This is a genomic window from Blastopirellula marina (genome assembly GCF_002967715.1).
Taxonomy (GTDB): Bacteria; Planctomycetota; Planctomycetia; order Pirellulales; family Pirellulaceae; genus Bremerella; species Bremerella marina_B.
Window position 1 is genome coordinate 113,526 of record NZ_PUIA01000037.1, and the last position, 352,674, is coordinate 466,199.

Annotated in this window: 298 protein-coding genes and 2 tRNA genes (1 of these 300 cut by a window edge); 138 read left to right on the forward strand and 162 right to left on the reverse strand. The window is 56.2% G+C overall.

Going from position 1 to position 352,674, the window contains the following annotated elements; all coding sequences use genetic code 11:
- The 3 genes from C5Y96_RS12315 to C5Y96_RS12325 form a co-directional block, all read left to right on the forward strand.
- On the forward strand, positions 1 to 2,094 hold the 3' portion of the coding sequence (locus C5Y96_RS12315; RefSeq protein WP_146115640.1) for a hypothetical protein. 15 nt of this gene lie to the left of the window's left edge; the window shows 2,094 of its 2,109 coding nt (coding positions 16-2,109); its start codon lies off the left edge, out of view; it ends in the stop codon at positions 2,092 to 2,094.
- Between the two features lie 777 nt (positions 2,095 to 2,871).
- Positions 2,872 to 3,525 carry a response regulator transcription factor gene (locus C5Y96_RS12320; protein ID WP_105353629.1) on the forward strand — a complete coding sequence of 218 codons (654 nt, stop codon included), beginning with the start codon at positions 2,872 to 2,874 and terminating at the stop codon, positions 3,523 to 3,525.
- A 74-nt stretch (positions 3,526 to 3,599) separates the two neighbouring features.
- Positions 3,600 to 4,025 (forward strand): hypothetical protein, encoded by a 426-nt coding sequence (locus tag C5Y96_RS12325; RefSeq protein ID WP_105353631.1) that lies wholly within the window; start codon positions 3,600 to 3,602, stop codon positions 4,023 to 4,025.
- 90 nt (positions 4,026 to 4,115) lie between these two features.
- Here the strand turns inward: C5Y96_RS12325 and C5Y96_RS27365 are convergent, their stop codons facing one another.
- From C5Y96_RS27365 to C5Y96_RS12370, 10 genes are all read right to left on the reverse strand, one after another.
- Positions 4,116 to 4,271 carry a hypothetical protein gene (locus C5Y96_RS27365; protein ID WP_158261206.1) on the reverse strand — a complete coding sequence of 52 codons (156 nt, stop codon included), beginning with the start codon at positions 4,269 to 4,271 and terminating at the stop codon, positions 4,116 to 4,118.
- Positions 4,249 to 5,094, reverse strand: coding sequence for a hypothetical protein (locus tag C5Y96_RS12330; protein ID WP_105353633.1), 846 nt, complete (start codon positions 5,092 to 5,094; stop codon positions 4,249 to 4,251). Before C5Y96_RS12330 ends, C5Y96_RS27365 begins: the two co-directional genes overlap by 23 nt.
- Positions 5,095 to 5,578: 484 nt before the next feature.
- Entirely contained in the window at positions 5,579 to 7,321 is a 1,743-nt protein-coding gene (gene lnt, locus C5Y96_RS12335) for an apolipoprotein N-acyltransferase (protein ID WP_158261207.1), read from the reverse strand.
- A gap of 81 nt (positions 7,322 to 7,402) precedes the next feature.
- Positions 7,403 to 7,846: an ester cyclase gene (locus C5Y96_RS12340; protein WP_158261208.1), complete on the reverse strand. Its 444-nt coding sequence runs from the start codon at positions 7,844 to 7,846 to the stop codon at positions 7,403 to 7,405.
- A 119-nt stretch (positions 7,847 to 7,965) separates the two neighbouring features.
- The gene (gene glp, locus C5Y96_RS12345) at positions 7,966 to 9,177 is read right to left on the reverse strand and encodes a gephyrin-like molybdotransferase Glp (RefSeq protein WP_105353638.1); all 1,212 of its coding nucleotides are present in this window, start codon (positions 9,175 to 9,177) and stop codon (positions 7,966 to 7,968) included.
- A gap of 12 nt (positions 9,178 to 9,189) precedes the next feature.
- Positions 9,190 to 9,789 carry an anthranilate synthase component II gene (locus C5Y96_RS12350; protein ID WP_105353640.1) on the reverse strand — a complete coding sequence of 200 codons (600 nt, stop codon included), beginning with the start codon at positions 9,787 to 9,789 and terminating at the stop codon, positions 9,190 to 9,192.
- A 117-nt stretch (positions 9,790 to 9,906) separates the two neighbouring features.
- The gene (locus tag C5Y96_RS12355) at positions 9,907 to 10,740 is read right to left on the reverse strand and encodes a hypothetical protein (protein WP_105353642.1); all 834 of its coding nucleotides are present in this window, start codon (positions 10,738 to 10,740) and stop codon (positions 9,907 to 9,909) included.
- A gap of 100 nt (positions 10,741 to 10,840) precedes the next feature.
- Entirely contained in the window at positions 10,841 to 13,126 is a 2,286-nt protein-coding gene (locus C5Y96_RS12360) for a tetratricopeptide repeat protein (RefSeq protein ID WP_146115641.1), read from the reverse strand.
- A 131-nt stretch (positions 13,127 to 13,257) separates the two neighbouring features.
- Complete coding sequence (locus tag C5Y96_RS12365; protein ID WP_105353646.1) at positions 13,258 to 14,148, reverse strand: LysR family transcriptional regulator; 891 nt, start codon at positions 14,146 to 14,148, stop codon at positions 13,258 to 13,260.
- Between the two features lie 185 nt (positions 14,149 to 14,333).
- On the reverse strand, positions 14,334 to 16,322 hold the full coding sequence (locus tag C5Y96_RS12370; protein ID WP_105353648.1) for an adenylate/guanylate cyclase domain-containing protein: 1,989 nt from the start codon (positions 16,320 to 16,322) through the stop codon (positions 14,334 to 14,336).
- A gap of 304 nt (positions 16,323 to 16,626) precedes the next feature.
- Between C5Y96_RS12370 and C5Y96_RS12375 the strand changes: the two genes are divergently transcribed.
- The 6 genes from C5Y96_RS12375 (at position 16,627) to C5Y96_RS12400 (ending at position 21,608) form a co-directional block, all read left to right on the forward strand.
- Complete coding sequence (locus C5Y96_RS12375; RefSeq protein ID WP_158261209.1) at positions 16,627 to 17,850, forward strand: DUF1444 family protein; 1,224 nt, start codon at positions 16,627 to 16,629, stop codon at positions 17,848 to 17,850.
- A gap of 156 nt (positions 17,851 to 18,006) precedes the next feature.
- Complete coding sequence (locus C5Y96_RS12380; protein ID WP_105353653.1) at positions 18,007 to 18,918, forward strand: protoglobin domain-containing protein; 912 nt, start codon at positions 18,007 to 18,009, stop codon at positions 18,916 to 18,918.
- The gene (locus tag C5Y96_RS12385; protein WP_105353656.1) at positions 18,915 to 19,322 is read left to right on the forward strand and encodes an STAS domain-containing protein; all 408 of its coding nucleotides are present in this window, start codon (positions 18,915 to 18,917) and stop codon (positions 19,320 to 19,322) included. The genes C5Y96_RS12380 and C5Y96_RS12385 overlap by 4 nt, the downstream gene beginning before the upstream one ends.
- Before the next feature lie 11 nt (positions 19,323 to 19,333).
- Entirely contained in the window at positions 19,334 to 19,720 is a 387-nt protein-coding gene (locus C5Y96_RS12390; protein ID WP_261341391.1) for an ATP-binding protein, read from the forward strand.
- Entirely contained in the window at positions 19,720 to 20,310 is a 591-nt protein-coding gene (locus tag C5Y96_RS12395; protein WP_158261210.1) for a SpoIIE family protein phosphatase, read from the forward strand. The genes C5Y96_RS12390 and C5Y96_RS12395 overlap by 1 nt, the downstream gene beginning before the upstream one ends.
- A complete protein-coding gene (locus C5Y96_RS12400) occupies positions 20,307 to 21,608 on the forward strand; it encodes a PP2C family protein-serine/threonine phosphatase (protein ID WP_105353664.1) in 1,302 nt (433 codons plus the stop codon). Before C5Y96_RS12395 ends, C5Y96_RS12400 begins: the two co-directional genes overlap by 4 nt.
- On the opposite strand, the gene C5Y96_RS12405 is transcribed toward C5Y96_RS12400, so the two are convergent.
- The 8 genes from C5Y96_RS12405 to C5Y96_RS12440 form a co-directional block, all read right to left on the reverse strand.
- Positions 21,601 to 22,110 (reverse strand): class IV adenylate cyclase, encoded by a 510-nt coding sequence (locus C5Y96_RS12405; RefSeq protein ID WP_105353667.1) that lies wholly within the window; start codon positions 22,108 to 22,110, stop codon positions 21,601 to 21,603. The two genes, C5Y96_RS12400 and C5Y96_RS12405, sit on opposite strands and share 8 nt — an antisense overlap.
- A gap of 15 nt (positions 22,111 to 22,125) precedes the next feature.
- Complete coding sequence (gene lysA / locus C5Y96_RS12410) at positions 22,126 to 23,388, reverse strand: diaminopimelate decarboxylase (protein ID WP_105353670.1); 1,263 nt, start codon at positions 23,386 to 23,388, stop codon at positions 22,126 to 22,128.
- Positions 23,389 to 23,527: 139 nt separating this feature from the next.
- A complete protein-coding gene (locus tag C5Y96_RS12415; protein ID WP_105353673.1) occupies positions 23,528 to 25,219 on the reverse strand; it encodes a hypothetical protein in 1,692 nt (563 codons plus the stop codon).
- A 390-nt stretch (positions 25,220 to 25,609) separates the two neighbouring features.
- Positions 25,610 to 25,831, reverse strand: coding sequence for a translation initiation factor IF-1 (gene infA / locus C5Y96_RS12420; protein ID WP_105331308.1), 222 nt, complete (start codon positions 25,829 to 25,831; stop codon positions 25,610 to 25,612).
- Positions 25,832 to 26,087: 256 nt separating this feature from the next.
- Positions 26,088 to 27,239 carry an N-acetyltransferase gene (locus tag C5Y96_RS12425; protein ID WP_105353675.1) on the reverse strand — a complete coding sequence of 384 codons (1,152 nt, stop codon included), beginning with the start codon at positions 27,237 to 27,239 and terminating at the stop codon, positions 26,088 to 26,090.
- 422 nt (positions 27,240 to 27,661) lie between these two features.
- Entirely contained in the window at positions 27,662 to 29,041 is a 1,380-nt protein-coding gene (locus C5Y96_RS12430; protein WP_105353677.1) for an efflux RND transporter periplasmic adaptor subunit, read from the reverse strand.
- A 45-nt stretch (positions 29,042 to 29,086) separates the two neighbouring features.
- A complete protein-coding gene (locus C5Y96_RS12435) occupies positions 29,087 to 31,465 on the reverse strand; it encodes an ABC transporter permease (RefSeq protein WP_105353679.1) in 2,379 nt (792 codons plus the stop codon).
- On the reverse strand, positions 31,462 to 32,121 hold the full coding sequence (locus tag C5Y96_RS12440; RefSeq protein ID WP_105354298.1) for an ABC transporter ATP-binding protein: 660 nt from the start codon (positions 32,119 to 32,121) through the stop codon (positions 31,462 to 31,464). The genes C5Y96_RS12435 and C5Y96_RS12440 overlap by 4 nt, the downstream gene beginning before the upstream one ends.
- A gap of 466 nt (positions 32,122 to 32,587) precedes the next feature.
- On the opposite strand from C5Y96_RS12440, the gene C5Y96_RS12445 reads away from it, so the two are divergent.
- Entirely contained in the window at positions 32,588 to 34,216 is a 1,629-nt protein-coding gene (locus C5Y96_RS12445) for a hypothetical protein (RefSeq protein WP_105353681.1), read from the forward strand.
- A gap of 14 nt (positions 34,217 to 34,230) precedes the next feature.
- Here C5Y96_RS12445 and C5Y96_RS12450 read toward each other — a convergent pair whose 3' ends face one another.
- Complete coding sequence (locus C5Y96_RS12450) at positions 34,231 to 36,801, reverse strand: prolyl oligopeptidase family serine peptidase (protein ID WP_233198936.1); 2,571 nt, start codon at positions 36,799 to 36,801, stop codon at positions 34,231 to 34,233.
- A 193-nt stretch (positions 36,802 to 36,994) separates the two neighbouring features.
- On the opposite strand from C5Y96_RS12450, the gene C5Y96_RS12455 reads away from it, so the two are divergent.
- Positions 36,995 to 37,744, forward strand: a complete 750-nt coding sequence (locus C5Y96_RS12455; protein ID WP_105353683.1) for a hypothetical protein — start codon at positions 36,995 to 36,997, stop codon at positions 37,742 to 37,744.
- A gap of 22 nt (positions 37,745 to 37,766) precedes the next feature.
- Here C5Y96_RS12455 and C5Y96_RS12460 read toward each other — a convergent pair whose 3' ends face one another.
- Entirely contained in the window at positions 37,767 to 39,650 is a 1,884-nt protein-coding gene (locus C5Y96_RS12460; RefSeq protein WP_105353685.1) for a thioredoxin domain-containing protein, read from the reverse strand.
- Between the two features lie 94 nt (positions 39,651 to 39,744).
- Between C5Y96_RS12460 and C5Y96_RS12465 the strand changes: the two genes are divergently transcribed.
- The gene (locus C5Y96_RS12465; RefSeq protein ID WP_105353687.1) at positions 39,745 to 39,975 is read left to right on the forward strand and encodes a PF20097 family protein; all 231 of its coding nucleotides are present in this window, start codon (positions 39,745 to 39,747) and stop codon (positions 39,973 to 39,975) included.
- Positions 39,976 to 39,997: 22 nt separating this feature from the next.
- A complete protein-coding gene (locus C5Y96_RS12470) occupies positions 39,998 to 40,336 on the forward strand; it encodes a DUF3307 domain-containing protein (protein WP_105353689.1) in 339 nt (112 codons plus the stop codon).
- Positions 40,337 to 40,434: 98 nt separating this feature from the next.
- On the opposite strand, the gene C5Y96_RS12475 is transcribed toward C5Y96_RS12470, so the two are convergent.
- Positions 40,435 to 41,385, reverse strand: coding sequence for a DUF1559 domain-containing protein (locus C5Y96_RS12475; RefSeq protein ID WP_105353691.1), 951 nt, complete (start codon positions 41,383 to 41,385; stop codon positions 40,435 to 40,437).
- A 277-nt stretch (positions 41,386 to 41,662) separates the two neighbouring features.
- Here C5Y96_RS12475 and C5Y96_RS12480 point away from each other — a divergent pair, with 277 nt between their 5' ends.
- The 3 genes from C5Y96_RS12480 to C5Y96_RS12490 all read left to right on the forward strand — a co-directional run bounded on the left by C5Y96_RS12480 (position 41,663) and on the right by C5Y96_RS12490 (position 44,320).
- Positions 41,663 to 42,004, forward strand: a complete 342-nt coding sequence (locus C5Y96_RS12480; protein WP_146115642.1) for a hypothetical protein — start codon at positions 41,663 to 41,665, stop codon at positions 42,002 to 42,004.
- Between the two features lie 263 nt (positions 42,005 to 42,267).
- Positions 42,268 to 43,443 (forward strand): serine hydrolase domain-containing protein, encoded by a 1,176-nt coding sequence (locus C5Y96_RS12485; RefSeq protein WP_105353696.1) that lies wholly within the window; start codon positions 42,268 to 42,270, stop codon positions 43,441 to 43,443.
- 7 nt (positions 43,444 to 43,450) lie between these two features.
- Entirely contained in the window at positions 43,451 to 44,320 is an 870-nt protein-coding gene (locus C5Y96_RS12490; RefSeq protein WP_105353698.1) for a thermonuclease family protein, read from the forward strand.
- Positions 44,321 to 44,361: 41 nt separating this feature from the next.
- On the opposite strand, the gene C5Y96_RS12495 is transcribed toward C5Y96_RS12490, so the two are convergent.
- Positions 44,362 to 44,835: a hypothetical protein gene (locus C5Y96_RS12495; protein WP_105353700.1), complete on the reverse strand. Its 474-nt coding sequence runs from the start codon at positions 44,833 to 44,835 to the stop codon at positions 44,362 to 44,364.
- A 431-nt stretch (positions 44,836 to 45,266) separates the two neighbouring features.
- Between C5Y96_RS12495 and C5Y96_RS12500 the strand changes: the two genes are divergently transcribed.
- The 3 genes from C5Y96_RS12500 to C5Y96_RS12510 all read left to right on the forward strand — a co-directional run bounded on the left by C5Y96_RS12500 (position 45,267) and on the right by C5Y96_RS12510 (position 47,680).
- Positions 45,267 to 46,232, forward strand: coding sequence for a DUF1559 domain-containing protein (locus C5Y96_RS12500; protein WP_105353703.1), 966 nt, complete (start codon positions 45,267 to 45,269; stop codon positions 46,230 to 46,232).
- 48 nt (positions 46,233 to 46,280) lie between these two features.
- A complete protein-coding gene (locus tag C5Y96_RS12505; protein WP_233198937.1) occupies positions 46,281 to 46,691 on the forward strand; it encodes a carboxypeptidase-like regulatory domain-containing protein in 411 nt (136 codons plus the stop codon).
- Between the two features lie 116 nt (positions 46,692 to 46,807).
- On the forward strand, positions 46,808 to 47,680 hold the full coding sequence (locus C5Y96_RS12510) for an alpha/beta hydrolase (protein WP_199188693.1): 873 nt from the start codon (positions 46,808 to 46,810) through the stop codon (positions 47,678 to 47,680).
- A 10-nt stretch (positions 47,681 to 47,690) separates the two neighbouring features.
- Here C5Y96_RS12510 and C5Y96_RS12515 read toward each other — a convergent pair whose 3' ends face one another.
- Positions 47,691 to 49,433 (reverse strand): cytochrome c peroxidase, encoded by a 1,743-nt coding sequence (locus tag C5Y96_RS12515; protein WP_158261211.1) that lies wholly within the window; start codon positions 49,431 to 49,433, stop codon positions 47,691 to 47,693.
- 170 nt (positions 49,434 to 49,603) lie between these two features.
- Between C5Y96_RS12515 and C5Y96_RS12520 the strand changes: the two genes are divergently transcribed.
- The 3 genes from C5Y96_RS12520 (at position 49,604) to C5Y96_RS12530 (ending at position 52,967) form a co-directional block, all read left to right on the forward strand.
- Positions 49,604 to 50,803, forward strand: coding sequence for a lactonase family protein (locus C5Y96_RS12520; RefSeq protein ID WP_105353712.1), 1,200 nt, complete (start codon positions 49,604 to 49,606; stop codon positions 50,801 to 50,803).
- A gap of 94 nt (positions 50,804 to 50,897) precedes the next feature.
- The gene (locus tag C5Y96_RS12525; RefSeq protein WP_105353714.1) at positions 50,898 to 51,572 is read left to right on the forward strand and encodes a metallophosphoesterase family protein; all 675 of its coding nucleotides are present in this window, start codon (positions 50,898 to 50,900) and stop codon (positions 51,570 to 51,572) included.
- A 195-nt stretch (positions 51,573 to 51,767) separates the two neighbouring features.
- Positions 51,768 to 52,967 (forward strand): DegT/DnrJ/EryC1/StrS family aminotransferase, encoded by a 1,200-nt coding sequence (locus tag C5Y96_RS12530; RefSeq protein WP_233198938.1) that lies wholly within the window; start codon positions 51,768 to 51,770, stop codon positions 52,965 to 52,967.
- A 513-nt stretch (positions 52,968 to 53,480) separates the two neighbouring features.
- Here the strand turns inward: C5Y96_RS12530 and C5Y96_RS12535 are convergent.
- Positions 53,481 to 54,425, reverse strand: coding sequence for a hypothetical protein (locus tag C5Y96_RS12535; RefSeq protein WP_146115643.1), 945 nt, complete (start codon positions 54,423 to 54,425; stop codon positions 53,481 to 53,483).
- 259 nt (positions 54,426 to 54,684) lie between these two features.
- Here C5Y96_RS12535 and C5Y96_RS12540 point away from each other — a divergent pair, with 259 nt between their 5' ends.
- From C5Y96_RS12540 to C5Y96_RS12550, 3 genes are read left to right on the forward strand one after another with little or no spacing between them, the layout of a single operon-like run.
- Entirely contained in the window at positions 54,685 to 55,311 is a 627-nt protein-coding gene (locus C5Y96_RS12540; RefSeq protein WP_146115644.1) for a hypothetical protein, read from the forward strand.
- Between the two features lie 39 nt (positions 55,312 to 55,350).
- Complete coding sequence (locus C5Y96_RS12545) at positions 55,351 to 56,094, forward strand: hypothetical protein (protein WP_105353724.1); 744 nt, start codon at positions 55,351 to 55,353, stop codon at positions 56,092 to 56,094.
- A 7-nt stretch (positions 56,095 to 56,101) separates the two neighbouring features.
- The gene (locus C5Y96_RS12550; RefSeq protein WP_105353734.1) at positions 56,102 to 57,343 is read left to right on the forward strand and encodes an ankyrin repeat domain-containing protein; all 1,242 of its coding nucleotides are present in this window, start codon (positions 56,102 to 56,104) and stop codon (positions 57,341 to 57,343) included.
- A 75-nt stretch (positions 57,344 to 57,418) separates the two neighbouring features.
- Here the strand turns inward: C5Y96_RS12550 and clpP are convergent, their stop codons facing one another.
- The 8 genes from clpP to C5Y96_RS12590 form a co-directional block, all read right to left on the reverse strand.
- Positions 57,419 to 58,006 (reverse strand): ATP-dependent Clp endopeptidase proteolytic subunit ClpP, encoded by a 588-nt coding sequence (gene clpP, locus C5Y96_RS12555; protein WP_105353737.1) that lies wholly within the window; start codon positions 58,004 to 58,006, stop codon positions 57,419 to 57,421.
- A gap of 135 nt (positions 58,007 to 58,141) precedes the next feature.
- The gene (locus C5Y96_RS12560) at positions 58,142 to 58,771 is read right to left on the reverse strand and encodes a ClpP family protease (RefSeq protein ID WP_233198939.1); all 630 of its coding nucleotides are present in this window, start codon (positions 58,769 to 58,771) and stop codon (positions 58,142 to 58,144) included.
- Between the two features lie 305 nt (positions 58,772 to 59,076).
- A complete protein-coding gene (gene tig / locus C5Y96_RS12565) occupies positions 59,077 to 60,543 on the reverse strand; it encodes a trigger factor (RefSeq protein WP_105353740.1) in 1,467 nt (488 codons plus the stop codon).
- A 244-nt stretch (positions 60,544 to 60,787) separates the two neighbouring features.
- A tRNA-Gly gene (locus C5Y96_RS12570) sits at positions 60,788 to 60,860 on the reverse strand.
- 173 nt (positions 60,861 to 61,033) lie between these two features.
- Entirely contained in the window at positions 61,034 to 62,593 is a 1,560-nt protein-coding gene (locus tag C5Y96_RS12575) for a hypothetical protein (RefSeq protein WP_146115645.1), read from the reverse strand.
- A 236-nt stretch (positions 62,594 to 62,829) separates the two neighbouring features.
- Positions 62,830 to 63,948: a hypothetical protein gene (locus tag C5Y96_RS12580; RefSeq protein WP_105353745.1), complete on the reverse strand. Its 1,119-nt coding sequence runs from the start codon at positions 63,946 to 63,948 to the stop codon at positions 62,830 to 62,832.
- A gap of 36 nt (positions 63,949 to 63,984) precedes the next feature.
- Positions 63,985 to 64,803, reverse strand: coding sequence for a hypothetical protein (locus tag C5Y96_RS12585; RefSeq protein WP_105353747.1), 819 nt, complete (start codon positions 64,801 to 64,803; stop codon positions 63,985 to 63,987).
- Positions 64,804 to 66,501, reverse strand: a complete 1,698-nt coding sequence (locus tag C5Y96_RS12590; protein WP_105353749.1) for a MotA/TolQ/ExbB proton channel family protein — start codon at positions 66,499 to 66,501, stop codon at positions 64,804 to 64,806.
- Between the two features lie 442 nt (positions 66,502 to 66,943).
- Between C5Y96_RS12590 and C5Y96_RS12595 the strand changes: the two genes are divergently transcribed.
- A complete protein-coding gene (locus tag C5Y96_RS12595; RefSeq protein WP_105353752.1) occupies positions 66,944 to 67,804 on the forward strand; it encodes a hypothetical protein in 861 nt (286 codons plus the stop codon).
- Positions 67,791 to 68,564, forward strand: a complete 774-nt coding sequence (locus C5Y96_RS12600) for a hypothetical protein (RefSeq protein WP_105353754.1) — start codon at positions 67,791 to 67,793, stop codon at positions 68,562 to 68,564. The genes C5Y96_RS12595 and C5Y96_RS12600 overlap by 14 nt, the downstream gene beginning before the upstream one ends.
- Before the next feature lie 8 nt (positions 68,565 to 68,572).
- Here C5Y96_RS12600 and C5Y96_RS12605 read toward each other — a convergent pair whose 3' ends face one another.
- Positions 68,573 to 71,071, reverse strand: a complete 2,499-nt coding sequence (locus C5Y96_RS12605; RefSeq protein ID WP_105353756.1) for a sodium-translocating pyrophosphatase — start codon at positions 71,069 to 71,071, stop codon at positions 68,573 to 68,575.
- A 556-nt stretch (positions 71,072 to 71,627) separates the two neighbouring features.
- On the opposite strand from C5Y96_RS12605, the gene C5Y96_RS27600 reads away from it, so the two are divergent.
- Positions 71,628 to 72,476, forward strand: coding sequence for a hypothetical protein (locus C5Y96_RS27600; protein ID WP_199188694.1), 849 nt, complete (start codon positions 71,628 to 71,630; stop codon positions 72,474 to 72,476).
- Positions 72,477 to 72,535: 59 nt separating this feature from the next.
- Here the strand turns inward: C5Y96_RS27600 and C5Y96_RS12620 are convergent, their stop codons facing one another.
- From C5Y96_RS12620 to trxA, 3 genes are all read right to left on the reverse strand, one after another.
- Positions 72,536 to 72,967 carry a hypothetical protein gene (locus tag C5Y96_RS12620; RefSeq protein ID WP_105353760.1) on the reverse strand — a complete coding sequence of 144 codons (432 nt, stop codon included), beginning with the start codon at positions 72,965 to 72,967 and terminating at the stop codon, positions 72,536 to 72,538.
- A gap of 61 nt (positions 72,968 to 73,028) precedes the next feature.
- A complete protein-coding gene (locus C5Y96_RS12625; protein WP_105353762.1) occupies positions 73,029 to 74,204 on the reverse strand; it encodes a hypothetical protein in 1,176 nt (391 codons plus the stop codon).
- Positions 74,205 to 74,425: 221 nt separating this feature from the next.
- Positions 74,426 to 74,746 carry a thioredoxin gene (trxA, locus tag C5Y96_RS12630; RefSeq protein ID WP_105354306.1) on the reverse strand — a complete coding sequence of 107 codons (321 nt, stop codon included), beginning with the start codon at positions 74,744 to 74,746 and terminating at the stop codon, positions 74,426 to 74,428.
- A gap of 315 nt (positions 74,747 to 75,061) precedes the next feature.
- On the opposite strand from trxA, the gene arsC reads away from it, so the two are divergent.
- From arsC to C5Y96_RS12650, 4 genes are all read left to right on the forward strand, one after another.
- Entirely contained in the window at positions 75,062 to 75,403 is a 342-nt protein-coding gene (gene arsC, locus C5Y96_RS12635; protein WP_105353764.1) for an arsenate reductase (glutaredoxin), read from the forward strand.
- Positions 75,404 to 75,599: 196 nt separating this feature from the next.
- The gene (locus C5Y96_RS12640; RefSeq protein ID WP_105353766.1) at positions 75,600 to 76,523 is read left to right on the forward strand and encodes a stage 0 sporulation family protein; all 924 of its coding nucleotides are present in this window, start codon (positions 75,600 to 75,602) and stop codon (positions 76,521 to 76,523) included.
- Positions 76,524 to 76,529: 6 nt separating this feature from the next.
- Positions 76,530 to 77,030, forward strand: a complete 501-nt coding sequence (locus C5Y96_RS12645; protein WP_233198940.1) for a Minf_1886 family protein — start codon at positions 76,530 to 76,532, stop codon at positions 77,028 to 77,030.
- A gap of 22 nt (positions 77,031 to 77,052) precedes the next feature.
- Positions 77,053 to 77,235, forward strand: coding sequence for a hypothetical protein (locus C5Y96_RS12650; RefSeq protein ID WP_105353768.1), 183 nt, complete (start codon positions 77,053 to 77,055; stop codon positions 77,233 to 77,235).
- 14 nt (positions 77,236 to 77,249) lie between these two features.
- Here the strand turns inward: C5Y96_RS12650 and C5Y96_RS12655 are convergent, their stop codons facing one another.
- The 4 genes from C5Y96_RS12655 to C5Y96_RS12670 form a co-directional block, all read right to left on the reverse strand.
- Complete coding sequence (locus C5Y96_RS12655; RefSeq protein ID WP_105353770.1) at positions 77,250 to 77,792, reverse strand: YbaN family protein; 543 nt, start codon at positions 77,790 to 77,792, stop codon at positions 77,250 to 77,252.
- 53 nt (positions 77,793 to 77,845) lie between these two features.
- Positions 77,846 to 78,223, reverse strand: coding sequence for a VOC family protein (locus tag C5Y96_RS12660; protein ID WP_105353772.1), 378 nt, complete (start codon positions 78,221 to 78,223; stop codon positions 77,846 to 77,848).
- Between the two features lie 17 nt (positions 78,224 to 78,240).
- On the reverse strand, positions 78,241 to 78,633 hold the full coding sequence (locus C5Y96_RS12665) for an STAS domain-containing protein (RefSeq protein ID WP_105353774.1): 393 nt from the start codon (positions 78,631 to 78,633) through the stop codon (positions 78,241 to 78,243).
- Positions 78,634 to 78,736: 103 nt separating this feature from the next.
- Positions 78,737 to 79,117, reverse strand: coding sequence for an STAS domain-containing protein (locus C5Y96_RS12670; protein WP_105353776.1), 381 nt, complete (start codon positions 79,115 to 79,117; stop codon positions 78,737 to 78,739).
- 411 nt (positions 79,118 to 79,528) lie between these two features.
- Here C5Y96_RS12670 and C5Y96_RS12675 point away from each other — a divergent pair, with 411 nt between their 5' ends.
- Positions 79,529 to 80,422 (forward strand): DNA-methyltransferase, encoded by an 894-nt coding sequence (locus C5Y96_RS12675; RefSeq protein WP_233198941.1) that lies wholly within the window; start codon positions 79,529 to 79,531, stop codon positions 80,420 to 80,422.
- 38 nt (positions 80,423 to 80,460) lie between these two features.
- Here the strand turns inward: C5Y96_RS12675 and C5Y96_RS12680 are convergent, their stop codons facing one another.
- The 9 genes from C5Y96_RS12680 to C5Y96_RS12720 all read right to left on the reverse strand — a co-directional run bounded on the left by C5Y96_RS12680 (position 80,461) and on the right by C5Y96_RS12720 (position 88,665).
- Positions 80,461 to 80,946 (reverse strand): dihydrofolate reductase, encoded by a 486-nt coding sequence (locus C5Y96_RS12680; RefSeq protein WP_233198942.1) that lies wholly within the window; start codon positions 80,944 to 80,946, stop codon positions 80,461 to 80,463.
- 8 nt (positions 80,947 to 80,954) lie between these two features.
- Positions 80,955 to 81,749 carry a thymidylate synthase gene (locus tag C5Y96_RS12685; RefSeq protein ID WP_105353780.1) on the reverse strand — a complete coding sequence of 265 codons (795 nt, stop codon included), beginning with the start codon at positions 81,747 to 81,749 and terminating at the stop codon, positions 80,955 to 80,957.
- 65 nt (positions 81,750 to 81,814) lie between these two features.
- A complete protein-coding gene (locus C5Y96_RS12690; RefSeq protein ID WP_315850649.1) occupies positions 81,815 to 82,651 on the reverse strand; it encodes a sugar phosphate isomerase/epimerase family protein in 837 nt (278 codons plus the stop codon).
- A 195-nt stretch (positions 82,652 to 82,846) separates the two neighbouring features.
- The gene (locus C5Y96_RS12695; protein ID WP_105353782.1) at positions 82,847 to 84,052 is read right to left on the reverse strand and encodes an iron-containing alcohol dehydrogenase; all 1,206 of its coding nucleotides are present in this window, start codon (positions 84,050 to 84,052) and stop codon (positions 82,847 to 82,849) included.
- A 196-nt stretch (positions 84,053 to 84,248) separates the two neighbouring features.
- Positions 84,249 to 84,515, reverse strand: a complete 267-nt coding sequence (locus C5Y96_RS12700; protein WP_105353785.1) for a hypothetical protein — start codon at positions 84,513 to 84,515, stop codon at positions 84,249 to 84,251.
- Between the two features lie 271 nt (positions 84,516 to 84,786).
- A complete protein-coding gene (locus C5Y96_RS12705; RefSeq protein ID WP_105353788.1) occupies positions 84,787 to 85,587 on the reverse strand; it encodes a DUF4198 domain-containing protein in 801 nt (266 codons plus the stop codon).
- Positions 85,588 to 85,622: 35 nt separating this feature from the next.
- Entirely contained in the window at positions 85,623 to 86,702 is a 1,080-nt protein-coding gene (locus tag C5Y96_RS12710) for a DUF1559 domain-containing protein (protein ID WP_105353790.1), read from the reverse strand.
- 85 nt (positions 86,703 to 86,787) lie between these two features.
- Positions 86,788 to 87,744: a DUF1559 domain-containing protein gene (locus tag C5Y96_RS12715; protein WP_105353793.1), complete on the reverse strand. Its 957-nt coding sequence runs from the start codon at positions 87,742 to 87,744 to the stop codon at positions 86,788 to 86,790.
- A 273-nt stretch (positions 87,745 to 88,017) separates the two neighbouring features.
- Positions 88,018 to 88,665, reverse strand: a complete 648-nt coding sequence (locus C5Y96_RS12720) for a hypothetical protein (protein ID WP_105353796.1) — start codon at positions 88,663 to 88,665, stop codon at positions 88,018 to 88,020.
- A 216-nt stretch (positions 88,666 to 88,881) separates the two neighbouring features.
- Here C5Y96_RS12720 and C5Y96_RS12725 point away from each other — a divergent pair, with 216 nt between their 5' ends.
- Positions 88,882 to 89,229 (forward strand): P-II family nitrogen regulator, encoded by a 348-nt coding sequence (locus C5Y96_RS12725; RefSeq protein ID WP_105354315.1) that lies wholly within the window; start codon positions 88,882 to 88,884, stop codon positions 89,227 to 89,229.
- Positions 89,230 to 89,271: 42 nt separating this feature from the next.
- A complete protein-coding gene (locus C5Y96_RS12730; RefSeq protein WP_105353798.1) occupies positions 89,272 to 89,781 on the forward strand; it encodes a hypothetical protein in 510 nt (169 codons plus the stop codon).
- A 152-nt stretch (positions 89,782 to 89,933) separates the two neighbouring features.
- Here the strand turns inward: C5Y96_RS12730 and glnE are convergent, their stop codons facing one another.
- On the reverse strand, positions 89,934 to 93,056 hold the full coding sequence (gene glnE / locus C5Y96_RS12735; RefSeq protein WP_146115646.1) for a bifunctional [glutamate--ammonia ligase]-adenylyl-L-tyrosine phosphorylase/[glutamate--ammonia-ligase] adenylyltransferase: 3,123 nt from the start codon (positions 93,054 to 93,056) through the stop codon (positions 89,934 to 89,936).
- Positions 93,057 to 93,647: 591 nt separating this feature from the next.
- On the opposite strand from glnE, the gene C5Y96_RS12745 reads away from it, so the two are divergent.
- Positions 93,648 to 94,187: a DUF2617 family protein gene (locus C5Y96_RS12745; RefSeq protein WP_105353805.1), complete on the forward strand. Its 540-nt coding sequence runs from the start codon at positions 93,648 to 93,650 to the stop codon at positions 94,185 to 94,187.
- A 162-nt stretch (positions 94,188 to 94,349) separates the two neighbouring features.
- Here C5Y96_RS12745 and C5Y96_RS12750 read toward each other — a convergent pair whose 3' ends face one another.
- The 4 genes from C5Y96_RS12750 to C5Y96_RS12765 all read right to left on the reverse strand — a co-directional run bounded on the left by C5Y96_RS12750 (position 94,350) and on the right by C5Y96_RS12765 (position 98,257).
- Positions 94,350 to 95,150, reverse strand: a complete 801-nt coding sequence (locus C5Y96_RS12750; RefSeq protein WP_105353807.1) for an alpha/beta fold hydrolase — start codon at positions 95,148 to 95,150, stop codon at positions 94,350 to 94,352.
- A gap of 84 nt (positions 95,151 to 95,234) precedes the next feature.
- Positions 95,235 to 95,687, reverse strand: a complete 453-nt coding sequence (locus C5Y96_RS12755) for a DUF2752 domain-containing protein (protein WP_105353810.1) — start codon at positions 95,685 to 95,687, stop codon at positions 95,235 to 95,237.
- Positions 95,684 to 97,642 carry a hypothetical protein gene (locus tag C5Y96_RS12760; RefSeq protein ID WP_105353813.1) on the reverse strand — a complete coding sequence of 653 codons (1,959 nt, stop codon included), beginning with the start codon at positions 97,640 to 97,642 and terminating at the stop codon, positions 95,684 to 95,686. The genes C5Y96_RS12755 and C5Y96_RS12760 overlap by 4 nt, the downstream gene beginning before the upstream one ends.
- 174 nt (positions 97,643 to 97,816) lie before the next feature.
- A complete protein-coding gene (locus tag C5Y96_RS12765; RefSeq protein ID WP_105353816.1) occupies positions 97,817 to 98,257 on the reverse strand; it encodes a response regulator in 441 nt (146 codons plus the stop codon).
- Between the two features lie 170 nt (positions 98,258 to 98,427).
- Between C5Y96_RS12765 and C5Y96_RS12770 the strand changes: the two genes are divergently transcribed.
- Complete coding sequence (locus C5Y96_RS12770; RefSeq protein WP_105353818.1) at positions 98,428 to 98,865, forward strand: hypothetical protein; 438 nt, start codon at positions 98,428 to 98,430, stop codon at positions 98,863 to 98,865.
- Between the two features lie 131 nt (positions 98,866 to 98,996).
- On the opposite strand, the gene C5Y96_RS12775 is transcribed toward C5Y96_RS12770, so the two are convergent.
- The 4 genes from C5Y96_RS12775 to C5Y96_RS12790 form a co-directional block, all read right to left on the reverse strand.
- Entirely contained in the window at positions 98,997 to 100,199 is a 1,203-nt protein-coding gene (locus C5Y96_RS12775) for an FIST N-terminal domain-containing protein (RefSeq protein WP_105353821.1), read from the reverse strand.
- Between the two features lie 116 nt (positions 100,200 to 100,315).
- The gene (locus tag C5Y96_RS12780) at positions 100,316 to 101,158 is read right to left on the reverse strand and encodes a thiazole synthase (RefSeq protein ID WP_105353823.1); all 843 of its coding nucleotides are present in this window, start codon (positions 101,156 to 101,158) and stop codon (positions 100,316 to 100,318) included.
- Positions 101,158 to 101,358 carry a sulfur carrier protein ThiS gene (gene thiS / locus C5Y96_RS12785; RefSeq protein WP_105354317.1) on the reverse strand — a complete coding sequence of 67 codons (201 nt, stop codon included), beginning with the start codon at positions 101,356 to 101,358 and terminating at the stop codon, positions 101,158 to 101,160. The genes C5Y96_RS12780 and thiS overlap by 1 nt, the downstream gene beginning before the upstream one ends.
- 225 nt (positions 101,359 to 101,583) lie before the next feature.
- Entirely contained in the window at positions 101,584 to 102,135 is a 552-nt protein-coding gene (locus C5Y96_RS12790; RefSeq protein ID WP_105353826.1) for a hypothetical protein, read from the reverse strand.
- 513 nt (positions 102,136 to 102,648) lie between these two features.
- Between C5Y96_RS12790 and C5Y96_RS12795 the strand changes: the two genes are divergently transcribed.
- On the forward strand, positions 102,649 to 104,112 hold the full coding sequence (locus tag C5Y96_RS12795) for a hypothetical protein (RefSeq protein WP_158261212.1): 1,464 nt from the start codon (positions 102,649 to 102,651) through the stop codon (positions 104,110 to 104,112).
- A 74-nt stretch (positions 104,113 to 104,186) separates the two neighbouring features.
- Here the strand turns inward: C5Y96_RS12795 and C5Y96_RS12800 are convergent, their stop codons facing one another.
- Both C5Y96_RS12800 and uvrA read right to left on the reverse strand, forming a co-directional pair.
- A complete protein-coding gene (locus C5Y96_RS12800) occupies positions 104,187 to 104,585 on the reverse strand; it encodes a CoA-binding protein (protein ID WP_315850650.1) in 399 nt (132 codons plus the stop codon).
- A gap of 318 nt (positions 104,586 to 104,903) precedes the next feature.
- Entirely contained in the window at positions 104,904 to 111,926 is a 7,023-nt protein-coding gene (gene uvrA / locus C5Y96_RS12805) for an excinuclease ABC subunit UvrA (RefSeq protein WP_105353830.1), read from the reverse strand.
- A 323-nt stretch (positions 111,927 to 112,249) separates the two neighbouring features.
- On the opposite strand from uvrA, the gene C5Y96_RS12810 reads away from it, so the two are divergent.
- Entirely contained in the window at positions 112,250 to 113,215 is a 966-nt protein-coding gene (locus C5Y96_RS12810) for a C-terminal binding protein (RefSeq protein ID WP_105353832.1), read from the forward strand.
- A gap of 10 nt (positions 113,216 to 113,225) precedes the next feature.
- Here the strand turns inward: C5Y96_RS12810 and C5Y96_RS12815 are convergent, their stop codons facing one another.
- Both C5Y96_RS12815 and C5Y96_RS12820 read right to left on the reverse strand, forming a co-directional pair.
- On the reverse strand, positions 113,226 to 113,987 hold the full coding sequence (locus C5Y96_RS12815; RefSeq protein ID WP_105353834.1) for a hypothetical protein: 762 nt from the start codon (positions 113,985 to 113,987) through the stop codon (positions 113,226 to 113,228).
- Positions 113,988 to 114,333: 346 nt separating this feature from the next.
- Entirely contained in the window at positions 114,334 to 115,827 is a 1,494-nt protein-coding gene (locus tag C5Y96_RS12820) for a sulfatase (protein WP_158261213.1), read from the reverse strand.
- A 117-nt stretch (positions 115,828 to 115,944) separates the two neighbouring features.
- Here C5Y96_RS12820 and C5Y96_RS12825 point away from each other — a divergent pair, with 117 nt between their 5' ends.
- From C5Y96_RS12825 to C5Y96_RS12835, 3 genes are all read left to right on the forward strand, one after another.
- Positions 115,945 to 117,303 carry a Gfo/Idh/MocA family protein gene (locus C5Y96_RS12825; protein WP_105353838.1) on the forward strand — a complete coding sequence of 453 codons (1,359 nt, stop codon included), beginning with the start codon at positions 115,945 to 115,947 and terminating at the stop codon, positions 117,301 to 117,303.
- Between the two features lie 262 nt (positions 117,304 to 117,565).
- A complete protein-coding gene (locus C5Y96_RS12830; protein ID WP_105353840.1) occupies positions 117,566 to 118,627 on the forward strand; it encodes an Lpg1974 family pore-forming outer membrane protein in 1,062 nt (353 codons plus the stop codon).
- A gap of 185 nt (positions 118,628 to 118,812) precedes the next feature.
- Positions 118,813 to 121,047 (forward strand): HTTM domain-containing protein, encoded by a 2,235-nt coding sequence (locus C5Y96_RS12835; RefSeq protein WP_105353842.1) that lies wholly within the window; start codon positions 118,813 to 118,815, stop codon positions 121,045 to 121,047.
- A gap of 591 nt (positions 121,048 to 121,638) precedes the next feature.
- On the opposite strand, the gene C5Y96_RS12845 is transcribed toward C5Y96_RS12835, so the two are convergent.
- The 5 genes from C5Y96_RS12845 to C5Y96_RS12865 form a co-directional block, all read right to left on the reverse strand.
- The gene (locus C5Y96_RS12845; protein ID WP_105353846.1) at positions 121,639 to 122,082 is read right to left on the reverse strand and encodes a hypothetical protein; all 444 of its coding nucleotides are present in this window, start codon (positions 122,080 to 122,082) and stop codon (positions 121,639 to 121,641) included.
- Between the two features lie 19 nt (positions 122,083 to 122,101).
- A complete protein-coding gene (locus C5Y96_RS12850; protein ID WP_105353848.1) occupies positions 122,102 to 123,100 on the reverse strand; it encodes a DUF1559 domain-containing protein in 999 nt (332 codons plus the stop codon).
- Positions 123,101 to 123,501: 401 nt separating this feature from the next.
- Positions 123,502 to 123,918: a hypothetical protein gene (locus C5Y96_RS12855; RefSeq protein WP_146115648.1), complete on the reverse strand. Its 417-nt coding sequence runs from the start codon at positions 123,916 to 123,918 to the stop codon at positions 123,502 to 123,504.
- Between the two features lie 63 nt (positions 123,919 to 123,981).
- Positions 123,982 to 124,908, reverse strand: a complete 927-nt coding sequence (locus tag C5Y96_RS12860; RefSeq protein WP_105353860.1) for a DUF1559 domain-containing protein — start codon at positions 124,906 to 124,908, stop codon at positions 123,982 to 123,984.
- A 284-nt stretch (positions 124,909 to 125,192) separates the two neighbouring features.
- A complete protein-coding gene (locus C5Y96_RS12865) occupies positions 125,193 to 127,325 on the reverse strand; it encodes an ATP-binding protein (protein ID WP_233198944.1) in 2,133 nt (710 codons plus the stop codon).
- A 476-nt stretch (positions 127,326 to 127,801) separates the two neighbouring features.
- Between C5Y96_RS12865 and C5Y96_RS12870 the strand changes: the two genes are divergently transcribed.
- From C5Y96_RS12870 to C5Y96_RS12880, 3 genes are all read left to right on the forward strand, one after another.
- Positions 127,802 to 128,167: a hypothetical protein gene (locus tag C5Y96_RS12870; RefSeq protein WP_105353863.1), complete on the forward strand. Its 366-nt coding sequence runs from the start codon at positions 127,802 to 127,804 to the stop codon at positions 128,165 to 128,167.
- Between the two features lie 55 nt (positions 128,168 to 128,222).
- Positions 128,223 to 128,846, forward strand: coding sequence for a hypothetical protein (locus C5Y96_RS12875; protein WP_105353865.1), 624 nt, complete (start codon positions 128,223 to 128,225; stop codon positions 128,844 to 128,846).
- Positions 128,847 to 128,986: 140 nt separating this feature from the next.
- A complete protein-coding gene (locus C5Y96_RS12880) occupies positions 128,987 to 129,814 on the forward strand; it encodes a DUF1963 domain-containing protein (protein WP_105353867.1) in 828 nt (275 codons plus the stop codon).
- A gap of 896 nt (positions 129,815 to 130,710) precedes the next feature.
- Here the strand turns inward: C5Y96_RS12880 and C5Y96_RS12885 are convergent.
- The 9 genes from C5Y96_RS12885 to C5Y96_RS12925 all read right to left on the reverse strand — a co-directional run bounded on the left by C5Y96_RS12885 (position 130,711) and on the right by C5Y96_RS12925 (position 139,872).
- Positions 130,711 to 131,499 carry a hypothetical protein gene (locus C5Y96_RS12885; protein ID WP_105353870.1) on the reverse strand — a complete coding sequence of 263 codons (789 nt, stop codon included), beginning with the start codon at positions 131,497 to 131,499 and terminating at the stop codon, positions 130,711 to 130,713.
- Positions 131,500 to 132,042: 543 nt separating this feature from the next.
- A complete protein-coding gene (locus C5Y96_RS12890) occupies positions 132,043 to 132,288 on the reverse strand; it encodes a hypothetical protein (RefSeq protein WP_105353872.1) in 246 nt (81 codons plus the stop codon).
- Between the two features lie 118 nt (positions 132,289 to 132,406).
- Entirely contained in the window at positions 132,407 to 133,321 is a 915-nt protein-coding gene (locus C5Y96_RS12895) for a hypothetical protein (protein WP_105353874.1), read from the reverse strand.
- A 136-nt stretch (positions 133,322 to 133,457) separates the two neighbouring features.
- Positions 133,458 to 135,959, reverse strand: a complete 2,502-nt coding sequence (locus C5Y96_RS12900) for a tetratricopeptide repeat protein (protein WP_105353876.1) — start codon at positions 135,957 to 135,959, stop codon at positions 133,458 to 133,460.
- A gap of 134 nt (positions 135,960 to 136,093) precedes the next feature.
- Positions 136,094 to 136,537: an ExbD/TolR family protein gene (locus tag C5Y96_RS12905; protein WP_105353878.1), complete on the reverse strand. Its 444-nt coding sequence runs from the start codon at positions 136,535 to 136,537 to the stop codon at positions 136,094 to 136,096.
- Positions 136,534 to 136,962, reverse strand: a complete 429-nt coding sequence (locus C5Y96_RS12910; RefSeq protein ID WP_105353880.1) for an ExbD/TolR family protein — start codon at positions 136,960 to 136,962, stop codon at positions 136,534 to 136,536. Before C5Y96_RS12910 ends, C5Y96_RS12905 begins: the two co-directional genes overlap by 4 nt.
- Before the next feature lie 5 nt (positions 136,963 to 136,967).
- The gene (locus tag C5Y96_RS12915) at positions 136,968 to 137,798 is read right to left on the reverse strand and encodes a MotA/TolQ/ExbB proton channel family protein (RefSeq protein ID WP_233198945.1); all 831 of its coding nucleotides are present in this window, start codon (positions 137,796 to 137,798) and stop codon (positions 136,968 to 136,970) included.
- A gap of 9 nt (positions 137,799 to 137,807) precedes the next feature.
- Positions 137,808 to 138,887: a tetratricopeptide repeat protein gene (locus tag C5Y96_RS12920; protein WP_158261214.1), complete on the reverse strand. Its 1,080-nt coding sequence runs from the start codon at positions 138,885 to 138,887 to the stop codon at positions 137,808 to 137,810.
- On the reverse strand, positions 138,874 to 139,872 hold the full coding sequence (locus C5Y96_RS12925) for a VWA domain-containing protein (RefSeq protein ID WP_105353883.1): 999 nt from the start codon (positions 139,870 to 139,872) through the stop codon (positions 138,874 to 138,876). The genes C5Y96_RS12920 and C5Y96_RS12925 overlap by 14 nt, the downstream gene beginning before the upstream one ends.
- Before the next feature lie 835 nt (positions 139,873 to 140,707).
- On the opposite strand from C5Y96_RS12925, the gene C5Y96_RS12930 reads away from it, so the two are divergent.
- Positions 140,708 to 141,625 carry a PRC-barrel domain-containing protein gene (locus tag C5Y96_RS12930; protein WP_158261215.1) on the forward strand — a complete coding sequence of 306 codons (918 nt, stop codon included), beginning with the start codon at positions 140,708 to 140,710 and terminating at the stop codon, positions 141,623 to 141,625.
- Between the two features lie 141 nt (positions 141,626 to 141,766).
- On the opposite strand, the gene C5Y96_RS12935 is transcribed toward C5Y96_RS12930, so the two are convergent.
- Together C5Y96_RS12935 and C5Y96_RS12940 are read right to left on the reverse strand one after the other, a co-directional pair.
- Positions 141,767 to 142,189 carry a hypothetical protein gene (locus tag C5Y96_RS12935; RefSeq protein ID WP_105353887.1) on the reverse strand — a complete coding sequence of 141 codons (423 nt, stop codon included), beginning with the start codon at positions 142,187 to 142,189 and terminating at the stop codon, positions 141,767 to 141,769.
- A 33-nt stretch (positions 142,190 to 142,222) separates the two neighbouring features.
- Entirely contained in the window at positions 142,223 to 143,128 is a 906-nt protein-coding gene (locus C5Y96_RS12940) for a DUF1559 domain-containing protein (protein ID WP_105353889.1), read from the reverse strand.
- A gap of 275 nt (positions 143,129 to 143,403) precedes the next feature.
- On the opposite strand from C5Y96_RS12940, the gene C5Y96_RS12945 reads away from it, so the two are divergent.
- Both C5Y96_RS12945 and C5Y96_RS12950 read left to right on the forward strand, forming a co-directional pair.
- Positions 143,404 to 144,402 carry an NAD-dependent epimerase/dehydratase family protein gene (locus tag C5Y96_RS12945; RefSeq protein ID WP_158261216.1) on the forward strand — a complete coding sequence of 333 codons (999 nt, stop codon included), beginning with the start codon at positions 143,404 to 143,406 and terminating at the stop codon, positions 144,400 to 144,402.
- Positions 144,399 to 145,712 carry a serine hydrolase domain-containing protein gene (locus C5Y96_RS12950; RefSeq protein WP_105353893.1) on the forward strand — a complete coding sequence of 438 codons (1,314 nt, stop codon included), beginning with the start codon at positions 144,399 to 144,401 and terminating at the stop codon, positions 145,710 to 145,712. The genes C5Y96_RS12945 and C5Y96_RS12950 overlap by 4 nt, the downstream gene beginning before the upstream one ends.
- Positions 145,713 to 145,723: 11 nt before the next feature.
- Here C5Y96_RS12950 and C5Y96_RS12955 read toward each other — a convergent pair whose 3' ends face one another.
- Entirely contained in the window at positions 145,724 to 146,770 is a 1,047-nt protein-coding gene (locus C5Y96_RS12955; protein WP_105353895.1) for a transaldolase family protein, read from the reverse strand.
- A gap of 412 nt (positions 146,771 to 147,182) precedes the next feature.
- Here C5Y96_RS12955 and C5Y96_RS27800 point away from each other — a divergent pair, with 412 nt between their 5' ends.
- The 10 genes from C5Y96_RS27800 to C5Y96_RS13005 all read left to right on the forward strand — a co-directional run bounded on the left by C5Y96_RS27800 (position 147,183) and on the right by C5Y96_RS13005 (position 156,704).
- Complete coding sequence (locus C5Y96_RS27800; protein WP_233198946.1) at positions 147,183 to 150,509, forward strand: efflux RND transporter permease subunit; 3,327 nt, start codon at positions 147,183 to 147,185, stop codon at positions 150,507 to 150,509.
- Positions 150,510 to 150,627: 118 nt separating this feature from the next.
- Positions 150,628 to 151,206, forward strand: coding sequence for a peptide deformylase (def, locus tag C5Y96_RS12965; protein WP_105353900.1), 579 nt, complete (start codon positions 150,628 to 150,630; stop codon positions 151,204 to 151,206).
- 95 nt (positions 151,207 to 151,301) lie between these two features.
- Positions 151,302 to 152,288 carry a methionyl-tRNA formyltransferase gene (gene fmt, locus C5Y96_RS12970; protein ID WP_105353902.1) on the forward strand — a complete coding sequence of 329 codons (987 nt, stop codon included), beginning with the start codon at positions 151,302 to 151,304 and terminating at the stop codon, positions 152,286 to 152,288.
- 113 nt (positions 152,289 to 152,401) lie between these two features.
- Positions 152,402 to 152,638, forward strand: a complete 237-nt coding sequence (locus C5Y96_RS12975; RefSeq protein ID WP_105353904.1) for a hypothetical protein — start codon at positions 152,402 to 152,404, stop codon at positions 152,636 to 152,638.
- Between the two features lie 166 nt (positions 152,639 to 152,804).
- Entirely contained in the window at positions 152,805 to 154,235 is a 1,431-nt protein-coding gene (gene miaB / locus C5Y96_RS12980) for a tRNA (N6-isopentenyl adenosine(37)-C2)-methylthiotransferase MiaB (RefSeq protein WP_105353906.1), read from the forward strand.
- A 144-nt stretch (positions 154,236 to 154,379) separates the two neighbouring features.
- Positions 154,380 to 154,955, forward strand: a complete 576-nt coding sequence (locus C5Y96_RS12985; RefSeq protein WP_199188695.1) for an NADPH-dependent FMN reductase — start codon at positions 154,380 to 154,382, stop codon at positions 154,953 to 154,955.
- Between the two features lie 98 nt (positions 154,956 to 155,053).
- A complete protein-coding gene (locus C5Y96_RS12990) occupies positions 155,054 to 155,419 on the forward strand; it encodes a hypothetical protein (RefSeq protein WP_146115650.1) in 366 nt (121 codons plus the stop codon).
- 28 nt (positions 155,420 to 155,447) lie between these two features.
- Entirely contained in the window at positions 155,448 to 155,822 is a 375-nt protein-coding gene (locus C5Y96_RS12995) for a hypothetical protein (RefSeq protein ID WP_105353913.1), read from the forward strand.
- Positions 155,823 to 155,894: 72 nt separating this feature from the next.
- Positions 155,895 to 156,260 carry a hypothetical protein gene (locus C5Y96_RS13000; RefSeq protein ID WP_105353916.1) on the forward strand — a complete coding sequence of 122 codons (366 nt, stop codon included), beginning with the start codon at positions 155,895 to 155,897 and terminating at the stop codon, positions 156,258 to 156,260.
- 78 nt (positions 156,261 to 156,338) lie between these two features.
- The gene (locus tag C5Y96_RS13005; RefSeq protein ID WP_105353918.1) at positions 156,339 to 156,704 is read left to right on the forward strand and encodes a hypothetical protein; all 366 of its coding nucleotides are present in this window, start codon (positions 156,339 to 156,341) and stop codon (positions 156,702 to 156,704) included.
- A gap of 4 nt (positions 156,705 to 156,708) precedes the next feature.
- On the opposite strand, the gene C5Y96_RS27375 is transcribed toward C5Y96_RS13005, so the two are convergent.
- The 8 genes from C5Y96_RS27375 to C5Y96_RS13040 all read right to left on the reverse strand — a co-directional run bounded on the left by C5Y96_RS27375 (position 156,709) and on the right by C5Y96_RS13040 (position 161,772).
- A complete protein-coding gene (locus tag C5Y96_RS27375; protein ID WP_158261217.1) occupies positions 156,709 to 156,855 on the reverse strand; it encodes a hypothetical protein in 147 nt (48 codons plus the stop codon).
- Positions 156,856 to 157,059: 204 nt separating this feature from the next.
- On the reverse strand, positions 157,060 to 157,977 hold the full coding sequence (locus tag C5Y96_RS13010) for a hypothetical protein (RefSeq protein WP_105353920.1): 918 nt from the start codon (positions 157,975 to 157,977) through the stop codon (positions 157,060 to 157,062).
- A 532-nt stretch (positions 157,978 to 158,509) separates the two neighbouring features.
- On the reverse strand, positions 158,510 to 158,920 hold the full coding sequence (locus C5Y96_RS13015; RefSeq protein ID WP_105353922.1) for a hypothetical protein: 411 nt from the start codon (positions 158,918 to 158,920) through the stop codon (positions 158,510 to 158,512).
- Between the two features lie 54 nt (positions 158,921 to 158,974).
- On the reverse strand, positions 158,975 to 159,184 hold the full coding sequence (locus C5Y96_RS13020; RefSeq protein ID WP_105353924.1) for a CDGSH iron-sulfur domain-containing protein: 210 nt from the start codon (positions 159,182 to 159,184) through the stop codon (positions 158,975 to 158,977).
- Positions 159,185 to 159,415: 231 nt separating this feature from the next.
- Entirely contained in the window at positions 159,416 to 159,646 is a 231-nt protein-coding gene (locus C5Y96_RS13025; protein WP_105353926.1) for a hypothetical protein, read from the reverse strand.
- A 2-nt stretch (positions 159,647 to 159,648) separates the two neighbouring features.
- Positions 159,649 to 160,518 (reverse strand): radical SAM protein, encoded by an 870-nt coding sequence (locus C5Y96_RS13030; RefSeq protein ID WP_105353928.1) that lies wholly within the window; start codon positions 160,516 to 160,518, stop codon positions 159,649 to 159,651.
- Between the two features lie 113 nt (positions 160,519 to 160,631).
- The gene (locus C5Y96_RS13035; RefSeq protein WP_105353931.1) at positions 160,632 to 161,126 is read right to left on the reverse strand and encodes a MarR family winged helix-turn-helix transcriptional regulator; all 495 of its coding nucleotides are present in this window, start codon (positions 161,124 to 161,126) and stop codon (positions 160,632 to 160,634) included.
- 91 nt (positions 161,127 to 161,217) lie between these two features.
- Positions 161,218 to 161,772, reverse strand: coding sequence for a hypothetical protein (locus tag C5Y96_RS13040; RefSeq protein WP_105353933.1), 555 nt, complete (start codon positions 161,770 to 161,772; stop codon positions 161,218 to 161,220).
- Positions 161,773 to 162,064: 292 nt separating this feature from the next.
- Here C5Y96_RS13040 and C5Y96_RS13045 point away from each other — a divergent pair, with 292 nt between their 5' ends.
- On the forward strand, positions 162,065 to 163,642 hold the full coding sequence (locus C5Y96_RS13045) for a 30S ribosomal protein S1 (protein ID WP_158261218.1): 1,578 nt from the start codon (positions 162,065 to 162,067) through the stop codon (positions 163,640 to 163,642).
- 125 nt (positions 163,643 to 163,767) lie between these two features.
- On the opposite strand, the gene C5Y96_RS13050 is transcribed toward C5Y96_RS13045, so the two are convergent.
- The 7 genes from C5Y96_RS13050 to C5Y96_RS13080 form a co-directional block, all read right to left on the reverse strand.
- On the reverse strand, positions 163,768 to 164,673 hold the full coding sequence (locus C5Y96_RS13050) for an alkaline phosphatase family protein (protein ID WP_105353938.1): 906 nt from the start codon (positions 164,671 to 164,673) through the stop codon (positions 163,768 to 163,770).
- A 90-nt stretch (positions 164,674 to 164,763) separates the two neighbouring features.
- A complete protein-coding gene (locus C5Y96_RS13055; RefSeq protein WP_105353940.1) occupies positions 164,764 to 165,864 on the reverse strand; it encodes a hypothetical protein in 1,101 nt (366 codons plus the stop codon).
- A gap of 49 nt (positions 165,865 to 165,913) precedes the next feature.
- On the reverse strand, positions 165,914 to 166,402 hold the full coding sequence (locus C5Y96_RS13060) for a hypothetical protein (RefSeq protein WP_105353942.1): 489 nt from the start codon (positions 166,400 to 166,402) through the stop codon (positions 165,914 to 165,916).
- 148 nt (positions 166,403 to 166,550) lie between these two features.
- The gene (locus tag C5Y96_RS13065; RefSeq protein ID WP_105353945.1) at positions 166,551 to 167,063 is read right to left on the reverse strand and encodes a hypothetical protein; all 513 of its coding nucleotides are present in this window, start codon (positions 167,061 to 167,063) and stop codon (positions 166,551 to 166,553) included.
- Positions 167,060 to 168,175, reverse strand: a complete 1,116-nt coding sequence (locus tag C5Y96_RS13070) for a hypothetical protein (protein ID WP_146115651.1) — start codon at positions 168,173 to 168,175, stop codon at positions 167,060 to 167,062. Before C5Y96_RS13070 ends, C5Y96_RS13065 begins: the two co-directional genes overlap by 4 nt.
- 41 nt (positions 168,176 to 168,216) lie before the next feature.
- A complete protein-coding gene (locus tag C5Y96_RS13075) occupies positions 168,217 to 168,744 on the reverse strand; it encodes a hypothetical protein (RefSeq protein WP_105353950.1) in 528 nt (175 codons plus the stop codon).
- A 28-nt stretch (positions 168,745 to 168,772) separates the two neighbouring features.
- Positions 168,773 to 170,038 (reverse strand): beta-ketoacyl-[acyl-carrier-protein] synthase family protein, encoded by a 1,266-nt coding sequence (locus tag C5Y96_RS13080; protein ID WP_105353953.1) that lies wholly within the window; start codon positions 170,036 to 170,038, stop codon positions 168,773 to 168,775.
- A gap of 385 nt (positions 170,039 to 170,423) precedes the next feature.
- On the opposite strand from C5Y96_RS13080, the gene C5Y96_RS13085 reads away from it, so the two are divergent.
- From C5Y96_RS13085 to C5Y96_RS13105, 5 genes are all read left to right on the forward strand, one after another.
- Entirely contained in the window at positions 170,424 to 171,578 is a 1,155-nt protein-coding gene (locus tag C5Y96_RS13085; protein ID WP_105353955.1) for a fatty acid desaturase family protein, read from the forward strand.
- 138 nt (positions 171,579 to 171,716) lie between these two features.
- On the forward strand, positions 171,717 to 172,148 hold the full coding sequence (locus C5Y96_RS13090; RefSeq protein WP_105353958.1) for a YidH family protein: 432 nt from the start codon (positions 171,717 to 171,719) through the stop codon (positions 172,146 to 172,148).
- A gap of 190 nt (positions 172,149 to 172,338) precedes the next feature.
- Positions 172,339 to 176,739, forward strand: coding sequence for a discoidin domain-containing protein (locus C5Y96_RS13095; protein ID WP_105353960.1), 4,401 nt, complete (start codon positions 172,339 to 172,341; stop codon positions 176,737 to 176,739).
- A 111-nt stretch (positions 176,740 to 176,850) separates the two neighbouring features.
- Positions 176,851 to 177,597 (forward strand): hypothetical protein, encoded by a 747-nt coding sequence (locus C5Y96_RS13100; protein WP_105353963.1) that lies wholly within the window; start codon positions 176,851 to 176,853, stop codon positions 177,595 to 177,597.
- 124 nt (positions 177,598 to 177,721) lie between these two features.
- Complete coding sequence (locus C5Y96_RS13105; RefSeq protein WP_105353966.1) at positions 177,722 to 178,477, forward strand: hypothetical protein; 756 nt, start codon at positions 177,722 to 177,724, stop codon at positions 178,475 to 178,477.
- 25 nt (positions 178,478 to 178,502) lie between these two features.
- Here the strand turns inward: C5Y96_RS13105 and C5Y96_RS27605 are convergent, their stop codons facing one another.
- From C5Y96_RS27605 to C5Y96_RS13120, 3 genes are all read right to left on the reverse strand, one after another.
- Positions 178,503 to 179,675 carry a hypothetical protein gene (locus tag C5Y96_RS27605; RefSeq protein ID WP_199188696.1) on the reverse strand — a complete coding sequence of 391 codons (1,173 nt, stop codon included), beginning with the start codon at positions 179,673 to 179,675 and terminating at the stop codon, positions 178,503 to 178,505.
- The gene (locus C5Y96_RS13115) at positions 179,665 to 180,177 is read right to left on the reverse strand and encodes an anti-sigma factor family protein (protein WP_105353969.1); all 513 of its coding nucleotides are present in this window, start codon (positions 180,175 to 180,177) and stop codon (positions 179,665 to 179,667) included. Before C5Y96_RS13115 ends, C5Y96_RS27605 begins: the two co-directional genes overlap by 11 nt.
- A gap of 137 nt (positions 180,178 to 180,314) precedes the next feature.
- A complete protein-coding gene (locus C5Y96_RS13120) occupies positions 180,315 to 180,953 on the reverse strand; it encodes an RNA polymerase sigma factor (RefSeq protein ID WP_105354328.1) in 639 nt (212 codons plus the stop codon).
- A 954-nt stretch (positions 180,954 to 181,907) separates the two neighbouring features.
- On the opposite strand from C5Y96_RS13120, the gene C5Y96_RS13125 reads away from it, so the two are divergent.
- Both C5Y96_RS13125 and C5Y96_RS13130 read left to right on the forward strand, forming a co-directional pair.
- Positions 181,908 to 183,578 (forward strand): DUF1549 domain-containing protein, encoded by a 1,671-nt coding sequence (locus tag C5Y96_RS13125; RefSeq protein WP_105353972.1) that lies wholly within the window; start codon positions 181,908 to 181,910, stop codon positions 183,576 to 183,578.
- Positions 183,579 to 183,651: 73 nt separating this feature from the next.
- Positions 183,652 to 184,920, forward strand: a complete 1,269-nt coding sequence (locus C5Y96_RS13130; RefSeq protein ID WP_105353974.1) for a DUF1501 domain-containing protein — start codon at positions 183,652 to 183,654, stop codon at positions 184,918 to 184,920.
- Positions 184,921 to 185,234: 314 nt separating this feature from the next.
- Here the strand turns inward: C5Y96_RS13130 and C5Y96_RS13135 are convergent, their stop codons facing one another.
- Together C5Y96_RS13135 and C5Y96_RS13140 are read right to left on the reverse strand one after the other, a co-directional pair.
- Positions 185,235 to 186,386, reverse strand: coding sequence for a GNAT family N-acetyltransferase (locus C5Y96_RS13135; protein ID WP_105353977.1), 1,152 nt, complete (start codon positions 186,384 to 186,386; stop codon positions 185,235 to 185,237).
- A gap of 241 nt (positions 186,387 to 186,627) precedes the next feature.
- On the reverse strand, positions 186,628 to 188,532 hold the full coding sequence (locus tag C5Y96_RS13140; protein WP_105353979.1) for a serine/threonine protein kinase: 1,905 nt from the start codon (positions 188,530 to 188,532) through the stop codon (positions 186,628 to 186,630).
- 387 nt (positions 188,533 to 188,919) lie between these two features.
- On the opposite strand from C5Y96_RS13140, the gene C5Y96_RS13145 reads away from it, so the two are divergent.
- Genes C5Y96_RS13145 through C5Y96_RS13155 form a run of 3 tightly spaced genes read left to right on the forward strand, consistent with a single transcriptional unit; the run spans position 188,920 to position 193,533 of the window.
- A complete protein-coding gene (locus tag C5Y96_RS13145) occupies positions 188,920 to 189,999 on the forward strand; it encodes an SIS domain-containing protein (protein ID WP_105353982.1) in 1,080 nt (359 codons plus the stop codon).
- Positions 190,000 to 190,515, forward strand: a complete 516-nt coding sequence (locus C5Y96_RS13150) for a KdsC family phosphatase (protein ID WP_105353985.1) — start codon at positions 190,000 to 190,002, stop codon at positions 190,513 to 190,515.
- 15 nt (positions 190,516 to 190,530) lie between these two features.
- Positions 190,531 to 193,533, forward strand: coding sequence for a hypothetical protein (locus tag C5Y96_RS13155; RefSeq protein WP_105353988.1), 3,003 nt, complete (start codon positions 190,531 to 190,533; stop codon positions 193,531 to 193,533).
- Here C5Y96_RS13155 and C5Y96_RS13160 read toward each other — a convergent pair.
- Entirely contained in the window at positions 193,530 to 194,696 is a 1,167-nt protein-coding gene (locus C5Y96_RS13160; RefSeq protein WP_105353991.1) for an FG-GAP repeat domain-containing protein, read from the reverse strand. The two genes, C5Y96_RS13155 and C5Y96_RS13160, sit on opposite strands and share 4 nt — an antisense overlap.
- Positions 194,697 to 194,854: 158 nt before the next feature.
- Positions 194,855 to 195,487, reverse strand: a complete 633-nt coding sequence (locus C5Y96_RS13165; RefSeq protein ID WP_105353993.1) for a response regulator transcription factor — start codon at positions 195,485 to 195,487, stop codon at positions 194,855 to 194,857.
- A 487-nt stretch (positions 195,488 to 195,974) separates the two neighbouring features.
- Between C5Y96_RS13165 and C5Y96_RS13170 the strand changes: the two genes are divergently transcribed.
- From C5Y96_RS13170 to C5Y96_RS13195, 6 genes are all read left to right on the forward strand, one after another.
- Positions 195,975 to 197,363 (forward strand): sigma-54-dependent transcriptional regulator, encoded by a 1,389-nt coding sequence (locus tag C5Y96_RS13170; protein ID WP_105354330.1) that lies wholly within the window; start codon positions 195,975 to 195,977, stop codon positions 197,361 to 197,363.
- Positions 197,364 to 197,646: 283 nt separating this feature from the next.
- Positions 197,647 to 198,831, forward strand: coding sequence for an ADP-forming succinate--CoA ligase subunit beta (sucC, locus tag C5Y96_RS13175; protein WP_105353996.1), 1,185 nt, complete (start codon positions 197,647 to 197,649; stop codon positions 198,829 to 198,831).
- 106 nt (positions 198,832 to 198,937) lie between these two features.
- Positions 198,938 to 199,816 (forward strand): succinate--CoA ligase subunit alpha, encoded by an 879-nt coding sequence (gene sucD / locus C5Y96_RS13180; protein ID WP_105353998.1) that lies wholly within the window; start codon positions 198,938 to 198,940, stop codon positions 199,814 to 199,816.
- A gap of 84 nt (positions 199,817 to 199,900) precedes the next feature.
- Complete coding sequence (locus C5Y96_RS13185; protein ID WP_146115652.1) at positions 199,901 to 200,353, forward strand: hypothetical protein; 453 nt, start codon at positions 199,901 to 199,903, stop codon at positions 200,351 to 200,353.
- Between the two features lie 278 nt (positions 200,354 to 200,631).
- A complete protein-coding gene (gene ptsP / locus C5Y96_RS13190; RefSeq protein WP_233198947.1) occupies positions 200,632 to 202,389 on the forward strand; it encodes a phosphoenolpyruvate--protein phosphotransferase in 1,758 nt (585 codons plus the stop codon).
- Positions 202,390 to 202,535: 146 nt separating this feature from the next.
- Entirely contained in the window at positions 202,536 to 202,748 is a 213-nt protein-coding gene (locus tag C5Y96_RS13195; RefSeq protein WP_105354005.1) for a hypothetical protein, read from the forward strand.
- A gap of 79 nt (positions 202,749 to 202,827) precedes the next feature.
- On the opposite strand, the gene C5Y96_RS13200 is transcribed toward C5Y96_RS13195, so the two are convergent.
- From C5Y96_RS13200 to C5Y96_RS13240, 9 genes are all read right to left on the reverse strand, one after another.
- A complete protein-coding gene (locus tag C5Y96_RS13200) occupies positions 202,828 to 203,436 on the reverse strand; it encodes a hypothetical protein (RefSeq protein WP_105354007.1) in 609 nt (202 codons plus the stop codon).
- Between the two features lie 131 nt (positions 203,437 to 203,567).
- Positions 203,568 to 204,224 (reverse strand): hypothetical protein, encoded by a 657-nt coding sequence (locus C5Y96_RS13205; RefSeq protein ID WP_105354009.1) that lies wholly within the window; start codon positions 204,222 to 204,224, stop codon positions 203,568 to 203,570.
- A gap of 338 nt (positions 204,225 to 204,562) precedes the next feature.
- Positions 204,563 to 205,000, reverse strand: coding sequence for a universal stress protein (locus C5Y96_RS13210; RefSeq protein WP_105354011.1), 438 nt, complete (start codon positions 204,998 to 205,000; stop codon positions 204,563 to 204,565).
- Between the two features lie 89 nt (positions 205,001 to 205,089).
- Complete coding sequence (locus tag C5Y96_RS13215; protein ID WP_105354013.1) at positions 205,090 to 205,536, reverse strand: hemerythrin domain-containing protein; 447 nt, start codon at positions 205,534 to 205,536, stop codon at positions 205,090 to 205,092.
- 53 nt (positions 205,537 to 205,589) lie between these two features.
- On the reverse strand, positions 205,590 to 206,024 hold the full coding sequence (locus C5Y96_RS13220; RefSeq protein WP_105354016.1) for a universal stress protein: 435 nt from the start codon (positions 206,022 to 206,024) through the stop codon (positions 205,590 to 205,592).
- A gap of 505 nt (positions 206,025 to 206,529) precedes the next feature.
- Complete coding sequence (locus C5Y96_RS13225; RefSeq protein ID WP_105354018.1) at positions 206,530 to 206,829, reverse strand: hypothetical protein; 300 nt, start codon at positions 206,827 to 206,829, stop codon at positions 206,530 to 206,532.
- 57 nt (positions 206,830 to 206,886) lie between these two features.
- Positions 206,887 to 208,092 carry a GNAT family N-acetyltransferase gene (locus tag C5Y96_RS13230; RefSeq protein ID WP_105354020.1) on the reverse strand — a complete coding sequence of 402 codons (1,206 nt, stop codon included), beginning with the start codon at positions 208,090 to 208,092 and terminating at the stop codon, positions 206,887 to 206,889.
- A gap of 186 nt (positions 208,093 to 208,278) precedes the next feature.
- Positions 208,279 to 208,962 carry a class I SAM-dependent methyltransferase gene (locus tag C5Y96_RS13235; RefSeq protein WP_105354023.1) on the reverse strand — a complete coding sequence of 228 codons (684 nt, stop codon included), beginning with the start codon at positions 208,960 to 208,962 and terminating at the stop codon, positions 208,279 to 208,281.
- A gap of 4 nt (positions 208,963 to 208,966) precedes the next feature.
- Positions 208,967 to 210,745: a permease gene (locus C5Y96_RS13240; protein ID WP_105354025.1), complete on the reverse strand. Its 1,779-nt coding sequence runs from the start codon at positions 210,743 to 210,745 to the stop codon at positions 208,967 to 208,969.
- 240 nt (positions 210,746 to 210,985) lie between these two features.
- On the opposite strand from C5Y96_RS13240, the gene C5Y96_RS13245 reads away from it, so the two are divergent.
- From C5Y96_RS13245 to C5Y96_RS13255, 3 genes are all read left to right on the forward strand, one after another.
- Complete coding sequence (locus C5Y96_RS13245) at positions 210,986 to 211,645, forward strand: RNA polymerase sigma factor (protein WP_233198948.1); 660 nt, start codon at positions 210,986 to 210,988, stop codon at positions 211,643 to 211,645.
- On the forward strand, positions 211,629 to 212,678 hold the full coding sequence (locus tag C5Y96_RS13250) for a hypothetical protein (protein ID WP_105354028.1): 1,050 nt from the start codon (positions 211,629 to 211,631) through the stop codon (positions 212,676 to 212,678). Before C5Y96_RS13245 ends, C5Y96_RS13250 begins: the two co-directional genes overlap by 17 nt.
- Before the next feature lie 227 nt (positions 212,679 to 212,905).
- Entirely contained in the window at positions 212,906 to 213,124 is a 219-nt protein-coding gene (locus C5Y96_RS13255; RefSeq protein ID WP_146115653.1) for a hypothetical protein, read from the forward strand.
- A 43-nt stretch (positions 213,125 to 213,167) separates the two neighbouring features.
- Here the strand turns inward: C5Y96_RS13255 and C5Y96_RS13260 are convergent, their stop codons facing one another.
- Positions 213,168 to 213,860, reverse strand: a complete 693-nt coding sequence (locus tag C5Y96_RS13260) for a hypothetical protein (RefSeq protein WP_105354032.1) — start codon at positions 213,858 to 213,860, stop codon at positions 213,168 to 213,170.
- Positions 213,857 to 214,471, reverse strand: a complete 615-nt coding sequence (locus C5Y96_RS13265; protein ID WP_105354034.1) for an RNA polymerase sigma factor — start codon at positions 214,469 to 214,471, stop codon at positions 213,857 to 213,859. Before C5Y96_RS13265 ends, C5Y96_RS13260 begins: the two co-directional genes overlap by 4 nt.
- 708 nt (positions 214,472 to 215,179) lie before the next feature.
- Between C5Y96_RS13265 and C5Y96_RS13275 the strand changes: the two genes are divergently transcribed.
- From C5Y96_RS13275 to C5Y96_RS13290, 4 genes are all read left to right on the forward strand, one after another.
- On the forward strand, positions 215,180 to 215,905 hold the full coding sequence (locus tag C5Y96_RS13275; RefSeq protein WP_105354038.1) for a DUF1559 domain-containing protein: 726 nt from the start codon (positions 215,180 to 215,182) through the stop codon (positions 215,903 to 215,905).
- Between the two features lie 2 nt (positions 215,906 to 215,907).
- Positions 215,908 to 216,690 carry a DUF1559 domain-containing protein gene (locus C5Y96_RS13280; protein WP_105354040.1) on the forward strand — a complete coding sequence of 261 codons (783 nt, stop codon included), beginning with the start codon at positions 215,908 to 215,910 and terminating at the stop codon, positions 216,688 to 216,690.
- Positions 216,691 to 216,723: 33 nt separating this feature from the next.
- Positions 216,724 to 217,437: a DUF1559 domain-containing protein gene (locus C5Y96_RS13285; RefSeq protein ID WP_105354042.1), complete on the forward strand. Its 714-nt coding sequence runs from the start codon at positions 216,724 to 216,726 to the stop codon at positions 217,435 to 217,437.
- Between the two features lie 127 nt (positions 217,438 to 217,564).
- Entirely contained in the window at positions 217,565 to 220,576 is a 3,012-nt protein-coding gene (locus tag C5Y96_RS13290; protein WP_105354044.1) for a DEAD/DEAH box helicase, read from the forward strand.
- Positions 220,577 to 220,592: 16 nt separating this feature from the next.
- Here the strand turns inward: C5Y96_RS13290 and C5Y96_RS13295 are convergent, their stop codons facing one another.
- Positions 220,593 to 221,210, reverse strand: coding sequence for a hypothetical protein (locus C5Y96_RS13295; protein WP_105354046.1), 618 nt, complete (start codon positions 221,208 to 221,210; stop codon positions 220,593 to 220,595).
- Positions 221,211 to 221,397: 187 nt separating this feature from the next.
- The gene (locus tag C5Y96_RS13300; protein ID WP_105354048.1) at positions 221,398 to 222,855 is read right to left on the reverse strand and encodes a trypsin-like peptidase domain-containing protein; all 1,458 of its coding nucleotides are present in this window, start codon (positions 222,853 to 222,855) and stop codon (positions 221,398 to 221,400) included.
- A gap of 452 nt (positions 222,856 to 223,307) precedes the next feature.
- On the opposite strand from C5Y96_RS13300, the gene C5Y96_RS13305 reads away from it, so the two are divergent.
- From C5Y96_RS13305 to C5Y96_RS13315, 3 genes are all read left to right on the forward strand, one after another.
- Positions 223,308 to 223,835, forward strand: a complete 528-nt coding sequence (locus C5Y96_RS13305) for an RNA polymerase sigma factor (RefSeq protein ID WP_105354050.1) — start codon at positions 223,308 to 223,310, stop codon at positions 223,833 to 223,835.
- Positions 223,832 to 225,994, forward strand: coding sequence for a DUF1549 domain-containing protein (locus C5Y96_RS13310; protein WP_105354052.1), 2,163 nt, complete (start codon positions 223,832 to 223,834; stop codon positions 225,992 to 225,994). The genes C5Y96_RS13305 and C5Y96_RS13310 overlap by 4 nt, the downstream gene beginning before the upstream one ends.
- Before the next feature lie 155 nt (positions 225,995 to 226,149).
- Positions 226,150 to 226,785, forward strand: coding sequence for a protein-L-isoaspartate(D-aspartate) O-methyltransferase (locus C5Y96_RS13315; protein WP_105354054.1), 636 nt, complete (start codon positions 226,150 to 226,152; stop codon positions 226,783 to 226,785).
- A gap of 78 nt (positions 226,786 to 226,863) precedes the next feature.
- On the opposite strand, the gene C5Y96_RS13320 is transcribed toward C5Y96_RS13315, so the two are convergent.
- The 3 genes from C5Y96_RS13320 to C5Y96_RS28140 all read right to left on the reverse strand — a co-directional run bounded on the left by C5Y96_RS13320 (position 226,864) and on the right by C5Y96_RS28140 (position 229,050).
- Entirely contained in the window at positions 226,864 to 227,178 is a 315-nt protein-coding gene (locus C5Y96_RS13320; protein ID WP_105354056.1) for a hypothetical protein, read from the reverse strand.
- Positions 227,179 to 227,985: 807 nt separating this feature from the next.
- Positions 227,986 to 228,372 (reverse strand): aspartate 1-decarboxylase, encoded by a 387-nt coding sequence (panD, locus tag C5Y96_RS13325; protein ID WP_105354058.1) that lies wholly within the window; start codon positions 228,370 to 228,372, stop codon positions 227,986 to 227,988.
- A 219-nt stretch (positions 228,373 to 228,591) separates the two neighbouring features.
- Positions 228,592 to 229,050 (reverse strand): nuclear transport factor 2 family protein, encoded by a 459-nt coding sequence (locus C5Y96_RS28140; protein ID WP_105354060.1) that lies wholly within the window; start codon positions 229,048 to 229,050, stop codon positions 228,592 to 228,594.
- A 499-nt stretch (positions 229,051 to 229,549) separates the two neighbouring features.
- On the opposite strand from C5Y96_RS28140, the gene C5Y96_RS13335 reads away from it, so the two are divergent.
- Positions 229,550 to 231,616 (forward strand): spermidine synthase, encoded by a 2,067-nt coding sequence (locus tag C5Y96_RS13335; protein ID WP_105354062.1) that lies wholly within the window; start codon positions 229,550 to 229,552, stop codon positions 231,614 to 231,616.
- Here C5Y96_RS13335 and C5Y96_RS13340 read toward each other — a convergent pair whose 3' ends face one another.
- Both C5Y96_RS13340 and C5Y96_RS13345 read right to left on the reverse strand, forming a co-directional pair.
- Positions 231,617 to 232,690 carry a PP2C family protein-serine/threonine phosphatase gene (locus tag C5Y96_RS13340; RefSeq protein WP_105354064.1) on the reverse strand — a complete coding sequence of 358 codons (1,074 nt, stop codon included), beginning with the start codon at positions 232,688 to 232,690 and terminating at the stop codon, positions 231,617 to 231,619.
- A gap of 99 nt (positions 232,691 to 232,789) precedes the next feature.
- Positions 232,790 to 233,536, reverse strand: a complete 747-nt coding sequence (locus tag C5Y96_RS13345) for a sensor histidine kinase (RefSeq protein WP_158261220.1) — start codon at positions 233,534 to 233,536, stop codon at positions 232,790 to 232,792.
- Positions 233,537 to 233,726: 190 nt separating this feature from the next.
- On the opposite strand from C5Y96_RS13345, the gene C5Y96_RS13350 reads away from it, so the two are divergent.
- Positions 233,727 to 234,212 carry a hypothetical protein gene (locus C5Y96_RS13350; protein WP_158261221.1) on the forward strand — a complete coding sequence of 162 codons (486 nt, stop codon included), beginning with the start codon at positions 233,727 to 233,729 and terminating at the stop codon, positions 234,210 to 234,212.
- A gap of 196 nt (positions 234,213 to 234,408) precedes the next feature.
- Positions 234,409 to 235,353 carry an endonuclease/exonuclease/phosphatase family protein gene (locus C5Y96_RS13355; protein WP_158261222.1) on the forward strand — a complete coding sequence of 315 codons (945 nt, stop codon included), beginning with the start codon at positions 234,409 to 234,411 and terminating at the stop codon, positions 235,351 to 235,353.
- Positions 235,354 to 235,372: 19 nt separating this feature from the next.
- On the opposite strand, the gene C5Y96_RS13360 is transcribed toward C5Y96_RS13355, so the two are convergent.
- The 6 genes from C5Y96_RS13360 to C5Y96_RS13385 form a co-directional block, all read right to left on the reverse strand.
- Positions 235,373 to 235,858, reverse strand: a complete 486-nt coding sequence (locus C5Y96_RS13360) for a DUF6960 family protein (protein ID WP_105354074.1) — start codon at positions 235,856 to 235,858, stop codon at positions 235,373 to 235,375.
- A gap of 162 nt (positions 235,859 to 236,020) precedes the next feature.
- Complete coding sequence (locus tag C5Y96_RS13365; RefSeq protein WP_105354076.1) at positions 236,021 to 237,877, reverse strand: vWA domain-containing protein; 1,857 nt, start codon at positions 237,875 to 237,877, stop codon at positions 236,021 to 236,023.
- Positions 237,878 to 237,969: 92 nt separating this feature from the next.
- Positions 237,970 to 238,452, reverse strand: a complete 483-nt coding sequence (locus C5Y96_RS13370; RefSeq protein WP_105354077.1) for a TadE family protein — start codon at positions 238,450 to 238,452, stop codon at positions 237,970 to 237,972.
- Positions 238,453 to 238,569: 117 nt separating this feature from the next.
- The gene (locus C5Y96_RS13375) at positions 238,570 to 238,995 is read right to left on the reverse strand and encodes a TadE/TadG family type IV pilus assembly protein (RefSeq protein WP_158261223.1); all 426 of its coding nucleotides are present in this window, start codon (positions 238,993 to 238,995) and stop codon (positions 238,570 to 238,572) included.
- Between the two features lie 318 nt (positions 238,996 to 239,313).
- On the reverse strand, positions 239,314 to 239,895 hold the full coding sequence (locus C5Y96_RS13380) for a hypothetical protein (protein WP_105354082.1): 582 nt from the start codon (positions 239,893 to 239,895) through the stop codon (positions 239,314 to 239,316).
- 78 nt (positions 239,896 to 239,973) lie between these two features.
- Positions 239,974 to 240,192, reverse strand: coding sequence for a hypothetical protein (locus C5Y96_RS13385; protein ID WP_105354085.1), 219 nt, complete (start codon positions 240,190 to 240,192; stop codon positions 239,974 to 239,976).
- Between the two features lie 96 nt (positions 240,193 to 240,288).
- Between C5Y96_RS13385 and C5Y96_RS13390 the strand changes: the two genes are divergently transcribed.
- Positions 240,289 to 240,942: an RsmD family RNA methyltransferase gene (locus C5Y96_RS13390; protein ID WP_105354088.1), complete on the forward strand. Its 654-nt coding sequence runs from the start codon at positions 240,289 to 240,291 to the stop codon at positions 240,940 to 240,942.
- A 178-nt stretch (positions 240,943 to 241,120) separates the two neighbouring features.
- A complete protein-coding gene (locus C5Y96_RS13395; RefSeq protein ID WP_105354090.1) occupies positions 241,121 to 243,805 on the forward strand; it encodes a hypothetical protein in 2,685 nt (894 codons plus the stop codon).
- Here the strand turns inward: C5Y96_RS13395 and asnB are convergent.
- The 4 genes from asnB to C5Y96_RS13415 form a co-directional block, all read right to left on the reverse strand.
- On the reverse strand, positions 243,802 to 245,718 hold the full coding sequence (asnB, locus tag C5Y96_RS13400) for an asparagine synthase (glutamine-hydrolyzing) (protein WP_105354092.1): 1,917 nt from the start codon (positions 245,716 to 245,718) through the stop codon (positions 243,802 to 243,804). The genes C5Y96_RS13395 and asnB overlap by 4 nt on opposite strands.
- Before the next feature lie 68 nt (positions 245,719 to 245,786).
- Positions 245,787 to 246,287 carry a MarR family winged helix-turn-helix transcriptional regulator gene (locus C5Y96_RS13405; protein WP_105354093.1) on the reverse strand — a complete coding sequence of 167 codons (501 nt, stop codon included), beginning with the start codon at positions 246,285 to 246,287 and terminating at the stop codon, positions 245,787 to 245,789.
- A 182-nt stretch (positions 246,288 to 246,469) separates the two neighbouring features.
- On the reverse strand, positions 246,470 to 247,027 hold the full coding sequence (locus C5Y96_RS13410; protein ID WP_105354097.1) for a glutathione peroxidase: 558 nt from the start codon (positions 247,025 to 247,027) through the stop codon (positions 246,470 to 246,472).
- A gap of 251 nt (positions 247,028 to 247,278) precedes the next feature.
- Entirely contained in the window at positions 247,279 to 247,593 is a 315-nt protein-coding gene (locus tag C5Y96_RS13415; RefSeq protein WP_105354100.1) for a transcriptional regulator, read from the reverse strand.
- Between the two features lie 254 nt (positions 247,594 to 247,847).
- Between C5Y96_RS13415 and C5Y96_RS13420 the strand changes: the two genes are divergently transcribed.
- From C5Y96_RS13420 to C5Y96_RS13435, 4 genes are read left to right on the forward strand one after another with little or no spacing between them, the layout of a single operon-like run.
- Positions 247,848 to 250,586 (forward strand): hypothetical protein, encoded by a 2,739-nt coding sequence (locus tag C5Y96_RS13420; RefSeq protein ID WP_105354102.1) that lies wholly within the window; start codon positions 247,848 to 247,850, stop codon positions 250,584 to 250,586.
- A gap of 31 nt (positions 250,587 to 250,617) precedes the next feature.
- A complete protein-coding gene (locus tag C5Y96_RS13425) occupies positions 250,618 to 251,280 on the forward strand; it encodes a hypothetical protein (RefSeq protein WP_105354104.1) in 663 nt (220 codons plus the stop codon).
- A gap of 50 nt (positions 251,281 to 251,330) precedes the next feature.
- Positions 251,331 to 251,723 carry a hypothetical protein gene (locus C5Y96_RS13430; protein ID WP_105354106.1) on the forward strand — a complete coding sequence of 131 codons (393 nt, stop codon included), beginning with the start codon at positions 251,331 to 251,333 and terminating at the stop codon, positions 251,721 to 251,723.
- Positions 251,724 to 251,759: 36 nt separating this feature from the next.
- Entirely contained in the window at positions 251,760 to 253,151 is a 1,392-nt protein-coding gene (locus C5Y96_RS13435) for a glycerate kinase (RefSeq protein WP_105354108.1), read from the forward strand.
- A 68-nt stretch (positions 253,152 to 253,219) separates the two neighbouring features.
- On the opposite strand, the gene C5Y96_RS13440 is transcribed toward C5Y96_RS13435, so the two are convergent.
- From C5Y96_RS13440 to C5Y96_RS13455, 4 genes are all read right to left on the reverse strand, one after another.
- Positions 253,220 to 253,651 carry a peptidylprolyl isomerase gene (locus C5Y96_RS13440; protein ID WP_105354110.1) on the reverse strand — a complete coding sequence of 144 codons (432 nt, stop codon included), beginning with the start codon at positions 253,649 to 253,651 and terminating at the stop codon, positions 253,220 to 253,222.
- A 204-nt stretch (positions 253,652 to 253,855) separates the two neighbouring features.
- Complete coding sequence (locus tag C5Y96_RS13445; RefSeq protein ID WP_105354113.1) at positions 253,856 to 255,241, reverse strand: DUF1598 domain-containing protein; 1,386 nt, start codon at positions 255,239 to 255,241, stop codon at positions 253,856 to 253,858.
- Positions 255,242 to 255,515: 274 nt separating this feature from the next.
- Entirely contained in the window at positions 255,516 to 259,055 is a 3,540-nt protein-coding gene (dnaE, locus tag C5Y96_RS13450) for a DNA polymerase III subunit alpha (RefSeq protein ID WP_199188697.1), read from the reverse strand.
- A 192-nt stretch (positions 259,056 to 259,247) separates the two neighbouring features.
- Positions 259,248 to 260,006 (reverse strand): FHA domain-containing protein, encoded by a 759-nt coding sequence (locus tag C5Y96_RS13455; RefSeq protein WP_233198950.1) that lies wholly within the window; start codon positions 260,004 to 260,006, stop codon positions 259,248 to 259,250.
- A gap of 139 nt (positions 260,007 to 260,145) precedes the next feature.
- Between C5Y96_RS13455 and C5Y96_RS13460 the strand changes: the two genes are divergently transcribed.
- Positions 260,146 to 260,218 (forward strand) — tRNA-Arg (locus tag C5Y96_RS13460).
- A gap of 61 nt (positions 260,219 to 260,279) precedes the next feature.
- On the opposite strand, the gene C5Y96_RS13465 is transcribed toward C5Y96_RS13460, so the two are convergent.
- From C5Y96_RS13465 to C5Y96_RS13480, 4 genes are all read right to left on the reverse strand, one after another.
- Positions 260,280 to 261,254, reverse strand: coding sequence for an ABC transporter permease subunit (locus C5Y96_RS13465; RefSeq protein WP_105354120.1), 975 nt, complete (start codon positions 261,252 to 261,254; stop codon positions 260,280 to 260,282).
- The gene (locus tag C5Y96_RS13470) at positions 261,251 to 262,138 is read right to left on the reverse strand and encodes an ABC transporter ATP-binding protein (RefSeq protein WP_105354122.1); all 888 of its coding nucleotides are present in this window, start codon (positions 262,136 to 262,138) and stop codon (positions 261,251 to 261,253) included. The genes C5Y96_RS13465 and C5Y96_RS13470 overlap by 4 nt, the downstream gene beginning before the upstream one ends.
- Before the next feature lie 152 nt (positions 262,139 to 262,290).
- Positions 262,291 to 265,590, reverse strand: coding sequence for a DUF1549 domain-containing protein (locus tag C5Y96_RS13475; protein WP_105354125.1), 3,300 nt, complete (start codon positions 265,588 to 265,590; stop codon positions 262,291 to 262,293).
- Positions 265,591 to 265,626: 36 nt separating this feature from the next.
- The gene (locus C5Y96_RS13480) at positions 265,627 to 267,036 is read right to left on the reverse strand and encodes a WD40 repeat domain-containing protein (RefSeq protein WP_105354127.1); all 1,410 of its coding nucleotides are present in this window, start codon (positions 267,034 to 267,036) and stop codon (positions 265,627 to 265,629) included.
- A gap of 252 nt (positions 267,037 to 267,288) precedes the next feature.
- Here C5Y96_RS13480 and queC point away from each other — a divergent pair, with 252 nt between their 5' ends.
- From queC to C5Y96_RS13505, 5 genes are all read left to right on the forward strand, one after another.
- Positions 267,289 to 267,954 (forward strand): 7-cyano-7-deazaguanine synthase QueC, encoded by a 666-nt coding sequence (gene queC, locus C5Y96_RS13485; RefSeq protein ID WP_105354129.1) that lies wholly within the window; start codon positions 267,289 to 267,291, stop codon positions 267,952 to 267,954.
- 391 nt (positions 267,955 to 268,345) lie between these two features.
- Positions 268,346 to 269,110 (forward strand): 4'-phosphopantetheinyl transferase family protein, encoded by a 765-nt coding sequence (locus C5Y96_RS13490; protein ID WP_105354132.1) that lies wholly within the window; start codon positions 268,346 to 268,348, stop codon positions 269,108 to 269,110.
- A 49-nt stretch (positions 269,111 to 269,159) separates the two neighbouring features.
- Positions 269,160 to 269,435, forward strand: coding sequence for an acyl carrier protein (locus C5Y96_RS13495; protein WP_105354134.1), 276 nt, complete (start codon positions 269,160 to 269,162; stop codon positions 269,433 to 269,435).
- Positions 269,436 to 269,492: 57 nt separating this feature from the next.
- Complete coding sequence (locus C5Y96_RS13500; protein ID WP_105354137.1) at positions 269,493 to 277,196, forward strand: type I polyketide synthase; 7,704 nt, start codon at positions 269,493 to 269,495, stop codon at positions 277,194 to 277,196.
- Positions 277,197 to 277,240: 44 nt separating this feature from the next.
- Positions 277,241 to 278,143 (forward strand): DUF4261 domain-containing protein, encoded by a 903-nt coding sequence (locus C5Y96_RS13505; RefSeq protein ID WP_105354140.1) that lies wholly within the window; start codon positions 277,241 to 277,243, stop codon positions 278,141 to 278,143.
- 1 nt (position 278,144) lies between these two features.
- Here the strand turns inward: C5Y96_RS13505 and C5Y96_RS13510 are convergent, their stop codons facing one another.
- A complete protein-coding gene (locus C5Y96_RS13510; protein ID WP_105354142.1) occupies positions 278,145 to 278,453 on the reverse strand; it encodes a hypothetical protein in 309 nt (102 codons plus the stop codon).
- A 2-nt stretch (positions 278,454 to 278,455) separates the two neighbouring features.
- Positions 278,456 to 279,346, reverse strand: coding sequence for a metallophosphoesterase (locus tag C5Y96_RS13515; RefSeq protein WP_105354145.1), 891 nt, complete (start codon positions 279,344 to 279,346; stop codon positions 278,456 to 278,458).
- A 278-nt stretch (positions 279,347 to 279,624) separates the two neighbouring features.
- On the opposite strand from C5Y96_RS13515, the gene C5Y96_RS13520 reads away from it, so the two are divergent.
- The 5 genes from C5Y96_RS13520 (at position 279,625) to C5Y96_RS13540 (ending at position 285,840) form a co-directional block, all read left to right on the forward strand.
- Entirely contained in the window at positions 279,625 to 280,500 is an 876-nt protein-coding gene (locus C5Y96_RS13520) for a hypothetical protein (RefSeq protein WP_146115655.1), read from the forward strand.
- Positions 280,501 to 280,740: 240 nt separating this feature from the next.
- Positions 280,741 to 280,962 carry a hypothetical protein gene (locus tag C5Y96_RS13525; RefSeq protein ID WP_105354149.1) on the forward strand — a complete coding sequence of 74 codons (222 nt, stop codon included), beginning with the start codon at positions 280,741 to 280,743 and terminating at the stop codon, positions 280,960 to 280,962.
- Positions 280,963 to 281,322: 360 nt separating this feature from the next.
- On the forward strand, positions 281,323 to 284,346 hold the full coding sequence (locus C5Y96_RS13530) for a Tex-like N-terminal domain-containing protein (RefSeq protein WP_105354151.1): 3,024 nt from the start codon (positions 281,323 to 281,325) through the stop codon (positions 284,344 to 284,346).
- Positions 284,347 to 284,516: 170 nt separating this feature from the next.
- The gene (locus C5Y96_RS13535; RefSeq protein WP_105354153.1) at positions 284,517 to 284,999 is read left to right on the forward strand and encodes a hypothetical protein; all 483 of its coding nucleotides are present in this window, start codon (positions 284,517 to 284,519) and stop codon (positions 284,997 to 284,999) included.
- Between the two features lie 91 nt (positions 285,000 to 285,090).
- The gene (locus C5Y96_RS13540) at positions 285,091 to 285,840 is read left to right on the forward strand and encodes a hypothetical protein (protein WP_105354155.1); all 750 of its coding nucleotides are present in this window, start codon (positions 285,091 to 285,093) and stop codon (positions 285,838 to 285,840) included.
- Between the two features lie 10 nt (positions 285,841 to 285,850).
- Here C5Y96_RS13540 and C5Y96_RS13545 read toward each other — a convergent pair whose 3' ends face one another.
- Together C5Y96_RS13545 and C5Y96_RS13550 are read right to left on the reverse strand one after the other, a co-directional pair.
- A complete protein-coding gene (locus C5Y96_RS13545) occupies positions 285,851 to 286,231 on the reverse strand; it encodes a hypothetical protein (RefSeq protein WP_105354157.1) in 381 nt (126 codons plus the stop codon).
- Positions 286,232 to 286,324: 93 nt separating this feature from the next.
- Positions 286,325 to 286,603: a hypothetical protein gene (locus tag C5Y96_RS13550; RefSeq protein ID WP_105354159.1), complete on the reverse strand. Its 279-nt coding sequence runs from the start codon at positions 286,601 to 286,603 to the stop codon at positions 286,325 to 286,327.
- 367 nt (positions 286,604 to 286,970) lie between these two features.
- Between C5Y96_RS13550 and C5Y96_RS13555 the strand changes: the two genes are divergently transcribed.
- The 3 genes from C5Y96_RS13555 (at position 286,971) to C5Y96_RS13565 (ending at position 289,103) form a co-directional block, all read left to right on the forward strand.
- Positions 286,971 to 287,459 (forward strand): chemotaxis protein CheD, encoded by a 489-nt coding sequence (locus tag C5Y96_RS13555; RefSeq protein WP_105354162.1) that lies wholly within the window; start codon positions 286,971 to 286,973, stop codon positions 287,457 to 287,459.
- A gap of 211 nt (positions 287,460 to 287,670) precedes the next feature.
- Positions 287,671 to 288,744 carry a DUF1559 domain-containing protein gene (locus C5Y96_RS13560; RefSeq protein ID WP_105354165.1) on the forward strand — a complete coding sequence of 358 codons (1,074 nt, stop codon included), beginning with the start codon at positions 287,671 to 287,673 and terminating at the stop codon, positions 288,742 to 288,744.
- Between the two features lie 2 nt (positions 288,745 to 288,746).
- Positions 288,747 to 289,103 (forward strand): hypothetical protein, encoded by a 357-nt coding sequence (locus tag C5Y96_RS13565; RefSeq protein WP_105354167.1) that lies wholly within the window; start codon positions 288,747 to 288,749, stop codon positions 289,101 to 289,103.
- Here the strand turns inward: C5Y96_RS13565 and C5Y96_RS13570 are convergent.
- Both C5Y96_RS13570 and carB read right to left on the reverse strand, forming a co-directional pair.
- The gene (locus C5Y96_RS13570) at positions 289,100 to 289,879 is read right to left on the reverse strand and encodes a class I SAM-dependent methyltransferase (RefSeq protein WP_105354169.1); all 780 of its coding nucleotides are present in this window, start codon (positions 289,877 to 289,879) and stop codon (positions 289,100 to 289,102) included. The genes C5Y96_RS13565 and C5Y96_RS13570 overlap by 4 nt on opposite strands.
- A 233-nt stretch (positions 289,880 to 290,112) precedes the next feature.
- A complete protein-coding gene (gene carB / locus C5Y96_RS13575) occupies positions 290,113 to 293,388 on the reverse strand; it encodes a carbamoyl-phosphate synthase large subunit (protein WP_105354171.1) in 3,276 nt (1,091 codons plus the stop codon).
- Positions 293,389 to 293,929: 541 nt separating this feature from the next.
- On the opposite strand from carB, the gene argH reads away from it, so the two are divergent.
- From argH to C5Y96_RS13625, 10 genes are all read left to right on the forward strand, one after another.
- Positions 293,930 to 295,318, forward strand: a complete 1,389-nt coding sequence (gene argH, locus C5Y96_RS13580) for an argininosuccinate lyase (protein ID WP_105354173.1) — start codon at positions 293,930 to 293,932, stop codon at positions 295,316 to 295,318.
- Between the two features lie 77 nt (positions 295,319 to 295,395).
- Positions 295,396 to 297,600 carry a HEAT repeat domain-containing protein gene (locus C5Y96_RS13585; protein ID WP_105354176.1) on the forward strand — a complete coding sequence of 735 codons (2,205 nt, stop codon included), beginning with the start codon at positions 295,396 to 295,398 and terminating at the stop codon, positions 297,598 to 297,600.
- 106 nt (positions 297,601 to 297,706) lie between these two features.
- The gene (locus C5Y96_RS13590) at positions 297,707 to 298,693 is read left to right on the forward strand and encodes a sigma-54-dependent transcriptional regulator (RefSeq protein ID WP_233198959.1); all 987 of its coding nucleotides are present in this window, start codon (positions 297,707 to 297,709) and stop codon (positions 298,691 to 298,693) included.
- Complete coding sequence (locus tag C5Y96_RS13595; protein WP_105354181.1) at positions 298,690 to 299,712, forward strand: endonuclease/exonuclease/phosphatase family protein; 1,023 nt, start codon at positions 298,690 to 298,692, stop codon at positions 299,710 to 299,712. Before C5Y96_RS13590 ends, C5Y96_RS13595 begins: the two co-directional genes overlap by 4 nt.
- Before the next feature lie 146 nt (positions 299,713 to 299,858).
- On the forward strand, positions 299,859 to 300,431 hold the full coding sequence (locus C5Y96_RS13600) for a DUF2179 domain-containing protein (protein ID WP_105354183.1): 573 nt from the start codon (positions 299,859 to 299,861) through the stop codon (positions 300,429 to 300,431).
- A 134-nt stretch (positions 300,432 to 300,565) separates the two neighbouring features.
- Positions 300,566 to 301,699 carry a peptidylprolyl isomerase gene (locus tag C5Y96_RS27810; RefSeq protein WP_233198952.1) on the forward strand — a complete coding sequence of 378 codons (1,134 nt, stop codon included), beginning with the start codon at positions 300,566 to 300,568 and terminating at the stop codon, positions 301,697 to 301,699.
- Positions 301,700 to 302,159: 460 nt separating this feature from the next.
- On the forward strand, positions 302,160 to 303,158 hold the full coding sequence (locus C5Y96_RS13610) for a LysR family transcriptional regulator (protein ID WP_105354185.1): 999 nt from the start codon (positions 302,160 to 302,162) through the stop codon (positions 303,156 to 303,158).
- A 134-nt stretch (positions 303,159 to 303,292) separates the two neighbouring features.
- Entirely contained in the window at positions 303,293 to 307,903 is a 4,611-nt protein-coding gene (gene gltB / locus C5Y96_RS13615) for a glutamate synthase large subunit (RefSeq protein WP_105354188.1), read from the forward strand.
- Entirely contained in the window at positions 307,896 to 309,359 is a 1,464-nt protein-coding gene (locus tag C5Y96_RS13620; protein WP_105354190.1) for a glutamate synthase subunit beta, read from the forward strand. The genes gltB and C5Y96_RS13620 overlap by 8 nt, the downstream gene beginning before the upstream one ends.
- A 198-nt stretch (positions 309,360 to 309,557) precedes the next feature.
- A complete protein-coding gene (locus C5Y96_RS13625) occupies positions 309,558 to 310,616 on the forward strand; it encodes a dihydrodipicolinate synthase family protein (RefSeq protein ID WP_105354192.1) in 1,059 nt (352 codons plus the stop codon).
- Positions 310,617 to 310,678: 62 nt separating this feature from the next.
- On the opposite strand, the gene C5Y96_RS13630 is transcribed toward C5Y96_RS13625, so the two are convergent.
- Positions 310,679 to 311,443, reverse strand: a complete 765-nt coding sequence (locus C5Y96_RS13630; RefSeq protein ID WP_105354194.1) for an MBL fold metallo-hydrolase — start codon at positions 311,441 to 311,443, stop codon at positions 310,679 to 310,681.
- A 254-nt stretch (positions 311,444 to 311,697) separates the two neighbouring features.
- Here C5Y96_RS13630 and C5Y96_RS13635 point away from each other — a divergent pair, with 254 nt between their 5' ends.
- Positions 311,698 to 313,344 carry an FAD-dependent oxidoreductase gene (locus tag C5Y96_RS13635; protein ID WP_105354196.1) on the forward strand — a complete coding sequence of 549 codons (1,647 nt, stop codon included), beginning with the start codon at positions 311,698 to 311,700 and terminating at the stop codon, positions 313,342 to 313,344.
- Here C5Y96_RS13635 and C5Y96_RS13640 read toward each other — a convergent pair.
- The 3 genes from C5Y96_RS13640 to C5Y96_RS13650 all read right to left on the reverse strand — a co-directional run bounded on the left by C5Y96_RS13640 (position 313,341) and on the right by C5Y96_RS13650 (position 315,902).
- Entirely contained in the window at positions 313,341 to 314,789 is a 1,449-nt protein-coding gene (locus C5Y96_RS13640; RefSeq protein ID WP_105354199.1) for an MATE family efflux transporter, read from the reverse strand. The two genes, C5Y96_RS13635 and C5Y96_RS13640, sit on opposite strands and share 4 nt — an antisense overlap.
- 91 nt (positions 314,790 to 314,880) lie before the next feature.
- On the reverse strand, positions 314,881 to 315,438 hold the full coding sequence (locus C5Y96_RS13645) for a peroxiredoxin-like family protein (RefSeq protein ID WP_105354201.1): 558 nt from the start codon (positions 315,436 to 315,438) through the stop codon (positions 314,881 to 314,883).
- Positions 315,435 to 315,902, reverse strand: a complete 468-nt coding sequence (locus C5Y96_RS13650) for a hypothetical protein (RefSeq protein ID WP_105354205.1) — start codon at positions 315,900 to 315,902, stop codon at positions 315,435 to 315,437. Before C5Y96_RS13650 ends, C5Y96_RS13645 begins: the two co-directional genes overlap by 4 nt.
- A 238-nt stretch (positions 315,903 to 316,140) precedes the next feature.
- On the opposite strand from C5Y96_RS13650, the gene C5Y96_RS13655 reads away from it, so the two are divergent.
- The 6 genes from C5Y96_RS13655 (at position 316,141) to rph (ending at position 322,069) form a co-directional block, all read left to right on the forward strand.
- Positions 316,141 to 317,094: a DUF1559 domain-containing protein gene (locus tag C5Y96_RS13655; protein WP_105354206.1), complete on the forward strand. Its 954-nt coding sequence runs from the start codon at positions 316,141 to 316,143 to the stop codon at positions 317,092 to 317,094.
- Complete coding sequence (locus C5Y96_RS13660; protein ID WP_146115656.1) at positions 317,078 to 317,545, forward strand: carboxypeptidase regulatory-like domain-containing protein; 468 nt, start codon at positions 317,078 to 317,080, stop codon at positions 317,543 to 317,545. The genes C5Y96_RS13655 and C5Y96_RS13660 overlap by 17 nt, the downstream gene beginning before the upstream one ends.
- A 299-nt stretch (positions 317,546 to 317,844) precedes the next feature.
- Positions 317,845 to 318,723: an acetylglutamate kinase gene (gene argB, locus C5Y96_RS13665; RefSeq protein ID WP_105354208.1), complete on the forward strand. Its 879-nt coding sequence runs from the start codon at positions 317,845 to 317,847 to the stop codon at positions 318,721 to 318,723.
- A 215-nt stretch (positions 318,724 to 318,938) separates the two neighbouring features.
- Complete coding sequence (locus C5Y96_RS13670) at positions 318,939 to 320,168, forward strand: aspartate aminotransferase family protein (protein WP_105354210.1); 1,230 nt, start codon at positions 318,939 to 318,941, stop codon at positions 320,166 to 320,168.
- 58 nt (positions 320,169 to 320,226) lie between these two features.
- Positions 320,227 to 321,162 carry an ornithine carbamoyltransferase gene (gene argF, locus C5Y96_RS13675; RefSeq protein ID WP_105354212.1) on the forward strand — a complete coding sequence of 312 codons (936 nt, stop codon included), beginning with the start codon at positions 320,227 to 320,229 and terminating at the stop codon, positions 321,160 to 321,162.
- A gap of 187 nt (positions 321,163 to 321,349) precedes the next feature.
- Positions 321,350 to 322,069 (forward strand): ribonuclease PH, encoded by a 720-nt coding sequence (gene rph, locus C5Y96_RS13680; RefSeq protein WP_105354214.1) that lies wholly within the window; start codon positions 321,350 to 321,352, stop codon positions 322,067 to 322,069.
- 117 nt (positions 322,070 to 322,186) lie between these two features.
- On the opposite strand, the gene C5Y96_RS13685 is transcribed toward rph, so the two are convergent.
- The 10 genes from C5Y96_RS13685 to C5Y96_RS13730 form a co-directional block, all read right to left on the reverse strand.
- On the reverse strand, positions 322,187 to 324,034 hold the full coding sequence (locus C5Y96_RS13685) for a PD40 domain-containing protein (protein ID WP_158261224.1): 1,848 nt from the start codon (positions 324,032 to 324,034) through the stop codon (positions 322,187 to 322,189).
- Between the two features lie 55 nt (positions 324,035 to 324,089).
- A complete protein-coding gene (locus C5Y96_RS13690; protein ID WP_146115657.1) occupies positions 324,090 to 324,479 on the reverse strand; it encodes a DUF3823 domain-containing protein in 390 nt (129 codons plus the stop codon).
- Positions 324,480 to 324,582: 103 nt separating this feature from the next.
- Positions 324,583 to 325,587, reverse strand: coding sequence for a DUF1559 domain-containing protein (locus C5Y96_RS13695; RefSeq protein ID WP_409994418.1), 1,005 nt, complete (start codon positions 325,585 to 325,587; stop codon positions 324,583 to 324,585).
- 622 nt (positions 325,588 to 326,209) lie between these two features.
- Positions 326,210 to 326,614 (reverse strand): hypothetical protein, encoded by a 405-nt coding sequence (locus tag C5Y96_RS13700; protein WP_105354222.1) that lies wholly within the window; start codon positions 326,612 to 326,614, stop codon positions 326,210 to 326,212.
- A 101-nt stretch (positions 326,615 to 326,715) separates the two neighbouring features.
- On the reverse strand, positions 326,716 to 327,753 hold the full coding sequence (locus C5Y96_RS13705) for a DUF1559 domain-containing protein (RefSeq protein WP_105354224.1): 1,038 nt from the start codon (positions 327,751 to 327,753) through the stop codon (positions 326,716 to 326,718).
- Positions 327,754 to 328,313: 560 nt separating this feature from the next.
- Positions 328,314 to 328,760, reverse strand: a complete 447-nt coding sequence (locus C5Y96_RS13710) for a hypothetical protein (protein WP_105354226.1) — start codon at positions 328,758 to 328,760, stop codon at positions 328,314 to 328,316.
- A gap of 87 nt (positions 328,761 to 328,847) precedes the next feature.
- The gene (locus C5Y96_RS13715) at positions 328,848 to 329,888 is read right to left on the reverse strand and encodes a DUF1559 domain-containing protein (protein ID WP_199188698.1); all 1,041 of its coding nucleotides are present in this window, start codon (positions 329,886 to 329,888) and stop codon (positions 328,848 to 328,850) included.
- A gap of 614 nt (positions 329,889 to 330,502) precedes the next feature.
- Entirely contained in the window at positions 330,503 to 330,949 is a 447-nt protein-coding gene (locus C5Y96_RS13720) for a carboxypeptidase regulatory-like domain-containing protein (protein ID WP_105354230.1), read from the reverse strand.
- A gap of 90 nt (positions 330,950 to 331,039) precedes the next feature.
- Complete coding sequence (locus tag C5Y96_RS13725; protein WP_233198953.1) at positions 331,040 to 332,083, reverse strand: DUF1559 domain-containing protein; 1,044 nt, start codon at positions 332,081 to 332,083, stop codon at positions 331,040 to 331,042.
- 393 nt (positions 332,084 to 332,476) lie between these two features.
- Entirely contained in the window at positions 332,477 to 335,194 is a 2,718-nt protein-coding gene (locus tag C5Y96_RS13730) for a PQQ-dependent sugar dehydrogenase (protein ID WP_105354232.1), read from the reverse strand.
- Positions 335,195 to 335,461: 267 nt separating this feature from the next.
- Here C5Y96_RS13730 and C5Y96_RS13735 point away from each other — a divergent pair, with 267 nt between their 5' ends.
- Both C5Y96_RS13735 and C5Y96_RS13740 read left to right on the forward strand, forming a co-directional pair.
- Entirely contained in the window at positions 335,462 to 336,853 is a 1,392-nt protein-coding gene (locus C5Y96_RS13735; protein WP_105354234.1) for a sulfatase, read from the forward strand.
- Between the two features lie 181 nt (positions 336,854 to 337,034).
- A complete protein-coding gene (locus tag C5Y96_RS13740; RefSeq protein ID WP_105354236.1) occupies positions 337,035 to 337,439 on the forward strand; it encodes a DUF4259 domain-containing protein in 405 nt (134 codons plus the stop codon).
- Here the strand turns inward: C5Y96_RS13740 and C5Y96_RS13745 are convergent.
- Positions 337,436 to 338,317, reverse strand: coding sequence for a M28 family peptidase (locus tag C5Y96_RS13745; RefSeq protein ID WP_105354238.1), 882 nt, complete (start codon positions 338,315 to 338,317; stop codon positions 337,436 to 337,438). The two genes, C5Y96_RS13740 and C5Y96_RS13745, sit on opposite strands and share 4 nt — an antisense overlap.
- 224 nt (positions 338,318 to 338,541) lie before the next feature.
- Between C5Y96_RS13745 and C5Y96_RS13750 the strand changes: the two genes are divergently transcribed.
- A complete protein-coding gene (locus tag C5Y96_RS13750) occupies positions 338,542 to 339,876 on the forward strand; it encodes a PQQ-binding-like beta-propeller repeat protein (RefSeq protein ID WP_105354240.1) in 1,335 nt (444 codons plus the stop codon).
- A 186-nt stretch (positions 339,877 to 340,062) separates the two neighbouring features.
- The gene (locus C5Y96_RS13755) at positions 340,063 to 340,407 is read left to right on the forward strand and encodes a hypothetical protein (RefSeq protein ID WP_105354242.1); all 345 of its coding nucleotides are present in this window, start codon (positions 340,063 to 340,065) and stop codon (positions 340,405 to 340,407) included.
- Here C5Y96_RS13755 and C5Y96_RS13760 read toward each other — a convergent pair.
- Both C5Y96_RS13760 and C5Y96_RS13765 read right to left on the reverse strand, forming a co-directional pair.
- Entirely contained in the window at positions 340,404 to 340,871 is a 468-nt protein-coding gene (locus C5Y96_RS13760; RefSeq protein WP_114322182.1) for a carboxypeptidase-like regulatory domain-containing protein, read from the reverse strand. The genes C5Y96_RS13755 and C5Y96_RS13760 overlap by 4 nt on opposite strands.
- Before the next feature lie 36 nt (positions 340,872 to 340,907).
- Positions 340,908 to 341,900 carry a DUF1559 domain-containing protein gene (locus tag C5Y96_RS13765; protein WP_105354246.1) on the reverse strand — a complete coding sequence of 331 codons (993 nt, stop codon included), beginning with the start codon at positions 341,898 to 341,900 and terminating at the stop codon, positions 340,908 to 340,910.
- 421 nt (positions 341,901 to 342,321) lie between these two features.
- Between C5Y96_RS13765 and C5Y96_RS13770 the strand changes: the two genes are divergently transcribed.
- The 8 genes from C5Y96_RS13770 (at position 342,322) to C5Y96_RS13805 (ending at position 351,156) form a co-directional block, all read left to right on the forward strand.
- On the forward strand, positions 342,322 to 343,806 hold the full coding sequence (locus tag C5Y96_RS13770) for a SulP family inorganic anion transporter (RefSeq protein WP_105354248.1): 1,485 nt from the start codon (positions 342,322 to 342,324) through the stop codon (positions 343,804 to 343,806).
- 85 nt (positions 343,807 to 343,891) lie between these two features.
- Positions 343,892 to 345,052 (forward strand): serine hydrolase domain-containing protein, encoded by a 1,161-nt coding sequence (locus tag C5Y96_RS13775; RefSeq protein ID WP_105354250.1) that lies wholly within the window; start codon positions 343,892 to 343,894, stop codon positions 345,050 to 345,052.
- Complete coding sequence (locus C5Y96_RS13780; protein WP_105354252.1) at positions 345,012 to 345,887, forward strand: DUF2306 domain-containing protein; 876 nt, start codon at positions 345,012 to 345,014, stop codon at positions 345,885 to 345,887. Before C5Y96_RS13775 ends, C5Y96_RS13780 begins: the two co-directional genes overlap by 41 nt.
- A gap of 2 nt (positions 345,888 to 345,889) precedes the next feature.
- Positions 345,890 to 346,933, forward strand: coding sequence for a DUF1559 domain-containing protein (locus tag C5Y96_RS13785; RefSeq protein ID WP_105354254.1), 1,044 nt, complete (start codon positions 345,890 to 345,892; stop codon positions 346,931 to 346,933).
- The gene (locus C5Y96_RS13790) at positions 346,923 to 348,002 is read left to right on the forward strand and encodes a DUF1559 domain-containing protein (RefSeq protein ID WP_158261225.1); all 1,080 of its coding nucleotides are present in this window, start codon (positions 346,923 to 346,925) and stop codon (positions 348,000 to 348,002) included. The genes C5Y96_RS13785 and C5Y96_RS13790 overlap by 11 nt, the downstream gene beginning before the upstream one ends.
- The gene (locus C5Y96_RS13795) at positions 347,983 to 349,056 is read left to right on the forward strand and encodes a DUF1559 domain-containing protein (protein ID WP_158261226.1); all 1,074 of its coding nucleotides are present in this window, start codon (positions 347,983 to 347,985) and stop codon (positions 349,054 to 349,056) included. Before C5Y96_RS13790 ends, C5Y96_RS13795 begins: the two co-directional genes overlap by 20 nt.
- Positions 349,057 to 349,072: 16 nt before the next feature.
- Positions 349,073 to 350,110 (forward strand): DUF1559 domain-containing protein, encoded by a 1,038-nt coding sequence (locus tag C5Y96_RS13800; protein WP_105354267.1) that lies wholly within the window; start codon positions 349,073 to 349,075, stop codon positions 350,108 to 350,110.
- A gap of 17 nt (positions 350,111 to 350,127) precedes the next feature.
- Entirely contained in the window at positions 350,128 to 351,156 is a 1,029-nt protein-coding gene (locus C5Y96_RS13805) for a DUF1559 domain-containing protein (RefSeq protein WP_105354269.1), read from the forward strand.
- 17 nt (positions 351,157 to 351,173) lie between these two features.
- On the opposite strand, the gene C5Y96_RS13810 is transcribed toward C5Y96_RS13805, so the two are convergent.
- On the reverse strand, positions 351,174 to 351,518 hold the full coding sequence (locus C5Y96_RS13810; protein ID WP_105354271.1) for a hypothetical protein: 345 nt from the start codon (positions 351,516 to 351,518) through the stop codon (positions 351,174 to 351,176).
- Between the two features lie 169 nt (positions 351,519 to 351,687).
- On the opposite strand from C5Y96_RS13810, the gene C5Y96_RS13815 reads away from it, so the two are divergent.
- Positions 351,688 to 351,993, forward strand: coding sequence for a hypothetical protein (locus tag C5Y96_RS13815; protein ID WP_105354274.1), 306 nt, complete (start codon positions 351,688 to 351,690; stop codon positions 351,991 to 351,993).
- Positions 351,994 to 352,009: 16 nt separating this feature from the next.
- Here the strand turns inward: C5Y96_RS13815 and C5Y96_RS27380 are convergent.
- Positions 352,010 to 352,674 (reverse strand): hypothetical protein (locus C5Y96_RS27380; protein WP_158261227.1); only part of this gene is annotated, 665 nt, incomplete at its 5' end.

Here is a 352,674-nt window from a genome sequence, read left to right on the forward strand (position 1 = left end):
GTCTGGCTGGCAGGTCTGTTGATCTGCTTGATCGGACTCCCCAGCTTGGGACAGGCTCAGGATAAGGGTCGAGGCAACTCGCGCGGATCTGACAAGGGTAAAAGCGCCCAGAGCAATCGATCGCGTCCTACCCCTAGTGTGAATCGCAGTCGCACCCCGTCCGCACAGCCTTCCTCACGAAGCCGTGGTCCATCCCCCAGCAGCCCTAGTGTTCAAAAACCAACGCGAACAGCTCCTACGCCGTCCTCGTCGCGTAGTACCCCTTCGATTCTCAATCGATCTCCCCAACCCAGTTCGTCCCCTATCCGCTCGCCAAGTCGAGAATCGAATAATTCGCCATCGACGCGCGATCGCGGGTCATCTTCGCTCGATTCATTGCGCAACCGATTACAATCGTCGCAGCAGCCTGGTGTCGAACGATCGCGTCCGACTCTATCGCCAAGCCCATCGAATAACGCCAATCGACCCGATTTCAACCGAGATCGTGGCAGTAGTACGCGTCCAGATAGCTCGCAGCCTGGCCGTGATATCCGTGATATGTTCAATCGGGCAAATCGTCCAAGCGTAGACCAGGAGCGTAGCCCCTCGACGACGCCTAATGCTCCGCGCCCAGGCTCGAATCGTCCAGACGCTTCGCAGCCAAGTCGTGACCTTCGAGATATGTTCAACCGCACCAATCGGCCCGATCTCGATCGCGAAAATCGATCTACGCCCCCTTCGGGTAATCGTGGCCCCAACACTAGTCCCAATCGTACGCCAGGATCCGATATCCGCGATCGTTTTCGACCCGGTGATTCCAGCGACATTCGCGATCGTTTGCGAGAACTGAACCGCGGCGATGCGAACACGCGACCTACGTTGCCGGATCGTGGTAACCAAGATCGATCCAATTCAGCCGATCGCGACGGGCGACCCAACATCGATCGAGGCTCGCTCCCTTGGAACCGTCCCGATTCCAACCGACCGGATGGAGATCGCCACGATGCCAACCTACCTGGGCCCGGTCCAGGCGACCGTGATCAGGCAGATCGTAATCGTCCTGGTCGTGGTTCCAATACAGGGGACGATCAGGGGCCAAATCGCCCCAGTCGAGATATCGCCAACCGCGACTCGAACCGTCGTGACGTCCGACCTGATTTCGATTGGCAAGATCGAGCCAACCGCGATCCTAACTTCCGAAAGCAATTGGAAGACGTTCGTCGCCGAGGTTCGCTCGATGACGGCGCGATTCGCGATCGACTAGCCAATGTCGAAGACCGTTTCCGTGACGGTAACCGAGGTGATCGGGATGGAAATCGAGATGGTCGCCGTGGTGACTGGGATAGAGATCGCGACTGGGACGGCCGCTGGGATGATCGCCATCGACGTCACGTACCTGACGATTGGTATCGTCACGCGTACAACGCACGTTATCACCATCACGGTCGATTCGACTACGGTTGGAACACCCGCTGGTACCCCAACAACCGGTACCTCAGCGGTTGGTACTTCCACACCTATCGTCCACGACCTGGCTACTGGTGGACGTGGTGTTCGCCATATCGACTGAGCAACTGGTATTTCTGGGGTAGCTATCCTTCGTATCCGGTTTACTATGACTATGGATCGACGATCGTCTACGACACGCAGTACATCTACGTGGAAAATGAGCCGATCGCCACGCGAGAACAATACGCCCTGGAAGCAATTGCTCTGGCGAATGAGGGCCGCAAGATTCTGCAGAGTCGTCCTCCAGTTCAAGGGAATGGGAACCCAGACGATTGGCTGCCGCTGGGAGTCTTCGTCTTGACCGATACCCAATCAGGCGAAGGCGACATCTATCTGCAGATGGCAGTCGATAAGCAGGGCCTTTTGGCAGGTACCTACTACAATGCTTCAACCGGGACCTCACTTCCCGTTTGGGGTAAGGTAGATCCGCAATCGCAACGCGCCGCATGGCTGATCGGAGAGAGCTCCAGCACTGTGATGGAAACTGGGATTTATAACCTGTCCCAGGAAGCCGCTTCGGTTCTCGTTCATTACGGAACCCAGCGCGACGAAACTTGGATGTTGGTACGCCTGCCTGAAGATGAAGTAACCAACCCTGGAAGCTAACACCAAGGTTTCATCGTCACCCGAAAGCTCTTGATGCCGATGCTTCAGGAGCTTTTTTTGTACTTTTGACGGGCATTTCTCGACCGCTGCAGCATTCTGGCGGGGGGAAAGTTTGGAGAAAAAGGGCGGACTCCCGCATTTTTTCCTTAGAAGCGCAAGAAAGATTCTGCGAGAATTAACAAGATAAGACGTGGTTTCATCCGTCATCTTTTATCCTATCTTTGCGTTTGCATTAGCGGTGCGGCTATGTCCACTAAAGCAACCTGACAAGCGTTTCGCGAAAAAATTCGACCCAGAAAGAGTAACTTACCGTACGAAGTGGAAACACGACCTATATTTACGATGGGTCAGAAAACTCCAGTGGGAAGACCTTTGAAAATTGCGGTCGAAGCGCAGCCAATCATGGAAGCTGCCTGTTTTGTGTAGTCTTGCTAGTCAAAACACGAATACGGTGGCTTTTATTTGAGGTGCTTCGATTGGAATCCGATGAAGGTACTGGAAGTAGAATCTGATTCAACATTCGTTAAGGTTTTAGTGACACTGGCAGGTAGTCGCCGCGATTTTAAAATCGCCGTTTCGGCCTTTCCAGTTCACTGCTATTAACGTTCCATAGAAGTTCCCACCAAGATTCTCGCTGGAAATTGTCGCGCTCGCAGCGTGCGACACTTCACGGGGCAGCGAGTACCATCTCTTGGCGGAGAACGGAATCAAGGGCAGCAAAAATGACTAGGGGTAAAACAGGCATGACCGTTTTCCTGGGTAGACAGTTTGCATCCCATGACTTCAGAACCGATTGTTCATTTTGTTGATGATGATCCCGCCGCGCGCGAATCCCTCCTGCAGCTTGCAAGATCGGTAGGGCTGACTGCCTATACCTACGGCTCTGGCGAAGAGTTTCTCGATCAAGTACCCGCGCAGCCAGGGTGTGTCGTGCTCGATATCCGCTTGCCGGGTGTCTCTGGGCTGGAAGTACATCGTCGCGTTAATCAGGCCAATCTGCCGCTGATTGTGATCTACTTGTCTGCGCATGCCGATGTGCCGACTACCGTTCAGGCCATGAAGCTCGGCGCATTCGAGTTGTTTCAGAAACCGTGCAATACCACACGGTTGATCGAAGCCATTCGTCAGGCATTGGATAAGAATCAGCAGACCTTCGAAAAGCACATCAAGCGCCAAGAGGCTGACCAGCTTTTGCAAGGGCTTTCGGCTGAGGAAACGAAGGTTCTGGAACTGATGTTCCTGGGGCGGACGAACCAGGAAATCGCCGACCGTTTGCAATTAAGTCTGCGTACGGTACAGTTCCGCCGGTCGAGCATCTTCCGCAAGACGAACGTTAATTCCAAGGCTCGGCTGTTCGACATGCTATTCGATGCCGGCTGGAGCCCAACACCGGTTCCTCAGATCCAAGAAGCCGGTCGTCGCGACGGATAGACTCAATCCAGGCATAAAGCTCCCCGGCTCTCTATAATGTGAGAGGGCCAAGTATTGTTGACGGGGAGCCTGTCGTGGATGCGCAAAACCCATATTGTTCGCCTCAAGTCGATAGTCCCGGCGAGGTGTACCTCCACCGAGATATCTTTCGGGGAACGACGCTGGCTTGGTTTGTCGATCGGTACGAGTTCTTCGTGCCTGAGATCGAAGCGGTCGTTCCCCAGGCGATTTCCTTTTACGAGACCATCGGTGCCAAGCTGATTGCTCGAGAGCCACTTACTTTCTGGCGTGGCAATTGGTGGTCGACGCTCTTAGGCCCCGAACACAGGGCCCGTCAGCGGATTGTCGTAAGCACGGACGCCAGCGAGCATCGGGTAAGCCTCGAGTACCATATCAACATGATTCTGCCGACGCGACTTTATTACAACAGCCAGCGAGAAGCGCTACGCCTGGCCGCCGACCTCGGCGCGGTTCATCCTGATACGCTACGCCGTGGTTAGGCTTCTATTATTCGTTGAGATGAAGCTACAAAAAAAGCGAAGCCAAACGGCTTCGCTTTTGTGTTTTGAATTCGATTGCCACTGAGTGGACTAAGTGTTCCACTGAGGCCAGGTACCCCAACGCTGGAGTTCCATGAATAGCAGGATGGCACCTGTCGTCAGTGCGACAAATGACAGGATCAGCATCATGGTGTAGACGTTCAGGCTGGACTTGCGTCCCGACTTATCCGAGCTTTGTGGAGACATAGTCACCCTTCTTAATCAGGCCGCGGCGGTATTCACGAAGGATTTCACCAACCGCACGATCCGGAGCGGTTTGTTTGATGATGATCCGGCCGAGGTAAGTATCCCCGTTGAACACGTCGAGCGTGTTGCCTGGACGGATGCCGTCGTCAGCACCGACCGAGATCTCGACCATGTTGTTGTCATTGACAGCTGTGACAACGGCTTCCAGTTTCGGAGGAATGCCATCGACAGGCGTGTATTGATCCATTCCATGGGCGGTGAGAACACGCTGCATACGAGCAGTCGTGCTGACCAGTTGCTGTTCGCGTTCTTTCAGGCGGTCTTGTTCGACCTTGTACTGCTGAAGCTTGTCGGTCAGCAGGACGACCTCCTGGAAGTTGGTGTCACGATCCGATTGGGCGATCTTAATGTCGCCACGCAATTGAGCGACTTCCTGCTTGAGGTTCTTCGAGTTGGTTTCAGCCAACTCCAGGATGACCTTCATGTCGGCTTCCGACTTGACCAGGCGTTCGTTCTCTTGCGACAAACGCTGCAGTTCGGCTTCTTGCAGCTTGGTGCGAGCCTGCAGGGCAGCCAAGGCGTAAACGCGAGCGGCACGCTCTTGTTCGATCTTGGTATTCAGCGTTTCAATTTCGCTCTGTAGAGCAGTCGCATTGGCCTTCTGTTCGTTGATGGTTTTCTCCATCCCCTGGACAGAAGCGCCGTCCCCTTTCACCACGGTTCGCCAATTTTTGTGCGTGGCATACACCATCATCGCCACGGTCATGAAGACCAAGCTCATGATGAGGATCAGGACGGTAAAGATCTTTCCGATCAATGTCATGGATATGACTCCTTCAATGGCTTTCGCCAAGGCCTTGCCTGGGTCGGTTTCTCGTCGCTCGCGGCTGCGTGAAAGAACTTCACGCGAGTCTGGCAAGCCGCGTCCATGCAGATTGACGGATCCAACAACCGAAAAGCAGCCCCTTCAAGACTTTGCTCAAAGAGTGCCGGGTGTTTGGTTAGGGACAAGATGTGTGAGTATTTACGGCCAGTATAATTCTGGGGTTTGAACAGTGTCAACAAAACGGACAAATTAGTTTAGGGGTTCTGGGAAATGTGGCTGCATAACCGGAACTCGTTTCGCAGTGTGCCCAGTCCCTGATCTAATATAAACGACAATAATGCTTTACGACGGATTCAGACCAAGAAAATTGCCGGAGTTCAGGTAGTTGTACGTCGGATGGGGGAGCGCGATATGGTTTCTACGGGCAACCGATCACCATGTTTGATCGTCAAAACCCCTCTCTCGCCTAGATTGTTCTGCCTTACAGAGGGGGCTGGGCTTTCCAGCGGCGGATAAGCCACCCTGCAACGCCCCCTACAATCGTTAGAACCAGACAGCCGGCAGCAAACCAATCTCCATAGCGGGTGTAATAGGTGAGTGGTCGGTTGGTCGGGTAGAGCTCGGCGACAAGGTACGTTGTCTTCCGCACGGGAGAGTATTGGGATAGGTGCCCAGAAGGAGCGATCACGGCCGAGATACCGGTGTTCGCCGCGACCAGCATCGGTCGGCGGTTCTCAATGGCCCGAAACCGAGCACAGGTCAAATGCAGATCGAGGATGCTCGATCCCCAGAACCAGCCGTCGTTGGTCAACGTGACCAACGCATCAACATCGTGCCCCTGCTCGTGAAGCTGGCGAACTTGTCCCGCAACAAGCTGCGGAACGGTATTCTCGAAACAGATGCAGGGAACGAGCGAAACGCCTTCGACATCTACCGCGACTGGCCCTTTCCCGGGTGTGAGCCCTCCACCGATGGGAAGCCAATCGTAGACAAAAGGAGCGTAATCGCCGAAGGGAACGTATTCGCCAAACATCACCGGGTGGACCTTGTCGTACCGATTGATGATGGTTCCCTCGTGCCCTACGTGGATGGCCGTATTGTAGTGATCCAGCCGCTGATTGCCGTATCGCAGTGCAGAGGTTCCCAGCAGCAGCGGTGCCTGCCAGCGATTGACGGCCAGGTCTTTCAGAAAACCGTTGAAGCCGTTGGCTCGATCGGTGATCCGCTTCTTGTGTTCTTGGACATCGATGGGCAGATCCGCCGGCGGGGCATAGTCGGCACCTAGCTCGAAGACCATGTGATCCCCCATCGTCGTCTCCGGCCAGACGATCAAGTCGAGATCGGGATGGGCTTTCGCCAAGTGATCGGTGAGAGCCGTGTACTGCTCGAACGTGCGGGAAGATTGCGTCGGGTCGCCGAAGACGGTATCGATTGATCCTTGAACCAGGCCGATGCGGACGCTTCGGGCGTTTTCGTCGTGGTGATCCCCTCGGTAGCCCCATTCTTGCATACCGTTCATATCCCAGAGGAAGTACCCAAAGCCGTAATACCCAATTGCGATCACGAACGCAACGAAAGCGAGAACAATGCGACGAAGGACTTTGGGATCAGGCGGGTGCGAAGGCTCATTCCAAATTGTTGGTATTGATGAAACGAGGAACGCCGCCACAAGCATCATCACGAAGCTTACACCGTAGGCTCCCACGAATTCAGCAATTTGAACCATGGGCAAGAGGTGAACCTGGGTATGTCCCAGCAGGGCCAACGAGAACCCAGTCACGAAGTAGGCTCGGAAGTACTCAAGAGCCGTCCAAACGATCGGAGCCACGATCGGTAGCGGCACGCGTACGCGGTGAACAATCACGCGGCTAATCGCGACAAACAGCGGGGTATAGCACGCCAAATAACCACAAAGCACCGGCCAGCCGAACAGTCGCGTGGCCCAGTGTGCGTTGCCCACGCCGTAAAGCACCGTCAGCCAGAACAATAGCCCCGACAGATAAAGGATCCAGTACGATCGCTTGGGAAGTACTGGCGTGCGGATCAGTAGTAACCAACCGATCGGTGCGATCCAGGCCAGTGGAAAGAGATTCAGCGGAGGAAACGCGGCTGCTAATAGTAGGCTGCTAGCGATGGAAATCGCCAAAATCTTTTGCCAGCTAAGCGAAGATGGCGCAGCAGTTTTGGTCGTGGAAGTCGTGGAGGAAGATTCAGGAGCGTTCACTAGGATACTCGCAGCAAATCGGGCAACGGAGAGCCTCTAATCTACGAGGTTTCGCCAGCAGGTCCTAGGTCGACTTACAAGCTACGGGCTCCCTTCTTCCAGATCGGGATTCCCTTTCAAAGCACCCACGAAGATCTGCATCATGCGACCCTGATTCCAGCAGTCCCATCCTTCGACAAACTTGTTGTCGTCGTCGGCTCGCAGCCATGTCATGCCGCGAAGGGTGACACGGGAACGGGTCGGAGGAAAACCAAAGCCGTTTCCGGTATGGGTACCTGTCAAAAACCAGCGAACGACGACATCTGGCGATTGTTCGATCACGGCTTCGATGTCGATGCGCAAGTCCGGCATGGCGGCCAGAACGTTATCGCGGAACTCCTTGAACGTCTCCATGCTGAAGTAACGGATGTCAGACTCGGCGTATCCTACAGCGTTCTTCGCAGACAACTCAAAGATGGCGTTATCGTCGCGCTGATTCCATACCAGCTCAAACCAATCCCTGGCCCTTTCGGTCAATTGGCTCACGTGTCGTCTCGGCTTCAGAGTGCTCCGTCAACTATTGAGTACCTGCATGCCAGGTACTCGGATACCACGGAGAAGTGTAACCCACATACGGCCATCAACCAACTGCCCACAAGCAGGGGCTAAACCATGACGGCGGACACAAATTGTCCAGCTTCGTACTGGGTGTTAGCCTCGAAGCAGGCGAGTGCATTGGCTTGGGATAGTGTGGCCAGGTCTGCTGATCCTTTCCAGTTGAGCGGCGCAATCGTCGCTCCGCCGCCATCTTTGCGGCTGGCGTATGCAGGGAAGAAGACCGGACGATTGCCGGGATTCACAAAATCACGCGTCAGCAAGAAGCCAGAAACGAATGGGGAAACATGGCTTCGACCCATTAACTCATTCAGCGCCGTCCGGACAAACAAGTGGAAACAAACCAGGCTACTGGCCGGATTGCCTGGTAGACCGAAGACGAGAGTCGGGTTGTCGGAACCTCCCTGTTTACCAAACCAGAGTGGCTTCCCCGGCTTAAGGTGCACCTTATGGAAGACCTTCTCGACCCCCTGCTCTTCCAGCAGCACGGGACCAAAATCTTTCACACCGACAGACATTCCGCCAGAGATCAGCAGAACATCCGCTTGAAGACCTTCTTTGATCGCTTCAGAAAGTTCGTCCCGATTGTCACGAACGATGCCCAACTGTTTGACCTCTGCCCCGCACTCGATCGCCATAGCTTCGAGCATGGGACCATTGGTATTGCGGATTTGACCGGGACCGGGCTCGATGCTGGGGCCAACCAGTTCATCTCCGGTCGAGATGATGGCGACCGTGGGACGGCGATGAACGAGTGCTTTGGCTCCGGCCAGGTCGGCCAGAATACCGACTTCCACTGGACGAATGACCGAACCTGCGGGAATCACGACCTGCCCCTTGGTTAACAGGCCTCCCTGCTTCAGCACGTGACTCCCGTGCTTTACTCGCTGCAGGATCTGCACACGATCGACATTCTCGGAGTCGATTTGCGTGTCTTCGACCATGATGACCGAATCGGCACCCGGCGGCAGCGGTGCACCGGTCATGATGCGTGCTGCCTGGCCCGATTCCAGGACTTCGTTGGCCGTATTTCCAGCCGTAATCTCTTCCACGATTTCAAGATTGACGTTACCGCAGTCCGTGTCGGCGGCAATTACGGCAAAGCCATCCATCATGGCTTTGTCGAACGCCGGGGACTCGACCGGACTGATCAAGTCTTCGGCGAGAGCCATTCCCATAGCCTCTATCGCAGGGCACTCTTTCGTAGGTAGACGAAACGCGTGGCGAGAAACTTCTTCGAGTGCCTCGGTGACGGATAGCATGGGTGAACTCCTTTAGGGACTCGTGGCGGGTTGAATCTCCAGAAAGCGCTTCAGCATGTCCGTCCCGGTTTCGCTGAGAAAGCTTTCCGGGTGGAATTGCAGACCCAATAAGGGCAGCGACTTGTGGCGAATCGACATGATTTCCTTCTCACCGTTGGGCATCACGCTCCAAGCGGCAACCTCAAAATCATCTGGCAAGGTATCCGGCTTAATCACCAGGCTATGATAGCGCGTGGCAATGAAAGGATTGGGCATCCCTTCAAACAGCCCCTTCCCGTCGTGATAGATCTCGTCGGTCTTGCCGTGCATGAGCCGCTGGGCACGTACGATCGTTCCGCCAAAGGCCTGCCCCATCGATTGATGTCCCAAGCAAACCCCGAGGATCGGCAGCTTTTCGGCGAAGTACTTGATCGCTTCGACAGAAATGCCCGCTTCGTTAGGGGTACACGGACCCGGAGAAACGATCAGGTGCGTCGGAGCGAGTTTTTCAATGGTCGCACAGTCGATCTGATCATTTCGATAGACCTGAAGATCCAGGGTCGGATCAATCTCCCCTAGCCGCTGTACGAGGTTATAAGTGAACGAATCGTAGTTGTCGATCAACAGAATCATGCGTGTTATCAGCGGGGCTGGTCGTGCTTTTCGGGGATAGATGTATTCTTCCTTAATCCGCCGTAGGGGACAATATCGGACACAAAAGAGTTCACACCTTCGACGATCCGCAGGGGATTACGATTCAGAGGAATCGCTCTGAGAATCTGGGTTAGAGCCCGTTGGCTTGCCGCCGTCTTTATTTTTCTGGGCCCGGGCCATGGCCAGAATGTCCGCCGTACTCGGCTTGTTAGGGGGATTTTCCCCGGTGGGTGCTTTAGATTGGGCTGGCTTGGTTTGCTTCTCATCTCGCAGCAGCGCCAGCTTTTCGGCCGTCGAGAGCTCTTGTTCCCCTTGAGGAGAAGGAGCTTCTTTTTTCGTCTCGGCCGACTTGTTACCGCGGGCCATAGCCAGAATATCAGCAGTGCTCGGTTTCTTCTTTTCCGTCGTATCGCTCGTCGAAGCGGCTTTCTTTTCCCCGCGAAGCAGGGCTAGCTTCTCGGCTGTGGAAATCGCCTGATCTGTCTGCTCTTCTTCGGCAGGCTTCTTTTTGCCACGAGCGGCGGCCAGGATATCTGCCGTACTTTGCTTCTTGGGATTCGTCTCGGCGGGCTTCTTTCCGCGAGCCATAGCCAGAATGTCGGCCGTGCTGGCCCCAGAGACGGACTTGTTTGGGGTCTTGGCCGAGGGCTTCTCAGGCGTTGCGTCGTTGGCCGCGACCTTCTTGCCCGGTGCCTTTTCCGAAACGGTTTCCGGTGGGCGATCGACGATCTTGAGGTAGTCGATATCGATGTCGTACCACGAGATGTCAGTCGTACCGAGGAATTCCACCAGCGCTCGACCGCTCATGTTGACGGTCCGGACGATGCCTGTTCGTCCTTCGAATCGCTTCAATTCCGGAACCATGTGAGCGATGGTAACGTACTTGTCCGTGTACTCCTGTTTGAGCTTTTCGATATGCTGAAAGACCATACGCGGCTCAGAATGCAGCTACCTGGAAATAGGAATCCGGCGAACTCGGTCACCCTTTCCATCATAGAGAATGCCCATGGCCGCGGGAAGTGAACCGCGGCTATCGCGAGATCGTATTGTCGCCGAGCGATTCGCGGATTTTCTGAGCGGATGCCGTGTATTGGGCACTCTTCTGAGCATTGCCCAGTTCGCGATACATCTCGGCCAGGTTGTCTAGCGGCACGATCAGTTTCTTCTGCAAGGCCGCGTTCTGGCCGGTAGCCGCTTCGATCAAGGATTTCCCTTGCTCGGTCAAGGCAATTCCTTGCTCGCGATTTCCGACCGACCAGAATGAGACACCCATACTCACAAGCGACTCGCCCCGGCGGTCGAGCATGATACTTTGCAGGGATGGATCGGTAAGGTGATTCATGGCCATTTCGTACCAACCAACTGCCGCGGCATGATCTTGTTTCTGGACCGCACAAATGGCTCCGGCTCGAAAATAAAGATTCCCGAGCAGGAGATGATCAGCAATCCCGACCTCGCGGCCGGCTAAACCACCCTTGAGAAATGCTTTCGCTTGTTCAGCTAGTTTCAAAGCTGAGTCATGCTGGTCGCGCGCGTGCTCAATGAAGACGGCCTGCGACAAGGCCTGACCCGTTTCCCATTCGAGAGCTCGGTGGAAGAAAGGATCGTCCGTCTTGCTGAGTAGCTCACGATATTGCCCGATGATTTGATCGATCGCATCGCCTGGATCGAAGGGAGCATTGTAAAAGCTGCGGGCCATCAACGATTTGGTGAGCCAGGCCATGCGAAGCTCGCCGGTGGCCTGTTCGTTGGTGACCATGTCGTCTATGTAAACCTTGGATCGTAGAAGCCACTGATTGATGGTCTGTTCTTTCTTTTCCCAATCACCGGTGGCGATATCGATTGCCAGGGCCATATGCGCGTCGACGAGCACCTGCTTGGCGGCACGTCGAACGTCTTGATTGGTGTCGTTGACCAGCGGGGAGGCGATCTCGATCGCTTTGACGTGGTGTTGGACCGCTTCACGATTCTTCTGCGGTCCTGCCATCTGCAGTAAATCGCCCCACTGGCAGTGGGCCTTCGCTCGAACGTGATTGGCGACGGTCACATCTTCTGCGATTTGTTGCGTGTTCTGGATACCGCTGGCCAGGTTGCCTTGAACGACGATTAGAAGAGTCCGGTGCAGTCGATGTTCGGCGGAAGAGCCAACGCCTGAAGTCGCTTTTCTGGCGGCTTCAAAAGCTTCCGTATCACGCCCCAGTCGATGCAAGATCAACGAGGTTTGGTACCACGCTTCTGCGGAATAGGGTTCTTGGGCGATCGCCAATTGGTAGTCGTTCAAGCGGTCACGGAAATCGAGAGGTGAACGATTGCTTGCCCGGATCATGAACGATTCCGCGGAGGGAGTTTGAACGATGATTCGATCGACCTCCAGGGGACTACCTTCGGCGGCCTGGGGAATCAGAATGCCACGCTCTGGGTAGATCTTGCCCAGGTGACGTCCCGATGGATCGCGTACGGCGGCAGGTTCGATTTTTGTCAGATCAAACTTCTGTTCGACCAGTTCAAGCGACATTGACTTGGCAGGAATGAGAAACACAGAGACGATCTGATCCTTCTCGACCGCGATTTCAACTTTCGCGAAATCCCCTTGTTGTTCGTATAGCCGAACATGTTTGTCTTGATCGATCCGACGCGTCTGAGCAGGTTTGCCCCACTGACTTTCGATCTCCGTCAGGGAAGTCTGACCTGGGAGAATCTGCCAGACCGAAAACGTCTTGGCTTCGGCTTCCTTCGTTGCTTGAGTCAGCGGAACAACGGGTGGCAGCTTTGTATTCACTGCGGGACTTGGTGTCTCGGCGGGGGGGCCGGCTGACGGTGTCTGAGTGAATCGAGAGAGTGGGGCATCAGCCATCGGCGAGGCCGGGGGCTGGGCTTTCGTGGCCGGATTGAGCGGAACCTCCGGTTCGGAAAAACGTGAAGTCCCTTGAAGGGCCGCGGGATTGTCGATCTTCTCTTGGTGAATTCCATAGACGCGAAGTGGGCCATTCGCTGCCGGCTGGGCAACTTGAGCCCCTTCCGGTGCGCGGACCGATACACTGGTGTCTTGGTTAGGGGTTGGCGGCTCTTCAGCGGAAGCCTGTCGAACGGCAGACGTCTCGAGCGGCTCTCCATCCGCAGTTAACGAAAGGGAGAACGGACGCGAGATGATTGGTTGGACAGGTTCCGTATGTTGTACCGGGGCAATCTTCGCTTCGGAGACTGGCTGGTCAGATTCGTCCAGCGTCAAGCGAATTGGTTCGGCGATAGCCCAACCACAAGCCATGAGGACTATTACGCCCGAACAGAACAGATTTTGAAGGGATGAAATACGCATGGTTTCCTCGTCCAGCCTACCCTGCTCTTTGCTTTCTTACCGTGCAGAGACAGTTCCAGGCGGGCGAGAGTATAGCGATGCGGGGAATCCATCCAAGATCAATTCATGCTAGCACGCATGGTATGTGCTGATTATTTCGTCGCCACCGATTCTTCCCGACGAAGAATATCGAGCAAGAGGTTCTGAGGACGCGTGACCGTTCGATGTCGATTCCAAGCTGCGGCAATGGTACGGAAGGGCTGGATCTTGCGTATAGGAAGGTAAACGCACGAGTCGTCAGCCGGATCGATCGCCATTTCAGGAAGCAGTGAAATCCCTACGCCCAAACGAATTAGTTCCTGGATTGTCGAGATCTGGGCACTCTCGCAAACCACGTGCGGCTGAAACTCTTGCTGACGGCAAAAACCGAGAATCTGTTCCCCCAGGCAGTGCACTTCGTGCAGCAGGACAAAGGGTTCCTGACGCACCTGGCTGAAAGAGAGAGAGGGCTTATCGGCCAGCGGATGCGATGGGGGCAGTGCGACCATCAACGCTTCGCGAAACAAGGGCTCCACCTGAATTCGCGTATCTTCGATCGGCAAAGCCAGTATGGCGACGTCGAGAGTCCCCTTCAGCAGTCGGTCGAGCAGGTGGTCGGTATAGTCTTCGACCAACGTCAACATGACCTGCGGCATCTGCTGGCGAAAATGTTGAATAATCTGCGGTAGCTGAAAGGGAGCAATCGTTGGTAAGGCTCCCACTCTCAAGCTGATCGATTCCGGGCCTTCCGGCTTCTTGAACCATCCTTCGGCCGAGTCGACTTCCTTGAGGATTCGCCGAGCACGAGGTAACAACTCCTTACCCGAGTCGGTCAAAACGACCGTTCTGCCCAGCCGGTCCAACAGCCTCGTTCCGAGTTCGCGTTCCAGTTTGGCAATCTGCTGGCTGAGCGACGGCTGAGTGACATGGCACTGCTCGGCAGCACGCGTGAAGTTCTCGAGTTCCGCGACCGCAACAAAGTAACGCAGTTGATGAATTTCCATAGGTAGCACTTATCGCCAAAATAGGAATAACGAATTTCCGTTATACCTCGATGCCCGCTATTCTGGAAGCTATTACCAAGGACACGTCGGTCGGTTCTGTCGATGTGTGGGAACGGTGACCATGTGCCGATCGACGTGTTCTTTTTCTTTCCCACAGAGATCTCCAAGCGGCGACGCCTGAAGCGTTACTTCTGATCGAGCATCCAGACGGGATGTTCTTTGCCGATCAGTTTGGGGTTTTGCAGCAGTGTCAGAGCCCGATCGCGGAGGCACTTGGTGGGACCGTCGGACTGGCACTCTTCGACTTTGGAGATCACGTCTAACGTGTTCAGAGCTTCCAGGAAGTTTCGTTCTTCAAACTGACGATAGGCTGCTTCGTAGTTTTGCCGCAACTGATTCCAGCTACCCGAAGCCCTGGCAGAAAGTTCGTGGACGCGAATGGGTTCCGGAATATTGACAACTTTGATCGTTCCGAGGAAACGCGTCGGCATGTTGGTGGTGACGCCTAACCGCGTTGATTCGGTGATCAAAATCTCAGGCGGGTAATAGATTGTCCCTGATTCGTCCCGTTCCTGCTTCGGGCAGAACTGCTTGGTAGCCCCTTGAATGCGGCTGGCGATATTCACGGTTGGACCAAGTGGGCCCCACATGTACTTGTAGTCGGTTCCCTTCTTCCCAACCACGCAGTCGCCGGTATTGATCCCAATGGTCAGGCCAAACGGCAGAAGCTCGTCCGGGATGCGATCGGACCATAGCTGGTTCAGTTGATCGAGCTTCCGAATCATGTCGATCGCTGCCTGGCAAGCGAGGTTGGGGTGTTCAGGTTGGTAGTCTGGGGCACCCCACATCGCGACCAACTCGTCGCCGACGTATTCCAGCAGCACGCCATCGTGACGGATAACGCTTTCGGATAGTTCACCCAGGACTTCTCGCAACCACTGCAAAGTTTGAACCGATCCCAATGCGGAGCTGATCGTGCTGAAACCCCGGATATCGCAGAAGAGCACCGTGATGTTTTCTTCGCGTGTCTCGAGCAGCGTTTCGTCGTAGAGAATGCGGTCGGCAATACCAGGCGGGAAGAACTGAGCGAGACATACTTGTTGTTTGGCAGCCTCTTGTTCTTTCTTGAGTCGCTCGAGCCCTACTGTGAGGCAATCGCGAATGACTTCGACAAACTTGACCTCGCAATCGGCCATTGTGTCGTCGCCCAGAAGACCGGGACGCTTTGACGCGTAGAGAGCCCCGACGACGCTATCGTGGGAAAGGACCGGAGTCACTACGACACGCTCCTTCGGGCGCTCTTCCCCGTCGACTACGGGTGTTGACCATGTTTGGCGATTGGACCAGATGTATTCCAGGGCCTGGCTGTCGTAGATAGGACCTTCAATCTCTCCGGAGTCGGTCGATGGCCAGGTTGCTTCGCATTGCCACTGGTTGGCCAATTGATCGAGGCCCAGATACGAGCACGAATCGAAGTTGCCAAGTTTACAGACATTCTCAGCGGCTGATGAAAAGAAGTCAGGAGAGCTGGCTGCTTTCTCGAGAACGTCACTCACGGCACCCAAGATGCGTTCGACATCAGCACTGGATGGACCGCTAGGGGTTGCATAGCCATCTGCCATCCGGCTTTGTCGCATCATCATGGCCACGTCGGCAACACTTTGCGAGATATTCGTGGGGCTGTGCTCGGGAAGATGATGTTCGGCCGGGGCACCGAAACCAGACAATTGAATGGCTAAGTTATCCCCGATCATCAAACGAACGGGGTTTTGAATTAGCTCACTGGTGACAAACGTGCGAACTTGTTGGTGGGCGATACGACCTTCCGAAGCAGGCGACATGGGCACTTCGTGATTGCCAATGTTCCCCACGCGGAGATAGTTGCCGGCAGCGTCCGGCGAAATGTCGAGGGACCGACGGGAAACTTCCCGTTGATGGAACGACGTAATGATCAGTTTTCGGTGGTCGGTAAACGTGATCGTGCGAAACGGGCCTGGGTCCCCTTTGGCAACATCTTGCCGGCCAAGAATGATCCGCTGCTTCAGATTCAGCTCAAGGACTTCCCTCCCCAGTTGATCATCAAAGATCGGTTGCTGATGACCATCAACGAAGATGCTCAGCGAGACTCCGGCAGAGCCTTGCGGTTCGTGTGGTCGGGGGTAAGGGTTGTGCATTGCTGGCAGACGCAACTCTTTAAAGTGTCAATCAATGGATCCGCCATTAATTATTATTCTTCGGCAAGGGTTCCTTCCAAAGCCTTAAACTTTCGAATTATCGACGAATATCTTGCCCAATTTTCTCAAGAATAACTGAAAGATTCCCAGATTTCCAATTGAGAAATAGGGTTATACCAGTTCGTGAACTCCTGGCCGAACAGGCCCCCCGATAGCGATTTTGTTGGAGCCGACCCCTGAAGACGATAGAATGAGGTCCAGCTTTCCATCGCACCGAAGACGCCACCTTAAAGCAGCATGTGCCATGGATTTACTACGGTACCTATTTGGTTCGTCCAAGCGAGATCAGTTCGCCGAACGCTTAATGCATTGCGTTAAGCAAGCCGGTGAGAACCGTGAGATCCGCTACGAAAAGCAGGCTTATCAGTTTAGTTTCTACGACCAAGGGGAGTTGGCTGGCGTTGCCAACCTGGGCAACATCTTTCGTGAATACGATCGACTTCCGGAAGCGGAGCAAGATGCGTATTTGGGCCAAATTACCCGAGCCATACTCTCGCATCATAAGTCGATTCCCGAAGAGTTCGAGGACGCTCGTCCCGACATATTGCCGATCGTTCGTAGTCGAGCGTATTTGGAAATAGGCAATCTGGAACGTCGGCTTCGCAGCGAGCATCCGGTAGAAGTCAACTCGGTGATGGTGGGCGACCATCTACTCGCGATGCCAATTTTCGACCTGCCGGAAGCGATGCGAACGATTGATGCGGCCAGGATGGAGCAGTGGGAACGCTCGATTTATGAGTTGATGGAAGTCGCCTTGGAGAACCTGGATGAAATGGCCGCCACGGTGACCACGATCGACGACCGGATTTTTCTTTTCCGAAATAGAGATCATTACGATGCCTCGCGACTTTTGCTGATCGATCGCATTCGCCAGCTTGAGCTGCGAGGCCGACCCGTCGCGATGGTACCTACCCGCGATTGTTTGATTGTCGCGGGGGATGAAGATGAGGTTGGGCTGAAATTGATGCGTGAGTTGGTTGAGCAGTTCATCCACGACCCACGTCCTGTCAGCCTGACGCCCTGTCGTTTGACAGCCGATAGCTGGGAGACATGGTTGCCCCCAGCGGAGCATCCCCAGCACAACGCATTTTTCGAGTTGCATCTGCAAGGCCAGGCGGCGGAATATCGCGAGCAACACGAAGCGATTGAAGTGGGGTTCGCTCAAACCGGAAGAGAAGGTTTTGTAGCGAATTACTATCTGCACCGTGATTTGAAGACCCGACAGCTCCACTCGTATTGTGTCTGGCCAGAGTGTCCTTATGCACTTCTGCCCAAGAGTGATGTTGTGGTTTTCATGGATAGTAGTCACATGAAACCATTGGCAAGTGGAACATGGGAAGTGGTTCAGGCGGTACTTGGGTCTCAGATGGAAGATCTGAAAACCTATCCGCCTCGTTACCGGGTGCTCGGATTTCCGAGTGAAGAAGCACTGCGGCAAATCGGTTCAATTCCTCGTTTTCGCCTATGAATTAAGGAGTTTACGACAAGTAAGATATCGCGGCCAGAATGCTCGACTATGCGCTAAAGACGAACTACGATGGATCTACCGCTGAACGCTAGGCTTCGTTGATTTTGATGCATCTGGATTCACTACCGAAAAGCCATCTACCCAATAGCCAAACTCATGAATTCACATTGTGATCTCGGAAATTTGTCGGCTGGCGAACTTCGAGAACTCTATCATGTCACACAGGAGGATCTCGAGTTAATAGTCCAATACGGGCAGATCGTCATGCCGCACCTGGACACGTTCATCGGCGAGTTTTACGAGTGGCTTAGGACGCAACCGGAATTCGAACTCTATTTTTCAGACAATGCCACACTGCATCGGGTGCAGTCGCAACAGAAACGCTACTGGGAAGATTTCTTCTCCGCCGACATTAGCGAAGTGTACGTTCATAAGCGGAAGTCGGTTGGGGCCAATCACGCGCGAATTGGCTTGCCACTGCCGACCTATGTTTCTTCGATGTACCGTTCGTTGCGGATTTGGACCGACGTCCTTTACGACCACAGCCTGGAGGCTGAACGCTATGCTCGTTCGCTTAAGGCTATTACCAAGCTGATCATGTTGGATACGGCCATTGTGGTCGATACCTTCATGCGACAAACCAATTGCATTATTGCCGAGCAGCATGATTCGTTGATGCAGATGTCGACCCCGGTGACGGAGGTGTGGAATGACATCCTAATGTTGCCGATCGTCGGAATCATCGATTCCAAGCGCGCGCAAGACATCATGACAGCCGTACTGCACAAGATAGCCGACACCCACTCGCGTTGCCTCATTCTTGATATTAGTGGTGTGGCAGTTGTCGATACGGCCGTGGCAAATCACTTGATCAAAATCACCAAGGCGACTCGCTTGATGGGCTGCACTTGTACCATCTCAGGCGTTTCGCCGGCAATTGCCCAAACCATTGTGGAACTGGGTATCAACGTAGGAGATATACGCACAACCGCAACACTAAAGGACGCCTTGCGAGATGCGTTCAATGATTTGAAATTGGTTTTGCATGAAGATGGGGCTTCTTCATGATTCACGATTCAGGGGAAGTACCGCGTGTTCCCATGCAACTTGCCAGTGGTTGCCTGGTGGCGTCGATTCAAATCGACTTGAACGATGAGGTATTGTTCCGCTTCAAGCGAGATCTGTTAGAAGAGATTCGCCTGACCCAGACACGGGCTGTTTTGCTTGACGTATCAGGCGTCGACATTATGGATCGTGTCGAGTTCGAGGCAATCTGCGAAATCATGCGAATGTCTCGTCTAATGGGAGCACGTGCCATGCTCGTCGGCGTGAAGCCCGAGATTGCCTGCTCGCTGATGGATTTCGATCTTGATTTTCGCCAGATGGAAACGGCTCTGACGCTCGATCAGGCATTTCAGCAATTGAAACTAAATGGGGAAAGTAACGGAGGTCGCCACGAGTCAATGCGATGAACCTGCCGGAGATGCGGATATGGATCAGTACCGAAGCAAACTTAGCTCGTTCAATCATGGCATCTCGAAAGATGGCCGAATCGGCCGGACTTCAGGCAAACCAGGTCGCATTGGTCGCGACGGCCGTCTCGGAGCTTGCTCGCAACATCATCAAGTATGCCCATCATGGCGAAGTGATCCTTCGCTATGTCACCCACGGACCAAAACAGGGAGTCGAGGTAGTCGCCTGGGATCACGGTCCCGGGATTGAATGTGTTGAATCGGCAATGCGCGATCATCACAGCACCGGCGGAACACTGGGACTTGGACTTCCCGGCGTCAAGCGTCTCATGGACGAATTCGAACTACAATCCGAAGTCGGCAAGGGAACCAGGATTACGGTGAGGAAATGGAAGTAATGACGCCTCGCAAATTGGAAGCCGGTAGCTTCGTCCGAACAGCTAACGGCCACTTCGTTGGCGGCGATCTAGCGATCGTACGGTCGCACGAAGAATTTCTCTTTCTCGCCCTCGTGGACGTTCTAGGGCATGGGCCTCAGGCCTATTCCACAGCCCTGGAGTTGGAAGAGGTTATCCTTGGTTGGAATGACAAGTTTGACATTCTGGCCCTCATGAAAGCTCTGCATGAACATCAAAAGCAAGGTCGAGGCGCGGTCATCAGCCTCTGCACGATCGAGTCGATGACAGGGGATGTGCGTTATGTCGGCATTGGCAATGCTACCTGTCGCACGATGGGCGAGCATCCACACCATTTGCTGACGCGAGAAGGGGTAGTCGGTCATACGCTTAGAACGCCTTCGGTGGAACGACTGAATCTCGACCAGCACGACATCCTTCTGCTTTATAGCGATGGGGTATCGAGCCATTTTGAGATCGAGGAGCCATGTCAACTCTTCTTCGACCCGTTAGATAACGTTGCCCGGCGGGTGGTTGAAACGTTTGGCCGCAGCCATGACGATGCTTCGTGTATTGCGGTGAGGTATACATGAGGACGCACCTGGGCGACGTTCGTATTTTCGATCAATCGGCGGTCGTGGAAGTCCGCACGAAAGTGCTCAGCTTGACAGCCGCATTCGGTTTCGGGTCGGCCATGTCGACGCGCATGGCCACGATTCTTTCGGATCTGGTACGAGAACTTCTTAAGAACTCGGAACCTGGTGCGATGTTTGTCGATCTCGAAGATTCGCAAGGACATCTCACTCTCGGATTAAGATTTCTCACATCAGATACGGTGCAAATCTCGCCAGCCTTGCGAGAGGTGTTTGATGATGTCCGACAGTTGTCCAATGGAGAGTCTGTCAGAGAGATTTCGCTTCGGAAAACGATTCGCAACATGCCGGGCTCACTCACTCCGGAGTTCCTGGATTTTCAGCGAGATCGTATCAGTCTCAAATCACGCGCAGCTTTGCTTGAGGAACTGCGCGAGAAGAATCAGCAACTTGAACGGTACAACGCCCACCTCGAGGATCTGGTTCGCGAACGCACGAACGAATTGGAACTTACCAACCAGCGAATGCAACGTGACTTGGATGCCGGTGCAGAGTACGTTGCGCGATTGATACCCGAGCCCGTCACAGGGCAGATTTCAATCGATTGGCGGTATGTTCCCTCCGAAGAATTAGGTGGGGACGCTATGGGTTACCATTGGATCGATCCCGACCATATGGCGATCTATTTGCTCGATGTTACCGGGCATGGTATCGATTCGGCTCTTTTGGCCGTCAGCATAATTAACGTGGTTCGCGGGGCTTCGCTACCTGGAGCGGACTTTCGAAATCCGAGCGAAGTCCTCAAGCGGCTCAACCAGTCGTTCACGATGGATCTGCATGGCAACAAGCTTTACACCATGTGGTACGGTGTTTTTCATCGGCCCAGCCGAACCTTGACTTGGGGTGGCGGCGGACATCCCGATGCCCTGCTGTACGTCAAAGACTCGCGAGAGCCTGTCCGGCTTGCATCCGGAGGCCCCCTCATGGGCATGATCGACTGGCCTTATTTCGAGACCGATTCGATTATCATCGATTCCCCCTCAAGCTTGTTCCTTTACAGTGATGGTGTCTTCGAGATCCATAAAGAAGATGGGAAAGAATGGACGTTCGACGAATTCGTCGACTACATGAATATTCCGGTGCCCAAAGGGGATACAAAGATGGACGATCTTTACCGTTACGTCCGAGAGCTTTGTGGCTGCGAGCAACTGGGAGACGACTTTTCCATTCTCGAAATACGATTCGACCTGCCTGATCACCTGCCGGGAGAAGTGCACGGAGAGGGAGCGGCTATCTAATTAAGTGATCGATGTAAGCACCTTCGACCAGATCAGCCTGATCAATCGAGAGCTTTTGCATCAACTGGAGAGCGATCGCTTCTCCCTCGGTCTCGGTTTGAGAAGGATCGAGTACCACTTCCAATTCCAGGTAGCTTCCCAGGTCTTCTACCTCGTCGAGGTGAATGCGCGTCTGCCCGATCAGATATAGTGTCCTGGTCTTTTTGACAATGCCCACCGGTTCCAGCGCCAAAGTCAGCAGTTGGGAAAGCTGCTCGGGGTGAACAATGGGAACGCGAGAATAGTTCGAAGTCTTGGGCCCGGCGGATTCCGAACGACAATAAAAAATCAACTCGGCGTGCTCGCCGTTGATCTGCCGAAGTTTTAAACGCCCTTCGGGTACGCGATAGAACTGATCAATCTGCTCCAGAACGATCGGACCCGAATCCGCGATCGGAACGATTCGATCTTCGAGTTCCGATCGCTGGGAAAGTCGGGCCTTGATTTCAATATTGCGAGCCACGATCAGTCCTCGCGGTTAGACCATTTCGTCGGCAATAAAGCCTTCGAACGTTTGGCGACGGCGAATGATACGTGCTTTGCCGTCCTCGATCATCACTTCCGCAGCCAGCGGCTTCGAGTTGTAGTTGGAACTCATGCAGTAGCCATACGCCCCTGCACATTCAATAACCAGCAAGTCGCCAACCGCCGCAGGTGGAAGTTTGCGAGCACTGACAAAGCCACCTTCTTCTTGCGTGAAGATGTCCCCCGATTCGCACAGCGGGCCACCCACGATCACGTCGTGTTCTTCCCCGATGTGTTGTCCATCCTTGCGAGCTACCGAAATGGGATGATAGGCACCGTACATGATCGGTCGCGCGAGATTATTGAAGCCTGCGTCCGCAACGTAAAAAAGATTGTCCCCCATCTGCTTCACGGCGCGAATCTCGGTGATCAGATAGCCTGCTTCAGCTGATAGGTATCGGCCTGGCTCGATTTCGAGTGAGATGCTGTGGTCGAACGCCTTTTCCAGCTTCTTTCGGGTGGCGTCCCAAAGTTCGAAGTACTTTTCGAGATCGACATAAGTTTGCTGGCTGTTATAAGGAACCGGTAAGCCCCCTCCGGCGCTGATCGTCTTGATGCTTCGGCCGACTTCCAAGGCTGCTTTTTCCATCGAGTCGCAAACCTGCGAGAGGTGGTGCAAATCGGTGCCGCTACCGATGTGCATATGCAGGCCAGTAATCTGGAGTCCGTTCGCATCGGCCAGAAGCAGACAGTCATTCAGTTGCTCGTGCCAGATACCGTGCTTCGATTGCTGGCCGCCGGTGTTGGTCTTCTGGCTGTGCCCATGCCCAAATCCGGGATTAATCCGCAGCGTGATCTCTCGGCCTGGGGCAAGTTCGCCCAGCTGACGAATCATATCAGGAGAACCGCAATTGACGTGCAGACCATGTTCGACACAGAGCTCTAAAGCTTCGCGATCAAAGATGTCGGCCGTGTAGACGATCGGCGGCGGGTCGCCATGAACTTCGTAGCCTGCCGCAAGAGCTCGACGAATTTCCCAGGCACTGACCGCATCGACAACCACGTTGTTTTCGCGAACGAGCTTCAAAATGGCCAAGTTCGAGCAGGCTTTTTGAGCGTATCGGACGACGTCAAATGCAGCGAGATCTTGGATGCGCTGTACGATCGTCGCAGCGTCATAGACGTAGGTGGGAGTACCGAATTGAGTAGCCAACTGCTGAACGGAAACGCCGGCGATTTCCTGCCGAGAGGTCGAGAACGTGGGGACTTGTGGCATAGCGTGCACCAAAACTAAAAAGGGCGTGAATCTTAAGCTTTATTGTAGTGAGACACGGGGTTTCGCCCACCGGGCGCAAAAAAAGAGACCTTTCCGAAAAAAGGTCTCTCTTCCATGGGTCAAATTGTTCGAGCCTTGCTTAGAAAGCAGGGGCATCTTCAAAGTTTGCATCAGCTTCTGCGTTAGCAGCGTTCTGGGCTGCGACACCGGCACCGATTGCCTTGATCACGCCTTCTTCCAGCATCATACGTAACCGCATGTAACGCTGTTCCATGTCGACCGTTACCAGGAACTTGTCTGCTCCACCGGAAAGGGCTTCGATAGCGGCATCAACGCCTGGGACTGGCTTAGGAGCATTCTTCTGGATCCCCTTGAGGATGGGGAGAATCGCGACGTGCATTTGCACAACGCCCACCTTGGTATCGCTACCGGCGATCGAAGCGTCAATCGCCTTCTTCAAACGTGCCATCGCATCGTTGCCGCCGGACAGGTAGACGCTCTTTTCACCAATGCCAAGGATCACCTCAGGATTTTCGCCCAAGATGTCTTTTGCTTCGGGTGGGGCATCGTCCAGAGGAATTTGCATCACGTGCAAGCGAATTGCCTGATAAGTTTCGGCATCCCACTTGACTGGTGGAACTTCCCCATCGGCAGCGGCGAGCTTCAACAATTCCTTCACGCCATCTTCGACGCGTTGTCCGTCGGCGACATGGGCACCGGCCAGAAACGTTCCCTTGCCTCCGGTCATATCCAACATCAATCCGCTATCGATCGAGCCTGTGCGAGCCGTTTCAATCAGGGTATCGATGGCCAGATCGAGAATTTTTTTGGCCGATGCAAGTTCGTCACCTTCGAGATCGCCTTCTGTTTCCAACTGATGAATGACCTGCTCGCGGACGCTGTTCATCTGTTTATCCATCCGAGCAATATCGGCTTCGGATAGCTTTTGGGTTCCCTGGAAGTTAATAGCGGCTTCGCTGCTGGTGAAGCCGGAGAATTCGGTGCTCAGGTCCGAATTCAAGGCCATCATCTTCGCGAATTCACTTCCTTCGGCACCCGTGTAGGCAATGTCCAGGTAAGTGCCTTGCTTGGTGGCGTCGACATTCCAACCGATGATGATGTCTTCCAACTCGGTGAAAACACGTTCTATCTCGGCGACTTGATCGGCGATCTGCTGCTTACGCACCGCGAACTCTTCGTCCGTCTCATCAGCCTCTTGTTCCAGCGACAGGTCGATGCCCGTCTTCATCTGTTCCACAATGACGTTGCGGTAGATTTCAGGAATGTTTCCTGGAAAGAACTGCAGGGCCAGGTCGTACTGCTCTGGCAGGTCTTTCAGGAAAACGGTTGGGTCACCCACAGGATTGGCGAGCTTTTCCTGATCCATTGCCAAGATCGCCCAGTTGCCGGCATCTTTCACAAAGATCGGCATCTGGTTGGGGGTAAACATTTTGATGCCTTCGCCGACGTCTTGCGGTGGACCGATTTGCTCGGTGGCTGTGGTCAGCAACTTGTCGAAGTCAGACACCGGAAGGTATGCAGTCGGAGCGAATTCTTGACCGTTGGTCATGACCACCACACCCACGGGGCGCGTCTTATCGATCCCTTCGGTGAACGGAGTCGACAGCAGGGCAGCCATTCGACCGGCATCCGTCTGCCCGGCAGCATCGGCCAGATACTGAACGTCGGCCAGGATCTTCTTCACAGGGGCAACCGAGACCACGGCAACGGGCTTGAATTCGGCGTCCTGAGCGTGAAGTGCGACCAGCGGCATAGCGGCAAGCAACAAGCCTGCGATAGCCAGTCGACCACTTTGAATGAAATTGTTCACTGCGTCTGTCTCCTGAGAGGTGATCTTTTTTGGGAACTCTGCTACCGACCGAGCTGGCTGGGTGAGAATTCGTTGATTGGCCCATCCTTGGTGGGACTTTCCAAATGTACCGCAGACCGGGTGCGCGAGAAAGCCAAGGCAACTGCCTGGGGTGATGGGCGCATACCGAGTCCGTAGAGCCTACTCGGCGAATTCAATCACAGTTTCGCAACTGGTCAAAAAGTTTAGATCGCGCGACAGATCCCCAGGCGAAATAAGCGACTACTCGTCGATCAATTTCGACCGATGCAATTCATACCATTCCAGGGTAGAGTCGCTCAACAGAGCGAGCGCAATGAACTAACCTGGGGGATCTAGGCGAGAGTGCAGAGACCTCTCGCGGTACGAGCTTTAACGCTCTCGGAAGACAATTCGACCTTTGGTCATGTCGTAGGGGGAAAGTTCCACGCGGACACGATCACCAGGAACAATACGAATAAAGTGCTTACGCATTTTCCCAGCCACATGGGCCATAACCGTCGGGCCGACGTCCAGTTGGACGCGGAACCGCGTATTGGCAAGTGCTTGCGTCACTGTGCCTTCGACTTCGAGGGCCTCTTCTTTCTTGGACATAATACTCCTTGGGGTAAACTATGTATTCTTAAGTACGGGAGGGACAATGACAATCGTCCCAGCATTAGTATATCGGGATGTACCTCAAAATCAAACGCAGAATGAGCTTCTAGGGAAAAGCCGTAGCAGCGGCAAGAAAGGGGCTCGGGGTAGGCTGATTTCTGGCATGCACGAGCCTCCTTCGTGCAATACCCAAATTACCAAATAGCCCTAGTATGCAAGCTGTTTTTACAAGCGGTAGGCCGTAGTCAACACTTTAGGTGGTGTTGTCCGCAGTGGTTTCTGCAGGAGCATAGTCGAACATTCGGTAGGTCTTCGACTTCTTGGCCCCGCCGCGTTCAAGCGAAGCTCGGGAAAGGTGGTTACTTTCCAGCACCCACGAGAATTCCACCTCTTGGACCCCCCACTTCTTGATGTCTGGAACCAAGCGTTCCAGGATCACCAGCCCAATGCCCCAGCGCTGGTACTCGGGAACCACGTTCGTCGAGATCAGACGCATGTTCTTGATCGCCTTTTTATTCCATAAAAGGCGCATGAAACCGAACGGAAACAGCTTCCCGTCGATTTGCTTGATGCGTGGATTGTAGTCGAGCATGCCAAACATCGAGCCAATGACCTTGCCGTCCACTTCGCAAACGGAAGTCAGCTCTGGTACCAGCAAGTGCTTTAGGTCGTCGGCCATCTTGTCGACTTCGGCCGTGTCGATCGGTACGAAGCCCCATGTCCCAACCAAAGAGCGGTTGTAGTTATCAAGGAACGTATGCACGTCTTCTTTGAAACGCTTTCGATCCATTCGCCGAAGCTTCAAGTTGAAGCGACTCTTGGCCTCGTCCACGATGAATTTCAGCTTGGGATCTAACCCTTCCAGCATGTTGATATGGCCCCAAAACGCATACATGTCTTGGGTTTTCTCGTAGCCATAGTCGGTGATAAGCTTTTCATAATAGGGGGGGTTATACGTCATCATGAACGCAGGCGGCGTATCAAAACCCTCGATCAGGGTGCCTACCTCGTGGTTAAGCGAAGGGTTAGCTGGCCCCCTCATCTTTTGGATGCCTTGCTCGGCGAACCATGCTTTGACCGCGTCGAAAAGCGCGCCGCTCACTTCCGTGTCATCGATCGACTCGAAGAACCCCCAGAATCCGCGCTTCTCGTCGTATCGTTCGTTGTGCCCCACATTCAGGATCGCAGCGATGCGCCCGACAACCTGTCCAGCGCGTCGTGCTAAAAAACATTGAACCTTGTTTCGCGCATAAAAGGGGTGAGGGACAAAATTGACCAGTTCTTTCAGATTTTGCCGAAGCGGTGGTATCCAATTCGGATCGTCCCGATATAAATCCCATGGAAACTCGACGAACTCGTTTTGCTGACGCTTCGTAGTGACTGGCTCAGTGGTGATCGAGGACATTCGTCTCCGCTCTAGTCGAAAGTGATGGACGAAATTGAACTATATCGAGCCTCGAATCGGCTCGAGAATCCATTGCCGCGTTTGGGTGAAGTGCACCAATTAGGCAGCCACAACCATGCTCAACAATACCGAGATGGCAAATCCATCGCAAACCCGGCCCCGATACTTCATGCCCAAAACGCCATGTAACTGCATAATGGGACGAAACCTGTGAATTTTTTGTAAAACGGCTGTTGGTGCATGACAAATTTGCAATAATCTGAAGTTCATATGAGCAAATTGATATGAATTATCCATGTTTTAAACTTAGGCGAGTTTAAGACGGTGAACTAGTTCACCCTAAAGAATCCATTTGAAAGAGGCTGGTCGCGCTTGCGTGGCTGGTTCGGCCCCACAGGCACTGCCCCGTCTGTGGGGTTTTTTTATGCGCCGGCCAAAGCCTCGCCGGCATCAATTGGCGTGACTCTGGCTCCATCCGAGAGGGAAGCCGCAGGCGATACAAGGACCCGATCGCCTGACTTGATACCTTGTGTGACTTCGACATCCAGATCGTTCATCAGCCCTAACTTCAAGTTTCGACGTTCCAGTTTGCCCCCCGCAGCGACATACGCCTGCCAGGTACCCGAAACGTCACGAAAGATGGAGGAGCGGGGAATCACCAATGCCTGGGGCTTCTCTTCGGTGTAGATACGAACCTGGACACGATAGTCGACTCCTAAACCGTGCTGCTCAAGCACCGACGCGACTTGACCTGAATCGAATCGAAGTATGACGAGCACTCGCTGTTGTTCCACCCCAAGTGAACTCACTTTGGTGAAACCGGCCGGATAGACTCGCTCCACTTTCATGGGGATGCCCTGCCCTGCTTCTTTGCCCAGAGAAGGTCCATAGATCTCGGCTCGATCCCCGGGCTTAATCCGAGTGGCATCCTGACTCAGGATTTCAGCTTCGACTTCCAATTGCGAAAGTTGGCCGATCTCGAGCAAGGTCGTGCCTGCGGCAACTTGCTGTTCGCTGGTCAGCTGTTTGGTCAGCACAATACCATCGACCGGGCTGGTCATGGTCGATCGTTGCATGCGTAATTCGGCCGTTCGCAAACGAGCCTCTGCTTCGACCTTCTGCTGCTGGAGCACAGCGACGGACAGATCCTTCCGGTCAATGTACTGGGAAACCATGCTCGGAAGCAGCTTCGTAGCCGCGTCAATCGACAAGATGGCTTGGTAGGTTAACGCGTCGGTTTGAAAGTCGGTGTCGCTCTCGACCTTTTCCAGTTGCGCTCGATCAAGATCATCTTCTGTCTTGGCTCCTTTTCCGATGAGTTGTTGAACACGCTGTAAGTAGGTCGTTGCATATTCGAAGCGAGACCGACTTGCCGTCATTCGCGTTTTCGCGGCCTCTACCGTGTTTACCATGGAATCGACAAAGAATTCGGCCTGCTGCTTGGTCGTCTGTTCGACCGACTTGTCGCCTGTTTCACGAATTGATGCGGCCAACCGCTCGACGGCGGCCTTAGACTCGTCGTACTCCGCTTCGACATCTTCTTGGACGATTCTGGCGACGACCTCTCCCTTGGTGACATGGTCACCTTCTTCTAGCGTGATTTCCCCCAGGCGGGCATCGAAAGGCATCGAGATCACGTACGTTCGAGGCAGACGTGTCTTGCCCTGTTCATCGACGTATTCTTGAATCGGTTCCATGGAAGCCGTGATGACATCCACCTGTGGTCCGCCAGATTGCATGACGTAGAAAATACCTCCTACGACAAGAATGACGCCAACGACGATGGCAATCGATTTGATCATGGTAAATATCTTTCCGCTCGCGCAGGTAGAAGCAAGCTCAGTAGTCTACTCTCGAACTTTTAATGATTCTAACCAGTTCATACCGTGGATTTGCCATTGCACGACCGCGTGTGCCATAAGCGTGAAGAACAATGCGGTAATAAACGCGCTTACATAGATCCATGGTGCCGTCACGATCGGGAACCGCACCAGGTCCTGATCAATCATCTTGGTCATCAACTTGATGAGCACGTATCCGACCGGAAGTCCCAACACAGCGCCCAGCATATTAATCAGCAGACTCTCACGCAGAAACAACAGGCCAATTTCCCAGCGTGTGTATCCCATGGCCCCCATCGTGGCGACCTCACGCTGGCGTTCCGAGAGGTTCACCAGCGAAGCATTCAACACGTTGCCGAAGAAGATGGTGCCTGCGAAAACAACGATCATGCCGATCGCCACGTTCTGGTTCTGAATGATGGTCTCGCGCATGTTCTTGATCAATTCCAAGCGAGAATTGATCGCTTCCATGGCCGGCATCTGTTTGAGCGTGTGATAGAGTTCCCGCTGGGCTTTGTCCGTTTGATTGACTTTCAATTGGGCACCACTCATGGCGAACGACTCGCCGCGAATTCGGCAGAGATACTCGAGATCTGCGTACACGTTTAACCCGAATTGGCTTTCGCTGACAACCGCCAGGGGAACATGGACTGGATCGCGACGACCCGACTTCGGTCGAATCTCGACCAGGTCTCCCACGTTCAAACGAAGGTGATCGGCCAGACGGCGTTCCATAACCAGCCCGACACTGGGAATATTGATTCGACGTTTGTCCTTGTCGGTCGGAACGGTCAATTGAGCGTTGTTGATGATTCCTTGAATGGCTCCTTGCCGCTCATGTGGTCCATTCACAAAGTCGCAGGCCACGCTAAAGAGTGGTTCCACCCGATCGACCCCAGGCAAATGAGACAGGTCATACCAGGCCTCGCGGTCGAGCGCATCTTTGAACGTTAGATCGATGTCACTGCGATTACGCAGTTCGAATTCGTCGCGGATGAAGTATTCAGTGGCTTCCATCATCATCAATCCACTGATCAAAATGCCTGCCCCGACAGTCCCGGCGAACAGGGCAACTGCCGTGCGCGTGCGATGACGCACCATCGATCGTAGTGTCACACGCCAGCCAGGAGAAAGCTCGTTCCATAGCAGCGTGAAGTGTTCCAAGAAGATCCGACCACCCTTCGCCGGTGGTTCGGGACGCATCGCTTCGGCCGGCCGTAATAGCAACATCTGCCGGGCACCATAAAGGCTGCCAAGCATCGCGCAGACGATACTTACACTCCAGCCAATGACATGCGTTCGCAGATAGAAGTCGTTTCGCAGATCGGGAAATTGAAAGAACTGTTGGTACTGCGACAACATGCCCAGTGTGACGAGCGTTCCGAGCCCACTGGCCAGAATTCCAGCGACCATGCCGACCGCGGTCCCGAATTTCAAGAAGTGTAAGAAGATCGTCCCATCGGTGTAGCCCAACGCCTTGAGGGTTCCGACTGTCGTACGCTGCTGTTTGGCCAGGCGGGTCATCAGGACGTTTAGAATCAAAGCCGCAACAACCAGGAACATGCTCGGAAGAAAGCTCGACATGCTACTCAGTTGAGAGATCTCGTTGCTGACGAAGTAGTTCGAGGTAAAGTCCTTGAGCAGCGTGGCCGAGATGAATCCCGACGACTCCAACTTCCGTTCCGCTAAATCGAGAACCGCATTCTCTCCCTTGCCAATATCAGGCGTAAATTGCCCGATCACCTGGTTGGCGGCTCCCTCGAAATCAAAGAGTTCTTCCATCTGTTTGCGCGGCAGATAGAACACGCCAAAGTTTTCGGGATCGGGCGTCAGGCTGCCGGGACCGATCAGATAAGTGAATTCCGAACTGATCGCTGTGCCGACAATCAGAAACTCTTCACGACGATTGTTGAGCAGTAGGTGCAGTTTCTGACCTGGATGAAGGCGATTCGCCTCGGCGAACTTGTCGTTCACGATCACCTCTGGCTCGTCACGATCGGAGAAGTAGTCGCCGCGAATCAGCACGATATCGTTGGTCACCGCTTGCCGGCGATCGGGCATTGAGATCACCGTTCCGTTGAGTGGTCGCATCCTTTGATCGAGATCGACCGTCACCGGAAATTGAATTCGATCCTGCCAACTTCGGATGCCAGGCAAATCGTTCAAAATCTCCAACTCAGCAAGGGGAGCTTTCTTTAGGTCGATCCAGAAACTGGCCATGCGGCACTGGCGATAGTAGCGATCTTTTGCGGCCCGCATGTTGTAAAAAGTCGACTGCATGCCGATCAGCAGAGCCGATCCGAGCATCATGATGCTGATAATGGCGATCAACAATCCGCGGGCCGCAAACAGGTCTCGCAGCAACTTGCGGTTAAGAGTTTTCACCAGACGACCTCCGAGGGAGGCAGTGGTTGCTGATTTTCTTCAACGCTCACGATCTCGCCGCTACGAAGATGAATCACCCGATGGGCGACATCGGCCAGGGCCGTGTTGTGCGTAATGATCAGGATGGTCGTGCCCAGATCTCGGTTAAACTGCAGCAGCAGTTCTAAAGCACGTATGCCTGTTTCAAAGTCGAGCGCACCGGTCGGCTCGTCGCAGAGCAGCAGTTTGGGATTCTTGACCACCGCCCGAGCGATCGCGACACGCTGCTGTTCGCCACCGGAAAGTTGCGACGGAAAGTGGTTGGCCCGCTCGGCAAGGCCGACCTTTTCGAGCATCTCCCTGGCATCAAGCGGGTTCTCGGCCAACTCGGCCGCCGACAAGACATTCTCGAGTGCCGTTAGATTCGGGACCAGGTTGTAAAACTGAAAGACAAAGCCGACATGCTTACGGCGGTAACGCGTGAGCACCCCCGAAGAGACCTTGGCCAAATCGATACCTTCGAACATCACGCTGCCGTGATTGGGTTGATCGAGACCGCCGATCAGATTCAGGATGGTCGATTTGCCAGACCCGCTGGGGCCTACCATCGCGAGGACTTCGCCGTCGTAAATATCGAACGAGAGATCTTTCAGAACTTCGACCTTCACCTCTCCCATAGTGAAGGTGCGCTGGACGTCGCGAACCGATAAAACGGCCGGCTTTGATGGAAATTGCTCGTCCTGGCTTTGATTGCTCACGGTACCGTGGGGATGTGGGGATCTGAAAAGCTGCACTAAAGTTCACGATCGGGGTGTTCAAACAAGAAAGTGAAGCCTTCCGTTCGAGAATTCCATGTTAGTCGAATGGTCGGTCCGAGGCACGATCCATGGCTAAGTGAACGGGAATTCATGCCGATTGGGGAGTGCTATTGAGCTTCTGCCGTAACCACTTACTTCTCGGTAGCCGATGTGCTGCGCTCTTCATGAAACCTAGCGTGAACTTCGGCAGAAATCGGCATCAAATTACCACACCCCCCGGTGGTGAAGGATAGGTTTCCCCTAGCGGCTTCTAGGAGCGAGGCCGTGTGCATGTCCAGTGAAAAACCAGTCGTTTTAAACTCTCTCTTCTTACGGGAATTATTCGATGCCGCACCCCGAATGCGAATCGCACGACGTATCGATCGCTCTAGCTTGGAAGCTGCCACCTACGATCCTTCAACACCTTCAAGATCATATCGATACAAAACAAGTGGGATTTACCGACGGCGGATTGTCTTTGCCGGACGACGCTCGGATATTCCAAGAGGATGGCCACGCATGGGTTCCTGGGGCATTCGACAGCATGATGCAATATGCCCCGGCCGAGATCGTCGGTGAACCCGACGAGGCGATCATTCAATTGATTTTGGATGACGTCATGATGGGCATGCCTGGAAAACGAGACGCTCTTTACGAACGGGTCCGCAGTACGAAGGTAGCCGGGACGCTCCCCGAACTGGTCCAGGCAATCGGCGATGCCACGATGCTTGGTTCCGACGGCGTGTATGAACTGGGCAAGTGGCTGGTATCCCAGTCACGCGATCGCGAGCCGGTAAAGCTTGGCCTGGGGCTTTTGAGCCTAGTCCCCGAGAAGCCGATCGAAGATCTTTTGCTGGTCGTCGGCCGGCACGACGAGTTCACGCGCGGGTGCATCTTCGCAATGCAGCATTGGGAGACGCCACGTCGTGAAGCATTGATCGCCAAACTGCTTCCGCATGTCTCGGGTTGGGGCCTGGTGCCTCTGGTCGAGCAAGTCAAAGAAACCTACGACCGTGGTATTCAAGATTGGATGCTTCGCGAAGGTGGGCGTCGAGCTGGCATCCTGATTCAGTACGTAGCGATGACATTGGCCACGACCGGTAACTTGCGAGACGCCCTCTTGTCGGATGAGGTCGAACCCGATGTCCTGGAATCAGGAGGATGCGTGCTTACGGCGTTGATTGATATCGAACGCTCACTACGCACCAAACCGCAAGCTCATTTGGAGAGCATACATGACTACGCCGACGCTCCTGTGACCGTGCAGCGATACTTATTCCACATGCAGAAGCACTCCAAAACCGTTAGGGACTTGAGTGTGATAGCCTCGATCCGTGCCTTTCTGGACGACGGCGACGCCGATTGGATGCTGCGCGAAGACTTAGGGTGGAGTGAGTCACTCGTTCAGCAGATGCGTGACAACGCCAACGAGATCCTGGCGCGGTCTACCTGGCATGATGTGGTTTACACCGCACTCGCAAGCGAGGACAACGATGCCTATCTGTATGCTGTCAGCGGTGCCAACTTGCTGAAAATGACCGACGCTCACATCGACGTAAAGCGGATTCAGGAAATCAACATCCGTCGAGCTTCGAAAATGATCGGCTCAAATGAACAAGTGGTGGATGAAGTGCAAATGTATTTCGCCCGCGTTCCCGACTTGGTGAGAATTGCCAATACTCCGCGAACCGGACCGCCGCAGCGAAGTCGAGCAGGCTACCAGTATTCCGTTCCTTTCCGTCAGGATGATCTGCTGGCCTATCCCGATCAAACCGAGGCCATGGTCGAGTTTCTGCTGGGTCAATCCAAGCATCGCATGCGAAAGCAGGCACTCGAGATATTCGATATCTGGGGAAAAGAGAATTGGACCGAAGCGGCTTATCAGCGGCTGGAGTTGGCCTTAGACGTTGAGGCGGACGATGAGCTCCGCATGCTTATGCAAAACCTCATCAACGGCCTGACAATTGACGACTAGCCGGGGAAGGAAGGTTAGCGTCGAGGCTCGGCATTGTGCAGTTTGCGAACAAAGAAGTCGCATGTTCGACGCATTCCGTAGCGACCGCTGCCGCTGCCATGACCTCCACCAGGTACGACCAACAGGTCGAAGTCTTTATCAGCTTCGACCAGTGCGTTGACAACCTGCATGGTACTGGCCGGATCGACGTTCGTGTCCATTTCGCCAACGATCAAGAAGAGATCGCCTTGTAGCTTGTGGGCGTGGGTGACGTTCGAGTTCTGCGCATACGACTCATCAACTGGCCAGCCCATCCATTGTTCGTTCCACCAGATCTTGTCCATGCGATTGTCGTGACAACCACAATCGGCAACGGCTGCGTCGTAAAAGTCTGGGTGCCACAACAATGCCGCCAGCGCGCTTTGTCCGCCAGCCGATCCTCCATAGATCCCGACTCGATCGATATCCATGCTGGGGAACTTCTCGGCCGCTGCTTTCATCCAGGCAATCCGATCAGGAAAGCCGGAATCCGAGAGGTTCTTCCAGCAAACATCGTGAAACGCCTTGCCGCGATGGTTGGTGCCCATGCCGTCGATCTGCACGACAATGAAGCCGAGTTCGGCCAGTTCACGTTTCTGATCGAGCGTCGAGTATCGCTTCGGCACGAAAGCGCTGTGAGGCCCGGCATAGATGTTCTCGATTACAGGATACTTTTTGGTCGGGTCGAAGTTCGTGGGAAAGTAGATCACGCCATAGATATCCGTCTTGCCATCGCGTCCCTTGGCGGCAAAGCGTTCGGTCATCTTCCAACCGGTTTCCAGCAGTTGGCTGGCATCGGCTTTCTCTAACTCACAAACGAGGGAACCATCTTTTACCTGGCGAAGTGTATGGACCGGGGGAAGATCGACACGACTATACTCGTCGATCAAGTAACGCCCGTCCGGCGAATAATTGATCTGATGCGAGCCATCTCCTTCGGTCAAAATTGTCAAGTCGCTGCCATCGAAGTTGACCCGGCAATGATGCAAGTAATAAGGATCTTGTCCTGGGACAATTCCCGCAGCCGTAAACCAGATCTGTCGTATGTCGCGGTCAATGCGTTCGATTTCACGAACAACCCATTCTCCCTGCGTAATGGGATTTCGGACTTCCCCTTGGGCGGCATCAACCAGGTACAGATGATTCCAGCCGGAACGCTGCGACATCCATACAAGTTCGTTCTCGTGTGGCTCAGGGTTGTAATGGATCTTATTCGTATAGTCGACGAACGTATCACTTGTTTCCTCAACAACCGTCCGCACCGTTCCGCTACGATGGATGCCCACAACGCGGACTACCTGGTGCCCTCGCTGGTTGTAGAGAAAACGAAACTCGCTGCTGTCGCTCTGCCAAGACTCTTCCGAGATGGCGAAAGGATTGGCGAACAGGCTGCGATCGAGCGGAAGTTCGATGGACTTCTCTACGTCGAACAGCCGCGGCCATTGCTGGCGGATCTTGTCTCCTGGTTTGTCGTACCGAAAGGTATGCAACTTAGGCTGAAGTTGATCTTCAGGAGAAGACTCGACGATCGTAACTTCCCTCCCCTGCCCCGGCTTCACTTCCATCACAATCAATCGCTTCGAGTCAGGCGACCAGTAGAAGCGATCGTCAAGATATTTGTCGGCGGTTCCATCGGTCGTCAGACGAATCGGTTCGCCTGAATTGTCCTGGCGGATCAGCAAATTGTGATTCTCGATCGATGCGGTCCACTGGCCGTCAGGAGACGTACGGCTCGATCTCGGACCACGGTCGCCTCGGCGTCGTCGTGGAAGTTCGCGAGCATTCTTTCCATCGACCTTTAAGACGCTAACCGGATCGGCGGCTTCAAATACTGCCAAAGCCTGGCCTTGGCTATTGAGTACGAGCCACACGTGCCCCACATAGGTGCGCCGCTCGTGCTCCTTCTCAGCGGCGATATCATTGTAGAAGACGGGGCGGCCGTCGCGATCCATCCAGAATAGTTTCACCGTGTCGGTCGTTTCGTTGACGACCTTCAGCGTGATTTCACCTCCCTTGTCGGTCGAAGGATATGGTCGTTGGAAAGCCGGCATGCTGGAGAGCAGAGCCTTCTCCGGCTGATCTAGCCGCGTGAGCAACTGATCGTTGCGATCGACCTGAAAGGTCTCGCCAGCGACTTCAAAAATGATCCGCTGCAAATCTTCCGAGAACTGAATCCGTTCAAAAGGTAGCCGTGTCGGTAACACATCCTTTTTCAGTTGCTCGCCTAACTGCTGAGCAAGTTTTCCATGATCAAAAGCAGGCTCGCGCATGCCTTTCGTGGCGTCCACAAAAACGAACTCGTGTTGCCCCTGCCCCGTTCGCACGCGATACCAGAGCTGATCGCCCTCCGGCAGCCAGTTCGGGGTGACATCGTCGCGAAAGACCTTGCCAGCGGTCATTCGCCCCAACTGTTGCATCCGCTGATAATCGGCCGCCGTTCCCTGAGCAAAGATCGGCTCAATCAGTCCGAATGACAAGATAGCGAATACGAGGGTACGAATCGCAGGCAACATAGCAAACCAGAAGAAAGAGGAAACAGGTGGGGCGATTGGGGGTAACTTCATCATAGATTCAATCCGACTGGCAGCAACCTGAATTGATTGCCTGCTGGTGCCCCAATTCCCCGGCTCAGCACATTTTGTATTCGGCACTAGAATTTGCGCATAAAACCGGGCATGCTTTATCAAGCTTCTAGTGCCCCAGCGGGCCCCAATGAAGTAGTTATCGCACGATTTTGGCAAGTCTCATGGAGAGCAATCGATGTCTATCGATGAAGATCAAGACTTTGCATCGGACGAAGCATCAACGGTTGATAGTCCTCGTTCGCAATTTACTTTGCTCGACATCATGGTCGGTGTGACGATCGCTGCGGTGACCTGTGGAGTTTGGCTTCAGTATGCCCAGCCGCAAATCCAGATGATCCAAATCGTGCTCATGGTTCCGACGTTGATCGTCTTCGTGCTGGGAGGAACCACCCTATTCTCGTTTGGTCGCCGCTACGTATTGAAGCAGCCCATCGATTTCCAGCCGGGACATTGGCTGCTTTGCTTGATGGGGGTGACCTTTGTCGTTCAGTCGACGACGCACGTCCTACGGTTGGCGATTATTCCTTCCCATGAGGTTGTGATATCGGATGATCAGCAAGCCGTCATGCTCTTCTTCCTGGGGCAGCATGTTATCTCTCTAGTTTGTTTTCTTATCGCGGGATTCGTGATTCCTGTGAGGCCTGCGTGGCGATTGATGCTTGCACCTTTGGTACTACAGAATCTTTTGACGATATGGCTCTTCGCGGGAATGCTTCTAGGAAATCAGTGGCGTATGTTCGGCGCGCTCTATCCCTATGTCAACTTGGCGATCCACGTGATGGGAATCTTCACGCTGTTATTGTTAGCCACGTGGGATTACGCGAGCACCCGCGACCGCCGCGATTGGCTGCACTGGCTGGGGATTGTCATCATGCTGATTTGGGATGTGCCGACACTCATTCTGCAGTTGAGAACGTGGCTCTAATGAGACCACCGATTCGAACGAATTAGTCTTCCACAAGCTCAGCCGCCATGCGAGCCGTGCTATTAGGATGATCGTTCAGTAACGTCGAGCTCGACTCGATCGTCTTCTGTGCCAAGGCGTTGTACTGTTCGGCCTGGTCTGGGATTAGCTTGGCCAGCTTTTTCAAATTGCCGACCGAAACGGCATTGCCGCTGGGAAGTGCGCCATCGGTGTACAGCTTGCCGCGGACGATCAGGTTCGAGTTGTCATCCGGCGTGAAGTAATACCCGCCGAACGTTTCGTCTCCATAGTGCTTCTGCTGCGTGGCTTGCAGTTTGACGGCCTCGTCCAGCCAACGCTGCTCACCGGTAGCTATGTGCAAAGCGAGAAGGCCGTCGATCAGCATGGCATAGTCGTCGACGTAGGCGGGAGGATGATTCTCCTTCGTTTCCCACGTGCGACGCAAACGACCATCGTTGGCGGCTGCCAACTTCAGTAAATGATCGGCGGATCGGGATGCCGCTTCGGTGTAGCGAGGCTCCTCCAAGATTCGCCCGGCGTCGGCCAAGCCGCGGATCATTTGCCCGTTCCAACTGGTGATCACCTTCTTGTCGAGAAACGGCTTGGTTCGCTGGTTACGAATTGCCAAGAGGGCCGCTTTCAAATCGACCAACTTCTCCTCTTCCGGGGCACCATGGAACTGCGGCACGTAATACTTCTTTTCGAAGTTGGGCGTGCCGGTCATACCGAAGGCCTGTTCGGCCAGACGCTGTTGATCGGCTGAAAGCTTCTGCTGAAGTTCTTCCGGCGTGAACCGATAGTAGGCCCCTTCTTCTCCGTCCGAGTCCGCATCGATGGCGCTATAGAACTCCCCATCGGGTCCCGTCATCTCGCTAAGGACGAAGTCTGCAATTCCGCGAGCCACGACAGCAAACTCCGGCTTGTCCAACGACTTCGAGGCCTGGGCGTAAATGGAAAGAAGCTGGCCGTTGTCGTACAGCATCTTCTCGAAATGCGGGATCTTCCAATGCCGGTCGGTGCTATAGCGATGGAAGCCACCACCGACCTGGTCGTAGATTCCGCCACTGGCCATCTTCTCAAGGGTCAGCTCCAGCATGTTTCCGGAAGTGGCGTTGCCAGAGTCATTTCGCTTCAGCAGATAGTAGAGATACGATGGCTGTGGAAACTTGGGAATGCGGTCGTTCCCTTCCTCGAACTCGAATCCGCCAAAGCGTGGATCGAATTCCTTTTCCAGCGAACGATCGAACGTCCGAAAGATGCTATCGCGATCGGCCAGTTCTGGCGGCAACAGGGGACGGCCGAGTACCTGCCTTAAGGCCCGCGTGATGTTGTCTCCCACTTCTTCCAGTTGCGGCTTTTGCTCGCTCCAGGCAATCGCCACACGTTTGGCCAGGGTCAAGAAGCCTGGCTGCACGCCGATCGCCTGACCGTCGGCCAACGGTACTTCGCGATCTTCAGCCGGGAGATAGGTCGTGCCGATGAAGGGCTTGGCGTCCGGCGTCAGAAAGACATTCAAAGGCCAGCCGCTATTGTTGGCCATGATCTGCGTGGCGAGCATGTATACGGAGTCGACGTCAGGGCGTTCTTCGCGGTCGACCTTGATGCAGACGAAGTGCTTGTTAAGGAACTCGGCGATCTTGGGATTAGAAAAGCTCTCTTCTTCCATCACATGGCACCAGTGGCAACTGGCGTAGCCAATGGAGAGAAAGATGGGCTTGTTCTCGGCCTTAGCTCTGGCCAGGGCCTCTTCCCCCCAAGGATACCAATCAATGGGGTTATCGGCGTGCATTTGTAAATAGGCCGAAGTCTCCAGTCGCAGGCGATTCTGCTTGGGGGTATCTTCTGCCCAGGCGAATTGCGCCGCGATTATTACTAAGAATGGGGCCAGGGTAGCGAAATATTTCATAAGTAGATGGCCTTCAGGTGGGATGCCGTAGGTGAGCAGTGTCCCTTGAAGATAGGCGATCGGCGTAAAGAAAGCGAGCGAGAAAGGAGAACCGATGAAGGACCCGGCGTGTCCTGACTGTAACGTGGTGATGGAACGGGGATTTATCCCCGACTTACGACGGACCGGCTACGATGAAACCTACTGGATGAACGGGCATTTCACGACCATAACGTCACTTGGTTGGGGACGTGGCACCGGGGGCGTATCGATGAAAGTCGTGACGTACCGCTGCCCAGATTGTGGACTGCTTCGCGAGTACGCCCAACCTGAGAAGCGAGAATAACTTTCAGGAAACGATTAAGACCATGCCGTATATCATGCTGGTCCACTGGATCGCCGACTTTCTCTGTCAAACCCGGTGGATGGCCGAGAATAAGAGCAAGAATCTCTTGGCCTTGTCTGCCCATGTTGGCATCTATACGGCGGTGCTCGGTGTGGCGTGCATTCCGGTGCTGGGCCTGGTACCAGGCATCCAGTTCGCCTTGATCAACGGCGTGCTGCACTTCGTGGTCGACTTCTGCACCAGCCGAGTCACGACCTACTTCTACCAGAAACAGAACATGCACGCGTTCTTCGCGACGGTTGGATTTGACCAGTATTTACACTTCCTGTGTTTGTGGTACGTCAAAGCTTGGGTTTCATAATAGGGAAAGGGCAAGGACATTCGGCCAACAAAAAAGCCCAGGGCATAAAGCCCTGGGCGAGAATCTTGTATCCGATCCGCGATACGCATGACCAACGACTAATACGCATCCGCCGAAACCACTTCACCACCATTGCGGGTTGCCAACGCCTTATAGACGTTCAGGTCGATCGTCTCGGTGATCAAATGGGCCGAGCCGTCGGCGAAGACGAAATTGGTGCCGGCCGGGTGGCGGCTGCCGAAGTCGTCGAGGTGATGTTCACCGTGATCGTCGTCCCCGTCATGATCGTGATCGTGGTCTTCTCCGTATTGGCTATTGGGGGCGTGGTCGGCGATACCCAGGATGCGGGCAATCGCTTCTTCGCCGCCACTGACCGAACCAACCCACGTGCTGTACAGCGGTTCGTCCGTTCCGCCGATGGAAGTGGCTCGTTCGCCGACCATCAGCGTGTGGCTGGTGCCATCGGTCACGTCGCGCATGGCCCGCTTGGCATTGTGACCGAGCATACCGTCGCCGTCACAGCGTTGCCCCGCTGGTAGACCTTCGCAGTCGTGCAGTTCGACCGTTCCGAAGCAGCCGACGTAGTTCGCCGAAGCCAAATGAGTCAGTGGGTTCTCACTTTCGTCGTGCAGCTCGAACACTTCTGGAGCGCTATCGCTGGGGCAGGCATATGCCGTAAGGATCGTTTCACGAGCCTGTTGGTTGCTGCTGTGGGTGATGCTGAGGCGATAATTGATCAAGCTGTCGGCGACGTTACCTTGTTCGATCTGGGGCAGAATCAGCGAAGCCCAGCCCCAGCCTGGTTCTCCTTCAGCCAGGGGCGTTTTTGTATCTGCGGCGGTGGCGATGTAGCCACTGGGGAAGCTGCCGAAGGTGTCGTGATAGTTGTGCATGGCCAGGCCGACCTGCTTCAGGTTATTGAAACAAGAGGTTCGGCGAGCCGCTTCGCGAGCCTGTTGCACCGCTGGCAACAGCAGAGCGATCAGCACTCCGATGATGGCAATAACAACCAACAGTTCAACAAGAGTAAAACCTTTGCGTAGGGTCATTTCTTCAATTCTCTATGGATATGGCAGCCCCAGACATACAAGGTGCGTCTAGGGGACTTCTGTAGATATGTAAGCGTAACGATGCCTGCTTCGTGGAATGCGCGGAGCATGAGCGAATAAAAGTTGATGGGAGGGATAACCGCGGCGATTGTGCCACAGACCCTAGACCAGTCCCCTCGTGACTGATGAGGGAATCGGAATCATCGTCGGCGCAAAAGCGATGCGCCGTGCTGGAGAGTTACGCTACCGGGGGTGCCCTCGGAGAATTTGGACCCAGGTGCTTCGCCGTGATCAGACGAGTCGAGTGGGGAACGATCTCGTTGAGAGCAACGCGATCGACCGTGGCTACCTGGGTTGCTTGAGCCATTTGACCCAGGGCCAAGTGCTGGCAAAGCAGACAGCCATCGATAACGGCACCATGCGAGTGCTGGCCGGCGTGCCACCCTGGTACTTCGTGCGAGACAGGCTCAGCATGGTTATGCTTCGCATGATCGTGACCGTAGTGATGATGTCCGTGGTCGTGCCCATGATCCTCAGCCGTTACGACCGAGAGATGGGAATGGCCAGGCAGATGCGCGTGCTCGCAACCGGACCAGGCATGGATTACCTGACCGAATAGCTGCACCACCAAGTAGGTGGTAATCAGAGCGTAACTACCAACTCGCCGCATAGAATTCCCAGAGGGGCCTCAAAGACCACTGACGTATCCTCTATTCTAGCCAGAACGCCGCAATTTGCTCAACGCATTCATCAACACTTCATGGCGAATTCGCGGAAACTACCGACCCCAACCGAGGGGTGAAAATGCTTGACAGCCGTGCTGTTTGCGGTACTCTGCCAGCTTTTCCTCACAGAGTTCACCCCCTTCGAAAGCCCTAAGCGATGCAAACCGTTCTTTGGACACTTTGTCGCAGTTGGACCGCCGCTCTTCTTTTGGCTGCGGCCATGCCCGCGTTGGCCCAGGAAACCGGGCGCAAAGTCCCCGTTATCGAACAGGTCGACCAGGCGGTGGCGAAGCTGGTGGACCAGAACGTCGTTGCCGGGGCCGTAACGTTGGTGTCGGAAGACGGCAAGCTGGTTCATTTGAGTGCCGTCGGGAAGGCCGATATCGAATCGAACAAGCCCATGACGCGAGACGCCATGTTTGCGATCGCATCGATGACCAAGCCGATCACGGCGACCGCGCTGATGATTCTGGTAGAAGAGGGCAAAGTGAATCTCGACGATCCGGTTTCCAAATACATCCCTGAGTTCGCGGACGTGAAATTCGATGGAAAGAAGTTGGAGAAGCCAATCACGCTACGTCAGGTCCTAACGCATACCTCGGGCTTGGGTGGCGATCAACGCGTGGTGCAGACGCTCGAAAACCAGGGCAAGATCCTGGCCGAACGCCCGCTGCACAGCCTGCCGGGAACCAAGTGGGAGTACAGCCCCGGATTGAACGTCATCGGCCGCGTGATTGAAGTGGCCTCTGGCAAGCCCTACGGCGAGTTCCTGCAAGAGAAGATCTTCACGCCACTGAAAATGAATGACACGACGTTCGCCCCGACGGATGACCAGAAGAAGCGTATCGCGACGCTGTACGCTTTGGACAAAGATAGCGGCGAACTGAAGCCAGGCACCAGTTGGATTGGGAACGTAGAGACCGACCCGTACCCTAACCCGAGCGCTGGACTTTACTCGACCGCCGGCGACCTGTTTCGCTTTTATCAAATGATGCTTAACGGGGGCTTTCTTGGTGACACGAAGCTCCTTTCTCGCGATTCGGTCAAGGAACTGACCAAGGCCCAAACGCCTGACGAGATTGTCACCGGCTTCACGCCAGGCAATCGTTGGGGGCTTGGCTATTGTGTGGTTCGCGAACCGCAAGGAGTTACCGCAGCACTGAGCCCTGGCAGTTTCGGTCACGGCGGAGCGTTCGGCACGCAAAGCTGGGGCGATCCGGAAACTGGCCGCGTCTACTTGCTGTTGGTTCAGCGATCGAATCTCGGCAACAGCGACGGAAGTGACCTACGGAAAAACTTCCAGAACGCCGCCAACGCCGCGCTGAATAAGTGATAGAAGAATGTCGATCGCTACATCACAGGTTTACCGCTTGTTAATCATCTGCGCGTTGCTGGCAATGCTGCCAGCGATGCAAGTGCAGGCGCAAGCTCAGCCTGATCCGCCACTGGTCGACTCGATTCGCCCATGGCACGACGTCGATGGAAAACTTCTGACAAAATCGCGATTGGCGTATCTCGATGGCGATCGCGCAGCGCTGTGGACGGAAAGTGGGCAAATGTTGCACATTCCCCAGGCACAATTTTCCGCTGCAGATCAGAAGTGGATTGCTGAGCATCCCCTGCAAATCCTGCGTGGTAAGGTCATTTTCGTGGCCGACGGGGACACCGTTGGCCTACTGGATGCCAACAAGATACAGGTTCGCATTCGCTTAGACGGAATCGACGCTCCGGAGAGCGGTCAGGCCTTCGGCACCAAGAGCCGACAAGCTCTGAACGATGCGGTTTACGGCAAAGAGGTCCTCGTCGTCTATGAGAAGTCTGACCAGTACGGAAGGATCCTTGGCAACATCTATCTGGCGGATCGCTGGTTGAATTACGATCAACTGATCGGCGGAATGGCTTGGCATTACCGGCATTTCAATGGCGATGCCTACCTGGCTCAAAGTCAGAAGAGGGCCGAAGTGGAGAAGGTTGGACTTTGGCGCGATGTAAATCCCATGCCTCCCTGGCGATATCGTTTGAACGAAAAACGCCAGAATGAAATGGAAGAGGCAAAGCGCACAGCCGATCCGATGCTGCCCACCGGGTATTGGTTGAATACCTCCAGTGGAGTGCGGCATAACAGCAAGTGCGAGCATTACGGCAAAACGACCCGCGGAAAATACTGCGACGCCGATGAAGGGAAGCCATGCGGCCAGTGCGGTGGGTGATCTAAGTCACCACCGCTGTTGGCTTTTCGCTACATGCTCGACTAAGCGGAGGCCTTGGTTTTGACCTGTTGCTTGTTCCAGAAACGCGTCCAGAGTCCAATGCGTCGTACCATTGGTAGGATCGTAGCCGCCAGTTGATCGGCTTTAAGTACTTCTTCGTGATGCAGGAACAATGCACGGGCTAGAGTCGGAATCTGCCCTTCTTTCTTAGCTTTGGTCATCTTGCGATGCCATGCGCTCAGCAGCTCGTGCTTGTATTCCTGGGGGTTCCAGAGATCGATATCGGTCAAACGGCCCACTTCAACAGAGCGTTTGGCGATGGTTGTTCCTAGGAACATAACCCCTTGAAGCCCTTCAGGTTGTGTTCGGTGAACAGCTTCAATAGGAGTGGTTGGAAGAAGCTGTACGTTGGGGAGCGAGTCGGCTTCCAGGGCATCTGAAATGCCCCGTAAAAGATACGTTCCGCCAGCCATCTGGTCGCCTAGCGAGACGACAACAACGGCTTTCTGACCCATGGTTTGGGTTCCTGATGCAGAGAATAAGTTGATCGTGCGTTTATGTATTAACGCTTAATATGGCCCGACTCGGCAATAGTGATTGGGGAAGATTGTTGCGATCTTCACCAAGCTTTGAAGCCAACACTACATATCGGCTTCAATGACTCTCATTGCAGGCCAGGGCACTACTGCTGTTGGAGAGCAAACAGTGTGCCTCTCTCACCACATCACATAGGCTAGCTCTGTCGTGCTCGGTGCTATTAATTGAAATCGATCTGTCAGAAGTGGAACGTGATCTCGAAGGTGCATAAATAAAGAAAATCAGAGAAATTATGTTTCAACAGCAGGAATGGCCATTAGTATAGGGGGATGGACGGCAAGCGTTGTCATGAAATATGAGCTCTGTGCCGCCATGTTAGTTTGGCTTGTCTTATTAATTGGAGTTTACCATGCGACAAATAAAGGGATTTACCCTTGTCGAGCTATTGGTCGTGATTGCCATTATTGGTGTTTTGATTGCCCTGCTCTTGCCTGCGGTACAACAGGCCCGTGAAGCAGCACGACGGATGCAGTGCTCGAACAACTTAAAACAGATCGGCATTGCGGTGCATAACTATCATGACGTGTTTGGCAAGTTTCCCAGCGCCATGATGCTGGATCGTGCTCGCCTGGCTGTCAGCAGTTGCCCCGAGGGCCAATGCGGGACTTGGACGTGGACGGCGTTCATATTGCCGCAGGTCGAGCAAGATAACCTCTACGAACTTCTTCAAGTAGGATCGCTGCCCGGCGAAGTTTCCCTCGGAGATGCCACGCGACTGGCAGCCGCGAAGACCGGTTTCGACGGATATCGTTGTCCATCCTCAAGCGGACCAGATCAGAATACCGAGCGAAAAGTTCCATCCGGCAGTGGCGATAGTAGCGCCGACTGTACAGGAAGTGGCTGCGACGCGATTGCCCTGGCCAACTACGTGGGTGCGAACGATAGTAACACGCTCGACCGGGATACCTGGAACGGTTTCATGGCCAAGGATACCAACGGACGGGTATTTACCTTCTCCGACATGATCGACGGGACCAGCAATACGATTGCCATTGGTGAGCGTACCTGGAAGCTTGCCGACCGAACTTTGCGGGCGGGAACTCAGCTTGTTGCCAATGGAGACACTGCAAACCATAGCCGCCAGGGCCATTCCTATGTCACCGCTGGTGGTCGCTGGCCGATCAATTGCACGAACTCGCAGGACTGCGATCGCGGTTTTAGTAGCAATCATCCCGGCGGGGCCCAGTTCTTGTTCGTGGATGGTTCGGTTCATTTCCTGCCAGAAACGATTGACCACGATACCGATACCGCCGTCGATAGCGTTTACGAGTACCTCATCTGCAAAGACGATGGCAACCCGATTGGTGAATACTAAGTCAGAGCCGATCGGTGTTTTTCATTTGTGATGGAACGTGAGGTAATCATGGTTGTTCGTTTGTCTTTAATGCTGATTTTGTTTTGCTGCTTAATCGGATGCGGTGGCTCCGGTCCTCAGCTGGGGACTGTCGAAGGTTCTGTTACTCTCGATGGCAAGCCGTTGCCGGGGGCCATCGTATCGTTTCGTCCCGTGGAAGGTGGGCGTACCGCCGAAGGTATGACGGACGAAAGTGGGCACTTTATAATCGAGTTTGCGGCTGGATCCAAAGGAGCACTGGTCGGGGATCATGAAATCCGCGTAACAACATTTCGAGAGAAAGTGATCGGCGATAACGGCCGGGTAGAAGATCCTGGAATGCCTGAGAAGGTCCCCAGGAAATACAACGACCAGTCGGAACTCATACGGACCGTCGAGCCTGGTAAGAATCATTTCGATCTGGAACTGGCGAGTTCCTAACCCCAAGATTGCAATCCGCCAGTGGGCAGGCTAACCTCAAAGGTCGATCCTGCCCTTTTTCACTTCTTGCAATCTCATTTAAATCACCCACCATGACTTACTTACGACTATTCTCCGTGCTTGCTCTTCTTACGCTAGTTTCCACTTCGTTTGCTGCCGAACCGGTTGCGGTCGACTTGTGGCCCGAGGGCAAAGTACCGGGCCTGGCGGCTGGCGAGAAGGAAGAGATCGTGGACGAAATGGACGATCGAATCGGAAACCGCGTTACGAAAGTGACCAAACCGAAGATCACCGTGTACAAACCGGATGCAGAAATTGATACGGGTGCGTCTGTAGTTATCTGCCCAGGTGGCGGCTACCACATCCTGGCCTACGACCTGGAAGGGGTCGAGGTTGCCCAGTGGCTCAACAAGATTGGCGTGACCGGCATCGTTCTTCATTACCGCGTTCCGCGTGCTAAAGAAGGAGAGGTCTATGCGAACCCGCTTAGTGATGCCCAGCGAGCGATCCGCGTAACGCGAGCCAATGCCGAGGCATGGAAGATCGATCCCAGCAAGGTTGGCATTCTAGGTTTCTCCGCTGGTGGAAACCTGGCTGCCGTGGCATCCAACGCCGAAGACACCACCTATGATCCAATCGACGACGCCGACAAACTGAGCGCTCGGCCAGACTTTACGCTGCTCATCTATCCGGCGTACTTGAACAAGAAGGACTCGGATACCGAGCTTACTCCGGAAACATCGGTCGATGAAAACACGCCACCGGCGTTTCTGGTACATACCAGCGACGACCGTATTTCTTCCACCGGCAGCGTGGCCTATTACTTGGGTCTGAAGCGATTGAACATCCCCGCCGAGATGCATGTCTTTACCTCGGGCGGACATGGCTATGGCCTGCGACCGACCGAGAAGCCGGTCACTCATTGGCCTGATCTGGCTACGGGATGGCTGAAGACGGAAGTGTTGAAGGCCAAACAGCCCGCTCAATAAGGCGAGCGTCTTACAGGCTTCGCAGAAACTGAATCAGGTCATCCATTTGCTGGTTGGTCAACTCGCCGGCCAGCTGGTGTCCGTGGACCTCGAACACGTCTCGTAGCGAGGTCGCCCTGCCGTCGTGAAAGAACGTATCGCGATGGCCGATTCCACGAAGCGATGGCGGGTTGAACTCGCGATTCAATTCTTTGTCATGCATGCCCACGTCGTAGACTTCCGGCGAAGTGTAAATCGGCGGAGCGTGGCACTTGATACAGTTGTTTTGCAAAAAGATCTGCCGGCCGTGCGCTACGGCGGCCTTATCACGGGTAGCTTGCAGTGTGTCGATTGGTGGTGGTAGCGTCAGGCTCTTCATATAGGCCGCCAATGCCGACGCCTGCTGGTCCGTCAGATCGCGACCATGCATTGTCGATTTGACCGAATTCTTAGCCTGCTGTTCGAGGGAGTCACTCACGGCCAGCCAGCCAAAGGGTGCCGTATCGGCCTTGCCTAGCAGAGACAGAATCCGCTTCGGCGCTCCATACGAGCGATCGCTCAAATTATCGCTACTCAGGCCGTTTGTGTGCCCATCGGTATGACAGCTATGACAAGACATCCAGCCTTCCATAGATAGGCGAGCGTTGTGGAACAGGCGTTCTCCCTGCTCGATCACCTGGGGGTCTCTCGTCGCACCCAGCGAGATACGCCCAAACGTTTCTGCCTTGTCGATATCAACCAGCGAGATCGAATCGCCAAACCCATTGGCTACGTACACAATGTCTTTCTCAGGCGAAACAACGACCGCAGTGGGATGTTCTTCCACGGAGATGCGAAACAGTCCAAACGCTTCGTACTTGCCGATACCGACCTGGCCGGTCCCTCCCATGGAAACGACCGCTTGAAGATCGTCGATCACGGCGATGTCGGTTGGATCTCCACCCCCCTTGCCTGGTTCACCAATCGGATGCATGAAGCCGTTGCCGTAGAAATCTCCCTCGGGGTCCAGCACATGCCCCAGCGGCACCCAGCGCAGCTCGTTGCTCATCACCAGGCCCCAGTGGATGTCGTTCTCGTTGGTGACTGCCAGGCTGTTGAGAAGTTGATGGGCAAATAGCAGCTTCGTCCCATCGGGCGAAAGCGCCATCGCGCGGATGTTGTGGGCCGGAAACTCACGCGTATGCCGCACCGTGAACGTGTTGGCATCGACAATAGCGAGCCGGCCTCCAAAATTGTCGGCAGCCAGGATCGACTGACCATCGGGAACAAACAAGACAACGCGCGGGGCAAACGGCAGGATCAGTTCTCGCTGAAGTTTGAGTTGATCCCCTGTGATACTGAGCGAAACGAGCTTTCTCGCCCACAGGCAACTGACACAGATCTGTTGTCCGTCCGAGCTGACGTCCGACTTCACCGGCGAGTAAGGTAGCTCGACGCGCGAGAGAATGTCCAGCACGTCTCCATTTTGTTGCAGGAGAATGGCCTCGTTTGTCCTGCCATCCAGGGCCAGGATTCGCTGGTAAGGAAGTGGAAGCAGATCGATGATCGACTGGCCGATTTGCCATTCCGCCGAAATCTTTCCCTGGCGGCGATCCACGATCGAGACCGTGCCAGTCCCACGATTGGCCGTCAGAAGAAACTGCCCATCTTCGCTCAGAATAAGGTCTTCCGGACAGCGAAGAGCTGGTTGCGACGGATCCACGCGGTCAGCATTTCCGGCGTGGCTAACGGATGCCAGGAGCAGCGCGGCGGCGATTGCGGCGAAACGGATCATGAGCCAGTGGTTACGGTGGGAAGAAGTCGGGGGAATATCTGATTTTCCCATAGCAAACCAACTGGGACAAGACAAATCATGGAATCTTGTCGAAGCAAGCCCTGCGTGATTTGTGTTTTCAGCCTAAGTACAATGGGAGACACCTTACCCCAACACCGGAGATATCCCCTATGTCGACTCGCCGCATCGTATTTACCGCCCTGACATTCGCCTGTGTGGCAGTGGCTACGCAACTGGTCCATGCTCAACAGAAATCGAAAGTGATCGAGATTGGGAAGGTTGTCGACGAAGGCCCTAAGTTGGCCTTCTACATCGGCACCTATACTCGAGGTGACAGTAAGGGGATCTACCGCAGCGAACTTGACCCACAGACCGGTCAGATGAGTCTGCCCAAACTCGCCTACGAGATCGACAACCCGTCGTTTCTGGCGATCAGCAACGATCAGAAAAACTTGTACGCCGTTGGCGAGGTCGCTGATTTCGGTGATGGCAACTCGGGTGCCGTTTCGGCGTTTTCCTTTAACGAGGACGGCACGCTCAATCTGCTGAACCAGGAAGCCTCCCGTGGGAAGGGACCATGCCATGTCGAGATTGCCCCAAACAAGACTTTTCTGATGGTTTCCAACTACGGTGGTGGGTCGTTCTCGACGCTGCCTCTCGGCGAAGACGGCCAACTGGCACCTGCGGTTTCGTTCTTTCAGCATGAAGGTTCGAGTGTGAACGAAGGTCGCCAGAAAGGACCTCATGGCCACGCGATGTACATGGTTCCTGGTAGTCCGCTCGCACTGGCAGTCGACTTGGGATTGGATAAGGTCATGATCTATCGCACGAGTGGGTCTGCCGCTGGCGAACTGGCCTTGAATGACCCTGCCTATATCGAGGTGCAACCAGGCTCAGGTCCACGTCATCTGGCGACGAGTCGTAACGGGCAACGCGTGTATGTGCTGAACGAACTCGATTCGACCCTGGATGTCTTCGCTTTCAATCCCTCAACCGGCGAAAGCGAACACCTGCAGCGCGTGACCACGTTGCCGGCCGACTTCAAAGGGAATAACACGACGGCCGAGGTCTATATTCATCCCAATGGACAATGGTTGTATGCCTCGAATCGAGGTCACGACAGCATCGCCACATACCGAATCGATCCGGAAACCGGTCTTGTAACGCTGCAGGGGCATGCCAGTACGATGGGCAAGACACCGCGGCACTTTCGCATTGCCCCAGGCGGCCGGCATCTTCTGGCGGCCAATCAAGATACCAGCAATATCGTGATCTTCGATATCGATCAGAAGGTTGGCACGCTCAAGCCTCTGCCATCGCAAATCTCGGTGCCCAATCCTTGCTGTATCGAGTTTGTACAGAAATACTAAAGGTACACGGGTTAAGAGCTGATTAGATGGCACCACCGGTAATCGGTGGTTGCCATCTTTCTTTTTAGGGACGAATCGAGGCAAAGGAATTTCGTTGCGTACTTTGGCCATTGGCGATGTACATGGGTGTTTGACCGCGCTCGATAAGATGCTGGCCGTGATCGAACTTGCGCCGGAGGATCGCCTGGTATTTCTAGGAGACTACGTCGACCGCGGCCCCGATTCTTACGGCGTGATCGAACGTATCCTTGAACTGCGTAAGCAGCACGACGTCGTGTGTTTGACCGGTAATCACGAAATCATGATGGGCTCGGCTCGGGAAGACGAAGGGATCTACCTGTCGTGGTTGGGCTACGGTGGTGAAGAGGCCTTAGAGTCGTACGTGCGTGATCCAGTCGACGAGCCAAGCCTGGCAAGAGTTCCCCAGCGGCACTGGCATTTCTTGGACGAGGAATGTTTACCCTACTTCGAGGATGACACGCATATCTTCGTGCATGCAAACGTTCGTCCTGATCTTCCGTTGGAAGCCCAGGATGAAATGACCCTCTATTGGGACAAATTCGCCAACCACGGTCCACACTGCTCAGGCAAGAAAGTCATCTGCGGCCATACTTCGCAGAAATCTGGCTGGCCGCTCAATGTGGGGCATTCGGTGGTAATCGATACGTGGGTCTATGGCGAAGGATGGCTGACCTGTTTGGATGTCCACAAAGGCTATTTCTGGCAGGCCAATCAGGTCGGTGACACCCGGACCGGAGTGCTAGCATAGGCCGATTGCCGCTCGAAATCCGTGATATCTCGTTGCATGTCAACAAGGACGCTACGATTTCACGAGGGCGGGAATGCTTGCCCTTGACCCCTTTTGGCAATCCTCCTATCGTTTTCCCTTACCGCGTACGGGTCAGCAGGCAGGAAGCCTTCTTAAATGCGTGGGAAAAGCACGAATTCATCAAGGAAGTCAGGGATGACGACAGCAAACAATGGCGTGGAAGCATCAGGTGTTTCGCAAGTTCCACTGCTGGACATTGGCCGTGGTAACGCACCGCTGAAAGAAGAATTCATGGCGGCCTTCGAGGCGGTTCTCGACTCAGGCCGGTTTCTGTTTGGCCCCGACGTTTTCCAACTGGAAGAAACCTGCGCGGCGGCATCCCATGCCAAGTTCGGCATTGGTTGTGCTTCCGGTAGCGATGCTTTGCTGCTCTCGCTGATGGCCCTGGATATCGGCCCAGGCGATGAAGTTCTGGTCCCCAGCTTCACCTTCTTCGCCACCGCCAGCTGCGTTTGGCGTTTAGGCGCGAAGCCAGTCTTCGTCGACATCGAACCCACTTCCTTCAACATCGATCCAACCCGACTGCAAGAACAAATCACCCCGAACACCAAGGCGATCATTCCGGTCCATCTGTTCGGCCAATGTGCCGACATGACCGAGATCAACAAGATCGCCCAGATGCACGGCATTCCCGTCATCGAAGACGCTGCCCAAGCCATTCTCGCCGAGCACAAAGGCCAGCGAGCCGGCAGCATGAGCCTGGCTGGCTGCATCAGCTTCTACCCGACCAAGAACCTCGGCGGCATGGGTGACGGCGGTATGCTGGTCACCAATGACGAAGAGTTCGCTGCCAAGCTGAAACTGCTTCGCGGTCACGGCATGGAGCCTCGCTATTACCACCAGGTTGTTGGTATCAACAGTCGCTTGGACACGCTTCAGGCCGCCGCCCTCAACGTCAAAATGAAGCATATGGCCGAGTGGACCGAACTGCGTCGACAGAATGCCATGCGATACCACGAATTGTTCAACCAATGCGGTCTGGATCTGGTTCTGAAGCTGCCGACCGAAACGGAAGGGAACTATCACGTCTGGAATCAGTACACCGTTCGAGTGCCGCGTGGCGGTCGTGATTCGCTCCGCAAGCATCTGGCCGACCTGAAGGTCGGTAGCGAGATCTATTACCCCGTGCCGCTCCACCAGCAGCAGTGCTTCGCCGCGATGAAAGAAGAGCTGGCACCTCTGCCGGAAACCGAAAAGGCCGCCGAAGAAGTGATGGCCCTGCCGATCTTCCCAGAACTGACCGCTGCCGAGCAGCGTCACGTGGTAAGCTCGATCGCGATGTACTACGGTATCGAAGCCAACTTCGAAGGCAAGGCCCGTCGCAAGTCGGCCTAGTCGATAACGAACCAATTTGAAACTTAGAAGCGACGCTCGAACGGGCGTCGTTTTTTTATGCTGATTGCTTGCCTTCTTGAAGCTCATCCAGGCTGTGATCAGGATTCCGACCACCAGGTAGAGCCACCAAAGACCGTACAAGATTCCAAGAAGGATAAACGTTCCTAGAGGAGAGGTGATGTGTTGGGAGGAGGTCCAAAAGAAGAAAGCGGAAATGGGGAGCAGAACAATCAGGTAAAACATCGACCGGAAAAGAATTCGCACATAGCGACGCCGGTAAGACCTTAACCGCGAGATTTGATCCTCCGAAAGACCCTCTAACGTCACCGGTGAAAGGAGCATCAAACCGAGCCAAACGCCCAGCACAACGAATTGCGTTGCAGCGAGTAGCGGTGCAACATAGGCATAGAACTGGATAACTTATTCGTACGGCAAGATGGCCACTCCCGTTAGTGCATGTAGGTGTGGCCGCGATTGTAAGCGTGTGATGACGAGATTGCCAGAAGCAAGTGACTATCGAAATGGTCGCCAGAGTGGCTTCTTGAGCAGCCCCGGTTGTTCGCCTTCTTGAGCGTCATCGCTCGAAGCGTCCGGACGAGACGCCGTTCGCGAGGCTGGCAGCGGTACCGTCGCTGGGGTCCAGCGGGCCGAGTCGTTGCCGCGGAGATCGACCTGAATGTCTTTCTTCTGCTGCAAGACTTCTCCCTGCTCGGTCGAGTAGCGGACGTGCAGTTGCAGCGATTCGTGTTTCGGCTTGCCTTCGGTCCAGGGAAGCTTCAGGTGGACCCCTTTGCCCAGCAGCGTTCGTTTGAGGTACTTGGCCGAGTCGGTCGTGTCGAAGTCCCAGCGGGCGACGAATGCTTCCTTGCCGGAATAGGCAGGATCGAGCAGAACCACCGACACTGGGCCTGGTGAATCGACGTACTGTCCCGCTTCGTTTTGTGGTTCGATCACCACCATGATGCCGTCGTCCCCTGGCTGGTTATCTTCGTTGTAGCCGCCGGTCAGCTTAGGATTGAGTTGCATTTGCGTGACAACACGATCGACGACTGCTTCAGCGCCCGGATCGAATTGCTGCAATAGCGGCCCATCCAGCAGTTCCGGGCCCGGAGCGACACTTTCCAATTCCGGCAGATTGCTCGACTCACCCAGTTCAATCACCGGGCTGGTCAGTGAATCGCTGTCAGGACGCGAGGTAATACGTGTCGCATTGGCAAATGGTGCCGGAAGCGATTCAGGTTGGGAAGTCGTCTTGGTGCCTTCCGGCAGACCGAGTTGCTTGCGAAGCGATTCGTTTTCGCGGCGGACCGAGGCGATCTGGGAATCTTTCTGATGCACGACGTCCTGCAGCGCGTAGACCTTGTCTTCCAGGTAACGCAGTTCCGACTCCAACAGCTGCACCGATGGATCGGTCGTGCGGCATCCGCTGGTTAAACCAAGCAGTACGAACGCAAGCATCGCGAATCGAATTGTCACAGGTCGTGATAGCACGCTGACGAAACTTTCCCAGGATTTTGGCCAGACTGAGGAAGGAAAAACTAAAGATCCGGCCACGCGTGCGGCATAGTTACGAAAAACCGGGCAGCGGGTCAAACCCAATCCGAATTGTTTTGATTTCGACTTGCTAGCAGAATTCCGTTGACTCGCATGCTTGCCTCGGTACGTTAGAGGGCTCGCCGGGAGTTTTCGCGTTCATTCGATGCCAGGACTGATCAACATGTCGACACGCAGCTTCGTTCTCTCTGTTCCATCGCTTGACCCGATTCGTGACGCGATTGCTTCGCAAGATGAGTCACTCGTGGAAGCGCTGGTGGAGATCAATCGCCTGGAACTGGAAAAAGAGTACGGCAAGAATCCAGACGAGGACGAACAGGAAGAAATCGAAGAACAGATGGAAGAGTGCCGTGAACATGTCGAAGGCATGGTCATGTGTGACTCACCGCCTGACAAAGAGCCAGGGGCCTGGAACTACCTGGTTACGGCGCTGATCGACCACTTCCAGATGAAGAAGTTCTGGAAGTATCCGATCAACCAGGATTGGAAGCATTACTACATCTGGGAACCCTATCGCGGCGAAATCTACGAGCGGATTTCCCCCGAAGCAAACAAGCTGCTGATGCATTTGGAAAAGGGACGTCCTTTCAAAGGTACGGGCATCGACTACGACGGCTGCGTGTTCGCTTGGCTGACATTGGAAGAAGTACAAACGCTGCATGACGCCTTGCAGCCGCTGGATACATCGCAGTTTTCCGAAGACTATTTCCAAGAGTTCCATCAGCAATTGGTCGAGACGCTGGCCGGCGTCGCGCAGCGAGAGCACGAATTGTTCTTGAAGGCACATTAGGAACCCTGTACCAGCGCATTTCCAAAGAACTGATCCATCATGTCTACCCCTGAATTTCAAAGAATCGCTAGCTATGCCAATGCGGCCGATGCCGATCATTTGAAAGCAGTGTTGCAGGGCCATGGCATCAGGGCGTTCGTGGAAGGTGGCGACCTGCAAACATCGCTCAGCTACATTGGCAGTGCGCTGGGGGGCGTGCATGTGACCGTTCACTCGGTCGATGCCGAAAAGGCGATCGAGATCAAGCAGGAGCTAAGCCAGGAAAGTCACGAGCCGACCGGTGGACCGTGGTTCTGTGGTGAGTGCGAAGAAATCGTCGACGCCGGGTTTCAGGTTTGTTGGAAATGCGGGCAAGATCGAAGCGAAGTTGAAGCTGCCATGCCTGCAACCGCGGATCTTGATGACGAAGAAGAAGAGGAATACCTTTCGGACGACAACGACCAGCCACTGCCAGACAGAGCCCACTTCGACGAATCGAACCCTTACGCTTCGCCCCAGGCAAAAGTCAAAAGTGCTGAGAAACCCCGGAAGCCTACGGAGATCAACGAAGAAGCCGAGGCCATGCTCGTACGGGCCTGGCGGGCCGCCATCATAGGGCTGACGTTCATGCCGATACTGGCGAACATTTACTCGATGTACATGCTGTTCGCGGCACTGAAAGAGACGAATGAGTTTACGCCTGAGGGGAATTGGCGATTCAACGGAGCATTCTTTTTGAATATGCTCAGCGGTATTGCCTGGGGAGCTTTCTTTTACTTTCTTTATCGCCCTGTTGTTGTTTGAGGTTCCCATGGGAAGTTTTCTCACAAACGTTCACGTTCAAAGCAGTTCGATCGAGCAGGTCACCGAGGTTCTTCAGCAGTTGGAACTTCGTGGGGCCTGGGTTTCTGGGGCGAGTGGGAAGTGGGTTACCGTTTGGGATTCGATCGGAATGACCCGCGCTTGGGATGTGGCTCAGCACTTGTCGCAGCAGCTGGAAGCCCCGGCGATTGCCTTCATGGTGCACGATAGCGACATCTTCTTCTATTGGCTGTACGACAATGGCCGTCAGTTGAATCAGTACAACTCGGCCCCCGGCTACTTCGGCGAAGATGCTTCGATGGACGAGCAGAACTTTCAACCCGACTGTGATCTGCTGAAGCGATACTGCCGTGATGAAACGACGATTGAGCAGCTCGAATCGATTCTCAAGATGTGGACCGCCGAAGAAGCGATGGCCGGCATCATGCCTGATTATGCGTTTGCCGAAGATCGACTCCGTGAACTGGCCGGGCATCTGGAAATTGCGACAAACGTAGCCGATGTCGACTATGGCGATCTCGAGGACGAGAAGTTTCGAGAGCTCATCGGTGCCCAGTGGATTGGCAAAGGAGATCCAGCCGACTACCCGACCAGCTGCGGAATGGAAACCGATTGGATTCCCGACGATATCGACTACGCAGGAATAATAGGAGCGGAAGACAACGTCGATGCTGATATTCTCAAGTTCCCTTCCTGCCCCTTGCACAATGCTGCGACCGCAGGCGATATCAGGGAGATTGAGAAATTAGTCTCCGAGGGAGCCGATATCGACGAAACCAATCGCATCATGGTCGTCACCCCACTGGCGGTCGCAGCCATGTCGTCCACGCCTGAGGTAATCAGAAAGATGGTTGAATTGGGGGCGGATGTCGGAAAGCGAGGACCGGCCCCGGAAAGTGGTACACCACTGATGATGGCAGTAAGTGCCGGGCAATTGGAGAACGTGCGAACTCTCGTCGAGCTCGGGGCTGATATCAACGAGGTGGATCGAGCAGGCAATACCCTTTTGTTCGTCACGGTGCTGCACGCCAACAAGGCGATGATGGAACTTCTGCTGGAATTGGGTATCAATCGAGAAGCGAAGGACGCCAAAGGAAGAACCGCCCTACAGGTAATTCGAGACCAGATCGAAGGACTGGAACGCGTAATCAAGATGGCCGGCGAAAACAGTGGCGGGTTGGTCCAGATGACCGACAATCTGAAGGAATTGGAAACGCTGCTGGCCGAGTAGGGCATAGCAGGCCTTCACGAAAAAAGCCCACGCGAATCACGTGGGCTTTCTTCTGTTTCCGTTTGCCAAAGCCTTCTAGCTAGGCATGTGCTCGACAACCTTGTCGATCAAGCCATATTCGCAGGCCTCCGCTGCGCTCAGGAAGCGGTCGCGGTCGGTGTCGGCTTCGATCTGTTCGATCGGTTTGCCGGTGTGCTTCAGCAGGATTTCGTTCATGCGGTGTTTGATCCGCTTGAACTCGGTGGCGTGGATCAGGATGTCCGAAGCGGTACCCTGCATGCCGGCCAGTGGTTGGTGGATCATCACGCGGGCATTCGGCAGAGCGTATCGCTTGCCGGCGGCACCTGCGGTCAGCAGAACGGCACCCATCGAAGCGGCCTGACCGATGCAGTAGGTAGCGACGTCGCAGGTCACAAACTGCATGGTATCGTAAATGGCCATCCCAGCGCTGACGCTACCGCCAGGGCTGTTCACGTACAGGTTAATGTCGGCCTTGGGGTCTTCCGATTGCAGGAACAGCATCTGGGCGACGATCAAGTTCGCGACTTCGTCGTTCACGCCGGTTCCCAGGAAGATAATCCGGTCCTTCAGCAGTCTGCTGTAGATGTCGAAGACGCGTTCTTCGCGTCCGCTTTTTTCCACCACGTAAGGAATCAGAGGCATCGTATTGGCTCCAGTGTCTGGATGTGTGTTGGTTCGGAATGTCGATTGAAAATGGAAAGCGTGTGCCAGCTTCGCCCCTCACCCTAACCCTCTCCCCGAAGGAGCGAGGGGACAGGAGACGAGGCTGAGTTGGGCTTAGTCCTCTTCGCCGGCTTCTGCTGGCGGTTTGGTGAGGATCTCGTCGACGATCCGATATTCCTTCGCCTCGGTGGCGTTCATGTAGAAGTCGCGATTGACGTCTTTGGCGATCTTTTCTTCCGGTTGATCACAATGGGCGGCAAGGATCTTGTTCAGCTCTTCGCGCGTTTTGATGATTTCGTTGGCCTGGATTTCGATGTCGCTCACCTGGCCGCCGACACCACCGTGCGGTTGGTGAATCATGACCTTGGCATGCGGCAGGATGAATCGCTTGCCAGCGGCACCACCGGCCAGCAAAATCGCACCGCCACTGGCGGCCAAACCGACGCAGTAGGTCGCGACTGGGCACGACAGCATCTGCATGGTGTCGTAGATGGCCATCGTCGAGGTAACGCTGCCGCCTGGGCTGTTAATGTAGAAGTGAACTTGCTTTCGGCGGTTTTCGCTTTGCAGGTACAACAGCTTCATGACCAATTCGTTGGCATTGCCGTCGTAGATTTCGCCTTGCAGGAAAACGATCCGGTTTTCCAGCAGCAGGTCACCAAGGGTCATCTGGCGTTGCCGTTGGTATTCGGCATATGCCATGGCCATGGGCCCGACAGGGGCATTGGGGAATTGTGAATTCATGGTCGTCGATCCTTCCATTACAACGTGCCGTCAAGGACGCCGCGGCACAGGATTTGAGCACCTGCCTGCCCGGTCGCTTCCGGCGAAGCAAACTACGAGAAGTATCTTGTTATTGTCTCCAGTTACCGGGGGAAGACAACCGTAGAAGACACTTAGACGAGGGGGCGGCGAAGTTTTTGTACTTTCACCAATCGCTACCAGCCGGAAAATTTTAACTTGGCTAAAGAATTTGCCCCATCACAGCATGAAAAAAGCCCCGTTGGACGAACCAGCGGGGCTTTGAATGTCAGGATTCAAGACGCGAGTTATTCGGCGTCTTTGGCTTCTTCTTCGGCTGCCGGGGCTGCTTCTTCCCCTTCGCCGCAGATCAGCAGGTTGACGGCCGAGGTCTTGCTTTGCTGTAGGTCAGCGTCAACTTCGGTGACGGTGGCTTCACCTTGGATGAGCTCAATCACCTTGCGTTCGATGATCTGGTTACGCAGTACGTCCATCATGCCGCCTTTTTCCAGCTGAGCACGGATGCGACGTGGCGATTCGCCTCGCTGCATAGCGATTTGCATCACTTCCAGATCGTAATCTTGCTGGCTGTCTTCGACGTTTTCTTCCTCAGCGATACGCTCAAGGATGAAGTGCTCTTTCAGAGCCTTGCGGGTCGAAGCCATGCTGTTCTGACGCAGCTCGTTGCGGTGAGCCTGGATGTCTTCTTCCGCAAAACCAGCCGAACGAAGTTCCATCACGGCTCGTTCCAGTTCGCGAGCCGACTGACGCTTCAGCAGTGCTGGTGGCAGTTCCCAGTTGGCATCTTTGGTCAGCTCTTCGGTGATTTGCTGACGCAGACGCTGCTGCTGGTAGTAGTTCAACTGACGTTCCATGTCTTGTTTGACATAGTCACGGAGGTCCCCTTCGCTTTCAAAGCCACCGATCTGCTTCAGGAACGCTTCGTCCATTTCAGGCAGTTCGGTTCGCTTGACTTCGAGAACTTCGATTTCCATCTCGACCTGCTTGCCACGCATTGCTTCGTTGGCAGCTTCGTCACTGATGGTCAGGGTGACGGTCTTCTTATCGCCAGCTTTGGCTCCGGTCATTTCCTTGCCGAAGTCTTCCCACTTGGCGTCTTGGAAGCTGAGCGTGTCACGCAGACGGATCGATTCTTCTTCCGCGTACTCGATCTTCTTGCCGTCGTGCTTGAAGGTCAGGTTGCATACCAGGTGATCGTCGATTTCAGCGGCACCTTCGTGCGGAACCAGCGAAGCGTAACGACCCAGAACCTGCTTCAGGTGCTTGTCGATATCTTCCTTTTCGAAGCCGCGGGTCGGCTTTTCGAGCTTCAGGCCTTTCCACTTCGGCAGGTCGAATTCAGGGCGAACTTCGATATCGAATTCGAAGGTCAGTTCCCCATCTTCCGGCAGTTCGATGGCCGAGTAGTTGAAGTCTGGTTCGCTGATCGCCGAGAACGATTGTTCTTCGGTGGCCTGGGTCATGCTGTCCATGAGCAGCGTGCCTTTGACCTGATCCTTCACTTCCGAGCGGAAACGCTTTTCGACCAGCTTCTTGGGGGCGTTGCCCTTACGGAAACCAGGAACAGCGGCGTTAGGAACCATGTCTTCGATGGCAACATCGAAGTAGCGGTCGATGTCTTCACGGGAAACAGTCACCGTGACGTGGCGCTGGCACGAGCTAGGAGCGTCGACCTTAACGTCCAAGTTCAACTTCTTGGGGCCTTCCGCTTCAGCAACTGCACTTTCAGCGTTTTCGGTTTCAGGCGAACTCATTCAACGATTCCGCAAAATCTGGGGTGAAAAACAAGAAACCCGGCTATTAGCTCAGGTCGATCAAGCAAATGACGTCAATGCAGAATGGGTGGGCTTCTCCTCACCCACGCCGCGAGACTCGTCATTGCGTCTCGTGTGAAACGTGGCGATGCGGCAAAGCCTTTGCCAAGAGCCACATCCACCAAATGCTTTCATGCGCTACGCGTGCCATTAGAGGCACGTTCGAGCAGCATGAAAAAGGAAGAGCGGGTGAACGGATTCGAACCGTCGACAACAACGTTGGCAACGTTGTGCTCTACCAACTGAGCTACACCCGCACAGGGAACGTCGTTCCCTCATCTAGGAAAGCACCAGTGTACTGAAAAATCAGAGCTGGTCTACCCGGGGCAAACAAAAAACTGCCTGCCAGAGAGGAAAGTATGCGAGATGGAACGTTGGTTGTCAACTTGGGGGCAACGAAAGATGCTGTAAGCTCTTCAAAAACATATGCTTAGAGCGTTTCCAGGTTGCCTGCTATCTCTTCGCTTTGATGGTCGGGGAAGTGAGAAAGTAGCGTTCTCAGGGCTCTCTCGGCTTCTTGTAGATCTGCCGGGGCGAAGATCCCCTGATGCACCCAGTATTGGCTTCGTTTGCGTCCCCGCTGCCAGTAACCTCCCAGCGAAATATGGCGGTCGCCGACCACCTCGTAGCGGCGTACGGCCTCAGGCGTGTAGGTGACCACGCATTCGCGGACGGTCCGGTCGGGGTGACCTTCACTCCACTGGAGTCCATCCAGCACAATCAGGCGGCGATCCGTCACAGCATAAACCGACTGAGACAAAAGCCGCTGAATGACCCAGGGGGCACGTGCTGACCAGGCTCCGATCAGTCCAAAGACGAGGAACCCACAGGCGACAATAAAAAATGAGACGTCCCCAAATAACACGCCCAAGTAGATCAAGACGGCGACGGTGCCAATACCGAACGTGGCCACGAGAATTCCGAACGCGGTTTCGGCATGGGCTTCGCTCCGAATCTTCTGATAGTCGGCCGTCCCTATCCACAGGATGATCTCTCCTGGTTGTCGATGCGGGGCCACTCGGTTCCACAAAGGGTGTTCTTCATCGAGCGCCCGCAGCGTGAGAGGGATTTCGTGACGGTGCTGCTCGATAAGCCGTTGTTTGATCTCATCCACCAGGGGGGCGACATTCTGTAGCATCCCCAGGTGCAGCTTAATCAGCGATCTGTCCTGAAACCGAACGATGCCGAAAGTGGACTCTCTCCCCCGTCGGGTTGAAGGACGATGCGCGGTGTACGAGACGATGTCAGACCAGAGCCTATGAACTTCTGTTCGCGAGAAGACCGTGCGATAGGCAAACCCTTGCCCAGTGGTGCTATACCAACGCACACAGCCGAGCCACGTGTGCATTACCAGAAAGTAGAACCCTGTCAGCACGAGCCCCATGAGCAAAACCCCCAGCGTTAAAAACACGAAGGGATTTCCGATCTTCGCAGGGTGAAATGCGACCGCCATGATGAACCAGCCTGCCAGGCCGAGCGGAATCAACAGGCAGGCAAGCACCATCTGAGTGACCACTGCCTGCGCGGCCGAGGCTCGATCTAAGCAGCCTTCAAGTCGTTTCGGTGATCGAGCAAGCCGGGCTGCAAGCACGTCGCCAAGCTCATCGACGTTCTCCAGAGAGCGGCTTAAGAAACAGAGCGAATATCCACCCCGCAAATAGACGACAAGGCCTTCCCTTGGCGGTTGAGTTCGATGAATTGAGGTGATGTGATCTAGCGGAACACCGCGTGGGAAGCGACCGAGTTGTGTGAACCAGAGCGAGTCCCCTTCCAGGCGAAACCAGGTGATCGCTATCGAGAGGGAAATCAGCAGGTAAAGGAAACTACCTGTGCTGACGATCAGCGAAAACCCGGCGACGATCCACTGGGATCGGAATTCGAAGAAAAGGGACCAGGCAGCCAGTCCGATCGAAACTCCCAGCCATAGAACGGCCGGTAGATGCACCCGGAAAAAAGAACTCCATGAAATTCGTCCCTCGAGAACAGCCATCGAACTTTCCCCGAACAACCAAGTTTGCGATACGATCCACGAATTATCGAATCGCATGACACCGGATTGCAATAATCCTCTCGGTGTTCTCGCGGAAATCGTCAATCAGGTACCGCATGATCCGGTCACTGGAAAGGGGCACGCGCAAGAGGTGCGGTATCTGCGTCAACAAAAAAAGATGGCTGACACGAGAGCACGTGCAGCCATCTGATCGATTCGATGCCGGGGCCGTAGGACTAGTCCAAGACGTTCGGTTTCGGTCCTGGCGGCTTGGGTGCTGGCTTCGGGGCATTCGGGTCTGGCGGTGGTGGTTCCGGACCGAATTTCACTTTACCGCCCACCCATGTCGTGTACTGCCAGTTGGCGTCGACCGGGGTCCAGCCAGCCAGGTAACCCATTTCATCGGTTACGTGGCGAGTTTCCACATAAGCTTCATAGCTATCCGGCATCACGATGAACTTGAAGTAGAACTTCGAGGGGTCAACCGAGCTGAGCAATCGGCGGAAGCGAGAACGCGGACTCGTGATTTCATCGATTTTGAAGCCAGCGTCTTCCTTCGGCGTAAAGCGAAGCCGCGGGTCACGACCTGCCGCGTACATCTCCATCTTGAACCAGTCGTCCGACATCGGACGTTCGTTGAAGTCTTCGACAAACTTCTCTGCGTCGATTCCTTGCTTGGGGTCTTTCACGTATTTGCGAAGACCACGCTCGGCCTGATATTCGGACCGCTTCTTGGCCGAATCACGTACCGGTTCGTCGACAATCGGGTAAACCTGGTTTCCTGTAAGCAGGAAGCTTGCTTCCTTGATCCCTTCGGGTGCCGGTCGTGGATCCGGCAAGGTCACCACTTTCGCCGCCATCTGGCTGCGCTCGGGGGTATCGTCGAGCGTTGCTTCGAGCTTTGCGATCTCTTCCAGCGCGCTATTGAGGTCGCTGGAGAGCTTCTCGCGCTTCTCTTTGTTTTCGTCGGCCTTCTTGGCCATTTCGAGCGCGTCTTTCTGGGCGATGATCGCCTTTTGCAGTTCGCCTTGTTGCGACTTGAGAATCGCTTCCTTGGCGACCGATTCCGACTGGAGACGCTGGATCAGCATTTCCAGGTTTTGCTCATCAGGATTAAGATCCTTCAGGTCTTTCTCGACTTTGAGCTTATCTTTCTGGGCTTCTTCCAGGTCCTTGATCAGTTGCTCTAAGGCCAATGGGTCGATCTGCACGCTATTGGCAATCTGTTTGACCGACTCCTGCATACCGAGCTGCACGACCACGAGCACGATGATGAGAATACCTACCACGTTGAACATCGTGTCCAACAGCGAGTCGAGCCCTTCCTCTTCTTCGACGCCTCTACGTTTCGCCATGACTGGTTCGTCTTATCGTTAGGTAGCCGCCAGGGACTACGAGTTTTTCGCTTGTTTGGTGAAGTAACTCAGGTCGACTCGGCCGTTGCCAATGACAGGCAACTTACCGTTCTTCACGCCTTTGGCATTCGCGTAATTGCGTGCCGTGTTATAAGTCGAAAGGCCGTCATCACGAATCAAAAAGACGAGGGTGCCATCTTTCTGCCCCTTCACCTTATCCAACATCTTGGCAAAATCGGGATTCGTATTGAGTTCCGCCGTGCGGACGGGAATGGTCTTGCCGTCTTCGTGAATCACGATGCGGCCATCATCGCACTCGATGAACGAAGGCTTGAAGCCCACACCGCTACCGCCTGGCAGAATCGAGTTCTCGGCTTCTTTGGGGGGCAGTTTTCGTTCGGCGATCAGCTTTGTCAGCTGGGCGATCTTTTCGCGCCGCCCTTTTAGCTCTTCCTCCATCGTGCCGACCTCTTCGGTCAGCGCGGCCACGTTAACTTTCGGACCTTCGATCGAGATGTTCTGGAGCTTGGTCTGGGTTTCTTCCAGCTTGGCCAGCAATTCGGCCAGCTTCTTCTTGGCATCTTCGAGCTTCTTTTGTTCGCTCGAGTTCTCGCGTTTGATTTGCTCTTCGCGTTTCTTGAGCTGGTCGCGCAGCTTATCGAGTTCGGCCGTTTCGGCTTGGAGTTCCTTTTCTTTTTTCTGGTACTCCATGGCCGCGTCGACCGCGTCGTTATCGAGCGATTGGACAGCAATCGTCGCGATCACCATCGCCAATGTACCGATCACGCAAGCAAGAACGCTCAAGAAAGGGAAGAGCGAGATGTCTTCCCCTTCGGCTTGTCGACCTTTGGCCATTTAGCGTCTCCCGTTTCGCTTACTCTTGGCTTTGCTGCCGCCACCGAAACCAAACCATCCGCCGCCGGAACCGTTGGACTCGACTTGCTGCACGACAACCGTTTCGTTGCCCAACTTGTTGAGCACTTCCGTCAAGCCGCTGAGGCCTTGTTCGACGCCGCCGAGGTACTTTTCGAGACGTTCCGAGGTGTCGGTCATCGTTTCGTTGACCTTGATATGCGAATCAACCGAGGCACTGGCCAGCTGACCCAGCGTGCTTTGCAGCTGAGCGGCGACTTCCTGCATCTGGTTGAGCTGATCCTGCATAAGGGTCTGCTGCTCTTCCTGACGCTTTTGCATGTCGACCGTCTTGGCGTTGACCACTTCCAACAGCTTGTTGGTTGTCTCTTCCTGGCTGACCAGAATCTTGCCGTTGATCTCGTCCCAGCCCTTCGAGGTTTGTTCGGTGATCGTCTGACCGACCAGTTCCAGCTTCTTGACCCACGCTTCCAGCTCGCCTTGTTGGGCGGCCATCGCTTCCTCGACGGCTCGACGGAAGACCTTGGTATCGTAGGGTGAGGTCGGCTTGTCTTCGGCCTTTTCGCGACCGTCGTTCAAGCGGCGAATCAGGTTTTCGTTGCAGTATTCATCCACCCAGTTGAGCACCCCTTCTTCGCTTTTCTGCAGCGAGGACATGGGGAACTTGATGATCATGCTCATCACCAGAGCGACCAGGGTCGTATTGAACGCCGTACCCAGACCGCTGAACATACCTTGCAGCGATGCAGTCAGCTTGTCGAGGTCGCCACCACCCAAGGCACCGGAAAGTTCGGTCACCGCCAAGCTAATACCAAGCACCGTACCGATAAAACCCATGGTGGGGATGGCCCAGATCAGCACGCGCAGATAAGCGTAGCTGGACGAAACGTTGTTGTAGTCGATCTCCGACTGCGAGGCCATCATCGTGGCCGTTTCCGAAGCGTTCTGTCGCACGCGGAAGTGCTGCAGGCCGCGTAGTACGCGGTTGATCAAGAAGCTTTCGCCATCATGACCCGGCAGCCCCTGGATGTGCTCGACGAACTTGCTGAGCGTATCGACACGAATCTCTTGCGAGATATCGGTCGGCAGAACGTCCATCAGCAAGTAGTCCTTCTGACGCAGGATCTTGCGGTGCTTCATCCACAAGATGGTCACCGCCCAGAAGAACAGGAACGTACTAAGAGACTGAATCGAAACCGCTTGAAAACCGCCAATCCAGAACAGTCCACCGATGTACGTTCCCTTCGAGAAGTACATCAGCCCCATGAAGACGATCATCGATACCAGGCCGATCAGGCCCGATACCCACAAGTTCACGTTGCTGGGATCGGTGAAGTCACCATCCCCCGACGAGGAGCTGCTCGCAGCGGCAGCGGTTTGCTTTTTGGCCGGTGCGGCACCCTTTCGGGCACCACCGGTCTTCACGACGGGGCCAGCCGGAGCAGAGGCCGATTCCGAGGAAAGGTTGCCCAGGTCGAGCCCTCCACCGGAAGAAGTCGAGCCGCCGCCAAAGTCAGGCAGCGAAGGAGAATCGAGCGATGGGAGAGATTCCGGCTCTTCCTGAACGTGAGGTATGTGGACACTTTTTTTGCAGTAAGGGCAATTTCGCTTTTGTCCGGCGAGCTCTTGACGGACTTTGAGCTTCTGACCGCACTCGGGACAATTGAACTGGAAATACATCTGGACCTCGAAAGGAAACGAAGCGCGACAACCGGTCGCAGGCGAGATTAGGAAGCGGAAAAAAGCCAGGGCGAATCTGAGAGAATCTCAGTCGCTACTTGGGTGTGCGGATGGAGGGTGAATCCGGGGTGAGATCTACTCACGCACTACTGGCCTTTAATCGTTTTCTTATTGTGCTTAGGAAATTATTCCCGATCAGGCCGATTTGGGGAAAAATTTGGTCAAAACTTGAGATTCGTATCGGCCGAATTCGATTGTTCCATGTGTAACGGGGCAAAGATTTCCACACGGCCAACGAATCCCCCCACAGACCAGAAAGGTCAATTTCAAGAAAAGTTGGATACTTTCTTATTTAATAGGGGGTTGTGAAGTCTAGCTACATGTGTGACTCGTCTCTCCGGGGAGACAATTTCTTCATGGAAAGCTCATCCAAGGCAACAACATGGAAATCGTTCGACCAATAGCTTTCGGGGCAGTCATCATCGCAGGGCTTATGCTTCTGGGGTGCGATGTCAAGTTTCAGCGGAACTCAGAGCATCTCCATCTTCGCGCCCCGATCTATCCCAACGATCCGGTCAGCCCAGGCGAAGAGAGTCGTCGGTACGATTTCGAGATCGTCCGAGCGAATTTCGGGGGAATCATGTTGCCCAATGCCAATGGCGACGGACATGACGAGCATGTTGACATTGGCCTCAAAAGACTTGGCTACCAGCAGTGGGAATTGAAACTGACCAGAGTGAGAGCCTTCCCGGAGGACGACCTGCGCCACGACGCGAACGCTCAAGTGCTTCGCTTTTCTGATCGAGAAGCCATCCCGTACTACGGCCATCTGTTCCGCTTCACGTTTGACGGCCAAATGGTGCATGTCGAAGAATGTACCGAGCAGTTTCCAGCCGAACTGTTGCCCAGCGCCGAGAGCCGCATCCTTACCATGAATGAATCAGAAGCAACGTTCTATCGCCAACGCTTGCTCCATCCAAATGGTACCGGCGACGCCGAAGACTTCTATGAAACGATCCACCTCGCGAAGATCGATAACGATCCCGCAGGCACCCGGGCCACGATCGTGCGCAAGCGGATGGTCAGCCGCGAAGTAGATGGCAACTATGAAGCCAAGGCGCTGGAAGAACCAAAAGAAGAATCGATCGGGGTCGGAGCGACGTTGATGATCGACAACCAACTCGTTCGCGTGAAACAGATCGTTCCCCCAGGCGAGGTCGAAGGTGCTGGAGTGCTCGTCGGTTGGATCGAGTTGGAATTGGTCGAACTCTCGCAAGTGGAGATGCATCGTGCGCTGCGGTGATATTCTCGCATTCCTAACTGTATTCACGGTGCTGATCGGCTGTGGTCAGCCACCAAACTCGCAGAAGCTTTCCAGTCAGCTTCCGTTAGTTGGCGTCCATTCGGCGAAGGATGACGCCGACGAGGTCATCTATCACTGGGAACACAATGGGGAAGATGCGCCTTGCCTGATACCCCTGCCCAACCGTAGTTCCAGGCCGGTGATGCTGCGTTTTCGACAGATGAAAGTCGAAGGCGATCGGGTGGGGCTCCTCTTTCTCGATTCAGACTTCGAGATTGAAGTTGGCAAGATTGTTTCTGATCAGTTCATGATCTTTGTTCGGCCTGGCGAAGTGATCCCTTATCACGATCAGCTTTACCAGGTTGTGTTTGACGACACCTCTCTGGATATCAAACGCGTGACGGCTTCCATCCCCGAGAGCTACCACCCTCACCCGCAATACCTGGTGGTTCCGCGGGCCGAATCACCCACTGTTCGGCAGCGTCTCTATATTCTCAAACGCGATAGTTGGTCGGATTACGAGCGCGTTCGAGTTACCCACATCGCCGTCGATGGAAGTCATGCCGAGTATGTCGGCAAGCCTTACTATGGATCGTCTCTTGGTGAAGTAGGCGACAAAAGAATCGAGCCATTCGAGGTCGTGCATCAATGGGCCAACAGCACGACCGACGTTGCTGGCATTGTGCCACCAATCGACATCGAAGGAGTGGGGCGGCTGCGTGGCTGGGTTGAGTTCCGTCAGACTATTTCGGATAACTGACTGGGGCTTTAGAAGATCCCCATCGCGATCAAGCTGTAGCGGACCACAAACCCGCCCACGACCAGGCTGACCATGCTCATCAGTTTGATCAGGATGTTCAGACTCGGTCCGCTGGTATCTTTGAACGGATCGCCGACCGTGTCCCCTACGACTGCTGCTTTGTGGGCATCGCTTCCCTTGCCGCCGTGGTGGCCGGCCTCGATATACTTCTTAGCGTTGTCCCAACTGCCGCCACTGTTGGCCATGAAGATTGCTAGGCAAAAGCCGCTGGTCAACGCACCAACCAATAGTCCCAGCACGCCGCCGACCCCCAGGAAGAAACCGACGGCCAAGGGAGTAATCAGCCCGAGAAGTGATGGAATGACCATCTCCATCTGGGCGGCCTTGGTACTTATTTCGACAGGAGTCGCGTAGTCGGGCTCTTCGGTATTATCCATGATGCCGGGCTTCTCGCGGAATTGCCGACGTACTTCTTCGACCATCCCTTTCGCCGCGCGGCCAACCGCTTTCATCGTCAGCGCGCAGAAGACAAACGTCGTCATCGCACCGATGAATATGCCGACCAGAACTTTCGGGTTCATGACATTCGCTTCGTAGTAGGTCGCGAAGTCGCTGAGGCTCGCCTCGTGGACGTTAATCAGGCTTGCCCCGGTCGCGGCGAACGTCAGACGCGGCTCCCCCTGCTCTTGCTTGGCAAGCTGAACCATTTCAGATGAAAGTACCGCAGGCTTCCCATCGCTACCTAATTGGTGCCAGGTCTCGTTGACCTTCCCATCGCGAAGATCTGCCGGCATCGGCAAGTAGCCATAGACGCGATCGGTCCCCTCGTGATTCTCCTTCAAAATGACCAGACCAGGGGCGATTTTCGTGGGCGTATCGTATTCGACCTGAGCCGCGACACTCGTTCCCCAGCGATCGAAGCCTTCGCGAACCACTTCCACATAGGCCGCCATTAAGGCCAGGGCCGTTAATGCCGCTGAACCAATCGCAAAGCCCTTCCCGGTGGCGGCCGTCGTATTGCCGAGGCTATCCAGGGCATCGGTCCGTTCGCGAACAAAGGGTTCCAGACGAGACATTTCTGCATTGCCCCCGGCGTTGTCGGCTATCGGGCCGTAAGCATCCGTGGCCAGCGTAATACCCAGCGTGCTGAGCATCCCCACGGCTGCGATTCCCACGCCATAGAGACCGAGGGCGAACAAGTTGGGGTCATTGAAATTCCAGCCGTTGGCAAAGCCGAATGAGGCCAGCGTAGCGATCGCAATGACAATGACCGGTGGCCATACGCTCAGCATCCCATCGGCGATCCCACCAATGATGATCGTGGCTGGTCCCGTTTCGGATTGTTCCGCCAGGTTTTTGGTCGGCGTGAACTCGTCGCTGGTAGCGTACTCGGTCCACTTGCCGATCACCCAACCGGCACCGAGCCCGACGATAATACTCAGCGACACACCGGGAATGGCAAAACCAATGTGAAACGAGGCCTCCGGAATGGCAGGCATCAACAGGATGCAAATCAGGATAGCAACCACAGTGACGGCCGCCGTGGCCATGTTGATCCCGCGCGAAAGCGCCGCGAGCAAATTCTTCTGGGAAGCACCTTCTTCCGTGCGAACCAGATAGACCCCCACGATCGACAACAGCGTTCCAAAAGCGGCGATCAGCATCGGGACAAACACGGCGCGGATCTGGGCATCGGCGACATCGTCAAAGCCTGCGGCACTGGCCATAGCTGGGGAAGAAAACGCGGCCACGCCCAGCGCGGCGGTTGCCAGAATACTGCCGCAGTAACTTTCGTACAGGTCGGCACCCATTCCGGCGACATCCCCCACGTTGTCGCCCACGTTGTCTGCAATCGATGCCGGGTTACGCGGGTCGTCTTCAGGAATTCCCTTCTCGACCTTCCCTACCAGGTCGGCACCCACGTCGGCGGCTTTCGTGAAGATCCCTCCCCCCACGCGAGCAAACAGCGCCTGGCAACTGGCACCCATGCCGAAGCAAAGCATCGTGGTAGTGATGTTAAATAACGAAAGATTGAAGATCCATTTCAATACGCCAAACCAAATCACGATGTCGAGCAGGCCCAAGCCGACGACTGTCAGCCCCATGACTGCGCCGCTGCGAAAAGCGACTTGCAGCCCTTGATTGAGTGACTTTTGTGCTGCGGCGGCCGTGCGGCTGCTGGCCAGGGTAGCGGTCTTCATGCCGATCCAGCCGGCAAGCCCCGAGAAGAACCCGCCGGTCATGAACGCAAACGGCACCCAGCGGCTTTGCACTTCGACCACAAACGCGAGCAGGGCCAAAACCGCGGCGATGGCAACAAAAAAGATCGTCACCACCACGTACTGCTGCATCAGGTAGGCGTTCGCCCCCTCACGAACATACCCAGCGATACGCTGCATGGTGGAAGTACCGGGATCGGCTCGCACCATGGCCGTAAAAAAGAAATAGGCCTGAACGAGGGCCGCAATCGACGCAAAAAGTACCAACAGCCAGATGCCGAAAAACATGGTGCCATTCCTTTGTAGACCGACGGCAGTGTCCAGGGTGTCGCATTCGATGGGAGCCCACATGCCGGCCACCAGGCCAAGTCTCGTGTGGGGTTGCCGTTATTATCCATATTATCGGAGGGGTTAAAACTGGTTTGTGCCAGCTTCACAGAGTAATAATGATAATAAGTCCGCATAAAGATCGCATTTGTGGTGTCATGAGGCCCTTTAAATGGCTGATTCCCGGCTTTGACCAATCGGCCGCGTCAAATGCCCCTCGAGTTGCGAATTGCCGCCGGAAGTGAACGCCAAAGACTCGGCCCCCTTTAGGTTCAGGCGACACTTGCCCCCCAAGTTAGGCGTATTGATTTCCCTCGTACAAATTTGTTGGCTTCTTCGAGAACAGCGATTAAGCTTTAGATGTTGTGTTTCCTACGTATTGGGTAGGAAAAGTATCCGTTGATCGCTGCAACTTTGGGGGCGACTCAAGCGGATCTTGTCTTGGATCATCTCACAGTTGTTAGTCGATTCGCGGGCATTCGCCGAAATCGAGCGAATCATTAGGAGCAGTTATCTCATGAAATGGCACATGGTTGGGCGATTGTTTGGCTGCATGGCCATGCTGGCTTGTTTGGCTCCAGCAGCGATCGCGGAAAATAAGAAATCCGGATCGGATAGCGAAGTCGAAACCGTTGAGATGTTCCAGGCAATCGATAACGGTGACATCGAGGTGAAGTTCATCCCGATGAGCTCGGAAAAGGGCACCGTTATTATCACGAACAAAACCAAGAAGAAGATGCGTGTCGAATTACCGGCCGCGTTCGCTGGTGTTCCGCTGGCTCAGTTCGGCGGTGGCGGCGGTTTCGGCGGTAACAACGGCGGCGGCGGCTTCGGCGGCGGTGGTGGTGGTTTCGGCGGCCAAAACGGTGGCGGTAACCAAGGCGTCGGCGGCGGTTTCGGCGGTGGCCAAGGCGGTGGCGGCTTCGGCGGCGGCGGCGGCGGCAACGGCGGCGGTGGCGGTGGTTTCTTCAACGTCATGCCTGAAAAGGTTCAACGTCTGAAGGTCCAAGGCGTTTGCCTGGATCACGGCCTGGAAGATCCAGATCCGCAAATCCCTTACGAATTGAAGCCAATCAGTGCTTACACCCAAAAGCCTGGCGTTGCTGACCTGTGTCACATGCTGGGGAGCGGTGAACTGAATCAGCGCAGTGCTCAAGCAGCTGCCTGGCACCTGAACAACGGCATGAGCTGGGAAGAACTCGCCAACAAGCGTATCGAACACTTGGTTGGTGATGACACCCCTTACTTCAGCCGCCAGGAACTGCAGATCGCTTATAAGGCAGCCGAAGCTGCGAAAGAGCGTCACGCAGCTCGCGAAAAGGCAAACAAGAAGCCAACCGAATCGCTCTCGCTCAGCGCTGAGTAATTCGGACGATTCATTGGAATCAGCACGATTCGGGGGACGCTCGTCGAGCGTCCCCTTTTTTATGCGCTCGACTCGTCCTCGGCAGGGGCTTCTACCTCCATACGAGGCGCAAGTGCTGCGGGAAACAGCTCGGCACACAGGTACTCAAAGCCTTCTAAAAAGATCAACGGCCAGACCAACAAACTGTGCATCAGAAGCGTGAAGATCGAATGCGGTGGATCTTCTAGTTCCTCTTCGTCCGATGAATGCTTGCTCCTGGCAACCAGGTCGTACAGCTTATAGAGAAGTGCACTCGCGACAGCGCAGCTAAACCAAACGATCATGGCCGTCATCCAGCCGGCAACGAAAAGACTTACGATTCCCAAAACGAAAATCGAGAGCATCGCCAGGTTTCGCCAGCCGCGAATTCCCGGCTGATTCGACAAAGAAACGAGCGAACCAACTAGCAGCGCCAGGCCCATCAGGCAGTAAACAACAATCGTACCGGTCACAGCGAGGTCCTTCGATGCGCGAAAGAACGGAAGGCAATTCGACCGGACAGTATAGAAGCTGTTATGCCGCTTTGGGAGTAATTTCGCGACTCAGATCTTGGTAACGCTCTTTCAAGATTTCCAGCTTGGTGTCGTTTAGCGATTCGTGCTCGCGGCGAAGCTCGGCCAATTGGGCGCGAACCTGGGCCTCGCGATCTGATAAATCATGCTTGGCGCGACGGATCTCGGTGTGGTGTTGATCGGCGTTGTCTTCCAGTTGAACGTGTTGTTCCTGGATCTCTAGCTTGGCCAGTTCCAACTGATGCAGCATCTGCCGAATCTCAGCTTTGGCGGCCTGGTTTCGGGCATGCAGGGCCTTGTCGAAGTGGTCGACAGCGCTATCCGTTTGTTGATCCAGTCGTCGCCGCAGAGCGGAAGGAATTCGCACGCGAATTTCGGCCCAGGCCATTTCCAGCTGATCGCGAATGAGTTGCAATTCCTCGAATGCGTACTGCATTTCCTGCTGCACGTCAGCTAGTTCGTTCTCGCGACGAGCCAGTTCTTCCTGATCGCGTGAAAGTTGCAGTTGTTCCTGCTCGAGCCACAGGTGCTGCTGGGCTCGGCTTTGCTCCATCTCACGCTCGACCTTTTGCGTGTAGCCGGCAAACTCTTTTTCTCTCAGGGCTTGTAGCGATCGGGCATTCTTGAGCAGGGCCCATTGCTGCGCCAATTGAGATTCCGCTTCGCTCAGCTTTTCCAACCGAACGGTAATCGAATCGTGGATTTCCGGTTCCACCTCGGGAATCTCGGTCGACTGACCACGCCACTTTCGTCGCCAGCCGCGGATCGTTTCTTCGATGTTGCGAAGCGGGCTCGCGGAAGAACTCTTCGGTTGGGATGGCTGTGCGCTAGGCTTTACGGAATGGGGAAGCGGCTCGTCCATCGACAGGGCAGCGCTGCGCTGCTGACTTTCGAAATTCGCCATCCGAGCGTTGAGCTCCGCCTCGCGGCGGTCGAGTTCCATCTGGCGATCGCGCATCAAGCGGGCCAGCTGATTGATCTGTCGCCGCTGCCAGTCAGGCAGCGTATCGAGGTCGGCCGCAGTCAGGTCGACCCCTTGGTCCTCTTCCAGATAATCGGCCGAATTGCTGTCGACAGAAGCGGAGTGCGGTGGATCGATTCGCAGCTCGGGCGTTCCCTGCTCAGAGAGAGGGCGCGGCGATGGCGTGATGTTCGATGGGCGGATAGTCGGCTTCATGGCGAATCAATACGGTTGGCGGCAGTCGAATGGATTACTCGGCCATCCTTTCGCATCGGCATGATGTGCCTAAGAAGTTGAGTTTAACGGCTGCGCAGATTGAAATGCTGCGGGCTAGCAAGGTGGTGGCACTGCTACCACCGATTGCAATTGGTCCAGCGCACGAAAAAACGGAGGACGAACGTCCTCCGTTTTGCTAGCAGTCGATCCTGCGTCAGCACTTAGCCTTTGGCAGCGTCCAGGGCTTGCTGCAGGTTGGCCTTGGGCTGGTTGCCGAGCATCTGGTTCACGACTTCACCATTCTTGAAGATCATGACGGTCGGAATGCTCTGAATACCGTACTTCACGGCCAGGTTCGGGTTTTGGTCGGTGTCCACCTTACCAACTTTGACCGAACCTTCGTATTCGGTGGCCAGTTGATCGATCACTGGTGCCAGCTGACGGCAAGGACCGCACCAAGGAGCCCAGAAGTCGACCAAGACAGGCTCGCTCGATTGCAGGACTTCGGCATCAAAGTTGTCTTCATTAAATGTCTTGGCCATTGGAGGCTTCTCCCGATCAATGGAAAATATGGGGGTTAACTGTCGCTTGCGTCTCAACAGATCAAGTCGAGCCCAGAGGTCCAGCATGCCGTAATTCCGAGCCTAAACCAATAGAATCGCGAATTTTAACCAGGTTCACAACCCAGGGGGCATGCTTTTATTATGGGGGGTAACCGAGTCGAGGCAACCTTCCCGGCACCCTCCTGCTGTGCTCTGATAACTAGGATGCCAATTGGTGAACTGCGTTACAGGCTGATTTCCCTCGGTTTCCCGTACTTCCCATATTCCTCGACTCCCCCTGCTACAAGGTGCTCGATGAGCGTCACGATCTATCACAATCCGCGATGTACCAAGAGCCGGCAAACGCTAGCTCGGCTGGAAGAACATGGGATCGAGCCCAAGGTGGTGCTTTACCTAGATAACCCCCCGGACGAGAAGACCCTCAAGGGGCTGCTCAAAAAGCTGGGGCTCAAGGCCGAGCAGCTGGTGCGAAAGAAGGATCACAAAGCCCTGGGGTTGCCACAACCCGAAGACGAAGCAGGCTGGATCGCCCAGATGGCTGCCAATCCGAAGATCATCGAACGCCCGATTGTCGTCGTTGGCAACGAGGCCCGATTGGGACGACCGCCTGAGAGCGTCGATGAGATCCTTCCTTGATCCATAGCTATCGGCCCGAAGGCTTACTTCGAGAGGGGCAAGTTCCCAATTTCAGGGAAGGCCTTAATCAGGTTATACTGCAGAGATTATCGAAACCTACCTAACGTTTGGTCATCGTGCAGGCCGCCTGCCAGGCCCTACGTTTTAATCGCCGAGCGTCCTTACTCAAGGGCACGGCGAAATAAAGATATTCAGTATGGCGAAATACATCATTCGCTACGGGGCCATGCGTTTTTTAGGCGTGTTCTCGGCCCGAGCAAAAGATGAATACAACCGCGACGATCAAGTCATCATTCGCACCAAGCGCGGCTTGGAGGTGGGGGATGTCCTGTGCGAAGCCACCGACGAAGCGGTCAAGCAACTGACCGATCCGGCATTTGGTAGCATCATGCGGGCCATGTCGGAAGAAGACGTCAAGCAGACCGAGCACATGGTCGGCGATGCCCTGCGCGAGGAAGAAACGGTCCGCCGCGTGATCCGCGAGATGAATCTCCCCATGCAGTTGGTCGATGTCGAGCATCTGTTTGGCGGCGAACGGATCATCGTTTACTACCTGGCCGAGTCGCGGGTCGATTTTCGCGAGCTGGTCAAAGCGTTGGCTTCCGAACTGCAAACCCGCATCGAGATGCGCCAGATTGGCGTTCGTGACGAAGCGAAGCTCTTGGCCGATTACGGCGACTGCGGCAAGCCGGTCTGCTGTAACACGCACCTGAGCGAAATGCCGCCCGTTTCAATGCGGATGGCCAAGCTCCAAAAAGCGACGCTCGACCCAACGAAGATTTCCGGCCGTTGCGGAAGACTTAAGTGCTGTTTGCGTTACGAGTACGACACGTACGAAGAACTGCAGCGCGACCTTCCGCCCATTGGCAGCGATATTGTGACCAACAGTGGTCGCGGTCGCGTTTTGAATCACGAGATCCTCGCTGGTCAGTTGCTCGTTCGCATGGAAGACAACCGCAACATTATGATCGACGCCAGCGACGTGCTGACGGTCCTCAAACGCGGCAACGGCCAAACCGGGGGTGGTTCCAAGCGGGGCAAGCGTCGTGACAAGAAGGATGCTGCCGACGAAGATGGCGGCGAGAACACCCAGTCCAACTCAGACAATCCGAAGGAATAAAACGGCATGTCCGAAGATACTTATTCCGCGTTCATGCAACTGCTCAAAGACGACCCACGCTATCGCATGGAAGCGTATCAATTTGTCCGTGAAGCCCTCTCATTCGGCCAGCGGTATCAAGAGGAGCAGGACGAAGAGCCTTCCGAAGAGGAAGAAGACTTGGACCTGGAATGCTTCGAGGAAGAGATCGACGAACTCGAAGACGACCTGGAAGGCTGGGAAGAAGAGGAAGACGTCGAACGCCATCTGACCGGCCAGGTATTGTGCCAGGCCATCCGGCAGTATGCTCAGCAGCAGTATGGGCTGTTGGCCAAGGTGGTGCTCAACTCGTGGGGCATACACACGACCGGCGACTTTGGCGAGATCGTCTACAACCTGATTGGCATTGGCATGATGCGTAAATCGAAATCGGACCGACGCGAAGACTTCGACGATCAGTACGACTTTGAAGACGCGTTCGTGAAGAACTTCGACTTCCAGCTATCGGAAGAATCAGGGCAAGCCTAATCCAAGGATAGGGGGAAGAACCATGGCGGCCGCCAAAAACAAACAGGCTCCCAAGTCGGAAGAAGTTCGCAAGTCGCCCGTGTATCTTCCCACGTCGAACCCACCCAAACCGCATCTGGCCTTCTTGATTCTCATGGGGGTGATTGCGGTCGTTTGGTTCGGCCTGTTGGCGTATCTCGCGCTACAGCAGGTCGGGACGATTTAAGCCCCATCATCTGGTCAAAGATTCTCGCTCTGGGCTTGGCATGAATTGCGGCCTGCTTCTCTGGGCTTCCGCTCTAATTCGTGCGATGGATGGACGGTATTCTTTTCCTGGTCGTCACCCTGCGGGCCGTTTGGCTCGCTCTTCGTCTTGGTGATTTTCACGTCATGCGGCTCTGGCACGCGGTAGATGACGTAGATCCCGATCACCACCAGGAATGCCATGATCGTCAATGCCCACTTAGGGATCGGAAAGATCATGATCGAGAACCCCCAGCCCAGAACGACCGTGGCGATAGCTTGGATTTTGGTGCTTGTCTTGATACCCTTGCGGACTTCCCAGTCGTACAGAATTTGACCGAAGTAGGGCAAGTCGAGCAACAGGTCATTCAGCTTGGGGAAAGACCTGACCAGGAAGTAGCTGGTTACCAGCAGAAATGGCGTCGCTGGGATGATCGGCAAGATCATGCCCAGGACGGCCAGTGTGAAAAAGATTGCCGCACAGCCCAAATAGAACAGCCGCTTGGACCAAGGGATCTCAGGTACGGGAGGATGTGTCATAGCGAAGGCCGGACCTCTGGGTGCATCAAACGAGCTGTTCCGGCACGCGCCGACTATTCTCCCAGGTCGGAATAAAACGTCAGCAGGTTGCCATCGGGGTCGAAGAAGCCAAACTCCCGCGTGCCGAAGGCCGTATCACGCAGCGTGGTATCGGAAGCGAAGATCCCCAGCGGCTGAAACACGCTGTAAAGGTGTTCGACATCGCACACCGCGATACGGATGTTCGGTCGTTCGACGCGATCCCAGCTCGAAGGATCATGCCAGCGAAGATGAATCTCGACCCGGTCCCGAATGATCGATGCGTAACGAGGGTCTTCCGCATCTTGATACGATAGCTTGAAGTCCAGCTTGTCAACATAAAACTGGATGGCGGCCTTCACATCACGCGACGGCAGGACAGGGTTAACAGCTTCGAGTAGCAAATCGGGCATGGGGAGGGCAAGCCTTGTTAAGGGGACCTCAGGCGAGCGAGGCCGTCGTCGCGGTTATTCGCTACCTCTAACGGTCCCGGTTGATTCATATCGTCTGATATTAGGCTACAGACGAAAAGTACTCCCCGCAACTCTCCATTCAGGCTGCAGACCATGATTCGTCCCTGAACTTCGCACACCTCCCGCAGCAGCGAGACCAGAACGCGGACACCAACACTCGACATAAAGCGTACGTGTCTCAGATCTATTAAGACCTTTTCCGGACACCGCGATCGGCCATACTCGATAAACAACTCGCGAATCGTCAAACAGTTGTTGGCATCGCGCATGTTCGTAACCAGCGGGGTGATGACGTGTACATCACCGACTTCTTCGAACGAAACGAGGCTCGTAGATGTTTTGGCGTTCATGCTTCCTTGCTCCGCCTTGCATGTTGGAATGAAACCGCCCGCATGCCGTCAGCTAGCGGCATCGGTCGATGGAGGTACCGCATCCGTGCAGCCCTCAGAGAGGTTACGCGGTAGACAAAGCGGACTCAAGAGTATCTACGGAACCGAACGGCGTTGGATCGTTAGGGTTTTCTGAGATTAATTTGCAAATTCTAAACATGCCGGTGAGCGAATCGGACAGATTGCAAAAAATGATCCGCTCGTCCGTGTTGGGGACTGCCCGGCGGAGATTTAGAAATGCGAGAATTCCGATGCTGCTGACGAAGTTGACATTCTGCATGTCGATCACCACGCGGCGATGATCGACTTGCTTGACGTAGTCGGTCATGCCATCTCGAATCGAATAGCAGATCTCGGTATCTCGCATCTGTTCGACTTGAGGCGTGAGAACGAGGACTTCATCTGCGATGTGGTGGTGGACTAACTGTGGAGCGTCTTCGTTCATGGCTGGCCCTTTTCCAACAAAGTGGATCACCTCAACAAGCGCTCAATGGGGAGAAACCCGTAATGGGGTTTCCATGATTTAGCATCTCCTACCAATGAGGGAAGGTCAACCGGCGAAATTCGAAAGAAACCGACTTTCCTGCTGCTTGCCCTCGGATCGAATAGCATCCGTAGCCAATGGGTGTTTCTTCCAAACGCGAGAATTTTGCCGCACATTCGTTCGCTGGAAGAGGCTACCCCCTGGCGGGTGAATCGGTCATTAATGCTCGTCTGGAAAGGCACACGACCGACCAAGAATCCGTTAGAATGCGACAACACTTAAGCCTTGCGCCCTGCTGCTGGCCGGGCTACACTGAACCCACCAGGGCCTTGTCCCTTTTTGCACGAAGTATTCACGCCAAGGAGGGCCGCTGTGGCGACGCCACCGAAACTTCCCGCCACCGGTTTGACGACCGGCGATTGTATCGCCCAGATGAAGAAGCTGCCTGAGGGATGCATCGACCTGGCCTTTGCCGATCCCCCCTTCAATATCGGCTACAAGTACGACGTCTACGACGATCGTAAATCGGTCGACGAATATCTTCAGTGGAGCGAACAGTGGATGCGCGAAGTCTCGCGCGTGCTCAAGCCAACGGGTGCATTCTGGCTGGCCATCGGCGACGAGTTCGCAGCGGAACTCAAGGTCCTTGCCACGCGTACATTGGGGCTGCATTGTCGCAACTGGGTCGTTTGGTACTACACGTTTGGCGTGCACTGCAAAAGTAAGTTCACCCGCAGCCACGCGCACATCTTCTACTTCACCAAGGATGCCAAGCAGTTCACCTTCAACGACGAGCAGATCCGCGTGCCGAGTGCCCGGATGCTAGTCTACGGAGACAAGCGAGCCAACCCTAAAGGACGCGTTCCGGACGATACGTGGATCCTGCGTCCCCAGGATGCGCCCGATAGCTTCGGCAGTGAAGAAGATACGTGGTACTTCCCTCGCGTCGCTGGCACGTTCAAGGAGCGAGCCGGATTCCACGGCTGTCAGATGCCAGAGCAGCTGCTGGGGCGGATCATCAAGTGTTGTTCCAATGAAGGAGAGATCGTTATGGATCCCTTCGCCGGCAGTGGTTCGACGCTGGTCACGGCAAAGAAGCTGGGCCGCACACCGCTCGGATTCGAGCTATCGAAAGACTACGCAAAGCAAGTTCGCGAGCGTCTGGCCAGTGTCAAAGTAGGCGACCCGCTGGTCGGTGCCGAAAACCCACTCACCAGCGCCCCAAGTACAGCCAAAGGTCGCCGGCTGAAACAGCCCACCGCGTAAATACGACACACGACATTCGTAGCCAATCCTGCAAAGGGTTAGCCCTCCGGCAACCGGTCCCAGATCTCGAACCGGGTCGGGTACTGGTTCTTCTCGTCGGCCGGAATCTCTTCGGCCGATTCGAGGTGCCACTGGTGGAAGTCGACCAGCGGGAAGTGCGTGTCGCCGTCGGGGATCATCGCATGCACTTTGGTCAGATAGAGCCGCGTCGTCCACGGCAGCATGGCCTTGTAGATCTCGGCACCACCCACCACGAACGCTTCGTCTACATCGTGACACGCGGCGACGGCATCCCCCACGCTATTGGCGATAACGGCCCCTTCGACCTGGTAATTCGGATCGCGGGTGACGATGATCGTCGTGCGGCCTGGCAGTAGGCGGCCAATCGATTCGTACGTCTTACGACCCATGATCATCGGGCTGCCCATGGTCAGGCTTTTGAACCGCTTGAGGTCGTTGGACAGTCGCCACGGCATGTCTCCGTCGCGACCGATAACCCAATCTTGGCTTGCCGCGACAATCATCGAAATTCTCATACGGCAACCGGTGCAGAGATGTGCGGGTGTGGATCGTAGTCATTCAGCTCGAAGTCTTCAAACTGGAAAGCGAACAGGTCCTTCACGTCCGGGTTGATCTTCATCGTCGGCAGCGACCTGGGCTCGCGCGAGAGCTGAAGTTTGGTTTGTTCCAAGTGATTCAAGTACAGATGGGCATCGCCAAACGTATGGACAAAGTCGCCTGGCTGCAAGTCGCAAACCTGGGCCAGCATTATCGTTAACAGCGAGTAGGAAGCGATGTTGAATGGCACGCCCAGGAACACGTCGGCACTTCGCTGGTACAGCTGGCAGCTCAGCTTTCCTTCGGCCACGTAGAACTGGAACAGCAGATGGCAAGGCGGAAGTGCCATATGGGGAACGTCAGCCACGTTCCACGCCGAGACAATCAATCGCCGCGAGTCGGGGTTTGTCTTGATCTGCTCCACCAGCTGCGAAACTTGGTCGATCGTTTCACCACTGGGGGTCTGCCAGCTTCGCCACTGCTTACCATAAACCGGGCCCAGATTGCCGTCGGCGTCGGCCCATTCGTCCCAGATGCGAACCTTGTTCTCGCGGAGGTAGCCGATGTTGGTGTCCCCTTTCAGGAACCACAGCAGTTCGTGAATGATCGACCTCAGGTGCAGCTTCTTCGTCGTAACGACGGGAAACCCCTTTGAAAGATCGAACCGCATCTGATGACCAAACACGCTGAGCGTGCCGGTGCCAGTCCGGTCGTGCTTCTCGACCCCTTCGTCGAGAATGCGCTGCATTAGATCAAGGTACTGTCGCATAGGTTTTTATGGTTCTCCCCATTTCGTTAGCCCTCTCCCCGGAGGAACGAGGGGACCAGAGAGGATTAGCCGATCGCGGCTTCGCACTGGTGCATGTAGGCGATGCTGTCCTTCACCAGCGATTCGATTCCTGGCTCGTAGTCGAAGACTTCTACCGAGACCCAACCATTGTAACCGACTTCCTTGAGCGCTTGGAAAATGGGGACAAAATCGACATCTCCCATGCCAGGACCACGCTTGTTGGGATCGTTAGCGTGGAAGTGGGCAATGTGCGGATGCGTTTCCCGAATGATCTGCGGGATCGGCTTCTCTTCGGCCGACATCGCTTTCACATCCAAATGAATCTTGCAGTTGGGGGAGTCGATCAGATCCATCAATTCCAATCCCTTCTCTGCCGTGTTCAGGAAGTCTCCTTCCGCCGGTCCCAGCGGCTCAAGGGCCAGCGTCACGTCGCACTGCTCGAGCGTGGGCATCGCTTTTCGCAGACAATCGGCGGCCAGCTTCATGGCCTGCGATTCACTCACGCCAGGCAACAGGTTCCGCTGCTGTGGGCTACCGAGCACCATGATTGTTCCACCCAAATCGCGACAAAGCCGTGCCAATTCACAAAAATAGTCGCTCGTCTTCTGGCGCACGGCATCGTCCGGAGTCGTCAGGTAGAACCCTTCGGTTTTGGCCAACAGCCAATGCAGACCCACCACGTCGAGTTCGGCGTCTTCAATCTTGCCACGGATCTCGCCCCGCTCTTTGGCGGTTAAATCGTACGCCGACGGAGCGAGCGTGAACGGAGCGATCTCGATGGCATCGTAGCCCGAGTCCTTCGCATGCGCAAGGGCCGTTTCCAGCTTCCAGTCTTGGTACGTTTCGTTGCAGATAGCGTATTTGAACATCAAGCTTCTCATGTCTCCTCTCCCTCGCTACGAGAGGGCCAGGAAGAGGGTTTCTTGTTCGTGATTGAAAGGAAGACGGATCGTGATTCGGCGTGGCACAATCAAATGGGGCGCGCCCCTCACCCTAGCCCTCTCCCCAAGGGGCGAGGGGACCGGATGTGAAACACTTCGTTCTATGTCAATCCGACTACCTGAACAACCGGTCTGCTACAGCGCGTCGGTCAGAATCTGCAGCAGGTCGTCCCGCGTCGGGGTGCGTGGATTGATATTCATCAGCCGCGTGATGGCAAACGACTTGTCGGCGAAGCCTGGGAGCATCTCTTCGGTTACCCCATAGGCACTCAGTTTCTCGGGAATGCCAATCAGCCCCTTGAGCTGTTCGACCTGGCGGATTGCCAGCAGGGCACCTTCCATGTCGCTCGCATAGTCACAGATCGGATCCAGCAGCTGGGCGATCCGGGCCAGCTTGGCCTCGCGCTGCGGCAAGTTGTACTTCATCACGTAAGGCAGCAATAAGCCGTTACCGCCCCCGTGGCTACAGTGCACGCGGCCGCCGATGGGGTACTCAAGTGCATGAACGACCGCCACGCCGCAGTTGGAAAAGGCCATACCGGCCAGCGATGCAGCCAGCGCCATCTTCTCGCGCGCCTCGCGATTGTGCGGCTCGTGAACGGCCGCCGGAAGATATCGCCCGACCAGTGCGATCGCCTCTTCGGCAAACAGTTCGCCGATCGGCGTGCTGCCGCTGTACGGAATCGCCTCGCCTGGTTCAGCGGCAATCTCCGACGATTCTTTCGACAGATACGCTTCGACGGCATGCGTCAGCGCGTCGATGCCGCTGTCGGCCGTGACTTGTTTGGGGCAGCTGAAGGTCAGCTCAGGATCGACAATCGCCAGATCAGGCCGCATGAATTGGCTGAGGATGCTGACCTTCATGCTTGTCCCACGATCGGTTAACACGGCCGACTGCGAGACCTCGCTGCCGGTGCCGGCGGTCGTCGGCATCGCGATGACGGGGATGATCTGCGAAGGAACGTTGTTCCAGCCGAAGTAATCTTGTGGCTGGCCACCGTGCGTCGCGAGTACGGCGGTAACCTTGGCCAGGTCGATATTGCTTCCGCCACCCAGCCCAAGGATGGCATCGGGCTCGAAGGTACCGGCCATCAGCGCTGCGTTCTTGGCGATCTCTAAATCTGGCTCGGCGACACTGCCGTCGAACACTTCCACCTGAACGCCATGTTCGGTCAGGTCTTCGACCAGCGGCTGCACCATGCCCAGACCGGAAAGGGTGGCATCAGTGATGATCTGAACTTTACGATACCGACGGCGAGCGGCATGCTTGCCCAGTTCGTGTCGAGATCCACATCCAAAGGTAAATTGTCCGGCGGAGAAGAAGCTCCAGGATTGTGCCATTTGTAGAATCCGGTCCCCTCGCCCCTTCGGGGAGAGAGCTAGGGTGAGGGGTGATCAGGTAGGTCGGTTGAAAAGTTCGAGAGGCTTGTGCAACGAGCGAAGATCGCGTCATAGCTTTCTGATGGGTAAGGCCCGTTTATTTCGTCCCTCACCCTAACCCTCTCCCCTCAGGGGAGAGGGAACAAGATGCAAGGGCTTAACCTTGTTTGGCCATCAGGCGTTCCAGGTACTTGGCTACCAGCGTGGCGTCGTCCGATGCGACCAAATGATCGATCTGGGCTTTGGGGACTTCCAGCTTTTCGAGGTGGCCGATGATCCGCTTCCAGACGGTAGCTCGTTTCTTACCTTCGGCGAGATACAACTCCGTGATATTTTCCTGGAGCTTTTGCGTCGCGATGGCGTCTTTGTTGTCGTAGTAACGCTTGATGATATTTTGCTGATGTTTGGTGTAGGACTTAGCCATCCGGGCATCCTTTTCGCATTCAAGAAAGCAAATAAGACCGCAAACAGGTGCGGCCGAAAATTCATCGTGACAGAGTCAACGAAACCTGTAAAGCGATCGGCTTTCCAGCCGGTCGAATTCCAGCAAATTTGCCCATAGTATCAGTGCTGGCATCAGCACCTCGGGGCCCCTCGCCCCCTTGGGGAGAGGGTTAGGGGCGAACTGAGTGCCCGCATTGCAATCCTGACCGAAGCCCTCTCCCTTCATAAAGGGAGAGGGCGACTGGAAAGAACTATTCGCCGCAGCAGGGGCAGCGCTCCGGCACAATCACCAGCAGCGTAGCGCTGTACTTGGTGGCGTCGTAGCCATCGCCGTTGGCCTCGGGCTGTTCGACATGAGCGACCACTAGAAACTGGTCGCCGCTCTTCGGTGTGAAGCTGGCTTCGCCTTGGTCGTTCGTCTTGCGCTCGTACGTTTCATCGAAACCTTCCTTCAAGGTTTCGCGGCGTGGAATGAACGAGACGACCGTGTCCTTCAGCGGCTTGCCATGGAACATCAGCTTCACAGCAATCGGCTTGCCAGGGCCCAGTGGCGCGACAGGATTTTCCGTCGGCACCAATTCCAGGTCATGCCCCAGCGGCTTGTCGAAGCCCGTCAGGTCGCTGGGTACCTGGGCCAGGCTATCGCTGACGATGAAGAACGTCTTGCCGCTCTTCACGCTGCGTACCGGGTGGCCGTGGTTCACGATCGAGTCGCGCGTGTGCGAGACGGTATATAGTCCGGCACCGTCGGCGACATACTTCGCGTTCCAGAAACCTTCTTTGGGTGCGTACCCCAAGTCGACTGCCACGCTAGTCAGGTCGAACTTCGTTCCGTCCGGAGCAATCACGTCCCAAGTCCCATCGGCCGGGTTGGCCTTGCTGGCCATCTTGAAGTCGCGATGCTCGTTGCCGTGGTTACCAAGTTTCAGGTCGACGTAGATGGCATCGCCGGTGCGGACGATGCCGGTGTTGGTTTCGACCCACGTGTCGTGTGCCATGGCCGAGGTTGCCATGACGGCAAGCAATAGCGCTGCGGTAAGAATGCGTTTCATAGGATTTACCTTATATCGTTTGATAGTCATAAGAATTAATAATCGCCGATCACTTCGCCGCCGCTACCGCTGTAGATTGCGCGGTTGGTGGCCAGGTCGATCGTCTCAGGCAGGAACTGCACCGAGCCATCGCCAAACAGCACTTCTGCGCCGCCTGGGTGAAAGCTGCGGGCCGCGAAGTAACCGGTGAAGTGGGTCACCACGTCTGGCGTGCGGCTGTTGGGGCCCAGGTAACCGTTGGTTGCCGAGTTGATCGCTCCGCTAAAAGCCCATGTCGTGCCGCGGCCGCGCAGAGCAGGGCTCTCGCCCCCTCGCCAACTGGTGAACTGATTCCAGAACGATGGAACATCCGCATTGGCAATCATGCCGCTGCCGTCGGTGTAGCTGCTCCAAGGGTTGCCGCTGCCGCTCATGCCGCGGGTGGTGCCCATGCTCGTTCCTACCCCGCTCGACCCGTTGAGGGTCATTTGATACGGAGCCTTCGGCAACTCGCCAGCCGCCAGGGTCGTATCAGGACCAACGCTGCGAACCGTTTCGTTCATCAGCGCCGTGTTACTTAGCCCGTCGGTCAGTGCCGAGAACTTGCAACCGCTCGGCTCGAAGAACGGACCATCGGTTCGCCAGCGGAAGTCGTAATTCGTTCCGGTGCCGCTGCCGATGCTTACCATGTAGTTCAGCCCACCGTACGTGACCGGGCCGCCACTGGTAGTCAGCGTGGTGATCTCCGGTGCTGGGTCGCTAGGACAAAGATAAACCGGAATAGGCGTAGCAAACGCGGAGGCGAAATTCGGGTTGGGGATCTTCTCGCTCCAACTGCCGGTGAAAGCAACTTGAGAGAAGTCGAGCAGATCGTACAGGTTTCCTTGCTCGATGTACGGTAGAACGCGTGCCTGAACCGAGAAGTCGGCGTCGCGCTGACCAAACCGAGGCAGCACCTGGTGCGTTGATTCGTAGTTGTGCAGGGCCAACCCCAACTGCTTGAGGTGGTTGGTACAGGTCATCCGGCGAGCGGCCTCGCGGGCTTGCTGCACGGCTGGAAGTAATAGCGCGATCAAGATTCCGATGATGGCAATCACCACCAGAAGCTCGACCAGCGTAAAAGCATGTCGTTTCATGGATAGGTTCCTAATTGGAAACGGCACCTTGGCACACGGGCCGTATTTCAGCCGTGTGCCAAGGATGCTGCAATCATCGAAATTGTTAGAACTCAGAAACCACTTCGCCGCCGCCACGGGTAGCAATCGCGCGCCAGATATTGAGCGCGACGGTTTCCGCAACGAAACGGGCACTACCATCGGCCATCGCCACTTGCACGCCGCCAGGGTGTTGGCTGCGGGCACTGGTAATCGCGAAGTTGTGATAGCCGTTGTGGCAGTCCGGATTGTTGGAATTCGGGCCGTACCAGTGGTTGTACATCGTGTCGGCGAGGTGGCCGTTGATCCACTTCGCACCGCGTTGACCCGACCAGGCCGGAGCACCACTTGCCGTACAAGCCGACTCGGTCGTTTGCGTGGAAGTGGTCAGTTCCACCACGCGAAAGCGATAGTCGTTATTGGTGGGTGCCGTTGTGCCACCGTCGCCGAGCAGATGCTCGCTGAAGACGACCGTATTGCTCGTTCCGTCGGTGAGATCGCGGAAACTGATCTTCGACAGCGAGAAGATGACCCCATCCGCGTTGGAAATGGAACCATCGTCACTGGCGCTGCCGGTGTTGTTGATGCCGCTGCCAGCGTTGGCTGGGTAGCTGATGCCACCATAGATCGAACCTGGTACCTGATCTTTGTCGCTCGGACAAAGCAGCATCTCGATCGTGGTTTGAGCCGCGTTTTCGTTTTGGGTTGGTCCCCCAAACGAAGCCAGCGGCGGCTGTTTGAAGTCGAGCAACTCTTGCAGGTTGCCTTGCTCGACATAGGGAAGCAACTGAGCCTGGGCAGACCAGACCATCGGATAGCCTAAGCCGCCAGGCGGAAAGCTTCGTAGGGCCGAGTCGTAATTGTGCAGGGCGAGTGTTAGCTGCTTCAGGTTGTTGGTGCATTGCATCCGGCGAGCGGCCTCGCGGGCTTGCTGCACGGCTGGAAGTAATAGCGCGATCAAGATTCCGATGATGGCAATCACCACCAGAAGCTCGACCAGCGTAAAAGCTTGTCGTCTTTTCATGATTATGTGTGTAATTAAGTAACGTGTTGTTAGAAGTTAAAGAGGAGTGATTAGCAATTCCTGTCCCCTCTCTCTCGCAGGGTGAGGGATTTATTGCTGAGCGTTGCCAAGCATCGTGCGCTGGTATTCACGGCAACGACTCAGAACCCAAACCGGCTGCTGACTTTGCTCTTGAGTGAGAGCACCTCACCTTAACCCTCTCCCCTCAGGGGCGAGCGGACTATTTTGAGCGCGCAGCAGCGTACGTTTGCCAATCACATGTTGAAAAACACGTTAGGCCCGCGGCGGTGGCGGGTCGGGGGCGGCGCTGAAAGAGGTGGGCCGCAGGTTAGAATCGCCTGGCATAGCTTCGACGTTCAAAGCCGCCAGTTGTCCGGTTCCCATGTCAAGTTCCAGGACCGGCGAGTAGATCAACGTCACGCTAGCCAGTGCGTGGCACTGCATCGCGTTGGTCAGCGAGAACGGACGGGACGCAGGAGCCTCGTTCGGTTGGCTGCCCGATGACGAGCACGAACCGCCTGAGCATGTGGCGGGGAGAAGTTTCTTCGACTTATTGGTCCCTCGCAGGGTACAAAGCGCGGCGTAAACGTCCGGCTTGAGCGTTGGTTCTCCGCAGAATTCTGACGAAGTGTCGCTTGTTTTCTTTAGCTCAGCCAGGAACTGTTCAGGGGGCTGAACCTTGTTTTTCTGAGCCCAGGCCAGCTTCTCGCTGCGGCTGAAGCAGCAGCAATGATTCCAGCAGTTGCCAGCATTACGGCATGAGCACGCGTGATCCTGGCACATGAACGGGACGCTGGTGTCCTTGAAATTCGGCACCGAAATGGTGATGCCGGCACCCCATAAGACCATAGTGCCCAACAGGATAAACGTGAGGAGACGTTTTCCGAGGTTCTGGTCGGTTAGCTGATGCCAGGCATGCATCGCGGGCGAAAGACTTTCCGGGGGTGAAAATCGTGGGTGGGTCCCGGTATTCGGGAAAGGAACGATTGTAATACCCCGCCAGCGAGGTGACAAGTTTCACAAACTCTCTAGCGAGCAAGCCGACTAAGGGTTTACTATAGATAGAGAGACGTTGGCAAAAACTTGCCGAAAGTCGCCGATTTGGATTTCGTTCAAGAAGCGAAAGAATTCGATAACGTGAAGCAGATTATCGCCATCGTAAAGCCTTATTTGGCCGAGAAAGTGCTCGACACCCTCAGCCGTGCCCCGTTGGAAGCATTGAACGTCCGCGAGGTGAAGGGCTTCGGCAGGCAGAAGAACTATCTCGACGAGTACAGCGAGAGTGAATATTCCAAGACGTTTCTGCCCAAGATCGAAATCAGTATGTGGCTGGATGATTCGCGGGTCGAAGAAACAGTTCGCAAGATCGTCGCGGTCGCACGTAGCGGCCGTATGGGGGACGGAAAGATCTTCGTCCTGCCGATGACCTTCGCCGCGGATATGATCGACTTCGCCGAATATGAAGCCCGGCAGAAAGAAACCTAGTCCCGGTCATCGATCAGGCCGGGGGTATAAGGAGTCCAAGTCATGAGACACCTACTTATCGGTTTGATTGCCCTGGTCATCTTTCTCTTGTTGGTCCTCTACGCGTCGGCCAAGATGTGGGGCGCAGAACCCCAGGCCCGCGCGGCACCCGACCAGCCGTACACCACGCAGTCAACGCTTGCACCGCGCGGCCGTTTGGTCTTTGACACCCTCTACAACGGCCGCACGCGCGTGAATCCCGTGCAGAAGCAGCTGATCCGCGAAGGGTACGATGTTGCCGGCAAGTTGCCAATTCTGCCAGAGAAACGTGACGCGAAAATTCAAGACGCCGCCGGAAACGTGTTGCCGTCGGTCGATCCTCAGCGAAACCTGAGTGGCCCCGTGCTTGGCACTGAACGCACCACGCGCGATCCGCTGGTGAGGAATCGACTCTCGGCCACCGAGAGAACCGAGCAGCAGCTTTACCGGGGACCATCCGCCCCCGGCATGATTGCCCCGCGGGCCCAGCAAGCACGAACGGCACCTTCGGCGCGGGAACTTGGACGACCGTGATTTAACGCCTACCAGGGGCTTCCACCCCTGGCTATTAACGGCCGCCCCTTTGGGGCTTAGGAGGTTGCCGTTGGATCGCGTTGAATGAAGTCGCCTCGGGCGTATCCGCGATCATCGGTGTAATCCGCGGTTCCTCCCCTCTTCTTCCCCGCTTAACCAGCAGCCGCTTTGTCGAAGATCTGATCGAACCGACGGCGTGTTTCGCGGGTCATCTGGCGGCACTCTTTCAGCAGCGTGGCCGGGTCTTCGTAGTCGAGCAGATACGCCAGCTTGGCGACTTCCAAGCGTTCTTCGGGAAGGTCGTGCCGGGCTGTCGTGTTCATCAGTCGCAGGCGGGCTTCGACCATGCGAAGGAACTCGTACGCTTTCAGGAAATGATCGTGGTCTTCCTGGCCGAGGTAACCTTTCTCATGCAGAAGGTTCAGGCCGTCGATCGTATTGGGGACGAGTATCTCGGGGCTTTCGGCCAGGTGTTTCATTTGCAGCATCTGCACGACGAACTCGATATCGACCGTTCCGCCTGGGCCACGTTTGATGTTGTTCTTCGACGCCGTCTCTTCCATGCGGATTCGCATTTTGCGGATCTCTTCGGCATCCGACGCCTTCCATGGATGACACGCGATCGCTTCGCGAATTGTTTTCTCGGCCGCTTCGCAACCGGCCGGCGGACCGAAGATCGGGCGGGCTTTGGTAAGTGCCTGACGCTCCCACAACTCGCCGTTTCCTTTGGCGTGGTGGTTGTAAAGATCTTCGAGCGTCACAGCCATTGGCCCATTCTTGCCGGTCGGACGCAGCCGTGGATCGAGTTCGTACAGTCGTCCATACGGACCCAGCTCGTTGACGCTCTTGATGATGCGTTGGCCGAGCTGGCCGAAGAAGTGCTGGTTGGTCGTGCTGCTCGCGCCGCGGTGGCGGGCATCGACGACCGTATTGCCGTCCCCTTCGTAAACAAAGATGATGTCGAGATCGCTGTGGTAGTTCGGCTCTTTGCCACCGATCTTGCCGAGACCCAGAATGATCAGATCGCACGGCTTGCCACTAGGCAGCCGAGGTTCGCCAAAGCGGGCCACCAGCTGGCGATACTCGCGAAAAACAATCTGATGCAGGCACACTTCCGCTACATCCGAAAGCGTTTGCAGCCGTGTGTGCAGATCCTTCTTCCGCAGAATATCGAGCACGCCCACGCGCAGGTGCATCAGGTTTTTAAAGCTGTGCAGGATCGGCATGATGTCTTCCGCCCCGCGGCACAGCTCTAGCAGCATCTCTTCCAGCACGCGGCGGCTGGGCAGGCGGTCGAGCATCAACGAGTCCATCAACTCGTCGATCATCCCGGGATTGCTGATCAACACGTTCGATAGGTACGGACTGCCAGCACACAGCCGCACGTACAAATGCAGCGTGGCCGGGTTCGCACTGAACAGTTCCCACAGCACTTCCTTCCCGCCGAGCGAATCGCTTACCTGCGATAGATTCACGAGCGTGGAATCGGGGTCAGGCGTCTTCGAGATCGCTTCCAATAGCTGCGGCGCGATCGCGGCCAGGAAGTGGCGACAACGACGCGTCGAAAGAAAACGCACGCGTTCGCGCGTCAGGGCCATCACGTTTTCGTAAGCGTTTTTCGGATCGTGGAAGCCAAAGTCGGACAGCGCTTCGTCAATGGCATCCGCCGTTGGTTCGGGATCGAGAACCAGGTCGACCACCGGAGCAGTCACCTCATCGTCGGGGAAAGCGTCGTGCAGCAGGTGATCGAGGATCTTGCGATTGATCTCGGTCTTTTCCTGGAAGTCGGCCTGGAACTTGTCGAGCGCTTTGCCATCGGCGTCGTCGACGTATCCCATCCGCATGGCCAGCTTGGTGCGTTCCAGCGGCTCGCTAGGCAGCGAGTGGGTTTGCAGGTCGAACATGATCTGCAAACGGTGCTCGACCTTTCGCAGGAAGCTGTAGTTGTCTTTCAGGATCGTGCTTTCCTGCAGCGTCAAACAGCCCACCTCTTCCAGGGTGCGAATCCCTTCGAGCGTGTTGGGCATGCGAATCTGCGGCAGGTCGCCGCCGTTAAGTAGCTGCAGGAACTGGATGACGAACTCGATATCACGAATGCCCCCGTGCCCCGTCTTTACGTTGGCATCGACGGCACCCGCCACGGTAGCTCGTTTTTCGATACGGCGCTTGAGCGCCTTGATGCCGGTGATGTCGGCTCGGCTGAGGTAGTTGCGATAGATCCAAGGTTCCTGCTTTTCGAGGAACTCTTGCCCCAGCGAGCTATCGCCGGCACATGCCCGTGCTTTGACGAACGCCTGGCGTTCCCACGTGCGGCCAAGGATGTCGTAGTAATGCAGCGCCCCATCCAGGCTGTTGATCAGCGGGCCGCGGCTTCCTTCCGGTCGCAGCCGCATATCAATGCGGTACGGCGTGCCGAGTTCCGTCGGTTCGGTCAGCAGCTTCATCAGTCGCTGCCCAACGCGCTCGAAGTACTCTTTGTTGGTAATCGATTTCTCGCCGTCGGTGTTGCCGTCGCCGTCGTAGAGGAACATCAAGTCGATGTCGCTCGAATAGTTCAGCTCGGTCCCGCCCAGCTTGCCCAGCGCAATTACGCTGAACCGCGGAGTACTCGGTTTGCCGTTGCGGCTGCTCTTAGGTGTCGGGCTACCAAATCGCTGAGAGACCAACTTGCACGCGGCCTGGTAGGCGGCCTCGATCAATGCGTCGGCCAAAAACGAAATCTGCCGCGTGACGGTTTCGATGTTCTGATTGCAGATCAAGTCGCCGTAAGCGATCCGTAGCGTCTCGCGCCGCTTGTAGCGCCGCAGCGCCTTCATGATCGCCTTTTCTTCGTTGAGTTGCTGGACTTCGGCAACGATCTCGTCGACCAGGTATTGCCGCGCCGCCGGTTGTCCGTCGGTGATACGAACCAGCTCGAAGCTTTCGGGATCGGTGATGATTTGATCGCTGAGACTTTGACTGGAACTGAAGATGCGAACGAGCGTAGTCATCGAAGTCGCATCGCGTTCGAACAGTGCAGCCAGGCTGAGGGGACTTCGCGCGCGGCAGAACAATCGTTCCAGGTTGTTCAGCGCCATGTCAGGATCGCTACAGCCTGGCAGGGCCTGCGATAGCTGCCCGCACAGGGACGCTTGCAAGTCGCTCGGCAAGTTCAATCGCACGAAGCTGTTGAGATTCTCTCGGCCGCGCGCCGTGTCGACAATCTTCAGTTGCGAAAGCCACTTGCTTGCGTCCTGAGAGTTTTCAGCAAGCTTAGCGAAATCAGATACGGTCATAGTCGCTTCGAAGAGCCGCTCGTTAAGGTGCTTGCCCTGGGGATTGCCGTTGGCTGCCTGGGGCGCGGGAAACAGCGCAAGTGCAATCAGGGTCGCGAAATCGGTGAATTCAGTAAACCTGTATTCTAAGCGGAAAAAGGTCGTTCCGATAGCAAGCAAGCAAAGAAGAACGTGGCAAAAAAGTTGACATTTCACGCCCCGCCAGAATTCGTCAAACTGAGGGCCATAAGTTTTCAGAAACTCACGTCCCCTCGCCCCTGCGGGGAGAGGGTTAGGGTGAGGGGGCGAACTGCGTACACGCTTCACCAACCCTCTCCCTTGAGAAGGGAGAGGGAACAAGAGTTGAGGAACACTTTCAGCATCGACGCTTTACGCGAAGGCAAAAGTCAAGTCCTTGCGAAAAAAATCGTGCGGTAAATAATCAATTTCAGACAGACCAAAAAACAGTATTCCTCGCGAATTTGTGGCCTGTTTATAATCAGGGACGCCGACGCGAACTAAGCTTGCAGTAAGACCTGCGGCAATCGCTCGCTGCGGTACGTCATCGAGATCAGGAGGATCTCGCCGCCTTATACTTTGAAGGAGTGTTCCTTGCTTTCGATCCGTCCAAGAGTTGCTGAGCTGGCCTTTCAGCTTTACACGCGGCCACTTCACCCCGAACTGTTTGAAGCGTTTCAAACGCGAACGGTCGAGCGGGGAGGGTACACTCTCAAGATGGATATCACCAACTGCGGCCACGTTCTCACGTGGCGGCACGAAGGCCTCACGCTGACCGAAGTCTGCACTTCGGCCCATCAGGAACTGCCGACCAAGCGGCGGATCATGGCCTATCAAATCAAAGGGCGACGCACCGATCAGTTCGAGTGCCACGGCATTCGCTATCAAACCACGTTTCAGTTAGAAGCTGTATCAACCAAGCTCTTCCGCTTGTGCCAACGCGAGCTGTGCAACGACGACCGCAAGGTCGGACTGGTACACGAATTCGATTCCAGCGGCCGCATGAACATGGGGGCCGTCAGCTACATGAACGCCGAGACCCGCAACCGCAGTGTCTTCATCCAAGCGTTCCACACTTTCCCCGACGACCAGGCTATCGTCAAAACGGAAACGTATTTCCGTTTGCCTGGGTAGGTAATCTCTAAAGCCGAGATCAACGTAGCGATGGCTACCGGCGTCTTCATCAGGTAGCCATCTTTTTGCGCTGCCAAGATGTCTATCGCCTAGAAAGTCGTAGCCATCCTACGACTGTGGTCCCTCACCCTCTCCCCGCCGGGGCGAGGGGACAAGACGGGATTATTCGAGGTCGCGGCAGAAGGGGAGTACGGCTTCGCACATGGCTGCGGGGGCTTCCAGGGGAACCATGTGTCCGGCTCCGGGAATCTCGACGAACTGGGCACCTGGGATCTGGGCGGCGAACCCTTTCATTTCTGCCGGCGGGCTGATGATGTCGTGCTCGCCGCTGATGACCAGCGTTGGTATCGTAATCTCCGGCAGCCAGCATTCGACGTTCGGTCGCTGCGCCATGCCGCGCTGGGCGGCGGCGACCGCGCGAGGATCTTGCCGCAAGATCATCTCGGTCATCGTGCTCACCACTTCTGGTTGATCGCGGAAGGTTCCCTCGGCGAGAAGTTTTGGCAACATGTTCATCGGCACGTCATCCATGCCGGCCGAGAGCACCGCTTCGGCGGCCACACGCCGGGCTCGGGCTTGCACCTCGTCGTCGGCAATTGCCCGCGTGTCGAGCAGGATCAAGCGGCTTAGTCGATCGCGATGACGCTGCCACATTTGCCAACCGATATAGCCTCCCATGCTCAGGCCGGCGAAATTGACTTGCTCGGCGATTTCCATCGCATCGAGAATTGCGGCGATATCGTCGGCAAACATCTCCATCGGGACGATCTCGCGGTAGCCATCGCTTTGCCCAAAGCCACGCAGGTCGATCGCAATCACCTGGTGCTGCTCGGCCAGCGGCTCGAACACGGCGTCCCACATGTGATGGTCCAAGGGAAACCCATGCACCAGCACCAGTGGACTCCCCTCCCCTGCCGTGCGAACATGAAACGAAGTGTCGCCGATTGGCAGTGTTTGACTCATGGGGTTTCTCCGCTGATTAATGTCACGATTGGGTAGCCGCAGTTCATTGTCGCAGAGAACGCGAAAATTGGAAAACACGCGAGGCTAAACGAACTTCACAATCCACTGCCCCATCAGCACGACACCAATCAGCCCCCAGATCCAGAGCGAGGGAAGGTTTAAGTTCCAAGCTGGCTGGCCGCGGCGCAGTCGCCAGAGTTGGGCGATGCGGTACGGTATCTGAAAAAGAACTACCCCAAAGATGAGAATGCCTGCCGGGTTGAACGCCAGCGAGGCATCCAGCTTGCCGTGTGCCAGCGAGATGAAGCTACGCGTCAGGCCGCAGCCGGGGCAATCGATGCCGACCATATTCTGCATGCTGCACGTCGACGGAAGCGGGACATTTAGCCAAGGGATGACAACCTCGGTCGGTCCGTCGGTGGTCAGCAAGAACGACAGTGTCGTCACCGTTACGGCGATACTTAGCATGATGATGTGGAAGGTCCACTTCGGCCGCGGGACATCCTGTTCCAACGGCATCACGACCGAAGAACTCACAGCTTGCCGTCCTTCTTGTACTCTGGGAAGTGCGTATCGGGGCTGGGGGGCAGCTCGATCGTTTCGAACTCGATGTTGTTCTCTTCGCACTTCTTGGTGAACTCTTGGTACTTCTTGCGAATCATGCCGGAGTGCGGGATCTGCATGGCGGCCATGCGCTGATACTTGGCAGCGGCACCCCAGTCCTTCTTCGCCGCGTGACAGTGGGCCAGCGTGTCTAGGTAGGCACCGTTGCCTGGCACCATTTCCAGCGACAGTTCGCTCGACTCAATCGCGTGATCGAAGTCGCCGTACGTGTTGCACACGAGCCAGGCGTATTGGTTGCAGTAGTTGGCCATCTGCGAGCCTTGAGTGCCCATGAAGTCGTCACCGCGGCTGTTCTGCTTGAAGATCTCGTACTGCTTCTGGAACTTCTCGACGAACGGCTTGTAGAAGTCGATCGTGTGGTCGATGTGTTCCTTGGCCTTGGCTTTCCACATGTCGTCTTGCTGCCCGACACGGTACGAAGCAATCAGCACGTCCGCTTCGTCTTCGTAATACTTGATCGCCTTGTCGAGGTCTTTCTTCGCCGCGGCCAGGTCGCCCCGCTTTTCGGCGGCAGTCGCGCGGAACAGATAGCTACGGGCCAGAAACCGCGAGATGGCTTCTTCGCGATCGGCATTGAGGGGGTTGTTCGGGCCGTACAGCTTCTCGACTGCTTCGACCCACGGCCACATGACTTCGGCTGCTTTGTCGGAGTAGCCGAGGTCGTTTTCCAGTTCCGCCAGCTGCATACGAGCCAGCATCGATTCGCGTTCCATGGGGTCGTCGAAACTATCGATGACGTAGCGATATTCGTTGCGGCTCCAGCGGAACGTCCCCCGATCGGAAAGAGCCTGGGCGGTCAGGTAGTGGCTGTCATACGAATCAGGTTCCAGCTCCAGTGCTGCCTTGGCATACGCTTCAGCCTTTTCGATGTTGTCTTGCACCAGTTCCGACTCGGCCAGTAGATACAACAGCGAGGCGTTCTCGCCAAATGGTCCACCGATCGGCATATCGTTCACCGCCGGGGCTTTCTTCGCGTGGTACTCGGCCAACTGGCCAACCACCGATGGGCCTTTGCGATCCAGGAACCAGGTCGTCAGGTCCAGCAGTTCGCTTTCCGAAAACTTGGCACTGATGCGAATGACATCTTCCATCGCCGCCAAGGCTTCCTCTTGTTTGCCTTGCTGGCGAAGCTGATCAACTTCCCATCGCACCAGGTCGAGCACGACCTGCTGACTGGTCAGCGCCGGCCGCGTGGTGAACAGGTCGATCTCTTCGGTGATTTGATCTTCCCACAGGGCGATCGCTTCGGCAGGCTGGTTCAAGCTGGTGCGGAAGATCTTCAGCCAGCTGGGGCCAACGCGTGGGCTATCGCCAATCCGATCGCTGATGATTTCGGTGATCTGTGTTTTCTCTTCTGCAGAGGCTCCCTGAAATTGAATTGCCGCCGCCAAGGCCGCTTCCTTCGAGAGGACTTCTGAAACGTCGTAGCGGCTGATCCGGCACAGCGCGCTCAGCGCGTCCATGGTGTGCAGTCGCGAAAGCTCGCCGATGCGGCTGCGGCGATTGTCGACGTTCAAGTTGCCGTAGCGATTGAGATAGGCGTTGACCTCGTCCGAGAACTCGGGCCGGGTCCATTCGATTTCAACACTGCGAATCAGGTACTGGGCACGGCGGGCAATCTCCAAGTCGGGATCGCGCATCGCGCCGAACAGTTGATCGAAAGCCGTAATTCCCATGCGAGCCAGGTCAGACTGTGCCCGTTCGCGGACCGTGAAGTTGCGGTCCCCGAGTTGGGTGATCAGGGCCTGAATTTTTTCCGGAGCGGTGGCCGACGCTGACTGCGCGTAAGCAGTCGTGCCTGACCAGGGTCCGAGCATCCAACAACAGACCGCGGCTACCAGGAAGCCGAGCCGTACATTCCAAGGCATAGATCGTTCCTCGCCATGAGATTGGGGACTCCCTAAGGATACCCCTCACAGTGGCCCAGAAACAAGGCAAGAGTGCGAAGTCGACCCTCGGCTAGCCCCTTTCCGAGGGTGCAGGGGCCGGGTGAATTCGCCGAGAAACAGGCCACAGCGGCCCAAAGTAGAACGAGCGGGGGGTTAGCTCCGGCTGTTTTCCATCTGCTCGATGTACTGGCGAAGCCGTTCGTTCTCGTTCTCAACGTTCTTTAGTCGCAGCATGTTCTCGACACGCTTGGTCAGTTCGATGCGATTGACCGGTTTCGAGAGGAAATCGTCGGTACCGGCCGCAACGGCGCGTTCGATGTCGCCCAGTTCGTTCAGCGCCGTAACCATAAGTATCATAATGCCTTTGGTCGACGGGTCGGCCTTCAGCTGCTTGCAAACCTCAAACCCGCTGAGCTTTGGCATCATGACGTCCAACAAGATCAAATCAGGCTGGAAGCTGGCGACTTTATCGAGCGTATCTTGTCCGTTAACGGCGATTTCCGTATCGCAGTCGACGCCGGCCAAATAGGCCTCCAAGAGTTCAACATTGGCTTGATTGTCGTCGGCAATCAGAATCTTGTAGCTGTCCGCCATGGTACTCCTCAACTTATCCCGAAAGGGCGAATCGATCCCGTGATTATAGAAGCCAAGTCGGTTCGCGGAAACGGCTGATATCAGCCCTGCCTGGTAACTTAGTTGAGGTTTCCCAGGCAGTAATTAGGCTGGAATGTATCTCCCCTGCTTCGCACCGAGGATACATCGCCGTGAATTACCGCCTTCTGGTACGCATACCGACCGCTTTGATTGTTTTGACCAAGATGCTGTTTGTGGTCTGCATCGTCGTCCAGGCCGCAGGCCCAGCCAGCGAGTCCCCCGAGATCGAAGCCGCTCGCCTGCGTATCAAGCTGTACCAGGGGCAAGAATACCCGCTTGAGCGGAGGCTGCTCAACTCGAAGATCAACGTTGCCAAAGCCCGGATCGATTCGCTTAAGCGGCAGCAAGCCGAGTACGAGCAGTTCACCAAGTTCAAGTACTCGGCCCCCCTCTTCGGTCAGATCGAACACGTCAAAGTCGGTCTCGTCGAGGCGGAAGAGAACCTGAAGAACCTGATCGAAGAGAAGTCTCTTTTGGAACGCTTCCACCAAGACCGGATGCGTCTGCTGGAACTCGAGCTCAAGATGCTCCAGCGGATCGGACTCTAACGTGGCGTCCTCGTCGTAGGATGGCTACCGACGTCTTCGTCAAATAGCCATCTTTCTTCCGCCACCAAAGATGGCTATCGCCTAAGAAGCCGTAGCCATCCTACAGAGCTTGGATCTCTTGAGGTACCAGATTAATCGGCGGCACCCTCTTCCAACGGTTCGAGCACTGCGACGCTGGCCGTGAAGCCATGCAGGAAATTCTTTCCGGCCACCGGGCCGATCTCGCCGGCGGCGAAGAAGCCTGCGTTAGGGATCTGTCCGAATGCGTTCTTCAAACAGTTTGCATCGTGATGGGGCTCGCTGAACAGTCGCGTCCCGCGCCCATTGCAGGTAAACGTCAGCACCGAGGTAGGCGACGATCCGTTCTTCTTCAGTTCAGCCGTCAACTGCTTCAACTCGGCCGACGCCGAGAACTCGTCGCGCACGTGGAACTGCACCGTCTGGCCAGGCTTCACGTAGTCGCCGATCATCAGCGAGCCGGTCTCTTTCTCGATCCCAACCACGTTACGAACAATGAAGTCCCCCTGGCTGCGATCTGACTGGTACTCGTCGACGACGCGTCCGATGTGCAGCCCGCGACTAACCAGTTGCTGGTCGGTGGTCGGCAATGTCTTGTAGATCGCTTCCAACTGCTTCAGCGCCGGGATTCCGCCCAACTCGTGGATGACGTTGCGTTCGGCCTTGGTGATGATGAACGGGTCGCCGATGGGCCGGCAACCTTGCGAAACGATCGTCCGCACACGCACGTTTCCATGCAGGTAAACCAAGACACCCCCACCGTCGAACGTGCGATCCCCCATGATCAAACGATTTTCGCCAGGCTGATAGCTGGCACTGGCAATCCCACCAATCACCGGGATTCCGGGTTGATCTTCGTTGATGCGTTCCAGTAGCAGGTCAGCCGGAAAGCTGAACGGCTCGGCAACGGCTAGCGTGCACGCATCCTTTGGCCAATCGATTGGCAACTCGTCCGACCAACCGACGATCGATCCCCCATCGGGAGTGCGCTGAAATTCCAGGTGCATTGGCACGACGGTCGTCTGCGGCAAGTGAGCCAGCCACAGGCTGATCGCTGGCGTATCTTCCGCTTCGCGCGACTCGCCAATGATCGATTCGCCCGTGCAGCCTATGAGATTCTGCGTCCCCAGCAGCCGCGTCAATTCTTTCGCGACGACGTCGGCATGTTCCAGGTGATGGGGCGAAAGAAAGACCATCGCCAGATCGACCGGCGCGGCCAGTTGGTCGAGCGCGTGCTTCACGGCTTCGGCCAGCGCGGCGTCGGTGGTGTCTTGAACGGAGAGTGCCGCGGCAAACTTCGGTTGCGGCTTCGTCATGATAGATACTTGGTGTTTAAGTAAATGTTCGATTGAGTGCCATGCCTACGTCTGCATAGGCATGGTCAGTACGGTTGTTGCTTGCCCACGCAGACGTGAGCATGGCACCTGTCCATTCAGTTGCGCGAGCGGCCGATCACGCCATCTTCCGGGCTGCTGGCCGAAGCATACAGACGCCGAGGGATGCGCCCTGACTGAAACGCCAGGCGTCCCGCTTCGGTCGCATGCCGCATTGCGTGAGCCATTCGCACGGGATCTTTCGCATGGGCAATCGCTGTGTTGAGCAGCACGCCATCGACCCCCAGTTCCATGGCAAACGCTACGTCGCTGGCCGTGCCAACACCAGCGTCGACGATCACCGGGTAGTCTGGGTCTTCTCCTTTGAGGTACTCCAGGCAGATCCGAATGTTGTTCGGATTCAAGATCCCCTGCCCCGAGCCAATCGGACTGCCAGCCGGCATCACGGCGGTCGCGCCGACTTCTTTCAAGCGTTTGGCGATCACCGGATCGTCGGTCGTGTAGCACAGTACCTGGAAGCCCAGTTCGACAAGCTGCTCGCAGGCCAGAACCGTTTCGACCGGGTCTGGCAGCAGCGTCTTGGTGTCGGCCAGCACTTCCAGCTTCACCCAGTCGGCACCGGGGTTCTCGAGCCCCAGCAGGATCTCGCGCCCCAGCTTGGCGGTGCGGACCGCATCGCGGGCGTTGTAACAGCCGGCCGTGTTGGGTAGCAGCGTGTAGCGATGGAAGTCGATGTAGTCCAGCAGATTGCGCCCTGTCGGGTCGTACAGTTTCTCGCGACGCACAGCGACGGTCACACACTCGCTGCCAGAAGCTTCAAGTGACTGCTGCATCAGTTCCAGCGTATCGTACTTGCCGGTCCCCACGATCAGACGGCTGCGCAGCGTGTGCGTGCCGAGGACCAGCGGGGCATCGTCGGTCTTGGTTTCGGCAACACTCATTAGCCACCTCCTACCAGGGTCACGACTTCTAACTGATCGCCAGCAGACAACTTATGACTTGCGTGCTCGCCGCGAGGAATGAGTTCCAGGTTGACTTCCACGGCGATGAATTTGGGGTTCAGCGAAAGGGTTTCGACGACATCCGCGACCGAGGCTCCTTCGGGGACGTCGCGTTCCTCTTCGTTAATACGTATTTTCATGAAACTCTCAGACAGAAAATCAGGCAGCATGGCCAGTTAGCAGCCTGATGGGGGCCGGTGGCGATGCCTTACCCAAGTTTACGACGGGAGGGTTTCTTCCGACAACCGGACGATTTGCCCACTGCTGCGTTTTCCGGCGGAAATGCAGGCTCAATCAAAAAGAAAGGGCCTGCTTCGGCAAGGAAGCAGGCCCGATCGTATGTCTTAAGAGCGATCTGCCACCGATTACGGTTCGCGAATCATCACGTTTCGCGCGGTACCGGAATCCAGCAGGATCAAAGCACCTTGCTGCGGTGCCCCACGAGCGGCCAGCGTACGTTGCCATGGCACCCCGTAAACTACGAAGCGTCCACTGGTTGCATCGACGACGTACACCACACAGTCGCCAGGACGCGTGTTGCCCCCTTGGCCGGGGAACGTCGCCGCACCGGTCAGGATCATGTACGTAGGCTTCTTGGCAGCATCGACACCCAGGTCTTGCAGCACATTGGTGCGGAAAAGCCCGGCAAACTTCGTGGTGCGACCATTCAAGACCGAGCATTGCAGGTCGCCGGTCAACGAGTCGAGCGTGAACAGGCCTTCGACTTCATCATCCACGCGGCCCGTCGCGGCGCACATTGTCTCGCTCCAGGTGCTGGCGGTGGCATTAACCGGGATTTCGAGCCCTGGCTGGTTCTGCTGAAGTCCAACCGTCATGCCAGCCAGTGCAAACGCCGTCATGACGCTTCCCACCGCGAAACTAGCTAGCCAGAAACGAGTTGTCGAATCGAGCTTCATGAATTGAGTCCTCAAAGGTTTCCATCAAAGGGGGAAGAAAAGATTGGCCCGAAGTCGGCCGATAGAAGCGATTTGTGACTGCTAAGCCGCAAGCATCGCCAGGCCGAATTTTGCCTAACGTTGGCGTCAATGCCCTAACCATCCGACATCGTACGAGGTTTCTCCCTAATGTACCAGAGATAAGTTAATCGCAACCGGCAATCCCCTGCCGTGCACCGCGCGGCCTATCCAGGCCCGGCGTGCTTGACTTGCGTGGTCCTTGCGTTTTTAACGGAAATGCGTATTCTTCTTGAAGTTACGAACACCAGAGCTCGATGCCAAACTTCTTGATAAACCTGGGTGGCCAGCCGCTGCTTGGGCTTGGAATGGGGCATTCGAATGGTTGATAATGCAACTTGGCGGATGCCAATCCGGCCGGATCCTCGACAATCGGCCGAAAGACGCGACGGATAAACCTCGTCGAACTACCCCTTCAGCCGGCTGATGCGCGAGATACTCTTTCAATACGAAAGCGTGAACCCGACGACTTGGGCCTACCTGTCGTCGCTGCTGGTGATCGGGCTGTACTTCAAGTTCAACCGCGTCTGGAGCGTCCGAAACCTCGATATCCTGCTGATCATTGCCCTGGCACCAGGGCTGTTGATGGTTTATTTCGGTCAGCAAAGCATCAACGTCTCGGCCAGCCTGCCGTCGATGGCCGCGGAAACTGCCCCCCTGATACCCAAGCTCGAGCCCGAGATCCAGCCGCAGGGGCAAGGGGGCGTGAATGTCCCTGAAGAAGCCGTGGCCCCTCCGACCCGGCAAGAGATGCTGCAGATCGGCAAGACACTCGAAAAAGCGGGCTACGTCTGGTTGTTCTGTTTGAGCGCGCTGATCGTCATCCGCTTGTTCGTCGACCCCACGATGGTTCGGCGACCGATGCTTGAACCGAACCTGACCATCGGCGGGATGACCTTCATTACCTGCGCGCTGTTCATCTTCTTAATGACCAACGTGATCGTCGGTCGCCCTTCCGATGCCGATCTCCGCGGCGTTCGCGAAGCCTCCAAGAGCAGCCCCGAAGAGGTGGAAGAGTCGCTCCGGCATTTCGGTCCTGGCTATCGCATGCTGCTGCTGGTGCCGCGAATTCCGACCTATCAGATGGCTCAGCAAGACGAGCCTACTGACTTGGAAACGACCGAAAAGATCACCGTCATCGTGACCAAAACGATGGCCATCCTGGCCAACATGGCCCTGATCGCCGGCATCATCCTGGTTGGCTACCGCCACTTCGATAACATCAAAATGGGAGTGGGAGCAGCCATGTTCTACTTCCTGCTTCCCTATGCGGCCGTCTACACCGGCCGGATCGACCATGTCCTGCCGGCGGCGCTGCTGGTCTGGGCGATCTTCTTTTACCGCACACCGCTGGTCTCGGGCATCTTCATGGGCTTTGCGATCGGCACGCTCTATTACCCCCTATTCCTCTTGCCGCTGTGGTTCAGCTACTACTGGGAGCGGGGACGCGGGCGTTTCCTGATTGGGGTCGTGGCGACCTTGGTGCTGCTGGCGCTGTCGCTGGCGTTCACCTCGTCCGACTTCGAGACCTTCCTCAACCAGTTCCGCGCGATGTTCGGTTTGTGGCTTCCGCGTGACGAAGGTTACACCGGTTTCTGGAATTACTATTTCAACTCGAACGCTTATCGCATTCCGGTGCTGGCGGCGTTCGCGGTGGTCTCGATCGCGTTTGCCATCTGGCCCGCCCAGAAGAACCTTGGCACGCTGATCAGCTGCACGGCCGGCCTGATGCTTGCCGCCCAGTTCTGGCATGCCAACGACGGCACTACGTACATTGCCTGGTACATGCCCCTGATGCTGCTGACTATCTTCCGCCCAAACCTGGAAGACCGCGTCGCGCTGCGTGTGATCAACGAAGGGTGGCTCAAGCGTCCCGGCCAAGGAGCCTCGCCCGGCGACGAAGAGAAGCAAGCCGCGTAACGAAAAAAGGCCGCGTTGGTTAACGCGGCCTTTTCTGTTTTGTTTCGCAACGATGAGGAGAGGGGGCGAATCGCCTAGTCGAATGCGTGAGGCGTTACGCCAACGCTAATCATGCTGCAAGCCTGGATCGGAGCAATGCCACGCTGACGAGCGGCTTCCAGCAGTTCAGCGCTGTCGCTGCCTGGGTTGAAGAAGACTTCGCGAGCTGGCTTGGCAGCGATGTCGCCTACCATCTTCATGCCAATTTGCGGAGGAACGTACACGCTGATGCGATCCAACTGATCGACGGGGATGTCCTTCAAAGAAGTGTAAACCTTCAGACCCTCGATCTGGCCCCCTCTTGGGTTCACCGGGAAAACATCGTACCCGCGTTCTAAATGAGCTCGGACGGATTTGTTCCCATATTTGGAACGCTCCGCACTTGCTCCCAAGATGGCCACAGTTGGCTTCGACACCATTTGCGATCTCCTCATGAAGATTGGGGAAAATAGATAGAATGCGACCAGAAGCGCTGGTCGGCGAACGCCCTAGACTTCCATTAATAACGGGAATCCGCATGGCGTCAAACGTCGAAATTGAGTAGCCAAACACGCCTGTTTCGACGAACATTCCCATGGCGCAAAGAGTTACGCAGATTGATCAATCTGTGGCCACTATAAAAAGAATTTGCAATTTTGATCACATTTTCATCAGGCCAAATCGGTCACCCGACAGATGCGTTTTAACCCGTATTTCCTCGGGTAAAACGCATGCTGACACATAAGGGGGAACTCGCAATCTTAATTTGGTCTTTAGAGGAGCGATCGCTGACCAGAAGAAGATTCGCCGTCGAAATGCTCCTTCAAAAATGCCTTCAGATCCCCCTTTTGCAGGTCGGCCTCGTGGCGGAAGTGCAGCCGGACGATCTCTTCGCCGGCGCGCGACTGGTCGACGTCCGGTTCGTGACCTAATTCGGCAATTCTTCCCTGGGTAGTAGACGCTTTGGAGGTCTTCAGCTCCAGGCGAACATGTTCCGGCTTCTTCGTTGTCACCACGGCCCAGGCGGTTCGCTTGCCCGGGATCATCATGTTGATCAGCATCTGGTTGTTCCACAGGATCTCGCCCTGCGGAGCGACCTCGCGTAGCAGCTCGATCACCTCTTCGAGCACCGACTGCTCCCACGCGACCTTCTTGCCCGGTGGGAAGCCCTTGCGCGAGAGATGCCACTTCTCGCCCAGCTTCTTCCACGGCATGTGGCTTTCGACATCCTGGCTGATCGTCGACTCGTATTTCTGGAAGCCGATGATCGCGTCGTCGACGAACTTCCAGAACTCTGGCTTGTTGATCTCTTGCCAGCTGTGGGCCCGGATCTCGATCTCTTGGAACGGACCACGCAGGTTCTTCACCTTCACGCGTGGATCGTTGCTGTAGATCGGCAGGTCGTCCATCTGGTTCAACGTCGGCAGGTTCAGTTCCTGGGGCAGTTCGTACTTGTTGAACGTTCCCTTCATCACGCGGAACTTCAGCTTCACCAGCCAGCTTTCGCCGGAGATGCCATGGAAGAACCAGCCGTCCGACTTCTTTTTGGCGGCAATCTCAACGATCGTGCGCGAGTTCCAGTTCGCATCGCTGAACGAATCGGAAGCTTGAATCCGATCGACCACTTCGGCCAGGATCTTGCCGTCCCAGTTGCACGGCTGTCCGTCTCGTCCGACGCGGTCTTTAGTGTGCCAGCGGCGTCCGTCGATCTCCCATGGCATTTGAATCTGGGCACCGACGTCGTCGATGTCGAGGTCCCCTTCCCGTTCCTGGTCGGCCTCGTGAGGATCGTATAGCGGTCGCTCTTGTCGCGGGGCCGCTTCCAGCACCGGGCCAAGCGCTTCGCCGGTGTGGCTGCGGAGCCAGGTCATGCCGCGCTCGTCGGTCAGGGTCGACTCTTCGCTCTTCTGCTTCTTGGCCAGCTTCTGAAACGACTTGGCGTACTCGACGATATCTTCCGGTGTGCCCACGGTAACGACCTGTCCGCCAGACTGGCCCGCTTCGGGCCCCATCTCGATGACCCAGTCGGCCTGTTTCAAGATGTCGAGATTGTGTTCGATCACGATCACCGTGTTGCCCAGGTCGACCAATCGGTGGAAGACATCCAGCAGCTTCTTCAGGTCTTCGAAGTGCAGCCCGGTCGAAGGTTCGTCGAGCAGATACAGCGTGCGTCCCGTATCGGGCCGAGCGAGTTCCGAGGCCAGCTTCACGCGCTGGGCTTCACCACCGGAAAGGGTCGGAGCCGACTGGCCGAGCGTCACGTAATCAAGACCCACATCGCACAGCGTTTGCAGCGTGCGGCGAATCTTGGGGATGTTCTCGAACAACTGCACGGCCTGACCGCACGACATTTCAAGCACTTCCGAGATCGACTTGCCGTGGAACTTGACTGCCAGGGTCTCTTCGTTGTATCGCAGGCCGTTGCATGTTTCGCAGGTAACCCACACGTCCGGCAGGAAGTGCATCTCGATGCATTTCTGTCCCATCCCTTGGCAGTCTTCGCAGCGTCCCCCTTCCACGTTGAAGCTGAAGCGACGCGCGGTGTAACCGCGGACCTTGGCATCGGGCAGTTGGGCGAACAGGTCGCGAATCAGATCGAACACACCGGTATAGGTCGCTGGGTTCGAGCTGGGGCTGTTGCCGATCGGCTGCTGGTCGACGCGGATAACCTTGTTGATGTTCTCCATGCCGCGCAGGGCATCGTGGGCACCAGGAATGGTCGACGCGCGATGCAGCCGGCGAGCCAGCGTGTTGTACAGAATCTCTTGGACGAGCGTGCTCTTACCGCTACCGCTCGGGCCGCCGATAGCAACCAAAGCCCCCAGCGGAATCGAGACGTTCACGTTCCGCAGGTTACGGTGGCTGGCCCCGACAATCTCCAGCCATTCGCCGGAAGGGCTGCTGAAATCGGCGATCACGTCTTCGTCGGAGTTGTTCGCGATCGACATCATGCGGCGATTGCTCGGCGCGTAGATCGCCTGTTTGCCGGAGATGTACGGACCCGTCACCGATCCAGGTGCTTTGGCGATTTGCTTGGGCGTCCCTTCGGCCACGATCGTCCCGCCATGGCGGCCGGCCTGAGGACCGAAGTCGATCAGTCGGTCGCTTCCTTCGATCACTTCCTGATCGTGTTCGACGACCAGCAGTGTATTGCCCAGGTCACGCAACCTGTGCAGCGCCTTGAGCAGGCGGCGGTTGTCGCGCGGGTGAAGGCCGATCGTTGGTTCGTCGAGCACGTACAGCACGCCGCACAGGCCACTGCCCAGTTGGCTGGCCAGGCGGATACGCTGCGCTTCACCGGCCGACAGCGTGGGGGCCGTACGGCGAAGGGTCAGGTACTCGAGACCGACGTCCAGCAGGAACTGCACGCGGTTATCGATCTCGCGGAGTAGTTCTCCGGCGATCTTCTGTTCGCGTTTTTTCAGGTTCGCCGCGCGAATGAAGTCCAGCAGTTCGGCCAACGGCATGCTGGTGATATCGCGCATCGACTTCTTGCGGAAGCGGACCGCCGAAGCGTCGTCGCGCAGTCGCGAACCATCGCAGGTTGTGCATTCCACCTCCGCCACCAGCGATTCGAGCTGACCGCGGAACGAAGGACTCAATCGCGAGGCATCTTCCAGTGCTGGGTACAACCCTTTGAACTGGAAACGAAACTCGATCTTGTCTCGCTTCTTGGCGTCGGTGTAGATGTCGTACACGGTGTCGCCGGTGCCGTGCAAAATGATACGCCGCTGCCGAGCGCCCAACTGTTCAAACGGAACATCGATCGGAATCTTGTTCTTCTCGCAGATCGCTTCCAGCATCCGCATCGCGGTGGGGGACTTAAGGTCAGGCCACAATCGCAGGGCCCCTTCGGCCAGGCTGCGTTTGGGATCGCTCAACAGGGCCGTCGGGTCGGCACCTGTCTGCGTGCCGAGCCCTTCGCAGTCGGGGCACCAGCCAAGGTAGCTGTTGAACGAGAAGTTATGCGGCGAGAGAGGATCGAAGCTGCGATCGCACTGCTCGCACGAGAGCTTCTGGCTCAAGCGTTTGGTTCGCCAGTGGGCTTCCGGCACGTCGTCTTCCGCATAGGCGATGACGAGCACGCCGCCGGACTGGCTAAGGGCGATTTCCACGCTGTCGGCAATACGAGGCCGGGCATCCTGACGAACGACGATACGGTCGACCACCACTTCTACGTCATGCTTGCGGCGGCGATCGATCTTTGGCATGCGATCGATCGTGTGGACCACGCCGTCGACGCGAATACGCTGATAGCCGGCGGCCTTCAGCTCTTCCCACAGGTCGGAGTACTGCTGCCCCGTATCGAGGTGACGAGGAGCGAGCAGGAACAGCTTGGTCCCCTCCTCTTCCTGCAGAACCTTGTCGGTGATTTGCGTCGACGTTTGCGTCTTGATCGGCACATCGCAGTCGGGGCAATGCGGTACGCCCAGGCGGCTCATCAGCACGCGCAGATAGTCGTAAATTTCGGTCACGGTACCGACCGTCGAACGAGGCGATTTGCCGAGGTTCTTTTGCTCGATCGCGATCGCCGGGGAAAGCCCTTCGATGTGATCGACCTTCGGCTTCTGCATCTGGCCGACGAATTGCCGGGCATAAGCGCTCAAGCTTTCGACATAGCGGCGCTGCCCTTCGGCGTAGATCGTATCCATCGCCAGCGAGCTCTTGCCGCTACCGCTCGGTCCGCAGAAGACGGTCATCTTGTCGCGATCGATGCCGACGCTGACGTCCTTCAGGTTGTGCATCTTGGCACCACGCACGTCGATGCGCTTGGCCAGAACCTTGGCGGTCTGCTGCGATTCCTTGGCCGCGCGTTTGATCTCGGCCACGGCGCGGCTCGTTTCGCCGCGCAAGAGTGGCTGCAGGGCCTGACCGGTGAACGAAGCTTCGACTGCGGCAACATCTTCCGGTGTGCCTTGGGCGACGATCGTTCCCCCTTTGACGCCCCCTTCGGGCCCGAGATCGACAACCCAGTCGGCCGTTTTGATCACGTCCAGGTTATGCTCGACCACCAGTACCGTGTTGCCCAGTTCCGCAAAGTCATGCAGCACCTTGAGCAGCATCTTCGTATCGGCGAAGTGGAGCCCCGTGGTGGGTTCGTCCAGCAGGTACAGCGTCTTGCCGGTGCTGCGTTTAGAAAGCTCTTTGGCCAGTTTGATACGCTGGGCTTCACCGCCGGAAAGGGTGGGTGAGGGCTGGCCGAGCTTGATGTAATCGAGCCCGACGTCGTGCAGCGTTTGCAGCTTCTGGGCGATCTTGGGGACGTTCTCGAAGGTCTTCAAAGCGTCTTGCACGTCCATCTCTAAGATGTCGGCAATCGACTTGTCTTTGAACAAGATCTCTAGCGTTTCGCGGTTGAAGCGATGCCCTTCGCACACCGGGCAAGTGACCCAGATGTCGGCCAGAAAGTCCATTTCCAGCTTGTTGGCCCCGTTTCCTTCGCAGGCACTGCAGCGACCGCCGTCGACGTTAAAGCTGAAGCGGCCTGGCTTGTAGCCTCGCTTGCGGGACTCTGGCAGTTGGGCGAACAGGTCTCGGATTTCGTCGAACACCTTGATGTAAGTCGCCGGGTTACTGCGCGGCGTGCGGCCGATCGGGCTTTGATCGATCGCGATCATCTTGTCGAGATGCTCGATCCCTTCGATCCGCTCGTGCTCGCCTGGCTCGCCGAGACCGCCGTTCAAATCGCGGCGGAGTGCTTCGACGAGAATGCCGTTGATCAGCGAACTCTTGCCGCTACCGCTGGCCCCGGTGATGCAGACGAAGCCACCCAGCGGGATCTCGGCGGTGATGTTCTTCAGGTTGTTCTGTGCGGCACCGACGATGCGAAGCTTCTTTTCCCCCAGCGGACGACGCTTCTTGGGGATCTCGATCTTGTCCTTGCCGGAAAGGAACCGTCCGGTAACGCTTTCTTCGACCGCTTCTAACTGCTTGGCCGTACCCTGGGCGACGACGTACCCGCCACGCACGCCGGCACCGGGACCGAAGTCGATGATATGGTCGGCGACACGCATGGTGTCTTCGTCGTGCTCGACCACCAGCACCGTGTTGCCCAGGTCGCGCAGGTCGTTGAGGGTGGCCAGTAGGCGATCGTTATCGCGCGGGTGAAGACCGATCGACGGTTCGTCGAGGATATACGTCACGCCGACCAGCCCGCAGCCAATCTGCCCGGCCAGACGAATACGCTGCGATTCACCACCACTGAGGGTTGGTGCCGTGCGGTCGAGCGTCAGGTATTCGAGCCCCACGTTCTGCAGGAAGCCCAGTCGGCCGCGGACTTCCTTGACCGCTTCTTCGGCGATCTTCTGCGAGAGGTTGTCGAGTTCAAGTTCGCTGAAGAAGTCGGCTGCCTGTTGAATCGACAGCTGGCAGACCTCTGGCAGCGTGCGCGAACCATCTTCGCCGAACGCATTGCTGGTGGTGGTGACTTTCACGCTGCGAGCCTGGGGATTCAGGCGATCGCCGTGGCACTGCGGACAGATGACCGTGGCCATGTACTTCTCGAGCTGCCGCTGCTGCGGTTTCGAGTTCGTATTGCGATACTTTTCCAGCAAATCAGGTACAATACCGCCGTAGGTGCCGCCGTACATCTGGGGGCTGTTGCCGCCGCGCCAAGTGAACGTGATGTGCTCGTCGCCGGTGCCCCATAGCAGATAGTCTTGCTGCTGCTGGGTCATGTCGCGCCAGGCCGTTTCCAGGATCGCTCCTTTGCCCAGATCGTACTTCCGCTCCATGGTATCGGCCATACCTTGGTAGATATGACGCTTCCAGCGGCCCAGCTCTTTCCACTTACCCAGCAGTTCGATCGCCCCTTGCTTGAACGAGAGGGTCACGTCGGGGACCAGCAGTTCGGGATCGAACGTATAGACCTTGCCCAGCCCATCGCACGTGGGGCACATCCCTTGCGGCGAGTTGAAGCTGAACAACTGCGGCGTTGGCGGACTGTAAGATATCCCACAGTCGACGCAGGCATAGTCGACCGAGAACATCATGTCCCCCGCGACGGCCATCTTGCTACGCTTGCTTTTGGCGCGCTTCTTTTTCGGGGCTGCTTCTTCCCCTTCCGGCGTTTCCTCTTCCCGCGGGGCGACGATCAGGCTCCCTTCCCCCATCTTCAGGGCCAGCTCCACCGCTTCGGCCAGGCGTCCGCGGACCCCTTCTTTGATGCTCAAGCGATCGACGACCAACTCGATGTTGTGCCGCATCTGTCGATCGAGCTGAAGTTCGTCGTTGAGCTGGATGATCTCGCCGTCGACGCGAGCCCGGACGAAGCCTTGCTTCAAGAGGTCGATGAACAGATCTTTGAACTCTCCCTTCTGGCCGCGAACCAGCGGAGCGAGCACCGCGAACGAGGTTCCTTCTTCCTGGCCGAGAATCCGCTCGAGGATTTGTTCGCGCGTCTGGGCCGTCAGCTTCTTGCCACATTCACTACAAAAACCCTGCCCCACGCGCGAGAAGATCACGCGCAGGTAGTCGTAGATTTCGGTGATCGTGCCGACCGTACTACGGGGGTTGTTGCTGGTCGTTTTCTGCGAAATCGAGATGCTGGGGGTCAGACCGCCGATGTAGTCGACATCGGGCTTGGGCATCTGCCCCATGAACTGCCGCGCATAGCTGGACAGGCTCTCGACGTACCGCCGCTGTCCTTCCGCATAGACCGTATCGAACGCCAGCGAGCTTTTCCCGCTACCGCTCACGCCGGTCAGACAAATCAGTTTATTGCGAGGAAGCGTCAGCGAGACCTCGCGCAGATTGTGTTCGCGGGCCCCTTTGACTTCAATATCGGAAACCGGCATAGATGCTCGTCCGTGGGTTCACTTCGCGGCTAAGTTCGACCGAATCCATCGATTTTAGGGGACCTGCCGAGCAGGGAGAAGGGTATGCGTTAGCCCCCAGCCCAGGAAATGGGTAGTTCTCTGCAGGACATTTTGGAAGGAAGAGCAGGGAGTAACCACGGATTTCACGGAGGAACACGGATATGGTGGGCACTTCCTCTTTCTTTTTTATCCACGTGCGTCCGCGAAATCAGCGGTTGTCCCCTCTCAAAACAGCCGCAGAAAATCTGTTACCATGGGTGGTTTCCATGCCACATCCCCTGCCCGACTGAAAGAGACGCATCATGGCTAAATTCCACGTTCTGCTGACCGACTATGCCTGGGAAGAACTGGAAATCGAGAAGCAAGTGCTCGCCGACAACGACGTGCAGCTGATCGTCGCGACCGCGAAAGATGAAGATTCGCTCGCCGCTTTGGCCAAAGAACACCAGGTCGACGCCATCATGACCAACTGGGCCCAGGTAACCGAAAAGGTTATTTCCGCTTCTCCCAACGTGAAGATCGTGGCTCGGTTGGGGATTGGGCTCGATAACATCGACATGGCCTACTGCACGTCGAAGGGGATTCTGGTTACCAACACGCCGGACTACTGCTTAATTGAAGTCGCCGAGCACACCCTGGCGTTAATTTTCGCGTGTGCCCGGAAGGTGGCCATGTACCACCACGACACGATGAGCGGCAAGTACGACCTCTCGGCCGGGCCGATCATGCGTCGGATGGAAGGTCAAACGCTCGGGATCGTCGGCCTGGGCAATATCGGCATGCTGCTGGCCAAAAAGGCGAAGTGCCTGGGCCTGAACGTCATCGCCACCAGCCGTAGCGGCAAGACGATGGACGGAGTCGAAACGGTTGACATGGACACCCTGCTGGCCAAATCAGACTACGTTTCGCTGCTGATCCCGGCGACCGCGGAAACGAAGAAATCATTCGGTGCCGAGCAGTTCCAGAAGATGAAGCCGACCGCCTATCTGATCAACACGGCTCGCGGGGCCATCGTCGATCACGATGCCTTGGCCGCGGCCCTGGCTGCTGGCGAACTGGCCGGAGCGGCCCTCGATGTGCAAGATCCGGAACCATGCGACCTGACGATCGCCCCGTACAACGACCCCCGCGTAATCGTCACCCCGCATGCCGCGTTTGTGAGCTTCGAGTCACTGGAAAACATGCGCGGCCGCGTCTCGCAGCAAGTGGTTGACTGCTTGCTGGGGAAAACGCCAGAGAACGTCCGCAACGGATTGACCGCCGGCTAAGGGACTTCGCTTAAGTCGATTTCTCTTCCGGCAGCGGGTTGATCGAAAGGCCCCCGCTGCTGCGGATCTCGACTTCGTAGCTCTTACCGGGACGCACACGCATCCCTTCCGACTGCTCGCTGGCGGCACGCACGCCGTACTCGGAGGCTTTCACGGGATCGTTGGCGATATCCCAGAAGTTGCTCCAGATCTTTTCCTCAAACGCGTTCGGCTTGTCTCGCAGGCCATACGCTTCGGGACGCTGGCCTTCCTTGTCGATCGTGAAGCCGTCGATCGGCTTTTGATGTTCGCCGTAGATCTTCTGCAGAATGTAGATCGATGCCGAACGAAGCGGATCGTTCGATTCGACCAGTTCGTCCTCGAACTTCACGATCTTGCCGTTCACGTAGACCATGTCGCCGTCGATCGTGAATCGCTGCGGCTGGGTGATCGGTTCCCCTTGTTCGTTGAACTCGACGAACTCGATCACCGACTGTACGTGCTCGCCCCCTTCCGGCTTCTCTTGACTGATCACCGACAGACGCCCTACCCGGCGGTCGACCTTCAATAGCTTCAGCCGCAGGGCCAGCAAATCGATCTCGTTTTGCAGTTCGCCGATCTTGGCGACATGCTGCTCGATCTCTTTGTTCTTCGCGGCGATGGCGAGTTCTTTTTCGTTGTAGATCGACCACCCGTAGTACGAGACGGTCGAGAACGCGATCAGCAGCAGCAAGATCAATAGCGTTCGGACCGAGTTGTTAAACCGATCGATGGCATCGACCATCTTGGCCATACGAATGCTCCGTAAGGTTGCCCGGCGTGCGGGAAGTTACGTCGAAGTGAGTGAAACCATGCGAGCCGCCTACCCCCTATCGTACCTTGCCAGGGGAAGTCGAACCAATCCCAACCAGTGCAAGCGGTATGCCAGTGGGGAAGAATGTAGGAAATGTTTTGCGGTACAGCGGAGAGTTGCCTGCGCGTCGCCAAGTGTTGTACGCACACCCAAGCGGACTTGGGCGTGGCACCCGGAGCGAGTGTCTCGTGTGATTCAAGCGTGTAGCAGACGCGAGATCTTCGCCCCTGCAGGGAGAGGGTTAGGGTGAGGGGGCTAAGCGTCGTGCGATCTTCCCTTGTTCAAGCTATCGCGCCTTGTCGTATTCAGGGTTCACAGCTTGCTTGCTCCACTGCTGGAGCACCCCTTTGAGCGACTCGACCGACTCGTCATATTGCCCCTGGTCCCCCGTTTGTTCGATCCATGCATTCAGAATACCGCGGCACTTCTCTAACTGCTCGCGGTACGCCGGATCATTGGCCAGGTTGTGGATCTCGTGGGGGTCATTCTCCAGGTCGTAAAGCTCTTCCGGCACGCGCGTTTCCGACATGATGAAGCTTTCGATTTCGTTCATCTTGCCGGCCTTGTAGTAGGCTTTCAGGTCTTTCATGAACGCTTCGCCGTCGCGATATTGGGGCTGCATGAAGGGGCGATCGGTCTTGAAGTTGCGCAGGTACTTGAACCGCTGGCCGGTAACGGCACGAACGCGTTCGATGGTGTAGTCGCAACGGTCCCGGGCACTGATGACGTAGTCGCGCTTGTAGTCATCGGCAAAGAAGTCCTTCGCTTCCATATACTTGGGCTGGTTGATGCCGGCCAGCGCGAGCGTCGCGGCGGTAATATCAATGCCGCTGACCAGGTCGTCCCGTGTGGTACCGACCGGGATGCCAGGGCCGGCGATAACCAGGGGCACACGAATGCTCCCTTCGTAGAGCCACTGTTTGTGACGCGGTAGTTTCATGCCGTGATCGGTGAAGAAGAAGACGATCGTGTTCTTGTCGAAGCCATGCTCTTTCAGCGTCTTCACGATCTGCCCAACCTCTTCGTCGGTCTGGCGAATGCAGTCGTAGTGATGGGCGATCTCGTTGCGAACGCTGGGTAGATCAGCGTAGTAGGGCACTACCTCGACGTCCTCGGCCGAGGTCTTCCCCTGCGGAAAGCCAGAGAACTTGCCGTTGTTCTTCCCGCCGCGCAGTTGCAGTTGAAGGAACACCGGCTTGTCATCGGGGCAAGCTGCAAGCAGTCCTGGCAACAGGTCATTGCTGGGTGCCCAAGGCAGCACATTGACGTCGTACAGCAAGTCACTCTCTGATGCGGCAGGGATAGCGCTGGTGCCATTTCGCTTCTTCAACTCTTTTTCGTTTTGCGAAGCCCACAGGAAGTTGAAATCACTTTTGGGGCCATAGTTGATCACGTGATAGCCGCCGGCGCGTAACGTTTGATAGACCGTCTTCACCTCTTTCGGCAGACGGATCTCTTCGCCTGGGTAGCGCTGTCGCGAACTGCGATGATTGTGAACCCCCAGGCTCGTCTGCATCGCACCCAGGGCAATTGCCGAACGCGTTGCCGAGCAAACGCCCGCTGGCATATACGCCCGATTGAATCGCACGCCGTTATTGGCCAATGCGTCGATGTTGGGGGTGGGGACGGTATCGTCCCCATAGCACCCCATCCAGTCGTTCATGTCTTCGGCAAAGATCCACACAATATTCGGGCGATCGGCCGCCAGGGCAGGAACAGCCAATAGGCCGAAGAGAATGACCAGGGCCAGCGGGGCAAGCGAGAGAATGTTTCGTCGCATAGTTAAGCTCAGATGGGATGCAGGGGGGCGGCTGTATTGTTCGTGTATTCGTCCCATCTTAAAGTACAATAACTCGACCTGCATCCTTGCCCCAGTCTTTTCTTCAGGAGCCTCACCATGGATCGTCGCCGGTTTCTTACGACGGCTGCCGCCGTGACTGCCATTAGTTCGTTGCCGCGTTCGACTTGGGCGCAGGATCTATTGGATATCAAGCCGAAGAGGGTCGGACTGATTGGCTGTGGGTGGTATGGCAAGTGCGACTTGATGCGATTGATTCAGGTCGCCCCGGTCGAGGTGGTTTCGATTTGCGACGTCGATTCGCAGATGCTCAGTGGCGCAGCCGAATTGGTTGCTTCGCGGCAGAAGTCTGGCAAGCAGCCGCAGCAGTATGGTGACTACCGGAAGATGCTCGCCGAGAAGGATCTCGACATCTGCCTGATCGGTACGCCAGACCATTGGCATGCGCTGGCCATGATCGAGGCCTGCAAGGCCGGGGCCGACGTTTACTGCCAGAAACCGATCAGCCGTGATATTGTCGAAGGTCAGGCCATGCTGGCCGCGGCTCGCAAGTACGATCGCGTCGTGCAGGTCGGCACCCAGCGGCGGAGCACGGCCCATTTGATTGAAGCCCGCGACAAGGTGATCCGTGAAGGATTGCTCGGCACGATCGGTCACGCCGAGATTTGCTGTTACTACGGCATGGGACGCAATCGTACGGCTGAGAATTGCCCGCCGCCTGAGTACCTCGACTACGAGATGTGGACCGGCCCCGCTCCGAAGCTGCCGTTCAATCCGGTGATGCATCCGCGCAGTTGGCGAATGTTCCAGGAGTTCGGCAACGGCATCATGGGGGACATGTGCATTCATATGCTCGATACGGTGCGCTGGATGCTTGACCTGGGGTGGCCCACAAGCGTGAACAGCCGCGGCGGAACGTACGTCTACACCGACGCCACCGGCAACGTGCCCGACACGCAGGTCGCGACGTTCGATTTCGGCAACCTGGACGTCGTCTGGACGCATCGCACCTACGGCGATGCCCCCGACCGCGATTACCCCTGGGCCGTGTTCCTGTACGGCGATAAGGGAACTCTGAAAGCGAGCGTGAACAAGTACGAGTTCTTCCCCAAAGGGAAAAAGGAAGCGACCCTCAGCGGAGCGCCCCAGACCGAGTGGGATAAGTACCCGGAAGACCAGCACGAAAAGGACCTCGAGCAGCACGTCGCCGCCGCCAACCGCGCCCACCAGCGCGACTTCCTGAAAGCGATCGAGCAGCGCACTCGCCCCGTGGCCGACATCGAACAAGGGCACATCTCGACCGCCAGTTGCATCCTGGCGAACATGTCCCTGCAACTAGGCCGCAGCCTGACCTGGGACGCCGCAGCCGGCAAGGTGAAGGGAGACGACGAGGCGAACAAGCTGCTCGCCCGCGAATACCGCGGCTTCTGGGTTCATCCGACGGCGGAGAATGTTTAAGCAACGGCATGGTGCTAGCACTGCTGGCACTTGGCTTGCTAGCTCAATCACGCTCTAGCGCCCCCCCATTTGGAAAGGGGGGCAAATGCCATGATGCGGCTAAACTATCTCCTTGCGGGTAGCCGATGGATGTGGGGACGGAGCGCACTTGGTCGCACCGTTGTTAGGGGCAATCAATGGAATGGAATCGACGTTCGGGCCGCTGAGCATTCACGCGGGCTGTGCGGCGATATGTTTATGACCCCACATCGGAGTTGTTGCGATGGATCGCAAGTTTTGGGCAATCATGTTGCCCACGTTTCTGCTGGCAGTAGCGGGAATTGCCCAGGCAGAAGAGGTGTCGCTCACCTCGTACGACGACCTGCTTGTTCGAATGGAAAACCTCGAACAACAGGTCAACGCTCAGTCGACGCAAATGGTTAACGTTCCGTCTTGTGAAGCGTGTGAATGCGACGACGAGTGCGGACATTACTACGCCGCGTACGAACTCGTGCTGGTGACGCCTTACCAGTCGAACAATACCGCTATCCTCGCGTTTAACGACCCCGTGATCGAACACGTCGGTTTCGACTGGGGCATGAAGCCCAGCAGTCGTGTTGAACTGGGCTACCTCGGTGCCAAGGGAGCGATGGGGTGGCGTGCTCGCTACTGGCAGTTCGACCAAAGCACGTCGTTAGACGTCGACAGCAGCGTCGCTCTGACGCAGGACGAAGGCTCGATTATCTGGGCCTCGATCAACGATGCCGATACGATCATTGGTTTGGTCGATGTCGACACGGCCGTCATGACCCATCGCATCGATTTGAACGTGCTCGACTTGGAACTGCAAACGCAAGCGACCAAGAACTTCCTGGTCAGTGGTGGTTTCCGCTACGCTGAGATCGACCAAAGCTACCTGGCGGTTGCCGACGCAGGGATCGCCATGGGGGACATCAAGTTCCGCGGATATGGTCCGACGCTGGCCGGCGAATTCAGTCGCCCGATGATTGGCAGATGGGACGTGTTTGCCAACGGACGCGGGTCGATGCTGTTCGGTCAGCAACAGTTCCGGGCCAGCTCGGATGCCGCATCTGAGATCATGGACATCGAGAACACTGGCACGCTCTCCGGTGCGATGGAGATGCAGATGGGTGTGAAGTGGACTTCGCGTAACGAGCGATTCTTCTTCAAGAGTGCCCTGGAGGCCCAATACTGGGCGAATGTCGGTAGCCCCAACCCGTCGGCCATGTTCTCTACCGACTCGGACGAAGCAACATCGGACGACGTGTTGAACGAGAATCTCGGCTTTCTCGGGTTCACGATCGGCGGCGGTATTCAGTACTAAGTCGCTTGCCCAGAAATCAGCCTACGATATCCAGCCAACGCCTTCGCACGGCCCCGTGCGAAGGCGTTTTGCTTTCTTGATATCCCTTGACGCAACTGGTCGGCATCCCCTACAAGTACCCCCCTCCCTTTTTCTTGGATCTATGGTCCCTCCTGGAAATAGAATCGCCTCGAAAGAATGCAGTCATGACCTCCGCTGATCGTTCGGCCAAACCCTCTGCTAGCTGGCTCGAATTCGCCCGGGTTCAATTGGCCCGTTCGGTAGACGGGGCTTCGCTGGCCGTGTTCCGGATCTGCTTCGGGCTGATCATGGTCTGGCACATGCTGAAGTACTTCCAGGTCAACGGCGGCATCACCGAGATCGAGCGCGTCTTCGCCTCCCCTCCCCTGCACTTCACCTATCCTGGGTTTGACTGGGTGCAGCCGTGGCCTCAGCCGTGGCTGACGGTGCACTTCGCCGTGGTAGGTGTGGCCGCGCTATTGGTCGCGCTGGGGCTATTTTACCGCACCGCCTGTGCGACGCTGTTTCTGGGCTACACGTATATCTTTCTGCTCGAAGCAACGCTCTACAACAATCACTACTATCTGATCAGCCTGTTGAGCTTCGTGTTGATCTTCATGCCGGCGGCTCGCTGCTGGTCTCTGGATAACCTGATCGCACGCAGGTTCCACAAGCAATCGGTGCCCCCAACGGAAAGCAGCGGCACGATCCCCTTCTGGCCGATCTTCCTGCTGCGTTTTCAGCTCTTTCTGGTGTACTTTTACGGTGGGATCGCCAAGCTGAACGGCGACTGGCTCACCGGCGAACCCCTGTATGCACCTGGCAATATGCTGTACGACTTCCTGAACGGCACGATTGGTTTGCCTGAGAGTTTGCAGCCGATTCATCTGTGCCTGTTTTTGGCGTGGGGTGGTTTGTTTTACGACTTGAGCGTCGGCTTTTTGCTGCTGTGGGGAAGAACGCGCTGGATCGCCCTGGCCGCGACGGCCTTGTTCCACATCCACAATCACTTCATCTTCCCGATCGGTATCTTTCCGGCGATGGCCCTTTCGTCGACCCTCATCTTCTTCGCCCCAGACTGGCCGCGGCAAGTTTGGGCGTGGATCTGTCGGCAGCACTGGAACTTCGCCAGGAAAACTTCGTCAGAGACTGCCAGGCCCGCGAAGCGGCAGCCGCAACTGGCGATGGGCATCACGATCGCCCTGGCCGCTTTTGTTTTCTGGCAAGCGACCTGGCCGCTGCGGCATTTCCTGATCGAAGGGGACGCCAACTGGACCGAAGAAGGACAAGACTTTAGCTGGCGGATGATGCTCCGCGCGAAAGCGGCTGGTCACTTGACCTGCCTGATCGTCGATCCCGCGATTCACACCACCAACGCCAAAGGACGGCCGGCCATCAACTGGGAGGCCTGCCCCGAGGGGACGCCGCAAGCGATTCACATCGCGATTGACTCGCACCAGTTCAAGTGGAGCCATCACCCCGGCCTGACGATCACCCACGAACCGATTTTCGGCCATCGTTTGATCTACAACCCCGGCAGTATTCCTACCGATCGCCAGGAAGCCATCGACGTCGGTCGACAGAAGGTCCAGGATCAATGGAACAAAACGCTCGGCCGCACGCCGAGCATCGAGCCAGCCATCTCGCTGTCGGAAGCAGTGATGATGATTCGCGAGCGCTTCCAGCAGCGGGCCGATCAACTCCAGCTCTCGGCCGAAGTCCGCGAGATCTTTCTGCAGCAACTTGCCGAGCTGGAACACGAAAACGAACTCCATTTGCAACAAGCGGCCGGCATTGAACAGCGACGCGTGCAACTGGTCAATTCGCTACAGCGTCTGTACCTCTCGCCGCTGGCCGATATGGTTCGACCAGTGATTCAGCGGATCGAACCATTCGTCCTGCAAGGAGCCCCGGCTTCCGGTCAGACGTTGTTGGTGATCATCGATCCGCCGCTGACTGCGGCTGAGTCCGTTGATGCCCAGGCCCAGCTATTGAAGCTTTCCGGGGGAGAACCCTACGTCGTGTGGACCGACTTTTCGCGGATGCGTCCCGGCGACTATCGCCGCCTACCGCAACAATTCGTCACCTTCGACGACCGACAACTGCACATGGTGTGGAACCACTTTCGCGAGATCGAACCGTACCAATTGGACAAAGCGGCCGTCCGTCCTTGGATGATCCACCAATACGCCCAGAAGGTCGGCCACCGCTGGCAAGCCGCCACCGGCCGCCGCGGCGAGGTCCGCGTCGAAAGCTACGTGATGATGAACTACACGGTACCGCAAATGCTGATCTCCCCCGAGGTCGACCTCACGTCGGTTCCCCTGCACCACTTCAGCCACAACGCCTGGATCTTACCCCGCAACCACCGCCGCCTGGGCATCGCCAATCAGCCGGTGTCGACAAACGTACGCCGGTAGCCGCGACCGGAGATTGGGCGCTGCGAATCGGTGTTTTCGTTACTTGGGACGCCACGTTTGCCGAGCCATCAAAGAAAGAGAGTTCGGCCGTTATGCATCAGCCCAAAGAGGACAAGGTGGAAGCCTCCTTGACGATTGTCGGCTACCTGGGAGAGAAGTTTCCCCAAAGTGAAGGCCGAGAAGAGTGCAGAAGAAGACACAAGCCAATGACGTGAGAGGAAACTCGAAACCACGGGTATCCAAACAAGAAGGCCTCGAAATGTTCGAGGCCTTCTTTTCATTTAGCGTATCGAGTTCCTGTGAAGGAGTGATCAGACGCGGAACGTGCCTGACTACTTGTTCTGCAGTTCGAAATCCAATTGGTTATCGCCAGGTTTGATCTCGAAAGTAAGACCGCTCGTTGCAGGATTGTTGTAGCGAGTAGGAATCACCGACTTGAGTACCGGCATGGAAGAACCGCCTGCCATGCCGGGGTTTGTCGCGGCCGGAGTCGCCGTTGCTTGTGCTGGAGGTTTATTTTTTTCGGGCTCAAACGCAAAGATGGCGATCTGCGATCGACACCAGGCTTGCACGTTGTTTGGGGAACGTACTTTACTCTGACGTCAGAGCGATGTCGTGCGTGTTGCTGCCGGCGTTGATCTTGATGACTTCGATCTCTTCCCAGTACGTCTTAGGCAGACTGCCCAGCGGGTTCTTGGGCGGTGGACCGACGGGGCGACCATCGGGGCCGATCTCCGGCATCGATGTGACCACCGAACCTGGGATCAGCTTAACCGAGTGTTCCCCTTGCTGGATGCCGTTCTTGTTGAACGAGAACTGGGCCTCGTACTTGCCGTTGGCATCGGTCTGGGCATAAGAGGGCGAGCCACCTTCCGCGGTTGGCGAAAACTGGATGGCGACTCCGGCCGGTGCCGGTTTGCCGTCGATCGTGACCGTACCGGTCAGCGACGGCAAACCGCTGCCACCGCAACCGGCCACCGTGGCCAATAAGGCCACGGCAAATAGCACGCAGGTGCGTCGTAGTGTGGAATGCATTGAGTAGGCCTCCTGCGTCTTAATAGGAACCGGTGGGTTGGCCGTCGTCGCGCAGGCCCAGTTTCTGATAGACGCCGACGGTCGACTTGTCGAGCGAGTCGTACGAGCTGGACCATGTCGCAGGATTGCCGTTGGTGAGAAGCCCTTCACGCGAGTCGATCGTTTCGCTTAGGAAGTGGACGCTGCCGTCAGCGAACAGGAAGTTCGCACCGCCTGGGTGCAGACTGGAGAACGCCAGGTAAAAGCGACCGACCAGCGGCTGGTTGATCTTCTGGCCGAAGGTTCGGCCGATCGCCTTGGGGGAAGACCACGAATCTTCCGAGTTCACGTTGCCGGTACCAACCCAATAGGCCGCGTGGTGGAGCGAATCACGTTCCCCCACGGCCAACGTGTTGCTGGTGCCGTCGGTGATGTCGGCCATGCGGATCCCCTTTTGTGGGTCCATCATGCCGTGTTTGTTGGGAATGCTCGCCGTTGCCGAGGCGTTCCAGTTGGTTGTGTAGTGACCCAGCACGCCGGCATAGTTGCTCTTGGCTGGCTTGGTCGTGTCGGGGCCACCGGTGTGGCAGAAGTCGACCGAGGTGTTGATATCGTCGCCAGGATCGCTGGGGCAGATGTAGGCATCCAGCGGAGTACGAATCAAAGCCACGCCAGCGGCGGGCCAACTCGACGAATTGTTGCCTGGCAGAAGCCCGTCGAACTCTTGGGTCGTCACGCCCATCTGATCGTGCAGGGCCGATTGTTCGATGAACGGTAAGATCCGTGCACCCCAGCCCCAGGCCTTGCGCCACGCGGCGGCGTTGGCTTGATCGTTGAAGCCGTAACCGGCCGGAAACTGGCCGAATGTGTCGTGAAAGTTGTGCAGCCCCAAGCCGATTTGCTTGAGATTGTTGTTGCACTGCATCCGCCGGGCAGCTTCGCGTGCCTGCTGGACGGCAGGCAGCAAAAGGGCGATCAGCACGCCAATAATGGCAATGACCACCAACAGCTCGACGAGTGTGAAAGCTCGCTTCTTCATTGAAAGGTCCTCGGAAAAGATACGTAGGGTATGGAATTAAGACAAATAGGGCCAATCGGCCAGTATCCCGTGATATCTTCCGCCAGATTTTGTGTCAATCTAATAAATAGCGAAAAACAAAAGAATCAAATAAAATGGATATTCTCGCGCAGTCTACGGCTAAACCACTAGTTCCAGGAATGCCACTAACGAGGTGACTAGGGTAAAAACCGCTATTCAGGAGCTATCCTCTCCAAGCGAAAGAGGGGCACGATATATCTAGCAGTTTATGAGGTTTTTTGCGATTTGTGGAAAACAGATCGCTTCGCGGTATCAAAAAAATAGGCCGAAAATCCAAGAAGGATTTCCGGCCTTGCCATTGTTTGCCGTCAGAGGCGATTGATTTGCCTGATCTGGTTATCTTAGGAACGTTTCTTCGAGATCTCGAGATCGACCGTGTTGTGCCCTGCACTGATGTTCACTTGGCGGATCTCTTCATAGAACTCGTTCGGAAAAGGTCGTTTCGGCGTTTGCCCAGGAGCAGGCGGTGCTTCGGTGGGCTGTTCCAACTTCACGACACAAGTCCCCAGGCGAACTCCCTTGGTCGATATCGAGTAGTCGGCTTCGTAGTTGCCTGATGCATCCGTGACAGCCGTGCTGCCGCGAACGCCTTTGGTAACCGGGTCGAATTCAATTCGGATCCCTGCCGGTGCCGGCTGGCCGTCGATAAAGACTGTGCCGGTTACCGTGCCGAAGCTCACCTCGCTGCTGCTGCCACAGCCGGTGGTGATCAGCAGCACCAGCATCAGCCCCAGCGGCGTCCATCTTACTGCGTACATAGTTCTTAACCCTTGTCGTTTGCGCCGCCGGAGCGGCGACTTGAAAGTTGGCTTACTTCAGGGTTACGGCAGCGAGACCGTTTGACCGTCGTCGCGAATGCCTAGCAGTTGATAAACACCCATCCCGCTGGCGCTGCTGTAGATTTGGTCGCGGACACCATTGCCGCCGAACCAACCGTTTGGCACGCCGTTCTTGTCGAATTCGATGTGTTCGGAAATGAACTGCACCGAACCGTCGCAGTAGGCGAAGTAAGCCCCTTCGGTATGTTGACTGGTGAAGCCCCAATGTGCGGTGGCATTCATCGGGAACGAAACGCACTTCGAGAGGGCGTTCTGTCGTTCGAGATAGTTATTGCCAGGAACACCAGCCCAGAAAGCCCAACCACGAGGACCAGGCACCCAGCCGCCAGCTCGAGCCGAAGCTTCGCCGATGGCGAATGTGTTGGAAAGACCATCGGTCACAGCCGAGAACTTCAGACCTTCCCGATTGATCGCACCGGTGTTGGCGGCAGCGTCTTGGTCGTAGCCGGCCTGACCGTAGCCACGCGACGCGGCGTAGCTGATCACGCCATACACGACGCCGTCTTGTTCGTAGGTTTCAGGGGCGGTGGTCGAAGGACAACGCAGGCCCGAGATAACCGTGCCCAAGGCGTTAGTAGCAGCCGTACCGGCGGTACCGTCGACTGCTTGAGGGAAGGTGTAGTTTTGAACGCCGACCGCTTCGCTCAGGTTGTCCTCTTCCATGAACGGCAGCAACTGAGCAGCCCAACCCCAGAAGGAGTTGTCGCGACGGTAGGCTGGCATGGCCAGGAAGGTGTCGTGGTAGTTGTGAACCGCCAAGATGCTTTGCTTGAGATTATTGCGGCACTGCACCTTGCGGGCAGCTTCGCGGGCCTGTTGTACGGCCGGCAGTAGCAGGGCGATCAAAACGCCAATGATGGCGATGACCACAAGGAGTTCTACGAGAGTGAATGCTTGCTTCTTCTTCATTAAATGACCCTAAATGATTGCGCGAGATATTGAATGGGACAAAGCATGAATAATGGGTACTTTCCCGTGATATCCCATGACCCCCTTGCCGTCAATTGTCGTCAATCTAATTTGTAGAAAAAAACGCAATTTCCATCTGGAGGGGGCATATAGCACCAATCTTCAGAAGGGGACACAGAAGGTTTGAGACATATGGCTTCCCCCCATATGGCTGCGAGCGCGGGCAATGTGTGACCACGCTCAGCAAGAAGAGCCAAACATTCGTGGAAGGGAAAATGCTTGCCCTAAGCGTCTTCGTCCTCGTCGTCTGCGTCAAAGAGTTCGCCTTGATCGTCTTTCGACTTCAATGCCGTCGCCGGGGTGGGTTCGGCTTCGGTTGGACGATTGAGCATATCGGCCAACATCTCGTCGTCATCTTTGTCGACGATCAGCACGCCGCCGCCGTAATCGGCTTGGGCTGGATCGACGGCCTTGCCGCTTTCGTCGAAGACCATGTCTGCTTCGGCCGTCTTCTTCTTGGCCACTTCCAGCAGCTTTTCGTAGATGTCTTCCTTGTTGGTGCCGTTGATGTCGCTGACGGCCTGGGCGACTTCTCCCAGGTAACGGCGGAAGATACTGCGGCGGTCGGCTTGCTGCTTAACCTTCATGCGGCGACGGAGGAACATCCCCAGTTTTCGCCCGACGGTTTGTAGCGCCAGTCGCATCTCTTTCTGAATTTCGTCGTAACTGGCGACCGCTTCTTTGGCCTGGTTGGTGAACGGCACCCAGACGCTGGCAATGTGCACCATGATGGTGACCGGGCCGCTGGGCAAGTTGCCGCGCGATTGCGAAAGACCATACGAACGCCAGTTGGTCTGGGCGATTGTCTTGGTGATCGCGCAGTCGCCGTGCTGGAACTGCAGCGGCACGCGGTTGGCGTACCGATAGACCTGCATCGACTGCCCTTCGTTGACGTTGACGTTCTGCATCGCATCGAAGAGGTGGTCGACCTCTTTCGGTTTCAGCTTGTTCGGGCTCTTACGGGTACCGACCTTCGACTGCTTGATGATCTTGTCGGCCGCATCGGGGCCGAGGCCATTGAACGTGAGGATCAGGAACTGACGTACCGTGCGCGCGTCGGTTTCCTGCAGCAGTTCTTTCAGCAGGTCCTTGGTGATCTTCTGCGTTTCGACGTTACCGCCATAGGCCAGCGCCACTTCAATCTGAAACGGATTACCGCGGTAAACGGCCGGCGGACGGGTCGCGGCGGCGTAGAACTCGGCCGGCACCACGCTATGCAGCCCTTTCAGCAGCTGATCTTCGCCGATCGGCACGATGCAGTCGGTTGTTGGGTTCGAGATCTTGGTGTCTTGAATGGCCGAGTACAGGTGCTCGGCGTGATCGCGTTCGATACGCTTCACCCGCATGCGCGTGCTGAGCTTGGCCTTGTCGCAGATCTGCTTGGCGATCGTGGGACTGACGCGCGAAAACGACGTGGTAAGGAAGCCGGACAGGCTCGTCTCGGTCGTTTCCTTGCACATCGAAACGAGTCGGCCGAGCTCGACCCCGTAAGGATGCGGTTTGATCTCGGTCGCTTCGGGCGGCAAGATGTCGGTCGAACGGCGGTACGTTTTCTGAATGCCGCTCGGGTCGATGTAATGCAGCGTCACGTGCGGATTCGCGATGGCGGTTTGCTCGAGGTATTCGTCGACGCTCCCTTTGCCGCGCTGGTACTTGGCTTCCAGGTCAAGCGTGACTCGCGTTCCGGAAGAGATCGGTTTGGGCTTGGCATCGGGGGTTTCGGGGTCGTGATGGGTGACCCATTCGATGCCGTGGTCTTCGATGTACTGATCCCCTTTCTCGCCGGGCGGAATGTCTTCGCCCTCTCCCTTGCCGTTAAGGATCTCGGGCTTGTTGACCTTGGTGTCGATCCGCAGTTCGTAGTAGTGGGCAGGCTTCTTGAGGCCTGTCTTGCTGACGATCTTGATCGGCTTGCCGGTCGTCAAAATGGCATACATACCGGCGGCACTGATGCCGATACCCTGCTGGCCGCGGCTCATCCGCAGGCGATGGAACTTCGAGCCGTACAGCAGCTTGCCGAAGATCAGCGGGATTTGCTTCTTGAGAATGCCAGGCCCGTTGTCTTGGATGGCGGCCTTGTAACGGCTTTCGCCCGTTTGTTCGACATGCACCCAGATCTCCGGCAGTATGCCGGCTTCTTCGCACGCGTCGAGCGAGTTGTCGACGGCTTCCTTGATGGTGGTCAGCAGAGCCTTACGTGGGTTATCGAACCCCAGCATGTGCCGATTCTTGGCAAAGAACTCGCTCACCGAGATCTCGCGCTGCTTCTTGGCCATGGTCTCGGCCGTAGCGCGGCGGGGAGCAGACTTCTTACCTTGTGCGGTTCCGTTCGCAGTAGTGGTGGCGCCTTCCGACAACGTGGAAACTCCTGAAGCAACTGATGGGGTTTCGATCAATTCTGGTCCCCTCGCCCCTCAGGGGAGAGGGTTAGGGTGAGGGGCGACCCGGGTACTCGTTTTCCAGCCCCTCACCGTAGTCCCCTTGCTTCAAAAGAGCGAGGGGACCAGACCGGGGACCGATCGACGATTGTAGTAAAGTTTGTCGATTACGGGGATAGCGGCAGGATCTGGAGATTGGGGATGACTGTCATACTCGGAAGAATAGGGGTTTTTGGCATGATAGCTCTATAAAGTCTCAGACTACCCATCCGAATAGCCGATTTAATCTACGACGGAAGGCCTGGACTTATCTGACCCGCGCAGATTGCCGAAGTACCCAGTGGCGGCGGTTTGGACTGGTTTCCCGACATATGTACATGGCGACGCTAAGAAACCCATCCACGGCCATACGCGTGGTTGCCCAATTGCCGCTTATGGCAGGAGCTATCAATCGGATGAAACGCATTGCAACAACTTGTTTGTTCGCCCTGGTCCTGACTGCAGGCTGGATGGCGGTTGGCTCGACGGCTCAGGCTAACGAGTACGCCAGCCCACCGGCCTACCCCGACATCATGAACCAGTACTACGTCGCCGATCCGTACTACGGATATCCGGCTGCGATGTATACCGCTCCGATTACGACGCCTCCGTACGTTCCTCAAACGTACATCTCGTATCCACCACTGGATCCGCACGAGTTTCTATACAAGCACCACCGCAACTACTACCACTACTACAACGGTGGTCAGGGTTTCAACCGTACCAAGGTTCACTGGTACGGCGGTCGCACTTGGCTGAATCCTTACAACCCGTTCTTTTAATCAGACACCGCTCGAGCCGGACCACGTCCCTCGCTTCACGTAGGAATTAATGACGATGACCCAGACACGACTGATTCTCGCTCTCCTGGTCGGCCTGACAATTGGCGGCAGCGTGCAAACGGCTGAAGCTGGTTGGCTGTGGGGACGTAACTATAGCAACAACGCCAATGCCCAGCACGCGTCGCAGATGCCATGGCACGGCGGTTACGCGTACGAAAACTACCAATCGCCAGTGGCGATGGTCGTTCCGCCGAACGCCAACATGCAGACGAACTACTCGTGGGGTGTTCCTTCCAGCCGCATGACGCCGGTCTATCACCAGTTCGGCCAGGCCTATCCTGGCGGTATCACCGGTAGCCCCAGCAGCTTGCGCACCACCCCTTACTGGCCCAACGACACGCAGCAGTTCGGCGTTTACAACGTTCGCGGTCCTTGGACCTGGAACGCTGCCGACCTGAACTACGGCTGGCACCTCGGCTTCCACCACCGCCCACACTGGAACAACAAGACCGGCAGCTGCCCCAATGGTGACTGCGGAAATGGCTACTACGGCGGCGGTGCGTACGACACCCAAGGCGGCAACGTCATCACCGAAGAAGGCTACGTCCCTGGCAGCTACAACGAACAGCCGATCACCCCGGCCGAAGCTCCCACGCCAGCCGCTACGCCAGAAGCTTAGTCCTTGCGGCTAAAACTTGATCAAGCGAAAGCTGAGCTCTCACCACGCGAGGGCTCAGCTTTTTTTACGTTCTTGCTGCTTCGAGTAAACTGGGGACCTACCCAACACGTGAACGCTTCAACGTCAATCAGGCTTAAGCCATGTGGAATCGTAAGAACAGTGAGCACGAACAAGAGATAGACCGTCAGGTTCGTGGCTTGGCCAAACCTGTCACACGCTTTCGTGCCACGAAGCTCAAGCCCGGCGAGTCGCTCCCAATCACGGCAACCAGGTTCGGGGGCACTCCCTATGCGGAAGCTGGGGAACAGTGGCCTATGTTCGGAAACTATCCGTTCGATTTCGTCGCGCAGTTCAACCTGACCGAGATCGAAGACCCGCCAACTGATGCGTACGAACTGTTTACAGTGTACCTCTGCTGGGAAGGCTTAGCTGAAGATCCAGAGAACTGCTGCCTAGTTCGAACCTACAACAAGCCATCAGCGGAAAAAGCGTTCGAAGTGCCGCGACCCGAGCCCCAGGGTCAACACGACTACCAAGTTCAAGCTTGCGGCGTCGAGCGATGGCGAGCCGACAGCTACCCGTCGCCTCTCGGAGGATGGGAGCATCTGCCCGTGTTCGAGAACTGGCCCAAGCCACTCAAAATGCGAGTGCGTAGCTTTCGTGACGAGCTGATTCAGTTGGGCCGCAGCATCAAATATCACTGGACAACAGGCGATGTCGGCCAAGCATACTTGAATAGTCTGCGTCGGATTGGCTGCTATTGGAAGGATGGAGAGGTCACCCAGGTAGGCGGCTATCCGTACTACGTCCATGACGCCACGATGGACGATGACGATTGCTTTCTACTGGCGCAAATATCTTATGAGCCGGCGGCAAACTTCTGCATCGGCGATGCGGCCAACTGCCTGATAGCGGCCTGTAAATCCAATCCAACCCAGTTTTGGTTCGACGCTTTCCAAACCCACTAGCCCCCATGCCGGCGATGCACTGCTATCGGTTTGCTGCTGGGGAAACGAAAGTTTCTGCTAGCCGCTTGCCCGAACATCTCACAACGCGAATGATGTTGTCGACTCGATAACCAACAACCTCACCTCCTCCCGGTGTTTCTTTCCGAGTCTGCCGATTGTGCCGGTTTCTCCGGGCAAAAGCGGCCCCTTTCGAAATTCAAACTGCCGCTTTGCACTTTGGCACGGCAAGTGAATTTAGTTCTCCCAACAACGCCTCCCCCCTCAGGAAAATCTTTCACACAAAGAACCTAGCAATGCTCGAATTCCAAACCATGTTGATCTTCTTCGGTGCTTCGATCGCAATCGTGTTGGGCGTGCACGTTTCTCGCCCACTCAAAGCGACGAACCCGTTTGGTAGCTAATTCGAGCAGCCTGTAAGTGGCTGGTCAGTCGCAGGTTTCTTCGCCGCTAGTCAGCTTGAACATTGCGAAGAAAGATGGCTATCCGCCGCAGACGACGGTACCCATCCTACGACTAGGAACAGCAGAAACTCTTTTCCCCCGACTTCTGAAGGACATAAAGCTTGTTGCCACGCACGCGCTCCTCGGCCCTGGCCCCTCGTTCCGAACGATTCGAGACAAAGTGTCTGACGATAGCAAACCGTTTGCTGTACATGCTGGGACTACCGTTGATATCAGGGAGAGTTCTGACGCGCCAGCAACGGTGCCCGGCGCATGCACCGGTACCAGGCCGCCGGCCTGACAAACGCCGCGGTTAGATCGTAGCGCTGACTACGGCTTCTTAGCCGATAGCCATCTTGAACCCTACGACTCTGCGAACCAATTCGCTCATGCCGAGTTGTCACGTCACACTGCCGAGGGGGGCAGTTCACACGGGCGTTTCTTCGTGCGAATCGCTCAGTTGCTCAGAGACCTGGGCCATCTCTCCACCGGCTCAGGCCAGTGTCTTCGATGTGGGGGCGCGCTTGCCTGGCTGGTATCAGGCAGGACCTGGCTAGAAGCCTTCGGCACACGATCGAAATATTGATTCAGCAACTCGCGGACACGATTGTTACCGCTGCGAGGAGGACCGACCTTACGCGGATCTGATTTGGGCAATTCGCCATCTGGGTGAAGCGGGGGAAGTGGCTGCCGGCTGGTAGCCGCGATTTCCCTTTGAAGCGACCGGTCTGGTAGCGATGGCGCACGATGGTCTGGCGGGGTGAACGAGTTCGCGGAATGGTGCCTGGTTGCTTTGGGCTTGGGTGTAGGGGCCTCGCGCCGCGGGATCGGTCCTTCTGGTATGGCGTGCCCCGTTGGGAAGCCCTTGGGCAGGCACGCCTTAGGCATCGCAGCCGTCTCTTTCGCAGGTTGCCCCGAGGTTGGTCTCTCGTCCGGTTGCGCCGAAGAGAGAGCTTTCTGTATTGTCGAGGGTGAGTCGAACTGCGGTGGCGTCAGTGGTTTCGGCGTGGAAGCCTTCGGCATCGAACGCACCTCGGCCTGGGGCGGACTGGGCCGGTGGGGCTCCACTTTCGCAGGCAGGCCGGCAAGCTGCTCGCGCAGCCGCTCGATCTCTGCCTGTTGCCGGCGGATGAGATCATCTTGCCGGTCGCACACATCGATCAAGCGATCGAAGAGTGCTGCTTCCGGCTGCGCACTGGTCGCCGGCGGAAAGCTGGTACGGGGTTGTGGGTTGGCGTGGGACATGACAATTCTGCCTTCCAAAAAAGGAATACGGTGCTCACGCAACAGACGCGTGATGTGTTTGTGTTGAAGAAGTCGTCAGAGACCTGCCCATGGGCAGGAAATAAAGCCCAGGCACAAGCAGGCACAGGACTTAGCACACCCAAATCAAGAGTGATTGGTGGGCTGATACGTGTAATTTATTGGGGAAGCGCTTCCGTTAAAAAGTACCACCGGGAAATTTTCTGGGAAAAAGTTTGGGGGGAATCGTCGGCACGAAATGCCAACATTCCCCGGGTGAAAGTGAACGCGTGCGTGTATCACTGGCCTCTGGGCCAGTGCGACTCAGGTACCAACTGGCGAAGCAGTAAAGGTACGGAACTCACTGGCCGACGTAGACGATTGCAACCTGGGATGGATTCATCGACCGGAAGGATCGGTTGAAGATGGAAACCGCTTCGCACTGGCCAGAGGCCGGTGGCACACGGAGTCTTTTTTGGGGTGACAGTGGCACCCAGCGCGAGGTTAGGCGGGGCAATCGGCACCGAAACCACTGCCCGCCAGGCATTAGAGGAACACCCGTAGCACCCGCCAGCCGATGCCGACGACCAGGCAGAGCAAGCCGGCGTAGACCATGAACCCCGGGAATCCGATCGACTGTTGGCGGTCCAATCGTTTGGCGATCTCCTCGTCGCTCATGCGCGGGTCGATATGGGTCCGGGAGGAGCCGGCGCTGAAGACTGCGCCGGCGAGCGCACCGATGACAACCAACATGATGCCGATTGAGGATAGATACCAAGGGGCTGCAATCATCGTTCGTACTTTCTGTGTCTAACGATTGAGTTCACCGGGGCGCGGCGAACGACTTTGATTTCAGTTGCCGCGTGAATGAGTGCTCCGGTTCACGGCTTTGTTATACGAATTTGCGAAATCATACGAATACCATTAGAGGCAGAATTTGAACTGCCGGCCCCCGAACCTCAACGTCAGTGAAATCAGCGACCATTTCATCTGCCTTCGACAATTCGGTAAACATGCCACGAAGTATATCGGGTTTCAGCAACGCAAAACCGTAATTCTCAAACGCACTCATTGTCTCGCCGTCTGTAATTGTTCTGGTTACCTTTCCGATTACTCTAACCGTATTCTTGTGTAATTCGCTAAGAGTAAGGTCACGCAGGTTCGCCGTTCGCAAAGTCACGACTGCATTAAGTCCTTCTGGCTGTGAGCATCGGACTACGGCGTTAGATATTGGCGTTCGCTGCCGGTCTTTGTCCATCATCTCACGCATGTGAATCAACTGATGGTCTTGTGATTTTGGTGCGGGTCTGTTTCCACCTTTGTTCCTGCCACTCTGTGGTGGAGGAGTCTGGGAAGGATCAAGCCCGCTCAATATGCTTACGGCGTCAATAAAGTCGATTACCCAGTCGATCGCATTCTTTTCGAGCGTACCCGTAATCTCGACCAATGCACCGGGCTCAATGTCAGCAAAATCCTCAGCTGAAGCTGGCGTAAAAATATAGCCTTCACTTCTCTTGAGATGGTCGTAGAGAAGAATGGCAATTGATGCTTCTGTGTGCGATTTGGACTCACGACGCATCTCTTTCCCGTCTTCAGACCGAGAGGACGCAGCTTCAGCATCTACTGAAGCTTCAAACAAACTCGAGAAGAGATTGCTAATTCCGAATTTGCCCGCAATCTTTACGTCATCGGATTTCGACGTTGCGGTCTCCGAGGTAACTTCAGCGCCGAAAGATAAACCACCTTGAGTCGCGGCCGCAAATGAGACCAGCATCGGCACATCAAGGTATATCGGGTGGATTAAGGGTATTGTCGATCTCGACATTGCGTATCACGTATCCTCTAGTCGTATAACGCGTGCCGTAACGGGGCGGCCGCGCAAGGGGGAAGAATAACGGGAAGGGGGTCATTGTTTCGTTGGATGACTTAGGCGTGGCACCCAGGGCTTGATGGGGAGCATTCTAATTCCGTGGTAGGCGCTGCATCAACTCTACGAAGCGGGCTTTCATTTCGGGGCCGCCCATGTCGGGATACAGGGTTTGTAGATAGCGCACGACTTGCTTCGCTTCTTCCGCGTCGCCAAGTTGGATGTGGCAGCGGGCGATTTCGAGTTTGGCTTCGTACCAGGTTGGGGACTGCGTGCGGCTTTTGCGGCTGATTTGTCGCCAGCGATCAAGGGCTTGCTGTTGCAGCTCTGCGGTGGTGCCGCGAGAGAGCATGCGGGCAAGGCCTGCCTGCACTTCGGCATCGCCGGGAAGCTGCGCGGCGAGGGTGGTGTACAGCTCGATTGCGCGGTCGAGCTTGCCACTGGCGGCCAGGGCTTCCGCTTCGCGCGTGATGATCACCATGCGGGTTGCTTCGTCCAACTGCATCAGGTTCGGTCGCAGCATGGCGATGACCTTCAGTTCGATCTCGGCGATCTGCTGCCGGATGGCGGGCGAGGCGGAACTGCCCATCTGGCCGAGCGCTTGCAGCACTTCGAATAGCTGTTGTGGGCTGTCGTTCTGCACTTGTTGCAGTTTGGCCTGGGCCTGATCGAGTTTGCCCAGGCCGACCAGGGCGATGACCTGTAGCGACTGCAAGCGGCTTCGCCAACCATCGGGGCCGTTGGGGTTCGATCGCAGGGCGACTTCGATCACGGCTCGTGCGTTGTCGTAGCCGTTGTCGGTGTAGTTGAGCCAGAGCTGCGCGGCGGACTCGGAAGCCAGCCGCATGGTGGCGGTCCACTCGCCGCCGGCGGATTGACCATGGAGGACGACTTGCTCGAAGTAGTCGATCACTTTGCGGACGTCTTGCGGAACGAGTTCTTGCTTCGCCTGGGCCGTTTGAAACCACTTGAGCGAGGCCTGACGAACCCCTTCGACCGCCGAGGAGAACTGCGTTGATGTTGGTGGAATGAGCAGGTACGCCTCGGTGGCGGCCCGCCAATGCCCTTGCGAGAATTCGATCTGCGCGAGCCACATGGCGGCCTGGGCGGCCGGCTCCCCTTCGCTCCAACGGCTGAGGTTTTCCTGCAGCAACTGAATGTAGGGTTCCAACTGCGGCGGATCGGTTTGCCGGGCCAGTTGCGATTGGTAGTAGGCTGCCGTCAGGTGGCGTAGTGAAGCGTCTTGTTCGGCGGGAAATTCGAGTGCCGCAGCCCGCAGGCGCTGCACCCCTTCGGCCAGGTTGCCGGCTTCGATGGCGACGGCCGCCGCGGCCAGACGCAGTTGGTACTCTTCCGACGGCTGGTTGGAAGCACGGGCCGCTTGGGCACCCAGATCGTAGTTCTTCAGTGCTTCGTCCCAGTTTTTTTGCCGGACGTAGTTCTCGGCGGTGCGGCGCAGCAGGTCGACGTTCTGCATGCCGCCGCTGCTCGCGCTGCCGGTCAACTGCTGCTCGGCGCGGCGGGCCCAGTACGAACCGTATAGCTGTTCCAGTTCGCGTACGACCGCGGCCGAGCGGCCTTGCCATAGCTGGATGTCTTGCGTGTTCTGTTTCTCTTCGGCCTGTTTCCAGAGGGCCAGGTAGGTTTCGAAGATGGCGTAATCGAGTTCCGGCGACGAAGTGCCGTCTGCCGCGCGAGCCTTGTTGATCCGCTGCGTGGCGAGTGCCAAGTTGTTCTGGGCCAGGGCCACGCGAATGTCTTCAGCCCAGGCATCACTGATCACGCTCGGCGGCGGTGGTGGATCCATTTCCAAGAGCATTGTGGCGGTGCTGCGGGCCTGATCTAACCGGCCCAGGTGGCGCAGTGCGCGGATCGCCAGTAGCTGAGCCGGCCATTTGACCTGGGTGTCGGGCCGGAGCTTGGTCAGCGGTTCGGCGCGCTGGATGGCCTGGATCATCGCGTTGGTGCGATCCGGCGAATCGGCCGGGTAGCTGAGCCCCTGTTCTTCGGCGGCTTCGGCCGACTGCAGCATGACTTTGCGCGAGAGGGCCAGTAGCTGGTCTGACGTGAGGGGGAGCTGATTGCCGGCAGCATGCGACAGGCGCAGCAACTCGTCGACCTTTTCCTGCAATGCCTCGTACTGCTGTAGGACCTGGGCGGAAAGCTGCTGGGCCTGGGCCAGCTTGGTATCGTCGTTGAAGGCCTCCCCTTCTTGCCGCAGAAGCCGCAGCTGGGCCAACTGGCTATGGGCCGTTTGTACCTGGATGAGGATCGACGTGGCCGGATCGGGGAATTGTTTTTGGAACTGAGGCAGGACCGCCGCCGCCGAGTTCCAGTAGCGGTCGCGTTCGCTTGGGCGAGCATTGAGCGCGTGCAGCGAATAGGCGCGCACGAGTTCCGCGGCCATCTCTGCCCGATGTGCAGGCGAAATCTGTTCGGCCATGATCTGCTGCGCGGCGTAGCGCTCGGCCAGGCCAAACAACTGACGATCCAGCAGCCCCTCGATCATCCGCCGATCGTCCTCCAGCGCAGACTGCGCCCACGTCACGCTGGCGAACGTGAGGAGGGTGATCGTGATGAAGGGAATCATTTTCATGGCAAGTAAAATTCTGTCGCCCTTTCAGGGCTAGGAGTTTTTTGGGGATCTCTGTTGGTGGTGATCGATTGGGACGATGGTGATCGCCTGGGAAGGCGTAGCCATCCTACGTTTGATTGGGTGATCTGTGCTTTCTAATCGGGTTCAACGGCGAACTGGATCTCTTGAAAGTTCAGCACGCGGCCGATGTCGTACACATCGATGACCTGGCCGACGGGGACCGCTTCGACCGGGTCGATGATTAAGGGAACGTCGTTCTTGATAGAGGCCAACACGCCAAGGATCTCGCGAACTTCCGGCAACTCTTGCGTGCGGCGTTCGTTGACGGCGTAGGTGAGGTTACCAGGCTCGCCGGTGATGCGGACGACGATTTGTTCGAAGTCTTCGATCTCCAGCTCGCGTTCGGCGGACGAGCCGACGTTGCTGGGGGGCGAGATACTGCTGGGCAGTGCGTACTCGACAATCTGAAAACTGGCCGTCCACAGAAAGAAGATCAGCAGCAGAAACACGACGTCGATCATCGGCGTCATGGCGACTTGCAGTGGTCCGCGATCTCGGTAAGGACTGGGACGTCTCATCGCGCGTCCTCCGGCCTAATGACGGAGAAGGCAATGCTCCAGATGCCTGCCTCGGTGGCGGCCAGCATCACGGGCTTCACGTTGGCGTAGGGAGTCTGGCGATCGCAGCGGATCCGCAGTTCGATCGAGTCACCGCTTCGCGCTCGCTCGGCAGCGAGGCGTTCTTTCAGTTGCTCTGGCGGAACGCGCCTGCCGGCCAGGATGAGCGAGCCATCGGCTTCGATGTTCACCACCACGCGCGGCTGCTGGTCGTCGATGATCTCTTGGCCGCTCTTCGCGGTGGGTAGCGGTAGCGGCATCTGGGCTTCCTGCTTCGCCAGGTGGCTGGAGACGAGGAAGAAGATGATCAACAGGAACACGACGTCGATCATCGGCGTCATGTTGAACTCGGCCTGGCCAGGTTTCAAGTTGCTGGGCACACGCACGGAAGTTAGCTCCTTGCGGCCTGGGATGCCGCTTGACGCTTGCGACGTTTAAGCGGTGTGAAGACCTGCTGAGCGACGTAAGCCGCTTCGGCCACCAGCTCATCCACCCAGTTACGGAAGATGGCGAACGCACCCAGCGAAGGAATCGCCACGAGCAAACCGCCCACCGTGGTGACCAGCGCCTGGTAAATCCCTTCGGCCAGGTCCCCTGCCCCGGCGGCTCCCTGCGTGGCAGCCACTTGTTGGAAAGCGAAGATCATACCGGTGACCGTACCCAGCAGCCCAACCATGGGGGCGATGTTGCCAATGACCGAAAGGTATTCGATCTTGCGAAACAAACGCGCGGACTGTTCGGCAGTGGCGTCTTCGAGCGCCTTCTCGACGGCGGTCCAGCCCCCATCGAGTTCGGCGATGCCGCTTAGCAGGACGAACGACAGGAAGCTGGGACGCTCGCGGCAAGCACGTTCGGCTTCTTGAACTTTGCCGGCCAACAGATGGTCGCGGACCGTATCGCCCAGCTCTGGCGGCATGATCTCGGTTTTGCGAATGGTCATCGCTTGTTCGAAGACCAGGTACGCCGCCGTCATCGACAGGGCCAGCAGGAAGACAAGAATCAGCCCCCCCACGATCCCGCCGCTGAGGACGATGTCGATGAAGCCGGTCTTCTCGGGGGCTGCCGCAGGCGGGTCCGCCGGTGGTGTGACCGGCGCACTATCTTGCGCGCTGACTGATTGAGGTCCGGCGGTGGGCAGTAAGCTGGAGCCTCCGCCGAGCATGGCCAAGGCCAGCACGGCCAGGCAGGCAGTCCAAATTCCAATACGTGTCAAATTGGCCAAGGCTGCCTCCTAGTTGCTACCTGAGCTGGCGATTCGTTTGAGGTTGATTTCCGCTTCCTGCCGCGCTGGCTGGTCGCCATATTTTTCGATGGCTTCGCGCAGCACACGAACGGCTTCGTCGGTCTGCCCGGCGCGTTCCAGCGATCGGCCTGCTTGCAGCAGGCTCTCGGCGGCTACGGGTCGTTGATTGGGATACAAGATCGGCGGCCGCATCAAGGTGAGGGCCGCCTGGTTGTCGTTGTTGAGTTGCCGCCAGGCTTTGCCGACGACCAGCAGTGGACCGGCAAGGGCTTCGTCGCGCAGGATGCCGGCAGCCAGCTGCCGCTGCCATAGCTGCACGTCGGCCTGGGTGGCGGTGACGATCTTGGTTTGCCACAGCTGCGCTTCGGCCAGCAGCGCGATCTGCGGGATTTTGCTGCTGCGAAGATTGTTGAGAACGCCGATGGCCTGCGAACGATCGGAAGTACTTAATAGCCAACTGGCACCCATCAGCTGGGGATACGGCGACGGCATCTCCATCCACTGCCGTGCGGCTCGGTCGCGCTCGAAGTGGGGTGGCAAGCTGAACCAGGCCAGCGGCAGGGCCGCGAAGTGAATCGTCTGCGGATCGTCGGCCACAATCTTCAGGAACGTGTTGCCCGCTTCGATGGGACGTCCGGCGTTCTGCAGGGCGATTGCTTCAAGAGCCAGGATCTCGCGCTTTACCCACGGGCGACGTTCGCCAGCGACCGCGGCGGCCAGCAGCCGGGCCGCTTCGCTCGATTTCCCTTCGATCAGAAACTGCTTGGCCTGCATCACGTCGGAGGCGTAGTCGGTTTCGATCGACGCGACTTTCTCCGCAGGGATCGATGTTTGCCCGGAAGCCGTTTGCAGGGTCAGTACCTGACCGGTGTAGTCGATGACGTTGCCGCGGACCTTGGTGGGCTCGGCGGTGGGATTGGCCGGGCGAAGGGTGACGATGTCGTCGGCTGCGCACTGCCTGGCACAAACGCCTAAGGCGATCGTGGAGAGAACAAGCGTGAACAGGAACGCACGACGACGCAACGGAGGTCTCAATCTTACCAGGTAGTTGATATTAGGGTTGGGCACGGAGCTTCGAGATATCGACGTAAACATGCTTGCCGTCGTTCTCGTCGGCCAATTTTACCAGAAAGTTGCGTCGTCCATCGTAGGGGCCGTAGCCAAATTCGATCGCGTGGATCGAGCATCCTTTGTTCAGTTTGCGAATCCGATCGAGGTCGGCCGGAAACAACTGCGGCTGGTCGGCGTCGGTCAGAAAGAAGATGACGTCCGGATTCATTTTGAGTGCCATCGACAAGGCATCGACATGCTGCGTACTGCCGCTGGCAATAATCCCGCGGACGAAGCGCTCGGCCAGGTTCTTGCCTTGTTCATCGGCGAAGACCAACTGCGGCCCATTGCCGCGCGGACTGAAGACCTGGGGGTTTTCGTTATAGAAGATAATGGCGAACTGATGCAGCTTGTCTAAATCGTGCAGACTCTTAATCAACTGCTGCTTGGCGGCGGCCAGCGGTCGGCCGTCCATACTACCGCTGCGGTCGAAGACGTAGACGAACTTGTTACCGCGCCCTTCCGCGCCGAAGACCGAGGTGGTCCCTTCATTGCCGAGGCCACCTTTGGAGGACGCTCCCCCTTGGGTCATGCCGCCGGCGGAAGGAAGGCCGGATGTCTCTTCGCCGGTCAGGGCCTGGTCTCCTTGGGGAAGGAGCTTACTCAAAACGCTGGGTGGCAGATCGACTGCCGGCATCGCATCGCTGATGGCCTGGGCCGCTTGCTGCGAATCGGTCGTTTGCTGACTGTCGGCATTCTGGCTCGAGTCGCCGTCGAAGTACTCGGTGGCGTTCTCGCTGCGATTGGCCAGGGCAATGCTCCCACGCCGGGCCGGCTCGTCTCCGATCCCTTGCGATACGGTGCTGACGGTCAGAATCAGCAGCGTTCCCAACAGCGCATGAATCAAAAGAGACATCAACCAGGCCGGCATCACCCGGCGCGACTTGACCCATTGGATCTGGTCTGCCGGCTGAATCGATTCGAGTTGTGGGCTGGTCGACATAGGCTCTTTTCGGGCGAAAGGGACGTGTAACTGGTTTGTAGCCAGCCATCCTCGTTGCGACAAGCGTGATTTCAGATCAGTTCGGCCTTCGAGCGACCGGTGTTTTCATCGCCAGAAGTTGCCTCAAGGGGAAGATCTTCTCCATTTTAACCACGATATGGGGGCACGGCTCGATATTTGATCACCAATTCTCGGCGTTCAACCCGTTTTGGCACATCGCATGCATTTAAGCCCACCCACAGCCGTGAAGCGACGTGAATCGAACGATTGGCCTATTTCGGGATACTTCATAGATTCACAACCCCTTTTGCGGCTGTTGCATAGTCTGTGAAGAATTTCCAGGAAGCAGGCAAGTGGCCCGTGGAATGTCGGCTTGATAACCCCCGATTTCAGGTCGACGTCCACGGTGTCCTTTTTTCTTGGTTGCGATCCTGTCTCGAATTACTAAGACGCAGATGCCGCGTCTGCCTCGGCAAGGCAGGCGATCTCCGTCGTGCTCCCTCTTAGGGATCTCTCACTTTGGCAAGCCGCTCTGGTTTGTCGACAGTCGCTCAGCGAATGCCGGAAGAAGAACCACGCGATAGGCGGACGTATACCGGGACTCTCTCGATCAGTCCCTCTCGCATGCGGATCTATTCGCAAGTTCCCGTAGCGTAAGTGGTCGCAAACACCCTGCTGATGGGAATACGTTCAGGGTGTTCGGGAAACGATCAGCAGGCAAACGTATCGAGACGGCGTGATGGTAAGCTGCGCGATCTTGTCTTGTCTAAGTGCTTTAAAACAGGCGGATTTGCCGGCACTTGAGCTTTTCTTAAGCAAGATACTTGAAGTCGGTATGGCAGTTGCGACTGCCTTCTTCTATCTCGAACAACCTCAGTTTCATTTAGGAGATTCTGAAATGTTAGTAACGCGTATTTTAGGACTATTTCTCGCATTGGCCTTGGTGGTTCCAGCTTTTGCCGAGGAAAAGCCTGCGAAGGATTCCGATAGCCAGGCGAAGCCAGCCAAGACCGATTCCGAAAAATCGGATCGCATCGCCGCGACTCGCGTGTTGGGCGCTAGCGTCTACGGATCCAACAAGGAAGACACCGTCGGATCGGTCAACGATATTGTCATGACCAAGGATGGCAAAGTCGCTTACCTGATCATCGGTAGCGGCGGTATCGCTGGCGTTGGTGAGACCGATCATGCTGTGCCTGCCAAAGCGGTGGACATGGCTTGGGTGAACACCGACGACGATGCCACGCTGAAGCTCAGCATTCCGATGACGGCTGAAGACTTGAAGAACGCTCCGGCTTTGTCGCTGGAACATGCTGCCGATCTGACGGTCGATTCGTTCCACGAACGGAACAGCAAGTACTTCAAGTCGACGGATGCTCCGCATCTGACAGCAGAGGAAATGTTTCTCGCTTCGGCCCTGAACGACCTGGAGGTCAAGGGAAGTGGTAATGAAACGCTTGGTCAGTTGGACGACATCGTCTTCAATCACAAGATGGAAGATTGCCAAGCGGAATACTTCATTCTCGGTTCCGGTGGTACGCTGGGAGTAGGTGAGAAATACACGGCTATTCCAGCCGACAAGGTGAAGATCACCAAGACCGAAGATAACCAGTACACGGCGATGATCGATGCCAACAAGAACACCGTTGGTGCCGCTCCGAAGGTCACTTCGGACAAGTACTACGCCGAACTGGATCACGAAGAAACGCGAAGCAACGTCGACAAGGCGTTCGCTGAAGCTGGCGACAAATAACCGCCGCGCTGTGTAACGAACCACGCAAGCCGCGAAAGCGGGAAGACGCACTCGAACTTGTTCGGGTGCGTCTCTTGCGTTCGAAGACGGAAGCGATTCGATTCGATCTACAGCAGCGTTCTAAGCACTTCCCTTAGGGGACTAGCGACGTCTGGGCATCTTCAAATCGATCGGGACGACAATCTCTTGGGTCGATCCCTCTTTGGGCAGGTCGAGGGTCGTTTCGTAGTCAGGAAACAACATTTGCCCATGGGGAAAGAGATCGCCATCTCCTTTACCGTCCAGGCCAACCACGCGGACCATGTGCGGCCCGCCGACATGCCCTCGATCGGCCGTGGCCGAATCGAACTTGCCGTTGACGATATCGATCGATACCGCCGCGCCACTGTTGCCTTGTCGCGAATCAGGAATCAACGTGATCGACCCATCCGGCACCGGCTTGCCCTGATAGGTAACCGTGCCTGAGACGGGGTAGGTTGCCAGACCAGCTTTCGAGTTGCAGCCGAGCGAGACTGCGAGCAGAACAAGCGTGACCAGGCCTGGCCAGTAACGTGCTAAAACCATGGCTTCGAACACCGGGGCAAAGGAAACGCGGACTTAATTGGCGCTGACAGGCTCGTTGCCTGACTTGCTGGCCCCGGCTAAAAACGTGGCGAAGTCGACCGTCTCGGGGACGAACGTCACCGAACCGTCACCCCGCGAGAACATCGCCCCGCCTGGGTGCAGGCTGCCAAACGCAACCGTGTTCCACTTGTCGTCCACGCCGCTGTTAATGGGGGCCTGGATGTTCTTCGAGATCAAAAAGAGCTTGCCGCGCGAATCGTTGTATTCGCCCCGCAGCCAGTAGCGGCGGTAGGGCATGTCCTTCCACGAGTTCTCACCCATCAGGTAGGTATTCGAGAGACCGTCGGTCACGTCGCGAAACTTCGAGCCTTTCTCCCACATGATCCCTTCGGTGCAGCGTCCCCCGAATGCTTCGGAAAGGTTCTGGCAATCGTAGGCCTGGCTCGAGGAAGCGTTGTTGCCTTGAGGGCCGAGGATGCCGAAGTAGTGGATCGCAAAGCACTGCTGGCCGCTGTAGACCTCGTCGGTACGTGGCGAGTACGTTTCCGAACTGGGGGCACTCGGGCACAAATAAGCATCCACGCGGTAAATACCGTACTTCACGCGACCGGTCGCGACGTGACTGCCGGTGGTGTAATCGAGCCCCTCGGCGATGGCATTTTGTTCCAACTGCGGAAGGATCGAAGCGCTCCAGCCGAGGTGGTTACCACCATAGCCGGGAGCTGGCAGAATGCCGTGAATATCGTGGTAAGTGTGCATGGCCAAAGCGGTTTGCTTCATGTTGTTCGAGCACTGCATCCGTCGGGCAGACTCGCGAGCCTGCTGCACGGCCGGCAAAAGCAAGGCAATCAGAACGCCGATAATGGCAATTACCACCAATAGTTCGACAAGCGTAAAAGCGCGCGAGCGCTGCCAACGCGGCGACGTAGGAAGAAGCATTTGAATTTTCCCGTGATGAGACCGGAGCGATCGAGGATCAGCCGTCGAGATAAGAGATAAGAACACCGACTATCCGCAACTGATCTTATCGGTAAGAGTAAACTCTCGCCATATATTTTAAGTTTTTTATTGGCCGGGTTGGGGAGATCACCACCCCCGATAGGCAGGCTAAGGGGGCGATCAGATGCCTGGCGTTGTCCTATATAAAGTCTGGGGACTCTGAGCGACAATTAAACGCAAGCAAGCTGCGAACAACGCGTGATGGGAGAAACATAGTGCTGGCACTTGTCACCGGGTCTACCGGATTAGTGGGCAACAACGTAACGCGAATGCTGTTGGATCAAGGGCATCAGGTTCGCGTGATGGTCCGAGATCCGCGCATCGATCGTTCGCTAGCAGGGCTCGATGTCGAGGCGGTCCCCGGCGACATCCGTGAAGAAGAGGCGGTGAACACGGCCATGATCGGCGTCGATGCGGTCATTCACTCGGCGGCCGTGGTGCATATTGGCTGGACCAAAGAAAAGCTGATGCAGCAGGTGAATGTCGAAGGGACCAGGATCGTCGCCGAAGCAGCCCTGAAGCAAGGGGTCCGCATGGTGCACGTTTCTTCGGTCGATGCGTTGGGTGTGGGCAAGAAGGATGCCTCGGCCAACGAAGACTCGCCCCGCGAGGGGAAGATCCCCTGCCCTTACGTCGTCACCAAACGTGCCGCCGAAGACGCCCTGCGCGAGATGGTTCCCCAAGGCTTGAACGTCGTGATCACGAACCCGGCGTTGATGTTCGGGCCGTGGGACTGGAAGCCTTCGTCCGGCCGGATGCTGATTTCGGTCGTGAAGAAGCAGCCCCCCATGGCACCCAGCGGTGGTGGCAGCGTTTGCGATGTTCGCGACGTGGCTGCGGCGATCATCACGGCCATTCACAAGGGGAAGGTCGGCGAGAACTATATCCTCGGCGGCGAGAACCTGACCTACTTCGACCTCTGGAAACGCATGGCCGCGATCACGGGTCGGCGGCCGCCGTGGGCCCGCTTGGGACCGGTGATCGGGATGATCGCCGGTTTCAGTGGCGATATGTATGGCCACATGGATGGAAAAGAGCCGGAGGTGAACTCGGCAGCGATTAAGATGGGTAGCCAGTACCATTACTATCGCAGCGACAAGGCGATGGAAGAACTCGACTATCAGATTCGTCCCCTCGATAAGACCTTGCGGGATGCGCTGGTTTGGTTTCGCGCCAATGGTTATCTCCCCGCGCTGGATGGTTCCAAAAAATGAAAAACACCCCTGATCGCCGCCAGTTTCTCGCCCGGCTGGGCATGCTTATCTCTACTAGCGGCATCGGAGCCTGGTCTGCCGAAGAGTGCACGGCGGCCGATGGTGTTGCCTCTACGGGGAAGAGTCTGCCGGGGCTCGAAGCGTTCGACCGGACGATCGGGCAGTTCATTGAAAAGAACAAGCCGCTGGGGGTATCGCTGGCGGTGGCCTATCGAGGCCGGCTCGTTTACGCCAAAGGATTTGGCCACGCCGATCTGCCTGGTAAGCGAAAGGTGCAGCCGACCTCGTTGTTTCGTATTGCCAGTCTCACCAAGCCGATCACTGCCGTCGCGGTCATGAAACTGGTGCAAGAGGGCAAGGTTCAGTTGGATCAGCCGATCGTGCCGCTGCTGAACGCCAGCTTCTTACCCGAAGATCCACAACGCTGGGTCGATCCTCGCCTGGCCGATGTCACCGTGCGGCAATGTTTGCAGCATAGCGGTGGTTTTGACAAAGATACGTCGGGCGATCCGTTTGCCATGAGTCGGCAGGTTCGTGCGGCATTGAAGGTCACCTTTCCACTGGCCAAAGAGGACGTGCTCCGTTTCGCGCTGACGCGCAAACTCGACTTCGACCCAGGCACCAGGCATGCCTATGCGAACGTGGGCTACTTGATGTTAGGGCAGATGATCGAACAGGTAACCGGCCAGTCGTACGGCGACTATGTGCAGCAGGAAGTGCTGCAGCCGATGCAGATCCGCCGCATGCGTCTGGCGCGGACGCTCCCCAAGCATCGCGCCGCCGGCGAGGTCGAGTATCGAGATACCAAGCAGCGCACCGGAAGAAATGTCTTGGGAGAGCGAGGCATCGATCCGGTCCCCTATCCTTACGGGATCGAACGCATCGAGAACCTGGCGTCGGTCGGGGGCTGGCTGGCTTCGTCGGTCGATATGGTTCGCTTTACGTCGGAGCTGTTCTTTCCCACGGCCGATGCGATCCTCTCGCGCGAATCACTGCAAACGATGTTTGCTCCACCGCAGATCGCCGGCAAACAAATCACCGGCAACGAGGCCTACTACGCGTGCGGTTGGCTCGTGCGTCAAGCGCCCGGCAGTGTGCTGCCGTGGACGTGTTGGCATACCGGCCGCCTGACCGGCGTATCGACGCTGCTGGTCTCTCGCGCCGATGGTGTGACGTGGAGCGTGCTGTTCAATCAAGATACCGCCCCCGACGGTCAGCCCTATGCCAGGAAGATCGACTCGCCGATGCATGCCCCGGCCAATGCGGTTGCTGATTGGCCGGAGGGGGATTTGTTTGCGGATTACCTGTAGTCGGTATCCGCTTAGACGGCGGCCTTTTTCGACTCGATCAATGCGAGCAAGGCCTTCTGTGGATCGGCGAACTTGGCGATCCCTTCTTCCATCAACACATTCTCGAGATCGACGTAGTCGACTTTGCTGTCGAGTTCGTCGAGCACTGACTGTGGCGGCAACTGATCGATCTCTCGGTCGAACGACTTGCCACTCTCTTGAACCTGTTGGTTCGTCTTGGGGGGATTCGTTTCAATTCCATCCCCGGCGAACGCCGCGACGTACTTCCAGGGAGGATCGGAAGGAAGCTTCGTTCCGGTCGACGCGAAGATTAATTCCTGCTGCAGCTTCAAGTTCTTGTCGGCCCAGAACTCGGCGTTGTCTTTCCAAATGTTCTTGGCGTTCACAATCCCCAGTTGCCCCTGGGCCGCATCGCTGAGATCGGGCAGATGCTTCTCGGAATAAACATCCACGCGAGAAACAAAGATAGAGTAGACACTTTTGAACGCGTCGGTCGATTTCCGCCGCTGCGCGCCGCGCCAAACGGCCTCGCGAGCCGCGTGATATTGCCGCATGGTGAAACAAAGTGTCACGTTCAACGTGATGCCGGCGGCACAAAGTTCTTCTAACGCATCGATGCCGGCAGGGGTCGCCGGGACTTTGATCATGCGGTTCTTATGACCGCTGCCCCACTTCTTGCCCAGCTCGATGTACTGGGCCACTCGCTCGTCGTGCGGCAGGTTACGCTCCGGGTCTTCCAGCAGAGGATCGAGCTCGAAGCTGACGTACCCGTCGTTCCCCTCGGTACGCTCCCAGACGGGTAAAAAGACGTCCTGGGCGTTTTGAACCATGCGATCGGTGATCGTCCAGGCAATCTCGTCGGCCTCGTGTCCTGCGGCGGTAAGCTCTTCGATCCAGTTGTCGAATTGGCCTGATTTGATCAGATCGGAAACGATCACCGGATTGGATGTCGCCCCGGAAACGCCAAGCTTGAAATTCGAGTCGACCAGCTCAGGGTCGATTGAATCGAGCCAAACTTTGGTGCCTGCCTGTATGAGAGTTTCCAATGGCGTCGTCATTGCGGAGCGCTCCTTTACTCGGAATTCAATTGCACGAATTGGACGAAGTTGCCGTATTCTACCCACACGCGTGGTGGCGATCCTCTTTATTCCAAGCCGAGAAGGTTGGAGAAGACACCCCAATTGGGAAATGGTGAAGATGCGCAAGTTAGGGTATTTGCGCCTGCCATAGACTCAACTTGAAGAAAACTGTAGCTTTAATCGCTTACAGACGCAAAAATTGGCGAAGTTTTTACCGTTTTGCGTAGAAAGCAGTAAGCAGCGGATTTTCTATGAGATCCCCTCAGGAAAAGTTGGGTTCTCATAGCCGTGTCCATTGGCTGAGCCGATGGCGTTGGATCTTGGCCGAAGCGTTCCCAGGACCTTGATTTGAGCTTGCTCAAGGATTCTCAAAGAGCGGATTTTGATGCAGATGCGTCGACCTACATTCTTCGAGCGTTATGCCCTGTACATCTTGTGCACGATCTTTTTCCTCGTGCCGTTTGCGCTGCGCGGAGCACGTTTGTCGCTCGAGCAGATGCGGAACGATGTTAAGGACTGGCTCCCCAGCGACTTCGCCGAAACCTCGGAGCTTGACTGGTTCCGCGATCACTTCCTGGGTGAGCAGTTCGTGCTGATCAGCTGGAAAGGCTGCACCGCCGACGACCAGCGTCTGGACTATTTAGCGCGCCTCTTGGTGCCGCCGCCGCTGACCGAAGAAGAGAAGCAAAAGGTCCCCATCGATCACCGCCTGCCTGACTTTATCGGCGACGAACTGGGACTCTATTACCCTGGCGACGAACACCAAGGGTGGGCCGGCCAGAACGAAAAGTGGTTCCTGGGCAACAATGCGACCTGGTATTACCTGCTGGAAAACGGCGAACTGTATAAGTGGAATGGCAAAAGCACTGTCCTTGGTGCGTTGGGTCGTGCCTCCGAACGCGTCTTCACCGGAGGTAACTCGGTCGACGGCGATTACGTAAAGAAGGTGCATGAAGAGTACTTCAAGAAGCCAAAACTTCTGCAAGCTCGGCTCTTCAAATCGGTTACGACCGGGCCAGACGTGTTGGCTCAGTTGGCTGCCCCCGGCGGTACGCTGGTTCGCAATGAAGACCCCAGCCCCAAAGATTTGGAAGAAGCCCGGCAGAAGGCCTTGGACCGCCTGACTGGTACCCTGTTTGGTCCTGACGGAGAGCAGACCTGCTTGATCGTCACGCTGACCGATGCCGGCAAGGTCGACCTGCGCCGCACCATGGGACACGGCGTGCTTGGCCGCCCGCTGGGGCAGTTGGAAGAGCTGGCCGAACAAGCTGGCGTTCCGTTGGAAGAGCTTCGCCTGGGTGGTCCTCCGGTCGATAACGTTTCGATCGACGAAGAAGGGGAACGCACGCTGGCCCGCCTGGTCAGCTTCAGCGTGATCATCGGCCTGGGGCTTTCTTACATGTGTCTGCGCAGTATCAAGCTGACGATCATGGTCTTCTTTGTCGGTGGGATCAGCGCGGTGACGAGCCTGTCGTTGATTTACTGGACCGCTGGCCGCTTCATCTGGTGGCTCGATCCTACGACTGACGCGGTGATCATGTCGATGCCGGCCGTGGTGTACGTGCTCGGCTTATCGGGCGCGATCCATATTGTGAACTACTACAAAGACGTCGTGAACGAATCCGGCACGCTGCGCAACGCACCCGAGCTAACGATCGCTCATGGTTGGTACCCCTGCACAATCGCCGCCGTGACCACCGCCGTCGGTCTTGGTTCGCTGGCAACCAGCAGCATCACGCCGATTCATAAGTTCGGCATCTTTTCGGCCATGGGCGTGCTGGCAACGCTCTTCCTGCTGTTTACCTACTTGCCGGCTGCACTGCAAATGTGGCCCCCCAGTGCGGCTAAGAAAAAGGGAGAAGCCAAGCCGGTCGAACCTTCCGCTGCCGGTCTTTGGATTAGCCGAATTGGGGACAAGGTCGGTGACTATATCATCGCCAACAACATTAAGGTCGCGATTGGCTGCCTGGCGATCTTCCTCTTCTTCGCGTTTGGTCTGCAGTACCTGAAGACATCGGTGCAGTTGTTGAAGATGTTCGACGACGATGCCCGCATCATTCAGGACTATGCCTGGTTGGAAGACAACCTCGGCAAGCTGGTTCCCATGGAACTGGTCGTCCGTGTCGAACCGGAGCTGCTGTACTACGACGAAGCCGATCCAGAAAAAGCCCTCAACCCGCTGGCCTTGGCGAGCGAGAACAAGGTCGATCCCAAGTTCCAGTACAAGTTCCTGGAGCGTATGGAGATGGCCCAGCGTGTGGCCAACGTGGTCGAAGAGTACCTCGGCCCCGATGGAGCAGAACTCGTAGGTCCGCCGATGTCGGCCCTGACGTTCGCTCCGGAACTGCCCGATGCCGGCAACAGCACGGCTTCTCTCTCGGAACGTTACGCCTATAGCAAGCAGTTGGAAGCCTCGTTCAACGAGTTTGTCCGTTCCGACTACCTTCGCGTCGATAAGAAGAACGGTGCCGAACTGTGGCGCGTGAGCCTCCGCTTGGGTGCTTTGGAAAACATCGACTACGGCAACTTCGTCAACGACCTGAAGCAAGTTACCGAACCGATCATGGACGCCTACCAGGCCCGCGATCGGATTCTGGCTCAGATCGACAAAGACCGCGACGGTGCTGGCTACGTCAACGCCAAGGTGGCGCTGCTGGGCGTGAACTTCGAATCTGCCAAAGAAGCGGCCACCGATGGCAAACCAAATCACCACGATCGCTACGGCCACCTCGACGCCACGAAGGTCTTTTCCGAAACGCTGCGCGACTTGCTGGTCAACGCACGCATCAAGGTGCTGGATCACGATCCGAATGCCCATACCCAGGAACGTCTGGATTGGATTCTGAACAACGGTCGCGGCCATGCCGACTATGTCGCACTGGTCGAACCGAACGCCATTTACGACATGGGTGCGATTGCCGAGAACGCCAACATCAAAGGGACCTTCGACATCACCGCGCACGAGTACACCGGGAAAGAGATACCCCGCATGTACGCCGATGGCCGGCCGCCTGTTTCGCTGGTTTACACGGGCGTGGTTCCCGTGGTGTACAAGGCCGCTCGTACGCTGCTGACCAACCTGATCGAAAGCACGGTCTGGGCGTTCGCCTTGATCGCACTGGTGATGATGCTGGTGCTCAAGAGCTTCCGGGCTGGCCTTATCTCGATGCTGCCGAACGTCTTCCCAATTTGTATCGTGTTCGGCTTTATGTCGTGGACGGGCATTGAAGTCGACATTGGTACGATGATGACCGCCAGCGTGGCGATGGGTGTGGCGGTGGATGATACGGTCCACTTCCTGACCTGGTTCCGCTGGGGCCTCGACGAAGGCTATACACGTGCCCATGCGATTAAAGAAGCCTACAACCGCTGTGCGATGGCCATGTTCCAGACAACCATCATCGGTGGTTTGGGTCTGGCTGTGTTCGCTTTCAGCACCTTCACGCCCACCCAGCGATTTGGCTACCTGATGGTCTCGCTGTTGGCGGTGGCCCTGATCGGCGACCTGGTGTTCCTGCCGGCCCTGCTGGCTGGTCCGCTGGGACGCGTTTTCCGTCCGGACCACAAGGCCCGCAGCAAACGCAACGACGAAGATGACCGTGCTGAGGAAGAGCCCGCCAACGAACCATCGGCCGAAGTCGATACCCCGGAAGTCGCCGGCGAAGAAGTGGAAGAACCGCGTGTCTACCCGGTTCACGGCCGCAGCCGGCCTGCGTAGCGGCATTGCCTGTCGACCGGGCCCTGATTCTGCCTATAATGGATCGTTTCGCGGCCTCGCTCCCCAGTGGATAAGCGAGGCCTGACTCCGTTTGGGCCCGGCTCTTAGGACCGCTACGTTGCAGATTATTCACTTTCCTCACCCCACGCTGCGTTACAAATCGAAGCCTGTGAAGCGCGTCGACGCGGAACTTCGCGGCATGATCGCCGAGATGTTCGATCTGATGTACCAGGCTCGGGGGATTGGCCTGGCCGCCAATCAGGTAGGTATCCCGTTGCGGTTTTTCGTTATGAATCTGGCCGGTGAAAAGGGAGAAGGCGAGGAACTCGTCTTCATCAATCCGGCCATCAACCGTGGTACCGGATCGGACGAAGCCGAAGAGGGCTGCTTGAGCCTGCCAGGCGTTTACGGCGCAGTGATGCGTCCCTCCGAGATCTTGTTCAGCGCCTACATGCCCAACGGCGAGAAGTTCGAGCAGAAAGTCGACGGCCTGTTTGCTCGCTGCGTGCAGCACGAGACCGACCATCTCGACGGGATCATGTTCACCGATCGCATGGACGAAGACTCGCTGTACGAAATCCAGCCGCAGATTGACAAGTTCGAGCTTACCTTCGAACGCTTGCGCGGCGAAGGCAAACTGCCTACCGACGAAGAGATCGTCAAGTTCCAGGGCAAACTCGAAGAGAAGTATGCTTAGGTAGTTTGAAGTTTTCAGTGTTCAGTTTTCAGTAAGACTGACAGAGCGATCTCGCTTGCACTGAAAACGGAACACTGAATACTGAAAACTAGAATATGAAAATCGTCATGATGGGGACGGGGCCGTTTGCTGTTCCCACGTTCCAGGCCCTGATTGCCACCGAGCACGAAGTCGCTTGCCTCTTTACGCAGCCGGTGCGGTCGGTGCATCGACGGAAGTCTTCGATTCCCACTCCGATGCGCGACGTGGCCGCCGAGCACGGCATTGCCATTCATGATCCGGTGAGTGTGAACACCGAAGAAGCGCGACAGCTACTGGCCGATCTTCAACCAGATTTGTTGGTTGTGTGTGACTACGGTCAGATCTTGAAAGACTTCATCCTGGCCACCGCTACCTATGGCGGTATCAACCTGCACGGGTCGATCTTGCCCAGGTATCGCGGCGCGGCACCGGTCAACTGGGCGATTCTCAATGGCGACGCGGAAACCGGCATCACGGTCATTCACATGACACCGAAGCTCGACGGGGGCCCTTGCCTGCAAGTAGTTCGCACGCCGATCGGCCCGACCGAAACAACCGTCGAACTGGAACCTCGGCTGGCGGATCTCGGCGTACCGGCCGTGCTCGAGTCGATCGAGATGCTGCTGAAGCATGGCCCAGAAGGAACCCCCGGCGTGGTTCAGGATCAGTCGCTCGCCACCAAGGCACCACGCCTGGCCAAGGCCGATGCAGACATCAACTGGGAAGATACAGCCGAGCTGATCTATAACAAGTTTCGCGCGTTCCAGCCGTGGCCTGGCTGCTTTACGCATTGGCAGCAGCACGATAAGCCGCCGCTGCGAATTATCCTGAAAGAGATCCGCTTGTTGCGCGAGCCAGCCCCGGAAGGGATCGCGCCCGGCTCGGTCTCAGTGGTGGCGGAAGATCGGCTCTATTTCGCGGCGAAGGGGGGCCAAATCATTGTCGATTGGCTGCAGCCAGCCGGTAAGAAGCCGATGCGCGTGGCCGACTTCGTCCACGGTTACCATCCCCAGGTGGGTGATCGATTGCTGTCGGAATCGGCCCTTTCGCCGCAAGAATAACACGTTTCTGGCCTGGTTTGCCCAGTTTGCCGCGGAAATCCCTCTCGCCCCCAAAGGGGGTCGTTGTTTAAGATACACCGTTGGATTTCTGCACGGACGCGGGATTATATGCTGTGAGTCGCTGGGACATCGTTCTATTTGCGGTCGCTTCTTACATCGCCATCATGGGATTGGTGCGACTGATGAGGGTACGCCGTATCCGCTTGGAGCGACAGTTCCAAGAGGAATTCCGCCGTCAACGCGAGGCGGTCCTTAAGCAGCAGGCCGAAGAAGAAAAGAAGGCCCGCGAGCTCGCCGAACAAAAACAGTTTGAAGAATTCATCAAGCAGAAACACAAAGAGGCCGCCTAGCCTGGCAGTTCATGAGAGCAGGTGCCACCAACCTCTTGTCTCCTCGCCCCTTGGGGGAGTGAGTTAGGGATGAACCAGGTACCCGCGCTCAATAGCTGAAACAAACAGCCAATTTGCCGAGCGTACAGGTCCCTCTGTCCGTCACGCCATTCGAAGATTCGTCCGCATGGAAAAACGTCTTTTTATTGAAACCGTCGGTTGTCAGATGAACATGCTCGATAGCGAGCTGGTCGTGGCCTCGCTTCGCAAGCAAGGCTATGTCCTGACCACCAAGCCCGAAGAAGCGGATACCCTGCTCTTCAACACGTGCAGCGTGCGCGCCCAGTCGGAAAACAAGACGTACAGCCACCTTGGCATGCTGCGCGACCTGAAGGAAAAGAACCCCGAGAAGGTCATCGGCGTGATGGGCTGCATGGCCCAGAACCATCAGCACAAGATCTTCACCCGGGCACCCTACGTCGACCTGATCGTCGGCCCCGGGCAACTGCATCAGATTCCTTCAATGATCGATAAGATCAACGCCGGGGAAGGCAAGCAGATTGAAGTGAGCCTGGGGCGCAAGGATGGTACGCGCGATCAAATCACCCGCAGCCACGAAAGCTTCGACCCGCTCCGCGATCCTGAGATGCGTCCGACACCGTTTCAGGCTTACGTGCGAATTCAGATTGGCTGCGACAAGTTCTGCACGTACTGCATCGTGCCGAGCGTTCGTGGCCCTGAGCAAGGCCGCTCGCCGGAAGACATCATTCGCGAATGCCGCCACCTGGCCGAGCACGGTACCGTCGAAATCACCCTCGTCGGTCAGACCGTCAACAGCTACAAGGCCACCGACGCAAGCGGCAAGCAGTGGCGTCTGGCCGATCTGCTGACCGAACTGCAAGCGATCGAAGGTCTCGAGCGGATCAAGTTCGTGACCAACTATCCAAAGGATATGACCCGCGAACTGTTGGAAGCGGTTCGCGATTTGAGCAAGGTCTCGCCATACCTGCACGTGCCGCTGCAAAGTGGCTCCGACGAAGTCCTCAAGCGGATGAAACGCGGCTACACGGTGGCCGACTACCGCGAGATGATGGCCCGCATTCGCGAGATCGTCCCAGGCTACGCCGTCAGCAGCGACTTTATCGTCGGCTTCTGTGGCGAGACCGAAGAAGACTTCCAGAAGACCGTTGAACTGGTCGAAGAGTGCCGCTTCAAGAATAGCTTCATCTTCAAGTACAGCGAACGCGAAGGAACCCGCGGTGCTGAGCTTTTCATCGACGACATCCCGCATCACGTCAAGCAGCAGCGCAACAACGACCTGCTGGCGATCCAGAATCGTATCAGCCTGGAAGACAATCAGAAGCTGATCGGCGATACCGTGCACGTGCTGGTCGAAGGTCCCAGCAAGACGTCCCTCAAAAAGGCGGACGAAGCCGACAACCCGCACGCAACCCAGTTGATCGGACGAACGCATTGCGACCGCATTGTTGTCTTCGATGGCAACCCGCGGTTAATTGGCAAGATCATGCCGGTGGTGGTTTACGATTGCCACGCGCATACGCTGTTCGGCGAAGTCGTCACGCAGGAATGCGGACCGGAACTGTTCGCGTTGGGTTAGTGCCGGTCTTTCGCTTTCATCGAAACAAACTCTTGAGCGGGCGTTGCTGTGTGCTTACTTGTTGGGTCGGCTCTCTTTTCTCGGTGCAGCGCACTGCTACGATGATGGTTCAGCCCCGAACTCGACCATCTGAAGGAGCCGATCATGAGCCAACCGAGGATTCTTGCTTTCGCCGGAAGTGCCCGCCGCGATTCATTTAATAAGAAGCTGATCAAGATCGCGGCCAAAGCAGCCCAGCAGGCCGGAGCCGAAGTTACCGTGCTCGACCTGGCTGACTTCCCCATGCCGCTATACGACGGCGATCTGGAAGCAGAGCATGGGATCCCGGAGAACGCCAAGGCGCTCAAAGAATTGTTTCTCGCGCATCAGGGATTGTTACTTTCGTGTCCGGAATACAACAGCTCGATCACGCCGCTGTTGAAGAACACGATCGACTGGGTGTCGCGTCCCGTCGAAGGAGAGGGACCGCTGGCCGCTTACCAGGGCAAAGTCTGTTCGCTGATGAGCGCTTCGCCTGGGGCATTGGGTGGTCTTCGCGGACTGGTTCACGTGCGATCCATTCTGCAAAACATCGGCGTGATCGTGTTGCCCAAGCAAGTGGCTATTTCGCAGGCTAATAATGTGTTTACTGATGATGGGGCACTCAACGATTCTCGGCAGCAAGAAACCATTGAAGGATTGGGAAAAAGCCTGTGTGGTTTCTTGCAGAAGCTGCAATAATCAAAGTCGCCCAGACCAATCAATCAGCGGTTATGTGTAGCGCGCTATCCATAGCGTTCGTTTTCTTTTCGTGATTTTTCTCGTGAGTAGAGCCTGGAATGTCGGACACGTGTATCGGCATGCTTGAGCATCCAGAGTACCTGGAATTTGTCATTTCAGGAGATCCCACCGAACAAGAGTGGATATCGCTGCTGCATGAGATCGTCGAAAGCATCAGCCGGACCGGCAAGCCGCGGGTTTTTATCGATGCTTCGCAGATTGATCATCCCGTCGATTCGATGATTCGTTATCGGATGGGAATCCGCACCGGAGAGACATTCGGAGTCCTTGCTCGCATTGCGGCATTGCGTCCGGTTTGGAATGACGACAATTTTTGGGAGACCGTCGCGACCAATCGCGGGGCGATCGCCAAGTCCGGCGAAGATCGTTCGGCCCTGATCGAATGGCTGTTGTGTGATGAATGAGGTTTCACCCTAGAACTTGCTTTCCGCCATGTCGAAGTACGAACATCCCTATACAGAACATGACGAGTACCTCGAGTTCGTCGTGTCGGGCACCGCAAAAGAAGAGGATTTCTTTAGCGACTTGCTCTGTGCGATGGTCGAGGCTACAGAGCAAACCGGGAAGCGGCGGATCTTTATCGATCGAAGCGCGGCCGATCCCCAGTTGCCGGTCGAGCCGATGGTGATCTACCGCATGTCATTGCGAATGGCCGAAGCGTTTGGAGCCTCGGTGCGGATTGCGGCGTTGTCTTCTTCGATGGAAAGCCAGTCCTTCTGGGAAGATGTCAGTACGAATCGCGGGTCGATTGTCAAAGCCGGAAGCGATCGCGACAGCCTGATCCAGTGGCTACTGCAGGACAATTGATTTTCGGTGGTCCAATTCACCTGCTATGATTTTGTCTTGTCACCCGATGCATTGAACACCCAATCATCTTTCATGACTCCCTTTACGATCATCTTCGATGAACTTCCCGAGTACTTGCAGTACGCGTTGTCGGGGGATCACTCGGACCAAGACTGGCTTGATCTGCTACATCGCATGGCAGCGGATATCAAACGAACGGGAAAGTCGAAGATTTTCGTCGATGCCTCGCAGGTAACCATGTCGACCAGCGTCATGTTGCGCTATCGGATCGGAGTGCTGACCGGCGAACTGTTCGGAGCGACAACGCGAATCGCAACTCTCAGTCGGGCGGACGATGCCGACCAACTCTGGGAAACCGTTGCCACGAATCGGGGCGCGATCGTGAGATCAGGACGCGATCGCGAGAAACTGCTCGGGTGGCTCAATGAAGTTGCTTGACGGCAGCATCCATGGTGCTAGATTTGCGGTCACGCAGAGTCCAATTGAAGTTCATTGATGTATTGGTAAGCAGGCACCATGGTAAAACTCAGCGTCCAGCAACTTGAACATAGCGACTATCTCGAGTTCATCTGCTCGGGAGATTCCGTTCCAGGGGACTGGGAAGAGTTGGTCGAAGTGGTTCTTCAAGAGTGCCAGCGTACCGGTAAGTCGGCAGTTTTGGTTGACGGGCTGAACGTTTCCACTCCGATGGACAACATGACCCGCTATCGCGTTGGGCTGCTGGTTGCCGAGAAGTTTGGACCCAGCTACAAGATCGCCGCGCTGACGCCGCGCGAACACATCAACTTCTTCTGGGAAACCGTCGCCCACAACCGCGGTGCCAAAGTAAAAACGGCCAGCGATCGCGATACCCTGGTCACCTGGCTGCGCGAGGCCGAATAGCCGCTTACCACTTGGGGATGTGCAGCTTGCGATTCATCAGCACGGTCCACAGGGTCATGCCAATCAAGATGATCCCCGCCGACATCATGACCGTCAGGTCCAAATAGAGGGTTACGCCCAAGAGGCCAGCAAATACGACAAGATAAGACATTGGATAGTTCCCACGAGAAACGACGAGACTTTGTTGAAAGCATTCGTCGCAACTCTCCCCTTCGCAAGGAAACCGTGGGCAGCAATCACCAACAAACTAAGCGGCATCGTTGTTAGAGTCAGAGTAATCGCTACAACCGGGCCCGCGCATAAAAAAAGGCTACCGAGCCCGTAAGCTGGTAGCCATGTTGGCGTCGGCATCGTTCTAGAACGGAGCCGGTTGTTCCCCTTCGACCGTCGGCTTCTTGGCCTTCTCTGGCTCGCCACTGGGGGCGTTGACCAGTACCTTCAGTGATTCCAAGCAACTGATCATGTCTTCGCGGCTGATCTCTTCCCAGCCGGCACCGCGGTGGCGAATGATGGCCAGCTTGAAGGCCTCGAACGCATCGAGCACGTCGTCTGGCATCGAGCCGATTTCAGCAAACGGTTTGATGAGCGAAGGAGCTTCGGACGAATCGCCGATTTCCCCTTCACCCAACTGACCAGCTTCCCGGGCATGCGTATCTTGCTCTTCGTCGCCGAAGTCAGGTCCTTCATGCAAAGGACCGCTCGGGCCGTCCATCTCGCCAATCGAACCGCGAACTTCCCCGTCGCTCCCTTGAGCTGGCTCGTAGTCTTCGTCCACGTCGGTAGCGACGATGTCGTCGTCTGGGCGATCGGATTCCAGCTTGCCCATCGTTTCCCAACGCTGGTTCCGCATCGACGAGACCGACCACTTGTTCTCGGCGGCTCCTTCAAGCCACATCTCGGCATCGTCCCACTCGATCGCGGCCTGGAAGTGACTCCAGAACAGGCCATCGTACGTGGGATAGTTATCGCCAAAGCGTTCGAACACGCGGCGCAGGCGACCCACGTGCTGACCGGTAACGCCACCCACGCGTCGAGCCCACGCATCGTCGGCATACTCGGAAGTGGGTGCCCCTGCCTCTTGCAGAGACGTTCTCCACTGATAAATGATCTTCCCCTTGTCCCAGTTGGTCGTGCTGATCAACTTGGTCCACTGCCCCAAGTACGGAGCCGAAGCAGCTTCCAGCTTCGACAGCAGTTCGTCACTCAGGGGGAACTCAGACGCGGCGGTTGGGGTGGTATCGGTTGCGGCGAGATCGACAGTTGGTTCTTCCATGCGGACTTGGCTTCCTATCCTTTTTCAGATGTGATCCAAATGGGCCCGACACGCCCACAATTCTTCTCGCGGAGCGGGGCCAACTTCTAAGAGGCACGAATTCTACGCACGGACCTCTGTCTCCTTCCACCGATTAAGACCCGCGCGGCCAAAAATTCTGCTGGCACGTGGCACCAAGCAGCGACCAGGCAACAACTTAGGTCTTCATAAAATCTCCACATCCAGGCACCGGAAATGGGGATAACTTGTCAGACATATGTCGAACTTGCGCCCCGAATTCCCAAGTGACCAGCGAGCCTCTTTTCCCCACGTTAAAAGATGCCAAAGATGCCGTTTTCACCGAGAAAACGTGGTGAAAGCGTCACGTCGAGATTCCTATCGTCGGCCTGGACTTTCGACCCGCAGCAACGTGGGAAGAACCACGGATTACGCGGGACACGCTAGGGCTTCCAATTGAAAACCCCATGGCGACGCGTCCCTAACCCGCTCCCCATAGGGGCGAAGGCACCGGATGGTGCTGCGGGCTTGGGAGTTAACTCAAGAGCTCTTCATCCACGGTACCATACGGCACGCGGGAGAGATCTCCTTGGAGGTCGTCGTAGAAGGTGGCGACGGCTTCGACGGCCATTGCGTGGAAGTCGTCTTCGCGGGTTGGTCCTTCCAGCGGGCCGACTTCCCCGATCGGGGTCGCGGCATCGTCGAGGTACTTTTCGCTGAACATCAACAAGGGGTGAAAGCGTTGCCCATCGGCACCGATCCACCCCAAGTCGAATACCTGCCCCATGCTCATGCCGAACTGGGCGCAGATGCTTTTGCGGATGCCTTGATCTTCGATGCCGTTCTGCTGAAGCGTCGCATCGAGTTCGGCAACCTGGGCCAAGAGATAGGCGTTCATCAGGTTGCAGTACGTTTCTGTATCGCGTCGGACATCAACCGGTTCCATGTTCGTTCTCCTGGCGATGGGTGACAAATGCGGGAGACGTCTACGCCGGCATCCTTACGCTGGATTGGCACGATCTTCCGAAAGGAAGCCGCAATGCTTGTGCTTGCCGTCGCAAAACGGTTTGTTGTCGGAATGGCCGCAGCGGCACAACGCAATGGTCGGCTTGTCGATCGTGTAAGAGTTCCCTTCGGAATCTTCCAACGTCACCGGCCCTTCGACCAAAAAGGGGCCATTGTCACGGATGCGAATCTTGGTTTCAGACATATCCCGATCCTTCACTGGTTTAACTTGGCTAGTGGACCTGCTAACTGAATTTTAGCGCCGCGGAGCGGCGAGTGGGAAGTGTTCAGTTTTCAGTTTTCCGTCGTAGGGTGGCTACGGCTTCTTTAGCCGATAACCACCTTGGGTGCGACGTTTGTGCGTTGGGCAAAGATGCTATACGCCGAAGACGTCGGTAGCCATCCTACGAATTCAGTTTGAAAACTTCAAACTATTTCAATCATCATCCGAACGTAAACGGCGTTGGCGATTCCAGAGCAACACTCCCCAGAACATCAGGAAGCCTGCCATGCAGGCAAACACGATCACGCCGCGGCGGATGTCGTAGCCGCGGGTACCTTCGGCCAGGCCGAGATACGAACCGATGGCCAGGTAGATGCCCCACAGGGCCAGCGCGGCGATCACGCCGGCCATCAGGTATGTGGTGCTTTTGGACGAGGATGCCATGCTTAGTAGTCCGAACTGCCGTAGTAAACTTCCGCGGAAAGGCCGGTCCGCTCGCGAACGGCCTGGGCGATTGCGTCGACTTCCACGTCTTCCAGCGGCGTGACAATCGACTCGGCCGGTTTACGGGCCACCGTGTAAACCTGAACCAGTTTGATCTGGCCGCCGCCGTCGACGATTTCGTTCAAGCGATCGCAGAAGGCCGTAATTTCCTCTGGCTTGGGGCTTTCCCCCCATAGCTTCAGGAACATCGATTGAATCACAATCGGTCGCACCTTCGCGGCCAGCAGTAGGTTATCGAGTACCCGCTGAAAAGGAATTTTGGTTCGTTCGATCGTGCGATAATAGCTTTCGGTACCGGCGTCGAGCTTAGCCCAGATCTCGCCTTGGTTGGCGTCGAGGATCTCAAGGCCTCGCTGCACGTGCGGACGATGAAACATGGTGGCGTTGGTGATCAACACCATCTTCACGTCGTTCAGCCCATGTTTGCGTTTGATTTCGGCGCTGCGCTCGATCAGATCGTCGAAGTTCTTATAGGTGGTCGGCTCGCCGTCGCCACTGAACGCGATGTCGTTGACCCGTCGCAGATGCTGCGGGGTCTCGGCGAACTTGGCCGTGCGGAAGATTTCGCCGGAAGCACACAGGTCGAGCATTTCTTCCAGTTCGTGGAAGTAGCGATCGCTTTCAACAAAGCGGACTTCGCTTTCGGTGCGTCGATCGACCTGGCAGTAAATGCAATCGAAATTGCAGATCTTGTCCGGGTTCAAATTGACCCCCACCGATATCCCCTTGCTCCGCCGAGAAAGAACCGGATAAACGAACCGGTTCCCTTCGAACGTACGCTGGTGCTGGGTGTGTAAGTGATGGGTCGACATTCGGCAATCAGTTGTCAGTGGGAAGTTTCAGCTTTCAGTGTTCAGCGGGGAGTGATGTTCGCCCCGACTCTATCTTACTGAAAACTGAACACTGAAAACTTGATTGTACTCAATCAACGCGTCTCGGACGTTTGCTTCTGCCCGACAGGCTCTGCTGGGATATTATGCCCAGGCAGTTCGGAAAGCAAATTGCCGCGAATGATGGTCAGCGTGCTTTTCACCTTCTGCACGTCTTCCGGTGGGACGTCGCGAAGGGCCTTGGCTCGGACGCTTTTGGCACAGTCGACCATTTGTTCCCACATCGGTTCCACCTTTTCGGTGGCCCGGATGATTTTCTTGCGACGATCGTTGGGGTCGGTTTCGCGGACAATCCAGCCGTCGCGTTCCATGCGGTCGATCACCCCAACCAGCGTGGGGGCTTCAATCCGCATCTGGTCGGCCAGTTCGCTCTGGGTGATTTCACCCATGTACGAGAGCCAGCACAAGACTTCCCACTGGCGATAAGTGATGCCGAGTTTCCCCAACTCGTCGTTCATTGCGCGCGTCATTAGATGGGCGACACTGAAAACCCAATAGCCCAAGCTATCTTCAAAGTCGTAACGGAGCATTCTGTTCTCTTCAGTCTGAGGCTGAGCGATTAGATGAGAAAATGACGAGTCAGCCCTGCTTCTCTGTTTTATGCCATCGGTTATCGACGCACTAAAAAGCACGCGAATAACCATATTCAAACAACGTTTCCCATTCGGACTGGGCTACTTTGCGTAATAGTTCCCCGTTTGCGCACTTCCCGCGAGCAACGGCTTCACATGCGTCTACCATTGCCATTGGGTCCCAATGTCGCTCCGCCAGGAATTGGGTGTGACTATCGAGGGTTGCTTCGGAAGCTAATGAATTTGCTTTTTCAGCGAGGGCCTCCATTGCTGGATGATTACCCGTGCGACGAAACCAATACTTGGCATTGCCGTAGTCTGGCTCGCGTCGGTGCATGATTCCGTGCCAGAAACTGCCCGTGGAACTGGGAAGATCCTGACTGACCGTGTGCGACTCGTCCAAGTAATTCCATAACAACCACAAACCGCTAATGCACGCACGAGCCATCTCGCGGTCCTTAACCGGTTTGCTGCTCAAGGAATTCACATCGATTGCCTGGAGCCGCTCGAAGACCGATCGATCCGCTTTGCCTGGCCCCAGGGGGCATAAAGGGGCATTTTGGATAAGTTCGGCAACTTCGCTTGGGTACTGATCGAAATTCATGCCTGGCCGGGGTTACTTCTAACAGGGGGCTATTCATGGTAAATCTACCATGGATCTAGCTTAACAGGTTTTCGTCAGCTAGCGACCTAACTATTTCGAAAATCGAACTACCACCGCTTGTAGGAGGGTAGATTCCCTGTTCAGGCCGATTTTTCGCTGATAAACTCAGTGGCTTCGCCCTCTTACTAAAGTGGTGACCTAGAGGGCGCTAATAGTTACACTCCCTTTAGATTTTCTGAATCTCGTCCGAGGCTTTCCCATGTCGACTGATCCTCAGAAGGATCCCGCTTCCGTGGAACCCACCCCCCAGACTCCTGAAGCTTCGGCCCCGGAGGCTTCGTCCGCTGCAGTTACCCCAGCCGAAACCCCGGCTCCTGATACGGCTGATAGCGACGACCAGGAAAAGAAGAAGGTACTGATCGGTTCGCAGCGTGATGCACCGGCTCCGCAGCCAGCCAAGCGTCAGCCACCCAAGCCGCAGCGTCCTTCGCAGCCGAAGCCGGCCCAAGACGACGACGACCCGACCAAGATCCCGGCCGACCTGAGCGAAACGCTGGCTGAAGCCTCGCACGACGAAGGGGAGCCTGACTACCGCTTGCCGGTTGAAGGGGGCAAGGTTCACGTACCCAACCGCCGCGAGAAGCTGGACGATATCGAAGCCGAACTGGAAGCCGCATTCGGCGAAAACTCGATCGACGACGTCATGAGCAACCAGACCCCTGCCCCGGCAGCCGTGCGTCTGGACGAAGGGGACCGCGTGACGGGCACCGTCATTCGCATCCATCGCGAAGACGTCTTCTTCGATCTGCCGCAAGGCAACCAAGGGATCGCCTCGATTCGTAACTTCGTCGCGACTCCTTCGGTAGGCGACAAGCTGGAAGTTTCGATCGGCTCGTTCAACGCCAGCCAGCGTCTGTACGAAGTGGGCATCCCGGGTGCTTCCACCAGTGTGCAGGACTGGGGCGACATCAAGGAAGGAATCGTCGTCGATGCCGTCGTCGATGGTGTGAACAAGGGTGGCCTGGAGTGTGCTGTCGGTACGGCTCGCGGTTTCATCCCGGCCAGCCAGGTTGCCACGTATCACGTGAAAGACCTGGAAGAATTCAAAGGCCGCAAGCTGCAGTGCCTGGTTACCGAAGCCAATCCCGAGAAGCGTAACCTGGTGCTCAGTGCCCGGGCAGTCGCCGAGAAGATGGCTGAAGACAACAAGAAGAACCTGATGGGCAGCCTGACTGTGGGTCAGGTTCGCGAAGGCACGGTCACGCGCATTCAAGACTTTGGCGCGTTCGTCGACATTGGCGGCGTCGATGGCCTGGTTCACGTCAGCCAGATCAGCTGGGACCGCGTCTCGCATCCTTCCGACGTCCTGGCTGAAGGTCAGGCCGTGAAGGTAAAGGTCACCAAGATGGATCCCGAGACCGGCAAGATCGGCCTCTCGATCCGCGACACCATGGAAAACCCATGGCAGAAGGTCGCCAGCGAGTTCGCCGTCGGCAAGGTTGTGCCTGGTAAGGTGACCAAGCTGATGGACTTCGGTGCGTTCGTCGAAATCGCCCCAGGCATCGAAGGCCTGGTACACGTCAGCGAAGTGAGCTACAGCCGTATCAGCCGCGTTTCCAGCGTGCTGAAGACAGGCGAAGAGGTCGAGGTGAAGGTCCTCAGTATCGATCAGGCCAAACGCCGCATCAGCCTGTCGATCAAAGCCACCCAGCCGCCACCAGCCGACGCCAAGCAAGGTGGCCGCCGCAAGGACGAGCCCGAAGCCGACATCGACCGCGAACTGTCGGTCAAGAAGAAGTCGAACCAGCCTCTCAAAGGGGGCATCACCAACGACCAAAGCGAAGGTGCCAAGTTCGGCCTGAAGTGGTAACCCTTGCCACGCCAAGTTGATTCCAATCAAAAGCCCTCACGAAAAAACGTCGAGGGCTTTTTTCATGTCCTGTTCCCTCGCCTCGCAGTGGAGAGGGGACAGGAATAGTAGAGACCTACGTAGCCTTACTTCAGCCCAACAGCGTGTCCATCGAGCTCCCAGGCGTCGTCAATCTTCACGCCCAAGTAGGTCAGCAAAGTCGGTACTGCGTCGACGATATACACCTGCTGATCGAACTTGCCGCGCTGGGCTCCTTCGCCGCTGACGATCAAGAAGCTGTTGAGGATGTCGGGGTTGTTGTGACCGCCGCCATGTCCTTTGCCGGCACCGCCGTGGTCGCTGGTGACGACGATCAGCCACTCTTGGTCGGTTCGCTTTTCGATCGCTTCCAGCACGCTGCCGACCAGAGCGTCGACATGCTCGATCGCGGCGATGTACTGCGGGACGGTGGGGTGAAAGCCATGGGCGTGGCCAGCTTCGTCCACTTCGCCGAAGTAGAGCATCATGGCCTTGGGGTTCTCTTCCTGGGCGATTTCGGCGACGGCGGCTGCTTCGGCGTCGTCGTCCGCCTCGGCGTACGAGGTCCCCTTCTTCGTGTCGATCGAAACGTCGGCCGACGAAACCATGTACTGGGCGATCGGCGTCCAGTTGATAATCGAAACGGTCTTCGCGGTGGGCATGCCCTGCTTCACCCAGTGGAAAAAGTGCGGGTACTTGTCGAACTTGGGCTCTTTGAAGCCGTTGTCTTGTACGTTGTGCTTGTCGGCCCACACGCCGGTGTTGATGCTGCCCCAGCCAGGACCGCTGACGGTGTCGTTCTTCTTGTAACGATCCCCCAGGATGAGTGCGGTGGGTGAGTAGATGCCGGAAGCGCGAAGCTTGTCGAGGTTCGGCGTGTTGGCCTTGGTCAGCGCATCGAAGCGACAGCCATCGATTCCCAGCAGCAACACGTGCTTCGTCTTTTCTGCGGCGGAAGAAGAACTGCTGGCAAGCAGCAACAGAACAATCGCAAGAGACAGGTAACGCTTCATGGCAGACCTTCCGTCAGGAGAGAAAACTTGTTGACGTAAAGTCTACCTCGACGAGTCAGGCGATTCTATTGGTGACGCGGCAAGTTACATCTAAAGAGACCGCTCTTGCGGATCATCAGGAATTGCCTGGGTTACCTCCTCGATTGAATCCAAAAGCTGGCTTGCGTCCGGGTGCCGGTAGAGGTCGGCATACGCTTGTTCGATGACACGGGTACCATGCGTGGTCACCAACGTCATCCGAGCATTGGTATTGCTTGGTGGGATAGGACGAGGAAAGTTGTACTCGGCGATACGCTCGAGCCACTGATCGGCCTGGGCGAGTAGGTCGTCGATCGCCTCCGATAGCTCGGGGGCAGGTGTCGTCACCATCGCACACTCCCCCAGCCGGTCGATATAGATGCAAATTCCCCGGCGATAACAGGCCAGAAAGACAGGGTTCTCGTCGCCGCAGATTTCCCAGATCACGGCCAGAACTTGCAGCGGTGGCAGTGTTCGCGCTTGCAACTTCAATAGTCGGCAGTGGTGAATGCGAACGCGGGCATCGACCAGCTCGTTGCCGGCGTAGTCCTCCCAACTGTGATTGGCCTCGGTCAGGTCGGGGAGCGTCGGCCAAGGGATGCTTCCCTTGATGGCAGCCATTTGAGCCAAATGCGTGTCGTCACAGAAAGCGAGATTGTACAACTGATTCTGCTCGGTATTGGGATAGGGCTCATGAAACGTTTTTCCGAAGAGTGCGTTGACCGATCGAGAGAGTTCCAGCCAATCGACCCCCAAGCCTGCTAATGGAACCCGCTGCGCAGCAAGCTCGTGCCGAGCTTGATCGATGACTATGAACAGGCTGATGATGGCGAGCCACGGGATCACGCTCAGAAACAGCAACATCGCCCGCTTTTTGTTGTCGTACTGAAAGGCACCAGCTAAGTGACGCACACTGTTGAGACCTAAGCCAACGGCAACCACCAGGACGATTAGCGCCGCCATAACCACCAGTTGAACTACCTCCGCTTTCCATTGATCACGCATCCAACTGGTTAGCATTAGCACAGTCAACATGCCGACCTGAGCGTACGCCGCGAGCGTGGCCCAGCCCAACTGCTGGGCGACCTGATACGAGTGTTCCCCCATGATGGTGCGGACCTTGTCGGCTTCATCATCAACAACGGTCGGCGATTTATAGGGAGAGTCGTTCAAAGGAGTTTTTACTGCGAGGTGACGAACAGTTTGTTGACTGGATTGGTGCTTACGCTTCAGCTTCTGCTTGGGCGATTAACGCGTGCAGTTTCTCAAGGTTTGTACCAAAGAACCCGGCGGCGATGCCTTGTCGGTTCAAGTAGCGTGCCCCTTGCAGGTTCTGTAGCAGCAGCACCGGCAAGCAGATGAACGGAAATGCTCCCAAAAACATGATCAAAAAAGAGAGTGGTCGATTGAAGAACTGACGAGCCATCGTAAACGACGCGACGAACGAAAAGATCACCACGAACGGCTCGACGACGGTCAGCATGCTGATAAGGGTCTCGTAGATCGGCGGAATCTCTTCCGACGCCGCGGCACCATGCGTCCACGCCATGAGAAGGCCGAGAACGACGGCGACGATATAAAGGATGGCATTACCAAACATCGCGACGATCACCCACTTCTGAAACTTGGCCACGCGTTTTACCTTGCCGGGGTTTTTCGGCAGGGTAAACGAATCGGTTATCGTCGGTGACTGATAGGGTGAAGCTTCCATGGCGGATCCTGGGGCTCGAAGCGCCTGATGAGAGTTGCCGGCTGATTATAGAAAACCGAGCTGGCAAATGCACAAATCTTTTCGCCTGGTGCTATGGCCGTTTATCCGCGTTGGAAGGATACGTTTGCACGGCGAAACTCCACCTCGCTCATGAGGTGCTCTCAGTTGCCGGCGATTCGTCTTCCAGCGGCAGCTTGGCGGCCATCTCGCGAATGGCTTTCCAATCGGGGCGATGACCACGAAAGGGAATGCCTTGCCGGAATAGAAATCGCCGGGTTGCCTCGGAGGTCATGAAAATTGCAAACAGTGTGATACAAGGGCACAACGAAAGAAGCGTGCACGCGATCGTAGGCAACACGTTCATTTGTACGATGATGGCCGATCGAAACACGAGGTAGACCGTAAGCACATAGAGACTTGCCACCCACCAAAGAAACATCGCACCGAAGACCCAAGCCGGCTGCAGCCATGCGGTGGCCGGCAGTGCAACAATGAGAGGAGAAAGGATAATCGTTATGCAGTGCAGCACGACCAGTATGTCGAGCCACTTCATGCAACTCAGGGCCTGGTGCGTTCGAGGTTCTAGCGCGCCGGGCAAATCGGACTCGTCCACGATCGCTGGCGAAGCGAACGGGGATTCTGGCGACGAAGTATCCGTCATGCCAGTTGCTGTTCGCTGGGAAGCATCAGCCGCACGTCGTTATCGACCGGAGGAACGTTTTCCTTTTCTTTGGCCAGGTTCATCACCGCGAAGGCGATTACCCCGTGCAGGATGGCCAGCACGACGAGCCCTCCGATGACGTTCCCCAGGACGCTGCTTCGCAGCTTGGCGGCTACCTCTTCGGCGGTGCCCCGCTTCAGGCGATTGACGTAGGTGCTACCTCGCCGCGGCATCAGTCCGCGGCGGGCTTCGTTGTAGATACCGAAGACAACGACCTTTTCGCCGGGCTCGACCCGCTTTTCGATCAGCTTCGGCAGTGTGTTGAACAGGAAGGCTCCTTCGTTGAGAGTCTCGTCGTCGAGGTCGTCGAAGTCCTCGTCATCCCCCATTACTTCGCGGTAGTTCTTGGCCGACTCTTCGGTGTCTGGCGGAATGATCTGATCGATCGGCTTCTTCGTCAGCCGCATGTGTTTGGTCACGCGGCCGTCGTCGTCGGACCACACTTCGCTGAAGACCGAGAGAACCGAAACGATCTTCACGCCAGAGCGGTCTTCGAATTCGGTGCTCAGCAAAAACTCGCGGGCAGCACGCATCTCGGAAGTGTTCAAGCAGTTGTCGACGACGGCATCGTCGATCATCGGAAATCCCAACAGGCGGACTTCTCCCCAGGAGGTTTCGATCTTGCAGGGAGTCATTAGGAAGCCAGCAAAATCGGAGGCGGTGTTCTCTGAGTCGTTATTGGAAGGCTCAACTTCCGGCCGTGCAACGTCGTACTCGCAGATCACACACTCGGTGCCGGAGAATGGAGCTTTCAGCGCTTCTCCTTCGGCTCGAATACGCCCGGCGACGGCGACCTTGCGACCGTCTTCCAGTTGCAGGCCGAACTCGGCCTTCGAGATCAACGACAAGTCGCTCCACGCGGTCCAGGCGTTGGTCAGCGCGCCAATGCAGAAGAAGGTGATCAGCCCCGAGATGCCGCCGAAGATCAGCCCTTCGGGTCGCTGAAAGACCTGGTCGAAAGCGACCATATACCCGCCGGCGATCACCGCTAAAAGCAGCAGCGAGAGACCACATCCCTTAAGCATCGTCAAACCCCCATCAGACTTTGCCACACACTCGCCGCAGCGAGACAGCCTTTAGTGTAGCCTGCTGCTCAGCGTTTGAGACCTAGCGTCTTGGGATCTACCTGCGAGCCGTCCCAGTGGCGAAGCTGCTCGGCGATGGCCTTTTGCGAAGGGCCGATCCAGCCGAAGCTTAGTCCGTGTGCCCGCAGTGCTCGCTGGAACAGCCGCGCGGCACCGAAGATCCCGATGATCGAAAACCAGGGCATGCACGCGACGACGACCGTCCACCAATGCCCCTTCAGGAAGTCGTGCTTTAGGAGTACGAACGAGACAATCAGCCCGTTGATCAGGCTGGCGATGATCCAGCCGACAATCAAAATGGTGAACGCCAGTTCCGTATCGGCCGACTGCGGCGACTGGCTGGACCGCTCGGCGCTTTCGAGTACCGGCATGGCCACGGCCAAGGGGGCATAGAGACCGGCGAAGTAGCCGGCACACATGAGTTCCAGCCAGCGAAGCCCACTTGCTAGTTTGAAGATCTCTTGCGATCGCTTATCGAACGAATCGTGGAGTTCGTCGAGGATCTCGGGAGATTTGAACGGAGATTCATCGGTCATGGTGTTCCCCGTTGATGGAGGCCATGGACTACGCTTTGGCAACCACCATCGCCGCACATTGCCCTTTGCGGGTATGGCTGAGAACCAGGATCGCAGGCTTATCGATATCCAGCGGCTGGCCGTGGATGACAGGGATATCGCACGCAGGATCCGGCGTGTCGTAGTTCAGCGTGGCCGGGACCTTGCCGTGCTGGAGGGCCAACAGCGCCACGCCGGCGTCGAGTGCTCCGCTCGCGGAACCACTGTTGCCGTAATAGCTCTTGAATGCGGCGACCGGCACGCCAGGCAGCGCGGCTTTAATGCCGGCGGCTTCGAGCGGGTCGTCGGCGATGTTGCCAGAGCCGTGCGAGACGATGCACGCCAGATCGTCTTTGGTGATGCCCGAGTCACGAAGTGTCGCGGTAATGCAATTGGCAACTGCCGTCGGGCAAACCGGGGCATCGGCGGTCACGCGACCAAATGTCGAGGACGCACCGAGAACTTTGCCCAGAATGTTCGCACCGCGAGCTTCCGCTTTCTCGCGTGTTTCCAAGACCATGGACGCGGCGGCTTCGCTGCTGACCGAACCATCGCGATCCTTTTCAAACGGACGCGAGGCCTTCTCCGGAGCGTCGTTGCGGTGCGAAAGGAGCGCGTCGCCGCGATAAAGAAGAACGTTCAAATTCAGACGCGAGCCGGTCGCACCAGCGATCATGCAGTCCATCGTGCCGCGACGCAGGTGGGCTAAAGCCTCGGCCACGGCGTTGATCGCGCTGGCTTCTTCCAGGCAGATGGTGTTGTTGTGGCCGCGACCGTCGTAGTAGATCCCCACATGACAGGCCGGCATGTTGGGCAGGTACTTCAGCATCCACAACGGGTTGGTTTCGCTCATCGCTGAAGGACCCCAGCGATCGTGCTGGTACCACCCTTCTTCGATGCATTGATCGTAAGCGGCCCGGAGGTCTTCGAAGTCGCTGTACATCATCTCGCTGCCGTAGACGACACCTAGGCGATCGGGGTCGATGCTGCCAGGTTCGAGCCCTGCCTGATCCATGGCCAGCGCGGCCGCGGCGAATCCGGTTTGGATTTCGCGGCACATGACCTTCAGGGCCTTGCGCGGTTTGACGTACTTCTTGCCGTCGAAATCCTTGAGCTCACCCCCAAAGGTGACTGGATAGTCAGGCATGGGAAAGACAGAGAAAGGCGCAATCCCAGACTTGCCGGCCATAAGGCTGTCCCAGACGGCCTCGTTGCCAATTCCGATGGGGCTCACTACCCCATTACCAGTAATTACGACTTCGACTTGGGACTGCATCCGTAAGCTTGGCTTTCCTGAAGCGATCGCGAAAGATTTCTTTGTTGTTATATCGGTAGGCCCTGCCCTTCCCTAGATCGGCCCTGCAATGGCGAATTCGCCATTTGCGAAATTTTACGGCAATCTCGATAATTTAGGCAGAAATTACTGTCTTGGAAGGGTGGGTAGTTGGAATTCCATAAATTAAGCTAGAGGTATGAGTACTCACCTCTCTGGGTTGATGTAATCGTCATCCCTTACCCTCCTTCCGCCGGAAACTTGACCGAGCCTGAATAATTGGCGGAACCCGCCCCATCGCCACAGCCGATTTTGATGCATAGGAAGAAATCCCACTTCATGGACGGACTGACTCATACCGCGAACCCGGCAACGACTCGATACAGCCATGAGCGACACCTCCGACAAATCATTGCAAGCTCCTTTGCACTGTAATAAGACCGACGATTTCTCGATGGCCGAGGCCCGCAAGTCGATCGGCGACTTGTTCCAACCAAAGCCATGGATCTACTGGACCGACTTTCTGCTGAGCTTTTCGGTCGGCCTGGTTTGCTTTCGAATGGTTCGTCAAAGCGAATTGTTCAGCTGGCAGCAGGCGTTGTTCTTCGTGATCAGCAGTGCCCTGTTCTACCGCTTGGCGATGTTCATTCACGAACTGGTTCATCTTCGTACCGGCACCATGACGGCCTTTCGCGTCACGTGGAACCTGCTTGTGGGCATTCCGTTTTTGATGCCTTCGTTTGTTTATTATACGCACCTCGACCATCATCGCCGCAAACACTACGGCACCGACATGGATGGCGAGTACCTCCCGATTGAATACGAAGGACGCTGGCAGATCTTCGCCTTTTTGGCATCCAGCTTTGTCGTTCCTTTTCTGGCCGTCTTCCGCTTCCTGGTGCTCACGCCGCTGACCTGGATCAGTCCGCGCTTCCGCGACTGGGCATTCCAGCATGCTTCGTCGATGGTGATCGATCCGAAGTACATTCGTCCGCTGCCAACCAAGCAGGCGATGCGATTGATTCGACTACAGGAAGGCTTGTGCTTTCTCTGGTGCCTGGGCGTGCTGATCGGTGCGTTGACCGTGGGTGGATATCCTTATCCGTTCCTGGTTCAGGCTTACTGCACCGGGGTGTTTATCTTGACGCTCAACGCCCTGCGTACACTGGTCGCCCATCGCTGGCACAATCACGAAGGGGAAATGACCTTCCTGGAACAGCTGTTGGACTCGGTCAATTTTCCTGGCAACAAGTGGGTAACTCAGATCTGGGCTCCGATCGGAACACGCTTCCATGCCTTACATCACATGTTTCCCTCGTTGCCGTACCACGCGATGCCGGAAGCACACCGCCGCTTGATCGAACAGCTGCCTGAAGGCTCGCCGTATCACCAAACGAACGAGACCTCGTTCACCCACGCGTTTCTCGATCTGTGGCAACGGTGCGGTCGGCTGATGAATCGCAAGAGCGAGCCAGCCAAGCAGCCTGAGTCGCGGCAAGTCGAAACGACGACCAGCCACAACGAGATGGCCAAGTCGGCTTAGCAATTCTCTTGTCCCCTCGTCCCTACAGGGAGAGGGTTAGAGTGAGAGTCGCTCCTTCGGGGCTAACATAAAACGTCCTGACTGCTTCTTTGGCATGATGATTGAACATTCGCTGCGCACCGGTCAGAATCGTTCTTCATGAGCACTGAAGAACAAAAGCCGTTGCCCCCTTCCGATCCGCGTGTCTTCTTTGCCGCCGAGCGTACCATGCTCGCGTGGCTGCGGACGGGGCTGGCCGTGATTGGGGTGGGCTTTCTGGTGGCTCGCTTTGGGCTCTTCCTGCGGATGCTGCGTAACCCTGGGGTCGATATCAGTCCGCCGCTGTTCTCTTCGCTGATCGGAATTGGCTTTGTACTTTTAGGAGCCACGCTCATTGGCATCTCGGCCTGGCAGCACAGCGGTTTCATTCGCGTGATGACCCTCGAGCAGCGGCCGGCCAATTACAGTATGCACCTGGCCATCTGGGTTTCGGCGGTGGTCACCTTCCTGGGGCTGGCACTAGCAATCTACTTGCTTCTGAGTGTCTTTACCGGCCAGCCGATTCACGCAGCTGGGGCGTCTGGTTCGTGATCTCCTGCAGAGGGGATTCAGCGTCAGATTGGCTTGTTTTCGGCTGAAATAGAGAGAATTATCTCAATCTCACGTGACATCTTGTCGGCCGCGCGGGTTCCGCTTCAGGCCGGATGAACTATAGTAAACGTGGACCCTCTCCCCACATTCCCTCCCCCGAAAACTTCTAAAGCAAGTAGGTTTTTCCTAGATGACATTCCCTCGCTCGCTTTTTGCCCGCGTTTTGTCTGTGGTCACGCTTTGCCTGGTGCCGGCTTCCCTTTGGGCCGCCGATGCCCCAAAGCCGATTAAAGCGTTACTGGTGACTGGTGGTTGCTGCCACGATTACCAGACGCAAAAGAACATCATCAAAGAAGGGCTCGAAGCCAGGGCTCACATCGAGGTGACTGTCGTCCACGAAGGGGGCAGCACCACCGATACCAAGATTCCGCTCTATCAGAATCCAAACTGGGCCGAAGGTTACGACATCGTTCTGCACAACGAATGCTTCGCCGCGGTGAAAGATCCAGCGTGGACGGCTCGCGTTTTGAAGCCACACCAGGAAGGGCTGCCAGGCGTCGTGATTCACTGTGCGATGCACTGCTACCGCGATGGGACCGATCAGTGGTTCAAGTTCTGCGGCGTGACTTCGCACCGTCATGGAGCCCATTACCCCCATGCCGTTTACAACTACGACGCAAACCATCCGATCATGGAAGGCTTCGGCCCTGCCTGGGCCAACCCGCAAGGCGAGCTCTATCACATCGCCAAGGTGTGGGAAAACACGCACGTGCTAGGAGCTTCCAAGGAACTGAACCAAGGGGACGAGCACGCGTGCATCTGGACGAACCAGTACGGCGATGCCAGGGTTTTCGGCACCACGCTGGGTCATCACAACGAAACGATGGAGGCCGATACCTTCCTGAACATGCTGACCCGCGGCACGCTGTGGGCCTGCGATAAGCTGAATGACCAGTACCTGAAGCCAGTCGATTCCGCTCCGAAGCTGGTTCCCGTGAACCTGGCACTGAACAAGCCGGCCAAGGCATCGAGCGAAGAGACCGGCAAGAACAACTTCGCCAAGAATGCTTGCGATGGCGACAAGGCAACCCGCTGGTGTGCTAGTGGTGCCAGTTACCCACAGTGGCTGGAAGTCGACCTGGGCGAGCCTAAGGAACTGCGCGGCGCGCAGATCGACTGGGAATCGGAAGGAGGCGTCTACCAATACACGATCGACGGCAGTGCCGACGGTAAGACCTGGATGACGATCGTCGACCAGTCGAAGAAGAACGACAACAAGCACGACTTTGAATTCGTCTCAGGCGGTTTCCGTTACATCCGCGTTAATGCCGTAGGTAGCCAGCACGGCGGCTGGGCTTCGATTCGCGAACTGCGTCTGTTGGGTAAGGAGATGGTCGAAGTCGCTCCGGAGAAAGCCAAAGAGGACGAAGACGCCAACACCCTGGCCGAAGTGAAGGTGCCTGAAGGGTTCGAGACAACGGTCTTCGCGGCCCCGCCAGCGGTGAATTACCCCGTCTTTGTGGCCGCTTCGCCCGAAGGGGACGTTTACGTTTCGGTTGATAAAAATGGTTCGCTCGATCGCGAACTGAAGCGTGGTGCGATCCATCGTTTGCGAGACACCGACGGCGACGGCAAGGCCGATGAAGTGAAGCTGTTCGTGCCGGATGTCGACTCGCCGCGCGGGATTGTGTGGGATCGCGACCGGCTGTACGTGCTGCACCCGCCGCATCTGAGTGCGTTCATCGACGAAGATGGAGACGGCCGCAGCGACAAGCAAGAGATTCTGATCAAGAACCTCGCGTTCACTTTCAAGGATCGCCCGGCCGACCATACGTCCAACGGCGTGACCCTCGGGATCGATGGCTGGTTGTACCTGGCGATTGGCGACTTTGGTTTCATGGAAGCCGAAGGGGCCGACGGGCGTAAGCTGCAGATGCGTGGTGGTGGCGTGCTGCGTGTTCGTCCCGACGGCTCGAACATGGAAGTCTACAGCAACGGTACGCGTAACATCCTGGAAGTGGCGGTCGACCCGCTGATGAACGCCTTCACGCGTGACAACACGAACGACGGCGGCGGCTGGGATATTCGCCTGCATCACTTCAGCGGCCTGGAAGACCACGGTTATCCTCGCCTGTACATGAACTTCGGCGAAGAGATCGTCCAGCCCCTGGCCGACTACGGCGGTGGTTCGGGGTGTGGTGCGCTCTACATGGACGAACCAGGCTTCCCCGAAGGTTACGGCAATGCCCTGTACACGGCCGACTGGGGCCGCAGCTGGATCTATCGCCACAACCCAGCCCGCAAAGGAGCGACCTTCGAGGTCAACCAGGAAGAGTTTTTGGGCATCCCGCGCGTGACCGACCTGGACGTCGACGCCAACAGCAACATTTACGCTGCGAGCTGGAAGGGTGCGACCTTCACCTACAACGGCGAGAACGTCGGTTACCTGGTGCAGGTAAAGCCGAAGGGATACCAGGCCGAGGCGATGCCGAATCTGCGTGAAGCGAGCGAAGACGAATTGTTCGCAATGCTGTACTCGGAGAGCCATCGTCGACGCTTGGCGGCTCAGCGCGAGTTGATTGCCCGCTGCAATTTCGGCAACGAAAAAGGGGCTGAGCTTGGAGCAAAAACGTTCCTGAAAGCAACGAATATTGCCAATGGCCAGGAGCTTGATCGCAAGAAGCCGTCCGTGGAAACACGCGTCGCGGCGATCTATCTTGCAACGCAATTGCTTCTCAAAATGGATGCAGCGGAAAAGCAAGTCACGCTCAACGATGCCTTTGATAGGTTCATTCCCTTGCTATCGAATAGCGATGTCGGGCCACTCGTTATTCGGGCCTTGTCTGATTATGTCGCTACCGGCAGCCCTCGGTTGAATTTGAATACTCGGGGGAAGATCGAACAATTGGCGGAAGAACAGTTCAACAGCAAGAATCCACGAATGGTTTTGGAAGCCATCATTGCCAAAGGTCGACTTACGCCACCTGAGGCAACACGAAATCATCAGAATGAACGAGCTGGCGGAGCAGCTACGTTCTTAGGTTCCGACGATCCAGTACTTCGCCACACGGCGTTTCGTGCCGTTGCGAATCTTGGAGATCACGAGGCGATGTTTGCGATCATCGACGGCCGCACGGCTAGCGAGCGTAAACGTCAATTCGCTCTGTTCGCCCTGCAGCGGATGCACAAGCCCGAAGTGGTGGATGGTTTGATCGAGCGTCTGGCCAAGGAAGGCTCGGCCTCGCGTCGCGAAGGTCTGCTGACCGCTCTGTGCCGGCTCTACTTCGTCGACGGCGAGTGGAAGGGGAACAGCTGGGGGACGCGGCCTGATACGCGGGGTCCATATTACCAGCCAGAGAAGTGGGAGCAGTCCGATAAGATCGGCGGCGTGCTTCGTAGCACGTTGGCTTCGGCCGATAGCCAGGAGTCGGCGTTCCTGCTGAAGCAGCTTCAGCGGCATCGTGTTGAGCTCGACGGCACGCTGCGTCTGGCTTTGGAGAAAGCGGCCAACGATCCTCAGTTTGCCGCCGCGGCAGTCAACATGATTGCTTCGTCCAGCGAACTGCCTGGCGAAGCGATTGGCCTGCTGAAGTCGACCGCCACGGCCGATGGGACCGAAGCAGAAGTCCGCGGTCAGGCCGTCACTGCCCTGCTCCGCAGCACCGACGCGGAAACCGTGAAAGCGGCATTGGTCGGCCTGACGAAGCTGCACGCAGCTGACGCTGGCGGTGCCCCGTTCAAGAAGGCATTAAGCGACTTCCAGAACAAGGATCAGCTCAGCCGCCAGATCGGTGTGCTGGAGGCTCTCGCCAAGACGCCAACCACCGGGCAGGCGGTTTGGGCCGAGGCGGGTCTGTTGACCCTGTCGCAGCAGAAGAAGCTTTCGCCTGAGGTGGAAAGCACCGTGAAGAGCTCACTGGAAGCAGGCTGGAACGACCCGGCCCGCCAGGTGCAGCTGCTTCAGGCTGCGATGATCGTCAACGATCGTAAGCTGGAAGATAAAGTCCGCGGGCTACTCAACAGCAAGAGTGTCGAAGTCGCTTCGGCTGCCGGCAAGGTGGCTGCGGCCTGGAATCTGAAGGCCGAGATGAACCAGCCGACCGGTCCCAAGGTGGGCACCATCGATCCGACCGAGGTCATCAAGATGGTGGTCGGCATGAAGGGGGACAAGGCTCGCGGCGAACAGCTCTTCGCCAAGATGACCTGTAACAAGTGCCACACGGTCGATCCGAACGAAACGCCACGCGGCCCTTACCTGCCGCAGGTTGCCAAGACCTACAAGCGGGATCAGCTAACTGAAGCGATCGTCCTGCCGAGCAAGTCGCTGGCCCAAGGCTTTGTGACGAACATCTTCCAAATGGAAGACGGGCGTCTGCTGTCGGGCTTCATCACCTTCGAAGGTCCCGAGAAGATCGTCATCCGCGATAATCAGGGGAACGAGATCACGCTGAATCCGGACGACATCCTCGGCCAGAAAAAGGACGATATCTCGATCATGCCGGTCGGTCTGGCCAACGAAGCCACTGTGCAGGAACTGGCCGACCTGGTGAGCTACCTGGAAAGCCTGGCCTCGAAGGCTGGCAGCAAGTAGTTTTCCGATCGACTTCATAGACTCTCGAATCCCGGTGAGACATAATCATGCCCCACCGGGATTTTTTTGTATCTGGCGGTTCTCCTTCTTCATGCTATCGCGAGTCTTGCGATGTTCGAGTGGTTGCGATCGATCTTTTCCTCTGCCCCTGTGTGTCCCGTGAATGACGAGGAACGCCAGTGGCTGGAAGAACGCTTTGAGTGGTTGATCGAAGAGTTCGGCATCCAGCGGCTACGACGGGCAACGACTGTCTTGCCGACGACCGAGTTCTTCCCCAGCCAGTGGCACGGCACCGAAGATGATGTCCACCAGATTCTGCTGGTGGTTGCCGAGCATATGGATGTCGATCCCGATTACGTGCGGGTGACTTTCTACAGCGAAGGGCCGGCTCCGATTGAAGGGATGGCACGCGAGGGATCGCTGGGCACGTACAACGAATCGGAAGACTGGGACTTCTACGACATTCGGATCAATACGGACGCCATCGACGACCCACTGGGGATTGTCTCGACTATGGCGCACGAGCTTGGCCACGTGCGTCTTCTGGGGGAAGAACGCATCTGGGCGGAAGCACCTGACAACGAGCCACTTACCGATTTAACGACTGTCTTCTTTGGCCTGGGGATCTTACGAGCCAACTCGGTGATTCGCCAGAAGTCGGTCGGCGGCGGGTCGAGTCTGTCACGCAGCGGATACCTTTCGATGAATATGCTGGGTTACGCTTTGGCCCTGTATGCCCTGGCGCGAAAGGAAACGAACCCGACGTGGCTTAAGCACTTGCGTCCCGACGTTCGTTGGGCATGTCGCAACACGTTACGACTAAAGCTACAAGAAGAGTCGAATATAGAGACATTGTGAATGGAGCGATTTTCCTTGCCAGCTTTGGCTTCGGTTGCCATAACAAACAGACATCGACCGGCCACCCCACTACGTTTCGGCCGGCCCTTCCTGGCGTGCTCATGGCAAACCGGAGACCTGGGTGATGTCTCTCTTCTTGGTTCGATTGATCGTAATTTGTGTGATCGTTGGCGGAGGCCGGGCGGCCTTTGCAGGCGATCCTTCCCCACTGGAAAAACAGCAGCATGCGATCTCGTTGATGCGTGTTAAGGGGCACGATCTGAAAGTTTGGGAGTCGGTCGCAGGGACTTACTGTGAACTGGAACTGTTCGAGCCTGGCGCGGAAGAACTGGCCGCGGTCGCTTATCTTCCGCGACTGGTCGAGTTGGAAATCCACGGCGGCAAGCTCACGCCGCGTAGTGTTCGGCAGATGGGCAAGCTCGAGCATCTGACGCGCCTTTCGCTGGAAGACTGCCAATTCCCTGCAGGGAACCTCGCTTTCCTGAAGCATCTTACTTCGCTCGAGCGGTTGTACTTTTGTCAGTGCAAGTTCGAAGGGGCGAGCCTTTCGGAGCTCGGCTCTCTCGATCGACTGTACTACGTCCGCATCAGCGACTGCGTGCTGGAAGACAGCGGCAACCTGGTGTTTCCTGCAGACATGCAGCGGCTCACGCGGCTGTACGTCTACGACACATTCGTCAATCAGTGGAGCTTCCAGCAACTGGTTGGAAGTAACTATCTGACGTCCCTCAAGTTTCAGGATGCAAAGATCACCGACGAGTACCTGAGGTATGCCGCCCCCGGCGAGAACCTGGAACGCCTGCGGGTGTACCACCAGATCACGCACACAGCCGGCGAACAGTTTAAGCAGAAGTTCCCCGAGGTGCGGTTTTATTACTGACGCATATCGTCAATTGTCAGGCAGCCTACACTTCGTCCTGCGGCTTCGGTGCCGGTACGTCTGGGCGCTTGGGTGGTGCCCCGAATTCCCCGTCACGCATCGGTGGTGGGCCGTCGAATTCTGGTGGACGTGGTCCTCGTTCGCCACGCATACCACCACCTAGAGGAGGACCGCCTGGTCCGCGATCGCCCCGCCCTTCGGGTCCGCGTCCATCGGGTCCACGATCGTCGGGGCCTCTGCCGTCGCCTCGGCGATCATCACGGTCTCGATCCCACGGCGGTCCCGGCGGACGACCACCGAAGAAGCGGGTACCGTTCTCGCGCATGTACTCGCGGCGCAGTTCCGAGTCGAATCGCTCTGGCGGCAGTGCGGCCAGTTCGGCCTGCCGTTTCTCAGGCAGCTTGCGATAGAACTTCTGCAGTTCGTCATCGTCCACGCGGCTTTGGAAGTGCGAGAAGACGGCGGCCTGCATCAACGCGGCCAGCAGTCCGCGCTGGCGATCTGGCGGTTCCGATTGCAGTTTGCTTTGGGTTTCTTTGTCTAGCTGAGCGGCAAGCTGCTGGAAGTCTTGGTCCGACGGCATGATCGCTTTGACATCCGGCACGCGGAACATCCACACCCAGATGACGAACAGCTTGCGGTCGTCGGAGGCATCTTCCAGGCGATCCTTCAGCCAAGGCACGCGTTCGTAGAGCTTCGACTCGTTGGCGAGGATCTCCATTTTGTGGGCACTGAGCCACTGGTCGAACCAGGTGCGAATGGCCTGGAAGTCTTCTCGCTTGGGTTTGATGTCGCGGAACGCGTCGCGCGTGAACTCTTCAAACTGCTTACGCTCTTGCGTCGCGATAATGCGTTTGATCTCGGTGATACGCTCTTCCGGCGGAAGCTCTTGCAGCTTCAGACGCTCGACCGAACTGATCGTCTTCAGCCAGTCGTAATAGCGGTGCATCACCTCGCGCAGTTGGTCCCCTTCGGCATGCTCGTCGAGTGCCTCGTTCAACGCGATTCGCCGATTGCGTTCGTCGGTGGGAAGCTTCTCGAAGCGTTCCAGCTTCAGCCGCAGTTCCGACTTGTCGGCGGCCGACATGACTTCGATACGGGCAACACGCTCGGAGGTTGTTTCCTGCGAGTGGCCGATCAGGGCGGTCACCATCACCAGGGCAACGACCGTTGCGGCGGAGAGAGCGTTACGATTCATCGCTGGTCTCTCCTGTGAATAGGCCTTCTTTCCGCAGGGCTTCGAGGAACTCGATATTGTCGACCCGTTCCAACTCGTCAACGTTCTCGATCACCGGCAGGTTCTCGACCAGCACGCGATCGGGGCGACCGAGTCGCCACTGGGTGAGCATATAACCCATGCCAACCAAAGCCACAATTCCCAGGGCGATGCCAACCTGGCGAGCCAGTGCGGTGCGTTTGCGCTGCTGCTCGTAGGCTTGAATCTCTTGCGAAGCGGCGACGGTGATCATCTCGACCGTGGTGCGGACGAACTTTTCGTCGTCGAGATCGGCTTTGGGCAGTGCGTCGAGCATATCCCATGCGCGATCGAGTTCGTCGAGCCGGCTGCGGAACGATTCGTCCTCGGCCAGGCGAGTTTCGACCAGCGAGCGTTCCGTTTCGGTAAGCTCGTTGTCGAGATAGGCGGCCAGCAGCTCGTCTACCTCGGTCTTCGTGTCGGGATGTGCAGTGGGATCGGTCATGGCTACGTCGCTAGATTGCGGGACTTGCCCGCTTGATCCACTAATGTTCCTTGATGTTTGATGGTCTCCAGTCCCCTCTCTCTCTTCTCCCTGTGGGAAGAGAGAGAGGGGACTGGAGGGATTGTCAAACAGGATGCTTAGGGGACGGTTCCTTCTTGTAAGTAAGGTTGCAGGGCTTCTTTCAGGTTGGCCCGGGCGCGGGACAGCAACGATTTGATGGCCTGAACCGACATGCCCATCGTTTCGGCGATGTCGGCGTAGCTCATCTCTTCAAACTTCGAGAGCAACACGGCCATCCGTTGTCGCTCGTTGAGGGACTCGACGGCCTGACGGACGATCGAACCCATTTCTGATTTATCGAGTTGCCGGGTCGGCATCATGCCGCTGGCAGCCGTGGCGATTCGCTCCATGGGATTGGCCGGCTGGCTACCCGATTGTTCGGCGGCGTTGGTGACCTGGACTTCCTTACGGCGGGCCAGACTGCGGCGGGCATTGCTGGCCACGTTATTCACAATGGTGAAAAGCCAGGTCGAGAACCGTGAGCCTGGGACGTACGACTTGCGCGAGCGGTACACGCGCATAAAGACATCCTGGGCAAGGTCTTCGGCCAGATCTCGCTTCCCCACTAAGTGTTCCAAGACGGTGACGACTCGGCGTTGGTAGCGGAGCATAAGCTCTTCGAACGCCGCGGCGTCGTCATCGCGCACCAACAGCATGAGCCGGACATCCGGATCTTGCAGTTCGTATCTTCGGGCAGTCGATTCCGAAATCGACAAAGCTTCTTCTCCGCGAGCCGACGTGACAAGGACAATCCAAGGCGCATGGAGCGCCTTGAAATTCAGTCTAGGGATTGGCATCGGCAAAAACTAGCAGCCTGATCCCTAGGCAGGCTACCGTCTGTCGCGTCCGCTTCGGATTTATCATCACAAGGAGCAATCATCCTGGGGCACAACCAAAGAAACCCCGATCGTCGGTAAAGGTTCTGTGGCCCCCACGAAAGAGTGGGTTTGGGGCATTGGGAATGAAAAGCAGGCTTGGTGACTGGAATTTTCGTCGGAATCATGGAACTGACGTCGCCAACGCGTAAGTAATTTCTTTTGGCACGAGTGTTGCATATATGTCTAGCATCCTAACGGAGCTGAGACAGGGTCGGAACAGAGAAGAGGATCCTGGATAACAGGGGCCGGTATTAAGAAGAGGCACACCGGTTTTTGGCCTTAATCCTTTAGAGGCATTGGGTTAAGGTCGTTCCGAAAGGATGATAAGAGGCTTGAGTTGGAAGGATCTCCCCCTTCCACACGAAATAGGACAGGCGAGTTCGTTTAACAGAGACGACTCGCCTGTTTTATTTTGCACGTTGCGAAATTGAACAATGTGCAATTCTGATACGCCCCGCGTGGGGGTGCAGGTGCCGCGAAATGCGATACCAAACCGAAAAAAGAAAATTCAGGATAAAAAGTCGCAGATTTCGTGGGTCGGAATAATCTAATCGAATTTCGTAGAATAATAGAGATAGGCCCGCATCTTGTCCGTCGGCGAGAAAAACTCGCAGAAATCGGTCTGATTCCAGAAATTCGCCGAGTACATTCATAGTGCAGACACGTTTATCCAGGTGGAGTTACGGCATTCCCCGAATGTCTTGTCAGGATAGTAGCTCACGATGGACGAACCTAACTCGTTACGCACGAGGGCTTTTCGCCGTCCATTTTTAGTCGCAGAGAGGTATCCCCATGTCGCGATGGCAGTTTGTTCCCGTTACGTTCGGCTTTGTGCTCGCATTGGCCGCGGGCCTGAATGCCGCAGATAAAGCGGAAGATTATGGCATCCCTCAAGTTGCCACGATTAACGAGAAGATCCGTCTCGGTTGGGAAGACTATGGAATTTCGCCCTCGCCGGAAGAAGTCGATACCGTTTGGGCCCGTCGCTTGTTTCTCGACGTGCTGGGACGAGTGCCGTCGGTCGACGAACTGAACGAGTTCCAGCGTGATCGCAGCAAGGAACGTAAAAAGAACCTGGTCGACAAGCTGCTGTTCGACGAACAGTACGCCGAAGAATATGCCCGCAACTGGACCACCATTTGGACCAACGTCCTGATCGGTCGCAACGGCGGTACCGACAACAACTCGCAAATCAGCCGCCCGGGGATGCAGAAGTATCTGCGGGATAGCTTTGCCCGCAACAAGCCCTACGACCAGATGGTCAAAGAGTTGGTAACGGCCACCGGTGCTAACACGCCTGGCATGCCCAACTTCAACGGGGCCGTTAACTTCTATATGGACAAGCTGGAAGAAGACGGCGTCCAGGCTACTGCCAAGACCGCCCAGATCTTCCTTGGGATGCAGGTTCAGTGCACCCAGTGCCACAACCACCCGTTCAACGAATGGAAGCAAGAGAAGTTCTGGAACATGAACGCCTTCTTCCGTCAAACGCGTGCCCAACGTGGTGAAATGCCAGCCGGTGGCGACGACAACATGCGAGCGATGACGCTCAACAACGTCGACTTCATGGGCGAAGGCCGCAACATCAACAATGCCGAAATTTACTACGAACTGCGTAACGGCCTGCTGAAGGTCGCTTACCCTGAGTTCCTGGATGGCCAGAAGATCCCGACCAGTGGTCGCGTTGCAGAAGTCAACCGTCGCGATGAACTGGCAAAGTTCATGATCGATTCCGAAAGTCTGCCGGAAGCGATCGCCAACCGTTACTGGGGACACTTCCTTGGTTACGGTTTCACCAAGCCTGTCGACGACATGGGACCGCACAACCGTCCAACCCATCCCGAGCTGGTCACCTACCTGGGTACCGAAGTTCGCGGTAACAGCTTCAATCTGAAGGATCTGATCCGTTGGATTACCTTGAGCGAAGCTTATGGTCTTTCCAGCAAGATCACCAAGGGGAACGCCCTGGACGATCCGACCGTTGGTGAACCACCGAAGTTCAGCCACTTCTACCTGCGTCAGATGCAGGCCGAACAGCTGTACGAATCATTGTTGGTCGCTACGGAAGCCCACAAGACACGCGGCAACTACGAAGCTCAGGAAAAGAAGAAGAGCGAATGGATGCAGCAGTTCGTCACCGCTTTCGGAACCGACGAAGGGGACGAAGCGACGACCTTCAACGGTACCATTCCTCAAGCTTTGATGATGTTCAACGGCGACCTGGTGATGGACGCCGTCAGCACCAAACAAGGTAGCTTCATCCACCGCATGGCCGCCGAAGGCCGCGATGGCAAGGAAGCAATCAATCACCTGTATATGGCAACCATAGCTCGCCGCCCCACGCGAAACGAGCTGCAAGCTGCGAACTACCTCATTGGTGTTCATAAGGGAGATATGGCCAAGGCGATGCAAGACGTCTTCTGGGCTCTCCTGAATAGCAACGAGTTCATTTTGAATCACTAATTTTCGACGTACTTCGATCCAGTAACAACACCGCTGGCCCGAGTCGTCGGGCGCATCAAGTAAGGACTTTATTATGAGTTTTGCACCACAGGGGATGACCCGACGTCACTTCATGTCGCACATGGCCGGCGCATCGGCCATGATCGCTCCCTCGTTGATGATGGGTAGCGCGATCCAGGCCAACGCTCAAGATCTGAAGAAGCGTGGCAAGAGCTGCATCATGCTTTGGATGGGTGGTGGTCCTAGCACGATGGATATCTGGGATCTTAAGCCTGGCACCAACACCGGTGGCCCTTTCCGTCCGATCAGCACCAAGGGTGACCTGCAGATCAGCGAGCACATGCCGCTGACCGCTAAGGTTATGGACAACCTCTCGGTTGTTCGCTCGATGAGCACCCGCGAAGCGGATCACGGTCGTGGCCGTTACTACATGCACACCGGCTACGTGCCAAACCCAAACATCGAACACCCAAGCTACGGTTCGGTGATCGCCCACGAACTGGCCAGCGACCACAACGAACTGGAAATCCCACCGTTCGTTTCGGTTGGTGGTGGCAGCGTCGGCCCAGGCTTCCTGGGTATGTCGTGGGCTCCATTCACCGTCAGCAGCAGTGGCCAGGTTCGTAACCTGGGTATGAAGGGCTGGGGGGATGAAACCCTGCAAAGCCGCCTGGAAATGCTGCGTTTGATCGAAGGTGGCTTCGTCAACCAGAATCGCGGTCCAGCTGCTTTGGATCATGCCAAGATTCTGGACAAGACGGTCAAACTGATGACCAGCGATCAGATGAAGGCCTTCAAGGTCAACGAAGAACCGGAAGCCATGAAGGAACTGTACGGTAACGATGGCTTCGGTCGTGGTTGCTTGCTGGCTCGCCGTTTGGTCGAAGCTGGCGTTCCATTCATCGAAGTGGACCTGGGCGGTTGGGACAACCACCAGAACATCTTCAATACGCTGTCGGACAACAAGCTGCCGGTTCTCGACCGTGCGATGAGTGCTCTGGTCACCGACCTGAAGCAACGCGGTCTGCTGGAAAGCACCACGATTGTGTGGATGGGTGAATTCAGCCGTACCCCACGCATCAACGGCAACACCGGCCGTGATCACTGGGCTCGCAGCTGGAGCACGGTCGTCGGTGGTGGTGGTATCAACGGCGGTATCGCCGTGGGTGCAACCAGCTCGGACGGTACCCGTGTTGAAACCGAACCGTACAGCTCGGAAGACCTGATGGCTACCGTTTGCCGTGCGATGGGTATCTCGCTCGATACGACGTTCACCAGCAAGAGCGGACGTCCGATGAAGATCGCCAATGGCGGTAAGGTTATTAAGGAATTGGTCGCCTAAAAAAAGGCGAAATATTTTTCGCAGATCGGGAACAATTTGGAAGCCTTACTGCGAACTCCTTAATAGCAAAGCAAAATGAACCTTTCAGAGTTCACTCTCTGAAAGGAAGATGCCCGACGGAAGCTCAACCGTCAGACACATAATCCAACGAAGCGCGACGGTCGAAAGCCCCTGATTACCTCGTGGTAGTAAAGACTTTCGGCCGTGTTTCGTTTCTTGGGATAAAGAATTCGTAATTGATTTGTAGGCAAATCATTTAGAAGTTAAGTGACTTCTGATAGCACTTTCTATCCAAGTTCTTGGATTTGCCGATCTCAAGCAGGCGATTGTTTTTCTTCCAACGCCGTTCGCAGGCGCCCCGTCTTGCGGTCTCGGCAGGACTGTAACCAATGCTTCAGGCGAAGAATCTGGGCCCGTGGTGCTAGCATCGGATAATGGGTCATGCGGCCAACGGTTGCGATGCGTGTCATCCAGCGTCGCTTTGCTTCGAAGGAGCCTGGTCCCATGTCGAGCGTCTTGTCCCCACGCTCGAAACTATCGCGGATTAGCGCGGCAGTCAGTACCGTACCGAGTCCATGTTCGCGAGCCTCAGGCGAATCGCCGCGCCGCAGGCCAAAGACGTGGCCGTCTGAGCAGTAGTTGTAACAAAAGCCGATGGGATTACCGTCGAGATAAAGCATGGCCAGATCCAGCATGCCCAACTCGGTTGCCGCGATGTGACAGTCTTTGATGTATCGGCGAATCGGACGATGGGAAATGGTGGTTCCGGTTGTCGAGTGTCCCTGCCAGCTTTTTTCGGCGATCGCAGTTGCTTGCTCGTATAAGTCCCAGCGAGGATCGCAATCGTTGGCTGCTTTCCCCTTTGGACGATATCGTTCCAGGTGAACGCGACCGGTCAGGTCGTATTTCTTCAGCTTTCGTCGAATATCGCTACGCAGCTTGGGGCTGCGCGAACGAAGGTAGTCGTCCCAGGTCCCTTCAAAATCGACGAAGACCGTTTCGGTCCAGACGCCGGGACTGGGGTTGTAGCCTGCTTCCGACATAGCGTCGCTGGTCAGGTTCAGTTCAAGGTCTTCTTCGGCCAGCCAACGGAGATCGATCATATCCCAGTTGCGCGGCGTATCTTGGATGTGTTGCAGCGCTCGCCCGAGGGTTTGCAGCGGGTTTTCGGCCAGCACGCTGAAGTGTGTTCCCCAGTCGGCAAGTGGGTACGTGAGCACGCGGACCTTGCCCAGACGCGTCGGTTCTTTGATCACCACCAACGGAACAACGCCTACCAGTTGTTGGCCATCGAGGACCAGCAGAACGCGAAGGTGTTTACCTTCGCCGAAGTGCTTCCAATAGATTTGAAGCCACTCGATCGTTTGAAAGAATGTCGCGCCCTGCGTCGATTCCCACAGTCGATGCCAATTGCATCGCACGTACGAGAGATCTTGCGGCTCGTTGATTTCCAAAACGCGAAGCATTCCAGCGTAGTCCTAACCTGGGGGCGAATAGCGGTGAACGTTCCGCTGTCGGAACGTAGTCTGGCTTACTTGAAACCTATGCCGAGAAACGAATCGGGGCTGCTAGATGGTTACGGTTCCCCACGCTAGAGAGAGGGGGCTTCTCGTTAGAATCGCTACAGCCGACAGAAAAGCCAAAGGCCTGCCGAAAACGGGTTTCGACAGGCCTTTACCTGGGAATTATCGACTAGCGGACTTGCGCTTAAAACTCGTTCGAATCGCCCGAGAAGTTCGGGTTTACAGGAAACAGAGGAGCTCGCTTTACGGGAGCCGCCTCGATTGGGCCTGCTTCTGGCGAAGCGGTTTCGGATAGGTCGATTTCGCTCGTGGAAGCTTCGGGCTTCTCAGCAGGCGTGTTCGTCGGAGCTGGCGTCGACGGTGCGGCCTCCGCCGGTGCTTCTGTCGTATTCAGTTCCGGCTTGCGAACTTCCTGCTTGCTCTCCGTTTCCAAAGCTACTTTGGGCTTGGCTGCGGTTGCTTCTTTCGCCGAAGGCATCGCGATCGGTTTGGCTAGCTCGGACTTGGCGAGTTCGACGGCTCCGGCACCATCAGGCGACTCTTGATACAACGAGATTACGCGACGGAAAATCTCGCGTCCCTTTTTCACATCGCCTGAGACAATCAGCTCCTCAGCCTTAAGGACGAAGTCATTCAGCGACGAGTTCTGTACCTTACCAGTGACACGCAGAAGCTGGAGCCGACTGATTTCTTTCTTGGCGATCAAATGGTAGGGATGGTTGTCGACCGTCTCCGGCAGTTCTTCCAGGATCATGTCGTACTGATGCCAGGCCCCCAGGTGATTGCCGTTCTCTTCCAAGCCGCGTGCGTTCGCCAGGCGACGCTCGGCATCGCTGCGGAACTCGCGACCCATTCGCAGGCTGATCGCCAGACGAGCCTCGGCACGTTCCATTTGAATCATGTCGAGCCAGTTCTGCGCTTCGTCGGCGTACTCGCTGTCAGGGTAACGCTCCAGCAGCGGCTTAATATAGCTGTCTTCGGCTTCACGCCATTTGGTGGTGTCTTCGGTGAGCATTAACGGTTCGGCTCGGTCGTGAAGCTGCTTGTCGTTGAGAGGCCTCAGCAGCCACACCATCGCACCGATGACGACAATCAGCGCCAGCCCAAGGAAGATTCGGCTGTTAAAGAACGAACCCCGTTCCAGGTTGCTGGGTTTGTGCAGCAGGCGTTCCGCTTCGCTGCGATCAATACCGATGTCGATGATGCTCTCGCGTCCATTGTTACCGACCAGAGCATGCTCGATCGCGCTCATGCCACGTGCGACGGCATCCTGCGATTCACGCAGGCCTGCGGCAACGGAATCGATATCTGGCGGTCGGCGATCTGGCATCACTTCGATCATCCGCATCACAACCCGATCGAGCCACACAGGGCAATCGAGTTCCAGCGACGCGGGTCGATCTGGCAGCTTCCAGCGCTCGTCGCCAGAGGCGAGTGGATTGAACGGCAGCTTGCCGGTGATCATTTCGTAGAAGACGCACCCCAGCGAGAAGATATCGGTGGCGTCGTCGACGTACTGAGGATCCTCGAACTGCTCCGGAGACAGGTATTGCTGGCGATCCTTGGGGAACAGCAGCAGCGACGAGCGTCGCCAGCGCGGATCGGCCCAGAAACTGGTCAGCTGAACCGTGAGTGGCTTGCGCGGATCGGTCAGACCGGCTCCGGAAAGCAAGATATGTGCAGGGCGAACGTCCAAGTGATGGATGTTCATGTGGTGAGCGGCTGCCAGGGCAGCACAAACCTGCAACCCAATCTCGACCACGGTTTCCCACGGAAGGGGACCATGCTGTTCGAGATACTGCTGAAGGCTGATGCCATCGACAAAGTCGAGAGCAAAGAACGGAATCCCCTGATCGATTCCGGCACCGTGGTAGCGCACGATGTTGGGATGGTTCAGCTTCTGAAGCTGCCGGCTACGCTTCTCAAGCCGTCGCCGTGCCCGGGGATTATCAGCGTATCGTTCGGGCAGAATGCAAACGACCGCTTGGCGTTTCTGTTTTAAATGGAAGCCATGAAATACATGGCTGTCGGGGTCGTTGCCGAGGCGGTTTTCCAGGGCAAACGGACCTAACTTGGATAGCTCAATCATCGATCGTTCCCTCAAATCGGTTAGGCATGCGAGGGGGGTCGCAATCTACTTTGACGCGCGCGTGCAGCGAGTAGTTCGCCTCTTCTGCCAAAAGGTTAAACACTGCAAACCTCAAGCCAGATTCGAACTATTTGCCCTGATGACCGCTTTACTCGATATAAGCTGTTACTGTCACTATACTTCTTACCGCAAAAAATTTCGCATCGAACTTGACTAATATTTCTTGCGTGCTGTCGATCTGAGACTCTTTGTCTCAAAATGAGTCAAATTCATCCGGCATGGTTTCTGTTGAGGCATTTCAAGAAAACCCGTAGAATCGCCCCGCTTGGGAAATCTCCGTAAGCCCAAGTCACGCTATCAATGACCAAGTCAAGGAAGACACGCGTCATGAGTTCTCCCATTCGCAAGGACGACATCGTCGCGCCTCGGGCTCGCTGGATCGAGCAAGGGCAGGCGGCCATTCGGCACGAAGCCGACGTGATGCTGCGCGTTGCCCAGGCGCTGGATGATCGTTTTGCCAGCGCCGTCGAGATGATCCTGAATTGCCGTGGCGATGTGATTGTCAGTGGGATTGGCAAAGCAGGCCATGTCGGAACGAAGTTGGCGGCCACATTCGCATCGACCGGTACCCGTAGCCATTTCTTGCACCCGGCCGAAGCGATTCACGGAGATCTTGGCCGCGTCGGCCAACAAGACATTGTGCTCATACTTTCGCAAAGTGGCGAAACGGAAGAGATCGTCCGGCTGTTGCCCATTCTACGAGGACTGGGGGCGACTCTCATCGCGATGACCTCCTCGGCAGAAAACACCCTCGGCAAAGCAGCTTCTGTGGTACTGGAACTCGGGGGCATTATCGAAGCCTGTCCGCTGAACCTGGCACCGACGGCCAGTACGGCAGCGATGCTTGCCCTGGGGGATGCCCTGGCAATTACGGTGAGCGAGCACCGTGGATTTCGCCCGGAAGACTTTGCCCGCTATCACCCCGGCGGCAGCCTGGGACGGAAGCTGGCGTTTGTGGAAGAAAAGATGCGTCCACTGGCTCAGTGCCGCGTGGCCTCCGATCAGCTTACGATTCGCGAAGTTTTTCAGAAGGTTCGTGTGAACGGACGTCGCACCGGAGCTGTCATGCTGATCGATGCCGAGGGACGCTTGTCTGGCATCTTTACCGATAGCGACCTGGCACGCTTGTTCGAGCGAGACGACCTGGTCGATATCAATGCATCAATCGCGACCGTCATGACGAAATGTCCCAAGACAACCACCGCTGGCACCCGCTTTCAAGCGGCCCTGCATCGTCTGGCGAACGAAAAGATCAGCGAATTGCCGGTCATTGATGCCCAGGGGCGTCCACTTGGTATGTTGGATGTGACGGATATGGTGGGCCAGATTCCTTGCGAGGTCGAGGAGCCAGCCGTGCGGCCCACACTGAAAATCCGTTATCCGAACCAAGACGAGCGAGGGGCGTAGATGAATCTGGAACAGCGTTGCCAGGCAGTCGAACTGCTGTTGACCGATGTCGACGGCGTGCTGACCGATGGCGGAGTGATACTGAACAACGAGGGAGTCGAGTCGAAGCAGTTCCATATTCGGGATGGGCTCGGCTTCAAGCTGTGGCGACAAGCCGGTTTCAAATGCGGCGTGATCACCGGACGAAACTCGCAGGTCGTGCGCCTGCGAGCGCAAGAGTTGAACTTGGACATCGTCCGACAGGGCATCACCGACAAAGGAACGGTGGCTCAAGAGGTGCTCAAGAAGTTCAATCTCGAGCCCCAACAGTTGGCATTCGTAGGAGACGACTTGATCGACCTCGGGGCGATCCGCCTGGCAGGGCTGGGGATTGCCGTCGCCGATGCGGTGGAAGAGGTCAAGGAAGCGGCCGACTATGTGACCAAGACCCCAGGCGGCAAAGGGGCGATTCGCGAGGTGATCGAGATGATCCTCAAAGCGAAGAAAGTCTGGAACGACATTATTCACACCTATTAAGCACGGAAGCGAACTTTGACGGCAGCCATTGAACAAGACACCTGGCAACCTCCCACGCTCATCGGGCAAGCGGTGCGCGTGGTGGTCGTGTTTGCCGTGATGGTGGGCATCGCCGTTGGCTATCAGATGACGTTCGTCCCGTGGATCGAACCGACGATCAAAGAGATCGACAAACCTGCAATTGCGACGGTCGGCTTTCTCGGACAACAGAAGCAAAAGCTGGCACTCTACTTCTCGCCACGCAGCTGGCAATTGGGTTCGACGAAAGTACTCGAGAGCAACAATATCATGCTCTTGATGAAAGACTTTCGCGAAGTGGGCGAGAACCAGCTAGAACTCGAACCACTAACGATCATTGCCTTCGAGACCGATACCGAACAAGACAAGTGGGATCGACCGGTGGTGGTGCTCAATGCCGATAAGGCCATCTTGCAATTCTCGGAATTGAACCTGGCGTTCGGCAAGATTGGCGACCTGGTTGGCGGCCAACTGCTGGGCAACGTGCAGATCACACGTAAGAGCGCCGATGGGCATCACGAGCCCCTGAACGTGCTGACCTCGGACGTCATGCTGGCTTCCAATCGAATTGAAACGAAGCGAGATGTCCAGTTCCAGATGGGCAAGCACCAGGGAAGCGGACGTCACCTGATCGCCCAGTTCGAAGAAGGTCCGAACCGTGGTCAGCAGAAAGGACCGAACATCTCAGGCCTTTCGATTTTGGAATTGGTACACGTCGACCGGATCGTTCTTTCAACCGAAGGTCGCGGGCTACTGGGTAACGCGGCTGAGATGCCCGGCCTGCGCGAACAATCGAGCCAGATGTATGCGTCGGCTCCGGTCGAGATTCGCTGCCTGGGACCGTTCGTGTTCGATGGTTCGCACCGCGTGGCGACCTTCCGCGATCAAGTCCAGGTACGCCGCCTGGTGGCCTCAGGCGTGACAGATCAACTGGAAGCCGATCTGTTGGAGGTTCACTTCCAGAAAGAGGCCCCCGATGCTCCGGCTGAGCAAACCGCTGCAGCCGAACAAGAGGGAGATTCCGAAGAACACGCGGCCAAGCTGAAAATGCAGCGACTGGTTGCCGTGGGAAGTCCGTTTCGTCTGTCGGCCACCAGTGTTTCAGCCCATGCCGAAGGTGGCCAGCTGATTTATGACCTGATCAAGAAACGAATCGAAGTCAAAGGCAGCCCCAACGCGATCTTGACCAAAGATAAGTATCGCTGTGAATCGCCCCACCTGATGTACGAACTGGGGGACAAGCCAAGCCACTTAGGTCGCGTGTGGTCGGCCGGGCCCGGAGTCTTCACGGGGAACCTGAACGATCAAGAGCCGACCGAATTAAGCCGCCTGTCGTGGCAGGATCAGTTTCGGATCGAGCCGCAGAACGGCGAATATGCCGTGGCGGTGGAAGGAAACGCGACGGTCTCGGGCGACAAGAAGGGACAGATCTCCGGCGACAAGCTATTCGTCTTTCTGCAAGACGTGACTCCGCCGGGTGAGAAGAAGCAAAAGCTGATCCCCAGCCGATTGCATGGGATCGGACGTATCGCAATCGACACGCCGCAACTGGTTGGCCGCACGAACGAGATCAAGGCGTGGTTTCAGTTCGACCCGCCGCAAGTTGCCCAGGGAAATGAGCCGGGCAAACTTCCGCTGGGACCTGCACCAGGAGCACCGGCTGCCGGCGGGCCTCCGCAGCGCGGGACAGCTCAGCCGCAAACGGCCGACGAGAAACCCACTCGGTTCCGCCTCTCTGGGGAAACGATTCAACTAGTTGTTCGCTTTGACGGAGAGAAGTCGTATCTCGATTCGGCTCAAATCTCAGGGCAGGTCCAAATGGCCGAGATGCCTGAGGGGGAAGGCCTGGTCGATCCATTCATGGTTCGCGGCAACGTGGTGCAGTTGCTCAATGCAGCGGACAACAATGCCGAGATCCACGTGACCGGCGAACCGGCGGTAGTCTCGGGGCGAGGCCTGGTCATGCGAAGTGGTCGGCTTCGCGTGAATCAACTGCAAGGTCGCATCTGGACCGATGGCGCTGGAACGCTTGAGTTTCCTTTGGATCGCGATTTCCAGGGGCGCAAGCTGGCGGTGCCAGAGTACTTCAACGTGCAGTGGCAAGGAGGGCTCGAAGCCCAACACGATCAGATCACCTTTGATCGGGCTGTCAAAATTCAGGGGCGTCAGAGCCATTTGAACACGGCACGTCTGACGATCACGTTGAATCGACCGATCAGCTTCACCGATACCGGGGCGAACAAGACGTTGAGTGCCAAACGCGTCGAGTGTTCTGGTGGCGTGCAGGTTTATAACCGCAACGTTGAACTGGGCGTGCTGAAGTCGGTCGATCAATTTGAAGGGAAGACGCTGGCCATCAATCAAGAGACCGGCGATATCCAGGCCCAAGGTCCCGGTACCGCCAAGACGGTCATGATGGGAAGTCCTAATGCGCAAATCCCCGGACAGCCGGCTCCGCTGAAGCCAGCGGATGAGAAGCAGCTAACCTTCCTGCGTGTCGACTACGTCAGTCATGTCAGTGGCAATGTACATCGCAAAGAGGTTACGTTCCACAAGGTGGATCGTGCTTTCTATGGCCCGGTGAAGTCATGGGATGACGAGATCGACTTGCAAAACCCTGTGGCCATGAACGCCACCGACGTGACCCTCCGCTGCGATCAACTGACCGTCGTGCAACATAATCCGCAGTCGGGACTAACCGGGGGCGAGATCCTGGCGATGGGCAACAGTGAAGTGCAAGGCAAGATGTTCAGTGCCTGGGCTGATCGAATCAGCTATTCGACCGATAAGCATCTGCTGACAATGACCGGCAATGGCCGTAACGCGGCCCAGTTGATCCATCAGCAGCGAATTGGTGGTTCGCGGCAGACACTGACTGCCGGAAAGATTCAGTACTGGCCAGAAACAAGGAAGTTCCAGGTCGACGACGGGAAATCGATCGATGTCTCTGGCGTAAAACCGAATGACGTCAACATTCCGAAAATTCCTGGACTGCGTTAACGGGCTGGGTTCTCGTACCAGATAACTCCCAGGTTGTCGCGTTCTTCGCAGGTCAGCACATCCAGGTCGCCATCCCCATCCAGGTCGATCAGCTGCAGCAAGTCGAACTTGATGCCTTCCTCCGCTCCGCTGATGAAATGGGCGACCCACTCCCCTTCCCTCTTCTGCATCCACATCACACCGTGTTTTTTGCTGGCGTTACCGCAGCTAATGACCAGATCGTTTTGTCCGTCGAGATTCACATCAGCGACGCGTACCGACTTACCGGTGCCGGTGTTGGCCGGCATGGGGATCTCGACTTGCTTGAAAGCAGGGTCTTGCCCGGTGCGGCGAAACCACAGAATCGTGTCCCCATATGTCGTGCAGACGACGTCGCGATGTCCGTCCTGGTCGAGGTCGGCCGCGTCGAGGAACATCACTTCGTGGTTTGTTCCGCCGATGAGCTTTGGTGTATGGGACCGTGAATCGCTGGCCAGGTCGATCCAGTAAACGCCGCGGAGTTTTCCTTTGCGATCGCTGAAGAGAAGATCGGGATGGCCGTCCAGATTCATGTCTTCGGACACAAGGGACATGATCCAACCTGCGTCTGTCAGTTTCTGCCAATTCCAACTGCCGGCGTCGTCCTGGCGGAAACTTCCTACGGCACCGTGGGGTGATTTCGAGCCGGCGATGAATTCCAGAGGCTTGCCTGCTTCGATCTGCCACGGGAGCGCGAACATCCAGCGCGATTGGTTTTCAGAGCTGGCGATTGGTTTGGTTGTCCACGCTTCGCGTTTGAGATATTCGTCTGGGTTTGTGGGAGCCAGGTGTGTGAAGATTGTTTGCTGCTTTCCCTCGCACGAGGAGACGACGTCCATCGCTCCGTCGCCGTTGACGTCCATGAAGACGGCATCTTCGGGGCTTTTCACCTCGCCGACGGTTACGGCCGGCCACGGCTGTTTGACGTTGGCATGTCCAGGATGCAGATAGGCGCGGATCATGCCTCCTTCTTCCCACCCGGTACACAAGTCCGGCAGCCCATCGCCGTTGACGTCGTGCGGTCGTACCCCGTCGGCACCGCGCGAGGTGTTGTCGATTGTATGACGCTGCCAAGGCTCGTCTGCGCATATGAAGCCTACCGTGAACAACACGATGGCAAGACAGGTGCAGCGTGCGGGAAGCATGATCCGACCTCAAGAAGAAGCGTGCGATGGGTGCCGGCAAGATCTGCACGGTACTTTACGCGAAGGTCTGCGTCCAGAATTTCTGCTTAGCGCAACGAAAAACCCTGCTTGCGAGCAAGCAGGGTCGATTGTGCGAACGAACGAAGCGGAAGCGTTAGTTAGACCAAACCTTGACGGACGGCCCAAACCGCGGCTTGGGTACGGTCGGTAACGTCGACCTTACGCAGAATGTTCTGAACGTGTTCTTTGACGGTTTCGATGCTGATGCTCAGCGAACGACCGATTTCGCGGTTGCTCAGACCCAGCGCCAAATGACGAAGCACTTGCATTTCGCGGTTGGTCAGTGGGAACTCGCTGTTCTTGGCATCGTGACGCTTGGCCATCGTCCCTTTAACGCGGGACATGATGCTGCCGTCAGGCTGCTTGCCCCCTCGGGCAGCATTGTGGATCGCTTCGACGATCATTTCGCGAGGCGAACCTTTAAGCACGTAATCAACTGCGCCCAGGGCAACACCACGTGCAACGTACGTTGGGTTGTCGTAGGTGCTAAGCATGACGACCGGCGTGCCGGGAGCGTCCGACTGCAACTTTTCCAAAGCGGCCAAGCCGTCCATTTCTGGCATACGAATATCCATCAGGACGACATCAGGCTTGTGTTGGAGTGCCTTTTCAATGGCATCATTTCCATCAACTGCCTCTCCAACGACTTCGATATCCGTGCCACGAAAGAGGCACGCTAAGCCGCTGCGAACGACTTCGTGGTCGTCGACAACCAACACATTAATGGACATAGGAACCTTTCACGCTGAAACGAGGGTGGCTGTTATGAGCGGCTTCTCGGAGCAGTTTTCCCCACCCGGCGCGAGACTAGCACTTTTTGTAAAACGCCGTATATCTCGCTAACTGCATACCCGCGATAACCTTGCGTTTATCGACGCTGCCTTGCCACCATGTTAACCCCCAGTGAAGGCATTTCCAGTGTGGATGCCCGTTGTCTGCCCCTTTTTGCGATGTCCCGCACCCGCTAGACGTAGTAAATAAGCTGTTTTTCACATCATTTAAGGGGGATTCTGCCGCCTAACCGTAGGATGTGGTTTACCGCAGCGGGATATCACGTCACGTAGGGGGTGTCTACAAAATGCCACATTGTTTTGACCTGGATGAATACATGACCTAGATAAATAGGAGGATGTGGAGAATCTGCGACATGTGTTGTTTTGCAGAGACTCTCCCCCCAAATTGAGAGATAGAATCAGCACGTACCGACTGGATATTCCCATCATGAACCAAGCTCAACTGCTACTGATTGACGACGACCGCCATGTCTTGGAATCGATGGGAAGTTGGCTGCGCGAAATCGGTTATGCCGTCGATCAGGCCTCGAATCTGAACCAGGCCATCGCTCTGATCGACGATCGCCCTTACGACCTGATTCTCGCCGATGTTCGTTTGGGAGACGAAGACGGCTTTGATGTGTTGCGACATTGCCGCGCCCATCACCCTGGCACAACCGTGATCATGATTACCGGTTACGGAACCGTGGAAACGGGGATTGAGGCCTTACGAGCTGGTGCATTCGATCTGTTGACGAAACCGTTGATCGACGAAGAACTCGAGATGGCCATCCAGCGGGCTCTCTCGCAACAGAAGGTAATGCAAGAAAACCAACAATTAAAGCAGCAGCTTGATCTGCGATTCGGGCTGGAAAATATTATTGGCCACGACCATCGAATGTTGCGCATTTTCGACATGGTCGACAGTGTCGCCGACACGCGAGCCACCGTTTTGATCACCGGTGAAAGCGGAACGGGTAAGTCGTTGTTGGCCCGCGCTATTCATCGTCGCAGCAATCGCCGCGACCAACCGTTCATTGAAGTGGCCTGCGGTGCCCTACCGGAAAACCTGCTCGAGAGCGAACTTTTCGGCCACGTAGCCGGTTCGTTCACCGGTGCCACCGGCAATAAGGTCGGAAAGTTCAAAGCGGCCGACAAGGGAACGATATTCCTCGACGAAATTGGTACCGCTCCGTTCAGCATGCAGGTCAAACTGCTTCGCGTGCTGCAAGAACTGCAGTTCGAGCCAGTAGGCAGCACCGAGACCGAAACGGTCGACACGCGTGTTGTTTTGGCAACCAACGAGAACCTGGCCAACCTGGTCGATCGGGGCCAGTTCCGTCAGGACCTGTTCTATCGAGTGAACGTCATCAACCTGGAACTGCCCCCGCTGCGGGAACGTATTTCCGATATTCCACGCCTGGCCGATCACTTCCTGGCCGAAGTTTGCCAGGATACCGGTCGCCGCGTGCATGGCTTCTCCAGCGAAGCGGTCGCCGCGTTGCAGCGATACAAATGGCCGGGCAATGTACGTGAACTGCAGAACGTGGTCGAACGAGCCGTGCTTCTCAGCAAACATGACGAGATCACCCCAGACGATATGCCATCGTCGATCGCCTCGGGGGCCCCGGTCTCGGTCAGCCGAAGTACAGGTACTTCGCTGAAAGAAGCCCTGGAAGGCCCGGAACGTCAGATCATCCGCGAAGTGCTGGAGTCGAACGGCTGGAACCGCAACGAGACGGCCGATCAGCTGGGCATCAACCGCACGACGCTTTATAAGAAAATGAAGAAGCTGGGCCTGGAAGAACTGGCTGGGCAGCGGGGTTCGCTGTAGTGCCACGCCGGCCAAGTGTGATTTCTTTCCGAGAAAAACTTTCGGTGCCCGATTCGCTTGAAATTGGGCACCGATTATCAGTTCTCGTGCTGTCTGGCACGCATCGCTGCCACAAGCGCACATTTCCCCATTAGTTGGCCTTATCCCACCCTCTTAACTTGGGCCTTATCGGGGGTTAGTGCGACAATTTCGCGCTTCCCCTCCGGTTGACCCTCATTTTCCCGCAGTCGTATAATCCGGCTTTTCCTGCTCGACCGTTGCCAATTCCATCTGGAAGAAGTCGATGAAGATTCATGAGTTCCAGGCGAAAGAAATCCTTCGCCAAGCCGGGGTTGCTGTACCCCGTAGCATCGTTGCCAAGACCGCTGAAGAAGCGAGTGCCGCTTACACCGAACTGGGCGGTAAGATCGCCGTGGTGAAAGCCCAGATCCACGCCGGTGGTCGCGGTAAAGGGACCGTGAAAGACAACGCCGATCAACGCGGTGTGCAATTGGTGAAGTCGGCCGAAGAAGCCGCCACCGTTGCCAAGAACCTGCTGGGCAAGGAACTGGTCACTATCCAGACCGGCCCTGAAGGCAAACAGGTCAACCAGATTCTGGTGGAAGAAGGCTGCGACATCGCTCGCGAGCTGTACCTGGGTATCGTACTCGACCGAGCTGCCAAGCTGCCGGTTCTGATGATGTCGAGCGAAGGTGGTACCGAGATCGAAGAAGTCGCCGCCGAAACGCCTGAGAAGATTTTCAAAGAACATTTCAATCCAGCTCTGGGCCCACAAAGCTTCCAGATCCGCAAGCTGTGCAAGAAGCTGGGTATCGATGGTCCTGCTGCCCGCGCGGCCGAGAAATTCATTAAGGGTCTGTGCAAGGTTTACGTCGACACCGACTGTGCTTTGGCCGAAATCAACCCGCTGGTCATCACCGGCGACGGCGGCATGATCGCCCTGGACTGCAAGATGACCTTCGACGAGAACGCCATGTTCCGTCACAAGGATCTGGCCGAACTGCGTGACCTTTCCGAAGAAGAACCCGCCGAAGTGCGTGCCGGCAACACGGGGCTCAGCTACGTGAAGCTCGACGGCAACATCGGCTGCTTGGTTAACGGTGCTGGTCTGGCCATGAGCACGATGGACATCATCAAGCTGCACGGCGGCGAACCGGCCAACTTCCTGGACGTCGGCGGCGGTGCCAATGTCGATCAGGTTACCGAAGCATTCAGCATTCTGCTGGACGACAAGAACGTGAAGGCCGTGCTGGTGAACATCTTCGGCGGCATCATGCGTTGCACGACGATCGCCGGTGCTTTGCTGGAAGCTTACAAGAAGCTCGACTTCAACGTCCCGCTCGTGGTTCGCTTGGAAGGAACCGAAGTCGAAGAAGGCCGCAAGATGCTGGCTGACTCAGGTATCGATATCATCATCGCCGACGGCTTGACCGATGCTGCGAAGAAGGTTGTTGCGACGGTAGCGTAGCGACAAGTGTGAAGCGTTCCGTTTTCACCTGTAAGAAAACGGACGCTTAGGCCATCGAAGTCTTGCTGAAAACTGAACACCGAAAACCGAAAACTAAGTCAAAACCATGAGCATTCTGGTCAACAAAGACACCAAGGTCATTTGTCAGGGCATCACCGGTAAGGTCGGCGAGTTCCACACCAAGGGGTGCAAGGAATACGGCACCAAGATGGTTGGCGGTGTCACGCCGGGCAAAGGTGGCCAAACGGTTCAAGGCCTGCCGGTCTGGGACACCGTCGAAGAAGCCGTCCAGGAAACGGGTGCCAACGCCACGATGATCTTCGTGCCGCCACCGTTCACCGCCGACGCCATTCTGGAAGCCATCGACGCTGGTATCGAAGTGATCTGTGCGATCACCGAAGGGGTGCCGGTCCTCGATATGGTTCCCGTTTACGAAACCGTCAAGAAGAGCAAGTCGGTCCTCATCGGTCCGAACTGCCCTGGCGTGATCACCCCCGAAGAATGCAAGATTGGCATCATGCCGGGCTACATTCATAAGAAGGGCCCTGTCGGCGTGATGAGCCGCAGCGGTACGCTGACCTACGAAGCCGTGTGGCAGCTGACCAACCTGGGCCTGGGCCAGTCGACCTGCGTCGGTCTGGGTGGTGACCCGATCGTCGGTACTTCCTTCATCGATCTTTTGGAAATGTACCAGAACGACGGCGACACCGAAGCGATCATGATGATGGGCGAAATCGGTGGTACGGCTGAAGAAGAAGCCGCTGCTTACATTAAGGAAAATGTGACCAAGCCAGTCGCCGCGTTCATCGCCGGTCGTACGGCCCCTCCGGGCAAGCGTATGGGTCACGCTGGTGCGATCATCAGCGGTGGTAAGGGAACGGCCGACGAGAAGTTCGCCGCCCTGCGAGCCGCCGGCGTCGAAATCGCCGAAAGCCCTGCCGACATGGGCACCGCTCTGAAGCGTGCGATCGAAAACCACAAGTAAGCTTTGCTGCTTACCTGGTACAAGAGATAAAATGCCCACCATCGTGTGGGCATTTTTTGTTGGCTTATAGCTTCCGTAATGACGATGAATGATCGACCAATCTGGCGACCGAATTGCTTTAGCATTGAGCAGTGGGAACAACTGAGTCGTGAAGAACAAATTGATTGGTGGAACGCAAGCCAGCAAACTCTCGATGGAACGCGGTCGCCGAATCACGCTGCGGATCTTTACGCTCGCGGAGTCATTACGAAGAACGAGGTATTCCTCTATGTGTTCGAGCGAATTACCGTCGAAAACGTGAAATCTTTCTTGGTGACCTGTCCTCAAGAGATTCTGAACTGGGTCATGGATGGCGCAAACCGGCTACCGTCGGATGGAGATGACAAAGGCTGGGATGAGTTTGGGCTAACCAGCGGAAGGACCTATGCTCCGTGGTTATCGGATGCGGAAGTTCGTTCCGCTGAAGAAGAGCATCGAAAACAGCTTCGAGAAGGAGTTCGTATTTTCAGGGCCGTCATGAAGTCTATCGGACCGTAACGGGGAATTCGCTCTGCGAAAGTCCAGCATGGGTTGGCTTGGGTAAATATCCCCCACCAGCATGTGACAAATTTGCAAGGATCTTTTTCCGCCCTTTCGCGTACAAGTAACTGAACATTCAGGCCTTATATAGGTTCAGCAGCGGATTGAGCGCCTTTATCTGGGGTTTAGTTGCGGCCCTACCGCACATGGGCCTTGGGACTGCTATAATACCCCATTAGGCGGACCTTCCCACAGGCTTACATAGAGAGACCATCGTGTCGGGAATGGAAAAAGGATTGGCAGTCTCCCCAGGCATTTCGATTGGGGTGGCGTACTGCATTTTAGAGATCTTCGTGAACCCTGATCGCAAGCGATTAGAGAAGCACGAAGTGCAGAAAGAGCTTGCGCGGTACGAACAGGCTCGCGAACGCACGGCTGTCGATTTGGCGGCACTGCAGTCCAAGGTTGAGAAGCAGATCGGCAAGAACGAAGCGGCGATCTTTGCCGTGCATCAAACGATTCTGCGTGATCCGGCATTCACCAATAAGGTCCGACACTGGATCGTCGAAGAGCATCTGACCGCATCGGCCGCGCTGCATCGTCTGATGGAGCAGTACACCGAAGTCTTCTCGAAGACCGGAGATGAATATCTTCAGGAACGCCTGAACGATATTCGCGATGTCGTCGTTCGCTTGAGCGCGTATCTCTCCGACGTGCTGAACGACGCCGAAGAATCAGGCCTCAGTGGTCCGCTGATTGTCGTCGCCGACGAACTGCTTCCTTCCCAGGCCGTGGCGCTGGGGGAAGCCGACGTCCGCGGCATTGTGACCCAGGCGGGCAGCCAGACCAGCCATGCGGCGTTGATCGCTCGCAGCCGTGGTATACCGGCGGTGAGCGGTGTCTCTGGCATTCTTCGCAAAGTGAAGACCGGTGACACGGTCGTGGTGAATGGTAGCGAAGGGATTGTTTCGATCAATCCCGAGCCGGAAGAGCTTGCTGCATATCGCAAGCTGGAGCGAGAGTTCTTCCATCTGAAAGATCAGCTGGCTGCCAATCGTCATCATCCAGCCGTCACGCGTGATGGGACGCCGCTGAAGCTATTGGCGAACATCAACAACGTGAAAGACGTCGAAGCGGCCGAAGCGATGGGTGCTGCGGGGGTGGGGCTGTACCGCACCGAATACCTGTACCTGACGCACGAAAATGTCCCGGACGAAGACGAGCAGTACGAAGTTTATAAAGAGATTCTGCAGAAGTCACCGCACAAGTACGTGACGATTCGGACGCTCGATATCGGTGGCGATAAGACGGTTGCCTACTTGGGGCACAACCATAACGAGGCGAACCCGTTTATGGGTTGGCGGAGCATTCGGCTTTCGTTCGAGCACCCAGAGTTCTTCCTCTCGCAGCTTCGTGCAATCATGCGGTGCGCGGCGGAACTGCCTGAAGGGAGCGAAGGGGAAGTGAACATGCTTTTCCCGATGATCACCAATGTCGAGGAGATGCGCAAAGCGAATCACTTGGTTCGTAAGGCCGAGAAGTCGCTCGACGAACGTGGTATACCGCGAGGGAAAGTCAAAGTGGGCATGATGCTCGAAGTACCGGCCGCCGCCGTATGTATCCAGCACCTGTTGGAACTGGTCGACTTCGTTTCGATTGGCTCGAACGACCTGGTGCAGTATCTGACCGCTGCCGACCGCGATAACCCAAAGGTAAGCGGGCTATGTCAGCCCCTTTCACCGGCCGTGGTGATGACGCTGAAGCATGTGATCGAGGCCTGCAACCAGGCCAATAAGCCGGTCACTCTTTGTGGGGAGATGGCGGGCCAACCTCGCGCGTTTCTCCTGCTTTTGGGGATGGGGCTGCGAAGCTTCAGCATGAGCCCTGCGTTTATCCCCACTATCAAGGAATTGGCGATTCTAACGACGATCGAACACGCCGAACGGGTTGTTCAAAAAGTGATTGAAATGAAAACAACCAACCAGGTAAAACGCTTTTTGCGCATGGAATTGGAAGCAATTTCGCCGGAATTGGCCCGTTTAGACACCGAATAAGCCACGCTGGCATTTCTGGTATCGATTTTCCAATTTGGGAGGCTTGGCCAGTTCTGTGAATTTACACAGGATGGGTTGGCTTTGTGCGAATGTTGAGCTAGACTTTCGCGTCGTTGGACAAGGTCGATAGATAGAAAGGTTTTACGATGGCTCCTACCGCACGCAAAAACATCCTCTGCAGCTTGGCACTGGTCTCCCTAATTTGGTTCGGATTCCAGGCAAATAACGTTAACGCCATGACCCGGGCCGAATACCGCTCGCAAATTCGCTCGATGGAAATCACCCAGCGACCAAACCGCTTTGGTCACGTCTACGGCAACAACGTTCGCCGAATCCATCACATGCGTCACGGTCGCTAATCCAGCAGACCGACCCATAAAAGACCATCCCAATGGCTGTGTTCCAAGCAGAACGCAGCCATTTTCCGTTTCTGGGGTGCTAAAACTGCTGTGGGTTGCCTTGCCCTCGGATACTGCTGGGGGTGGGCAGTTCAAAGCTGGGTGCCGGCGAGGACGGGTAGATTTCGCGGTTGGGCGTCGACCAATTTGGACTTTCAGGGTGCAATACTCGATACGGGATCTGCGGATGCACTGGTACCGCAGCGAAATCGGGATGACGGCCGAAGTATGGATCGAGCAGGTCATACCCGTACAGGTCGTAGTAGGTCTGATCGAAAGCGTCCTGCAAGTTTCGCCAGTCCTGCATGCGAGGATTGCCTTGTTTCCAGTCCGAGGCATTGTCGATCGTATATTCGACCACTTTATATCGCTGAATGACCGGATCGAACGCACGCTGCAATGCGTAATAGCTTCCCTGCCGCTGCGCCAGACGCGTGAACTTCTGCGACTCGTCGGCCAAATCTTGCAGGGCCGCATTCAGCGTCTTCATCTGGGTATCGTACGACGCGAGCTTCTTGACCTTGTGCTCGAGCGCCAGAGCATCAGCCGACATGTTGCCGCGGCGAATAAAGATGCTTTGGGCGAATAGCTCGGTTGCCACGCAGCACAAAAGCAAAGCGATTACCAGAAGCGTGATGAAAGATCGCATGACGAAAACCCCAGAATCGAACCAAAGCGTTTCTCTTACTGGCATTGTAAGAACAGAAGCGGATGGTGGCCAAGAAAAAGAAAAAGCGTGCGACAGGCTATCGCACGCTTTTCCGCCGAGTACACCCTCAGCTATTTGATCGCTCCCTTCAGCATGTGTGCCCAGGCAGGGGCACCGTTGCCGAGTTTAACGTTGATCTTGCCGTCCTTCGTGCCAAACTGAATGCCTGGCTGTGGGTAGGGACGTGGCTGTGGTTGGTAGTGACCGTAGTCAGGACGGAATTGGTGATCGTTGTAGTGGTCGTCGTGATGGCCATGGTCGTGCACGTTGCCAATGCGGCAGGTGTACTGGATGTAACCGCAGTGGGCTTCGTACAAGTCGAAGTAGACCCGGTCGAACGCTCGTTCCACTTCGGCCCAGGCACTCAACACGTGACGGTCTGGGCGATGGCAACCGTGCCAGGCGCGGCGGAAGTCGTGTTGAACATGACGCATTTCGGTTGAGACTTCATCGAAGTCGTGACGCAGATGTGTCAGGCTTCCATTTCGGCGAGCTGTGTCGCAGAAGTGATCGACCTCACGCAGCAGTGCTTTTGCTTCAAACGTCAGGCTGCTGAAGCCTTCGTGATGGCGAACCTCTTGATAGAACTCTTCGGTTGCATGATGCAGCCGTTCAATGTCATCCACCAGGCGGTGTCGATGGTCGAAGTGACCGGCGTTTGCCGTCGATGCCATCGAAAGAAGTGCCGCGCTCAGAATCCCGCTCCAAACCAAAGTCTTCGTCAACATTTTCATTTCCCCCGAGTAATCTAATTCCAAAGCTTGTGTTGTCCTGTCCGGTTGCCGTCGGTGACTTGATGGCAACGCTAGTACTTAAGGCAGCGGGGATGCCAAAACAGAAAAAGAAATCCCAAGAAGATTCCTAAACTGTGGAATATCAGGGACTTAAGGCCGAGGAAAGAAATTCGGCCTGGGAAAGACTTTCGTGCTGACGGGCCAGTTGTTATCAGTGTGATAACAATCTGTCTCAACGCAGTCAGTTTGAACAGAGCAAGACTGCGATTGCCTACGGTAGGAGCGGGAACGAGGCCCATACTACTTGGTCGTAAGGCCCCGTTCACATTCCGTTACTTGCGGGGTTTCTTCAGTACGATCACCGGGCAGTGGGCCAAACGAACTACTCGATCAGCGACCGAGCCCACCAGTACGCGCATAATCGACGATCGCCCGTGCGATGGGATCATAATCGCATTCGCTTCGATTTTTTCTGCGTATTGGCAGATCTTCTCGCCTGGGTCGCCGAACGCGATAATGATTTTCACGTCTTTGTACTTCTCGTCGGAGAGCTCTTTGCGGATGGCCTGGGTCGCATGATGTGTCCGAGTGTTTTCGTCCACGGTATCCCATACTTCGCCGGGCTCAGCCGGCGAGAGCTCTCCAAGAACGTGAATCAAGTGAACACCGTCACTTGTTTCCAGCAAGGAAATGGCCATATCGACCGCATCCTTGGAATTGGCGGAGAAGTCGTATGGCACAACAATCGGAGCTTTTGAAATCCAGGTCATGGGAAGTTCCCTTTCCTCGCCTTATACAAAGGTTGCAAACCGTCTAGGAGCCTAAACTCATAGTAGCGAACTGCTGGATCGTGGAACAGTCACGCCTCGTCGTCAGGCAGTTGTAGTCCTTGACGGACGAATGCCTCTTCGGCTTCTTTGTGTTTATTCATTTCGTCTGCAAATGCATCGAAACCTTCTATCCAGTCTTCGGTGACCGAGCTTTTCTCAAGATCAAGAACCAACGCATCCAGTTGCGAAAGTAGCAACCGATGAGAACGTTCCATCTTCCGCGTTGCCGGGCACATATGTGGGTGCTGGGCGCAGATTTCGTCGAAGCAACCTTCTTCTTCTTCGTGGAAGTGTTTCATCATCAACTCACGAAGCTGTGACAAACGCATCGACAACTGGGACTTCACAATGGTCTTGTTTGGATCTTGCAAACAGTGCTGAAGATCATGGACTGCACAATCGAGCCCTTCATGCTCAAACGTGAAGTGCAGGTAGAAGGGCCGATTCCCTCCGGTTAGATAGCTATCACTGGTCATCGCACACCTCCTTCCCTTTCGGGGCTTAAAATGGGGTATTGAATGAAATGGGGTTAACTCGTCTCCGACGGTTGTTTGAACGTCAAGACGGGACATTTGGCATGCCGCACGATCGATTCGGCGGTACTACCAATCAACATATGCAACAGGCCGGTACGGCCATGGGTGCCCAAAACAATCAGGTCGGCTTTTTCTTCATCTGCCAGTCGAACTACGGCTGAGGAAGGATCCCCGGTAATCAATCGATATTCCACAGGAACTTCCGGATCGCTGGGTTTAATCTCGTGCAGCATCTTTTTCAGATCGTCTGGAGATGGGTCCAGCATGCCGTAATACATCTCGCCGGTGCCGTAGACCGTTGGAGGCTCTTCGACGTGAGCAACGATGATCGTTGCCCCACTATCTCGTGCCAGAGCGGTCGCCAAATGCAGCGCAGCGTCACCGCAGTGAGAAAAATCGGTCGGAAATAGGATACGTTTGAAGTTCATGGCTCGACTCCTTCTCCATGGGGCAAGTGATTTCGGGTTATGGTCGAACCTCTTGCTCTCTCTATACTTGTTACGAATTTCACAAGACTTAAGTTTGCCAGAATCGGGGTGAATCCACGCGGAAATTCGTCAAAAAACAAAAGGCGCATCAGCGTGATGCCAGTGGCTGGTAGTAGTAACCAAGATGTGAGGGCATGAGGGTTGGCCACCGCGCGTCTGCGCAGGACTTTATCGACGTTCTATTGTCACGATTCGACAAGCACTTGGCAAACAGATCGTGCCGCAGTGATTCATATTTGCGGTACTTTTTGGCCGCCGGATTCTCACTAGATCGAGGGTGAGCCAGCCAGCATATCCGGATCAATCCCTACACAGTGCGTAATTGCCGCAGCGACTCCCCAGGTGAGGGCGGTCTCGATCACCGAGGCGAGCGGACCTTCCTGCACCACACGGGCACGGAATAAACCGATTAAGGCAAAACGCATCCATGTGGTAATGGCCTGGCTTATTTCTTTCGCGCGATCAGCATGCCACCATGCACGGCCATCACGGTACCCGCACTGAGTGCTGCCCAAGAAATCCATCCTGGCGGTCGAATGGTTTCCCGGACATCGGCTCCGCTGTTGACCATCAGGTGATTGAGTGCCCCGCGAGGAGTATCAGGGCCAGGGCCCACATTATGAGCCAGGAATTTCGTAGCGGATGGCGTGAGCTGATACGATTCCACGGCGTACATTTGGCCGCCGGCCAGCAGTAGAAAGATGCCGGCGTAAACGAAATGAATGGCCCAGGCCTTTTGTTTCATGGGAGATGTCTCGATTCGATAGTGCTAGCAGTCGAGCCTATCGTTCTTGTCGAGTCATTAGCCTTCGTCGGATGAGTGCCCTTCCGTTTGTTCCGATTTTGCCGACTTCCTCAGGATACGTTTGGCTTGCTGCTTGGCTAGACGAAACGATCCTCGCAATTGAGAACGGACCTGAGCGCCGAATCTGGGTGGAATGAGTTCGAGATTCATCAGCGGGACCGGCTGACCTCGCCAATGGCTTTTGTACCCCTCGTCCCCGCGGAGGAAATCGAACGTTGCTTTTCCGGATTCGATCGCATGACGAATGGCCGCCGTGATGCCGAGCCAGCCTGGCCGAGCATAGTCACAGTCGATCTCGATGCCGCTGCAGTAGTGCATGAGGGTGTCCCCCTCTTCCAGATCCAGCTCGACCGCGATCGGACGTCCTTCGAGTTCAATCCACTGCAAACGCAGCTGACCTGATTCGAGGTGTTCACGGGCGGCTTCCTGCAGGAACTGGTGGAATCGCTTCGACGCAAAACAACCACGCTGACCCATCTGATTACGTCGCTTTTGGTGGAGATCGACCAGAATCGAGAATCCTTGTTCCAGGGTCGATTTATCAGCGATATGGATCGTGGCTTTGCCTGTTTCAAATTGATTACGCCACAGCTGACGTACGCGATGACGGCGCGATCGGGAAAGCTGCGAAACCCATTCCTCCCATGTCGCCGGAAGCGCGAGTTGATAGCTGTCGAGTTGTGGTAGTTGCTTGACTTCGTATTGCCGGTCTCGCATCGCGCTGGCGAAATGAAGCATCACGGTATCGGACGCATCGAGACCTTCGAAGAAGAAGTGATCGGCTTTGGCAAGCTGTCGTGGCAGGAAATCGGCAAGCGCGTTGATCACCAGGCTTTCTTCGCCAGGTTTGGCCAGCACGGAAAGGTAATCGCTACAAACTTCTCCCGAGCCCAAGAGTTGAATCTCGTCGCCACCCCACCAACTGCGGCGGCGGTACCATGGTGCCAGGCCGATCAGCCATCCGTTGTTGTCGCGTACGGTGACAATCTGCAGTTGGCTGCCTGGTTGACGATAGTGCTTCCACCAGGTCAACAGCCAGCGAGGTGCCAGAAACAGACGTTGGCCGGCCAGATGCTCCCACTCCACGAAAAGAGACGACGTGGAATCGACGTCGTGAAGAATGCTTACGCTCAGGGAATGAGCTGGGATGGGAAGCGGGCCCGGAATCGCTACCGGATCGCTCGATGGGCAATCAGTTGCCATGGATCTTCCAAAGTAAAATACGCATTGCGATCCCCGCGATCTTCCCGCTGGAAAATCACCACGTTAAACCGCAATACCACGCACTACGTATTTGATCGTAGTAGCTACTGGAAGGGAAAGAACAGGACTTGGCTCTGGATTTCGAAGAAGCGTGGCGACTTCTTGTCAGACTGCCGAATGTGCCGATTATTCCGGCTTCCGCGCTGCCCAAGTCCAATGACGATCCGACGTCTGTTGGACCGATTCCGGATCGAAGCCGAGGGAAGAAACCATCTCTCGAATCTCCGAAAGCGAGAGGGAGGCCTGAAGGGACTCGCCAAACATCTTCTGGGCGGATTCCGGTTCTTTGCCGCAATAGGTCTTCACCAACTGCTCGACCTGTTCGTTGGACTCGGGCCGCAGGAGATCGCGGAAGAAGAGCCAGCCGCCAGGTTCCGCCAAGCGAACACTTTCCTGGAGCACGGCAATGGGCTCTGGGATGTGGTGAATGATGGAGTTCGACATCACCCCGGTAAAGTAGCCATCTTCATAGTCGGTTTGTTTGGCGTCGATTCGCGCAAGTTGAACACGTTCGAGCAGGCAGGCAATGTCGATGTTGATTCGGGCCACGTCGAGCATCGATACGGACGCATCCGCTCCCATAATTCGACACTGCGGGATGCGGTCGGCCAAAAGGATGGGAATGCGGGCCGTACCGGTCCCGATGTCGAAGATGTCGATCATCTTGGCTTCCATGTCAGGCTCGATGCCGAGGAAAGCAATCAGATCATTGACGAACGCTTCGTTTACCTCGCCATGATCCATTTCGTCGTAGATCATCGCTTCCTGCGGAGTGTCCATCACTTCGGGTTCGAGAATGCGCTCGAGCATGGATCTAGCTTTCTGTGTCGTGTTCGGGGATTTCGCGCATGGGGGATGCGTGTTGCCAGATGCCGCACACGGCCAACACGACCGCCATGCAGACGTAGGTCGCCATCATGTAGATGGGCCCTTGGCCGGCAGCCGCACTGGGAATGTCAGGCACATGCCAACCTAATACCAGCTTACCACTTGGAAACGGTGAGTGTATCACGCCAAACAAGCTGAAGACCGCACAGATCACGGCAAATGCCGTTGCCGTATATAAGCGACGATCAATGATGAACGCCAGGATAGCCGCCCAGAGCATGCTTGTCAGAATGAAACCACCGGCCAGCATCTGCAAGGTTTGCAGCTTCACGGCGATACCGGCAGGGTGCGAATGTCCGTGCTGGTCTGGGGGCGTTTGAATGTTTCCTTGGCTGTATTCACGCAGCTTGAGCGTCATATCGTTCAGCTTCTGCGCCGCTTCAGGATCGATCTCCCCTGCTTCGGCCATTGCCGCGACTTGCCCCTGCATTTGGTATGAAAGCCCCGTGTAGGTTCCTTGCAGATCGCCGGCGAAGATCAGCACCAATGCGGCAAGTGCCGGAATACAGGCAATCGACACGGCTGGATAGTGCCGCTTGGGGGTCGCTTGAAAGCTTTGCGAGGTGATCTCGAGCCCGATGAACACCAGGATCGGAAAGACGGTTGGTTTGGGAATCGCCCAGTACAGAAAACCAAAATAACCGAGCACCCCTGCCCCGCCCACGAACAAGGCCGTTGCCAAGGTATAGGCGGCTCGCCCTCCCATCGCCTTGTAAGCAGGATGGCCGATGTAAGGTGTCGTTTGGATCACACCACCGCAGAGACCAGCCACCAGCGTTGCAATGGCTTCGGCTCCGATGATGCGGTTAGTGTCGTACTCGTCGCCGGCCGCAGCGGCGCTTTCGACGCAATCGATCCCGCCGATCACGGTTGCCAAGGCAAACGGAATGACAATCGGTAAGTACTGGGCGGCCTCGTTGAACTTTGCCACGGTTAGCCACTCGAAGCGGAATACGGCCAGCCAGTCGGTGGGAAGCAATGCTTCGGTGGGCTGGAATTCCATCGCTTCCGGCGTGGCTCCCAGCAGGCCGAGTCCATACATGAGGTAATAGATCGCACCGGACACGACCAGCGCCGCCAGCGCGCCGGGGATCTTGAACGGCAGGCGAATATGAGCCACGAGCGTAACCAGCACGATCGACAGGGCCGTCATTCCCACGATTGGGAAGTGCAACGCTTCGATGAACGGCAGAAAGCTGATCAGCACCAAGGCGATCGCCGCTAGCGATCCGAGGAGCCCTGCTCGTGGAATGACTCGACGAATCCAACTTGAGCTGAACGAGAAAAAGGATTTGAAAATTCCGGACAAGACAATGGACCAAATGCCAATATGCCACGTACGGATAGCAGCCTCTTCTGCTGTCAGTTGTAATTCCTGGACTCCCAGGACAAACGATGGCCCCAAAACGAAAAACACCATGCCAAAGGTGCTGGGCGTATCGAGCCCTAAAGGCATAGCAGTTACGTCGTTACGGCCACTCCTTTTCGCCAGATTCATGGCCATCCAGAAGAAGATCAGGTCTCCTACCAGCACCCCAATCGCCGTTCCTGGCACCATGTGTCCAATGGCGAACGTTGTAGGAAAGTTAAAGACCGCCGCTAGCAATCCGATCGTCAGCAAAAGATCGGCAATGTTATCTAACATCAAGCCAAAGAAGGCGTTAACGTCGCCTGCAACGGCCCATTTGTATTTGGTGTCGTTCATTTTTTCTCTTTCGGCACGGGCGTTGCATTAGGGGTAGATCGAGTTTATGAGCCTGTCATGGGGCTGTCAATTCTCGACCATCTCCTCACGTAAACCACCTTCCAGGGTGCAAGCGTGATAGAATACGGATCGCGGCGATGGTCGGAAGGCACCTTCGACAAGCCTTTTTGCAAGGTTTGTATGAAGATTGCTCCCATCAGGAAACGGATTTCGAACCATTGCTGGGAACCTTCGTAGAAAATGACAACTGCCACACTTGAAATGACGTCGAGTTATTCCGACCCATCGCTCGTTCAACCCAAATCCGATGAGGATTTGCTGTTGGCGTACCGAGATTCGGGGAATCGCGAGTACTTCCAGAAGTTGGTGCAGCGTTACGAACGTGAGCTGTTCAACTACCTTCGGCGGTACTTGGGTGATCCCGAAATGGCGGAAGATGTGTTTCAGGCTGCCTTTCTGCAAGTGCACCTGAAATGCGATACCTTCGAGGAAGGACGTCGTTTTCGCCCCTGGCTTTACACGATTGCCACCAACCAGGCGATCGATGCTCAGCGTAAGACCAAGCGTCACAAGATGGTTAGCTTGGACCGCGCTGGCAACAGCACCGAACAGCAAGAGACCGGTTCGCTGGTTGATTTACTGGTAAGTGCCGAGCCAGGACCAATGGCACAAATGGACGATTACGAACGACAACGCGTGATGCGCGATGCCGTTCAGCAACTGCCCGAATCATTGAAGACCGCCGTTGTGTTAGTCTACTACCAAGGTTTGAAGTACCGCGAAGCTGCGGACATCTTGGAGATTCCGGTCGGTACGGTGAAAAGCCGTCTGCATACTGCAGTGCAGAAGTTAACCGAAGCATGGAACGAAGTTTATACCTCAGATGACGAAGACTCGTGAGCATTGGCTGGGCTACCTGATGGGAGCCCTGGACGAAAACGAGCAGGCCTCGGTTGAGCGGCAAATTGCCCAGGACCCTCGCTCTGCGGAAGAGATCGAACAGCTTCGAACCCACCTGAACTTGTTATCCGACGGCCTCGACGAGGCCGCCCCGCCAGTCGGACTTGCCACAAGAACTTGTGCGCTATTGGATAACCCTGGCCTTTTTGCCGAGGTTCTTGATCCGTCGGTTCCTGACAATGAAGACGCGCCGACGCTGAAGGAAAAGCAACCTTTCGAAACAATCGGGGGCGGCAATCCCAACTTCACGATGATGGATATGATGGTCGCCATCGGGGCATGCGTGGCTGCCGTGGCCATCTTCTTCCCGGCACTTGCCAGCTCGCGAATGTTGGCAACGCGGCTTCAATGCGAAAACAACCTCCACCAAGTCGGGATGGCACTGCAAGAGTTTGCCACCGGCAACGCCGAGAAACGCTACCCCGCCGTCGCCGCTACCGGTCCACTATCGGTCGCTGGCTCGTATGCACCGCGTCTGCTGAATGCAGGCCATCTGCAACACCCTGAAGTGGTCCGCTGTGTGGAATCGACGCGGAATTTGTCCCAACCCCACGAGCTGCCAACGGTTGAACAACTACTGGAAGCACCTGAGTCGGAAGTGGAAAAACTACAACAGGGGCTAGCAACGGTATACAACTACAATCTCGGCAACCTGCGTAACGGACAATTGCAGGCTCCTCTGATGAGAGGACGCGCCCTTTATCCGGTCGCTTCCGATATTGTGGTCGTTCAAGATGGGCAAATCTCCCCGCAAGGGCATCAGGATGGCCGCTTCAACATCTTGTTCGATGATGGCCACGTCGAATTCATCAGCCTGGAAGACTTACCTAACTCGATGAAGCACTACTTCCTCAACGACAAAGGCCAGGTTGCCGCTGGAGTTGACGAAGACGACGCGGTGATTGCCAATGGGATCGCTCATCCCTTCTCCGAGGAAACCACTTCCGAAGTGCCAGCTTCCTCAGCTAAATAGTGACCCGGCGGGACAGGAATCTTCCGTTCAATCGGTCTCGCAAAGGATCTTGGGAGCGTTAAGATTCGATTACGCTCCCTAAAATCGGGTTTGTCACCCTCTTGTGGAATTGGTATCTTTCCGTCACGATATCAGATTCTCCCCGGAACAGACTCAAGAAACCAGGCAGTACGTCGCTCGTGATCGACAGTGGCTCATCCTCTATTATTAATCCACCGCGTAGTACGGTGAAACAGGCCGTTCAGCTCGGCTTCTATATCGGAGCTGGTTTTGGCTTGGCTATCGGATCCGGTCTTGCGGTCCTGATGGGTAGCAACCTCGTCTGGCAATCAGGCGGACTCGTTGCCGGGGCCCTGCTGGGCATTTGCGGTGGCTTGACCATCTCTTGGATGCAGCGTCGTTTGAAGCCTGCTCCAACGCCAGCCTATCGCCCCAGCGGCACCTAGAAGCTCTCGTTTGGGCGATCTAAAAGCAACGCCACGTAGGTACTTACTTTGCGTGGCAGTGCTGGCAGCGATTTACCAGGGCCAGCATCTGAGGTCCTTTGAGCGAGACCGCGTTGTGGGCTTTTGCCTTGTCCGATTCCGCGTGATGGCACTGGCTGCAGCAATGGGCCGCGGTAAAGTTGTGGTCGGCCAGGTTGGAAAGCAGCTCGCCATCGGTCCCGTTATTCTGCACGGCAGCGTCGACCGAAACGAGCGAACAGATGTTTGAGCCTGCGACCAGATCGGCCAGGTTCGCTCCGCCGCTAGCGCCAGCGGTTACCACGTTACCGGAGGTCGGGCGTGCGTTGTCTGAGCCGCTCGAACTGTGCGACCAGTTTCCTTGGACTGCCAAAACGATCATCAAGCATAGGGCCAACCCTATCAGCGGACCACGAATGGCAGCCACGATGTCGGTAGTTTGCCGCTCAGGCTGATCGGTGATGCAGCGATGGCTAGGCATGCTGTCGTCGGCCAAAAAGACCGGCAGCAAAGAATCGTCATCGGTCGTATGGGCTTGCCCGTGGGCTAGCATATCGGTCGCCGGACGCAACGCTTCGGCCAGTTCGCGGCAGCTATGGCAAACGGTCAGATGCCGCTGGATCGGCATATCGGTCTCGTGCTGGCCGGTGGGAAACGGAGCCCGGGTGAGCACTTCGAACACGTCGTCGCAGGTCGGTAGATGGTGCGATTGAATCATCGAGCGTGTTCCTCGGAAAGCTCTTGGCAAGTGTTCTGGATCAATTTCGCGAGCTGCAATAGTCCATTGCGAACGCGGGCCTTAGCCGCCGGCAGGCCGATTCCCTGGGCGTCGGCGATCTCTTGGAATTTCATTTCACCGAAGAATCGCAGGCGGATCGCTTCGGCCTGAATGGGTGTCAGCTTGTCGAGCAACTGAAGCACCTGTCCGCGGCGTTCTCGGTCGATCAAGCCCGCGAGTGCCTGGCAGGGAACTTCCGTCTCTAGCGGCGAACAGCCATCTTCCCCTTGGCTGGCCTGAAGCTTGGTCGAGGTGACCGGCAGCTTCTTCCCTTTCTCGCGAATGCGATGGCAGACATTCAATAGAATTCGCCACAGCCACGTGCGGAAGCTGTAACGCGAGTCGTAGGTGTGCAGCCACTTGAAGCTATTGAGAAACGCTTCCTGAACGGCATCCTCGGCCAGTTGCGAGTCTCCCAGGTAGCTATAGGCCAAGTTCAACAGAGCCCGGCGGTACCGCTTCACGATCACGGCATACCGGTCCGCATCCCCAGCCAAAACGGCCGAGAGAATCTCGCCATCGGTTAATTCAGGGACGTCCGGAGCAGCCATGAAGTGGAGGGGAGGAAGAAATCAGCGGAAGTTGAATTGATCCCTCCATTATAGCGCGACCCCGGCCTCAAGGATACATTTCGCGTAACCCCTTATTTCAGAAGAGGTTTGACCACGGATCTTACGGATAAACACGGATACTGCGGAGTTGAACTCGTTTGCTGAGGGACTTCAATTCGTGTGTATCGGTGTCATCCGTGGTTAGTTCCTCCTGGACTGAAAACTAAAGTCAAGAAACGCTGAAAGCCCGTCTTTCTTACCAAGAGCTATTGGTCGTGCAAGAAAGGGTCATCAGAACTTGACCCCGATCCAGAGGAGAAGCTTTCCCTGGAATCTTGCCGTGCCATCCACTTTGGTAAGAGAGGCGGACTCTCAACTGAACTATCGTACGTGAACGTGCGTCTTGTTCACTCACGACGTTCGCAAACCTTAACCACCCAGGAAGATCCCCACCTTGCCCAGGTGATACAGTTATCGAATGCCGTACGGCTGAAGATGATTGATACCCCTTTGCTAATTGGATTTCTTATCGCAGTCGGTTCGATCGAATTGAGTGTGCCGATTATGACGCCGGATCACTGATACAAACGCTCTATTTGCCCACGAAGCGGAAGCTCTGCCAATTGATTGCAGGCATCGCAGAAGGCTGTGACAATCGAGGGAGACTCTTCTCCCCCATTTGGCATTTCTTTTTGGCGGCGATCTTGCATGCAAGAAGGTGATTGGAAATTCCTCTGGCGGATGATTGGTTTCATGGCAATGCTTGCGTTTTGCGGTGGCCTGTTGTTACCCAGCACTGGCGGTCATCCCGGGGCATCTCGCCACTCCGAAGTGATGAACGATCTCAAGCAGATCGTCTTGGTCTACCAGTTGAAAGCAAACTCCGATCCGTACAATCGTGTCCCACCGGTTGCGATCGTCGATCCGAATGGCCAGCCACTTCTCTCGTGGCGGGTACTTTTATTGCCGCAAATGGACGAGCAGGAATTGTTCGAGCAGTTCGATCTCACCAAGCCATGGGATAGCCCCGAGAATTTGCCACTGGTAGAGAAGATGCCAGATTTGTTCGCGTCTCCCTTCGCTGAGCAAGCTACCAAGCAAGGTAAAACGCCCTATAAGGCAATCGCCAACGACGACGAGTTATGGAGCACCGCCTGGCCGCGGCCTGGCGAGGACCTAAAGCTATCCAAATTTAAAGACGGATTATCTCACACGGCCATGGTCGTGGAAGATCTGACCAATCCGGTGATCTGGACGAAGCCGGAAGACATCACGCCGTCCGAGTATCTGCAGATACTCGATCATGGTCAGTGGTCCAGTAAAACCTTCTTCATTGGCTTTGCGGACGGTTCTGTGCGACCGTTCAAGGACCCAACCGAAGAAGAGATTCTGCCGCTGATGTATGCGAACGATGGGCGTGTACCAAAGGACTAATTATGAACGATCCCAATCCATTCGATAGCCCTCATGGCCAGCCAACCGAGCCGGAGCCCAAAAAGTGGTGGCAGCCTACGGTCGTCGAGTGGTTCGTGATAGCGGGCATCATCTTGGTCTTGGTCGGGCTGCTCTTGCCGTCGAGAACGCATAGCTATGGGGGTGGGCGGCGCAGCTGGACCTCGAACAACCTGAAGAATATTGGCCTTGCACTGCACAACTACCACGATACCTATGGCAGCCTGCCGCCGGTCGTGGTGACCGATAGCGAAGGCCGCCCACTATACTCGTGGCGCGTATTACTTCTGCCATTTCTCGAGCAGAAGGGTTTATACGATCAGTTCGATCTCTCGCTACCATGGGATAGCGAGACGAATCGACCGCTGGCAGAGATGGTGCCCAGCCTGTTTGAAAGTCCCTATCTCGATACGGAAACGTATCCCGGAATGACGACCTATCTGGCGGTGGTCGATTCCCAGGGAAAACAAACCATCATGCTTCCCCAAGAAGGACGATCATTCGACGAAGTACCTTGTGAGTTGGGTCGTGTGGCGATGGTTGTCGAGAGAATCGAACATCCCGTGATTTGGACGAAACCGGGCGATATCACTCCTTTCGAGTTGATCGACGCCGCCAAAATCGAACAGAATGACCTTTCCTATTTTCCCGTGCTGCTGGGGGATGGGGCGGTCCAGTGGATGCCTAAGGACGACCCTAAGCAGTTGAAAGAGTGTCTGCTATGCCCAGAATTAGGTGGCGCAGAGCAGGCAACCGCCCGTGAATAAACTAGCTTCAGGACATAATTAGGGAACCCCATCATGCGTACTTCTCGTCGCGGTGACGCCAAAGTCGTCATCATTATTGTGGTCGTCGTTTTTGGGGTGATGGCCCTCTTGTGCACAGGCATCCTGGTCGCATTATTGCTGCCGGCGGTGCAGCAGGCACGCATGGCCGCCCAGCGAATGCAGTCCAACAACAACCTGAAGATGATCGCGATCGCCCTGCACAACTATCACGACGTTTACGGCACGTTGCCGCCGGCCTATATTCCTGATGAAGATGGCGAGCCGATGCACTCGTGGCGCGTGCTGATTTTGCCGTTCGTTGAGGGAAACGACATTTACGATAAGTATGACTTCTCGCAGCCATGGGACAGCCCCGGTAATATGCAGGCCTGCGAGAGGATGCCGTTTGCCTACGCCAGCCCGGCACTAGGGGGCAACGACATGGGAGACGCGACCACGTATGTGGCGATATCTGGCCCAAACACCATGTTGGGCATGGACAAGGCCAGGTCGTTTGCGGATGTCAAAGTGGGGATATCCAACGTCATCATGGTGGTCGAGGATACGACCAACCCGGTGCCCTGGTACAAGCCGGTCGACATTTCCCCCCAGGCACTCATGTCGAAAAACTTCGACGATCAATACTTTCACGGTGTCCAAGCCGCGATGGGGGATGGGGCCGTGCAATTCATTCCCGAAGGAAGTAAGCCGCAGATACAAGGGATGATGTCGATTGATGGGAGTTAGCTCGCTGGTCGGCAGTCAAATCATGTTCAATTGAACGAACAATGACGGGTGCCCTCTTCAACTTCCCGGCCAAAGCCATGAGAATAACGCAAGTCACCTGTGTTTCTCATCTTGGGCCGGAAGCGATATGACGTCGAGCGATCCATTTCCGTCAATTAAGTTCCGCGGCCAATTGCGCCCTTCGCAAGTTCAAGTTCGCGATGTCGCCCAGCAGCAGCTATCCCGTGGCGAGCGGCAACTGCACATTGTCGCTCCGCCTGGCTCAGGCAAGACAGTCGTGGGGCTTTACTTATGGGCCGAAATGATCAAGCGGCCGGCGCTGGTGCTCAGCCCCAACTCGGCCATTCAATCGCAGTGGGCGGCCAGGACCGATCTGTTCGAGACCGATCGTCCCATGTCGATGCTGGTGAGCACCTCGCCCGACGAACCCAAACTGTTGACCTCGCTCACCTATCAGGCCGTCACGCTGCCCCGCCGAGGCGACGATGGCCTCGACCATGCGGCCATGTCTTTGTGGGAAGATCGTCTGATCTCGAAAGGGCAGGCGCAGGATCCGGCTGAAGCGAAGGTTTGGATTCGCGATCTGAAGAAGCACAATCGCGATTACTACGACGAGCGTCTCTCGGCCTATCGCAAAAGCGTGCGTGACGAAGCGGGCCTCGCCGGCGAATCGTTCGAGATGCTGCATCAGTCGTGCCTGAGAACCTGGCAGAGGCTACGCGACGAAGGCGTGGGACTGCTCATTCTGGACGAATGCCATCACCTGGTAGGGCATTGGGGACGCGTGCTTTCCGACGCCATGCAGTACCTGGACGACCCGATCGTGGTAGGGCTGACCGCGACACCACCGGATGGCGATGGCAAGGTCCCCGCCGACTTCGAGCGTTATCAAGAGTTTCTCGGCCCAATCGATCACGACGTGCCGGTCCCAGCGGTGGTGCGAGATGGCTTTCTCGCTCCGTATCAGGACCTTGTTTACTTCGTTCGCCCTTCCGAAGCGGAACTCCGCTTCGTCGCCCAGGCCGACGATCACCTGGAAGAAATTCTGCAGGCAGTCACCAATAAGCCAGCTGATAATGGAGACGAAGAACCTGCTGCAGAAGTTGCCCCGGTGGAAGAACCGGAAGCGGACGAGCCCGAAGGTGAAGAACTCAAGCTACAGCATCTGGGCGGTACAGAAGCCGTTTACAAAGACGAGGACAATCCCTTTGCTGATTTGATTTCGGAAGAAGAAGTCGAACAGGAACCTCCAGCCCAGCCAGAGCCGCCATCCGTAGTGGAAACCGTCGACGAGGCACCTCGCGTGAAGGCGCTCATTCCTTGGTTGGTGCAGACGCTGGAAACACGTCGGCACGCGACCAGCACGTTCAAGACATGGTCTTCGTTTCATCGTCGCGACCCTGATTTTGCCGACTCCGCTCGCGTGTTTCTGCAGACGCGTCACATCGAGTTACCGGCCGAAGTGCCACCGGTAGTGCTGGAAGTGCCCATCGAAGAAGTCCCGCAGATCCCGGTCATCATTCCGGTGCTCGATCGCTACGTCCGTCATGGACTGCGGCGATCGGCCAACGCCGAGGATCGCGCTTTGGCGGATCGCGTGATCTCAGGTTTACGCATGTTGGGCGTGCAGATTACCGAGACCGGCTGTCAGGCATGCGCTTCGCCGGTGGGACGTGTGCTGGCCTATTCCAGCGAAAAGGCGAAGGCCCTGGTTCCGATCCTGACGGCCGAGATGGCGGCATTGGGGGATGCGATCCGCGCGGTTGTGGTAACCGACTTCGAGAAGACAGCCGCGACCATTTCCGAGGTCGAGCATCTGCTCAGCAGTGAAGCAGGGGGCGCGATCGCGGCATTTCGGGTAATGGTCAACGATCCGAAGCTGGACGAACTCGATCCGATTCTGGTCACTGGTTCGAGCGTGCTGGTCGATGACGATCTTTCCGAGAAGTTCGAGGCCGCGGCCAAGCAGTGGCTGGCCGATGCTGGATACGATGCGACGCTGACGTTCGACGCTGAAGTCGGTTTTCACGTGGTTTCTGGCAGTGGGCGCGACTGGTGTCCGCGCGTCTATGTCGAGATGATCACCGACCTGTTCCAGCGCGGTTTGACGAAGTGTCTGGTCGGCACGCGCGGGCTGCTGGGTGAAGGTTGGGATGCCAACAAGATTAACGTGCTGATCGACCTGACGACCGTCACCACGAGCATGACAGTGCGGCAGCTTCGCGGGCGATCGTTTCGGCTCGATCCCCAGGTGCCTGAGAAGCTGGCCGACAACTGGGACGTTGTTTGCCTGGCTCCTGAGTTCAGCAAGGGCCTGGATGACTATGCCCGCTTCATCAAGAAGCATCAGAACATCTTTGGCGTGACAGACGACGCGGTGATTGAGAAAGGAGTGGGGCACGTCCACCCTGCCCTGACCGACCTGCGCCCTGAACTGCTGGAAGGCTCGGTCCGCGACTTGAATCGCGATATGCTTTCGCGCGTGACGCTCCGCCGCGAGACCCGCGATCTGTGGCAGATCGGCACGCCCTACGAAGGAACCCCAAACCATACGCTGGAAATGCGGATCAAAGAATCGACCCGCGAAAGTGGTGGCTTTCCGCCGTTTGCTGGAACCAAAGAGCCTTGGTCGAGTGAGTCGCTGGTACAGGCCATCGGAGAGTCGATTGCGAGAACGATGGTTGAGCTGAAGATGTTGAAGACTCCACCGGAAGTCGTGGCGAAGTCGCGGGCCGGCGGTTACGTGCGTGTTCTGTTGGAAGATGCCAGCGACGAAGATAGTCGCATGTTCGTCACGGCGCTGCACGAAGCACTCGGTCCGCTGAATCGTCCTCGTTACATTATTCCGCGCAAGCTGAAGTTCGTGCGAACCAACTGGCTGTCGCGCATGTTGCCGAAAATGCTCGGACAATACTTGGAGAAGAGCGAAGACAAGACCGTGATGGTGCATGCCGTGCCGAATGCCCTGGCAAAGAACAAAGAGACGGTCGAAGTCTACGAGCGTTATTGGAACGAGTACGTTAGCCCTGGCTTTCCGGTATTTGCCCTGCGTGGCGAAGGGGAAGATCTGATGCGTGAAGCACTGAAAAAGGGGATGAGCCCCGAAGGTGATTTCCACGAAAAGGAAATCTTCCGCTAATCACGGATGGAACAACTTAGCTGTTGAACAAAGCGGCGATGTCGTCTTGGCCGAGAGGCTGGTCGTCCAGTTCGTCGTCCTCGTCCGACTCCGTTTGGGCGGTAACAACATTCGATGCCGTTTCCGCGTCGTCCCCTAGCGAGGCAGCAAACATCGATTCGATGTCATCGGCGGAAGCGATTTCGGGAGCTTTCTCGCTGGTCGGTTCGTCGTGCTCAAGGTTCTTCGGTTCATTCTTGCGCCCGGCTAAGAATTCTTCGAGCTCGTTATCTTCGTCCTCACCAAAGGGCTTTTCCTGGGCAGTTGCGGCAGGTGCCTCTTCGGCAACGGGTTCAAACGTTTGTTCGATCTCTGGCTCGTCTTCGGCCACCGGCTCTGATTCGGCCGGTAAGTCTTCCGGTTCGTTCATTTCCGGAAATGGTTGACTCACGAGTTTGGGCGTAGGTTCGTCGGCTGGCTCGGCTGGTTTCTCGATCTCAGCTTCTTCTGTTTCGATTGCGTCAATTTGAATAACGTTGTCGGTGTTCGACGGCAGAAACAGCGCGAACCAAGGCTGCGGTCCGTAGCCTAGTAAGACTGCGGCTGCAAAACCGACAGACAGATTCAAAACGGCAAACAACAGAAAAATGAACACGGCTTATCCACCAAAGAAACCCATGTCAAAGCAACGGGGGAGTCGTACCCCCATGGCTAAAGCATACGTTTCTTCTGGGAGCAGTAGCCGATGGCTTACAGAATGCCGCAGCAATAATCGATCAGCGGCTCTTTGGATTTGCATAATCGATTCAGCTGTTACAACGCGACCCTTCTTTTTGAGGCACCTAGCGGCTTTGGCCTCGCATGACAGGTCCAGGGCGGCCGGTGTTTTGCGATGCTTGCCGCATGAACTCTGGCGAAGGGCCGCCTGGCAGTGTAAATACGGCCGGCTGAGCGCTCGGGTTGTCTTTGGACCGCAGAACGACGGTAACTTCTGCTCCGTCCTTTTGCCCGCGAAGATAATGCAGCATCTCGCGTTCAACATCGCTCAGGCCTTGCACGCTCTCGAAGTTACTTGGCGTGTGAGCCGATGCCCCTGATACACTAGGCATCGAGCGAGCAGCGGGATTCGAGGGGAAGTTGCTTTGGGGAACTTCCGGAATCGATCGCGCTGGACTGCTTCCCAGCGGCTGCGTGGCCGAGGCCAGTTGAACGGGATTGGCTTGCTGTTGGTTCTGGAACAGATGCGCGAGGTTCGCTTGGTTCAAGACGGTGTAGATCGTCGGGATAGCGGCGTAGATCCCTTCGTCGTCCTCGTCATCGGCCGCATTGCAGACGCCGACGAGTTGGCCTTGCGGATTGAAAAGGCCACCACCGCTGCGTCCGACCGAAGGAGCGCCGGCAGCTTGGAGGTTGTCGTGACCGACGTAGCGATTCACGCTGTTAATGCGTGTTGGGTAAAGGTTGCGTGGGCCCCCATTATCGCAGCCAACGCTAAAGGCCTGTTGGCCAACTTGCATCTGGTTTGTGGGCGGGGCGATCGACATTGGCTTGATGGGGGACTGGGTGCGAATGGCAACCAGGGCCACGTCTCGCTCAAGATCGTAAACGAGGATCTCGCCAGGAACCGTAGTGCCAGACTCGGACTGCTGGAAGGTGATCACTTCCAAGGGCCCCTGCCCTTGCGAGTCTCGGAACAAGTGAGCACAGGTCAGCACCAATGCTTCGTTCCCCTGGGTGTGAACGACGGTACCACTGCCGTACGAATGCCCATCGGGGTCGCTGACTTTCAGTTTGACGCTGGCTTGCATTGCCTGAGCATGAATGTCTCTACCGGCATGAGCAGGAGATTGGCTCATGGGCTGGCCATAGGCGGCTGGCTGAACGCTGGCCTGGCCGGGCATCGCCATAGAAGATTGTGGCGACTGACCTCGTGCCAGACCGGTTGCGGCGCTGAGTTGAGGTGCGGCTTGGGCAGCGTCTATCTGTGGCTTGGCGGCTTGAAACATTTTCGCCAGGCGATCGAACGATGTCGCGCCTTCGACCGAGTCGACGATTTGATTGTTCGAGACGAGAACAAAGTAGGGCAATCCGCGGACACCCATTTGCTGGGCCATCTGCGGTTGTTGGTCACGATTGATGACTTGAACTGGATAGCCGGCCTGTTGCATGCGACCGATGACCGGTTGCATCTGGTGACAGTAAACACACCAATCGGCCGTGAAGCAGTAGAGAACCGCATCGGCAGCCGCCAACGGCGCTGCCAGCGCGAACAATAACACGAGCGAGATAACCGCCTTCATCGCATCCCTCCTTGGAGCGAAATCAATCTCGGCCCCATCCAGGGCCTTGTGTCTTCTAGCGGGCCAGCGGGGTATTGGCCCTTGAGTCTGCTTCGGAAAGAGACTCGTGCTTTTCACGTTCGACCGTCCTGGTCGAAGGGGGCTGAAAAGCGCCGGGACAATGTCGTTGGATCATGAATTTCCAGCAAGGGCAATCCACAATGATTTCGACGTAATTGCTTGGGATGGACAAAAAATCCTCAAGTTTCCCCGTGCTATCAGTCGCATACTTCCGATGGCAGCATTGGTTTGTGCCTCTAATTGACGAGGTGCCTCCGCAAATCGAGGGGCCGTCGTCCGGCTTTTCTCGACATTTCGGGATACACTGCAACAGTTACCCCCCGGCATCACGAATCCACTTAACTGACGCTCGAATCTGAGTACTTTTCGCCACTAGCCATCGTTTTCTCTAGATGAAAGACCTTCCGCAACACGAATCGACTGCGGTTGATGTCGCGCAACTTGTTGCACAGCATCAACTTAGCGTTTGGCGTTATTTGCGGTCCTGGGGTTGTTCGCCCCAGGAGGCAGAGGATCTGACTCAGGAAACTTTTTTGAAGGTTCTTGAGAGGCCATTCGAGCAGCTGACAGATGCCGCCACCAGGGGGTATTTAAGGACGGTTGCTCGAAATTTGTTGATCGACCGCCGACGCAAAGAAGGTCGGCAGACAAACATCCAGGCCGTCGAAAATATCGAGCAGTTCTGGGTGGAGACCGACGATCGCAAGCCGGAGGAACTTTTAGGACTCCTGAACGAGTGCCTGGAAGGTCTGACCGAACGAGCGAGAACGGCATTGCAGATGCGATTTCAAGATCGCAAATCACGTTCAGAGATCGCAGATGCTTTACAAATTGGCGAGCACGGAGCGAAAAACCTGATGCAACGAGCGAAGCAGCAACTTCGCGAGTGCATCGAGTTCAAATTGAATCACGAATCATGAACCACGAAGATCCAATCATCGATCCTCTCCTGGAGGAACTGCTGGGCCAGCAGCAGATGCCGGATCTTACTGCGCACATCGTCAAAGCTCACCAGCAGCGACAAAGCCAAGGCAATTCGGGGGTCAATGGCCACGCCAAAGCACCACTCTCGATGGTGATCGCAGCGGCAGCACAAGCTGCGCCAGAAAACCCGACCGCCGAAGTCCCATCTCAAAGAACGAGTACGGCCAAGCGTCGCATGCAGCGGCAGCGTCTTTTGACCGCGATCGGATCACTGGCACTTAGTCTCTGTCTGCTAGTGGTTCTCAGTGGAGTGGCCTACATCGGTTATCAGCAACTCATGCCAGGGCAAGGCACGCCGCTCGCCGCCGACGGGGACAAAACCCCGTCGGCTGGCGCCCGCGACACTGATGTTGCTACCGACAAGGGGCCACAGCTGGCTTCCAATAATGGTCCGCAGTCGAGTGACATTCCACCACCACAAGCGATGCCTGAGCCTGGGCCTCAGATGCCCCAAGTGATCGAGTCCGTCGATGCGACGGCCCTGGCGGATAAGGCGGCTCCTCGCTTCGTGCAGCCTCGCTCGCGTGGCAGCTTAGAGCTTTCTGACGATCAGGTTGTTGGCCAAATCAACGAGGCGATCGCTTCGGCGTGGAAGGCCGAGAACGTGAAGCCTTCGCCGGCTGCTACCGATCACGAGTTTGTCCGTCGTACTTATTTGCAGTTGCTGGGGCGTATTCCCACGGTCGATGAAATCGAACAGTTCGTCAGCCAGCGTCGCGATGACAAACGCGAATGGCTGGTCGATCAAATCTTGTCAGGCGATCAGTACGAAGCGGAGTTCGCCTCGTTCTGGAGTGCTCGTTTTGCAAATATCCTGGTCGGACGTGCCGGGGGGATGACCGAAGACAGCCCTATCGATCGTTCCTCTTTGGAAGGCTACCTGGCCAAGCAATTCGAGAAGAACAGGCCTTACAACTTGCTTGTCCAAGACCTCCTGACGGCGACTGGAACCACGAGTCCCGGAAGCGAAAGCTTCAATCCGGCGACGAACTTCCTGGTCAGCATGATCGACGGAGATGCCAAGCTGGCAACTGCCAAGACCTGCACGGCGTTTCTCGGCCAACAACTGCAATGTGCCGAGTGCCACAACCACCCGACCACTGGCTGGAGCCAACAGCAGTTCTGGGGACTGAATGCGTTTTTCCGTCAAACCAAGTTGGCCAAAGATCGCCAGTCAGGGCAGCTGGCGATTCTTGACCAAGACTTCTCCAAGAGTCGCGATTCCGACTCCGGCGAAGTCTACTACGAACAGCCCAATGGCCTTTTGAAAGTGGCCTATCCGCAATTCGTGGATGGAACGACCATTCCACGCTCCGGCAAAGTTTCCGAAGTCGATCGTCGGCAAGAATTGGCCCAGTTGATCGTCAACTCGGATCAATTCCCCAAGGCGACCGTGAATCGCATGTGGCAGCACTTCTTTGGGGTTGGCTTCACGCAGCCGGTCGATGATATGGGGCCGCATAATCCGGCTTCTCATCCCGAGCTATTGAATCAACTCTCCGAGCATTTCGCCGAGTCGAACTTCGACCTCCGTCGGTTGATGCGGTGGATCACGCTGTCGCAGCCCTACGGACTTTCGAGCCGACAGATCGACGAGAACCTGGCCGATAACCCGGATGCAGGTCAGCAACTGTTTGCTCGCTACTATTCGCGGCAGATGGAGGCTGAGCAACTCTTCCACTCGTTGCAAATGCTGGCCAAGAGCCCTGCTGAGGGGAAGAATGCGATTATCGCTTCGGTCGATGATCGCCACAGCTGGCTGGGTCAGGTCAATCAAAAGATGGGAGACGACGAGGATAGCGAAACGTCAGCCCTGGACGGCGGCATCACACAGTCGCTGTTGATCATGAATGGTGGTCTCATGAAACAGGCTACCGACGCTCAGGCCGCTGTTCTGAATAAGGTTACGGCCTCGAAGATGTCGTCGCACGACAAGGTTGAGCACCTGTTCCTGGCGGCCCTGTCGCGTCGGCCCACCAAGCAGGAATTGTCTGCGATCAGCGAGATTCTGAAGACGCGAGACAACGAAGCAGCTGCCTTACAGGATATCTGGTGGGCACTCTTGAACAGCAACGAGTTCATTCTCGATCATTGATCGAAACGAACATTCTCTAGGTTGTGTGTTTGCGTTGGCTCACGTTTTTCGTGAGACTAATGGTTAGCACCACGTTGTTTTCCGCCTGGGCGGCATCTCGGAGGAGGATTCTGCCTGCACAAAGCATTGCGGATACCTGCTAGGGAGCGTGCATCATGAAACTCGATCAGCAACGTGACGAGATGCTGAGCCTGCTCAGGCAGCGGGGGATTACCAACCAGGCAGTGCTCCAGGCCATGCATGACGTACCGCGTGAAGAGTTCGTCCTGGCTTCTTTCCGGGACGATGCTTACGCCGATTCAGCGTTACCGCTGACCCATAAGCAGACTATCTCTCAGCCTCTGATAGTGGCTCTCATGGCACAGGTACTCGAGCTTCAGCCGTCTGATCGCGTGTTGGAGGTAGGCACCGGAAGCGGCTATGCAGCAGCGGTTTTGGGACAACTTGCCAAAGAAGTGTATACCGTTGAACGTATCGGGGACTTAGCAATCACAGCAGCGGAAACGATCCGCAGGTTAGGGATTCGCAACGTTCACGTACGTTTTGGAGACGGACTAAAGGGATGGCCCGAGGAAGGGTCCTATGACGCGATCGCCGTCGCGGCCGGAGGAGATCGGGTTCCTAGTGCATTATTCGAACAGTTGGCCGTTGGCGGACGGCTGGTTATGCCGCTAGGCCCGGTGCAGGATTCACAGAAGTTAATACGAATTCGCAAGGTGGGTGAAGATCGTTACAAGGAAGACGATTTCGGCGGAGTTCGTTTCGTTCCTCTCTTACCAGAAACGGACTGAAGTGCCCCTTGCCTGCCCCATGGTTGAGGAAGCGGTGGTTTGCCGCTTCCTCCGTGTTAACGCTTCCGCTGAAGACCGTTAGGCGGCTTTCAGATCGCTCTCCATGTTCGAGAGGGCCAGCATGAGTTGGCTCCATTCGCTGACGACATCAAGCGTCTCGAACTGAATGACGTCGGCGTTCTCGAAGCCTCGTTCGCTAAGTCGAATGGCATCCCCCAGCACCATCGTGCCGACAGGTTCAACCTCTGGCAGATTATCCACATCAAGCTCCTCTTCTTCATTGGGCAGAATATGTTCTAACGCACGATGAACGGCCCAGATGGCAGCACGACGAGCGTCAGCAGCATCCACGATCAATCGTAACGATCCCGATTCAACGTAAAACTTGGCCATGATTGATATCCTTCCGTGTATTGTTTTAGGGTTCTGATTAACTTGGTTGCCCTTGGGCAGTAGTAGTTATCGCTACCCGTCTGACACGTGAGGTCATGGCCCGGAAAGTTTTTCGCTCGGCCTTCAAGAAAGGGAGAAATCGCCGAAAAGAAGGGTGCTAGCAGTTCAGAGCGCGCAAAAAAGGAGCCGGTCCAACGTTCTGCCCCATATAGGTCGCAAAGCATAAAGCTTTACGAAGACGTTGTACCGGCCCCCATACGGCTCGTGGATGTGCACCAACAGAATAAAGCGACTTCTTGTCGCACTTGGAGTCACATCCTGTGATCTAAAACCTCTACCGGCCAATTGCTGGAATTGGCGTTGGTGATCCCAGTTAAGAGCTCAATTGTGCGGTGACGTTCTGCCCAGTTCGCCCGCCGACAGAAACAATGTTGCTCATCTTCGTCATTCCCGCAATGGGGAAGCTCCCCCCGATCCGGGTTTATGCGGTGAACCGACAGTTGGGTTCGGGAATGTGCGTCGTAAACAGGTCGAAACAAGAGTTCAATGGAAACCAATTCGCCACAGTCGTAATGGCATCGCCATATCGCAGTTATCGTCGAAGTCGCGAGCATTGCGGATTTGATGCATAGAATCACGCCATCATTGTCCACTTAAGGCGGCCTTCTCTCGATTCGTTACCACCAGCCTATATGAGATGGGACCGTAGGCGTTCCGCGTTGGCTTGCGATGCAAATGCCAGCTCTGAAGTGGCCGTAATTGCAGTAAGAATAGCGGGCCCTGCCGCCGTAGAATGACCGCTGGAGGTCAGGTAGAAGAGTTCATCGAATCCGATTCAACGATGCAGTCGGTCATCCGATTCGCTTCATCGACCAGAATGACTCGAGGCTGGTGCCCTTCGATTTCTTCCGCCGTGTACTGGGCATAGCAGACAATAATGACCAGGTCGCCAGGGCTCACGAGATGAGCCGCCGCACCGTTGATGCCTATGACACCGGAACCCGCCTCGCCAGGGATTGCGTAGGTGGTCAGCCGTTGGCCATTGGTCACATTCAGGACGTCGACCTGCTCGTGCGGTAGAATTTGAGCCGCTTCCAGCAAGTCGGAATCAATGGTGATGCTACCCACGTAATCCAGGTCGGCCTGGGTCACGGTCGCGCGGTGAATTTTGGATCGAAGGAAAGTACGTAGCATCCCAATGCTTTCGTAGGTTCGTTCCCGATGCCGGAGGGTGCTTCTGGCACCTGTCGTTTCGAGAAAGCCACTATCAGCAAGGCTAACACAAGCCAAGCCACATATTATATCGGATAATACCAAGAATGGAAAAAGCCCCCAGGTGGAAACCTGGGGGCTTTTTTGCGTTTGGAATGGCTGGGATATCAGTCAAAAAGAATAATAGAGGCAGATAGGTTGCTATTCCACGCAGGTATCGGCTTCGGATTCCACGCTAATGGGCGAGGAGTAATGAAGCTGAGCAATTTGCCAACCGTGTTGATTTTGAATCATGACGGCTGTAATTCGCAGGGGCACTTCGGCTTTCCGGTATCCGGCTTGAACATAGAGGTAGCAATCGGTGGCGAGCCAGGCGACCTGACCCATCGTCGAAACACTTCTCCATCCAAATCGCATCCGGAGAGTATCTGTTTGTTCCCAATCTCGGCGTACCTGACCCCAAATGGCCGCGGCACCGACGTTTCGCTCGTCGCTTCCACTTCCCAGGACCACAGCATCTCGATCGGAACAAAACAGGCCTAACAATCTCCCCTTATCGCGGCATGCATAAGCATCTGCGAACTGGCGCAGCACACTCATCACATCCGCTTCGACAGAAGCAGTTGCGTACACGACAATCTCCCTGTCATGCGCGAGCATGTTAGAGCACAGAAGTGCCAACGAAAATAAGGAAGCTGAATAGAACAGATTCGTGAATAGGGTCCAGTTAAGAGTCGTGAGGCTAATTAGACTCTTGGGCGACCTTCAGGAATCAGTTGAACTAGCTCGATCGCCAAGGCATCTGGCCGAAACACACTCCCTAAGGACCTATTCATCTACGAAATCGAGGCAGAAAACGCAGATGAAAACTAGCAGAATAGGATAAGGCTATACGTCGAATTTTAACGGAATGTTTTCGCATTCACCAAGAACAAATGATCGGCTTGGGGTGATTAAAACAGAAAGATTTCTATAAAAAACCGTTGCGCGATGTTTAGTGGAAGAGAATATTTCATTAGCTGGAGTCCATTCTCGCCAAATCAGGGGGCAGGTATTAGGCAGCGCAAAACTGCCTACATTGTGACCTATGCTTTAGGGCCGTTCTGCGCGCCGATTTCCGGCGACTGCCTTCCCTGAGTCTCTAAGTGCGAAAAGTTCAGTGACGAACAATCCGAAGAATCTTGTCTATGGATGGGTGCTCCCACTGGCTGTCTTGTGGAGCGCCTTTCTGCTCTTTCAGGTGCAGCCGCTGATCAGCAAGACGATTCTTCCTTGGTTCGGCGGAAGTCCTACGGTGTGGACAACCTGTATGTTGTTTTTTCAGGTCGTTCTGTTTGCCGGTTATCTGTATGCCCACTTGCTAGCTACCTATGTGCCAAAGCGGTGGCAAGGCGTCATTCACGCAGGGCTGATGATCGCAGCTCTTTTGCTCATGCCAATTTCACCCAGCGATGACTGGAAGCCGACGGCCGATGTTTGGCCCCCTGGGTATATCCTGTTGCTGCTGGCCACCCATCTTGGACTGCCGTACTTCCTGCTGGCGGCTAACGGACCGCTGCTTCAGCATTGGTTTAGCCAGTTGGCCCCCGGCAAAACCCCCTACCGACTTTATGCCCTGTCGAATATCGGCTCGCTGGCAGCGTTGCTGACCTATCCCTTTCTGGTGGAACCCAATTGGACGCTGCCGACCCAATCGGGAGCATGGAGTTGGGGGTACGCTGGGTTTGCATTGCTACTTATCCCGATCGCCGTTGCTATTGTTCGCAATCAAGGTGACCCTCAAAACGTTGCTGAACCAAACGACGAATGCTCAGACGAGCCGGTGCCCGGCTGGAAAACGCTTGCCGCCTGGTTGGCGCTGCCGGCGTTTGCCTGTGTGATGCTTTTGGCCACAACCAACCATGTCTGCCAGGACATGGCCGTGGTGCCGTTCTTGTGGGTCGTGCCGTTGAGTCTCTACCTACTGACGTTCATCTTTTGCTTCGATGGCGAAGGTTGGTATCGACGAAGCTGGCTGGGCTGGATGGCGATTGGCAGCATTGTGCTGATCAGTGCGTTGCAGCTGTTGGGTGGTATGCTCGACATTGGCTGGATGGCCGTGTCTTATTTCGGAGCGATGTTCTTTGTCTGTATGATCTGCCACGGAGAACTGGTTCGTTTGAAGCCGTCGACGCGGCATTTGACGCTTTACTACCTGATGATTTCTGGTGGCGGCGCTCTGGGTGGGATGTTCGTATCCCTGGTGTGCCCTCTCATCTTCTCGCAGTATTACGAAATGCCACTCAGTTTGATGGTGGCCTTTGGATTGGCAATGTTTGTTACCGTTAGTTCGCTCGAGAAACGTTTTGGGGCGATTCCCCTCTGGTCGATGGGACTAATGTTCTGCGGCATGCTGGTGATGCTGTCCGGACAGTTGCGTTCGTTCCAGTCTCACTATCTTGAGTCGCAGCGGAACTTTTATGGTGTGCTCAGTATTGGCGAGGTTCCGACCAACGACGGTCAACCGATTCTGGCGATGTACCATGGGCGTATCATGCACGGCTTTCAATACCAGGCCGATGCCAAGCAAAGCGAACCAACCTCCTACTATGCCCGAAACACAGGCGTCGGTTTGACGATGGCTCGATTGCCCAAGCAGAACGAAAGACGCGTGGGCGTGGTTGGTCTTGGGGCCGGAACGTTGGCTACCTACGGTAATCAAGGAGATTACTATCGCTTCTACGAGATCAATGACGACGTTATCGAAATGGCGAAGCAGCATTTCACCTTTCTGAAAGACTGCAAAGCCCAGCATGACCTGGTGCTGGGTGATGCCCGGTTGGCTTTGGAACGCGAGCCAGATCAACAGTTCGACTTGTTGGTGCTCGATGCATTCAGCGGCGATGCGATTCCAACTCACTTGCTGACGCGGGAAGCATTTCGGATCTACCAGCGGCACTTGGCTGAAGGAGGTGTCCTCGCAATTCACGTGAGCAACAAGCATCTCGACCTACGGCCGGTTGTGTTGGGGACGTGTGAAGAGTTCGACTTGGAAACGCTTTACATCACCACCGCGCCGGATGCCGCCACGCAGCAGACAGGTTCTCAGTGGATCATTGCGTCGAAGAATCACCAGTTCCTCTCGGATGACACGATGCAGTCCGCCGCGACGCAGTTGGGGCCGCACATGGTCTATGCTAAGCCCTGGACAGATAACTTCAGTAACCTACTTGAAGTGTTGAAGTAGCTACGCGATTTTGATGATGACCGCCGTCAGGTCATCATGGGCCTTGGGTGCTGCGGCAAAGTTGCGTACCTCGATATCCAGCCGCTTTACCATTTGGGTTGCGGTCAGCTCGCGGTGCATTGAAAGCAGATCGGCGATACGGTGGGTTCCAAATTGCGAACCATCTTTCCCTTCGGTTTCGTGAATTCCATCGGTGCAAAGCACCAAGATCTGCCCCGATCTCAGGGGGATACAGTCAGGGCACGGATAATCGAAGTTATTGATGATTCCCAGTGGTGGCCCACTTCGCTCGAGCTCTTCAAAGGTGCCGTCGTCGTGAATGAGCAGACCGTTCTGGCCTGCCCCGAGGTACTCGATTTGTCGCTCCTTCAAGTCGAGTCTTACAACCAGTGCCGTCATGAAATCGCCATCTTCCACGTCTTCGGCAATTGCGTTGTTCCAGGTATTGAGGATGGGTTGGCACTGCTTGCGTGTCTTAGCGATCCCGCGGAAATAGGAACGCGAAGTCGTCATCAGCAAGGCGGGGCCAATACCGTGGCCGCAAACATCGGCCACCGTGACGATCAGTGTATTGTCGTCAGGTTCAACGAAATCAAAGTAATCTCCACTGGTCCATTCTGCCGGTCGAGATAGGAACGCGATATCGAGCCCACGGACGGCAGGAGCCGACTTGGGAAGCAAATTCGACTGAACACGCTGCGCGAGCATCATCTCTTCCCGGCTATGCTGTACTTCACGATTCAACAGGGCGTTTTCGCTCGCCAATAACGCCCTGGCCGCTTCGTTTTCCTTGAAGAGTGGTTCAATCGTGCTGATGCCCGCAAAGAAAAGAATCGCGGTCAGCAGCGTGGCCAGCGTTTGAACCCACAGTGTCGGCTCCCACGTGATGTTGCCAGGCGGGTGCTGAATCGTATCGACGATGCCGGCACCAATCCAAAGGGCCATCAAAATGCCGGCACCAGAGATGAAGAGCCATGCGTACCGACGACGGTAGATGGTGTTCAGACGCAGCGCCATCAGGACTGCGACCAATTGAAACAGGGCGGCGAGCCCCAAAACTAAGGTGAATGCCATGTTGCTGCCGTACTTATCTACTCTGGCAACTTGTGTTTAGGCCAGTTAATAGCGATTGTTGAGCATTGCGCGGCATGCGGCAATCAGCTTCACGATTTCTTAATCAATGAAAACATTGTTCGGAATGCTGAGCTCGACCTTGGTACCACGTTCGGGGGCACTTTCGATCGACAGCTTACCCTCCAGGAGATCGGCCTTTTGTTTCAGGCCAATCAGACCATGACTGGTCAGTTCGACCGAATCGACATCGAAGCCGATACCGTCATCTTTCACGCTGGCGACAAGATTGTGCTCTTGTTGAAGGAGCGAAACGTCAATCTTGGTGGCCTCGCTGTGTTTTCTCGCGTTGGTGATCGACTCTTGAAAGAAGCGAAAGAGGTTCGATCGCTGCCAAGGAGCCAGTCGCGGCAGATTCTTGTCGACATGCACATCGATCTGAGCGCTGGAAAGGGAAGGAAGTACGATGAAGTCTTGCAAGGCGGCTTCGATTCCATCCTCATCGAGGCGCTTAGGGTTTAGGCCTTGGATCAGACGCCGTGACTCGGCGAGTGCTTCTTCAAGTATGGCTCGACAACGTTCGAGGGAAGTCGAATCGTGTTGATCTTTCTGGTACGACTCAAGAAAGAGCAGCGCGGCCGTAATCTGCTGAGTGAGGCCGTCGTGAATCTCGAAACCAATCGATTGCCGCCACCGTTCCAAATGGTCGATATACCGCCATAAACTCGCCTGGGCTTCGGGGCTCAATGGTGGTAGTTTGGACACGTCACCAAGATGCGAGCCCGCGGAGCGAGCCCCGGCGGTATCATCTGAAGATTGTGATGGGTTGGAAAGGGATTGGGAACTCATAGCTCGCTTCCGTGATCCGCGGAAATGGTTCGATAAAGTGCGTCTCCGTAAGGTACGAAAACCGAGTGCCCCTTCCGTTTGGCATTGTACCCCGCGTGGGTGGTTGAGGTAGCGTTTTTTTGTCCAATTGGATGTAAATATTGCGATTCGGGCACGAAATCCTCTCCGGTGAACTCTAGGAAAGAAATTTATGGAAACCTCGCTTGCCGTCCAGTCCCTGGGTGGGACGAACTTGGAAGAACGTCGTAAAGCCGCGGAAGCTTGTGCCAAGGATCCGAACATAGCCCTGGCCGCGATCGTCCCGCTTTGTCGCTGCTGTAGTGATAGTGACGAGCAAGTCAGCCAATGGAGCGAAGCCGCGTTGGAAGAACTGGGCCCGCCGTCGGTCGACGAACTGGACTCGTTAGTCGAGCTGACCACTTCTGCAGAAACGACCGCCTATTGGGCCGTGACGCTTATCGGCAGACTCGAAGCGAAAGGGGCTCCGGCAGCCAAGCAACTGGCGAGTTTGATTGAGAAAGAGGGAACTCCTGTCGAAGTCTGCAATCGCGCCATTTGGGCGATTGGCCAGATCGGAGTGGCCGATGCGGCGATCAAGGCAACCCTGGAGAAGGCCGCGCAAAGCGAAAATCCTCGAACTGCTCGTTTGGCCGAGAAGGCATTGGGCAAACGGTAGTCCCCTGGGCACTGCTATCACTGCGAGCAGCCACTAATTTCTGGGGTCTACCTTCTTTTCTGCTTTCTTGTCAGCGACTGACCTGGAAGTGGGGCATCTGTTTCGGTAAGGTTGCCCCGCTTGCACTTAGGCACATTGCTATGGATGGCATGGTGCCTGCTGGCAGTCGAAACCGCACATGGCAAGGAGGCTTCGCGTGCGCGCTCTCATTCTTTCTTCGCTTGCGTTTATTGTTGGTCTGGTTGCGGCTACCGGCTGTAATGTCGAGCAGGTTCTCGAGCAATTGCCCAGCGGCACGCAGGCAACGACGACGTCGAATCCGCAGCCAGGAGAATCGATTCGCCTTGCCAGCTTCAACATCCAGGTTTTCGGGCAATCGAAGATCGAGAAGCCGGAAGTTATGAAGGTGCTAACCCAAGTGGTCAAATCCTTCGACATCGTGGCGGTGCAAGAGCTTCGCAGTAAAGAACAAGATGTCATCCCGCGTTGGCTGGAGATGATCAACGCCGATGGTTCTCGTTGGGCTTCCCTCGTGGGACCGCGGTTGGGACGTACTGCCAGCACCGAGCAATACGTATTCCTGTATAACACAGCGAAAATCGAGTTCGTCGATAAGAGCGACTTCACGATCAACGACCCGCATGATTTGCTTCACCGCGAGCCATATGTCGCCTCGTTTCGTACCCGCGTGGGTCCTGGCGTTCAGCCGTTCAGCTTTACGCTGATCAATATCCATACCGACCCAGACGAGGTCGACGAAGAGTTGGATGCGTTGGCCGAGGTTTATGAAGTTGTCCGCGATGCCAATCCCAACGAAGACGACGTAATCCTGCTAGGCGACTTGAATACGGACTACGCGCACTTCGGGATGCTGGGCCAAGTCCCTGGTATTTTCGCTACAGTCCAGGGGACGCCTACCAACACACGTAAGAATAAGAGCTACGATAACATCGTCTTTGACCAGCGGCGTACGACCGAGTTCGCCGGTCAGGCAGGTGTCTTGGATCTGATGGCCGCTTTTAAAATGACCGAAGAACAAGCCTTGGATGTTTCCGACCACCTACCGGTCTGGGCGACATTCTCGACGACGGAAAGTGGAGGGGGCACGCTCGCTTCCGCTCCGGGGGCGACCACTCGGTAGGAGCCTCCTTGTTTGGCTGCTACGGTTCGTACTCGTGCATCGCGTGGAACTCCTTGGGAGGCTCGTAGTGGCGTAGGTCTTTGGCCAGGTAAGCATTCTGGCTCTTGAGATCGCCGCGGATGAGATAATACTGCGGTTCCTGGTAGTAGTCGCTCCAGCGAACCGCGTAGATGGTGCCAGTCGAGATTTTCTCGATGTCGAACTGATGGGTTAATTCGACGATCTCGCCCATCTTGTATTTGGGTTCCGGGACTTCTTCCATCATCACCGGGTGTATCTTCATTTGGATATCGCCGTAGCTGATCAGGTAAAAGTCATCTTCCGTAGTTTCACGACGAAAGATGACATCACTCGGAATCAGCCCTTCTGCTTTGTGGCGATCCTGGGGAAAGATCCAACCGTCGCCATCTTCTGGCCAGCGGGGAAACATTACCCAAGTGACTGGCGGCTTCACAGGAAACGCTTCGCTGTGCTGGATGGGAATGGAGTCGTCCGTGGGTGTCATGCCAGGTATTTCTCACAAGGTAGTCTGATAAGTCGATTTGGGGCGGACCTCTCTTTATTCTAGCGAAGAAATGGCTGGACAAGAAACAACACAAGGTGGTTGCCGCGAGGGTCTACCTCAACGACAACCACCTTGCAGGACACGTCGTGGTGTGTCTTGTGGTTATTCTTGGGCTTGGCTCAGGTCGTAAACCAGTTGCGGTGGCGGAACCTTGGCGGCGATTTGCTGGAATGCTGAGAGCATTTGAGCTTCCAGTTCAGCAATTGTGGAACCGCCTGGCACGCTGATATGGATGCCTCCGCATGCGTTGGCGATGGCCGTCATCACGTCGCGGTCCGCACTCGCACCCACGCTCATGGTATGAATGGTGACGCCACGTTTATGGGCTTGGACGGCCTCCCAGATGGCATACTGTTTCGAGCGATCATTGGTGGAGTAGTCGGCGTTGCCGTCTCCGTCATAGTCGGTGTAGTCGGCCCAGTTCCAGTCGTACGGCAAGCTCCAGCCGCTTTTGTAGCGGTTGGCGTTACCGTCGGTCATTAGCACGATTGTCGGACGAGCACCATGACGCGAATGGGCCTTAAGCAGTTCGTCGGCTTCATCCACGCCGAAGCCCATGGCCGTGTAACTACCGTAGTGCCCGGCCTGCTTGTGACGTTGAATCGTATCGAGCGTAGAATAGTCGTCCGAGATAAGGTTGCCGTTCAGGCTGGCATAGGCATTGCCGTCGTTGAGCGTATGTTCGACGCGGGAAGATTCGTCGTAGGAAACAATGCCCACTTCATCACCGAAGTCGAGATCTGTCAGGAAGTCGAGGAACAGCGAGAAACCGTTCTTCACCGCATGGAACGGGTAGTGTGGTGTCTTCCAGAGGTCTTCGGTTTCGTAATTGTGATAGCGATTCGTCAGAACGTAGTCGACGAAGTTCAGTTTGCCGTACTTCTGCCGATTGCCGCTATTGCTGGAAACATTGTCTCGGCAGTAGTTGATGAACTCGTCCCAACTGCCGCGCTGATAAGGATAGTTGATGTTGTCCAGGCCGAATGCCTGCTTCACGGCACTATTGGTATCGCGGAACTCTTCGCCGTTGCCGGTTGCATTGCCGGCTTTCACGTAGACTCGATCGATTTGTCGGTTGTTATTCGAGCCGGTCCCCGAGAAAGTACCGGTGGTGCTACCTGGGTAGAAGTACTGCGAGTTTCCGTTATCGAAGTACAGGCGAACTCGCGAGATGTTTTTGGTCGATTGGACGTAGACTTCGCGATCTTTGAACGTCACTTTGTTTTGTGGAGCGGCCGAACTGGTAGGAGGGGTGCCAACAATGGTCAGGTATTCCTGCTCAAACGACAGACTGCCCACGTTGGGCGACATCGCATTGAAGATGTCGACCATGTTTGCTTCGATGTTGTCTTGGCCCAGGCGACTGATCGACGAGTAGCGACTATCGTCATTCATCGAACCCGAGAAGTCGAGAACCACGACCATGTCGCGAGCTTCAACGAATGCGATGGCCTCGGCGCGGAGATCAATTGTCGGAGTGCCCACAGCCCAGCCGAATGCCAATGGCACCTTGCTGTCGCGTGCACTCATGTTCTCCTGGTCGCGGCGAGCGGTAACCTTAACGACGTTGTAGGGGCCTTGATTCCAGGCAATTTCCCACTTGCCGTTCCCTTCGTTATACGTCCGCTTGCCGAACACCACGTCCTTGGCCGAATCGACGTAGACCCCGTTGCGGTCAGCAACATCCGTAGCCATGGCACGCGCATGATCCAGCGAAATCGAGTTGGGATCGCCTCCCTCGCTCGCACTTTGAACGGCGGACGTGATCTCCTGTGAGGCCGCCAGTGCCGCCGCGTCGACCGCGTTCTGCAGTCGCGTTTGTTCCATCGCGATCAGCCCTGAGTCGATACCGAGCGAGAGGAATGCAAACAGCACGATCATCACGAACGCCGCAAGCACGATGAACACACCGCGTCTGTTTTGTCGCTGAGAATTCTCTGGAATGCTATTGCTGGCCATGGATCTGTTGCTTTCTGTACCGGTCGAGTTGGGGTGCTGGTTGGGCACCAACCAGGTACGAAAAGGGTGAAGCTAGGACGACAAGCTGCGGGCTACTGTACGATCGTCGATTTGGTATTGCGAAAGATAACGGCGGTCGATAGGTCGTAGTCCAAATTATCCGGTACCGGCATTGCCGCTACTTGAGACATCGGCAAAGCGATGCGTACCTGAAACAAGTCAAGGTCGTTGTTTGGGTCGTCTAAGTTGAAAGATTCACCCGGCTTTCCGGCCGGCTCGATGTAGATCTGAAGCTTATCCGGATCGTAGCCAGAAGCTTCCAGGCTGTTGCGAATATCAGAGATAATCTTGTCGTTGGTTCTGGTTCCTCCCGCGACCCAATCGGCTCGATCCATCGCACCCAGGCGAGCTCCGTCGCGCGCGACTTGTGCCAGCTGGCCATAGGTGTCAAACATGCGGCTCGCTTCCAGCATCCCTAAGATCAGCGTCAAGAACACTGGCGCGATCACGGCAAATTCCACCGTTGCCGTCGCGCGACGGTTACGCAAAGCGCGTCGTCGATGAAAAAGGTTCATGGCAATTCGTTGGGAAAAGGATTTTATAAAGCACTAGGGTGCATAAGTTGTCTTGTCATATCCTCTCTACACCAAAGTGAAGAGGGGGTCAGGGTTAGCGGCCGCTTGCGAACGTTGTTACTCGTGTCGCGTAAACGTTTCGCCGCTGAGCAATACATTTCCCAGCCACGGATGTGGAATCAAGGATACGTTGCCGTAAGGTATCGAGGCGCGAATCATGAACAGCTGCCGCGGTTCGGCGTCCTCAAGTTCAATATCAGGCATTGCCTGGAAATCTTTGTTCGTGGTCGGAGCATCGCCCCCATTGTCGAATTGGCTGGCGTCTTTGATCTGGATGGTGACCATCGAAGGATCGACCGCGCCCCCCATGCGTTCACGGGCATACTGCTCGACTTCCGCGGTGGTCGCTCCAGTCGCTGAGCCCCAGCGTGCTGCGGTACGCGTCGCATTCTTCAAGACGTTATTGATCATCGTGGCATGGCCGAATTCGATAATCGCGAAGACGAACATGAAAAACACCGGCATCACGAGTGCGGTTTCCACAATCGTCGCACCAGTTCTTTTCCCGCTTTGGTTATGGGAAAGAAAGGATGCTTGGCGCGAATTGCGACGCTTTCGCCACATGGCGAGGGCCTCTTCTGTGGTGCGGAATAGTGCAAAAGATTAGGTTCCGTAGCAACTTCCTCGAAGCTTCCAATTCAAGGCATCGGAAGATCAAGATGAGTTGTTATTGGAAAGCTAGTTCACGAATCGGGTATTCGCAGAAAGATTTTGCGACTTTTAGGCAAGCGTTGCCAAAAGAGTGCATGCAGGGTGTGCGTTGTGTCGCATCTCACACCCTGCAGCGTCGGAAGTTACAGCTTACGGGCCTTCTTCTTTGGCAACCGTATCGACCAGCACCAGGATCTTTCCGGTGTCTTCGTTATAACCGTAAATTTCGTACCAGCGGAGCTTGGTGAATTCGATCCGGTTGTCACGCATCATTTGCATGAACTCTTTGTACGACGGGAACTTGTCGTTGAGCGCTTTGTAATGTTGAACCTGTTGCTGAAGTCCGAGTGTGCTCGCTCGCGCGGCCAGAGTGAAATAGCCGGAAGCAGCCTGACTGAAAGGATCGACCCCTTCGATCTTGCCATCGCGTGCTTCGATTCCCTGTTTCTGGAGCCACTCTTTTGCATCAACCACCTCATCAGTCGTTTGGTGGATGACCCCCTTCTTGGGCTTCGGTTCGGGGGCCGGTTCTTCCACAGGATTTGCCTCGGCAGGAGTTTCGGTGGCGGCGGCTTCGGGCATTGGATCCGCCGAGGGCGTTTCCAATGGCTGGGCTTGGGGAGTGGTAGCCGGAGTGCTACTAGCTGGATCTGGCTGATCTAGTTTCGCGATGGGTTCGCCACATCCAACCAGGAAGACCGTTAGCGAGAAACAAATAGCGAATCGCAACATGAGAGAACCGCCTAAGAGGAGAAGGTCTGGAAAATCGCTGTCTGTATTTTCGTGCGTTTTGTAGTCTCTTGCAAGCGTTTACGACGAGGACGAACTCGCGATTCGTGAGGCGAGATACCCCCCTAGAAAGATCCCGCCTAAGCAAACCAGAAACGCGACAAAGCCAATGCCCAGGATAAGATTGCTTCCCAAAGCGATTCCCAGCAGAAAGACAATCGCTGCCAGGTTTCCAGCGGCAACGCAGTAGATCTGGCGTTTTCGCCACTTGGTGATGGCGGCTCGTTGTTCGTCATTCATGGAAGAATCTCGGGTGGGGGTGCGCAGCTTGATGCTCCATGCTACCATAAACGCTTACTGACCTCGTGTATTACCCCCCTGATCGACCGGACATCCATGGCCAAACGTCGCCCCGTGAAGAAGAAACCCGCTCGCGGTGCTGCTGCGCAGACGCCGACTGTCGACGCCCCGATGCGAATCATTGGCGGTCGGCTCAAGAATAAGAAGATCGAGTATTCCGGCGATACACGCACCCGGCCCATGAAGGAACGTGTTCGTGAGGCGGTTTTCAATCTGATCGGCCCGTCGATCAAGGATAAGATCGCGATCGACCTGTTTGCCGGCACCGGAGCGTTAGGGCTGGAGGCCATCAGTCGAGGGGCGATCGAAGCCCACCTGATTGAGCGTCATGTTCCTACCTCGAAGCTGATTCGGAACAACGGCGAAGCACTCGAGATCACCGATCTGATCACGATCTATGCCCACAATTCCTTTATGTGGGTGAAGAAAGAGTTGGACAACGTCGGCCGAACGCCGTGGGTCGTATTCATCTGCCCTCCGTACGATTTTTTCGTCTCGCGCTGGGAGGAAATGGAAAAGCAGATGATGGCTTTGCTGGAGACCGCACCCCCTGAAAGTATTCTTATCGTGGAGTTCGACGACCAGTTCGATGCGTCGCAGCTTCCTGATGCCGAGAACTGGGACGTCCGAGTTTACTTCCCTGCTCACGTGGGCATCTATCGCCTACCTGCCGAAGAAGAGACTACGTAGCACACCACCCGCTTCTACTGGTTGCTGCGCATCACGCCTCGCTAGCACTGCATCTTTCGCGTCTGAGTACAGTTAGCCCCCGGTTATGACCGATGTAGGGGAGAGACGGCTTATTGCGAAAGTGCTGGCTACTTAAGACCCCCGGCGTAACTTCTTGAGCGTGACGATCACAAGGCGTATGGAAACCAAATTGCTAAAGCACGTTTGGTTCGTACTGGTTCACCTGGCAATCTTCGGTCAGGGGTCGTTCCTTTTAGCTGCGCCGCCGGAAGTCGAGGAAACGCGATCGGCATTTGACGATCCGGCACTCTTCGAGATGGAGTTAGAGCCGCCGGCCAAGAAGCAGTTTCAACCTCTGGAACCAGTTCGCCCCAAGCAAGCAGAACCAGTGGTAGCCGATCAATCGGCCGCCCCGGGTTTGGGTCTGCCAGATTTGCGCCATCTACACCAGCAGCTGCCTAAAGCGGTCGAAAAGATCCGCGAGATGTTGTTGCCGGTTGAATCTCCTCAGCAGCCAGATCCCAATGATATCACCCAGCCAATGGTCGAGCCTGTCGAAACATTGATGGCTCCACCAGAGGTCGACACACTGCCCCCGGTCGCTGTCAGTCCCTGGCGAGATCCTGTTGTCCAATTGCCGGTTGCCAGTCAGCTTCCACCACTCGAGCGAATGCCGCTTGTCGCCTACCGGCCAGATACGCGTAACCGCGACAACCTTTATCGTGTCGGAGACGAACCGGAAAGTGCTGCGGACGTTCTTCCATCGATAGAGCCTCCCAAGGTTCTGCCACCGGTGGATGCCGCTCGGCCGGTCACGTACCGTTGGCCGAAGACACCCCACTTGGATGCGATGCTCAAGCGGCTCGACGAATACCCAGAAACCAAGACATGGGCGAGCGATCTTCGCTTGGCGCTGCAAAAGCTACGCGAAGAGTCGACCATCGGGACCTTGCCGGCCTCGCAGCACCTCAAGCATTTGTCGGAAATCACCAGCGAAGCAGTCCCCATGGTGGATAGTCTCGACTACGGCTGGCAGCGTACGGACATTACGCAGACCTACTACGCCCTGCTACGTCGGATCGATCTGTGGAACGCCGCTCACAATATCATTCACAGTGGCATCCAACTCAGCGCTTCCCCCACGACGTTGGGTAATTTGCAGCAGCATCTGGAACAGTCGGAAGCGATCTTGCGTGACGGGGGGCAGCTTCTTAGCTGGAGCGATTACCTGCGTCTGAAACAGCTTCGCCAGGCGATGGAATCGAACGCCTCGCCTCAGCAAATGCAGGAAGTTGCCAACGAGGTTCTGGTTCGCTTGGAAGGGGGGGAGTTCGACGAAGCTCAGAAGCAATTGCTCGCCCAGGCACCCTTCGTGAACCTTGCCAATTCGCTGCGGCCATGGCTGGGAATCAACTTTAATCCCGAGAAGACACTGGCGGCAGTCGAGCGCTACGAGCAGGACCAATCAGCAGCCGAAGCAAAACTCATCGCGATGGAAGCCAACATCCTGCAGCATCATGCCGAGCCATCGATCATCGAGTTCGGCCAGTTGATCGACCATACCTACCGCAACGCCAACACCCGGTTTGAAGTCAGCCAGCAGTTTATGCAGGCCTTCATGCCCGAGCTTCAGCCTGACGAAGCCGCGGTGAATGACTTCATCCTCGGTGCGCGCGTGCTGGGGCGTAGCCGAAGTGTTACTCGCTTGCACGTGCGTCCTGTGCCGGACCATCAGCAGTGGCGTATTCAGTTGGAAGTGCTGGGCAACGTCGACAGTCAAACGACCAGCCATAGTGGCCCAGTAAAGATCTTCAATCGTGGGCGATCGCGGTATCATGCTGCGAAGCAAGTGGTCGTCAATTCGAAGGGATTCTGGGTTTCTCCTGCAGTGGCTCGTGCTGATACGACCACGAGTGTGGATAATCTGGAAAGCGATTACGACGGCATTCCGTTGATCGGTTCCATTGTCCGTAGCGTTGCCCGTGGTCAAACGGAAGAAAAGAAGTATGCCGCCGAGGCTGAGGTCGAACGTAAGGTTCGCCATCAGGCAGAGTCTAAATTGAATGAACAGCTCAACGACAAAGTCCAGCAGTGGCAAGACAAGTTATACGTCGATGTTGTCCAACCGTTGGTTCGTCTGGGATTGGATCCGTCGGTCGTCGATTTGAACACCTCAAGCCGCAGTATCTCAGGTCGCTTCCGTGCCGCTGGACCACGGCACCTGGCTGCCCATACCCCTCGGCCAAGTAGCCCGATCGATAGTGTCTTGAGCGCTCAACTGCACCAGTCTGGTTTAAACAATTTGATCCGCCAACTTCGTCTGGGCGGGCGCGAGCTGACGCCGAAAGAATTCCTGATGGAAGTCGGTACACGCTTCCCGGCCATTCAAGGTGACGTCGACGAAGAACTGCCGGCTGAAGTGGCGTTTACATTCTCAGAAGAGGATCCAATCCGTGTTGAATTCAACGATGGTCAGGCTCAGCTCACCCTGCGTATCGATACGTTGAAAGTCGGTGACAATAGCTGGGAAGACCTCGAAGTGTCTGCCCTTTATAGCCCCACAAGCGTTGATTTCGATGCGAAGCTCGTTCGGGATAGTACCGTATTTCTAAAGGGAAAACGCCTTGGTTTCCGCGATCAAATCGCTCTCCGGGCGGTCTTCCTGAAGGTGCTTTCCAAGAAACATGAGATCCCGCTCTTCCCTGAAGGAGCGAAGGTCGATCCACGCCTGGCAGAATTTCAAGTGAATCAGCTGGCACTGCACGAAGGCTGGCTGGCCGTCTCTCTGGGGCCTAAAAACGCACCGATGCAGGAACGCAAACTTTTCCGCGTAGCCGACGAACCCCAGCGGACCAGTCGCTAAGCATCGACCCACTCGCGATGCCACAGTTCTAGCACCAACAGTGCCCATAGCCGGGCACTATGGTCGAACTGGTTCGTATCATGTTCGCGTAAGAGCGTCTCGACGGTATCCTGGCGGAAGTACCCGCGGCTCTTGGCTGTTTCGCTCGTCAGCGTATCGTGCAGAAGTTCTTTCAATTGTCCGCGGAACCAGGTATTTAGAGGCACCCCAAAGCCCATCTTGCGGCGTTTCCAAATGACATCCGGCAGCTTGTTGCCGAACGCATGCTTCAAGAGGAACTTCCCACGCCCCATCCGCCACTTCCATTTCGACGGAAGTCGAATGGCGAACTCGGCCAGGCGATAATCCAAAAAGGGCTGCCGGCATTCCAGGGCATGGGCCATCGATGCGATGTCGACCTTGGTGTTCAAATCGCAGGGAAGATAGGTCGTCAGGTCAGCCAGCGACGCCGCGGTCAGGGCGTCTCGTTTGCCGGTGCGTTTCCACGCCGAGTAAAGAAACGCGTAAGGATTGGTATCGGGAAGTTGTTCAACGAAACTATCGTCGTACAGTTCACCACGACGTGTCTCGTTAAAGATACTGATCCAATCCAGGTATCGTCGTCCCGGCGACATGGCAATCGCCTCGGCGAAACGTCGTGCTCGACGCAGCTTCGACTTTTGTGGTCCCCCGGCAGGCAGGATCTTCATGCCAAGCTTGGAACCAAGCCTTCCGACGGGACCAAACATGTCGACCACCGCTGCCAGCCGCACGGCCTTGTAGCGATCGTAGCCGGCGAAAAGCTCGTCACCGCCATCACCGCTGAGAGCCACCGTCACATGTTCTCGCGTCATTTGAGATACGTACCATGTTGGAATGGCCGAGCTATCGGCGAACGGTTCGTCGTAGTGATGAATGAGCTTGGGCAACATCTCCAAGGCATCAGGCGTTACCTGGAACTCATGATGTTCGGTACCCAAGTGCTGGGCGACTTGCCGTGCGTAGCTGGTCTCGTCGTATTCCTTCTGTGGAAAGCCAATAGAAAACGTCTTCACCGGCTGATCGGTCAGCTGCTTCATGGTAGCGACAACCAGCGAGGAATCGACTCCGCCTGAGAGAAACGCACCCAGCGGTACATCCGCTTGCAAACGAAGCTTGACCGAGTCGGTGAACAGCCGGATGAGTTCTGCCTTGGCGTCGTCTAGACTGATTGCTATTTCGCGGCTGAAATCGGGATTCCAATAACTGGCGACTTCCAGGTGCTTTCCATCGAAAGTCAAATAGCAGCCTGGCGGAAGCTTATGAATCCCTCGGAAAATCGATCTCGGGTGAGGCACATACTGATAGGTCAGGTAGGAATCGATCGACCCAGGATCAATCTCGCGCGGTACCCCTGGCACCTGGAGGATTGCTTTAAGCTCGCTGCCGAAAAGAAGCCGGTCACCATGCACGCAGTAGTACAGCGGCTTCTGACCGAGGCGATCGCGTCCGAGAACGATTCGCCGATGACGCTGGTCCCAGACAGCGATGGCGAACATTCCGTTGAAATGAGCGAACGCGTCGACCCCTTCGTCCTCGAAAAGATGAACGATCACCTCGGTATCGCAGTGCGTACGAAACGTGTGCCCTGCCCCTTCCAGACGAGCCCGGAGGGATTGGAAGTTGAAGATCTCGCCGTTGAACGCAGTCCACACGGTTTCATCTTCATTGGCCAATGGTTGATGGCCGCCAGAGAGGTCGATGATTGAGAGCCGACGATGGCCGAGCCCGACTCCTGGGACAGTTCCGTAGGGGCCATGCTCGTGTGGGAAGCGGTGGTAGATGCCCGAGTCATCGGGGCCGCGATGAGCCAGCGAGTCGGTCATGCGGCGCAGTACTTCTTCGCTTACTTCGTGCTGCGGATCGACCCAAAATGCCCCGGCAATGCCACACATGGTTGTTGTACTTGCTGCCTTGTTTGTCTGGAAAGAAAAGGAGTAATCGCTGGGTAAAACTCTCCTTCTTATTCCGACCCATCACACAGGGGAGTAGCTTCGGCACGAATGCGCGCTTTAACCAAGAGGTGATTCAGTTGCGATAGCTCTTGTTCGGTCATGTGGCCGAGGTTTTGTTTGTGGATCTCTAGCAGCGGCTGGCGAATCGTTTCAACCAGTTCGCGTCCTTTGGGGGTGATGGTAATCATCACGACCCGGCGGTCACTTTCGCTGCGATTGCGCTCGACAAGCTCGGCCTCGGCCAGGCGATCGACCAGGCGAGTAATATCGGGAACGCGGGTCACCATCTGCTGAACGATTTCCAGGCACGGCAAGCCTTCGCCTTGATGCGAGTCCAGGATCTTAAGAATGTTGTACTGCGCGCTGGACAGACCGTGACGTTTCATCAAGCGGCCCGGGGCGGCCGCGATCATATTGTGCGTGCGGAGCAGGTTCAGAAAGGTTTCCAGTTCGAGAGACTCGAATGGCTGTTCCTTTTTCAACTGCTGTTGAAGAGTTGATTCAGGCAAAACAACGGCCTTGCAGCGGGAGAGAATGAAGTAGGGGAACGTCCCTATTATTATCACAAACTTGGCCACTGTGGGCAGGAATCAAAAAAAGCCGCCGACCTAGGGCCAGCGGCTCTTTGGATTAGCCCGATCCATTCCAGTACGACTCGCTTGGCGGATCGTACCTTGCGTGAGATTGAAACTTAATTGTCTTTCTTCAATTCGGCTTGGATCGCTTCAATGACCGTCTTGTCGTCTGGTTCGACCTTGGTACGGAAACGCTGAATGACTTCACCATTCTTACCGATCAGGAACTTCTCGAAATTCCACTTCACGTCGCCTGGGTCTGCTTCAAAGCTCTTCAGTTTGGTGTAAAGCGGAGCGGTTTCTTCTCCATTGACTTCGATCTTTTCGAACAAGGGGAAGGTTACATCGTACTTGTCGGTGCAGAACTGGCGAATGTCGGAAGCTGTGCCGGGTTCCTGCTTGCCAAACTGATTGCATGGGAAGCCAAGGACCTCAAATCCCTGATCGCCGAATTGTTCGTACAACGCTTGAAGCGGTTCATACTGTGGAGTCTTGCCACACTTGCTGGCGACGTTCACGATCAACAGAACTTTGCCCTTGTACTGGGACAGATCGACCTTTTTGCCTTCCAGCGTTTTGACTTCGCCCTTCAGGACATCTTCAGCTGCAAAAGCCGACACGGAAAACGCGGCTAACAGGGCCAACGAAGCAAAGACGGATAGAACCGACTTCATAGGGAACTCCTCGACGATTGGGGGAAATGTTTTGCTAGGTAAGACTGGGGGATGTAAATAGTTGTCCCAACAGCCATTAGTAAAGTGTACCGGTAAGAAGAGACGAGTTGCAACAAAATGTTTGCACGATGGAGCGATCTTTTGGTCTGAAACAGCGACAGGCAATAAAAACGCGTGGCAACACTTTGCTCCCGCCGGGGTAGGTGTCGCCACGCGTTAATGGGTTTTTTCGAGGGGGATCGATCGAGGGCTTAAAATTCGCCGGGGTTCTCGTCGCTGCCACCGTTGGAGTCGGCTTTGTACTGATCGCGTTCGCGTCGGGTCGCTTCAAGGTCGAACATTAAGTACTTCATGTCCAGACGCAATTGGCTCAAGGCCTCTTGAACCAGGGTGTAGATGCGACGGCGACGTCGGCTGTTTTCGATCACTTTGTTGACGGCCGGTTCCAGCTCTTGTCGGTACTCTTCCGGCAGCTTGGCAATCATGATGGCCAACTCGACCAGGTCCTTTGGCAGTTCTTCTTGGGCGGCAGTTTGGTCGTCGACTCGTTGGTTGGCTTGGCTCATGTGGTTTCTCCGCAATTGGGTTGTTCGCTTCTGACACGATTATTTGCAGCCCCCGTGCCACGAACGTGCATGCATTTATCGTAAACGACTTAAGTTACACGTGGCAAACGTCTTACGAGAATTCATAAATAGTAGAAGCATTCCGACATGTGGTTTTTTCACCACGTGATTGATCTGGAAATGGTTTCTAAATCTAGGTACAAGCACGACTTACGACCAATGAAACATGCCGTTGCAGTAAGGAAACACTCGGCGTGAAAGCGCCCCGCCGACAAACCTGGTTTTTCCTCCGCATAATCTCCGTGGTGATTTTCTGCATCACGAGCATCCCTTGCTGCGCGCTGGCGGCGGTGATCGAAGACTTTGAATCGGCGACTACAAGCTGGAAGCCATTAGAGGGCGATGCCGCAGCAAGTCGGCTCGATCATAAACGGGTTACCGGCAATTCGCACCTGGGTGCCAGTAGTGAACTGATCGCCCTGCGATTCTCGCAGGGTTCGTATGCTTTCTATGGCCATGCGATTAGTCCCGCTCGCGTTGTGCCAGATCTCTCCTTTTCGCTGTGGGTGAAATCGGATCGGCCGGGCATTCAGTTTGCCGTCCAGGTTGTCTTTCCTCGGAGTCGCGATCCTCGAACCGGACAGCCGATCACGACGCGAATTCTGGGTGATCGAGCAGGCCAGCCTGATCAATGGAACCAGATCGGAATCCGCAATATCGACGAACAAGTTAGCGGCCAGGTCACTGCACTACGCAGCGAGCATGGACCGCAGTTCGATCCGCGAGAAGCGTATGTCGACATGGTGCTGCTGAATGTGTACACGGGGCCAGGGCTCATGCGAGTGCAGATCGATGACCTGGAAGGGGAAGGCCTGCTGAATGTACAGAACGTCAGCACGGTTACGCAGAGAGTGACTAGCCCCAGTGGAATTCGAGGTATGGGAAATCTGCCAGGCACGACCGGCGCGAATGTCCAGTTGGCACCTCCCCGCAGCGAGTCGGCTTCGAATGGTCAGGTTATCGAACTGAATGATCATGCCGCGGTCCCGCGGATCATCGACTACAACGGCGAACCGTTGTCGCTACTGCGTGGACTTGGCTTTAACGCGATCCGCACGAGCCGAGCCCCTTCGCAGCAACTGCAGCGTGAACTGCTGCGTTACAACATGTGGAGTGTCAGTTCGCCGCCGGAAACACGCAGTCCTGCCGAGCAGTCCGCTGTTTTGGCTTGGGAGCTACCAATTACCTCCGGGGCAGATGCCTTCTCCGACTTTGCCATTCGCGCTGCCGATTTGCGACTTCTCGACGGGCAGAAACCTCGCCCGGTACTGGCCATTGCTCCGAATCGAGTGCATGACTACAGCCAGCACAGCGAGATCATCGCGACACGCCGCCCTCCGCTAGGTACATCTCAGACCTTGACCGACTATGCGAAATGGACGCAGTCTTGGGGACTATTCGCTTCCCCAAGTGCCACACGTTGGGCCGTAATACCCACTCAGTTCAGTCCGGCCACACAGCGGCAAGTGTCGTACCTTGCACAAGAGTCGCGCGTGCCGATGGGATTCCAGCCGTATCAATTGGAAAAGGCTGTCTTCCTGGCGATTGCCAACGGCGTGCGGGGGATCGTGTTTGAAAGCAACTCCCCCCTGAGTGAAGACCACCCGGTCGACTTTGCCCGCAGGACGACGCTCGATATCATCAACCGTCGCATCGAACTGATCTATCCCTGGATCGCCCAGGGGAGCCCTCGTAGCGGTGCGATCTCCAGCGATCCAAATGTGCATGTTTCGATGTTAGCGACCGACACCGCGATACTGTTGATCGCGGTGAGAACGGGCCCCGAAGATCAGTTCGTTGTCGATCCCCTGCCTGAACGTACGGTAAATGTCCGTGTGCGTGGCGTCCCCATGGCATCCGAAGCGCATCGCATCGGAGACAGCGGAATCCATCCGGTCAACCATAGCCGAGGGCTCGGGGATATGCAGATTCAGCTCGACGCCAGCGAGCATGTCTCACTAATCTTTCTGACACAAGACCCGCGTGTCATTCGTGAGATGCGGCGGCGAAGTGACGAGCATCGTACCGAGATCGTTCGTCTGCGGATGGAGGCCGTCAATCACGAGTTCGAGCTAGCTCGCAGTGTCCAGGCGGCACTTGAGTCCCCTTCCGAGTCGCCCGCTATTCGCCGCAACATCGACTCGGCTTGGGCCGATATCCGCCAGGCTCGCACGTTGTACGAAGAATATAACTTGCAGACAGCCTACGACTATGTGACCAAGGCCGAGCGCAAGGTAGCCGCCGTTCAGCGGCAGCAATGGGCTCAGTGGGCGTCGCAGTATAAGTTTCCGCTGACGAACCCGACGTTGATCTCGCACGATCTGGTGCCGTTTGCTTCACGATTGCAAGGGAATCTGAACTATCTTCGCCCGGGAACGAACACGCTGCCGGCGGGGGATATGGAAGACCTGACGTTCCTGCTTTCCAGTGGGTGGATTCAAGTTCGTGCACCCCAGCCGGGCTTCGAGTCGGCCGTCGAGCTTTCACCCCAACAACCTCACGGCGGGAACTATGCCCTTTCGATGCGTGTCTCGCCAGATGAGCAAGGACTATATGCTCGTCCAGAACAAGCACCGATCTCTGTTCGCAGCGCGACCGTCCAGGTTCCGCCAGATCGTTTGGTGCTCATTCGCGGGTGGATTCGCATTCCGCAGCCGTTGTCTTCTGAGACAGGCGGCGTACTCATTCACGATACGCTCGGTGGTCGAGAGTTGGGTATCAACATGACCGATGCGACCGAGTGGACGGAGTTCAGTCTGATGCGTGCCACCGGTGATTCCGACACGTTGAATCTAACCGTTGAGTTGGCCGATGTTGGCCAGATCTTTCTCGATGACATTACGGTCTCGATCTACGAGGGAACACGCGGCCCGGAGATTGCCCCAGGCTTTGATGCTGCCGCCGTCGATCGCTTTCAGACCTACCAGCCGTAAGAGACATGCGGGATGAAAATGGTCTCTCCAGTTGCGATCGCTGTCTCCGATTCGCTACGATCAGGGAGTTCTGATTCTTCCCACCTCCCTGAGTGAATCTGTGACTGTTCTGGCCTACTTTGGTGAATTGCCAATTCCTCCGCCTATTCTCGGTGGATTGATTCTTGGATTGATCATTGTAGGGGTCGTCGTCTATCTCTATATCCTGCCGAAGAAGAACCAGCCTCCTGAGGTCGACCCGGTGGAAATCGCCATCGACCCGATGGTGGCCTCGGGGCCGAAGTCCCTGCTTGGGCCGGAGGTTCGCGTTTATAACGTGCCAGTAAGGATTGTGGCGATCGTGGTCGCAGCTGCCGGACGCGGGCACGATCAGCTGAGCGAAGAAACGTTACGTTCGCTGATGGAACACTTCCTTCCCCAGATGATGGCCGTCATTCGAGCCCATCGCCCGGATGTGTATCGCTGGCCTGGGCAAATGAGCACGCGCGGTTTCGGCCAACGCTTCTTTGCCCAAGCGAACTTGCCAGGGGAGCATGGCGAAGGAAGCCCTTGGACAGCGGTAGCCGGACGGTTCGACCATCATGGCAGCGGATATCTTATTGGCCTGGTTTGCTGTGCCGATGAAGACAATCCGTTGGGGCAAATATTGGTGGAACAGAAGCAGCAGTGGACCGATATCGTACGGATCTTGTAAAGCCACAGCGTGACGATGAGACAAAGACTTGAGCTTAACGGAGAAATAGAATGAGTGGCGGATACTATAGTTGCGGTGAATGGATGGGTGAGGACAAGACGGGAACGGCATTTCTCGAAATCGTCGCAATTCTTGAAGATGACTACGTTTCCGAGGAGGAAATGAGTCAGTGGGACGCGGAATTTGCTGATCCACTTCGTGAGCAGTTGGAAGCAATCGAAGACGATGCGCCGTACATGGAGTTGTCGTCAGGAATGATGAATGTCCTGGTTCCCATTGCCCGTCGTTACTTTGAAAAACTCGAATCGGAAAATGAAGGATTGTCGGAAGAGACCTTTCATGAGAGTGAAGAAGGATGGCAATGGATCTGTTTGAAAGAACTCTGGAACGCTTTCGACGCTCAGAAGAATTCAGGAGAATTGGTAGTCGTACACTACGATTAGGCAGGACATAACCTCATTCTCTCGAGGAAACTCGTTATGAAACGCTCTGCAGAACAACTCGCCGAAGATGTGCAGGCCATCTGGCAGGCAGGCGTCGATGCGGTCAAGAGTGATGACCTTGTTTACGACGCTGTGGAAGTCGTGGAAGACACGCTCTTCGTTGGGGAGTCGCAGTTCAATCTTGCTGCCATCAAGCGAATCTTTGTCATTGGTGCCGGCAAGGCGGGGGCAGGGATGGCGATCGGCTTGCAGAAGGCGCTGGGGGATCAAGTGCTCAACGCCAAGCACGTGCAAGGCATTGTCAGCGTGCCGGCGGACTGCGTGCAGGAACTTTCGCACATTCAGCTCAAAGCAGGCCGGCCAGCCGGGCAGAATTCGCCTACGGTCGAAGGAGTCGAGATCTCACGGCAGATTCTGCGAATGTGCGAGGCGATGACCGTTCACGACCTTTGCATCTGTTTGATCTCAGGAGGAGGCTCGGCACTCCTGCCTTCCCCGATCGATGGGATAGGGCTCAGTGAGAAGCAGGAGATCACGAACTTTCTCAGTGGAAACGGTGCCAACATCGAGCAGCTCAACACAGTGCGCAAGCAGTTAAGCCGCATCAAAGGGCACGGCCTGGCCATGAGTTGTAGGGCCGGCAACCTTGTCAGCTTGATCATCTCGGACGTGCTGGGTGATCCGCTGGATATCATTGCATCCGGGCCAACCGTTCCCAATACGACCACTGCGGCTGACGCGTTGGACGTGCTGAAGAAGTTTGGTGTGCCGCATATCGCGAAGTTTGCCAATGTCGTTCGCGTGCTGGAAGAGAAAGCCAAACGCCATCCTCGGAATGACTCGCGCACGACATGCAGCGTTGCCAATTGGATCATCGGCAACAACGCCGTGGCAGTCGATGCCGCCGGAATGGAAGCCGAAAAGCGGGGTTACTCGCACGTGATGCACTGTGCAACCAACATGGAAGGGGAGGCCGAACAGGTAGGGCAGCACATGATGCGGATGGCGATCAAGATGCAAAACGAACCCGGCCCCGATTGCTTGATTACTGGTGGTGAACCGGTGGTGAAACTTGTTGATCCGTCGCAGCGCGGTGACGGCGGGCGAAATCAACAACTGGTATTAGCCGCAATCGTCGAGGCAATGCAGCAGCAAGGGGATGGCGCGCTGGCGGGGATCGCGATTCTCAGTGGCGGGACCGATGGTGAAGATGGTCCGACCGATGCCGCAGGTGCCTGGATGGATGCCGAGGCGATTTCCGCGATGAAGTCGAGTGGTTTAGAACCACGGGAATTCCTGGAAAGAAATGATGCGTATCATTTCTTCGCGCCACTGGGGCGGTTGGTGAAGACGGGACCCACGCATACCAACGTGTGCGATGTTCGCGTCGTGGTGGTGGATCGGGTTCAGCCTCAGCCAGCGAAGTGAGGGCGCAATAATAAAGCGGCCTTCATATCAGAAGACCGCTTTATTGTTTTGGGAGTAACGCCAGCGGACTAAACTTCGCTGACGGTTACCTTTTCCATTTTGTCGCCTTGTTCGATGGAGTCGACAACATCCTGGCCTTCGATCACTTTGCCGAAGACGGAGTGCTTGCCGTCGAGCCATGGGGTTTCGACGTGGGTGATGAAGAACTGCGACCCGTTGGTGTTCGGACCGGCATTGGCCATCGACAGGATGCCTGGGCCGTCGTGCTTCAGGTCTGGGTGGAATTCATCGGCGAACTTGTAGCCAGGACCGCCGGTACCGGTACCTTGGGGGCAGCCGGTCTGGACCATGAAGTCTGCGATGACGCGGTGAAACTTGATTCCGTCGTAGAAACCTTCGCCGGCGAGCTTCTCGAAGTTACCGACCGTCTTGGGGACCTTGTCTTCGAACAGTTCCAGCTTGATGGTGCCCTTGTTGGTTTCGATGGTGGCAACTTTCATCGGGATTCCCTTAATTCATATCGGGGTGAGTTGTGATGATCGTTGTCTATTATAGAATCATCGCGCCGGATCGATAACCGGGGCCAATTCTTAGAAAGCCTATCTGCGGGCTTCCTGAAGCGTGCCTGCGAGCTCTCAAGAAACGAAAAACGCCGAATCGCTTGATTCGGCGTTTTCGGATTTATGACATTCGTCGGAAGGGGCTTAGTCCCACCACCATTGTCCGGCGGCCAGGTTCTGCAGCGAGATACCCTTTTGGGTTTCTGCCAGTACCCCTTCTTCGTCCTTCTGGACATTGTCTGGGGTCAGGGCCTGCTTGGCATTGATTTCAACACCACCACCAATCGGAGTCAGCAGTCGATTGCCCTTCCAGATTGCGTTGACAGCCGTTTCGACGGTTTCTGGAGCCGACATCGTTTCAACCGGGTAGGCATCTTCGTCAGCAAACACACCCAGGTCGAAGCCGCTCTGGTTGTAGTAGTCTTGCTCTTGGATGTAGGCCGCGGCGATCAGCATATCGATCAGATCGCGAAGCTGGCCATACACGGCTTCTCGTTCAGCGAGTTCGCCATACTTCTTGGTGAAGGTGCTGGTGAACATAAAGCTGGCACGGTCGACGGCATTTGTCTGTTCGCGTCCACCTTGCATGGTGACCATTTCGCTGGCACCAATGAGCTTCACGCCTTCCCCCTGTAGTTCCATTGCCAGGCCATCTTCCGAAACCTTAACGCAGTCGTAGTTCGGGACAAAGTACCAACGCTGCATGGCGTTGGAGGCGATAGAGCCAGGACGGGCTTTTTCGACGTAGCTAGGAATGTTCACTGGAGGTTGTTCCAGGCCGATACCGATCAGCTTCATACGATAGTCAGCTTCGACCATCACGCGAGCGAAGTGAGTATTCGCCGAGATACCGCGAACCGAAACGATCTGGTTACCCAGGGCATTCTTCATTGCGGTAACAATGCTGCGGGTATCATCCGGTCGAACGCTTGTTTGTGGGATCGAGGCAATCACCTTGCTCAGATTCGCCAGCCCTTCCTTGGTAGGATCGATGGAGACACCGACGTTGTTCGGGCCGTCGTTGAAGGGACCAAATGCTCGCAGGGCAACAATCAGGTCGTCTAGCTGCAGGGTAGCCTTGCCGCTGTAGGTACCAACGTTAACGCCGTTGAGATCCTGCACGTAGCCTTCGGCGGTACCGGCGAGAACGATGTCTTTCGTTTCTGGGTAGTAGAAGACGTACTTGATTTCATTCAGACCAGCCAGGTTCTTCATGTCAGCTGGAATACCGCCCCCTTTGGCAACCGCTTCAGCGACGGCCTTTTCCAGGCGATTGAGCGAAACCTTGCGCAGTTTGCTGGGGCGATTCAATTCTGGTGGAAGCACCGATGCGGCCTGTTGGATCCGCTGCTTCATCAGGTTTCCGGTCGGATCGCTGGCACGACGCATCTTCAACACGCCCGCAGCGTCGACATAGATACCTGCCGCGACGGTGGTGTTGTTATTGTTTTGTGCTTTGGCAGTGCCGCTGCATAGCAGCAAAAGGGCGACCGAGAGCAACGACAAAAGCTTCGTTAGTCGCAAGTCCATAGCAGATCCCTGGATACAGTTGAGCTCGAGAAGGTGAAGGAATGGTGGACGCAAAGTCCTGGGAGACCCTCGGTAATTATCGCATACCGTGGGCATACTGTCCCTGATTCCCTTGCACAATAAGGCAAGGGATATCAGTGATCTTAATTTGAGGGGATAGGAAAGGCAAGCAATTCGCGAAAAGAGGGTCGATTCATGTGCCGCGTCTGCCAATGCTCCCCGAAAAACCGGAACAATCGGTCTAAGTGATGGCCCTACAACTAGTTACAAATCGCTATGCGGAGTTCCTGACCCCTCCAGAAGCAGGGCGTCGTAGGAGAAGCTCAAAGTTGCCCTCGCCCAGAAGTTCATCAACACGGGTACGCATTTCCGGGGATAGGTCGACCCCTTTCTTACTTTTCAAGGCAACCTGACGGCCATCTTCCAGCACCAGCAACAGCTTTAGCTCGCAGTTGCCTGGATAGCCTCGCACGATTTCGACGAGAGTTTGGAGCTTTTCTTCACCGTGCTCTTGTTGGTCGATTCGAATCATCACCCCGCGCGCGTAGCGAGTTTCGACTTCTTCAATGGGAATCAACTCGTTGACGATCAAGTTCGCTTCATCGTCGCCACCTCGTCGATCGAGCCGACCGGAAATGATGTAGACGCCATCGGGTCGGAGGGCCTCGCCGACTTTGGCATAGTCTTCCGGCCAAAGGATGCAGCGGATGCCGCCGTCGACATCTTCCAGGTCGAAGTTGGCGTACTTGGTGTGCGTGCTGCCGGCGCGCGCCTTGCGAGTATGTGCCAGCTTGATCGATGCGACCATCCCGCCCATGGTGACTTCGGTCTTGTCTTTGATGCCAGCGAGACTTGCGGTGCTGTGGCTACAGCACATCTCGAATTTGCGTTTGTACTCGGCCAAAGGATGGCTCGACCAATAGAACCCAAGACACTCTTTCTCGTAGCCGAGTGTTTCTTTGTCTGGCCAAGGTGGTACGTCAGGAAGCACCACGGCTTTGGCCTCTTCGGCAGGATCTTCCACGGCGGCAAAGAGGTTCTTCTGCCCCGCCTTCTTGTCCGCGATGGCCGAAGCTCCCGACTGAATCGCTTTGTCCAAAGCGGTAACGTACTGGGCTCGATGTCCTCCGAGGCGATCGAACGCCCCAGCTTTTATTAACGTTTCGATGGCCGCTTTGCTGCACTGCGAAGGGTCGACGCGTTCGCAGAAATCGAAGATATCGGTGAACGGACCATCCTTTTCACGCGCCGCGACGATCGCTTCCGCCGCACCGCCGCCGCACCCTTTAATGGCACTTAAAGCGAAAACGATTTTGCCGTCTTTTACAGTGAATTCTTCATCAGAGTTGTTCACATCGGGCGGAGCAACTTCGATGTTCATGCGCTCGGCGTCTTCCATGTGTTCGACCAGGGCGTCCTTCGTTTTGAAGTTACGACCACTAATGTCGCCAGAAAGAAGCGCAGCCATGAACTCGATCGGGTAATGCGACTTGAGGTAGGCCGTTTGATAGGCAACCAGTGCGTAGGCCGTCGAGTGGCTCTTGTTAAAGCCGTAACCAGCAAACTTGACGATCATGTCCCAGAAATCCTGGGCTTCCTGTTTGGTGAGGCCTTTCTCTTGAGCACCCTCGAGGAACTGCTCGCGATTGGCCTGGATGATCGATTCTTTCTTCTTACTGATCGCTTTGATACATGTGTACGCTTTGGCCAGCGGAATCCCACCCAGGCGATTCAGAATACGCATCACCTGTTCCTGGTAGACCATCACACCGTTGGTCTCTTCCAGGACGTCCTTCAACACCTGGTGTTTGTAGGCTGCTTCCTTGCGACCGTGCTTCACCTCGATATAGTCGTCGACCATCCCGCCTTCGAGCGGACCTGGGCGGTAAAGGGCGTTGGTCGCGATAATATCGAGGAAGCTGTCCGGCTTCATTCGCTTCAGGAGATCGCGAATACCACCACTTTCCAGCTGAAACACCCCCTTCGTCTCACCTCGACGCAGTAGGTCGAATGTGTCCTTGTCGTCCAGGGGAAGTCGCAGGATATCGAGATCTTCTCCGCGCACCTTCTTGATCAGATCGATCGCGTTTCGCAGGATCGTCAAGTTGCGCAGACCGAGGAAGTCCATCTTCAACAGGCCGGCCGCTTCGACGTCGTTCATCGACCACTGGGTGATGATGTCGTCCTTGCCGGAAACGCGGCAGAGGGGAACGTACTCGGTTAGCGGTTCGTCCGCGATCACCACGGCCGCCGCGTGCGTACCGACGTTTCGTGCCAGCCCTTCGATCTTCATCGCCAGATCGAGCAGTTCCTTGATATCCGGGTTCGCGTTGTACGCCGACTGCATATCGGCGCTTTGGGCGAGCGCGTCCTTCAGCTTGATACCCAACTGATCGGGCACCATGCCGGTCACTTCGTTGACCATGTCCAACGGCAGACCCATCGCGCGGCCCACGTCTTTGATGGCTGCCCGGGCGGCAAGTGTACCGAACGTACCAATCTGGGCAACGTTCGCTTCGCCGTACTTCTCCTTCACATACTTGATAACCATCCCCCGACGTTCTTTGTCGAAGTCGATATCGATATCCGGGGCTTCCAGGCGGTTTTCATCCAGGAATCGCTCGAACAGCAAGTCGTACTTGATCGGGCAGACGTGGCTCATGTAAAGGGCATAGCACACAATCGCGCCCACACCGCTACCACGAGCCGTGGCCGGAATGTTCTGCTTGCGAGCCTCGACCACGAAGTCCCACACGATCAAGAAATAGTTAGGGAAGCCGAGGCGGCTGATCACGCCCAGTTCGCGGTCTAAGCGAGACATGACAACTTCGCTCAACTCGCCGCCAGGCAACATCTCTTCGTTGCCTTCGTAGCGTTCTTTGAGTCCTTGGATGCAAAGCTCGCGGAGGTAGTCGTCGGCCGTTTTGCCGTCGGGAATCTTAAAGGAGGGGAAGTGACGCTTGCCCAGTTCCAGGTCGATGTCGACGGTGTCGGCGATTTCCTGGCTTCGCGCGCAGGCATCTTCCAGCCCCGGAAAACTGGCGTACATGTCATCCGGGGTGCGAAGATAGAACTGGTCGTTCTCCATCTTCATGCGCGAGGCATCGGTGCGGAACTTGCCTGTGTTCACGCAAAGCAGGATATCCTGTGCCTCGGCATCACTCTGGTCGACATAGTGCGTATCGCTGGTGGCAACCAGGGGAAGGCCGAGCTTCCTGGCAACATCAACCGCGCCATCCAGTTGCATCTTCTGGATGTCGAGACCATTGTTCATGATCTCGATGAAGTAGCGATCGCCGAACAACTTTTGGAACCAGCCCGCCGTTTCTTCGGCTTCTTTGAGGACCTCTGCCGTGTTGGTCCCGTTCATGACAATCTTCGAGAACTCGCTGCTCACGCAGCCACTCAGGCAGATGATTCCTTCGTTGAATTTCTCGAGTAGTTCTTTATCGATACGCGGCTTGAAGTAGAACCCTTCCAGGTAAGCGGCCGAGGCCAGCTTCACCAGGTTCTTGAAGCCGGTCTTATTCTTGGCCAGCAGCGTCAGGTGGTAGTTCGAGCCGCGCATACCGCCTGATTTTTCCAAGCGGCTGCCAGGAGCGATGTAGGCCTCGTACCCGATGATCGGATTGATCTCGTTGTTCTTGCACGTGTTGTAGAACTGCAGCGCGCCGTGCAGGTTGCCGTGGTCGGTCAGGGCTAGCGCATTCATGCCGTGCTCTTTAGCACGCGTCACGAGCTTGGGAATTGGGCCCGCTCCATCCAAAAGACTGTAGTGCGAATGGCAATGCAAATGGACGAACGACTGGCTCATTCGGGTTCCGCTCCATGGACTGGGCTGCGCCTGTTGTAAGAAGCTCGCAGCGAGAAGACTCATCAACCAAATGATTCTATCAGGTTGACCAGGAATGAAAACCGAAACAGGTGCCTATTGCTGTAACTCGTAGAAGGGCTTCGCCTTCCTGTCACGACTACCAAGAGAGCCGATGAACTTCGAAGTTCACGCCTACTCTGGTTCACCAATACTGCGTAGTAGCATCGCGAGCCGTGATTGCAGATCCAAAAGGTTCTGCCATTCTCGCATTTCGAGCACGACGCTCTCGGTCCGTTCGTTGACCTCCACGCTGACTAGCAGGTGCCGGATGCGAATGTGGACGTAATCCATCAACTCGGCAAGTTGTGCGGCTTGGGCTGGACTCAAGCGTTCCGGCAGCTCAGGAGGTTGAAGCGAATAGATAGCGGCTTGCAGGTCGTCCTGCTGGGCGTTCCAGTTCAGCTCGAACTCGAGGGACGATTCCCCTTCGTGATCGTTGGGGCTGTGGGTTCGGTCGTCGTCGGGAAGATTCCCTTCCTTTTCTTCCTGCTGTTTCCGCAGGGCGGCCAGGCGAACGGCAATCTGCGACTCCGAGCCATAGATAATCACCGATCGGCCGACCTGGATCATGTCTCCGTGGCGGAGAATGCGGAGGTGGATATCCTCGCCGTTGACGCGGGTACCGTTGGTGCTTTCCAGGTCGGTCAGAACGATTTTGTTGTGGTCTTCCTGAATTTTCAGGTGGAACCGGCTAACACGATCATCCTTAAGCTGAAGGGTGTTCCCTTCCTCGCGACCGATGGACACTGGGGTCTCTAGCCCCTCATATACCGCCCCCCGGTCGGCACCGTCGATGATCCGCAACGTGATGTAGGCCATAAACTTGTGGATTTCTGCTCGGGAAGCGATGAGGTGTCTGGGCAGCTGGCTGCCGTTAATATTATGCAGCACGAGCGACTATTTCGCGAGTAGTGCGCAAAACAGCAGAGAATAGGCCACTTGGCGAACCTGAGTCACGTAAGAACTGTCCGATGCGGTAGTTGCGGCCAGATGGCAAAATGGTATCATCACTCAATTGCTGAAAACGCAAGCGGGAGTAGCTCAATGGATAGAGCATCGGTCTTCGGAACCGAGGGTTGGGGGTTCGAGTCCCTCCTCCCGTGCTTTGCATAAGCCACGTGAATCATCGCGTGGCTTTTTTCATGCGCCGGGAATGATTGGCGATTAGACCGGAGCCGGCAAATCGCGTCGGCAGAAGATCCAGGTCGCACCGGCAAACCCGGCGAGTCCTCCGCCTGCGAGAAACGTCAGGTATGCCAATCCGCCCAGTTTCCAATCTTCCTGCGACTTCTGAAAGAAGAAGCTCCATGCGCCGTCTTTCGTATGGACGGCATAGCTGACCAGAACTTCCGGTTCATACAACGAAAAGATAGTCGTGTATCGCAGCCAGGTCATGTCTTCCATCGATAGCGACAAGACGCGGAGCATCAACTGAATGATGAGAAATGCAGCCGCAATAGCGATCGTTCGCCAGCGGTACTGATCCCACGAAGACATCAGTGTCGTAAACCCTGCGAAGAAGATACCCAGGCCCATTAAGTTCAGCGCCGAGGGGAACATGTCTTCCTTCTCGACAAAATTGGCAAGGGGAACACGCGTTGGCGCGTTCGGATCTTGCGTGAAGGGCACCTCGACCTGGATCTTCACCAGGGGGATCTGCATCTTGATCGGCTTTTGTTCGATTTTTACCGTTGTCGTCTGAATGCCACAGGCCAGCCCTGCGTAGGCACTCGCGGCAATGATCATAGTGCCCAGCAAGGTCACCAGGTTCTTACTCATCAAGTATTGGAAGCGGCTGATCGGCTGCGACAGCATCATCTCCATGGTCCCTTTTCCCAAGGGACCGCTGACCGTATCGCTTCCTCGGGCAATGCCCCATACGACGATCAACAGAATGACCATCGGCTCGGTAAACGTAAAGCCAACACGGCCGGGATAGGTGAGTGCTTGCTCGAAGTCGATGGATGAGAAGTTCTCGAACTCAGGACGCAATATCTCGAGAATGCCTTGGAAGCGGCTCATGTCGATCCGCCCGACAATCCAGACCCGTACCCAGCAGAACGCGAACAGCGCGATCGAACAACCGAGCATCAGCAGACGCGACTCACGCCAGACTTGCCGTAACATGGCCAGGTTCATGCCGCGTGCTCGCTTACTGGTGCGTGGAATCGATCGTATACCTCGCGAAGCCCCATTCGCGTGACCTTCAAATCGCTCGACGGCAACTGGGTGATCCAGGCCATCACGTCACGGAGTTCCCCTTCGGTTTCCAGTTGAACCGTATGCCCCTCTTGTCGGGCTGAGATAACGCGATCTCTAATTGCCACTGGGACACGTGGCAGCGGATGGGGCAACTGAAACACGACGGAATGCCGCCTGGCCAGATCTTTCAGGCACTGATCGTGAACGACCTTTCCCTGCCGCATGATGATTGCCCGATCGCAGATGTCTTCGATCTCGGAAAGGACATGCGAGCAAATGACGACCGTTCGGCCTGACTTGTGGGCCTGACCGATCATGCGGATCACTTCACCACGAACGTTGGGATCAAGACTGGTGGTGGGTTCGTCCATGATCAGCATCGGAGCATCCGTCGCCAGGGCAATCGAAAGTCCCAACTTTTGCCGCATCCCGGTGCTCATGTAGCCAACGCGTCGCGACGTATCGAGTTCCAGCCGCTTGGCCGTAGCGTAAGATCGTTCTCGACTACCGCGTGGGTGGATATCGGCGAAGAAATCGAGAACTTGCTTTCCCTTCATTTCGCCGAACAAACGGACATCGCCTGGTAGATAAGAGACGAGGCTATGGACCGCTTTCTTAGACTTTTGACAATCGTATTCCCCGATTTCGGCATGGCCATGGGTTGGGCGAAGGAAGCCCATCAAGATGCGGAAAAGGGTCGATTTACCAGCTCCATTGGGGCCGAGCACACCGCAGCACTCCCCCTGGGCAACCTCGATGTTGGCGTGATCGAGGGCCAAAAAGCTACCGTATCGTTTTGTTAAATCGTATGTCTTCAGCATGGGCGCGAGCGGGGCTACACCGTTAGTACCGCTGGAAACCGAAAAAGGTTTTCAGGAATTAACCGCGCCGATTTTGGCAGACTGCCAGCACTGAAGATAGAGGAGCACCATGCCCCCTTCCTCTGAGTGGGAAGAGGGCTGGGCCTCTTTTGTTAGCGATTAAACAGAAAAGCGGGACTGTTGATCAGTGCCCAGGCCAAGTCTTGCAGGCCGGCCAGCCGTCGATTTTCATCGAGCGATTTGGCCTGGTTCAGCTTGGCTTCCAGGTCCTTCAGCAAAGCATCCCCAGCAATATACATCGAAACCAGCTTCTGTTTTTCTTCCTCACTTCGCTGGTCGGCTGGCTTGGCGATGATTTGCTGGATGTCGGCCGGCAGGTTGTTTTCCAGTCGAACGGGTCGTTCGCTGGAAGTTGCCGACAGCCGAAATCGCCCTAAAAGATGCGTACTGTCTTGATACTGCTGGTTCATCCGCACGACGAGCTTGGCACCTTCGGGAATGGTGACGTCTCCGTCGACTTCAAACAATGCGGTATGCTTTTCGCCAAAACGGGGACTGACGGCCCAACCGCTTCCAACGTTGCCGTCGACCGCACCTCGTACATCCCAATTGTCTTGAGAGAACGTCGCTTCCGCCCGATGGAAGGAGACCTCGGGGCCTTCGTTCCCATCGGCAAGTCGAACCTGGGCTTTCAATTCGCTTAGTACGAAGTTGCCGTTTGGGGAGCGGCCTGGTCCCTTGGAGGGCAAGGAATCGTCCGGAATAGCTTCCAGCCGCAGTCCGGTCAGAGGGCCGGCAGCGATCTGGTAGATCACTTCATATTCATCCTTGGTAAGCGGTCCGGTTGCCAGGATTGACTCGTCCTCTTTCTTCTCGAACTTCACGCCAGCCGTGGAGGTTCCTTCAAGCATGGAAAGAGGTGTCCAACTGGCGATGCGTCCGAGCGAAGCCTCCCACTGCGGCATTTTGGCCATCAAGTTCTGGCGATGTTCGTCCAATGCTTTCTGGGCAACTTCCAGGTCAGGCGTTGGTTCGTTCATGAGTTCTACGCCCAACTTTACTTCCTCATCGCTGGCATGCCGGCCGAGAAAACGCAGGAAGACCTCGTCGATCAACGCTCGATCGTCGGTGACTTCCGTCGCGAGCTTCGCCAAGGCGTTGTTCTTGTCGGCAATGGCATTACTGATCACAGGGCCGTTGACCAGTTTCATCACCGGGCCAAGCATCACGCCGGTGGCTCGTTCGCATTCGCACGAGCTCTCGCGAGCCGGTTTGCCGAAGTCATCCAGGAATGGAATATTTACGTCGGTACCCGGCAACTGAGCTGCGCGGAATCCGCTGGGAAGCTGCGGCAAGTTGTAGTTGCTGCCGGTAACCTGGTGGATCGAATCGAACAGCACTTCCGCCGGCAGTCGTCGTGGCATTGCGTGCGAGAAGTTGATGGAGTCGTCTTCGTTCCATTTGTTGGTGGCAATCGCTTGCTGATAGGTTCGCGATTTGCAGATTTCGCGGACGATTTGCCGCGTGTTAAAACCACTGTCGATAAAGCTTTGCGTTAGTGCTTCCAGCAGCATGGGGTTCGTGGGCGGGTTACCTGCCCGGATGTCGTCGATGGGCTCAATGATGCCTCGTCCCAGTAAATATCCCCACATGCGATTAACGTAGCTGGATGCGAAATACTGGTTGGATGGGTCGGTCAGCCACTCGGCCAGTTCTTCGCGACGGGTTCCGTCATCGACCACCAGATCGGACTGATAGGGGAACTCCGGCGGAGTCACCTTGCCGGTAAGTAGGTGCTTCACTTCACCGCTACCAGTGTCGTAGATCACTTCCACGAGCGGCGTTGCTCCTTCCACGGCTGAACCGCCGATACGCTGTCCGGCAAAACGCTTGTCTTCTTTTCGTCCGATCTGGGCGAAGAAAGCCGAAAGGTTGTAGTACTGATTCTGCGTCCAACGTTCGAATGGATGGTCGTGGCATTTGTTGCAGTTGAAGCGAACAGCCAGGAACAACTGCGTGGTGTTTTCCATGGTGTCTTCAGGGGTGCGCAAAATCTTATAGTAGGCGCTGGCCGGGTGATCGATCGTCGAGCCGGAAGCGGTCAAGATCTCGTATACCATCTGATCGTATGGTTTGTTGGACGCGATCGAATCCTTGATCCAGTTTCGTAGCGCATGCACGCCAGGATCGCCAAGATACTTTTGATTGACCTGCAGCAGATCGCACCACTTGTTGGTCCAGTATTCGACGTAAGGTCCGCTGCCGATCAACTGATCGATCAACGCATCGCGTTTTTCCTGGGAAGGACGCTTGTCGTCCAGGAATGCCCGGGACTGATCGGCGGTCGGCGGAAGACCTGTCAGGTCGAGATAAACGCGGCGAACGAACTGGTCGTCGGTACATAGGCCAGAAGACTGCACGTTCACACGCTGCAGCTTTTCATCGACCAGCTTGTCGATGTAGTTGTGCTGCGGCTGTTGGGCCCACTCGAAGCCCGTTCGATCGCCCATCACGGTGACCGTGGTGGCATCGTATGCGCCATCGTAACGGGCCAGCACAGGGGCTTCACCGCGGCGCAGAAGCTTTAGCACCCCGTTCTGATCGGCCGTAGCGACTTCGATGTCACCACTTTCAATAAATGCGTCGGCGGTGACGTCGATAACCTTCCCATCGGTCAGCGTGGCATAGATGGCAAACTGCTGCGACATACCAGGCAATGGCACGGTAGGATTGGCAGGGTAAATCTTGATCTTCTCGACCTTGGGCGAATCGAGATTCAACTGCACGCCGCCAGCGATCCAATTCTTGAGGATCTCGTATCGACGTTCGCCTGGCTTAGTCAATTGGCCGCCGACGTGAGGAACCGCGCCAGATGTCTTGAGCAGCATCAAGCTTTGATCGGGTACTGCTCGATTGAAGCGGCGACCGGCAATGTCGTCGACCAGCGCTCGATGATCGTAGGTCGGATCGTAGCCGCGAAGCGACAGTTTGAAGCCATTCTTGCCATCTTTCGCACCGTGGCAGGTTCCCTGGTTGCAGCCCATTTTGCTCATCGCTGGCGTGACGTCGCGAATGAAGTCGGCTTCGTAGGCTGCGTGGGAATCTTTTACCTCAACCGGGATTTTCAGTTCTTGCCCCTCAACCTGGAAAACAAGTTCGCCGACGGCATCGCTGCTCGGGGTGACTAGGCCATACGGCGTGATGCTAACGGCGTCCCAGTTGTCGGTACGCTGGGCACTGCGCGTTAGATCGACCTGTTCGCCGCTCTCAAGCTCGGCCGTAATCAAGATCTGTGCGTAGGCGAAAGGTCCCACGAGCGAAACCTTTTCGGGAAAGGCGACGATTCGTTGGATGTTCTTGCCAGGCGGAATTTTGTTGTTCGCATCTTCTGCCAGCCCTACGGTCGCAACACCGAAAAGTACGAGACATGCGAGGATGGTTTTGAGATTCATCGAACGAAATCCTATCGGGAAAAATCGCAGACGCGACTATTGATTCGAGGCCGTTTGCGTCGTGATCGGCACAGCGGGAAACTGCTTCAACTGCTTGCCTGTTTCCAGGTCGTACAGGAGCACTTCTCCGTCGAACCCAACAACCGCAATTCGTTTGTTATCGGGGGAAATGCTAATCGAATAGACCGCATGTAGCGGGCCTTCCAGTTCCAGTACTTTCTTGCCGTCGGCAACGTTAAACACGTGCACGTGTCCCACGCCGTCCAGGCTGCTACAGGCAACCGCTTTGGCGGCGTCAGACGTGAATGCCACGTCGTAAATGCGACCAGGCATCTCGGGGAAATCTTTGATTTTATTGAAGTCGTCACCAATCTTACGGGCCTTCTCGCGGAACAGGCGATAGATTTTGGGGACCCCGTCCGCTCCACCGATCAGAACCTGGTCTTCGTCAGGGTGGCGGGCAACCGCGTTGATCCCTCCCTTCAAAGCACCGGGAGTGATGCTGGTGACATTGTCGACAAAACGCTGCGTCTTTACTTCGTACAGCTTCACGGCCATATCGCGACTGACCGAAACCAAGTGGCTACCATCTTTCGAGAAGACGGTGTCCAGCGCCCAGTCTTCATGGGCACCATTGAAGAAGACTTGTTTTCCGCTGCTCGCCTCGAAGGCGCGAACCGACTTATCTCCGCAGCCGATCGCGATCAACTTGCCATCGGGGGACCAGCTTGCACCGTAGACGTTGTCGTACGATACGGGAACCGAATATGCCAGCTTCTGATCGGCCACATTCCAGACTTGCAGTTCGCCTAGTCGACCAGGGGAACCGCCTGCGACAGCCAACTGGGTACCATCCGGGGAGAACGCCAGCGACTCGATTCGTTCCGACATGCCGACCAGGCGGCCGGCGATTCCACTACCATCGGCTTTCTGCAGCAGAACTTCGTGATAACCAGAAACGGCCAACAGGCTTCCATCTGGCGAAAAGGCCACGCCGGTAAGCACCGGTGGACGGACGTAACTGGGGGGATGCTCGGCGTCGTATTTCTCCTTCGCTGAATCGGGCGTATCGTCTTTGGCTCCCTGGAGGATCCAGTTCAGGATGATCTTCCGATCTGATTCGGCAAGTGGCGGCTTGCCTTTGGGCATCTCGGCTTTGCCGTCTGCGGGTGTAATCAATTCGATCAGCGAGCTTGCCGCCGGATCGCCAGCCACGACAGCGGCCGAGCCTGATTCACCACCACTTAGCAGCGACTGGTGATCGGTCATCAGGTAATCCCCTCCCCGTTTCGCTGGTTGGTGGCAACCTTGGCAGTTGCCCTGGAATATGGGGCGCACGTCGCGGTAGTAGCTGACTTGATCAGTGGAATCAGTAGCCGCTTCTTCCGCCATGGCGAACGCCGGGGAAAGAAGCAGAATGGCCAGCCATAGACGAAAAACAGGCATGGGGCACCTGGAAGGTTTCTCGGTGAGGATCTGTCGGGAAAAGGAAGGGTCGTCGACAAGGAGTTGTCGGGAAGGAAAGAGGTTGCAAATAACGTTCTACAACCTTCACTCAAGTGTAATGGAACGTTTGCCCGATTTGCAAGTTTATTTGTTTGGAAGCCGCAGGGCCTTCGTTGCTTTGCACCCAGGTCCCTGGGCGCTAGACTGAAGCACAGCAGTTCAGCGCAGTCAGGTACGTTCGAGGTAGTGAAGATGGCGAAGGTTGTGGCAGTCGTTTCTGGTGGTATGGATTCGGCAACGCTCCTCTATCACATGTTGGATGCCGGGCATCAGTGTTGGGCCATTTCGGTTGATTATGGTCAGCGGCACGTGAAAGAACTCGATTATGCCCGGCAGCTATGTGAAGGGGTGAACGTTCCACACCAGATAGCGGACCTTTCCGCAATCAACCCGATTTTCGGCAATAACAGCCTTTCGGGGCGCGAAATGGAAGTGCCGGAAGGGCACTATGCTGAAGAAAGCATGAAGCAGACCGTGGTTCCGAATCGGAACATGATTCTGCTTTCGGTCGCGATTGCCTGGGCGGCTAGTAATAAGTGTGCGGCAGTGGCCTATGGGGCCCACAGCGGCGATCATGCCATCTATCCTGATTGCCGTCCCGAGTTTGCCGACGCGATGGATGTAGCCGCTCGGCTTTGCGATTGGAACCCGATCGAATTGTGGCGTCCTTTTGTTCATATGGACAAGGGAGAGATCGCAAAACGTGGCGTGCAGCTGGGTGTTCCCTATGAAAAGACATGGACCTGCTACAAGGGGCTCGAGAAGCACTGCGGCAAGTGTGGTGCCTGCGTTGAACGAAAAGAGGCCTTTTCTGCGCACAATCTGATCGATCCAACTAATTACTCTGATTCGACTTAGCCGATATCGTATGTCGTCCTCGGGAATCTTGGCAACCCGCCCCTGCTAGCGTCGATAATTCCGTAGTGCCCTTGCGCCGGATCCCCTCTGCGGAGGTGTCTTGTGCCAAGATGGGGGATTGGCGCAGGACTTGCGGCTGGCCAATATTTATTCCAGTTTGCCTATTTGTCCCCGGTGGCGAAAATTTCCACAGTACATTTAGAGGTGAACTCCCACCACTTTAATGGTCGTCAGATCGTTTCGTTTGGTCAGCACTGCGAAGGTTTTGGGGTTCTGATGATTAGTTGCACTTGGTTGGAAACAATGGCCGAGTGACCCCAAATTGGTCGAAGTCGTCCTATAGCGAATTTCCGATTGATCATTACCCCACCCCCTAACGGGCCCACCACGAATGATTCAACTTTCCACGAAGCCGTTTCCCCTGCCGCGTCCGATGCGTCAGCTGGAGATCGCTCAAACGGAACTGCACCTGTGGCGGATTTCGCTTGAGGAAGGTCTGTCGGGCGTCGATCAACTGCATAAGCAGCTTTCCGAAGCCGAACAGCTGCGGGCCTCGAAGTTCTTTCGCGAAAACCAGGCTCAGCAATTCGTCGTATTTCACGCCGCTCTGCGGGATATTTTGTCCCGCTACTTAGATGTCGATCCGGCGGAAATCACCTATGAAGCTGGCGAATTTGGCAAACCGAACATCATTCAGGGCCAGGCAGGCCAAATCCGCTTCAATTTGACCCACTCTGAAGAGCTGGCAGTAGTTGCCGTTTCGCTGGGAGCGGAAGTTGGGGTCGACATCGAACGTATCCGCAAAGTCCGCAGTTTTGCCAGTATGCTCGAGCGATGCCTTTCCGACTCGGAACGCAAAGACATCTGTGCCTACCAGGAAGCGGATCGATTCCACCAGTTTCTTCGGTTCTGGACCCACAAAGAGGCCTATTTGAAGACCATCGGGGTCGGGCTGCGTGCCCCCCTGGATCGCTTAACGCTTGATCTTCAGGCCCCGGAGTCGCGCAAGGTCGTAAACCATTTCGACTTCTTTCCCCAGGCTCCAACCGTTCGGTTGATGGAACTTGCGCCATGTGAAGGGTTTGTAGGGGCTGTTGGGTCGACTCATGAAGACTCGCCAGAGATCAAAACGTTCGGTTGGGTCAGTGGTCGATAAGGCGGATAATGGGTAAACTGTTGTGTTACCCTTAGCCACGAGGTGCTCAATGACAGCCGAGCCATCCGGACCTTCCGGCGATGCGCCTAAGTCCGCGGAAGAAATCCAAGACTGGATTATCGATTATCTTGCCAAAGAGTTGGACACGAACCCCAACTCCATTGACCCTAGCGCCACCTTCGATTCCTTCGCCCTCGACTCGGCCACGGCCATCGGGATGACGGGCGATATGGAAAACTGGCTCGGGAAACGGATTGATCCGACGATCGTTTACGATTACCCGACGATCGAAGAGTTCTCCAGCTACCTGGCGGGCGAGAAGTAAAGCCCCCATCGCCCGGAGTCTGCCTGCTTTCATTCACCTGCGACGGAAGCCTTTTCGATGCAGCCAAAACATGAACCGATTGCCGTTATCGGAATCGGTTGTCGTCTGCCCGGGGCTGATAGCCCGGAAGCTTTCTGGAATTTGCTGATCGAAGGTCGGGACGCCATTGGCGAAGTGCCCCCAGACCGCTGGGATGTCGACCGACTGTACGACCCCGAACCAGCAACCCCCGGCAAGATGTATACCCGGCGGGGTGGTTTCTTAAGCAATGTGGCGGACTTCGATCCGACCCTCTTCGGCATCAGTGGCCGCGAAGCCGAAAAGATGGACCCCCAGCAGCGATTGTTGTTGGAGGTGACCTGGGAAGCTTTCGAGAATGCCGGCATCCCTGTCAAGTCGCTCGGCAACAGCGCGACTGGTGTTTACGTCGGTATCAGCAACAGCGACTATGCACGGCTTCTGTTCCGAGGGCTCGATTCCCTAAGTGCGTACAGCGCCACCGGAACCAGCTTGTCGATCGCTGCCAATCGATTGAGCTACCTGTTTAACTTTCGTGGGCCAAGCATCGCCGTCGATACGGCCTGCTCGTCCTCTTTGGTTTCGGCTCACCTGGCTTGCCAGGGCCTGCAGTCAGGCGAAACTGATTTGGCGGTTGCCGCCGGTGTTAACTTGATCCTGACTCCGGAAGGAACAATCACCTTCTGTCAGGCACGCATGATGGCCCCTGACGGACGCTGCAAGACGTTCGATGCCAGTGCCGATGGCTATGTCCGCGGCGAAGGGTGTGGTGCCGTTATTCTGAAACGTCTGCGTGATGCCGAGCGCGACGGGGATCGTGTTCTCGCCGTCATCCATGGTACGGCGGTCAATCAAGACGGTCTCACCAACGGCCTGACCGCGCCGAATGGTCCGTCTCAGCAGGAAGTGCTGAAAGCGGCCTTAGATAATGCTCAGCTTGAGCCGCAAGCGATCGAATTGATTGAAGCTCACGGTACCGGTACTTCGCTGGGAGATCCAATCGAAGTCCGCAGCCTGAAGAACGTCTTGGGCATGGGACGCGATGCCCAGCATCCGCTGCGGTTGGGAAGCGTCAAAACCAATATCGGCCACTTGGAATCGGCTGCGGGGATCGCCGGCCTGTTAAAGCTTGTGCTTTCATTGAGCAAGGGGCAGATTCCGCCTCATTTGAATTTCGAAACACTCAACCCGTACATCGACCTGAGCGGTGCCCAGGTCGAGATCGTCACCGAGGCCAAGTCGTGGAATAGCGTGGCCGGCAGTCGTCTGGCCGGCGTAAGCGCGTTCGGGTTCGGCGGAACGAATTGTCACGTTATTATCGGTGACTACGTTTCCAAGGAAGCCAAAACTCAAGCGACATCCCAGAAAGATCGCCCCCGCCACATCATTCCACTTTCGACGCAAACGTACGACGGCCTGCCGCTGCTGGCCGAGCGTTACCTGGAAGAGCTGGAAGTCGAATCGATTTCGCTGGCAGACTTCGCCCATAGCGTGGCCGTTGGTCGCTCGACCCTCGATGCCAGGGCATTCGTCAATGCCACCGACAAGCAAGAAGCGATGGCATCGCTGCACAAGCTGGTCGAAAAAGGAGCGAAAGACGCAACCGATGGCCAACCGGTTCGTCGCCGCAACAAAGTGGTCTTCCTGTTCACCGGCCAGGGGTCGCAGTATGCTGGCATGGGATGCGAACTCTACCAGTCTCACCCGGTCTACCGCGAGGCAATCGACCGCTGCGCTGCCGAACTCAAGAAGTACGACGTGCCGCTGTTGGATGTGCTGTTCGCCGAATCTGACAGCGACACGATTCATCAGACGGCCATGTCGCAGCCAACGTTGTTTGCCACTGAGTATGCCTTGTACCAGCTTTGGAAGTCGTGGGGCATTACGCCGAGCATGGCGATTGGCCATAGTGTCGGCGAGTACGTCGCCGCGTGCGTTGCCGGTGTCTTCTCGCTGGAAGATGCGCTAAAGCTGATCGCACTGCGCGGCAAGTTGATGCAAAGCTTGCCGACTGGCGGCGCAATGCTGGCCGTTTCGGCAGGAGCCGATCGTGTTGAAACGCTCCTCAATGGACATGCCGGCCAGGTAGGTATCGCCGCGGTCAACAGCCCACAGCAGACGGTTCTCAGCGGTGCGGCGGAAGCGATCGATCAAGTTGCCGAGCTATGCCAGACCGAAGGCATTCGTGCGACGCGTCTGACGGTCTCGCATGCGTTTCATTCGAAGTTGATGGACCCGATTCTCGACGAATTCGAGCAAGCCGTTTCTTCCATAGAGCTGAAGCCGGCCGCGTTTCCGATTGCCGCGAACTTGACCGGTGAACTGTCGAAGGATGCGTTCACCAAGCCGCAGTATTGGCGTCAACATCTGCGTGAGGCCGTTCGTTTTGCCGATGGCATCCAGGCCATCGCGGTAAAGGGAGGCAACGTCTTTGTCGAAGTCGGCCCGCAACCAGTTCTCTCGGGATTGGGCCGCGTAAGTGTGCCTGGCAAAGAGAACGCCTGGCTCCCGAGCTTGCGTAGTGGGCGAGACGATTGGCAGATGATGCTTAACTCGCTGGGCGAGTTGTTCGAGATTGGTGTTGCAATCGATTGGCAAGCGTTTGACGCCCCGTATGCTCGAAAACGGATTGACCTGCCCACCTATCCGTTTGTGCGGAGCCGGTTCTGGGCACCCGATACGATGCCGGTATCCAGCGGCGAAGACTTCGGCACTGGTACCGGGCTGATGCCTGCCCGCACTTCGCATCCTCTCTTAGGTGTGAAGATTCCGACAGCAACCGAAGAGGTGCTCTTTCAAGCGAATCTAGCACCTGGATTTCCAGCGTATCTGAACGATCATCAACTGTTCGGTAACCCCGTCTTTCCGGCGACCGGCTATATCGAATTGGCCCTCGGTGCGGCTAGTGCACACTTTGAAGAGGGACAGTATGCCGTCGAGCAGTTGCAAGTTCAGCAGCCACTGGTCTTCGAGCAGCAGCATTCCAAGACAGTTCAGATTGTCCTCACGCCAGAAGAGTTCGGCTACGCTTCTTTCCGGATTCTCAGCGCCGAGACTTCGGAAAGCGACGATACGATCTGGAAACTGCACGCCGCAGGCAAGATCGCTCCCGCTGCGGCTCGTCCTGAGAAGGCTGACCTCCAGGAAGCATTTTTCCGGATGGAAAAGCAGGTCGAGGTTGCCGAGTTTTATGCCGGTGCAAAACAAAGCGGCTTGCAGTATGGTCATGCCTTCCAGGGGATCAAACAGCTAGGTAATGGGGAGGATGAAGCGTTAGCCGAGGTTGCTCTCCCCACCGAGCTTCAAAGCGATGCGCGCAACTACCGTCTGCATCCGGCATTGCTTGATGCCTGTTTCCAAACGGTCGGCAGTTTGCTGGCGGACGAACTGACGCCAGGCACGACGTTCATCCCCATTGGTGTCGGCAGCGTGACCTGCTTCGAGGCGCACTCGCCGCAGCGGGTTGCTTGCTGGTCGAAGGTCGTGGGACGCAAGCCGGGGCGAATGCCGCAGGTCGAAGCAGACATTGTGCTGGCCAACGAAGAAGGGGAAGTCCTGGCCGAAGTGCGCGGTTTGAAGCTGGCACGTCTCGCCAAGATCGACCTGCAGAAGCGTTTGGTTGCTGACGTCGATCGCTGGTACCACGAGGTTAAATGGCTCGAAACGCCGCGGATTGGTAGCCCGCTGACTGTCGATGAGAAGGAAGAATCGGTTTGGCTCATCTTCGGCGATGGCCGTCCGATGACCGAGTATCTCGTCGAGCAGTTGGAGCAACGCAAGCAGAAGGTGCTTCAAGTGTTCCCCGGCACCGAGCTCGAGTTTGGCGAAGTCGATGCCATGCTCGATCCGGCCGAACCTTCCGAGTTCGTCGAACTGCTCCAGTCGCTTAAGCTTTCCGATACACGGAAGCTGCGCGGGGTGATCTACCTGTGGGCACAACAGGATTTGTCCGGCAAAGCGAACGAGTCGATGGTCGATCATGCCCTGGGCTGCCAAGGGCTGCTGCACGTTGCCCAGGCCTTGGGACAGCAAGAGGATCAGGCCCCGCGGCTCTATGTGGTCACGCTTGGTGCCCAACGCATTTACCCGGGCGACAAGATTGGCCATCCGCTGGAAGCCGCCACGTGGGGTCTGGCTGGTGTGATTTCCAACGAACTGCCGAAGCTTAATTGCACACGAGTCGATGTCGATGCTGCCGACCGCGATACGGCTGGCCGTCTGTTTGGCGAGATCTGGGTGCCAGACTCGGAAACGGAAATTGCGTTGCGGGGCGAGAAACGATTTTCGTCGCGACTGATGCCGATGCGACTAGCGGCCGATGGCGAGTTGACGATTCCTGAACAGCCCTATCAGTTGGGCCTGAAGAAGTTCGGCATGCTGACCAATCTGGAATTGGTTCCCAAGCCGCGCATCGAACCAGGCGAGACCGAAGTTGAGATAGCGGTTAAAGCGTCGGGACTCAACTTCCGCGATGTGCTCCGTGCGCTTGGGATGCTGCAGGAATACGAGAAAGAGATCGGCATTCTTACTGAAGCGGACGTTACCTTCGGCTTCGAGTGCAGTGGTGTCGTCACTGCCGTCGGCAACAAGGTGAAGGACCTGAGCGTCGGCGACGAGGTTATCGCGCTTTCCACGGCAAGCATGACTAGCCATTTGCTGGTCGATCAAAACTACGTGGCCAAGAAGCCGAGCAGTCAGACGTTTGACGAAGCGGCGACAATTCCGCTTGCGTTCCTGACCGCACACTACGGCTTGGTACGACTGGCCAAGCTTCGCAAAGGAGAACGAGTTCTCATTCATGCCGCAGCTGGTGGCGTGGGGCAAGCTGCGGTTGCGATTGCACAAGCGGTCGGTGCCGAGATCTACGCGACCGCCAGCAAAGGGAAATGGGACTTCCTGCATTCGCTGGGGATCAAGCATGTTTACGACTCGCGGACGACCCTCTTCAGTGATCAGATCCTGGAAGCGACGGCCGGCGAAGGGGTTGATGTTGTCCTCAATAGCTTGAACCAGGAATTCATTCCCAAGAGTGTCGAGTGCCTGGCAAAGGATGGCCGTTTTGTCGAGATCGGCAAGATCGGTGTCTGGACGCCTGAGCAGTTTGCGGAAGTGCGACCCGGTGCTACTTACTTCCCGTTTGATCTTGGGGACGAAGAACGCAAGTCGCCTGGCCTAATCGCGGCGATGCTGGCAGAACTGTTGCCGCAGTTCGAGTCGCATAAGTTGACTCCCCTTCCCTTCCAGGCCTATCGCATCGAAGACGCTGTTGAAGCGTTTCGCTTTATGCAGCAGGCCAAGCACCTGGGTAAGGTTGTGCTGCAGATGACGCCACCAACTGGCGAGCGTCCGTTGATTCGCGGTAATGCCACCTATCTGATCACCGGCGGAACCGGGGCGATTGGGTTAGAGCTTGCTCAATGGTTGATCGAGCAGGGGGCTAAGAGCATTGTGCTTACCAGTCGCAGCGGCAAGGCCGACGATGCGACTGCCGAGCGGATCGCAGGCTGGGAAAGTGAAGGAGCTACGGTCACCATTTCGACCATGGATGCCGCCAGGGCCGATCAAGTGGCGGCTGTGCTCGCATTCATCAAAACAGAACTTCCACCCTTGGCAGGCGTTTTCCACGCTGCCGGTGTGCTGGACGACGCAACGATCGCGCAGCAGTCGTGGGATCGGTTTGCCAAGGTACTGCCGGCTAAGGTGGATGGTTCGTGGTACTTGCATCAGCAAACACGCGAACTGCCGTTGGATTACTTCGTTTGCTTCTCGTCGATCGCCGCGATGATTGGTTCGCCTGGGCAAGCCAATTATGCCGCAGCGAACGCGTTTATGGACGCCCTGTGCGCCGGTCGCTGTTCCGAGGGGCTGACCGGCCTGAGCATCAACTGGGGGCCATGGAGCGGCGGTGGCATGGCCAAGTCGGCCGATGCCCGAAGACTCGCTGGAATTGGTTTAGGCATGATCGCTCCGCAGCAAGGTTTGCTGGCCTTGGAAGAGCTTCTGCCGACGCGTTACGCCGACGTGGGTGTGTTTCCGGTCGACTGGTCGAAGTTCCTCAAGCAGTTTGGTCGCAACAAGCATCCGCGTCTCTTGGACGAACTCGCCAAGATTCATCGGCAAGAACGCGTCGTTGGCGCGGCCACCGGCGGGGCGCTTCGCGATCGTTTGGGGGCAGCGGATGACGACAAGCGAGCCGCGATGATTGGCGATTATGTAGCCGATCAGGCCGCCAAGACGCTTGGTATTAGTGCTTCGCAGTTGGATCGCGCCAAGCCATTGGCCGAAATGGGACTCGATTCGCTGATGGGGATCGAACTGAAGAACGCGATCGAAGCCGAGCTTGAGATCGACATTCCGGTCGAGGAGTTCTCGCAAGATACCACCGTTACCAGCCTGGCGACCGCCGTGGCGAACCTGGTAGGAGTCGAAGGAGATTTCACATCGAGCGGCGGTGGCGAAGTTTCGGCACCAGCGGCGAAGGAAAAGCCTGCCCGTGCCCTGGAAGATATTCCCGCGTCCGACTTCCAGACCGACCAGTTCCCTGAAGTGATCGAGCTACAAGAGCGTATCGCGCGGTTTGCTCGGATGGGGATGGAAAGCCCTTACTTCGACGTCCACGAAGGAACCACGCGGGATACGGCCATCATTGGCGGTCGCGAGTTCATTTGCTTCAGTAGTTACAACTATGTCGGCAGCAGCGGCGATCCGGAAGTTACCGCCGCCGCCAAGGCCGCGATCGATCAATTCGGTACCAGCGTTTCCGCCAGTCGTGTGGTCTCGGGCGAAAAGACGATTCATGGCGAGCTGGAACGCAAGATTGCCCAGTTCCTGGGTACTGAGAGTTCGGTTTGTTTCGTCGGTGGTCACTCGACCAACGAAACCACGATCGGCCACCTGATGAACCCAGGCGACCTGATTCTGCACGACGAACTGGCCCACAACAGCCTGGTGCAAGGGTGTATCCTTTCGGGCGCTCAGCGCCGTGCTTTTCCGCACAACGATACGGCTGCCTGCGAGCGGATGCTGGCCGAGATGCGGGGTAAGTACCGCCGGGCCGTGATTGTGGTCGAGGGTGTCTACAGCATGGACGGCGACTACTGCGACTTGCCTAAGCTGGTCGAGATCAAGGAAAAGCACAAGGCAATGCTCTTCGTCGACGAGGCCCACTCGATCGGCACGATGGGCAAAACAGGCCGAGGTATTTGCGAGCACTACGGCATCCCAGGCTCGCGCATCGATTTCCTGATGGCTACGCTCAGCAAGTCTCTGGGTAGCTGCGGCGGCTACATCGCCGGCAAGAAGACGATGATCGAGTACCTCAAGTACACGGCCCCTGGCTTTGTGTTCAGCGTGGGGATGCCCCCGTCGAACGCGGCCGCGGCGTTGGCATCGTTCGAGCGAATCGAGAAGCACCCCGAAGTGGTCGCCAAGTGCATGAGCAATTCTCGTTTGTTCCTTAAGCTGGCCAAGGAAAGAGGACTCGATACGGGGCTCAGCAACAATACGCCGGTCGTTCCGGTGATCACCGGTAACTCGCTGCTGGCCTTGCGGCTGTCGCGAGCCTTGTACGCTCGCGGTTACAACGTGCAGCCGATTATGTACCCCGCGGTGGAAGAGAAAGCGGCGCGTCTGCGGTTCTTCATCACCAGTTGCCACAGCGAAGAACAAATTCGCCAAACGGTTGACGCGACGGCCGAAGAGCTGGAAAAATTGAAAGCCGAATCGAACGACGCGGTGAAATAGGTGACCCGCGCGGCTCGCTTGGTGTACGAAAGAGGGACCGTCAGGTGGCAATCGCAACTCCAACTCAAACCGTGGCACTGTTGACCAAGCGGTGCCTGACGATGGATGAATTGGAAAGCCACCTGAACAACAACGGCATTAAGTGTTATCAGGAAGATGGCATCGAGTCGGATGGGACTCTATATAAGTTTCTAAGGACAGGATTGCGCGGGCAGGGACCTGATCTGTGGATCAATGTTCATCATGCTCGTTGGCCAGAAGTAATCGAACCTCACATAGGAACTTGGGGCGATCACACTTTCACAGATGGCTTGAAGCGGGCCGTTCAATTTCAGGTGAATTGGAAAGACGCTGCCAAGGCCGTTCAAGAGCATCAAGCCGTTGTGCTCGTTCAACGGTTTCAATCACCGGCCGATCTGTGTTCGCCAACTGAGCAGATGGCGATTGCCGTTGAGCTCGCGAGGGTGAGTCTCGCTATCGGAGCGATGCCTGAAGTCGTTGCCTACTTCTGTCCAGGCGGTGAAGTTCTGCTCCCCATTGCCATGCTCGACGAGATTCTACCGGCGAGCAAGCTTACGGGAATTCCACCGCTTGATCTGTTTACTAATCTGCGATTGTCATGGCTGGATGATCGCTGGGTGATTTTCGAAACGATTGGCAATGCTCAGTTGGGTTTGCCTGATTTCGAGGTCTACGCCGATAGTCAACAGCACGACTTGAATGAAATCGCTGCCTGGCTGCGGCGTTGGAGTTTGCAGCATTTCCAGGCCGAGAAAGCGCTCCAAGATGGATCGGTTGCCAGTGGCCCAGGTGGCGCAAGCTTCGACGTGATCTATGCCAAGGATGCCCTCTTGGCTCCTAAACGGTTAGTGATTCGATTGATCGCCCAGGATGAAGCCAAGATGCCAGGCGGTCTACCGGCACGACTTCGTATCGATCGAGCGTAGGCTAATCGGCCGAGTTGCGATTCTTTCGCTGGGATTGCTTTTCCCAGTAACGCAACAGTTCTTTGCCAATGCTCAGGATGGTCAGCAGTAGCATCGGGGCTGCCAGGGTGACGAACATGAAGCTGAAACGATTGGAGAGGACACCTTCTTTGGAGTCGTTCAGCATGTAGTGTCCCATGACGAAGAGCACGCTCAGCAGGAAGGTGGCCAGCATGATCGAACCGATGCCAAAGCGTGGTCGCCACGGACCTTTCGGCTGCGGTTGATGGGCTTCGGGAGTGTCGTCGTCAAAAAGGGGATCGTCGCCCATTTTTAGGACATGGCTGCCAAGATAGGATCGTGGAGAGAATGAATTCGATTCAGCAGATCTTCCTGAGTCAGGTCATTGGACATCGGGATCATAAGATACTTGCCCAGTCGGCTGCAACAGTCGAGCACGATCTGCCGTGAATTGGGGGAAGCGAATCCATACTGGCATGGTTCGTGGCCGGTAATGAAGAGCTCGACCCCCAACTGCTCGGCCAGGTAGTCGACATTCTCTTGGCGGAAGTCACGCCCCCACACCAGGCGATGCAGTGAGCCACCACAACTTCGATCGTGACAGGTGAGTTCCCGGTCGAAGATCGAGGTATCGAATGGCTCTTCGTCGCACTGCTTGGGCAGGCTATGGGTGACCATGATCTGATCCCCAATCCGGATCGCGATGGGAAGGCTCGCCAGAAACTCCAACTGGGCGGACCGGACCATTGGCACGGCATCGCCGTACATTTGTCCCATACCACAGCGGAACATCAGGTTGAGCATCTTGCCCGCTTTCATGATCGGAAAGTCGGTCAGTTCGGCCAGTTCATGGTTGGAGATGAGAAAGTGCACTTGGTTCGGGAAGCGAATCACCAGTTGAGCGATATCTTCGAGCATCAGGTGAGACATGCACCCGCCCGCTTTGGGATAGGTCGGTCCCCCATGGCACACTTCCTGAAATACCAAGTGCCGACGTGGATTACTCTCTAGATCGGCGATATGGAGGATCTGGCGGAAGTTGGTGCGGTTGCCGTGCAGGTCGGCCGTTACCATCACATCATCGGTGTTCGATGTATCCAGGTAGACGACATTGCCTCGCCGAAGCGAAGACTCCCGCAAGATTTGCCCGGCTTTTCGGTAAGACTCAACCGTGTTTTGGGCCACGCTGGCGGCGACAGTCATAGGCTTTGATGCAAGCAATAGAAAGGAATCAGAAAACACTGGCGATGTTTTATTGTTGCCAGTCAGCCCCTTCGAGGCAAACCTTATTCGTTTAATGGCCGATTGTATGGATTATTTGGACGGCGATGGCCGGGTGAATGCCTGGTCAGGAAGTTTCTCTCATATTTTCCTGAATTGGTGCCCGGTTCCCTATGGGAATGGGACCTATACTTCCAGTGAACTCTTCACCTTTTCTCATTGCGTTCAGAAGTCCGATGAACTCCGATCGTCGAAATTCGATGCGATTTTCCGTCGCTCCCTCGCGGGTCAAAGCCCAGCTGAGGGTAGGTAAAGATACCTACAAGGCGGAGTTATTGGACGAATCGATGGCTGGGTTTGCTGTCGCTGTCGAAATCCCACGACGCAAACTCGGAGAACAAGGTTTTGTCTGCGAGTCGGATTGCCCTTTATTCGGGGAAATCGCCCGACTGACGGTATCTGGGCATAGTGAATATGAAGTCCAGATCATCAGTATTGTGCCTCGGGAGGATGATTCCGCCTCGGCCACCAAATCACGTGTCAGCTTGCGTTTGGGTACGCGAGTGGTGCGAGAGATCTACGGAGAGGACCGAAACTCGGTCGGACGAAATCTCCGCCTGGTGGCAGCCATGGGGCTTGCCATCCTCTTCTCGCTTTACTGTACGGCCCAGTCCTTTTCAGGGCATCTGGCCTCGATGGTTCCGACAACGGAACTGGCCTGGGGTGACATGCTAGAGCAGTGGAAGATTCTGGGCTCGGGTGAACGTTCTTGGCGGAAGGAGATCGCCCATGCCACCAGCCATGGTTATGTCGTACCGAACACTCCGGAAATGACAGAGCTCATCGAGTTTTCCAAGGCGTTGCCTACTCTGCATCGTGTAGAAAAGGTAATGCTTTTCCAGCAGGACAGTCAGTTTCTACAGCAACTCAATTTGACGGCCGAGCAAACGCTGGCTGTTCGCAAAATCGCCATGGAAGCAGCCGCTGCCATGGAGCAACTGTGGATGCAGCTCAAGCACGAGCACCAGGCGTTCGAACAGCAACTGGGCATCCTCCTGGTCGAGCTAGAAACTCGCATTCTCGCCAATTTGAGCTCCACCCAGGCCAAAATGTGGATGCACGCCCAGTTCGGCTAAGCTCCGCTAGCACTGGAACATTTCTGACGGCTGAACCCTGAATTCTGTAACGGCTGGTAGGGATTGACCTGATTTGTTCAATTTTCCCGGATCTTAGGCCGATCAATCCTAGTGGACTTGCCTGGTAGAGACACTTGGCGAGCGATAGATTTCGGCACGAGGCTCCTGCACCTTCGCGCTGAAATGAATGACCCCCAAACGACCCAACGCCGTGCCCGCAAACGCGCGAGGAAATTCAACATGAATCGCTTGTTCTTCATTCTGGCAGCCGTATGCCTTCTGGCGGGAAGTGGCTGCTGCCATCATATCGGGGCGAGCCCCTGCAATAACCCGACCAGCGTAAGTGCTCCGCCACCGGCCGTTCAAGGCGGTCCTGGTTCGGCCCAAGTCACCTATCCGTATTACACCACACGCGGGCCGCGCGACTTCCTGGATCCGGCTCCGTTCGATATCGGATACTAAGCGTTCGTCGCAATTTGGAACACGAAGACGCGAGTGCCGCCCATCAGATTCTTCTGGGGGCGGCACTTTTTTGCGCGCTCATGGTTTGAATGCGACTCGAAAATGTCAGGCTGCGTAGTTCCTCAAATTCCCCTGATTTGTGATGCCAAGGCACCACTGCGAGGTGGCAGACCAAGATTCATGCAAAACGTGCGTTAAATATGGGGCCGTATCCCCCCGCTAATCCTTGACAATCGTCATCGCTGCCCCTATGTTGCCGTGCTGGTATCATCGATACTAAGTATCGCTTTAGTCAACCAGCATCTGCGCTTACGTCAAATCTATGACGCGCAAGTTTGCGAAAGCTCCTCAGGCATCCACATGGATACGACGATCGTCACGGACCTTCAAGTTGTCGCCCGTGAAGTTGGTATTCCTCTCGAGAAAGTTCAACGAACTGTCGAACTGCTTGATGACGGGAACACCGTTCCGTTCATTACACGCTACCGAAAAGACGAAACCGGTGGCTTGGATGAAGAGCAGATTCGCGCCATTCAAAGCAGCAACACAAAGCTGCGGCAATTGAATGAGCGCAAACGGACGATTCTCAAGTCGATCCAGTCGCAAGAGAAGCTGACCGAAGAACTTGCCGAGCAGATCAAGAAAGCACAGACACAGAAGCTGCTGGAAGATCTTTATCTTCCCTTCAAGCCAAAGAAGCAAACCCTGGCCACCCAGGCCCGTGAACGTGGGTTAGAGCCGTTGGCCTTGGAAGTGCTCAGCGATGCCGACGAAGCCAAAGACCTGAAGGCTCGCGCCGAAGCATTTGTCGACGCCGAGAAATCATTGGCAGATACCGATGCGGTAATCCAAGGGGTCGGTTGTATCATCGCGGAAGTCTTTTCGGAAAACGCTTTGCTGCGGGGACGCCTTCGCAAACTGTTTTGGAAGACAGGACAGTTGACCAGCACGCGGATCGAGAACGCCGATCAACACGACGGTTCCGATTCCGACGATGACGATCTCGACTCGATCGAAGACGTCTCCACCAGTCACGAAGAAGCGGAGACTACCAGCGACGATTCCTCGGCAGCCGAATCGAATGAGGCCAGCGAAACCAAGCCGGCCACCAAAGCCGATGGGGGCAAAGACAGTGGCAAGAAGCCGACGATCCAAGAGATCCGCCGCGAGAAACGCAAGCGACAAAAAGAGAAGGAACGTGCCAAGAAGGACAAGGCATTCCGAGATTACTACGACCATCACGAGCCGGTCTCGAAGATCCCGCCACACCGAGTGCTGGCCATCAATCGGGGGGATCGGACTCGCTTCCTGAAGGTTCGGATCGAAGTCGACTTCGATAAGATCATCAAGACGGCTGAAGAGGTCGTGATTCCCGAAGGGCATTCACACGCAGAGTATCTCAAGCAGTGTCTGCGCGACAGTCTCAATCGACTGATCATCCCAGGTATCGAACGCGAAATCCGCCGTGAACTGACCGAGAAAGCGGAAACGCACGCGATCGAAGTCTTCGCCTGTAATCTCCGTAAATTGCTGCTGCAGCCTCCTGTGCGCGGCAAACGCGTACTCGCCGTCGACCCAGGCTTCCGCAGCGGATGCAAGTTGGTTGCCATCGACCCGTTCGGTAACGTGATGGGCACGGGCGTGATTCACCTGATCGGCCCCCAGGATCGCGTCGAAAAGAGCCGCAGCCGAATTGTCGAAATGATCAAGCAGTTCGACGCGCAGATTGTTGCGATCGGTAACGGCACCGCTTGTCGCGAAACCGAACAGATCGTTGCCAGTGCCATTGCCGACGAACTGAAAGATCGCGACCTCTGCTACCTGATCGTCAACGAGGCCGGGGCGAGTGTTTACTCGACGAGTGAACTGGGGCGTGAAGAGTTCCCGAAATTCGATGCGACCATCCGCGGCACGATCAGTATTGGTCGCCGTCTGCTGGATCCACTCTCGGAACTGGTGAAGATCAATCCTTCGAACATTGGAGTCGGGCTGTACCAGCACGATGTCAAAGCCAAGCATCTGCGCGACTCGCTGGACGACGTCGTGGAGTCGTGCGTGAACTACGTTGGCGTCGACGTGAATACGGCCAGTCCGGCCCTGTTGAGCTATGTTTCGGGCCTCAATCAGCTGACTGCCCGTCGAATCTATGAGCACCGCCAGGCGAAAGGGCCGTTCCGTTCCCGTGAAGAGATTCGCGAAGTCGCCGGAATCGGGGAAGCGACATTCGTGCAGGCCGCTGGCTTCTTGAAGGTCGTTCCGGCCGAGAATCCACTGGATGCTACCTGGATTCACCCGGAAAGCTACGAGGTAGCCACGAAGCTTCTGGATAAGCTTGGTTGCTCGTTGACTGAAGTTTTGGCGACGGTTCCATCCCCTCCGCCGATAGTCGAAAAGCCGAAGTCGTTCCAGTTGGAAGAAGAGAAGCCGGTGATCGAGCCTGCCGCCGAAGCTGAGGTCGTCGAAGCCGTCGCATCGGTAACGGCCACGACGGAAGCTGAAGGTGAAGCGTCCGTCGAGCCTGCTTCCGCAGAGACCACGCAAACCACGGAAGAGAGTTCGCCGGTTGCGGTGGAGTCCAACGGCGAGGCAGCCGAGGTTTCGGAAACGTCTAGCGAAGAAGTATCTGAAGTGCCTGCCCCGCAGCCAGCACCGGCTGAGATTGCTGCTTCGGACGAGAACCACAAGCAACTGCTCGCCAAGATCGGTTCTGCCGACATCGATAAGCTGGCCGAAGAATTGAGCATTGGTGTCCACTTGGCTCGCGACATCATGGGGGCTCTGTCACGCCCCGGTCGTGACCCTCGTGCGGACTTCCCTCCTCCCCTTTTCCGCCGTGGCGTGCTCAAGTTGGAAGACTTGGAGCCTGGCATGGAAATGATGGGAACTGTGCTGAATGTGGTCGACTTTGGTGCATTCGTCGATATTGGTCTCCACGACAGCGGCATGGTTCATATCAGCCGCTTGGCCGATCGCTACGTCGCCGACCCACACGAAGTCGTTAGCGTCGGGGACGTCATTCGCGTATGGGTCATCGAAATCGATCGCGAACGCCGCCGCGTCTCGCTTACCGCGATTGATCCTTCCATCGAAGTCGAAAAGAAGGAAAAGCCGCAAGGACGCCCAAGTCGCCCCCCCCGTGCCGAACGCCCTCAGCGGGCCAAGGGCAAAGGTGGTGGTCACAAGCCTCAGGCCGGCGGCGGTGGACATGGCAAGGGGAAGCAGGGTGGCAAGCCGCGACACAACGAGCGTCGCGCCGTCAAGCCAAAGCCATCCAAGCCGATTACCGATGCAATGAAGGAAGGCAAGGAACCGCTACGTTCCTTTGGCGATCTCCAGCAGTTTTTCGATATGCAGCGGGAAGATAAGAAGAAGCCAAAGAAGTAGGTTTCGAGCTTTGACGCCTGGCATCCGATGAAACGCCCAGGCATTCCGGTCCCCAAACCCCGAGAATGCCACAGGGCCCCCTGTTCATAACGGTGGTTTTTCCTTTCGCGATCAGGCGTAATAATGGATTGACCGCACTTGCAAGTTCTGCCTAGGGGAAAGACTGACGTATGTCCGACTTTGAAGATCGATTGAAGCGCGCTATCGAGCGCGGTGAGAAACGGAGCGAATCGAAACGACGCGCGGAGGAAGAGGCCGCGATGTCCGATGAGGAATGCCGTGAGCTGCACAGTCGATTGCGTCTCAAGATCTCGGATTACATCGAAAAGTGTTTGCAAAAACTGCCCAACCACTTCCCCGGCTTCCAGTATGAAACGCTCTTTGGTGATCAAGGATGGGGCGGGGCTTGTGTTCGCGACGATCTCGACCTATCCGGACCCAAGCGACGGAATCTCTACAGCCGGATCGAACTGGCGGTCAAGCCGTACTCTTCGGTGCGCGTGCTGGAACTCGTCGGTAAAGGGATGATCCGCAACAAGGAACTGTTCCACCGAACGCACTTTGAAAAGTTGAGCGAGGTTGAAGAGGCAGACTTTCGCGATCTGATCGATTTGTGGGTTGTCGAATACGCCGAGCAGTATTCTGCAACCTAAGAGGGAACAGCGATCCTCTCTGTTTTGCGATCGGATCCCCATTGGGCTAATCTTAAGCAAGCCTTGTCCTGGTTTCTTAAGGAGTCTGTCGATGCAGTGGCTAATGATCTTTGCGGTGGTCTTGGGAGCGGAAACCAGCGACCAAAAGTCCCAGAAGCCTGACCCTGTCAGTGCCTACCACCAACAGAGCATCCGAGGCTGGGACGTCTTCGTGCATAAGACCTTGTTGCGTGACGAGAAAGAAACCGGGGACGCCGCCTTGGAGTTGATCGACTACCAACTCTACGAGATTCAGCGACGCCTGCCTGAGCACGCGGTCGCCGCGCTACAGAAGATTCCGATTTGGCTCGAAAGTGACAATACGGAGGCCAATCCGTGCGCCTGCTACCATGTATCGGCGGACTGGCTGGGCGAAAATGGTTTTCTGCGTGAAAAAGCCAAGGCAGTTGAAGTATCGAGCGCAAAGACATTCCTGCAATGGACGAAGGAGCAGCCATTCATGCTGCTGCACGAACTCTCACACGGCTATCACGATCGAATATTGGGCTACGACGAACCACGCATCATCGAGGCATTCCAACAGGCCAAGAAATCTGGTGGATACAACGAGGTACGTCATATCGATGGTTCGAAGAAGAAGCACTACGCCATGGAGGATGAAAAAGAGTACTTTGCCGAGTTGACGGAAGCTTACTTCGGAACCAACGACTTCTATCCATTTGTTAAAGCCGAACTGCAAACGCACGATCCTGAAGGCTATCGATTGATCGAGACGCTCTGGAACGAAAAGCCAGACACTACAGCGACTGACGATAAGAAGACCGAGGACGCGAAGGAGTAGGCGTCTACGATCACTCAGGCGTCCCTGGCTTTCTCCGGTTGAGGTACCAGCGAACGATGCGCTGTCCTGCTTGTATCAAGAGGGCTCTGAAAACAACCAGAATGCAGCCAAGCACACCGCCGGTCAGCAGCAGTCCCATTTGTCGATGAAAGAGGACCAGCATCAAGGCCCACACGGCCAGCGCGATCGACCACCACCAGGGAAAGTTCTTGACGTACAGTGCTGCTAAAAGAGTCGCTGCGCCCAACATGGTGCCGACCATGACCGGGAAAAGAAATGAGCCCAGCGCCGAAGCCTGATCGATGGCCACTCCCAGAATTGGAATGACCAGCATGAGCACCAACAGCGTCACCCAGCCCCACGCGGCCCAGGAGACCTTTTTATCGGCCATTCGCTCCCCCCGCGCAGAAAATGAGAATGGTAAGATCTCCTCGAGTAACGTAATCACGGGAGGTCTATTCTGAGGCGGTATGGGCCTATTCGATTAGCCAAACTTCATCGTACGTGCTTCACGTACGGCACGTGCAGCGTTGTCTGCGAAGTTGTCGATCTGATTGAGCCCGCGCAATAGCATGGCGTGTCCGTCAATGACGACCTCGTCGATATCGGCATCATCTAGCGTTCGCGCCAACTGCGAAATGCGGCCTGCTTGCTCGCGCAGACGTTCGACCACGTTGCTCATGCGATCGCTATCGTATGGCTCTTTGCGTGGGACTCGTTTGTTGGCGTCCGCTGCCGCCGACTTCGCCTTCTTTTTGGCCATGATTCTTCTTTATGAATGCGTAAAAGGGTGAACAAGCGGAGGTTATCAGAGGCTCAGCAAGTTGTGAAGTATTTAGTACCAATTAATCAAAGCAAAGTCAACTTTCGGTAGAGAAATAGCGTGATATCGCGGAATTTCGAACACGACATTTTGTCGCCTGATATGCGAAACCTGTGGCGAGTGAATAAGCGTTATAGGTGTTTTGATGGGCATAATCGCTTCTTTTGGCGGTTCAGGCTGTGCGAACGTGAAGGGAAACGACGAGAAAACTTCATCTACGGATTCTCGCCGGTCACCGTAAGCTAGATTTATTCGCACCCCAAAACCGTGTGAGGCACCTTGCCAAATCGACAGGGACAATAGCGAAATGGCTACCGTAAATCTCAGCAAAACTTCGATCCGCGTGCCGATGGCCGGGATTGTTGCCTCGTCAGCACCTAATGTGCTGGAAACGTTGCTGGGAAGCTGCGTCGGTATCGCACTTTGGTGTCAGGAGACACGGCATGGAGCCCTGGCTCATGCAATGCTTAGTGAAAGCCTGGGGTGCACGAAGCAGCCTGGTCGCTTTGTTGATACGGCCATTCCTGAGATGCTCGATCAGTTGGCCAAAAGCGGAGCTCGACGTCGAGCCATCGTCGCGAAAGTCTGCGGTGGCTCGAATATGTTCAAAGCTTCGAGTTCCACCCATGAAGTAGGCCGCAAGAACATCGACAAGGCCTGCGAATTACTCAGGCTCCAGAAGATTCCCATATTGGCTCAGCACGTTGGCGGTACAAGTGGCCGAGTCATCTATTTCGATCTCGAAAGTGGCGAGATACAGGTCAAAGTAGGCCTCGAGTTTGTCGCCAAGATCTAGTCGGATCTGTCCTTGCTCCAGACAGATACTCTGCCAAATCGCAACGGCTCTTGCTTTATCACTCAGGTTTTAGGCTGGCCAAAAATTTCTGTTTGACTGTTGACAATCGCCTATTGCTGCGGCTAATGTTTGAGTAATCAAAATTAATAGCGTGTGTGAATAAAAATAAACATTTTTGTTCTGCGTAATCGTCAGGCGAGGACTTGCTGCTATGAATTCGTTTCGTCGTGGATTTACCCTGGTGGAGTTGTTGGTGGTGATTGCCATCATCGGCGTATTGATCGCCTTGCTGTTGCCAGCGGTGCAGCAAGCCCGTGAAGCAGCACGGCGGATGCAATGTACCAACAACCTCAAACAGATTGGTTTGGCCGTTCACAACTATGCGTCGACACACCGTGTGTTTCCGTCGGGGTATGTCAGCTACGCGACGCGAGACGGCAATGGGCCGGCCTGGGCGGCGATCGATTCTGATACTTGGGACGCTGCCCCAGGCTGGGGCTGGGCTGCTCTAATCCTCCCTTTCATGGAACAGCGAACGATTACCGATTCGCTGAATATGGGGCGTTCCATTTGGGATTCAGCGAATCGACCCTTTATCGATACGAAGTTGGAGGCCTACCTTTGCCCCTCATCGAGCGGAGACCATGATCCATTCACCCTACGCGATAGTTCTGGAAACGCCCTTTCACGTTATGGCAGTTCGATCGTCGTTGGCCGATCGCACTACATTGCTAGTCACGGGCAAGAGTCGTGCTGGGGAGATTGTGGATCGTCAGCAAGTGGCCCCGTGTTCACAAATATCTATACCGGAGCCACCAAGACGGTACAGATACATGGGGACGCTTCAAAAGTGGCTGATGGACCTTTCTACCGTAACTCGAAGGTTAGCTTCCGCGATGTGACCGACGGCACGACGAACACGCTCTTCATCAGCGAACATTCCTCGAAGCTGAGCGACAAGACCTGGGTCGGTGTGATTCCCGGTGCCTATACGCACCCGAGGTATTCGACCCCAGAGAATGGTCCCGACGCTGCGGCAACACTCGTCATGATGCATGTAGGGCCATCAGGCGGCGAGCTCGACATCACCGGCGATCCCATCATTCACCCGATGAACTTCCCGACGCTTCACGTGGGGCAGATGTACTCCGAACATCCCAGCGGCGGCAATGTCTTGTTCGGCGATGGTTCTGTCAGTTTGCAGCCGGAGACGATCGACCTGATTCTGGCAGCCGAGTTGGCGAGCATGAACGAAGGGGAAGTGATCAAGTCGAGGGGGTTCTGAACGTGGAAATATCTAAAGGAGCTTTGGCAGGGATCGCCGTTGGCGTTGTTCTAGTCGTCGCGGTACTTGGCTATTGGCTTACACGCCCGACCTTCGGTGAGATCAGTCCAACAGGTTACGACTATGCGATGGCACTGGGCTCGGCATGCAGCAGAAGGGATAGCACGAAGATCGCGAAGATTACCCAGATGATCGACCAGTCGACGCAAGATGGTCAGTTGGAATCCCAGGAAGCAGCCTGGTTAAAAGGGATCGCCCAAAAGGCCCAAGAAGGACATTGGGAAATGGCCTACGCTTCGGTAAGGACGTTAATGCAGGAGCAGACGCAAAAATCGAATCCTCTGCCCGAGCTCGATTAGTGGTTCGGCTTTATCGCTCGTGTCGCCATAAAAGTATCGACATAACGCGAGATCAAGTCGCTTTCATCGAATCGATCTTCAAACAGATCGGCCAGCAAGAATCCAGCTTTCAGTTGTCCGCCGAGCTGATCCTCTAGCGTGTGCCCAAAAGCTAGTGGTTGCGTTTGCACTACTTTTTCCAGCTCTTCCGACGTGAGGTGCGTCAGGTCTGAGTAAGGAATCTTGTGGCGGACAACCAGTTCTCCACGCTCACTCTCGGCAGCTTCATCAAAGATAAATCGCACCGGGTTGCAGATGCCAGCTAGAAGCGTCCCGCCTGTTCGAAGCACCCGAAATGCTTCGCGCCATACGGGCAGAATGTTTTCGGCAAAACAGTTTGAACATGGGTGAAAGATAAGATCGAACGACCCATCCGCAAGCCTGCTGAGATCAGCCATGTCTCCTTGCTCGGTCTTCAGCGTTAGCCCGTCACGCTCGACCACAAATCGGTCCTGCTCCAGCTGCTTCGGCGAGTTGTCAAACACGGTGACGTCCGCACCCGCCGCGGCTAAGATCGGCCCTTGCTGCCCACCGCCTGAAGCAAGACATAAAATCTTCACGCCCGTGAGATCATCAGGAAACCAACTTCGCGGAACCGGCTTGGTCGGCGTGAGAACCAGAGACCACTCCCCTCCCCTGGCCCGGTTGATCTCTTCGCTGGTAACCGGAATTGTCCAACGGTCCTTTTCATCGACCTGGCGATTCCATGCTTCGCGATTGTGATTAAGTATGTCCATCGATGGGGGCCTTGGGGTGAGTGCTATCAAAAGCTGTTGGTGGCGATAATGATCTTTGCTTATGGTTCCAAGACACCAAGTTGCAATAAAAAGTTCTCTTGGCATCCTGAGTACTTGCCATTCATCTGTCAGGCACAAGTATCTGGTTTTTGCAGGTGCTCAAGAAACAAAAAACGCCAGGGAACAGTTTGGCTTCCCTGGCGTTTTGAATTGGTTAACCACAGAAAACGTTCTTACGTCGTTTGGTGAATATTCACCTGCTTGAAGCGGTCCTGTAAGGATTCGACTTCCATCTCTTCCTTCCGTAGGGCTTCCATGGCTTTGGTTGCGGCTTCGGCGGCTTGGATGGTGGTGATGCATGGGATGCCATGTTGGACGGCGGCGGCGCGGATGCGGCCTTCGTCGGTTCGGGCACCCTTGCCGTTGGGCGTATTCATGACCAGTGAAACGGCTCCGTCGATCATCAGGTCCAGCAGGTTGGGGTGACCTTCGGCCAGCTTCTTGATTCGCTGGGCAGGCACGCCTGCTTCTTCCAGTCGGCGGGCCGTGCCGTCGGTGGCCAGAAGCTCGTAACCCATGTCACGCAGACGGGCGGAGATGTCCGCGATCTGATCTTTGTGGCGTTCCGAGACGCTTACGAAGATCTTGCCGTCTTGCGGTTGTGGAAGAACCACGCCGGCAGCCAATTGGCACTTGGCGAAGGCCAGGCTGAACCGTTCGCTGATCCCCATTACTTCGCCGGTTGATCGCATTTCCGGGCCGAGCACGATGTCGACGCCTGCGAACTTGCGGAACGGGAAGACCGATTCCTTGATCGAAACGTGAGCCGGAATCGGTTCGCCGGTGATCCCCAGTTCTGGCAGCGTGCAGCCGGTCATCACCTTAGCGGCAATCTTGGCCACTGGCATGCCGGTGGCCTTGGCCACAAATGGTACCGTGCGGCTGGCACGTGGATTCACTTCCAGCACGTAAACGTTGGTGACACCATCTTCCTGCTTCACGGCGAACTGCACGTTCATCAAACCGACCACCTTCAGGTACTTCGCCATGGCGATGGTCGCTTCGCGGATTTCCTGAACGATCGGGCCTGGCAGGCTGTAAGGAGGAATCACACAGGCCGAGTCACCACTGTGCACGCCAGCTTCTTCGATGTGTTCCATCACGCCAGAGACGATCACGTTCTCGCCGTCGCTGATGCAGTCGACATCGACTTCGGTAGCATCTTCCAGGAACTTGTCGATCAGCACCGGTTGCCCCTGGGCGACCAGGAACGCTTCGGCCACGAACCTCTCGAACTGTTTGTCGTCGTAGCAGATTTCCATCGCACGGCCGCCTAGCACGAAGCTCGGACGAACCAGGGCCGGATAGCCAACCTTGGCTGCTTCGGCTCGGGCTTCGCTCATGTTGCGGGCGATCGCATTGGGTGGCTGCTTCAGGTTCAAGCGGTTGAGCAACTGCTGGAACTGTTCGCGGTCTTCAGCAGCATCGATCGTGTCGACGCTCGTCCCGATGATCGGTACGCCTGCGTTGGCCAGGCCGCGGGCCAGGTTCAGTGGCGTCTGGCCGCCGAACTGGACGATTACGCCGTCCGGTTGAACGACGTCGCAGATGTTCAGCACGTCTTCGGTTGTCAGAGGTTCGAAGAACAGCAGGTCAGATGTGTCGTAGTCGGTACTGACCGTCTCGGGGTTGCTGTTGACCATCACCGATTCGATGCCCAGCTCCTTGAGCGCGAACGAAGCGTGGCAGCAGCAGTAGTCGAACTCGATCCCTTGCCCGATTCGGTTGGGGCCGCCACCCAAAATCATGATCCGTCGCTGATCCGGATTCTTGGCGGGGACTTCGTTTTCGATTTCGTAGGTCGAGTAGTAGTACGGCGTGTACGCCTCGAATTCAGCAGCACACGTATCGACCGACTTGTAGATCGCCGTGATGCCACGCTTCTTGCGTTCGCTACGGACTTCCATCTCGCTGCTCTTGAGCAGGGTCGCCAGTTGGCGATCGGAGAAGCCCCAGCGTTTGGCTTGCAGCAGTTTCTCATTCGAGATTTCACTGATCGAGCCAATCTCGGCGAGTTCGTTTTCGTACTCGACAAGCTGCATCAGTTGATCGCCAAACCATGGGTCGATGCCGGTGATTTCGTTCAACTGGGCGACTGTCATGCCTGACTTCAGCGCGTAGCGGATGTACCAGGGACGATCGGCGTTGGGCTTCGAGAGCTTCGCGCGGATTTCGTCATCGGTGGGCTGCTCGTCGGTGCCCCATAAGTCTTTGCCGTCGCAGCCGAAGCCGAAGCGGCCCACTTCCAGGCCACGCAGGGCCTTCTGGAACGATTCCTTGAACGTACGGCCGATGGCCATCGTTTCGCCGACGCTTTTCATCTGGGTAGTCAGCGTGCTGTCGGCTTCCGGGAACTTCTCGAAGGCGAAACGAGGAATTTTGGTCACGACATAGTCGATCGATGGCTCGAAACAGGCCAGCGTCTCGCGCGTGATGTCGTTGGGCAGTTCGTGCAGGCGATAGCCGACGGCCAGCTTGGCGGCGATTTTCGCGATGGGGAAGCCGGTCGCCTTCGAGGCCAACGCCGAGCTGCGGCTCACGCGTGGGTTCATCTCGATGACGATCATGCGGTCCGAGGTCGGATCGCAGGCAAACTGAATGTTCGAGCCACCCGTTTCGACACCGATCTCGCGAATCACAGCCAGCGAGGCGTCACGCATGCGCTGGTATTCTTTGTCGGTCAGCGTTTGGGCTGGGGCAACGGTGATGCTGTCGCCGGTATGCACGCCCATCGGGTCGAAGTTTTCGATGGAGCAGATGATCACGACGTTGTCGTCGCGATCACGCATCACTTCCATCTCATATTCTTTCCAGCCGATGATAGATTCCTCGATCAGCACTTCCGTGACCGGCGATTGATCGAGACCGTTACGAACCAACTGGTCGAATTCTTCTCGGTTGTAGGCGATGCTGGAGCCGGAACCCCCCATGGTGAAGCTGGGGCGAACGACCGCCGGCAAGCCAACTTGTTCGAGCACTGCCCGGGCTTCGGCTACCGTGTGGACCGTCGCCCCTTTGCAGACTTCCAGGCCAATCTTATCCATGGCCTGCTTGAATTGTTCGCGTTCTTCGGCCTTGGCGATAACGTCGGCCCGAGCACCGATCATTTCCACGCCGTACTTTTCCAGGATCCCGTGCTTGTCGAGATCCATGGCCAGGTTCAGCCCCGTTTGTCCACCCAGCGTGGGGAGCAAAGCACATGGGCGTTCTTTGGCGATGATCTTTTCCAGAATGTCGACGGTCAGCGGCTCGATATAAGTCGAATCGGCCGTGTCCGGGTCGGTCATGATGGTGGCCGGGTTGGAGTTCACCAACACCACCTCGTAACCTTCTTCACGTAACGCTTTGCAGGCCTGAGTGCCGGAATAGTCGAACTCACAGGCCTGGCCGATCACAATAGGACCGGAACCAATGATCAAGATCTTTTTGATATCGTCGCGTCGCGGCACTGGGGGCTCTCGTACTGGGCTGAAGTGAGGGCGGTGACAGGCGCGCAGTAGCCCCTGTCTTCATGAACTTGAAGTGCAAAATCCCACCAATTTAACCGCACGATCGACGCGATAACAAGGGGCGCGAATGGGGCATTACAAAATGAATTTCCGAACCATTCGTCATCGCTTCCACTAAGTCATGGTTACTGATAGCCCCGTAGCCGAACCAACTGATTACATAATGGGGATTTAGGCCAATTTGGTGAACGGTCTCTGCTGCTTCCCAGCAATTTAGGAAAGTGGTGCGTGATGCATGGGCATTGGTGTGGCTAAATAGATTGCGGTAAATAGCAGGATGCTCAAGAAGCATCCGAATTCCCCGCGATTGCGCGCATCATTCCGGCTGTATCGATCCATGGATGCGATTTCGTTTCTGGCGATGCTTAATAACTGCGCAGCCCCTGGTCTGGCGCGTTGACAGTCGTTACCGATCCACTTAGCATTTAAGTGGTTTACGTTTCTCCCTACACGCCAACTCTTGCATATTTCTGAGGCAACCTTGTCCCGGAACAGCCCCTCTCAAAGTGGAGTGTTTCACTCCGCGGTCGACGCTCGGGTCGAAAAATTCACCGAAAGCATTAGCTTCGACCACCGATTGTACGCCCAGGACATTCGTGGTTCGATCGCCCATGCCGAGATGCTGGCCGATGTGGGTGTGCTGACTAGTGATGAGGCAGCCCAAATCACCACGGCGCTTGCACTTATCAAGGGGGAGATCGACAACGGCGACTTCCAGTTTGACGAGAAACTGGAAGACGTTCATATGAACATCGAAAGCGCACTGGTCGAGCGTCTGGGGGATGTGGGCCGGAAATTACATACCGGGCGAAGCCGAAATGATCAGGTTTCGACCGACGCGCGGCTTTGGATCCGCGATTCCATCGACGAAACCGATCGACTGCTGAAGCAGTTGCAAATCGCGTTCGTTGGACGCTGCGATGCCGACATCGACGTCATTATGCCGGCCTACACCCATATGCAGCGGGCACAGCCGGTGCTGGCCCCACACTATTGGTTGGCTTACACCGAGAAGTTCCAGCGTGATCGAGAGCGTCTGGCCGATTGTCGCCGCCGCGTGAACGTATGCAGCCTGGGGACAGCTGCTTTGGCAGGGACCACCATACCCATCGATCGCGAAAATGTAGCGAAGCGGTTGGGATTCGAGGCCGTAGCCGCCAACAGCATCGACGTTTCCAGCGATCGAGACTTCCTGGTCGAGTACGCGTTCGTCCTGACCATGATCGCCGAACACCTCAGTGTTTGGGCCGACGAATGGGTGCTTTGGTCGAGCGTGGAATTCAAATTCATCCAGGTTCCCCAGCAATTCTGCACCGGCAGTTCGATCATGCCGCAGAAGATTAATCCGGATGTTTGCGAACTGATACGCGGCAAAACGGCTCGTGTGATAGGGAACCTGCAATCGCTGCTGGTCCTCATTAAAGGGCTGCCGCTGGCCTACAACCGAGACTTGCAAGAGGACAAAGAGCGGCTGTTCGATTCGGTCGACACCGTTCACCGGTCGCTGGATTTGACCGCTTCGATTGTCGAGGGCGCGACCCTGAATATCGAGTCGATCAACTTGCGGCTGGAAGATGGCTTCCTAGATGCGACCACGCTGATGGAATATCTGATCGGCAAGGGAACTCCCCAGCGGACGGCCCATCATCAAATTGGCAGCCTGGTTGGTAAGGCCATGGAAAAGAGGTGTCGTCTGGCCGAATTGCCGCTCGAGGATTTTACGGCGGTTAACGATTCGTTGGATAAATCCGTTTATGACATCCTGGGAGTGGAGCGAGCGGTCTCTGCATTCCGAAGTTATGGCTCAACCTCGCCCGAGATGGTGAAAAAGCAAGTGGTTCGCTGGAAGGAGCAATTAGAATTGAGCTGACCCTCCAGGATTTTTTCCTTGCCAAGGAATGGGCATTTTCGTTCGAAATGCCATCCCACTAACCTTGCGAAAATCAGATGCAACGATTCCTTAAGATTGCTTTTACGATCGCTCTCCTTGTTAGCCTGGTCATCGCGAATGATGCCCTGGCTCAGCAACCGGAACAGCCCGCGCCGGTCGCACCTGTGGATACGGCCGCGATTCAAGCACTCAAAGAATCGAATCCAACTACGGCCGAGCAGCTAATTAATGCGGCAATTGTTTCCGCCGATCTTGGTCGCGGCGATTTGGGTAAAGCTTATTTGGCGAAGCTGATCGAAAACGATCCTGCCGTCGACGAAGTCCTGGCCGCTCAGCAGAAGCTGGGTTCCGGTCGTATCTTCCGCTTGCAATCGATCGACGCTCTGCAGCCGGAAGGGGCCAGAGCAGCTACCCTGCTGCTGACGAAACTCGATGCGTATTACAAGGATCCAGCACGACTTAGCCAGCTTGTCGATCAATTGATTGATAAGGACGAAGTCGCTCGCAATCAAGCCGCCAAACAACTGAAGAACGCTGGTGCGGAAGCCGCTAATCCCCTGTTTGTCGCACTTGCCGACCCAAGCCGAGAGGCCGTCCGGCCTGCCGCCAAGCGAATGCTTGTGCAAATGGATCAGGCCATCCATGGTCCACTTCTGGCTGCCCTGGATAGTTCCGATCCATTGCTTGTGGCGGAATTGGTCGACGTTGCCAAGCAACTCGATTTAGACCGGGCCGCACAGTTCCTGGTAGGCCCCTATGTCCTGACCGATGACGATCAACTTCGCTCGGCCATTGGCGAATATCTGGACGCAACCGTCAAATCGCGACCAACCGCAGACGACGTCAAAGCTTACCTGGCCAAGCGGGTAAAGATGTATCTGGGGGAAGGTCCAATGTTCCCGGTCAATGAAGACGGCCTGGTCGAGCTGTGGACATGGGATGCGGCGAAGAAACAAGTCGTCATGACGCCTGTTCCGCCAGCGGATGCTGAAGTGGTCACCGCTGGGCAGTTGCTTCGGGATCTCTATGCTTTGGACGAAACCAATGCTGAAGTCCAGGTCCAGGCCGCATTAGCCGCCATGCAACGCATGGGTGTCTTGGGCGAGTCGGATGTTGAACTGAAGAAACTGGTCGACAAGCATGGAGTCGAACTTCTGCAATCGGCCCTGACCAAGGGCCTGGAAGATCGCAAATTCGCTCAGGGTGCGGTGGTTGCCTGCGAGCAAATCGGCGCGACCAAGAACGCGGATCTCTTGATTGCCGTCGAAGGAAAGCTCAGCCCATTGGCTTTGGCGCTTCAGTCGCCGGTCTATCGGGTCCGTCGGGCAGCGGCAAAGGGCATTTTGACTATCGACCCGAAGGCTCCCTACGCAGGCTCGGCCGAATTGCTGGATACGCTGGACTTCATGGCTTCGGCTCAAGGTAAGCGGAATATCTTGCTGGGCGAACTCCATCAACAGAACGCCCAACGCATGGCAGGCCTTTTGTCAGAGCTTCAGCTCGAGCCGCTAGTTACGCCAGGTGGCCGCGAGTTTTTCAAGCAAGCCCATTCCTCTCCGGACGTCGAAGCGATCTTCATCAGCAAACCGCTGGCATTGCCGGCCATGATGGAGACAGTTCAGATACTTCGAAAGGATCGCCGTACGGCTGAGGTACCGATCGGAATTATCGCGCCGATTGGTGAAGTGGTTCATTATCAACTGCGAACCAAGGACGATCCTCTCACGATTGTGATGATTCGCCCGAACGATGTCGAAGGGTTTATCTTTCAACTAAAGCAGTTGTACCTTGCCCAGGGGCGTCTATTGGTCCCGGCGGACGAGCGTGAAGCCGATGCGGAATTCGCGTTTGCCCAGATCAGCCGTATGCTCGATACCCCAGACGACTATGACTTCTACGACTTCCTGAAAGTGGAAGAGATTGCGGTTCGCCGATTGGCAGACCAAAACGTTGCCGCCGACGTGGCGAGCTTGCTTGGCAAGCTTGGTACGCCGATCGCTCAGACGGCTTTGATCGACTATGCGAGCGATCCTTTCTACCCAATTAACCTGCGTCAGGCATGTGCTGATGCATTGAAGTCCGCGATTGAACGCCGCGGTATACTCCTCACCAAAGATCAGATTGTGGCTCAGTACGACCGCTATAACGCCTCGGAGGAATTGGACCCCGAGACTCAGGCCGTGCTTGGCAAGATTCTGGACATCCTCGAGGCGCCGACCCAAGACGTTCGTTTCGACCAACCGGCCAAGATCGGCCCGTAGGTTAGCAATGGGACTGTATTCCGAAACGACTTCCAACTACACACAAGATTACGCACCCCTAGGGTACGAACCCCCTATCCCTGGCCTGATCGGATCCAGCAAGGCCATGGCGGATGTCTACCGCCTGACGCGCAAAGTTGCCCAAACGAACGCGTCTGTACTTCTGTTAGGTGAAACAGGTACCGGTAAGGAAATGATTGCCTCATCGGTGCACCGCCTCAGCCAGCGTGCTTCCGGCCCCTTCGTGAAGGTCAACTGTGGTGCGTTGAGTGAAAGTCTGCTCGAAAGCGAACTGTTTGGTCACGTCCGTGGAGCGTTCACCGGGGCCATTGGTAACCGCACCGGGCGATTTGAAGCAGCTCACGGCGGGAGTATTTTTCTCGATGAAATCAACTCCACGACGCTGCACTTGCAGGTGAAACTTTTGCGCGTGCTGCAAGAACGCGAATTCGAACGCGTGGGTGACACGGCTACCATTCGCGTTGACACTCGCGTCATTGCCGCGAGTAACCGCCATTTGTTGGAAGAAGTCGGCGAAGGCAAGTTCCGCGAAGACTTGTACTGGCGACTCAATGTCGTGCCGATCCGTATTCCCCCGCTCCGAGAACGTCGCGAGGATATCCCCGAACTGGTCGCTCACTTCTTGAACGTCTACAGCGAAGTCAATGATCGGCATGTGGTTCACATCCAACGCGAAGCGATGGAAGCATTGCAGGACCACAACTGGCCAGGAAACGTTCGTGAACTGCAGAACTACGTCGAGCGAGCCGTGGTTTTAGCGGAAGGGGACGAACTGGCGATCGATCTGCTGCCGCCCGAAATTCGCAGTGGCGACAATCGCTCGGCCATGAGCCTCGGCCGTGGCGTAGCCGACTTCGATACGCTGGCCTTCGAAGTTGTGCAGCAAGGCCTGCAAGATGCCGATCCCGAAGCAGAGGATCTGCACTCGCGCGTGGTCAATCGCGTCGAGAAAGAACTGATCGTCCAGGTCATGTCTTCGTGTGCCAACGTACAAACTAAAGCGGCCACGCGATTGGGCATCAATCGCAATACGCTGCATAAGAAACTGAAAGAGTACGAGATCGAGTCGTGATCGCCAGTGAATCGAACGATTCGCAACCTGGGCGGTTATGGAAGCAATTTCTGGTTGCTCGTTTCTGGCGTTACTCTTGCTTGCTGATCGTCCTGCTTGCTGTGGCAACTCTGCTAACGGGATTTGCTCGCATCTACTGGGTGTGGGATCTTCTGGCCAACCTGCGGGTTCAGCAGGTTCTTGTGGCCGTCGTTTTGATGGCCATCTGCGCGATCTATCGTCGGTGGGTCTGGCTAACCATTCCTTTGGCATGTTTCCTGGTGCATGCACCGTGGTTTCTGCCAGGACTGGAGCGCGTCGGCGGATCGCCTGATGTGCGGCAAGTGATAAGCGTTACCGTCTGCAATGTGCTGACGAGCAATCGAAACTTCGATGCCGCGATGAAGGATATCCTCAGCGCTGAACCGGATGTTCTTGTGGTATTGGAAATCGATTCCGCGTGGGCGGCAGAAATCGAAGCCGCCACAAACGCGGACTACGCGTACAGGGTCGTTCACCCCGACGACTACGGAAACTTTGGCATCGGGCTCTATTCCCGCTATCCGATCCAGCACTCGCAGAGCTTTCGATTGAATGAAGGGATCGATTCCATTGAAGCTGTCGTCGACGTGAAAGGGGCACCGTACCGCATCATCGGTACGCATCCCTTGCCCCCCACGGGCAATCGCAACTTCCGATCGAGAAACGAGCACCTGCGCATGTTGGCAGACCGAGTGCAGCATCCCCAGCCGGACTATCAAGGGTTACCGACGATCGTCATGGGGGATTTTAATTTGACCCCCTGGTCACCCTTCTTTCGCGATTTCGAGCGGGCCAGCGGACTTCGTAGGGCGGAGCATTTCGCCAACGTGACACCGACTTGGTATGTGCAGCCGATCTTTCCGCTGGGGCTTTCGCTCGATCACATCTTCATCAGCGATGATCTGACGTACTGGGGACGAGAGGTCGGCGGACCGATTGGCTCAGACCACCGGAGAGTGTCGGCCACGGTTAGTCGTCAGGGAAGCTTCGCCGACTAGTCTCACCCCTTAAGCAGCGAACCCTCGCTACGGGTGGCCGTCTTCCTGGGGCATGTCCTGCTTTCTGCTATCCCCCGACCGCCAGGCCGGAGATAGAATATGACGCTTCAATTTTGGTTCCTCTCTACCTTTCGAGCAGTCGTCAAATGGAATGGCTTTCGGAACTTTCTCCTTGGGTCTTGGCGCTGGTGATCTTTCTGGTCCGAATGATCGACGTGTCCATTGGTACCTTGCGCACGATTTGTGTCGTTCAAGGGCGGATGGGACTGTCGGTTGTGTTAGGTTTCTTTGAAGTTCTGATATGGATAGCGGCTTTGTCGCAGGTCATCATGGGGGTCTCGGAAAGCCCGATTTTGATGGTCGCCTACGCTGGCGGGTTTGCTTTGGGGAATGCCGTTGGAATTGGGCTCGAGCGACGCTTGGCTTTGGGATCGGTGGTGGTGCGTATCATTGCCCAGGAAGACGATGCCGAAATTGTGCGAACCCTCAGAGCCAGCGGCTACCGTGCGACCACCTTCGAAGGCGAAGGGGTGGAAGGCCCGGTCGACCTGATCTACGTGCGCTGCGACCGCCGTGAGGTCTCTAAACTGCTCAAGGCCGTGAAGTTTCTGAAGCCGAATGTGTTCTACACGGTCGAGCCGGTCCAGGAGCAGAGCGAGCGATTCGCCGAGGCATTGCCGCACGCGACCGGTTGGCGTGCGGTCTTCAAGATGAAGTGAATTCCGGGCTGATACTGGGGTAATCTGGCTTACCGCTGCTTGACCCCTGGGCGGCCGTACTAAAGAATCGGGAGATTGAGTTCGCCCCCCAGATGCGCCCGTGATGGGCTTGCAGTGAAATAGGAGTTCGTTGAATGCCTGCCCGAACGTTATGGTTAGCCCTTTTGTTGGTCTCTTTAGTGCCTGTGACCCTTCTCGCCCAAGCTCCGGAAGGCGCGGCCCCGGAAGCCGAAGCAGCACCTTCTGCCGGTCCCCAGGACGATTTCGACCAGATGATGGGGCAGTGGAAGGAGATCATCACCGAGCTTCGTAGCATTCAGCAGGCCTATCGACTGGCACCTGAGAAGGACTTGCCGAAGCTTCGCAAAAAGTACAGCGAAGTCCTCGCCAAAGGCATGGCCTTGCTCCCCAAGATCGAAGAAGCAGCGATCAAGCGCCTGGCTGCTTCGCCTGATGATCAGGATGCCAAGCTCTTTCTAGCCAAGGTTTTGGCCGATGCACTCGAAAAAGATGACTACCCGCGAGGCTATCGTCTGGTTCACCTGCTTCTAGACAACGGGTTCGACGAAAACGAACTGCTGGCCAACCAGGTTGTGGCGGCGTTCGGAACCGATCATTTCGCAGAAGCGGAAACGGCATTCAAGAAGCTGCAGGAAAAGATGCTGCCGATCGATGATCGCGTCGGTCAGAACGGCGTTATGGCCACCGAGCTCAAGGAAAAGTGGGCTCGTGAAGAAGAACTGCGAAAGAAGGACGCCGAAGCGAATGACCTTCCCCGCGTGAAGATGTCGACCACCCAGGGAGATATGGTGATCGAGCTCTACGAAAACGAAGCTCCAGATACGGTTGGGAACTTTGTGAGCCTGGTCGAGAAGAAGTTCTACGATGGCCTTCCTTTTCACCGGGTTCTACCTCACTTCATGGCCCAAGGGGGTGATCCTCAGGGAGATGGAAGTGGTGGGCCAGGCTACAACATCTTCTGCGAGTGCTACCGAGAGGATGCCCGAGATCATTTTGCCGGTACGCTTAGCATGGCCCACGCCGGTAAGAACACCGGTGGATCGCAATTCTTCCTGACGTTTCAGGCAACGCCTCATCTCGATGGCAAGCACACCGTGTTCGGTCGAGTGATCGAAGGGAAGGACGTGCTCTCCAAGATCACCCGTCGCGAGCCTGGCGGCCTTTCGGCACCAGAAGCCGACCGAATCTTGAAGGCCGAAGTGATCCGCAAACGCGATCACGAATACTTGCCGAACAAGACTCCGTAAAAACACAATTTGCGCGAAGTCGTACAGTTGGGTTGATTGCGCAATTTGCTATATTTACTAGCAAGTTTTACTGACAAACAGGAGTGTCCCTAGCGATTAGCATGAGTGCTGGGGGCCCTAAGTTCAGTCTCGGTAATGCAAGGCACGTCTTAGTACGTGCTTTTTTCATGCGCCCGTATTTGCTAGCACTTCTCAAGGCGGCAAACCTTAACGGAAAACAACGCGCAGCTATTCCCCGAAGAAGGCGTTTAACGGGCCGCTTATTGTGTGACTAATTTCTGTCCACATCACAACTTACGTGAATTGCTACTTTTCACCCTTGGCAAACTTAGGGAATTTAAACCTCGACATGCTTGACGATGGGGGCTGGGGTCAATAACCTTACATTTCGGATTTTAATCTTGGATTTCACCAGTATCTAAATTCCGCATAGTTCCCCCTTCACTTCCCAAAGACGTTTATGCACGTAAAGTCCCTCAAGGTGTTCTGCGACGTTGTTGGTCAGCGCAGCTTCTCAAGAGCTGCGGATGAGAACGGCATTTCGCAGTCTGGCGCTAGCCAGGTCGTGCACCAGTTAGAGGAACGTCTGGGGGTGAAGCTGATCGATCGCTCAAAACGCCCCTTGGTGCCCACCGCTGAAGGTGAGCTGTACTACCAAGGCTGCCGTCAACTCGTCCAGCGATACTATGCCTTGGAAGAGGATGTCCGCACGTTCCATAAGGAACTTGCCGGTCAGGTAACCATCGCTTCGATCTACTCGGTTGGTCTCAGCCACATGAATGCCTGCGTGCAGGAATTCCTGGGCAAGCATCCCAAAGCGAACGTTCGTCTCCAGTACCACCATCCCGACACGGTGGTGCAGTTGGTCGAGACCGACCAGGTCGACTTTGGACTGGTTAGCTATCCCAAGGCATCCAAGAGCATCAAAGTCGATATGTGGCGTGCCGAGCCGATGTTCCTCGTCTGTGCCCCAGGCTGCGAACTAGCCGAGCGCGAAACGATCTGGCTGGACGAACTCGATGGTCGCCGCATGGTGGGCTTCGACACCCGATTGCAGATTCGCCGCGAAATTGATTTCGTGCTCTCTTCTGCCGGGGCTGATGTTCAAGTTGTCATGGAATTTGACAACATCGAGACAATCAAGCGGGCCATCGAAATCGATGCCGGTTTTGGCTTGTTGCCGATCGACACGGTAACACGCGAGTTGGAAACCGGCTCGCTCGTGGCAGTGCCTATCGAAGGAGCCCCCCTGTCCCGGCCGCTGGGTATTGTGACTCGGCAAGGGAAAGAGTTGGGGAAGACGGCTCGCCGTTTCATTCAGCTACTGCACGAAAAAGCAGATAACTCGGATGCCCATGGTTCCGAGTTGGAAGACAAACCGGTTGCGGCCAGCTTCGCCGATGGAGAGGCTGCTGATGCCAATAGTGATCTTGAAAACGGAGTTTCGGCACGCACTTAAAACGTTCCCCGCACGAAGACAAAGTCTCCCCGGGGAATCAGCCTGCGGAGATCTTGTCTACCGACTAGATCCGACACCCCAATGAAGACATCCGGGCGCGCGGCCCGAAGTTTTAGCTAGAAGAAGGTAGAACCATGATCCAGCCAAACCAACCGACCACGCGAACTTATCGGACCGAGCGTCCCGGTAAGGAAGGTTTGTACGATCCGGCTATGGAGAGGGAAAACTGTGGCGTTGGTTTCGTGGCCCATATCAAGGGCAAGCGAAGCCACCAGTTGGTCCTCGATGCCGAGGCGATGAATATCAACATGGACCACCGTGGCGGTTGCGGCTGTGAAGCCAATACGGGCGACGGTGCCGGTATGTTGACGGCCCTGCCGCTGGAATTCCTGGCTCGTGTTACCAAGGAAGACCTGGGTAAAGAACTGCCTGAACCGGGTAAATTTGCCGCCGGTATTGTCTTTCTGCCACGCGATGCCAAGTCGCGCGAGCACTGCAAAAAGACCGTGGAAACCCTGATCGAAGAGCATGGTCAGGTTCTGGTCGGCTGGCGCAAGGTGCCCACCAATCCTGAAGGCGCGGACATCGGTCCCACTGCCCTGGCTTGCATGCCTGAAATCGAGATGTTGATCGTCTCGGCTGGTGGTGACTTGGAAGGGGATGCCTTCGAACGCCAGTTGTACTTGATCCGCAAGCGTGCCAGCCACATGCTTCGCGGCGACCTCAACCTCGTCCAGCGCACACTGTTTTACATTGGCAGCTTGTCGACGAAGGTCATCATCTATAAGGGGATGCTGACGCCTGCTCAGTTGGTGCCGTTCTATCGAGACTTGCAGTGCGAAGACTACACTACGCACCTGGCGATGGTTCACTCGCGATTCAGCACCAACACGTTTCCGTCGTGGGATCGTGCTCAGCCGAACCGCTTCATGTCGCACAACGGCGAAATCAACACGGTTCGTGGTAATGCCAACTGGATGAAGGCCCGTGAAGGTCAGGTCCAGAGCGAACTATTCGGCGACGACCTCTCCAAGCTCTTCCCGATCGTCGAGCCTGAATGCTCTGATTCCGGTACGTTTGACAACGTGCTCGAGTTCCTGCTGATGGGCGGTCGTACGCTGCAGGAAGCCGTCATGATGATGGTGCCGGAAGCCTGGCAGAAGCACGAAACGATGGCCGAGGACAAGCGTGCGTTCTACGAATACCACTCCAGCTTGATGGAGCCATGGGACGGTCCTGCGTCGATCGCGTTCACCGATGGTCATTACATTGGTGCGGTGCTCGACCGAAATGGTTTGCGTCCTAGCCGCTACTACGTGACTTCCGACGATCGCGTGATCATGGCCAGCGAAGTGGGCGTTATCCCCGTCGATCCGAGCATCGTGATCGAAAAGGGGCGTCTGCAGCCAGGACGTATGTTCCTGATCGACTTCGAAGAAGGCCGCATGATTCCGGACGAAGAGCTTAAGAGCAAATTCGCTCGTGAGCGTCCGTACGCCAAGTGGCTGCTGGAACAGCGAATCGAACTGTCTGAATTGAGCCCTAACAAAGAGCCACACGGCTTCGATCCCGGTACGCTATTGCAGCGGATGCAGGCTTTCGGTTTTACGACGGAAACGCTCAGTTTCATGCTTTTACCGATGATCGAGCAGAAGCGTGACCCTATCGGCTCGATGGGGAATGACTCGGCCCTGGCATGTCTTAGCGACAAGCCTCGTATGCTGTACGACTACTTCAAGCAGTTGTTCGCCCAGGTGACCAACCCGGCGATCGACTCGATCCGTGAAGAAGTGGTGATGTCGCTGGAATGCTACATCGGCCCGGAAAGCAACTTGCTGGAAACCACGCCGGAACATGCTCACCGGTTACTAGTTTCGCATCCGATTCTGACCAACGAAGAGTTGGCCGCTTTCTCGCACATGGATCATCGTGGTTGGAAGACAAAGGTTATCGACGTCACTTTCGCCCGCAGCGAAGGAACCGACGGCCTGGTCACCGCTTTGGATCGCATTTGTGCCGAGGCCGAATCGGCAATCGATGAAGGCTACAGCAACATCGTTTTGAGCGATCGCAAGATCAGCGCCGAACGTGTTCCAGTCAGCATGTTGCTGGTTACCGGTGCGGTTCACCACCACCTGGTGCGTGCCGCCAAGCGAACCCAGATCGGCATCATCCTGGAAACTGGCGAAGCACGCGAAGTGCATCACCACTGCTTGTTGGTCGGTTACGGTGCCGACGCGATCAATCCTTACCTCGCGTTCGAGTCCTTGTGGCAAGCTCGCGCTGACGGACTGGTCAAGACCGACGAGTATCCCGACGACGACTCCCTGGTGGCTGCTTACCGCAAAGGTGTTGCCAAGGGTATCCTCAAGGTCATGGGCAAGATGGGTATCAGTACGCTCCAGTCGTACAAGGGTGCTCAGATCTTTGAAGCCCTTGGCCTCCAGGACGAAGTGATCAAGCGTTGTTTCGAGGGGACTTCCAGCCGCGTTCAAGGTGTGAACTTCAAAGTTCTTGCCGAAGAACAGTTGCGTCGTCACGAACTTGGTTACCCGGTCCGTGAAGACGGCCGGTTGCCGGTGCTGCCCAACCAGGGTGAATTCCACTGGCGGGCCGGTGGCGAGCGTCATGCTTGGAGCCCTGATGCGATCGCGAACATTCAGGTCGCCGCACGAACCAACAGCCGAGAGGCTTATAACCAGTTTGCCAAGCTGGTCAACGAAGATGCCCGCAACCGCTGCATGCTGCGTGGCCTGCTCACGTTCAAAGAGGGCACCGAGTCGATTTCGATCGATGAAGTGATGCCTACCAGCGAGATCGTTAAACGCTTCTGCACCGGGGCGATGAGCTACGGCTCTATCTCCGGCGAAGCCCACGAATCGCTGGCAATCGCCATGAATCGCATTGGCGGTAAGAGCAACACCGGCGAAGGTGGCGAAGATTCCATTCGCTTCCAGCCGTTGGCCAACGGCGACTCGAAGCGTTCGGCCATCAAGCAGGTAGCGTCGGGCCGTTTCGGTGTGACGATCAACTACTTGACCAATGCGGACGAAATTCAGATCAAGATTTCGCAGGGTGCCAAGCCAGGCGAGGGTGGTGAACTTCCAGGTAAGAAGGTAGACGAGTACATCGCTCGCCTGCGTTATTCGACGCCTGGTGTTGGTCTGATCAGTCCTCCTCCACACCACGACATTTACTCGATCGAAGACCTTTCGCAGTTGATTCACGACTTGAAGAACGCCAATCCGGCGGCTCGTATCAGCGTGAAACTGGTTTCCGAGATCGGTGTCGGTACGATCGCCGCCGGTGTGGCCAAGGCCAAGGCCGACCACATCCTGATCGCCGGCGATAACGGCGGTACGGGGGCCTCGCCGCTCACCAGTATCAAACATGCCGGTCTGCCGTGGGAACTGGGGATTGTGGAAGCACACCAGACCCTGGTCATGAACGACCTGCGTAGCCGCGTCGTGCTGCAGACCGACGGTGGTTTGAAGACCGGCCGCGACGTTGTGATCGCCGCGATTCTCGGAGCCGAAGAAATGGGCTTCTCGACCGCGCCGCTGATCACGCTGGGCTGCATCATGATGCGTAAGTGTCACCTCAATACGTGCCCTGTGGGTATTGCCACGCAAGATCCAGAGCTTCGCAAGAAGTTCAAGGGCGAGCCTGAGCACGTCGTAAACTACTTGTTCATGGTCGCTGAGGAAGCTCGCGAACTGATGGCCAAGCTGGGTGTGCGTACGATGGACGAACTGATCGGCCGCGTCGATCTGCTCGAGACGAACAGGGCCATTCAGCACTGGAAGGCTGACGGTTTGGATCTGTCGCCACTCTTGAAGCCAGCGGAAAACAAGAATCCGAATTCGCCACAATACAATGTGATGAAACAGGATCACCGTTTGGAATTGGCTCTGGACAACATGCTGATCGAGAAGTCGCAGCCGGCTCTTGAGAAGAAAGAAAAGGTCCAGATCAAAACTCCGATCATCAATATCAACCGTACCGTGGGCACCACGCTCAGCCACGAGATCGCCAAGCGATATGGTGAAAATGGCCTGCCGGACGAAACGATTCATGTGAATCTGCACGGTTCGGCGGGGCAAAGTTTTGGTGCCTTCCTGGCCGCCGGGGTTACCCTGGAACTGGAAGGGGACGCGAACGACTACGTCGGCAAAGGCCTCTCCGGTGGTCGCGTCATTATCTATCCTCACAAGTCAAGTTCCTTCAAGGCAGAAGAGAACATGCTGGTGGGGAACGTCTGCCTGTATGGGGCGACGCGGGGTCAGGCCTTCTTCCGAGGTCGGGCTGCCGAGCGATTCTGTGTCCGGAACAGCGGTGCGCACACTGTTGTCGAAGGAGTTGGAGATCACGGATGTGAATATATGACCGGGGGCCGCGTGGTCGTCCTGGGCTCGACTGGCCGCAACTTCGCAGCCGGTATGAGTGGCGGTGTCGCCTACATTTGGGATTATGAAGGCAACTTCCTGCAGAATTGCAATCTGGGAATGGTCGAGCTAGAGCGGTTGGACAACCCCAGCGACATCGTGGAGGTAAAAGGCCTGATCCAAATGCATGCCAAGTACACGCAATCGACCGTCGCCGAGAAGATTCTCGCCGATTGGGACAATGCGATGACTCAGTTCGTGAAGGTCATGCCAATTGACTACAAGCGTGTCCTTCAAGAACGCATGCAACACGATGAAGAAGAAGATGTTCAACTAAGCGGAGCCGAAAGCAATGGGTAAGCCTACCGGGTTTATGGAATTTCAGCGGAACACCATTCCCTATCGTGATCCGCTGGTTCGTATCAACGACTACAACGAGTTTCAAATCGAAGTCACCGACAGCCACTTGCAAACGCAGGGCGCTCGGTGCATGGACTGCGGCGTTCCGTTCTGCCAAAGCACGACCGGATGCCCTGTCGATAACCTGATTCCGGAATGGAACGACCTGGTCTACAAAGGCCGCTGGCGGGAAGCTCTCGATCGTCTGCACAAGACGAACAACTTCCCCGAGTTCACCGGTCGCGTTTGCCCGGCACCTTGCGAAAACGCCTGCGTGCTTGGCATCACCAACCCACCAGTTGCGATCAAGAACATCGAATGTTCGATCATCGATCGCGGCTTCGAAGAGGGCTGGGTTACCGCAATGGTGCCTGAGCACCGCACCGGCAAGAAGGTTGCCGTGATCGGTTCCGGTCCGGCTGGTTTGGCTGCGGCTGAACAGCTGAACAAGGTCGGCCACAACGTGACCGTGTACGAACGCGACGACCGCATCGGCGGTTTGCTGATGTATGGGATTCCGAACATGAAGCTCGACAAAGAGACGGTCCAGCGTCGTGTCGATCTGATGGAAGCCGCCGGCGTCAAGTTCGTTACCAATGCTCACGTCGGTCAGAACATCGATATCGCCGAGTTGAAAGCACAGAACGATGCCATCATCCTGGCCGTCGGTGCCACGAAGCCGCGCGATCTGCCGATCCCTGGTCGTGAACTCAAAGGTGTTCACTTCGCCATGGAATTCCTGAAGGCCAACACCAAGAGCCTGATGGATTCCAACCTCGAAGATGGCAACTATATCTCTGCCGAAGGTAAAGACGTCATCGTCATCGGTGGTGGTGATACCGGTACCGACTGCATCGGTACCAGCATCCGTCACGGTTGCACCAGCATGGTCAACTTCGAACTGCTGCCCAAGCCGCCAGCCGAGCGTGCCCCAGACAACCCGTGGCCGCAATGGGCTCGCATCTTCCGCGCTGACTACGGTCACCAGGAAGCGGAAGCGAAGTTCGGCAACGATCCTCGCGAGTTCTGCATCCTGTCGAAGGAATTCGTCGACGATGGCAACGGCAACGTGGCCGGTATCAAGACCGTCACCGTGCAGTGGACCAAAGACGACAGCGGTCGCTGGAACATGGCCGAAGTCCCCGGCAGCGAGAAGATCTTCAAGGCCGACCTGGTCCTGCTGGCCATGGGCTTCCTTGGTCCCGAAGCGACCCTGGTCGAAAAGCTTGGCATGGAAACGGATCAACGATCCAACTTCAAAGCCGACTACGGCCGCTTCGCTACTTCGATCGACGGTGTCTTCGCCGCCGGCGACTGCCGCCGCGGACAGAGCCTGGTCGTTTGGGCCATCAACGAAGGCCGCGCTGCCGCTCGCGAATGCGATAAGTACCTGATGGGTGTGAGCTCGCTTCCTTAAGGTAGGTTCATTTAGCAAGTGCGAGTTTCTCGTCAGAGAAACGAGTCCTTGTCCCCTCGCCCCTGAGGGGAGAGGGCCAGGGTGAGGGGTTCCCCCATCCAACAAACATAGCAAGGTGTTTCATTTCACCTCATATGCTCTAAGCTAGGGTGAGTCGCTCAAGTCGACTCACCCTTTTTTATTGCCCGAGCGTGCCCCATGAACGATCTTGCTCAGAAGATTCTCGAGAACCCCATCGACAACTACCCCGCCGCCACGGTGGCCTGCTTCGATCCGACCTGCGGCGATTTGCCGCGGCGAAAGCTCGACGAGAAGCGATTGGTCAGTTATCTCGAGAAGCTCGCTGCCGCTGGGGCCGAGGCCGTTTTGCTCGCCGCTTCCACGGGGCATGGCCATCTGCGAACGGTCGAAGAGCTTGAGCGTTGGTTTGAAGTCGCGGCCCAGGCCAACGCACCATCACTGGTCCGCATGGCCCTGCTCCGCCCTGAGGATGGCGACGAGGCGAATCGCAAGCTGGTCGCGCTGCTGCGGGAACATGCGTACCCGGTCGTCTTCATTCGCCCTGGCACTAACTTGCCTGCCCATGCCACCGATGCTCAGATCATCGCGAACATGAGTCCCCTGGTCGAGATGATTGCCGAAGCAGGCATGGCCGTGGGTGTGTATTCCATACCCGATGTCAGCGGCGTTCCCCTGCCTGCGAGTGCCACCGAAAAACTGCTCGATCTACCAGGTGGCGATAAGATCGTGGCCGCCAAGATCACCGAAGCCGATTATCTGGCCAGTACCCGCGAGTATCTCTTGAGTCCTCGCCTGGCCAATCTAAAGATTGTGCAAGGGTGGGATCCCCATCTGGCCCAGGCACTCAGCGAAGGCCCACGCTCGAACATCGAAAACAAACAGCGCGTCGGTGTTACCTCCGGCCCGATGTCGTTCGCCGTCTATCAGTACCTGTACATGCTGGAAGCGGCCAAGCAGCACGACTGGAACGAACTGACGCTCGCTCAAAAAGCGGTAACCGCCCTTTTCGAAGCGATGCAGGACGACCCGGCCAAGTTCGCTGATCTGCAGCGTGCCAAGTTCATCATGGGGCTCGGCCTGCCGCTGACCTCAGGCTTAGATACCGAGAAGGTCGAAAAGGTCCTCACCGCGCTTGAACACCTGCCCCGCAAGTCCGATCAGAAACGTCTGGCCATGAGCCTGGATCTGATGGGAGACGGCCCGTATCACGACAGATTGGCAGAGTTGTATGCGTAGGCACCTGAATGCGAACGATCAGTCGGGTAGCCCAGTTTGGTTTTAACCTTCGTGATCCACAGCTAGATCTCGTACACCCTATCGCGGCAAGCAACTTCCACGTTGGACATCCCCAGCGAGTTCAGCTCCTGGCTGACCTGGTCGTGGAACCCAGGCTTCAAGTGCACCGCGATGATACGGACATCCGGGGCCACGTGTTCGATCTGACGCTGGAACTGCCCTGGCGTGGTGTGCAGACTCTTCTCGGCCAGCCATTGCATTTGGTTGGGGAAACTGGCGTCGAGGAAGATGATCTTCAAGTTCGGAATCGATTGAACGATCTTGTCGAACTCTAAGAACGGAGCCGTGTCCCAGGCAAACAGCGCACTGCCAGTTTCCGATTCAAACACGTAGCCCAACGTTGGCACAATGTGCTCGAGCGGGATCGGCGTGACCTGGTAACCGGCGATCTTGATCGGACGATGAGCGTCGACAATCTGTTTGCGATAGAAAGGGAATTCGGTGCCGGCGATCCGTTCGAGGTTGGGCCAGACCTGATCGTTGAAGACATGGTCTTCCAGGCATTTCCATGTTGCTTCGCCAGCGTAAACGGAAGGGCACTCGGGTGACGGTGCGTATATGTTGTCGAGAAACAGCGGCAGGCCGCCAATGTGATCGATGTGCGAGTGCGTCAGCAGTACGTGATCGACGGCCCTCTGCGCGTCGATGCAGCCCAGGTAAGGGAGCCCGCCGGTATCGATTGCGATGTGCTCGTCAATCAAGACCGAGACCGTAAACTGCAGTCGACTTTGCGGATCGACTGACGGCATTAGCAGGCGAATCTTCATGCGGTGCTTACCGGGCGTCCGCGGCGACGCCGGATACTTTCTCAGAAAAGTGGTTGTTGTGGCGAAAATTACGCCGCGGAATCTGGTTGTTGGGAGAACAAGAGAATGCCGCGCCAGTCGCACAGTTTTACTGTAAAAAGGGCTTTCTTCACGTGCAAGCGCCGCGAATCGATTGTGGCGAATAAACTGGTTACAATAGGGGGCCGAAGGCGGATTGTAGCTCTAGCAGTTCTTCACTGGCAGTGGAAGGCTCGATGGAAAAGAAACGAATCATCATTCTCGGCGGAGGCTTCGGCGGCGTTTACACGGCGAGCGAACTGGTTCGCCGTTTGAAACGCTTTCACAAAGCGAACCTCGATGTCGAAGTGATTCTCGTCAGCGAAGAGAACTACATCACCTTTCAGCCGCTGCTACCCGAGGTCGTGTCGGGGGCGGTCGAGCAGTTGCACGTGATCAGTCCCATTCGTCGCACGGCCCCCGGGGTTGTCCTGTACACGCGTCAGATCGAGAAGATCGACGTTGTGAACAAGGCCGTTCAGTTGGCCCCAGGCCGCGTGCCGCGATCGGAAACGCTTAAGTACGATCACCTCGTCATTGCGCTCGGCAATCAGCTGGCCCATAACATGGTGCCCGGCATGTACGAACACGCGATCCCCTTCAAGTACCTGGGTGATGCTCTGCGGCTGCGTAACCATATCGTGCAGATGCTCGAAGAAGCGAGCGTATGTACCGACGAAGAAGAACGCGAACGCCTGTTAACGTTTGTTGTCGCTGGCGGTGGTTTCTCAGGCGTCGAGTGCATTGCCGAAATGGACGACTTCCTGAAGAAGGCCGTTCGCTCGTTCCCTCGCATCACGCGAAACGACTTGCGGATGGTACTGGTGCAAAGTGCCGATCGTATCTTGCCGGAGATGAAAGAAAGTCTCGCGACTTATGCGGATAAACTGCTTCGCCGGCGGGGGATCAATATCGTCCTGGAGCATCGCCTGCACGAAGTCTCTGCCGACCGCGCCATCATCCTCTGTAAAGAGACCAAGCAGCCGGTAACGATCCCTTCGCGTACGGTCGTGGCGACGGTGCCTACCGAACCGCATCAGGTGATCCTCGATACGCCGCTGGAGTGTGAGCGAGGCCGTATTCTGGTAAGCGATGAGATGGAATCGACCAGCCATCCCGGCGTGTGGAGCTTGGGGGACTGCGCGGCGGTGCCCAGTGGCGAAGGCTACTACAGCCCACCCACCGCGCAGTATGCCGTGCGTCAGGCCGTGATCTGCGCCGAGAACATCCTGGCCACCTTACAGGCCAAGCCCCGCAAACGTTTCAAGTTTGCCGGGCTGGGGAAACTGGCTTCGCTGGGTGCCCGCTGTGCGGTTGCGGAAGTGGTGGGCTTCACCTTCTCAGGCTTCATTGCCTGGGTGATGTGGCGGGCCATTTATGTCGGCAAGATGCCCGGTTTCGACCGCAAAATCCGCGTGTTTCTCGACTGGCTGAAAGACTTCTTCCTTCCCCGCGACATCACGCAGTTGAACGTCCATAACGAACAACAGGTTCGCCGCGAACACCTGGCCGCTGGGCAAACGCTCTTTCACCAAGGAGACTTTGGCGACCGCTTGTATTTCGTGGCGAAAGGAAAGCTCGAGATCGAAGTCGACGGTCGCTTGGTCAACACAACCGGCGAAGGAGACGTTATCGGCGAGATGGCACTGCTTTCTCACAACGCTCGCAGCGCGACCGTCAGGGCGGTCGAGTCAACCGACCTGGTCAGCCTCCCTCGCGATGCATTCGATTCGATCATCCAGTACGTGCCAGGTGCCGCGGAAGCCATGGCCGAAATTCATCGCCAGCGAATGCAGCAGAACGCGGATGAAGAAGCGCCGGTCGATAACTCGGTGCAGAGCTAAACCTCAATCCGCGACCACGCACCGTGCCGATAACGCATTAGGATAAGTGCCATACGGACCACGTTATCGATCAGCATGGCCATCCAGGCACCAGTGAGTCCCCAGCCAAAGCCGCTTATGACAATGCCGGTCAAAGGGATCTCGATCCCTTCCCAGGCCAGCCAATAGGTAAACGGCAGACGTACCATTAGAAAGCCAACGAACGTGATCAACAGCGGCCAGGTGGTATCCCCTGCCCCACGCAGCGAGCCGCTGAGTACGGTGAACACGGCATAGAATGGTAGGCACGCGGCCATGATCCACAGGATCTTCAGCACGGCCTCGCTGGTCGAGAACGCGGTGGTCCCTTCCTTCGGGAAACCCAAAAACAGGTTAGCCACGAAGTCGCCACCCAACATGATCGTCAGCGAATACGCGGAAAGCAGCGTGAAGCAAATCGACAGAGAAACAAGTGTCGCACGCGTTGCACGTCGTGGATTCTTTGCCCCCAGGTGCTGACCGGTAAGTGACGAGGCAGACACGGCAAACGCCCAAGCTGCCAGGAAGCCGGGTGACTCTAAGCGAATGGCCAGTCCGTGCGCCGCAGCTTGCGTCGTACCCAGGCTATTGATGATGCCCAAGTACCAAAGATGCGAAGTCAACACGATCAAGTCGTTCAGTCCGCCAGGCAGCCCGACCCGTAGCAGTCGCCGCATCCTGGCGAAGTTGGGCCACATGCCGCGCCATTGTACTTTCAGGTGCGCTCGGCCTTGAAACAAGATCGCCAGCAGCAGCATGCCACCAATCGCATGGCTTACTGCGGTTCCAATAGCAATACCGCTCCAGCCCAACTTGGGGATCGGCCCCACGCCAATCGCCAACGCAGCGCTGATGGCGATGTTCAGCACGTTAACGATCGTCATCACAATCAGGCCGGTCACCGTATCGCCAGCGCCGTGCAGGCAGGCTGTGGTGATCGCGATCATCATGAAACCAGGGATTGCCGGTATGAGGATGCGAAGGTACTGCAGGGCCATGTCATAGGCCTGACCTTCGAGTTGCATCGCGGCAATGTAATCATCGGCCAGAAACCAGAGCACGGCGGTCGTGATCAAGCTTAAGATCATCCCCAGAGAGATGGCCTGCTCGGTGGCCAATTCGGCGTCTTGCCAGTTGCCGGCACCAATGTTTCGCGCAACGACGGCGGTCGCTCCGATGCCGATCGACGCGCAGATGACGAAAATCATCCAACAGGTGTAAGCCATCAAACCCACGGCAGCCACCGCCGGTACCGAGTTCTCGGCCGACAGGCAGTTACCGGCCAGATAGGTATCGGTGGTGCCGACGCAGAATTCGAGGAACTGCTCGGCCAGGGCCGGTGTCGCGATCGTCATCACCGCGCGCAGATCCCCCTTCGACGTCATTGACGTACGCGGGGCGGTCTCTTCGAGCTGCGTCATCGACATGAAGGGGACACCGTACGAAAGGGCGCAGGATGGAAACGTGCATTATAGGCACAAGATGCCGCTCGTCAGCGGAGGGTTCGCCGCAAGATAATTAAGCGTCGGCAATCGGCGTGAGGGTATCGGCGGCTACTAAGATTTCGTCGATATTGGGGAACTCGACCGACGAAGAAGGGCGGAAATCCCACACGATCTGACCGTTGGTATCGATCAGGTAGGTGCCCGATAGCTGCATTAAATCGCCTCGAGGCCGACCGATACCGCTTCGTGTGAGGGCTTTGAGACCATCCCACCATAGTTGCGGACCGGCGACTTGCCAGACGTTGCCCCGCGGCACATCAAAGGCCTTGTAGACGCTTTGGTCAGGGTCGCCAAAAACGGGAAAGGTCAGCTTAAGGGCTTCACGAAACGTCTTGGCTTCTTCTGCCCCACCCATGATCACCAGGGCCACGTCGAGGTGATGCCGGGTGAAGGTCTCGTAGTGCTTGAGCAACTGCTTCGCGTGGTCGATACAGAAGACACAACCCAAGTGCCGCGAGAATTGCAGCAGCAAGGGGCGCTGCGCGTATAGGTCGGACAGGGGAACCTTCTGACCGTCTTCCGCGATCAAATCGACATGTGGGGCTGGAATGGACGTAACAAAGTGGGTCATCGTGTCTTGCGTGGGGGTGCCTGCTTAGGCTGTTCGGCCTCTTTGCGGAAGGCCTCGTGTTCGGCTTTCATCATCTTCCCAATTTCTACTCGGTTTACTCCGTACCAGGTAGCATTGGGTGTCTGTTCATCTAATTGTAGGCGCTTTTTATCGAGTTCGACCAGTTCGTCCAACATCTGTTGCTTGACGGCCGGGTCGTCACTGGCGCGGAGTTGGGCTGTGGCGTAAATCGATTTCACGTTCAGCAGGATCCCTTCCGGCACCGCTTTCTCTTCTACCCGCTTTTCCAGGTACGTCGTAAACAGCTTCAGCGACTCGAGTTGTTCTTTTTGCAGGAACTGCATGTACGAGACCAGCCCCTCAGGCATGCGGACGTTGCCAGGGCCGATGTAATTAACTTGTTGAGCCGTCACTACTTGAGCAGAAGCTAATAGCAACAGAACAGCGAGAATGATGGTTCGCATGATAGCACCCTTACTTGGTCAAATTCGCAACCCAGGTATCGTAACGCCAAGCTCCCCATTCGACCTAGAGCAATGTCCTTTCGGTATTGCTGGCAGTGTAAGAAAAAATTGCCATGGTTTGGGAAATGCTTTATCGTGGGTGTGGCTATTTACCCTTGTGGATGGGACAGGGTGCCTCGTAAAGCGTAGTTCTGTCTCAGTAGCCGGTTCCTCATTGTCTTTTCTAAGGAACTTCCCCATGTTCTTTTCTACTGGTCGGGCGACACGTGGGTTCACACTTGTGGAACTTCTCGTGGTGATTGCGATCATCGGTGTGCTAATCGCCCTGCTCCTTCCGGCGGTGCAGCAAGCTCGCGAGGCCGCTCGACGGATGCAATGCAGTAACCAGCTCAAGCAGATCGGCCTGGCGATGCACAACTACCACGACACTTACAAGGTCTTTCCCCCAGGCAGTGTGAATCTCGACCTGACGACCGCAGCCAACAAAAGCCTGACGAATTGGGCCGTTTCCATTCTTCCGTTTCTGGAACAGCCGGCCCTGTTCGATCAGTACAACCAAAACGTCCATAACACGCATGCCGACAATCAGGACGTTCTGAAAACCATTTTGCCGGCAATGTTGTGCCCCTCGGATGTGAACTCCGAGGTCCTTGCGCAGCCCAGTCAGCTTGTCTCGTTCGACATCGCCCCTGGTTCATACAAAGGGAACATCGGCCGGAGATTTCGCGGCGCAAACGGCTACTTCGACTATCCTCCTTACGCCGGCACCTACACCGCGGCCGAGAAGGCCTCGATCGGTCCCCTGCATGTTTCTGGCGTGAATAGTCTTGGCTGCGAACGATTCGCTACGATCACCGATGGCTCGACCAACACACTGCTGGTGGGAGAATACCACACCAAAACGCGGCCTGATTGCAAAACGTTTTGGGCCAGTTCGCATAGCTTCCATAACCTGGCAGCAGCTCAGCCCGAATCGTACACACGTATTCCCGACTGGGATGCCTGTTATGCGGCGACCGGCGGTAGTCAGCACTGGAAGTGTTACCGTGCATGGGGTGCTCTACATGCCGCAGGCACGATGAACTTCGTGATGTGCGATGGTTCGGTGACTAGTATTCCGCAGACGATCGACAGCGTGATCTTCGAGAGCCTCTCGACGATCGGCCGAAACGAAGTTGCCTCGTTGCCGTAGCCTCTCTTTTCGTCGGGAAGAATCTCGTATGACGTTTGCCCGCCTCCTGCTGCTCACACCGCTTATGCTCACGACCGGTTGTTTCGGATCGGACAGGATCGTGCCGGTCTCGGGCGTGGTGACATTAGATGGAGAGCCGCTGTCTAGAGCCGTCGTCGGCTTTGAGCCGATCGCCCAGGAAGGTGATCTCGAGGCCGGCTACGGCAGCTACGCCAAGACCGATGACCAGGGACGCTACGCGCTGCGGCACCTCCAAGAAGGCGAAGGTGCGCTGGTTGGCCAACACCGGGTTTCGGTCAGCACGGTGGTCGGCAAGGAAGGTCCAAATGGCGAGATCCTTGGCCTAACCAAGGAACGTGTACCGGCCCGGTATAACAACAATACCGAGCTTGTCGTCGAGGTCCCCCCAGGCGGCACCGACGAAGCGAACCTGGAACTGGTGTCCAAGTAGGGGCGTATCTCGTTGTGGTGTATGACCTTGCTGTTGGCACCGGAGGTCTGCCATATCGCCCCGGGCTTCTGTCTTCTTCCTATCTTCACGCGATCCCCTTGGCTAACCCGTACCATAGCGGGGGAAAGTGGGTCGTCTTGCGTTGACATGGGGATTTGAACGACCGTAAAATGTTGAGTTTTCCCGGACGCGGGGTGCCTTGACAGGGGAAACCGGAATTCCGATCGGTTTATCCCTCGTGCCTTTCGTTCGAAGCATGACCAACCTCGGAGCTTGCTCCACTATTCAGAGAGTCATCCTTGAGAGACGCCATCGAAAAAGCGGACGTCCTGATTGAAGCCTTAGGATGGATCCGCCGCTTCCGCAACAAAGTCACGGTGATCAAGTTGGGCGGAAGCGTCATGGAAAACCCCGACGCGCTACGTCACTGCTTAATTGACATCGTCTTTATGGAAACGGTTGGCATGCGTCCGGTCGTCATCCACGGAGGCGGAGCCGCTATTAGCCGGGCCATGGCCGAAGCAAAGATCGAGCCGCACTTCATTCAAGGACGCCGATACACCGACGACGCCACACTGAAGATCGTCGAAGAAGTTCTCGCCGGACAGGTCTGCAGCAACATCACGCAGGAAGTCGAAGACATCGGCGGACGCGCGATGAGCTTGAACTTGAACCCGCAGTGCGTGCTGTTCGGCGAGCGGATGACCCTACCAGGCGAGAACGGCGAAGAGATCGACCTGGGACACGTCGGCAGCGTTACCGAAGTCGACCGAGCAACGATCGAGAACCTGTGCTACGCCGGCCAGGTGCCTATCATCCCGAGTATGTGCATCGACAAGGAAACCGGCCAGAAGCTGAACGTCAATGCCGACACGGCCGCCAATGCCGTGGCCGAAGCACTGGGTGCCGAGAAGTTGGTCTTCCTGTCCGATGTGAACGGCGTGCGTACTGATAAAGACGACCCTGACACGTTGGTCCACTCGCTCAACCGAGAGAAGGCCGAAGCGATGATCAAGTCGGGGCAAATCGCTACCGGCATGATTCCCAAGGTCGAAGCCTGCCTGGAGACCCTGGCCCGCGGCGTGAGCAAGATCCACATCATCGACGGCCGCTTGCGACATTCGCTGCTGCTGGAAATTTACACGAACACCGGGGTAGGAACGGAAATCGTTCTGTAGAAGCCCCTCGCTTTCACTCTCCGTCTAGTTCCCTCGCCCCTTAGGGGAGAGGGTTAGGATGAGGGGGAAAGCGGATACCGATTATCCAACCCTCACTCTGTCCCTCTCTCATGGGAAGGGCGAGGGGATAAGAAAAAAGATACACCGAACTTTTAGGTCTGACCGCTGTCCATTAGCTTTCCCATTATTGGACCCCTGGTCTTGGAGAACCTGTCATGAGTGCGACCGATGCTTCCGCCGGTACCGAGCCGTTGAGCTCGACGGACACAGTTCAGCTGTTCCAGAAGTACGTAGTGCCCAACTACGTGCGCTACCCGGTGAACCTGGTCCGCGGCGAAGGCTCGAAAATCTGGGATGCCGAAGGGAAAGAGTATCTCGACCTGTTCCCCGGCTGGGGCTGCAACCTGCTTGGGCATTGCCCTGACATGGTGGTCTCGGCCGTGCAGGATCAAGTTGCCAAGCTGATCCACGTTCCCAACACCTGGCACATGGACGCCCAAGGCGAATGGGCCAAGATGCTCTCCGATCGCAGCTTCGGCGGCAAAGCGTTCTTCTGTAACAGCGGTGCCGAAGCCAACGAGGCCGCCATCAAGCTGGCTCGTCTGCATACGCCGGACGAAAAGTACAAGATCATTACCTTCCTCGGCGGCTTTCACGGCCGAACCTACGGAGCCGTGACCGCCACCGCGCAGCCGAAGTATCACCAGCACATCGGCCCGATGATGGCTGGCTTCAGCTACGCCCCGCACGGAGACTTGGAAGCGGTACGCGACCTGGTCGACGAACATACCTGTGCGATCATGATCGAGCCGATCCAAGGGGAGGGTGGCGTCAAGCTGCCCCCCGAAGGTTTCCTGGAAGGCCTGCGAAAGATCGCCGACGAGAACAACCTGCTGCTGATCTTCGACGAAGTTCAAACCGGCTGCGGTCGAACCGGCGAGTGGTTCGCTTACCAGCACTTCGGCGTTCAGCCCGACATCATGACGCTGGCCAAGAGCCTGTGCGGCGGTGTCGCCGGCGGAGCACTTCTGACCACTTCAGAAATCGCCGACAGCTTGAAGCCTGGCATGCACGCGGCCACGTTTGGTGGCAATCCGCTGGCAGCCCGGGCCGGGATCGCCGCGATTCAGCAGATCGAACGAGACGGCTTGCTGGAAAAAGCCAAGGTAGCCAGTGAGATCTTTCGCGAGCGACTGACTGCCCTGAAAGAAGAATGCGATTTGATCCAGGAAGTACGCATCGTCGGCATGATGATCGGCCTGGAACTTTCGGTCGACGGGGCCCCCGCCGTGAAGGCCTGCCTCGAGAAGCAACTGCTGATCAACTGCACGCAAGGACGGGTTATCCGCCTGCTGCCGGCGATGAACATCACCGAAGAAGAGATTCATCACGGGTGTGACATTCTTTCCGAAGTATTAAAAAACTTGCCAGCCACGGCTGAGTAACCCCTTTTCTTTTTTGGGTACCGAAGTGACCCTGTAATTCAATCGTGAGATCGTTTCCATGCGACATTTCTTGAGCCTATTTGATGTTTCCGACGACGAACTAAAGCGAATCTTTGAACTGGGGCACCAGTTGAAATCGCGCTTGAAGTCAGGCGTCCGCGAACCCATTTTGCAGGGCAAAGTCGCTGGGCTGTTGTTCGAGAAGCCTTCTTTGCGAACTCGTGTCAGCTTTGAAGCCGGTATGGCTCAGCTGGGCGGCAGCAGCTTGTTCCTCGGCGAAGATGTCGGCTGGGGCAAGCGAGAAGCACCGCAAGATTTCAGCCGCGTTATTGGCCAGTACCTGGACGTGATCGTCTGCCGAGCCAAGTCGCACGACAAGGTCGAAACGCTGGCCAAGTACGCCGATACGATCATCATCAACGGCCTGACCGACCTGTGCCACCCTTGCCAGGCCCTGGCCGACCTGATGACCATTCGCGAAGAGTTCGGCAGCCTGGAAGGACAGAAGCTGACCTTCGTTGGCGACGGCAACAACGTTTCGCGCAGTCTGGCGCTTGCCTGTGCCAAGATGGACATGACCTTCTCGCTGGCCCACCCCAAAGGGTACGAGATCGAGCAAGAGTTCATCGATCGCATTTTAGCCGTATCTCCCAATGCCAAGATCGAGCAGACCACCGATCCGATTGCCGCCGTGGAAGGTGCCTGTGCCGTCTATACCGACGTATGGGCCAGCATGGGACAAGAAGCCGAACAGGCCAAACGCGAGAAAGACTTCGCCGACTTCCAGGTCAATCAGAAGTTGATGGATGCCGCCGCGAAGGACGCGATCTTCCTGCACTGCCTGCCAGCCAAACGGGGCCAGGAAGTGACCGACCAGGTGATGGACTGCAAAACCAGCCGAATCGTCGAACAAGCCGGCAACCGTATGCACGCCCAGAAGGGCCTGCTGGTTTGGCTGCTGACCGAAGCGGTCGACAAGGTTCACCTCGACTAACACCATCAGGTTCTGAAGGTGCCACCCTCAAGTCTTCTTGGGCGTGCGAACGACAGAAGTCATTCGCTTCCTTGGGATGACCTGGACCAAGGTGTTCCTTTGTCGTCTCGATCGCTGAAGACTCGCCCAAGCGGACTTGGGTATGGCACCTCGAACATGCAACCCGATACTCACTCAAGGAAATACCATGCCCCGTCACGATGGCCGTTCTGTTTCTCAGCTTCGTCCTTTGAAGGTGAAGCGAAAGTACACCAAGAACGCCCCCGGTAGCGTGCTGATTCAGGCCGGCACCACCACCGTTCTGTGCACGGCCAGCATCGAGTCTTCCGTGCCGCCGTGGCTTAAAGGAAGTGAAAAGGGGTGGGTTACCGGCGAGTACAACATGCTGCCAGGCAGCACGCCAACGCGCAAAGCGCGTAAGGTCGACGGCCGCACGACCGAGATCCAGCGTCTGATTGGCCGCAGCCTACGAGCCGTGGTCGACCTGGAAGCATTGGGCGAACAAATGATCACGGTCGACTGCGACGTGCTGGATGCCGATGGAGGAACGCGCACGGCCAGCATCACTGGGGCGTTCATCGCACTGGTCGATGCCGTCAGCACGATCGAGCTACCAGATCCCACGCGTTCCGTTTTCAAAGACAGCCTGGCCGCGATCAGCGTCGGCATCGTCAACGGTTCGCCAGTGCTCGATCTCGACTACGTCGAAGACTTCGCCGCGACGGTCGATATGAATGTTGTCATGACCGGCAGTGGCAAGTTCATCGAAATTCAGGGAACCGGCGAAGAAGCAACCTTCACCGAAGACGAACTTGCCAAGCTCTTGAAACTGGCCAAGGGGGGCATCAAGGACTTGACCGAGATGCAGCAAAAAGCCCTCGGCCGTAAATGGCCGGTTGCTTCGTAGGTGGCGTAGGGTGCGAGCGGCGAAACGCATCGCACCGGTGGCAAGACGCGAGCGTAGACGCCACGTTCTTGTTTCGCTTAATGAATGCTACCCCTGATCCGGCAACTGCCTGGTGAACTACTTCCCAGGAGCTTGGCGAAGCGTAGGCGTTCCACTGTGCCCGGTATGACATCCCGTGCAGAAGTGCGTGAAGCCAGGCCGGGCACCGCTGTAGTGATCCCCGGCAAACGCATAGAACGTTGTTCTCTCGCCAGATTCCGGCTTGGCGTCGCTCTTCCAACGGACGACCTTGCCGTCGGAATCGAAGCCAGCCAGTACGGTCGGCGCGCCAGGCGGAATGCGAAAACGGAATGCGTCTTCCTCGACCGGTGTTTCGATAAGAAGTTCGAAGTCGCCGTGAACGCGTGGCTTGTCAGGTGAATCAAACCGATCGCGGTGCGAACCATAAATACGGATCGTCTCGATCAGGTCTTTTGGCACAGGGTTAAACCTGGCCCCTTCTTCGCCAGCGGTCCTTTGGCCAGGGGCATCCTGGTTGCCGGCAAAGCTGACGGCCGAGTTATGGACCTCGGCGGTTGGTCCATCGAATGTCTCGCCATTGGCAAAGCGAACGGTTTGCCGCCCGTCGCCGATTTCAAGCGTTTGGAAGTTGTATTTGATTTCTCTCGGAGCAACCGCGACAGGTTCGCTATCGACCAACTGCGGATCATCGAACACTTTTCGGAGCGATATACTTTCCGCTGTGGCGTTCTGCCCCCAGTCTTCGTCCGCCAGGTAAATACCGTACGAGGCATCGTTCCATGTGCCATCCTTCTGCTTGCTGGCGGCAGCCAAGGTGATTTGGTTGGCGGGATACGTGCTTGGCGTGGCTAGTTGCAATGGGTTGCCATTGAAATCCTGTGAAGGACCGGGAATCAGAAGCGTGTCACTTGTTGCCGGCAGAACCGATTCTTTGGCCATCGAACTCGGGGAATTGTCGATGCATCCCGCTTTGGCCTGAACGACCGTCATGTGGCTTGCAGCATTTTCATCAATCTCAGACGAAGTCATGAAGATGTAGTTGCCGTTATGAAGTCCACGAGGTCGTAAGACTGGCTCCTTCGTCTTGATCACGCTGCCAAAGAAATCGCCGTTGGGTTCAATATGGGCCCCCAGCCACGAATCGGTGGGCAGCGTTGCGGTTTCCCTGTCGTCGGTGTAGGGCTCGATCGTACGAAGATCACGCGAGATGACTTCGCGATTCCGGCTCCAGAGGCTGAAGATGACGTAACCATTCGATGCGATCCAGGGCCAACGATCATTGTTACGATTCGCGGATAGCGGCTTCTTGCCGCTACCATCTTCCTGCATGATCCACAGCGTTGTGCTTCGGCGAGCATGGTCGCGCCCCAGGTCTGGTGTGCGGCTCGAAGCAAAGATGATGTGACCGCCCGGGGCGTAAGTTGGGTCGACATCGTCATAGTCGACCTGCTTTCGCTCGGTGTCCGAAAGTGTCTCGGTGCCGTCTTGGGTATACCGCATCGGAGGAGCGGCCGTGCAGCCAGAATCCTCTGGTCCGCCTGTCAATTGACGCAGTTCGGTTCCGTCGACTCGAATTTCATACAAGCGAAAATGTCCGGCATCAGGCGATGCTTTACGCCCGGCAAAAATGATTCTCTGGCCATCCGGTGAAACGCTCGGGCTCATTACGTCAATCAAAGTCGACCCGTCCGGCAACTGCTTTCCCCAGGTCAGCTCACTCACCTGGCCCCCAGGAAGCAGCATGCGCAATCGCCCCTGTTCCGCTTGCCACAGGGGTTGGCCGGGATAGACGAACGTCTCGCCTTGATTGGCGGCAGCACGCAAGCTGGCGGCGCTGCTGCGCGACGTAAAGACAATTGGATACGCCGTTCCCACGTGAACGTACGGCGTCAGCTCAGGGCTGCCAGGCGGTCTTCGAGCCTGGCTGAAATACCAAAAGCACACAATGGCAAGTGCGCACGCGAAGGCGGCAAGTAAGGCGAGAAAAGTTTTGCCTTGCCTACTTCTCATACTGGCTCAAGTCGATATCGAGAGTATCGCCACCCTTGATCGATTGCTTAATGGGCGTCTTGTTTTGGTCGAACTGCCCCTTGAGCTTGTCAACGTTGGGGTAAGGATCGAGTTGTTGTACGGCAATCCGATAATCGCCGGCAGGCACTTCCGCCTCGAAATGGCCACTAGGATCGATACTGGCCATAAACGTCTGGCCAGTCATCGTGCCATTTTCCTCTTGGATGAAGTGGATTTGTATATCCCCCTGCTCGCTGACCTGCAGGGCCTGACCACCCTTGGTAACCGAGCCTGTGACGATCGAAGGGGCTTGTCCACAACCAACGCACGCCAGCATCACCGGGGTAAACAAGCAGATAGAAATCCGAGTGGTTGTCACTTCGGCATACCTTTCAAAGAGCAAGACGAAACCTGAAGAACTTCAAACGAGAATCGGCGAAGCGTTAGCCTCGCCGAATCAGATTGGATAGGTCGAGCCAGTGTTACGGCTTCGTGTAAGGAATACCGTCGTTGACGGCGTGCATCATGGCCCAAGTTGGCTGGTCGATGGTTTCCGCGATGCTACTGACGCTACCATCGACAAACACCACGTTCACAATGCCTGGATGCAAAGATCGAGCGACTGCCTGCGTGTTGGTGCAGTTTTCCCAGCATCCACCGCGGCCGTCGGCGAAGTCTTGGCAATCGAGAACGTCGTCTGAGTTTGAGTTGCGATCATTCGGGCCGTGGCAGTCACCACGCGAGAAATTGTTGACGATGCTCGAACCAGAGACACCCAGCGCCCAAACACCGCGTTGATCGGTCGCAACTTCACCAATACGAATTTCATCAAAAAGGACCGAGTTCGAGGTCCCGTCGGTGACAACCGACATGTTCTTGCCTTTATTGACGGTGAAGACGCCGTCCGAACTGATGTTCTGGCTGTAGCCATTCGGGGTTAAGGCCTGACCATCACTCCACCACGACCCAAAGCCACCATTGGCTGCGTAGTTGCCACGTCCCCAGTTCCCCCCGATGCCGCTGTACGGGGTCTTCGAAGCGGCGTCCGTTGGGCAGAGAAAAGCCGGAATCTCTTGCGCTCGAGCATACTGGCCATTGGGAAGCGTCACATCTCGCTGCCATTTATCCACGGTATTCGCGTTGTTTTCGTTGACTTCAAAAAGGTCATACAGCGCCGACTGTTCGACAAACGGCAGCAACTTGACCGCCCAGTTCGGGCCGATCTGATCCGACTCGTTATTGCCGGCATAGCCGTTGTTGTGGTTGTAAAGCGCTGCGGGCATTTTCAGGAACGTGTCGTGATGATTGTGTGCCGCCAAGCCAAGTTGCTTGAGATTGTTGATGCACTGAGAGCGGCGGGCGGCTTCACGTGCCTGCTGAACGGCCGGCAGCAAAAGGGCAATCAAAACCCCAATAATTGCGATGACAACTAACAGCTCGACGAGCGTAAAGGCTTTCTGATGTCCTTGATATTTGGTAAGAGGCATATGCATTTACGAGGTTCCTTGAAGAGAGACGATAAGATAGCAAAGCGTAAAGTAAGGGAAAGATATGAAATGGGCAAGAGATAAGGAGCGGGTTGCTTAGAGCCACAGACGCGAGATAATGAGGAAGGATGCCCCCTATCCTGTTTATCGTCAATAGGGGGCAGTAATGCAAGTTAAATAAAATGAAAAAGATCGAAATATGTTGGTGTTCCGCTGGTTAAGTCTAGCGTGGTGGGGGTATATCTCAATTCGAATTTGCATGTCTGGCGTAAAGTCGTGCCAGGTGGTTCTGAGGAGACGATGCTTCATCGGGATCTAGCGATTGGATAAGTATGCTCGTGAACGTAGTGGCAGCTTTTCAGGTCTGAGAACTGTTGCATGAAGGGAGCGACGGTGAATCGCATCACACCCACTTCGCAGAAGCTAACAAGCTACATTGTTCAAGGAGAAGTAACCTGCCGTAAAAGATAGTGAGCCATTCAAGACACTCGTGGCCAGCGTTCTTCTCTTCATGTCTTCTTCCGTCACCTTAACTGGCGCATGAAAAAACCCGACTTGCAGCCAAGCCGGGCTAAGTCCACGTTGATCTCACGTCAGGCCATCACGACCCAACCAGAATTGGCTATTTAACCAGTTCGATCGCTAACGTGTTGCTTCCCTCGTTGACCGTAATGGTGGTCTCTTTGGGGGACATGCCTGCCAAGGCGTGGGTCGGCAGCGATTCGCCTGGCTTCAGGTTCTCGGGGATGGGGACCGGAGGTGGAGCAAATGAAAGTCGACCGGCACCCTTGGTCAGGCCGTCACCTTCTTTGTAAGTGGTCCACGTAACGGTCCCGTCGCTGTTGATTTTACCAGAGCCCGGCTTGCCGCCAGCTTCCGGAGTGAAGGTTAATGTGCCTTCGGTGACGGGGCTTCCCTTGCTGGTAACGGTTGCCGAAACGGGTGCGAGTTCACCACTCTTCGAATCACAGCCACATATGCCCAGTAGGAACAGAGCCGCAACGGTAAGTACATCAAGTCTAATCATAGCCTTAGCAGATCCATGGCTGAGGGGAGGTTGTTGGACGTTCAGGCCGTGCTGATCCGTGGGATGCAGCACGGCGACTGGATGACTAAATCGAGAAGCGACTACGGCAGTTCAAACGCAACGCCGTCGTTACGCGATCCCATGGCACGATAGACGCTCATCTGAACCGTTTCAGGGCAGAAGTGGACCGAACCGTCGGTGAACAGGAACAAGGCACCGCCTGGGTGCTGGCTACCAAAGCTCATGTCCGATTCGTCTGTGGCATCTCGACGATTGAGGAACATGTTGGTGTCCATGATTCGCAGGTTGGCTGCAATCGAACGACCATTGCAACCACCGCCATTTCCGCCTGAGAAGATTGGGTAGCGCGAGCTGTTCAAAGCGGTAATCGTCACGGTGTTGGTCACAGTAACTTCCCCAATGGCGACCGTGTTACTGAGACCGTCGGTGATTTCCGCGAAGGTCGTCATGTAAGTGGTGTCGTTCTGGTTGTCAAAACGGATAACACCATTCTGATTGCTGGCGCTGTAACGAGCACAACCGTAGTCGGTGTACTCCCAGCCCATGTTGCCGATGTAGTTCGACTTGGGATTACCTTCGTCGTCTTGCACCGGCAGGATGTCCGATGGGCAGAGGTAGCCATCAACAACGGCGCTCGATTGACGAAGGAGCGTAGCGACTTGGGCATTGGGGTCACCGCTGCCTGGCCGATTGCGCGACCAGACACCGCAGCCGTCAATGTTGGAACCGCTGGTGCACGGTGGATTAGGTAGCGTGTGTCGACCACCGCGGGTCACGATTACAGGTCGGCTGCTGCCAGAGGAAACGGCCAAGACTTGGTCGTAAAGATTGCCCTGTTCCAACTGGGGAAGGATATAAAAACCCCAGCCGAAGCTGTCGTTGTCGTCATCTGCCTGGCCAACGGGAAGTGCCCCGTAGGTATCGTGAAAATTGTGCAGCGCCAGGCCAAGCTGCTTGAGATTGTTGCTGCACTGCATGCGGCGAGCGGCTTCACGTGCCTGCTGAACGGCCGGCAGCAAAAGGGCAATCAAAACCCCAATAATTGCGATGACAACCAACAGTTCAACGAGCGTAAAAGCTTTCGATCGCCGCAGACCCATTGCAAGAGGCTTATGCATGGATGAGGTTCCTTGATAAAGAGGCAAACAGAGAAATAGGAATAATGGATAACGTGAAGAGTTAGAGCTGTTTGTGGGGAAAAGGAGTGCATCGGGGCACAAATCGCCACAAATCTCAGTTCAGAGGGGAGGCACCCTCTACTGTGTTTATCGTTAACGCCACACCCCAGTGCAAGTCTAAATAAAGAGGAAATAATTAAATGATATGACATCCTGCAGAGGGCGTCGTAGCTATAGGGGGTGTAGAGAAATATATCTCAAGCAAAATGTGTTTGCGATTTGCGAAGCAGGGTCAGATCATCGCATGGCGGCCACACCAGAGCAGGCCGATCCAATGCGCCAAAACCGCAGGCATATGAATCTGTCGCTGTGCGATATTGAGGATTGTTACGCATTCGGAAGGTGCACCAACCGAGCGAGATTCAGCGGTACTCTGGGACAAGAAGGATGGCCAGGGGGCAGATAGAATTGCAGCGTTGTGCGTTGAGAGCTACGCCAGGAAGTGCAACGACATCTGCGTCGTTGCACTTCAGCGTGAAGTGTTGTCATCGACAACTCGACTATTCAGATAAGTCGATATCAAAAGTGTTATCGCCGCCGTCGGTTACCTCGAATTCGAGTTGCGACGAATCGGTGGACATGTACTTCTTGGGCAGCATGTCCTTATTTACGAAAGCTGGCTCACCGGCGTGCTCGCCATCCTTCTGGACACCTTGTTCTACGGACACCAGCTTTCGCACGGTGACTTTGAATTTGCCTGGCATAGCCCCGTCGCCGGTCTCGAAGGTCGACAAGATAAAGGTACCGTCTGCTTCCGACTTGGCGCTGGCGACTTTGCCTTCCGGGGCGGCGGGAAGGAACTGGATGGTAGCTCCCTCGACAGGTTGCCCTTTCAAGGTCAGCTTACCTTTGGCAGCAGATGTGGGGGGATTCTGATTGCCAGCCCCGCACCCCAACATGAACAGGCAAACCGCCGCCGCACTAATCAACAGAACTCGATTGTTCATTCTGCTTTTACTCTCAGGTTAGATCGATTAAAGACAAACGTCCGACCCAAAGGGCCGGACGTTTGTCGGATGTCTTAAAACCAGTGACTATTCGTTGACAACTTCACCGCCATTGCGACTTCCCAAGGCACCCCAAACGCCATAAGGGGATTGTCCGCTGGTGAAATTGAAGCTCGATCCCTGGTTGCCGGTGTTGATGGTCTCCGAAATAAATCGAACCGAACCATCACCCATGGCCGCCATCACACCACCTGGGTGCAGGCTGCTCGCACCGGACAGCGAATAGCCTCCATCGTGGATGTTCCCGCTGCTGCCGTCACCGGTGCAGCTGACGCTGTTAGGTGGAGCCGCGGCAAAGAAGCCTGCATACGGCGAACGACCGTCCGCCCAACGAGCTTCCTCGATCTGTCCAGCCCATGTCCCAGTCAGGGCGGCGGTACAAGTCGATGGCGAACTGTTGGCGTCCAAGGTGACCTGGGCGTAGGCTCCTTGCATTGGGCGTGCATTGGATGCATAGGCAATCCGCTCCGAGAAGGCCATCGTGTTCGATAGGCCGTCGGTGACCGAAGCGAAATTCATTTTGTTCTGGACCTGGTTGTTGGTGATCTTGCCCTTCTGGAACATACCGCGGGTATTTTCCATGGCACCGTCAATTGTCACCATGCGGTCGCCCAGGCACATCATGTAATTCTTCGAGGTCTTCTGTGAGTACCGGAAAGTTGCCGGAGGCACCGAGGTTGGGCAGGTAAAACCATCGAAGCTGAGATCGTTAAACATCGCTACGTCATCCCAAGGGTTTGGCCCCAAGTTGGATGTGATCTGTTCGTAGCTGTTGTTTTGTTCGAGGAACGGCAGCAACGAGACAAAGCCACTACGACGTGCACTGTGGCCACCGCCAATATCACGCAGTGGAGGCATGTACCCGTAGGTGTCGTGGTGATTGTGCAACGAAAGCCCCAACTGCTTCATGTTATTCGAGCATTGCATGCGGCGTGCCGCCTCACGTGCCTGTTGAACGGCCGGCAGCAAAAGGGCGATCAGAACACCAATAATGGCGATGACAACAAGCAGTTCGACGAGCGTAAAAGCTTTCTGTCGACCAAAACTCATTGAAAGGGGCTTATGCATGTACGAGGTTCCTTGAAAAGAGATCGCGGGGCGAAATAACGATAATGAATAAAAGGAAACATGTGAGCTAAAAGAAGTGTAGCGGATTGCTAAGCACCACAAATGCTCACCGAGAGGGGACGCATCTATCTTCCGTTATCATTAAGGGGATATAAGGGGACAAGTGGAAATAAATCTAGTGTGTCAAAAATCTTACGACATGCCGCTAGAGAGTGCATGCCTATGGGGGGGCGAAAGAAATATAGCTCAATCAAATTGTGATTGCGCAGCATGGACGGTGGCGCAATAGATTGAAAATAAGTGCCACCTATGGCCTATTCAATGACGACCAGCTACTCATTGACCTAGTCGAGGTTTGGCCATTCAGGCAATTACTTTCGCACCTGAAGAGAACGTCATGCTATCGGGATTCAAGAGCCCCCTTTTGGCTCTTTTTCGGCGAAATCGAGGTGGAATTCCTCTCGATATACCCGAGGTTAAACATCATCAAAATCCCCTTCCAGTTGAACTTGGTGGACCGGCAAGCCTGGTCACGATTAAGGATCGTTGCTGGAAGGAAATGGTTACGGATATTGTCGTGGCAGAGTCCTTCGCGCTACGCAAAGACACGGCAATCAGTCTGTCAAATCGATATCGTACGTGTTATCGCCGCCGGCAGTCACTTCGAACTCTAGTGGCGAATTGTCGCTGGACACGTACTTCTTGGGCAGCATGTCCTTGTTCACAAAAGCGGGCTCGCCGGCGTGCTCGCCGTCTTGCTGGACTCCTTGTTCAACCGAAACCAATTTCCGCACGCTGACTTTGTACTTCCCTGGCATGGCACCGTCACCGGTCTCGAAAGTCGACAGGGCATAAGTCCCGTCGGCACTCGATGTGGCATTGGCGACTTTGGCTTCAGGATCGCTTGGTTGAAACTTGATTGTCGCGCCTTCCACGGCTTCCCCCTTATACGTCACCTTGCCAGTTACAGGGGACGTGGGGGGATTGGAGCTACCGGCATCGCATCCCATGACCAGCAGGCAAACTGCTGTCGTGCAGATGGCAAGAACATGCTTGTTCATTCGGCTTCCTTCCTCGGTCAAATTGCTCAGTGGAAAGAACGTCCGACCAGGAAACGGTCGGACGTTGTCTGATAGGTTCAGCAGCGGCGTCTAGTCGAGGGTGACCGGCTCGCCACCATTACGACTGGCCATCGCGCCCCAAACACCGTACGGGGATTGCCCGCTGGTGAAATTGAAGCTTGCGCCCTGGTTGCCGGTGTTGATGGTTTCAGAGACAAATCGAACCGAACCGTCCCCCATGGCTGCCAAAACACCGCCAGGATGCAGGCTACTTGCACCAGGCAAAGCGAAGCTTCCATCGTGGATATTTCCGCTGCTACCATCGCCGGTGCAGCTGACGCTGTTGGGCGGAGCGGACGCAAAGAAACCAGCGTATGGCGAACGTCCGTCATTCCAGCGCGACTCTTCGATTTGACCTGCCCAAGTACCCGTCAAAGCTGCCGTGCAATCCGAAGGCGAACTGTTGCCATCCAGCGTGACTTGAGCAAAAGCACCCTGCTCAGGGCGAGCGTTGGATGCGTAGGAAATCCGCTCGGAGAAAGCCATCGTGTTCGATAGTCCGTCGGTCACCGAGGCGAAATTCAACTTGTTCTGAACCTGGTTATTGCTGACCTTGCCTCTTTGGAACATGCCGCGGGTCGTCTGCATCGGGCCGTCTCGATTGACCATCCGATCTCCCAAGCACATCTGATAGTTCTTCGCGACCTTTTGTTGGTGGCGATAGGTGGCCGGCGGTACCGACGATGGGCAGGTAAAACCGTCGAAACTGAAATCGTTCCAATAGGATTTGTTATCCCAAGGGTTCGGCCCTAAATCGGCCGTGATCTGTTCGTAGGAGTTATTCTGTTCGAGGAACGGTAACAGCAGGATAAAACCATTACGACGTGCACTATGACCACCGCCGATATCTCGCATGGATGGCATGTACCCGTACGTATCGTGATGATTGTGCAACGAGAGCCCCAGTTGCTTCAAATTGTTCGAGCACTGCATGCGGCGAGCGGCTTCGCGTGCTTGTTGCACGGCGGGCAGCAGAAGGGCAATGAGCACACCAATAATGGCGATAACCACCAACAATTCGACCAGCGTAAACGCCTTTGGTCGTCGTAGTCCCATAGCAAGAGGCTGTTGCATGGACGAGGTTCCTTGATCAAAGAAAATGAGAATCGCAAAAGAGACAAGAGATGAGATAGAAGAGGCCGATAAGCTGTGCGTAAAGAGCGCAATGGGGCACCCGACGCCACAATTGCTTACTTTGAGAAGGTTAGTTCTCTGGTAAAGGTTATTGTTAAGCCAGCCCTAGAGTGCAAGTATAAACAAGCTGAAAAATGATAAATATTAAAATGGCATCCCCTGGAGCCATAGATATAGGGGGAATGGAGAAATATTTCTCAATGAAAACATGCTTTAGACTAGGCATATCGAGGGGCGTAGTGTGCGGTTGCGGTGTCACTCATCGCCCATTCCAGTGGATAGACGATGAACGAACGCAGTTACAGCGTGACAAGCGTAGCGGTGTTGAGATGGCTACTTGCTGGCCGAGAATGTCACGCTGTCGAGGTTCATGAGACCACCTTGCCGCTCCTGGTTGAGAAACACGATGTAAACATCGTGCCGGCCGGCTTGGGGCTCGACGGGGGTTGTGACGTCGTGAAAGGCATCCCAGCTGCCGTTCACTTCAACCGGGGCCGAGGCGATCACCGGACCGTCCAGGGTGTCTAGGCGTGCTTCGATCCGTCCGCCTGAGCCGGCGGAGGTCACGCGAAAGATCAGGCTCGCCACGCGGTCCAGTGGGATCTGATTGAAGCGTGCGAAATTGTTGTGGTTGATCGCGCCCAGGAACTTGCCATCGGAAGCGGTGTGCCCGCCCAGCGTTCGCGGGCCGCTGATCTCGTCGGCGGCTTCCGCTTCGATCTTCCGCTGACGCAAGAAGACCTTTGCCGTGCCCACCAGCGGAGGAATCTCGCCGGCACCCAGGTCGCGATAGCTGGCCTCAAGCTGAACGTAGCCTGCCTTCTCGACTTCGGCGTCGGTTAGTTCGATGTTTCCGACGAAGCCATCGAACACGCGTACCGCATTGTCTTTCTCCAGCGAGTAGACCCACGTCACCATGTCTCGAATCTCCTCGACCGAGTGCTGCGAGTGGGGCAGCATCGGGACCTTCCCCCACACGCCGGCCGAGCCTTCGCGGACACGCTTCACCGAAGCTTCCAGGGACTCTGGCACGCCGCGGTACTTCTCGGCGACTTTCAGGAAAGGAGGGCCGACACGTAGCGAGTCGACCGCATGGCAGTTGAAGCAGTCACTCTTCTTCATCAGCTTCAAGCCGACCGGGTCGTTGTCGCTGGCATCCCCCTCTGGTCCGCGCGGAATGCTGCCGGTGCCCAGGGTCATGTTCAGTGCCGTACGGCGTGGTGCTTCCAGGTCGATTTCCGCGGCACCTGTTTCGTCCGCTTCTTCAAAGTCGGAGGTGCCGTCTTCGATGTCGCTGACCTTCAGTTGATAGCGAATCGCCGCCAGCGAGTCGAAGAAGTCGCCATCCCGCGGTGAAACGAACGAGACCGTTGGTCGGGCGTTGCCCACGATCACCGGCACCGAGGCCACCGCTTGGGCACCTTGCGGATCGGTTACTTTCAGCTCGACATTGAATACGCCTGCTTCCTTGAACGTTACCAGTGGGTTGGCTTCGTTGGAAAGGAGCTTGGGCGTGGGCTTTTCTTCCCCGGCACGATAGGCGTACCAGGCATACTGCAGATCGTCCCCATCCTTGTCGCGTGTACCCTCGCTGGAAAGCTTCACGGCCAGCGGCTGTTTGCCGGTGTTGTTTTCTGCGGAGGCGATCGCACTGGGGGCTCGATTGCCGCGGACGTAATCGATACGAACGAGCTTCGCGTCGTCGTTCACGCCCCAGGTTTCGCCATATTCCAGCATATATAGCGCCCCGTCAGGGCTGAACTGCATATCGACAGGTCGGGTGAACTTGTGATCGGGCATGAACGGCTCGAGCGATTCGATTTCCGAGTCGCCGGTCAGATGCACGGCCAGAATCCAGTGGCGCGACCATTCATAGACAAACACACAGCGGCTGAAATGAGGCGGAAACTTTGTCGCGCTGGGGTTGGCTGCGTCGAAATCGTACGATGGACCGGCACATGCGGTTCGCCCGCCGGTGCCCACTTCCGGGAACTTCTCGAACGGAGCTCCTGGGTAATAGATGAACGCCGCAGTAGCCGGTGGCAGCTCGCGAGCACCAGTGTTGTTGGGGGATTCGTTGATCGGTTTGGCAGGGTCGAACTTCGCGCCGATCTTCTCGGTGGTGAAGTCGACGTCGTGGTAGGCCTGGTTGTCGGCGATGAAATAGGGCCAACCGAAGTTGCCCGCCTTCTTGGCCTGGTTGATTTCGTCATAACCTCGCGGGCCACGCGGGCCATCGCTGCCGGCATCGGGGCCCACTTCACCCCAGTACAGGTAACCGGTCTTCTGATCGACACTGATTCGCCACGGATTGCGGCAGCCCATCACGTAGATTTCAGGGTGCCCCTGCGAGCCATCCTTGGGGAACAGATTGCCGTCCGGTACTTCGTACGTTCCGTCGGCCAAGGGGCGAATCCGCAGCACTTTGCCGTTGTAACTATTGGTGTTGGCTGAAGATTTTTGAGCATCCCATGGAAACTTGTCGGCGCGTTCGTCGATGGGGGCATAGCCGTGCGAATCGCCATGCGGATGGGTGTTGTCGCCGGTGCCAATGAACAAACAGCCATCGGGGCCGAACTCAAGCGAGCCAGCATGATGGCAGCATTGTAGACGCTGCTCTTCGTACTTCAGCAGGACCTTCTCGCTGGCCATATCCAGCTTGCCATCCACCAGTGTGAAACGGCTCACGTGCTGCCCCGAGAACTCTGGCGGCGAATACTGCAGATAAATCCAGTGGTTGTCTTCGAACTTGGGATCGAGTGCCAGGCCGATCAGGCCATTCTCTTGGGCGGTAGTGACAACCACCTCGCCGACCAGTTCGGTTTGACGTGTGGCGGGATCGTAAGCTTTGAGTTGCCCTTGGATCTCGATGTAAAACACCCGCCCATCCGGGGCGACGGCCAGTTCCATCGGCTGCTTGAGCTGCGTTACCAGCGTGGTCACTTCCAATCGCGAGGGATCGAACGCCGGTTCTTCCGCGGAAAGAATACCCAGGGGAGCGAGCACGGTGCCCAGGCACAGAAGCAGGCATTTCAGCTTGGAAGAAGGCATCGCGGCTTTCCTGAAGAAGTCGATCACGAAGGGGATAGTGGCAGGCAGGGGGGAAGGATAATGGGGGAACAAGGCTGGCAAATTCGCCTGGGAAGCCCTTTTTTGACTTCCGACCGTGTTCGCTACACGATAGTTGGGAAGGCAAACGTCGTCTACCTCAGGTCGTTTTGTCGGCCGAGCCTGGCTATCCCCTGGTTTTCATCGCCAGAAAAGATGAGACGATACTTTTCCTACCCTGCCATGACCCAGCCCGCTGAAAGGTTACACATGTTCCGCCCTGCCCCGTTGGTTGTTGCCCTGCTCGCGTGCCTATCGACTTCATTGGAAGCGGCCTCGAAGCCCAATGTGGTCGTCCTGCTGGCCGACGACCTGGGATACCAGGATGTCGGCTGTTACGACGGGCCGGTTCAGACCCCCGCGATCGATGCCCTGGCGACAGGCGGAACTCGGTTTCAGGCTTTCTACTCAGGCTGTGCGGTATGCTCCCCTTCCCGGGCAACGCTTCTCACGGGGCGGCATCACATTCGTGCCGGCGTCTATAGCTGGATTCATGATGAATCCCAGCGGTCGCACTTGCTTCTGCGCGAAAACACTTTGGCCGAAGTCCTGCGGCAAGAGGGTTACGCCACCGCGCATATCGGCAAGTGGCATTTGGGTTTGCCCGGCAACAAGTACAACAAGCCGACGCCTGACCAGCATGGCTTCGACTACTGGCTGGCGACCTCGAATAACGCCGAGCCCAGCCATAAGAATCCCCACAACTTTATTCGCAACGGCAAGCCGGTCGGCAAGCAGGAGGGTTACTCGTGTCAGTTGGTCGTCGACGAAGCGATCGACTGGCTCGATCACCACCGCGACGCCAAGAAGCCATTCTTTCTAAACGTGTGGTTCCATGAACCCCACGCCCCGATTGCCGCCCCAGATGATATCGTTGCGAAGTACGGTAAAACGAAAGACAACGCCGCAATCTATTCCGGCACGATCGACAACACGAACCTGGCGATCGAGCGTCTGGTAGCCAAGCTGCACAAGATTGATAAGCCTGAGAACACACTCATCGTTTACGCTTCCGACAACGGCAGCTATCGCGACGATCGCACCGGCGGCTTGCGTGGTAAGAAAGGGGTCAACTGGGAAGGGGGAATTCGCGTTCCTGGTATCTTCTACTGGCCCGGTACCATCGAGGCAGGCCAGGTCATCACCGCCGAAACGCCGGCCGGGATCGTCGATATCTTTCCCACCGTGTGCGGCCTTTTGGGGATCGAGCCTCCGCCAGAGCGGCACCTGGATGGAAGCAACCTGACACCGCTGCTTACCCCAGCTACGGACAAGTTTATCCGGCATCAACCGATGTTCTGGCATCTGCAACGGTCGAAGCCAATTGTCGCCATGCGCGACGGGCGATTCAGTTTGGTAGCTGAGCGCGACTACGAGATGAGTACCGACAATATGTTCCAGGAAAAATGGATTCCCCTGATCAAGACCGGAACCTATACCAACTATCAGTTGTTTGATCTGGTAGACGATCCGCAGCAGAAGCATGATCTGGCGAAGGAAAAGCCCGAGTTGCTGGCCAGGCTGAAGGGGAAGTTGCTGGAGATCAACAACAGCATCATGGCCGATGGTGCTGACTGGCACCTCCCTGCTGAGGGGCGATAGTTGGTTATGTGCCCCTCCCCCTTCAGGTCCCCTCCTTGCAGGTGTACTCCAGCATAAAGTATTTCCAAAGTCTTCGGGAATTGTAATTATTTTCTTCGGAACTCCTTTAGCTATTGTGTGATGCCACGAGAGATCGTATTTTGTGGGGAAGGTCCAGTTTACGAATGGGGATTCTGCTTGCATGGGTGCTTGGGGGCACGAAATCTTCGACAACGACGCCGCTTGCGATTGGCTGGATAGCCTGCTCGTGCGCGACGATCTTTCGTCCATCGAGTTAGCGCTCGATAAGGTGAACCAGTCTGCGGACAGCATCGATACGGCCACCGCCAGTGCGGCGTTGGCGGCTTGTGAAACGCTGGCTCGTTTGCGTGGAAGACCAGGTCTGCACGAGGCCTCGCTCGACCAGCTCAAGCACTGGACAGACCACCATAACCATCTCGATACCGATCACCTCGTTCCGTTGGCGATGCAGACGCTCGCCCGGATCCAAGCGGATGATTGCCAGCTCAAACAGCAGTGGCAACAATCCGAAAACTTCGAGAAGTGGGTGGCCACCGTAGAAGATGTTGCGCGTCGAATCGGCTAACCGGCCAGTTTCTTTACGGCGCTGGCAACCCCTCGCGTGACCTCGCTCATCGCGTCGTAGTCCAGCGTGTCTGGCGTATCGCTCGGCTGATGATAATTCGCGTTTCGCAGAAAGCTGGTGTCGGTCAGCATGAGCGCCGGATAACCGGCATCCCAGAACGAACTGTTATCGCTCCGGCGAATCTCTTCGATCTTCTCTGGCAAGCAGATCGAAAACAGTTTCAAGCGAGAAGCCTTCTTGAACCCGCGCCGAAACGCCCACGAGAGTTGCCACGAACTTAAGTTGCCGATGGCCGCCAGGAAGTTGCCCCGCTTGGGAAACAGCCAGTGCAGAAACTTAGGTATCGAACTAGGTACCGACTGCGAGCCAGGATCGTCGCGAAAGTAGCCCACCATCTCCAGGCACAGCATCGCGATCTTCTCGCCCCGCTGACGGGCCTGTTGGGCATGATGCTGACTCCCCATCGAGCCTAGGCTCATGTAGGGGGATTCTTCACAAGCAAACGCGACAAAGCGAATGGTTCTGCGTGGCGTCACTTCCTTCAGCAGCCGACCGACCTCCAGCAATACGGCCACAGCCGAAGCGTTGTCGTCGGCCCCCGGCGTGGTGGCAACGGTATCGTAATGAGCTCCCAAGACAATCACCTCGTTGGCCGACGTGCCGGGGATCTCCACCACCAGGTTCGTAGCCGGTCCGTCCGAGGACGCGTAAGTCTCTTCACGAACCTCGTAGCCCATCTCATTCCACTGGCTGGTCAGATAGCCGATCGTCGCCGAAATCGACTCAGGCCTGGCCAGAATACGAGGGCCAATCTGGCCTGACAGCCGATCGACATGCGCGTGAAGTCTTTCGCGGATCGGTGAGTGGTCGAATGTCATGTTTGCTCGTAAGGCCAATGCGTTCCGTTGGCTTGATTATATGAAAAGCAGGAAATCGCTTGCCAGTGTTGTTGTGTCGCGGAAAGGGCAATGCCTTCCATCTGAGTGTGCGAGCGTAATCCACTACGGATTTGTAGCGAAGGAGTTTGCAATCCGTTACGTTGAGTATCTCCGTCCGTACTATGCTTCTCCACCTGACTGCTTCCCCATCCCCGAGGTGAGCTATGCACCGTCTCTTTGCCCTTCCGTTTCGAGCATTGTCTCTTGCGACTTCGCTTCTTCTGATCGGGACCTCTTGCGATGCTCAGTCGCCGCAGGAACCGTCGTCCCTTGCTGCGGTAGAGAACGTCGCCTCGTCGGAGGGTGCCTGGCCCCGTTTCCGTGGGCCGAACGGCATGGGGACCTCGCCAGCCGTTGGTTTGCCGCTGACCTGGAGCGAAGCGGAGAACATTGTTTGGAAAACAGAACTTCCAGGCTCGGGAGCATCCAGTCCCGTCACCTACGGCGACCATATCTACCTGACCAGCTACACCGGCTACCTGGTTCCCGGTGAATCGAAAGGAAGCCTGGATAACTTGCAGCGACATGTGCTGGCGTTGGATCGCCGTTCCGGCAAGATTGTTTGGAACAAAACCGTGGCGGCCAAGCTTCCCGAGGAAGAGAACATTCGCGATCACGGCTACGCCGCCAATACGTGTGTCGCGGATAGCAGCGGCGTGGTGGCGTTTCTCGGTAAGTCAGGCGTGATCGCTTACGATCACCAGGGAAACGAAAAATGGCAAGCGGATGTGGGCAGCAAGACCAACGGCTGGGGAACCGCCGCATCTCCGCTGCTGTACGAAAACCTGGTCATTATCAACGCCAGTATCGAAAGTGAGTCACTCGTCGCACTCGACCGGGAAACAGGCGAACAGCGCTGGCAAGCTGGTGGAATTCGAGAAGCGTGGAACACGCCCATCCTGGTTACCGCTGATTCAGGCCGGAAGGAATTGGTCGTCGCGCGGCACGGCGACATCATGGCATTTGATCCCGCCACCGGCGATCCGTTATGGACGTGTAAGACCGATATCAGCTGGTACATGGTGCCCACTGGCGTCGCGGCCGATGGGGTTGTCTATTTCGTGGGTGGTCGTTCTGGTACGGCTGCGCTTGCGGTTCGCGCCGGGGGGAGCGGCGACGTTACCGATACGCATCGATTGTGGACCAGCAAAGCAGGCACCAACGTTCCGTCGCCGATCTATCACGAGGGGCATCTCTACTACATCGATTACAACGGCAGTATTGCTTACTGTGCCGATGCAAAGACAGGCGAGGTGGTTTACCAGGAACGGCTCGGCCGGTTCGATCAGGTCTACGCTTCGCCCGTGATGGCTGAGGGGCGGATCTACTACATCGCTCGCAACGGTACCACGTTGGTCGTTGCCGCGAAAACGGAGTTCGAACAACTGGCCCGCAACGAGCTTTCCGATGGAACCCGCTTCGACGCCAGTCCCGCGATCGACGGCAATCGGATCCTAATTCGTAGCGGCAAATTCCTTTACTGCATCGGAATTGAGTAACAACCTTCGTACGTCAACGCGAAGCGTACAGATTCTCAGACGTGCTTCTCTTCACGAAAAATTAACACATAGAACAGGGAAAGATCTTTCTCGATTAGCTCGGGAAATCAGCAGAGTTTTGTGAAGGTTGGAGTATAATGATGTGAACTTCCAACATGCTGTTTTCTAAGTCAGCGAATCTCTTCCATGAAAGCCATCGTCCTACAGACTCTCGACGGCACTCAGCATATCGGCTTCATTCTCTGCGCGATTCCGCCGGGTGACATTGAAGGGGATTGCATGTTCTCGATCGTGCCTGATAGTGCCGAGCTGCTGGAAGATCCTGAAATCGTGCAGTTGCTGGATCGTCGCGATCAGGGAGAGAGCCAGGTCGAGCTCTCGGAAGATAGTCGCTCGATCTTGATTCGATCGCACCGCCTGGAAAATATGTTCGTCCAGTTCGAGTCCGATGGCGCAGGGCACTGGGGTTACGTTCGCTCAGGCGAACGCGTCGCTGTCGGTCAGGCAACGACCGTCAGTTCGTATCGCTAACGCCCCGATTTCAGGTCGATCTGTACCGGCTCCATGTTCGCGGTCACTTCCACTTTCAAGTCGGTGGTTGCCGGGGACGAATACTTCATCGGCGTCAGAAACTTGACGGCCTGTTCGATGTTGCCCATCACCTGCTCTTCTCCTCCGTCCGTGCCTTCTTCAACCGGGGCGGCTTCGGCTTTACGACGGGCATCGAGCTTGACGACGGTCACCTTGTATTCGCCCGGAGGAACACCGTCGCCAGCAACGTACGAAGCCAGCGTGAAGTGACCCTGGGCGTCGGTTTGCCCCGAGCAGGGACGACCCCCTTCGGCCGGAACGAAGCTGATCGCGGCCCCATCCAGCGGCTTGCCATCAAGCGTTACCGTTCCTTCGACCGGCAGCATTCCACTGCCTGAGCATCCCAGCAAAATGCCCAGGCAAATAGTGATCGACAACATCAGCGCATTAGTTCGCTTGTGCATGATTCTTTAACCGAACGGCAGGAGCTATGAGGTGGGTTAGTTCAAGTTGATGGGCTGGCCGTCGTCGCGCTGACCGAGACGCTGGTAGGCGTCGTGGTCGATCGTTTCAGCGCGAAAGGCCACCGAACCGTCCCCATGCACGAACTGGGCACCGCCAGGGTGCAGCGAACGAAATCCGAACTCGAGATTCCAATTGCACTTCGCATAGCACGTGTCGCCGCCGGGGGCATCGGCCGGATCGTGGCAGGTGTCGGTGTTGATCGGAATCAACGTATTCACCAGGCCGCTACCGTTATTCGAGTTCGCCCAGCCATTGCGAGCATGCGTCGAGCAGTCCGAACGAACTTCGCCAAAGTAGATCGTGTTCGAGAGCCCGTCGGTCGTTTCGCTGAACTTGCCGCAGTATCGATTGCCACCCCGAGTGAACGGGCCGGCTGGATTGTCTTGATTATGCGAGTTGTCGATCTTGAACCCATTGAAGACGGCACCCTGGGCACACGAGCAACTCGGATTGCCGGTGCTGCCAACGCCGGAAGGGCCGTAGTTGGCCGAGTAGTTATGGGCGGCGTTGTTTGTGCCGGGGATCTTGCCGCCGTGCGTGTCGCTGGGGCATTGGTACGCTTCGATGATCACCTCGCGGACACGGATGGTGTTTGCAGGGCTATCGGCCCACTGATCGTGAACGTGCGAGCCGCTGGTGAAGTCGATCTGATCGTGCAGTGCCGATTGTTCGATGAACGGCAACAAACACGTAAACACACCACCGCGAGACGGGTTCGGCGAAGGAGGTGCCGGCGAAGCCCACGGCATATCATGGGCCCACAGCCCGCCTGGGGGCAGCGACTGGAACGTATCGTGGTAGTTGTGCAGGGCCAGGCCAAGCTGTTTCAGGTGGTTGCTGCACGTCATACGCCGAGCCGCTTCGCGCGCTTGCTGAACGGCCGGCAAAAGGAGGGCAATCAGGACGCCAATAATTGCAATGACGACCAAGAGCTCCACGAGCGTGAAACCGCGATTCACATTCTTCATGGGGGTTCTCAGGGAAAAAGAACATGGGATGAAAAGAGGAGGCTAAAGTCTAGCGTGTTTATATCCCTTTTTAAAGTGTTTCTTATGGCATGAAATGTGTCCTTTGCTACACAACGCCGCGGCAATACGAGCTTTTCGCAGATTTGAACTTACGCCTGAAAAGTGCTTGTGGTAACATGGTTTCCGTACATGTTGCTAATAGGCTCGATAAAGGCAGTTAAACCGGTGTAGCTATTCTCTCTCAGCGTGAAGTTTGCCCTCCCTGACATGCCCTGAATGTGGATGATTTTCGCATCACGCCGGCAAAACTCTCTCTCCGTCGCTGAATCACACCGCGCTGTTGCCCTTCTATCCCTACCGGATCTGGCGGAAACGCCTTCCCCCGATCCCTACCAAAACAAACGTCTGGAAACACAACGAGATGCAAAAGCCTGAACCTCTGCGTCAACAATGGTTTGGAAACATTCCCAAAGATCTACTAGCAGGGCTGGTCGTGGCCTTGGCTCTGATTCCCGAAGCGATCGCGTTTTCGATTATCGCCGGGGTCGACCCGAAGGTCGGTCTGTACGCTTCGTTTTGTATCGCCGCGGTCAGTGCGTTTGTCGGCGGTCGGCCGGGGATGATCTCGGCCGCGACCGGGGCGATGGCCCTGGTCATGGTCACGCTGGTGAAAGAGCACGGCCTGCAGTATCTGCTCGCCGCGACCATTCTGACCGGCATCCTGCAGATCGCCGCTGGCTACTTCAAGCTGGGTGTCTTGATGCGATTTGTTTCCAAGTCGGTGATCACCGGGTTTGTGAATGCCCTGGCCATCCTGATCTTCATGGCCCAACTGCCGGAACTGATCGGGGTACCGTGGATGGTCTACCCGATGGTGGCCGCCGGGCTGGCGATCATCTACTTGTTCCCCTACCTGACCAAAGCCGTCCCTTCGCCGCTGATCGCGATCTGCGTGCTGACGGTGGTCTCGATCACGTGCGGCTTCCAAATCCGCACCGTGGGGGACATGGGGCAATTGCCCGATAGCCTGCCGGTGTTCCTCTTGCCGGAAATTCCGTGGACGTTGGAAACGCTGCAGATCATCTTCCCTGTGTCGGTAACCTTGGCCGTGGTGGGTCTTCTGGAATCGCTGATGACCGCGTCGATCGTCGACGAGATGACCGACACTCACAGCGACAAGAACCAGGAATGCGTCGGCCAAGGGTGCGCCAACATCGTCGCTGGCTTCCTGGGTGGCATGGCCGGCTGTGCGATGATCGGGCAATCGGTCATCAACGTAAAGTCGGGCGGGCGTGGCCGTCTGTCGACCCTCTGTGCCGGCGTCTTTCTGTTGATCCTGATTGTCTTCCTGGGGGAGTACGTCTCGATGATTCCGATGGCCGCGCTTGTCTCGGTGATGATCATGGTTTCGATCGGTACGTTCAAATGGGAATCGCTGAAGAACCTGGTCCTGCATCCCAAAAGCTCCAGCGCCGTTATGGTCAGCACGGTGGTCGTGGTGGTTGCCACGCATGACCTGGCCCAAGGGGTGCTGGTTGGCGTGCTGATGTCCGGCTTCTTCTTCGCCCACAAGGTAGGTCAGATTCTCGACGTCGAAGGGGAACTGAGCGAATGCCAAACCGGTAGAACGTACTGCGTGAAAGGACAGATCTTCTTCGCCTCGGCCGATCGCTTCGTCAATTCGTTCGACTACCAGGAGAAGCTCGACAAGGTCCACATCGACGTCAGCGCCGCCCACTTCTGGGATATCACCGCGGTCGGTGCGCTCGACAAGGTGATCGTGAAGTACCGCCAGAAAGAGATCGAAGTCGAACTGATCGGCCTGAACGAAGCCAGCGCCCTGATGATCGACCGCTTCGCCGTCCACGATAAGCCCGACGCCGCCAACCAACTGGCCGGGCACTAATAATCGTTGCCGAGACTTTCAGCCCCTGCGCATCGTAAGCTATAGTTCACGATGCACTGGGGCTTTTTCGCTTTTGGGGATCGATATGCAACGTCTTTGGATCTTGGCTGGTAGTTTGCTTGCGCTGTTCAACGCTACGTTGGTTTCTCCTTGCCTGGCCCAGTGGCCAGCCAATCAGGCTGCCCTGTCCGATCAAGTCCAGCAGCTGCTCAAAGACAATGCCATCCCCGGTGCCGTGGTCCTCATGCGGCAGGGAGACAACCAGTGGCTGGCCGCGTTTGGGGTGGCCGACCTGCAGACGAAGCAGCCGATGCAGACCGATATGGCGTTTCGTGTCGGCTCGAACACCAAGACAATGACCGGCACCGTCATTCTTCAGCTTGTGCAAGAAGGCAAACTGAAGCTCGACGACAAGGTCTCGCAGTTCTTTCAGGATGTCCCGCAAGGCGACCAGATCACCATCGCCGACCTGCTCGAGATGCGGAGCGGCATCAACACCTACAGCGAACTGAAGTCGTTCAATCGCACGCTCGACCAGCAGCCCGATAAAATCTTCACGCCCGAGCAGCTGATCAAGCTCGGCACCGAGCAGCCTGCCATGTTCAAGCCAGGCTCTGAGTACTTCTATTCGAACACCAACTACGTGATGCTCGGCGTGCTGATCGAGCGGCTCACCGGCAAGTCGCTCGAAGAAGCGTTCCAAGAGCGAATCTTCCAGCCGCTGAACATGACCCGTTCGCTTATGCCGGCCGAAGACGACAACAAGCTGCCCGATCCGTTTGCCCGTGGCTATCTGTTCGGCACCAACGAGAACCCCGAGCTATCGCCGGAAGACCAACAGAAAGCACTCGCTGGCAAGCTGCCGCCGACCGATGTCACCAACACGAATCCTTCCTGGGCCTGGGCAGCTGGCGGGGCGATCTCGACTGCCACCGATCTGGCCGCCTATGTCGAAGCCCTGGTCACCGGTGGCCTACTGGATGACAAGATGCAAGCCAAACGTCTGGCAAGCATTCGCTCGAATAACCCTGCCGCACCCAATGCGACCGGTTACGGCCTGGGTATTGCGAAGCTGGGACCGATGCTGGGTCACGATGGTTCGCTACCAGGCTACCAGTCGTTCATGGGGCACGATCCCCAAGCAGGGCTCACCCTGATCGTGCTGGCGAACCTGCAAGAGGTGCCCGAAGGGGAAGGCGCGGCGAATGTTATCGCCAAAGCCCTACTGGGAGTACCGGCCGACTAACGCCGACATTCTGATCGACTCCCACGGCGACTTCGGTTATCCTCCAGGGGTGGGCCACGCATACCACTCGCGTGGCCACGCTCGTCTTAAAGCTTATCGGATAACCTCGTCAGGAGGGCGGCACCCTGCCGCTGGAATCGTGAAGGCGCACGGCTCGTCAGCACGTACTCGAACACTCAAAGCGCTCGCGGCGGCTACCGTCGTGCTGCTGCTGGGCAAGGTGCTCGTTTCGATCGTCGCCGAGTACGTGAACTATTTCCCGCCGAACTTCGACGCGGTCTTTCTGATAGGGCGGGAAGAGTCGTTCCGCGGCATCTACCCGCCGGCGTTCTTCGTGCACATCATCACCTCGCCAATCGCCATCCTGCTGGCCGCTTACTTGATGGTCAGCGGTAAACGCAAATCGCACGGCACCTGGCACCGGCGTCTGGGTAAGGCTCAGCTCTTTCTCGTGCTGGGGCTGGTCGCCCCCAGTGGCTTCATCATGGCGTTCTGGGCCTTCAGTGGGCCTATCGCCGGCGTCGGTTTCGGCCTGCAAGCGATTGCCACCGCGGTAACGGTCAGCGTTGCGGCCAGGTACGCGATGCAGCGGAACTTCCCCGTCCATCAGCGCTGGGCGACCCATTGCTTTCTGCTGCTGGTCGCTCCCCTGCTCTTTCGCATTGTGGCTGGCATCTTGATCGTCACCGATATGGAAAGCTTCGCCGCGTATCAAGCCAATGCCTGGCTTAGCTGGATCGTGCCGATGGCCGCCTACGAACTAGACCGCTGGCGAAAGCGGCGGAAAGCGGAACGCAAGAAGCAACCCCACGACATGCAACTGCAAGAGGCCTAGTCATGCGCGACCAAACCAAGCGACGCCGCGGCTACTCGCTAAGAATCCTGCTGGTGGTGATCGCGATCATCGCGGCCGTGCTGGCTTTTCTCCTTCCGCTCTTACAACGCGCTCGCGAAGCTTCCCGGCGGTTGCAGTGTTCCAATAACTTCAAGCAGATCACACTCGCGATGCACAACTATCACGACACCTTTGATGTGTTCCCTGCAGCGATGGGCGGTACTGGCGTTGGCGGCAACGAGAACCGGTTGAACGCTTTGGTCGCGTTCATCCCGTTCATAGAGAGCAATTCGATAACCGATCAGATCCAAGCTGGCTCATTCGGAACACCTCCAGGCGGTCCGGCACCGTGGGATAAGACGTACCCGCCGTGGCAGTATGATGCGGCTGCCTACCGATGTCCTTCTGCTGTATACGAAGCGAGGGACTACAAGCCAGCAAATTATGCGTTTAGTGTTGGGGACGTCACACGTGATCTTCATCAGTTGCCGAAACCACGAGGCGCGTTCGCTCCTGGTCTGTTGACAACCTTTGCCGACTTTACAGACGGAAACGCGAACACGATCGCCATGGCCGAAATTGGTACGGACTACCGACGCCAGGTGCAAGGTCAATACGCGGTCAATCTACCCGAAACCATTCTCGCCGATCCCGGCATCTGCTGGCGGACGGTCGACCGTGGGAAAAAGTATTACTTGAAAAACGTCCGGCTGCACGATCGGGGGCGCGGTTACAACTGGGCCGACGGTGGTGCCGGGCCAGGCCTGGTCAATACGATCTTGCCCCCCAATAGCCCCAGCTGCGCAGTCGGCGGGCTGGAAGCGGTCGACGGGGTATACTCGGCCGGAAGTCAGCACCCCGGCGGGTGCAATGTTGCCTTGTGTGATGGAAGCGTACGTTTCATTTCGGAAGAGATCGACGCCGGTAATTCGGCGGCAGCACCACCAACCCACGAAGACTACGCCGAACAAACGTTCGCCAGTCCGTACGGTGTGTGGGGAGCATTGGGGACCATCGCCGGAGAGGAGCCAATCGGTGACTATTAATCGCAACGACCCAGCACGATCGAACCGCCGCGGCTTCACGCTGAAGGAGCTATTCGTCGTCACGTTTATCATCGCGTTGTTTCTTTGTCTTTGCGTCCTTCCGTTGGGTCGCCGGGGCGGTGGCCGTGAGGCGGCTCGGCGGATGCAGTGCACCAACAATATGAAGCAACTCGTCCTCGCGCTGCACAACTACCACGATACGTATGGCCGCTTTCCCACGGCCATGGGGGGCACTGGGTTGGGTGGGAACGAGAATCGTTTGAATGCGTTGGTGCCGCTGCTCCCCTTTCTGGAGAGTTCGCCCTTCTACGATCAGATTTATTCCGGTTCGTACGGAGCACCACCCGGCGGACCGGCACCGTGGGATACGACATTCCCGCCGTGGCAACAGCATATCGAGGTTTTCGTATGTCCTTCCGCCTACTACGAAGGGAAGGACTACCAGGGGACCAACTATGCGTTTTGCGTGGGAGATGTGACCCGCGATATTCATCAGCTCAGCAAGCCACGCGGCGCGTTCGCCCCGGGGTTGTACGTCAAGTTGAGTGACATCACGGATGGCACTTCCTATACGATCGCCATGGCCGAGATCGGCACCGCCTACGGTCGCCAGGTGCAAGGGCAGTACGCAACAAACCTGCCAGCCACCATACTGGACGACCCAGGCATCTGCTGGCGAACGGTCGACAGTGGAAAGAAGTACTACTCAGGCAAGGTCGGCCTGCACGAATTTGGCCGCGGTTACAACTGGGTTGACGGGGGTGCCGGGCCTGGGCTGTTCAACACGATTCTGCCCCCCAATAGCCCCAGCTGTGCCGTCGGTGGTCTGGAAGCGGTCGACGGCGTGTACTCGGCCGGAGGGCATCACCCAGGCGGATGTATCGTCGCGTTTACCGATGGATCGGTGCAGTTCGTTTCCGAAGAAGTCGACGTCGGGGACACAGCCCAAGCACCACCGACGATTGAAAACTATGCCACCGATGCATTGGCCAGCCCATACGGTGTGTGGGGTGCGTTCGGGACGATTAACGGGGGAGAGGAGGTCGACCGTGACGATCTCTGGAAATAGCCGCGCTGCGCGAGCAATTCGCCGCGGCTACTCGCTACGAATCCTGCTGGTCGTGATCGCGATCATCGCGGCCGTGCTGGCGATACTCCTTCCGGCTGTACAACGCGCTCGCGAGGATGCTCGGCGAATGCAGTGCATGGGGCATCTTAAAGGGTTGATCCTCGCGGTGCATAACTTTCACGATATGTTCGGCCAGTTGCCCTCGGCGATGGGGGGCACAGTCGGAGTTGCCAACCAGGGGCGGCTTAGTGGGCTGGTCGATCTGCTGCCGATGAACGAACAATCGGCGTTGTACGAAGTAATCCAGCGCGGAAATGTCACCGGCGGCATTTCCCCAGGCGGAGTCGTACCGTGGGACAAGACCTACCCGCCGTGGCAAGTCCGTCAGGAGTTGTTGGAGTGCCCGACGGCCGACTATCCCCACAACGGTTTCCAGCCAACCAACTACGCGTTTTGCATTGGGGATGTCGCGGCGGATATCCATCAGTTGCCCAAGCTGCGCGGCGCGTTCGCCCCGGGGCTGAATGGTCGGTTCAAAGAAATCACCGACGGGCTGTCCAACACGATCGCGTTTGCCGAGATCGGTACGGCCCAGCAGAGGGCCGTGCCGGGGCAATACGTGGTCGACCTGCCGGACAACATCTTGACCGATCCGGCGATTGCCCTGCGTACGCTGCACAGCAACCAACGCGACTATCGCAGTGATACGGCGCTTAGTCAACGTGGCCGCGGCTATCACTGGGCCGATGGTGCTGCCGGCCCAGGCTTGGTCAACACGATCCTGCCACCGAACAGCCCCAGCTGCGCGGTCGGTGGGAAGGAAGCGGTCGACGGGATTTACTCTGCCGGAAGTTATCACCCCGCTGGCTTGAACGTGGCATTCTGCGACGGTAGCGTCATGCGGATCACCAGCGATGTCGACTGCGGCGACTCGACTGCCACGCCACCCACGGCCCAAGACTACGCCGATCAAAAGCTCGCCAGCCCTTTCGGCATCTGGGGTGCCCTCGGCTCGATCAACGGTGGAGAGGAGATCTTCGAGGATTTGCATTAAGCGAGGTTCCTGATTCATGCGTTATGCGTTCACAATCAAAGAACTGCTGGTGGTGATGTTCATCATCTCGGCGAGCCTGTTTATTCTTGCGCCAGCGATATATGACGGGCATCGTCCCGCTCGGCGAATACAGTGCCAGAATAACCTCAAACAGTTGATCCTGGCGATGCACAATTATCACGACACCTTCGGGCACTTTCCTTCGGCCATGTCTGGCACCGGTACCGGAGGGAACGAAGGACGCCGCAGTGGCATGGTCGATCTGCTGCCGATGATGGAGTATCCGCACCTGTACGATGAGATCATGCAGGGAGATCCATCCACAGGCATTCCGCCAGGGGGACCGGTCCCGTGGGATCGCAACTACAAGCCGTGGCAAACACGAGTCTATTGTTTGCAGTGCCCTGCTTCCCTGGCGGATACGCCTGACTTTCAGGCCACCAACTATGCGTTTTGCATCGGGGATGTCGCGGTCGATATTCATCAGCTGCCGCAGCTACGTGGGGCGTTCGCTCCTGGTTTGACGTCGACGTTCAGGGACTTCACCGACGGAACGGCCAACAGCATTGCGCTTGCCGAGATGGGGACCATTCGCGATCGCGATGTGCCGGGGCAGTATGCGATCGATCTTCCCCCGAACGTGCTCAACGATCCGGCGATCGCCCTGCGAATGGTTAACAGCAACCAGTTGACCTATCGCAGTGAAGTGGCGCTGCACAAATATGGCCGCGGCTACAACTGGGCCGACGGGGCCGCCGGACCAGGCCTGGTCAATACGATACTGTCCCCCAATGGCCCCAGCTGTGCGGTCGGCGGCAGTGGGGCGGTCGATGGGATTTACTCGGCCGGTAGTTATCATCCCGGTGGTGTGCAAGTCGGGATGTGCGATGGGAGTGCTCGCTTCATCACCGATAAAATCGACTGCGGCAACACGTCGGCGGCACCACCAAAGGCGGACGATTACGCCGGGAAAGAGCTCGCCAGCCCGTTTGGGGTGTGGGGAGCACTGGGGACGATCAACGGTGGCGAACTAGTCAACAACGACGATTACTAACACGAAAGGCCCTTGCCATGAAATGCAAGACTTCGAAAGCCACGCGAAGGGGGTTCACGCTAGTCGAGTTGTTCGTCGTGATTGGTATCATCGGGCTGCTGATCGCCTTGCTGCTGCCAGCCACGCGGACCTCGCGCGAAGCAGCCCGGCGGGTGCAGTGCAGCAATCAGTTGAAGCAGATCGGCCTGGGCCTGCATAACTATCACGAGACGTTCGAGACGCTACCCAGCTGCACCAGCGCCGACAGCGCCGAGCCAACCGGCATCACCGAAAGCAGCAACCGCCGCAGTGGCTTGATTACGCTATTGCCGTACCTCGAACATAGCGCGCTGTATGACACGATCATGGCTCCGCTGGCCGCTGGTGGTCAAACCTATCCCGCGCTGGGGCCTGATCCGTGGGTCGATACGTACGAGCCATGGAAGACGCAGCTTGATGGTCTCAATTGTCCATCCGATCCCGCCGACCCCGACCTGCCGCTGGGGCCGACCAGCTATCTCTTCTGCGTTGGGGATACGACCAGCGTTTACTACCCCGGCCAGACGCAGCGCGGCGTGTTTTCGCCTGGGCGTCGGATTCGCCTACGTGACGTGAAGGATGGCACCTCGAACACGGTGATGCTGGGGGAGGCATCCATTGGCATGCCGGTGAGTGCCCAAACGCCCCAGCAACTGGCCAATCCAGAGCTATGTGGGGTTGTCGCGAGTGAGATCGAATTCTCTGAGCGAACAACGCACACACGCGGTTATAGCTGGGCCGATGGCGCGGCAGGCCCGGCGATGTTCAATACCATTTTGCCACCCAATCGCGCGAACTGCGGTTTGAATGGAACCGAAGCAGTGGACGGCATCTATAGTCTTTCGAGTTTTCATAGCAGTGGAGTCCAGGTGGTCTTCGCCGATGGTTCGGTGCAGTTCATTCCCGATGACATCGACACCGGCGACTTGAGCCTGGCCTCGCTGCCGGCGACCTCGCTGCAGGCAAGTCCTTACGGCGTGTGGGGCGCGATGGGAAGTATTGCCGGTGGGGAAGTGCCCAAGTTTTGATGTATAAAATCACGCTCCTAGTCGCTGGCACGCTTTTCGAGATCCGTTTCTTCGTCGGTCGAGTTCACGGGTATCTTCCGCATGGCGAGTCCCCCGATGCCAACGGCAATGCCAGTCCAGATGGCACCCAGGGCGGATGCTCCGATCAATAGCACGCCGATGAACATGCTGCCCAGGCTGCCTGCCAACCAGACGATCCCCAGGACATCGGTCTCCCTTTCATAGCCGTCGAAAAATCCAATCACGCCGGCCGGAAACCAGAAGGGAGAGACCAGGGCCACGATGCCTGCCAACAGTCCAACGGCACACAGGCCCTGGGCGGTGATCAAAACCCACCAGGGAAAACGCGACGACGATTCCATAGAACGAACCTTCGAGGAGGGGGTAGCAGTCTCGTAATTGTCCACGGAAAGAGTCGCGTGAGACAAGCGAAAACTAGTCAGCCAGCTCTCAGAAATCGTTGGATGGCACGGACCTGCGGGGTGTTTTACAATCGCCAAAGATGCTCGTTTTCCCCAGAAGGAGTTCCTTATGTGGCTTTACGTCTTGCCGCTTGGTGCCGCACTGGTAGGTGGGCTAGTGCTTGCCTGCCGCGCTTACTATAGCGGCAGGGTGGCCTATTCCTCCCAAGCAACCCGCAGCGAGAAGAACCTGCGGCACATGATTACCTTGGTGGTCTTCTCGTCGGGGCTTCTGTTTGGTTATGGCATGAACACCTGGGGCGCGATGAGCGACGAAGGCTTCATCGCCTACATCTGGCTGATGAGCATGGTGTTTTTGGGCCGCTCGATCTTCATCGAACTGGGAATCCGCCGCGTTAACGCGGATGTCGATTGACCGCTGGTCCCACGGCCTACTTCAGCTGTTCCAATTGCGTCAGCAGCGACTCGATGGCTTCGTGCCCTTCGCGGTTTTGGCGAATCACCAGCAGGTTGCGATCGCGGATGACGGCCAGGTTGGCCTTGCCGCCTTGTTCGCTCCACGATTCAGGGGAGATCACTTTGGTGATCACTTTCGCGGCACCGACGGCATCGAGTTGATTCAGCTTGTAAATCCGGTTCGACAGCCGCAGGTTGGCTTCGTCGTACGAAGTAATCACCAGGGCACCCCCGGCGATGTACCACCCCAGGTTGTGCTGCCTGGTCATCTGGTCGAGTGCGACCGGCAGCGAGAGGGACTCGATGTTCACCGTGATCGTTAATTCGGGATCAATTCCACTGCTGTCCAGCTCGGCTCGGTTGACCAGAATGGGTATATCGTGCAGGTTCTGTAAATACTCAACCACGTCTTGCAGCGGCGTTTCGACAAACTGCAACTTGGTCTCTTCGTGAAGATGGGCTGCGACCTTCTGGCTGGCCTCGGCATCGGGACCGGTCCAGATCACTAGCATGTGGCCGTTTTCTGCCGGGGCGGCCCGGTAGGCATTGATCCCATCTTGGGCAGCGGGGGCCACCATTTCAAAACCGCCCATGCTGGGGGCACCCATTCCCCCACCCATCATTTCTCCGCCGCCAAAGC

Bases quoted from the DNA above. Each gene is read 5' to 3' on its own strand.
- C5Y96_RS12320 (WP_105353629.1), top strand. From the start codon at position 2,872: ATGACTTCAGAACCGATTGTTCATTTTGTTGATGATGATCCCGCCGCG.
- C5Y96_RS27365 (WP_158261206.1), bottom strand. From the start codon at position 4,271: ATGTCTCCACAAAGCTCGGATAAGTCGGGACGCAAGTCCAGCCTGAAC.
- C5Y96_RS12330 (WP_105353633.1), bottom strand. From the start codon at position 5,094: ATGACATTGATCGGAAAGATCTTTACCGTCCTGATCCTCATCATGAGC.
- glp (WP_105353638.1), bottom strand. From the start codon at position 9,177: ATGCTATCCGTCACCGAGGCACTCGAAGAAGTTTCTCGCCACGCGTTT.
- C5Y96_RS12350 (WP_105353640.1), bottom strand. From the start codon at position 9,789: ATGATTCTGTTGATCGACAACTACGATTCGTTCACTTATAACCTCGTA.
- C5Y96_RS12355 (WP_105353642.1), bottom strand. From the start codon at position 10,740: ATGGTCTTTCAGCATATCGAAAAGCTCAAACAGGAGTACACGGACAAG.
- C5Y96_RS12360 (WP_146115641.1), bottom strand. From the start codon at position 13,126: ATGCGTATTTCATCCCTTCAAAATCTGTTCTGTTCGGGCGTAATAGTC.
- C5Y96_RS12365 (WP_105353646.1), bottom strand. From the start codon at position 14,148: ATGGAAATTCATCAACTGCGTTACTTTGTTGCGGTCGCGGAACTCGAG.
- C5Y96_RS12370 (WP_105353648.1), bottom strand. From the start codon at position 16,322: ATGCACAACCCTTACCCCCGACCACACGAACCGCAAGGCTCTGCCGGA.
- C5Y96_RS12375 (WP_158261209.1), top strand. From the start codon at position 16,627: ATGGATTTACTACGGTACCTATTTGGTTCGTCCAAGCGAGATCAGTTC.
- C5Y96_RS12380 (WP_105353653.1), top strand. From the start codon at position 18,007: ATGAATTCACATTGTGATCTCGGAAATTTGTCGGCTGGCGAACTTCGA.
- C5Y96_RS12385 (WP_105353656.1), top strand. From the start codon at position 18,915: ATGATTCACGATTCAGGGGAAGTACCGCGTGTTCCCATGCAACTTGCC.
- C5Y96_RS12390 (WP_261341391.1), top strand. From the start codon at position 19,334: ATGCGGATATGGATCAGTACCGAAGCAAACTTAGCTCGTTCAATCATG.
- C5Y96_RS12395 (WP_158261210.1), top strand. From the start codon at position 19,720: ATGACGCCTCGCAAATTGGAAGCCGGTAGCTTCGTCCGAACAGCTAAC.
- C5Y96_RS12400 (WP_105353664.1), top strand. From the start codon at position 20,307: ATGAGGACGCACCTGGGCGACGTTCGTATTTTCGATCAATCGGCGGTC.
- lysA (WP_105353670.1), bottom strand. From the start codon at position 23,388: ATGCCACAAGTCCCCACGTTCTCGACCTCTCGGCAGGAAATCGCCGGC.
- infA (WP_105331308.1), bottom strand. From the start codon at position 25,831: ATGTCCAAGAAAGAAGAGGCCCTCGAAGTCGAAGGCACAGTGACGCAA.
- C5Y96_RS12425 (WP_105353675.1), bottom strand. From the start codon at position 27,239: ATGTCCTCGATCACCACTGAGCCAGTCACTACGAAGCGTCAGCAAAAC.
- C5Y96_RS12430 (WP_105353677.1), bottom strand. From the start codon at position 29,041: ATGATCAAATCGATTGCCATCGTCGTTGGCGTCATTCTTGTCGTAGGA.
- C5Y96_RS12440 (WP_105354298.1), bottom strand. From the start codon at position 32,121: ATGGGAGAGGTGAAGGTCGAAGTTCTGAAAGATCTCTCGTTCGATATT.
- C5Y96_RS12445 (WP_105353681.1), top strand. From the start codon at position 32,588: ATGCCGCACCCCGAATGCGAATCGCACGACGTATCGATCGCTCTAGCT.
- C5Y96_RS12450 (WP_233198936.1), bottom strand. From the start codon at position 36,801: ATGATGAAGTTACCCCCAATCGCCCCACCTGTTTCCTCTTTCTTCTGG.
- C5Y96_RS12455 (WP_105353683.1), top strand. From the start codon at position 36,995: ATGTCTATCGATGAAGATCAAGACTTTGCATCGGACGAAGCATCAACG.
- C5Y96_RS12460 (WP_105353685.1), bottom strand. From the start codon at position 39,650: ATGAAATATTTCGCTACCCTGGCCCCATTCTTAGTAATAATCGCGGCG.
- C5Y96_RS12465 (WP_105353687.1), top strand. From the start codon at position 39,745: ATGAAGGACCCGGCGTGTCCTGACTGTAACGTGGTGATGGAACGGGGA.
- C5Y96_RS12470 (WP_105353689.1), top strand. From the start codon at position 39,998: ATGCCGTATATCATGCTGGTCCACTGGATCGCCGACTTTCTCTGTCAA.
- C5Y96_RS12475 (WP_105353691.1), bottom strand. From the start codon at position 41,385: ATGACCCTACGCAAAGGTTTTACTCTTGTTGAACTGTTGGTTGTTATT.
- C5Y96_RS12485 (WP_105353696.1), top strand. From the start codon at position 42,268: ATGCAAACCGTTCTTTGGACACTTTGTCGCAGTTGGACCGCCGCTCTT.
- C5Y96_RS12490 (WP_105353698.1), top strand. From the start codon at position 43,451: ATGTCGATCGCTACATCACAGGTTTACCGCTTGTTAATCATCTGCGCG.
- C5Y96_RS12495 (WP_105353700.1), bottom strand. From the start codon at position 44,835: ATGGGTCAGAAAGCCGTTGTTGTCGTCTCGCTAGGCGACCAGATGGCT.
- C5Y96_RS12500 (WP_105353703.1), top strand. From the start codon at position 45,267: ATGCGACAAATAAAGGGATTTACCCTTGTCGAGCTATTGGTCGTGATT.
- C5Y96_RS12505 (WP_233198937.1), top strand. From the start codon at position 46,281: ATGGTTGTTCGTTTGTCTTTAATGCTGATTTTGTTTTGCTGCTTAATC.
- C5Y96_RS12515 (WP_158261211.1), bottom strand. From the start codon at position 49,433: ATGATCCGTTTCGCCGCAATCGCCGCCGCGCTGCTCCTGGCATCCGTT.
- C5Y96_RS12520 (WP_105353712.1), top strand. From the start codon at position 49,604: ATGTCGACTCGCCGCATCGTATTTACCGCCCTGACATTCGCCTGTGTG.
- C5Y96_RS12530 (WP_233198938.1), top strand. From the start codon at position 51,768: ATGACGACAGCAAACAATGGCGTGGAAGCATCAGGTGTTTCGCAAGTT.
- C5Y96_RS12535 (WP_146115643.1), bottom strand. From the start codon at position 54,425: ATGCTTGCGTTCGTACTGCTTGGTTTAACCAGCGGATGCCGCACGACC.
- C5Y96_RS12540 (WP_146115644.1), top strand. From the start codon at position 54,685: ATGTCGACACGCAGCTTCGTTCTCTCTGTTCCATCGCTTGACCCGATT.
- C5Y96_RS12545 (WP_105353724.1), top strand. From the start codon at position 55,351: ATGTCTACCCCTGAATTTCAAAGAATCGCTAGCTATGCCAATGCGGCC.
- C5Y96_RS12550 (WP_105353734.1), top strand. From the start codon at position 56,102: ATGGGAAGTTTTCTCACAAACGTTCACGTTCAAAGCAGTTCGATCGAG.
- clpP (WP_105353737.1), bottom strand. From the start codon at position 58,006: ATGCCTCTGATTCCTTACGTGGTGGAAAAAAGCGGACGCGAAGAACGC.
- C5Y96_RS12560 (WP_233198939.1), bottom strand. From the start codon at position 58,771: ATGAATTCACAATTCCCCAATGCCCCTGTCGGGCCCATGGCCATGGCA.
- tig (WP_105353740.1), bottom strand. From the start codon at position 60,543: ATGAGTTCGCCTGAAACCGAAAACGCTGAAAGTGCAGTTGCTGAAGCG.
- C5Y96_RS12575 (WP_146115645.1), bottom strand. From the start codon at position 62,593: ATGGCTGTTCTCGAGGGACGAATTTCATGGAGTTCTTTTTTCCGGGTG.
- C5Y96_RS12580 (WP_105353745.1), bottom strand. From the start codon at position 63,948: ATGGCGAAACGTAGAGGCGTCGAAGAAGAGGAAGGGCTCGACTCGCTG.
- C5Y96_RS12585 (WP_105353747.1), bottom strand. From the start codon at position 64,803: ATGGCCAAAGGTCGACAAGCCGAAGGGGAAGACATCTCGCTCTTCCCT.
- C5Y96_RS12590 (WP_105353749.1), bottom strand. From the start codon at position 66,501: ATGTATTTCCAGTTCAATTGTCCCGAGTGCGGTCAGAAGCTCAAAGTC.
- C5Y96_RS12595 (WP_105353752.1), top strand. From the start codon at position 66,944: ATGGAAATCGTTCGACCAATAGCTTTCGGGGCAGTCATCATCGCAGGG.
- C5Y96_RS12605 (WP_105353756.1), bottom strand. From the start codon at position 71,071: ATGTTTTTCGGCATCTGGCTGTTGGTACTTTTTGCGTCGATTGCGGCC.
- C5Y96_RS27600 (WP_199188694.1), top strand. From the start codon at position 71,628: ATGAAATGGCACATGGTTGGGCGATTGTTTGGCTGCATGGCCATGCTG.
- C5Y96_RS12625 (WP_105353762.1), bottom strand. From the start codon at position 74,204: ATGAAGCCGACTATCCGCCCATCGAACATCACGCCATCGCCGCGCCCT.
- trxA (WP_105354306.1), bottom strand. From the start codon at position 74,746: ATGGCCAAGACATTTAATGAAGACAACTTTGATGCCGAAGTCCTGCAA.
- arsC (WP_105353764.1), top strand. From the start codon at position 75,062: ATGAGCGTCACGATCTATCACAATCCGCGATGTACCAAGAGCCGGCAA.
- C5Y96_RS12640 (WP_105353766.1), top strand. From the start codon at position 75,600: ATGGCGAAATACATCATTCGCTACGGGGCCATGCGTTTTTTAGGCGTG.
- C5Y96_RS12645 (WP_233198940.1), top strand. From the start codon at position 76,530: ATGTCCGAAGATACTTATTCCGCGTTCATGCAACTGCTCAAAGACGAC.
- C5Y96_RS12650 (WP_105353768.1), top strand. From the start codon at position 77,053: ATGGCGGCCGCCAAAAACAAACAGGCTCCCAAGTCGGAAGAAGTTCGC.
- C5Y96_RS12655 (WP_105353770.1), bottom strand. From the start codon at position 77,792: ATGACACATCCTCCCGTACCTGAGATCCCTTGGTCCAAGCGGCTGTTC.
- C5Y96_RS12660 (WP_105353772.1), bottom strand. From the start codon at position 78,223: ATGCCCGATTTGCTACTCGAAGCTGTTAACCCTGTCCTGCCGTCGCGT.
- C5Y96_RS12665 (WP_105353774.1), bottom strand. From the start codon at position 78,633: ATGAACGCCAAAACATCTACGAGCCTCGTTTCGTTCGAAGAAGTCGGT.
- C5Y96_RS12670 (WP_105353776.1), bottom strand. From the start codon at position 79,117: ATGAACGAAGACGCTCCACAGTTAGTCCACCACCACATCGCAGATGAA.
- C5Y96_RS12680 (WP_233198942.1), bottom strand. From the start codon at position 80,946: ATGATTGTCGCGGCAAGCCAAGATTGGGTTATCGGTCGCGACGGAGAC.
- C5Y96_RS12685 (WP_105353780.1), bottom strand. From the start codon at position 81,749: ATGCGACAGTACCTTGATCTAATGCAGCGCATTCTCGACGAAGGGGTC.
- C5Y96_RS12690 (WP_315850649.1), bottom strand. From the start codon at position 82,651: ATGAGAAGCTTGATGTTCAAATACGCTATCTGCAACGAAACGTACCAA.
- C5Y96_RS12695 (WP_105353782.1), bottom strand. From the start codon at position 84,052: ATGGCACAATCCTGGAGCTTCTTCTCCGCCGGACAATTTACCTTTGGA.
- C5Y96_RS12700 (WP_105353785.1), bottom strand. From the start codon at position 84,515: ATGGCTAAGTCCTACACCAAACATCAGCAAAATATCATCAAGCGTTAC.
- C5Y96_RS12705 (WP_105353788.1), bottom strand. From the start codon at position 85,587: ATGAAACGCATTCTTACCGCAGCGCTATTGCTTGCCGTCATGGCAACC.
- C5Y96_RS12710 (WP_105353790.1), bottom strand. From the start codon at position 86,702: ATGAAACGACATGCTTTTACGCTGGTCGAGCTTCTGGTGGTGATTGCC.
- C5Y96_RS12715 (WP_105353793.1), bottom strand. From the start codon at position 87,744: ATGAAAAGACGACAAGCTTTTACGCTGGTCGAGCTTCTGGTGGTGATT.
- C5Y96_RS12720 (WP_105353796.1), bottom strand. From the start codon at position 88,665: ATGCATGCCTGGCATCAGCTAACCGACCAGAACCTCGGAAAACGTCTC.
- C5Y96_RS12730 (WP_105353798.1), top strand. From the start codon at position 89,272: ATGAGACACCTACTTATCGGTTTGATTGCCCTGGTCATCTTTCTCTTG.
- glnE (WP_146115646.1), bottom strand. From the start codon at position 93,056: ATGACCGTATCTGATTTCGCTAAGCTTGCTGAAAACTCTCAGGACGCA.
- C5Y96_RS12750 (WP_105353807.1), bottom strand. From the start codon at position 95,150: ATGAGTCAAACACTGCCAATCGGCGACACTTCGTTTCATGTTCGCACG.
- C5Y96_RS12760 (WP_105353813.1), bottom strand. From the start codon at position 97,642: ATGCCTTGGAATGTACGGCTCGGCTTCCTGGTAGCCGCGGTCTGTTGT.
- C5Y96_RS12765 (WP_105353816.1), bottom strand. From the start codon at position 98,257: ATGGCGGACAGCTACAAGATTCTGATTGCCGACGACAATCAAGCCAAT.
- C5Y96_RS12775 (WP_105353821.1), bottom strand. From the start codon at position 100,199: ATGACGAAGCCGCAACCGAAGTTTGCCGCGGCACTCTCCGTTCAAGAC.
- C5Y96_RS12780 (WP_105353823.1), bottom strand. From the start codon at position 101,158: ATGAGTGTTGCCGAAACCAAGACCGACGATGCCCCGCTGGTCCTCGGC.
- thiS (WP_105354317.1), bottom strand. From the start codon at position 101,358: ATGAAAATACGTATTAACGAAGAGGAACGCGACGTCCCCGAAGGAGCC.
- C5Y96_RS12790 (WP_105353826.1), bottom strand. From the start codon at position 102,135: ATGAAGCTCGATTCGACAACTCGTTTCTGGCTAGCTAGTTTCGCGGTG.
- C5Y96_RS12800 (WP_315850650.1), bottom strand. From the start codon at position 104,585: ATGAGGAGATCGCAAATGGTGTCGAAGCCAACTGTGGCCATCTTGGGA.
- uvrA (WP_105353830.1), bottom strand. From the start codon at position 111,926: ATGCCGGTTTCCGATATTGAAGTCAAAGGGGCCCGCGAACACAATCTG.
- C5Y96_RS12810 (WP_105353832.1), top strand. From the start codon at position 112,250: ATGGCTAAATTCCACGTTCTGCTGACCGACTATGCCTGGGAAGAACTG.
- C5Y96_RS12815 (WP_105353834.1), bottom strand. From the start codon at position 113,987: ATGGCCAAGATGGTCGATGCCATCGATCGGTTTAACAACTCGGTCCGA.
- C5Y96_RS12820 (WP_158261213.1), bottom strand. From the start codon at position 115,827: ATGCGACGAAACATTCTCTCGCTTGCCCCGCTGGCCCTGGTCATTCTC.
- C5Y96_RS12825 (WP_105353838.1), top strand. From the start codon at position 115,945: ATGGATCGTCGCCGGTTTCTTACGACGGCTGCCGCCGTGACTGCCATT.
- C5Y96_RS12830 (WP_105353840.1), top strand. From the start codon at position 117,566: ATGGATCGCAAGTTTTGGGCAATCATGTTGCCCACGTTTCTGCTGGCA.
- C5Y96_RS12835 (WP_105353842.1), top strand. From the start codon at position 118,813: ATGACCTCCGCTGATCGTTCGGCCAAACCCTCTGCTAGCTGGCTCGAA.
- C5Y96_RS12845 (WP_105353846.1), bottom strand. From the start codon at position 122,082: ATGCATTCCACACTACGACGCACCTGCGTGCTATTTGCCGTGGCCTTA.
- C5Y96_RS12850 (WP_105353848.1), bottom strand. From the start codon at position 123,100: ATGAAGAAGCGAGCTTTCACACTCGTCGAGCTGTTGGTGGTCATTGCC.
- C5Y96_RS12855 (WP_146115648.1), bottom strand. From the start codon at position 123,918: ATGTACGCAGTAAGATGGACGCCGCTGGGGCTGATGCTGGTGCTGCTG.
- C5Y96_RS12860 (WP_105353860.1), bottom strand. From the start codon at position 124,908: ATGAAGAAGAAGCAAGCATTCACTCTCGTAGAACTCCTTGTGGTCATC.
- C5Y96_RS12870 (WP_105353863.1), top strand. From the start codon at position 127,802: ATGAAACGCATTGCAACAACTTGTTTGTTCGCCCTGGTCCTGACTGCA.
- C5Y96_RS12875 (WP_105353865.1), top strand. From the start codon at position 128,223: ATGACCCAGACACGACTGATTCTCGCTCTCCTGGTCGGCCTGACAATT.
- C5Y96_RS12880 (WP_105353867.1), top strand. From the start codon at position 128,987: ATGTGGAATCGTAAGAACAGTGAGCACGAACAAGAGATAGACCGTCAG.
- C5Y96_RS12885 (WP_105353870.1), bottom strand. From the start codon at position 131,499: ATGTCCCACGCCAACCCACAACCCCGTACCAGCTTTCCGCCGGCGACC.
- C5Y96_RS12890 (WP_105353872.1), bottom strand. From the start codon at position 132,288: ATGATTGCAGCCCCTTGGTATCTATCCTCAATCGGCATCATGTTGGTT.
- C5Y96_RS12895 (WP_105353874.1), bottom strand. From the start codon at position 133,321: ATGTCGAGATCGACAATACCCTTAATCCACCCGATATACCTTGATGTG.
- C5Y96_RS12900 (WP_105353876.1), bottom strand. From the start codon at position 135,959: ATGAAAATGATTCCCTTCATCACGATCACCCTCCTCACGTTCGCCAGC.
- C5Y96_RS12905 (WP_105353878.1), bottom strand. From the start codon at position 136,537: ATGAGACGTCCCAGTCCTTACCGAGATCGCGGACCACTGCAAGTCGCC.
- C5Y96_RS12925 (WP_105353883.1), bottom strand. From the start codon at position 139,872: ATGTCGACCAGCCCACAACTCGAATCGATTCAGCCGGCAGACCAGATC.
- C5Y96_RS12930 (WP_158261215.1), top strand. From the start codon at position 140,708: ATGGCAGTTGCGACTGCCTTCTTCTATCTCGAACAACCTCAGTTTCAT.
- C5Y96_RS12935 (WP_105353887.1), bottom strand. From the start codon at position 142,189: ATGGTTTTAGCACGTTACTGGCCAGGCCTGGTCACGCTTGTTCTGCTC.
- C5Y96_RS12940 (WP_105353889.1), bottom strand. From the start codon at position 143,128: ATGCTTCTTCCTACGTCGCCGCGTTGGCAGCGCTCGCGCGCTTTTACG.
- C5Y96_RS12950 (WP_105353893.1), top strand. From the start codon at position 144,399: ATGAAAAACACCCCTGATCGCCGCCAGTTTCTCGCCCGGCTGGGCATG.
- C5Y96_RS12955 (WP_105353895.1), bottom strand. From the start codon at position 146,770: ATGACGACGCCATTGGAAACTCTCATACAGGCAGGCACCAAAGTTTGG.
- C5Y96_RS27800 (WP_233198946.1), top strand. From the start codon at position 147,183: ATGCGTCGACCTACATTCTTCGAGCGTTATGCCCTGTACATCTTGTGC.
- fmt (WP_105353902.1), top strand. From the start codon at position 151,302: ATGAAAATCGTCATGATGGGGACGGGGCCGTTTGCTGTTCCCACGTTC.
- miaB (WP_105353906.1), top strand. From the start codon at position 152,805: ATGGAAAAACGTCTTTTTATTGAAACCGTCGGTTGTCAGATGAACATG.
- C5Y96_RS12985 (WP_199188695.1), top strand. From the start codon at position 154,380: ATGAGCCAACCGAGGATTCTTGCTTTCGCCGGAAGTGCCCGCCGCGAT.
- C5Y96_RS12990 (WP_146115650.1), top strand. From the start codon at position 155,054: ATGTCGGACACGTGTATCGGCATGCTTGAGCATCCAGAGTACCTGGAA.
- C5Y96_RS12995 (WP_105353913.1), top strand. From the start codon at position 155,448: ATGTCGAAGTACGAACATCCCTATACAGAACATGACGAGTACCTCGAG.
- C5Y96_RS13000 (WP_105353916.1), top strand. From the start codon at position 155,895: ATGACTCCCTTTACGATCATCTTCGATGAACTTCCCGAGTACTTGCAG.
- C5Y96_RS13005 (WP_105353918.1), top strand. From the start codon at position 156,339: ATGGTAAAACTCAGCGTCCAGCAACTTGAACATAGCGACTATCTCGAG.
- C5Y96_RS27375 (WP_158261217.1), bottom strand. From the start codon at position 156,855: ATGTCTTATCTTGTCGTATTTGCTGGCCTCTTGGGCGTAACCCTCTAT.
- C5Y96_RS13010 (WP_105353920.1), bottom strand. From the start codon at position 157,977: ATGGAAGAACCAACTGTCGATCTCGCCGCAACCGATACCACCCCAACC.
- C5Y96_RS13015 (WP_105353922.1), bottom strand. From the start codon at position 158,920: ATGGAACCGGTTGATGTCCGACGCGATACAGAAACGTACTGCAACCTG.
- C5Y96_RS13020 (WP_105353924.1), bottom strand. From the start codon at position 159,184: ATGTCTGAAACCAAGATTCGCATCCGTGACAATGGCCCCTTTTTGGTC.
- C5Y96_RS13025 (WP_105353926.1), bottom strand. From the start codon at position 159,646: ATGGCATCCTCGTCCAAAAGCACCACATACCTGATGGCCGGCGTGATC.
- C5Y96_RS13030 (WP_105353928.1), bottom strand. From the start codon at position 160,518: ATGTCGACCCATCACTTACACACCCAGCACCAGCGTACGTTCGAAGGG.
- C5Y96_RS13035 (WP_105353931.1), bottom strand. From the start codon at position 161,126: ATGCTCCGTTACGACTTTGAAGATAGCTTGGGCTATTGGGTTTTCAGT.
- C5Y96_RS13040 (WP_105353933.1), bottom strand. From the start codon at position 161,772: ATGAATTTCGATCAGTACCCAAGCGAAGTTGCCGAACTTATCCAAAAT.
- C5Y96_RS13050 (WP_105353938.1), bottom strand. From the start codon at position 164,673: ATGAAGCGTTACCTGTCTCTTGCGATTGTTCTGTTGCTGCTTGCCAGC.
- C5Y96_RS13060 (WP_105353942.1), bottom strand. From the start codon at position 166,402: ATGGAAGCTTCACCCTATCAGTCACCGACGATAACCGATTCGTTTACC.
- C5Y96_RS13065 (WP_105353945.1), bottom strand. From the start codon at position 167,063: ATGACGGATACTTCGTCGCCAGAATCCCCGTTCGCTTCGCCAGCGATC.
- C5Y96_RS13075 (WP_105353950.1), bottom strand. From the start codon at position 168,744: ATGACCGATGAATCTCCGTTCAAATCTCCCGAGATCCTCGACGAACTC.
- C5Y96_RS13080 (WP_105353953.1), bottom strand. From the start codon at position 170,038: ATGCAGTCCCAAGTCGAAGTCGTAATTACTGGTAATGGGGTAGTGAGC.
- C5Y96_RS13085 (WP_105353955.1), top strand. From the start codon at position 170,424: ATGAGCGACACCTCCGACAAATCATTGCAAGCTCCTTTGCACTGTAAT.
- C5Y96_RS13090 (WP_105353958.1), top strand. From the start codon at position 171,717: ATGAGCACTGAAGAACAAAAGCCGTTGCCCCCTTCCGATCCGCGTGTC.
- C5Y96_RS13095 (WP_105353960.1), top strand. From the start codon at position 172,339: ATGACATTCCCTCGCTCGCTTTTTGCCCGCGTTTTGTCTGTGGTCACG.
- C5Y96_RS13100 (WP_105353963.1), top strand. From the start codon at position 176,851: ATGTTCGAGTGGTTGCGATCGATCTTTTCCTCTGCCCCTGTGTGTCCC.
- C5Y96_RS13105 (WP_105353966.1), top strand. From the start codon at position 177,722: ATGTCTCTCTTCTTGGTTCGATTGATCGTAATTTGTGTGATCGTTGGC.
- C5Y96_RS27605 (WP_199188696.1), bottom strand. From the start codon at position 179,675: ATGAATCGTAACGCTCTCTCCGCCGCAACGGTCGTTGCCCTGGTGATG.
- C5Y96_RS13115 (WP_105353969.1), bottom strand. From the start codon at position 180,177: ATGACCGATCCCACTGCACATCCCGACACGAAGACCGAGGTAGACGAG.
- C5Y96_RS13125 (WP_105353972.1), top strand. From the start codon at position 181,908: ATGTCGCGATGGCAGTTTGTTCCCGTTACGTTCGGCTTTGTGCTCGCA.
- C5Y96_RS13130 (WP_105353974.1), top strand. From the start codon at position 183,652: ATGAGTTTTGCACCACAGGGGATGACCCGACGTCACTTCATGTCGCAC.
- C5Y96_RS13135 (WP_105353977.1), bottom strand. From the start codon at position 186,386: ATGCTTCGCGTTTTGGAAATCAACGAGCCGCAAGATCTCTCGTACGTG.
- C5Y96_RS13140 (WP_105353979.1), bottom strand. From the start codon at position 188,532: ATGATTGAGCTATCCAAGTTAGGTCCGTTTGCCCTGGAAAACCGCCTC.
- C5Y96_RS13145 (WP_105353982.1), top strand. From the start codon at position 188,920: ATGAGTTCTCCCATTCGCAAGGACGACATCGTCGCGCCTCGGGCTCGC.
- C5Y96_RS13150 (WP_105353985.1), top strand. From the start codon at position 190,000: ATGAATCTGGAACAGCGTTGCCAGGCAGTCGAACTGCTGTTGACCGAT.
- C5Y96_RS13160 (WP_105353991.1), bottom strand. From the start codon at position 194,696: ATGCTTCCCGCACGCTGCACCTGTCTTGCCATCGTGTTGTTCACGGTA.
- C5Y96_RS13165 (WP_105353993.1), bottom strand. From the start codon at position 195,487: ATGTCCATTAATGTGTTGGTTGTCGACGACCACGAAGTCGTTCGCAGC.
- sucC (WP_105353996.1), top strand. From the start codon at position 197,647: ATGAAGATTCATGAGTTCCAGGCGAAAGAAATCCTTCGCCAAGCCGGG.
- sucD (WP_105353998.1), top strand. From the start codon at position 198,938: ATGAGCATTCTGGTCAACAAAGACACCAAGGTCATTTGTCAGGGCATC.
- C5Y96_RS13185 (WP_146115652.1), top strand. From the start codon at position 199,901: ATGAATGATCGACCAATCTGGCGACCGAATTGCTTTAGCATTGAGCAG.
- C5Y96_RS13195 (WP_105354005.1), top strand. From the start codon at position 202,536: ATGGCTCCTACCGCACGCAAAAACATCCTCTGCAGCTTGGCACTGGTC.
- C5Y96_RS13200 (WP_105354007.1), bottom strand. From the start codon at position 203,436: ATGCGATCTTTCATCACGCTTCTGGTAATCGCTTTGCTTTTGTGCTGC.
- C5Y96_RS13205 (WP_105354009.1), bottom strand. From the start codon at position 204,224: ATGTTGACGAAGACTTTGGTTTGGAGCGGGATTCTGAGCGCGGCACTT.
- C5Y96_RS13210 (WP_105354011.1), bottom strand. From the start codon at position 205,000: ATGACCTGGATTTCAAAAGCTCCGATTGTTGTGCCATACGACTTCTCC.
- C5Y96_RS13215 (WP_105354013.1), bottom strand. From the start codon at position 205,536: ATGACCAGTGATAGCTATCTAACCGGAGGGAATCGGCCCTTCTACCTG.
- C5Y96_RS13220 (WP_105354016.1), bottom strand. From the start codon at position 206,024: ATGAACTTCAAACGTATCCTATTTCCGACCGATTTTTCTCACTGCGGT.
- C5Y96_RS13225 (WP_105354018.1), bottom strand. From the start codon at position 206,829: ATGAAACAAAAGGCCTGGGCCATTCATTTCGTTTACGCCGGCATCTTT.
- C5Y96_RS13230 (WP_105354020.1), bottom strand. From the start codon at position 208,092: ATGGCAACTGATTGCCCATCGAGCGATCCGGTAGCGATTCCGGGCCCG.
- C5Y96_RS13235 (WP_105354023.1), bottom strand. From the start codon at position 208,962: ATGCTCGAGCGCATTCTCGAACCCGAAGTGATGGACACTCCGCAGGAA.
- C5Y96_RS13240 (WP_105354025.1), bottom strand. From the start codon at position 210,745: ATGAACGACACCAAATACAAATGGGCCGTTGCAGGCGACGTTAACGCC.
- C5Y96_RS13245 (WP_233198948.1), top strand. From the start codon at position 210,986: ATGACAACTGCCACACTTGAAATGACGTCGAGTTATTCCGACCCATCG.
- C5Y96_RS13250 (WP_105354028.1), top strand. From the start codon at position 211,629: ATGACGAAGACTCGTGAGCATTGGCTGGGCTACCTGATGGGAGCCCTG.
- C5Y96_RS13260 (WP_105354032.1), bottom strand. From the start codon at position 213,860: ATGATTCAATCGCACCATCTACCGACCTGCGACGACGTGTTCGAAGTG.
- C5Y96_RS13265 (WP_105354034.1), bottom strand. From the start codon at position 214,471: ATGGCTGCTCCGGACGTCCCTGAATTAACCGATGGCGAGATTCTCTCG.
- C5Y96_RS13275 (WP_105354038.1), top strand. From the start codon at position 215,180: ATGCAAGAAGGTGATTGGAAATTCCTCTGGCGGATGATTGGTTTCATG.
- C5Y96_RS13280 (WP_105354040.1), top strand. From the start codon at position 215,908: ATGAACGATCCCAATCCATTCGATAGCCCTCATGGCCAGCCAACCGAG.
- C5Y96_RS13285 (WP_105354042.1), top strand. From the start codon at position 216,724: ATGCGTACTTCTCGTCGCGGTGACGCCAAAGTCGTCATCATTATTGTG.
- C5Y96_RS13290 (WP_105354044.1), top strand. From the start codon at position 217,565: ATGACGTCGAGCGATCCATTTCCGTCAATTAAGTTCCGCGGCCAATTG.
- C5Y96_RS13300 (WP_105354048.1), bottom strand. From the start codon at position 222,855: ATGAAGGCGGTTATCTCGCTCGTGTTATTGTTCGCGCTGGCAGCGCCG.
- C5Y96_RS13305 (WP_105354050.1), top strand. From the start codon at position 223,308: ATGAAAGACCTTCCGCAACACGAATCGACTGCGGTTGATGTCGCGCAA.
- C5Y96_RS13310 (WP_105354052.1), top strand. From the start codon at position 223,832: ATGAACCACGAAGATCCAATCATCGATCCTCTCCTGGAGGAACTGCTG.
- C5Y96_RS13315 (WP_105354054.1), top strand. From the start codon at position 226,150: ATGAAACTCGATCAGCAACGTGACGAGATGCTGAGCCTGCTCAGGCAG.
- C5Y96_RS13320 (WP_105354056.1), bottom strand. From the start codon at position 227,178: ATGGCCAAGTTTTACGTTGAATCGGGATCGTTACGATTGATCGTGGAT.
- panD (WP_105354058.1), bottom strand. From the start codon at position 228,372: ATGCTACGTACTTTCCTTCGATCCAAAATTCACCGCGCGACCGTGACC.
- C5Y96_RS28140 (WP_105354060.1), bottom strand. From the start codon at position 229,050: ATGCTCGCGCATGACAGGGAGATTGTCGTGTACGCAACTGCTTCTGTC.
- C5Y96_RS13340 (WP_105354064.1), bottom strand. From the start codon at position 232,690: ATGGCATTCACCTTAGTTTTGGGGCTCGCCGCCCTGTTTCAATTGGTC.
- C5Y96_RS13345 (WP_158261220.1), bottom strand. From the start codon at position 233,536: ATGAGTTCCCAATCCCTTTCCAACCCATCACAATCTTCAGATGATACC.
- C5Y96_RS13350 (WP_158261221.1), top strand. From the start codon at position 233,727: ATGGAAACCTCGCTTGCCGTCCAGTCCCTGGGTGGGACGAACTTGGAA.
- C5Y96_RS13360 (WP_105354074.1), bottom strand. From the start codon at position 235,858: ATGACACCCACGGACGACTCCATTCCCATCCAGCACAGCGAAGCGTTT.
- C5Y96_RS13365 (WP_105354076.1), bottom strand. From the start codon at position 237,877: ATGGCCAGCAATAGCATTCCAGAGAATTCTCAGCGACAAAACAGACGC.
- C5Y96_RS13370 (WP_105354077.1), bottom strand. From the start codon at position 238,452: ATGAACCTTTTTCATCGACGACGCGCTTTGCGTAACCGTCGCGCGACG.
- C5Y96_RS13380 (WP_105354082.1), bottom strand. From the start codon at position 239,895: ATGTTGCGATTCGCTATTTGTTTCTCGCTAACGGTCTTCCTGGTTGGA.
- C5Y96_RS13385 (WP_105354085.1), bottom strand. From the start codon at position 240,192: ATGAATGACGAACAACGAGCCGCCATCACCAAGTGGCGAAAACGCCAG.
- C5Y96_RS13390 (WP_105354088.1), top strand. From the start codon at position 240,289: ATGGCCAAACGTCGCCCCGTGAAGAAGAAACCCGCTCGCGGTGCTGCT.
- C5Y96_RS13395 (WP_105354090.1), top strand. From the start codon at position 241,121: ATGGAAACCAAATTGCTAAAGCACGTTTGGTTCGTACTGGTTCACCTG.
- asnB (WP_105354092.1), bottom strand. From the start codon at position 245,718: ATGTGTGGCATTGCCGGGGCATTTTGGGTCGATCCGCAGCACGAAGTA.
- C5Y96_RS13410 (WP_105354097.1), bottom strand. From the start codon at position 247,027: ATGAAGTCGGTTCTATCCGTCTTTGCTTCGTTGGCCCTGTTAGCCGCG.
- C5Y96_RS13415 (WP_105354100.1), bottom strand. From the start codon at position 247,593: ATGAGCCAAGCCAACCAACGAGTCGACGACCAAACTGCCGCCCAAGAA.
- C5Y96_RS13430 (WP_105354106.1), top strand. From the start codon at position 251,331: ATGAGTGGCGGATACTATAGTTGCGGTGAATGGATGGGTGAGGACAAG.
- C5Y96_RS13435 (WP_105354108.1), top strand. From the start codon at position 251,760: ATGAAACGCTCTGCAGAACAACTCGCCGAAGATGTGCAGGCCATCTGG.
- C5Y96_RS13440 (WP_105354110.1), bottom strand. From the start codon at position 253,651: ATGAAAGTTGCCACCATCGAAACCAACAAGGGCACCATCAAGCTGGAA.
- C5Y96_RS13445 (WP_105354113.1), bottom strand. From the start codon at position 255,241: ATGGACTTGCGACTAACGAAGCTTTTGTCGTTGCTCTCGGTCGCCCTT.
- dnaE (WP_199188697.1), bottom strand. From the start codon at position 259,055: ATGAGCCAGTCGTTCGTCCATTTGCATTGCCATTCGCACTACAGTCTT.
- C5Y96_RS13465 (WP_105354120.1), bottom strand. From the start codon at position 261,254: ATGAACCTGGCCATGTTACGGCAAGTCTGGCGTGAGTCGCGTCTGCTG.
- C5Y96_RS13470 (WP_105354122.1), bottom strand. From the start codon at position 262,138: ATGCTGAAGACATACGATTTAACAAAACGATACGGTAGCTTTTTGGCC.
- C5Y96_RS13475 (WP_105354125.1), bottom strand. From the start codon at position 265,590: ATGAATCTCAAAACCATCCTCGCATGTCTCGTACTTTTCGGTGTTGCG.
- C5Y96_RS13480 (WP_105354127.1), bottom strand. From the start codon at position 267,036: ATGCCTGTTTTTCGTCTATGGCTGGCCATTCTGCTTCTTTCCCCGGCG.
- queC (WP_105354129.1), top strand. From the start codon at position 267,289: ATGGCGAAGGTTGTGGCAGTCGTTTCTGGTGGTATGGATTCGGCAACG.
- C5Y96_RS13490 (WP_105354132.1), top strand. From the start codon at position 268,346: ATGATTCAACTTTCCACGAAGCCGTTTCCCCTGCCGCGTCCGATGCGT.
- C5Y96_RS13495 (WP_105354134.1), top strand. From the start codon at position 269,160: ATGACAGCCGAGCCATCCGGACCTTCCGGCGATGCGCCTAAGTCCGCG.
- C5Y96_RS13500 (WP_105354137.1), top strand. From the start codon at position 269,493: ATGCAGCCAAAACATGAACCGATTGCCGTTATCGGAATCGGTTGTCGT.
- C5Y96_RS13510 (WP_105354142.1), bottom strand. From the start codon at position 278,453: ATGGGCGACGATCCCCTTTTTGACGACGACACTCCCGAAGCCCATCAA.
- C5Y96_RS13515 (WP_105354145.1), bottom strand. From the start codon at position 279,346: ATGACTGTCGCCGCCAGCGTGGCCCAAAACACGGTTGAGTCTTACCGA.
- C5Y96_RS13520 (WP_146115655.1), top strand. From the start codon at position 279,625: ATGCGATTTTCCGTCGCTCCCTCGCGGGTCAAAGCCCAGCTGAGGGTA.
- C5Y96_RS13525 (WP_105354149.1), top strand. From the start codon at position 280,741: ATGAATCGCTTGTTCTTCATTCTGGCAGCCGTATGCCTTCTGGCGGGA.
- C5Y96_RS13530 (WP_105354151.1), top strand. From the start codon at position 281,323: ATGGATACGACGATCGTCACGGACCTTCAAGTTGTCGCCCGTGAAGTT.
- C5Y96_RS13535 (WP_105354153.1), top strand. From the start codon at position 284,517: ATGTCCGACTTTGAAGATCGATTGAAGCGCGCTATCGAGCGCGGTGAG.
- C5Y96_RS13540 (WP_105354155.1), top strand. From the start codon at position 285,091: ATGCAGTGGCTAATGATCTTTGCGGTGGTCTTGGGAGCGGAAACCAGC.
- C5Y96_RS13545 (WP_105354157.1), bottom strand. From the start codon at position 286,231: ATGGCCGATAAAAAGGTCTCCTGGGCCGCGTGGGGCTGGGTGACGCTG.
- C5Y96_RS13550 (WP_105354159.1), bottom strand. From the start codon at position 286,603: ATGGCCAAAAAGAAGGCGAAGTCGGCGGCAGCGGACGCCAACAAACGA.
- C5Y96_RS13555 (WP_105354162.1), top strand. From the start codon at position 286,971: ATGGCTACCGTAAATCTCAGCAAAACTTCGATCCGCGTGCCGATGGCC.
- C5Y96_RS13560 (WP_105354165.1), top strand. From the start codon at position 287,671: ATGAATTCGTTTCGTCGTGGATTTACCCTGGTGGAGTTGTTGGTGGTG.
- C5Y96_RS13570 (WP_105354169.1), bottom strand. From the start codon at position 289,879: ATGGACATACTTAATCACAATCGCGAAGCATGGAATCGCCAGGTCGAT.
- C5Y96_RS13585 (WP_105354176.1), top strand. From the start codon at position 295,396: ATGCAACGATTCCTTAAGATTGCTTTTACGATCGCTCTCCTTGTTAGC.
- C5Y96_RS13590 (WP_233198959.1), top strand. From the start codon at position 297,707: ATGGCGGATGTCTACCGCCTGACGCGCAAAGTTGCCCAAACGAACGCG.
- C5Y96_RS13600 (WP_105354183.1), top strand. From the start codon at position 299,859: ATGGAATGGCTTTCGGAACTTTCTCCTTGGGTCTTGGCGCTGGTGATC.
- C5Y96_RS27810 (WP_233198952.1), top strand. From the start codon at position 300,566: ATGCCTGCCCGAACGTTATGGTTAGCCCTTTTGTTGGTCTCTTTAGTG.
- C5Y96_RS13610 (WP_105354185.1), top strand. From the start codon at position 302,160: ATGCACGTAAAGTCCCTCAAGGTGTTCTGCGACGTTGTTGGTCAGCGC.
- gltB (WP_105354188.1), top strand. From the start codon at position 303,293: ATGATCCAGCCAAACCAACCGACCACGCGAACTTATCGGACCGAGCGT.
- C5Y96_RS13620 (WP_105354190.1), top strand. From the start codon at position 307,896: ATGGGTAAGCCTACCGGGTTTATGGAATTTCAGCGGAACACCATTCCC.
- C5Y96_RS13625 (WP_105354192.1), top strand. From the start codon at position 309,558: ATGAACGATCTTGCTCAGAAGATTCTCGAGAACCCCATCGACAACTAC.
- C5Y96_RS13630 (WP_105354194.1), bottom strand. From the start codon at position 311,443: ATGAAGATTCGCCTGCTAATGCCGTCAGTCGATCCGCAAAGTCGACTG.
- C5Y96_RS13635 (WP_105354196.1), top strand. From the start codon at position 311,698: ATGGAAAAGAAACGAATCATCATTCTCGGCGGAGGCTTCGGCGGCGTT.
- C5Y96_RS13640 (WP_105354199.1), bottom strand. From the start codon at position 314,789: ATGTCGATGACGCAGCTCGAAGAGACCGCCCCGCGTACGTCAATGACG.
- C5Y96_RS13645 (WP_105354201.1), bottom strand. From the start codon at position 315,438: ATGACCCACTTTGTTACGTCCATTCCAGCCCCACATGTCGATTTGATC.
- C5Y96_RS13650 (WP_105354205.1), bottom strand. From the start codon at position 315,902: ATGCGAACCATCATTCTCGCTGTTCTGTTGCTATTAGCTTCTGCTCAA.
- C5Y96_RS13655 (WP_105354206.1), top strand. From the start codon at position 316,141: ATGTTCTTTTCTACTGGTCGGGCGACACGTGGGTTCACACTTGTGGAA.
- C5Y96_RS13670 (WP_105354210.1), top strand. From the start codon at position 318,939: ATGAGTGCGACCGATGCTTCCGCCGGTACCGAGCCGTTGAGCTCGACG.
- argF (WP_105354212.1), top strand. From the start codon at position 320,227: ATGCGACATTTCTTGAGCCTATTTGATGTTTCCGACGACGAACTAAAG.
- rph (WP_105354214.1), top strand. From the start codon at position 321,350: ATGCCCCGTCACGATGGCCGTTCTGTTTCTCAGCTTCGTCCTTTGAAG.
- C5Y96_RS13695 (WP_409994418.1), bottom strand. From the start codon at position 325,587: ATGCCTCTTACCAAATATCAAGGACATCAGAAAGCCTTTACGCTCGTC.
- C5Y96_RS13700 (WP_105354222.1), bottom strand. From the start codon at position 326,614: ATGATTAGACTTGATGTACTTACCGTTGCGGCTCTGTTCCTACTGGGC.
- C5Y96_RS13705 (WP_105354224.1), bottom strand. From the start codon at position 327,753: ATGCATAAGCCTCTTGCAATGGGTCTGCGGCGATCGAAAGCTTTTACG.
- C5Y96_RS13710 (WP_105354226.1), bottom strand. From the start codon at position 328,760: ATGAACAATCGAGTTCTGTTGATTAGTGCGGCGGCGGTTTGCCTGTTC.
- C5Y96_RS13715 (WP_199188698.1), bottom strand. From the start codon at position 329,888: ATGCATAAGCCCCTTTCAATGAGTTTTGGTCGACAGAAAGCTTTTACG.
- C5Y96_RS13720 (WP_105354230.1), bottom strand. From the start codon at position 330,949: ATGAACAAGCATGTTCTTGCCATCTGCACGACAGCAGTTTGCCTGCTG.
- C5Y96_RS13725 (WP_233198953.1), bottom strand. From the start codon at position 332,083: ATGCAACAGCCTCTTGCTATGGGACTACGACGACCAAAGGCGTTTACG.
- C5Y96_RS13730 (WP_105354232.1), bottom strand. From the start codon at position 335,194: ATGCCTTCTTCCAAGCTGAAATGCCTGCTTCTGTGCCTGGGCACCGTG.
- C5Y96_RS13735 (WP_105354234.1), top strand. From the start codon at position 335,462: ATGTTCCGCCCTGCCCCGTTGGTTGTTGCCCTGCTCGCGTGCCTATCG.
- C5Y96_RS13740 (WP_105354236.1), top strand. From the start codon at position 337,035: ATGGGTGCTTGGGGGCACGAAATCTTCGACAACGACGCCGCTTGCGAT.
- C5Y96_RS13745 (WP_105354238.1), bottom strand. From the start codon at position 338,317: ATGACATTCGACCACTCACCGATCCGCGAAAGACTTCACGCGCATGTC.
- C5Y96_RS13750 (WP_105354240.1), top strand. From the start codon at position 338,542: ATGCACCGTCTCTTTGCCCTTCCGTTTCGAGCATTGTCTCTTGCGACT.
- C5Y96_RS13755 (WP_105354242.1), top strand. From the start codon at position 340,063: ATGAAAGCCATCGTCCTACAGACTCTCGACGGCACTCAGCATATCGGC.
- C5Y96_RS13760 (WP_114322182.1), bottom strand. From the start codon at position 340,871: ATGCACAAGCGAACTAATGCGCTGATGTTGTCGATCACTATTTGCCTG.
- C5Y96_RS13765 (WP_105354246.1), bottom strand. From the start codon at position 341,900: ATGAAGAATGTGAATCGCGGTTTCACGCTCGTGGAGCTCTTGGTCGTC.
- C5Y96_RS13770 (WP_105354248.1), top strand. From the start codon at position 342,322: ATGCAAAAGCCTGAACCTCTGCGTCAACAATGGTTTGGAAACATTCCC.
- C5Y96_RS13775 (WP_105354250.1), top strand. From the start codon at position 343,892: ATGCAACGTCTTTGGATCTTGGCTGGTAGTTTGCTTGCGCTGTTCAAC.
- C5Y96_RS13780 (WP_105354252.1), top strand. From the start codon at position 345,012: ATGTTATCGCCAAAGCCCTACTGGGAGTACCGGCCGACTAACGCCGAC.
- C5Y96_RS13785 (WP_105354254.1), top strand. From the start codon at position 345,890: ATGCGCGACCAAACCAAGCGACGCCGCGGCTACTCGCTAAGAATCCTG.
- C5Y96_RS13800 (WP_105354267.1), top strand. From the start codon at position 349,073: ATGCGTTATGCGTTCACAATCAAAGAACTGCTGGTGGTGATGTTCATC.
- C5Y96_RS13805 (WP_105354269.1), top strand. From the start codon at position 350,128: ATGAAATGCAAGACTTCGAAAGCCACGCGAAGGGGGTTCACGCTAGTC.
- C5Y96_RS13810 (WP_105354271.1), bottom strand. From the start codon at position 351,518: ATGGAATCGTCGTCGCGTTTTCCCTGGTGGGTTTTGATCACCGCCCAG.
- C5Y96_RS13815 (WP_105354274.1), top strand. From the start codon at position 351,688: ATGTGGCTTTACGTCTTGCCGCTTGGTGCCGCACTGGTAGGTGGGCTA.